417 protein-coding genes, 4 tRNA genes, 1 pseudogene and 1 riboswitch (2 of these 423 running past the window's edge) are annotated in these 442052 nt (G+C 68.8%); of the genes and pseudogenes, 241 read left to right on the top strand and 181 right to left on the bottom strand.

Features of this window, described 5'->3' with window-relative positions:
* From tssG to tssA, 11 genes are all read right to left on the bottom strand, one after another.
* Window positions 1-835, bottom strand: the 5' portion of a protein-coding gene (gene tssG / locus AC07VX_RS12590) for a type VI secretion system baseplate subunit TssG (protein WP_493165060.1). 224 nt of this gene lie to the left of the window's left edge; the window shows 835 of its 1059 coding nt (coding positions 1-835); its start codon is at window positions 833-835; the stop codon falls past the left edge of the window.
* Window positions 832-2703: a type VI secretion system baseplate subunit TssF gene (tssF, locus tag AC07VX_RS12595; RefSeq protein WP_493165061.1), complete on the bottom strand. Its 1872-nt coding sequence runs from the start codon at window positions 2701-2703 to the stop codon at window positions 832-834. The genes tssG and tssF overlap by 4 nt, the downstream gene beginning before the upstream one ends.
* Before the next feature lie 13 nt (window positions 2704-2716).
* Window positions 2717-3253, bottom strand: a complete 537-nt coding sequence (gene tssE / locus AC07VX_RS12600; protein WP_493165062.1) for a type VI secretion system baseplate subunit TssE — start codon at window positions 3251-3253, stop codon at window positions 2717-2719.
* A complete protein-coding gene (locus AC07VX_RS12605; RefSeq protein ID WP_493165063.1) occupies window positions 3253-4095 on the bottom strand; it encodes a type VI secretion system accessory protein TagJ in 843 nt (280 codons plus the stop codon). The genes tssE and AC07VX_RS12605 overlap by 1 nt, the downstream gene beginning before the upstream one ends.
* The gene (locus AC07VX_RS12610; RefSeq protein WP_493165064.1) at window positions 4085-4654 is read right to left on the bottom strand and encodes a double zinc ribbon domain-containing protein; all 570 of its coding nucleotides are present in this window, start codon (window positions 4652-4654) and stop codon (window positions 4085-4087) included. Before AC07VX_RS12610 ends, AC07VX_RS12605 begins: the two co-directional genes overlap by 11 nt.
* Window positions 4655-4658: 4 nt before the next feature.
* Window positions 4659-5498 (bottom strand): type VI secretion system tube protein Hcp, encoded by an 840-nt coding sequence (locus tag AC07VX_RS12615; protein ID WP_493165065.1) that lies wholly within the window; start codon window positions 5496-5498, stop codon window positions 4659-4661.
* Window positions 5498-6046, bottom strand: a complete 549-nt coding sequence (locus AC07VX_RS12620; protein WP_493165066.1) for a type VI secretion system tube protein Hcp — start codon at window positions 6044-6046, stop codon at window positions 5498-5500. The genes AC07VX_RS12615 and AC07VX_RS12620 overlap by 1 nt, the downstream gene beginning before the upstream one ends.
* A 23-nt stretch (window positions 6047-6069) precedes the next feature.
* Window positions 6070-6570: an Hcp family type VI secretion system effector gene (locus AC07VX_RS12625; protein ID WP_493165067.1), complete on the bottom strand. Its 501-nt coding sequence runs from the start codon at window positions 6568-6570 to the stop codon at window positions 6070-6072.
* Between the two features lie 92 nt (window positions 6571-6662).
* Window positions 6663-8156: a type VI secretion system contractile sheath large subunit gene (gene tssC, locus AC07VX_RS12630; RefSeq protein WP_493165068.1), complete on the bottom strand. Its 1494-nt coding sequence runs from the start codon at window positions 8154-8156 to the stop codon at window positions 6663-6665.
* A 33-nt stretch (window positions 8157-8189) separates the two neighbouring features.
* Entirely contained in the window at window positions 8190-8690 is a 501-nt protein-coding gene (tssB, locus tag AC07VX_RS12635; protein WP_493165476.1) for a type VI secretion system contractile sheath small subunit, read from the bottom strand.
* Between the two features lie 96 nt (window positions 8691-8786).
* Window positions 8787-9890, bottom strand: coding sequence for a type VI secretion system protein TssA (gene tssA / locus AC07VX_RS12640; protein WP_493165069.1), 1104 nt, complete (start codon window positions 9888-9890; stop codon window positions 8787-8789).
* Window positions 9891-10048: 158 nt separating this feature from the next.
* On the opposite strand from tssA, the gene AC07VX_RS12645 reads away from it, so the two are divergent.
* From AC07VX_RS12645 to AC07VX_RS12665, 5 genes are all read left to right on the top strand, one after another.
* Window positions 10049-11788, top strand: a complete 1740-nt coding sequence (locus tag AC07VX_RS12645) for a serine/threonine protein kinase (RefSeq protein ID WP_493165070.1) — start codon at window positions 10049-10051, stop codon at window positions 11786-11788.
* A 74-nt stretch (window positions 11789-11862) separates the two neighbouring features.
* Window positions 11863-12471 carry a hypothetical protein gene (locus tag AC07VX_RS12650; RefSeq protein ID WP_493165071.1) on the top strand — a complete coding sequence of 203 codons (609 nt, stop codon included), beginning with the start codon at window positions 11863-11865 and terminating at the stop codon, window positions 12469-12471.
* 148 nt (window positions 12472-12619) lie between these two features.
* Window positions 12620-13183 carry an RNA polymerase sigma factor gene (locus AC07VX_RS12655; protein WP_493165072.1) on the top strand — a complete coding sequence of 188 codons (564 nt, stop codon included), beginning with the start codon at window positions 12620-12622 and terminating at the stop codon, window positions 13181-13183.
* A gap of 56 nt (window positions 13184-13239) precedes the next feature.
* Window positions 13240-14499, top strand: a complete 1260-nt coding sequence (locus AC07VX_RS12660; RefSeq protein WP_493165073.1) for a hypothetical protein — start codon at window positions 13240-13242, stop codon at window positions 14497-14499.
* Window positions 14500-14559: 60 nt separating this feature from the next.
* A tRNA-Met gene (locus AC07VX_RS12665) sits at window positions 14560-14636 on the top strand.
* Between the two features lie 94 nt (window positions 14637-14730).
* Here the strand turns inward: AC07VX_RS12665 and AC07VX_RS12670 are convergent.
* The 4 genes from AC07VX_RS12670 to AC07VX_RS12685 form a co-directional block, all read right to left on the bottom strand.
* The gene (locus tag AC07VX_RS12670) at window positions 14731-15033 is read right to left on the bottom strand and encodes a type II toxin-antitoxin system RelE/ParE family toxin (RefSeq protein ID WP_493165074.1); all 303 of its coding nucleotides are present in this window, start codon (window positions 15031-15033) and stop codon (window positions 14731-14733) included.
* Window positions 15030-15260 carry an addiction module protein gene (locus AC07VX_RS12675; protein WP_493165075.1) on the bottom strand — a complete coding sequence of 77 codons (231 nt, stop codon included), beginning with the start codon at window positions 15258-15260 and terminating at the stop codon, window positions 15030-15032. The genes AC07VX_RS12670 and AC07VX_RS12675 overlap by 4 nt, the downstream gene beginning before the upstream one ends.
* 707 nt (window positions 15261-15967) lie before the next feature.
* The gene (locus AC07VX_RS12680; protein ID WP_493165077.1) at window positions 15968-17005 is read right to left on the bottom strand and encodes a YncE family protein; all 1038 of its coding nucleotides are present in this window, start codon (window positions 17003-17005) and stop codon (window positions 15968-15970) included.
* A gap of 30 nt (window positions 17006-17035) precedes the next feature.
* Window positions 17036-17572, bottom strand: coding sequence for a hypothetical protein (locus AC07VX_RS12685; RefSeq protein ID WP_493165078.1), 537 nt, complete (start codon window positions 17570-17572; stop codon window positions 17036-17038).
* A 127-nt stretch (window positions 17573-17699) separates the two neighbouring features.
* Between AC07VX_RS12685 and AC07VX_RS12690 the strand changes: the two genes are divergently transcribed.
* The 5 genes from AC07VX_RS12690 (at window position 17700) to AC07VX_RS12710 (ending at window position 22844) form a co-directional block, all read left to right on the top strand.
* Window positions 17700-19094: a sensor histidine kinase gene (locus AC07VX_RS12690; protein ID WP_493165079.1), complete on the top strand. Its 1395-nt coding sequence runs from the start codon at window positions 17700-17702 to the stop codon at window positions 19092-19094.
* A 114-nt stretch (window positions 19095-19208) separates the two neighbouring features.
* Window positions 19209-20210 carry an ABC transporter substrate-binding protein gene (locus tag AC07VX_RS12695; protein ID WP_493165080.1) on the top strand — a complete coding sequence of 334 codons (1002 nt, stop codon included), beginning with the start codon at window positions 19209-19211 and terminating at the stop codon, window positions 20208-20210.
* A 2-nt stretch (window positions 20211-20212) separates the two neighbouring features.
* Window positions 20213-21049, top strand: a complete 837-nt coding sequence (locus AC07VX_RS12700; protein ID WP_493165081.1) for an ABC transporter ATP-binding protein — start codon at window positions 20213-20215, stop codon at window positions 21047-21049.
* Entirely contained in the window at window positions 21046-21939 is an 894-nt protein-coding gene (locus AC07VX_RS12705; RefSeq protein ID WP_493165082.1) for an ABC transporter permease, read from the top strand. The genes AC07VX_RS12700 and AC07VX_RS12705 overlap by 4 nt, the downstream gene beginning before the upstream one ends.
* Window positions 21940-21953: 14 nt before the next feature.
* A complete protein-coding gene (locus AC07VX_RS12710; RefSeq protein WP_493165083.1) occupies window positions 21954-22844 on the top strand; it encodes a hypothetical protein in 891 nt (296 codons plus the stop codon).
* 466 nt (window positions 22845-23310) lie between these two features.
* On the opposite strand, the gene AC07VX_RS12715 is transcribed toward AC07VX_RS12710, so the two are convergent.
* Entirely contained in the window at window positions 23311-23973 is a 663-nt protein-coding gene (locus AC07VX_RS12715; RefSeq protein ID WP_493165084.1) for a response regulator transcription factor, read from the bottom strand.
* A gap of 776 nt (window positions 23974-24749) precedes the next feature.
* On the opposite strand from AC07VX_RS12715, the gene AC07VX_RS12720 reads away from it, so the two are divergent.
* The 27 genes from AC07VX_RS12720 to AC07VX_RS12850 all read left to right on the top strand — a co-directional run bounded on the left by AC07VX_RS12720 (window position 24750) and on the right by AC07VX_RS12850 (window position 58996).
* On the top strand, window positions 24750-26864 hold the full coding sequence (locus AC07VX_RS12720) for a TonB-dependent siderophore receptor (protein WP_493183905.1): 2115 nt from the start codon (window positions 24750-24752) through the stop codon (window positions 26862-26864).
* Window positions 26865-26905: 41 nt separating this feature from the next.
* Window positions 26906-27976, top strand: coding sequence for a PstS family phosphate ABC transporter substrate-binding protein (locus AC07VX_RS12725; protein ID WP_493165086.1), 1071 nt, complete (start codon window positions 26906-26908; stop codon window positions 27974-27976).
* Window positions 27973-28986 (top strand): PstS family phosphate ABC transporter substrate-binding protein, encoded by a 1014-nt coding sequence (locus AC07VX_RS12730; RefSeq protein WP_493165087.1) that lies wholly within the window; start codon window positions 27973-27975, stop codon window positions 28984-28986. Before AC07VX_RS12725 ends, AC07VX_RS12730 begins: the two co-directional genes overlap by 4 nt.
* A 158-nt stretch (window positions 28987-29144) precedes the next feature.
* Window positions 29145-31232, top strand: a complete 2088-nt coding sequence (locus AC07VX_RS12735) for a TonB-dependent siderophore receptor (RefSeq protein WP_493165088.1) — start codon at window positions 29145-29147, stop codon at window positions 31230-31232.
* A gap of 40 nt (window positions 31233-31272) precedes the next feature.
* Entirely contained in the window at window positions 31273-32421 is a 1149-nt protein-coding gene (locus AC07VX_RS12740) for a PepSY-associated TM helix domain-containing protein (protein WP_493165089.1), read from the top strand.
* A 131-nt stretch (window positions 32422-32552) separates the two neighbouring features.
* Window positions 32553-33608: a PstS family phosphate ABC transporter substrate-binding protein gene (locus tag AC07VX_RS12745; protein ID WP_493165090.1), complete on the top strand. Its 1056-nt coding sequence runs from the start codon at window positions 32553-32555 to the stop codon at window positions 33606-33608.
* Between the two features lie 4 nt (window positions 33609-33612).
* On the top strand, window positions 33613-34692 hold the full coding sequence (locus AC07VX_RS12750; RefSeq protein ID WP_493165091.1) for a PstS family phosphate ABC transporter substrate-binding protein: 1080 nt from the start codon (window positions 33613-33615) through the stop codon (window positions 34690-34692).
* Window positions 34689-35822: a PstS family phosphate ABC transporter substrate-binding protein gene (locus AC07VX_RS12755; protein WP_493165092.1), complete on the top strand. Its 1134-nt coding sequence runs from the start codon at window positions 34689-34691 to the stop codon at window positions 35820-35822. The genes AC07VX_RS12750 and AC07VX_RS12755 overlap by 4 nt, the downstream gene beginning before the upstream one ends.
* Window positions 35819-36874 carry a PstS family phosphate ABC transporter substrate-binding protein gene (locus tag AC07VX_RS12760; protein WP_493165093.1) on the top strand — a complete coding sequence of 352 codons (1056 nt, stop codon included), beginning with the start codon at window positions 35819-35821 and terminating at the stop codon, window positions 36872-36874. The genes AC07VX_RS12755 and AC07VX_RS12760 overlap by 4 nt, the downstream gene beginning before the upstream one ends.
* Before the next feature lie 150 nt (window positions 36875-37024).
* Window positions 37025-38131: a PstS family phosphate ABC transporter substrate-binding protein gene (locus AC07VX_RS12765; protein WP_493165094.1), complete on the top strand. Its 1107-nt coding sequence runs from the start codon at window positions 37025-37027 to the stop codon at window positions 38129-38131.
* 59 nt (window positions 38132-38190) lie between these two features.
* Window positions 38191-39375, top strand: a complete 1185-nt coding sequence (locus tag AC07VX_RS12770; RefSeq protein WP_493165095.1) for a PstS family phosphate ABC transporter substrate-binding protein — start codon at window positions 38191-38193, stop codon at window positions 39373-39375.
* Between the two features lie 11 nt (window positions 39376-39386).
* Window positions 39387-40490, top strand: a complete 1104-nt coding sequence (locus AC07VX_RS12775) for a PstS family phosphate ABC transporter substrate-binding protein (protein ID WP_493165096.1) — start codon at window positions 39387-39389, stop codon at window positions 40488-40490.
* A gap of 11 nt (window positions 40491-40501) precedes the next feature.
* Window positions 40502-41614 carry a PstS family phosphate ABC transporter substrate-binding protein gene (locus tag AC07VX_RS12780; protein ID WP_493165097.1) on the top strand — a complete coding sequence of 371 codons (1113 nt, stop codon included), beginning with the start codon at window positions 40502-40504 and terminating at the stop codon, window positions 41612-41614.
* Window positions 41615-41617: 3 nt separating this feature from the next.
* Complete coding sequence (locus tag AC07VX_RS12785) at window positions 41618-42589, top strand: PstS family phosphate ABC transporter substrate-binding protein (protein ID WP_493183904.1); 972 nt, start codon at window positions 41618-41620, stop codon at window positions 42587-42589.
* Window positions 42586-43650, top strand: coding sequence for a PstS family phosphate ABC transporter substrate-binding protein (locus tag AC07VX_RS12790; RefSeq protein ID WP_493165099.1), 1065 nt, complete (start codon window positions 42586-42588; stop codon window positions 43648-43650). Before AC07VX_RS12785 ends, AC07VX_RS12790 begins: the two co-directional genes overlap by 4 nt.
* Window positions 43647-44855, top strand: coding sequence for a PstS family phosphate ABC transporter substrate-binding protein (locus AC07VX_RS12795; protein WP_493165100.1), 1209 nt, complete (start codon window positions 43647-43649; stop codon window positions 44853-44855). The genes AC07VX_RS12790 and AC07VX_RS12795 overlap by 4 nt, the downstream gene beginning before the upstream one ends.
* A 21-nt stretch (window positions 44856-44876) precedes the next feature.
* Entirely contained in the window at window positions 44877-46100 is a 1224-nt protein-coding gene (locus AC07VX_RS12800) for a PstS family phosphate ABC transporter substrate-binding protein (RefSeq protein WP_493165101.1), read from the top strand.
* A 7-nt stretch (window positions 46101-46107) separates the two neighbouring features.
* Window positions 46108-47235, top strand: a complete 1128-nt coding sequence (locus AC07VX_RS12805; protein ID WP_493165102.1) for a PstS family phosphate ABC transporter substrate-binding protein — start codon at window positions 46108-46110, stop codon at window positions 47233-47235.
* Complete coding sequence (locus tag AC07VX_RS12810) at window positions 47232-48227, top strand: PstS family phosphate ABC transporter substrate-binding protein (protein WP_493165103.1); 996 nt, start codon at window positions 47232-47234, stop codon at window positions 48225-48227. Before AC07VX_RS12805 ends, AC07VX_RS12810 begins: the two co-directional genes overlap by 4 nt.
* Before the next feature lie 33 nt (window positions 48228-48260).
* Window positions 48261-49460, top strand: coding sequence for a PstS family phosphate ABC transporter substrate-binding protein (locus AC07VX_RS12815; RefSeq protein WP_493165104.1), 1200 nt, complete (start codon window positions 48261-48263; stop codon window positions 49458-49460).
* A gap of 19 nt (window positions 49461-49479) precedes the next feature.
* Window positions 49480-50700, top strand: coding sequence for a PstS family phosphate ABC transporter substrate-binding protein (locus AC07VX_RS12820; RefSeq protein WP_493165105.1), 1221 nt, complete (start codon window positions 49480-49482; stop codon window positions 50698-50700).
* A gap of 238 nt (window positions 50701-50938) precedes the next feature.
* Window positions 50939-52108: an efflux RND transporter periplasmic adaptor subunit gene (locus AC07VX_RS12825; protein ID WP_493165106.1), complete on the top strand. Its 1170-nt coding sequence runs from the start codon at window positions 50939-50941 to the stop codon at window positions 52106-52108.
* Entirely contained in the window at window positions 52105-55191 is a 3087-nt protein-coding gene (locus AC07VX_RS12830; RefSeq protein ID WP_493165107.1) for an efflux RND transporter permease subunit, read from the top strand. The genes AC07VX_RS12825 and AC07VX_RS12830 overlap by 4 nt, the downstream gene beginning before the upstream one ends.
* A gap of 323 nt (window positions 55192-55514) precedes the next feature.
* Window positions 55515-56294: a hypothetical protein gene (locus AC07VX_RS12835; RefSeq protein ID WP_493165108.1), complete on the top strand. Its 780-nt coding sequence runs from the start codon at window positions 55515-55517 to the stop codon at window positions 56292-56294.
* A gap of 17 nt (window positions 56295-56311) precedes the next feature.
* Window positions 56312-57343: an isocitrate/isopropylmalate dehydrogenase family protein gene (locus tag AC07VX_RS12840; RefSeq protein ID WP_493165477.1), complete on the top strand. Its 1032-nt coding sequence runs from the start codon at window positions 56312-56314 to the stop codon at window positions 57341-57343.
* 372 nt (window positions 57344-57715) lie between these two features.
* Window positions 57716-58531, top strand: a complete 816-nt coding sequence (locus AC07VX_RS12845; RefSeq protein WP_493165109.1) for an SOS response-associated peptidase — start codon at window positions 57716-57718, stop codon at window positions 58529-58531.
* A gap of 72 nt (window positions 58532-58603) precedes the next feature.
* Window positions 58604-58996, top strand: a complete 393-nt coding sequence (locus tag AC07VX_RS12850) for an IS66 family transposase (protein WP_493165110.1) — start codon at window positions 58604-58606, stop codon at window positions 58994-58996.
* Window positions 58997-59064: 68 nt separating this feature from the next.
* Here AC07VX_RS12850 and arsA read toward each other — a convergent pair whose 3' ends face one another.
* Window positions 59065-60825 (bottom strand): arsenical pump-driving ATPase, encoded by a 1761-nt coding sequence (gene arsA / locus AC07VX_RS12855; protein WP_493165111.1) that lies wholly within the window; start codon window positions 60823-60825, stop codon window positions 59065-59067.
* Between the two features lie 13 nt (window positions 60826-60838).
* Window positions 60839-61198 carry an arsenite efflux transporter metallochaperone ArsD gene (gene arsD / locus AC07VX_RS12860; protein WP_493183903.1) on the bottom strand — a complete coding sequence of 120 codons (360 nt, stop codon included), beginning with the start codon at window positions 61196-61198 and terminating at the stop codon, window positions 60839-60841.
* A gap of 230 nt (window positions 61199-61428) precedes the next feature.
* Here arsD and AC07VX_RS12865 point away from each other — a divergent pair, with 230 nt between their 5' ends.
* Complete coding sequence (locus AC07VX_RS12865; protein ID WP_493165113.1) at window positions 61429-61575, top strand: hypothetical protein; 147 nt, start codon at window positions 61429-61431, stop codon at window positions 61573-61575.
* Window positions 61576-61703: 128 nt separating this feature from the next.
* On the opposite strand, the gene AC07VX_RS12870 is transcribed toward AC07VX_RS12865, so the two are convergent.
* The 4 genes from AC07VX_RS12870 to AC07VX_RS12885 all read right to left on the bottom strand — a co-directional run bounded on the left by AC07VX_RS12870 (window position 61704) and on the right by AC07VX_RS12885 (window position 67786).
* A complete protein-coding gene (locus AC07VX_RS12870) occupies window positions 61704-64841 on the bottom strand; it encodes an efflux RND transporter permease subunit (protein WP_493165114.1) in 3138 nt (1045 codons plus the stop codon).
* Complete coding sequence (locus AC07VX_RS12875) at window positions 64838-66094, bottom strand: efflux RND transporter periplasmic adaptor subunit (RefSeq protein ID WP_493165115.1); 1257 nt, start codon at window positions 66092-66094, stop codon at window positions 64838-64840. Before AC07VX_RS12875 ends, AC07VX_RS12870 begins: the two co-directional genes overlap by 4 nt.
* A complete protein-coding gene (locus tag AC07VX_RS12880; protein WP_493165116.1) occupies window positions 66091-67326 on the bottom strand; it encodes a TolC family protein in 1236 nt (411 codons plus the stop codon). Before AC07VX_RS12880 ends, AC07VX_RS12875 begins: the two co-directional genes overlap by 4 nt.
* A 76-nt stretch (window positions 67327-67402) precedes the next feature.
* A complete protein-coding gene (locus tag AC07VX_RS12885; protein ID WP_493165117.1) occupies window positions 67403-67786 on the bottom strand; it encodes a hypothetical protein in 384 nt (127 codons plus the stop codon).
* Between the two features lie 158 nt (window positions 67787-67944).
* On the opposite strand from AC07VX_RS12885, the gene AC07VX_RS12890 reads away from it, so the two are divergent.
* The 16 genes from AC07VX_RS12890 (at window position 67945) to AC07VX_RS12965 (ending at window position 81836) form a co-directional block, all read left to right on the top strand.
* Entirely contained in the window at window positions 67945-68208 is a 264-nt protein-coding gene (locus tag AC07VX_RS12890) for a heavy-metal-associated domain-containing protein (protein WP_493165118.1), read from the top strand.
* Window positions 68209-68332: 124 nt separating this feature from the next.
* Entirely contained in the window at window positions 68333-68683 is a 351-nt protein-coding gene (locus AC07VX_RS12895) for a hypothetical protein (RefSeq protein WP_493165119.1), read from the top strand.
* A gap of 7 nt (window positions 68684-68690) precedes the next feature.
* Entirely contained in the window at window positions 68691-68942 is a 252-nt protein-coding gene (locus AC07VX_RS12900) for a DUF2933 domain-containing protein (protein WP_493165120.1), read from the top strand.
* A 38-nt stretch (window positions 68943-68980) separates the two neighbouring features.
* Complete coding sequence (locus AC07VX_RS12905) at window positions 68981-71272, top strand: copper-transporting P-type ATPase (RefSeq protein WP_493165121.1); 2292 nt, start codon at window positions 68981-68983, stop codon at window positions 71270-71272.
* Window positions 71273-71712: 440 nt separating this feature from the next.
* A complete protein-coding gene (gene soxC, locus AC07VX_RS12910) occupies window positions 71713-73077 on the top strand; it encodes a sulfite dehydrogenase (RefSeq protein ID WP_493165122.1) in 1365 nt (454 codons plus the stop codon).
* Window positions 73061-74146, top strand: coding sequence for a c-type cytochrome (locus AC07VX_RS12915; protein WP_493165123.1), 1086 nt, complete (start codon window positions 73061-73063; stop codon window positions 74144-74146). Before soxC ends, AC07VX_RS12915 begins: the two co-directional genes overlap by 17 nt.
* A gap of 68 nt (window positions 74147-74214) precedes the next feature.
* On the top strand, window positions 74215-74682 hold the full coding sequence (soxY, locus tag AC07VX_RS12920) for a thiosulfate oxidation carrier protein SoxY (RefSeq protein ID WP_493165478.1): 468 nt from the start codon (window positions 74215-74217) through the stop codon (window positions 74680-74682).
* 48 nt (window positions 74683-74730) lie between these two features.
* Window positions 74731-75042, top strand: coding sequence for a thiosulfate oxidation carrier complex protein SoxZ (gene soxZ, locus AC07VX_RS12925; protein WP_493165124.1), 312 nt, complete (start codon window positions 74731-74733; stop codon window positions 75040-75042).
* Between the two features lie 43 nt (window positions 75043-75085).
* Window positions 75086-75907 carry a sulfur oxidation c-type cytochrome SoxA gene (gene soxA, locus AC07VX_RS12930; protein WP_493165125.1) on the top strand — a complete coding sequence of 274 codons (822 nt, stop codon included), beginning with the start codon at window positions 75086-75088 and terminating at the stop codon, window positions 75905-75907.
* Between the two features lie 11 nt (window positions 75908-75918).
* Complete coding sequence (gene soxX, locus AC07VX_RS12935; RefSeq protein ID WP_493165126.1) at window positions 75919-76551, top strand: sulfur oxidation c-type cytochrome SoxX; 633 nt, start codon at window positions 75919-75921, stop codon at window positions 76549-76551.
* Between the two features lie 7 nt (window positions 76552-76558).
* Entirely contained in the window at window positions 76559-78298 is a 1740-nt protein-coding gene (gene soxB, locus AC07VX_RS12940; RefSeq protein ID WP_493165127.1) for a thiosulfohydrolase SoxB, read from the top strand.
* Window positions 78299-78312: 14 nt separating this feature from the next.
* Window positions 78313-78813 (top strand): GlcG/HbpS family heme-binding protein, encoded by a 501-nt coding sequence (locus AC07VX_RS12945; RefSeq protein WP_493165128.1) that lies wholly within the window; start codon window positions 78313-78315, stop codon window positions 78811-78813.
* Window positions 78814-78839: 26 nt separating this feature from the next.
* Window positions 78840-79253, top strand: coding sequence for a DsrE family protein (locus AC07VX_RS12950; RefSeq protein ID WP_493165129.1), 414 nt, complete (start codon window positions 78840-78842; stop codon window positions 79251-79253).
* A gap of 47 nt (window positions 79254-79300) precedes the next feature.
* Entirely contained in the window at window positions 79301-80404 is a 1104-nt protein-coding gene (locus AC07VX_RS12955) for a YeeE/YedE family protein (RefSeq protein WP_493165130.1), read from the top strand.
* Window positions 80401-81330: an MBL fold metallo-hydrolase gene (locus tag AC07VX_RS12960; RefSeq protein ID WP_493165131.1), complete on the top strand. Its 930-nt coding sequence runs from the start codon at window positions 80401-80403 to the stop codon at window positions 81328-81330. The genes AC07VX_RS12955 and AC07VX_RS12960 overlap by 4 nt, the downstream gene beginning before the upstream one ends.
* Window positions 81327-81836, top strand: coding sequence for a TlpA family protein disulfide reductase (locus AC07VX_RS12965; RefSeq protein ID WP_493165132.1), 510 nt, complete (start codon window positions 81327-81329; stop codon window positions 81834-81836). The genes AC07VX_RS12960 and AC07VX_RS12965 overlap by 4 nt, the downstream gene beginning before the upstream one ends.
* Here the strand turns inward: AC07VX_RS12965 and AC07VX_RS12970 are convergent.
* Window positions 81809-82921, bottom strand: a complete 1113-nt coding sequence (locus tag AC07VX_RS12970) for a YeeE/YedE family protein (RefSeq protein WP_493165133.1) — start codon at window positions 82919-82921, stop codon at window positions 81809-81811. The genes AC07VX_RS12965 and AC07VX_RS12970 overlap by 28 nt on opposite strands.
* Before the next feature lie 110 nt (window positions 82922-83031).
* On the opposite strand from AC07VX_RS12970, the gene AC07VX_RS12975 reads away from it, so the two are divergent.
* Window positions 83032-83388 (top strand): ArsR/SmtB family transcription factor, encoded by a 357-nt coding sequence (locus AC07VX_RS12975; RefSeq protein WP_493165134.1) that lies wholly within the window; start codon window positions 83032-83034, stop codon window positions 83386-83388.
* Between the two features lie 37 nt (window positions 83389-83425).
* On the opposite strand, the gene AC07VX_RS12980 is transcribed toward AC07VX_RS12975, so the two are convergent.
* Window positions 83426-83785, bottom strand: a complete 360-nt coding sequence (locus AC07VX_RS12980; protein ID WP_493165135.1) for an ArsR/SmtB family transcription factor — start codon at window positions 83783-83785, stop codon at window positions 83426-83428.
* 144 nt (window positions 83786-83929) lie between these two features.
* On the opposite strand from AC07VX_RS12980, the gene AC07VX_RS12985 reads away from it, so the two are divergent.
* From AC07VX_RS12985 to AC07VX_RS13025, 9 genes are all read left to right on the top strand, one after another.
* Window positions 83930-84970, top strand: a complete 1041-nt coding sequence (locus tag AC07VX_RS12985; RefSeq protein ID WP_493165136.1) for an efflux RND transporter periplasmic adaptor subunit — start codon at window positions 83930-83932, stop codon at window positions 84968-84970.
* Window positions 84970-88182, top strand: a complete 3213-nt coding sequence (locus AC07VX_RS12990) for an efflux RND transporter permease subunit (RefSeq protein ID WP_493165137.1) — start codon at window positions 84970-84972, stop codon at window positions 88180-88182. The genes AC07VX_RS12985 and AC07VX_RS12990 overlap by 1 nt, the downstream gene beginning before the upstream one ends.
* Window positions 88179-88388 (top strand): YgaP family membrane protein, encoded by a 210-nt coding sequence (locus AC07VX_RS12995; protein WP_493165138.1) that lies wholly within the window; start codon window positions 88179-88181, stop codon window positions 88386-88388. The genes AC07VX_RS12990 and AC07VX_RS12995 overlap by 4 nt, the downstream gene beginning before the upstream one ends.
* A 62-nt stretch (window positions 88389-88450) precedes the next feature.
* Window positions 88451-89767 (top strand): MFS transporter, encoded by a 1317-nt coding sequence (locus tag AC07VX_RS13000; protein ID WP_493165139.1) that lies wholly within the window; start codon window positions 88451-88453, stop codon window positions 89765-89767.
* Between the two features lie 131 nt (window positions 89768-89898).
* Complete coding sequence (locus AC07VX_RS13005) at window positions 89899-91101, top strand: cytochrome-c peroxidase (RefSeq protein WP_493165140.1); 1203 nt, start codon at window positions 89899-89901, stop codon at window positions 91099-91101.
* Window positions 91102-91139: 38 nt separating this feature from the next.
* Entirely contained in the window at window positions 91140-92444 is a 1305-nt protein-coding gene (locus tag AC07VX_RS13010; protein WP_493165141.1) for a hypothetical protein, read from the top strand.
* A 2-nt stretch (window positions 92445-92446) separates the two neighbouring features.
* Window positions 92447-92950: an FMN-binding protein gene (locus AC07VX_RS13015; RefSeq protein WP_493165142.1), complete on the top strand. Its 504-nt coding sequence runs from the start codon at window positions 92447-92449 to the stop codon at window positions 92948-92950.
* 5 nt (window positions 92951-92955) lie between these two features.
* The gene (locus tag AC07VX_RS13020; RefSeq protein ID WP_493165143.1) at window positions 92956-93669 is read left to right on the top strand and encodes an FAD:protein FMN transferase; all 714 of its coding nucleotides are present in this window, start codon (window positions 92956-92958) and stop codon (window positions 93667-93669) included.
* Window positions 93666-94175, top strand: a complete 510-nt coding sequence (locus AC07VX_RS13025; RefSeq protein ID WP_493165144.1) for a hypothetical protein — start codon at window positions 93666-93668, stop codon at window positions 94173-94175. Before AC07VX_RS13020 ends, AC07VX_RS13025 begins: the two co-directional genes overlap by 4 nt.
* Window positions 94176-94229: 54 nt before the next feature.
* On the opposite strand, the gene AC07VX_RS13030 is transcribed toward AC07VX_RS13025, so the two are convergent.
* Window positions 94230-95066, bottom strand: coding sequence for a class III extradiol dioxygenase family protein (locus AC07VX_RS13030; RefSeq protein ID WP_493165145.1), 837 nt, complete (start codon window positions 95064-95066; stop codon window positions 94230-94232).
* 31 nt (window positions 95067-95097) lie between these two features.
* Entirely contained in the window at window positions 95098-95439 is a 342-nt protein-coding gene (locus tag AC07VX_RS13035; protein ID WP_493165146.1) for a protocatechuate 4,5-dioxygenase subunit alpha, read from the bottom strand.
* Window positions 95440-95545: 106 nt separating this feature from the next.
* Between AC07VX_RS13035 and AC07VX_RS13040 the strand changes: the two genes are divergently transcribed.
* The gene (locus AC07VX_RS13040; protein WP_493165147.1) at window positions 95546-96472 is read left to right on the top strand and encodes a LysR family transcriptional regulator; all 927 of its coding nucleotides are present in this window, start codon (window positions 95546-95548) and stop codon (window positions 96470-96472) included.
* Here AC07VX_RS13040 and AC07VX_RS13045 read toward each other — a convergent pair.
* Genes AC07VX_RS13045 through AC07VX_RS13095 form a run of 11 tightly spaced genes read right to left on the bottom strand, consistent with a single transcriptional unit; the run spans window position 96453 to window position 106501 of the window.
* Window positions 96453-97418 carry an AEC family transporter gene (locus tag AC07VX_RS13045; protein WP_493165148.1) on the bottom strand — a complete coding sequence of 322 codons (966 nt, stop codon included), beginning with the start codon at window positions 97416-97418 and terminating at the stop codon, window positions 96453-96455. The genes AC07VX_RS13040 and AC07VX_RS13045 overlap by 20 nt on opposite strands.
* A complete protein-coding gene (locus AC07VX_RS13050; protein WP_493165149.1) occupies window positions 97411-98403 on the bottom strand; it encodes an aldo/keto reductase in 993 nt (330 codons plus the stop codon). Before AC07VX_RS13050 ends, AC07VX_RS13045 begins: the two co-directional genes overlap by 8 nt.
* A 2-nt stretch (window positions 98404-98405) precedes the next feature.
* Window positions 98406-99365, bottom strand: a complete 960-nt coding sequence (locus tag AC07VX_RS13055; RefSeq protein ID WP_493165150.1) for a Gfo/Idh/MocA family oxidoreductase — start codon at window positions 99363-99365, stop codon at window positions 98406-98408.
* Window positions 99362-100234, bottom strand: coding sequence for a class III extradiol dioxygenase subunit beta (locus tag AC07VX_RS13060; RefSeq protein ID WP_493165151.1), 873 nt, complete (start codon window positions 100232-100234; stop codon window positions 99362-99364). The genes AC07VX_RS13055 and AC07VX_RS13060 overlap by 4 nt, the downstream gene beginning before the upstream one ends.
* 2 nt (window positions 100235-100236) lie before the next feature.
* On the bottom strand, window positions 100237-100686 hold the full coding sequence (gene ligA, locus AC07VX_RS13065) for a protocatechuate 4,5-dioxygenase subunit alpha (RefSeq protein WP_493165152.1): 450 nt from the start codon (window positions 100684-100686) through the stop codon (window positions 100237-100239).
* A gap of 3 nt (window positions 100687-100689) precedes the next feature.
* Window positions 100690-101622, bottom strand: a complete 933-nt coding sequence (locus AC07VX_RS13070) for an amidohydrolase family protein (RefSeq protein WP_493165153.1) — start codon at window positions 101620-101622, stop codon at window positions 100690-100692.
* 28 nt (window positions 101623-101650) lie between these two features.
* Complete coding sequence (locus AC07VX_RS13075) at window positions 101651-102631, bottom strand: Bug family tripartite tricarboxylate transporter substrate binding protein (RefSeq protein ID WP_493165154.1); 981 nt, start codon at window positions 102629-102631, stop codon at window positions 101651-101653.
* 31 nt (window positions 102632-102662) lie between these two features.
* Entirely contained in the window at window positions 102663-103346 is a 684-nt protein-coding gene (gene ligK / locus AC07VX_RS13080; RefSeq protein ID WP_493165155.1) for a 4-carboxy-4-hydroxy-2-oxoadipate aldolase/oxaloacetate decarboxylase, read from the bottom strand.
* 3 nt (window positions 103347-103349) lie between these two features.
* Window positions 103350-104378, bottom strand: a complete 1029-nt coding sequence (locus tag AC07VX_RS13085) for an amidohydrolase family protein (protein ID WP_493165156.1) — start codon at window positions 104376-104378, stop codon at window positions 103350-103352.
* Between the two features lie 21 nt (window positions 104379-104399).
* Complete coding sequence (locus AC07VX_RS13090) at window positions 104400-105773, bottom strand: MFS transporter (RefSeq protein ID WP_493165157.1); 1374 nt, start codon at window positions 105771-105773, stop codon at window positions 104400-104402.
* Window positions 105774-105808: 35 nt separating this feature from the next.
* Entirely contained in the window at window positions 105809-106501 is a 693-nt protein-coding gene (locus AC07VX_RS13095; protein ID WP_493165158.1) for a substrate-binding domain-containing protein, read from the bottom strand.
* Between the two features lie 72 nt (window positions 106502-106573).
* Here AC07VX_RS13095 and AC07VX_RS13100 point away from each other — a divergent pair, with 72 nt between their 5' ends.
* A complete protein-coding gene (locus AC07VX_RS13100) occupies window positions 106574-107476 on the top strand; it encodes a LysR family transcriptional regulator (RefSeq protein ID WP_493165159.1) in 903 nt (300 codons plus the stop codon).
* Here the strand turns inward: AC07VX_RS13100 and pobA are convergent.
* Complete coding sequence (pobA, locus tag AC07VX_RS13105; RefSeq protein WP_493165479.1) at window positions 107455-108627, bottom strand: 4-hydroxybenzoate 3-monooxygenase; 1173 nt, start codon at window positions 108625-108627, stop codon at window positions 107455-107457. The two genes, AC07VX_RS13100 and pobA, sit on opposite strands and share 22 nt — an antisense overlap.
* Before the next feature lie 108 nt (window positions 108628-108735).
* Between pobA and AC07VX_RS13110 the strand changes: the two genes are divergently transcribed.
* Window positions 108736-109638, top strand: a complete 903-nt coding sequence (locus AC07VX_RS13110; RefSeq protein WP_493165160.1) for a helix-turn-helix domain-containing protein — start codon at window positions 108736-108738, stop codon at window positions 109636-109638.
* 5 nt (window positions 109639-109643) lie between these two features.
* Here the strand turns inward: AC07VX_RS13110 and AC07VX_RS13115 are convergent, their stop codons facing one another.
* Genes AC07VX_RS13115 through AC07VX_RS13170 form a run of 12 tightly spaced genes read right to left on the bottom strand, consistent with a single transcriptional unit; the run spans window position 109644 to window position 121457 of the window.
* On the bottom strand, window positions 109644-110450 hold the full coding sequence (locus AC07VX_RS13115; RefSeq protein WP_493165161.1) for a sugar phosphate isomerase/epimerase family protein: 807 nt from the start codon (window positions 110448-110450) through the stop codon (window positions 109644-109646).
* Window positions 110447-112159 (bottom strand): FAD-dependent oxidoreductase, encoded by a 1713-nt coding sequence (locus tag AC07VX_RS13120; RefSeq protein WP_493165162.1) that lies wholly within the window; start codon window positions 112157-112159, stop codon window positions 110447-110449. Before AC07VX_RS13120 ends, AC07VX_RS13115 begins: the two co-directional genes overlap by 4 nt.
* A complete protein-coding gene (locus tag AC07VX_RS13125) occupies window positions 112156-113076 on the bottom strand; it encodes a DMT family transporter (protein ID WP_493165163.1) in 921 nt (306 codons plus the stop codon). Before AC07VX_RS13125 ends, AC07VX_RS13120 begins: the two co-directional genes overlap by 4 nt.
* Window positions 113073-114005, bottom strand: coding sequence for a sugar phosphate isomerase/epimerase family protein (locus AC07VX_RS13130; RefSeq protein WP_493165164.1), 933 nt, complete (start codon window positions 114003-114005; stop codon window positions 113073-113075). The genes AC07VX_RS13125 and AC07VX_RS13130 overlap by 4 nt, the downstream gene beginning before the upstream one ends.
* Window positions 114002-114889, bottom strand: a complete 888-nt coding sequence (locus tag AC07VX_RS13135) for a 4-hydroxyphenylpyruvate dioxygenase (RefSeq protein WP_493165165.1) — start codon at window positions 114887-114889, stop codon at window positions 114002-114004. The genes AC07VX_RS13130 and AC07VX_RS13135 overlap by 4 nt, the downstream gene beginning before the upstream one ends.
* 7 nt (window positions 114890-114896) lie before the next feature.
* Window positions 114897-115949: a Gfo/Idh/MocA family protein gene (locus tag AC07VX_RS13140; protein WP_493165166.1), complete on the bottom strand. Its 1053-nt coding sequence runs from the start codon at window positions 115947-115949 to the stop codon at window positions 114897-114899.
* A complete protein-coding gene (locus AC07VX_RS13145; protein WP_493165167.1) occupies window positions 115946-116698 on the bottom strand; it encodes an ABC transporter ATP-binding protein in 753 nt (250 codons plus the stop codon). Before AC07VX_RS13145 ends, AC07VX_RS13140 begins: the two co-directional genes overlap by 4 nt.
* Before the next feature lie 3 nt (window positions 116699-116701).
* Window positions 116702-117463, bottom strand: coding sequence for an ABC transporter ATP-binding protein (locus AC07VX_RS13150; RefSeq protein WP_493165168.1), 762 nt, complete (start codon window positions 117461-117463; stop codon window positions 116702-116704).
* Window positions 117460-118446 (bottom strand): branched-chain amino acid ABC transporter permease, encoded by a 987-nt coding sequence (locus AC07VX_RS13155; protein ID WP_493165169.1) that lies wholly within the window; start codon window positions 118444-118446, stop codon window positions 117460-117462. Before AC07VX_RS13155 ends, AC07VX_RS13150 begins: the two co-directional genes overlap by 4 nt.
* A 10-nt stretch (window positions 118447-118456) precedes the next feature.
* Window positions 118457-119332 (bottom strand): branched-chain amino acid ABC transporter permease, encoded by an 876-nt coding sequence (locus tag AC07VX_RS13160; protein WP_493165170.1) that lies wholly within the window; start codon window positions 119330-119332, stop codon window positions 118457-118459.
* Between the two features lie 59 nt (window positions 119333-119391).
* Entirely contained in the window at window positions 119392-120570 is a 1179-nt protein-coding gene (locus AC07VX_RS13165) for an ABC transporter substrate-binding protein (RefSeq protein ID WP_493165171.1), read from the bottom strand.
* A gap of 35 nt (window positions 120571-120605) precedes the next feature.
* Window positions 120606-121457 (bottom strand): shikimate dehydrogenase family protein, encoded by an 852-nt coding sequence (locus AC07VX_RS13170; protein ID WP_493165172.1) that lies wholly within the window; start codon window positions 121455-121457, stop codon window positions 120606-120608.
* A gap of 151 nt (window positions 121458-121608) precedes the next feature.
* Here AC07VX_RS13170 and AC07VX_RS13175 point away from each other — a divergent pair, with 151 nt between their 5' ends.
* Complete coding sequence (locus AC07VX_RS13175; protein ID WP_493165173.1) at window positions 121609-122397, top strand: IclR family transcriptional regulator domain-containing protein; 789 nt, start codon at window positions 121609-121611, stop codon at window positions 122395-122397.
* An 85-nt stretch (window positions 122398-122482) separates the two neighbouring features.
* Here the strand turns inward: AC07VX_RS13175 and AC07VX_RS13180 are convergent, their stop codons facing one another.
* The 3 genes from AC07VX_RS13180 to AC07VX_RS13190 form a co-directional block, all read right to left on the bottom strand.
* Window positions 122483-123601, bottom strand: coding sequence for a porin (locus AC07VX_RS13180; protein ID WP_493165174.1), 1119 nt, complete (start codon window positions 123599-123601; stop codon window positions 122483-122485).
* 125 nt (window positions 123602-123726) lie between these two features.
* Entirely contained in the window at window positions 123727-124164 is a 438-nt protein-coding gene (gene aroQ / locus AC07VX_RS13185; protein WP_493165175.1) for a type II 3-dehydroquinate dehydratase, read from the bottom strand.
* Window positions 124165-124380: 216 nt separating this feature from the next.
* Window positions 124381-125670, bottom strand: coding sequence for an MFS transporter (locus tag AC07VX_RS13190; RefSeq protein ID WP_493165176.1), 1290 nt, complete (start codon window positions 125668-125670; stop codon window positions 124381-124383).
* A 182-nt stretch (window positions 125671-125852) separates the two neighbouring features.
* Here AC07VX_RS13190 and AC07VX_RS13195 point away from each other — a divergent pair, with 182 nt between their 5' ends.
* On the top strand, window positions 125853-126554 hold the full coding sequence (locus AC07VX_RS13195) for an NIPSNAP family protein (RefSeq protein ID WP_493165177.1): 702 nt from the start codon (window positions 125853-125855) through the stop codon (window positions 126552-126554).
* A 5-nt stretch (window positions 126555-126559) separates the two neighbouring features.
* Window positions 126560-127039 (top strand): DUF1579 domain-containing protein, encoded by a 480-nt coding sequence (locus AC07VX_RS13200; protein ID WP_493165178.1) that lies wholly within the window; start codon window positions 126560-126562, stop codon window positions 127037-127039.
* Between the two features lie 4 nt (window positions 127040-127043).
* Here the strand turns inward: AC07VX_RS13200 and AC07VX_RS13205 are convergent, their stop codons facing one another.
* The 13 genes from AC07VX_RS13205 to AC07VX_RS13265 all read right to left on the bottom strand — a co-directional run bounded on the left by AC07VX_RS13205 (window position 127044) and on the right by AC07VX_RS13265 (window position 148187).
* Window positions 127044-128240, bottom strand: a complete 1197-nt coding sequence (locus tag AC07VX_RS13205; protein ID WP_493165179.1) for a glycoside hydrolase family 5 protein — start codon at window positions 128238-128240, stop codon at window positions 127044-127046.
* Window positions 128237-129799 (bottom strand): GH39 family glycosyl hydrolase, encoded by a 1563-nt coding sequence (locus AC07VX_RS13210; RefSeq protein WP_493165180.1) that lies wholly within the window; start codon window positions 129797-129799, stop codon window positions 128237-128239. The genes AC07VX_RS13205 and AC07VX_RS13210 overlap by 4 nt, the downstream gene beginning before the upstream one ends.
* Window positions 129796-131382, bottom strand: coding sequence for a family 43 glycosylhydrolase (locus AC07VX_RS13215; RefSeq protein WP_493165181.1), 1587 nt, complete (start codon window positions 131380-131382; stop codon window positions 129796-129798). Before AC07VX_RS13215 ends, AC07VX_RS13210 begins: the two co-directional genes overlap by 4 nt.
* A complete protein-coding gene (locus AC07VX_RS13220; RefSeq protein ID WP_493165182.1) occupies window positions 131379-132821 on the bottom strand; it encodes an MFS transporter in 1443 nt (480 codons plus the stop codon). The genes AC07VX_RS13215 and AC07VX_RS13220 overlap by 4 nt, the downstream gene beginning before the upstream one ends.
* Window positions 132818-134287: a GH1 family beta-glucosidase gene (locus tag AC07VX_RS13225; protein WP_493165183.1), complete on the bottom strand. Its 1470-nt coding sequence runs from the start codon at window positions 134285-134287 to the stop codon at window positions 132818-132820. The genes AC07VX_RS13220 and AC07VX_RS13225 overlap by 4 nt, the downstream gene beginning before the upstream one ends.
* 83 nt (window positions 134288-134370) lie before the next feature.
* A complete protein-coding gene (locus AC07VX_RS13230) occupies window positions 134371-135729 on the bottom strand; it encodes a GH1 family beta-glucosidase (protein ID WP_493165184.1) in 1359 nt (452 codons plus the stop codon).
* Window positions 135730-135745: 16 nt separating this feature from the next.
* Window positions 135746-137008 (bottom strand): GDSL-type esterase/lipase family protein, encoded by a 1263-nt coding sequence (locus tag AC07VX_RS13235; RefSeq protein ID WP_493165185.1) that lies wholly within the window; start codon window positions 137006-137008, stop codon window positions 135746-135748.
* 2 nt (window positions 137009-137010) lie between these two features.
* Window positions 137011-139278: a glycoside hydrolase family 95 protein gene (locus AC07VX_RS13240; protein WP_493165186.1), complete on the bottom strand. Its 2268-nt coding sequence runs from the start codon at window positions 139276-139278 to the stop codon at window positions 137011-137013.
* A 3-nt stretch (window positions 139279-139281) separates the two neighbouring features.
* Complete coding sequence (locus AC07VX_RS13245) at window positions 139282-140913, bottom strand: DUF5597 domain-containing protein (protein WP_493165187.1); 1632 nt, start codon at window positions 140911-140913, stop codon at window positions 139282-139284.
* 56 nt (window positions 140914-140969) lie between these two features.
* Complete coding sequence (locus AC07VX_RS13250; RefSeq protein WP_493165188.1) at window positions 140970-143975, bottom strand: TonB-dependent receptor; 3006 nt, start codon at window positions 143973-143975, stop codon at window positions 140970-140972.
* A 175-nt stretch (window positions 143976-144150) separates the two neighbouring features.
* Window positions 144151-145467, bottom strand: a complete 1317-nt coding sequence (gene xylA, locus AC07VX_RS13255; protein WP_493165189.1) for a xylose isomerase — start codon at window positions 145465-145467, stop codon at window positions 144151-144153.
* A gap of 9 nt (window positions 145468-145476) precedes the next feature.
* Window positions 145477-146925: a xylulokinase gene (gene xylB, locus AC07VX_RS13260; protein WP_493165190.1), complete on the bottom strand. Its 1449-nt coding sequence runs from the start codon at window positions 146923-146925 to the stop codon at window positions 145477-145479.
* Window positions 146925-148187, bottom strand: a complete 1263-nt coding sequence (locus AC07VX_RS13265; protein ID WP_493183902.1) for an ROK family protein — start codon at window positions 148185-148187, stop codon at window positions 146925-146927. The genes xylB and AC07VX_RS13265 overlap by 1 nt, the downstream gene beginning before the upstream one ends.
* A gap of 151 nt (window positions 148188-148338) precedes the next feature.
* Between AC07VX_RS13265 and AC07VX_RS13270 the strand changes: the two genes are divergently transcribed.
* The 19 genes from AC07VX_RS13270 to AC07VX_RS13360 all read left to right on the top strand — a co-directional run bounded on the left by AC07VX_RS13270 (window position 148339) and on the right by AC07VX_RS13360 (window position 169417).
* The gene (locus AC07VX_RS13270; protein WP_493165192.1) at window positions 148339-149862 is read left to right on the top strand and encodes a tryptophan halogenase family protein; all 1524 of its coding nucleotides are present in this window, start codon (window positions 148339-148341) and stop codon (window positions 149860-149862) included.
* Window positions 149863-149878: 16 nt separating this feature from the next.
* Window positions 149879-152176, top strand: coding sequence for an alpha-xylosidase (yicI, locus tag AC07VX_RS13275; protein ID WP_493165193.1), 2298 nt, complete (start codon window positions 149879-149881; stop codon window positions 152174-152176).
* Entirely contained in the window at window positions 152176-153870 is a 1695-nt protein-coding gene (locus AC07VX_RS13280; RefSeq protein ID WP_493165194.1) for a glycoside hydrolase family 9 protein, read from the top strand. Before yicI ends, AC07VX_RS13280 begins: the two co-directional genes overlap by 1 nt.
* Before the next feature lie 28 nt (window positions 153871-153898).
* Window positions 153899-155209 (top strand): MFS transporter, encoded by a 1311-nt coding sequence (locus AC07VX_RS13285; RefSeq protein WP_493165195.1) that lies wholly within the window; start codon window positions 153899-153901, stop codon window positions 155207-155209.
* Between the two features lie 5 nt (window positions 155210-155214).
* Entirely contained in the window at window positions 155215-155922 is a 708-nt protein-coding gene (locus AC07VX_RS13290) for a polysaccharide deacetylase family protein (protein WP_493165196.1), read from the top strand.
* A gap of 77 nt (window positions 155923-155999) precedes the next feature.
* On the top strand, window positions 156000-158333 hold the full coding sequence (locus tag AC07VX_RS13295; protein WP_493165197.1) for a bifunctional salicylyl-CoA 5-hydroxylase/oxidoreductase: 2334 nt from the start codon (window positions 156000-156002) through the stop codon (window positions 158331-158333).
* Entirely contained in the window at window positions 158330-159061 is a 732-nt protein-coding gene (locus tag AC07VX_RS13300) for an SDR family NAD(P)-dependent oxidoreductase (RefSeq protein ID WP_493165198.1), read from the top strand. The genes AC07VX_RS13295 and AC07VX_RS13300 overlap by 4 nt, the downstream gene beginning before the upstream one ends.
* Window positions 159058-159534, top strand: a complete 477-nt coding sequence (locus AC07VX_RS13305; RefSeq protein WP_493165199.1) for a MarR family winged helix-turn-helix transcriptional regulator — start codon at window positions 159058-159060, stop codon at window positions 159532-159534. Before AC07VX_RS13300 ends, AC07VX_RS13305 begins: the two co-directional genes overlap by 4 nt.
* Window positions 159531-160370: an enoyl-CoA hydratase family protein gene (locus AC07VX_RS13310; RefSeq protein ID WP_493165200.1), complete on the top strand. Its 840-nt coding sequence runs from the start codon at window positions 159531-159533 to the stop codon at window positions 160368-160370. Before AC07VX_RS13305 ends, AC07VX_RS13310 begins: the two co-directional genes overlap by 4 nt.
* Window positions 160371-160372: 2 nt before the next feature.
* A complete protein-coding gene (locus tag AC07VX_RS13315; protein WP_493165201.1) occupies window positions 160373-161512 on the top strand; it encodes an acyl-CoA dehydrogenase family protein in 1140 nt (379 codons plus the stop codon).
* A 3-nt stretch (window positions 161513-161515) separates the two neighbouring features.
* A complete protein-coding gene (locus AC07VX_RS13320) occupies window positions 161516-163114 on the top strand; it encodes an AMP-binding protein (RefSeq protein ID WP_493165202.1) in 1599 nt (532 codons plus the stop codon).
* A 23-nt stretch (window positions 163115-163137) separates the two neighbouring features.
* A complete protein-coding gene (locus AC07VX_RS13325; RefSeq protein ID WP_493165203.1) occupies window positions 163138-164304 on the top strand; it encodes an ABC transporter substrate-binding protein in 1167 nt (388 codons plus the stop codon).
* Between the two features lie 10 nt (window positions 164305-164314).
* Complete coding sequence (locus AC07VX_RS13330) at window positions 164315-165235, top strand: branched-chain amino acid ABC transporter permease (RefSeq protein WP_493165204.1); 921 nt, start codon at window positions 164315-164317, stop codon at window positions 165233-165235.
* On the top strand, window positions 165228-166178 hold the full coding sequence (locus AC07VX_RS13335) for a branched-chain amino acid ABC transporter permease (RefSeq protein ID WP_493165205.1): 951 nt from the start codon (window positions 165228-165230) through the stop codon (window positions 166176-166178). Before AC07VX_RS13330 ends, AC07VX_RS13335 begins: the two co-directional genes overlap by 8 nt.
* On the top strand, window positions 166138-166923 hold the full coding sequence (locus tag AC07VX_RS13340; RefSeq protein WP_493165206.1) for an ABC transporter ATP-binding protein: 786 nt from the start codon (window positions 166138-166140) through the stop codon (window positions 166921-166923). The genes AC07VX_RS13335 and AC07VX_RS13340 overlap by 41 nt, the downstream gene beginning before the upstream one ends.
* Window positions 166924-166928: 5 nt before the next feature.
* Window positions 166929-167630: an ABC transporter ATP-binding protein gene (locus AC07VX_RS13345; protein WP_493165480.1), complete on the top strand. Its 702-nt coding sequence runs from the start codon at window positions 166929-166931 to the stop codon at window positions 167628-167630.
* Window positions 167631-167632: 2 nt separating this feature from the next.
* On the top strand, window positions 167633-168073 hold the full coding sequence (locus AC07VX_RS13350) for an acyl-CoA thioesterase (RefSeq protein WP_493165207.1): 441 nt from the start codon (window positions 167633-167635) through the stop codon (window positions 168071-168073).
* Window positions 168070-168489: a RidA family protein gene (locus AC07VX_RS13355; RefSeq protein ID WP_493165208.1), complete on the top strand. Its 420-nt coding sequence runs from the start codon at window positions 168070-168072 to the stop codon at window positions 168487-168489. The genes AC07VX_RS13350 and AC07VX_RS13355 overlap by 4 nt, the downstream gene beginning before the upstream one ends.
* Before the next feature lie 31 nt (window positions 168490-168520).
* Window positions 168521-169417 carry a hypothetical protein gene (locus AC07VX_RS13360; RefSeq protein WP_493165209.1) on the top strand — a complete coding sequence of 299 codons (897 nt, stop codon included), beginning with the start codon at window positions 168521-168523 and terminating at the stop codon, window positions 169415-169417.
* Between the two features lie 26 nt (window positions 169418-169443).
* Here AC07VX_RS13360 and AC07VX_RS13365 read toward each other — a convergent pair whose 3' ends face one another.
* Genes AC07VX_RS13365 through AC07VX_RS13385 form a run of 5 tightly spaced genes read right to left on the bottom strand, consistent with a single transcriptional unit; the run spans window position 169444 to window position 174640 of the window.
* Complete coding sequence (locus AC07VX_RS13365) at window positions 169444-170250, bottom strand: DeoR/GlpR family DNA-binding transcription regulator (protein WP_493165210.1); 807 nt, start codon at window positions 170248-170250, stop codon at window positions 169444-169446.
* A 46-nt stretch (window positions 170251-170296) separates the two neighbouring features.
* Complete coding sequence (locus AC07VX_RS13370; protein ID WP_493165211.1) at window positions 170297-171253, bottom strand: N-acetylglucosamine kinase; 957 nt, start codon at window positions 171251-171253, stop codon at window positions 170297-170299.
* The gene (locus tag AC07VX_RS13375; protein WP_493165212.1) at window positions 171250-172431 is read right to left on the bottom strand and encodes an SIS domain-containing protein; all 1182 of its coding nucleotides are present in this window, start codon (window positions 172429-172431) and stop codon (window positions 171250-171252) included. Before AC07VX_RS13375 ends, AC07VX_RS13370 begins: the two co-directional genes overlap by 4 nt.
* 11 nt (window positions 172432-172442) lie before the next feature.
* Window positions 172443-173726 (bottom strand): D-tagatose-bisphosphate aldolase, class II, non-catalytic subunit, encoded by a 1284-nt coding sequence (locus AC07VX_RS13380; protein WP_493165213.1) that lies wholly within the window; start codon window positions 173724-173726, stop codon window positions 172443-172445.
* Complete coding sequence (locus AC07VX_RS13385; protein WP_493165214.1) at window positions 173723-174640, bottom strand: EamA family transporter; 918 nt, start codon at window positions 174638-174640, stop codon at window positions 173723-173725. The genes AC07VX_RS13380 and AC07VX_RS13385 overlap by 4 nt, the downstream gene beginning before the upstream one ends.
* A gap of 382 nt (window positions 174641-175022) precedes the next feature.
* Between AC07VX_RS13385 and AC07VX_RS13390 the strand changes: the two genes are divergently transcribed.
* The 6 genes from AC07VX_RS13390 to AC07VX_RS13415 all read left to right on the top strand — a co-directional run bounded on the left by AC07VX_RS13390 (window position 175023) and on the right by AC07VX_RS13415 (window position 184905).
* Window positions 175023-177854 carry a TonB-dependent receptor gene (locus tag AC07VX_RS13390; RefSeq protein WP_493165215.1) on the top strand — a complete coding sequence of 944 codons (2832 nt, stop codon included), beginning with the start codon at window positions 175023-175025 and terminating at the stop codon, window positions 177852-177854.
* Complete coding sequence (locus AC07VX_RS13395; RefSeq protein ID WP_493165216.1) at window positions 177854-178948, top strand: amidohydrolase family protein; 1095 nt, start codon at window positions 177854-177856, stop codon at window positions 178946-178948. The genes AC07VX_RS13390 and AC07VX_RS13395 overlap by 1 nt, the downstream gene beginning before the upstream one ends.
* Window positions 178945-181617 (top strand): alpha-galactosidase, encoded by a 2673-nt coding sequence (locus tag AC07VX_RS13400; RefSeq protein ID WP_493165217.1) that lies wholly within the window; start codon window positions 178945-178947, stop codon window positions 181615-181617. Before AC07VX_RS13395 ends, AC07VX_RS13400 begins: the two co-directional genes overlap by 4 nt.
* Window positions 181614-183497 carry an NPCBM/NEW2 domain-containing protein gene (locus AC07VX_RS13405; protein WP_493165218.1) on the top strand — a complete coding sequence of 628 codons (1884 nt, stop codon included), beginning with the start codon at window positions 181614-181616 and terminating at the stop codon, window positions 183495-183497. The genes AC07VX_RS13400 and AC07VX_RS13405 overlap by 4 nt, the downstream gene beginning before the upstream one ends.
* Before the next feature lie 106 nt (window positions 183498-183603).
* Window positions 183604-184503 carry a spherulation-specific family 4 protein gene (locus tag AC07VX_RS13410; protein ID WP_493165219.1) on the top strand — a complete coding sequence of 300 codons (900 nt, stop codon included), beginning with the start codon at window positions 183604-183606 and terminating at the stop codon, window positions 184501-184503.
* Window positions 184504-184599: 96 nt separating this feature from the next.
* Window positions 184600-184905 carry a YciI family protein gene (locus AC07VX_RS13415; RefSeq protein ID WP_493165220.1) on the top strand — a complete coding sequence of 102 codons (306 nt, stop codon included), beginning with the start codon at window positions 184600-184602 and terminating at the stop codon, window positions 184903-184905.
* 36 nt (window positions 184906-184941) lie between these two features.
* On the opposite strand, the gene fusA is transcribed toward AC07VX_RS13415, so the two are convergent.
* The 9 genes from fusA to AC07VX_RS13460 form a co-directional block, all read right to left on the bottom strand.
* Complete coding sequence (fusA, locus tag AC07VX_RS13420; protein ID WP_493165221.1) at window positions 184942-186957, bottom strand: elongation factor G; 2016 nt, start codon at window positions 186955-186957, stop codon at window positions 184942-184944.
* Between the two features lie 349 nt (window positions 186958-187306).
* Window positions 187307-188851: a tryptophan halogenase family protein gene (locus AC07VX_RS13425; protein ID WP_493165222.1), complete on the bottom strand. Its 1545-nt coding sequence runs from the start codon at window positions 188849-188851 to the stop codon at window positions 187307-187309.
* Window positions 188848-189855, bottom strand: a complete 1008-nt coding sequence (locus AC07VX_RS13430; RefSeq protein WP_493165223.1) for a cupin-like domain-containing protein — start codon at window positions 189853-189855, stop codon at window positions 188848-188850. Before AC07VX_RS13430 ends, AC07VX_RS13425 begins: the two co-directional genes overlap by 4 nt.
* A 7-nt stretch (window positions 189856-189862) precedes the next feature.
* Window positions 189863-190570 (bottom strand): SapC family protein, encoded by a 708-nt coding sequence (locus AC07VX_RS13435; protein WP_493165224.1) that lies wholly within the window; start codon window positions 190568-190570, stop codon window positions 189863-189865.
* Complete coding sequence (locus AC07VX_RS13440; RefSeq protein ID WP_493165225.1) at window positions 190567-192099, bottom strand: tryptophan halogenase family protein; 1533 nt, start codon at window positions 192097-192099, stop codon at window positions 190567-190569. Before AC07VX_RS13440 ends, AC07VX_RS13435 begins: the two co-directional genes overlap by 4 nt.
* 226 nt (window positions 192100-192325) lie before the next feature.
* A complete protein-coding gene (locus AC07VX_RS13445) occupies window positions 192326-195349 on the bottom strand; it encodes a TonB-dependent receptor (protein WP_493165226.1) in 3024 nt (1007 codons plus the stop codon).
* Window positions 195350-195747: 398 nt separating this feature from the next.
* Complete coding sequence (locus tag AC07VX_RS13450) at window positions 195748-196797, bottom strand: LacI family DNA-binding transcriptional regulator (RefSeq protein ID WP_493165227.1); 1050 nt, start codon at window positions 196795-196797, stop codon at window positions 195748-195750.
* A gap of 142 nt (window positions 196798-196939) precedes the next feature.
* On the bottom strand, window positions 196940-198355 hold the full coding sequence (locus AC07VX_RS13455) for a carbohydrate-binding protein (protein WP_493165228.1): 1416 nt from the start codon (window positions 198353-198355) through the stop codon (window positions 196940-196942).
* A 221-nt stretch (window positions 198356-198576) separates the two neighbouring features.
* On the bottom strand, window positions 198577-200319 hold the full coding sequence (locus AC07VX_RS13460) for a glycosyl hydrolase family 18 protein (RefSeq protein WP_493165229.1): 1743 nt from the start codon (window positions 200317-200319) through the stop codon (window positions 198577-198579).
* A gap of 324 nt (window positions 200320-200643) precedes the next feature.
* Between AC07VX_RS13460 and AC07VX_RS13465 the strand changes: the two genes are divergently transcribed.
* From AC07VX_RS13465 to AC07VX_RS13495, 7 genes are all read left to right on the top strand, one after another.
* On the top strand, window positions 200644-201912 hold the full coding sequence (locus AC07VX_RS13465; protein WP_493165230.1) for an ABC transporter substrate-binding protein: 1269 nt from the start codon (window positions 200644-200646) through the stop codon (window positions 201910-201912).
* A complete protein-coding gene (locus tag AC07VX_RS13470) occupies window positions 201912-202808 on the top strand; it encodes a carbohydrate ABC transporter permease (RefSeq protein WP_493165231.1) in 897 nt (298 codons plus the stop codon). The genes AC07VX_RS13465 and AC07VX_RS13470 overlap by 1 nt, the downstream gene beginning before the upstream one ends.
* Window positions 202805-203623, top strand: coding sequence for a carbohydrate ABC transporter permease (locus AC07VX_RS13475; RefSeq protein WP_493165232.1), 819 nt, complete (start codon window positions 202805-202807; stop codon window positions 203621-203623). The genes AC07VX_RS13470 and AC07VX_RS13475 overlap by 4 nt, the downstream gene beginning before the upstream one ends.
* A gap of 17 nt (window positions 203624-203640) precedes the next feature.
* The gene (locus AC07VX_RS13480; RefSeq protein ID WP_493165233.1) at window positions 203641-204978 is read left to right on the top strand and encodes a GH1 family beta-glucosidase; all 1338 of its coding nucleotides are present in this window, start codon (window positions 203641-203643) and stop codon (window positions 204976-204978) included.
* Window positions 204979-205012: 34 nt separating this feature from the next.
* Window positions 205013-205960: a glycoside hydrolase family 16 protein gene (locus AC07VX_RS13485; RefSeq protein WP_493165234.1), complete on the top strand. Its 948-nt coding sequence runs from the start codon at window positions 205013-205015 to the stop codon at window positions 205958-205960.
* Between the two features lie 16 nt (window positions 205961-205976).
* The gene (locus AC07VX_RS13490; protein WP_493183901.1) at window positions 205977-206546 is read left to right on the top strand and encodes a hypothetical protein; all 570 of its coding nucleotides are present in this window, start codon (window positions 205977-205979) and stop codon (window positions 206544-206546) included.
* A 108-nt stretch (window positions 206547-206654) separates the two neighbouring features.
* A complete protein-coding gene (locus AC07VX_RS13495) occupies window positions 206655-208193 on the top strand; it encodes a hypothetical protein (protein WP_493183900.1) in 1539 nt (512 codons plus the stop codon).
* A gap of 6 nt (window positions 208194-208199) precedes the next feature.
* On the opposite strand, the gene AC07VX_RS13500 is transcribed toward AC07VX_RS13495, so the two are convergent.
* Together AC07VX_RS13500 and AC07VX_RS13505 are read right to left on the bottom strand one after the other, a co-directional pair.
* Window positions 208200-209261, bottom strand: coding sequence for an ABC transporter ATP-binding protein (locus AC07VX_RS13500; protein WP_493165237.1), 1062 nt, complete (start codon window positions 209259-209261; stop codon window positions 208200-208202).
* A complete protein-coding gene (locus tag AC07VX_RS13505) occupies window positions 209258-210496 on the bottom strand; it encodes an ABC transporter substrate-binding protein (RefSeq protein WP_493165238.1) in 1239 nt (412 codons plus the stop codon). The genes AC07VX_RS13500 and AC07VX_RS13505 overlap by 4 nt, the downstream gene beginning before the upstream one ends.
* 76 nt (window positions 210497-210572) lie before the next feature.
* Here AC07VX_RS13505 and AC07VX_RS13510 point away from each other — a divergent pair, with 76 nt between their 5' ends.
* Window positions 210573-211235 (top strand): response regulator transcription factor, encoded by a 663-nt coding sequence (locus AC07VX_RS13510; protein ID WP_493165239.1) that lies wholly within the window; start codon window positions 210573-210575, stop codon window positions 211233-211235.
* On the top strand, window positions 211232-212632 hold the full coding sequence (locus AC07VX_RS13515; protein WP_493165240.1) for a sensor histidine kinase: 1401 nt from the start codon (window positions 211232-211234) through the stop codon (window positions 212630-212632). The genes AC07VX_RS13510 and AC07VX_RS13515 overlap by 4 nt, the downstream gene beginning before the upstream one ends.
* On the opposite strand, the gene AC07VX_RS13520 is transcribed toward AC07VX_RS13515, so the two are convergent.
* The gene (locus tag AC07VX_RS13520) at window positions 212623-213537 is read right to left on the bottom strand and encodes a LysR family transcriptional regulator (protein ID WP_493165241.1); all 915 of its coding nucleotides are present in this window, start codon (window positions 213535-213537) and stop codon (window positions 212623-212625) included. The genes AC07VX_RS13515 and AC07VX_RS13520 overlap by 10 nt on opposite strands.
* Window positions 213538-213651: 114 nt before the next feature.
* Between AC07VX_RS13520 and AC07VX_RS13525 the strand changes: the two genes are divergently transcribed.
* Genes AC07VX_RS13525 through AC07VX_RS13545 form a run of 5 tightly spaced genes read left to right on the top strand, consistent with a single transcriptional unit; the run spans window position 213652 to window position 218905 of the window.
* The gene (locus tag AC07VX_RS13525) at window positions 213652-214386 is read left to right on the top strand and encodes an SDR family oxidoreductase (RefSeq protein ID WP_493165242.1); all 735 of its coding nucleotides are present in this window, start codon (window positions 213652-213654) and stop codon (window positions 214384-214386) included.
* Between the two features lie 10 nt (window positions 214387-214396).
* A complete protein-coding gene (locus tag AC07VX_RS13530; protein ID WP_493165243.1) occupies window positions 214397-215296 on the top strand; it encodes an alpha/beta fold hydrolase in 900 nt (299 codons plus the stop codon).
* 54 nt (window positions 215297-215350) lie between these two features.
* Entirely contained in the window at window positions 215351-217348 is a 1998-nt protein-coding gene (locus AC07VX_RS13535; RefSeq protein WP_493165244.1) for a molybdopterin-containing oxidoreductase family protein, read from the top strand.
* A complete protein-coding gene (locus AC07VX_RS13540; RefSeq protein WP_493165245.1) occupies window positions 217345-218403 on the top strand; it encodes an aminopeptidase in 1059 nt (352 codons plus the stop codon). The genes AC07VX_RS13535 and AC07VX_RS13540 overlap by 4 nt, the downstream gene beginning before the upstream one ends.
* On the top strand, window positions 218369-218905 hold the full coding sequence (locus tag AC07VX_RS13545) for a GNAT family N-acetyltransferase (protein ID WP_493165246.1): 537 nt from the start codon (window positions 218369-218371) through the stop codon (window positions 218903-218905). Before AC07VX_RS13540 ends, AC07VX_RS13545 begins: the two co-directional genes overlap by 35 nt.
* Here the strand turns inward: AC07VX_RS13545 and AC07VX_RS13550 are convergent.
* Both AC07VX_RS13550 and AC07VX_RS13555 read right to left on the bottom strand, forming a co-directional pair.
* The gene (locus tag AC07VX_RS13550) at window positions 218890-219852 is read right to left on the bottom strand and encodes an aldo/keto reductase (protein WP_493165247.1); all 963 of its coding nucleotides are present in this window, start codon (window positions 219850-219852) and stop codon (window positions 218890-218892) included. The two genes, AC07VX_RS13545 and AC07VX_RS13550, sit on opposite strands and share 16 nt — an antisense overlap.
* 3 nt (window positions 219853-219855) lie before the next feature.
* A complete protein-coding gene (locus tag AC07VX_RS13555; RefSeq protein ID WP_493165248.1) occupies window positions 219856-220623 on the bottom strand; it encodes a tetratricopeptide repeat protein in 768 nt (255 codons plus the stop codon).
* 113 nt (window positions 220624-220736) lie between these two features.
* On the opposite strand from AC07VX_RS13555, the gene AC07VX_RS13560 reads away from it, so the two are divergent.
* Window positions 220737-221063: a polyhydroxyalkanoic acid system family protein gene (locus AC07VX_RS13560; protein ID WP_493165249.1), complete on the top strand. Its 327-nt coding sequence runs from the start codon at window positions 220737-220739 to the stop codon at window positions 221061-221063.
* 32 nt (window positions 221064-221095) lie between these two features.
* Here the strand turns inward: AC07VX_RS13560 and AC07VX_RS13565 are convergent, their stop codons facing one another.
* Entirely contained in the window at window positions 221096-221347 is a 252-nt protein-coding gene (locus AC07VX_RS13565; protein ID WP_493165250.1) for an acyl-CoA-binding protein, read from the bottom strand.
* Between the two features lie 119 nt (window positions 221348-221466).
* On the opposite strand from AC07VX_RS13565, the gene AC07VX_RS13570 reads away from it, so the two are divergent.
* Complete coding sequence (locus AC07VX_RS13570; RefSeq protein WP_493165481.1) at window positions 221467-222885, top strand: wax ester/triacylglycerol synthase family O-acyltransferase; 1419 nt, start codon at window positions 221467-221469, stop codon at window positions 222883-222885.
* A 9-nt stretch (window positions 222886-222894) separates the two neighbouring features.
* Here AC07VX_RS13570 and AC07VX_RS13575 read toward each other — a convergent pair whose 3' ends face one another.
* From AC07VX_RS13575 to AC07VX_RS13605, 7 genes are all read right to left on the bottom strand, one after another.
* On the bottom strand, window positions 222895-223242 hold the full coding sequence (locus tag AC07VX_RS13575) for a hypothetical protein (RefSeq protein WP_493165251.1): 348 nt from the start codon (window positions 223240-223242) through the stop codon (window positions 222895-222897).
* Between the two features lie 114 nt (window positions 223243-223356).
* Entirely contained in the window at window positions 223357-223698 is a 342-nt protein-coding gene (locus tag AC07VX_RS13580) for a hypothetical protein (RefSeq protein WP_493165252.1), read from the bottom strand.
* Between the two features lie 262 nt (window positions 223699-223960).
* Entirely contained in the window at window positions 223961-224299 is a 339-nt protein-coding gene (locus AC07VX_RS13585; protein WP_493165253.1) for a hypothetical protein, read from the bottom strand.
* 178 nt (window positions 224300-224477) lie between these two features.
* Window positions 224478-225659, bottom strand: a complete 1182-nt coding sequence (locus AC07VX_RS13590) for an acyltransferase family protein (RefSeq protein WP_495122013.1) — start codon at window positions 225657-225659, stop codon at window positions 224478-224480.
* A gap of 104 nt (window positions 225660-225763) precedes the next feature.
* Window positions 225764-226102, bottom strand: coding sequence for a hypothetical protein (locus AC07VX_RS13595; protein WP_493165255.1), 339 nt, complete (start codon window positions 226100-226102; stop codon window positions 225764-225766).
* 124 nt (window positions 226103-226226) lie between these two features.
* Entirely contained in the window at window positions 226227-227000 is a 774-nt protein-coding gene (locus AC07VX_RS13600; RefSeq protein WP_493165256.1) for a hypothetical protein, read from the bottom strand.
* Window positions 227001-227013: 13 nt separating this feature from the next.
* The gene (locus AC07VX_RS13605; RefSeq protein WP_493165257.1) at window positions 227014-227673 is read right to left on the bottom strand and encodes a TetR/AcrR family transcriptional regulator; all 660 of its coding nucleotides are present in this window, start codon (window positions 227671-227673) and stop codon (window positions 227014-227016) included.
* Between the two features lie 143 nt (window positions 227674-227816).
* On the opposite strand from AC07VX_RS13605, the gene AC07VX_RS13610 reads away from it, so the two are divergent.
* The 12 genes from AC07VX_RS13610 (at window position 227817) to hisA (ending at window position 236646) form a co-directional block, all read left to right on the top strand.
* Complete coding sequence (locus AC07VX_RS13610) at window positions 227817-228737, top strand: ABC transporter ATP-binding protein (RefSeq protein ID WP_493165258.1); 921 nt, start codon at window positions 227817-227819, stop codon at window positions 228735-228737.
* Complete coding sequence (locus AC07VX_RS13615; RefSeq protein ID WP_493165259.1) at window positions 228734-229489, top strand: ABC transporter permease; 756 nt, start codon at window positions 228734-228736, stop codon at window positions 229487-229489. Before AC07VX_RS13610 ends, AC07VX_RS13615 begins: the two co-directional genes overlap by 4 nt.
* Before the next feature lie 123 nt (window positions 229490-229612).
* Window positions 229613-229852: a BolA family protein gene (locus AC07VX_RS13620; RefSeq protein ID WP_493165260.1), complete on the top strand. Its 240-nt coding sequence runs from the start codon at window positions 229613-229615 to the stop codon at window positions 229850-229852.
* Window positions 229849-230508, top strand: a complete 660-nt coding sequence (gene hisG / locus AC07VX_RS13625; RefSeq protein ID WP_493165261.1) for an ATP phosphoribosyltransferase — start codon at window positions 229849-229851, stop codon at window positions 230506-230508. The genes AC07VX_RS13620 and hisG overlap by 4 nt, the downstream gene beginning before the upstream one ends.
* Window positions 230505-231809: a histidinol dehydrogenase gene (gene hisD, locus AC07VX_RS13630; protein ID WP_493165262.1), complete on the top strand. Its 1305-nt coding sequence runs from the start codon at window positions 230505-230507 to the stop codon at window positions 231807-231809. Before hisG ends, hisD begins: the two co-directional genes overlap by 4 nt.
* A gap of 79 nt (window positions 231810-231888) precedes the next feature.
* On the top strand, window positions 231889-232746 hold the full coding sequence (locus tag AC07VX_RS13635) for a substrate-binding periplasmic protein (RefSeq protein WP_495122014.1): 858 nt from the start codon (window positions 231889-231891) through the stop codon (window positions 232744-232746).
* 53 nt (window positions 232747-232799) lie between these two features.
* Window positions 232800-233018 carry a CopG family transcriptional regulator gene (locus AC07VX_RS13640; RefSeq protein ID WP_493165264.1) on the top strand — a complete coding sequence of 73 codons (219 nt, stop codon included), beginning with the start codon at window positions 232800-232802 and terminating at the stop codon, window positions 233016-233018.
* Window positions 233015-233446: a PIN domain-containing protein gene (locus AC07VX_RS13645; RefSeq protein WP_493165265.1), complete on the top strand. Its 432-nt coding sequence runs from the start codon at window positions 233015-233017 to the stop codon at window positions 233444-233446. Before AC07VX_RS13640 ends, AC07VX_RS13645 begins: the two co-directional genes overlap by 4 nt.
* Window positions 233443-234525, top strand: a complete 1083-nt coding sequence (gene hisC / locus AC07VX_RS13650) for a histidinol-phosphate transaminase (protein ID WP_493165266.1) — start codon at window positions 233443-233445, stop codon at window positions 234523-234525. Before AC07VX_RS13645 ends, hisC begins: the two co-directional genes overlap by 4 nt.
* The gene (gene hisB / locus AC07VX_RS13655; protein ID WP_493165267.1) at window positions 234522-235118 is read left to right on the top strand and encodes an imidazoleglycerol-phosphate dehydratase HisB; all 597 of its coding nucleotides are present in this window, start codon (window positions 234522-234524) and stop codon (window positions 235116-235118) included. The genes hisC and hisB overlap by 4 nt, the downstream gene beginning before the upstream one ends.
* The gene (gene hisH, locus AC07VX_RS13660; RefSeq protein WP_493165268.1) at window positions 235115-235762 is read left to right on the top strand and encodes an imidazole glycerol phosphate synthase subunit HisH; all 648 of its coding nucleotides are present in this window, start codon (window positions 235115-235117) and stop codon (window positions 235760-235762) included. The genes hisB and hisH overlap by 4 nt, the downstream gene beginning before the upstream one ends.
* Window positions 235763-235896: 134 nt before the next feature.
* Window positions 235897-236646 (top strand): 1-(5-phosphoribosyl)-5-[(5-phosphoribosylamino)methylideneamino]imidazole-4-carboxamide isomerase, encoded by a 750-nt coding sequence (gene hisA / locus AC07VX_RS13665; protein WP_493165269.1) that lies wholly within the window; start codon window positions 235897-235899, stop codon window positions 236644-236646.
* A gap of 4 nt (window positions 236647-236650) precedes the next feature.
* Here the strand turns inward: hisA and AC07VX_RS13670 are convergent, their stop codons facing one another.
* Entirely contained in the window at window positions 236651-237238 is a 588-nt protein-coding gene (locus AC07VX_RS13670) for a CHRD domain-containing protein (RefSeq protein ID WP_493165270.1), read from the bottom strand.
* A gap of 113 nt (window positions 237239-237351) precedes the next feature.
* On the opposite strand from AC07VX_RS13670, the gene hisF reads away from it, so the two are divergent.
* The 4 genes from hisF to AC07VX_RS13690 are packed head-to-tail and all read left to right on the top strand — an operon-like array spanning window position 237352 to window position 239432.
* Window positions 237352-238125 carry an imidazole glycerol phosphate synthase subunit HisF gene (hisF, locus tag AC07VX_RS13675; RefSeq protein WP_493165271.1) on the top strand — a complete coding sequence of 258 codons (774 nt, stop codon included), beginning with the start codon at window positions 237352-237354 and terminating at the stop codon, window positions 238123-238125.
* 2 nt (window positions 238126-238127) lie between these two features.
* Window positions 238128-238679 (top strand): 16S rRNA (guanine(966)-N(2))-methyltransferase RsmD, encoded by a 552-nt coding sequence (rsmD, locus tag AC07VX_RS13680; protein ID WP_493165272.1) that lies wholly within the window; start codon window positions 238128-238130, stop codon window positions 238677-238679.
* Window positions 238676-239173, top strand: coding sequence for a pantetheine-phosphate adenylyltransferase (gene coaD, locus AC07VX_RS13685; RefSeq protein ID WP_493165273.1), 498 nt, complete (start codon window positions 238676-238678; stop codon window positions 239171-239173). Before rsmD ends, coaD begins: the two co-directional genes overlap by 4 nt.
* Window position 239174: 1 nt before the next feature.
* Window positions 239175-239432 carry a YfhL family 4Fe-4S dicluster ferredoxin gene (locus AC07VX_RS13690; RefSeq protein WP_493165274.1) on the top strand — a complete coding sequence of 86 codons (258 nt, stop codon included), beginning with the start codon at window positions 239175-239177 and terminating at the stop codon, window positions 239430-239432.
* On the opposite strand, the gene AC07VX_RS13695 is transcribed toward AC07VX_RS13690, so the two are convergent.
* The 13 genes from AC07VX_RS13695 to pth all read right to left on the bottom strand — a co-directional run bounded on the left by AC07VX_RS13695 (window position 239425) and on the right by pth (window position 252127).
* The gene (locus AC07VX_RS13695) at window positions 239425-240477 is read right to left on the bottom strand and encodes a S1/P1 nuclease (protein ID WP_493165275.1); all 1053 of its coding nucleotides are present in this window, start codon (window positions 240475-240477) and stop codon (window positions 239425-239427) included. The two genes, AC07VX_RS13690 and AC07VX_RS13695, sit on opposite strands and share 8 nt — an antisense overlap.
* Before the next feature lie 11 nt (window positions 240478-240488).
* On the bottom strand, window positions 240489-241949 hold the full coding sequence (locus AC07VX_RS13700; protein ID WP_493165276.1) for a cobyric acid synthase: 1461 nt from the start codon (window positions 241947-241949) through the stop codon (window positions 240489-240491).
* A complete protein-coding gene (locus AC07VX_RS13705; protein WP_493165277.1) occupies window positions 241946-242920 on the bottom strand; it encodes an aminotransferase class I/II-fold pyridoxal phosphate-dependent enzyme in 975 nt (324 codons plus the stop codon). The genes AC07VX_RS13700 and AC07VX_RS13705 overlap by 4 nt, the downstream gene beginning before the upstream one ends.
* The gene (cbiB, locus tag AC07VX_RS13710) at window positions 242917-243831 is read right to left on the bottom strand and encodes an adenosylcobinamide-phosphate synthase CbiB (protein ID WP_493165278.1); all 915 of its coding nucleotides are present in this window, start codon (window positions 243829-243831) and stop codon (window positions 242917-242919) included. The genes AC07VX_RS13705 and cbiB overlap by 4 nt, the downstream gene beginning before the upstream one ends.
* Window positions 243832-243835: 4 nt before the next feature.
* On the bottom strand, window positions 243836-244405 hold the full coding sequence (cobO, locus tag AC07VX_RS13715; RefSeq protein WP_493165279.1) for a cob(I)yrinic acid a,c-diamide adenosyltransferase: 570 nt from the start codon (window positions 244403-244405) through the stop codon (window positions 243836-243838).
* Window positions 244406-244408: 3 nt separating this feature from the next.
* Window positions 244409-245773 carry a cobyrinic acid a,c-diamide synthase CobB gene (locus AC07VX_RS13720; protein WP_493165280.1) on the bottom strand — a complete coding sequence of 455 codons (1365 nt, stop codon included), beginning with the start codon at window positions 245771-245773 and terminating at the stop codon, window positions 244409-244411.
* Window positions 245770-246528: an ABC transporter ATP-binding protein gene (locus AC07VX_RS13725; protein ID WP_493165281.1), complete on the bottom strand. Its 759-nt coding sequence runs from the start codon at window positions 246526-246528 to the stop codon at window positions 245770-245772. The genes AC07VX_RS13720 and AC07VX_RS13725 overlap by 4 nt, the downstream gene beginning before the upstream one ends.
* Entirely contained in the window at window positions 246525-247505 is a 981-nt protein-coding gene (locus AC07VX_RS13730) for a FecCD family ABC transporter permease (RefSeq protein ID WP_493165282.1), read from the bottom strand. Before AC07VX_RS13730 ends, AC07VX_RS13725 begins: the two co-directional genes overlap by 4 nt.
* Window positions 247505-248362 (bottom strand): ABC transporter substrate-binding protein, encoded by an 858-nt coding sequence (locus tag AC07VX_RS13735; RefSeq protein WP_493165283.1) that lies wholly within the window; start codon window positions 248360-248362, stop codon window positions 247505-247507. The genes AC07VX_RS13730 and AC07VX_RS13735 overlap by 1 nt, the downstream gene beginning before the upstream one ends.
* Window positions 248355-248903: a bifunctional adenosylcobinamide kinase/adenosylcobinamide-phosphate guanylyltransferase gene (gene cobU, locus AC07VX_RS13740; protein WP_493165284.1), complete on the bottom strand. Its 549-nt coding sequence runs from the start codon at window positions 248901-248903 to the stop codon at window positions 248355-248357. The genes AC07VX_RS13735 and cobU overlap by 8 nt, the downstream gene beginning before the upstream one ends.
* A 10-nt stretch (window positions 248904-248913) precedes the next feature.
* The gene (locus tag AC07VX_RS13745) at window positions 248914-250782 is read right to left on the bottom strand and encodes a TonB-dependent receptor domain-containing protein (protein ID WP_493165285.1); all 1869 of its coding nucleotides are present in this window, start codon (window positions 250780-250782) and stop codon (window positions 248914-248916) included.
* 77 nt (window positions 250783-250859) lie between these two features.
* Window positions 250860-251089, bottom strand: a riboswitch (cobalamin riboswitch).
* Window positions 251085-251498: a hypothetical protein gene (locus tag AC07VX_RS13750; RefSeq protein WP_493165286.1), complete on the bottom strand. Its 414-nt coding sequence runs from the start codon at window positions 251496-251498 to the stop codon at window positions 251085-251087. (Overlaps the previous riboswitch by 5 nt.)
* Window positions 251495-252127: an aminoacyl-tRNA hydrolase gene (gene pth, locus AC07VX_RS13755; RefSeq protein ID WP_493165287.1), complete on the bottom strand. Its 633-nt coding sequence runs from the start codon at window positions 252125-252127 to the stop codon at window positions 251495-251497. The genes AC07VX_RS13750 and pth overlap by 4 nt, the downstream gene beginning before the upstream one ends.
* A gap of 80 nt (window positions 252128-252207) precedes the next feature.
* Between pth and AC07VX_RS13760 the strand changes: the two genes are divergently transcribed.
* The 4 genes from AC07VX_RS13760 to AC07VX_RS13775 all read left to right on the top strand — a co-directional run bounded on the left by AC07VX_RS13760 (window position 252208) and on the right by AC07VX_RS13775 (window position 261187).
* Window positions 252208-253497 carry an efflux RND transporter periplasmic adaptor subunit gene (locus tag AC07VX_RS13760; RefSeq protein ID WP_493165288.1) on the top strand — a complete coding sequence of 430 codons (1290 nt, stop codon included), beginning with the start codon at window positions 252208-252210 and terminating at the stop codon, window positions 253495-253497.
* Complete coding sequence (locus AC07VX_RS13765; protein ID WP_493165289.1) at window positions 253494-256613, top strand: MdtB/MuxB family multidrug efflux RND transporter permease subunit; 3120 nt, start codon at window positions 253494-253496, stop codon at window positions 256611-256613. Before AC07VX_RS13760 ends, AC07VX_RS13765 begins: the two co-directional genes overlap by 4 nt.
* 76 nt (window positions 256614-256689) lie before the next feature.
* The gene (locus AC07VX_RS13770) at window positions 256690-259797 is read left to right on the top strand and encodes a multidrug efflux RND transporter permease subunit (RefSeq protein WP_493165290.1); all 3108 of its coding nucleotides are present in this window, start codon (window positions 256690-256692) and stop codon (window positions 259795-259797) included.
* Between the two features lie 4 nt (window positions 259798-259801).
* The gene (locus tag AC07VX_RS13775; protein ID WP_493165291.1) at window positions 259802-261187 is read left to right on the top strand and encodes an efflux transporter outer membrane subunit; all 1386 of its coding nucleotides are present in this window, start codon (window positions 259802-259804) and stop codon (window positions 261185-261187) included.
* A gap of 54 nt (window positions 261188-261241) precedes the next feature.
* On the opposite strand, the gene AC07VX_RS13780 is transcribed toward AC07VX_RS13775, so the two are convergent.
* From AC07VX_RS13780 to AC07VX_RS13805, 6 genes are all read right to left on the bottom strand, one after another.
* Window positions 261242-261868 carry a 50S ribosomal protein L25/general stress protein Ctc gene (locus AC07VX_RS13780; protein ID WP_493165292.1) on the bottom strand — a complete coding sequence of 209 codons (627 nt, stop codon included), beginning with the start codon at window positions 261866-261868 and terminating at the stop codon, window positions 261242-261244.
* Between the two features lie 80 nt (window positions 261869-261948).
* Complete coding sequence (locus AC07VX_RS13785) at window positions 261949-262911, bottom strand: ribose-phosphate pyrophosphokinase (RefSeq protein ID WP_493165293.1); 963 nt, start codon at window positions 262909-262911, stop codon at window positions 261949-261951.
* Between the two features lie 64 nt (window positions 262912-262975).
* Window positions 262976-263052, bottom strand: a tRNA-Gln gene (locus AC07VX_RS13790).
* A gap of 40 nt (window positions 263053-263092) precedes the next feature.
* Window positions 263093-263986: a 4-(cytidine 5'-diphospho)-2-C-methyl-D-erythritol kinase gene (locus AC07VX_RS13795; RefSeq protein ID WP_493165294.1), complete on the bottom strand. Its 894-nt coding sequence runs from the start codon at window positions 263984-263986 to the stop codon at window positions 263093-263095.
* The gene (locus AC07VX_RS13800; protein ID WP_493165295.1) at window positions 263970-264494 is read right to left on the bottom strand and encodes an outer membrane lipoprotein LolB; all 525 of its coding nucleotides are present in this window, start codon (window positions 264492-264494) and stop codon (window positions 263970-263972) included. Before AC07VX_RS13800 ends, AC07VX_RS13795 begins: the two co-directional genes overlap by 17 nt.
* A complete protein-coding gene (locus AC07VX_RS13805) occupies window positions 264491-266233 on the bottom strand; it encodes a tetratricopeptide repeat protein (RefSeq protein ID WP_493165296.1) in 1743 nt (580 codons plus the stop codon). Before AC07VX_RS13805 ends, AC07VX_RS13800 begins: the two co-directional genes overlap by 4 nt.
* 41 nt (window positions 266234-266274) lie before the next feature.
* Between AC07VX_RS13805 and mutM the strand changes: the two genes are divergently transcribed.
* The 4 genes from mutM (at window position 266275) to AC07VX_RS13825 (ending at window position 270262) form a co-directional block, all read left to right on the top strand.
* Window positions 266275-267093 carry a bifunctional DNA-formamidopyrimidine glycosylase/DNA-(apurinic or apyrimidinic site) lyase gene (gene mutM, locus AC07VX_RS13810; protein WP_493165297.1) on the top strand — a complete coding sequence of 273 codons (819 nt, stop codon included), beginning with the start codon at window positions 266275-266277 and terminating at the stop codon, window positions 267091-267093.
* On the top strand, window positions 267078-268106 hold the full coding sequence (gene mutY / locus AC07VX_RS13815; RefSeq protein ID WP_493165298.1) for an A/G-specific adenine glycosylase: 1029 nt from the start codon (window positions 267078-267080) through the stop codon (window positions 268104-268106). The genes mutM and mutY overlap by 16 nt, the downstream gene beginning before the upstream one ends.
* Window positions 268107-268409 (top strand): hypothetical protein, encoded by a 303-nt coding sequence (locus tag AC07VX_RS13820; RefSeq protein ID WP_493165299.1) that lies wholly within the window; start codon window positions 268107-268109, stop codon window positions 268407-268409.
* A gap of 74 nt (window positions 268410-268483) precedes the next feature.
* The gene (locus tag AC07VX_RS13825) at window positions 268484-270262 is read left to right on the top strand and encodes a methyl-accepting chemotaxis protein (protein ID WP_493165300.1); all 1779 of its coding nucleotides are present in this window, start codon (window positions 268484-268486) and stop codon (window positions 270260-270262) included.
* Here AC07VX_RS13825 and AC07VX_RS13830 read toward each other — a convergent pair.
* The 6 genes from AC07VX_RS13830 to AC07VX_RS13855 are packed head-to-tail and all read right to left on the bottom strand — an operon-like array spanning window position 270259 to window position 277027.
* A complete protein-coding gene (locus tag AC07VX_RS13830; protein ID WP_493165301.1) occupies window positions 270259-271386 on the bottom strand; it encodes an FAD-dependent oxidoreductase in 1128 nt (375 codons plus the stop codon). The genes AC07VX_RS13825 and AC07VX_RS13830 overlap by 4 nt on opposite strands.
* A gap of 2 nt (window positions 271387-271388) precedes the next feature.
* Window positions 271389-273119 (bottom strand): M56 family metallopeptidase, encoded by a 1731-nt coding sequence (locus tag AC07VX_RS13835; RefSeq protein WP_493165302.1) that lies wholly within the window; start codon window positions 273117-273119, stop codon window positions 271389-271391.
* A complete protein-coding gene (locus AC07VX_RS13840) occupies window positions 273116-273502 on the bottom strand; it encodes a BlaI/MecI/CopY family transcriptional regulator (protein ID WP_493165303.1) in 387 nt (128 codons plus the stop codon). Before AC07VX_RS13840 ends, AC07VX_RS13835 begins: the two co-directional genes overlap by 4 nt.
* A gap of 52 nt (window positions 273503-273554) precedes the next feature.
* Complete coding sequence (gene rapZ / locus AC07VX_RS13845; RefSeq protein WP_493165304.1) at window positions 273555-274481, bottom strand: RNase adapter RapZ; 927 nt, start codon at window positions 274479-274481, stop codon at window positions 273555-273557.
* Window positions 274478-276160, bottom strand: a complete 1683-nt coding sequence (gene recN, locus AC07VX_RS13850; RefSeq protein ID WP_493165305.1) for a DNA repair protein RecN — start codon at window positions 276158-276160, stop codon at window positions 274478-274480. Before recN ends, rapZ begins: the two co-directional genes overlap by 4 nt.
* Complete coding sequence (locus AC07VX_RS13855) at window positions 276161-277027, bottom strand: NAD kinase (protein WP_493165306.1); 867 nt, start codon at window positions 277025-277027, stop codon at window positions 276161-276163.
* Between the two features lie 67 nt (window positions 277028-277094).
* On the opposite strand from AC07VX_RS13855, the gene hrcA reads away from it, so the two are divergent.
* Window positions 277095-278102 carry a heat-inducible transcriptional repressor HrcA gene (gene hrcA / locus AC07VX_RS13860; RefSeq protein WP_493165307.1) on the top strand — a complete coding sequence of 336 codons (1008 nt, stop codon included), beginning with the start codon at window positions 277095-277097 and terminating at the stop codon, window positions 278100-278102.
* A gap of 24 nt (window positions 278103-278126) precedes the next feature.
* Window positions 278127-278203 (top strand) — tRNA-Ile (locus AC07VX_RS13865).
* 44 nt (window positions 278204-278247) lie between these two features.
* Here AC07VX_RS13865 and AC07VX_RS13870 read toward each other — a convergent pair.
* The 3 genes from AC07VX_RS13870 to chrA form a co-directional block, all read right to left on the bottom strand.
* On the bottom strand, window positions 278248-278808 hold the full coding sequence (locus AC07VX_RS13870; protein ID WP_493165308.1) for a DUF1439 domain-containing protein: 561 nt from the start codon (window positions 278806-278808) through the stop codon (window positions 278248-278250).
* 56 nt (window positions 278809-278864) lie between these two features.
* The gene (locus tag AC07VX_RS13875) at window positions 278865-281513 is read right to left on the bottom strand and encodes a TonB-dependent receptor (protein WP_493165309.1); all 2649 of its coding nucleotides are present in this window, start codon (window positions 281511-281513) and stop codon (window positions 278865-278867) included.
* Window positions 281514-281719: 206 nt separating this feature from the next.
* Window positions 281720-283087: a chromate efflux transporter gene (gene chrA, locus AC07VX_RS13880; protein WP_493165310.1), complete on the bottom strand. Its 1368-nt coding sequence runs from the start codon at window positions 283085-283087 to the stop codon at window positions 281720-281722.
* A gap of 295 nt (window positions 283088-283382) precedes the next feature.
* Between chrA and AC07VX_RS13885 the strand changes: the two genes are divergently transcribed.
* The 6 genes from AC07VX_RS13885 to AC07VX_RS13910 all read left to right on the top strand — a co-directional run bounded on the left by AC07VX_RS13885 (window position 283383) and on the right by AC07VX_RS13910 (window position 288833).
* Complete coding sequence (locus tag AC07VX_RS13885) at window positions 283383-283880, top strand: hypothetical protein (RefSeq protein ID WP_493165311.1); 498 nt, start codon at window positions 283383-283385, stop codon at window positions 283878-283880.
* 12 nt (window positions 283881-283892) lie between these two features.
* On the top strand, window positions 283893-285917 hold the full coding sequence (locus AC07VX_RS13890) for an alkaline phosphatase (RefSeq protein WP_493165312.1): 2025 nt from the start codon (window positions 283893-283895) through the stop codon (window positions 285915-285917).
* Entirely contained in the window at window positions 285914-286510 is a 597-nt protein-coding gene (locus tag AC07VX_RS13895) for a TVP38/TMEM64 family protein (RefSeq protein WP_493165313.1), read from the top strand. The genes AC07VX_RS13890 and AC07VX_RS13895 overlap by 4 nt, the downstream gene beginning before the upstream one ends.
* A gap of 60 nt (window positions 286511-286570) precedes the next feature.
* Entirely contained in the window at window positions 286571-287341 is a 771-nt protein-coding gene (locus AC07VX_RS13900; RefSeq protein ID WP_493165314.1) for a class I SAM-dependent methyltransferase, read from the top strand.
* Window positions 287341-288150, top strand: coding sequence for a DUF2520 domain-containing protein (locus AC07VX_RS13905; RefSeq protein WP_493165315.1), 810 nt, complete (start codon window positions 287341-287343; stop codon window positions 288148-288150). Before AC07VX_RS13900 ends, AC07VX_RS13905 begins: the two co-directional genes overlap by 1 nt.
* A 128-nt stretch (window positions 288151-288278) precedes the next feature.
* Window positions 288279-288833: a protein phosphatase CheZ gene (locus tag AC07VX_RS13910; RefSeq protein WP_493165316.1), complete on the top strand. Its 555-nt coding sequence runs from the start codon at window positions 288279-288281 to the stop codon at window positions 288831-288833.
* Here the strand turns inward: AC07VX_RS13910 and AC07VX_RS13915 are convergent.
* A complete protein-coding gene (locus tag AC07VX_RS13915; RefSeq protein ID WP_493165317.1) occupies window positions 288830-289651 on the bottom strand; it encodes a M90 family metallopeptidase in 822 nt (273 codons plus the stop codon). The genes AC07VX_RS13910 and AC07VX_RS13915 overlap by 4 nt on opposite strands.
* A 70-nt stretch (window positions 289652-289721) precedes the next feature.
* Here AC07VX_RS13915 and AC07VX_RS13920 point away from each other — a divergent pair, with 70 nt between their 5' ends.
* The gene (locus tag AC07VX_RS13920) at window positions 289722-290888 is read left to right on the top strand and encodes a YbfB/YjiJ family MFS transporter (protein ID WP_493165318.1); all 1167 of its coding nucleotides are present in this window, start codon (window positions 289722-289724) and stop codon (window positions 290886-290888) included.
* Window positions 290889-290894: 6 nt separating this feature from the next.
* On the opposite strand, the gene AC07VX_RS13925 is transcribed toward AC07VX_RS13920, so the two are convergent.
* Window positions 290895-291149 (bottom strand): hypothetical protein, encoded by a 255-nt coding sequence (locus tag AC07VX_RS13925; RefSeq protein ID WP_493165319.1) that lies wholly within the window; start codon window positions 291147-291149, stop codon window positions 290895-290897.
* A 64-nt stretch (window positions 291150-291213) separates the two neighbouring features.
* Between AC07VX_RS13925 and AC07VX_RS13930 the strand changes: the two genes are divergently transcribed.
* The 3 genes from AC07VX_RS13930 to AC07VX_RS13940 all read left to right on the top strand — a co-directional run bounded on the left by AC07VX_RS13930 (window position 291214) and on the right by AC07VX_RS13940 (window position 293820).
* A complete protein-coding gene (locus AC07VX_RS13930; RefSeq protein ID WP_493165320.1) occupies window positions 291214-293247 on the top strand; it encodes a S9 family peptidase in 2034 nt (677 codons plus the stop codon).
* A gap of 82 nt (window positions 293248-293329) precedes the next feature.
* Window positions 293330-293494 (top strand): hypothetical protein, encoded by a 165-nt coding sequence (locus AC07VX_RS13935; protein ID WP_493165321.1) that lies wholly within the window; start codon window positions 293330-293332, stop codon window positions 293492-293494.
* Complete coding sequence (locus AC07VX_RS13940) at window positions 293491-293820, top strand: hypothetical protein (RefSeq protein ID WP_493165322.1); 330 nt, start codon at window positions 293491-293493, stop codon at window positions 293818-293820. Before AC07VX_RS13935 ends, AC07VX_RS13940 begins: the two co-directional genes overlap by 4 nt.
* 9 nt (window positions 293821-293829) lie before the next feature.
* Here AC07VX_RS13940 and AC07VX_RS13945 read toward each other — a convergent pair whose 3' ends face one another.
* Window positions 293830-295032 (bottom strand): acetyl-CoA C-acetyltransferase, encoded by a 1203-nt coding sequence (locus AC07VX_RS13945; RefSeq protein WP_493165323.1) that lies wholly within the window; start codon window positions 295030-295032, stop codon window positions 293830-293832.
* A gap of 11 nt (window positions 295033-295043) precedes the next feature.
* Window positions 295044-296210 (bottom strand): acyl-CoA dehydrogenase family protein, encoded by a 1167-nt coding sequence (locus AC07VX_RS13950; RefSeq protein WP_493165324.1) that lies wholly within the window; start codon window positions 296208-296210, stop codon window positions 295044-295046.
* Between the two features lie 120 nt (window positions 296211-296330).
* On the opposite strand from AC07VX_RS13950, the gene AC07VX_RS13955 reads away from it, so the two are divergent.
* Window positions 296331-296552, top strand: a complete 222-nt coding sequence (locus AC07VX_RS13955) for a hypothetical protein (RefSeq protein ID WP_493165325.1) — start codon at window positions 296331-296333, stop codon at window positions 296550-296552.
* A 6-nt stretch (window positions 296553-296558) separates the two neighbouring features.
* Here AC07VX_RS13955 and AC07VX_RS13960 read toward each other — a convergent pair whose 3' ends face one another.
* The gene (locus tag AC07VX_RS13960) at window positions 296559-297947 is read right to left on the bottom strand and encodes a wax ester/triacylglycerol synthase domain-containing protein (protein ID WP_493165326.1); all 1389 of its coding nucleotides are present in this window, start codon (window positions 297945-297947) and stop codon (window positions 296559-296561) included.
* Window positions 297948-298012: 65 nt separating this feature from the next.
* A complete protein-coding gene (ylqF, locus tag AC07VX_RS13965; protein WP_493165327.1) occupies window positions 298013-298966 on the bottom strand; it encodes a ribosome biogenesis GTPase YlqF in 954 nt (317 codons plus the stop codon).
* Between the two features lie 110 nt (window positions 298967-299076).
* Here ylqF and AC07VX_RS13970 point away from each other — a divergent pair, with 110 nt between their 5' ends.
* Window positions 299077-299484 carry a cold-shock protein gene (locus AC07VX_RS13970; protein WP_493165328.1) on the top strand — a complete coding sequence of 136 codons (408 nt, stop codon included), beginning with the start codon at window positions 299077-299079 and terminating at the stop codon, window positions 299482-299484.
* A 159-nt stretch (window positions 299485-299643) separates the two neighbouring features.
* On the opposite strand, the gene AC07VX_RS13975 is transcribed toward AC07VX_RS13970, so the two are convergent.
* From AC07VX_RS13975 to AC07VX_RS14000, 6 genes are all read right to left on the bottom strand, one after another.
* Window positions 299644-299961 (bottom strand): energy transducer TonB, encoded by a 318-nt coding sequence (locus tag AC07VX_RS13975; protein ID WP_493165329.1) that lies wholly within the window; start codon window positions 299959-299961, stop codon window positions 299644-299646.
* Between the two features lie 29 nt (window positions 299962-299990).
* A complete protein-coding gene (locus AC07VX_RS13980; protein ID WP_493165330.1) occupies window positions 299991-301538 on the bottom strand; it encodes a methyl-accepting chemotaxis protein in 1548 nt (515 codons plus the stop codon).
* A gap of 212 nt (window positions 301539-301750) precedes the next feature.
* Window positions 301751-303031, bottom strand: a complete 1281-nt coding sequence (locus tag AC07VX_RS13985; protein ID WP_493165331.1) for a c-type cytochrome — start codon at window positions 303029-303031, stop codon at window positions 301751-301753.
* Window positions 303028-303723 (bottom strand): c-type cytochrome, encoded by a 696-nt coding sequence (locus tag AC07VX_RS13990; protein ID WP_493165332.1) that lies wholly within the window; start codon window positions 303721-303723, stop codon window positions 303028-303030. The genes AC07VX_RS13985 and AC07VX_RS13990 overlap by 4 nt, the downstream gene beginning before the upstream one ends.
* Window positions 303713-304105, bottom strand: a complete 393-nt coding sequence (locus AC07VX_RS13995; protein ID WP_493165333.1) for a GFA family protein — start codon at window positions 304103-304105, stop codon at window positions 303713-303715. Before AC07VX_RS13995 ends, AC07VX_RS13990 begins: the two co-directional genes overlap by 11 nt.
* A gap of 10 nt (window positions 304106-304115) precedes the next feature.
* Window positions 304116-304790: a YggS family pyridoxal phosphate-dependent enzyme gene (locus tag AC07VX_RS14000; protein WP_493165334.1), complete on the bottom strand. Its 675-nt coding sequence runs from the start codon at window positions 304788-304790 to the stop codon at window positions 304116-304118.
* A gap of 29 nt (window positions 304791-304819) precedes the next feature.
* On the opposite strand from AC07VX_RS14000, the gene AC07VX_RS14005 reads away from it, so the two are divergent.
* The 3 genes from AC07VX_RS14005 (at window position 304820) to AC07VX_RS14015 (ending at window position 307970) form a co-directional block, all read left to right on the top strand.
* Complete coding sequence (locus tag AC07VX_RS14005) at window positions 304820-305863, top strand: type IV pilus twitching motility protein PilT (protein ID WP_310329499.1); 1044 nt, start codon at window positions 304820-304822, stop codon at window positions 305861-305863.
* A gap of 77 nt (window positions 305864-305940) precedes the next feature.
* Complete coding sequence (locus AC07VX_RS14010) at window positions 305941-307077, top strand: PilT/PilU family type 4a pilus ATPase (RefSeq protein WP_493165335.1); 1137 nt, start codon at window positions 305941-305943, stop codon at window positions 307075-307077.
* 2 nt (window positions 307078-307079) lie between these two features.
* Window positions 307080-307970 carry an NAD(P)-dependent oxidoreductase gene (locus tag AC07VX_RS14015; RefSeq protein ID WP_493165336.1) on the top strand — a complete coding sequence of 297 codons (891 nt, stop codon included), beginning with the start codon at window positions 307080-307082 and terminating at the stop codon, window positions 307968-307970.
* 9 nt (window positions 307971-307979) lie between these two features.
* Here the strand turns inward: AC07VX_RS14015 and AC07VX_RS14020 are convergent, their stop codons facing one another.
* From AC07VX_RS14020 to AC07VX_RS14030, 3 genes and pseudogenes are all read right to left on the bottom strand, one after another.
* The gene (locus AC07VX_RS14020; protein WP_493165337.1) at window positions 307980-308591 is read right to left on the bottom strand and encodes a BON domain-containing protein; all 612 of its coding nucleotides are present in this window, start codon (window positions 308589-308591) and stop codon (window positions 307980-307982) included.
* 19 nt (window positions 308592-308610) lie between these two features.
* Window positions 308611-309180 (bottom strand): SIS domain-containing protein, encoded by a 570-nt coding sequence (locus AC07VX_RS14025; RefSeq protein WP_493165338.1) that lies wholly within the window; start codon window positions 309178-309180, stop codon window positions 308611-308613.
* Between the two features lie 16 nt (window positions 309181-309196).
* A pseudogene (locus tag AC07VX_RS14030) lies at window positions 309197-309587 on the bottom strand (YraN family protein).
* On the opposite strand from AC07VX_RS14030, the gene rsmI reads away from it, so the two are divergent.
* Window positions 309586-310515, top strand: a complete 930-nt coding sequence (gene rsmI, locus AC07VX_RS14035) for a 16S rRNA (cytidine(1402)-2'-O)-methyltransferase (protein ID WP_493165482.1) — start codon at window positions 309586-309588, stop codon at window positions 310513-310515. The pseudogene AC07VX_RS14030 and the gene rsmI overlap by 2 nt on opposite strands.
* 39 nt (window positions 310516-310554) lie before the next feature.
* Here rsmI and AC07VX_RS14040 read toward each other — a convergent pair whose 3' ends face one another.
* Window positions 310555-310908, bottom strand: coding sequence for a hypothetical protein (locus tag AC07VX_RS14040; RefSeq protein ID WP_493165339.1), 354 nt, complete (start codon window positions 310906-310908; stop codon window positions 310555-310557).
* Between the two features lie 135 nt (window positions 310909-311043).
* Here AC07VX_RS14040 and tldD point away from each other — a divergent pair, with 135 nt between their 5' ends.
* Window positions 311044-312507, top strand: coding sequence for a metalloprotease TldD (gene tldD, locus AC07VX_RS14045; RefSeq protein ID WP_493165340.1), 1464 nt, complete (start codon window positions 311044-311046; stop codon window positions 312505-312507).
* A 31-nt stretch (window positions 312508-312538) separates the two neighbouring features.
* A complete protein-coding gene (locus AC07VX_RS14050; RefSeq protein WP_493165341.1) occupies window positions 312539-313030 on the top strand; it encodes a hypothetical protein in 492 nt (163 codons plus the stop codon).
* Here the strand turns inward: AC07VX_RS14050 and AC07VX_RS14055 are convergent.
* On the bottom strand, window positions 313014-313793 hold the full coding sequence (locus tag AC07VX_RS14055; protein ID WP_493165342.1) for a fumarylacetoacetate hydrolase family protein: 780 nt from the start codon (window positions 313791-313793) through the stop codon (window positions 313014-313016). The two genes, AC07VX_RS14050 and AC07VX_RS14055, sit on opposite strands and share 17 nt — an antisense overlap.
* Window positions 313794-314056: 263 nt before the next feature.
* Here AC07VX_RS14055 and AC07VX_RS14060 point away from each other — a divergent pair, with 263 nt between their 5' ends.
* The 4 genes from AC07VX_RS14060 to AC07VX_RS14075 all read left to right on the top strand — a co-directional run bounded on the left by AC07VX_RS14060 (window position 314057) and on the right by AC07VX_RS14075 (window position 318667).
* Entirely contained in the window at window positions 314057-315181 is a 1125-nt protein-coding gene (locus AC07VX_RS14060) for a 3-deoxy-7-phosphoheptulonate synthase (RefSeq protein WP_493165343.1), read from the top strand.
* 13 nt (window positions 315182-315194) lie between these two features.
* The gene (locus tag AC07VX_RS14065) at window positions 315195-315506 is read left to right on the top strand and encodes a hypothetical protein (protein WP_493165344.1); all 312 of its coding nucleotides are present in this window, start codon (window positions 315195-315197) and stop codon (window positions 315504-315506) included.
* Window positions 315507-315567: 61 nt separating this feature from the next.
* Window positions 315568-317463 carry a molecular chaperone HtpG gene (gene htpG, locus AC07VX_RS14070; RefSeq protein WP_493165345.1) on the top strand — a complete coding sequence of 632 codons (1896 nt, stop codon included), beginning with the start codon at window positions 315568-315570 and terminating at the stop codon, window positions 317461-317463.
* A gap of 595 nt (window positions 317464-318058) precedes the next feature.
* The gene (locus tag AC07VX_RS14075) at window positions 318059-318667 is read left to right on the top strand and encodes a GNAT family N-acetyltransferase (protein ID WP_493165346.1); all 609 of its coding nucleotides are present in this window, start codon (window positions 318059-318061) and stop codon (window positions 318665-318667) included.
* Here the strand turns inward: AC07VX_RS14075 and AC07VX_RS14080 are convergent.
* The 3 genes from AC07VX_RS14080 to AC07VX_RS14090 are packed head-to-tail and all read right to left on the bottom strand — an operon-like array spanning window position 318664 to window position 324292.
* Window positions 318664-320157: a M81 family metallopeptidase gene (locus AC07VX_RS14080; protein ID WP_493165347.1), complete on the bottom strand. Its 1494-nt coding sequence runs from the start codon at window positions 320155-320157 to the stop codon at window positions 318664-318666. The two genes, AC07VX_RS14075 and AC07VX_RS14080, sit on opposite strands and share 4 nt — an antisense overlap.
* A gap of 1 nt (window position 320158) precedes the next feature.
* Window positions 320159-322048, bottom strand: coding sequence for a serine hydrolase domain-containing protein (locus AC07VX_RS14085; RefSeq protein WP_493165348.1), 1890 nt, complete (start codon window positions 322046-322048; stop codon window positions 320159-320161).
* Window positions 322049-322069: 21 nt separating this feature from the next.
* Window positions 322070-324292: a TonB-dependent receptor gene (locus AC07VX_RS14090; protein WP_493165349.1), complete on the bottom strand. Its 2223-nt coding sequence runs from the start codon at window positions 324290-324292 to the stop codon at window positions 322070-322072.
* A gap of 171 nt (window positions 324293-324463) precedes the next feature.
* On the opposite strand from AC07VX_RS14090, the gene AC07VX_RS14095 reads away from it, so the two are divergent.
* Window positions 324464-325186: a helix-turn-helix domain-containing protein gene (locus AC07VX_RS14095; protein WP_493165350.1), complete on the top strand. Its 723-nt coding sequence runs from the start codon at window positions 324464-324466 to the stop codon at window positions 325184-325186.
* Here AC07VX_RS14095 and AC07VX_RS14100 read toward each other — a convergent pair.
* The gene (locus AC07VX_RS14100; protein ID WP_493165351.1) at window positions 325173-326465 is read right to left on the bottom strand and encodes a peptide MFS transporter; all 1293 of its coding nucleotides are present in this window, start codon (window positions 326463-326465) and stop codon (window positions 325173-325175) included. The two genes, AC07VX_RS14095 and AC07VX_RS14100, sit on opposite strands and share 14 nt — an antisense overlap.
* Before the next feature lie 105 nt (window positions 326466-326570).
* On the opposite strand from AC07VX_RS14100, the gene AC07VX_RS14105 reads away from it, so the two are divergent.
* The gene (locus tag AC07VX_RS14105) at window positions 326571-327725 is read left to right on the top strand and encodes an NAD(P)/FAD-dependent oxidoreductase (protein ID WP_493165352.1); all 1155 of its coding nucleotides are present in this window, start codon (window positions 326571-326573) and stop codon (window positions 327723-327725) included.
* Here AC07VX_RS14105 and AC07VX_RS14110 read toward each other — a convergent pair.
* Entirely contained in the window at window positions 327709-328416 is a 708-nt protein-coding gene (locus tag AC07VX_RS14110; protein ID WP_493165353.1) for a Crp/Fnr family transcriptional regulator, read from the bottom strand. The two genes, AC07VX_RS14105 and AC07VX_RS14110, sit on opposite strands and share 17 nt — an antisense overlap.
* Before the next feature lie 124 nt (window positions 328417-328540).
* Between AC07VX_RS14110 and AC07VX_RS14115 the strand changes: the two genes are divergently transcribed.
* The 9 genes from AC07VX_RS14115 (at window position 328541) to AC07VX_RS14155 (ending at window position 339510) form a co-directional block, all read left to right on the top strand.
* Window positions 328541-330490, top strand: coding sequence for an AMP-dependent synthetase/ligase (locus AC07VX_RS14115; RefSeq protein ID WP_493165354.1), 1950 nt, complete (start codon window positions 328541-328543; stop codon window positions 330488-330490).
* Window positions 330487-331266, top strand: coding sequence for an ABC transporter ATP-binding protein (locus AC07VX_RS14120; RefSeq protein ID WP_493165355.1), 780 nt, complete (start codon window positions 330487-330489; stop codon window positions 331264-331266). The genes AC07VX_RS14115 and AC07VX_RS14120 overlap by 4 nt, the downstream gene beginning before the upstream one ends.
* Window position 331267: 1 nt before the next feature.
* Window positions 331268-332197 (top strand): branched-chain amino acid ABC transporter permease, encoded by a 930-nt coding sequence (locus tag AC07VX_RS14125; protein WP_493165356.1) that lies wholly within the window; start codon window positions 331268-331270, stop codon window positions 332195-332197.
* A 2-nt stretch (window positions 332198-332199) separates the two neighbouring features.
* Window positions 332200-333264: a branched-chain amino acid ABC transporter permease gene (locus AC07VX_RS14130; protein WP_493165357.1), complete on the top strand. Its 1065-nt coding sequence runs from the start codon at window positions 332200-332202 to the stop codon at window positions 333262-333264.
* 23 nt (window positions 333265-333287) lie between these two features.
* A complete protein-coding gene (locus AC07VX_RS14135) occupies window positions 333288-334604 on the top strand; it encodes an ABC transporter substrate-binding protein (RefSeq protein ID WP_493165358.1) in 1317 nt (438 codons plus the stop codon).
* 7 nt (window positions 334605-334611) lie between these two features.
* Complete coding sequence (locus AC07VX_RS14140) at window positions 334612-335418, top strand: ABC transporter ATP-binding protein (RefSeq protein WP_493165359.1); 807 nt, start codon at window positions 334612-334614, stop codon at window positions 335416-335418.
* A gap of 9 nt (window positions 335419-335427) precedes the next feature.
* Window positions 335428-335727, top strand: a complete 300-nt coding sequence (locus tag AC07VX_RS14145; protein WP_493165360.1) for a hypothetical protein — start codon at window positions 335428-335430, stop codon at window positions 335725-335727.
* Window positions 335728-335732: 5 nt separating this feature from the next.
* Complete coding sequence (locus AC07VX_RS14150) at window positions 335733-336977, top strand: phenylacetate--CoA ligase family protein (RefSeq protein WP_493165361.1); 1245 nt, start codon at window positions 335733-335735, stop codon at window positions 336975-336977.
* Window positions 336978-337107: 130 nt separating this feature from the next.
* Complete coding sequence (locus AC07VX_RS14155) at window positions 337108-339510, top strand: CehA/McbA family metallohydrolase (protein WP_493165362.1); 2403 nt, start codon at window positions 337108-337110, stop codon at window positions 339508-339510.
* Between the two features lie 135 nt (window positions 339511-339645).
* Here the strand turns inward: AC07VX_RS14155 and AC07VX_RS14160 are convergent, their stop codons facing one another.
* Window positions 339646-339849 (bottom strand): DUF1737 domain-containing protein, encoded by a 204-nt coding sequence (locus AC07VX_RS14160; RefSeq protein ID WP_493165363.1) that lies wholly within the window; start codon window positions 339847-339849, stop codon window positions 339646-339648.
* A 158-nt stretch (window positions 339850-340007) separates the two neighbouring features.
* Between AC07VX_RS14160 and AC07VX_RS14165 the strand changes: the two genes are divergently transcribed.
* The 11 genes from AC07VX_RS14165 (at window position 340008) to AC07VX_RS14215 (ending at window position 357466) form a co-directional block, all read left to right on the top strand.
* Complete coding sequence (locus AC07VX_RS14165) at window positions 340008-341354, top strand: GH1 family beta-glucosidase (protein ID WP_493165364.1); 1347 nt, start codon at window positions 340008-340010, stop codon at window positions 341352-341354.
* A gap of 4 nt (window positions 341355-341358) precedes the next feature.
* On the top strand, window positions 341359-342366 hold the full coding sequence (locus AC07VX_RS14170; protein WP_493165365.1) for a LacI family DNA-binding transcriptional regulator: 1008 nt from the start codon (window positions 341359-341361) through the stop codon (window positions 342364-342366).
* A gap of 38 nt (window positions 342367-342404) precedes the next feature.
* Window positions 342405-345341 (top strand): TonB-dependent receptor, encoded by a 2937-nt coding sequence (locus AC07VX_RS14175; protein ID WP_493165366.1) that lies wholly within the window; start codon window positions 342405-342407, stop codon window positions 345339-345341.
* Window positions 345342-345391: 50 nt separating this feature from the next.
* A complete protein-coding gene (locus tag AC07VX_RS14180) occupies window positions 345392-346807 on the top strand; it encodes a glucoamylase family protein (protein ID WP_493165367.1) in 1416 nt (471 codons plus the stop codon).
* A gap of 1 nt (window position 346808) precedes the next feature.
* Complete coding sequence (locus AC07VX_RS14185; protein ID WP_493165368.1) at window positions 346809-348077, top strand: sugar ABC transporter substrate-binding protein; 1269 nt, start codon at window positions 346809-346811, stop codon at window positions 348075-348077.
* A complete protein-coding gene (locus AC07VX_RS14190) occupies window positions 348074-348970 on the top strand; it encodes a carbohydrate ABC transporter permease (RefSeq protein ID WP_493165369.1) in 897 nt (298 codons plus the stop codon). The genes AC07VX_RS14185 and AC07VX_RS14190 overlap by 4 nt, the downstream gene beginning before the upstream one ends.
* Complete coding sequence (locus AC07VX_RS14195; protein WP_493165370.1) at window positions 348967-349779, top strand: carbohydrate ABC transporter permease; 813 nt, start codon at window positions 348967-348969, stop codon at window positions 349777-349779. The genes AC07VX_RS14190 and AC07VX_RS14195 overlap by 4 nt, the downstream gene beginning before the upstream one ends.
* Window positions 349776-352733: a glucosidase family protein gene (locus tag AC07VX_RS14200; protein WP_493165371.1), complete on the top strand. Its 2958-nt coding sequence runs from the start codon at window positions 349776-349778 to the stop codon at window positions 352731-352733. The genes AC07VX_RS14195 and AC07VX_RS14200 overlap by 4 nt, the downstream gene beginning before the upstream one ends.
* Window positions 352730-353455 carry a carboxylesterase family protein gene (locus tag AC07VX_RS14205; RefSeq protein WP_493165372.1) on the top strand — a complete coding sequence of 242 codons (726 nt, stop codon included), beginning with the start codon at window positions 352730-352732 and terminating at the stop codon, window positions 353453-353455. The genes AC07VX_RS14200 and AC07VX_RS14205 overlap by 4 nt, the downstream gene beginning before the upstream one ends.
* Window positions 353452-356742 carry a hypothetical protein gene (locus AC07VX_RS14210; RefSeq protein ID WP_493165373.1) on the top strand — a complete coding sequence of 1097 codons (3291 nt, stop codon included), beginning with the start codon at window positions 353452-353454 and terminating at the stop codon, window positions 356740-356742. The genes AC07VX_RS14205 and AC07VX_RS14210 overlap by 4 nt, the downstream gene beginning before the upstream one ends.
* A 64-nt stretch (window positions 356743-356806) precedes the next feature.
* Entirely contained in the window at window positions 356807-357466 is a 660-nt protein-coding gene (locus AC07VX_RS14215; RefSeq protein WP_493165374.1) for a response regulator transcription factor, read from the top strand.
* Here the strand turns inward: AC07VX_RS14215 and AC07VX_RS14220 are convergent.
* From AC07VX_RS14220 to AC07VX_RS14230, 3 genes are read right to left on the bottom strand one after another with little or no spacing between them, the layout of a single operon-like run.
* The gene (locus AC07VX_RS14220) at window positions 357459-359330 is read right to left on the bottom strand and encodes a sensor histidine kinase (RefSeq protein WP_493165375.1); all 1872 of its coding nucleotides are present in this window, start codon (window positions 359328-359330) and stop codon (window positions 357459-357461) included. The genes AC07VX_RS14215 and AC07VX_RS14220 overlap by 8 nt on opposite strands.
* A gap of 4 nt (window positions 359331-359334) precedes the next feature.
* Complete coding sequence (gene dtd, locus AC07VX_RS14225; RefSeq protein ID WP_493165376.1) at window positions 359335-359775, bottom strand: D-aminoacyl-tRNA deacylase; 441 nt, start codon at window positions 359773-359775, stop codon at window positions 359335-359337.
* Window positions 359772-360665 (bottom strand): cation diffusion facilitator family transporter, encoded by an 894-nt coding sequence (locus AC07VX_RS14230; protein ID WP_493165377.1) that lies wholly within the window; start codon window positions 360663-360665, stop codon window positions 359772-359774. Before AC07VX_RS14230 ends, dtd begins: the two co-directional genes overlap by 4 nt.
* 60 nt (window positions 360666-360725) lie before the next feature.
* On the opposite strand from AC07VX_RS14230, the gene argB reads away from it, so the two are divergent.
* The 4 genes from argB (at window position 360726) to slmA (ending at window position 363718) form a co-directional block, all read left to right on the top strand.
* Window positions 360726-361631, top strand: a complete 906-nt coding sequence (argB, locus tag AC07VX_RS14235) for an acetylglutamate kinase (RefSeq protein ID WP_493165378.1) — start codon at window positions 360726-360728, stop codon at window positions 361629-361631.
* Window positions 361628-362311, top strand: coding sequence for a pyrimidine 5'-nucleotidase (locus AC07VX_RS14240; RefSeq protein ID WP_493165379.1), 684 nt, complete (start codon window positions 361628-361630; stop codon window positions 362309-362311). The genes argB and AC07VX_RS14240 overlap by 4 nt, the downstream gene beginning before the upstream one ends.
* A 77-nt stretch (window positions 362312-362388) precedes the next feature.
* A complete protein-coding gene (locus AC07VX_RS14245; RefSeq protein ID WP_493165380.1) occupies window positions 362389-363075 on the top strand; it encodes a response regulator in 687 nt (228 codons plus the stop codon).
* A 10-nt stretch (window positions 363076-363085) separates the two neighbouring features.
* Window positions 363086-363718, top strand: a complete 633-nt coding sequence (gene slmA, locus AC07VX_RS14250; protein WP_493165381.1) for a nucleoid occlusion factor SlmA — start codon at window positions 363086-363088, stop codon at window positions 363716-363718.
* Here the strand turns inward: slmA and AC07VX_RS14255 are convergent.
* The 3 genes from AC07VX_RS14255 to AC07VX_RS14265 are packed head-to-tail and all read right to left on the bottom strand — an operon-like array spanning window position 363698 to window position 367282.
* On the bottom strand, window positions 363698-364762 hold the full coding sequence (locus tag AC07VX_RS14255) for a hypothetical protein (protein WP_493183897.1): 1065 nt from the start codon (window positions 364760-364762) through the stop codon (window positions 363698-363700). The genes slmA and AC07VX_RS14255 overlap by 21 nt on opposite strands.
* A complete protein-coding gene (locus AC07VX_RS14260; protein ID WP_493165383.1) occupies window positions 364762-366732 on the bottom strand; it encodes a bifunctional metallophosphatase/5'-nucleotidase in 1971 nt (656 codons plus the stop codon). The genes AC07VX_RS14255 and AC07VX_RS14260 overlap by 1 nt, the downstream gene beginning before the upstream one ends.
* Before the next feature lie 19 nt (window positions 366733-366751).
* Window positions 366752-367282, bottom strand: a complete 531-nt coding sequence (locus AC07VX_RS14265) for a PEP-CTERM sorting domain-containing protein (protein WP_493165384.1) — start codon at window positions 367280-367282, stop codon at window positions 366752-366754.
* A 142-nt stretch (window positions 367283-367424) separates the two neighbouring features.
* Between AC07VX_RS14265 and AC07VX_RS14270 the strand changes: the two genes are divergently transcribed.
* The 8 genes from AC07VX_RS14270 to tatC all read left to right on the top strand — a co-directional run bounded on the left by AC07VX_RS14270 (window position 367425) and on the right by tatC (window position 371387).
* Window positions 367425-368291, top strand: coding sequence for an ATP-binding protein (locus tag AC07VX_RS14270; protein WP_493165385.1), 867 nt, complete (start codon window positions 367425-367427; stop codon window positions 368289-368291).
* On the top strand, window positions 368288-368716 hold the full coding sequence (locus tag AC07VX_RS14275; RefSeq protein WP_493165386.1) for an NUDIX domain-containing protein: 429 nt from the start codon (window positions 368288-368290) through the stop codon (window positions 368714-368716). Before AC07VX_RS14270 ends, AC07VX_RS14275 begins: the two co-directional genes overlap by 4 nt.
* A gap of 4 nt (window positions 368717-368720) precedes the next feature.
* Window positions 368721-369110 (top strand): phosphoribosyl-AMP cyclohydrolase, encoded by a 390-nt coding sequence (gene hisI / locus AC07VX_RS14280; RefSeq protein WP_493165387.1) that lies wholly within the window; start codon window positions 368721-368723, stop codon window positions 369108-369110.
* Window positions 369103-369426, top strand: a complete 324-nt coding sequence (locus AC07VX_RS14285; protein ID WP_493165388.1) for a phosphoribosyl-ATP diphosphatase — start codon at window positions 369103-369105, stop codon at window positions 369424-369426. The genes hisI and AC07VX_RS14285 overlap by 8 nt, the downstream gene beginning before the upstream one ends.
* Window positions 369426-369773 (top strand): histidine triad nucleotide-binding protein, encoded by a 348-nt coding sequence (locus tag AC07VX_RS14290; RefSeq protein ID WP_493165389.1) that lies wholly within the window; start codon window positions 369426-369428, stop codon window positions 369771-369773. Before AC07VX_RS14285 ends, AC07VX_RS14290 begins: the two co-directional genes overlap by 1 nt.
* Before the next feature lie 98 nt (window positions 369774-369871).
* Window positions 369872-370105 (top strand): Sec-independent protein translocase subunit TatA, encoded by a 234-nt coding sequence (tatA, locus tag AC07VX_RS14295; RefSeq protein WP_493165390.1) that lies wholly within the window; start codon window positions 369872-369874, stop codon window positions 370103-370105.
* Between the two features lie 17 nt (window positions 370106-370122).
* Window positions 370123-370590: a Sec-independent protein translocase protein TatB gene (gene tatB / locus AC07VX_RS14300; protein ID WP_493165391.1), complete on the top strand. Its 468-nt coding sequence runs from the start codon at window positions 370123-370125 to the stop codon at window positions 370588-370590.
* A complete protein-coding gene (gene tatC / locus AC07VX_RS14305) occupies window positions 370590-371387 on the top strand; it encodes a twin-arginine translocase subunit TatC (RefSeq protein ID WP_493165392.1) in 798 nt (265 codons plus the stop codon). Before tatB ends, tatC begins: the two co-directional genes overlap by 1 nt.
* Here tatC and AC07VX_RS14310 read toward each other — a convergent pair.
* The gene (locus AC07VX_RS14310; RefSeq protein WP_493165393.1) at window positions 371375-372541 is read right to left on the bottom strand and encodes a S1C family serine protease; all 1167 of its coding nucleotides are present in this window, start codon (window positions 372539-372541) and stop codon (window positions 371375-371377) included. The genes tatC and AC07VX_RS14310 overlap by 13 nt on opposite strands.
* An 18-nt stretch (window positions 372542-372559) precedes the next feature.
* Here AC07VX_RS14310 and AC07VX_RS14315 point away from each other — a divergent pair, with 18 nt between their 5' ends.
* On the top strand, window positions 372560-373306 hold the full coding sequence (locus tag AC07VX_RS14315; RefSeq protein WP_493165394.1) for a Nif3-like dinuclear metal center hexameric protein: 747 nt from the start codon (window positions 372560-372562) through the stop codon (window positions 373304-373306).
* Here the strand turns inward: AC07VX_RS14315 and AC07VX_RS14320 are convergent.
* Together AC07VX_RS14320 and AC07VX_RS14325 are read right to left on the bottom strand one after the other, a co-directional pair.
* Window positions 373303-374220 (bottom strand): DUF2817 domain-containing protein, encoded by a 918-nt coding sequence (locus AC07VX_RS14320; RefSeq protein WP_493165395.1) that lies wholly within the window; start codon window positions 374218-374220, stop codon window positions 373303-373305. The genes AC07VX_RS14315 and AC07VX_RS14320 overlap by 4 nt on opposite strands.
* Complete coding sequence (locus tag AC07VX_RS14325; RefSeq protein ID WP_493165396.1) at window positions 374217-376016, bottom strand: DUF885 domain-containing protein; 1800 nt, start codon at window positions 376014-376016, stop codon at window positions 374217-374219. The genes AC07VX_RS14320 and AC07VX_RS14325 overlap by 4 nt, the downstream gene beginning before the upstream one ends.
* Before the next feature lie 114 nt (window positions 376017-376130).
* Here AC07VX_RS14325 and pdxA point away from each other — a divergent pair, with 114 nt between their 5' ends.
* Complete coding sequence (pdxA, locus tag AC07VX_RS14330; RefSeq protein ID WP_493165397.1) at window positions 376131-377093, top strand: 4-hydroxythreonine-4-phosphate dehydrogenase PdxA; 963 nt, start codon at window positions 376131-376133, stop codon at window positions 377091-377093.
* Here pdxA and AC07VX_RS14335 read toward each other — a convergent pair.
* Window positions 377090-379468 (bottom strand): DUF1631 family protein, encoded by a 2379-nt coding sequence (locus AC07VX_RS14335; RefSeq protein WP_493165398.1) that lies wholly within the window; start codon window positions 379466-379468, stop codon window positions 377090-377092. The genes pdxA and AC07VX_RS14335 overlap by 4 nt on opposite strands.
* A gap of 134 nt (window positions 379469-379602) precedes the next feature.
* Entirely contained in the window at window positions 379603-380025 is a 423-nt protein-coding gene (gene mscL, locus AC07VX_RS14340; protein WP_493165399.1) for a large conductance mechanosensitive channel protein MscL, read from the bottom strand.
* Window positions 380026-380201: 176 nt separating this feature from the next.
* Between mscL and petA the strand changes: the two genes are divergently transcribed.
* The 6 genes from petA (at window position 380202) to AC07VX_RS14370 (ending at window position 384380) form a co-directional block, all read left to right on the top strand.
* Window positions 380202-380798 carry a ubiquinol-cytochrome c reductase iron-sulfur subunit gene (gene petA / locus AC07VX_RS14345; protein ID WP_493165400.1) on the top strand — a complete coding sequence of 199 codons (597 nt, stop codon included), beginning with the start codon at window positions 380202-380204 and terminating at the stop codon, window positions 380796-380798.
* 20 nt (window positions 380799-380818) lie between these two features.
* On the top strand, window positions 380819-382225 hold the full coding sequence (locus AC07VX_RS14350) for a cytochrome b (RefSeq protein WP_493165401.1): 1407 nt from the start codon (window positions 380819-380821) through the stop codon (window positions 382223-382225).
* Between the two features lie 20 nt (window positions 382226-382245).
* Window positions 382246-383016, top strand: a complete 771-nt coding sequence (locus tag AC07VX_RS14355; RefSeq protein ID WP_493165402.1) for a cytochrome c1 — start codon at window positions 382246-382248, stop codon at window positions 383014-383016.
* A 142-nt stretch (window positions 383017-383158) separates the two neighbouring features.
* Complete coding sequence (locus AC07VX_RS14360) at window positions 383159-383776, top strand: glutathione S-transferase N-terminal domain-containing protein (protein WP_056192820.1); 618 nt, start codon at window positions 383159-383161, stop codon at window positions 383774-383776.
* Window positions 383776-384279, top strand: a complete 504-nt coding sequence (locus tag AC07VX_RS14365) for a ClpXP protease specificity-enhancing factor (protein WP_493165403.1) — start codon at window positions 383776-383778, stop codon at window positions 384277-384279. The genes AC07VX_RS14360 and AC07VX_RS14365 overlap by 1 nt, the downstream gene beginning before the upstream one ends.
* 25 nt (window positions 384280-384304) lie before the next feature.
* Window positions 384305-384380, top strand: a tRNA-Thr gene (locus AC07VX_RS14370).
* A 62-nt stretch (window positions 384381-384442) separates the two neighbouring features.
* On the opposite strand, the gene AC07VX_RS14375 is transcribed toward AC07VX_RS14370, so the two are convergent.
* Window positions 384443-384721, bottom strand: coding sequence for a hypothetical protein (locus AC07VX_RS14375; protein ID WP_493165404.1), 279 nt, complete (start codon window positions 384719-384721; stop codon window positions 384443-384445).
* Window positions 384722-384982: 261 nt separating this feature from the next.
* On the opposite strand from AC07VX_RS14375, the gene AC07VX_RS14380 reads away from it, so the two are divergent.
* From AC07VX_RS14380 to AC07VX_RS14435, 12 genes are all read left to right on the top strand, one after another.
* Window positions 384983-385201 carry a helix-turn-helix domain-containing protein gene (locus AC07VX_RS14380; protein WP_493165405.1) on the top strand — a complete coding sequence of 73 codons (219 nt, stop codon included), beginning with the start codon at window positions 384983-384985 and terminating at the stop codon, window positions 385199-385201.
* Complete coding sequence (locus tag AC07VX_RS14385; protein WP_493165406.1) at window positions 385198-385674, top strand: hypothetical protein; 477 nt, start codon at window positions 385198-385200, stop codon at window positions 385672-385674. Before AC07VX_RS14380 ends, AC07VX_RS14385 begins: the two co-directional genes overlap by 4 nt.
* Window positions 385674-385868, top strand: coding sequence for a hypothetical protein (locus AC07VX_RS14390; RefSeq protein ID WP_493165407.1), 195 nt, complete (start codon window positions 385674-385676; stop codon window positions 385866-385868). Before AC07VX_RS14385 ends, AC07VX_RS14390 begins: the two co-directional genes overlap by 1 nt.
* Entirely contained in the window at window positions 385865-387445 is a 1581-nt protein-coding gene (locus tag AC07VX_RS14395; RefSeq protein ID WP_493165408.1) for an AAA family ATPase, read from the top strand. The genes AC07VX_RS14390 and AC07VX_RS14395 overlap by 4 nt, the downstream gene beginning before the upstream one ends.
* A 133-nt stretch (window positions 387446-387578) precedes the next feature.
* Window positions 387579-387803, top strand: a complete 225-nt coding sequence (locus tag AC07VX_RS14400) for a hypothetical protein (protein WP_493165409.1) — start codon at window positions 387579-387581, stop codon at window positions 387801-387803.
* A 15-nt stretch (window positions 387804-387818) separates the two neighbouring features.
* Window positions 387819-388139 carry a hypothetical protein gene (locus tag AC07VX_RS14405; protein ID WP_493165410.1) on the top strand — a complete coding sequence of 107 codons (321 nt, stop codon included), beginning with the start codon at window positions 387819-387821 and terminating at the stop codon, window positions 388137-388139.
* Between the two features lie 28 nt (window positions 388140-388167).
* Window positions 388168-388560: a hypothetical protein gene (locus AC07VX_RS14410; RefSeq protein WP_493165411.1), complete on the top strand. Its 393-nt coding sequence runs from the start codon at window positions 388168-388170 to the stop codon at window positions 388558-388560.
* An 11-nt stretch (window positions 388561-388571) separates the two neighbouring features.
* The gene (locus AC07VX_RS14415; RefSeq protein ID WP_493165412.1) at window positions 388572-388889 is read left to right on the top strand and encodes a hypothetical protein; all 318 of its coding nucleotides are present in this window, start codon (window positions 388572-388574) and stop codon (window positions 388887-388889) included.
* Window positions 388886-391480, top strand: a complete 2595-nt coding sequence (locus AC07VX_RS14420) for a hypothetical protein (protein ID WP_493165413.1) — start codon at window positions 388886-388888, stop codon at window positions 391478-391480. The genes AC07VX_RS14415 and AC07VX_RS14420 overlap by 4 nt, the downstream gene beginning before the upstream one ends.
* Window positions 391481-391503: 23 nt before the next feature.
* Window positions 391504-391773 (top strand): hypothetical protein, encoded by a 270-nt coding sequence (locus tag AC07VX_RS14425; RefSeq protein WP_493165414.1) that lies wholly within the window; start codon window positions 391504-391506, stop codon window positions 391771-391773.
* 5 nt (window positions 391774-391778) lie between these two features.
* On the top strand, window positions 391779-392060 hold the full coding sequence (locus tag AC07VX_RS14430; protein WP_493183896.1) for a hypothetical protein: 282 nt from the start codon (window positions 391779-391781) through the stop codon (window positions 392058-392060).
* Entirely contained in the window at window positions 392038-392583 is a 546-nt protein-coding gene (locus AC07VX_RS14435; protein ID WP_493165416.1) for a hypothetical protein, read from the top strand. Before AC07VX_RS14430 ends, AC07VX_RS14435 begins: the two co-directional genes overlap by 23 nt.
* A 64-nt stretch (window positions 392584-392647) precedes the next feature.
* Here AC07VX_RS14435 and AC07VX_RS14440 read toward each other — a convergent pair whose 3' ends face one another.
* Window positions 392648-392917, bottom strand: a complete 270-nt coding sequence (locus tag AC07VX_RS14440) for a hypothetical protein (protein ID WP_493165417.1) — start codon at window positions 392915-392917, stop codon at window positions 392648-392650.
* A 152-nt stretch (window positions 392918-393069) separates the two neighbouring features.
* Here AC07VX_RS14440 and AC07VX_RS14445 point away from each other — a divergent pair, with 152 nt between their 5' ends.
* Together AC07VX_RS14445 and AC07VX_RS14450 are read left to right on the top strand one after the other, a co-directional pair.
* The gene (locus tag AC07VX_RS14445) at window positions 393070-394014 is read left to right on the top strand and encodes a hypothetical protein (RefSeq protein WP_493165418.1); all 945 of its coding nucleotides are present in this window, start codon (window positions 393070-393072) and stop codon (window positions 394012-394014) included.
* Between the two features lie 8 nt (window positions 394015-394022).
* Window positions 394023-394595: a hypothetical protein gene (locus tag AC07VX_RS14450; protein WP_493165419.1), complete on the top strand. Its 573-nt coding sequence runs from the start codon at window positions 394023-394025 to the stop codon at window positions 394593-394595.
* A gap of 9 nt (window positions 394596-394604) precedes the next feature.
* Here the strand turns inward: AC07VX_RS14450 and AC07VX_RS14455 are convergent, their stop codons facing one another.
* The 9 genes from AC07VX_RS14455 to AC07VX_RS14495 all read right to left on the bottom strand — a co-directional run bounded on the left by AC07VX_RS14455 (window position 394605) and on the right by AC07VX_RS14495 (window position 399094).
* Entirely contained in the window at window positions 394605-394805 is a 201-nt protein-coding gene (locus tag AC07VX_RS14455) for a hypothetical protein (RefSeq protein ID WP_493165420.1), read from the bottom strand.
* 92 nt (window positions 394806-394897) lie between these two features.
* Window positions 394898-395524: a hypothetical protein gene (locus AC07VX_RS14460; RefSeq protein WP_493165421.1), complete on the bottom strand. Its 627-nt coding sequence runs from the start codon at window positions 395522-395524 to the stop codon at window positions 394898-394900.
* A 4-nt stretch (window positions 395525-395528) separates the two neighbouring features.
* Window positions 395529-396035 (bottom strand): HNH endonuclease, encoded by a 507-nt coding sequence (locus AC07VX_RS14465; protein WP_493165422.1) that lies wholly within the window; start codon window positions 396033-396035, stop codon window positions 395529-395531.
* 7 nt (window positions 396036-396042) lie between these two features.
* Window positions 396043-396285 carry a hypothetical protein gene (locus AC07VX_RS14470; protein WP_493165423.1) on the bottom strand — a complete coding sequence of 81 codons (243 nt, stop codon included), beginning with the start codon at window positions 396283-396285 and terminating at the stop codon, window positions 396043-396045.
* Window positions 396278-396565: a hypothetical protein gene (locus AC07VX_RS14475; RefSeq protein ID WP_493165424.1), complete on the bottom strand. Its 288-nt coding sequence runs from the start codon at window positions 396563-396565 to the stop codon at window positions 396278-396280. The genes AC07VX_RS14470 and AC07VX_RS14475 overlap by 8 nt, the downstream gene beginning before the upstream one ends.
* A complete protein-coding gene (locus AC07VX_RS14480; protein ID WP_493165425.1) occupies window positions 396558-396812 on the bottom strand; it encodes a hypothetical protein in 255 nt (84 codons plus the stop codon). The genes AC07VX_RS14475 and AC07VX_RS14480 overlap by 8 nt, the downstream gene beginning before the upstream one ends.
* A gap of 154 nt (window positions 396813-396966) precedes the next feature.
* Entirely contained in the window at window positions 396967-397143 is a 177-nt protein-coding gene (locus AC07VX_RS14485; RefSeq protein WP_493165426.1) for a hypothetical protein, read from the bottom strand.
* Window positions 397144-397172: 29 nt separating this feature from the next.
* The gene (locus tag AC07VX_RS14490) at window positions 397173-398531 is read right to left on the bottom strand and encodes a tyrosine-type recombinase/integrase (RefSeq protein WP_493165427.1); all 1359 of its coding nucleotides are present in this window, start codon (window positions 398529-398531) and stop codon (window positions 397173-397175) included.
* A 224-nt stretch (window positions 398532-398755) separates the two neighbouring features.
* Window positions 398756-399094, bottom strand: a complete 339-nt coding sequence (locus AC07VX_RS14495; RefSeq protein WP_493165428.1) for a hypothetical protein — start codon at window positions 399092-399094, stop codon at window positions 398756-398758.
* A 184-nt stretch (window positions 399095-399278) separates the two neighbouring features.
* Here AC07VX_RS14495 and secA point away from each other — a divergent pair, with 184 nt between their 5' ends.
* From secA to AC07VX_RS14525, 6 genes are all read left to right on the top strand, one after another.
* Window positions 399279-402023, top strand: a complete 2745-nt coding sequence (gene secA / locus AC07VX_RS14500) for a preprotein translocase subunit SecA (protein ID WP_493165429.1) — start codon at window positions 399279-399281, stop codon at window positions 402021-402023.
* 227 nt (window positions 402024-402250) lie between these two features.
* Window positions 402251-402772, top strand: coding sequence for a PEP-CTERM sorting domain-containing protein (locus tag AC07VX_RS14505; protein WP_493165430.1), 522 nt, complete (start codon window positions 402251-402253; stop codon window positions 402770-402772).
* A 33-nt stretch (window positions 402773-402805) separates the two neighbouring features.
* Window positions 402806-403495, top strand: coding sequence for a PEP-CTERM sorting domain-containing protein (locus AC07VX_RS14510; RefSeq protein ID WP_493165431.1), 690 nt, complete (start codon window positions 402806-402808; stop codon window positions 403493-403495).
* Between the two features lie 93 nt (window positions 403496-403588).
* Window positions 403589-404818 (top strand): bifunctional glutamate N-acetyltransferase/amino-acid acetyltransferase ArgJ, encoded by a 1230-nt coding sequence (argJ, locus tag AC07VX_RS14515; RefSeq protein WP_493165432.1) that lies wholly within the window; start codon window positions 403589-403591, stop codon window positions 404816-404818.
* Window positions 404819-405072: 254 nt separating this feature from the next.
* On the top strand, window positions 405073-407202 hold the full coding sequence (locus AC07VX_RS14520; RefSeq protein WP_493165433.1) for a prolyl oligopeptidase family serine peptidase: 2130 nt from the start codon (window positions 405073-405075) through the stop codon (window positions 407200-407202).
* Window positions 407199-407639 (top strand): GNAT family N-acetyltransferase, encoded by a 441-nt coding sequence (locus tag AC07VX_RS14525; protein ID WP_493165434.1) that lies wholly within the window; start codon window positions 407199-407201, stop codon window positions 407637-407639. Before AC07VX_RS14520 ends, AC07VX_RS14525 begins: the two co-directional genes overlap by 4 nt.
* On the opposite strand, the gene AC07VX_RS14530 is transcribed toward AC07VX_RS14525, so the two are convergent.
* Genes AC07VX_RS14530 through AC07VX_RS14540 form a run of 3 tightly spaced genes read right to left on the bottom strand, consistent with a single transcriptional unit; the run spans window position 407636 to window position 410040 of the window.
* Window positions 407636-408883, bottom strand: coding sequence for a hypothetical protein (locus AC07VX_RS14530; RefSeq protein ID WP_493165435.1), 1248 nt, complete (start codon window positions 408881-408883; stop codon window positions 407636-407638). The genes AC07VX_RS14525 and AC07VX_RS14530 overlap by 4 nt on opposite strands.
* A gap of 58 nt (window positions 408884-408941) precedes the next feature.
* The gene (locus AC07VX_RS14535) at window positions 408942-409601 is read right to left on the bottom strand and encodes an alpha/beta hydrolase (protein WP_493165436.1); all 660 of its coding nucleotides are present in this window, start codon (window positions 409599-409601) and stop codon (window positions 408942-408944) included.
* Window positions 409594-410040 carry a GNAT family N-acetyltransferase gene (locus AC07VX_RS14540; RefSeq protein ID WP_493165437.1) on the bottom strand — a complete coding sequence of 149 codons (447 nt, stop codon included), beginning with the start codon at window positions 410038-410040 and terminating at the stop codon, window positions 409594-409596. Before AC07VX_RS14540 ends, AC07VX_RS14535 begins: the two co-directional genes overlap by 8 nt.
* A 52-nt stretch (window positions 410041-410092) precedes the next feature.
* On the opposite strand from AC07VX_RS14540, the gene AC07VX_RS14545 reads away from it, so the two are divergent.
* Both AC07VX_RS14545 and AC07VX_RS14550 read left to right on the top strand, forming a co-directional pair.
* The gene (locus AC07VX_RS14545; RefSeq protein ID WP_493165438.1) at window positions 410093-410764 is read left to right on the top strand and encodes a histidine phosphatase family protein; all 672 of its coding nucleotides are present in this window, start codon (window positions 410093-410095) and stop codon (window positions 410762-410764) included.
* A gap of 118 nt (window positions 410765-410882) precedes the next feature.
* Window positions 410883-411413, top strand: a complete 531-nt coding sequence (locus tag AC07VX_RS14550; protein WP_493165439.1) for a PEP-CTERM sorting domain-containing protein — start codon at window positions 410883-410885, stop codon at window positions 411411-411413.
* A gap of 7 nt (window positions 411414-411420) precedes the next feature.
* Here the strand turns inward: AC07VX_RS14550 and AC07VX_RS14555 are convergent, their stop codons facing one another.
* A complete protein-coding gene (locus tag AC07VX_RS14555; protein WP_493165440.1) occupies window positions 411421-412062 on the bottom strand; it encodes a PEP-CTERM sorting domain-containing protein in 642 nt (213 codons plus the stop codon).
* Between the two features lie 187 nt (window positions 412063-412249).
* Between AC07VX_RS14555 and AC07VX_RS14560 the strand changes: the two genes are divergently transcribed.
* Both AC07VX_RS14560 and AC07VX_RS14565 read left to right on the top strand, forming a co-directional pair.
* Complete coding sequence (locus AC07VX_RS14560; protein WP_493165441.1) at window positions 412250-413491, top strand: class I SAM-dependent methyltransferase; 1242 nt, start codon at window positions 412250-412252, stop codon at window positions 413489-413491.
* A 50-nt stretch (window positions 413492-413541) separates the two neighbouring features.
* On the top strand, window positions 413542-416187 hold the full coding sequence (locus AC07VX_RS14565) for a winged helix-turn-helix domain-containing protein (protein ID WP_493165442.1): 2646 nt from the start codon (window positions 413542-413544) through the stop codon (window positions 416185-416187).
* Here the strand turns inward: AC07VX_RS14565 and AC07VX_RS14570 are convergent.
* Entirely contained in the window at window positions 416154-416831 is a 678-nt protein-coding gene (locus AC07VX_RS14570; RefSeq protein WP_493165443.1) for a hemerythrin domain-containing protein, read from the bottom strand. The genes AC07VX_RS14565 and AC07VX_RS14570 overlap by 34 nt on opposite strands.
* Window positions 416832-417037: 206 nt before the next feature.
* Here AC07VX_RS14570 and AC07VX_RS14575 point away from each other — a divergent pair, with 206 nt between their 5' ends.
* From AC07VX_RS14575 to AC07VX_RS14585, 3 genes are read left to right on the top strand one after another with little or no spacing between them, the layout of a single operon-like run.
* The gene (locus AC07VX_RS14575; protein ID WP_493165444.1) at window positions 417038-417874 is read left to right on the top strand and encodes a hypothetical protein; all 837 of its coding nucleotides are present in this window, start codon (window positions 417038-417040) and stop codon (window positions 417872-417874) included.
* Window positions 417871-418422: a c-type cytochrome gene (locus AC07VX_RS14580; protein WP_493165445.1), complete on the top strand. Its 552-nt coding sequence runs from the start codon at window positions 417871-417873 to the stop codon at window positions 418420-418422. Before AC07VX_RS14575 ends, AC07VX_RS14580 begins: the two co-directional genes overlap by 4 nt.
* A gap of 22 nt (window positions 418423-418444) precedes the next feature.
* Window positions 418445-418888, top strand: a complete 444-nt coding sequence (locus AC07VX_RS14585; protein ID WP_493165446.1) for a hypothetical protein — start codon at window positions 418445-418447, stop codon at window positions 418886-418888.
* A 310-nt stretch (window positions 418889-419198) separates the two neighbouring features.
* Here the strand turns inward: AC07VX_RS14585 and AC07VX_RS14590 are convergent, their stop codons facing one another.
* The 3 genes from AC07VX_RS14590 to AC07VX_RS14600 form a co-directional block, all read right to left on the bottom strand.
* Entirely contained in the window at window positions 419199-419735 is a 537-nt protein-coding gene (locus AC07VX_RS14590) for a YcnI family copper-binding membrane protein (protein WP_493165447.1), read from the bottom strand.
* Window positions 419732-422101 (bottom strand): TonB-dependent receptor, encoded by a 2370-nt coding sequence (locus tag AC07VX_RS14595; RefSeq protein WP_493165448.1) that lies wholly within the window; start codon window positions 422099-422101, stop codon window positions 419732-419734. Before AC07VX_RS14595 ends, AC07VX_RS14590 begins: the two co-directional genes overlap by 4 nt.
* An 82-nt stretch (window positions 422102-422183) precedes the next feature.
* Complete coding sequence (locus AC07VX_RS14600; RefSeq protein ID WP_493165449.1) at window positions 422184-422570, bottom strand: DUF2946 family protein; 387 nt, start codon at window positions 422568-422570, stop codon at window positions 422184-422186.
* A gap of 107 nt (window positions 422571-422677) precedes the next feature.
* Here AC07VX_RS14600 and AC07VX_RS14605 point away from each other — a divergent pair, with 107 nt between their 5' ends.
* The 3 genes from AC07VX_RS14605 to AC07VX_RS14615 are packed head-to-tail and all read left to right on the top strand — an operon-like array spanning window position 422678 to window position 425389.
* Complete coding sequence (locus AC07VX_RS14605) at window positions 422678-423310, top strand: hypothetical protein (protein WP_493165450.1); 633 nt, start codon at window positions 422678-422680, stop codon at window positions 423308-423310.
* A 4-nt stretch (window positions 423311-423314) separates the two neighbouring features.
* Complete coding sequence (locus tag AC07VX_RS14610) at window positions 423315-424115, top strand: hypothetical protein (protein WP_493165451.1); 801 nt, start codon at window positions 423315-423317, stop codon at window positions 424113-424115.
* Window positions 424115-425389, top strand: a complete 1275-nt coding sequence (locus tag AC07VX_RS14615) for a hypothetical protein (protein WP_493165452.1) — start codon at window positions 424115-424117, stop codon at window positions 425387-425389. The genes AC07VX_RS14610 and AC07VX_RS14615 overlap by 1 nt, the downstream gene beginning before the upstream one ends.
* On the opposite strand, the gene AC07VX_RS14620 is transcribed toward AC07VX_RS14615, so the two are convergent.
* The 3 genes from AC07VX_RS14620 to puuE are packed head-to-tail and all read right to left on the bottom strand — an operon-like array spanning window position 425375 to window position 429305.
* The gene (locus AC07VX_RS14620; protein WP_493165453.1) at window positions 425375-426601 is read right to left on the bottom strand and encodes an ArgE/DapE family deacylase; all 1227 of its coding nucleotides are present in this window, start codon (window positions 426599-426601) and stop codon (window positions 425375-425377) included. The two genes, AC07VX_RS14615 and AC07VX_RS14620, sit on opposite strands and share 15 nt — an antisense overlap.
* Window positions 426598-428343: a 2-oxo-4-hydroxy-4-carboxy-5-ureidoimidazoline decarboxylase gene (uraD, locus tag AC07VX_RS14625; protein WP_493165454.1), complete on the bottom strand. Its 1746-nt coding sequence runs from the start codon at window positions 428341-428343 to the stop codon at window positions 426598-426600. Before uraD ends, AC07VX_RS14620 begins: the two co-directional genes overlap by 4 nt.
* Window positions 428340-429305, bottom strand: a complete 966-nt coding sequence (puuE, locus tag AC07VX_RS14630; protein ID WP_493165455.1) for an allantoinase PuuE — start codon at window positions 429303-429305, stop codon at window positions 428340-428342. The genes uraD and puuE overlap by 4 nt, the downstream gene beginning before the upstream one ends.
* Window positions 429306-429337: 32 nt before the next feature.
* Between puuE and uraH the strand changes: the two genes are divergently transcribed.
* Together uraH and xdhC are read left to right on the top strand one after the other, a co-directional pair.
* Window positions 429338-429691 carry a hydroxyisourate hydrolase gene (uraH, locus tag AC07VX_RS14635; protein ID WP_493165456.1) on the top strand — a complete coding sequence of 118 codons (354 nt, stop codon included), beginning with the start codon at window positions 429338-429340 and terminating at the stop codon, window positions 429689-429691.
* Window positions 429681-430451 (top strand): xanthine dehydrogenase accessory protein XdhC, encoded by a 771-nt coding sequence (gene xdhC / locus AC07VX_RS14640; RefSeq protein ID WP_493165457.1) that lies wholly within the window; start codon window positions 429681-429683, stop codon window positions 430449-430451. Before uraH ends, xdhC begins: the two co-directional genes overlap by 11 nt.
* Here the strand turns inward: xdhC and AC07VX_RS14645 are convergent.
* The gene (locus AC07VX_RS14645; RefSeq protein WP_493165458.1) at window positions 430405-431235 is read right to left on the bottom strand and encodes a substrate-binding periplasmic protein; all 831 of its coding nucleotides are present in this window, start codon (window positions 431233-431235) and stop codon (window positions 430405-430407) included. The genes xdhC and AC07VX_RS14645 overlap by 47 nt on opposite strands.
* Before the next feature lie 191 nt (window positions 431236-431426).
* Between AC07VX_RS14645 and AC07VX_RS14650 the strand changes: the two genes are divergently transcribed.
* From AC07VX_RS14650 to AC07VX_RS14665, 4 genes are all read left to right on the top strand, one after another.
* On the top strand, window positions 431427-432608 hold the full coding sequence (locus tag AC07VX_RS14650) for a urate hydroxylase PuuD (RefSeq protein ID WP_493165459.1): 1182 nt from the start codon (window positions 431427-431429) through the stop codon (window positions 432606-432608).
* On the top strand, window positions 432605-433891 hold the full coding sequence (locus AC07VX_RS14655) for a glycerate kinase type-2 family protein (protein ID WP_493165460.1): 1287 nt from the start codon (window positions 432605-432607) through the stop codon (window positions 433889-433891). Before AC07VX_RS14650 ends, AC07VX_RS14655 begins: the two co-directional genes overlap by 4 nt.
* Before the next feature lie 75 nt (window positions 433892-433966).
* The gene (locus AC07VX_RS14660; protein ID WP_493165461.1) at window positions 433967-434806 is read left to right on the top strand and encodes an HDOD domain-containing protein; all 840 of its coding nucleotides are present in this window, start codon (window positions 433967-433969) and stop codon (window positions 434804-434806) included.
* Between the two features lie 134 nt (window positions 434807-434940).
* Window positions 434941-437775 carry a DUF3857 domain-containing protein gene (locus AC07VX_RS14665; RefSeq protein WP_493165462.1) on the top strand — a complete coding sequence of 945 codons (2835 nt, stop codon included), beginning with the start codon at window positions 434941-434943 and terminating at the stop codon, window positions 437773-437775.
* On the opposite strand, the gene AC07VX_RS14670 is transcribed toward AC07VX_RS14665, so the two are convergent.
* On the bottom strand, window positions 437772-438308 hold the full coding sequence (locus tag AC07VX_RS14670) for a histidine phosphatase family protein (protein WP_493165463.1): 537 nt from the start codon (window positions 438306-438308) through the stop codon (window positions 437772-437774). The two genes, AC07VX_RS14665 and AC07VX_RS14670, sit on opposite strands and share 4 nt — an antisense overlap.
* Window positions 438309-438396: 88 nt before the next feature.
* Between AC07VX_RS14670 and AC07VX_RS14675 the strand changes: the two genes are divergently transcribed.
* From AC07VX_RS14675 to AC07VX_RS14690, 4 genes are read left to right on the top strand one after another with little or no spacing between them, the layout of a single operon-like run.
* Complete coding sequence (locus AC07VX_RS14675; protein ID WP_493165464.1) at window positions 438397-439653, top strand: lipoprotein-releasing ABC transporter permease subunit; 1257 nt, start codon at window positions 438397-438399, stop codon at window positions 439651-439653.
* Entirely contained in the window at window positions 439646-440332 is a 687-nt protein-coding gene (gene lolD / locus AC07VX_RS14680; RefSeq protein WP_493165465.1) for a lipoprotein-releasing ABC transporter ATP-binding protein LolD, read from the top strand. The genes AC07VX_RS14675 and lolD overlap by 8 nt, the downstream gene beginning before the upstream one ends.
* The gene (gene purU / locus AC07VX_RS14685; RefSeq protein WP_493165466.1) at window positions 440329-441183 is read left to right on the top strand and encodes a formyltetrahydrofolate deformylase; all 855 of its coding nucleotides are present in this window, start codon (window positions 440329-440331) and stop codon (window positions 441181-441183) included. Before lolD ends, purU begins: the two co-directional genes overlap by 4 nt.
* 12 nt (window positions 441184-441195) lie before the next feature.
* Entirely contained in the window at window positions 441196-442008 is an 813-nt protein-coding gene (locus tag AC07VX_RS14690) for a TatD family hydrolase (RefSeq protein ID WP_493165467.1), read from the top strand.
* Here the strand turns inward: AC07VX_RS14690 and AC07VX_RS14695 are convergent, their stop codons facing one another.
* Window positions 442009-442052, bottom strand: the 3' portion of a protein-coding gene (locus tag AC07VX_RS14695; protein WP_493165468.1) for an MOSC domain-containing protein. It continues 778 nt past the right edge of the window; the window shows 44 of its 822 coding nt (coding positions 779-822); its start codon lies off the right edge, out of view; the stop codon is at window positions 442009-442011.

Here is a 442052-nt window from a genome sequence, read left to right on the forward strand (position 1 = left end):
GCCTGACCATGGCCTGCAGGGCCTGCAGGTTCTGACCCGAGGGCAGGAAGGCCTGGAAGGCCGGCCAGCTCAGGGGGCCGATCTCGATGCGGAACTTGTGCTGCACGTCCCAGACCTGGCGGCCCAGCACGGCGCCGCGGCCCAGGCCCACGCCGTCGTGTCGCACGAGGCGGGTGCGCTCCTCGGCCTCCAGCGGCATCCAGTGACCGCTGAACTGCTGCACCTGGGCGGGCACGCGAAAGCGCAGCGCGATCCAGCTCTGCAGACCGTCGGCGTCGCGGGCCGAGCGGGCAAGCCGGCCGGCGAAATACAGCTTGGGAAAGTCACCCAGCGCGTCGCGTTCGCGCAGCGCGGGCTCGGCCAGGCCGATGAGGGCGCCGACGTGGCGCACGATGGGGGCGTCGCGGCTGCGGTCCAGGCCCACCACGGGATGGGTTCTCACCCAGGCCCGGTAGAAGAGCAGGCCGAAGCGGTGCAGCAGCATGTCGGCAAAGGCCGCGAAGGTGCGGTCGCCGTGGTGCAGGGCCCGCTCGCGGGCGTATTCGGTCAGGTGGGTGGGCAGGGCGCCGTTGGGGCCGAACAGGCTCAGCACGCGCTGCACCAGGCGCGGCGGGCCATGCTCGTTGGCATCCAGCCGGGTGATGGGCGTGGGCGCGAAGTTCAGGGCCGGCTCGCTGGCGAAGCGCACCGGCTCGTCGCCCGGTCGCAGCGCCTCGCCCAGGCGCGGCTTGTCGGCGTGTGCTGCCTCGATGCGGCGCAGGGCCTGGAAGAGGTCGAAGCGGCCCGGACGCGCGGCGAGCACGTCGAAGATCGGGGGCTCGGGCCGGGTGCTCACAACACGGCTCGCGCGCCAGGCAGCGGCTGCCAGCGCTTGAGCTCGCCGCGCGTGCGCGAGACCAGCAGCGTCTGGACAAAGCTGTTCATCGACACATGGCGGCTGAAGTAGTGGTGCAGCACGGCACCGAGCAGTGCCGCACTGCCACCCTCGAAGGAGAGTTCGTCGATGGTCAGCTGCACCTCCAGTCCGCGGCCGAAGGCGATGGGGCCGGGCGCCGGATGGCGGCGCACGACGGGCCGGGTGGCGACGGAGCGCACGCCTTCGATCTGGCGCAGCAGGCCGGCGTCCGAGCTCTGGCCGAACAGGCCCAGCAGTTCGCGCAGGGCCAGGGCGCCGCGCTCAGGGTCCTCGTCCACCAGCGACAGGTAGTTCAGCGACAGCAGCGACAGCAGCCGCCAGGCCAGCGGCCCCTCGCGGCTGGCGCTGCAGGGGCGCGAAGGGCCCGCCACGACGCCGATGCTGTCCACCGGCGCGCGGGTCTCCAGCGTCAGGCCGCCGTGGTCGCGGCCGCCGGGCATGAAGAGGGGCAGGTCGCGGTTGGTGCAGCGGATCTTGGCGGCCAGCTGGCGCAGCTCGGCCCGGTAGGGCGCGCGTTGCAGGTCGACGAGGGACAGGAAGACCTCGCTGCCGACGTAGGCCGAACGCGGCCCCTCGCGCCGGGTGCGGTCGCTGGCCAGGCGTGGCTCGCGCAGCAGGCTGAAATAGCCTGAGGCGCCTGCCGGGTCGGCATGGGGCACGTCGAACAGCGGCAGGAACTGCAGCTCGTCGGTGTCGCTGGAGAAGCCGGTGACCGAGGCGACGTCGAAGACCTCGAAGTCGGCCCCGGCCAGGCGGTCGGGAATGACCTGGAAGGCGGTGGCGCTGTCGTCGACGTTGATGCGCTCGGCGCGGCGCTCGAAGAGATTGATGGCCGGCACGCAGTTCAGGCTGAAGTTGGCCGGTTCGCCGCCGCCCTCCAGGCTGGCCTCGTAGCGGTCGAACAGCAGCACGAGCTCGAAGCTGTTGCCGCCGCAGGCCGCGAAGTGGGGGCGCAGGCCGCCCACGTCGATGAAGAGGAAACGCTGCGGGAAGGCGAAGTACTCCTGCATCAGCCGCGTGCCCGACAGGCCGCGCAGCGTGACCGGCAGCATGGCCTCGTCGTCGGCCAGGCCGACATGGCGCACGCGGCTGGCCGGGATGAACTGCCGCCCGGCGGCGGCATCCCTGCCGCCCGGCCCGGCCAGAACGCCGACGCAGCGGCAGGTGGCCAGCTCGTGCAGCTTCAGCGCCACGTCCTGCAGGCCGCCCATGAAGAAGCGCAGGCTGTCCAGCGGCAGCTTCGCGAAGCTCATGCCGGCGGGCAGTTCCAGGCGCACGCGCACGCCGCTCTTGGGGCGCTCGCGCAGCGGCAGGCCGCTGAAGTTGATGTCGGTGGCGCTGAGGAAGTATTCGACCTGGCTGACCTTGATCGGCGTCAGCGTGACGGGCTGGGCCGTGCGGAACTCGCAGCGCGTGGGGCCCAGCGGCGTCTTCGCGCCCATCAGCGCGCTGCCGCGCGGCAGCGTGAAGCCGGCGATCAGGTTGGGGTCCTGGGCGGGTTCGAGCCGGGCCACCAGCATCGAGGGGATGGGCGCACCGAGGTTGGGGCAGACCATGTCCAGCAGGGCCTGGGCCAGCTGGGGGAACTCGGCGTCTTGCTTGAGCTGGACGCGGGCAGCCAGGAAGGCGCTGCCTTCGAGGAGGCGCTCCACGTAGGGGTCGGCGACTTCCAGGCCTTCCATGCCCAGCCGCCCGGCGATCTTGGGAAACTCGCGTGCGAATTCCGCACCCATCTCGCGGAGATAGCGCAGTTCCTGGTTGTAGTAGCGAAGCAGCCGGGGGTCCATGGAGCAGAGTGTCTCAAGCCCTCAGGTCGCGCACCGCTGCCTGGCCGGTATCGACATCGACATCGGCGCTCAGCAGCAGCTCCAGCGGCACGGGCTGGTTCCACATCTGGCCCTTGATGGTCAGGCGCAGGCTGGTGGGGCGGATGCCGGTACTCATGTCGTTGGCGATGCGGACCTCGACGGTGGCCGGGTCCAGCCGGGGCTCGAAGCGCACGATGGCCTGGCGCACCTGGGCCTCGATGAGGGGGAAGTTGTGGATGGTCATGGTCTGCCCGGTCAGGGGCAGGATGCCGAAGTTCAGCACCGAGTCGCAGGCATGGGGCACGCTCTTCCACAGCGCGGTGCGCTCGGGGTCATTGCGGTTGCCGATGTCCGGCTCCTCGCAGACGGCGTTGAACAGCCAGGACAGGTCGCGCAGCACGGCCTCGCGCAGCTGCTTGCGGCTCAGCACGCGGGCGTCGAGGGCTTCGACCTTGGAGCCGGGGTCGTGGTCGGTGAGCCGGTCCAGCAGCGAGGGCTGGAGGCGGTCCTGGGCGCCGAGGCCGGCCATCAGCCGCCTTCGCCGGGTGCCGCCTCGCCGGTGTCGAAGACGATCTCCCGGATGGCCATCAGGTCGTGATCGGCGATGTCGCTCGCCAGCACGCGCTGGCCGAGGCCGGCATAGCGTTCCTCGCCCGGCAGCGGATGCCACTCGGTCTTGCGCGCCAGGTTGATGAGGCCGTCGGCGCTCTTCTCCGAGCCGCAGTAGCGCGTGGGCACCAGGGCCACGCTGTTGCCGCCATTGGTGAAGCTCAGCTGGGCCGGCATCCAGACGCAGTCGCGCAGGTCCTCCGGTGCGTCGAAGTGGATCTTGGCCAGGTGCTTGAAGGGCACCCAGGTGTAGTGGCCGTTCAGGCAGGTTTCCAGCACCGGGCCAAGGCGCGAGTCGGCGTCGGCCAGCCACTCGAAGCGCTGGCCGTCGAGGCTGCCGGCGCTCGCCGGGGCGGCCTCGAAGGCCTTGGCGGCGAGGTTGGCGGCGAGCTGGTCGTTGCCCTCGCCCTGCTGTTTGAGCGACTCGATGAGCTGGGCCACCCAGGCCTCGGGCTGGCCGAAGACGACGGGCGTGCGCCTGCCGGCGAAAACCTCGGCGCGCAGCAGCTCGCAGCGGATGGCATGGCCGACCGTCTCGCGCATGGGAATGGCGAGCTTGTCCATGTCGGCGACGACATTGAGCTGGGTGTGGGCCCGCTCCCACTGGCCCAGCACGCTGAGCAGCTGGGCCAGGAAGGTGCGCAGCTTGGGGTCGGCCGGCCTGGCGCGCACGGCCTCGGTCAGCTTGGCGAGCGCGGCGCGCGGGTCGCCAGCGCGGAGAAGCTCTTCGGCGGCCTGTTGGGGAGCGAGATCAGAAGCCATGGCCGCAGTCCGTGCAAAAACGCGCCTGGCGCGGGAGGGTGACGCCGCAGGCCGGGCAGCTCTTGTGCGTGCTGGCCATGTCGAAGCCGCATTCGTGGCAGAAGCGGCCGCCTGCGCTTGGCGTTTGGCAGTTGGGGCAGGCCGAGCCGCCGCCGCTGGCCGCGCCCTGGCTGCCGGGGCCGGCGTCCAGGGCCGCCCGGGCGGCGCAGTCGCGGCAGCTGCCGCTGCCGCTGTTCCAGCACTCGCGGCCCACCCATTTGCGGCAGCCGGGGCACTTCTCGTAGAGCGGCGCCGCGGCGGCCATGGCTTCGGCCAGGGCCTCGGCCTTGGCGCTGCCGCCGCCGGCCTCGGCGAAGGCGCCGGTCGCGCGGCTGGCCTTGTTGAGGTCGTAGAACATGAAGGCGAAGCGGCTCAGCCAGCCCGTGATCTGGCCCTTGCGATAGGGCTTGAAGGCCGAGCGCGAGCTCTCGCCGCACTTCTCGCAGAAGAACTCGAACTGGAAGCCGGCCGACACGTCGCTCATCGACGTGCTGATGTCCCGGTAGTTGGTGAGCGCCATGGGGTCAGATGGGGGAGCCGATGTTCTTCATCGTGAAGGCGCGCATGGTGCCCTGCGACAGCGTCTTGGCGGCCGCCTGGCCGGCATTGCCGTGGACGTAGTGCGACGGCGGGTTCTTGTAGACATAGGCCAGCGCGCCGAACTCGCAGGTCCACTCCTCCATCATCTCGGTCATCGTGTCGGTGACGGCTACTTGCACCCGGTAGTCGGTCAGGCGGATCTTCTGGATGGTGAACACCAGGGACGTGCCTTCCATCACGTTGGTCGAGCGCCTGTGGATGGTCAGCGTGCCGGAGGGAAAGATATCGCCGGCCTTCATCGAGTTCAGCATCTGCGTGCTGGCGATGTCGACACGCTTGGTGAAGGTGAACTCGAAGCTGGGGTTGCGGTCGCCCGCGGTTTCGCTGCCTTTGCCGCCCGCCTTGTCCTTGCCGCCCGTCTTGCCGGCGTCGCCCAGGGCGGAGGCCTGCGTCATCTGGCGCTGCGCCTCGTCCATGGACTTGTTGAGCCACTTGTCGTGCTTGTCCTGCAGGGCGGTGCGCTCGGTCTCGTTCGCTGCCCGGCCCAGCTCGCGCTTCAGCGAGGCCTGGGCCCGGGCCAGGTCCTGGTTGAGGCTCTTCATCATGGCGGCCGGGTCGTCGCCCTTGATGAGGCTGCCCTTGCCGCCCTTGGTGCCGCTGGCCGCGCTCTGCAGCTTCTCGTCCTCGTTGTGCAGCGTCCAGTTCAGGCTCTCCAGCAGGATCTGGCCCTGGAAGAGATGCGATACCGCCTCGCCCGCCACCGGCACCCGGGTGGGGCGGAGCAGGATCAGGTAGATGTCGGCGCCGTTGGTGGAGTGGGACATCAGAGCAGTGCCACGGGATGGAGGAAGGGCGGCGTGGGCAGGTTGTCCTTGCCGAGAGTCTTCAGATACATCATCTTGATGCTCTTGAAGTTCAGGGTCCAGGTCTCGGTGACTTCCTTGGTCATGCCGCTGTCGGACACGTCCAGCGTGCAGTCGGCGAAGTGGCCCATGGTGCAGGCGAGCACGAAGCCCGGCTGATGGATGGCGCGGCCCTGCTGCTTGATGTGCAGCACCGTGATGGTGGCGCTGACCACGGGCAGGTGGTTGTCCAGGCAGAAATGCATCTGCGAGGAGCCGACGTCGAAACGTTTCTTGAAGGTCAGCGGCTGCATCTGGATGGTGACCGTGCTGCCCAGCCCCGCCATCGATGCCGCCGCGGCGGCCACGCCGGCCAGGCCGCCGGCCCTGGCCTTGGGGTCCTTCAGTGCCGTCATGCCCCAGCCGAACTCCAGGATCTCGACCGAGCCCTCGAAGCCCTCGAGCAGGCCTTCGCCCACCACCGGCCCGGCGCCGGTGACGAGTTGCATGAAGATGTTGGAGCGACTCATGGCGCCGGGGTCGTTTCAGTGCATCAGGCCGAGGGCGAGGCAGTGCCGGCCGGGATGTCCCAGTTGTAGGTCTTGGGCGCGCCCAGCTTGCCGGACTTGTTGTCCTGCGGCTTGTATTCGATCTTGACGGTCTTGAAGACCATCTCGACCTTCTGCGTGACCGAGCCTTCCTCGGTGCCGTTCTGCTGCACCTTGGTGATGAAGCAGCCTTCCATGGTCATCGTGAAGTAGGTCTCGGGCGTGGCCGAGCCGGTGGTCTTCATCATCTGCAGCTCGACCTTGGGGAAGGCCTTGCCGGTACAGATGTAGCCGAGGATGACGGTCGACGAGGTGTCGAAGTAGTGCTCCCAGTTCATCTTGCCGGGGTTGGGCTTGCCGACGGAGGCGCCGCCGCCCTTGGTCCAGCTGGTCTCGGCCTCGACTTCCCAGTCCCAGCCCTGGATCTCGATCCACTTCTCCTTGCCCTTCTGGATGGACTCGCCATCGGCCTTGTCGAAGAAGGTGAGGAATGCATTGACTGCCATGTTGATATCTCCTTAGGGGTTCAAAGCGCGGGAATGGTGGTGATGTGAGAAGACCCGTCCTGCTCCCGCGCCGGGCGAGTTCTCCGAACTGTTTAAGCCGACTTTTCGGACGGCAGCTTGGACACGAGCCGCAGCGACACGGTCAGGCCTTCGAGCTGGTAGTGCGGCTTCAGGTAGAACTTGGACTGGTAGTAGCCCGGGGCGCCTTCCACCTCGGAGACCTCGACCTGGGCGGCCGCGAGCGGTCGCATGGCCTTGGTTTCCTCCGACGAGTTCATCGGGTCGCCGTCGACGTAGTTCAGGATCCAGCTGTTGAGCCAGTCCTCCATCGCGTCGCGCGACTTGAACGAGCCCACCTTGTCGCGCACGATGCACTTCAGGTAGTGGGCGAAGCGGTTGCAGGCGAAGAGGTAGGGCAGGCGGGCGGCGAGCGCGGCGTTGGCGGTCGCGTCCGGATCGTCGTACTCGGCGGGCTTCTGCAGCGACTGGCCGCTGATGAAGGCCGCGAAGTCGCTGTTCTTGCGGTGCACCATCGACAGGAAGCCGTTCTTGGAGAGCTCGGCCTCGCGGCGGTCGGAGATGGCGATCTCGGTCGGGCACTTCATGTCCACGCCGCCGTCGTCGGTCGGGAAGGTGTGGGTGGGCAGGCCCGTCACCGCGCCGCCGGACTCGATGCCGCGGATGCGCGAGCACCAGCCGTACTGCTTGAACGACTGGTTGATGTTCACGGCCATCGCGTAGGCGGCGTTGGACCAGGTGTACTTGCTGTGGTCGGCGCCCTCGGTGTCCTCCTCGAAGGCGAACTCGTCGACCGGGTTGGTCTTGGCGCCGTAGGGCAGGCGCGACAGGAAGCGCGGCATGCAAAGCGCCAGGTAGCGCGCGTCGTCGGACTCGCGCAGCGAGCGCCAGGCGGCGTACTCGGGCGTCGTGAAGATCTTGGTGAGGTCGCGCGGGTTGGCGAGTTCCTGCCAGCTCTCCATCTGCATGACGCTGGGTGCCGCGCCGGCGATGAAGGGGGCGTGGGCCGCGGCGGCGATCTTGCTCAGCTCGCCCAGCAGCTCGACATCGGGCGGCGTGTGGTCGAAGTGGTAGTCGCCCACCAGGCAGCCGTAGGGCTCGCCGCCGAACTGGCCGTACTCCTCTTCGTACATCTTCTTGAACAGCGGCGACTGGTCCCAGGCCGTGCCCTTGTAGCGCTTGAGCGTCTTGCCGAGATCGGTCTTGGAGACGTTCATCACGCGGATCTTGAGCTGCTCGTCGGTCTCGGTGTTGTTGACGAGGTGGTGCAGGCCGCGCCAGGCGGACTCCAGCTTCTGGAAGTCCTCGTGGTGCATGATCTTGTTGATCTGCTCGGTCAGCTTGCCGTCGATGGCTGCGATCATGGCCTCGATGGTCTTGACGGCGTCGTCGCTGAGCAGCTGGGTGTTGGACAGGGCCTGTTGGGCCAGCGTCTGCACCGCCTGCGCCACGGCGCCGCGCGCCTCGTCCGTCTTGGGCTTGAATTCCTTGTTCAGCAGGGCCGCGAAGTCATTGCCTTCGAAGGTCACGCCTGCCAGGGCCGATGCTGACTGTTCCGCTTGGGTCATGTTGAAACTCCGGTCGTGTTCTTGGTCTGCGGCTTACTCAGCCTTGGGCGCGTCGGTCAGCGTCTTCAGCAGCGTCGGGTCGGCCAGCACCTTGGCGATCAGGTCACCGGCGCCGCTCTTGCCGTCCATGTAGGTGATCAGGTTGGACAGCTGCTGGCGGGCTTCAAGCAGCTTGTTGAGCCCGTCCACCTTGCGCGCCACGGCGGCGGGCGAGAAGTCGTCCATGCTCTCGAAGGTGATGTCCACAGGCAGGCTGCCCTCGCCCGTCAGCGTGTTCTCCACGTTGAAGGCCACGCGCGGCTTCATGGACTTCATGCGCGAGTCGAAGTTGTCGACGTCGATCTCCAGGAACTTGCGGTCCGACACAGGCGGCAGCGGCTCCTCGGGCTTGCCGGAGAGGTCGGCCATCACGCCCATCACGAAGGGCAGCTGCACCTTCTTCTCGGCGCCGTAGAGCTCCACGTCATACTCGATCTGCACCCGCGGGGCCCGGTTGCGGGCGATGAACTTCTGGCTGCTCTTGCTCATTTCAATGCTCCTTGCGGACGGGATTCAGGGTTCAAGGTTGGTGTGCCACGAAAGACTGCTGGCGCTCTACTTGAGAAGACGACATTGCGACGTCTCATGCGACTATTGCAGGCTGTCCGGGTCCACGCCCAGCATACGAGCGACCTCGCCAACGGCCTCGGGGGCAAACTCTCGTACCAGCTGCAGGAAGTTGCGGTCGATGAGGCGCTGGGCGCGGCGCAGCAGGTCGGCTGCCGGGTTGGTGGGCTCGTTCTTTTCGAGGTAGGCGCAGACGAGGTCGATGGCGCGCACCGCGTCGGCCCGGCTCTCGATGGCACCCAGGCCGCCGCCGCCAGCGCGGGTGCGGCGAGTTGCGGGCGCGGGCGTGTCGTCGCCGGCGTCGGAGCCTTGGGCGATGCCCAGGTCGCTGAGCATGCCGGCGAGGTCGTCCGCGGCGGCATCGATGCTGGCCGGGCGCGGCGAGACGGCGACGACGCCATCCAGCATCGTGCGCAGCGCCGAGAAGTCGGGCAGCTCGCCGTAGCCGAGGCGGCTGGACAGACATTCGACCAGCGCGTCCAGCGCGGCGACGGCCGCTGTCGCCTGCGTGGCGAGCTGCGGATAGCCGGCCACGGCATCGGCCAGCATGTTCTCGATCTGGCCGCGCGAGGGCACCGACTCGTCGTCGCGGGCCGCCAGGGCGCCCATCGCGATCTCGATGTCGCGCACGCTGATCTGGCCGATGCCGCGGTCGTCCAGCACCAGGCTGGCCCGCACGTCGCCGAGCGTCGAGTCCAGGCTGGTCAGCTCGTTGAGGATATTGACCCGCGCGAACGCATCGCCGTCCTCGGGGCGGGGGTGGAGCTCGTCCCACCAGCGCGTCAGCAACTGCTCGAACAGGCGCAGGCCGGGGGCCAGCACGGCGAAGCCGTCCAGTCGCAGCCGGGCGCGCAGCAGCAGGTTGGCCACGCGCAGGTCGCGGCTGCGGCCGTTGATCTGCTCGGCGAGGCTGCGCACCGAGCGCCAGTCGGGCGGCTCGGCCGGCGCGAACTGGGTTTCGGGTTTGCCCGCGGCGGCCTGCGTCAGGGCGAGGAAGTCGTTGTCGTATTCCAGATCGGGGCCGCAGGCGTCCTCCTCGGACACGGGCTGCAGCCACGGCGCCAGCACGGGGTCGCTGCCGAGCGACGGCGTGGTGTCGGGCTGTGCGTCGAAGGGATTGCTGTCCATGGGTGTCCGGATTGGGGCCTGCTGACGGCAGCAGACGGGAGTTCGGCCGGTAAGTAACTGGGGCCGGCGCTTAGTTCCCATTGCGGGGCCGGCTGGCCGATCACGGGAACGGAATGCCGTGCGGTGACACTCAGCATCCTGGACGTCCCGCCTGTACGATGAACTCCACCAGCGACCCGGAAGACAACGACGCAACCATCATCCGGCCCGGTGGTCCTGCCGCCGCGCCCGCGCAGCCTCCTGCGCGGGTCGACCGGGGGGAGGGCGGCAATGCCTTGCCCGTCGGCAGCCGCCAGGCCGAATTCGAGATCACCCGGGTGCTGGGCGAAGGGGGCTTTGGCATCGTCTACCTGGCCCGCGATCACGCGCTGGAGCGCATGGTGGCGCTGAAGGAATACATGCCCGCCGCCCTGGCCCTGCGCGGTGACGCCTCCCAGGTGCGCGTGCGCTCGGAGCGGCACCGCGACACCTTCGAGGCCGGCCTGAAGAGCTTCATCAACGAGGCGCGGCTGCTGGCGCAGTTCGACCATCCGTCGCTCGTCAAGGTCTACCGCTTCTGGGAGGCCAACGGCACGGCCTTCATGGTCATGCCTTTCATCGAAGGCAAGACGCTGAAGGACACCCTGAAGGAAATGCCGGAGCCGCCGGGCGAGGCCTGGCTGATGGATCTGCTGGCCCCGCTGACCGAGGCCTTGCTGGTGCTGCACGGCGAGCATTGCTATCACCGCGACATTGCGCCCGATAACATCATCCTCGTGGCCGGCAGCGGTCGGCCGCTGCTGTTGGACTTCGGCGCCGCGCGCCGCGTCATCGGCGACATGACGCAGGCGTTGACCGTCATCCTCAAGCCCGGCTACGCACCCATCGAGCAGTACGCCGAGGTGCCCAGCATGAAGCAGGGGCCGTGGACCGACGTTTACGCGCTGGCTGCCGTCGTCTACTGCGCCATCACCGGCCGCACGCCGCCGCCCAGCGTGGGGCGCATGGTCAAGGACGACTACGTGCCGCTGGCTCAGCTTGCCCAGGGGCGCTACAGCGATCGCCTCGTGCGGGCCGTGGACCGGGCGCTGCAGGTGCTGCCGGAGCAGCGCACCGCCTCCATGGCCGAATTCCGCGAGGACCTCGGGCTGGCGGGGCAGTACACGCCCCAGTCCGGCCAGATGGCAACGTTGATCCAGGCGCCGGCCGCGTCGCCGGCGGCTGCGCCGGCCCGCCCCGCCGGCAGCCGCCTGCCGGTTTTTGCCGGCCTGGGGTTGGCGATGCTGGCTGTCGCCGGCGCCGCGGCCTGGTTTGCGACGCGCGCGCCGGCGCCCGCCGTGCCTGTGGAGACAAGCGCCGCAGCGCCGGTGGTGGCTGCCGCGCCACCGGCGCCGGCCGAGCCGGCCCCGCGTGATCTGTTGAGCCAGTTCCGGCAGCTTGTCGCCCGCCACAGCGAAGGTTTCGACGTGCAGGCCCAGTCCGAGCGTGCCCAGTTGCGCATCGACCGCGATGAGCTGCGCTTCAGCGTCAGCGCCTCGCGCGAAGGCTATGTCTACGTGCTGCTGGCGGGGCCTGACGGCAGCCTGGTCCAGCTCTATCCCAACGACCGCGCCAAGAACAATCACATCGGCGCCAACGAGACGATGCGCCTGCCGGGCGCCAACTGGCCACTCAAGGCCAGCGACCCTCCGGGGCCCGAGCATTTCTTTGTGCTGGTTACCGCGGAGCCGCGCAGCTTTGCGCCCTGGTCCGGCGAGAAGGACCCCAGCTACGGCTTCCTGACGCTGCCCGCCCAGGGCCCCGCCGGCGGCACACCCCCTGGTGCCGCCAGCTGGCTGCTGGGCCAGCCGGACTGCGGCCATGCCAACTGCGCGGCGGAGTACGGCGCGGCGGTGTTCAGCGTCGAGGCCGTGAAATAGCTGATCCGGATCAAGCGGCAGGCATCTGGATGGAACCCGGCCGACATCCCTGTTACCTACGGATACCGGCAGGTTTGCAGCCGCGAACCCCAGCCAGGTGTCATCGCCGACCTCTGGATCAAGCCCTGAATCCCATCCAAGCTCCGGCCGCCGCGCCAGCTGCGGCGTCCTCGTCCGACAAGCTGGACGCCTTCCTCGGCGCGGCAACCGCGGGTCCGCTGCTCTGGGCGCGCTGGCTGGACGGGCGGTTGGAGGTCTGCGGCGGCGCCTCGCCCACCCAGCCGATCTCCAGCGAGATCGGCCGGCTGTTCGTCGCGGCGCTGCGCGAGCGCTTCGGCGAGGCGGCCAGCGCCATCGCGGAGCGCGAATGGCGGCTCGGCCCGCAGCCGCGCCGCCTGTTGCCGGCCCGCACTGTGCGCCGTGCGGTCGCCTGCGCGGAATCGGCCTTCAGCCTGCTGATGGCGCAGACCCATCTGATGCAGATCGAGTTCTCGGCCGTCATGCTGGGCTGGCGCTTTCGGCGCGTCGCCGAGACCTTGGGCCTGGATCCGGCCACGCTCGGTATGGAGCGCCGCCAGGCCCTGGATCAGTTGCTGGAGGCCGAATTCAGCGCGCTTGCGCCAGCCGACGTCGACGCCGTGAGCGAACGGCTGCGCAGTCTCCTGACGCAGGGGATGCATTGATGGCCGTGATTTAGTTCACGGCTGCTCGGGTTAACCCATGCCCGCGAATGCGGGGAGGGGCGTGTCTGCCCTGTCGCAGCCCGGGGCGCCGCGGCGTCTGATCAGACAAGGCGGCCACATCTGGCCGCATCACCGCGCGGAGCCAGCCATGCAGCCCCAGTGCCCTCAGATCCGTCACCCGGCCGTTGCCGACCCGAACATCATCTTCTCGGAGCTGTTCGGCGAACACCGTGACCGCCTCTACCGCTTCGTGCTGCGCCATATCGGCGACAGCACCGAGGCCGAGGAACTGGCCCAGCAGGCCTTTGTCGAGGCGGCACGGACCTTCGAGCAGTTCCGCGGCGAGTCCCAGCTGTCCACCTGGCTCTATGGCATCGCGATGAACTTGGTGCGCAACCATCTGTCGCGCGCCCCCTCCCGGCTCTACCGTTTCGAGGACGAGACCGCGCTCGACGCCACACCCTGCCTGCACGCCAACCCCGAGCAGCAATGCCACCTCAACCAGTTGATGGCCCTGCTGCAGACCGAGCTCGACGGCCTGATGCCAGAGATGCGCGAGGTGCTGCTACTCGTGGCCATGGACGACATGAGCTACGAAGACGCTGCCGCATTGCTGTCCGTGCCCATTGGCACCGTGCGCAGCCGTGTGTCGCGCGCGCGCTCGCACCTGCGCACCCGTCTTCACGCCCGCGGCGCCGAGTTGCCTTTCTGACTCCCCGGGTAAGTCTGCGCCGCGGGCGCCTGGTGGCGCTACCAGAATCGCGGCCCATGACTACCCTGCGCGCGCTGGCCTTCGGCATCGCACTCGCTTGCAGCCCGGCCCTTGCCGCACCTGTCGGCGGCCCGCACACCGACCCGCTGGGGCGCATCGCCGTACTCGTCGGTCAGACGCGGGATGGCATCCGCGACTACGTGCTTGGCAGCCGGATGCCACTGCCCTGGGGCCTGACGATGTATGTCGCGCCGACGCTGGATTCCGGCGGCTTCACCCTCGCCGATGGCCGGCGCAGCCAGACCGCAGTCTGGTATGCCGAGGGTTTCGGTCCCCAGGACCTCGGCTTCATCACCGGCACGAAGGAACTGCAGGGCACGGCCATCGCCGTGGGCTTCTGGCTCGGCAACCAGATCGACGTCGACCTTGCCACCGGCAGCAACCGCAGCGGCAGCAATGAAGGCAACCGGCTCTGGGCCAACACGCGCCGCATGATTGCCGATCTCGGCGCCACCGGCCGGCCCGTGCTGCTGCGCATCGGCTACGAGGCCGAGGGTCCGTGGAACGGCTACTGGCCGCCGGCCTACAAGGCGGTCTGGTCAAAGATCCGCGCCGAGATCCGCGCCCAGAAGGCGGACAACATCGCCACCGTCTGGCAACTGGCGGCCCTCTGCCCGGCCCACGACGCCTGGAACGCAGGCATCACGCCGGGCCGGCTCATCGCGGCAAGGCCGCTGTCATCGGATGGTCGGACCCGCGGCACGGTGCAAAACGTCGATGCCGCCGACCCTGGCGCCGTGCTCGACGCCTGGTATCCCGGCGAGGACGCCGACTGGACGGGCATCTCCGTTTTCGAGCCCCGCGACTGCGTTGGTGGCTACCGCACGCTGCAGGCTGTCGTCGACTACCTGAAGACCAAGGGCAAGCCCATCCTTGTTGCCGAGGCCGCCGCGCGCGGCTATGACTACGACGCTGCGATCGGCCGCTATGCCTACCGACAGACGGGCAAGCCTGTCCGCGAAGGCCTGGCGCCAGAGCAGGTCTGGCACGAATGGCACGCGCCGTTCCTCGCCTTCGTGCGCGCCAACCGCGATTCGATCCGCGCGGTGGCGATGATCAGCGATGACTGGCAACGTTACACGCACTGGCAATGCCGGCTGGACGCCACGGGTGCCAAGGTATCGGGCTGCGACGAGGGAAACTGGGGCAACACGCGTCTGGACGTCAACCCCGAATTGCGTGCGCTGTGGCGAGCCGAGCTGAGCGCGGACGGCAGGTTCCTGGTCGAGCGGTCCGCGGCATCTCCTGCGCCCTGAGTGCGCTGGGGCATCAATTCGCCACGAACGCCAAATCTCGTGTATACTGCTAGCTTCAGTCGCGGGGTGGAGCAGTCTGGTAGCTCGTTGGGCTCATAACCCAAAGGTCGTCGGTTCAAATCCGGCCCCCGCAACCAAATACAGAAAACCCGCTGAGTTGCAAGGCTCAGCGGGTTTTTTCATGCCCTGTCGTCGCGTGCTAGGGCTGTCCTTATCCATTGCAAGCCCGCGTTATGCGTCGCCGGGAGTCGGTCGCGCGACGGGGTCTCGGTGCTGGTGAAGGCATGAAAGCACGCTGATGAGTTCGCCGTCCACGACGTAGAACAGCGAGTAGGGGAAGCGGCGCAGGTTGGCCCGGTGGATGGCCGGATCGGCCTCGGGGTATAGCAGGGGGTTCAACCGGATGAACCGCTCGACGCGCTCCAGCTCGGCGAGAAAGGCCTCGCCCTGGCGGATGGTCGGTTGTTCGTACCATTCGAAGGCGTCGGCGATCTCCGCCTCGGCCCGAGGCTTGAATTCCAGGCTGAAGCTCATGCGCGGGCGCTGAGCAGCTTGGCTTTTAACTCCTGCATGGTGACGCCACGCTCGCCCGGGTTGGCCCGATGGTGGGCCAGGCGTGCGCGCAACTCGGTGCGCTGGGCGTCGGTGAGCTGGGGCGGGCCGTCTGCGTCTGCCTCGGCGCTGGCGATCAGGGCTTCACCCAGCTCGCGCTTCTCAGCGGGGCTCAGGTGGATCAGCTCATCGGCGAGTTGTGCGCGCATGGTGCGAATGGTAGCGCGGCAGGCCCTGGGCTGTCGTCTGCTGGGCCTGCTTCACCTGGGGAAATAGATGCGTCTCCGGGAATGGTTGCGAGCCCCCGCAACCAAATACAAAAAACCCGCTGAGTCGCAAGGCTCAGCGGGTTTTTCCATTTCTGCCCAGGTCGCGCCCGTGTCGGCGTCGCGGACGATCAGCGCAGGGCCGAGCATGTTGGCCATCTTGTCAGTGTTTACGAGAAAGCGCGCTGTGTCTGTCCGCAGAAGTGCACGCTGAACCGCAGCGCTCGACTTCCAACATAGACGAGTGCTTGCCTTTGCCCGTTACGTCCGAGATCCCTGCTTAGAGGTTTTTCCTCACCGACAAAAAAGCAGGCTTTAAGACCGGCGTTGCGTAGTCCCGCCCTACCAATGCTCGGGCGAAAAGGTAGGCATTGCGCATGCGCTCACCAAAACCGTCCAGGTCGATTTGACCCGCAGCGTCGCAGGGAAACGAAAGGTCGCGACCTGCGGTGGTTAGCGACTTGAAGTAGATTTCAAAGGCGTTGTGCCGGCTAACTGTGGGCGGGTGCATTGATCGCTCCCGAGGGTGGCTATCGAGAAACTTTAGGAAGCCAAGGCCTCTGGCGCTGTAGCTCCTGGCCGGCGTAAATCCCAGCAGCCTGACTGCCCCGCGCACCGGACAGCCAGGCTCCGAATCGGGCAGTGCCCTTCTACTTTGCAGCGCTGCTGACAATCTCGTACCGGAGCAGTCCAGCTTTGCTCTTATCGGACCCGCCGACAGCGACGTAGAGCAGATTGAGAGACGGCACCAGAAATGAGGTTTTTGCTCCGTACTCAGAAGGTACCCGTTCGAGCTCTTCGTAGTGATCGGCATCGATCTGGCGGAACACCGCGACGTAACCGTCACCCGCTGCATAGATCCTGCGATTGCGGGCGTCGAAGGTCATCCCGTTCGTGCGCGGGGGGGCGTCAAAGCTGGCGACGGTCTCGCCGTTGGCGGAATTCAGCACGAGCAGCTTGAACGGTTTACGCGTGATCACGAATAACCGCTTGTTCTTCTCGTCCAGGTCCATGGCCGAGTTGTTCTGGCCTTCTTTGATGGGCCAGGTCGCGAGCAGCTTGCGTGTCTTCTTGTCGAGAACGGCAATCTCGCTCTTCCCCGCGACGTTGACGAACACCCGCGAGCCGGATTGCTCAGCAACGATACCTTCGGTGAAGTCCGTGTCGAACTTGACCTCGCCGAGCACCTTGCCGCTGCGCGCATCGACCTGAGACAAGATCGTGGTGCTCATCTTCTGAGTGGCGTTCTTGCCGCCCGTGACGAACCAAAGCTGCTTGGCCGACTGGTCGTAGGCCATCACGTCTGCGCCCGGCGTCAGCTTGATCGTGTCGACAACCGCGTACGTGCGGGCATCCAGGACCTTGCTCATGCCATCGCCGCTGTTGCTGACAATCAGGCGGTTCTTCTCCGCCTGAAAGTGAATGGCATGCGGGGTCTCCATGCCGGGGACGCTCGTGATCCGCGAACCCGACTTCAGATCGAAGACCTCCAGCGTGCCGCCGTCCTCGCCGGCGAGGAAGAGACGGTTGCCCTTGATGTCCGCGCCGAAGTGGTCGAAATCGCCCTGGTAGGTCGGCATGTCGGTGCGACCAGCCAAGCGCAGGGTCTGCTCCGCGCTGGCCTGGGAGGGAAACAAGGCCTGTGCGGCGAGTAGCGCGGCGCCAAGCGCCGCCATGGAGATCTTCATCTGAACCTCTGGATGTTGAAGCTGGCGGGCTTACTTGGCTTCGTCGAACAGCGCGTTGTACGAGGGGATGCGCTTGGCGAGTTCATCGCGTAGCACCGTGGCCTTCTTCAGATAGACCAGCTCCTGCTCGCTCGTGTGCGGATTCGCCGGGGGGTTCTTGAAGGCATAGACGACGAGGCCGACGTTCTCGCCCTTGGCATCGCGCATGGGCATCAGGATGACGACCTTCTTCGGGTTGTCCTTGACGCGCTTCCAGCGCGGGTCAACGATCGTGATGCCCTTCTTGATGACGTCGATGTCGTCCGGATCGTCGGGATTGCCGACGCGCTCGGGGAAGGAGCCCGCGAACATGGTGTAGACCTCGCTCAGCCCAGGTGGCGTGCCGTGCAGCGTGATGCTGAGGAGCTCAGGGTGGGCAGCCATGGTCTCGTCGGACAGCTTCTGGCCGTAGATCTTGTGGCTGGGCGGGGTCCAGTTCTTGGCGGGCGCATCGGCAGCCCAGGCGGGGCTGGCATTCAGCGTCAGCGCGGCGGCCACGGCGAGCGCGCATCCGAACAGCTTCTTCATGGTGTCTCCTGTTTCGAGGTTGGGTAAAAGCGTGGTGGATTCTGGAAACCCACCCTGTACGCTCCCTGTCTCGATTCTGAAAATCTATTCAGCCTTCGTCGACAGGGTTTCACTACCATTCGTCGCCATGAGGTCGATCGGCAGCCGCATCACGCTTTGGTACGTTGTCACTTTGACAGTGACGTTAGCGTGTCTTTTCGTCGCCGGGCATTACCTGCTCGAGAGGTATCTGATCCTGCAACTCGACAAGCTGACGGAGACGCAGTTCAAACATCTCGCGGCGACGCTGGGTCGGGACTACGCGAGCCTGACGCCGCAGGTGATCGATGAGCGCATACGGGAAGCCACGGAGTCGGCCTCGTCGCTGTTCTACGTGGACATGCATGGCCCCATGACGAACCGCTTCTTCAAGTCGCACAACCTCCACGGCCTGTCGATCCCGGACATCGTGGGCGAGAAGACTTATTCGATCGCGGTGGAGGGCATCGGTGAGGTTCGAGTGGGCGAATACGTCCTGCACCCATTTGACGTGCTGATCGCCACGCCACTCGCACCGGTGCGGGACCTGATGGCCGGCTACAGGCGAGTCTTCTTCGGGCTGCTGGGCACGGCTCTGGTACTCAGCATCGCCATCGGCTATGGCCTGAGCGAGCTGATCCTGAAGCCGGTCCGGGTCATGCAGAAGACGGCGATCCGGATCCGTTCGGACAACCTCAACGAGCGCATCCCGGTGGCGGATGTGCGCGACGAACTGTCGCAACTGGCGAACTTCCTGAACCAGATGTTCGATCGCCTCGAGGGCTCCTTCTCCGAGATCCGGCATTTCGCGGCGGAGGCCTCGCATGAACTAAAGACGCCGCTGTCCCTGGTGCGCCTGCACCTGGAGCGGCTGCTGGTCGACGACGGCTTGACGACTGCGCAGCGCGAGTCGGTGGCGGTGCAGCTTGAGGAGATAGGCCGCGTTAACCGCATCATCGACGAGCTGCTGTTCCTGTCGCGGGCGGATGCCGGGGCGGTGATGGTCGACCTGATGGTGCAGTCGCCCGAGCGGCTGCTGGCCGCGTTCGCTCAGGACGCCATCGTGCTCGCCGAGCATGGCGACAAGCGCTTCGAATGGTCGCACCATGGCGCGGGCAGCGTGGCCGTGGACGAGAAGCGCATCCGGCAAGTCCTGCTGAACGTGCTGACCAATGCGTTGAATGTCTCGCCACCCGGCAGTGTTGTGAGCCTGTCGTCGACGCTGTCCAGCGAGCTCTGGCGCATCAGCATCGTCGATGAGGGTCCTGGGCTGGGGCCTGAGGAGTGCGAGCGCATCTTCGACCGCTTCGTGCGCTTGGGCCAGGGGGATTCGCGCGGCAGCGGTCTCGGGCTGCCGATCTCGCGCAGCATCGTGACGATGCACAAGGGACGCATCTGGGCAACGAGCCGCGACGTGGGTCGCGGGCTGCGTGTCGTCATCGAGATTCCGGCCCGCGATGGCGCGGCGCTGCAGGCCAGCGCGCCCAGCGCGATTTCAGCCTGAACGCAGATTCAGACAGAGTTCACTCAGCAGTCAGGTCGCACTTCTAACGTTAGGTCATCGTGATCGGCAATGGACGCCGCACGACAACCTTCTTAGAACTGGAGACAGACTGTTATGAACGTCAAACACAAGCTTCTGCTGTGCGCCAGCCTGGTTGGCGCTCTGACGGCCTCGACCGAGGCCATGGCCGCCGACAAGATCACTTTGATGGTGGGTGGCTACGAAAAGATCATCTACCTCCCCGCCAAGCTGGCCGAGCGCCTGGGCTACTTCAAGGAAGAAGGCCTGGACGTCGAGCTGCTCAACGAGGCCTCGGGTGTCGATGCTGAGAACGAACTGCTCACGGGCGCTGTCCAAGGCGTGGTCGGCTTCTACGACCACTGCATCGACATGCAGTCCAAAGGCAAGCTGATCGAATCGGTCGTGCAGTTCAGCCATGCGCCGGGCGAGGTGGAACTGGTGTCCAGCAAGCACCCCCAGGTGAAGAGCATGGCGGACCTGAAGGGCAAGACGATGGGCGTCACCGGCCTCGGCTCCTCGACCAATTTCCTGACGCAGTTCCTGATGGTCAAGGCGGGTGTCAAGCTCGGTGAGTTCACGTCGCTGCCGGTGGGCGCCGGTACCACCTTCATCATGGCGATGCAGCAAGACAAGATCCAGGCAGGCATGACCACCGAGCCGACCATCTCGCGCATGCTCAAGACCGGTGAGGCGCGCGTCCTCGTCGACCTGCGGACGCCGGAGAAGACCAAGGAGGCCCTTGGCGGCACCTACCCGGCAGCGTCCCTCTACATGGCTAACGCCTGGGTCGAGAAGAACAAGTCCACGGTGCAGAAGCTGGCCAATGCCTTCGTGAAGACGCTGCGCTACATCAACACGCACAGCGCCACCGAGATCGCCGCCAAGATGCCCAAGGACTTCTACGTCGGCGACGAGGCGGCCTATGTGAAGGCGCTGGAGCAGGGCAAGGGCATGTTCACCGCCGATGGTGTGATGCCGCAGGGCGGCCCTGAAACGGTGCTGTCGGTGCTGAGCGCCTTCTCCAACAACGTCAAGGGCAAGAAGATCGACCTGTCCAAGACCTACACGACCGAGTTCGTGTCCAAGGTGAAGTGATCATGGGCGCCGCAGCACACAACAACAGCCCGGCAATCGAGCTCATCAATGTCACGCGGCGTTTCCTGACGCCGGATGGCAAGTCCATGACCGCGCTGCGCGACTTCACGATGACCGTGGAGCGTGGCGAGTTCGTCGCCGTCGTCGGCCCGACGGGTTGCGGCAAGTCGACCACGCTGAACCTGATCACGGGCCTGGCCGCGCCTTCGGCGGGGGAGGTCCGGCTGTTCGGCGGCCCGGTCAACGGCATCGACAGCCGCATCGGCTTTGCCTTCCAGACCGACGCGCTCTTCCCCTGGCGCAGTGTCATCGACAACGTCGTTGCCGGCCCGCTGTTTCGCGGGGTTCCCAAGGCGGAAGCCTATGAAAGTGCGCGCCACTGGCTGGCCCGGGTCAACCTGTCCGGCCACGAGACCAAGTACCCGCACCAGCTCTCCGGCGGCATGCGCAAGCGCGTAGCCCTGGCCCAGACCTTCATAAACGGGCCGCAGATCCTGCTGATGGATGAGCCCTTCTCGGCGCTCGACGTGCAGACGCGCGTGCTGATGCACGATGAGCTGCTGCGTCTGTGGTCGCAGTCCAAGGCTTCGGTCGTCTTCGTCACGCATGACCTGGAGGAGGCCATCACCCTGGCCGACAAGGTCTACGTGCTGACGTCCGGCCCGGCCACGGTCAAGTCGATCTACCCGATCGACATCCCGCGACCGCGCGTCGCCAGTGAGATTCGCTACGAGCAGCGATTCATCGATATCTCGCACACCATCTGGAACGATCTCAAGGCCGAAGTGCTGCGCGGTGCGTCGCGCGAAGAGGCTGAGATCGCGAAGGCTGCAGCATGAATGACACCACCATGAGCACCAACCCGATCACATCCGCGGCGGCCACGCCGTCGCGCGGAACCTCAGAGGCCGAGATCGAGGCGGCGGCCGCGAATGCGGCCACCAGGCGTCGCCGCACGGTCTACTTCTGGCGCTACTTCATCCTCTTCGCCTTCCTGGGTGGTTGGGAGATCCTCTCGGCCACCAAGGTGATCGACGAGTTCTTCTTCTCCAAGCCTTCCGACATCGCGTCGCGGCTCTACACCTGGGTCACCGAGGGCACGGCGGAAGGATCGCTGTGGTACCACCTGTGGGTGACGATGGAAGAATCCATCCTGGGCTTCGTCGTTGGCTCGGCCGCGGGCATCCTCGCGGGCATCGCACTGGGCCGCAACCGCATGCTGGCCGACGTGTTCTCGGTCTACATCAAGCTCATCAACTCGGTGCCGCGGGTGGTGCTTGCACCCATCTTCATCATGATCTTCGGCCTGGGTCTCACCTCCAAGGTGGCCCTGTCCTTCGTGATGGTGTTCTTCGTCGTGTTCTCGAACGCCTTCCAGGGCGTGCGTGAGGCGGACCGCAACCTGCTGGCCAATGCGCAGATCCTGGGCGCACGGGGCTGGCAGCTGACACGGTCGGTCGTCATCCCGTCGGCGATGAGCTGGATCTTCGCGTCCCTGCACGTCAGCTTCGGCTTCGCCATCGTGGGCGCCATCGTCGGCGAGTTCGTCGGCGCCCGCTACGGCATCGGCCTGCTGATCAACATCGCCAAGGGCTCCTTCGACGCCGCCGGCATGTACGCCGCCATCGTCATCATCATGGTCGTTGCGCTGGCGGCCGAGTACCTGATGACCATGGTCGAGAACCGCCTGGCGAAGTGGCGCCCGGCACCGTTGCACGACTCGCACTGACACGGAGGCCGATCATGGAAAAAACTGTCATTCGCGAGGCCGTCCGGGGCGTGGCGCTGATCGGCGCCTTGCTGACCACGTCCCTGGCGGCACTCGCCCAGCAGGTGCCGGTCAAGATCTATGCCCAGGAGCTGGTCGATCGCACCGTCGCGCAACACCCGGACTTGCGTGTCGTGATGATGCACGTAACGCCGCCCAAGGCGAACGCCAACATCGTCATCGCCTCGAGCATCGGGCGCATCGGCAACTCGGCGGACGCCAACGATCTCGATGTCGTCTCGACCGGCGTCACGCGGGTGTCGATGGACCAGGGCAACAAACGCATCGAGGTGAACCTGCCGCTGCGCGATGTCGGCGGCACCACCATCGGTGCGCTGGGCCTGGTCTGGCGGCTGCCGGTGGGCGGCTCGCGCGCGGAGTTCGAGCGCAACGCGGTCGCCATCCGCGACGCGCTGTCGCGCCGCATCCTGAGCCTGGCCAATCTGATGGACCCGTATCCCTACGAGCCCATCGCGACGACCAAGACGCGTGCCCAGACCTTGATCGATGAGGCGCTGCTGCGCCATCCGGAGGTGACGGTACTGGCGCTGCGTGCGCGCATCCAGGGCGAGCTGGTGTTGCTGGGCTCGACCTTTGGCCGCCATGGCAAGAAGGGCGATGCGGATGATGCCAAGGTGCTCGAGAGCAAGGCACCCATCACCGGCGTCTATTCGAACGGCCATCGTTTCGGTGTCGACATGGCCCTGCACGACCGCAGCGGAACGCCGATCGGCACGATGAACGTCGGCTATGCCTTCCGCAACGGCCAGGACGCCAAGCCGCTGGTGGCGCAGGCCCTCGCGCTGCGCGACGAGCTGCAGCAGAGGATCGCAGCAACACCGGCCCTCGAGGAATTGGACCCCTGAGGCAGGTAGCGCAGCCGCCTGCGACGCCGGCCTTGCCCGCCATCGCTGCTGCCTGGAGCGGTAGCGATGGCGTCGTCACGGGCGGGGCATGTTGCTGCCTCAGGCGCCGTCCACAGGCTCGGCCTGCGGCCATGGCGTGAGCGGCCACCTGGTCCGGCAAGGTTTTTAAGGGGGGCTCTCGCGGTGCTGACACGAGCCGGATTGGTCATCAGCTCCGTTTCGAGGGCATCAGCAACCTACTGAAGAACAGGCGCTGTGTCGAGGCGGACGTCATCGATGGTCGACGCGTCCGCGTGTGCTCCGTCGGCCCCCGGGGGGCGAGGCCTACACCACGGACTGGCATTGCCTGATGCTGCGGCAGCTTGACTGAGCGAGATCCTGTCTCGCGCGCGTTCCCGGACCCAGGTGACACCCGCCCTCTCGTCGGCCGATGCATTGAGGCATCGGCGCTCATTCCACCGCTTCGTCAGAGCAGCTGATAGCCCACGCCGCGGACGGTCTTGAAGAGCTGGCGGCCCGGCGTTTCGAGCTTGGCGCGAAGCCGGCTCATGTACACGTCGAGCAGGTTCGTGTCGACGTCGTAGTGGGACGACCAGATCTTCTCCGAGATCAAGGTTCGCGGCAGGATGCGCCCCTGGTTCTGCATGAAGACCTCGAGCAGCGCGTATTCGCGGCTGGTCAGATCAACCGATTGGCCGTTCATCTGCACGGTATGGCTCAACAGGTCGAGCCGGATGCCGGCATGCTCCAGGACCACCTGCTTGACCGTGGACTGGCGCCGCACCAGCGAGCGCACGCGTGCGAGCAGTTCCTCCAGGCTGAAAGGCTTGGGCAGGTAGTCATCGGCGCCCAGATCCAATCCCTTGACGCGGTCCTGAACGCCGTCGCGCGCGCTCAGGATCAGCACCGGTTCCTTGAAACCGCTGGAGCGCCAGCTGCGCAGCAGATCGAGGCCATCGCCATCCGGCAGCCCCAGGTCGAGGACGATGGCGTCGAAGCCGGTCTCGGCCAGTGCGTCCGATGCATCCGCGCAGGAGCGCACCCAGGTCACGGTGTACGAGCACTCGGACAGCCCCTGCTGCAGAAATCGCCCGAGCCGCTCTTGATCTTCAACGACCAGAATCTTCATTGCTGTGTCTCCAAAACCTGTCGAGCCTCGCACGGGCGCTTGCGCATCAATCAATTCTGCGTCACGTCCTTGATCGTAGGCGGCTCTGCGGAGCGCCTGGACCAGCGGACTTGCCGGCACCCTATCGGATGGCGCTGACCTCATCCTGAAGCCATGCTGAAAATTCATTCAGGTTGGGCATTGCGACAGAGCCGACCGCACCCGGGAGAGCATGCCGATGCTGGCTTGAGTTCTCACGCTGTCGATCGAGACAAACGTCGCCTTGCCCGGTTTGTTCAGCGGTTTCCCTGGCCGATCCGGCTCTTCCCGAGCATGCCGAGCTGAAGAACTGGAGCGGCCGCCCCTTCGATCCTCGGGCCTTCGACATCGAAGAAATCAATGCTTGGCTAAACGCCCGCGAGTGAGCCGTTCAACAACGGCCGTCACCGGACTTTCGGTGAAGGTCTGGGGGCGCGAGTTCCAAGCCCACTATCCCGGGCTGCGATTCGAGGCCATCCAACCACAGTGCGCTTCTTGAAAAAACGTTCAGGCAATGTTCAGTCGGCGTTTAGCCGCCGTGCATATTGTCTGCGCAGCCTAGAGTGGATCCAAAGCAGAAAGAACACAGGAGACAAGCGATGAAGAGAACCTTGCTCGCAGCTGCCGCACTTGCAGCGCTTGGTACAGGATTTGGTGCCATGGCGCAAACGAAGGATGCGCCCGAAGCACCGGCTGCAGATTCGAAGGCAGCGCCCGCTCCCGAGGCAGAAACTGCCCAGACCATCGAGAGAGTGACCGTGCTGGGACGCTTCCTCGCTGCCGGCGCCAAGAGTGCGATGAAGCTGGACGTGCTGGTGCGCGACACGCCGTACACGGTGGAGAGCTATTCAGGCGCCTTCATGAAGGCCATCGAGACCGCAAGCGTGTCCGACCTCTACAACTACATGAACGGCGTCAAGAAGGCGGGCAACACCGGCTATGACCTGACGCTGCGCGGCTTCCAGAGCAGCGGCACCGACCGCAGCGCCATCATGGTCGACGGCCTGCCGGGCCTGACCGGCCGCTTCGGCTCGCCGCCCACCATCGGCGTGGAGCGCATCGAAGTGGTCAAGGGCCCCATGTCCCTGCTGTATGGCCAGATCCAGCCCGGTGGCTTCGTCAACATCGTCAGCAAGAAGCCGCAGGGCAAGCAGCGCGGGGTCATCGACATCAAGGGCACGAGCTACGCGGGGCAGGGCATGGGCTTCGGCGACCGCAACGGCCTGAACGTGGCCGGCGACATCACCGGACCGGTCGGAGACAACAAGGATCTGCTCTACCGCGTCGTTGGCGAGGTGAGCGACCGCAAGGGCTTCCGCAATGAGACCTACGAGAGGGGCTTGTACTTCGCGCCCAGCATCAAGTGGAGCATCAACGACGACAACACACTGACCGTGCAGGCCGAGCACCGCGAAACCAAGAGCTCCTTCGACATCGGCCTGGCTGCCTACAACCGCGACATCACCAAGGTGGCCGACATCACGACGCGCTACCAGCAGCCCAGCGACTTCCGCAAGGAGACGGGCGACACCGTGAGCATGGCGTTCGAGCACGCCGTCAATGACGAGTGGAACTGGAACACCGGCTTGCGCCACGTCAAGAACCGCAGCAACCAGGAAGAGTTCTCGACCATTGGCTTTCGCAACGCCACGACGGCCACACGCCGGGCGCGCATCCTGGAAATCAACCGCACCTACGACTTCATCGACTCCAATGTCACCGGCGAGTTCGCCACCGGAGGCATCAAGCACAAGCTCATCCTGGGCGTCAACGGCGGCCGCGATACCGACGACGAGAACCGCACCAAGTTCTACAACAGCGGCCCTTGCCCCGGCCCGACCTGCCTGGACATCAACCTCTACGCGCCGGTCTACGCGAACACGCCCGACATCCACTCGCTTCCCGACTACCTGCCCGGCCAGGCCAACCTGCTGACCGATGCCTATTTCGAGTCGCGTTCTTATGGCGTCTATGTCTCCGACCTGCTGACGCTCAACCAGTACTGGAAGCTCAGCCTGGGCGCACGCAAGGCCCACGAGAAGCAGATCATCTACGACAAGCGCATCGCCACGGTGCCCACCACCATCAAGGTCACGGACAAGAGCCCGCTGGCCACGACCGGCCTGATGTTCCAGCCCGACAAGCAATGGACCATCTACGGCAGCTACGCCACGTCCTTCGTGCCCGCGCCGGCCAACTCGCAGGACACCACCGGCAAGAACCCCTTCCTGCCCACCGAGGCCAAGCTGGTGGAGACCGGCGTCAAGGCCGAGGGGCTGCTGGACGGCCGCTTCAACGGCACCTTCTCCATCTTCAAGATCGACCAGAAGAACACGCTGCAGAACTTCAGCTGCACGCTGGGCACCTGCCAGTCACAGGTGGGTGCGGCGCAATCCAAGGGCCTGGAGCTGGAGACCAACTTCCGGCCCATCGAGGGTTGGCAGCTGACCTTCAACTACGCCTACACGGACGCCAAGATCAAGACGGCCGTGGACCCTATCCAGGTCGGCGCGCGCCTGACCAACGTGGCCAAGCAAAGCGCCAACCTCTGGTCACGCTATGACTTCACCGGCGGCGCATTGAACGGCCTGGGCGTGGGCGTGGGTCTGGTCTATACCGGCGACCGCATGGGCACCCTGCCTACCACGGCCGGCACCGCCAACACGACGACGGGGCCCAATGCGCTGGTGCTGCCGGCCTACACGGTGGCTGACCTGGCCTTCTATTACCTCTTCGACCGCTACGCGCTCAACCTGAAGATCGGCAACGTCTTCGACAAGCGCTACTACGAAAGCGCCGGCCAGACCGGCACCGTTCAGGTCGCGCCCGGTGCGCCGCGCAACGTCACGGTTTCGATGCGGGTGAACTTCTGATCGCGCCCGTGACACCGCTCCGTGATTCGATGAGGATGGGTGTGGACAGGCGCAGGCTGCTGCTGGGGACCGCGGCACTGGCATGCAGCCGCCTGCATGCCGCCGAGGGCATGGGCACCGCATCGGAGTTCGCCCGGGCCCAGGTGCTGACCCTGGCGCCCTATGCGCCACGCCAACGCGTGACCGGCACCGTCTCGCTCTGGGGGCATGGCAGCTTCAAGCGCGACTTCATGGGCAAGCTGGTCGCCCGCTGGATCGGCGAGTTCCAGCGCGACCAGCCCGGTGTCCGGTTCGAGTACAAGATGTACGGCACGGCCTCGGCCATCGGCGCGCTGTATTCGGGGGCCGGCAACGTCGCATTGCTCGGCGAGGAGATCAGCCCGGACGCCGCCGCGGCCTTCAGGCGCGCCAGGGGCTATGGCCCCACCCAGATCGAGGTGGCGACCGGCAGCCTGGACGTCAATTTCTTCGACTATGCGCACATGGTGTTCGTGCATCGGAGCAACCCGCTGCAGGCGCTGACGTTGCGGCAACTGGACGCAATCTTCGGCGCGGAGCACCGACGCGGTGACCGCAACATCCGCCTGTGGGGCGAGGCCGGCCTCTCGGGCGCCTGGAAGGCGCGGCGGATCAAGCCCTATGGGTGGAAGGTCGATGAGGACTTCGCGCTGTTCTTCCGCGAGGCCGTGTTGGAGAACAGCCACCGCTGGAACCCGGAACTGCAGGAGCGCGTGCATGCCCGTCGGCCGGACGGATCGCAGTACGACCATGGCCAGCAGATCCTCGATGACCTGGCGCGCGACCCTCAGGGCATCGCTGTGTCCAACGTCCGCTACGCCAACGCCGAGGTCAAGGTGCTGGCCCTGGCGCGCACCGAGGCGGGCGGCTTCCACCTGCCTACGGAGAGGACGCTGATCTCCCAGGAATACCCCTTGGTACGCATCATCCCGGCCTTCATCGATCGAGCCCCAGGGCAACCCGTCGAGCCGGTGGTCCGCGAATTCCTGAGCTTCGTGCTGAGCCGGGCCGGGCAACTAGCCCTGATCGAGGAAAGTGGTTATCTGCCCCTGGGCAAGGCGGCCATCGATCATCAACTGGAGAAGTTGCTGTGAAGCGCCGCATCCTGATCGGCTCGCTGTTCGCGGCGGCCGCCTCCTGCCAGGCGATCGAGGTCGTGAAGCCGCCGTACCAGCAACGCGATGAGATGCGTGGCGTCGTGCGTGTCTGGGGTCATCCCGAGCTGGCGGCGATGGCTCTGCGCTGGCAGCAGGCCTTTCGACGCAGTCATCCCGAGGTGAGCTTCGAGAACCGTTTCGACGGCAGCGATGTCGCAATGGCCGGGCTGTACACGGGCAAGGCCGACATCGCGCTGATCGGCCGCGAAGCCCGGGCGCCCGAGATCAAGGCGTTCGAATGGATCTATCGCTACCAGCCGCCTTCGGTACAGGTGCTGACCGGCAGCCTCGCGACGCCGGGCCGATCGCCGGCGCTGCTGGTCTGCGTTCATGCGGACAACCCGATCGCCGAGATCCGGATGGATCAGATCGACGCCTTGTTCAGCTTCGAGCGCAAGCTTGGCCTGGCAGGCCCGGTCGCCACCTGGGGTGACCTGGGGCTGACTGGCGCCTGGAAAGGGTTGCCCGTCAATCTGCACACCGTCGACACCGAGTCGGGGATGGGGCGCTTCTTCCGGGCCGTGGCGCTCGGCGACAGCCGGCAGCTGAATTGGGAACGCATCCGGGAATACGGCTCGGCGGAGGCTGGCCACCCCGGTTCCGACGTCGACTCCGTGAAGGCGCTGGATGCGCTCGGCCGCGATCGCGTTGGCCTGGCCATCGTCACGGGGCCGGTGCCTTCCGGGGTTCGCGTGCTCGCGGTGCAGGCCCGTGACGGCTCCCCCGTGCTGCCTACGGTGAGCTCGGTGCAGTCGAAGCGGTATCCGCTCTCACGCGAGGTACGGGCCTATTTCAACCGCAAGCCGGGTGAGGTGCTGGATGCGCCGACCGCGGGCTTCCTGCGCTTCGTCCTGGGCGGTGGCGGCCAGCAGACGGTCTCCGATCGCGACGGCTATCTGCCACTGTTGAAGGAGGTTGCGACGTTGGAGATCGCTACGTTGGACTAGGTTGTCATCGGCCGAGCCAATGCAGCGATCGCTGAACCTGAACAAGATTTCAGCGTCGTTACAGGAAGGGTAAAGGATCGACAAATAGGCTTCGACACAGCTTGCAGGGGTGCTCACTTTGGGCGACCGCAATGCCAATACAACAAGTCGGAGACAGCATGATCAAGTCCCTCCCGCACAAGGCCGTGCCGGCCTTTGCACGCACCACCCTGATCGCCGCGGCAGCACTGCTCGCCACACACACCTACGCAGCGCCGGCCGACACGGCGGCGCCCGTTGGCAACAAGGAGGCCGCAGCCTCAAATCGTAGCGAGGCCGCCACGCAGCAGGAGGGCGGCTCGCAGCTGATGTCCAAGGCTGTCGTGTCAGGCCAGGCCCTGGAGCAGGCCAGCCAGGACGGCTATGCGGAGGCCGTGCGCGGCGTGGCCGGCGTGTCGCCGGCCAATTCCAAGGGCAGCGCCAACGACTCCATCAACATCCGCGGCATCAAGCTCAACCTGTTCTCCAACTACCGCCTCAATGGCGGCCTGCCCATCGCCGGCGTCAGCACCGTGCCGACCGAGGACAAGGCGCGCGTTGAAACCTTGAAGGGCGCCAATGCGCTGATGTTCGGTGTCGCCAGCCCGGCGGGCATCATCAATCTGGTGACCAAGCGCGCGGGCCGCGCTGATGTCGGCAGCGTGGCGCTGGCCGGCAACAGTTTCGGCCAAGTCGGCGCGTCGGTGGACTTCGGGCGCCGGCTTGGCGAGGACAAGCAGTTCGGCGTGCGCCTGAATGCCTCGGACACCCACCTGCAGAACGGCGTCGTGGGCGGCAATGGCCGCTTCGTCAGTCTCGGCGTGGACTTCCAGGTCAATGAACGCCTGAGCCTTCAGGGCGACTACGAGTACTACACCAAGAACGTTGCGCAACAGGCCGGCATCAGTCTGCTGGCAGCGGTCAACGGCGTCGTGCCCATCACGCCGATCCCCAACCCGCGCAAGCTGCTATCGGGGGCCTGGTCGCGCCTCGACGCCCATACCGAGAACAAGCAGGTCCGCGCCGACCTCGTCGTCAGCGACCTGCTCAAGCTGATGGCCGAGGTCGGTCAGTCAGACTCCGACCGCAACAACTTCACGACCCGCATCGGCCAGTACAACATCTCGACCGGTGCCGGCGGTGTCGTCACCGTGAACACGGCGACCCAGGAATACCGGAACCGCTTCGGCCGCGTCGAGTCGCGCTGGGCCTTCGACACGCTGGGTCTCGGCCATGACCTGACGGTCGGTGTGTCGCGCACGGAGCGTGATGCCAACACGCTCGCGCAAAACCAGGTCGTGCTGACGCAGAAGCAGAACATCTTCGACCCGATCGAGCTGGCCGCGCCGGTGTTCACCAAGGCACCGACCTCGCAGAACCAGATCAGCAAGGACAGCGCCACCTACGCCTACGACACCATCTCCATCGGCTCGAGCTGGAAGGTGCTGCTGGGCCTGCGCGACACCAAGGACACGGAGACCGGCACCAACCGCAGCAAGACCACCACCGTGACGACACCAGCGTTCGGTGCGCTCTACGATCTCACGCCCGATGTCACGCTGTTCGCCAGCGTGATGCGTGGCCTCGAGGCTGGTGGCATCGCACCCGCCACGGCCGTGAACGTCAACGAGATCCTGCCTTCGGCGGTGTCAAAGCAGAAGGAGGTTGGACTGCGCCTGCGCCACGGCAAGGACATCTCGTTCAACACCTCCTACTTCGAGATCACCCGGGCCAATGCGGTGACCGACCCGGCGACCAAGATCTTCGCGAACAGCGGCGAGCTGCTGTACAAGGGGCTGGAAGCCACCTTGAGCTGGCAGCTGGCCCAGCGTTGGACGGCCACGGCAGGCGCCCAGTTCCTGAACGCCAAGCAGGTGTCGCCCGATCCGACCTTCAACGGCTATTCGCCCGAGAACACACCCAAGTCGGTTGGCAGCCTGTCGCTCGCTCACCGGACCGAATGGGTCAAGGGGCTGACGCTGTCGGCGGGTGTGTCCGGCATCTCCAAGCGCTTCGTCAACAACCAGGAGCAGGCCACCATCCCGGGCTACTCGCTTTACTCGGTGGGTGCCAACTACACGACACGCGTTGCCGACAAGCGCGTGGCCTTGCAGCTCAACGTCGACAACGCGACGGACAAGCGCTATTGGAACTCGGTCCAGACCGGGACCTATGGCATCGGTATGGATCGAAGCGTCAAGCTGAGCCTGCGCGTCGACGGCTTCTGAGGTGAAGCCCCGGGCGGCGATGGAGAGAGGGCGAGCAGGCATGAAGCCACGGGTTGGTCTGCTTCACTTCCATCGCTGGCTTGGCGTGCTGCTCGCGCCATTCGTGTTCTACATGGTGATCACGGGTCTGGCGCTGCTGTGGCGTGAGCAACTCGATCCACTGATCAATCCGGAACTGCACATCCGCTCCGTCTGTCAGCGACCCCTGAGCCTTGACCGCGCGGTGGAGATCGCGCGCATCGCGCACTCGTCCAGTCCGGTTGCACAGGTGGAGCTCCGGCGGTCGAGCGGCGAGCCGGTCATGGTCCGCTTCCGGGACACTGTCGGCATATACCTTGACCGATGCTCCGGGCTTGTGCTGGGGCAACGGTCGCGGTGGGGTGGTGTCCTCGGTTCGATTGAGAGCCTGCATCGTTTCCGCTTCCTCGGTCTCACCGGGCTCAGCGAGGCCGTCGTCGGCACGATCAGCATGGCGCTGATCGTTGGCATTCTGGCTGGCGCATTGCTATGGTTGCGACGCTATCGAACTCGTCTGGCCTGGTCGCTGAGCCTGTGGCGTCAGCCCAGCCGGGTTGCGAGAGAGTTGGTGTGGCACCGTCTGGCAGGCTTGTGCGCCGCACCGATCGCGCTGCTCGCCCTGACAGGTTCGCTGGTGCTGGCGTTCGACTGGGCGCGCAACGTTGTCTACCTGCTCACCCTCTCGGAGGCGCCGCGTCCCAGGCCCAGCCTGCCCGCGGCAGACGTTTCCTCCATCCCGCTGGACCGTCTGTTCGGCTGGGTGGTCGCCCTGGTTCCCGACGCCGACCGCGTGGTGCTGGTGCTTCCCAAGTCGGCGACGGCACCGGCCGAGGCGCAGGTCGTCGGCCGCGACGAGTTCCATGCCAACGCCAGAACGACGATCTACTTCGACACGATGGCGGATCGCGTGCTGAGGGTCGAGCCCTATGCCGGCAGCTCGCTGGGCCACAAGACCTATCGATGGCTGGTCAGCCTCCACACCGGTGAAGTGGGCGGCTGGGTCGGCAAGCTCCTGCAAGCCACGGCGATGCTGATGCTGCTCGTCGCGACCGGCATCGGTGTGCAGCGCCTGCTCCGGCGGGGCCGGCAGCAAAGGATGGCGGCGCATGACGCTTCGCATTGGCCGGCCGGGCTGCCCTCGGTGCAGCGGGAGCGGCCGCCGCTGGGTTAGCGCGTTTCAACGACGGATGAGCCGCCTCCCGGTCTGGCGCCATGGGCACAGGAAGCCTCGATTGAGATTTCTTTCAGATTGGTTTCAGGTTGCCTGTTTAGCTTGCTGCACCTCCAACTGATCGAGCAGCCATGTCACTGAAGATCGTGCGCGAAGCGATGCATCGAAGGACCTCGCCCTGGACGTTTGCGGCCGCCCTGCTGTCGGCCGGCGGCCTGGCGAACGCCCAGTCCGCCTTTGAGCCGAGGCCGGTCCAGCCGTCCAGGCATGCGGGCTACGTGCTGCCCGATGGCAGCGTGCAGATCGTCGGCTGGGAGGATCTCGCCGGCATCTTCGCGCGGCTGAACGATCTCTTCGAGAAGACGCATGCCGGCACGCGGATGCGCTTCGTCGGCGGCAACCTGGTGGCGCCCCAGCACTCGCTGATCTTCGACGAGACCGCCTTGGCGCCCACCGGAGCGCAATGGAACACGGGGCTGAACACGGCCTACAAGCCGATGGTGAAGGCGCCGACCTTCAGCATCCGCATCGCACATGCAGCGGTCAGCGGCGACGCCAAGATCGCGCCACTGGCCTTCATCGTGAACAAGGCCAATCCCGTCGACCGACTGACGCATGCGCAGCTGCTGCACATCTTCACCGTGGGCGGCCGTGCGCCCGACATCCTGCAGTGGAAACAGGCCGGCCTGAAGGGTGAATTTGGCGAGCGTGACGTCCATGCCTATGGCCTGCCGCCGGCCGACCATTACCCGTCGGCCGACCCGGGGTTCGGGCCGCATCTGTTCCGCGATGTCTGGGGCTATGCGCACGCCGCGCGCGGCTACCGCATGCAGTCGACCTATGCCGAGGTGACGCAGCGGGTGAGCGAGGACCCGGCGGGCATAGGCATCACGGCCCTGAACCGGGTGACGCCGGACGTCAAGGTCCTCGGCGTGGCGCCGACGGGTGAGTGGGGCCAGCCCATGCGGGGCAGCCGCGAGGACATCGCGAGCGGCCGCTATCCCTACGACCGCTTCGTCTACGTCTACGTGCGCCGCGCGCCCGAGGCCGCCATCGATCCCTTCGTCAAGGAGTACCTCCGCATGATCCTGTCGCGCGAAGGCCAGCAGGCCATCGCCGACGATCCCAAGGGCTATATCCCCCTCAACCCCGCCGAGCTCGCCGCCGAGCTCGCCAAGCTGGAGTGATGCGATGAAGTCGCTAGTTGCAACCCTGGTCCTCGCGTTGGGCTGCGGCACGGCGCTCGCTGCCGGGACCGCGCAGGAGGCCCCGGCGTTGAAGGCCTATGTTCCGGGCAAGGTGTCGCCGCCCCGGGACGCGAAATACCTGCGCGCCGACGGCACGATCCTGATCGCCGGCAACGACCTGATGGTCCCCTACATGGAGAGGCTGACCGCGCTCTATCGCAAGACTCATCCCGACTTCCGCTTCCACATGGAGCTGCACACCTCGGGCCTGTCGGTGAGCGGCATCAACTCGGGCAAGTCGGCGCTGGGGCCGATCGCGCGCGACGTCACCTTCCAGGAGCGCGAGGCCTTCAGCTCGCGCCATGGCTACGAGCTCACCGACATCCTGGTCGGCTGGGACAACACGCCCGATGCCGACCACCAGCCGCCCGGCAAGTACCCGCCCGGCGTCTGGGTCAACGTGAAGAACCCGACGCTGTCGCTGACGATGGCGGACATCGCCGCCATCTTCACCACCGGCACCGGCAAGGGCGACATCACGTCCTGGGGGCAGATCGAGGGCCATGAGGGCTTCATCGGCGGCAATGGCGCCGACTACTCCAAGCGCGAGATCCACGCCTACATGCCCAAGCTGGAGCGGCTGCCCATCCTCTCGTCGATGCGTTATGCCCTGGGCGGCGCGCCCTGGTCGCGGCGCGTCGAACACGTGCCGATGATGGAGGATGTCATCAACGCCGTCGCCAACGACCCTTTCGGCATCGGCCTCATCGGCTGGTGGCCCACCGACGAAGGCTGGGACCGCACTATCGAGCTGGGTGACAAGGTGCGCTTCATGCCCCTGGCCCTCGACCGGCATTCGCGGCCGTCGCGGGGGCGGGTGGGTGACGTCTACCCGCTGGCCGGTGGCCTGCGCTTCCTCGTCGACAAGGCGCCTGGCGAGGCTCTAGACCCGTGGATCAAGGACTTCCTGAGCCTGGCGCTGTCCAGGGAAGGGCAGGCCCTGATCGCTTCGATGACGGTCTCGCATGGCTTCGTCCCGATCGATGCGCGCGAGGTGCCTCGCGAACTGGCGAAGCTCGAATGAAGGGCCATGCGTACAGAGCCGGGTGCTGGCTGGCCGGGTTGCTGGCCGTCGGCGCCGCGATCGCCGCGCCGGCCGGGGAGCCGGATTTCGACCTCTCCGCCCTGCCCAGGTACCAGTGGCAGCCGGGGCCCGATTATGAGCGGGGCCTGCACTGCCACAACGACAAATGCGATGGCGAATGGGGGGTGATCCGTATCCACGGGTCGGAGCTTCAGCAGGCCCTCATCCATCGTTGGCAGGAGCGCTTCAACAAGCTCCATCCCAATATTCGCTACAACCTCTATACGGTACCGAACGGCTTTGGCGGCATCACGACCGGCACTTCGGAAATTGCCGTCGTCGGCCACACGGCCTGGCGCTCCGATCTCAAGGCCTTCGAAGGCGTGCACGGCCATGCGCCGCTGGAGATCATGTTCGCCACCGGCGGCTTCAACCAGCGTGTCGGCAACACGCCGGGCGCCATCGTGTTCGTGCACAAGGACAACCCCCTCAACGGCCTGACGCTGCAGCAGCTCGACGGCATCTTCGGCGCCCAGCGTACCGGCGGCTGGAAGGGCAGCACCTGGTCGACCGAGGCCGCGCGCGGACCCGAGGGCAATATCCGCACCTGGGGCCAGCTGGGCCTGACCGGCGAATGGACCCAGCAGCCAATCCGCGTCTTCGGCATCGACGCGACGCTCAGCAACTGGTCCGACCTGTTCCAGCGCATCGTCTTCAAGGGCGGCGACAAATGGAATCCGGCCCTGCAGGAGAAGGTGCGCGGTGGCGTGAAGGCGCCTGCCGACATGCAGATCGTCCAGGGGGTGGCGAACGACCGGTTTGCCATCGGATTCAACCTGATGCGCGTCGTCGAGAAGGAGCCGCGCGTCAAGCCCCTGGCCATCGCGTCAGAAGCGGGCGGCCCCTATGTGAGCCCGACGCGCGAGACCATGCAGGTCCGCAGCTATCCGCTGTCCAACGCCGTCTACCTCTACATCAACCGGGTGCCCGGGCAACCCGTGCCATCGCGCGTGAAGGAGTTCATCGCCTACGTGCTGTCGCGGGAGGGCCAGCAGGATGTCGTCGACGACGGCATGTATCTGCCGCTGACGGCCGACGCCGCTCGCGCCGAACTGGAGAAGCTCAGGTGATCACCAGACGCCACGCCATGGGCGCGACGCTTGCGCTCGGGGCCGGCGGGCTCGGCGCGCAGACCGCCGCCAGCCTGCCCGAGTACAGACCCGAGCAGCGCATCACCGGGGCGATCCGGGTCTGGGGTTCGGACCATATGTCCGCACTGCTCGACGCCTGGGAGCAGGGCTTTCGCCGGCATCACCCCGACGTCGTCTTCGTCAAGACGCTCAAGGGCACGGCCTCGGCGCAGTTCGCGCTGCACACCAATGTCGCCGACATCGCGCTCTCGGGCCGCGAGCTCTATCCCTATGAGTACTACGGCATATTTCGTCGCTCGCAGCTCTATCCGCTGGCGTTCGAAGTTGCTACCGGCAGCCTGGACGCACCCGGCAAATCGACGGCGCTGGGCGTGTTCGTGCATGCAGACAACCCGCTGGGCCAGCTCACCCTGCAGCAACTCGACGGCATCTTCGGGGCCGAGCGCACGGGCGGCTGGAAGAAGATCGTCTGGGACGAGGGCGCCGCGCGCGGCCCCGAGGGCAATATCCGCCGCTGGGACCAGCTCGGGCTGGGCGGCGCCTGGGTCGGCCGGCCCATCGTGCCGTATGGCCCGCCCGGCATTCACCCGGGCGGCATCTCCTTCTTCCAGATGCGCGTGCTGGGCGGCGCGGACACGCGCAACGAGGAGTTGCTGGAGTTCGCGGACCGACCGGCCATGATGGCGGCGCTGGCCGCCGACCGCTACGGCGTGGCCTACGCACCGGTGACCTACCTCAGGTCCGGCGTCAAGCTGCTGGCCATCTCCGAAGGGCCTGCCGGCCCGTTCGTTCTGCCCACGCGCGCCTCCCTGTCCGACCGCAGCTATCCCTTGGCGCGCAGCGCCTACGTCTATGTGGCCCCGGACACGCTCACGGGCGACCGGGCGCAGATGGACGCGAAGGTCCGGGAGTTCCTGCGCTACATCCTCAGCCGCGAAGGTCAGCAGAACGTGGCCCGTGAAGGAGACCATCTGCCGCTGCCGCCGGCCTGGACCATGGCGCAGCTGAGCCTGGTCGAACGGTCGCGCTGACTGCTCCGGGCGACACCCGCCGCGGGGCAGGCCTGCCTGAACTGGAATTCAGAATCGTTACAGGGCAGGTTCAGGTACGGTTCCTAGCATCAGCCCCATACAAGAGTTCCCGCCAACGCCCCGCTTTGGTGAAGAACGAGGAGACATAACATGCCGAGCACTGTGGCCCTGCGCTGGCCTCGACACCTCATCCGCTGCGCGGGCGCCCTGGCTTCCTTGCTGGCCCTGCTGCCCGCGGCGCGCGCCGACGAAGCCCTGCCGAAGTACGTTCCCGAACAGGAGGTTCGGGGCACCATCCGCAACTTCGGCTTCGGCCTCGGCGGCGTGCTCAAGCTCTGGGAAGAGGAGTTCCGCAAATTCCACCCGGCGGTCAGGTTCGACGACAACCTGCCGACCAGCGATGCGGCCATTCCCGCGCTGGTGACCGGCGTCACCGACCTCGCGCCCGACGGCGGCGAGGCGACGCTGACGGAGAACCTGTCCTTCTTCGAGGTCTACGGCTACCCGGTCACCGAGATCACGGTCGCGTCGGGGGCCTTCGACGTCGAGGGCAAGTCCAACGGGCCGGTCATCTTTGTGCACAAGGACAACCCGATCGCCTCGCTCAGCCTGCAGCAGCTCGACGGCATCTTCGGCTCCGAGCGCACCGGCGGCATGCGCGGCTTCAAGTGGACGCCGTCGGATGGCCGCGGCCCTCAGGCCAATATCCGTACCTGGGGCCAGCTGGGCCTCACCGGCGAATGGGCGGACAAGCCCATCCAGACCTACGGCCATGCCCCCTCCGGCACGGCGCGCTTCTTCCAGTGGAAGGTGCTGGGCAACGGCGACAAGTGGAACCCCAACTACCGCGAATACGTGGAGACGGGCAGCAAGATGATCGCGGACGAGGACAAGGCCGAGCAGCGCCTGGGCGTCCAGCACATGCTGCGCAAGGAGCTCTCGAATGATCGCTACGGCATCGCCTGGACCGTCATGCCGCAGGCCAAGGGCGTCGACGGCATCAAGGTCATCGCGTTGTCGACCGCCCAGGGGGCGGTGATGCCGACGGCGCGGACGTTTCAGGATCGCAGCTATCCGCTGGTGCGCAGCATCTATATGTTCCTGAACCGCAAGCCCGGCACACCGCTGGATCCCAAGCTGCGCGAGTTCCTGCGCTATGTCCTCAGTCAGCAGGGCCAGGCCGTCGTCGAGAAGAACGGCAGCTATCTGCCGCTGCCCACCGAAGTCGTCAAGGCGCAGCGACTGAAGCTGGATTGACCTCATGCCCGTGTCAGCTGCGGGCAACCCAAGAAGTGCAACCGATGAAGGTTCTCAACATGCAATCTAAGCTTTCCCGATCACAGGGCCAGGCCGCGACCTGCTACCGGATCGCCACTGGCGTGTCGGCGCTGCTCGCGGCGGGCATGGCATCCGCCGCGCCGGCCGCAGCGCCGCTGGTGGACCCTGCGATCCCCGCCTATCAGTCCACCGCGGTCACGCTGAACAAGTCCGCCGGCTATGTGCTGCCCGACGGCTCCGTCCAGATCATCGGCTGCGATGACATGGACGGGATCATCAAGAAGGTCAATGCCCTGTTCATCAAGGCGCAGCCCGGTTTCAAGTTCACCACCGTGATGAAGGGCAATGGCCCGGCCTTCCCCGGCATCACCTACCAGGCATCGCTGCTGGCGCCCATGTGCGGCGAGGCCACGCTGCTGCAGCAACTGCCCTACGAGAAGATCATGGGCGGCTCCAAGGCCGAACCCGTGGCGGCGCTGGGCATCAAGGTGGCGCATGCGTCGCTGAACCCCAAGGCCAAGCTCGGCCCGATGGCGCTGGTGGTGCACAAGTCCAACCCCATCAAGGCCCTGACCCAGGAGCAGGTCACCAGCATCTTTGCCTACGGTGCCGGTGAAGGCGACATCACGTCCTGGAACCAGCTCGGCGTCGGCGGCACTCTGACCGGCCAGGCCATCCACCCGGCCGGCCTGAACGAGGACGCCTACAACCGGCCCGAGGACCTGGGCATGGGCGAGTACATGACGTACCAGAAGCTGGGGCCCTTCCCGGGCCGCCCGTTCTCGCCCAAGTACGAGCGGCTGCAGCGCTACAGCGAGGTCGTGTCGCGCGTCGCGTCCGACCCGGCAGCCATCGGCCTGGTGGCGCTGAACAAGGTCACGCCGGCGGTCAAGGTCGTGCCCATCGCGGGTGCCGACGGCACGCTGACGACGGGCAGCCGGACCGACATCCAGGCAGGCCGCTACCCCTACGACCGCTTCCTCTACGTGTACGCACGGCGAGGTGTGGGTGAAGCCTTCGATCCGGTGGTGAGGGAGTACCTCCGCCTGATGCTCTCCAAGGAAGGGCAGCAGGCCATCGCTGCCGATGCCAAGGGCTATCTGCCGCTGAGCGCCAAGGAACTGGCCGAGGAGCGCGCCAAGCTGGACAAGGCCGAAACCTGGGCGCCGCGCTCCAAGCAGGGCCCGATGCTGAATTTCCCCTTCCCGTCGCCCACGCCCTGAGGAGCAGGCACATGAAGAAAGCACATGACATGTCTCGAGTGATGTCTCACCTGGCGAAGGCCGCCCTGGCGGTTGCCACTGCCTGCCTCGCGAACGCGGCGATGGCCTTCGACATTCCGAGCGAGATCACGCCCTATGTGGCCAAGCCCATCGCACCGCCGACCGAGTACCGCGCCTACATGGCCGACAAGGACACCATCATGGTGGCCGGCAATGACGTCCTGATCCCGCTGTTCGACAAGCTGCACGAGCGCTTCAAGGAACTGCATCCCAACATCAAGTTCAAGATGCTGATGTGGGGCTCGACGCTGGCCGTCGAAGGCGTGGTATCCGAGAAGTCCGCCTTCGGACCCATCGGCCGTGAGAACCGACGCGTCGAGGCCGACTACTTCCGTGAGCGTTTCGGCTACGACGTCACCTACTTCAAGATCGGCTACGACCACAACCCCAACGACAAGCTGTCGACCGGCATCTGGGTGCACTCCAGCAACCCGATCAAGCAGCTGACGAAGGACCAGGTCAAGCGCATCTTCTCGGCCGGCAACGGCAAGGGCGACATCACGCACTGGCGCCAGCTGGGGGTCACGGCGGCGGAGTGGGCGGACTTGCCCATCCACGCCTACATGCCGCGCGACACCCAGGGCATCCTGGCCATGATCGACGAGTTCCGCGACTTCATCGGCGGCGTGGCCTACACGCCGCGCATCGAGTGGCTGCCCAACGGCAACAAGGTCATCGACGCCGTGGCCCAGGACGCGTTCAGCATGGGCCTGATGGACTACTGGAACAACGCGCTCGAGATGCGCGGCGTGACCAAGTGGAAGCGCATGGAGGAGTTCGCCACCAAGGTGAAGTTCGTGCCCGTGTCCTGGGAGGAGGGCTCGCCGCCTTCCGATGGCACGCTGACCGGCATCCGTCACCCCTTTGCCAGCCCGATCGGCATCAACATCAACAAGGCGCCGGGCAAGCCCCTGGACCCCTGGCTGAAGGCCTATTGCGAGTTCCTGGTGTCGCGCGACGCGCAGGAAATCATCAACTCGCAGGCCATGGCCAAGTTCGGCTTCCGGCCACTGGAGCCAGGTGACCTGGCCATCGAACTCAAGAAGATCGAGTGAAGGACTCCACGATGAAGACTTTGAACCGATTCGGCATGGCCGTGTTGCTGGCCTGCAGCGCCTCGCTGGCCCAGGCCCAGGCCCCCAGCCTCAACGACATCCCGCCCTACAAGAAGGAGCTGGAATGCGAGGGCGGCGGCGGCCTGCGCCTGGTGGGCAACTGGATGCGCGGCAACATGATCAAGCTGGTGGATGCCTTCAACAAGCTGCATCCCGAGTGCAAGGCCAGCGCGAACTTCATGACCAGCAGCGAGGGCGGCATCGCGGCCCTGATGTTCGGTGTGGGCGATCTCGCGCCCATGGGCGACGACGCCAAGATCACCGACATGATGCCCTTCTACGAGGCCTACAAATACGTGCCGACGGAGATCTCCATCGCCACGGGCGGCTCGGAGAACCGCGGCACCTTGTGGCCGGCCGTCTTCCTGGTCCATAAGGACAACCCGCTGACCCAGCTGACCACCGACCAGCTGGCCCGCATCTTCGGCGCGTCGCGCACCGGGGGCTGGGAGATCGGTGCCGAAGCCAGCAACGGCCTGCGCTTCACCAGCAAGTACGCGCGCGGCCCCGAGATGAACATCCGCACCTGGGACCAGCTGGGCCTCAAGGGCGAGTACGCGGGCAAACCCATCCAGACCTATGGCTATGTCTCGCCAGGCTTCAAGATCTATCTCGAACGCAAGCTGAACCACTGGTCGCAGAAGTGGAACGAGAACTACAAGGAGTACGTCGAGACCCAGCAGGCGACCAAGGATGACGCGGGCTACAAGGTGGCCAGCGAGCGCATGCTGGAGGAGCTGTCCAAGGACAAGTTCGGCATGGGCTGGGGCGCCTGGCTGCACGCCAAGGACTACCCCAATCTGCGCGTGCTGGCCGTCGCGGCGAAGGAGGGTGGCCCCTACATCCCCTTCACGCCAGACAACGTGGCCAACAGGTCCTATCCGCTGGTGCGCGACTACTACCTCTACTTCCGTCGTCCGCCGGGCGGTCAGGTCGAACCCAAGGTGCGTGAGTTCCTGCGTTTCTGCCTGAGCCGCGAGGGCCAGAAGGTCATCGCCGACCACGGGGCCTTCTCGCCGATGCCGATTTCCTACATCAACGAGCAGCTGAAGAAGCTCAACTGAGCCATGGGCACGCTGCGGTCATTGACCTCGATCGTCGTCTTCGCCTGCGGGGCGGCTTCGGCCGCGCCTTACGCGGCGCAGGCGGCCATCGAGGGGCCGATTCGCATCTGGGGCAGCCCGGCGGATGCGGCGCTGCTGCAGAGCTGGCAGGCCGCCTTCCTGCGCCACCAGCCGCGCGCTCAGGTCAAGACCGAGCTCCATGGGCCGGACTCCGCGATGGCGGGCCTCTACACCGGCGTCGCCGACCTGGCCTTCATCGGCCGGGAGCTGCGGCTGCCTGTCGAGAGCATGGCCTTCGAATGGGTCAGGCTGCGCAAGCCCACGGTCGTCGACGTGGCGAACGCCGGCAACGGCCTGCTGCGCGTATCGGGCAACCTGGCCGTGTTCGTGCACCTGAGCAACCCCCTGGCCGGGCTGTCCCTGCAGCAGCTCGACGCGGTCTTCGGTGCGGAACACCGGCGCGGCGACACGATTGCCCGCACCTGGGGCGACCTGGGCCTGACGGGCGATTGGGCCAGCCACCCGATAGCCGTCGTGGCGCCGCCGGTGGACAGCGTCAACGCCGTGCATTTTCGGCGTGTGGTGCTGCAGAACAGCTTCAAGTGGAACCCGGCCCTGGAGGAGATCGACGGTGACGCGCTGGTTCTCGAGCGACTGGCGCGCAACCCCTACGCGATCGCCTACGCACCCAGGGCCGCGGCGACGGCGGCGGTGCGGGCCTTGCCACTGGCTGCCAGCCCCGGCGGCGCCCTGGTGCCGCTGACCGACGCGACGGCGGCAGACCGCAGCTATCCGCTGGCCCGGGCCGTGCACATCGCCTTCGACAAGGCGCCCGGGGCTGCGCCCAGCGCGGCGGTGCGGGAGTTCCTCAGCTTCGTGCTGTCGGACGAGGGCCAGGCCCTCATCAGGAGCGACGGCGCCTACCTGCCGCTGCGCCCCGCACAGGTGGAACTCGCGCTGAGGAGTCTGCAGTGATCGCGACGCTCGCCCGGCTGCTGCTCGCCACCGCCCTTGCCGCCACCGGTCTGGGCGCCGTGGCCGACACGCCCGATCTGCCACCGCCTTACAGGCCTTCAGGTAATTCATTACATGGGCGTATTGTCATCTGGGGCCATGGCGCGCTGGCCGGTCGCTTCGACTTCATCGAAGGGCTGGTGAAGCAGTGGGAAGCCGGCTTTCAGCAGCTGCACCCGGGCGTGCAGTTCGAGAACCGCCTGCATGGCACGGCCTCGGCCATCGGGGCGCTCTACACGGGCCAAGGCGACCTGGCGCTGATGGGGCGCGAGATCTGGCCGATGGAGGTCAGTGCCTTCAGAGAGGTCAAGGGCTATGCGCCGACCGGGCTGGGCGTCGTCACCGGCAGCTACAAGACCCGCAACCGGGGCTATGCCATCGTGGTCTATGTCCACAAGGACAACCCCATCCAGGGGCTGACGCTGAAGCAGCTCGACGCGGCCTTCGGCGTCGCGCGCAAGCGCGGCGGGCCGCCGGTGGTGACCTGGGGCGACCTCGGCCTGGGCGGCGAATGGGCCGGCCGGCCGGTCCACCCCCATTCCTTCTCGCTGGCGCGCGGCTTCTCGGAGTACCTGGAAGACGCCGTGCTGGCCGGCAGCAAGCGCTGGCGCCCCGATGTGCGCGAGTACGCCGACCTGCCCGGATCGCTGGGTGGCGCGACCGACGGCGGCCAGCTGATGCTGGATGCGCTGGCCAAGGACCGCGACGGGCTGGCCTTCTCCGGGGCGCTCTACGGGCACGCCGATGTCAGGCCAGTGCCCGTGGCCGTGGACGAGGCTGGTCCCTTCGTGGCGGCCTCCGAGCGCACGGTCATGGACCACTCCTATCCGCTGACCCGGATCATTTCCCTGTTCATGGACAGGGCCCCGGGCAAACCGATGCCCGCCCATCTCGACGCCTTCGTGCGCTATGTCCTCAGCCAGCAGGCGCAGGCGGCCGTGCTGCGCGATGGCGGCGGCTATCTGCCCGTCCTTGCAACCGAAGCCGCACGCGAGCTTCAGAAACTGGAAACCCAACCATGATTCCTCGTCCTGCCGTTCTCGCGGCCCTGCTGGCTGTCGCCTGCGTGGCGACCGTCGGCCCGGCGCTCGCCCAGAGCTCGTCGCAATCCCAGCCCACGGAAGAGTCCCGCAAGCTGCCGGTGGGCTCCCACGCCGAGCGCAAGGCACGCATGGCCAAGCGTGCCAGCAGCCAGGCCTACACGAAACAGTTCGACCTGTCGGGCCTGCCGGCCTATGTGCCGACCGAGCATCCCAGCGGCACGCTGCGCCTGTGCGGCAACAACTACGTGGGCGATTCGCCGCTGGGCGGTTGGTGGAAGGAGGCCTTCGAGAAGTTCCAGCCGGGCATCAAGGTCGAGCTCGATCAACTCGAGACGGCAGCGACCGCCATCCCCTGTCTCTACTTCGACCGTGCCGAGATCGGTATCAACCACGACCCGGGCTTCTACGACAGCCTGGCCCATCTGCGGCTCAAGGGCTTCGAGCCCATCGGATTCTCGGTCTTCACCGGTTCGATGGACTACGTCGGCTGGCAAAACAACATGGTCGTCTTCGTCCACAAGGACAACCCCATCGACGGCATCACGCTCAAGCAGCTGGACGGCATCTTCGGCACGGTCCGGGAAGGCGGCTGGGTGGGCACGGAATGGCACCCGGAGTTTGCACGCGGCGCGGACAAGAACATCCGCAGCTGGGGCCAGATGGGCCTGGGCGGCGACTGGGCCACACGTCCCGTCACGCCGCACGGCTATGCGGTGACCTATGCGACCGCGGTCGAGTTCTCGCAGAAGGTGCTTCAGGGCAGCAATCGCTGGAGCGGCGACCTGCATGACTACGCCAACTTCCGCCGCCCGGACGGCACGGTCTATCTCGAAGCCGACCAGATCTTCGACCATGTGCGCAAGGACCCCGGCGCCATCGGCTATGCGCGTTATCACCCGGGCTTCCCCAAGGACATCAAGATCCTGAAGGTGGCGCGCGACGACGGCGGTCCCTTCGTGCCCTACACGATCGAGAACCTGCAGGACCGCAGCTATCCGCTGTGGGGCGACCAGTCGCTGTGGGTCAGCGCCAAGGCGGGCGGCAAGCTCGATCCCAAGGTGCGCGAGTTCATCCGCTTCGCCCTCAGCCGGGACGGGCAGGCGCTGGTGCAGAAAGACGGCAAATACCTGCCGCTGAGCGCGGCGACGTCCAAGGCCGAACTGGCCAAGCTGGCCAGGTACTGATCCAACCCAGGAGACATTCACATGAAGACCAAGACCGTCATCGCGCTGGCCTGCGCGCTGGGGCTGGCTGTGCTCGCCAATGCGAGCATGGCGCAGCAACAGACCGAATCGGGTGTCGCTGCCAGCAAGGCGCAGAACGCACGCAAGAGCATCTGGACCCTCGACGTCACGAAGTTCCGCAAGGAAAAGTCGACGATGGGCGGCTACAAGAAGCAGTGGGACCTGTCGGACCTGCCTCGCTACGAGCCCAGGCAGCAGGTGACGGGCACGCTGCGCATCTGGGGCAGCAACTACCTCAAGGACGGCCCGCTGGGCGCCTACTGGGCCGAGGGCTTCAAGAAGTTTCAACCGGGCATCACCATCGAATACAACCTGCCCACGGCAGGCATCGCGGTGCCGGGTGTGGCCGGCAAAGTGGCCGATCTGGGCGTGGGCCGCCCGGCGACACTGATGGACCACCTGACCTTCGAGCAGGTCTACGGCTTCCCCGTCACGGAGATCACCGCGGCGACGGGCTCCTACGACGTCTACGGCTGGTCGCCCGGTTTCATCATCCTGGTCCACAAGGACAACCCGCTGACCCGCATCAGCATGAAGCAGCTCGACGGCGTGTTCGGCACGGCGCGGGAAGGCGGCTACGACAAGAGCACCTGGCGCAACGACTACCCCTACAAGCGGGGCGCCGACGAGAACCTCCGCACCTGGGGGCAGCTGGGCCTGACGGGCGAATGGGCCAACAAGCCCATCCACACCTGTGGCCAATCGCCGCGCGCCAACATCCAGAACGTGTTCCAGAGCCTGGTGCTCTACGGCAGCGACCAGTGGGTCGAGGGCTACCGGTCCTTTGCCAACTACGCGACGCCCGAGGGCAAGATCAACCCCTGGAGCAAGCAGGTGCTGGCGGCACTCGAAAGCGATCCGCAGGCGATCTGCATCGCCTCGCCTCTGACGCTCGAAGGCACCAATGTGCGCGAGCTCGCCGTGCAGGGCAAGAACGGCGGGCCCTTCGTGCAGCGCACCCTCGAGACCACGCGGGACCGCAGCTATCCGCTGATCAACGAGATCTACTTCTACGGGGTCAAGGCGCCCGGCAAGCGCATGGAACCCAAGGTCGAGGAGTTCCTGCGCTACGTGCTCAGCCAGGAAGGCCAGAACGAGATCCAGCGCGAAGGCCGCTACACGCCGCTGACCGGTGAGGTGGTGAAGGCCATGCTCGGCAAGCTCGAGCCGGGCGCCAACCCCTGAGCCGGCAATGAAGCGGCGTCATGCAGCCTGGGCCGTGGCGCTCGCCGGCCTTTCAGCCCGCGTCCTGGCGGCGGTCCCGCCCGCCGCCAGGCTCACGCCCCCGCCGACGCTGGAGTCGATCCCGCCGCGGCCGGCCGCGGCGGACAGCGAAGAGGCCCGGCTGGTGGCGACGCTGCCCGCCTACCGCCCCGAGGCGGCGGTCGGCGGCGTGATCCGGCTGTGGGGGCATGGCAATGCCAAGCTGCCCTGGATGCGCCATCTGGTGGCGCTGTGGGAGCAGGGCTTCCAGCAGTTCCACCCCGGCATCCGCTTCGATTACCAGATGCACGGCACCTCCTCGGGCGTGCCAGCGCTGTTCACCGGCATCGGTGACGTGGCCATCCTGGGCGAGGAAATCCTGCCCGAGGCCGTGCTGGCCTTCGAGCGCGTGCGGCATTACCCACCGCTGGGCATTGAGATCGCGACCGGCAGCCTGGACGTGCGCAACTTCGACTACGCGCAGCAGTTCTTCGTGCACCGTGACAACCCGCTGACCCGCATCTCGCTGGCGGAACTGGACGCGCTGTTCGGCACCGAACGCCGACGCGGCTGGCCCGAGGACATCCGCCGCTGGGGGCAACTGGGCCTGAAGGGTGCCTGGGCCGATCGTCCCATCTCCCTGTACGGCTGGGCCATGGACGACAGCTTCGGCGCCTTCATGCAGGAGTACCTGCTGGGCGGCAGCCACCGCTGGAACTGTGCCCTGCACGAGTATGTGCATCGCCAGCTGCCAGATGGTTCGATCTACGACCACGGCGCGCAGATCCTCGACGCGCTCGCGCAGGATCGATTCGGTCTGGCCGTCTCCAACATCCGCTATGCCGTGCCCGAGGTCAAGCCGCTGGCGTTGGCACGCCGGCCTGGCGAGGCCTATGTGCACGCCAGCAAGGCGTCGCTCATCGATCAGCGCTACCCCCTGGCCCGAACCATTCCTGCCGTCATCGACAGGCCGCCCGGCATGCCCATCGAACCCAAGGTCAAGGCCTTCCTCAGCTACCTGCTGAGCCGCGAAGGCCAGGAGGCCGTTAACCGAGACGGCCGCTACCTGCCGCTGTCGCCCGAACTGCTGGCCGAACAGCGGCGCAAGATCGTATGAAGCGTCGCAACTGTCTGCCTCTGCTGCTGCCCACCTGGGGAACGCCCCGAGCTATCGCGGGCACTGAGCCCGCTGGCACCGCGCCCGTGCTGCGGATCTGGGGGCCTGCGGCCATGTCCGGCATCGTGCAGCGCTGGAGCGAGGGCTTTCGCGCCGAGCATCCGGAGATCCGCATCGAGCCGCGCCTGATGGGCTCTGACACCGCGGTGCCGGGCCTGTACGCCGGCCTGGCCGATATCGCTCTGCTGGGGCGCGAGCCCGGCATCACCGACGAGAACGGATTCCTGCGGCCCAAGGGCTATCGCTTCACCCGCTTCGAGCTGATGAGCGGCAGTCTGGACGTGGTCGACCATTCCCCGGCGCTGGCGGCCCTCGTGCATCGCGACCATCCCCTGCAGGGCCTCAGCCTTGCCCAGCTCGCCCAGGCGGCGGGCTGCAGCGCGCGACACGGCGGCGCGCTGCGCTGGGGCGACCTGGGGGCGAGCGGCCGCTGGGCCTCACTGGCGGTGCGCGTCTTCCTGCCGGACCTGGACAGCGGCACCGGCCGCTTCTTCGTCCATCGCGTGATGCGCGGCAGCTACCGCCTGGACTGGCAGCGGGTGCGCGACTTCAGGGATCAGCGGCGCGCTGACGGCTCGACCTGGAGTGCGAGCGCCCAGTGCATGGCGGCCCTGCGCGAAACGCCGGGCGGCCTTGCGCTGGCCCATCTGCGCGATCTGCAGCCGTGGAGCAGGCCGCTGGCGCTGGCCGCTGCCGACGGCGCCGCCTTCGTCGAGCCCACGCGCGACAGTGTCAGCGCGCAGCGCTATCCCCTCGCCCGACGCACCTGCGCCCTCGTCGACCGCCCGCCGGGGCAGCCCATCGCGCCCCATGTCCATGCCTTTTTGCGCTTTGCGCTCAGCGAGGCGGGGCAGGGGCAGCTGCTGCAACTTCCTGGCTATCTGCCCGCACCAGCGGAGCGACGGCTGGCCCAACTTGCCGAGCTGGCCTGACTCGGCCGCCGGCTCTTCACACCCCCGCACGCCATGAGACCCATTGCCTCTTTCGCCGGCGTCGTCGCCGCGCTGTTCTGCCTGACCCTGCACGCCGCCGAGCCGGCGGACACCCGCGATGCCGCGGCGCTATCCAAGGCCCGCGCCATCGGCACCAAGACGCGCGCGCAGAAACGCTACTACGACAAGAGCTTCGACCTGTCGGGCCTGCCGAGCTACCAGCCGCGGCAGAAGGTGGCGGGGGTCATCCGCCAATGGGGCAACAACTACATCCAGGACAGCCCGCTGGTGAAGGTCTGGGAGCGCGAGTTCCAGGCCCACCATCCCCAGCTGCGCTTCGAGGACAACCTGTCGAGCTCGGCTGTGGCCTTCCCGGGCCTGATCGCCGGCGTCGCCGACCTTGCACCCATGGGTCGGCAGGCGTTGTGGGACGAACTCAAAGGCTTCGAGCGCGAGGGCGCTGCGGGCGGCAGCGAGGGCAGTTCTTCCGTCGAGATCGTCGAGATCGTGATGGCCACCGGCTCCTACGACGTGCGAGGCTGGACCTTTGCCCTCGGGGTGTTCGTGCACAAGGACAACCCCCTGTCGAAGCTGACTCTGGAACAGCTGGACGGCATCTTCGGCGCCGAGCGCTCCGGTGGCTGGGATGGCCTGGAATGGCATCCCGACTTCGCACGCGGCCCCGAGAAGAACCTGCGCACCTGGGGTCAACTGGGCCTCACCGGCGAGTGGGCAGACAAGCCCATCCACGTCTACGGCTACAACTTCAAGTACCACTTCACCGACGAGATCGACAAGAAGGTGCTGAGGGGCTCCGGCAAGTGGAACGAGGGCCTGCGCATGTACTCCAACATGGCCGGCCAGAAGGCCGACGGCTCGCTGACGGGCGCCGGCGAGTTGATGATGCGCGACCTGTCGAACGACCCCTACGGCATCGCCTACACCGGCATGCCGTTCAAGACGGCACAGACCAAGCCGCTGTCCCTTGCCGCCAAGGCGGGGTCGCCCTTCGTCGAACTGACGCTGGACAACGTCCAGGCGCGCCGCTATCCGCTGCTGCGCGACGTGTACTACTACCTCAAGCGCGAGAAGGGCCAGCCCATCGACCCCAAGGTCAAGGAGTTCCTGCGCTATGTGCTGAGCCGGGAGGGCCAGGCCGCCGTGCAGGCGGATGGCAAATACCTGCCACTGACGCCCGAGGCCGCCGCCGCCGAACTGCGCAAGCTCGACTGAGACCCCGAGGAGCCCCACCATGCCGTCATTCCGCCGCCCGTCCCCGCTGCAGTTCGTCGTTCTGGCCTGCCTGGCCAGCAGCATGCTCCCCGCGCTCGCAGCCGACGCGCCCGGGTCGCAGGACCCCCTGGAGATGCAACGCGCCCGCGCCGCCTGGCTGGCCGCCAAGGTCAACAAGGTTCACTACGCGCCGGATTTCGATCTCTCGGCCCTGCCGGCCTATCGCACGGAGCGGGCCCTGAGCGGCACGCTGCGGCTCTGGGGTTCGAACTATCTGGCGGACAGCAACCTTGCCAAATACCTTGAGGAGGGCTTCCGCAAGTTCCACCCCGAGGTGAAGTTCGAGAACGCGCTCAAGAGCACCTTCATCGGCATGGCCTCGCTGTACATGGACCGGGCCGACGTGGCGGCCATGGGGCGCAAGGCCACCTGGGAGGAGACCCAGGCCTTCCAGCGCGTGCTGGAGAGCCAGCCCGTGGAGATCGCCATGGCCACCGGTTCGCTGGACATCCCCGGTTGGACCTGGGCGCTGGTGCCCGTGCTGCACAAGGACAACCCGCTGAGCCGGCTGACGCTGGCGCAGCTGGACGGCATCTTCGGCGCCCAGCGCGATGGCGGCTGGATGGGCAACCGCTGGGACGCCGGCCAGGCGCGCGGCCCGGAGAAGAACCTGCGCACCTGGGGCCAGTTGGGCCTGACCGGGGAATGGGCGGACAAGCCCATCCACGTCTACGCCTACAACCTCAATTACCATTTCCCGCGCGACTTCGCCGAGAAGGTGTTCGGCGGCGGCTACAAGTGGAACGAGACGCTGCGCGAGTTCAGCAACGCCGCGGCGCCGGACGGCAAGTCGCTGATCAGCGCCGGTGACCAGCTCATCCAGGCCTTGTCGAACGACAAATACGGCATCACCTACACCAGCCTCAAGTACATGGGGCCGCAGACCAAGACAGTGCCGCTGGCCAAGACCGACGCAGGCCCCTGGGTCATGCCCACGCTGCGCACGGTACAGGACCGCTCCTATCCGCTGACGCGTGAGGTCTACCTCTACACCTACCAGCGCCCCGGCCAGGCCATGAACCCGCTGACCCAGGAGTTCCTGCGCTTCGTGCTCAGCAAGGAGGGCCAGGAGGCCGTGCAGCGCGACGGCAAATACCTGCCGATGACGGCCGAGTTCGCAGCCGAGCAGCGCGCCAAGCTGGAGGCAGGCGGGCGTGCGGCTGCTGCGGACGGCGGCTGATTCAGCCACCCGCGCATCCTGAACGAATCTTCATCGCCGAGACAGGCTGGCTACAGGCGCAAGCCAAAAAATCTGTCGCGGACATCGTTTTGGTTCGATGCCGCCGCTGGATTGTTGGAACGAGAACGTCGCATGTCCGGTGGCCACAGCGAGCGGCTCAATCCCTGACGTTCTTTGAGGGGAGCTGTCGAGGCAACGGCACGAGACGACGGACGGTCTCGAGTAGCGTGAAGAACAAATGGCTATCAGTGTGAGCAGAGTCGAAATTGCCGCGGGGACCTTTGCGTTGGCAGCGCTGACGGCCGTCTTCTTGATCGGCAATTTCCAGGTCGAACTCTTCGACGCTGCGCTGAAGGGCAAGTCAGCGGGCCCTGCACCCGCCGTGGTGTCGGTTGAACGGGTCAGCCGCGCAGCCCTGCCTGTCAAGGTCGTGACGCAGGGCCATGTCGTGGCGCTCAGCCAAGTCGATGTGCGGCCTTTGATGACGGGCACGATCCTCAAGGTGCACTTCAAGGAGGGCGATCAGCTGCGTGCTGGGCAGCCTCTCTTCACCATCGATGCTGTCGACCTGGAAGGGCAGCTTGCCAAGGCCGAAGCCAAGTACGCCGAAATCGAGGCGCAGGTCGATGACGCCGAGCGCGGGCTGGCGAGAACGGAGCAGTTGGCGAAAGCCAAGTTCTATTCCTCCAGTGCGGTCGACACGAGCGCCAGCCGGCTCGAGGTCCTCCAGGCACAGCAGAAGGCCGCGTCGGCCGAGGTGAAGCAGACCCGCGCGATGCTGGATCGGGCCCTGATCACCGCCCCCATCTCGGGCTACTCGGGCGCCATTGCCGTGCATGCGGGCAGCATTGCGCAGGCTGGCGCGGGTGCGCCGCTCGTCAACATCGTTCAGCTCGACCCGATTGGCGTGGAGTTCACCATCCCTGAGTCCTATCTGGCGGGCGTGCTGGCGAGCCGGGAGAAATCCTCGACCCGCATCGAGATTCAAGACGAGGACGGCCAGCGTCTCCAGGGGCGGCTGTCATTCGTCAACAACATCGTGAATACCGACAGCGGAACGATCACGCTCAAGGCCGAATTTCCGAACGCTTCGAGGCGGTTGTGGCCGGGTGGTTTCGTCAAGCTGGAGCTCGCCATGGCGACCACGGCAACAGTTGTGACCGTGCCGCCGCAGGCTGTTCTGGAAGGGCCGAACGGCAGGTTCGTCTATGTACTGGATGAGCATGACGTGGCGCAGGAACGCGCCGTGGCCATGGTGCGGCTGCAGGATCAGCGTGCCATCGTGACTGGACTGAACAGCGGCGAGACCGTGGTGGTGGAGGGACAGGCCAATTTGCGACCCGGTGGAATCGCAAAGATTGCCAAGAGTCAACCCCAGCCCCTCGCGATGCAACAGTCTCCCCAATGAGCCTCTCGGCCCTGTGTCTTCGGCGGCCGATCGCCACGCTGCTGTTCTGGCTCAGCGTTCTCGTGGCCGGCCTGTTCTGCTGGGCCCGGCTGCCCATCTCGGCGCTGCCGAGGTACGACACGCCCACCATCGAGGTGAGCGTCAAGCTGCCCGGCGCCAGCCCGGAGAACATGGCGAGCTCGGTGGCGACGCCGCTGGAGAAGCAGTTCTCGGCGATCCCGGGTCTGGCGCTGACGACCTCGTCGAGCGTCCAGGGCGAGACCCGCATCATTCTCGAGTTCGATTCGAGTCGCGACATCGATTCCGCCGCTGCGGACGTCCAGGCCGCGCTGTACCGGTCGACGCGGTCCCTGCCGCCCGAGCTTCCCGCCCCGCCGTCGTACAAGAAGCTCAATCCTGCCGATGCGCCCATCATCCTGATCGGCATGAGCTCGCCGTCCATGCCGCTGGCGACGCTGAATACCTACAGCGACAACATCGTCGTGCCGGCCATCGCGTCCATCCCGGGCGTGGCCCAGGTATTTGTCGGGGGACAGAAGCGCTACGCGGTCCGCATTCGAGCCCATGCGGAGAAGCTGGCGGCCATCAACCTGACGCTGGACGAACTCGCGACGACCTTGAAAAGCGCGAACTCCAATTCGCCGGTCGGTCAGCTCGACAACGATCGTCAGACGCTCGCGGTGCAGGTCACCGGCAAGCTCCTCAAGGCCGCCGACTTCGAAAAGACGGTCGTGGCGCGAAGGCAGGGCCGCGTCGTGAGGCTGTCGGATGTGGCCGAGGTGGTCGACAGCATCGAGAACACGCAGAACATGAGCTCGATCAACGGGGTGCCGTCGATCATCCTGTTCGTCCAGAGGCAGTCCGACGCCAACACCGTCGCGGTTGTCGACTCGATCCGGTCGCTGATCCCGAAACTGAAGGCGACCTTGCCCGCGTCGATCGCGATACAGACCCGCAGCGACCGATCGATCTCGGTGCGTGAATCGATCCGGGACGTGAACTTGACCATGTTGCTGACGATAGGTCTCGTCATCCTGGTGATGCTGCTCTTCCTAAAGAAGCTGAGCGCGACCCTGATCCCTGCCGTGAGCGTGCCGCTGTCGCTGGTCGGCACCTTCGGGCTGATGGCGGCCCTGGGGCTCAGCCTGGACAATATCTCGTTGATGGGGCTGACGATTGCCGTCGGCCTGGTCGTCGACGACGCCATCGTGGTGCTGGAGGCCATCATGCGCCGCATCGAGGCCGGCGCCGACGCTGCCGACGCCGCCGTGGCGGGTGCCACCGAGGTCGGATTCACCGTGATGTCCATCTCGCTCACGCTGGTCGCGGTCTTCGTGCCGATCTTCTTCATGCCGGGCACCATGGGCCGGCTGTTCCATGAGTTCGCCCAGGTCGTCACGCTGGCGATCCTGGTGTCGGCCGCGGTGTCCCTGACGCTGATTCCCATGCTGGTGCCGCTGGTCAGCCGCTTCATCCATCGGTCGCGACCCGAGCCGCGCTGGGCGCGAGGCTTCGAGGCGCTCTACGAGCGGACATTGAGCTGGTATCTGTCCATGCTTGAGGTCGTGCTGCGCCGGCGAAAGTCGACGCTGTTCGTGGGCCTGCTGACCTTGATCGCCACCGTGGCGCTGTATGCCAGTGCTCCCAAGGGGTTCTTCCCGCGCGAGGACCTCGGGCAGATCGTCGTGACCGTGAAGGCGCCGGAGGACATGTCCTTCGTCGGTCGCCTGGCCGTGGTGCGGATGCTGGAGAAAGCGCTTCAATCGGATGCCAGCGTTGCCGCCGTCGCCAGCAAGGTGGATCACGACACGACCCAGTTGGTGCTCGACTTGGTCGAGCGGGGTTCGAGACCGCCCATGGATCAGGTGCTGTCGAGCTTGCGATCCAAGGTGTCCATCGTTCCGGGCGTGCGCGTCTTCCTCAGCCCGGTGCAGAACCTCAAGGTGGGCGGCAGGTCTTCGCCGAGTGCCTTCCAGTACACGCTGCAGGCTGTGGGCTCTGCTTCGATCGAATCCTGGGCCGAGCGTCTCGTTGCGGAGCTGCGGAAGTCGCGCGTGCTGACTGGCGTCAGCAGCGACGTTCGGATGGGGGGCTTGGACGCGCGTCTGTCTGTCGACCGTGACAAGGCCGCACAGCTGGGCGTCGAGATGGCCACGCTGCGCAGCACGCTCTACGACGCCTTTGGCGGTCGCCAGGTGTCAACGGTCTATGCACCCGAGGACAGCTACCAGGTCATCCTCGAGACGGCCCAGAACGGCAGGCAGGACGAAACCAGCCTGCTCGCCCTGGAGGTGCGCACCCCATCCGGTGCGGTGGTTCCGATCGGAGCCTTTGCAACGGTCAGCCGGGGGCGCGGCGTGACCGCGGTCAATCATCAGTCCCAGCTGCCGTCGGTGACGCTCTCCTTCGACCTGGCAGACGGAAAGTCGCTCTCGGACGCGGCCGAGGAAATCCGGCGCGCCGAGCAGGCGATCCAGCTGCCCGCCACCATCTATGGCTCATTCAGCGGCGAGGCGGCTCTGTTCAGCCAATCCCAGTCGACGCAGGTCTGGCTAATCGTCGTTGCGGTAGCTCTGATCTACGTGATTCTTGGCATGCTCTACGAGAGCTGGATTCATCCGCTCACCATCCTGATGGGCATTCCCTCCGCTGCCGTGGGCGCGCTGCTGGCCCTCAAGGTGTGCGGACTCGAGCTGACCTTCATCGCCATGATCGGGATCCTGCTGCTCGTGGGCATCGTGAAGAAGAACGCCATCATGATGATCGACGTGGCCGTCGAACTGCGTCGCGAGAAGGGGCGCGATGCCGAGGGGGCCATCCGCGAGGCATGCCGATTGCGCTATCGACCCATCATGATGACCACGCTTTGCGCATTGATGGGCGCGCTTCCGATCGCGCTGGGGCTTGGCGCGGGTGCCGAGTTGCGTCAGCCCCTCGGGGTGTCCATCGTCGGGGGGCTGTTGTTTTCGCAGTTCGTCACCCTGCTCCTGACGCCGGTGCTCTATGTGTGGTTCGATAGCCTGAGGATCGGCCGCGGCGTCGGTGTCGACCAGTGCGCCGGTGCCGCGACGCCGACAACCTGAGCTGCCGCTGGTCCGAGCCGTCCAGATCGAAGGGCTTGAGGGCGTGGCCGTCCGTACCTCCCCATGCGGTCTTGCACGGTGCCCCACCCGCGTCACAGGTCCATGTGTCGAAGGCATGGGCGCTTGCCGGCAGTGCTCGGCTCGACCTCACGATGTGGCGCCTCCTTAATCGGAGGTACAGGTTGGGGTCATGCAGCGTACAGGTGCGGCAAGAAGAATCGTCCGCAACGAAGGGCCGCAACGGCAGTGCAGGCGATGACGCCAACCGATGCCGGTCCTTCGCTCCGCGCTTCAGCGCCTTCACGCAACGTCAGCCTACGCCAATGAGCTTCACTTTTCGCCGCTTCGCCATCCCCGAGCATCTGTTTCGCCGCAGCCTGGTCGCCGTCGCGATCGGCTGGAATGCGCTTGCCGCTGTCGCCGCAGGAGGCCCGCCGATGGTCACCGACGACCCGGAGACACCCGGGGACGGAAAGTGGGAGATCAACGCTGCACTGGTGGCCAGCCGAAGCTCGGGTCAGCGCGAGCTGGCGATGCCGGACCTGGATATCAACTACGGGCTGGGTGAGCGGATTCAGCTCAAGCTCGACGTACCCTGGGTCCGGCTTTCGCCAGCAGGCTCGCCGACTCGCAGTGGACTCGGCGACGCGGATGTCGGCGTGAAGTGGCGCTTCTACGACGACGAGGATTCGGGGGTGTCGGCGTCGATGTATCCCCAATACAGCCACGCGCTCACTCACGGTTCGATCCGGCGTGGAACGGCATCGCAGGGACACGAGTTCTTCCTGCCGCTCGAGGTGGCGGGGGAGATCGCCGGCGTGGGCCTGGTCGGCGAGGTCGGCAAGAACTTCGTCCAGGGGCAGAAGGGGCAATGGATCGCCGGCGCGGTCGCCTCGCACGCCTGTGGTGACGGCAACGAATGCATGTTCGAGGTTCGCCGGGCACAGGGCGATTCGCAGCACGAGACCCTGTTCAATCTGGGCTTCCATCGCAAGCTAGACGACTCCCTGTCGCTGCTTTTCGCGGCCGGCACGGAGCGAGGTACGCGATCGGACGAGCGGCGCCAGGCCCTGGTTTACCTGGGCCTGCAGTTCACGCACTGATGGCGATCGAGATCCCCATGTCGATTCGAATACCCGCCACGCTCATCCCGGGAGACGGGATAGGTCCTGAAATCGTCGATGCCACGACCACCGTGCTCGAGGCCCTGGGCGCACCCTTTGCCTGGGAGCGCTGTTCGGCAGGGCTCGCAGGCGTTCGCGAGCATGGCGATCCGCTGCCTGGGCAGGCGCTGGACAGCATCCGACGAACCCGCCTGGCCCTCAAGGGGCCTCTGGAGACGCCGTCCGGTGGCGGCTACCGGTCTTCCAACGTCCGCCTGCGCGAGGAGTTCGGTCTCTTTGCCAACGTGCGGCCGGCGCGAACCATCGTTTCCGGCGGCCGGTTCGAAGACATTGATCTCATTGTCGTCCGAGAAAACCTCGAGGGGCTGTACATCGGCCACGAGCACTACATTGCCATCGGCGCGGACCCCCACGGGGCAGCCATCGGCACGGGCGTCAACACGCGTGCTGGCAGTCTGCGCGTGCTGGACTATGCATTCCGGCTCGCGATCGCCGCCGGCCGCAAGAAGGTCACCGTCGTCCACAAGGCCAACATCCTGAAAGCGTTGACGGGGCTGTTCCTGGAGACGGCGACGCAGCTTTGGGAAGAGAAGTACCGCGGGCAGATCGAGTTTGAATCGGTGATCGTCGACGCCTGCGCCATGAAGCTGGTGTTGAACCCGCACCAGTTCGATGTGCTGGTGACCACCAATCTCTTTGGCGACATCCTTTCGGACCTGGCTGCAGGCCTGGTGGGCGGACTCGGCATGGCGCCGGGCGCCAACATCGGTGCGGAGGCGGCAATCTTCGAAGCCGTCCACGGATCGGCGCCTGACATCGCTGGCATGGGTGTCGCCAACCCGACGGCGCTGCTCCTTGGCGCGGCCATGATGCTGGAGCATGTCGATCTGCACGACAAGGCGAGGCGTCTTCGTTGCGCTATCGACGAGACCTTGAACGTCGATCGGATCCGGACGCCCGACTTGTGCGGGAGCGCGACGACGCAAGTCTTCACGAAGGCGCTTATTCGGCGTATCGGCAGCCCCTAACTTTGTTCTTAGGCGGTTGAACCGAGAAGTTGCTGCTGGCGCCGAGTACCAACGACAACCCAGGTCATCGATACCCATCTCGCCTGGTTCAGCAGGGCAGGGAAGGCCCGTGGCATTGATGTCGCATAAGCGTTAGCCGCTCAAGTGCGTGGCGACTGGTGGCGGACGAAGTTCGTCGCCCCGCCATGGCGCCGCATTAGCGTGGGCGGGTAGTGGCACAACCGGAGGGCTGGCAGAGGCCACAAGCAAATACTGTTAATACATACAGTATTATTGCGTCATCGACCTTGTCGAGCCGTCGAGCTGAGGGGCGTGACAACTGCCACGAGCCGCATCTCCGGCGCGCCAGGGGTACTGATCCGCCCCTGAACCATGTGCTCGAACTACGAACCCATCACGGACAACGATCGGTTGCTGGCCAGCTTCGGCGTCACCCTACCTGAGGGGGCGGACCCGGCACCTTGCTGCAGTGCGGGCGTCATGGCGCCATTCATTGTGTCCGCCGAGGTGAAGTTGCCGGATGTGCTGGGCGATGCCAGGTTCGGTCTGCTGGGCCTGCTGCCGCGCTTTGCGACCGACGTCGGCTTTGGAAAGCACACCTACAACTGCCGCACCGAGACGATGAAGTCCAAGCCGGCTTTCCGGGAAAGCTGGTGGGCAGGTCGGCGCTGCGTGATCCCGGTGAAGCTGATCTCGGAATGGAACTTTGAATCTGGCCGGCCGCAGATGTGGAATATCCAGCGGGCTGACGAGGAGCCCATGGGCCTGGCGGGCCTGTGGAACGAATGGACCAGCCCGGCGGGCGAGAAGCTGCTGTCGTTCAGCATGCTGACCGTCAACGCCGATGGGCATGAGGTCTTCGCGCGCATGAATGCGCCCGACCATGAGAAGCCCATGCCGGTCATCCTGCCGGTCAGCGCGCAGGAGCTGTGGCTCTACGGCTCGCTCAAGGACGCCGAGCGTTTGCTGGTGCGCTATCCGGCGGAGCAATTGCAGGCCGGCCCGCGGGAGCCGTCGGCCCCGGCGCCGCGCGAGCCCAAGAGCTGGGCGGCTGTGCCCGACATGTTCGCGCCCGAGTGGCATGCCCTGGCGGTAGAACAGCCACGCAAGCGTGCGACCCGCACGCCGCGGGCCCTGCCGCCCAAGCCGCCCGAACTGCCCGGCCCGACGACGGGCGATCTCTTCTGACTGGAGTCGACATGCAACTCGACGTGAACAGCGTGGACACCAGCGACGAGCGCCGACGGATCCGGCAGCGCAGTGTCACGACGGGTTCTGGCGGTGTTCTACCAATGGCTGCTGGCGCAACGACAGTTGGCGCCACCCGGCTCCGCGACCGATCAAGGCGATCGGCTACAGCTTGAAGGGCTGAAAGAGCTGACGCACTCCGTGAGCGACGGCGACGTGCCGATCTCGAACAACTGGGTCGAGAGCCAGATCCGCCCGATCGCGGTCGGTAGATCGAATTGGCTACTCGCCGGCAGACTGCGCGCGGGTAAATGCGCTGCCGCCGTCGTGAGCCTGCTGCACTCGGCTCGCATCAATGGGCGTGACCCGTACGCCTGCCTACATGACTTGGTGGATCGCTTGCCTACTCACCCGGCCAGCCGGATCGACGAGCTGCTGCCGCATCGCTGGTCACCCACAGCCTGACGCCATCCTCGCCAGCCGTGGTCGTCAAGGTGTGTTGGGCGGGCGGCCGCTTGCATGCAGCCGAACACTCAGGCTGATCTACCTGCCAACTCCCGCAACCTGCTGATTCCAACGGGTTCTTCGGCTAGCAGCGGCACCAGTGCGTACCGGTGTGCATGCTGCTTCGCAACTGCGTCGATGAACGTCAACTCCTTGGCCGCCCGTGCGCGCAGCAGTGGCGAACTCACGCCTGTGGCCGCCACACTGTTGTTGATGACCCAGGCCCAGGGTTCGATGCCCGCGCGGCGAAGGTCGCCTTGCAGCACCGCCGCCTCCTGGACCGGCGTGTTCTCGGCCAGTGTGGTGATCAGCACCTTGGTCCGGTTCGAATCTTGCAGCTGCATCATGGGTGTCGTGAAGTGCACGCCCGAGGCGGACATCTGCCTGGCAATCTCCCGGTGGTATGCGCCGGTGGCATCGAGCAGCAGCAGGGTGTGGCCGGTCGGCGCCGTGTCCATGACCACGAACTTGCGGCCGGCCTCACGGATGACGCGCGAGAACGCCTGGAAGACCGCTATCTCTTCGGTGCAGGGTGAGCGCAAGTCCTCTTCCAGCAGTGCGCGGCCCTGTGCGTCGAGGTTCTTCCCTTTGCTGGCCAGCACCTGGTCGCGGTAGCGCTGTGTCTCGATCTGCGGGTCGATCCGACTGACGCTCAGGTGCTCCATCTGGCCTGCCAGCGTGTCGGTCAGATGTGCGGCCGGGTCCGACGTCGTCAGATGCACCGGCAGACCGCGCAGCGCCAGCTCGACCGCGATGGCTGCAGCCAGTGTGGTCTTGCCCACGCCGCCCTTGCCCATCACCATGATGAGTCCGTGCCCCGGCTCAGCGAGACCGTCAATCAACTGGGCCAAGCTCGGCGCTTGAAGGGGTTGCGCCCCTCCGGATGCGGTGTGTGGGAACGGCGGCGAGGGCTCGAAGAACCGGCGCAGCGCCTCCAGGCCGACCAGGTCAAAGGCCTTCAGCGGCACCTGGTCCGTGGGCAGCTCGCGCAGGACCTCGGGCATGGCCGCGAGCGCGGCCTGCTCGCGCCTGACCACTGCTGCCGCCAGCGGATCGTGTGCAGCCTCAGTCTCCGGCATGACGCCGTTGACGACCAGGTGCTGGCGCGTCAGCCCGATGCGCGCAAGCTCGTCGTGCGTGCGCGCTACTTCCTTCAAGGTGGACGCCTGCGCCCGGGCCACCAGGACCAGGCGGGTGCGCTCGGGGTCAGCCAGGGCGTCAACAGCAGCCTTGTACTGGGTGCGCTGCTTCTCCAGGCCGGCCAGCGGCCCCAGGCAGGAAGCATCACCCTTGCCGGCCTCAAGGAAACTGTTCCAGGCGCCCGGCAGCTGCAGCAGCCGGATCGTGTGGCCGGTGGGAGCGGTGTCGAAGATGACATGCTCGAAACGCGCCACCAGTGCTTCGTCGGTCAGCAGACCCGTGAACTCGTCGAAGGCGGCAATCTCGGTGGTGCAGGCACCGGAGAGCTGCTCCTCGATGCCCTTCACGACATCGGACGGCAGTACGCCGCGAACCGGGCCGACGATGCGGTCGCGGTAGCCCTGAGCCGCAGCCTGCGGGTCAATCTCGAGCGCCCACAGGTTTTGTACGGTGGGAACCGCCGTGACATCGTTGCCGATGTGGATGCCGAAGACCTGGCCCACGTTGGAGGCTGGATCGGTGCTGACCAGCAGCACGCGCTTGCCTGCATCCGCCAGCCTGACGGCCGTGGCACAGGCCAGCGAGGTCTTGCCCACGCCGCCCTTGCCGGTGAAGAAGGAGAAGCGTGGCAGCCCGTCGATGAACTTCATGGCGTCACGCGAATCAGCAGCACTTGCCGCCGCTGCAGCAACTGGAAGTGCCCGCAGCCACGTTGGGAGCATCGATGCCTGCCCACTGGCTCAACTGCTGCCGGCTGGGATAGCGGCCCGCCAGCACCACCCGGCCATCCAGAACGGTGATGGGCAAGGCATCCTGCCCGGAGCGTTCCAGGAGGTCGCGCACCGTCTCGTTCTGGGCGAAGACCAGCGGCTGCTGCGCCAGGTTGAAGCGCTCGATCTGCGCACCCAGGCCCTTGGCCCAGTCGATGTCGGCCGCTGCCTGCAACAGATGTGCGTCAACGTCCTGACTGCAGACGCCGCTGCTGCAGCACAAGGCGGGATCAAAGATCTGAATCGCGGACATGGGGTACTCCTTGCTTGGGCGATGCGTGGGAACTGTCATCCGAACGTTGCAAGTCTGGTATTTGGTGTGTGCGGTGGACTTGTTTTGCATCAACATTTCCAAGTTTATAGAAGCATGCAAGCATGAACGAGAAAGTCGCCCTCCGTTCCTTCGGCGCCTTGGCCCAGACCCTGGAGCTGCCGGTGGAAACCCCCTCCTGCCACCTGTAGGAATTGAGCCATGGAGGCCAGGTGGGCCAGCAAGGCATCAGCCGCCAGATGGTCTGCCGGGCGGTGTTCGATCACATGAACGAACTGCTGGCCTATCCCGCCGAGAACTGCTGCCCAGGCGTCACCTGCACCACCGCAGACAGCACCGTGGCCAGTGCCTGCCGATGAACATCTTCAGCGGCCTCGTCATCTGAACGGGCAACTCGGCGCGCGCCGTCATCGCCGATGGCCTGATGCCGGAGCCACCCTGTCCGCCCCGGTCACCAGCCCAGCTCGGCCGCCAGTGACCGGGCGGCTCAACTTGCTCCGAGTCCAGCCCTGCGCCGCCGATGAACGAGATACCAGGCCGCCGGGATGACCAGCATGCTGAGCAGCGGCGCCGTCACCATGCCGCCCACCATCGGCGCCGCGATGCGCGTCATGACTTCCGAGCCTGTACCGTGGCCGAGCAGAATCGGCAGCAGGCCCGCCATCACGACGGCCACCGTCATGGCCTTCGGTCGCACGCGCATGACCGCGCCGTCGCGGATGGCCGCCAGCAGCGTCGCTTCGTTGTCTGGCTCGCCAGCGGCCAGGCGCTGCTTCCAGGCGTTCTGCAGGTAGACCAGCATCACCACGCCGAACTCGGCAGCGACGCCGGCCAGGGCGATGAAGCCGACGGCCGTGGCGACCGAGATGGCATGGCCGAGCGCCCACACGAACCAGAAGCCGCCCACCAGCGAGAAGGGCACCGCCGCCATGACCAGGGCGGCATCTCCCGCGGAACGGAACAGCAGGTAGAGCAACACGAAGATGACGGCCAGCGTGATGGGCACGACCAGCTTCAGCCGCTCGGTGGCCCGCTCCAGGTATTCGAACTGGCCGGACCAGGACAGCGCATAGCCCGCCGGCATCGCCACCTGTTTGCCGACCACCGCCTGCATCTCGTGCACGACCGAGCGCAGGTCCCGGCCACGCACGTCCACGTAGACCCAGCCCGAGAGGCGCGCGTTCTCGCTGCGCACCATGGGCGGCCCGTCCTCGATGGCGATGCGGGCCACGTCCTGCAGCAGCACCGTGGCCCCCTTCCCGGACACGAAGGGCAGTTGGCGCAGGCGTTCCAGCGAGTCGCGCACCTCGCGCGGGTAGCGGACGTTCACCGGGAAGCGCTCGCGCCCCTGGATGACCTCGCCGACGTTGTCGCCGCCGATGGCAGTGGCGACGACCGCCTGGACGTCGGCCACTGACAGGCCGAAGCGGCCCGCCGCGCTGCGGTCCACGTCCAAGTCGATGTAGCGCCCGCCCGTGAGGCGCTCGGCCAGTGCAGACGACACGCCCGGAACGCCTCGCACGGCGGCTTCGATCTGCACCGTCAGCCGGTCGATGGTGCCCAGGTCGGCGCCGGCGACCTTGATGCCCACGGGGCTCTTGATGCCGGTGGCCAGCATGTCGATGCGGTTGCGGATAGGCGGGACCCACACGTTCGACAGCCCCGGCACCTTGACGATACGGTCCAGCTCCTCGACGAGCTTCTCCGGCGTCATGCCGGGCCGCCACTGCTCGCGCGGCTTGAACTGGATGGTGGTCTCGAACATCTCCAGCGGCGCGGGGTCGGTCGCTGTGTCCGCCCGGCCGGCCTTGCCGAACACCCGCTCGACCTCCGGCAGCGTCTTGATGAGCCGATCCGTCTGTTGCAGCAGCTCGGCCGCCTTGGACACGGGCATGCCGGGCAGCGCCGACGGCATGTACAGCAGGTCGCCTTCGTCCAGCGGCGGCATGAACTCGCCGCCGAGGCGGGCCACGGGAATCGCCGTGATGGCCAGCACCAGCGCCGCGGCCAGCAGCGTCAACTTGGGGAAGCGCAGCACAGCCTCCAGCGCCGGCCGGTAGAGGGCGATGAGAACGCGATTGACGGGGTTCGCCGTCTCCCTGGGGATTCGCCCGCGGATCAGGTAGCCCATCAGCACGGGCACCAGGGTGATTGAAAGCCCGGCGGCCGCGGCCATGGCATAGGTCTTGGTGAAGGCCAGCGGCGCGAACAGGCGGCCCTCCTGCGCCTCCAGCGTGAAGACCGGCAGGAAGGACAGCGTGATGACCAGCAGCGAGAAGAACAGCGCCGGACCGACCTCGACAGCCGAGCCCGCGACCAGCGCCCAGCGCTCGGCAGTCGTCGGCTGGCGCCCCTGCGCCGCCTCGAAGTGCTCCAGGTGCTTGTGGGCCGCCTCGACCAGCACGACCGACGCATCGACCATCGCCCCCAGCGCGATGGCCACGCCGCCCAGTGACAGGATGTTTGCACTGACGCCCTGCCAGTGCATCACGACGAAGGCCGCCAGCACGCCGATCGGCAGCGTCACCACGGCCACCAGGGCGGACCGCAGGTGGAACAGGAAGACGGCGCAGACCACCGCGACGACGATGAACTCCTCTACTAGCTTCGCGCGCAGGTTGTCGATGGCACGGTCGATGAGCCTGGAGCGGTCGTAGGTCTCGACGATCTCGACGCCGCTGGGGAGGCTGGGCCGCAGCGCTTCCAGCCTGGCCTTGACGGCGGCGATGGCGGTGCGGGCGTTCTTGCCCGAACGCATGATGACCACACCGCCCGTGACCTCGCCCTCGCCGTCGAGCTCGGCGATGCCGCGGCGCATCTCGGGCCCCAGCTGTACCGTGGCCACGTCGCGCAGCATCACGGGCGTCGCACCGCTCACGGCCAGCGGGACGCTGCGGAAGTCATCCAGCGTCTTGAGGAAGCCGCGCGAGCGCACCATGTATTCCGTCTCGGCCATCTCGACGACCGAGCCACCGGACGACTGGTTGGCCTGTTGCAGCGCCTGGGTCACCTGGGCCAGCGTGACGCCCAGCGCGCGCATGCGGTCCGGGTCCAGCACGACCTGGTACTGGCGCACCATGCCGCCGATGCTGGCGACCTCGGCCACGTCCGGCACGGTCTTGAGCTCGAACTTCAGGAACCAGTCGTTCAGCGCGCGGAGCTGGCCGATGTCGGTGCGGCCGGTCCGGTCGACCAGGGCGTACTCGTAGACCCAGCCCACGCCCGTGGCGTCGGGCCCCAGGGCTGCCGTCGCGCCCGCGGGCAGGCGGCCCTGCACCTGGTTCAGGGACTCCACCACCCGCGACCGGGCCCAGTACGGGTCGGTCTTGTCGTCGAACAGGACGTAGACGAAGGAGTCGCCGAAGAAGGAGTAGCCGCGCACGGTCCTGGCGCCAGGCACGCTGAGCAGGGTCGTCGTGAGCGGGTAGGTCACCAGATCCTCGACGACCTGCGGCGGCTTGCCGGGGTAGGTCGTCCGCACGATGACCTGCACGTCGCTGAGGTCGGGCAGCGCGTCCACCGGCGTGCGGGCCGCCGACCACAGGCCAGCCGCCACCAGGAAGGCGGTGGCGATCAGCACCAGGAACCGGTTGGTGATGGACCAGCGGATGAGGGCCGTGATCATGGGGCACCTCCCGAGGCCGCGGAGGCCGGCCGCGCCGCGGCCATGGCACCCAGCACCGATTTCAGCCGCGCCTCGGAGTCGATGAGGAACTGGCCGCTCACCACCACCTCATCGCCCTCGGCCAGGCCTTGCGCCACCTCGACCTGCTCGCCCAGGTCCACCCCCAGCGTCAAATCACGCGGCTCGAACGCGCCTGCGCCCGTTCGCACCAGGGCCACGGCGCGCGTGCCCGTGCGGATGACGGCTTCGGCGGGCACCACCAGGCGGGCGCTCGTCGCGCCGATGACCTGCAGGCGCAGAAGCATGCCGGGCATCAGCCGGCCGCCACGGTTGTCCACCTCGAAGCGGGCCTGCAAGGTGCGCGTGTCGGCGCTGACCTGGGGCAGGATTTCCTTCAGCTCGCCCGCGAAGGTCTGCGAGGCGTCGGCCTGCAGCGTGGCCCTGACCTTCTGGCCGCGCACCAGCCGAACCGCCTGGGCCTCGGGCACCTCCACGACGGCCCAGACCTTCTCCAGCCCGGCGATGCGGAACAGCGTCATGCCGGGCGACACCTGCACGCCCTCGCGGACGCCCAGCTCGGCGACGACGCCACTGACCGGTGCTGTCAGCGTGAAGCGTGCCTGTGCGGTCCCGCTCTCCTCGCTCTGGCGGATGAGGCCGTCGGGGATGCTCATGGCGCGCATGCGGTCACGCGCTGCGGCCACGATGTCGGCCGACACGCCCGCTCGCTTGAGCGCCAGCCACTCGTTTTGCGGCGCGAGCCATTCCGGCGCAAAGACGACAGCCAGGGCCTGGCCCTTGCGCACCTGCTCCATGGGCGCGCGCACGGCCAGGCGTTCGACGTAGCCGGCCACACGGGACTGGACCGCCGCGCCAAGCCGCTCGTCGAACTGCACCGTGCCCACGGCATCGAACGAGGTGCCCGCGTCCACGCGCCTGACCGTCGCCGTGCGCATGCCCAGGTTCTGCTGCACGGCGGGGCTGATCTTCACGCCGCCGTCGGCGGCCTCGTCGGCATAGACCGGCACGAGCTGCATGTCCATGAAGGGCGACTTGCCCGGCTTGTCGAAGCGGGGCCCTGGCGTCATGGGGTCGTGCCAGTAGAGCGGCCGGCGCTCGCCGGCAGAGGCGGCGGTGGCCGGCGCCGCTGCGCTGATTTGGCCAGGGGCGGCCGAGCGCCCGAGCCAGAAGCCGCCAGCGGCGAGCAGCAGGCCGGCGGCTGTCAGCGAGACGATGCGTGCGGGGCGGTTCATGGGGTGCCTCCCTGGGCGAGCGGTCTGAAGGTCAGCTGGGCCTGGGCTCGGGCCAGGTCCCGCTGCAGCGCGAGCAGCTTGCGTTGAGCCTCCACCTCGGCATGGCGCGCCTCGAACAGCGCGGGCAGTGGCAATTGGTTGGAGCGGTAGGCTGCCAGGGCCGCCGCCGTGCGCTGCCGGGTGGGCTCCATGACGGAGGTGGCGTAGCGGTCTATGCGTTGCTGAAGGCGCGTGGCTTCGCCACTGAGGGCCTGGTACTCGCCACTGGCGGCACGGGTCGCTTCCTCAAGCTCGGCTTGCGCCTTGTCCACGAGCCTCAGTTTGGCCGCGGTCTCGCGGTCCTGACGCTGGCCGGGTGCAATCTGCAGCGGGATGCTGATGCCCACGGAGACCAGGTCCGAGTAGCCGGTGCGCTGGCCATAGGCCACCTCCCAGGTCCAGTTCGGCGAGCGTTCCTTGGCGGCGGCTGCGGCGTTCTGGCGCGCGGCCTCGACCTCGCGTTGCAGCGTCACGATCGCGGGGCTCGTCGCCAGATAGTCCTGCTCGGTGGGCACCTGGAAGGTCGGTGGCGTGGTCAGGCCGTCGGGCAGAAAGCCCACCCAGCGCCTCACGCCGGCCAGCGCCGTCGCCTGTTGCTGGCGGACCTCGGCGCCGTCGTCTTCGGCGACACCGCGTGCGGCGGCGAGCTGCAGGACTTCGGCGCTGCTGCCGGTCGCCGCGGCCAGGCGTGCCTTGGCGGCGGCCAGCTCCTCGTGCAGATGGTGTTCGGCCTGGTTGGTGAGATGCAGCGCCTCGGCGGCGTACCAGGCCTCCACATAGGCCAGTGCCACCTGCAGCCGGGCCTCCGCCTCGGCGACGCCGGCCTGGATGGCTTCGCGCTCGGCCATCGCCCGGGCAACACGCTCGCGGGCGGCGCGCTTGTCGGCCGGGAGCCACTCCTGGCTGACGCCGATGCGTTTCATCGTCATCGACTCGCGGGTCGTGCTGAAGCGGTCGGCGCCAGTGACCGGCAGGTTGTCTATGCCGGCGCGCAGCACCGGGTCGGGCAGCTGGCCGGCAGCCCGGGCGGACTCGTTGGCGCTGGCGGCGGCCGCGCGGCCCGCCCGGGCGGCTTCGGACCGTTGAACGGCCAGGCTCAGCGCCTGGTCGAAGGACAGGGGCTGCGCCGCGACCACCAGCGGCAGCAGGAGCGCGGCAGCCAGTGCGACCGGGCGCGGGAACATCGTGGACATGGGAACTCCGAGGACGAGCGAGAACGCTGCTGGCGAGCGGGCAGGCCGCACCAGCGCCGATCGGTCGACGCAGGGATCAGACCCGGAGTCTGAGCGTGGAAAGGAACAGCGGGTCGGGAGGCGCAAGGGCCTCGGGGGAGGCTGCGGGCAACGCAGCCTGGCCGGCCTCGGCATCCAGCAACAGCGGCAGCTCCAGCACCTGGATGAGCGCCGGCAGCGATGCCGTCGGCAGCTTGATCGCCTCGAAGGTCTTGCCGGAGTCGGCTGCGTGCTGATGGCACAGGGCCGGTTGCTGCGGGTCCATGCCGTCGCAGGGCAGGCCCGCATCCATCATGGCCGCCATCGCGGCCGGGTCCGCCTGTTGCGGGCAGACGTACCCCGCCAGCACCTGCTGCGAGAACAGCAACGACAACACCACGAGGAACGCGGTGGTCAGGCGGTGGATGCGACGGCGCAGCATGGGCGAGTCGAGTGTATCGGCGGCGCTTGCGGGATCGAGGTCGTCCGGCGGCGCACTTGCCGTAGCTTGACTTGCATCAAGCGGGCCCGAAGAGGGCTTGACCTTCCCACGGGGGGAAGGTCCACAGTTGTTCTGCACGATTGCAAAAGGAGCACACGATGCAAGTCTTCCGAGTCGACGACATGAGCTGCGGCCACTGCGTCGCCAACATCACGAAGGCAGTCCGCGCGGTGGATGCCGAAGCCCGTGTGGACGTGGATCTGGCGCAGAAGCTGGTCCACATTGAACCGGTCCGCGCTGACGCAGCCGAGCTGGCCGAAGCCATCGCCGAGGCCGGCTATACGCCGGTGCCGGTGGCAGCTCCGGCGGCCTCACGGCAGCCAGCCGAACGGCGGCCGGGCTGCTGCGGGTGCCGCGGCTGACGCCCTGCAGCGCCGTGGCGCCCACTCGCATTTCCATCAAAGGAGGCGGCGTCTCGGTTGATCCGCATCAAGCCAGGCCGGGCCCACCGGTGCAACGCTCTACCCAAGTTCACAGGAGGTTCGCATGCGTACCGTTTTCACCCTGATGACTGCCGCCGCCCTGGCAGCTTCCGCTCCCTTCGCGGTGGCGCAGTCGGACAAGGACCACGCGGCCCACCACCCCGAAGGGGCCTCTGCGCCTGTCCCCGCGGCGAAGAAGCCCGCGGCGCCGGCCAAGGCGCCGGCAGCCAGACCGCAGGCGGCTGCGCCGGCGGCGTCCGCGGCGTCTGGCGCGAAGGGCATGGGCATGGGTGGCGCAGACATGAAGGCCATGCACGACGACATGCACAAGCCAGGTGGCATGCATGAGCAGAAGCATGGCAAGGACGGCAGGATGATGGGCGCCATGCCTGCCGCATCCGCGGCCAGCCAGTGAGCCGATCATGGGCGACCATGCCACCCCGCCCTCGCGTTGGCGCTCTCCGCTGGGCGTCTTCATGCTCGTCGCCGGTGCCGTCGGCGTGTACTACCTGTTGACGGAACACCTGGCCCATGTGAGCCAGGCGGTGCCTTACCTCTTCCTGCTGGCCTGCCCGCTCATGCACCTGTTTCACGGCCATGGGCATCATGGGCAGCACGGCCACGAGCACCCGAAAGGCAGCTCCCAGTCCGAGGATGGCCCTGGGCGCCGGTGAGATGACCTCGTTCACACCTCCGGCCGGAAGGTGGGCCCATGGCCGGTGAGCACTCCCATGGCGCTGCCGGGCATGCTCACAAGGCCGGCAGCCATCTGATGCCTGACGGCGCGGTGATGGCGGGCGAGCCCAGCAGCCACGCCGCGCATGCGCACCATGGTGATGGCCACCAGGCGCCTGCCGTGGCCATGACCGCCCCGAAGGACGGCCCGGGCCAGGTCGAGTACACCTGTCCGATGCACCCGCAGGTGCGGCAGATGGGCCCGGGCAACTGCCCCATCTGCGGCATGGCGCTGGAGCCCGTGCTTGCCACGGCCGAGCCTGGCGAGAGCCCCGAGCTGCGCGACATGACGCGGCGGTTCTTGGTCGGCACCGGGCTCACGGCACCGGTGTTCGCCCTGGAAATGGGCGGCCACCTTTTCGACATCCACCATCTCATTGCCCAGAAGTCGTCGAACTGGGTGCAACTGCTGTTGGGCACGCTGGTCGTGCTCTGGGCCGGCTGGCCGTTCTTCACCCGCGCCGCGGCGTCGGTGAGGAACCGCAGCCTGAACATGTTCTCCCTCATCGCACTGGGCACGGGGGCGGCCTGGCTCTACAGCCTCGTTGCGACGCTGGCTCCGGGCCTTTTTCCCGCCACTTTGCGCAGCGAGGACGGTGCGGTGGCGGTGTACTTCGAGGCTGCGGCCGTCATCGTCGTGCTGGTGCTGCTGGGCCAGGTGCTGGAGTTGCGGGCACGCGAGAAGACGTCCGGCGCCATCAAGGCGTTGCTCGGGCTGGCGCCCAAGACGGCCGTGAAGGTCATGGCGGACGGCACGGACGAGACGGTGCAGGTGGATGCCATCCAGGTTGGCGACCGGCTGCGCGTGCGGCCCGGCGAGAAGGTGCCGGTCGACGGCGAACTCGCCGAGGGCAAGGGCAATGTCGACGAGTCGATGGTGACGGGTGAGCCCATGCCCGTTGCAAAGGCTGTTGGTTCGAAGGTCACCGCGGGTACGTTGAACCAGACCGGTGGCTTCGTCATGCGAGCCGAGAAGGTGGGCGCGGACACCTTGCTTTCGCAGATCGTCCACATGGTTGCGGCGGCCCAGCGCAGCCGCGCGCCGATCCAGCGCATGGCCGATCAGGTCGCTGGCTGGTTCGTGCCGGCAGTCATCCTCGTGGCGGCACTGACCTTCGCCGCCTGGCTTGCCTGGGGGCCCTCGCCGGCCTTCAGCCATGCCCTTGTCGCCGCGGTGTCGGTGCTCATCATTGCCTGTCCCTGTGCCCTGGGCCTGGCGACGCCGATGTCCATCATGGTGGGCGTCGGCAAGGGCGCCCAGCATGGCGTGCTGATCCGCGACGCGCAGGCGCTGGAGAAGATGGAGCAGGTCGACACGCTGGTGGTGGACAAGACTGGCACGCTGACCGAGGGACGCCCCAAGGTGGTCGCCATCGAAGCGGCAGCGGGCTTCGCGGCAGAGGAGGTGCTGCAGAAACTGGCCAGCGTCGAGCGCGCCAGCGAGCATCCCCTGGCCATGGCCATCGTGATGGACGCGCAGGACCGCCAGCTGCGGCTGTCACCGGTCGGCGATTTCGACTCGCCGGTCGGCAAGGGCGTGGTCGGGACCGTCGACGGTTTGTCCATCGTGTCGGGAAGCGCCAGGTTCCTGGCCGAGCAGGGCATCGACACGGGCAGCCTGTCCGCAGCCGCGGAGCAGCAGCGGCAGAAAGCGGCCACGGTCATCTTCGTTGGCATGGGCGGCAGGCTGGCGGGCTTCGTGGCGATTGCCGACCCCATCAAGCCGACGACACCTCAGGCGCTGCGAGCGCTGAAGGCGGCCGGCGTGCGGGTCGTCATGTTGACCGGCGACGGCCGGACCACGGCCGAGGCGGTCGGGCGAGAACTGGGCATCGACGACGTGGTGGCGGAGGTGTTACCGCAGGACAAGGCCGCCGTCGTGAAGCGCCTGCAGGCCGAAGGACGCGTCGTCGCGATGGCGGGCGACGGCGTCAACGATGCGCCCGCGCTCGCGCAGGCGACGGTCGGGGTCGCGATGGGCACCGGCACGGACGTCGCCATGGAGAGCGCCGGCATCACGCTGGTGAAGGGCGACCTGATGGGCATCGTGAGGGCCCGGACGTTGTCGCTCGCCACGATGCGCAACATCCGCCAGAACCTCTTCCTCAGCTTCGCCTACAACGTGGCCGGCGTGCCGCTCGCGGCCGGCGTGCTGTATCCCTTCTTCGGCGTGCTGCTGTCACCCGTGGTGGCCGCGGCGGCGATGGCGTTGTCGTCGGTCAGCGTCATCGGCAACGCGCTGCGCCTGCGCGCGGCCAGGGTGGAGTGAGGCGGCGCCAACGAGGCGACGCGGGCACCTCGGGAGCTGCGGCATCGAGTTGCAACGGGAGCCGTGTCGGAGCCAGCGGCTCGAAAGCCATGCCGTGCCCGAGCCCGTGCGACATGGCACACAGCCGGCGTGTGACCTGGCGCGCCTTCCACGGCGGGGCTCGGGCGACGGGCGCTCGGCGGCCCCGCCAGCCCGTACTAGGGTTGTCCCCAGGTCTTTATAAATCCGTGATAGGTAATATAACGATTAACTGATGTTGCTTCGGTGGCATCAGGGACGGTGCTGCGTTGAGGCGCAGCCGCCGGCTGGATGAACAAAGGCCTGGCTCGTGCCAGGCCGCAGGAGACGAGGCTTCCTATGCCGTGCACCGACATTGCGGCGCAGCTTGTGCCGTGCTGGCCACTGGCCGGCGCCTGCCCGACCGCCGGGGAGACGCTGCCTTGAGCCACGATCCCTCCCAGTCGGGCCGCCTGCGCAAGGCGCCCGAGAACTTCCTGACGCCCGACGGCGTGCACACCGTCTTCGACGAGGCCGGCCAGGGCCGGCGCGACTTCGTGCGTCAGGCATTCGCCGCCGCGCTCGCGGGCGGCGGTGCCGCGGCGGCCGTCGCGCAGTCCGCCACTGACGGCGACCCCAACATCCTGACCCTGCCCGAGCACAGCAAGGGCCTGGGCCAGGCGGTCGCCTCCGAGGGCTATGGCAAGCCGTCGAAGTACGAGGTCAACGTGCAGCGCCGCCCCAGCCCGGGCCTGACGCAGACGACGCAGGCCTCGGTGTCCTTCGCGCCGCTGCAGTCGTTGTTCGGCATCGTCACGCCCAGCGGCCTGCACTTCGAGCGCCACCACCAGGGCTGGTGGGACATCGACCCATCCAAGCACCGCCTGATGATCAACGGCAGCGACGCCGCGCTGCTGAAGAAGCCCCTCGTCTTCACGATGGACGAGCTGATGCGCCTGCCCAGCGTCAGCCGCTTCCACTTCATCGAGTGCGGCGCCAACACCGGCATGGAATGGGGCAACGTGGCCGTGCCCACCTGCCAGTACACCCACGGCATGCTGAGCTGCAGCGAGTTCACCGGCGTGCCTCTGCGCGTGCTGTTCGACCTCTGCGGCGTCGACTACAAGCGCGCCCGCTACGTGCTGGCCGAGGGCGCCGATGGCTCCAGCATGACGCGCACCGTGCCGATGGAGCTGGTGGAGAGCGGCGAGGTCTTCGTCGCCTACGGCCAGAACGGCGAGATGCTGCGCCCCGAGCAGGGCTACCCGCTGCGGCTGGTGGTGCCGGGCGTGCAGGGCGTCAGCTGGGTCAAGTACCTGCGCCGCCTGGAAGTGGGCGACCAGCCCTACGGCACCAAGGACGAGACCATTCACTACGTTGACCTGATGCCCGGCGGCCTGCACCGCCAGTACACCAGCACGCAGGAGTGCAAGAGCGTCGTCACGACGCCCTCGGGCGGCCAGGTGCTGCTCGACAAAGGCTACTACCAGATCAGCGGCCTGGCCTGGTCGGGCCGCGGCAAGGTCAAGCGCGTGGACGTGACGACCGACGGCGGCCGCAACTGGCGCACGGCGCGGCTGCAGGACCCCGTCATGAGCAAATGCCTGACCCGCTTCACGCTGGACTGGCAGTGGGACGGCAAGCCCGCCATCGTGCAGAGCCGCGCGATGGACGAGACCGGCTACGTGCAGCCCAGCACGCGCCAGCTGCGCGCCGTGCGCGGCACGCGGTCGATCTATCACAACAACTCGATCCAGTCCTGGCTGGTCGAGGAGAGCGGGGAGGTGCGCAATGTCCAGCTCTCGTAAGCGCCTCGGCATCGCACTGCTGGCCCTGGCCGCCGCCGGCGCCGCCACGGCCCAGAGTGCCTACCCCGGCGTCGGCCGTGTCGCCACCCCGGCCGAGATCAAGGCCTGGGACATCGACGTGCGCCCGGACTTCAAGGGCCTGCCCAAGGGCGCCGGCTCGGTCAACCTGGGCCAGGACGTCTGGGAGAGCAAGTGCGCTTCCTGCCATGGCGTGTTCGGCGAAGCCAACGAAGTGTTCTCGCCGCTGGTCGGCGGCACGACGGCCGAGGACATTAAGGCCGGCCGCGTCGCGCGGCTGAACGACCCCACCTTCCCCGGTCGCACGACGCTGATGAAGGTCTCCACCGTCTCGACGCTGTGGGACTACATCAACCGCGCCATGCCCTGGAACGCGCCCAAGTCGCTGAAGACCGACGAGGTCTACGCGGTGACGGCCTATCTGCTCAGCCTGGGCGGCATCGTGCCCGACGACTTCACGCTCAGCGACGCCAACATCGCCGACGTGCAGAAGCGCCTGCCCAACCGCAACGGCGTGACCACCGCGCATGCGATGTGGCCGGGCAGGGGCATGGGCAAATCTGGTGACTTCGATGTCAAGGCCACCGCCTGCATGAGCGACTGCAACGCCGAGCCCAAGGTGGCTTCGCTGCTGCCCGACTTTGCGCGCAACAACAACGGCAACCTGGCCGAACAGCAGCGCCTCGTCGGCCCTCAGCGCGGCGTGGACACCACCCGAGCGCCCGGCGCACGCCGCGACGGCCCGATCAGCGTGGCCGCCACGCCTGCACCGGCGCCCGCGCCGAGTGGCGCCGCCGCCGCGCTGGCGCTGCTGAAGAAGAACTCCTGCACAGCCTGCCACGGCATGGACCAGAAGCTGGTCGGCCCCGGCTTCAAGCAGGTGGCCGCCAAGTACGCCGGCCGCAGCGACGCCGAGGCCTACCTGGCCGCCAAGATCAAGAGCGGCGGCCAGGGCGTCTGGGGCCCGATTCCGATGCCGGCGCAGCCGCTGTCGGACGCCGAACTCAAGACCATCGCCGCCTGGCTCGCCGCCGGCGCCGCCCCTCGCTGACGTGCAGGAATGCCCGCATGCACGCCACCTCCAACAGCTCTAACGTGGACCACCCCAAGGAGACTCCGATGCTGAACCGCCTGAACCGCCGCATGGCGCTTGCCCGCTCCGCCCAGGTGGCCCTGATGCTCGGCGGCCTGGGCCTGCTGCCCCGCGCCGCGCTCGCCGCCTACCCCACTGCCGCCTTCGAAGCCAAGACCATTGCCGACCTGATGAAGGCCCTGGGCGCCGGCGCCCCGGTGGAGAGCAAAGACATCACCGTCACCGCGCCCGACATCGCCGAGAACGGTGCCGTCGTGCCGGTGGGCGCCTCCACCTCGCTGGCCGGCGCCAAGCGCCTGCTGCTGCTGGTCGAGAAGAACCCCAGCGTGCTGTCGGCGGCCTTCGACGTGAACGAGTTCGTCGAGCCCAGCTTCACGACGCGCGTGAAGATGGGCCAGTCGTCCAACGTGCTGGCCGTGGCGCTGATGGCCGACGGCCGCGTGCTTTACGCACAGAAGGAAGTGAAGGTCACCCTCGGCGGCTGCGGCGGCTGATCGCACCCCGCCCGCATTCCATTCGCACCACGAATCCAGGAGACAGACATGCCCGATCCCATGCGCATCCGAGCCCAGGCGGCCGGCGACAAGACCACCGTCCGCGTGCTGATGAGCCACGAGATGGAGACCGGCCTCCGCAAGGACGCCGCCGGCAAGACCATCCCGGCCTGGTTCATCCAGGAGGTCACGGCCCAGCTCAACGGCAAACCCGTGCTGAGCGCCGAATGGGGCCCCTCCGTGTCCAAAAACCCCTTCCTGCAGTTCATCGTGAAGGGTGCCAAGGCCGGCGACAAGATCGCCGTCACCTGGCGCGACAACCGCGGCGAGAGCCGCACGGACGAAGCCACGGTCTCCTGACCCTCTTCATCCGTTCTCCCGTTCGCCACTGCAGGAGAGCCCCATGCGCTCACGACTGATTGCGTTCGCCGCCATCGCGGCCAGTGCGACCGCCACCCTACCCCTGGTGGCCCAGACGCCGCCGCCGCCCAAGTCCGCCGCGGACGGCATCGCCGAATACCGCAAGATGCTCGAAGACGGCAACCCAGCCGAGCTCTTCGAGGCCAAGGGCGAAGACCTCTGGAAGACGCCCCGCGGGCCCAAGAACGTGTCGCTGCAAGCCTGCGACCTGGGCCTGGGCCCGGGCGTGGTGAAAGGCGCCTGGGTGCAGTTGCCCCGCTACTTTGCCGACACGAAGAAGGTGCAGGACCTGGAGTCCCGCCTGCTGAGCTGCATGCAGACCCTGCAGGGCTTCGACGCCGCCGAGATCGCCGCCACGCCCTTCGACAAGGGCGAGCAGGCCACCGTCACGGCGCTCGCCTCGTGGATCTCCTCGATGTCACGCGGCATGAAGATGGCCCTGCCCCAGAAGCATCCCGAAGAAAAGCGCGCCTACGAGCTCGGCAAGCGGGCCTTCTTCTACCGCGGCGGGCCGATGGACTTCTCCTGCGCCAGCTGCCATGGCGAGGACGGCAAGCGCATCCGCCTGCAGGACCTGCCCAACCTGACCAAGAACCCGGGCGACGGCGTCGGCTTCGCGGCCTGGCCGGCCTACCGCGTCTCCAGCGGCGAGATGTGGAGCATGCAACGCCGCCTCAACGACTGCTTCCGCCAGCAGCGCTTCCCCTACCCAGGCTTCGCGTCGGACGTGACGGTGGCGCTGGGCGTCTACATGGGCGTCAACGCCCGCGGCGCCGAGTCCATCGCCCCTGCACTCAAGCGCTGAGGAGAACGACGATGAAGATCCGCCACCTCACCACCCTGGCGCTGCTCGCGGCGAGCACCGCCCAGGCGCAATCCGCCAGGCAGCTTGACCAGCAGGCCACCGCCATGATGCAGGCCTCTTTCCGCGAGCAGGGCATTGCCAAGATGGACCGCATCGCGCAGGACGACGCGCAGAAGGCCTGCTCCCAGGCGCAGCCGCCCTCGGCGGCCGTCGCGAAGAAGATCGAGGCCGCCCAGCTCGCCACCGTCAAGATGCCGGCCGACGGCCAGTTCATCGGCGACTGGAAGGAAGGCGAGAAGCTGGCCCAGAACGGCCGCGGCATGACCTGGACCGACGCCAGTGCCGCACCAGCCAAGAACGGTGGCAGCTGCTACAACTGCCACCAGATCGACAAGAAGGAGATCTCCTTCGGCACGATCGGCCCCAGCCTCTGGAACTACGGCAAGCTGCGCGGCGTCACCGACCCCGCCGACCCGGCCGCCGCGGCCATCGTCAAGTACACCTGGGGCAAGCTCTGGAACAGCAAAGCCTACTCGGCCTGCTCCAACATGCCGCGCTTCGGCCACGCTGAACTGCTGAACGAACAGCAGATCCGCGACCTGATGGCCCTGCTGCTGGACCCCAAGTCTCCGGTCAACCAATAGGCGCGCCATGTCCCTGTCCAAACGCGATTTCCTGCAGGTCCTGTCCTGCGCCGCGGTGGCCGGCATGCCGCTGGGCCGCGAGGCCGAGGCCGCTACCGACAAGGCCGAGGGCCAGCTCTACGACCTGCCGCCCTTCGGCAACGTCTCGCTGCTGCACATGACGGACTGCCACGCGCAGCTGCAGCCCATCTACTTCCGCGAGCCCAGCGTCAACCTCGGCATCGGCGGCATGCAGGGGCAGATGCCCCATCTGGTCGGCGAGTCGCTGCTGAAGGCCGCCGGCCTGCGCCCCGGCACGCCGGTGGCCCACGCGCTGACGGCGCTGGACTTCGAGACCGCCGCGCGCCGCTATGGCCGCGTCGGCGGCTTCGCCCACCTCACCACGCTGGTCAAGCGCCTGAAGGCCAGCCGCCCTGGCGCGCTGCTGCTGGACGGCGGCGACACCTGGCAGGGCTCGGCCACCTCGCTGTGGACGAATGCCCAGGACATGGTGGACGCCTGCAAGCTGCTGGGTGTGGACGTGATGACCGGCCATTGGGAGTTCACTTATGGCATGGAGCGGGTCAAGGAGATCATCGAGAAGGACTTCGCCGGCAAGGTCGACTTCGTCGCCCAGAACGTGAAGACCGCCGATTTCGGCGACCCGGTCTTCAAGCCCTACACGCTGCGCAAGATCAACGGCGTGCCGGTGGCCATCATCGGCCAGGCCTTCCCTTACACGCCCATCGCCAACCCGCGCTACATGGTGGCCGACTGGGAGTTCGGCATCCAGGACGCCAACATGCAGAAGGTGGTGGACGAGGCCCGCGCGGCCGGTGCCCAGCTCGTCTGCGTGCTGTCGCACAACGGCATGGACGTGGACCTGAAGATGGCCTCGCGCGTGCGCGGCATCGACGCCATCTTCGGCGGCCACACGCACGACGGTGTGCCCGTCGCCGTGCCGGTCAAGAACGCCGGCGGCACGACGCTCGTCACCAACGCCGGCAGCAACGGCAAGTTCCTCGGCGTGATGGATTTCGACGTCAAGGGCGGCCGCATGGTGGACTTCCGCTACCGCCTGCTGCCGGTTTTCGCCAACCAGCTGCGCCCCGATGCCGATATGCAGGCGCTGATCGCCAAGGTCCGCGCGCCCTACGAGGCCCGCCTCGCTGAAAAGCTCGCCGTCACCGACGGCCTGCTCTACCGCCGCGGCAACTTCAACGGCAGCTGGGACCAGCTCATCTGCGACGCGCTGATGGACACGCAGGGCGCCGAGATCGCCTTCTCTCCGGGCTTCCGCTGGGGCACCAGCCTGCTGCCAGGTGACACCATCACGCGCGAGCTGCTGATGGACCAGCTCGCCATCACCTACCCCTACGCCACGCTGACCGAGATGACCGGCGCGACCATCAAGACCGTGCTGGAGGACGTGGCCGACAACCTCTTCAACCCCGACCCCTACTACCAGCAGGGCGGCGACATGGTGCGCGTGGGCGGCCTGAGTTACACCATGCGCCCCAACGAGGCCATGGGCAGCCGCATCGCCGACATGCGCCTGAACGGCAGGCCGCTGGACGCCGACAAGCGCTACAAGGTGGCCGGTTGGGCGCCGGTGGCCGAAGAGGCCAGGAGCGCTCCCGGCGTCAAGCCGGTGTGGGAGCACGTCGAGACCTGGCTGCGCGCCCAGGGCGGGCGCGTGAAGCCGCGCACCGTCAATGCGCCCAAGCTGGTCGCCATGCAGGGCAACCCCGGCCTGCTGGGCGGCTGAACCCGGAGCACCCCATGCGCCATTTGCTGATGCTTGCCACGCTGACCCTGGCCTCGGCGGCCCAGGCTGCCGAGGCGCCGCCGCTGTTCAGCTCGCAGCAGCTGACGCCGGAGACGGCCCTCGCTGCGGCCCAGGCGGCGCTGGCCCACTGCCGCAAGGCCGGCCACCAGGTGGCGGTGGCCGTCACGGACCGCACGGGCCTCGTGCAGGTGCTGCTGCGCGACCGCTTTTCCGGCGCCCACACCGTGGACATCGCGCCGCGCAAGGCCTGGACGGCGGCCAGCTTTCGCATGCCCACCGCGGCGCTGGCCGCCGAGACGCAGGCCGGCCGACCTATGAGCGGCATCCGCCAGTCGGCCCAGGTCATGGCCATCGGCGGCGGCCAGGTCATCGAGGCCGCGGGCGCCGTCGTCGGCGCCATCGGCGTGTCGGGCGCGCCCGGCGGCGAGGCCGACGACGCCTGCGCCGCGGCCGGCGTCAAGGCCGTGTCCGAACTGATCGAGTTGAACGGCTGATTCCCCCACCGCGCCAGGAGAACCCCATGCGCAAGCGCTTCCTGCTCGTCCTCTTCACGATGATCCTCGCCACACCACTCGCCTGGGCCGGCGACCTTGTCGTCTACCACTTCGACAATGCCGCCACGCAAGGGCTCAAGGGCCTGCGCAACATCCGCAACCACCTCGACACCGACCCGACCGCGCAAATCACCGTCGTCACCCACGCCGAAGGCGTGGACCTGCTGATGGAAGGCGCCAAGGCCGCCAACGGCACCGAGTTCGCGCCGCTGGTGTCGGCGCTGGAGGCCCGTGGCGTGCACTTCGAGGTTTGCGAGATCACGCTGAAGAACCGCGGCCTGAAGAAGGACCAGTTCGTGCTGGACGCCAACTACACGCCCTCGGGCGTCGTGCGCCTGGTGAAGCTGCAGAAGGAAGGCTACGCCTACATCAAGCCTTGAGCGGCCTCAACGCGCGCTGAGGCCCGCCGTCGCAGGCTGCGACGGCCATGCCTGAACTGTCCATGCTGCTTGAATCCACCATCGATCGCCTCGGCGAGCCGGGCACGCTCGCCCTCGGCGCAGCCCTGATCGGCGTGCTGTTCGGCTTCTTCACGCAGCGCTCGCGCTTCTGTCTGCGCGCGGCCGTCATCGAGTTCGCGCGCGACCAGCGCACCGGCGGGCGGCTGACCGTCTGGCTGTTCGCCTTCGCCACCGCCGTCGGTGCGACGCAGGGCCTGGCGCTGCTGGGCGCGTTCGACGCCAGCAACGCGCGCCAGATCGCCGCGCGGGGCAGCCTGTCGGGCGCGGCCATCGGCGGCGCGCTGTTCGGTATGGGCATGATCCTGGCGCGCGGCTGCTCCAGCCGCATGCTGGTGCTGGCAGCCCAGGGCAATCTGCGTGCGCTGCTGTCAGGGCTGATCTTTGCCGTGACGGCGCAGTCGGCGCTGACGGGTGCGCTGTCGCCGTTGCGCCTGGCCATCTCCGAGTGGTGGACCATCGACGGCGGCGGCGCCCGCGACCTGCTGGCCCGCACCGGCCTCGGCCACGGCGGTGCGCTGGGTTTCGCGGCGGTCTGGTTCGCCGCCGCCGTTTTCTGGGCGCGGCGCCAGCGCGTGGGCGCCTGGGGCTGGGGCGGCGCCATCGGCGTGGGCCTCACGGTGGCGGCCGGCTGGTGGTTCACCTACGCCGTCTCCAAGCTCGCCTTCGATCCCCACCCCATCCAGTCGCTGAGCTTCACCGGCCCGTCGGCCGAGGTGCTGAGCCGGGTGCTTTTCGTCAGCGACAAGCCGCTGAGCTTCGACGTGGGGCTGATCCCCGGCGTCTTCCTCGGCGCCTTCCTCGCGGCGGCGCTGTCGGGCGAGCTCAAGCTGGAAGGCTTCCAGGGCGGCGCCAGCATGCGGCGCTACATCGTTGGCGCGGTCTGCATGGGCTTCGGCGGCATGCTGGCGGGCGGCTGCGCCGTGGGTGCGGGCCTGTCGGGCGCGGCGGTGTTCACGGCCACCTCCTGGGTCACGCTGGCAGGCATGTGGGCGGCCGCTGCGCTGACCGACCGCCTCGTTGACCAAGGCGATGCATTGCCGGCTGCGACCGAAGCGGGAGCCGCGCGATGAAACGTTTCGTCGCCGCGATGCTGCTGACGCTGTCGTGGGCCGCGGCTGCCCTGGCTGCGCCAGCGCGCTTGCAGCCCGTCGCGCCCAACATCTGGTTCGTGCAGGGCGAAGCCGCTTTGGGCTCGCCGGAGAACCGCAACTTCATCTCCAACGCCGGCGTCGTCGTCACGCCGGCCGGCGTCGTGGTGATCGACGCGCTGGGGTCGCCGGCACTGGCCGAGGAGCTGCTCGCCGCCATCCGCGCGGTCACGCCGCTGCCGGTGCGCTACGTGGTGCTGACCCACTACCACGCTGACCACATCTACGGCCTGCAGGTCTTCAAGGAGCGTGGTGCTACCGTCATCGCGCACGAGGCCGGGCGCGAGTACCTGCAGTCCGACACCGCGCAGCAGCGCCTGCAGGCCAGCCGCGAGACGCTGGCGCCCTGGGTCGATGCCCGCACCCGCCTCGTGCCGGCCGACCGCTGGCTGCGCGAGGACGAGGTGCTGGAACTGGGCGGCGCGCGCCTGCAGCTGCGCCATGTCGGGCCGGCCCACACGCCGGAGGACCTGACGGTCTTCGTCGAAGACGCGCGCGTGCTGTTCGCCGGCGACCTGGCCTTCCGTGGCCGCATCCCCTACGTCGGCCAGGCCGACAGCCGCGGCTGGATGGCGGCGCTGTCGCGCCTCATCGCCGCCGCGCCCGCTGTCATCGTGCCGGGCCACGGGCCGGTGTCGACCGAGGCGCTGGCCGACCTCAAGCTGACGCGCGACTACCTGCAATACCTGCGCGACACCATGGGCCGGGCCGCCGCCGACATGCAGCCCTTCGACGAGGCCTATGCCGCCACCGACTGGTCCGCCTTCGAGGCCCTGCCGCTGTTCCGCGTGGCCAACCGCATGAACGCCTACAACACCTATCTGCTGATGGAGCGCGGCGCGCCATGAGGCGTTGGGCCCCGCTTGCTGGATTGCTGCTGGCGCTGGGCGTCGCGCAGGCCGCTCCGAGTGCTGAAGATCTGTTCGCCCAATGCGCCGGCGGTGCCCCCAAGGTCGATGTGCGGGGGCGCCCCATCGCCATCGAGACCTGGCGCAATGGCCCGGTACTGGCCGTATTCTGGTCGCCGGACTGCGCCTTCTGCCACCGCCACAACGAGCGGCTCGCCCGGCTGCTGCGCGAGACGCCGGGCGCTGCGGTGCTGGGCGTGGCGGTCGATGGCGCACCCGAGGCGGTGCGCCGCACCACCGAGCGCCGCGGCTATGCCTTTCCCGTCATCGTGGACGGCGGCGGGGCCTGCGCGCTGCGCCCGCAGCTCACCGCCCGCCGCCTTGTGCCCATGACCTGCTGGCTGGGCGAGGCGCCTACGCAGCCGCGCTGCGTGCCCGGCGAGATGAGCGACGACGATCTGCGCGAACTGCTGGAGGCTCAGGCCCGGTCCAGCCGCCACTCTTGAAAACGCAGGCCGAGCCAGGCGCCCGCCACCATGGCGGCCAGCGCGATGAAGCTGCCCAGCGACAGCGTGGACACGCCGGTGATGCCCTGGCCGATGGTGCAGCCCATGGCGACGATGCCGCCCACGCCCATGCAGACCGCGCCGACGAGGTGCAGCCCCAGGTCGCCCACGTTGCCGAATCCTTCCCAGCGGAAGCTGCCGTCGCGCCAGGCCATCAGCGCCGCGCCGAGGACGATGCCGGCCACGGTGGCGATGCCCAGCGTCAGCGTCTTGGACTGGTCGCTGAACATCAGCAGCCAGTCCAGCGCGTAGGCCACCGGCGCGATGGTGCTGAACGACTCCATCCGGCGCGAATTGGTCACCAGGTAGACCGGCTCCAGCGTGCGCGGGTCCTCCGGCAGGAAGCCGAGGTGCCCCGACACCCACCACAGCGCGGAGATCACCAGCCCCACAGCCAGGCCCGCCAGCCCGATGTCCAGCGCCCGGCCCTCGCGCGGCAGCAACGCCGCCGCGAGCAGCACGACCGCCATGAGGACTGCAAGGCCAAGACCCCACGCCAGCGGGCTTCCGCTCAGGCTGGCCGAGAGCAGGCCCGGCAGCGCCTGGCCCGACGGCAGTTCGATGAAGACCTTCTCGACGGTCGCCACGCGCAGCACGGCGGTCACGCCGCGCAGCGTGGCCCCGGCTGCGATCGCAGCCACCGCCAGCACCACCAGCGACTTCAGGTTGCCGCCGCCCAGGCGCACGAGGTTGCGGCTGATGCAGCCCGAGCTCAGCACCATGCCGAAACCGAAAAGCAGCCCTCCCAGCGCCGCCGACAGCCAGAGCAGGCGCGGCCCGGTATAGATGCTGGCGGCCGGGTCGATCAGCCCCAGCGCCGCCTGCGCCTGGAAGCCCAGCATGGCCACGGCGCCGGCCACCATCCACATGCGCGCCCTGCGCCAGTCGCCCATGGCATAGACGTCGGAGATGGCGCCCATGGTGCAGAAGCGCGTGCGCTGGCACAGCGCGCCGAACAGCACGGCAAGGCCGAACGCGGCGCCGAGCACCTGGCGGGTGAGGGCGGGCAAGCTCGATTCGTCCATGGCGGTCAGCGATCTGCAAGAGTTCCGGCCACCGCATTCTCCATTCCCCGGAGCGCACATCGGCGCTTGCTGATACAGTGATTTTCCCGACCCAACCGCCCGCCGCCGTGATGCCCGACGCCCCCGAGGAAGACCGTGTCTTCGAGTCCGCTGCCGAGCTCTTCGGCGTGCTCGCCACGCCCATCAGGCTGAAGATCATCAGCGCCGTCTGCAACGGCGAGCGCAATGTCTCCGAGCTGCTGGAGCAGATCCAGACCACCCAGCCCAACATGTCCCAGCATCTGTCCACGCTCTATCGCGCCGGTGTGCTGGGCAAGCGCCGCGAGGGCACGCAGATCTACTACCGGCTGCAGAGCGAGAAGGTCGCCATGCTGTGCCGCGCCGTCTGCACTCAGCTTGCCGTCGAACTGGACGGCGACGAGTCGGTGCCGACCGAGGAGCGCCTGCTCGTCGGCGGCCTGCGCTGACGGCGCCGAAGTTGTCGGAGCGCTTCGACGCTAGGGTTCAGCGGGCGCGACGAGAGGCCTTGCCCCCCTGCAGGAAGCTGCTGCGCTGCGCTGCCGCGCGCTCCATCTGCCGGCCGATGCTGCCGCAGACCAGGTCACACAGCGCATAGACCGAGTCGTCGGCAATGCTGTAGTAGACCGCCGAGCCGCGCGACTCGCGCGACACCAGCCCCTGCTGCATGAGCACGGACAGGTGACGCGAGATGTTGGCCGACGTGAAGCCGCAGGCCTGCGCGAGCTCGCCCACGTTGCGCTCTCCCTGGCGCAGCAGGTTGAGGATCTGCAGCCGCGTCGGTTCGGACAGCGCCTGGAAATAGGCGGCCACCTGTTGGAGGGCTTCGTCGGGCAGATCCTGCATGGCGAGACATGAGCGGGGAGTGGGGTGCCCATCATGCCCGATTCGCACGCGATTCACCGAATTGCTCATGTTTGTACTTGACTATTTAACTATGTAGCTAAATACTAGTGCAATGCAATTCGAAAGTCACGTCCTGGAGTTCACATGCCCTACCGGTTTCACGCTCTGAAGCGCGTCTGCCTGGCCTTGCTGGCGGCGGCCGCGCCGGTCCTGGCCCGCTCGGCGGACACCTTGGCGACCTGGACGGTGGCCCCGTCGGCCAGCCAGGGCCTGGCAAGCCATGACGGCACGGTCGAAGCGGTGCGCCAGACCGTCGTTTCCGCCCAGGTCGCGGGCGCCGTCGTCGCGCTGCCGGTGAAGGCCGGCGACCGCGTGAAGGCCGGCCAGCTGCTGGCGCGCCTGGACGCCCGCGCTGCCGAGCAGCAGGCCGGCGCCGCCGCGGCCCAGGTGGAGGCCGCCCGCGCCGCGCAACAGGTCGCCTCGCTCGAGGTGCAGCGCCAGCGGCAGCTGTTCGCCAGCCGCTTCATCAGCCAGGCGGCGCTCGACCAGGCCGAGGCCCAGTTCAAGACGTCCACGGCCCAGGCCAACGCACAGCTGGCCGCCGCCCAGGCCGCGCGCACCGAAAGCGGCTACTTCGCCGTCAAGGCGCCGTATGACGCCGTGGTCACCGAGGTAGGCGTGATGCCCGGCGACATGGCCATGCCCGGGCGCCCGCTTCTCACGCTCTTCGACCCGACCGCGCTGCGCGTGGCCGTGGCCGTGCCCGAATCCGCCGCCGCCGCGCTGAGGAGCCGGCTCGCCATGCCGGTGAGCGTGGAGATCGCCGGCCAGCGCACCACGGCGGCCCGCTGGGAGGTGCTGCCCGCCGCCGATCCGGTCACCCACACGGTCACCGTGCGCATCGAGCTGCCGGCCGGCAGCGCCGCGGCGCCGGGCAGCTTCGCGCGCGCCTGGCTGCCGGTGGATGGCGAGGCGGGCGGCGCGCACCGGGTCTTCATCCCGAGCCGCGCCCTCGTGCAGCGCGCCGAGCTCAAGGCGGTCTACGCCGTCGGCGCCGATGGCCGCGCGCTGCTGCGCCAGGTGCGCACGGGCGCCGTCAGCGGCGATCAGGTGGAAGTGCTGTCCGGCCTCAAGCCCGGTGAGCGCATCGCCCTCGACCCGCAAGCTGCCGCACGGAGGCCCTGATGGAACTCGGCATGTCAGGGCGCATTGCCCGCTTCTTCCAGTCGGCCCGGATCACGCCGCTGCTGGCCCTGGTGGCCCTGCTGCTGGGCATCTTCGCCGTGGCGGTCACGCCGCGCGAGGAGGAGCCGCAGATCAACGTGACCATGGCCAATGTGCTGATCCCCTTCCCCGGCGCTGCCGTGCGGGACGTGGAGCAGATGGTGGCCACGCCGGCCGAGCAGGTGCTGTCGCAGATGGCCGGCGTCGAGCATGTGATGAGCCTGTCCCGCCCGGGGCTGGCCGTCATGACGGTGCAGTTCAAGGTGGGCGTGCCGCGCACCGAGGCGCTGGTGCGGCTCTACGACACGGTGCAGTCCCATGCCGACTGGCTGCCGGCCGGCCTCGGCACGGCGCCGCCGCTGGTCAAGCCCAAGGGCATCGACGACGTGCCCATCGTCACGCTGACCCTGCACGCCCGCGATGCCGACACCGGCGCCTTCGACCTGGAGCGCATCGCCCACAGCCTGGAGGCCGACCTCAAGCGCGTGCCCGGCACCCGCGAGGTGACGACGCTGGGCGGCCCGGGCCGGGCCATCCGCGTCGAGCTCGACCCCGCCCGCCTGGCCGCCGCCGGCCTGGCCGTGGCCGATCTGCGCCAGGCCCTGCAGGCCGCCAACAGCGGCGCCGCGGCCGGCCAGCTGCTGGCCGGCGACCGCGCCGTGGACGTCGAGGCCGGTCCCTTCCTGCGCGATGCCCGCGAGCTGGGGCAACTGGTCGTCGGCGCCCGCAACGGCCGGCCGGTCTACCTCGCCGACGTGGCCCAGGTGGTCGACGGCCCGCTGCCGGCGCAGCGCTATGTGTGGCACGGCAGCAAGGCGGGCGAGTCCGCCGCCGTGACGCTGGCCATCACCAAGAAGCCCGGCGAGAACGCCATCGAGGTGGCCGACGCCGTCATGCAGCGCGTGGCCGAGCTGCGCAACACCGTCATCCCGCAGGGCGTGGACGTGGCCGAGACGCGCAACTACGGCGCCACCGCCAACGACAAGGCGATGAAGCTGATCCAGAAGCTGATGTTTGCCACTGCCTCCGTCGTTGCGCTGGTGTTTATCGCGCTGGGCCGGCGCGAGGCGGCCATCGTCGGCAGTGCGGTGATCCTCACGCTCACCGTCACGCTGTTCGCCTCCTGGGCCTGGGGCTTCACGCTCAACCGCGTGTCGCTGTTCGCGCTGATCTTCTCCATCGGCATCCTGGTGGACGACGCCATCGTCGTAGTGGAGAACATCCACCGCCACATGGCCCTGCATCCGGACAAGACCCTCGCCGAGCTCATCCCCGGCGCCGTGGACGAAGTGGGCGGCCCCACCATCCTGGCCACGCTGACCGTCATCGCCGCGCTGCTGCCGATGGCCTTCGTGTCGGGCCTGATGGGGCCTTACATGAGCCCCATCCCCATCAACGCCAGCATGGGCATGCTGTTGTCGCTGGCCATCGCCTTCATCGTCACGCCCTGGCTGGCGCGGCTGTGGCTCAGGCGCAGCGGCCACGCGGGCGACGCCAGCCACGGCCTCGCCGCCAAGCTGGGCCCGCTGTTCGAGCGCGTCTTCCGCCCGCTGCTGGACGAGGCCCGCGGCGCGCGCAACCGCCGCTGGCTGGCGGGAGGCGTGGCCGGGCTCATCGTGCTGTCGCTGGCCCTGCCGGCGGTCGGCCTCGTCGTGCTGAAGATGCTGCCCTTCGACAACAAGTCGGAGTTCCAGGTCATCGTCGACATGCCGGCCGGCACGCCGCTGGAGCGCACCGCCGCCGTGCTGCACGAGCTGGGTGCCTACGTGGCCCAGCAGCCGGAGGTCACCGACTACCAGGCCTATGCCGGCACTGCTGCGCCGATCAACTTCAACGGCCTGGTGCGTCAGTACTACCTGCGCAGCGGCGGCGAGGTGGGCGACCTGCAGGTCAACCTCGTCGACAAGCACCACCGCAGCACGCAGAGCCATGCCATCGCCACCCGCATGCGCCCGGCGCTGCAGGACATCGGCCGCCGCCACGGCGCCAACGTGAAGGTCGTGGAAGTGCCGCCCGGCCCGCCGGTGCTCTCGCCCATCGTGGCGGAGATCTACGGCCCCGACGCAGCGGGCCGCCAGCAGGTGGCCCGCGAGGTGCGGCGCGTCTTCGGGCAGACGCCGGGCGTCGTCGACGTGGACGACTCCGGCATCGCCGCGGCACCGAAGAAGCTGCTGCTGGTGGACCGCCGCAAGGCTGCGCTGCTCGGTGTGCCGCAGACGGCGGTGGTGTCGACGCTGGCCGCGGGCCTGGGCGGCGAGGCCGCCACCTGGCTGCACGACGGCAGCAAGTACCCGGCCAGCGCCTGGCTGCAGCTGCCGGCCGAGCGCCAGGGCGACCTGGACACGCTGCTGCAGCTCGGCGTGCGCAGCGCAGGCGGGGCGCTGGTGCCGCTGCGCGAACTGGTCACGGTGAGCGACAGCCAGCGCGAGCAGCCCATCTTCCACAAGGACGGCCTGCCGGTGCACTTCGTCGTCGGCGACATGGCGGGCGCGCTGGACAGCCCGCTCTACGGCATGTTCAAGATGCGCGGCGCGCTGGCGCAAATCGCCACACCCGACGGCGCCACGCTGGCCGAGACCTTCATCCACGCCCCCAGCGACGCCTGGCGCGGCTACACGCTGAAGTGGGACGGCGAGTGGCAGGTGACCTACGAGACCTTCCGCGACATGGGCGCCGCCTACGCTGTGGGCCTGGTGCTGATCTACCTGCTCGTCGTGGCGCAGTTCGGCTCCTACCTCACGCCGCTCATCATCATGGCGCCCATCCCGCTGACGCTGGTGGGCGTGATGCCGGGCCACGCGCTGCTGGGTGCACAGTTCACGGCCACCAGCATGATCGGCATGATCGCGCTGGCCGGCATCATCGTGCGCAACTCCATCCTGCTGGTGGACTTCATTCGGCTGGAGGTGTCACAGGGCCGGCCGCTGAAGCAAGCCGTCGTCCACTCGGCCGCCACGCGAGCCCAGCCCATCGTGCTGACGGGCCTAGCGGCCATGCTCGGCGCCTTCTTCATCCTCGACGACCCCATCTTCAACGGCCTGGCGATCTCGCTGATCTTCGGCATCCTCGTCAGCACGCTGCTGACGCTGGTGGTCATCCCGCTTCTGTACTTCGTGGCCTACCGCCGCGAGGCCCCTGCATCGTCCTCAACTGAACCAAGGAGTGCTCCATGAGTTCCTGGCAAATCGTGCGCCTGTTCGCGGGCAGCTTCATCCTGATCTCGCTGCTGCTGGGCGTGCCCGGCAGTCCTGCCTTCATCAGCACCTGGTGGCTGGCCTTGACGGCATTCGTCGGAGTCAACCTGTTGCAGAGCGCCGTGACGCGCTGGTGCCCGCTGGAGATCGTCCTGCGCAAGCTGGGTGTACGGGGTGGCTGCTGAGTCGTCGCGAACCGCCCTGGGCCTGCGATCCGCGTCCGGCGCGGCTGCCTGAACCGGCTGGCATGGACATGGCGCATCGGCACGGCATCCGGGTCAACCTGCAGCAGTTCCTGCATCAGCTGTTGCAGGTGCTGCTGGTGGGCCTGACCCTCGGCATGATGCGCACCGTGGTGCCGGCGCTGGCCGAATCCGAATTCGGCGTGCCCAGGACATCCTTCCTGCTGCTCACGGCCTTCGTGATCGCCTTCGGCGTGGTCAAGGGCGTGATGAATTTCGTGGCGGGGCGGCTGTCCGAACGTGTCGGACGAAGGCGAGTGCTGCTGCTGGGCTGGCTCGTGGCCCTGCCTGTCCCCGTCATGGTCTGGCATGCGCCCAGCTGGGGCTGGGTGGTCGCCGCGACGGTGCTGCTGGGTGTGAACCAGGGCCTGACCTGGTCGATGACGCAGACCGCCAAGCTGGACATCACGCGCCTGCAGGAGCGTGGTCTCACGCTGGGTCTGAACGAGTTCGCGGGCTATCTGGGCGTGGCCCTCGCCGGCATCGTGACCGCATGGCTGGCCACCTGGCTGGGGCCGCGCCAGGCGCTGCTGCTGTTCGGGCTCGTCGTCGTGCTGGCTGCACTGGGCCTCACGCAACTGTGGGTGCGCGAAACCCTGCCGTGGGCCAAGGCCGAGGCAGCGCGGCATGCGGCGGGCGGTGAGGCCTCCGTGGTGCGGCCGCGCTATCCGCGCGACATCAGCGCCCATCCTTCCACCTGGGAGGTGTTCACGCTGATGAGCTGGCGCGATCGTCGGCTCCTGGCGCTGAGCCAGGCCGGGCTGGTGGAGAAGTTCGTCGACGCGCTGGTCTGGGTGTTCTATCCGGTGTATCTGTACCAGCATGGCCTGAGCCTCCCCCAGGTGGGCTCGGTCATCGGCGTGTATGGCCTCACCTGGGGCGTCTCGCAGTTGTTCACCGGCCGCCTGTCCGATCGCATCGGCCGCCACCGGCCCAATGTGTGGGGCATGTGGCTGTGTGGCGCCGGCGTGGCATTGATGCTGCAGGGCGAGGGGCTGGTCTGGTGGTCAATGTCCGCCGCGCTGTCGGGCTTGGGCATGGCGCTGCTGTATCCGAATCTCTCGGCCGCCGTGGCCGATATTTCGCACCCCGGCTGGCGCGGCTCCGCCATCGGCATCTACCGGTTCTGGCGTGACCTCGGCTACGGCGTCGGCGCGCTGGGCCTGGGCCTGTCAGCGCACTTGAGCGGCCATGTCGAAGCCGCGTTCTGGTTCGTCGCACTCTCGATGGGTGTCTCCGGCACGCTGCTGTGGTGGCTGGGTGAAGAGACGCACCCCAGGCTCAACCCGGAGCCGCCGAGCGCACCGCAGGCCGCGCGGTGACCCCGATGCCAGGGACTCGGGTTGAACGGCCCCGCCCCCGACGGACAGCTTGTTGAAAGTAATTCTCAAATATGATTGAGAATCATTTGCAATAACAACCCGGAGCGCGCCTCCGGTTCGACGGTGGCGACATGCTGATCTGGCGTTCATCAGGAAGATGGCTGGGCCTGCTCGCGGCAGCGGCCCTGCTGGCTGGCTGCGGCGGCGGTGGCGGCAATGCATCGGCAACGGCCAGCGCGCCCGAGGAGGCCGCGTTGTCGGCCCAGGCGTCGCTTGGGGAGAAGATCTTCAACGATGTCTCGCTCTCGGCCTCCGGCCGGCAGTCCTGCGCCAGCTGCCATGACGCCAGCCAGGCCCATTCGCCCACCAATGCGCTGAGCGTCCAGCTGGGCGGCCCCTTGCAGGACCTGCAAGGCCGACGCAGCACGCCGTCGATCAACTACCTGTCGCTCAACAGCGCCTTCCGCTTCGCGGCGGACGGCACGCCCACCGGCGGCTTCTTCTGGGACGGTCGTGCCGCCTCGCTGCAGGAGCAGGCCGGCGGGCCATTCGTCAACCCCTTCGAGATGGCCAATGCCGACGTCGCCGCCGTCATCGCACGGCTGGCCAAGGCTGCCTATGCAGACGAGTTCAAGCGCGTCTTCGGCGCCGACATCCTGAGCCGGCCCGCCGACGCGATGGACCGCATGACGCTGGCGCTGTCGCAGTACCAGAGGGAGGACGCCGACTTCCGGCCCTTCTCCAGCAAGTACGACGAGTTCCTGCGCGGCAAGGTCGCGCTGACCGAGCAGGAACTTCGCGGCCTGGCGCTGTTCAACAGCCCGGGCAAAGGCAACTGCCAGGCTTGCCACCCGTCGGCCAAGGCGGCGGACGGCAGCTTCCCGCTGTTCACCGACTTCAGCTACGACAACCTGGGCGTGCCGCGCAACGCCGCCATCGCGCGCAACGCCGACCCGGCCTACTTCGACCTCGGCCTGTGCGAGCGGGCTGACCTCGCCGCGCGCAAGGACCTCTGCGGCGCCTTCAAGGTGCCCTCGCTGCGCAACGTGGCGCGTCGCCAGGTCCTCTTCCACAACGGCCGCTTCACGTCGCTGAAGGAGGCGCTGACCTTCTATGTGCAGCGCGACACCAGTCCCGAGAAGTGGTACCCGCTCAATGCCGATGGCAGCGTGCGCAAGTTCGACGACCTGCCCGAGGCCTACGCCGGCAACGTCAACACCACCGAGGCGCCCTACAACCGCAAGCCGGGCGACGCGCCCGCGCTGACCGACGCCGAGATCGACGACGTCATCACCTTCCTGCGCACGCTGAGCGACGGCTACGCGCCGCGCTGAGCCGCCCCATGTCTTTCCCCATCCTCGCCAGAACCATCATGACCCCATCCCGCACGTGGGCCTTGCCCGTTCGCAGCCTGCTCGCCACCGCCCTTGCCCTGACCCTGGGCAGCGCCCAGGCGCAGACTGCCACCGAGGCCGAACTGGCCCGCAAGCTCGACCAGCTCGCCAGCGAACTCGCCGCCGTCAAGTCCCAGCTCGCGCAAATGCAGCAGCAGCGTGCCGCCCAGCCCGCGCCGGCCGCGGCACCGGCTCCGGTCGCCGCGCCCGCCAGCGCTGCCGAGGCGCCGCGCGCCGAGCCCGCTACCGTGTTGACCAGCTACGGCGAGATCAACTACAACCGCCCGACCAAAGCCGGCCAGAACGCCCAGGCCGACATCCGCCGCTTCGTGCTGGGCTACCAGCACCGCTTCGACGACAAGACCAAGGTCGTCACGGAGCTTGAGGTCGAGCACGCGGTGTCTTCGTCCGGCGACCCTGGCGAGGTGGCGATCGAGCAGGCCTACATCGAGCACCAGATCAACCCCAGCCTCGCGCTGCGCGCCGGCCTCTTCCTGATGCCCGTGGGCCTGCTCAACGAGAACCACGAACCCACCGCCTTCTACGGCGTGGAGCGCAACTTCGTCGAGACTGCCATCATCCCCAGCACCTGGCGCGAGGGCGGCATCCAGCTCGTCGGCGCGTTCGACAACGGCCTCACGCTGCAGGGCGGCCTGACCACCAGCTTCGACCTGACCAAGTGGGATGCCACGTCCGGCGAAGGCCGCGAGTCGCCGCTGGGCTCCATCCACCAGGAGATGGCCCTGGCCAAGAGCCACGACGTGGCGATGTTTGGCGCAGCCAACTGGCGCGGCATCCCGGGCCTGCTGCTGGGCGGCTCTGTCTTCAGCGGCCAGGCCACGCAGGCTCAAGCTCCCGCCAAGTCGCGCATCACGCTGTGGGACGTTCACGCCCGCTGGACGCCCGGCCGCTGGGACTTCGCCACCGTCTACACCCGCGGCAGCATCAGCAACACCGCGGCGCTGAACACGCCGCTGGTCGGCAACGAAACGCTGATCCCGAAGAGCTTCGACGGCTTCTACGTACAGGCCGCCTACAAGCTCTGGTCCAGCGAGGACTACGCGCTGCTGCCCTTCGTGCGCTGGGAGCGCTTCAACACCGCCAAGTCCTATGCGGACCTCGGCGCCGGCCTGACGCCGGACGCTGCGCGCAGCGAGCGCGTCGTCACCGTGGGCGCCAACTTCAAGCTGTCGCAGAACGTCGTCTTCAAGGCCGACTACCAGCGCTTCCGCGAAGCGACCGACGCCAACCGCTACAACCTCGGCGTCGGCTGGAGCTTCTGAACATGCGCGTCACGCTGACCCCGGCCGCATTGATCGCACTCGCGCCGGCCAGCGCGTTCGCGGTCAACTACCTCAGCCCCGAGCAGGCCGCGCGGCTGATGTTCCCCGACGCCGACCGCTTCGACACGCAGACGCTGCTGCCGGCCGGCAGCAGCCGGGCCCTTGGCGTGCGCGTCGCGAAGAAGGGCGATGCGGTGCTGGGCTACGTCGTGCTCGACGACGTCATCGGCAAGGTCGAGCTGATCAGCTACGCGGTCGGCATCGCCACCGACGGCAGCGTCAGGCAGGTCGAGATCCTGTCGTACCGCGAAAGCCACGGTGGCGAGATCCGCTTGCCGGCCTGGCGCAAGCAGTTCATCGGCAAGACGGCAGCGGCGCCCATGCGCATCGGTGAGGACATCGCCAACATCAGCGGCGCGACGCTGAGCTGCACCCATGTCACCGACGGTGTGCGCCGCATCGTCATCGCGCTGGGTGCCGCGCGCCGCGCCGGCACGCTGGGCTGAGCGCGATGCAACGGCGCGCCCGGCCGCTGCTCGGCACGCTGGTCGAGATCGGTGCGCCGCTCGGGCTGGATGCCGCCTTCGACGCCGTTGCGGAGTTGCAGGCCAGGCTGTCGCGCTTCGAGGCGGGCAGCGACATCGCGCGCTTCAACGCGCTGCCAGCCGGCCGCGAGCTTCGGGTCGGCACGCTGGCGGCCGAGGTGCTGGCGGCCGCGCGGTGCCTGCAGGCCGACAGCGGCGGCCTCTTCGACATCAGCCTCGGCAGCGGCCCCAAGGCCTGGCTGCTGGACGGCGACCGGCTGCACAAGCTAGCCGCCGGCGTTGTGCTGGACCTGGGTGGCATTGCCAAGGGCCTGGCTGTCGACCAGGCGGTCCGGGCGTTGCAGGGGCAGGGCGCGGCAGCCGGCTGGGTCAATGCTGGCGGCGACCTGCGTGTGTTCGGTGAGCTGGAGCTGCCCATCCAGCTGCGCGACGAGGCCGGCGGCGGCGTGCGTGAGTTCGCACGGCTGCGCGACGGCGCCTTCGCGACCAGCCATTTCGCGCCCGGCAGCCGTTCGGTATTGAGCCGGCCGCTGCAGGCCCACGTCAGCGTGGCGGCGCCGCTGTGCCTGTGGGCCGACGCGCTGACCAAGGTCGTTGCGCTCAGCGGCCGCTGCGACCACCCGCTGCTGGCCCGCTACGATGCGGCCGCCTGGCGGCACGACGCGCCACGCCTTGCATGACCCGCCAGCATCACCCCCGCGCCCATCCCGCGCATCCCGCTCGCCCGCCGCGGCATCGCCTGCCCCGCTGGCAGCGCCATGCGCTGCACGTCAGCGGAACGCTGCTGCTGCTGACCGGCATCGCCTGGCTGGCCCTGCATTACAGCGTCGGTGGGGGCGTGGGCGAATTGCCGCATCCGTTGGAGGCATGGTGCCTGCGCCTGCATGGCCTCGCGGTCATGGGGGGCGTCTTCGTGCTGGGAGCCCTGGCCGCGGCTCATGTACCCCAAGGATGGCGGTTGAGCCGGCGCTGGCAGCTGAAGCAGCAGCAACTGACCGGCCTGCTGCTGAGCGTGACGGCCGCCTTGCTGGCATTGAGCGGCTATCTGTTGTACTACTTCGCACCTGAGGACTTGCGACCGGCGCTGGGCATTTCGCATGCGGCCATCGGTGTGGTCATGGCCTGCCTGGTGATGTGGCATCGAAGAGGAAGCGAGCGGGGCTCGGTGCCGTCCTCCGGCGCCTGACGCCGGCCCATGCATGCGCAACCACCCGCCCGGCCCGCGGGCCGCCGGGGTGGACTACCGCGGCTCGAACAGCATCAGGCCGGACGCCGTGTTGGAGATCGGGATGTGATAGCCGCGGTGCAGGCAGGCGGCGTGCTCTCCGAGTGCCGCGCGTGTGGCCAGCCACATCAGCAGCTCCACGCCCTGGGTGCCGGCCTTCTCCACCAGCTCTGGCACGCTGAACTGCGCCGCCCAGGCCGGGTCGTCGACGAGGCTGTCCATGAAAGCCAGGTCGAACCCGGGGTTGATGTAGCCGGCGCGCTCGCCGTCGAGCTGGTGGGACAGTCCACCCGTACCGAGCACGGCCACGCGCTGGTCGGTCTTCCAGCTGCGGATGGCGTCGCCCACGGCCTGGCCCAGCGCCAGGCAACGGCGGGCCGAGGGCAGCGGGAACTGCACGGTGTTGATGCAGACCGGCACGATGCGCACCGGCCAGACCTGGCTGGGCCAGAGCACGGCCATGGGCAGGGTCACGGCATGGTCGACGCGCATCTCCTGGCAGGTGGTGACGTCGAAGTCGCGGGCGACGAGCTGGTCGATCAGATGCCAGGACAAGTCCACGTCACCGTCGAAGCCGGGCAGTGGCGGCAGGCCCCAGCCCTCGTCGCCGGTCTCGTAGCGCGGCGCGGCGCCGACGGCGAAGGTGGGCATCTTGTCGAGGAAGAAGTTCAGGCCGTGGTCGTTGTAGAAGACGACGAGGACGTCGGGCTTGTGGGTTTCGAGCCAGGCGTGCACGGGCAGGTAGGCGTCGAAGAAGGGCTTCCAGTAGGGCTCGGCCTGGCTGTTGCGCGCGAGGGCGCGGCCGATGGCGGGGACGTGGGAGGTGGTGATGCCGCCGATGAGTGTGGCCATGGTGGGTGGTTCCGGTGAGCGAGGAGAAGGTTCAGCGCGCGTAGGCGTCGAGCTTGGCCTGGAACTGGGCCTTGGTCAGCCCCGTCTGCTGGGCGCCGATGTCCTGCATGTCCAGGCCGAAGATGCCGGCGAACTTGGCCAGGTAGTAGGCGTTGCCGCCGGCCTGGATGAGCTGCAGCACGTTGCGCGAGCGGATGGCCTCGCGCTGCTCGGCATTGAGCCCGTAGGCGGCGCAGTAGGCGTCCTCGTCCTGCACGAAGGCGGCGCGATTGGCGGCCTCGTTGAAGGAGAAGCACATCTTGTTGAGGGCATAGCCCTTGCGGGCCTGTCGGCCGTCGAAGAGCGTGGTGCCGGGAATGGCGGGGCTGCACATGGCGTGTCTCCGGTCGTTCGGGGTGGGGCGGATCTGACCTGGATCAGAGGTTTGCAGTGTCCGGACGCCGACACTGCCGATCAACGCTGCCGCACTCATCAGACCCATGAGCGAAATCGATCATTTGGACCTCGACGGGCATCTGCTGCGGTTGCTGCTGGCGGTGCACGAGGAGGGCTCGATCACGCGTGCGGCCGCTCGCCTCGGGGTCACGCAGTCGGCGGTCAGCCATCTGCTGGACAAGCTGCGCCGCGTCGTGGGCGACCCGCTGTTCGTCAAGTCGGGCCGCGGCATCGTGGCTACCGCGCGAGCCGATGCGCTGGTGGTGCGTGCCCGGCTGCTGCTGGAGGAGCTGCGCGCCTTCGGCAGCATGGGCCGCCCCGACGCCTTCGAGCCGGCGCGCCTGCAGGTGGAGCTCACCATCGCCGCCAACGACCTTCAGCGCGACCTGCTGCTGCCGCCGCTGCTGCGCCGGCTGCGCGCGCAGGCGCCGGGCGTGTCGCTGCGCGTGATCGCCTCGGGCGTGCCCGAGCCGGCGCTGCTGCGCGACGGCCACTGCCAGCTGCTGCTGACGCCGCGTCCGCCGGACGCGAGCGACCTGATGCACAAGCGCCTGTTCGAGGACCGCTACCTGGTCTTCCACGACCCGGTGCATGGCCGCGCCCCGGCCGACCTGGCCGGCTACCTCGCGGCCGAGCACGTGACCGTGCTCTACGAGCTGCCGCGCCGGCCGCTGGATGTCGATGAATGGCTGGCGGCCCAGGGCCACAGCCGCCGCTTCGCCGCCCGGGTGCCGAGCTTCGCGGCGGTGGCCTCGTTCGTCAGCGGCGGCCCGTGGCTAGCCACGCTGCCGAGTTGGCTGGGCACCCACACGCTGCGCGGCCTGGCCACGGCGCCGCCGCCGCTGGCCTGCCCGACGCTGCCGATGTACGCCGTCTGGCATCTGCGCCACCAGAGCGACCCGCTGCACCAGTGGCTGCGCCGCGAACTGGAGGCGGTGGTGCCGCCGGAGCTCAGAGCCAGCCGAGCTTGATCAGCGCGATCCAGGCGCTCAGGCTGAGGAAGGCGGCCGCCGTGGCGACCATCAGGCAGGCGGCGTTGGCCTGCTGGCGGCCGTAGCGCTGGCCCAGGATGGGGTAGATGGACAGCATGGGCCCGCCGGCCAGCAGCAGCGCGGCGTGCTGCTGCGTCGCCGCGAGGGGGCCCGCCAGCGTCAGCAGGCTCAGCAGCCCCAAGACGGCCAGCGGATGCAGCAGCAGCTTGCCCGTGGCCACGGCGCTGACCTGGCCGGCCAGGCCGCGTACCGGCAGCCCCACCAGCACGCCGCCGACGAAGAAGAGCGAGACGGCCGACGAGGAGTTGGCGAGCAGGTCCAGCGCCCGGGTCAGCGGCAGCGGCAGCCGCAGTTCGAGCAGCGCGGACGCGGCACCCGCCGTGATCGCCAGCACCAGCGGGTTGCGGTACAGGCCCAGCAGGCTGCGGCCCAGGGCCCGGGCGAAGGGCTGGGCCGGCTCGCCGGCACGGGGCGCGCTGTCGGCCAGCGCCAGGCACAGCGGCAGCATCACCAGGTTCTCGACCACCATGGTCAGCGCCACGGCCACCGAGGCTTGCGGGCCCACCACCTGAAGAGCCACGGGCAGGCCGACAAAGGCCGAGTTGGAGCAGCACATGCCCATGCCGGTCATGGCCGCGGCGTCGCGCCCCTGGCCTCGGCTGCGCGCCCACAGCAGGCCGGCGGCCAGCACCAGCAAGGAGCCGCCGCCATAAGCCATCAGGTAGCGGGCATTCGGCGCGTTGAGCAGCTCGGCCAGCGGGCGCTGGCTGAGGGCGCGGAAGATCAGCGCCGGCAGCGCGAAGGCGATGACGTAGCGGCCCAGCGCAGGCAGCAGGGCGCGGTCGAACGCGCCGCTGCGCACGGCGACCCAGCCCAGGCCGACGAGCAGGAAGATCGGGCCGGTGATGGCGAGGATTTCAGGCAACGAACTCTTCGGTGTCGATTTCGGCCTGGGTGGCGGCGTTGTAACGGGCGCCGTGGACGGTGTTGCGGTTGATCAGGGCATCCAGCCGCGCCAGCGTCGCCGCGTCGAGGGTGAGCGCTGGGGCGGCCAGCCATTCCCGCAGATGTGCGACCTGCGTGGTGCCGGGGATGGGAATGATGTCCTCGCCCTGGTGCAGCAACCAGGCCAGAGCCAGCGCGGCGGGCGCGCAGCCCAGGCGCGTGGCTTCGGCCGCGAAGCCGTCCAGCAGCGGTAGGTTGGCGGCGTAGTGTTCGGGCGAGAAACGCGGCATGCCGCGGCGGATGTCCTTCGGAGCCAGCGTGCCCACGTCACGCAGCCGCCCGCCCAGGAAGCCGCGCGCCAGCGGGCTGAAGGCGACGAAGGCCGTGCCCAGCTCTCGGCAGGCTTGCAGCACGGCGATCTCGGGGTTGCGGGTCCACAGCGAGTATTCGGTCTGCATCGCGGCGATGGGGTGCACGGCGTGGGCGCGGCGCAGCGTCGCGGCCGACACCTCCGACAGGCCCAGCGCCCGCACCTTGCCCGCGCGCACCAGCCCGGCCATGGCGCTCACGCTGTCCTCGATGGGCACGCCGAAGTCCAGGCGGTGCAGGTAGAGCAGGTCGATGACGTCGGTGCGCAGCCGCTGCAGGCTGGCCTCCACGCTGGCGCGGATGGTGTCGGGCCGGCCGTCGATGACGCGCTGGCCGTTCACGCCGTGCATGCCGCACTTGCTGGCCAGCACAAGCTTCTTGCGGTACGGGGCCAGCACTTCGCCGACCAGCTCCTCGTTTGCACCGAAGCCGTACAGCGCCGCCGTGTCGAACAGCGTGATGCCGGAATCCAGCGCCGCATGCAGCAGGGCCGCTGCAGCCTCGCGCGGCGGTGGTGTGCCGTAGGCGTGGCTGAGGTTCATGCAGCCCAGGCCCAGGACCGAGACCGCGAAGGGGCCGATGCGGCGCGTCTGCATGTTCAACCGTTCTTGAGCTGCTGTTCCAGCTTGTGCAGCACCTGGTAGCAGGGCAGCACCTGGGCCACACTGGCATTGGGCTCGCGGCCCTCGCGGATGGCGGCGAAGAACTCGCGGTCCTGAAGCTCGATGCCGTTCATGGACACGTCCACCTGGCTCACGTCGATCTTCTCTTCCTTGCCGTTGACGAGGTCGTCGTAGCGGGCGATGTAGGTGCCCGTGTCGCCGATGTAGCGGAAGAAGGTGCCCAGCGGCCCATCGTTGTTGAAGGACAGGCTCAACGTGCAGATCGCGCCGTTGGCGGCCTTGAGCTGGATGCTCATGTCCATCGCGATGCCGAGCTGCGGGTGGATGGGGCCTTGCAGCGCGTTGGCTTGCACGATGGGGCTGCGCGCCTGCCAGGCAAACAGGTCAACCGTGTGCGCGGCGTGGTGCCACAGCAGGTGGTCGGTCCAGCTGCGAGGCTGGCCCAGCGCGTTCATGTTGGTGCGGCGGAAGAAGTAGGTCTGCACGTCCATCTGCTGGACGTTGAGCTCGCTCGCCGCGATCTTTTGGTGCACCCACTGGTGGCTGGGATTGAAGCGGCGCGTGTGGCCGCACATGGCGACCTTGCCGGTTTTCTGCGCGACGCTCACGACCTCCTCGCCATCGGCCAGTACGTCGCACAGCGGGATCTCCACCTGCACATGCTTGCCCGCCTTCAGGCAGGCTAGGGTCTGGCTGGCGTGCATCTGCGTGGGCGTGCAGAGGATGACGGCGTCCACCTCCGGCAGCGCCAGGCTGTCGGCCAGCTCGGTGGTGACGTGCTTGACGCCGTACTTGTCGGCGACCTCCCGGGTCTTGTCCAGGTCGCGGCTGATCAGCGAGACGACCTCGACGTCGGCGATGTTGCGGATGCCGTCCAGGTGCTTGATGCCGAAGGCACCCGCGCCGGCCAGGGCGACCTTGATCTTGCTGCTCATTGCGTGTTCTCCAGGATGAGATGTCCCACGGCCGTGTTGGATGCCGGCACGTGATAGAAGCGATGCTTGACGAGTGGTGGCTTGGGGCCGCCGGCGACATCAGCCATGGCGCCGCGGGCGATCAGCCACATGACCAGCTCGATGCCCTCGCTGCCGGCCTCGCGCACGTAGTCGATGTGCGGCGTCTGGCTGCACGCCACGGGGTCGTTGATGAGCTGGTCCAGCCAGGCGTTGTCCCATTCGCGGTTGATGAGGCCGGCGCGCGGGCCCTGCAACTGGTGGCTCATGCCGCCGGTGCCCCAGATCTGCACGTTGAGGTCTTCGTCGAAGCTCTCCACCGCGCGGCGGATGGCCTGGCCGAGCTGGAAGCAGCGGCGGCCGGACGGCACGGGGTACTGCACGACGTTGACCGCGAAGGGAATGACCTTGAAGGGCCAGGCCCCATGTTGCGGATCCTGCTGGCCGCACATCAGCGACAGCGGCACGGTCAGGCCGTGGTCCACGTCCATCTTGTTGACCAGCGTCAGGTCGAAGTCGTCCTGGATGACGCTCTGCGCGATGTGAGCGGCCAGCTCGGGGTGTCCGATCACCTCGGGCACGGGCCGTGCGCCATAGCCCTCGTCGGCCGGCGTGTAGCGGGCCGCCGTGCCCAGCGCGAAGGTGGGGATGAGGTCCAGGCTGAAGGCGGTGGCGTGGTCGTTGTAGACCAGGAAGACGACGTCGGGCTTCTGCTCGGCCAGCCAGTGCTTGGAGTAGTCGTAGCCCTGGAACACGGGGCGCCAGTAGTCGTCGCCGGACTTGCCGAGGTCCAGCGCCGCGCCGATGGCCGGGACGTGGGAGGTGTAGACGGATGCGGTGATGCGTGCCACGGTCAGGGGCCCTTCTTTGCTGTCGTGCCGGCCTGGCCTTGCGGCTGGCGGTGGGACTGGGCGTCGCCATCCTCGCCCACGCGGCGGTTGCCCTCCACCGAGCGGCCGCCACCGACCATCATGTCGCGGTACTCGGCCTCGGTCATGCCCGTCATGCTGCCGGCCATCTGCTGGAAGCTCTTGCCGTCGGTGGCGCCGATCTTGGCCAGGAAGTAGATGTTGCCACCCAGGCGGATGCACTCGTTCAGGTCACGGGCGCGCACGGCGGCCTTCTGGGCGTCGGTCATCGGCCACTCGTCCAGGTAGGCGGCCTCATCGGCCTTGAAGCGGGCGCGGTTGTCGGCCTTCATCAGCGACATGCAGAACTGGTTCAGCCAGTAGCCCTTGCGGGACTGCTCCGCGTCGAAGATGGTGGTGCCGGGGATGTCTTTGTAGGGTTTGTCGAGCGACATGACTCACGCTTCCTCAGGCCAGTAGAGGTGCATCGGGTTGTCCACGAGCAGCAGCTTCTGCAGCTCCGGCGTGGGCGCGATGTGCGGGATGAAGTCCACCAGCAGGCCGTCGTCCGGCATGTGGTCCTTCAGGTTAGGGTGGGGCCAGTCGGTGCCCCAGAGCACGCGGTCGGGGAATTCCTCGACGACGCGGCGCGCGAAGGGCACCACATCCCGGTAGGCGGCCTGCTCGCCAGCCAGCGCCTTGGGGCCGGTGACGGAGAGCCGCTCGGGGCAGCTCACCTTGCTCCAGACGTTGGGATGCTCGCGCATGAACTTCAGGAAGAGCGCGAACTCCGGGCCGTCGACGGGCTTGCTCACGTCGGGGCGGCCCATGTGGTCGACGACGACAGTCGTTGGCAGCGCGGTGAAGAAGTCCCACAGCTCGGGCAGGTCCACGGCCTCGAAGTAGATGACCACATGCCAGCCCAGCCGGGCGATGCGGCCGGCGATCTCCAGCAGTTCGTCCTTGGGCGTGAAGTCCACCAGTCGCTTGACGAAGTTGAAGCGCACGCCGCGCACGCCGGCGGCGTGCAGCTGCTGCAGCTCGTCGTCGGTAATGCTGCGCTTCACCGTGGCCACGCCGCGCGCCTTGCCGCCCGAGGCCAGGCAGGCGTCGACCATGGCACGGTTGTCCGCCCCATGGCAGGTGGCCTGCACGACCACGTTGCGCGCAAAGCCGAGGTGGTCGCGTAGCGCGAAAAGCTGGGCCTTGCCGGCGTCGCAAGGCGTGTACTTGCGCTCGGGGGCGTAGGGGAATTCGGCGCCGGGGCCGAACACGTGGCAGTGGGCGTCCACGCTGCCGGTCGGCAGCTGGAAGCGGGGCTGGCTGGGGCCTTCGTACCAGTCCAGCCAGCCGGCCGTCTTGGTGAAGTCGCCCGTGGTGGGTTTGCTCATGGGTTGGTGGTCCGTGCAGGGATGCGGTTCAGTCCAGTGAAACCTTGGCGCGCTGGATCACGCCGGCCCACTTGAGCGATTCGCTCTGGATGAAGGCGGTGAACTGGTCGTGGGTCACGGGGAAGGTCTCGTAGCCGAAGGTGGCGTAGCGGTCCTTGATGTCCGGCTCGGCCAGCGCCGCGGCGATGTCGTTCTGGATCTTGTCGGCCACGGCCTTGGGCAGGCCCTTGGGGGCGGCCAGCAGGGTCCAGCCCGTCACCTCGTAGCCGGCCGGGCCGCCGGACTCGGCCACGGTCGGCACATCGGGAAAGGCCGGGTGGCGCCTGGGCGCCGTCACGGCGATGAACTTGATCTTGCCGTTGCGCTGCAGCGGGCCGGCGGTGGCCAGCGAGCCGAGGGCGAAGTTCAGCTCGCCATTGGCCACGCCGGTGTAGAGCATCGACGTCTCCTTGTAGACCGCGTGCTGCATCTGGGTGCCCGTCATCGCCTCCAGCAGGGCCGAACCCAGGTGCACCGGATTGCCGACCGACCAGGACCCATAGATCAGCTGGCCGGGCCGGGCCTTGGCGTCGGCCACGATGTCACCCACGGTCTTGTACTTGCTGTCGGCGCCGACACCGACGAAGAAGTAGGTGCGGAACAGCGGCGCAATGGGCTCGAAGTCCTTGACCGGGTCGTAGGGCAGCTTTTTGAACAGGTGCGGATAGGCGACCAGGTGGACGTTGTCGAGCTGGATGAGTTCGTGGGCATCGCCCCCTGCCCGCTTCCAGGCGTCGATGGCGATGAAGCCATTGCCGCCGGGCTTGTTCTCGACGATGACCGGCTTGCCCCATTTCCGCTGCAGCTTCTCGGCCAGCACGCGCACCACGGCCTCCGGCCCCGCGCCAGCCGGGAAGGGCGTGGTGATGCGGACGGGCTTGGTCGGGAACTCCTGAGCTTCGGCGATGCCGGTCAGGGTCAAGGCGGCAATGGCGGCGGCCAGCAGCTGGCGGCGCAGGAACTGAGGCATCGTTGTCTCCCGGTTGGCGGCGATGGGCAGGTCAGTCGATGTATCGCAGGCCGGCCTTCTCGAGCGGCTCGCGCATCTGGTACATGTCCAGGCCCAGCACGCCGGCGGCGAGCTTGGCGCGCTTTTCGCCCTCGAAGCTCTCGCGCTTGCGGGCGGCGGCCAGCGTCTCGACGGCACGCGCGGCCGGCACGCAGACGATGCCGTCATCGTCGGCCACGATGACGTCGCCCGGCGTGACCCACATGCCAGCGCAGACCACCGGGATGTTGACCGAGCCCAGCGTGGCCTTGATGGTGCCCTTGCTGCTGATGGCCTTGCTCCAGACCGGGAAGCGCATTTCCTGGAGCGTCTTCACGTCGCGCACGCCGGCGTCGATGACGAGGGCGCGGGCGCCGCGGGCCTGGAAGCTGGTGGCCAGCAGGTCGCCGAAATAGCCATCGCTGCAGTCGGCCGTGACGGCCGCGACAACGATGTCGCCCGGCTGGATCTGCTCGGCCGCGACATGCATCATCCAGTTGTCGCCGGGCTGCAGCAGCACGGTGACGGCCGTGCCGGACACCTGCACGCCGCTCTGGATGGGCCGCATATAGGGCTTGAGCAGGCCGACCCGGCCCATGGCCTCGTGCACGGTGGCCGAGCCCAGGGCGGCCAGGCCGTCGGCGGCCTCGCGGTCCGCGCGCTGGATGTTTCGGTAGACAACGCCGAGTTCGTACATGGCTTACTTTCCTTGCTTCTTCAGGGCGGCATCCAGGCGCGGATAGACGCGGCGGGCATTGCCCTCGTAGATGGCGTGCTTCTCGTCGGCCGTCAGCTGTGTGCTGGCCTCGATGTAGCGCTTGGTGTCGTCGTAGTTGAAGCCGGTCTCGGGGTCGATGCCGCGCACGGCGCCGATCATCTCGCTGGCGAACAGGATGTTCTTGACGGGCACCACCTTGGTCAGCACGTCGATGCCGGGCTGGTGGTAGACGCAGGTGTCGAAGAACACGTTGTTCAGCAGGTGCTCGGTCAGCAGCGGCTTCTTCAGCTCCTGGGCCAGGCCGCGGTAGCGGCCCCAGTGGTAGGGTGCCGCGCCGCCGCCGTGGGGGATGACGAACTTCAGCGTCGGGAAGTCCTTGAATAGATCGCCTTGCAGCAGCTGCATGAAGGCTGTCGTGTCGGCGTTGATGTAATGCGCGCCGGTGGTGTGGAAGCAGGCGTTGCAGCTGGTGCTCACGTGCACCATGGCCGGGATGTCGTACTCCACCATCTTCTCGTAGATGGGGTACCAGTGGCGATCGGTCAGCGGCGGGCTGGTCCAGTGGCCGCCGGAGGGATCGGGGTTGAGGTTGATGGCGACGTTGCCGTACTGCTCCACGCACTTGATCAGTTCCGGGATGCAGGTCTCGGGCGCCACGCCGGGGCTCTGCGGCAGCATGGCCGCCGGGATGAAGTGCTCGGGGAAAAGCTGGCTGACGCGAAAGCACAGCTCGTTGCAGATGGCGGCCCAGGTGCTGCTCACCTCGAAGTCGCCGATGTGGTGGGCCATGAAGCTGGCGCGCGGGCTGAAGATGGTGAGGTCGGAGCCGCGCTGCTTCATCAGCTTGAGCTGATTCGTCTCGATGGTCTCGCGCAGCTCGTCGTCGCTGATCTTCAGGTCGGCGACGCGCGGCTTCTGCGTTGGGTCCTTGATGCCGGCGATCTGCTGGTTGCGCCAGGCTTCCAGCGCCTTCGGGGCGGTGGTGTAGTGGCCGTGGATGTCGATGATCATGGAAGAGACTCCGGAAAAATTTCAATGCGCGAGCGCTGCGCCGCCACCATCGGTGAAGCGGTCGGCATTGCGCTTGACCCACAGGGCCGCAGCGGCGATCAGGCCGGGGATGGCGACGACCGCGAACACCATGCCGATGCCGACCTGCTGTGCCGTCAGTTGCGCCACCAGGAAGGAGCCGGCAATGCCACCGAAGCGGCCGATGCCCAGCATCCAGGCCACGCCCGTGGCGCGGCCGTTGGTGGGGTAGAAGGACGCGGCCAGGGCAGGCAGCGAGGACTGGGCGGTGTTCATCAGCGCGCCGGCCACGAAGACGCCGACGACGAGGCCGCCCACCTGGCCCACCAGCTGCCCGATGGACCACACGGCCACCGCGGTCAGCAGGAAGCCCACGGCCAGCAGGCGGTTGGGTTCGATGCGGTCCATCAGCCAGCCGAAGAACACCGCGCCCACGCCGCCGAGCGGGAAGAGCGCGGCGATCAGCGTCGCCGTCTTGGGCTCGATGCCGGCCTCCTTGAACAGCAGGGGCATCCAGTTGATCAGCGCGTAGAAGATCACGAGGCCCATGAAGTAGGCCAGCCAAAGCATCAGCGTGCCGGTGCGGTAGGGCCGCGCCAGCACCTGGGCCAGGCCGCCGCGCTCGTTGGTGACGACGCGGGTTTCGCTGAGCGTGAAGCGGTCGTAGTCGTTCACACGCGGGCCGGCGATGCGGGCCAGCGCGGCGCGGATGCGCTCCACCGGCTGGCGGCGCGACACCATGAAGCGCACCGACTCGGGCAGCAGCGCCAGCAGCGCCACTGTCAGCAGCAGCGGCGCGATGCCGCCCAGCAGCAGCACGCTCTGCCAGCCCCACTGCGGGATCATCCAGGCCGCCAGGAAACCGCCGAAGGCCGCGCCAAGCGGGAAGCCGCAGAACATCAGGTTGGTCAGCGTCGAGCGGCGGGCGCTGGGGCAGTACTCGCTCATCAGCGTCACCGCGTTGGGCATGGCGGCGCCCAGGCCCAGGCCGGTGATGAAGCGCAGCGTGCTCAGTTCGGACAGGCCGGTGGCGAAGGACGAGGCCAGCGAGGCCAGGCCGAAGACCAGCACCGCCACGGTCAGCACGCGCTTGCGGCCCAGGCGGTCGGCCGCCGGGCCGGCGGACAGCGCACCGGCGGCGAGGCCGAACAGCGCGGCGCTGAGCACCGGGCCCAGCATGGGCTTGGTGACGCCCCAGTCCTTGATCAGCGACGGCGCGATGTAGCCGATGGCGGCGGTGTCGAAGCCATCCAGCAGCACGATGAGAAAGCACATCGCGAATACCCCCCACTGCCAGCTGGACAGCGGGTGGTCGTCGATGAGGCGCTGTACGTCCACCGAGCGTGCGGCGGTGGCGGGGGTGGGTTGGTACTGCAAGTCGGTCTCCGTGGTTCTTGTGGGGTGTCTCGGGCTCAGCGGGTGGCCTGCATGCCGTGCTGACGTCGGGCGACGTCGGCGGCCGGGCCTGCCATGAAGTCGAGCAGGGCCTGGGCCTCGGCCGGCCGCGCGGCCGCGGCCGTGACGGCGCCACTGAAGCGGCTGACGATCTCGGTGCCCGGTGGCATGCCACCCAGCAGCGTGATGCCGGGCAGGTCCATCAGCTCGCTGAGCTGCTGGAAGCCGAGATCCACCTCGCCGCTGGCGACGAGGCTGCCTACCGGCACGCCAGGGCGGGCCTGCACGAGGCGGTCCTTCAGCGCGTCCGCCACGCCCCAGCGGGCGAACAGCTGCATCAGCGCCGTGCCGCTCGGGCCGGTTGAGTAGCCGATGGCGCGGGCCCGGAGTACGGTGGCCTTCAGCGCGGCCTCGCTGCTCACGTCCGGCACCTCGGCGCCGGCGCGCACGGCGATGGCCACTGTCGAGTCCGCCAGCGCCCGGATGCTGCCCGGGCGCAGACGGCCGGCGGCGTCCAGCCTGGCGATGGCGTCGGCTGCCAGCACGACGAGGTCGAAGGTCTCGCCGGCCTGCACGCGCTGGGCGGCGTCCACGCCCCCCACGGACTCGATGCGCGTGGCCGGGCCGCCGGCCTGCTCATGCGTGGTGGCGAGGGCCGCCAGCAAATGGCGGGTGGCCATGGAGGAGATCAGGCTCAGGTCGGAAGGCATGGACGGCGATTCTTCGCGCCGTGGCTCCATCAAGCTAGTTCTGGCTGGCGCTAGCTGCTATAGCATTTCGGCATGACCCTGAACCAGCTCGAATACTTCATTCAGGTTGCCGAGCACGGCAGCTTCAGCAAGGCCGCGCTGGTGCTGGGCCTGGCCCAGCCGGCGCTGAGCCGCCAGGTGCGGTCGCTGGAGACCGAGCTGCACGAGACTCTGTTCCTGCGCAATGGCCGCGGTGTGGAGCTGACCGAGGCGGGCCGCCGCTTGCTGGAGCATGGCCAGGGCATCCTGCACCTGGTGGCCCAGGCCCGCGACGACCTCTCGGCCCACCGCAACGAGCCGGTGGGTCAGATCGTGGTGGCCATGCCCCCCACGCAGGCGCGGCTGCACACGCTGCCGCTGATCGAAGCCTTCCGCGTCGACTGCCCGCGGGCGCGCCTGGTCATCATGGAGGGCTTCTCCACCCACCTGACCGAATGGCTGGTGTCCGGGCGGGCCGACCTGGCCCTGGTCTACAACCCCGAGCCGCTGCCGGCGCTGGAGATCCTGCCGCTGCGCGAGGAGGCGCTGCGGCTGTTGAGCCCTGCAGGCCAGGCGCCGGCCGGGCCGCTGACGCTGGCCGAACTGTCGCGGCTGCCGCTCGTGATGCCGCAGCGCGGCCAGGTATTCCGCAAGCGCATGGAGGAGGCCGCGGCGATGGCCGGCGTGCAGTTGCGCGTGGACTGGGAGGTATCCAGCGTGCCGGCGATGCTCGATCTGGTCGCCGCCGGCCTGGGCCACGCCGCGCTGGGCGAGGAGGCCTTGCTGGCCTACGAGCACCCGGAGCGCATCGCCGTCACGCCGATTTCGGGCGCTGACGTGTGCGCGACGCTGTGCCTCGTCACGCCGGCGCTCAAGCGCTCCACGCCGCTGATGCAGCGCACCGCGGCGCTGCTGATGCGCCGGGTGCGCGAGGTCTACCAGGGCAGGCCGACGTAGTTCTCCGCCATCACCTGCTGCGCGGCCTCGGAGCGAACGAGATAGTCGCGCTCGGCGCGGTGCAGGCGGGCGTCGATGGCGGGCTCCAGCGGAAAGTGGTGCATCAGGCTGGTGAACCACCAGGAGAAGCGCTCGGCCTTCCAGATGCGCGCCAGGGCGCGCGCCGAGTAGTGCTCGATGCCGGCCTCGCTGCGCTCACGGTAGTGCTCGATCAGGGCCTGGGACAGGTAGTGCACGTCCGAGGCGGCCAGGTTCAGTCCCTTGGCGCCGGTGGGCGGCACGATGTGGGCGGCGTCGCCGGCGAGGAAGAGGCGGCCGAAGCGCATGGGCTCGGCGACGAAGCTGCGCAGCGGCGCGATGCTCTTTTCCAGCGCCGGGCCGGTGACCAGTTTCGCCGCGGTCTCGGGCGCGAGGCGGCAGCGCAGTTCGCCCCAGAAGCGCTCGTCGCTCCAGTCGCTCAGCTGCTCGGTCAGCGGCACCTGCAGGTAGTAGCGGCTGCGTGTCGTCGAGCGCATGCTGCACAGCGAGAAGCCGCGCTCGTGGTGGCTGTAGATCAGTTCGTGCGAGACCGGCGGCGTGTCGCTGAGCAGGCCCAGCCAGCCGAAGGGATAGACCTTCTCGAAGTGCTGGATGGCGCCGGCGGGCACGCTGGCACGGCTGACGCCGTGGTAGCCGTCGCAGCCGGCGATGTAGTCGCACTTCACCTCCACGGCCTCGCCACCCACCGTGCAGCGGGCGCCGGGGCTGTTGCCGTCGAAGCCGAAGAGCTGCACGTCGGCCGCTTCGTACAGCGTGGTGAGGCCGGCATCGGCGCGGGCGGCCATCAGGTCGCGCGTCACCTCGGTCTGTCCGTAGACCAGCACGGACTTGCCGCCGCTCAGGCGCTTCAGGTCGATGCGGTGGTGCTGGCCGTCGAACATCAGGTCGAAGCCGTCGTGCACCAGCCCCTCGGCGTGCATGCGCGCTCCCACGCCGGCTTCGTCCAGCAGGTCGGCCGTCGTCTGCTCAAGCACGCCGGCGCGGATGCGGCTGAGCACGTAGTCGCCGGTCTGGCGTTCCAGGATGAGGTTGTCGATGCCGGCCTTGTGCAGCAGTTGCCCCAGCAGCAGGCCAGAGGGGCCGGCGCCGACGATGAGCACCTGGGTGCGCAATGTCTTCATGTCTCGCTCCGAGTGTTGTGTTGGATGGGCTGAAGCCTAGGCGCCGAGGGCCCGGCAGGGAATGCACTCGTCGAACAGGAAATTGCACAATCCGAACCCGTGAAACCCGCTGCCGCATCGCCCGCCGCCCCGCTGTACGAGCTGTACGGCGAGCTGGGCCGTGACGATGCGCTCGACGGACTGCACCACGAGTCCATCGCCGACCGCAGCCGCTTGCACAATTGGGAAATCCGCCCGCACCGCCACGGCGGCCTGAGCCAGCTGCTGCTCATCGAGCGCGGCCGGGCCGATGTGGAGCTGGACCGGCAGCGTCTGGTGCTGCACGGACCAGCTCTGGTCTGGGTGCCGCCTTTCGTCATCCACGGCTTCGCCTTCGCGCCGGAGACCGAGGGTCATGTCGTCACGCTGGACGACGAGCGCCTGCGCCAGCAGCTCGCGGCCAGCCCGGGGTTGTGGGATGAGCTGCGCCACGCGCGGGCGCTGGTGGTGCCGAAGGCGTCGCCGGTCCTGCCTGGCCTGCTGATGCTGTTGCAGGGCCTGCGGGCCGAGTACCTGTCCCTGGCCCCGTGGCGGGCGCGCATGCTGGAGGGCGCGCTGTCGATGCTGGCAGCGGGCGTGGCACGCCAGCCGCGGCTGGCGCCGGTGGCCACGGCAATGGCCGACGGCGAGGGGCGGGCGATGCTGCACCTGCAGCGCTTTCGCGAGCAGGTGGAGCGCCAGTTCCGCCGCCATCCCGGCCTCGCGGAACTGGCCGCGCCGCTGGGCATCAGCCCCGCGCAGCTGAACCGGCTGTGCCGCCGCCACCTGCAATGCTCGGCGCTGGAGCTGCTGCACCAGCGCCTGCTGCTGGAGGCCAAGCGTGAGCTGGGCTACACCAGCCTGCAGATCCGGCAGGTGTCCGACGGTCTGGGCTTCTCGGACCCGGCCTATTTCACGCGCTTCTTCCAGCGCCTGACGGGGCAGTCACCCAAGGCCTGGCGCGAGCAGGGCGGGCGGGGCTGAGCGATTCAGCCGGCCAGCAGGCGGCGCGCCTTGGCCAGCATCTGCGCGCAGCGCTCCACCGCCGGCAGGCTGCGCGCCAGCTCGGCCATCGGAATCTCGATGCTGATCGGCAGGTCGGCTGGGACCGCGGCCAGCAGCTCGCGCAGCGGCAGGCCGCCGTCGCCGGGCATCAGCCGTGCGGCGCGGGCCTGGTGCAGCAGGCCTTCGACGCTGCTCGGTCGCTCGGCCGGTGCGTCGCAGAGCTGCATGTAGCGCAGCCGGCCGCGCGGCGCTCGGGCAACCTCGGCGGGATCGCCGCCGGCGCGGTCGAAATGGATGGGGTCGAGCAGCACGCCGCCGTTGGCCTGGGCCGCGGCCTCGACGATGCGCAACCCGTCCGCGAAGGACTTGCAGTCCGTCCAGGGCATGGGTTCGAGGTTGGCGCCGAGCCCAAAGCGCGCGGCCAGCTCGCAGAAGGCGGCGAAATTGGCAGTGAGGCGGGCCTCGTCGGGGTCGTTGCCGGCCACCAGGGCCTCGCGGGCGCCGAAGCGGGCGCCGGTAGCCAGCGCCGCCTCGTAGTCGGCCACGCGGGTGTCGGGCCGCAAGCGAAAGATCTCGATGTCCAGGCAGCGCAGGCCGGTGTCGCGCAGCCGCGCCTCGGTCTCGCGCACGAGCGGTGTGTCACCAACAAGCGCGTGCTGCACTTCCTCCGGCGTGGCCGGGAGCAGGCGCAGGCCGACGGCGTCGAAGCCGGCGCGGGCGGCGCAATCCACCATCTCGGGCGGCGTCAGTTCGAGCACGGTCAGCGCGGCGAGGGCGAAGGGATGGGTCATGGCGGGGTGGGAAAGGGAGGACGGGCGGCGGCGTGCTCGCCCGCGATGAAGCCGAAGGCCATGGCGGGCCCGAGGTTGATGCCGCCGGCCGGGTAGTGGCCGCCCATCACGTTGGCCTGGTCACAGCCGGCGGCGTAGAGGCCTTCGATGGCGCGGCCCGCGGCGTCGAGCACGCGGGCCCGGGCGTCGGTGCGCAGGCCGGCAAAGCTGCCGAAGCTGCCGGGCTTTACCTCGATGGCGTAGAAGGGCCCGTCGACGATGGGCGCGACGCAGGGGTTGGGGCCGTGGTCGGCATCGCCTGAGCGGCGGTTGAAGAGGCTGCCGCCGCGGCCGAATTCGGGGTCGTGGCCCTGGGTGGCGTGGTCGTTGAAGCGCGCCACGGTGGCGGCCAGGCCGGCGGCGTCGATGCCGCAGGCCGCGGCCAGCGCCTCGAGCGTGCGGCCACGCTTCAGGTAGCCCGAGCGCAGATAGGGCCAGACCGGCACAGGCCAGGGCTTGACCATGCCGAAGGGGTAGCGGCGCAGGAAGCGGTGGTCGCAGATCAGCCAGGAGCGCGGCGCCTGGCCCGCCGGCACCGCGCGCAGCAGCGCCGAGACGTAGTCGTGATAGCCGTCGGCCTCGTTGACGAAGCGCCGGCCATTGGCCAGCACGGCGATCAGCCCGGGCTTGCCCCGGTCGATGATGTGCGGGTAGAGACCGCTGCGGCCGACGAGGTAGGGCACGACCGACACAGGGCACCAGGCCAGGGGCGCCCCGCCGCGACTGTCGATGCCGGCGCCCACGGCCTCGGCCATGGCGATGCCGTCGCCCGCGACGGCAGTAGGCGGCAGCGCCCAGGCGTCGGCGCCCTCGGGCACGCCGGGCAAGCTGGCCATGCGTGCCGCGTCGTGCGCAAAACCACCGGTGGCCAGCACCACACCGCGGCGGGCCAGGACGCGGCGCGGACCTTCGGGGCTGTCGAGCACGGCGCCGATGACCGCGCCCTGGGCCGTGAGCAGGCTGCGGGCCGGCGTGCAAGTGCGCAGTTGCACGCCCAGGGCCTGTGCCGACAGCAGCAGCCGCCCGACCAGCGCGCAGCCGTTCACCAGCTGCAGGCCGCGGCGGTGCAGCAGCAGATCGCGCAGGTGGCGGGCGAAGCGGCCCGCGACGTAGCGGAAGTTGGGCCAGGAACGCAGCGCGCCGAGGAAGCGACGTAGGTCGGGCCCTGCCATGACACCCATGCCGAACAGCGAGGTCTCGTACTTCTGGGCGCGTAGCTGGCGCAGCAGCTCGGGGTCGAGCTCGCGCCCGTCCAGCGGCTGCGGCGCCACGGAGCGCGAGCCGGTGCCCGCGCCCGGCGAGCCGCCGTGGATGTCGGCGATCCAGCTGCCGCTGACGAACTGCAGCCGCGTGTGGCGCTCGAAGAACGCCACCATGCGCGGCGCGGCCGCCAGGAAGGCCTCGACGCGGGCCTCGTCGTGCTGCGCGCCCAGCTCGTGGCGCAGGTAGGCGCGCACCTGCTCGGGGCTGTCCGTGGCGCCGTCCCGCGCAGAGACGGGGTTGCCCGGCGCCCAGATCCAGCCGCCCGACAGCGCCGTGGCGCCGCCGAAGACGGCGTCCTTTTCCACCACCAGCACCTGCAGCCCGCGCGCCGCGGCCGTGACGGCGGCCGACAGCCCGCCGGAGCCGGAACCGATCACCAGCAGATCGACCTGCTCGGTGGCGCTCATGGCGTGACCTCGGCCCAGGTGCTGGCCGTGTTCGCGGCAGCCTGCCGGGCGGCCTGTTCGCGCGCGCCCAGCGCGGCCGACAGCGCGCCGCACAGGCCGATCAGCCCCATGCCCAGCCAGGCCCAGGCGTCGGGCACATGGGCGAAGACCAGCCAGCCACCCAGCATGGCGAAGGCGATCTGGAAGTAGAACAAGGGCGTCAGCTCGATGGCGGGCGCGCGGTCATAGGCCAGGATCAGCAGGTAGTGGCCCAGGGTGCTGAAGAGGCTGACCAGCAGCAGCGTCAGCCACACCGAGGCGCTGGCGGGCATCTGCCAGGTCCAGGGCAGGGTGAGGCCGCCGATGAGGGCGCCGACGCAGCCGGTGTAGAAGTGCGTCGTGCCGGCCGGCTCCAGCCGTGCGAGTCGGCTGGTGACGAGCTGGAAGGCCGCGAGCGTCAGCACCAGGGCCAGCGGCAGCAGCGATGCGAGCTGGAACAGCGCATGGCCCGGTCGCACGATGATGAGGGCGCCGCCCAGGCTGCCCAGCAGCAGCAGCCAGCGCAGCAGCGCCAGGCGCTGCCCGGCGGCGAGCGCGGCGCCGGCGGCCGTGACCAGCGGCGTGAGCATCATGACGGCCGTGAACTCGCCCACCGGCAGTTGTTGCAGGCCGAAGAAGGTGATGAGGCTGCAGGCCACGATCAGCCCGCCGCGCAGCAGCTGCAGGCCCGGGTGGGCGGTGCGCAGCCGCTGCGGGCCGCCGCGCCAGAGCAGGGCCGCCGTCGTGACCACGGCCTGGAAGCCGTAGCGGAAGGCCACCAGCATCAGCGCCGGCACGGTCAGCGCGATCAGCTTGGTGGCGGTGTCCAGCGCGGCGAAGCAGGCCACTGCCAGCACGACGAGGGCCATGCCCTGGTAGAGCCCGGAGCGGGGGATCACCGGGCCGCGAAGCTGTTGCGGGCGCCGCCGTCCTCCCGGCGCTGCAGGCGCAGCGTGCCCAGCAGCGGCACGGCGCGCTTGAGCACCGTCTCGCCCAGCCACTGCGCCGATCGCAGGCCGCGCGCGGCCACACTGGGCAGCGGCATCTGCTGGTAGTCGTCGTTGAAGACCTCAAAGCTGTAGTCGCCGCGGTAGCCGAGGCGGTCCAGCCGCGTGACGAGGTCGGCCAGTTGCTGGCTGTGCACGCCCTCGCCGGGGAAGACGCGGTGGTGGCGGGCCGTGGTGATCTTCTCCTCGACGGAGCGGATCTCGTTCCACATGAAGTCGGCCAGCTGCACGAGGAAGATGCGCTCGGGGTCGAGGTCGTCCAGCAGGTCCATCGGCGTTCGTGTGGCGAAGATGTGGAAGGAGTCCAGGCCGACACCGAGGTTGGGCATGTCGGCGCGGTAGACCACGTCGGCTGCCTGCGGGAACTCGTTGATGTGGCGGCCCCAGGACAGGGCCTCGAAGGCCACCTTGATGCGCAGCGGCACGGCCAGCATGGCCAGGCGGCGCAGGTCTTGCGCGATGTGGTCGCGGTCGGCGGTGGCGTGGGTGGAGGTTGACGAGCACACCAGCAGCACGCGCGAGCCGACGGCGGCGCACATCTCCAGCATGGAACGGGCGACGTCGAGCTTGTAGTCGCGCAGATGGCCGTCCAGGCCCTCGAAGTCGCGCAGCACCTGGAAGCCCGTCACGCGCAGGCCGCTGGCCTTGACGGCGGCGATGGCCGCCTCCACGCCCTCGGGGTGGCCGACGATGTCGCGCGCCGACAGCATGATCTGCGAGAAGCCGGCGTCGCGCACAGCCTTCAGCTTGGCGGGCAGCGTGCCGGCCAGCGTGATGGTGTCCATGCCGAAGTCGTCGAAGTTGCCGGTCAGGCGGCTCATGATGCGGCTCCCAGCCGCTCGCTGTGCACCAGCTCGAAGGTGACGCTGCCGAGCTGCGTCTCGGTCAGCGCGCCGCGAGCACTGGGGCTGATGGCGCCGCGTTCGACGAAGGCCACGCCGCGGCTGCGCAGGGCGGCCACGGTGGCGGGCACGTCGGGGCAGCCCAGGCCGAGGCGGGCGATGAGTTCGTCGCTTTCGATGTCCAGCAGGCCGGGTTCGGGCTCGACGAGCTGGACGTAGAACTTGCCGCAGGCGCTCTTGAGCAGCCGGCCCTTGGGCATGACGCCGTAGCGTTGGTCGTCGGGGATGGGCGCGAAGCCGAACAGCTCGGCGTAGAACTCGGTCCAGTCCTCGGTGCGCTCCACGCCGATGTACTGCACCACGCCGAAGAAGTGCAGGCCGGTGAGGGCCGGCGGGCGCATGTCCACCGTGGGGATGGGCGTGAAGTCCACGTCGTAGATCGAGAACTCCTTGTAGCGATCGACGAAATAGATGCGGCTGCTGCCCACGCCATGGATGGCCGGGATGTGCAGCTCCATCACCTCCACCTGGATGGGCAGGGCCCAGGCACCGCGCTCCAGCGCGCGGCGGTAGGCGCTGGCGGCGTCGCGCACACGCAGCGCGATGGCGGCGACGACGGGCGTGTCGCTCAGCGGCGCGCCGTCGGCGGCATGGGCGTTGACGATGACGTTCATGTCGCCTTGGCGATACAGCAGCACCTCCCGCGAGCGGTGCCGGGCCACGGGGCGGAAGCCCAGGGTCTCCAGCACATGGCCCAGGGCCTGGGGCTTGGCGGTCGCGTATTCGATGAACTCGATGCCGTCCAGCCCCAGCGGGTTGGCGGAGGCCTCGATGGTTTCGCGGTTCTGCTCGGCAGTGCTCATGGGGGCCTCAGTGAAGTGAGATGCGCTCGCCGCGCTCGGCGGCGTCGCGGATGGCCAGGGTGACGGCCAGCGTTCGTGTGGCGTCGGCCACGCTGACGAGGGGGCGGGCCTCGCCGCGCAGCACGGCGCAGAAGTGGGTGAGCTGGCGGGCGATGGGATCGCGAGCCTGGGGTGGCTCTGCCAGGTTCAGCGTGCGCACGCGGGCCTGGGCCCACCAGGAGGCCTCGCCGGCGTAGTCGGTCACGCGCAGCGTGGGCACGCTGAGTTGGCCGCGCTCGCCGGCCAGCACGTAGCAGTCGTCGCCGGGGTGGTGGTCGTAGCTCGCGTTCTCGCCCGAGGTCTGCTCCCAGCTGCGCGGGCTGGCGGCGGCGTCGCTGAGCATGAAGCTGCCCAGGGCGCCGCTCTCGAAACGCAGGCTGATGGCCACGGTGTCCTCGGCCTCGTGGCCGCGGATGGCATGCGAGGCCAGTGCCTGCACTTCGACGATCTCGCCTGCCAGCAGGCGCAGGCAGTCGACCTCATGGATCATGTTGATCAGCAGCGGGCCGGACTTGCGCCGCCACGGGCCTTCGGCGAAATAGTGGTCGGGCTTGCGGAAGGTGGCACTGCCGCTGACGGTGACGAGGCGACCCAGCCGCCCGCTGGTGACGGCCTCGCGCGCGGCCTGCAGCAGCGGGCTGTGGCGGCGGTGGTGGCCGACGAGGAAGGGCAGGCCGCTGGCCTCGACGGCGCGGGCCAGGCCTTGCGCCTCGTCGAGTTCGTCGGCCACCGGCTTCTCGATCAGAGCCGGCACGCCGTGCTGCAGGCAGGTCATGGCGCCGGGCACGTGCAGGGTGTTGGGTGTGGCGAGGATGACGCCGTCCGGGCCCATGGTGTCCAGCATGGTGTCCAGGCCGGTGAACAGCGGCACGCCGTATTGCGCGGCCACCTCCGCGGCGGCGGGCGAGGGGTCGACGATGGCGACCAGCTCGCAGTCCGACGCGGCGTGGGCGATGGCCTTGAGGTGGGCGCGGCCGATCAGGCCGGCGCCGGCCACGGCGATGCGCACGGCTGGCTTCATGCGGGCACCGCCGGCGCCGCGGTGGTGTGCGCACCGCCGAGGAAGAGGCGTTCGATGTTGGGGTCGGCCAGCAGCTCGTCGGCGCGCTTGTGCAGTACCAGGCGGCCCGACTCCAGCGCGATGGCCTCGTCGGCCATCTTCAGCGCGCTCTTCACGTTCTGCTCCACCATCAGCACGGTGGTGCCCTGGTCGGCCAGCTGGCGCAGCAGCTTGAAGACATCGGCCACCACCATGGGCGACAGGCCGATGGAGGGCTCGTCGATGAGGATGACCTTGGGCCGCAGCAGCAGTGCCCGGCCCACCTCGAGCTGCTTCTGCTCGCCGCCCGACAGCGAGGACGCGGCGCTGTGCAGCCGCTCCTTGATGCGCGGGAAGCGCTCCAGCACCTCGGGGATGCGCTCGTGCGTGGTCTTCATGCCCAGCGTGATGCCGCCCAGCTCCAGGTTCTCGTAGGCCGTGAGCTGTCCGAACAGGTTGCGGCCCTGGGGCACGAAGGCAATGCCGTGCTTGACCAGCAGATCCTTGGCGTTGGCGCCGGTGATGTCCTGGCCGTCGAGGCTGATGGAGCCCTGGCGGATCTTCAGCATGCCGAACAGCGCCTTCAGCACGGTGGACTTGCCCGCGCCGTTGGGGCCCAGCAGCAGTGTGATCTTGCCGCGCCTGGCCTTGAAGGACAGGCCGTTGAGGATCATGAACTCGCCGTAGCCGGCGAGCACGTTCTTGAATTCGATGCAGGTGTCGTCGGACATGACTCAGCTCCCCAGGTAGGCGTCCAGCACCTGCTTGTTGGCCCGGATCTCGGCGGGCGTGCCGATGGCCATCACCTTGCCTTCCACCATCACCATGATGCGGTGGCAGAGGTCCATGACGAAGTCCATGTTGTGCTCGATGACGATGAAGCTGCAGGGCTTCTTGCCGTGGCTGCGGGCCTCGTTCTGTTCCTTCAGCAGCTTGCTGAGGTCGCCCACCAGCTTGGGGTTGACGCCGGCGCAGGGCTCGTCGAGCAGCACGAGGTCAGGGTCGCTCATGAAGGCCATGGCGATGTCCACGAGCTTCTGCTGGCCATAGCTCAGCTCGCCCGCCTTCTTGTGTGCCACATGCCGGATGTGGAACTGGTCGATCAGCGCGTCGGCCTTGGCACCCAAGCCCGAGTCGCCGGGCGCGAGCATGCGGCTCAGCATGCTGCCGTGGTGCTCCTGGGCGGCGACGAGCAGGTTGTCGCGCACCGTCATCTTGCCAAACACCTGCAGGGTCTGGAAGGTGCGGCCCACGCCCCGGCGGTTGAGCTCCATCGGGTTCATGCCGGTGATGTCGCGGCCGGCCAGCTCGATGCTGCCGGCGTCGGGCCGGATCTGGCCGAGCACGCTGTTGAACATGGTCGTCTTGCCCGAGCCGTTGGGCCCGATGACGCCGAAGATTTCGCCGGGCTGCACGTCGAAGCTGACGCCGCCGACGGCCTGGATGCGGCCGTAGGCCTTCTTCAGGTCTTTGACGCGGAGGACGGGCGCGCTCATGCTTGCACTCCAATCTTGGCGGCTTGGGCAGCGCGGGCGGCCGAGGCTTCGCGGGCCTGGCGGCGGGCGCGGATGCGGTCGGGGATGCTGAGCAGGCCGTCGGGCAGCCACAGCATCAGCAGCACGACGGCGCTGCCGAACACGAACAGATACCAGCCCTGGGCGAAGCGCAGCCACTCGGGCAGCAGCACGCCGACGGCGGAGCCGACGACGGGACCGAGCAGATAGCCCGGGCCGCCCACGACGACCATGAGGTACATCATGATGCTGGCGCCGACCGTGAAGGGTGCGGGCTCGATGAACTGCACCAGGGACGCGAACAGCGCGCCGGCGACGCCCGCGTAGACCGCGCCGATGGCGAAGGACAGCAGGGTGTAGGCCTGGATGTTCAGCCCCAGGGACTCGGCGCGGATGGGGTTGTCGCGCAGCGCCGTGAAGGCCTTGCCCCAGGGCGAGCGCAGCAGCTTCCACTGCAGCGCGCCCAGCAGCAGCGTCACGCCGAACACGAAGTAGTAGTAGGGCAGGGCGCCTTCCAGCGACAGGCCGAACAGGCTGGGCCGGGCGATGTTGTTGATGCCGAAGGTGCCGCCGGTCAGCCACTCCTCGTTGCGCATGACCAGCCAGACGGCGGTGTTGAAGCCCAGTGTGGCGAAGGCGAGGTAGATGGTCTGCACCCGCAGCGCCGGGAAGCCCAGCGCCAGGCCGATGACGAAGCAACCGGCCATGGCGACCGGCAGCCCGAACCAGAAGCTGTAGCCGGCCTGCATCAGGATGGCCACGGTGTAGGCACCGATGCCGAAGAAGGCCGCGTGGCCCAGGGACTTCTGGCCGGCGTAGCCGACCGTCAGGTTCAGCCCCATGTTGGCGACGATGTAGATCAGCCAGGTCGTCAGCAGGTAGACGCCGTAGCTCTTGAGCTGGGTCGGCAGTACCAGCAGCAGGGCCAGGCCGACGACGATCGCGATCAGGGAAAGCTTTTTCATGGCGGGCTCCTCAGACCTTGCGCTCGACGGTCTTGCCCAGCAGCCCCTGCGGCTTGAACAGGATCACGAGCATGAAGATGACCAGGGCCACCGCGTCCTTGTAGACCGGTGACACATAGGCCGCGGCGAGGTTCTCGCAGACCCCCACGATGACGCCGCCGAGCAGCGCACCGCGGGAGTTGTTGAAGCCGCCGATGATGGCCGCGAAGAAGGCCTTGGTGCCTAGCGACTCGCCCATGTCGAACTTGGCGAGATAGGTGGGCGTGACGAGCAGCGCCGTCGCGCAGGCCAGCACTGCGTTGATTGCGAAGGTGTAGAACACCATGCGCGGCACGTTGATGCCCAGCACCGTGGCGCTGTCGGTGTTCTGCGCCACGGCCTGCATCGCGCGGCCGGTGACGGTGCGTGCGAGGAAGGCCTGGGTGCCCAGCACCAGCGCGAGGGCCAGGCCCAGCGTGCCGAGCTCGGCCACGGTGATGGTGACGCCGCCGAGGTTGAGCAGCTTGTCCGGGAACAGGCTGGGGAAGGGGTGGGCCTCGGCGCTGTAGCCGGCGCGGATGGCGTTGCGCATCGCGATGGACAGGCCGATGGTGGCCACCACCACGGGCATCAGGCCATGCTTGAGCAGCGGGTCGGCGATGCCGCGCTTGAAGGCCCAGCCGAGCAGGAAGACGGCGACGACACAGGTGGCGACGAAGGCCGGCAGCAGCGGCAGGCCGGCGGTGCCGAAGGCCAGCATCATGAAGGCGGGCAGCATCACGAACTCGCCCTGGGCGAAGTTGATGGTGCCGGAGGCCTGCCACAGCAGCGTGAAGCCGAGGGCGGCGAGGGCGTAGATGCTGCCGGTGGCGACACCGGACAGCAGCAACTGGAGGAAATCGGTCATGACCGGGACTCCTGGAAGGCGGGGATGGGTGGGGACGCGCCGCGGCGCGTCCCGGCGGCTCAGCGCTTGGCGGGGGCGGCCGGTGCTGCGGCTGCGCTCAGCGGCGGCAGCACTTCCTTGACGACCTGGCGGCCGTCCTTGACCTCGACGAGGAAGCTCTCGCGGTCCAGGTCGCCCCTGTCGTCGATGCTGACGTCCAGCAGCACGCCGGGCTCCTTGGCGGCGGAGATCTTCAGGCCGTGCAGGGCCTTGGCGACGGCCACGCGGTCCAGCTTGCCGGCCTTCTCGATGCCGGCCTTCATAAGGTAGATGCTGGTGTAGCCCTTGATGCCGTTGTGGTCAGGGATGTATTTGTAGGCGCGGTAGAAGTTGGCCTTGAACTTGAGCATCAGCGGGTTGGGCGCGTCCACCGTCAGGCCGACGTGGGCGACGGCGCCGTTAGCCGCGTCACCGGCCAGCTCGATGACCTTCTGGCCGGTCAGCGTGGTTTCGCCGACGACGGGCTTGGCAAAGCCCTGCTTGCGCAGCTCGCGCAGCGCGCGGGCCGATTCCTCTTCGTTGGTGTAGAGGAAGAGGGCGTCGGCGCCACTCTGCTTGGCCTTCTGCACCGGCGCGGAGAAGTCGATCTGGCCGGCATCGGTGGAGATGTCGGCAACGACCTTGGCACCCTGCTCGGTCAGCGCCTTGGTGATCATGTCGCGGCCGCCCTTGCCGAAGTCGTTGTTGACGAAGATGACGGCGACGGTCTTGGCGCCCAGCTTGCCGGCGATGTAGCGCGCCACCTTGGGCATGGACGTGGCCTGGCCGAAGCTGGTGCGGAACACGAAGGGATTGCCCTGGGCCGTGATGGAGGCGGCCTCGGCACCGGTGAAGTTGGGTACTTCGGCGCGACGGGTCTCGGCCATGCTGACGATCATGGAGCCGGAGTAGCCGGGGCCGAAGACGGCGAACACGCCGTCGTCCACGGCCTTCTGCGCCAGGCCCTTGGCGACGCCGGGGTTGCTCTGGGTGTCGGCGTGGTTGACCTCGATCTTCTTGCCGAGGATGCCGCCGGCGGCATTGATCTCGGCGATGGCCATGTCCATGCCGTTCTTGAAGTTGTTGCCCACCGTGGCGCCGCCGCCGGAGAGCTCCTGGATGGAGGCGATCTTGATGCTGGACTGGGCGTGGGCGTTGAAGCCGAAGGCCGCCAGCGCAAGGGCCAGCGGGGTGGTGAAGCGGTAGAAGCGGTCGGTCATGTTGTCTCCGTTGTGTTTTGTCTGGACAGAAAGAATCAGCTGGGTATGAGCATGGCGCGTAGGTCGCTGGCGTCGGCGCGCACGGCGTCGGCGATGTGGTTGAAGCCGAAGAAGTCGAGGTACTCGGGCATCTGCTGGATCAGCATCTCGAAGCCGGGCTGGGCGTTGATGCCACGGGCGTGGCAGGCACGCAGCAGCGGCGTGGGCTGGTTCTTCATCAGGATGTCGACGACGGCGGCATCGCCGTCCAGGCGTGCCACGTCGAAGGGCAGAGGGTCGCCCGCCTTCAGGCCCAGCGGTGTGGCGTTGACGACGAGGTCGTAGCCGGCCGGGTCGCTGGTCGCGGGCGTGCCGACGTCGGTGCCGAAGGTCTCGCGCAGCCGGGCCGCCACCTCCTGCGCACGGCCGGGCGTGGCGTCGAAGAGGGCCAGGTGGCCGACGCCGTGCTGGGCCAGCGAGGCCGCGATGGCCACGCCGCCGCCGCCCACGCCGACCACCAGCACGCGCTTGCCCCGGTAGGCGATGCCGTGGTGCTCCAGCGCCTTGACGAAGCCGATGCCGTCGAACAGGGCGCCTTCGACGCTGCCGTCGGCGTTGCGGCGTGCGGCGTTGACGGCGCCGGCGACGCGGCCGGTGGGCTCGCAGGCGTCCAGCAGGCCTATCATGGCCGGCTTGTGCGGGATTGCGAGCCAGAAGCCGTCGATGTTGCGGGCCGTCATGGCCGTGCGGGCGAAGTTCTCGAAGTCCTGGCTGGCCACCTCGGCGGGCACGAGCACGGCGTCGGCGTCGTGCTTCTGGAAGAGGTGGTTGAAGACCTCGGGCGCCCGCACCTGGGTGACGGGATCGCCGAGGATCAGGAAGACGCGGGTGTTGCCGGTGATGTTCATGAAGCCTGCGCTTTGTCTCTCGTGTAGTGCAGTCATCCTAGGCAGCCGACCGGGTTAGCCACAAGGCAGCAAGGGTCCGTTTGCGCGATGATCGCGCGCCCCGCGCGGCTGTCGTGCGCACCGCGGGTTTCACCGGAGCAGGACGTCCGACATGGAAGTTTTTGACCTCAAGGCGGTGCCGCAGGAGATCGACCGCAAGGACCTCATCGAGGGTCTGGGCAAGGGCCTGCGCGTCATCGAGGCCTTCGACGACGAGCACCCGCGCCTCACGCCCAGCGAGGCGGCCCGGCTGTGTGACCTGACACGCACGGCCGCGCGCCGCTACCTGCTCAGCCTGGTGCACTACGGCTACGCCGCGACGGACGGCAAGCTGTTCTGGCTGACGCCGCATGTGCTCAAGCTGGGGCAGAGCTATCTGAACTCCGCGCGGCTGCCGCGGCTGGTGCAGCCCTTCATCCAGCGCGCCTCGATGGCCAGCGGCGAGACCATCAACGTGAGCGTGCTGGACGGGCACGAGATCGTCTACGTTGCGCGCAGCAACAGCCCGCGCGTGGTCAGCATCGGCTACCAGGTGGGCGCGCGGCTGCCGGCGCATGTGGTGACGCCGGGTATCGTCATGCTCAGCGAGATGAAGGACGCCGACCTGCTGGCCTGGGTGGACGAGCACGCCTTCAGCGCGCATTCGCCGCACACGGTGACCGACAAGGAGAAGTTCCTCGGCCTCGTGAAGGATGCGCGCGCGCTGGGCTACTGGGTGACCGAGCAGATGCTGGACGCCGGCCTGCGCGGCATCGCCGTGGCGCTGAAGGACAGGCGCGGCCAGTGCAAGGGGGCCCTGGGCATGACCCTGCCCATGCAGCCGCTCAGCCTGGAGCAGACCATCGAGCGCATGCTGCCGTTGCTGCAGGACGTGGCCCAGTCCCTGCGGCCCATCATCTGAAGCACAAAAGCCGCAGGCCCCGGCGGGGGCTGCGGCATGGAGACCGTCTCACGACGGTCGTTGCGGGCGGCCGGGAGGACCCAGCTCAGAAGCGGTGGACGACGCCCAGTTGCACGCCGCTGATGGTGCGGCCGTTGATGTCGCCCGGCTGCGTGAAGTTGGTCTTCAGGCCGGCCGAGCCCGATGGGCGCCAGCCGCCGTTGGTGTCGTTCTTCATCGTCTCGTACATCGCAATCAGCGTGGTGCGCTTGGAGAAGTCGTAGTAGGCGCCGATGGAGCCGCCGTCGGCACCGCGCTGGCGGCCCGACTTGTCCTTGATCTGGCCCCAGAGTGCGCCGACGCGCAGGCGGTCGCTCACCTTGTAGTCGGCCGACAGCTGCAGGATGTCGTAGAAGTTGTTCAGGTTGGCATCGGTGCCAGCGTTGATGCCGCCGACGTTGGAGACGATGGTGGCGGCGTTGTTGCTGACCGCGCTGGACGTGTTGTTGTTGCTGTGCACATAGGCCAGGTAGACCGTGCCCTTGCCGTACATCCAGTTGACGTAGTAGTTGTCGTAGACGACATCCTTTTGCACCGCGCCGCCGGCCTGGGGCTTGGCGCGCAGGCCCATGTAGCCGATGCGCATCCAGTCGTTCACGTAGTCCAGCGAGGCCTGGATGACCTTGGGCTTGTTGCCGATGGCGGTCTCGGGCAGCGCGACATGGCCCTCGAACTGCACGCCGCCCAGGCGCGGCGAGATGTAGGAGATGTCGTTGTCGTAGCGCGAGGGTGTGCCGAAGTTGTTGATGATGGAGCCCAGCGTGCGGGCCGTGTAGTCGACCGAGCCGCCGCGGGCGAAGATGGGGCCGTTCTGGCGGCCGAAGCGGATCTCCCCATAGCCGGCCTGGCCGATGCCGACCCAGGCCTGGCGGTCCCAGAAGCGCGTCGCGTCGGCCTGCGTGCCGGTGTCGGTGCTGAAGCCGCCCTCCATCTGGAACTTGGCCGACAGCCCGCCGCCCAGGTCCTCGGCGCCGCGCACGCCGAAGCGGCTGCGCAGGTACTGGCCGTCCTCCAGCGACTTGAGGCTGGTGCCCGAGCTGCTGCGCATGTAGTTGAGGTACTGGTCGATGTTGCCGTAGAGCGTCACGCTGGAGCTCTGCGCCGTGGCGGCGCTGGCCAGGCAGGCGAGCAGGGCCGCGGCGCTGATTCGGTGGATGGGGCTCATGGGTGTGTCTCCGTTGTCTGTGTCGTTGTGCGGACGCGCCGCTGCCTGGGATCCGCCCATGCAGCAGCCCGGCTGGATGCCGTCGACGCCGTGGCCGCAGTTGTGTCGTTGGTGCTTGGCGGTGGCTAGGTGCCCACCGTGGATACGGCCGCGCGCAGAGCGAGCAGATAGCTGTCCACGCCGAAGCCGCAGATCTGGCCCTTGACGATCTCCGCGAACACCGAGTGATGCCGGAAGGGTTCGCGGGCGTGGATGTTGGACATGTGCAGCTCCACGACCGGGCAGGTCAGGATGGCCAGCGCGTCGCGGATGCCGTAGCTGTAATGCGTCCAGGCGCCGGCATTGATCAGGACGGCATCGACACCGTCCTCGAAGGCCTGGTGGATGCGTTCACACATCGCGGCTTCGCTGTTGGTCTGGAAGCAGTCCACGTCTGCACCCAGCTCGGCGCCCAGCGCCTTCAGCCGCGCATCGATTTCCTGCAGCGTGACCGTGCCGTACTGGGCCGGATCGCGCTTGCCGAACATGTTGTGATTGATGCCGTGAAGCATGAGGATCTTCATCGCGCCACCGCCGTCTCCGGGCTTTGTTGGAATGTTGTGGTCATCGTAGGCAGCGGGGGGGCGGCGGCACAAGGCGGGTTCGGTGCTGTTGCGCGATAGTCGCGCAAGTCGCACGACAGCTGATCGAAGCGCGGGTTTCCACTTGCGGTGAACGACGCTGGCAGGGGACAAGGTGGTTGCCGCAGCGGGGGGCAGCGGCGCATCCGGCGCGCGCGGCTAGGTCGTCCGAGGCACAAGGCTGTCGCGCCGTGCCAGCGCCGGAAAGAGCCGCCACCACAGCAGCACGACGCCCAGCACGCCGAAGCCCCCCAGCAGCACCGAGCCCACGGGGCCGAGCAGGGCGGCGGTGGCACCGGATTCGAATTCGCCGAGCTGGTTGCTCGCGCCGATGAAGACCGAGTTCACGGCGCCGACGCGGCCCCGCATGTCGTCAGGTGTTTCCAGCTGCACGAGTGACTGGCGGATGACGACGCTGACCATGTCGGCCGCGCCGCTGACGGCCAGCACGGCAAAGGCGACGGGGAAGGAGGTGGTCAGCGCAAAGGCGATCATCATCAGCCCGAACACCGCGACGGCGCCGAGCAGCCAGTGGCCGGCACGGCTGGCGATGGGGTGGCGGGCCAGCCACAGGCCCACGAGCACGGCACCCAGCGCCGGCGCCGCGCGCAGCAGGCCCAGGCCTTCCGGGCCGGTGTGCAGGATGTCGCGGGCAAATATGGGCAGCAGGGCGGTCGCGCCGCCCAGCAGCACGGCGAACAGGTCCAGCGAGATCGCCCCGAGCACGACGGGGCGCTGCCAGATGAAGCGGATGCCCGCCGTCAGCTGGGCCAGATCGGGTGAGGCACGGCGCGGCTGCAGCGGCCGGTGAAGGATGGCGAGCACCGCCAGCACCGCCGCGATCAGCAACACCAGCGACACGCCGTAGACGATGGCCGCACCCCAGTGCGCCGCGATGCTGGCCGAGCTGCTGTGCGCGATGCGGCCGGCCGCCCAGGGCCCCAGCGCATAGAGCACGCCGCCCAGCGCCGGGCCGGCCACGATGGCAGCCTGCATGGTGGAGCTGGATGCGGCCACCGCACGCGGCAGCAGCGTGGCCGGCACCAGCGTGGGCAGCAGCGCCTGCTGGGCGGGCATCTGCAGCGCGCGGGCACAGCCCAGCAGCACGGACAGCCCCAGGATCAGCTGCGGAGCCACCCAGCCGCCTGCGCTTGCCAGCGCCAGGCAGGCCGCCGTGAGCAGCTGCAGCCCGAGGCTAGCGGCCAGCAGCAGGCGGCGGTCATGCTGGTCCACGAGGTGACCGGCAGGCAGCGTCACCAGCAGGGCCGGCAGGAACTGCGCAAGACCGACCAGGCCCAGTTGCCAGGCGCTGCCGGCCAGGTCGTACATCTGCCAGCCCAGCGCCACCATCAGCATCTGGTTGGCGGCTCCGCCCGTCACGCGTGCGCCGAGCAGTCGGAGGTAGTCGCGCTGGTCGCGCAGGCGGGGCAGGGTCTCGGAGCCATCCATCCGGCCGAGTCTAGGGCGCTCGCCTCGAGGCCGTGCAATCGATCATCGGCGGGAACTCCTGTGGATGGCCCGCCAGAGGCTGCAAGGCATGCAGGCCGGCAGGCGTTCATAAAACACGACATTCGTTGACAGGTATGGCGGCGCAGACTGTGCGGACCTTGAACTTCATGGGCTTATGCGCCATGCCACCTCCCTCGCTGAATCCACCGCCCGCAGCGCACGACTGCCGCGTCGTCGAACTGCGCCAGTACATCCTTCACCCGGGCCAGCGCGACACGCTGATCGAGCTCTTCGAGCGCGAATTCATCGACACGCAGCAGGCCGTGGGCATCCGCGTGATCGGGCAGTTCCGCGACCTGGACGACGCTGACCGCTTCGTCTGGCTGCGCGGCTTCGCCGACATGGCCGCGCGCGGCGCGACGCTGCCTGCGTTCTACGGCGGCCCCGTCTGGGCAGCGCATCGCAACGCGGCCAACGCGACCATGGTCGATTCCGACGACGTGCTGCTGCTCAGCCCGGCCTGGCCCGGTGCGGCGCTACCGGCGCAGCCGCGCGGCAACGGCGTTGCCTGTGGCCTGCTGCGAGCGCTGGTCTTGCACCTGAAGGCGCCGGCCGACGAGGATGTGCTTGCGCTGTGTCGCTCGGCGGCCTGTCCCGAGGCCCGCATGCAGGCCTGGTACGTCACCGAACCGGCGCCCAACAACTTCCCGCGCCTGCCGGTGCGCGAGGGCGAACCGGTAGTCGTCGGCCTTGCCCTGCTCGATGAACCCGCGGCCGGCGAACACTGGGCGCGCGATCTCGACGCCCGCCTGCAGCCCTGGCTGGCGCGCCCGACCCAAGCCCTGCGCCTGGCCCCCACCCCCTGCTGCGCCCTGCGCGCCTGAACACCATGCACACGACATCCACACCGCAGGACTTCGACTTCTTCATCGGCCACTGGAAGGTCAGCCATCGCCGCCTCAAGGAGAGGCTGCTCGGCTGCGACGATTGGGAGCACTTCGAGGGCCTCAGCCGCATGTGGCCGCTGCTCGACGGCCTGGGCAACATCGACGACAACGTGCTGGAGCTGCCCACGGGGCCGTACCGTGCCGTGTCCATGCGCACCTTCGACCCAGCCACGCGGCAGTGGGCCATATGGTGGGTGGACGGCCGCCATCCGCATCGCCTGGAACCTCCCGTCGTCGGGGGCTTTGCCGATGGCGTGGGCGAGTTCCAGTGCGACGACGAGCTGCGCGGCCAGCCCATCCGCGTGCGCTATCGCTGGACGAACACCCGCACTGACCGCCCGCACTGGCAGCAGGCCTTCTCGGCCGATGGCGGCCAGACCTGGGAGGTGAACTGGGAGATGGACTTCGAGCGCCTGCCCTGAGGGCTCAGGTCGCGGCGTCCACCAGCGCCTTGACGATGTCGGGATAGACCTGAGCGCCGGTGCTGCGGTTGAACAGGCCCATGCTGTGGTTCTCGGTCGCCGCGCCGGCGTCCCAGTAGACAGGCACCAAGCCGTGCGTCCAGGCGGAGCGGGCGACGTACTTGTCCCAGGCCAGCCGGTAGGCCTCGGCGCCGGCATATTCGGTGCGGCGGATGGCGCCGAACTCGCCGAGGATGACCGGAATGCCCTTGTCGACGTATTTGGCCTTCATGCGCTGGAACTGGCCGTCGACCCAGGCCTCGTCGAAGCCGGCGACCTTGGCCTTGGCATCGGTTGCTCCGGCGCCCCATTGCCAGAAGCTGCTCTTCTCGTTGAGCGCGAAGTCGTAGGGGTCGTAAAAGTGCACCTCCATCATCAGCCGGTCCCTGGCCGTGTCGGTCGGCAGGACGGCGAAATTGATGGTGTGGTCGATGTTGGTGTTGAAGCCCTGCACGACGAGATGGCGCACCGCGTTGTTGCCGCCGGTGGCGCGCACGGCGCTCACGAACTGCTGGTTGAAGCCGTTCTGCACCGTGACGTACTCGACCTTGGGCGTGCCGTAGTCGCCTTCGACCATGACCTCGTTGGTGCCGGCGAACAGCAGCGTGTCGTCGTAGGCCTTGAAGTTGTTGGCGATCTGCGTCCAGAATTTGGTGATGCGCGCATTCGCCATCGCCTGGGCCGCATAGGTGGGTTGCATCCAGCCGCCGTCCCAGTGGATGTTGATGAGGGCGTAGAGACCGGCCGCCTTGGCGTAGTCAACGACCTGGGTCACGCGGGTCATCCAGGTGGCGCTGATGACGTCGCTGGCGTCGGCGTACTGCTTCCACGAGACGGGGATGCGCACGGTCTTGAAGCCGGCGGCCTTGACGGCGGTCATGAAGGCCTGCGTCGTGGCCGGGTTGCCCCAGGCCGTCTCTCCGCCGATGGCTTCCAGCGAGTTGCCGAGGTTCCAGCCGGCGCCCATCAGCTGGGACAGCTGCAGGCTGGTGAGGTCGCGCATGCCGCTGGGGGCCGGCGCCGGAGCGGGGGCAGGCCCTGGGGCCGGTGCGGGAGCGGGCGTGGAAGTAGGTGCGGGTGCGGGTGCCGCGGCTGCAGAGCCGCCACCACCGCCGCAGCCGGCCAGCGGCAGCAGGGCGAGAACGAGCTGGCGGCGCTTCATGCGGCCACCTTCTTCAGGCTCAGCAGCACGACATCGTGGCTGCGCAGCTTCAGCGTGACGCTCGCCTTGCCATCTGCGCCGACCTTCACTTCACGCTGCACGTCGGGCTTGTCGGTCGTCAAGCCTTGCAGCGTCGCGAGCTGCTGGGCATCAAGGTTCTTGGGTGATCCCATCTTCAGATAGGCGGTGTGGGCATCGTTGATCTCGAAGCCGGTGCGGCGCTGCGTGAGCTGGTAGCGGCCCGGCGGCAAATGGCGCAGCTCGACGGTCGCGCTGCCGACGTCATGCGCCGGCCGCGGCTTGCCGAAGTAGCTGCGGTTGCTGACCTTCTGCCCGGTGTTGCGCCAGTCCCAGACCAGGGCCTGCACCTGCTGGCCGTCGGTCGCGGCCCAGCTGAAGCTGTCGCGGGTCGGCACTTCCTGGCCCTGCAGTGCCGCCAGGTAGCGATAGGCGAACCAGACCGGCTTGCGGATGCCCTCGCGCGTCATCAGGCCGAAGCCGCCGTGGAAGGGGGCGTCCGGTGGGCCGGGTTCCTCGAAGAGGTCGCTGTAGACCCAGTAGCTCATGTGCTGGGCCAGGCCCTGGCTCTGCTTCAGCTTGGTCAGCACATAGGCCGCGCTGACGTAGCTGTCGTGCACGAGGTCGCGCGGGTTGTAGCTGGTGCTCCACTCGGTGAAGAACAGCGGCAGGCCCGGCAGGTGCGAGGCTTCGATCTCCTTGCGCACGCGCTTCACGTCACCCACGATGGCGTCGGGGTTGGGCGACAGCATGCGGTCTTCCTTGCCGAACTCGTCCAGGAAGCCCGCATCCACGCCGTAGGTGTGCGTCGTGATGAAGTCCACCGGCGAGCCGGTCGCCTTGGCATGGGCCAGGAACTCCGGCACCCAGGCCGCGCCGGCGGTGGACGGGCCGCCGACGCGCAGCGCCGGGTCGATGGCCTTGATGGCCTTGGCCGTGCGCGCGTAAAGGTCGAAGTAGGCGGCCTGGTCGGCCTTCTCCCAGAAGCCGTCGAGGTTGGGCTCGTTCCAGACCTCGAAGTACCAGCTGCGCACCTCGGCCGCGCCATAGCGTTGCAGGAGGTGGCGCGTGAAGGCCTCGATCAGCGCAACCCAGCCGGTGGGCTCGGGGTGGGAGGTGTTGCCGGCCCAGTAGAAGATCTTCAGGTCCGAGGTCTTGAGCGCCAGCGGCGTGAAGCCCAGCTCGACGAAGGGCTTGATGCGGCGTGCCAGCAGTGCGTCGTAGAGCTTGTCGATGCCGGTGAAGTCGAACACCAGCTGGCCGCTCGCATCACGAGTCACCGTCTTGAAAACGTCATGGAAGATGGCGTGGAAGCGCAGGTAGCGGAAGCCCAGCTCGTCCACCGCCGTCTTCAGCTGGGCCAGGGCGTCCTCGCGGTAAGTCGTGCCGGGATAGTCGGCGCCGACGCAGTGATCGAAGAAGCGGTCCAGCGGCTGCTTCGCCTGCGCGAGGTCGAGCACGATGCGACGCTGGGCCGGCTTGGCATGGGCGAGAAGCGGCATGGCGGCGGCGGCGGCGATGAGTTGGCGGCGCGAGGTCATGCGGGCAGTCCCTTGTAGATGAAGTTGTGGGCGCGGACTTCGCCATTGCCGGCGCTGAACAGCGCGGGCCTCAGGCTGACGAAGCCGCCGAAGACGTTGTGATGCAGGCCTGAGACCTCCATCTGCCAGGGGTGCTGCTTCCAGCTCCTGCCGCCGTCGTGCGAGTAGTGCCAGGTGACGACGTTCTCGCGGTTGACGAGGCGGATGTGGACGCGGCGCGTGCTCATGGTCTCGCGCATCCACGAGTGCTCCTGGCCGTAGCCATAGGTCAGCATCTGCGTCGTGCTGAAGCCGATGCCGACATGACCGCGTTCCTCGTAGAACAGGGCCAGGCCGCCATGACCGTCGCCGCTGATCTGCAGTTCGACCGTGACCTCGTAGCTGCGGTCGCCTGCGGCGCAGGTCAGTGGGGATGAATCGGGCAGGGACTTGCCCTTGCCGCGGATGACGAGGGCCCCGTCTTCGAAGCGCAGGCGTTGGGCCTCATCCGGCCCGGGCGCGTGGAAGGCCCATTGCAGGCCGAGCCTGCCGCTGGAGAAGTCGTCGGACAGCGCAAAGCCTGCCGGACTCGGCTTGCCGCCTGGACCTCTCAATCTGGGCTTGGGCAGGGGCTTGTCCAGCGTGCCACCCCTGGCGCGGAACCAGCCGTCGGCCGTCCACTCGATGGGTTCCAGCAGGGCCTGGCGGCCCAAGGTGCGCATGCCGTTCTCGTAGCCGTGATAAACCATCCACCAGTCGCCCGCCGGTCCTTCGACGACACTGGCATGGCCGCGCGACCACCAGGGTTCGTCGACGCTTTTGGTGCGGACGATGGGGTTGTGCGGGCAGTGCTCCCAGGGGCCGTTGACCGAGCGTGAGCGGGCCACGGTGACCATGTGACTGGTGGGCGGCCCGGCCGTACCGCCGACGGCGGAGACGAGATAGACCCACTCGCCGCGCCTGAACAGCTTGGGGCCTTCGGGCGCGAACATCTCGACGACCCAGTCCTTGGGGTATTGCCAGGGCGTCCAGGCGTTTGACTCCAGCGGGCCGTCGGTCGCGAGGCCGTCGTCCTTGAGCTTCACGCGGCGGCCGCCGTTGACGAAGAGGAAGCGCCTGCCGTCTTCACCCACGACATGGCCGGGGTCGATGCAGCCGGGGATCTTCAGATCGATGGGTGCGCTCCACGGGCCGCGGATGTCGTCGGCGTGGATGACATAGATGCCGGTGCCGGCGTCCTGCAGCACCGGGATGTAGATGAAGTAGCGGCCCTGGTGCTTGATCAGGTCCATGGCCCAGACGGTGCCGATGGGTTGCGTCAGCGCCGCGGTGACGGGCGCCCAGTTCACCAGGTCCTGCGAGTGCCAGATGACGGCGCCGGGGTAGGACTGGAAGGACGAGAACGTCATCCAGTAGTCGGCCCCGTCCTTCAGGATGGTGGGGTCAGCGTGGTCGCCCGGCACGATGGGGTTGCGGTAGGTTCCGTTGCCGAGGTCGGCCTTGCGCTGGCCTTCGGTGCCGGCGGCGAAGCGCGGTGCGGCGACGGACGGCACCGAAGCGCTGGCCAGCGCCATCTGCAATGCGTGGCGGCGCGAAACGGTCATACCTTGCCCCGCGTCGCTTCCAGCCTGCCGCGGATCTCCAGCATGCGCGCCTCGGTCAGCGGGAAGCGCAGGATGGCAATCAGGGCCAGCACGAGGCCGATGACGGGGATGCCCGACAGCAGGATGCGAATCCAGAAGATGGCTTCAGGCGTCTGCGCACCTTGCTTGGCCGCGTCGAAGCCGGTGAACTGCAGGATCCAGCCCGAGGCACCCACGCCCAGCGCGATGCCGACCTTGGAGATCCACGACTGGCAGGCCGAGAACGAGCCCTCGCGGCGCTGGCCGGTCTGGGATTCGTCGTAGTCGACGACATCGCCGATGGTGGCGCCGTACAGCGTCCAGAAGCCCGCGCCGGTGAAGGCGACGAAGCCGCAGGCGAAGAGCTGCAGATAAGGTCGAGCAGGGTCGTACAGCCACCAGTCGCCGATGAAGGCGCAGATGGCCAGGCTCAGCACGCAGGCCAGGCCGGTGCGCTTGCCCCAGCGGCGTGCGATCCAGGAGAAGAAGGGGATGCCCGCGAAGCCGAAGCCCATGCCGGCCAGGCCCATCGCGGTGTTCCACTGCGTCGCCAGCACGATGTCGCCCTTGCAGACGTAGTAGACGGTGGCGTAGTAGCCCAGGGCGCCCACCATGGCCGTGCCGATGCTGTAGGCCAGCGACATGGTGAGCACGGTGCGGAAGGGCTTGCAGCGCAGCGTGCGCCACAGCGTGTCGGCCAGCGGGATGCGGGCCTGCGTGCGCGACACCAGCTTCTCGTAGTAGCGCTCGCGCACCAGCACAAAGATGGCGATGGACACCGCCACCATGATGGCGCCGAGGATGCCGGTGTAGACCTGGGCGCCGCGCAGGATGTCGGGCTTGCCGTTGGCGTCGTGGAAGAAGGACAGCGTCGTGAACTGCGCGGCGAAGAACATCGCCAGCTCGGGGGCCTTCTGGATGGCGTTGCGCACGGCCATGACGCTGGTGCGTTCGTGGTAGTCGGGCGTCATCTCCGCGCCCAGGCTGACCCAGGGCATGTTGAAGCAGCTCATGACCGGCACGTAGATGACCATGCTGACCAGCATGAAGACGAAGTACTGCGTGTCCGTCCAGCCCCTGCCCACGGCGAACATCAGTGGCAGGCCGATGCCGGCCAGCACGCCGCCGACGAGGATGAAGGGGCGGCGGCGGCCGTAGCGCGAGCGGGTGTTGTCGGACAGCCAGCCGAAGAGGGCATCCGAGCCGGCGTCGATGACGATCTTGATCGCCTGCACCGTGGAGATCAGCCCCGGGGCCACGCCCAGGAAGATGTTGAACACCTGGAAGGCCAGCGAGGCGTAGAGCCAGTGCCCCCACATGTCGAGGATGGAGCCGAGGCCGAAGCCGATCTTCTGCTTCAGCGGCAGGCGGTCGGTCGTGGGAGGCGCCGCCTGCGCCATGTGGAGGGTGGTGGTGTTCACAAGACCTTTCGTTCCCGGATGACGTCGGCGTAGTAGCGGGCAGACAGCTTGGGCGTGCGGACCTGCGTCTGGTAGTCGCAATGCACGATGCCGAAACGGCGCTGGTAGCCGTCTTCCCACTCGTAGTTGTCGATGAAGGACCAGAGGAAGTAGCCCTTCAGCGGCACACCGTCGGCGATGGCGCGGTGGGCCTCGCGCAGGTGGTTGCGCAGGTAGTCGCGGCGGTGCAGGTCCAGCACCTCGCCGTTCACCACGGGTTCGATGTCGTAGCCGCAGCCGTTCTCGGTGATGTAGAGGGCCTGGTGGCCATAGCACTCGGCGGAGAAACGCGTGGCCCAGTAGATGGACTGGGGCACGAGGCGCAGCCAGGGGCTGTCGGCGTGCGGGTAGTTCACCGGGTGGGGCAGGGCCTCGTAGGCGGCGCCGTTGCGGCCGGCGCGCACGAAGGTGCCGCTGTAGATGTTGAGCCCGAGGAAGTCGGTCGGCAGGCTGATGAGGGCGAAGTCGCCGGGCTGCACGTCGGGCGCATCGGCGCCCACGCGCTTCAGGAAGTTGTCGGTGTACCTGCCGGCGTGGATGGCGCCGAGGATCTGCGCGTTGCGATCGATGAACCAGGCCTTGGCGGCGGCGATGTCGGCCGGCGTTTCCGTCACGGGCACGGCCACGCTGCAGTTGTCGGTCAGGCCCACGACCGCGCCCTGGCCGCCGAAGGCCCGCACGGCCCGCACGCCGTGGCCGTGGCAGAGCAGGGCGTGGTGGTAGGTCTGGTTGACGACCTTGGGCGCCTCCTTGCGGCCCGGCGCCTTGCCGCCGGTGCCGTAGCCCAGCAGCGTGAAGCACAGGATCTCGTTCAGCGTGATCCAGTGCTTCACGTCGGCGGCGAAGGCCTTGACGACCGTGTCGGCGTAGCGAGCGAAGGCGTCCACGGTGATGCGCGAGGTCCAGCCGCCGCGGTCTTCCAGCGCCTGGGGCAGGTCCCAGTGGAAGAGCGTCACCCACGGCTCGATGCCGTGCTTCTTCATGCTGGCGAAGAGGCGGCGGTAGAAGTCCAGGCCCTTGGGGTTGAGCTCGCCGTCGCCGTTCGGGTAGATGCGCGGCCAGGCGATGGACAGGCGGTAGGTCTTGATGCCCAGCGAGGCCATCAGCGCGAAGTCCTCGTCGAAGCGGTGGTAGTGGTCGCAGGCCACGTCCGGCGTGTGGCCCTGGTAGACCTTGCCGGGGATGCGTGCGAAGCGGTCCCAGACGGACTCGCCCTTGCCGTCCTCGAAGGCCGCGCCTTCGATCTGTGCCGAGGCCGCGGCCACGCCGAAGACGAAATCGGCGGGGAAGGGGCTCGAATACGTCAGCGCTGTCATCCCGGGCGCGGCAAGGCGCTGAGGGGATGCGGCCAGCGCGGCCGGCGCGAGGACCGGCAGCGTGGCGGTGGCAAGGAGTTGGCGGCGGCGCAGGGCGCGGGTCGGGGTCATCGGGTGGGTCCTCGGTAGGCCGCGGGGCGGGCGAAGGGCCGCTGCAGCGCGAGGAATATAGGCGTCACGGTTTCAGCCCGGTTTCAGAGAATGCGGTGCTCGCGCATGACGTCGGCGTAGTAGTGCGCCGACAGCTTGGGCGTGCGCACCAGCGTCGCGTAGTCGCAATGCACGATGCCGAAGCGGCGCTGGTAGCCGTCTTCCCACTCGTAGTTGTCGATGAAGCTCCACAGGAAGTAGCCGTGCAGCGGCACGCCGTCGCCAATCGCCCGGTGGGCTTCGCGCAGGTGGTTGCGCAGGAAGTCGCGGCGGTGCAGGTCCAGCACCTCGCCGTTCACCACCGGCTCATCGTTGTAGCCGCAGCCGTTCTCGGTGATGTAGAGGCTCTTGTGTCCGTAGCACTCGGCGGCGAAGCGCGTGGCCCAGTAGATGGACTGGGGCACGAGGCGCAGCCAGGGGCTGTCGGCGCGCGGGTAGTTGACCGGGTTGGGCAGGGCCTCGAAGGCGGCGCCGTCCTTGCCGGCGCGGACGTAGGTGCCGGTGTAGATGTTGAGGCCGAGGTGGTCGGTGGGCAGGCTGATGAGGTCGAAGTCGCCGGGCTGGACCTGCGGCGCGCCGGCGCCGGCGCGTTCGAGGTAGTCGGCCGGGTAGTGGCCGGCGTGCATGGCGCCCAGCACATGGGCGTTCATCTGCAGGAACCAGGCCTTGGCAGCGGCGATGTCGGCCGGCGTCTCGGTGACGGGGATGCAGACATCGAGGTTGTCCGTCAGGCCGACGACGGCACCGACGCCACCGAACTCGCGCACCGCGCGCACGCCGTGGCCGTGGCAAAGCAGCGCATGGTGGAAAGTCTGGTTAACGACGGCATCGCTCTCCTGCCGGCCCGGCGCCTTGGTGCCGTAGCCATAGGCCAGCTGCGTGAAGCAGCGGATCTCGTTCATCGTGATCCAGTGCTTCACCTCGCCGGCGAAGGCCTTGACGACGGTGTCGGCGTAGCGGGCAAAGGCGTCCACCGTCACGCGCGATGTCCAGCCGCCGCGGTCTTCCAGGGACTGGGGCAGGTCCCAGTGGAAGAGGGTCACCCACGGCGTGATGCCGTGCTTCTTCATGCTGGCAAACAGCCGGTGATAGAAGTCCAGGCCGGCCTGGTTGAGCTCACCGTCGCCGTTGGGGTAGATGCGAGGCCAGGCCAGGGACAGGCGATAGTTCTTCACCCCCAGCGAGGCCATCAGCGCGAAATCGTCGTCGAAGCGGTGGTAGTGGTCGCAGGCGACATCCAGCGTGTCGCCGTCGTGCACCTTGCCGGGCTGGCGGGAGAAGCGGTCCCAGATGGATTCGCCCTTGCCGTCGGTGAAGGCGGCGCCCTCGATCTGCGGGGCGGCGGCGGCAACACCGAAAACGAAGTCGGCAGGGAAGGGGCTGGAGTAGGTCAGAGATGTCATGGAAAGGCTGTTGCCGTCAGGGCGCCAGCATGGGGGTCAGAGTGGTGTCCAGGCTGCGGGCCCAGATTTCGTAGCCTTGCGGGCTGAGGTGCAGCCAGTCGGGCAGGATGTCCTTGGACAGGCTGCCGTCCGGGTTGGTGAGCGCTTTGCCGATGTCGAGGAAGGCGACCTGCTTGCCGTCGGCGAGCTGCGGCAGCAGCGCATTGATCTTTGCGTTGTGCCGGCGCATGAGGTCGTCCGGTTTCTCGCCGCGCGGGAACAGGGCGAGCAGCAGCACCTTGGCCTGGGGCTGGCGCTGGCGGATCTCGTCGAGGTTGCGCTTGATGCCGGCGACGGTCAGCGCCGGGTCTTCGAGACGGTGGCCGGTGTTGTTGGTGCCGATCATCATGACGACGGCCTTGGGCGCCATGCCGTCCAGTTCGCCGTGCTGCAGGCGCCACAGCAGGTTCTCGGTGCGGTCACCGCCGAAGCCGAGGGCCACCGCGTTGTACTTGGCGAAGCTGTTGGTCCAGGCCTGCTTGCCCTCGTTCTCCCAGCCCTGCGTGATGGAGTCGCCGAGGAACACAAGGTCCACGCGGCGGCCGGCCTCCCGGTGCGCCTTGATCTCGGCCAGCTTGGCCTCGTGGCGCGCCAGCCACCAGTCCGTGGCCCAAGACTCCTCCAGGCGTTGCGGCGTAACGGACTCGGTGCGGTAGTCGGGGCAGGCCGTGGCGGCCTTGCCGCGCTTGTTGATGCGCAGCCGGCTGATCTGCACCTCGCCGCTGCCGGTGGCTTCCAGCGTGAAGGGCTGCGGCACGGCGGAGAAGTCGTCGCCCTCGCGCCAGAAGCACTTCAGTGCGAAGGACAGGTGCTGCTTGCCCTTGCCGATCAACTCGCGGCCGGCGAAGAGATAGGGAATCTTGCGCTCGCAGTCGGTGCCGCAGCCGAGCTTGAACTTCATGCCGCCGTGAGCGAGGTCGATGACGTTGAGGTCGAACTCCACGGTGCCTTGCGCGAGATAGTCGTTCAGGTCCAGCGGTTTGCCGCCCTGCCACCGCAGCTGGGCGATCCAGGTGTTGCTGAACTGCAGGGTCAGCGCGCCGTCGTCGCCACGGCGGGCTGCCACGTGGCTGTTGGGTACGCGCGGGTTGGCCGGCTTGGGCACTGCGACGCGGTCGCCGGTCAGCCGGGCCTCGCCTTCGAAGTCGGTCACGGCGATCTGCCAGCCCTTATCGAGGTCGAGTGACTGCGCGGTCAGCGGCAGCGCGGCGAAGAGGCCGAGAAAGAGAAGGCGGTTCATCGTCAGTGAAAGGTTTTGGACTGGCCGGGCTTGAGATGCAGGTCGGTCACGCGGTCGCCGATGCGGACACGGCCGCCACCGGCGCCGGCCACCGAACGCACGGTGGCGCTCGTGACGCGGCCCCGGGCCCAGGCGATGTCGACCTCGAAGCCGCCGCGCGCGCGCAAGCCCTTGACCGAGCCTTGCGGCCAGGCGGCGGGCAGCGCGGGCAGCAGGTCGATCAGGTCGTCGTCCTGCGATTGCAGCAGCATCTCGGCGATGGCGGCGGTGGCGCCGAAGTTGCCGTCGATCTGGAAGGGGGGATGGGTGTCGAAGAGGTTGGGATAGGTGCCGCCCTGGTGCACCTCGGCGCCCGGGCGCGCGGCCTTGGCGCCGGGCTGGGCCAGTAGGCCGCGCAGCAGGCCGTGGGCGCGGTCACCGTCGCGCAGTCGTGCCCACCAGGCCATCTTCCAGGCCATGGACCAGCCGGTGCTGACGTCGCCGCGTGCCGCCAGCGTCTTGCGCGCGGCGGCGGCCAGTTCGAGCGTGCGCGTGGGCGAGATTTGCCGGCCGGGAAACAGGGCGAAGAGATGGGAGACGTGACGATGCGTGTCGCGCGGCGTGTCCAGCACAGTGTCCTTCAGCTCGTCCTGCCATTCGAGCAGCTGGCCCCAGCTGCCCAGACGCGGGCCGGCGAGGCGGTCGCGCAGCGAAGCCGCGTGGTCACGCGCGGCACGGTCGCCGAGGACATTGGCCGCCTGGACCATGTTGTCGAACAGGTCCCACAGGATCTGCTGGTCGTAGGCGACGCCGTCCTGGACGGGACCATGCTCGGGCGACCAGCCGTTGGGTGCGACGAGCCGGCCATTGGGCAAGGCCTTCAGCCGGTCCTCCCAGAACTCTCCCACCTCCTTCAGTACCGGCCAAGCCTGCTCGCGCAGGAAGGTTGGGTCCTGGGTGAAGGCGTAGTGCTCCCAGAAGTGGCGGGCGTACCAGGCGTTGCCGGTCATGTTCCACAGGTAGCTCTGGGCGCCGTAGGGGTTGGTCTCGGTGCGCAGCGTCCAGCCACGCACGGGCTTGCCGGCGGCGGTGAGGAAGGTCTCGATGGGCGGCTGGACCGAGTTGTCCCAGGGCGGGGTTTCAGGCGGCAGCGAGGCCGGGTCCTTCAGCGCCTGTGCCGCCCGCTCGGCGACGGGACGGCGCCACTGAGGGATGAGGCGCTGCACGAAGCGGTGCAGCGGCCGCGCGGCCTCGGCGAGGTTGGTGACCTCGGCCGGCCAGTAGTTCATCTGCAGGTTGATGTTGGAGTGGTAGTCGCTGTTCCACGGCGGCGTCAGGCTGTCGTTCCACAGGCCCTGCAGATTGGCCGGCAGTGAGTCGCGTGAACTGGAGACGAGCAGGTAGCGGCCGAACTGAAAGTACAGCGCTTCCAGCTCGGGGTCGCCGCCGTCCTTCGTGTAGGCGGCGAGGCGCGCGTCGGTCGTCAGCACGCGGCGTTCGGCAGCGCTGGTGCCGAGGTTCAGCTGCACGCGGCCGAGCAGGGCGGCGACGTCGCGCTCATGTTCGGCGCGCAGCTGCTGCCAGGGCTTGGCGGCAGCGACCTGGGCCTGCACACGCGACAGCGGCGGTTGGCCGTCGTCGAAGCCGGTGCCGGCGCCGAGGATCAGGGTCAGCGCGTTGCAGCCGCGGAAAGTCAGCGTGTTGCCGTCGATGGCGACGCTGCCGCCCTCGTTCAGCACGCGCAGCTGGCTCGCATAGGCCAGGCCGTTGGGCAGGCTGCCCACGGCGGTAAGCGTCTGGTTGGCGGCGCTGAGTGCCGCGCCATGGCGGTCGGTCAGCGCGATGCGGCCGTTGTAGCGGCCGGGCCGGTCGGCCGTCAGCCGCCACGCGATGACCTGGGCCGGGTGGCTGGCAATGGCCTCGCGCGTGAATCGCGCGCCGGCCTGCGTGTAGCCGAGGCGGTGGATGGCACGGGCGATGTCCAGCTCGCGGCGGTAGCCGCTGACCGGCGCATCGCCGTCGAGTTCCAGCACCACGTCGCCAAAGGGCTGGTAAGCGCCCATGGCCTGGGCATCGCCCGTCCACAGCGTGATGTCGTTGAACTGCAGCCGGTCGCGCTCGACCTGGCCGAACAACATGGCGCCCAGCCGCCCGTTGCCGATGGGCAATGCCTGCTGCTCCCAGCCCCGGGCCGTGTCCGGCGCCGGCGCGGCATAGCGCAGCGTCAGGTCGGCGGCGCGCAGCGGCAGGACCAGGCTCAGCGCCAATGACAGCAGGACGCGACGCAGCATGGCTTAGCGGGGGCGACCCATCTTGACCTTGAGCATGATGGGCTCGGCCGGCATGTTCAGGCCGTAGTCGACCTGGTCGCCGTTCCAGACGCGCTCCATGACCCAGCGGCCCTTGTCGTCGAAGCGGCCCTGCTCGGCGCGCAGCATCATGCCGCTGGTGCCGGCCGCCGGTTCCATGCGCACACGGACACGATTGCCGATGAGGATGAATTCGTCGGGACCGATCTGGGCCATCGCGGCGCCGCCATTGGGTTCCTCGGTGCCGGGCGCGGGCTTGGCGAACTCGCCGCCCCAGCTGGCCTCGCCGAAGCGGCCGAGGCGGTAGGTCAGCTTGGCCGTCCAGCCAGGGAAGTCCAGCTGCTGGGGCTTGCGGTCGTCCGCTTCTCCCGCGCCTTGCGTCTTGCCATCGAAGGCCCATTGCGCCCACTGCCGCTGGATTGGCGCGAACATGCGGTAGACGCGCTCGAAGGGCTCGACCAGGGCCTTGTCGGTGGCCTGTGTGCCCAGCGGGTGGTTGCTGTAGTTGAAGTAGTCGATGCCGAAGGGCGAGACGCCGATGGCGCCGCGGCCCAGCATGGCGTAGAGGTAGCGGCCATAGGCCGGCTTGGTGCCGATCTCGGGCACCCACAGCGCGTTGTCGGCGCGCTGGAACAGGCCCAGGTTGGCGTTCACCTGCGCGGACTCGGGGTTGTAGATGTCGGGGCTGGCGATGTCGATGGCGGGCGCGGCGGCCTTGTAGATGTCGATGACGTCCCAGGTCGGACCACCGCTGGCGTACTCGCCCTTCCAGGGCTTGGGCGGCTGCTCCAGTGGGTTGCGCAGCGCGTTGTTGACGTACATCGGCAGGTCGTAGACGGCGCGGCCGGCGGCGGCGATGTCGCCGATGTAGCGGGCGATGGCCCAGGCGTGGAAGTACTCGTCGGCGTAGTCGCCGTAGACCTCGCGCCAGGTGCCCGAAGCTGCGGCCACCGGTGTCTTGCGCGCCAGCACCGCGGCGGGCACGGGCTGCTCGAAGGCGGCTTGCGCTGCCTTGCCGAAGTCGCGCACCAGACCGTAGGTGCCGACCTCGTTTTCGACTTGCACCATCAGCACGGTGCGCTCGGTCGAGTCGATCTTCTTCAGGTGGCCCATCAGCGCGACGAAGGCGCGTCTGTCAGCCTTCAGCGTCTCGTCACTGAAGGGCGTCAGGCAGTAGCTCGGCTTGCCCTCCTTGTCGAGCATCGTGGGGAAGCGCTGTGGGTTGAGCTTGACCCACTCGGGCGTGTACTGCGCGCTGGTGTTCTTCCAGGTGGCGAACCACAGGATGACGAGGCGCTTCTTCTGCTCGCGGGCCTGCTTGACCAGCGTGTCGACGAAGCTGAAATCGAAGCGCCCCTCCTCGGGTTCCACCTGCTCCCACGCCACCGGCATCAGCACCGTGTTGGCCTTCAGGTCGTTGGCCGCAGCCCAGACGGGTTTGAGCGCGCCGGGGTAGTTGCTGGAGTTGTGGGCCTGGGCGCCGAGGATGAGGAAGGGCTTGCCGTCGACCAGCAGCGCATGCCGCCCGTCATGGGTCACGAGGCGGGGCAGTTCAGCGGCCTGGGCTGTCGTGAGCAGACAGGCCAGTGCAGCCGCGAGAAGGAATTTGTTCTTCATCGGGATTCCGCGAAAGACCCGGCGACCAGTTCAAGCCGCCGGGCCGGGGCCGAACGTCAGTACGTGAAGCTGGCCTGCACCGAGTAGCGGCGGCCGGTGTACTCCACCGAGCGGGTCATGAAGCCGATCTGCTGCTGCATCAGCTGACGGGGCAGGCTGTTGCTCAGATTCTGGCCTTCCAGGCTGATGCTGAAGTGGTCGTTGAACCGGTAGGTGACGCCGCCGTCCAGCTGGCCGTAGGACGCCTGCCAGGTCGGCAGTGCCCAGGCCACGCTGTCGCCGTTGGCCAGCCTGCCGTCGCCGCCGCGCGTGCCGTTGACGTTGACACCCTGCAGGTACTTGGAACGCCAGCTGTAGGCCAGGCGTGCCGAGAAGGGGCCGTAGTCGTACAGCGCCGCCAGGTTGTAGGCGTGCTTGGACAGGTTCTGCAGCGGCAGGTTGCCGAAGCTGCGGCCGTCGGTGTCGCAACCGTTGATGTTGAGGTTCAGGTTGTCGGCATTGCCGCTGGTGCCGGCGCAATACAGGCTGCTGACCGGGTTGTAGAGTTTGGTCTTGCTGTCGACGTAGGTGTAGTTGGCCTGTACGCCGAAGCCCGACAGCCAGCCTGGCAGCATGTCCAGATAACGCTGGAAGGCGATCTCCACGCCACGGGCATGGCCCTTGGCGCCGTTGACCGGCGAGGTCACGGTGAAGTTGACCGGCGCGTTGGTGGCCGTGTCGCGCAGCGCCACCGACTGCGATTGGTTGACGATGACGTCCTGCAACTGCTTGTTGAAGAGAGCCACGGTCAGCGAGCCGCTCTTGGAGAAGTACCACTCGCCCGTCAGGTCGAACTGGTTGGACTTGATCGGCTTGAGCATGGGGTTGCCGTTGGCCGTGCCGGTCAGGTTGACGTTGTCGATGACGACGGTGTTGCCGACGGTGTGCTGCGTGGTCGTCAGCTCCATCGTCGTGTAGGCCTGCAGCTGCGAGAAGTCGGGCCGCGTGATGGCCTTGCCGAGGGCGGCGCGGAACTGCAGCTCGTTGCTGGCCTTGTAGCGAAGGTTCAGGCTGGGCATCACGTCGACATAGCTCTGCTCGGCGTCGATGGCGCTGTTGAAGTTGGACAGCTTGGGCACCGCGGCGCCGCCCAGCACCTGGCCGGCCTGGGGTACGGTGGCGCTGTTCTTGAACACCGTGTAGCCCTTGGCCTTCATCTCGGTGCGCACGGCGCGCAGGCCCACGTTGCCATCGAGGGGCGTGCCGGAGTCGGCGAAGTCGAAGCGCAGCTGGGCATAGGCGGCCTGCGAGCGCTCATGCTGCTCGTTGGTGCCCGCCGGGTCGGTGCCGAAGGTGGCCGGCGTCCAGGCCGCGCAGCCGCTGCCCCAGCCCTGGGCAGCCGTCTGCTCGGCGCACAGGATGTCGTGGTACTTGTGCAGCGCGGTGTAGCTGTTCGGGTAGTCCTGGGCCAGCGACACGGCCGGCACATAGACACCCGGCACGCTCTGGCCGCCGAAGAAGTTGTTGAAGGGGTGCAGCACCACCGGCGCATTGAAGCGTGGGTCGTTCAGATAGGCCAGGTGGTTGATGTCCCAGCCACGCTGCCAGGTCTGCGTGATGGCGGACCAGTTGTAGCTCGGCGAGGAGTTGATGGTCGTCGCGTTGCGGTCGGCCAGGCGAACGCCGAACTGCAGGTCCTGCAGCACGGGGTGGTCGAAGTTGAACTTGGCGTCACCGCGCCAGACCTTGGAGTCGGCCTTGCTGCGGTCCAGGTGTTCCATCGTGAACGCCCAGTAGTAATTGCCCTTGTCCTGCAGCGCGGCCAGGTCGGCCGCGTCGAAGACGACCCGCGGAATGGAGCCGGACAGATCAAGCGTCTCCTTGGGCATCTGCAGGCCGGTGGCCACCGTGGAGTCGAAGGCCTGGGTCTTGGACTTGACGACCTGCAGGTCGCTGCTCAGCGTCCAGCGGTCGTTGACCTTCCATTTCAGGTTCCAGCCCAGGTCGCGGGTCTTGGAGTCGCGGGTCATGTAGCGCGTGTCGGCGCCGAAGTTGACGCCGCCGTCGGCCGGTGCGGTCAGCGTGCCGGTCAGCAGCTCGCCGTTGGCGCCGTACTTGGCGCCGCTGCCGATGACGAGGTTCCAGGGATTGGTCTGGGCGAACAGCGCGTTCTCGTCCCAGTGCATCTTGTACTTGGACTCGAAGTAGGTGAGCGAGCTGTCGATCGCGTCGTTGCGGTACTGCAGCGCGCCGTAGAGGCCGTCACGCGTGCGGTCGAAGTTGGAGTCGCGCCACTGCGCGCCCTTGGGCACCCAGTGCGTGCCGTCGATCTTGTAGTAGGGCTCGACCTGCCACTTGTCGGTGCGGGTGCTGCTCTCGCTGTGGGCCAGGCTCAGCAGTGCGCCGAACTCGCCAGCGTCGGTCTTCCAGCGGTTGGCCACCAGGCCCGAGGCGGCGGGGCTCCACTTGCCCTGCAGCGCGTTGTAGTTGCCGCTGACCGAGCCCCCGAGCTTGAAGCCGGCGTAGTCGAAGGGCAGGGCGGTGCGCAGGTTGACGAGGCCACCGATGGCGCCTTCGATCTGGGCCGCGGAGGGGTTCTTGTAGACGTCCACGGCCGCCATCAGTTCGGGCGGCACGTCCTCGAAGTTCAACGCGCGGCCGCCGTTGGCGGAGAAGGTGTCGCGGCCGTTCACTTCGGAACGCACATAGGACAGGCCGCGAATGTTGACACTGGAACCTTCCACCGAGGAGTGCTCGGGGTCGCCCTTGGCCATGGTGCGGTCGATGGTCACGCCGACGACGCGCTGCAGCACCTCGGTGATGGAGCGGTCGGGCAGCTTGCCGATGTCGTCGGCGACGATGGTGTCGACGATCTCGTCGGAGTCCTGCTTGTACTTCTGCGCGGACTGCAGCGCCGCGCGGCGGCCGCTGACGACGACGGTCTCGATCTTCTGCGCCTTGGCGTCGGGCGCGGATGCGGCGGCGGCCGGAGCGGGGGCGGTCTGCGCGAAGGCCAGGCCGCTGCATAGCAGGGCGGCCTGGGCGGCGGCCAGGGATACGGCGGTGCGTTGTAGTGTCTTCACTGTGTCTCCTCGTTGTGGTCTGTCTGTGTGGGACTACTGCTGGTTCGGCGGGAAAACGGGCATCAGCAACATCGCCCGCATGGACTGGCATGCCGCTTCGGAGGGAGGGTGCTCTTCATGGCAGCGTTGTCAGTCCGGTCGTGCTGAGGCGGGTTGGGGAAGCAGAGGGGCAGGGTCAGCCGCAGAAGCGGTTGACGAGGTTCTCCAGCACCTCCTGGCGACCCGAGACGGGGGCCACGTCGGTGTTGGTTTCGAGTACCTGGTTGGCGAGGTCGCTCAGGGAGCGGCGGCCTTGCAGGATGTCCTGGCCGGCAGGCGTGTCCCAGCCGGCGTAGCGGGCGTCGAGGGCGGCCTTGAGGCGCCCGTCGTTGATCATCTTCTCGGCGATGAGCAGGCCTTGCGCGCAGACATCCATGCCGCCGATGTGGCCGTGGAAGAGATCGGCCGCGTCGATGGACTGGCGGCGCACCTTGGCGTCGAAGTTCAGGCCGCCCGAGCCCAGGCCGCCGGCCTGGAAGACGTGATAGAGCGCGAGGGCCGTCTCGGGCACGTTGTTGGGGAACTGGTCCGTGTCCCAGCCGAGCTGCGGGTCGCCGCGGTTCATGTCCAGGCTGCCGAGGATGCCGAGCGCGCCAGCCGTCGCAATCTCGTGCTCGAAGCTGTGGCCCGACAGTGTGGCGTGGTTGGCCTCGATGTTGACCTTGACCTCCTTCTCGAGGCCGTAGCGCACGAGGAAGCCGTAGACGGTGGCGGTGTCGAAGTCGTACTGGTGCTTGGAGGGTTCGCGCGGCTTGGGCTCGATGAGGATGGCGCCCTTGAAGCCGATCTTGTGCTTGTACTCGACCACCATGTTCAGGAAGCGGCCGAGCTGGTCCAGCTCCTGGCCGATGCGCGTGTTCAGGAGGGTTTCGTAGCCTTCGCGGCCGCCCCACAGCACGTAGTTCTCGCCGCCGAGCTTGAGCGTGGCGTCCATGGCGTCGCGCACCTGCAGCGCGGCCATCTTGAACAGCTCCGGGTCGGGGTTGCTGGCCGCGCCCGACATGAAGCGGCGGTGGCTGAACAGGTTGGCCGTGCCCCACAGCAGCTTGAGGCCCGTGGCCTGCTGCTTCTCGCCGAGCAGGTCGACGATGCGCTGGAAGTTGTCGTGGCTCTCGCGCGGCGTGGCGCCTTCGGGGGCCACGTCACGGTCATGGAAGCAGTAGTAGGGCACGCCGAGTTTCTGGAAGAACTCGAAGGCGGCGTCCGCCTTGGCGCGGGCCAGCTCCATGGGCGTTCCGCCCTGGAACCAGGGGCGCTCGAAGGTGGCACCGCCGAAGGGATCCAGGCCGGTCCAGACGAAGTTGTGCCAGTAGCAGGCGGCAAAGCGCAGGTGGTCTTCCATGCGCTTGCCCAGGACGATGCGGTCCTTGTCATAGTGCTTGAAGGCCAGGTCGCTCTGGCTCTCGGGGCCCTCGTAGCAGATCGGGGCGATGTGGTGGAAATAGCTCGTCATGGTCTGAGGTCAGGCACCGCGCAGGCGGCGGTAGAGGTCACGGAAGCGCGCCAGGCGGGGAGCCAGGCGGGCATGGCGTTGGGGGTCGGGAGAGAAGAGGGCGGCCACGGGCGGGCGGGTGCAGACGGCGTCGACGCTGCCGCCGGCTGCCAGCCAGCCCAGGCGCGCCGCACCGAGCGCGCCGCCGGCTTCGCTGCCGGTGTGCAGCACGACGTCGACCTTGAGCGTGTCGGCGATCAGCTGGGCCCAGAAGTGGCTGCGCGAACCGCCGCCCACCAGCGACAGCTGATGCACCTCGGTGCCGGCGGCGCGCAGCGCGTCCAGGCCGTCGGCCAGGCCGAAGGTGACGCCTTCGAGCACGGCGTAAGTGCAGTCGGCACGGGTGGTCTGCGCCTTCAGGCCGTGGAAGACGCCGGGGGCGAAGGGGTCGTTGTGCGGCGTGCGTTCGCCGGCCAGGTAGGGCAGGAAAATGGGCGCGTTGACTGCGCTGTCATCTGATGCAAGTTCAGCCAGCAAAGTGGCTTCATCGGCACCGACGAGCTGGCAGAACCACTTGAAGCAGCTCGCGGCCGACAGCATCACGGTCATCTGGTGCCAGCGCTGCGGCAGGGCATGGCAGAAGGCGTGCACGGCCGACGCGGGGTTGGGTGCAAAGCGGTCGTTGACGACGAAGAGCACGCCGGAGGTGCCGAGCGAGATGAAGCCGTCGCCCGGCTGAGTGGCGCCGATGCCGATGGCGCTGGCCGCGTTGTCGCCCGCACCGCCGGCGATGATGACCTCGGGGCCCAGGCCCCAGGCCTGGGCCAGCTCGGGCTTCAGCACGCCGCTGGCCTGATTGCTTTCAACGAGGCGCGGCATCTGCCTGCGTGTCAGGCCGCAGGCCGCCAGCAGTTCGTCGGACCAGTCGCGCCGGGCCACATCCAGCCACAGCGTGCCCGCCGCGTCCGACGGGTCCGAGACCTTGTCCCCGCTGAGCTGCAGGCGCAGCCAGTCCTTGGGCAGCAGCACGCTCTTCAAGCGCCCGAACACCTCGGGCTCGTGCTTCCTCACCCACAACAGCTTCGGGGCGGTGAAGCCGGGCATCGCGAGATTGCCGGCGATGTCGTGCAGGCGGGGCGCGGCGGCTGTCAGTTCCTCGCACTCGGCATGGCTGCGGCCGTCGTTCCACAGGATGGCGGGGCGCAGCACGGCGTCGGACTCGCCGAGCAGTACGGCGCCATGCATCTGGCCGGACAGGCCGATGGCGCGCACGGCAGCAAAGGCCATGGGGTGGGCCGCCCGCAGTTGGGCGACAGCGGCCTCGGTGGCGCGCCACCAGTCGCAGGGCGCCTGCTCGGACCACAGGGGTTTGGGCGACGACAGCGTCAGCGCGCTGCCCGCCGTGCCGACGATATGCCCCTCGACGTCGAGCAGCAGCAACTTGACTTCCGACGTGCCGAGATCGATGCCGAGGAACATCAGTGGGCCTCCTCGGCTTCGGCGACCACTGCGCCGCTATCGGCCAACGGCAGCGCGGGGCGGGTTAGGCGATAACGCGCCAACGCCGCGGCGCCGACGGCGACCGCATTGGCGCCGAACATCGACGTGCGCACGCTCGGCGGCGGCAGGCTGGCTGCCGTGGCGTAGTCGAGCAGGGTGTCCAGGGCCGGTTTCAAAAACGGCTCGCCCAGCTCGACGACGCTGCCGCCCAGCACGATGCAGGCGGGGTCGTAGGCGGTGGCGAGGTTCTGCAGCAGCACGCCGAGATAGCGGCCGGCGGAGTTCACGGCCTTCAGCGTCTCGGCGTCTTCATCGACGAGATGCGCGCGCACTTCGGCGAGCGAGCGCAGGGCTGCTTCATCGCCGCTGCCGTGCAGCATGGCGCGCGTGGCGATCAGCGCTTCGGCGCAGCCGCGGCGGCCGCAGGAGCAGCGTGGGCCGTTCAACTGCAGCACCATGTGGCCCACCTCGCCGGCAAAGCCGCGGCTGCCGGTCAGCAGCCGGTCGCCGACGATGACGCCGGCGCCCAAGCCCTGGTTGATGGAGACGTAGAGCAGCGGGTCGGAGGCCGGCGCGGGGTTGAACTCCATCTCGCCCAGGGCCGCCACGTCGGCTTCGTTTTGAATGAAGAGAGGCACGCCGGCCAGCGCGGTGTCCTGCAGCTTCTCGGCCAGCAGGGCACCGAAGGGGATGTCGCGCCAGCCGAGGTTGGGTGCAAAGTGCAGCAGGCCGCGGGCCTCGTTGACGCCGCCGGGCAGGCCGACGCCCAGACCCAGGATCTGCTGTTTGCTGTCAAGCTGCTTGCCGAGTTTGATCAGCGCGTTGGCCAGCGTGGTGATGCAGGCCTTGGCCGTGCGGCTGGCACCATAGTTGGCGACCGTGCAGGCCTTGACCTCGCCGGTGAGGGACGTGGCGACGACGCGCACGGATTCGATGCCGACCTCGGCGCCTAGCAGCAGCAGGCGGTCGGGGTCGATGAAGAGGGGCGTGGGGCGGCGGCCCAGGTCGCCGGTGGCGACGACCTCGCGCTCGATGAGCCAGCCCTCGGCGATCAGCTCGCGCGTCAGCATGCTGACGGTGGACTTGGTCAGGCCCACGGCACCGGCCAGGTCGGCACGCGACAGCCCCGGGTGGGCACAGAGGTGCCTGACCAGCGCCATGCGATTGATGACCTTGAGCAGCTGTTGGCTGCCGGCGGCTTCGGCCTGCATTTGTCTCCTGTCGATCCTGGTGTTGCCCATGCTTCGATGAGCTTGGAGGCCATATTAGTTCGGCCATCGAACGAAGTAAATACGGTGTTGACCCCTATCGCGATGCGGCCAGCCTCGCCGAAGATCGCGCCGCCCGCCGGTGACGCGGTGAGGCCCCATAAAAACTGGCCCGAGACAGCCAATGCCTGATTCCCCCATCCGCAAGATCGTCATCGTCGGCGGCGGCACCGCCGGCTGGATGTCCGCCGCGCCGCTGGCCCAGCGCTTCGCGCAGGCCGGTCAGGGCGCCTGCGAGATCGTGTTGGTGGAGTCGCCCGATATCGGCGCCATCGGCGTCGGCGAGGCCACGCTGCCGCCCATCCGCGCCTACAACCGCACGCTGGGCCTGGACGGCGCGGACTTCGTTAAGAAGACGCAGGGCAGCTTCAAGCTCGGCATCGAGTTCCGCGACTGGGGCCGCGTCGGACATCGCTTCTTCCACGGCTTCGGCGACTTCGGTCCCGCCATCGAGAACCGATCCGCATGGCAGCACTGGCTGCGCCTGTCCCGCATCACCGATGGGCTGCCGGGCTATGAGGACTGGTCAACCTCCACCGTCATGGCGCGGCAGAACCGCTTCACGCCGCCAGAGGGCGGGGCGCCGTCGGCGGCCAATGCGTATTCCTTCGCTTACCACTTCGATGCCGGCCTGTACGCCGCCTACCTGCGGGACTACGCGATGGCGCGCGGCGTCCAGCGCATCGAGGGGCTGATCGTCGATGCCGAGCTGCGGCCCGACGACGGCTTTGTCGCCGCGGTCAAGCTGGCCGATGGCCGTCGCATCGAGGGCGATCTTTTCGTCGACTGCTCGGGATTTCGTGCCCTGCTGATCGGCGGCGCCATGCAGTCGCCCTTCGAGGATTGGAGCGCGCTGCTGCCCTGCAACAGCGCCCAGGCCGTGCCGAGCGAGCGCGTGGAGCCGCTGACGCCCTACACGACGTCGACGGCCAAGGCGGCGGGCTGGCAATGGCGCATCCCGCTGCAGCACCGCACGGGCAATGGCCATGTCTATTGCAGCCACTTCATCAGCGACGACGAGGCCGCGAGCACGCTGCTGGCGGGCCTGGACAGCCAGGCCCTTGACACGCCACGCCAGCTGCGCTTCACGACCGGCCGGCGCAAGCAGGGCTGGGTCAAGAACGTCGTCGCCATCGGCCTGGCCTCGGGTTTCCTGGAGCCGCTGGAGTCGACCAGCATCCAGCTCATCATGGACGGCGTCGGTCGCCTCATCCAGTTCTTCCCGGACAGGGCCTTCAAGCCGCATCTCGCGGCAGAGTTCAACCGCCTGATGGCGCGCCAGTACGAGTCCATCCGCGACTTCATCGTGCTGCACTACAAGCTGACGGAGCGGCGCGACTCCGAACTGTGGCGCTACTGCGCGGCCATGCCGATACCCGACTCGCTGGCCCACCAGATCGAGCTATTCCGCAGTGCGGCCCGCGTCGCCATCTACGACCCCGACGGCTTCTCCGAGCCGTCCTGGGTGTCTCTCTTTCTCGGCCTGGGCCTGCAGCCCGAGAGTTACGACCCCTTCGTCGACCACGTCGACCCCCAGGCCCTGCTGCAGCATTTCGCACGGCTGCGCCAGGCCATTCACCAGACCGTGGACGGCATGCCCGGCCACGGCGACTACATCCGCCGCCACGTGCAGGCACCATCCCTTTGAGGAGTTTGAGACAGCCATGAAGTTCACCGACGGACAGTGGATGCTCCAGCCGGGCGTCGCCGCGCATTACGCGGCCGAGGCCTATGCGCTCGAGGTTCATGAAGACCGCCTCGTCGTGCTCGCCACGACCCGCCCCATCAAGCACCGTGGCGACACGCTGCAAGGCCCGACGCTGACCGTGACGCTGAGCTCGCCGCTGCCGGGCGTCGTGCGGGTCAGCGTCGAGCACTACACGGCATCGCAGGCACCGCGCCTGCACATCCCCATGGTCGGCGCGGGCAAGTACCCGGTGCAGATCGTCGACGGCGACACCCAGGCCACGCTTACTTCTGGTGCGATCTCGGTCGACGTGAAAAAGGGCGACGGCTGGAGCCTGACGTTCCGCGAGGGTGACCGCGTCCTGACCAGGAGCGACTGGCGTGGCCTGGGCTATATCCAGTGGGGCGCCAAGGGCAACCATGTGCATGAGCAGCTCTCGCTGGCCGTCGGTGAGAACGTCTACGGCCTGGGCGAGCGCTTCACGCCCTGGGTCAAGAACGGCCAGATCGTCGAGAACACCAATAAGGACGGCGGCACGGCCTGCGAGCAGGCCTACAAGAATGTGCCCTTCTACCTGACGAACCGCGGCTACGGCGTGCTCGTCAACGAAGCCGGCCCGGTGTCCTTCGAGGTCGGCTCGGAGAAGGTGGCCCGCGTGCAGTTCAGCCGCGAAGGCGAGAGCCTGGACTACTGCGTCATCGCCGGCCCCACGCCCAAGGATGTCGTGTCCCGGTTGACAGCGCTGACAGGCCGCGCGCCGCTGCCGCCGGCCTGGAGCTTCGGCTTGTGGATGACGACCTCGTTCACGACGAAATACGACGAGGCCACGGCCACCCACTTCATCGACGAGATGGCCAGGCGCGAACTGCCGCTGTCGGTCTTTCACTTCGATTGCTTCTGGATGCGCGAGTTCCAGTGGTGCGACTTCGAATGGGACCGCCGCGGCTTCCCCGAGCCCGAGGCCATGCTGCAGCGCCTGCATGCCAAGGGGCTGAAGATCAGCTTGTGGATCAACCCCTACGTGGCGCAGAAGTCGCCGCTGTTCGCCGAGGGCGTGAAGCAGGGCTACTTCATCAAACGCAAGGGCGGGCCACAAGACGGCCTGACCTTCCAGACCGACCAATGGCAGCCCGGCATGGCCATCGTGGACTTCACGAACCCCACCGCCAAGGCCTGGTACCAGAGTCATCTGCGCCGCCTGCTGGCGACGGGTGCCGACTGCTTCAAGACCGACTTCGGCGAGCGCATCCCGAGCGAAGGTGTGAGCTACTTCGACGGCTCCGACCCCGTCGAGATGCACAACCTCTACGCGCTGCATTACAACCAGGCCGTGTTCGAGCTGCTGGAAGAGGTGCAGGGCAAGGATGCCATCGTCTTCGCCCGCTCCACCTATGCCTCGGGCCAGCGCTTCCCGGTGCACTGGGGCGGCGATTGCTGGAGCACGTTTGAATCGATGGCCGAGAGCCTGCGCGGCGGCCTGTCGCTGACGAGCTGCGGCTTCGCCTTCTGGAGCCACGACATCGGTGGCTTCGAGGGCAATCCGCCACCGGCCGTCTACAAGCGCTGGATCCAGTTCGGCCTGATGTCCTCGCACAGCCGCCTGCATGGCAGCAGCTCCTATCGAGTGCCATGGCTGGTCGACGAAGAGAGCTGCGACGTGCTGCGCGTCTTCACGCGGCTCAAGCACCAGCTCATGCCCTATCTCTACGCCAAGGCTCACGAGGCGACAGAGACGGGTGTGCCGCTGATGCGCCCCATGCTGATGGAGCACCCGCAGGATCCCGCCTGCGCAACGCTGGACCGGCAGTACCAGTTGGGCGAGAGCCTGCTCGTCGCCCCCGTCTTCACCGAAGGCGGCGAGGTGGACTTCTATCTGCCTGGATCGGAAGGTTCGGGCAAGTGGACTCATCTGCTGTCCGGCGAGAAGAGGCAGGGCGGCCGCTGGTACCGCGAGACGCATGGCTTCCTGAGCATGCCGCTCTATGCCGCGCCGAACAGCGTCATCGCCTGGGGCGCCGAGACCGAGAAGCCGGACTACGACTACGCCCGTGGCACCGTGCTGCGCGTGTTCGAGCTGGACGACGGTGCAAGCGCGGCCTTCACCGTCGTCGGTGTGGACGGCAAGGTCGCCGCTGGTGGCATCGTCAGCCGCCAGGGCCAACGCTACGCCGCCGAGGTGACCGAAGGTGCGCTGCGTGACTGGTGCCTGGATGTCGACGGCCGGCGCAGCCCCGTGCAGGGCGACGGCGCGGCGCTGTACTGGACGACGGCCTGATGCGGCGCCTGCTGCTGTCCCTGGCATTGACGGCGGCAGGCGCCGTTGATGCGCAAGGCATCGCTCTCAACCAGCTCGGCTATCTGCCCGGCGCGGCCAAGGTTGCGGCCGTATCGCCGGGCGAGGCTACGGTTTTTCGCGTCGTCGAGGCCGACACCGGCCGCGTCGCGCTGAGCGGCCACCTCGGTGCCACGGCGCGTTGGGAACCCTCGGGCCAGGACGTGCGTCTGGCCGACTTCTCCGTGCTGACGCACCCCGGTCGCTATCGCCTGCAGGTCGATGGCTTGCCCGATTCGCCGGCCTTCGACATCGCTGCCGATGTCTATGCGGCGGTGAATGCCGCAAGCCTCAAGGCCTACTACTTCAACCGCGCCAGCACGCCGTTGCTGGGTGTCAACGCCGGCCGCTGGGCGCGCTCCGCCGGCCACGCGGACGACCATGTTTTCGTGCACGCCTCTGCCGTTGGTCCGGGCCGGCCGGAAGGTGCGGTCATCAGCGCCCCCAAGGGCTGGTACGACGCCGGCGACTACAACAAATACATCGTCAACTCCGGCATCACGGTGTACACGCTGCTGGCCGCATGGGAGCATTTCCCGGAAGTCTTCAAGGCGCAGCGCCTCAACATCCCCGAGACTGGCAACGGCCTGCCCGACGTGCTGAACGAGGCGCTGTGGAACCTCGAATGGATGCTGGCCATGCAGGACCCGGCCGACGGCGGGGTCTATCACAAGCTCACCAACAAGGGCTTCGACGGCGTCGTCATGCCGTCGGATGCCAAGGGCGAGCGTTACGTGGTGCAGAAGACCACCGCCGCGGCGCTGGACTTCGCTGCCGTCATGGCTCAGGGCAGTCGCGTCTTCGCGGCTTTCGAGAAGCAGCGGCCTGGGCGGTCCGCCCGCATGCGCGCTGCAGCCGAGCGCGCCTGGACCTGGGCGCAGGCTCATCCCGACGAGGTTTACAAGCAGTCGCCCGACATCCGCACCGGCGGCTATGGCGACGACAAGCTAGATGATGAATTCGCCTGGGCCGGCGTGGAACTCTGGATTGCGACCGGCGATGCGCGCTACCGACCCGACCTGAAAAAGCTCGCCATCAGCGTGCCCGGCTGGGGCGATGTGAAGGGCCTGGCATGGGTAACCCTAGGCCAACATCTGCGCCGCCTGGGTCAAAATGACAGCGTTGTCGTCATGGATCGAATCTTGGAACTTGCGGATGAACTCGTTGCGATCTGGAAGGGCTCGGCCTACCGGGTCGGGATGCGTTCGCACGACTACGTCTGGGGCAGCAACGCCGTGGTCCTGAACCAGGCGCTGATGCTGATCCAGGCCTACCGCCTGAGTCCCAAGCCCGACGCCCTGGCCGCCGCACAGGCCTTGTTCGACCATGTGCTGGGCCGCAACCCGCTGGGCCAGTCCATGGTGACGGGCTTTGGCAGCAAGCCACCGCTGCACCCGCATCACCGGCCGTCCGAGGCCGACGGCGTGGAGCCGCCCGTGCCGGGCTTCCTCGTCGGCGGGCCCAACCCGGGGAGGCAGGACCAGAAGGGCTGCCCCGCCTACCCCTCCGCGCAGCCGGCCATGGCCTATCTCGACCATTTCTGCAGCTATGCCAGCAACGAGATCGCCATCAACTGGAATGCGCCGCTGGTCTATGTGTCCGCAGCCCTGCAGGCGCTGACGCCCAAGCCTCACTGATCCCAAGAAGAAACATCACGGAGCCCCCATGTCCTCGACCTCTCGCCACCCGCTCGTCTGGGTGCCCTCGCTCTATCTCGCCATGGGCCTGCCCAACGTCATGGTGGGAGTGGTCGCGGCAATCATCTACAAGAACCTCGGCATCTCCAACGAGGACATCGCCCTTTACACCTCGCAGATGTACCTGCCCTGGGTGCTGAAGCCGCTGTGGGCGCCGCTGCTGGAGACCTACCGCAGCAAGCGCTTCTGGGTCATCAGTATGGAGTTCACGATGGCTGCGGCCCTGGGACTCGTCGCGCTGTGCCTGCCGCTGGCCGACTTCTTCAAGCTGTCGCTGGCCTTTTTCTGGATCGTCGGCTTCGCCTCAGCCACGCAGGACACCTGCGCCGACGGCGTCTTCATGACGACCGTCTCTAAGACCGACCAGGCGCGCTACTCCGGCCTGCAGGGCATGTGCTGGAACATGGGCGCCGTCATCGCCTCGGGCCTGCTGGTGTCGCTGACAGGCTATCTGCACAACCACCAGGGCATGAGCTGGGTGCAGTGTTGGGTCGTCGTCGTGTCGCTGGCCGCCGCGGCCATGGCGTTGTTCGGCGTCTACCACCTGCGCGTGCTGCCGCCCGGCTCGCCCTCGCATCTGCACGGTGCCGGCCTGGGTGGTGGCCTCAAGGCCACGGCCGAGGCCTGGATCACCTTCTTCCAGAAGCCACAGATCTGGACGATGCTGGCCGTCATCTTCTTCTACCGCTTCGGCGAAGGCTTCATCGAGAAGTTCGGCCCGCTCTTCCTGCTGGACGCCCGCGAGGCCGGCGGCCTGGGCCTGGACAACGAATCACTGGGCCACATCAACGGCACGGTCGGCACGCTGACCTTCATCGTCGGCGCCTTCCTCGGCGGCTTCTTCGTCGCCAGGCGCACGCTGCCGCGCAGCTTCTTCCTGCTGGCCCTGGTGCTCAACATCCCGCATCTGACCTATTTCTACCTGGCCCAGACCATGCCGGTGGACACGACCACCATAGCCGTCGTCGTCGCCCTGGAGAAGTTCGGCTTCGGCATGGGCTCGGTCGGCCACATGCTTTACATGATGCAGCAGATCGCCCCCGGCCCCTTCCGCATGGCCCACTACGCCATGGCCACCGGCGTCATGGCTCTGACCAAGTGGGGCACGGGCAGCGTCAGCGGCATGCTGTGGAATGCGGTCGACCACCACTACGTCGGCTTCTTCGGCTGGGTGCTGGTCTTCTCGATCCCGCCTGTGCTGCTCGCCTGGCTCGCGCCCTTCCCGCATGACCACGAGCTGGCGCCCGAGGGCAACGAAGCCCCGGTCGGCGCTCACTGACGACGATGAGCCTGCTGCTCGCCATGGCCCTGGCCGCCTCCGAACCCGCCTGCCCGCCTGACGCGCTGGGCACGTCCCGCACGCTGACGCTGAAGCGCGAGGCCGCTTCGTGGGGCCAGGCCCAGCACGCGGCCTTGCCCGGCTTGGCGCCCAAGGAAGTCGTGCTCACCTTCGACGACGGCCCGCGCCCCGAGTCCACGCCCGTCGTGCTCAAGGCCCTGGCCGACCAATGCGTGAAGGCCAGCTTCTTCATGAACGGCGAGCCGCTGCGCCAGCACGCCGCGCTGGCTCGCCAGGTGCGCGATGCCGGCCATACGGTGGGCATGCATGGCTATCGGCACCAGCACTTCTCGCAGCTGCCGGCGGGAGCGCAACTGGCCGACCTGGACGCGATGATCGCCACCTACCGCGCCGCCCTGGGTGCCGAGCCGGCGGCCTACAGATTTCCATTCCTCGAAGAGACGCCCACGCTGCAGCAGGCGCTGGGCGAGCGCCGCATCGCCGTCATGTCTATCGACGCCGGCGCCGAGGACTGGCTGCCCGACCAGACGCCGCAGATGCTGGCCGACAAGCTGTTCGGCGAGTTGGCCAAAAGCGGCGGCGGCATCATCCTGCTGCACGACGCCCAGGACCAGACGGCGAGGGCGCTGCCCTTCCTGCTGCAGACGCTGAAGGCCAAGGGCTACCGCGTCGTCCATCTGAACTGGCAGTGACAACCTAGGGTTTGTCCGCCAAGAAGCGGTGTGCCCAATTGCTTGACGTGTGAACTATTGATTTCTAAAGTGGTGCGATGCGCATCACCTGCATCGGCGGCGGTCCTGCCGGCCTCTACTTCGCCCTGCTGATGAAGAAGGCCGACCCGGCCCACCAGGTGCGGGTGCTGGAGCGCAACCGCGCTGGCGACACTTTCGGCTGGGGCGTCGTGCTGTCCGACCAGACGGTGGACGCGCTTCGCGAGGCCGACCCCGAGACGGCTGAACAGATCAGCGACGCCTTCAACCACTGGGACGACATCGCCGTCCACTTCAAGGGCTACCGCATCGTCTCCGGCGGCCATGGCTTCTGCGGCATCGGCCGCAAGAAGCTGCTCAACATCCTGCAGGCGCGCTGTGAGGCCCTGGGCGTCGAGCTGGTCTACGAGACCGACGTGCCGGACGACGCCGGCATTGACGCCGATCTCATCATCGCGGCCGACGGCCTGAACAGCCGCATCCGCCAGAAGTACGCCGCCACCTACCAGCCCGACATCGACCTGCGCGCCTGCCGCTTCGTGTGGCTGGGCACGACCCAACTCTTCGACGCCTTCACCTTCGACTTCCAGCAGACCGAGTGGGGCTGGTTCCAGGCTCACGCCTACCGCTTCGACGCGACCCACTCGACCTTCATCGTCGAGGCGCCCGAAGACGTCTGGCGTGCCGCCGGCATTCAGGACATGAGCAAAGAGGAGGGCATCGCCTTCTGCGAGCAGCTGTTCGCCAAGGTGTTGGACGGCCACCCTTTGATCTCCAACGCCAGCCACCTGCGCGGCTCTGCTTCGTGGATCCGGTTCCCGCGTGTCGTCTGCAAGACCTGGGTGCACCGCAACGACCGCGGCATTCCGGTCGTGCTGATGGGCGACGCCGCCCACACGGCCCACTTCTCCATCGGCTCGGGTACCAAGCTTGCGCTGGAAGACGCCATCGATCTGGCGCGCGACATCGAGAAGCAGGGCGATCTGACAACGGCGCTGGACGCCTACCAGGCCACGCGCAGCATCGAGGTGCTGCGCATCCAGAACGCGGCGCGCAACTCCACCGAGTGGTTCGAGAACGTCGAGCGCCATGCCCGCCTGGCGCCCGAGCAGTTCGCCTATTCGCTGCTGACGCGCTCGCAGCGTATATCGCATGAGAACCTGAGATTGCGTGACGCAGCCTACGTCGGCGAGTTCGAACGATGGCTGGCGGGCAGGGCCGGTGTGGATGCTCAGGTGCCACCGATGTTCACGCCCTTCAAGCTGCGCGGCGTCACGCTGAAGAACCGCGTCGTCGTCTCGCCCATGGCTCAGTACAGCTGCGAGGACGGCATCCCCGGTGACTACCACCTCGCCCACCTCGGCGCACGGGCGCTCGGCGGCGCCGGTCTGGTCTTCGCCGAGATGACCTGCGTGTCGCCCGACGCGCGCATCACGCCCGCCTGCCCCGGCCTGTGGAACGACGCCCAGGGCGCGGCCTGGCAGCGCATCGTCGAATACGTGCATACCCACAGCAGCGCCAAGATCGCCATGCAGCTCGGCCACGCCGGCCCCAAGGGCTCGACCCGCGTGCCCTGGGAGGGCGAAGACCACCCGCTGCCCGACGGCAACTGGCCGTTGATCTCGGCCTCGCCGCAGCAATACCTCGACGGTATCAGCCAGGTCACGCGAGCGATGACGCGCGCCGACATGGACCGCGTGCGCGAGGACTTCGTCGCCGCCGCCCGCCGCGCAGCGGATGCGGGCTTCGACTGGCTGGAGCTGCACTGTGCTCACGGCTACCTGCTCTCGGCGTTCATCTCGCCGCTCACCAACCATCGCGACGACGACTACGGCGGCTCGCTGGAGAACCGGCTGCGCTACCCGCTTGAAGTCTTCACCGCTCTGCGCGAGGTCTGGCCGCTGGACCGGCCGATGTCGGTCCGGATCTCGGCCCACGACTGGGTGCCCGGCGGCACGACGCCCGAGGACGCCGTCGCCATCGCCGCTGTGTTCAAGCAGGCCGGCGCCGATCTCATCGACGTGTCCTCCGGCCAGGTCAGCAAGGCGCAGAAGCCGGTCTATGGCCGCATGTTCCAGACGCCGTTCGCGGAAAGCATCCGCAATCGCGTCGGCATTGCCACCATGGCCGTCGGTGCCATCTCCGAGGCCGACCACGTCAACAGCATCATCGCCTCGGGCCGCGCCGATCTCTGCGCCATCGCGCGGCCTCACCTGGCCAACCCTGCCTGGACGCTGACTGAAGCTGCACGCGTCGGCTACCGCGGCCCGATCGGCCTGGACTGGCCCAAGCAATACCTCTCGGGCAAGGGCCAGCTCGAGCGCGAGTTCGAACGCCAGCGCTCGGCAGGCGTGGCCGCGGCCGAGCAGGCGAACAAGGCCCTGGGCGTATGAAGCACGCGGTCGTGACGGGTGGGGGCAGCGGCATCGGCGCCGCGGTGGCCCGGCGGCTGATGGCCGGCGGCCTGCGTGTCACGCTGATGGGGCGCAGCCTGGCGCGCCTTCAGGCTCAAAAGTCGGCGCTTGGCGAGGTCGCCATCCAGGTTTGCGACGTGTCCGACGAGGCCAGTGTCGCGGCAGCCTTCGCGGCCGTCGGCGAGGTGGACGTCCTCATCAACAACGCCGGCCAGGTCGATACCGCGCCGCTGCACAAGACCTCGCTGGACCTCTGGCAGCGCCTGCTCAACGTCAACCTCACCGGCACCTTCCTCTGCAGCCGTGCCGTGCTGCCCGGCATGCTGGCACGCAAGCAGGGCCGCATCGTCAACGTGGCCAGCACCGCGGCGCTCAAGGGCTATGCCTACGTGGCTGCCTACTGCGCCGCCAAGCATGGCGTGCTGGGGCTGACGCGGGCGATGGCCCTGGAAGTGGCGGCCAGGGGCATCACGGTCAATGCTGTCTGCCCCGGCTACACCGAGACGGATATCGTCGCCAACGCCGTCGACACCATCGTCGCCAAGACGGGGCGCACGCCGGAGCAGGCCAAGGCCGAGCTGGCCAAAGCGAATCCGCAAGGCCGCCTGATCCAGCCCGAGGAGGTGGCCGACACCGTGGCCTGGCTGGTCCATGCCGCGGGCGTCAACGGCCAGGCCATCGCCGTCTGCGGTGGGGAGACGATGTGAACGACCTCGACCTCGAAACCCGCCTGTCCGACGACGACCACCAGGCGCTGAGGCTCTGGCTACGTCTGTTGTCCTGCACGACGCGCGTGGAAGACCAGATCCGCCAGCGCCTGCGCGCCGACTTCGGCACCACGCTGCCGCGTTTCGACCTGCTGGCCCAGCTGGAGCGCCACCCCGACGGCCTGACCATGCGCGAGCTGTCCAAGCGCCTGATGGTGACGGGCGGCAACGTGACGGGCATTACCGACCAGCTCGAAGCCGAGGGCCTGGTGCTGCGCGAGACCCGCGCCGACGATCGCCGCAGCTTCATCGTCAGGCTCACTCCCCTGGGCCGCCGCCAGTTCAAGCGCATGGCCGCCACGCACGAGGGCTGGATCGTCGAGCTGTTCGCCGGCTGGACGCCCGCGCAGAAGACGCAAGTCCACGAGCTGCTGGCGCTGCTGAAAACCCATTTGAAGGACATCACCCCATGACCCCGCACCTGGCCTCGGGCAACCACAAGGGCCTCGCTGGCTACGCGCCCCAGCACTTCCTCTGGCAACAGCAGGGCCCGGTCGGCCTCATCACGCTGAACCGCCCGGAGCGCAAGAACCCGCTGACCTTCGAGTCCTATGCCGAACTGCGCGACCTGTTCCGCCGCCTGGCCTACGTGGACGAGGTCAAAGCCATCGTCGTGCAGGGCGCCGGTGGCAACTTCTGCTCCGGCGGCGACGTGCACGAGATCATTGGCCCGCTGACCGGCATGAGCATGCCGGACCTGCTGGCCTTCACGCGCATGACGGGCGACCTCGTCAAGGCCATGCGCGCCTGCCCGCAGCCCATCTTCGCGGCCATCGACGGCGTGTGCGCCGGTGCCGGCGCGATCATGGCCATGGCATCGGACCTGCGCGTGGGAACGGCTCGCAGCAAGATGGCCTTCCTTTTCACCCGCGTCGGGCTGGCCGGCTGCGACATGGGCGCCTGCGCCATGCTGCCGCGCATCGTCGGCCAGGGGCGGGCGTCGGACCTGCTCTACAGCGGCCGCAGCCTGGGCGGCGATGAGGCGCTGAACTGGGGCTTCCTGAACCGCATGGTGGAGCCCGAGCAGCTGCTGAACGAAACGCTGAAATGGGCCGGTGACATCGCCAGCGGCCCCAATTTCGGCCACGCCATGACCAAGCGCATGCTGCACCAGGAATGGTCCATGGGCGTGGACGAGGCCATCGAGTCCGAGGCGCAAGCCCAGGCCATCTGCATGATGACCAAGGATTTTCATCGCGCCTATGAGGCCTTTGTGGCCAAGCAGAAGCCTGTCTTCCAGGGAGATTGACCATGTCGTCCCACCTCGACTGGCCTTTCTTCGATGCCAAGCACCGTGAGCTGGCGACGGCGCTGGATGCCTGGTGCGGCGAGCATCTGCAGCATGTCGACCATGAAGGCGATGTGGACGGTGAATGCCGGCGCCTCGTCGCGCTACTCGGCAAGGCCGGCTGGCTGAACCACGCCGTGGCCGGTGAAGGCCAGGCCATCGACACCCGCGCCATCTGCCTGATCCGCGAGACGCTCGCCAAACACGACGGCCTGGCCGACTTCGCCTTTGCGATGCAGGGCCTGGGCTCGGGTGCCATCTCGCTGCAGGGCACGCCGGCCCAGCGCGAGCACTATCTGCCGCGCGTGGCGCGGGGCGAGGCGCTGCCAGCCTTTGCGCTGTCCGAGCCCGAGGCCGGCTCCGACGTGGCGGCCATGCAGTGCAGCGCCACCGAGGATGGCGACGCCTATGTGCTGAACGGCGAGAAGACCTGGATCTCCAACGGCGGCATCGCAGATTTCTATGTGCTGTTCGCGCGCACCGGCGAAGCGCCCGGCTCGCGCGGCATATCGGCTTTCATCGTCGACGCCGGCTTGGCCGGCTTCGAGATTGCCGAGCGCATCGACGTCATCGCGCCCCATCCATTGGCCCGGCTGCGCTTCACCGACTGCCGCGTGCCCAAGAGCCAGATGCTGGGCGCGCCCGGAGAAGGCTTCAAGCTGGCGATGCGCACACTGGATGTCTTTCGCACCTCCGTCGCTGCCGCGGCCCTGGGCTTTGCGCGCCGCGCCTTGCAGGAAGGCTTGAAGCAGGCCAAGGAGCGCCCGATGTTCGGCGCCCGCCTGGCCGACCTGCCGCTCACGCAAGCCAAGCTGGCCGACATGGCCTGCACGGTGGATTCATCGGCCCTGATGGTCTATCGCGCCGCCTGGCTGCGCGACCAGGGCAGGACCATCACCCAGGAGGCCGCCATGGCCAAGCTGATGGCGACCGAAGGCGCCCAGCAGGTCATCGACGCGGCCGTGCAGCTCTTTGGCGGCCGCGGCGTGCGCCGGGGCGAGATCGTCGAATCCCTTTATCGCGAAATCCGTGCGCTGCGCATCTACGAGGGCGCCAGCGAAGTGCAGCAGCTGATCATCGGTCGCGAGCTGTTGAAGGTCTGAACCATGCACCCATCGGCCCATCTGGATACCTTCGCAAGAGACCACCTCCCGCCGCAGGACCAGTGGCCGGAGCTGGTCTTTGATCTGCCAGAACTGCAGTTCGGCCCCAGACTGAACGCGGCGACCGAGCTGCTGGACCGCTGGGTCGAGCAGGGGCAGGGCGGCAGGCCCTGCGTGCAGGGCGCGGGTGTGCGGTGGAGCTATGCCGAGCTGCAAGCCGAAGCCAACCGCATCGCCAACGTGCTGGTCCATGAGCTGGGTGTCGTGCCCGGCAACCGCGTGCTGCTGCGCGGCACCAACACGCCGCAACTGGCGGCCTGCTGGTTTGCCGTCATCAAGATCGGCGCCATCGCGGTGGCCACCATGCCGCTGCTGCGCGCCGTCGAGCTGGGCAAGGTCGTCGCCAAGGCCGAGGTGACGCATGCGCTGTGCGATGCGGCCCTGGCCGATGAACTCGCGGCGGCCCAGCTGCAGAACCCGGTGCTGCGCAGCATCTGCCACTTCCGCAGCAGTGCACCGGATGGCCTGGAAGCCCGCGCGGCTCGCCAGTCCGCCACGTTCACGAACGTCGACACCGCCAGCGACGACTGCGCGCTGATCGCCTTCACCTCGGGCACGACGGGGCAGCCCAAGGGCACGATGCACTTCCATCGCGACGTCATCGCCATCTGCCGCTGCTGGCCCGTGCATTGCCTGAGGGCCCAGGCCAGCGACGTCTTCATCGGCAGCCCGCCGCTGGCCTTCACGTTCGGCCTGGGCGGACTGCTGCTCTTCCCGATGAGCGTCGGCGCGTCGACGGTGTTGCTGGAGAAGGCCCCGCCCGACCTGCTGCTGAAGGCCATCGCGGAGCACCGTGCGACGGTCTGCTTCACGGCACCGACGTCCTACCGCGCCATGGCGCCGCTGGTGGCCCAGCATGACGTCGCTTCCCTGCGCAAATGCGTCAGCGCCGGCGAAGCCCTGCCGGCGGCCACGCGCGCGCTGTGGAAGCAGGCGACGGGCATCGAGCTCATCGACGGCATCGGGGCCACCGAGCTGCTGCACATCTTCATCTCCCACACGGAAGAGAACGCCAAGGGCGGCGCCACGGGCAAGCCCGTACCCGGCTACCAAGCCTGCATCCTCGATGACGCCGGCCAGCCGCTGCGCGCCGGTCAGGTCGGTCATCTCGCCGTCAAGGGCCCGACCGGCTGCCGCTATCTCGCCGACGAGCGCCAGCACCAGTATGTGCAGGACGGCTGGAACCTGACCGGCGACGCCTACCTCATCGACGACGACGGCTACTTCGTCTACCAGGCCCGCACCGACGACATGATCATCTCGGGCGGTTACAACATCGCCGGGCCGGAGGTGGAAGCCGCGCTGCTCGGTCACCCGGCCGTCGCCGAATGCGCCGTCATCGGCGTGCCCGACGAAGAGCGCGGCCAGCTTGTCAAGGCCTTCGTCGTGCTTCGCGAGGGCCACGCCGGCGATGTGAAGGTCTTGCAGGCCCATGTGAAAGCCACCATCGCGCCCTACAAATACCCGCGCGCCATCGAGTTCCGCACCAGCCTGCCGCGTACCGAGACCGGCAAGCTGCAGCGCTTTAAGCTCAAGGCCTGACCCTTTCACCGGAGAGCCCGTTCATGAAGAAGACCCTCGCCGCCGTTGCCATCGGCCTCGCCCTGCTGCCAGCCGCCCAGGCCGCGGACAAGCTCAAGGTCGGCTTGCTGAGCACGCTGTCCGGCCCCGGTGCGGGCCTGGGCGTGGACATCCGTGACGGCTTCGCGCTCGGGCTCAAGCACAGCGGTGGCAAGCTCGGCGGCTTGCCCGTCGAGGTGGTCACGGCCGACGACCAGCAGAACCCCGAAGTCGCCAAGCAGAGCGCCGAGCGCCTGATCAAGCGTGACAAGGTCGACTTCATGACCGGCATCGTGTTCTCCAACATCATGCTGGCCGTCGGCCCCGCGGTCTTCGACGCCAAGATCCCCTATGTCAGCGCCAACGCCGGCCCGTCGCAGTACGCCGGCGAGCAGTGCAACCCGTATTTCTTCAACGTCGCCTGGCAGAACGACAACCTGCACGAGGCCGTCGGCAAGACGGTGACCGAAAAGGGCTTCAAGAAGCTGGTGCTGCTGGCGCCCAACTACCCGGCGGGCAAGGACGCCATGACGGGCTTCAAGCGCTACTACAAGGGCGCCGTCGTCGAGGAAATCTACACCAAGCTCGGCCAGCTCGATTACGCCGCGGAACTGGCCCAGGCCCGCGCCGCCAAGCCGGATGCGATGTACATCTTCCTGCCCGGTGGCATGGGCATCAACTTCATCAAGCAGTTCGTCGGCGCGGGGCTGTCCAAGGACGTGACGCTTTTCGGCCCGGGGTTCTCGGCCGACGAGGACGTCATCAAGGCGGTGGGCGAGCCCATGCTGGGCATGTTCAACAGCTCGCACTGGGCGCACGACATGGACAACGCGGCCAACAAGAAGTTCGTCGCCGACTTCGTCAAGGACTACGGCCGCCTGCCGTCCCTCTACGCCAGCCAGGGCTATGACGCGGCCCTGCTGATGAATGCCGCGGTGCGCGACGTGAAGGGCAAGACGGAGGACAAGGCGGCGTTGCTGAAGGCGATCAAGGCGGCCAGGTTCGAGTCGGTGCGCGGGCCCTTCAAGTTCAACAGGAACCAGTACCCCATCCAGGACTACTACCTGCGCGTCATCACCAAGGACGGCCAGGGCCGTGTGACCAATCGGACGCTGGGCAAGATCTTCACCCAGCATGAGGACGCCTACGCGGCCTCCTGCAAGATGAACTGAACACGGCGCCGTGGACTGGATCCTGGTCACCGAACAGGCGCTCAACGGCCTGCAGTTCGGCCTGATGCTCTTCCTGCTCGCCGCAGGGCTCACGCTCGTGTTCGGCATCATGGACATGATCAACCTGGCTCATGGTTCGCTCTACATGGTGGGCGCCTATCTGGCGGCAGCGGTCGCGGCGGCCACGGGTTCCTTACTGCTGGCGGTCGCCGCGGCCCTCGTGGGTACGGCCGCGCTCGGCATGGCCCTGGAAGTCACGCTGCTGCGCCGCCTCTACGGCCGTGACCACCTCAGCCAGGTCCTCGCCACCTTCGCGTTGATCCTGATGCTCAACGAAGGCGTGCGCATCGTCTGGGGTGACCAGCCGCTGATGCTGAACGCGCCGGCTGCGCTGTCCGGTCCCGTCGAGCTGCTGCCGGGCTTGTTCTACCCGGCCTACCGTCTGCTCATCATTGGCGTGGGCCTGGCGGTCGCGCTGCTGCTGTGGGTGCTCGTCACGCGCACGCGCTACGGCGCCTGGGTGCGTGCCGGCGCCTCCAACCGCCAGATGGCCACTGCCATGGGCGTCGACATCCGCATGCTGTTCACGGCCGTGTTCGGCTTCGGCGCGGCGCTGTGCGCGCTGGCCGGCGCCCTGCTCGGCCCGCTGCTGGCCGTGCAGGTGGGCATGGGCGAGAGCATCCTCATCCTGGCCTTCGTCGTCATCGTTGTCGGCGGCATCGGTTCGGTGCGCGGCGCGCTGGTGGGCTCGCTGCTGGTAGGCGTCGTCGACACGGCCAGCCGCTCGCTGCTGCCAGCCCTGCTGCGCGAGCTCGCCTCGCCCGAGGTCGCGGCCAACCTCGGCCCGGCGCTGGCATCCATCCTCATCTATGTGCTGATGGCGGCCATCCTGTTCTGGAAGCCTCGCGGCCTCTTCCCCGCCCATGGCTGAAGCTGTCAGCCTTCACCATCGGGGTCCGGGCCGTGGGGTCTGGCCGCTGTTGGCCGCACTCGCTGCCCTGCCACCACTGCTGCAGGCCGTGGGCCTGGAGTTCTACACCGTCGTCGCGACGCGCATCCTGATCTTCGCCATCGCGGCGTCCAGCCTGAATCTCATCCTCGGCTTTGGCGGCCTGGTGAGCTTTGGTCACGCGGCCTACATCGGTCTGGGCGCCTACACGGTGGGCGTGCTGATGGATGCTGGCGTCACCTCGGCCTGGGTCGCCTGGCCTGCGGCGATGCTGGTGAGTGCCATGGCCGCCGCGCTCATCGGCGCCGTCAGCCTGCGCACGCGCGGCGTCTACTTCATCATGATCACGCTGGCCTTCGCCCAGATGTTCTATTTCCTGGCCGTATCGCTCAAGGCCTATGGCGGCGACGACGGCCTGCCGCTGGCGCAGCGCTCGGTGATTGGGCTGGGGCTCGATCTCAAGGACGACGCGATCTTCTACTGGGTGGCGCTGGCGCTCTTCGCCATCGTCATGCTTGGGCTGCAGCGCCTGGTGAATTCGCCCTTCGGCTGGCTGCTGCAGGGCGCGCGCGAGAACGAATTGCGCGTCGCCGCCGCGGGCGGCCGGGTGCTGGCCTTGCGCTGGCAGGCCTTTGTGCTCGCCGGCGCCATCGCCGGCCTGGCGGGGGCGATGCTGGCCAACCTGAACGGCCTGGTGTCGCCGCACCTGATGCACTGGTCGCAGTCCGGCCAGCTGATGGTGATGGTCATCATCGGCGGCGCGGGTGCGCTGTGGGGTGGGGCTCTTGGCGCCGCGGCGCTGCTGCTGCTGGAGGAACTGCTGTCCGGCTACACCCTTCACTGGCAGCTGGGCCTGGGCGTCTTGTTGCTGCTTGTCGTGCTGTATGCGCCGCGTGGCCTGGCCGGAGTCTGGCGCCGTGCTTGAGGTCAAGGGACTGGTCAAACACTTCGGCGCGCTGGCCGCGACCGACGGTGCGAGCTTCGAAGTGCGTGCGGGCGAACTGCATGCGCTGATCGGCCCCAACGGTGCCGGCAAGACGACGCTGATCCACCAGATCTCCGGCTCGCTGGCGCCCGACTCGGGCCAGATCTTGTTCGACGGTCAGGACGTCACGCGCCTGGGTATCGCCCGCCGCGTTCAGGCCGGCCTTGTGCGCAGCTTCCAGATCACCAGCCTCTTCAAGCCCTGCACGGTACGAGACAACCTCGTGCTGGCCCTGCTGGCGAGAGACGAGCGGGCGCCCTCATGGTGGCGTCCGGCGCGGGCCGATGCCGCCGCGCATGCCGAGGCGGATCGCCTGCTGGCGCGCGTCGGCCTTACCGCACAAGCCGATCGAATCGCCGGCGAGCTGGCCCATGGCGAACAGCGCCAGCTCGAAGTCGGCCTGGCCCTGGCCGCCCGGCCGCGCCTGCTGCTGCTGGACGAGCCGCTGGCTGGCATGGGGCCGGATGAGTCGGCGCGTATGGTCGAGCTGCTGCAGGCCTTGAAGGCCGAGGGCCAGACCCTGCTGCTGGTCGAGCACGACATGGACGCCGTCTTCCGCCTGGCGGACCGCATCTCCACGCTGGTCGGCGGGCGCGTCATCGCGAGCGACTCGCCGGAGTCCATCCGCGCGCACCCTGAGGTCAGGCGGGCCTACCTCGGCGACGAGCTGGAGGCCGCGGCATGAGCGCTTTGCTGGAGATCGACAACCTCGACGCCGGCTACGGCGCCAGCCAGGTGCTGTTCGGCATGCAGATGACGATGCAGCCCGGCGAGGTCGCCACGCTGCTGGGCCGCAACGGCATGGGCAAGAGCACGCTGCTGCGCTGCCTGTGCGGCTGGCTGGCTCCCACGGCCGGGCGCATCCACTTCTGTGGCGAGGACATCACCGGCTGGCCCGCCGACCGCATCGCCCGCCTGGGCCTGGCCTTGGTGCCCGAGGGGCGCCAGGTCTTCCCCAACCTCAGCGTGCGCGAGCACCTGGACGCCTTCGCTGCCAATCGCAGCGGCACGGCCGAGCCGTGGACGACGGCGCGCGTCTTCGAACTCTTCCCGCGGCTGGTCGAGCGTGCCGGCCACTCTGGCCAGCAACTGTCGGGTGGCGAGCAGCAGATGCTGGCCATCGGTCGCGCCCTCGTCACCAACCCCCGGCTGCTGGTGCTGGACGAAGCCACCGAAGGCCTGGCGCCGCTGGTGCGCGAGGAGATCTGGCGCTGCCTGGACCTGCTGCGTGCCGCGGGCCAGACCATCCTCGTCGTCGACAAGTACGTGCAGCGCCTGATCCGCCTGGCCGACCACCACACGCTGGTGGAGCGCGGCCGCGTGGCCTGGGCTGGCACGTCCGCCGAGCTCGCCGCCGAGCCGGCGCTGTGGCAAGAGCATCTGGGAGTCTGACGATGAGCGGCTTTGCCTTCCAGCGTGAACAGCTCGTGCGCTTCGGCCATTGCGACCCGGCCGGCATCGTGTTCTACCCGCGCTATTTCGAGATGCTCAACGAGCTGGTCGAGGACTGGTTCGCCGATGCGCTGGACCTGCCCTTCGACGAGCTGATCGGCCGGCGCGATACCGGCATGCCCACGGCCCAGCTCGACACGCGTTTTCTGCGTGTCAGCCGGCATGGCGACCGGCTGGTGCAGTGCATCCGCATCGAGCGCCTGGGCGGCAGCTCGGTCACGCTGCACATCACGTTCGACGGTGACGATGGCCCGCGCGTCGAGTTCAAGCAGGTGCTGGTCTGTACCTCGCTTGCCACCCACAAGCCCCAAGCTTTTCCCGACGATCTGCGTGCCGCGCTGGAGCGCTCGTTCGCCGCACAACAGGAGACAGACCAATCATGAGCAGCAAGCAGATCCTCCAGCCCGCCGGCTGGGCCCAACCGCGCGGCTATGCCAACGGCGTGGCCGTCAGCGGCCGCCAGGTCTTCGTCGCCGGCCAGATCGGCTGGAACGAGCGCTGCGAGTTCGACAGCGACGACTTCATCGCCCAGGTGCGCCAGACCCTGCTCAATATCCGTGCCGTGCTGGCCGAGGCCGGCGCCGCGCCCGAGCACATCGTGCGCATGACCTGGTATCTCATCGACAAGCACGAGTACATCGCCCGCGGCCGCGAGGTGGGCCAGGCCTATCGCGATGTGCTGGGCCGCGACTACGGCATCGCCATGAGCGCCGTGCAGGTGTCGGCGCTGATGGAGGACCGGGCCAAGGTCGAGATCGAAGTCACGGCCGTGGTGCCGGGGGCAGCCGCGAGCCTTTGACCGCCGCGTCGCCGCGCGCAGAATCGGTGCCATGACCGCAGACCTTCGGGATGCTCATGACGTGCGGCTTGGGCGCCGGGCGCTGCTGTTCGGCGTCGGTGGCGCCTGTCCGGGGTTGGCGGCCGCGGCGGGGCCGGGGGTGATCGAGGCGGTCTACCCCCGCATGCCCGAGCGGCCCGTCGAGGCCTATCCCTTCAAGCTGCTCAAGCTCGCGCTGGAGGCTTCGGGCCGCGCCCACCGCCTTCGACTTACCGAGGGCTCGCTGCCGTCCATGCGCGCCTTCAAGCAGCTCAGGGGCGGCGAGTTCAATGTTATGGATACGGGCGCCGCGCCCAAGATGGCAGCGGGCGCCCGCATCCTGCCCTTTCCGCTTGACCTCGGGCTGAGCGGTTACCGCCTGCTGCTGGTGCGGCGCGACCGCCTGCCGCAGCTGCGTGCGCTGCGCGAATTCGGCGACCTGCGCCAGCTGCGCTTTGGCCAGGGGCCGGACTGGGTGGACGGTTACATCCTGCGCGCCGCGGGCCTGCGGGTGGTGGAGGCCGAGTTCATGGCCCTCTTTCGCATGCTGGAGGCGGGGCGCTTCGACGCCTTTCCCCTGGGCGCCGACGAGGCAGCGCTGCTGCTGGAGCGCTTCCAGCGGCAGGCCCCGTCAGCCGTGCTGCTGGACGCCTGGTGCCTGCACTACCGCTTCGCCCGCGTCTTCGCCGTGCGGGAGGACGAGGGCGCGCTGTTCGACGCGCTGCAGGAAGGCCTGGCCCGCATCTTCAGCGACGGCCGCGCCCAGGCCATCCTGGCCCGCGATCCTCAGGTCGGCCCGCTGGTGGCTGGCCGGCGTGGGCTGCCGCCGCGGGTCTTTGAGATGGACAACCCGCAGTGGTCGGTGCCGTATCAGGGCATCCCGGAGGAGTTGTTCTTCAGGCCGCATTGACAGCCGGCTGCGCCAGCCAGCGCGAACTAGGCCAACACCACCTCAATCCCCCGCCCCCGCAACTGATCCACGATGGCCTGATCCGCCCCGCTGTCGGTGATCAGCACATCCAGCTGTTCCACCGGCGCGATGACGGAGAGGTTGCGCTTCATCAGCTTGGACGCGTCGGCGACGGCCACGACCTGGCGGCTGATCTTCATCATCTGGGCGTTCAATTGCGCTTCGAGCAGGTGCGGCGTCATCAGCCCGATGTCGGGGTCCAGGCTGTCGACGCCGAGGAACAGGCGGTCGGCGTGCAGGCCCTGCAGCGCGGCGACGGCTTGCGGGCCTGACAGCGAATACGAGTTCGGCCTCAGTTGCCCGCCCGGCATGATGAGGTTGATGTGGGGCACCGTCGCCAGCAGGGCGGCGATGTTGAGCGCGTTGGTGATGACGTTCAGCGAGGTCAGGCGCAGGCCGCGGATCTGCTTGGCGATCTCCTCGGTCGTGGAGCCCGAGTCGAGCAGGATGGTTTCGCCATCCTTGATGAGCTTCACGGCTTCGGCGGCGATGCGGGCCTTCTGCTCGTGGCGCAGCTTCTGCTTGACGCCGATGGGCACTTCCTCGGTGTCGCGCTGGGCCAGCGCGCCGCCGTGGGTGCGCAGCACGGCGCCGGTGGCAGCCAGCGAGTTCAGGTCGCTGCGGATGGTGACGACCGAGGTGCCGAAGCGCTCGGCCAGCTCGTCCACCGTCACGCGGCCCTGGCTCTGCACCAGCTCGCGGATCAGCCGGCGCCGCTCGTCGATGAGCAGCGGGCTTTCGGTTTTCGCGGGCGATGGGGCAGTGGCGGGCATGCGGAGGCAAAAGCGGCGGAGCGGCTTTCGAATGATATCGATGTGCCTAGCTTTCCAGTTTCGCCAGCGCCGCCGGCGACAGCGGCCGGCCGCCCAGGCGGGCCGCATACAGGGCGGCGCCGAGTTCAGGGCCGAAGCGGGGCGTCTTTAGCACGGCGCCGGGCAGGCGGCGGGCCAGCGCCGTCTGCAGCGGGCCCAGCACCAGCTCGCCGGCCGCGAACACGCCGCCGGAATAGGACACGGGCACGGCCTGGGTACCGGTCAGGCCGAGGTTGCGCGCGACGCCTGCGGCCAAGGCGGCGAGTTCGTCGCCCGCGCGCACGAGGAGCTGGCGGGCCTGCGCATCGCCTGCCAGCGCGGCGGCGGTGGCCAGGCGGGCGATCTGGGCCAGCTCGCTGCGGGCGGCGCTGCCGTTGATCTCACCACAGAGGTCGAGGTCGTGCTTCAGCTCGAAGTGCTCGCGCACCAGGCCGAGCAGCGGGCCGGGCTCGGCGCGGCCGTCGGCCATGCGCGAGAACAGGGCCAGCACTTCGCGGGCCAGCCAATGGGCCGAGCCCTCGTCACCGAAGACTTCGCCCCAGCCGCCGCAGCGCGCGCCGCGGCCCATCCACTCGCCATAGGCGATGGAGCCGGTGCCGGCGACGAGGCTGATGCCGTCGGCACCGGCGAGGGAGCCGGCCCAGCTGCAGACCATGTCGTTGCCGATGGTGCTGTGCGGCACGACATCGGCCAGCAGGCCATCGAAGGTGGCGAGCAGCTCGCCGTCCTCGCCATGGGCGGGGAGGCCGGCAAAGGTGTGGGCGATGTCGCTGGTAGGCACGCCGGCCAGGCGCAGCACCGCCTGTACGCCGTCGTGCAGCAGGGCACGCAAGGCGTCGAAGCCGATCTCGATGTAGTAGCTCGTCGTCGATTCGTGGCGGGCGAGCAAGCGGCCGCCCTCGTCGATGAGGACGAAGGCGGTCTTGGTGCCGCCACCGTCGATGCCGAGGAAGAGGGCGCTCATCGCTGCTGTTGTTGCTGCGTCAGGGGGTGGATGGTGACACCGCTGACGACGCGGGTCACGGTGCCCGAGGCGCTGGGGTTGTCGGGCGTGATGTCGAGCCGCAGCGAGGCGAGCAGGGCCAGGCATTGGGCGAACACCAGTGCGACAGGCGCCAGGGCCAGGTCGGGCGCGCTGGCGGGCAGGGCTAGATGCACGTCGTCGGTATGCGGCGCCTCGGCGCCGTTCAGCGCAGGCGTGCGCAGGGCCAGCACGCGGGCCGGGCCCTGGCGGCGCAGCTCGCGCAGCAGGTCGAGGTCGTACTGGCGCGTGTAGGGGTCGTTGGACAGGATGATGACGACCAGCGTCTTCTCGTTGAGGATGGTCTTGGGGCCGTGGCGGAAGCCCAGCGTCGAGTCAGCCATGGCGACGAGCTTGCCGTCGGTCAGCTCCAGCATCTTCAGCGCGGCCTCGCGGGCCAGGCCCAGCAGGGTGTTGCTGCCGAGGAAGACGACGCGCTCGAAGGGCGTATCGGTGAGGGCGTAGAGGCGGTTGGCCTCGGACGCGGTCAATGCGGTGGCGGCCTGGGACAGCACCGTCACCGGCGCCAGGGGCAGGTCGAAGGCCCAGGCGGCGGCCAGCAGCATGCCGCTGAAGCTGGAGGTCATCGCAAAGGCGCGGTCGTTGGTCTCGTCGGGCAGCAGCAGCACTTGCGCACTCGACTGGCCGGCCATGCGGCGGTTCAGCGTGCCGTCGGCGGCGCAGGTGATGACGAGGTGGTGGCAGGTCCTGACGAAGCGGTCGGCCAGCTCGACGGCGGCCAGGCTCTCGGGGCTGTTGCCGGAGCGGGCGAAGGAGACGAGCAGCGTCGGTACTTCGGGCTGCAGGCATTGCTCGGGGCTGGAGACGATGTCGGTCGTCGCCACGGCCTCGACGCGGATGCCGGGTCGCTGGCTGAAGCTGCGCAGCAGGGCCGGTGCGAGGCACTGGCCGATGAAGGCGGAACTGCCGGCGCCCGTCAGCACGATGCGCAAGTCGGGCAGGGCGAGCAGCGGGTTGAGGAAGGCGTCCAGGGCCGGGCGCTCGGCCTGGAGCTGGGCGTGGACGGTCTGCCAGACGGCGGGCTGGTGGGCGATCTCGCGCGCCGTGTGCGTGGCACCGCGGTGATCGAGGTCGGAGGGGTCGAGGTGGAGAAATGTCATGTCGGGATCAATCAAGCCGCACAGGCGTGGAGATAGGGGCGCAGCGCCTGGACGGTGCCGTCGCGCAGGAGCGCGTCCGTGTGCGTGGAAATCCGGCCGTCGCGCACGGCTTCGTACTGGCGCGGCAGGTACTGGCTGAGCAGGGTCAGCGGCGGCGGTGTGGCGTCGAGGCGGGCCAGCATCGTTTGGCAGGCTTCGCGCACGGCGGGGTGGGCCCAGTAGTAGCGGATGCGGTCGCTCAAGGAGTAGGCGAGGTCGACGTCCAGCCGCGCCGGGTCCTGGTAGTAGCCGCGCCAGTGCTCAGGCTCGGCGCGCATCACGCCCAGCACGGTGTCGACAAGGCCGTCGCCTTCGCCAACCCATTCGCGCTCGACGGCGGCGAGCGCCCACAGCGTCTCGCGCAGAGCGAAGGTCACGCCGGGGCCCACCTTGAGGATGGCGAAGTGGTCGCGGGCCAGCTGGGCCAGGCGCTCGGGCGTCTGGTAGTCGGTGGAGTGGGCTTCGAAAACCAGGCCGGGCTGGCCCTCGATGAATGCACTCAGGGACCGCGCCTTCTCCGGGCGGTAGTCGATGACCTTGTGGTGATCGAACTCCACGCCGGGCTGCACGACCATGGCGATGACGCGCTCCCAGGCCGACTCCAGGCCGGCGCGCTGGAAGGCGACGTGGTGCAGTTCCAGCGTGGAGGCGGCGGCGTCGGGCGAGGTGACGGCCAGCTCGCCGAGGTCTTCATGCGCGCCACCGGGCACGGGCACTTCGGTACCGATGACGTAGACCGGGGGCTCGCTGCGCTGAGGGGCCTGCAGCCAGGCCATCTCGGCCGCTCGGCACAGACGCACGGCGCGGGCGGCGATCTCCAGCTCGGGCAGGGGCACCGGGTCGCCTGCGCAGCTCATCGAGCAGTCGAGATGGATCTTGCGAAAGCCCGCGACCACGTACTGCGCCACCATGACCTCGGCCTTGGCCATGGCGGCCTCGGCCGGCAGTTTGCGCCAGGCGTTGGGCCCCAGGTGGTCGCCGCCCAGCAGCAGCAGCTCGGGTGCCAGGCCTTCATTGGCGGCCAGGTCCTTGACGAAGCGGCGGAAGTCCAGCGGCGTCATGCCGGTGTAGCCGCCGTCCTGGTTGACCTGGTTGGATGTGGCTTCGATGAGGGCCGGCCGGCCCTGCGCGGCACATTCGCGCAGCGTGGCGGCGATGACGACGGGATGGGCGGAACAGACCGAGGGAATGCCAATGGCGACATCACCTTTGGCCGCTCGCTTGTGGCGGCGCACGAGGTCGAGCATGAGCTTCATGCGGCGTCTCCTTGAACGGGTTGGGAAGAGGAAGAGGGCGTCTCGGGTTGCAGGGCCAGCAGCAGCGCGGCCAGCAGGGCCAGTGCCACGCCCAGCAACTTGCTGCCGCTGGGCGTGGCGCCGCTGAGGGCCATGGACAGCACGGCCGTCAGCAGCGGCGCGCCGGCATTGACGAGGGGCGACACGACCATGGCCTTGCCGTAGCGGAAGGCGTAGACGAGGGTCAGCGCGCCGACGGCATTCAGAACCTGAGTCACGGCAGCCAGGCCCGGGCCCTGCCAGCCCCAGGTGATGGGTTGGGAAAAGTCGGTCATCGCCAGCGCCACCGGCACGCAGGCGAGGGCGCCCACAGTCATGTAGAAGAAGATGCTTTCGGCGCTGCTGCCGGCGTTGGCCAGCTTGATGAAATAGGCCTGCAGGCCCCAGGCCGCCAGCACGACGAGGGCCAGCAGAAACCACAGGCCGACGGTCTGACCCGCTTGCCCGCCCTGGCCGAACTGCAGGTCGAACAGCGGCAGCGAGCACAGCGCCAACGCGATCCCCGCCACGCCCAGGCGCCCGGTGCGCTCGCCCAACAGGCCAAACGACAGCGCGATCGTCAGCGCCGGCGACAGCGACACGATGGGGAAAATCAGATAAGCGGGCCCCGACTGCACCGCGCGGAACAGCAGCATCTGGCCGCCCGCGCCCAGCAGGCCCACGGTCAGACCCAGCACGACGGAGCGGCGGTCGCGCTCGATGCGCCAGCCGGCGCGGGCCAGCACGAAGAGGGCGGGCGGGATCATGGTCAGCGCCCAGACGACGTAGATCAGTGTGTCGGGGAAACCGTGCTCGGACGGCAGGCCGGCGAAGGCGCCCCACACACCCCAGAGCAGGGTCGTGACGAGGGCATGGAAGAGCCAGTTGCTCTGCATGGGCAGCATCTTTCGGGTTGCGCAAGCCAACGGCGTCGGCTTTCGTGTGAAAGCATAAACGAACGAAAACGAAAACACAACGACGAAAACACCTTCGTATGTCAAATTTCGATGGCCACCTCGAATTCCCCGTATAGATTGACTGGAGTCGGTGTTGTCAGCCGGGAGGAAGCCTTTCGTGGCATGATTCATCGAAAGTATTCGGTATCAGTGAAAACCATATACGAAATCAAACGAAAGAATTCGTTGACTTGCGTCAAGCCGGTTCGGGGCACCTCTCGGGGCCGGCACACCGCACCGGGGGAGAGCTGCCCCGGCATCCACAAGCAGATGACATGGCGCTGCCCTGACGGCAGCCCCGACACAAAAAAGGAACCGTTTGATGAGTCCTCGACTGCAACCCCGTTTCGCGCTGCACCCGCTCGCGCTGGCTGGCCTGATGGCCTTGGCGACCGCCGGTGCGGCCACCCCTGCCTTCGCCCTGGAGGCCGCCAAGACCGACAAGGACGTCACCGAGCTGGACCGCGTCGAAGTGACCGGCACCCGCGCCAGCCTGCAGAAGTCCCTGGCCCTGAAGCGCAATGCCGCCGGCGTGCAGGACAGCATCAGCGCGACCGAGCTGGGCCGCTTCCCCGACAACAACGTGGCCGACTCGTTGAGCCACATCACCGGCGTGTCCATCTCCCGCACGGCGGGTGGCGAAGGCCAGAAGGTCAGCATCCGCGGCCTCGGCCCCGAGTACACGATCACGACCTTCAACAACCGCCTGCTGGGCACCGACAGCGCCGGCCGCTACTTCGCCTACGACGTGCTGCCCGCGGACGTCATCAGCGGCGCCGACGTCATCAAGTCCACCCAGGCCTCGCTGATGGAAGGCGCGATCGGTGGCCTGGTCAATCTGCGCTCGGCCAGCCCCTTCGACCAGAAGGGCCAGCGTGGCCTGCTGCGCGTGGAGGCCGACCGCAACCAGATGAGCAGCCTGAACGGCCAGAAGCTCTCGGGCACCTACAGCAACACCTTCGGCGACACCCTGGGCGTGCTGCTCGGCGTGGTCTACGCCAACCGCGACGTGCGCACCGACACGGCCGGCAACGACGGCGGCTGGAGCCGCAACCCCGCGCCCAACAAGCCCGAGCTGTTCTGGCCCTGGGGCAACACCTGGGGCGGCAACATCGACCCCAACGGCAACGGCCAGCTGGACCTGAACGAGGAGGGCCTGATCGGGCCGGGCCAGTTCCGCTTCGGCACCATCATGGAACACAAGAAGCGCCTGGCGCTGTCGGGCAAGGTGGAGTGGCGGCCAAGCAGCGACCTCAAGGTCGTCGTCGACGGCTTCAAGACGCGGCTGAACTCGCCGCAGGTCGGCTACCAGATGTCGTTCTACCCACTGTATGCGCCGGGCCGCTGGTCCAACATGCAGATCACCAACGGCGTGGTCACCGACCTGACGCTGGCCAACCCGGCCGCGGACATGCGCCTCAACCCTGAGCTGCTGAACAAGACCGAGTACCGCGTCGTCGACACGGCGATGTATGGCGCCAACGCTGAATGGAAGCTCTCGCCCACGCTGAAGGCGACCGGCGACATCTACGAGTCCACCTCCAGGCGCCACTCCGGCGGCAACGACAGTTATGTCGTGCTGCGCATGAACCAGCCCAATGTCACCCGCATCCAGCTGACCGGCTCGGCCGTGCCCGACGTGAAGACCACCTTCGCCGACGGCCGCGACCTGCAGACCGGCCTGGCGCAAGGTCTGTTCACCGCCAAGGACTTCAACACACACTACTTCAGCCTGGCCGGCGACAACATCGACGACCGCATCAACGGCGCCAGCGGCAACCTCGAATGGAAGCTGGACCGCTTCTACATCGACCAGTTGAAGTTCGGCCTCAGCCAGACCAACCGCAAGAAGTCGCGCGACCTCATCAACAACGCGTTCACCGCGGGTGACGGCCACTACTCCGGCGCCAACGCCATCAACGTCGGCGCGCTGGGCGGCAACGTCATCAACCAGACGTTGAGCCCGTCCGGCTTCCTCGACGGTGTCAGCGGCAACTTCCCGCGCAGCTTCCTGGGCTTCGACATCAACAACTACCTGCAGGCGCTCAAGAGCTATGACGGCAAGCCCCGCCCGGGCGGCGGCGTCTACGACTTCAGCAAGGCCGCCCCGGCCTGGAACCCGCTGGAGAGCTACCGCGTGACCGAGAAGACGACGACGGCCTTCGTGCAGGCTGACCTGTCGGGCGACGGCTGGAACGCGGACGCCGGCGTGCGCTTCGTCAAGACCAAGACTACCTCCCAGGCCTGGGACGCCAAGATCGTCGACATCATCGAGAACGGTCCCTGGAACTACACGGCCGTCTACGCGCCGCCGTCGGTTGTGCAGCAGGAGTCCAGCTACAACTTCGCACTGCCTTCGGTCAACTTCACCTGGCTGATCACCCACGAACTGCAGCTGCGCCTGGGCGCGGCCAAGACCATGGCGCGTCCGTCGGTGGACAAGCTGGCGCCGACCAGCACGACCAACAGCATCTCCTGGGGCGACTTCACCCAGCTCTTCGGCGGCAACGCCGAGCTCAAGCCCTACAGCGCCCGCCAGGCCGATGCGTCGCTGGAGTGGTACTACGCCAAGGACTCGGCGCTGAGCTTCGCCGTCTACCAGAAGAACATCAAGAACCAGATCACCAGCGAGTGGCTGACGGGCCAGAACATCGGCGCACCGGGCGGGCGGCTGTTCAATGTCAGCCGACCCATCAACGGCGACAAGGCCACCGCGCGTGGCTTCGAGATCGGCCTGCAGCATCTGTTCGACAACGGGTTCGGCGTGCGCGCCCAGTACACCCGCAACAAGTCGCGCAGCTGGGTGGGCGGCGAGGAGCGCGCGCTGGAAGGCATCGCGCCGGCCACGTCGTCGGTCGGCGTGCTGTACGAGAAGGGCCCGTGGAGCCTGAGTGCCACGGCCGACCACACCGACGCCTTCGTCACCGCCACCAACGTGCTGGGCGCCGGCTTCAATGAGCGCGCCAAGGCCGTGACCTGGCTGACGGCGCAGGCCGCCTATGAGGTCAACAAGTGGCTGCGCATCAGCATCGAAGGCAGCAACCTGACCGATGCGACGCAGGAGTACACGCTGGGCAACGACAGCGTGAAACTGCCGCAGGGCTATTACCGCTACGGCCGCTCGTTCACTCTCGGCGCCAGCATCAAGTTCTGATGACTTCTCTTGTCTCCTCCGTTGCCGCCCTGCTTGCCGGGGCGGCCTTTTTGCCCGCCGTGGCTGCCCAGTCCAGCTACACGATGGCCGACTACGGTCGCGTGGCGAAGGTCGACGTCCACCTGCACCTGCACAGCCCATCGCCGACCTTCATGGAGGCGGCGCGGCGCCAGAAGTTCAAGGTACTGACGATCAACGTCGACTACCCGGACTTCCCGCCGCTGGACGAGCAGCAGCGGGTGGCCATCGCGCTGAAGCAGCAATTCCCGAAGGACGTGGCCTGGGCGGCGAGCTTCCCGGTGGACGGCTCCGACAAGCCCGAGTGGCTGCCGGCCACGCGCCAGCGCATCGCGGCTGCAATGAAGTCCGGCGCCGTCGGCGTGAAGGTCTGGAAGAACATCGGCATGAGCCTGTGCGGCGCCGACGAGAGCCTCGTAATGATCGACGACGCCCGCTTCGCCCCGTTGTTCGAGGACTTCTCGAAGCAGGGCATTCCGTTGCTGGGCCATCAGGGCGAGCCGCACAACTGCTGGCTGCCGCTGGAGCAGATGACGGTCAACAATGACCGCGAATACTTCAAGGCCCACCCGCAGTACCACATGGCCCTGCACCCCGAGATGCCGAGCTGGGAGGCCCAGATGGCCGCACGCGACCGCATGGTGGCGGCCCACCCGGACCTGCGCTTCGTCGGCGTGCATCTGGCCTCGCTGGAGCGGGACGTGGATGAGCTGGCCGCCTTCCTCGATCGCTTCCCCAACGCCGTCGTCGATGTGGCCGCGCGCATCGGTCAGCTGCAATACCAAAGCCAGCAGGACCGCGAGCGCGTGCGTCGCTTCTTCATCAAGTACCAGGACCGCGTCATGTACGGCAGCGACATGTCACAGGCGCCCGAGCAGGATGGAGCGACGCTGGGCCAAGAGGCGGAAGGCGTGTGGCGCATGCACTGGCGCTACTTCAACACGGCCGACAGCTTCAAGGTGGCCGACCTTGACCAGCCGGTGAAGGGTCTGGCGCTGCCCAGGGCGGTGGTGGACAAGCTCTATCGCAAGAATGCCGAGCGGACCTTCCCCGGCGCCTGGAGCGGCAAGCGATGACGGCTCGGCGGGCGTTTCTCCAATGGCTGGGCGCGGCGCCGCTGGCGACCCAGCTGCCGCTCGCGCGGGCGCAAGGCCGCGGCCATGTGCGGCTGCAGGACTCCGTGCTGTCGCTGCAGTTCGACGGTCAGATGCGCTGCCGCATTGTCAGCCTGGCTGGCCGGCAGCCCGTGGAGCTGACCGGCTTCGACGCCAGCGAGCATGTCGTCGTCCGGGGCCGCGAGGTCACGCGCTTTGCCTTGCAGCAGGCCGAGCCCGGCGAGGCCTCGACTGCCTTCGGTGCTGGCCAGCGGCTACGCCTTGTCGGCCGATCCGCCGAGGGCCTGGAGAAGCGGCTCACGGTGACGCTGCTGGACGAGTACCCCGGCGTCGCGCTGCTGGAGGTGCTCTACGTCAACACCGGCGGCAAGCCCGTTGTCATCGACGCCTGGGTCAATGCCGCCCATCGTCTGGTCGCCGCACCGCGCCATGCCGGTGGGTACTGGACTTACTCCGGCGCCAGCCACGCCGACCGCCGCGACTGGGTGCAGCCCGTCAGGCGCGGCTTCGAGCAGCGCAATTTCATGGGTATGAACGCGTCGGACTACGGCGGCGGCACGCCCGTCGTCGACGTCTGGCGTCGTGAGGTTGGTCTGGCCGTCGGGCATCTGGCAAAGCATCCGTGGCTCGTCGCGCTGCCCGTGAAGGCCAGCGGCGATCAGGTGGACGTCTCCCTGCGCGGAGATGCACCACAGACGCTGGCAGCCGGCGAGTCGTTGACGACGCCACCCACTTTCCTCGCTGTGCACCGTGGCGACTTCTTCGTGCCGCTGGACCGCTACCGCCGCCTGATGGCAGCCCAGGGCATGGCCGCGCCCCAGCCGCCGCAGAGCGCCTACGAGGCGCAGTGGTGCGCGTGGGGCTACGAGCGTGACTTCTCGCTGGACTATGTGCGCGCCACGTTGCCCAAGGTGCAGGAGTTGGGCTTCAAGTGGGCCGTGCTGGACGACGGCTGGCAGGTCAAGACCGGCGACTGGACACCCGACCGCGCCAAGTTCCCGCGCGGCGAGGACGACATGAAGGCCCTGGTCGGCGACATCCACGCCCGCGGCATGAAGGCGCGGTTGTGGATCGCGCCGCTGGCCGTCGCGCCCGGCAGCGATGAACTGCACGACCACACTGACCTGCTGCTGCTGGACAAGGACGGCGCGGTGCAGAACGTGACGTGGTGGAACGCGTTCTACCTGTGCCCGGCCTATGCCAAGACGCAGCAGCGACTCGCCGCTACGGTGAAGAAGATCATCGGCGACTGGGGCTTCGACGGCCTCAAGGTCGACGGCCAGCACCTCAACGGCGTGGCGCCCTGCTTCAACCCGGCGCACAAGCATGCGCGGCCGGAGGATGCGGTGGAGAAGCTGGCGGACTTTTACAAGGTCATGCACGCCTCGGCCCACGCGGCCAACCCGGAAGCGGTGGTTGAGGTCTGCCCCTGCGGCACCGGCTATGCCTTCCACAACATGCCCTTCATGGATCAGGCGCCGGCGTCGGACCCGCTGTCCAGCTGGCAGGTGCGCCACAAGGGCAAGACGCTGAAGGCGCTGATGGGCCCGTGGGCCGCCTATGCCGGCGACCATGTGGAGCTGAGCACCGGCGGGCAGGACTTCGCCTCCAGCGTCGGCATCGGCGCCGTCGTGGCCAGCAAGTTCACCTGGCCGGTGGACCCCAAGCCCAAGGATTCCTTTTTGCTGACGCCCGAGCGCGAGCAGCATTGGCGCCAGTGGGTGGACGTCTACAACCGCCAACGTCTGGCCGAGGGGCGCTACCGCGGCGAGCTGTACGACCTCGGCTTCGACAAGCCCGAGGTCCATGTCGTCGAGCAGGGCGGGGCGCTGCACTACGCGTTCTATGCCGAGCGCTGGGACGGCCCGGTCACGCTGCGCGGCCTTGGTGCCGGGCGCTGGACGCTGCGCGACGTTCTGAGCGGCCAGGCCCTGGGCACGGTCAGTGCCGACGAGCCGATGCTGCCGCTGCGCTTCACGCACAGCTTGTTGATCGAGGCGCGCCCCGAAGCGACCGACGCGATGCCGGTTGCCCTTGCGGGCCGCGTGAAGCAGCTCGGCGCCGACGGCTTCCCGCTCGCATCGCAATGGGCCGAGGCGCCCGCCACCTTCTTCCGGCACGATTGGCAGGGCAAGGCCCTCGCCGGCCCGCAGTCCACCCGCGTCCAGCTGTTGCGCGGTGCGGACCAGCTCCATCTACGCTTCATCTGCAAGTACGAGGCGCTGACCACCTTCGACCGAGCAGCCTCCGCGACCGACATCTGGCCGCTGTGGGAGCGCGACGTCGTCGAGGTCTTCCTGCAGGCGCCGGACCGCGCGGGGCTGAAGAGCTACCGCGAGGTGGAGGTGGCGCCCAACGGCCTGCTGCTGGAGATCGCCGTGGAGGCCTCGGGCAAGAGACGCGTCGTCGGCGAGAGCCGCGCCCGCACCCAGGTTGATGCCAGGCAAAAAGTCTGGACGGCCGAGCTGACCGTGCCGATGCGCGGTGCCGAGGAGGGCTGGCGGCTCAACCTCTTCCGTGTCGAGGGCCAGGGCAAGGACCGCGTCTATTCGGCATGGAGCCCGACCCGCACCGCCGCGCCCGACTTCCACATCCCGGCCGTCTTTGGCCGCCTGCTGCCCGCGTCATGAAGCTGATCGCAGTCACCCTGGCGCTCGCCGCGCTGTCGGCCCAGGCTCAGCACTCGCTCGCGCCCACCGGCCGCTGGCAGCATCAGCCGGTCGGCTCGGCGCCGACGCCGCCCATGGGCTGGTCGAGCTGGAATGCCTTCCGCGTCGACATCACCGAGCAGAAGGTGCTGGCCTCGGCCCAGGTCATCGTCGACGCAGGCCTGGCCGCGGCCGGTTATCGCAGCATCAACATCGACGACGGCTGGTGGCTGAAGCGCCGCACCAGCGATGGCCGACTGCAGGTACGCACCGGCCTGTTCCCCAGCGCGGCCACGGCGGGCGACTCGTCGCTGCGCCCCTTCACCGACCGCATCCACGCCATGGGCCTGAAGGCCGGTCTCTACACGGACATCGGCCGCAACGCCTGTTCCCAGGCCTACGACGCCGACAGTCCCAACCTGCCCGAGGGCACGCTTGCCGAGCGCGAGGTGGGGCTGATGGGCCATGTGCGCCAGGACCTCGCGCTGTTCTTCGGCGAGTGGAACTTCGACTACCTGAAGGTGGACGGCTGCGGCCTGTCTTCCTATGGCCGCGACCGCCCCCATGTCGCCTCGGGGCAGTACCGCGAGTACAAGCCCACCATCGTCGAAGGCAATGTCAACCAGTCCGATGCCGAGGGCACGAGAAAGCTCTACGCCGGGGTGAAGCAGGCCCTGCACGAGGTGAGGCCGCGCGGCGACTTCGTGCTGTCGGTCTGTCTGTGGGGCACGGTGAACGTGAGGAGCTGGGGCCAGGACGCCGGCACGATGTGGCGCACCAGCCGCGACATTGCCAACACCTTCTCGCAGATGGTGCACAACTTCGACACCGTCGCCACGCGCGAGTTCTATGCCGGCCCCGGGCGCTGGAACGACCCCGACATGCTGGAGATCGGCAACGGCGAATTCGACGGCAGCCATCTGCTCGAGGCCCGCACCCACATGGGCCTTTGGGCCATCGCCGCGGCGCCGCTGATGATCGGCACCGACCTGTCCAAGGCGTCGCCCGCTCTCATCGACATCCTGAAGGCGCCCGAGGTCGTGGCCATCAACCAGGATCCCGCCGGCCATCAAGGCGTTCTCGCCTATGCCGACAGCGACCGGCAGATCATCGTCAAGACCTTGGCCGACGGTCGCAAGGCCGTATTGCTGTTCAACCGCACCGAGGCGCCCGCCAGGTTCACGCTGACTGCCGAGCATTTGAAGATGGACGCGACAGCGCCGATCGCGCTGCGCGACGCCTGGGCGCGTGCCGATGCGGGCACGTTCACCGGCCAGCGCCAGTTCCAACTGCAGCCGCGCGAGGCGCTGCTGTTCACCGCTACCGGCCAGCACCTGCTGCCACGCGGCTACTACGTCTCCGAGCGACCCGGCGGCGTCTACGTCGCGCGCGACGGCATCCGCGCGCTGGAGCAGGACCCCATCGGCTACCGCGCTCTGGCGTCGTGGTCCACCACCGACAACGGCGGCACCCGCCCGGCCTATGCCGGCTGGGGCGCGCCGCGCGCCGACTCGACGCCCTACGACCAGGGCTTGAGCGTGCAGCGCCAGCCTTTGCGCCGCGGCATCGGCGCGCTGGCCGACTCCCGCCTGCAGGTGCAGGTGGCACCCGGCGCGCAGCGCTTCGTGGCGCTCGTCGGTGTGGACGACTCGACGCGAGGCAAGACCGCCGCCGTCAGCTTCGAGGTCTGGGGCGACGGACGCCGCCTCGCCAGCACTGCACCCATGAAGTTCAACCAGCCGGCGCGCGAACTCAGCGCCGACCTGCGCGGCGTGAAGCTGATCGAGCTGATCGCGCGTCAGCACGGGGCGGATACCGCCGGCCCCGTTGTCGTGACCTGGGGTGAAGCTCGCATCGAGTAGCACCGCCCCGTCAAACCATCCCGTCCTCAATCCCCTGAAGGCACCCCAGGCCGGTGCCCGGGCGCGCTCGCCTGCGCGTTTTCCCAGGCGCACGGAGACTCCGGAAATGAAGCGTTTAAAGACCCTGCTGGCCGCGCTGGCCCTCGCCACCGCCGCGCCCTTCGCCTCGGCCATCGAGATCATCGTGCCAGCGTATTTCTATCCGTCGTGGATGCCTTCGCTGAACGAATGGCATCAACTGAGCTGGGCGGCCAGCCAGGGCGCGAAGTTGACGGCCATCATGAATCCGGGCAACGGCCCCGGCACCGCGTCCAACAGCGACTACGTCGCCGCCGTCAACGAGCTTCGCGCGGCGGGAGGCCGGGTGATCGGCTACGTCTACACCTGCTACGGCGTCAACCACTGCACGCCCGAGGTGCCGCCCACGCGCGCGACGAGCGAGGTGCTGGCCGATGCGCAGAAGTACGCGAACTGGTATGGCGTGGACGGCGTCTTTCTCGACGAGATGGCCACGCAGGCGGGCGTGCTGCCGTTCTACCAGACCGTCAGCAACACCCTGCGTGCGGCCTACCCTGGCTGGGAGATCGTCGGCAACCCGGGCGTGGCGCCAGCCGCCGGCTACACGGCGGTGGCCAACACGCTGATGAGCTTCGAGGGGGCGTATGACGCCTTCGTCAGCGGCTCCTTCCTGAGCGGGCTGACGAACGCCGCCGCCGCCGGCGCCATCGTGCACGGTGTGGCGACAGTGGAGCAGATGCAGCAGGTGATGGGACTGGCCAGGCAGTACGGCCTGGGCGCCATCTACGTCACCGATGGAACGATGGCCAGCGGCAACCCCTATCTGCACCTGCCCAGCTACTGGGCCGCGGAGGTGGCCGCCGCTGCGGCCGTGCCGGAACCCGGGCAGGCCGTTCTGCTGGCCGGCGGGCTTGCGCTGCTGCTCGCGCTGAGGCGCCGCCAAGCCGACCAGCCCTTCGTTCAAGTCGACCCGTTCCAGCAACGCTGAGCCCGAAGGTTCGGCCGCGCAGGGTTTGGTGCCAACGTCGATGCCACTCGGAGCGACCTCTTAGCGAAATACCTGATCTCTTTCCCCGGCGCGGCGATGGTGGTGCCAGACGACGAGTTGGAGGCGGTGGGCCGCGACGCGCATGCCGTGATCGAGCAGGCCAAGGCGGCCGGCGTCTATGTCTTCGCCGGCGGTATGGACGAGGGCGTGCCGCCGGTGGGGGTGTCGGCCGACGGCGCGGTCGCCCAGAGCGGCTACCCATGGGCAGCGCCGCTGAACGGTGGGTTCACGGTGCTCGAACTGCCGTCGCACGAAGAGGCCGTCGCCCGGGCTGCGCGCCTGGCGGCGGCCTGCCGCTGTGATCAGGAACTGCGGGTCTTCGGACTCGACCCGCGGGCCTGAGCGCAGAGAGGGAGGGGCGCCACTCCTCCCCTCGGATCAGGCCGCCAGCGCGGCGGCCCGCGCCGGCACTTCGGCGTAGTGGCTCAGCTGCATCGTGAACTGCGCGCGGCCTGAGCTGATGGCGCGTAGATGGCTGATGTAGCCGAACATCTGCGCCAGCGGCACATGGGCCGTCACGACAGTGGCGTTGCCGCGTGCGTCCTGGCCCTGCACCTGGCCACGCCGGCGCAGCAGGTCGCCGATGACGTCTCCGAGGTCCTCGCCCGGCGTGGTGACCTCGACGGCCATCACCGGCTCCAGCACCATGGGCGCCGCCTTCAGCACGGCTTCGCGCAGTGCGGCCGCCGCGGCCAGCTCGAAGGCCAGCGCCGACGAGTCGCGCACGTGAGCGCTGCCGTCCACCAGCACAGCCTCGAAGTCCACCAGCGGGTGGCCCGCGAACGGGCCCGACCTGGCCGCGCGGCGGATGCCCGCCTCGACCGCCGGGATGAACTCGCGCGGGATGGCGCCGCCCACCACGGTGCTCGTGAAGCGGATGCCTTCGCCTCGCGCCGCGGGCGTCACGCGCAGCGTCAGCTCGGCGAACTGGCCGGGGCCGCCGCTCTGCTTGCGGTGCAGGTGCTGCACCTCGGCCGCCTGCGCGATGGTCTCGCGGTAGGCGACCTGCGGGCGGCCCACCTGCACCTCCACGCCGAAGCGCGAACGCAGCTTTTCCACGGCAACCTCCAGCTGCAGCTCGCCCATGCCGGACAGCAGCGTCTGGCCCGAATCGGCATCTTGCCGCAGGCGCAGCGACGGGTCCTCGCGAACGAGCACGCCCAGACCCTTGGCCAGGGCCGTGGCGCCTTCCTGGTGGCGCGCCTCGATGGCCACGTCGATGACAGCCTCGGGCACGGCGATGCTTTCCAGCACCGGTGCGTGCTTGTCCGACGCCAGGGTGTGGCCGGTCAGCACGTCCTTCAGGCCGACGACGCCCGCGATGTCGCCCGCGACGAGCTCGTCGCGCTCGACGCGGCGGTCCGCGTGGATCTCGTACAGGCGCGACACGCGCTCGGCCTTGCCGGTGCTGGCGTTCCAGAGCGTGTCGCCACGCTTCAGAGAGCCGCTGTAGACGCGCACGAACACCAGGGCGCCGTGGTCGTCGGCGGTCAGCTTGAAGGCGAGTGCCGACAGCGGGCTGTGCAGGGGCGCAGCGCCGGGCGCCTCACCGGGCGCGGGCAGGTAGGCCACGACGGCGTCCAGCAGCGGCTCCACGCCGCGGTTGCGGAAGGCCGAGCCGGCCAGCACAGGCACGATTTCATTGGCGACGGTGGCGGCGCGCAGGCCGGCACGCAGCGCGTCGACCGACGGGCTTTCGCCGCGCAGCCAGGCCTCCAGCAGCGCGTCGTCGCGTTCGACAACGGCTTCGACCAGACGCGCGCGAGCGGCCTGGGCCGCGGCCAGCAGCTCGGCGGGGATCTCGGTCACGCGCGGCGGCGCCTTGGCGTCGTCGCGGTCCCAGACCAGCGTGCGCATGGCCAGCAGGTCCACCACGCCGCGGAACTCGGCCTCGGCACCGATGGGCAGCTGCAGCGGCAGCACGCGCGCGCCCAGGCGCTCCTGCATCATCGAGACGACGCGGGAGAAGTCGGCGCCGGTGCGGTCCAGCTTGTTGACGAAGGCAATGCGCGGAACGCGGTACTCGTCCGCGAGGCGCCAGTTGGTCTCGGTCTGGGGCTCCACGCCGGCCACGCCGTCGAATACGACGACGGCACCGTCGAGCACGCGCAGCGAGCGCCTGACCTCGAGGTTGAAGTCGATGTGCCCGGGCGTGTCGATCAGGTTGATCTGCGTGCCCTGCCAGTGCACGGTGGTGGCCGCGCTGTGGATGGTGATGCCGCGCGCGCGTTCCTGGGGGTCGAAGTCCATGACGGTGTTGCCGTCGTTGATGTCGCCGATGCGATGGTTCTCGCCCGTGTAGAACAGGATGCGTTCGGTGGTGGTGGTCTTGCCGGCGTCGACGTGGGCGATGACGCCGATGTTGCGTAGTTGGCGGAAGGTGTTCGAGTTCATGGTGGTTCCTGATTCGGGAGACTGTTGCCAGCCCCGGGTGGAACCACGGGGCTAGCGCGAAGGCAGGACGCCGAAGCGCGCACGCGACAGGCAGGGCCGAGCCGCGCTCCGGCGCTCGGGAATCGTGGCGATCAGCTTGTCGAAGGTGCGGGCGAACATGGTCGAACTCGAAAAAACGAAACCCCGGGAGGAACGAGCCTGCCGGGGTTGGGTGGACCGGAAGGCGGGCGCCTTCCGAACACGGTCGAAGGGCGCATCAGTGGTTGAGGCGGGCTTGGGTCGTGTGATTGAGCTTCATGATGGGCGTGATTGTGAGCCGGTCAGGATTCTGGGGTGCCGTGTGGGGATTTCAAGCCCGCTGCGGCGTGGCGGCCAGTTGCGCCGTCGTCGCGTTGCGATAGGGCGCGCAGAGCTGCTCGACATAGGCCTGGTGCTGGGGCAGGCCGGCCACGACGCGCGAGACCTTGGTCTGGATGTCGCCGAGGAAGTTGCTCAGCTCCTGCGGGCCCATCAGGTCGGCCACCGGGTGGTAGTGCTCGGGGGTGATGCCCTGGCCCATCATGACCTGCACCCAGGAGTTCTCGGCAAAGAGCTCGTCGCTGGGGCGGAAGACACGGCCTGTTTCGCGGAACAGGTCGATGCGGTGGCGCAGCGTGGCGGGGATGTCCATCTCGCGCACGTGCTTCCAAAGGCCTGAGTCGGTGCGGGCGTTGACGTGGTAGTGCAGCACGATGAAGTCGCGGATGTGCTCCAGCTCGCGCTTGGACTGCAGGTTGAACTCGTCGATGTCGCCCTGGCTGATGCCGCCGGCCGGGAACAGCTGCATGAGCCGGATGGCCGAGCGCTGGATGAGGTGGATGCTGGTGGACTCCAGCGGCTCGACGAAGCCGCTGGCCAGACCCACGGCGACGCAGTTGCGCTCCCAGACCTTGTGGCGCTGGCCCGGCGTGAACTTGATGACGCGCGGCTGGATGAGAAGCTCGCCCTCGACGTTCTTCTTCAGCACCTCGGGCGCATCGGCGTCTGAGAGCTCCTTGCTGCTGTAGACCAGGCCGTTGCCGACGCGGTTCTGCAGCGGGATGCGCCACTGCCAGCCGAAGGGGTGGGCGATGGAGCGCGTGTAGGGCCAGGCCTCGCGGACCGGGGCGGTTTGCACCGCCACGGCGCGGTCACAGGGCAGCCAGTAGGACCAGTCCTCGTAGCCCACGCCCAGGGTCTCGCCCAGCAGCAGGGAGCGAAAACCGGTGCAGTCGATGAAGAGGTCGCCGTCGATGCGCGTGCCGTCCTGCATCTGCAGGGCGGTGATGTCGCCGTCCTTCCCCTGCGGGCCGTCCATCAGCACGGCGGCGATCTTGCCCTCGATGCGCTGCACGCCGTGGGCCTCGCTCATCGCGCGCAGGAACCTGGCGTAGCGGCCGGCGTCCAGGTGGTAGGCGTAGTTCAGGCCGTTGCGCGGCACGTGGGCGAAGCGGTTGGCGAAGGCGGCCACCGTTTCGGGGTTGTAGTCGGTGTAGGTCCTGGCGATGCCTTCGGCGCGGCCCTTGAGCCAGAAGTGCTGGAAGCCGGCGCTCCAGTGGTCGTTTCCCGTCGTGCCGAAGGAGTGGAAGTAGTCCTCGCCGATGTCCTTCCAGCCTTCGAAGCCGATGCCCAGCTTGAAGGTGGCATTGGTGGCGGCCATGAACTCGGCCTCGTTGATGCCGAGCAGGTTGTGGAAGGTGTGCAGGGCCGGGATGGTGGCCTCGCCGACGCCGACGGTGCCGATCTCCTCGGACTCGACCAGCTTGATGTCCAGGCGCTTGCCGAGCAGCTTGCTCATCAGCGCGGCCATCATCCAGCCGGCGGTGCCGCCGCCGGCGATGACGACGCGGTTGAAGGGCTTCATGGAGGTGTTCATCGCTTGAGTTGGGTCAGGAGTTGCGCGCGGGCCTGGCGCGACAGGGTGTCGTCGATGGGACCGAGCAGGCCGCGGGCGGCCTCGGGGATGTGGGCCCAGGTGGTGTCGTCGGCATCGAAGACGAAGTGCTGGAAGTGGTGCTGCCAGACGCGCCGCTCTTTCTCTGGCAGGTCGCGCAGCGTCATCAGCGCCAGCCGCAGGGTGGCCAGCGGCGAGTCGACGTAGTCGGGTGTCTGCCGCCACCAGGCGTTGATGAGCAGATTGACCGGCGCCAGGCCTTCGACGTGGTGGAACCACATGCTGGGGATGAAGAGGGCGTCGCCGGGCTCCATCTCCACCGTCTCGCCAGCTTCCAGCGCCTGGGCGAAGCGCGGAAAGCGCTCGAAGTCGGGCGCAGCGAAATCGACGAGGCTGACGGGCTGCCCGGCCGGCGTCGGGTCGAGCGGGCCGACGTAGAGGTTGTGGATCTGCTCGGGCGGGAAGAGGGTGAAGCGGCGGCGGCCGGCGGCCACGACGGCCAGGTTGTCGGGCAGGTCGTAGTGGGCGGCGATGCGGGTGCGGTTGCCCAGCCACAGGCTGACGAGGGCGTCGCGCGCGCCCAGGCCCAGCACGTTGGCATCGAGGAACTCGGGCATCACGGCTTCCACGGTGGTGGAGCCGACGTAGAGCGCCGGTGGTTCGGGGTTCTGGGCCACACCCAGCAGGCCGGCGAGCACCTGGTCCAGCGTGGCGGCGTAGCGGTTGAAGTTGAAGCTGCTGAGCGTCTCGTCGGCGTAGAAGACCCGGCCGCGGGCCTCGGGGGCGAGCTGGAAGAGGCCGACGCGCACGCCGTTGTAGAGGCCCATCAGGTAGCGGGCCAGGGCCTCGTCGGATTGGCGGGCGGCCTGTACCACCGGCCAGTGCGCAAAGCCGCCCCGCATGACGTAGGGACGCTCGGCCATCAGCAGCTCGGTGGGGAGTGCGTTGGGGTCGAAGGACCCGGTCCAGGCGGGTACTGCGCGCATGACAGGATCAGCGGCGAGAGGCGCGTTCGAGCAAGACAGGCAGTTGAGCCAGCGAGGCGATCTGCATGTAGATCGGCAGCAGATGTCCCTCGCGCGCCAGCGCCTCCAGCGTGGCGCCGGGCAGGGCGGCCAGCCGCTCCTCGTTGATGGTGAAGAGGCCGGTCAGCCGGGCCTGCTCGCCGCCGGGGGTCTCGATGTCGATGACGAAGGGCTCCAGCAGCTGGTAGCGGGTCAGCGCCTCGATGAAGACGGGCAGCTGCTGGGCCTGGGCGTGCAGATGCTCCATCAGCTGCACGACGTGGTCGAGGTGGTCGCTGAAGCCGCCGTGCGGCATGAAGAGGGCGATGCCGATCTCGCCCTGCTCCGGCCGCACGATGCGCGGGCTGTCCATGTCGATGTGCAGCTGCAGGCTGTCGTCGGCGGCGCGGCCAATCATGAAGGGATCGCGCTGCAGGGCCATGGGCACGACGGGAGCATCCCAGCCGGCGGCGGTCAGGAAAAGGTTCTGGCCTTCCTCCAGGCCGAACAGGGCCACGGGCTGGAAGCCCACGTCGCCTTCCACCAGCTGGAAGACGATGGGGAAGTGGGCCTGCAGCTGGCGGAACTCGGCCGGCAGGGCCAGCACCGACTGGCGGGCGTCGCCCAGGGCGGCGGAGCGCTCGGTGTGGATGCGCAGGTGGCGGTGGGTGACGTTGTCGAGCAGGGCGGGTTTCATGTCTCGGTATTTCTAATGTGGTCGACGAGGCTGCGGTGACCGGGCAGGCCGGGCACGAGGCGGCGCGCCTGCCGGGCGGCTTCGTCGAAGCAGGCCTGGGCGGCCTGCAGTTTGGCGGCGGAGAGAGGTTGCACGTCAGGGCGGAAACCCATGCCGTACAGCACGTACTGGTAGCTGGCCGAGGGGAAGACCTCGTCGATGCGGCCGAAGTCGTGCCGCGCCGGTGCGCGCAGCCGCCACTGCGGCAGCAGCTCGCGCAGGCGCTCGGGCCAGGTGGCGGGGGCGCGGTGTGCGCGCCAGTAGTCGCTGTCATCGCGGCTGCTGAGCGCGTAGTGCAGCTTCAGGAAGTCGATGACGCGGGCCCAGCGGTAGCTGAAATCGTCGTTGAAGCGGTGGGCGACGGCGTCCATGCTTGCGCGCGCCAAGGGCAGCTCGTCGCACAGGCGTTGGGCCGACAGCTCCACCATGGCCAGGGCCGAGGCCTCCAGCGGTTCGATGAAGCCCGAGGACAGGCCGATGGCGACGCAGTTGCGCACCCAGAACTTCTGGCGGTAGCCGGGGTCGTAGCGGATGACACGCGGCGCCGGGCGCTCGGCGGGAGCGCCGGTGGCATCGAGATAGGCCTGCAGTGCGGCCCGGGCTTCGTCCTCGCTGGCGTGGGCGCGCGAGAACACGCAGCCGACGCCGCGCCGTTCGGGCAGGCCGATGTCCCAGATCCAGCCCTTGGCCCAGGCGGTGGCGATGGTGACCGGCGCCAGCGGCGCGTCGGGCGTGGCATAGGGCACCTGCACGGGCAGGGCCGCGTCGTTGAACAGCACCTCGCGCTCGCTCTTCAGCGGCACCTCGAAATGCTGACCGATGAGGCGGGCGGCGAGGCCGGAGCAGTCGATGAAGAGGTCGGCGCGGAGTGCGCCGTGTTCGCGGGTCTGCAGGGCGGCGATGTCGCCGTTTTCGTGCGAGAGCACGTCATCGACATGGTCGATGACGTGGTGGACGCCGAGCTTCTGGATGGCGTGCTCGCGCAGCATCTGGCCGAACAGGCCGGCGTCGAAGTGGTAGGCGTAGTTGGCGACGGCACCGAAGTCGGGTGTCTGCACCTGCCTGGGCGCGCGGCCGGCTTCGCAGACCTGGATCGAGGGGCTGACGAGGTCGGCAAAGGGACGGCCGGGCTGGGTGGCCAGCCAGGCCTGGACCAGATCGGCATCGCCGTAGCCGACCGGCAGCATGAAGGGGTGGTAGTAGCGGTCGCCCTCGGCACCGGCCTGGCCGCGAGCCCAGCCGTCGAAGCGCGAGCCCTGCTTGAAGCTGACCTGGCAGCGGCGGATGAACTCGGGTTCCGAGAGGCCGATGCGGCGCAGGGTGTCGCGCATGGACGGCCAGGTGCCCTCACCCACGCCGATGGTGGGGACGTCGCTGGATTCGATGAGGGTGATCTTCAGATCGCCGTGTTCAGCTGCCAGCAAGCCGGCCACCAGCCAACCCGCTGAGCCCCCGCCCAGCACCACCACTTCGCGCAGTCTGTCGTTCACGATCCGGTTCCCAGAAACAAAAAGGGCCGCTCGCGCGGCCTCGCCAAACGGCGAACAAGGACGGTGCCCCAGAGCGCAAGCACCGCCGAACCAGACTTTGCCTCACAAGGGGAAGCCGGAGAGTCCCGACTTCCCCCGAGGCTTCCCGCTCATGCCGCGCCGCTTGCGGGCGGCGCGGCCTTCGCCGGGCGTCGGACAGGCCGCAGGGCCTGTCCTTGGTCCCGGCTCAGAACTTGTAGCGCGCGCCGATCATGATGCGACGGCCCAGCTGGGTGACGGCCCCGATCTGGTTCTCGTTGCGCAGATGCGTGCGGGTGTACTCGTCCGTCAGGTTGATGGCCTCGAACTGGAAGCGCAGATTGCGGTTGAAGTTGTAGCCCAGGCTCAGGTCGAGCTGGCCGAAGGGCTCCACGAACAGGGGTTGCGCGCCCTCCGCGCCGCCGAAGTTGGCCGCGAGGAACTTGCCGCGCCAGTTGTAGGCCAGACGTGCCGTGTAGGTCTCGTTCTCGTAGAAGCCCACCAGGTTGCCCGAGTTGCCCAGGCCGACCAGCACGTCGGTCTGCGCACCCGCCTTGTTGACGTCATAGGTCAGGTTGGAGCGCACCTTGGTGAAGTTGGCCGACACGCCGAAGCCGCTGTTGCCGAAGATGTGCTGCGCGTTCAGCTCGATGCCGTTGAGCTTGCTGGTGCGCTGGTTGTTCTGATAGGTGCCCATCTGGAACACCAGCAGCGGATCACCCGGTTGGCCGGTGATGATCTTGTTCGCAGCGTCGACGCCCGGCTGGCCGGCGAAGTTGGCGAAGATGTAGTCGCGGATGCAACCCGAGTCGTTGCCTGCGCACTTGCCGACCTGGATGGCCTTCTGGTAGTACGCGCCGCCGATCGGGGTGGTGATGCCGGGAATGGTCTGCGGTGTGACGACGGCTTCGTTGTAGTCCTTGATGGACTTGCGGAAGTAGCTCGCAGCGATGTAGCTGCTCTTGGCGTAGTAGTGCTCGGCCGAGAAGTCGAGGTTGGTGGACTGCAGCGGCTTCAGGTCGGGGTTGCCCACGGCGCCCTGGCCGCCGTCGATGCGGGCCAGGCCGTTGAGGGTGCGGCCGCCCTGGATGGCGTTCCAGCCCGGACGACCGATGGTCTTGCCGAAGCTGGCGCGCAGCTTGGTGTCGCTGGTGACGTCGGCGCTCCAGTCGATGGAGGGCAGGGCATAGCCGTACTTGCCGTCACGCGAGGCGTTCGTCGTGCCGTTGAAGGTGATGGGGATCTCGTTGGCGGACACCCAGCGCACGGCCGAGGGGACAGACTCGACGCTCGGCGAATGCACCTTGGTGCGCTCGTAGCGCAGGCCGGCGGACAGGTCCATCGGCACGCCCATCTCCCAGGAGAGGTTGTACTGGCCGAAGAGGGCTTGCGACTTCTCCGTGGTCCGGTAGTCGTCCGTGTAGTTGAACGAGGCCTTCAGCAACGCGTCGGAACCCAGGGCCTTGATGGCCGCGGCGCGCAGGTCTTCGAAGTTGAAGTAGAAGAAGTTGTTGAACAGGCGCGGATCGCCCGAGCCGGGGATGCGGCCGAAGTACTTGCTGATGGAGTCGGCGTGCCAGATGTCGTCCGGCATGGCGGCGGGGCCGCCCGCGGCGCCGGCGCCCCAGGTGTCGCGCTGCACGTTGGCGAAGGCCGAACGGTTCTTGACCTCGGTCAGCGAGAGGCCGAAGTCCAGGCTGCTGTCGCCGTCGATCTTCCAGTTGCCCTTGGTCTGCAGCTGGCTGACCTGGTTCTTCTGGTAGCTGTTGCCGAAGACCGAGCCCTGCAGTTCCTGCAGCTTGGGATCGAGGGCGCCGCCCTTGATCATCAGCACCGGGAACTTGTTGCTGAAGTCGACCGAGGTGTCGCCACGGTTCATCGAGGCGGTGGCCAGCGTGACGCTGGTGCCCAGCGGATCGTTGGCGCCCGAGGTGGCCGTGGAGTGGTGGGCGTCGAGGTCGAAGCTCAGCGCGTCGGTGGCCTTCCACTTCAGGTTCAGGCCGATCTGCTGGTTCTTGTTCTTGGTGTTGATGCGCGACGCGCCCATGGCGACGTCGGAGCCGGTCATGTGCTCGCCGTAGATGATGGGCGAGGAGGGCGAGCCGGTCTGGTATTCGCCGAACTGGCCGCCGTAGTTGAACCAGGCGGAGATGTCGTTGCGGCGCTGGCGGAACTTCTGCTCCGACATGACGAAGTCCAGCGTGGCCAGCAGGTCCTTGGTCGGCTTGAGCTGCATCACCAGCTGGCCGTTCAGGCGCTCGCGGTGCACGCCGGTGAACGAGTAGTTCAGGTTCTGCGGCACGCTGTAGATGGAGCCGGCGGCCGGGCGGTTCTTGATGTCGCCCGACGAGGCCGGGGGCAGGCCACCCCAGGCGGCATGCGAGCCGCCCCAGTCGTTGTCGACGATGCCGTCGAAGGTCTTCCAGCCGCTGCTGATGTTGGCCTGCGAGTAGCCCGAGTCGCGCACCTGGTAGGTGCCCATCAGCGAGATGCCGAAGGTGCCGTCGGCACTGGCGGTGCTGTAGATGCCGCTCAGCTCGGGCGTGGCGTTCTTGCCCTGTTCCTCGCCGGGCAGGCGGCGGGCGGACTGGTCGCTGACCAGCTTGACGCCGACCTGGGCGACGGTTTCCTTGGTGTCCAGCGGGCGCGGGGTGCGGACGTTGATGGTGGCGCCCATGCCGCCCGTGGGGCTGCTGGCGCGGCTGGTCTTGTAGACCTCCAGGGCCGCGACACCGTCGGCCGCGAGGTTGGAGAAGTCGAAGGAGCGCGAGCTCGGCGCGCTGCCGTCGAGGCTGGCGCCGGGCATCTGGCGGCCGTTGAGCAGCACCAGGTTGAAGTCCGGGCCCATGCCGCGCACGGTGATGCGGGTGCCTTCGCCGTTGGCGCGATCGATGGACACGCCGGAGATGCGGCTCAGCGATTCAGCCAGGTTGGTGTCGGGGAACTTGCCGATGTCCTCGGCCACGATGCCGTCCACCAGGCCCGACGAGGAGCGCTTCAGGTTGACCGAGGTTTCCAGGGCCTTGCGGATGCCGGTCACGATGACCGTTTCCAGCTGGGTCGTGCTGGCCAGCGCCTGCGGCACCGAAGTGGCGGGGGTCGGGCCGCCGTTGGGGCCCTGTGCGGGGCCTTGGCCGGGGCCGCCTTGGGCCAGCGCGGCGGCACCGGCGAACAGCAGGCCGCTGGCGGTGGCCAGCGTCGTGAGGCGAAGGGCAGGACGAGGCTGTCTCATTCACTTGTCTCCAGAGTTGTGATCTTGTCGAGTGATGCTCGATGACGAGCTGAAAGCGCTTTCAAGCATATGTCATTGGCAGCGCTTTCAACCTAGGCAACACCCTCGGTCCGCAGCTTGGCTGCAACGCGCGGCGAGGATGGCAGACAACTGCGCCGGCACCAGTCTTTGTGAACGCTCCCATGGGAGAACGTTCAGAAATCAGGCGGGCTCAGGGTAGTCCTGGGTTGAAAAGCGATGACTTGACGAAAGCGATGAAAGCGCTTTCAAACAATCATGCGTCGCAGCCCGGAGGTCGGCCACATGGTTTACCCGCGCCGAGCAACAGTCGTTGATCTGGCGGGTGGCGGTTTCGGGCAAAGGCGGCTACGGCCTGTCGCCGCAGGCAGGTGCGCGCCTCAGCGCTGCATGCGCCGCGTGCTCTCGCGCACCACCAGTTCGGGCCCGGGCAACTGCGCCTTGGGCTTGCCGCCGCGCAGCATCTCGAGCATGGCGGTCGCGGCTTCAACGCCGATCTCGTAGACCGACTGGCGCACGGTGGTTAGCGGCGGCATCGAGTAGCGGGCCATGATGAGGTCGTCGAAGCCGACGAGCGAGACGTCGTCCGGCACGCGCAGGTTGCGCCGGTGCAGGCCCAGGCAGGCGCCGATGGCCATCTGGTCGTTGGACGCGAACAGCGCCGTGAAGTGGGCGTCGCGCTCCAGCAGGCGCGTCACCGACAGCATGCCACCGGCCTCGGTGTAGTCGCTCTGCACGATGAGGTTGGGGTCGACGGCAATGCCGGCCGCGGCCAGCGCGTCGAAATAGCCGTTCTGGCGCTCCACGGCGTCGTCGTGCATCAGGTCGCCGGCCACGAAGGCGATGCGGCGGTGGCCCTGGTCGATGAGGTGCTGGGTCGCCAGGCGAGCGCCCTCGCGGTTGTCGAAGCTGAAGCTGAACAGCTGCGGCCCGTTCAACTGGCGGCCGACGACAACGACGGGCAGGCTGTCGGCGACCTTGGCCAGTTCCGCATCCGAAATGCGGCCGGCCAGCACGATGACGCCGTCCACCCGGCGCGATAGCAGGGTCTCGATAGCCTTCTTCTCGTCGTCCTCATGCCAGTTGCCGGACACGAAGAGGGGGACATAGCCGGCACGCTCCAGCTCGCGTTCGATGCCCAGCAGGGCTTCGCCGTAAAAGGGGCTGGAAATAATCTGCGTGACGACGCCGATGGACAGCGTCTTGCCGCCGGCCAGGCCGCGCGCCACCGGGTTGGGCCGGAAGCCCAGTGCCTGGATGGCGGCCTGCACGGCGTCCTTCTTTGCCTGGCTGACCGCCGCCGTGCCGTTGAGAATGCGCGACACCGTGCTCGGCGACACGCCGGCCGCCTCCGCGACCTGCTCCAGCGTGACGACGCCGTCCGGGCGGCTTGAAGGCGCCTTCTTGGCGGGGGGGAGCTTGGCGTTCATCGTTGCTGGGAAGGCGAAGGCACGAGTGTAGGCGTGCCCGCATCTGGGGCATTCCGGGCCGAGCGCCGGGCCGCTCCCAAGCCGTCCCCTCGGGGGGGGCGACCAGCCTGACTTGCGTTCAGCGGCCAGGCTGGGCGAGGGGTCAAAGTTTGGTGAACTTGATCCAGTTCACATTCCAGCCGCCCTGGGCCGCGTAGACGCCGACGTTGTAAGTGCCGGCGTTGATGTTGACGGTGTGGGAGATGGTGGTCCAGTTCTGCCAGCCGCTGGTGCTGGGCACGCCCAGCGAGCCCAGCGGGATGCTGCCGGCATTCAAGTCCAGAGACAGCGTGCCGCCTCCCGTGCTGGCCACCCGGTACTCGACCCGGTAGCTGCCGCTGGTCGGGAAGTTGATGCCGTTGTAGGCCATCCAGTCGCCGGTGTCGATGTAGCCCACGTTCAGGCCACCCTCGGTGCAGGCCTCGGTCTGCACGCCGGCCATTGCGCTGAAGGACTCGGCCTCGATCTGGCGCGACCAGGCGGGTGCGGTCTTGGACACGATGAGGGACGTGGCGCGGTCGTTGAAGGCCTGGTCGACGAGGCAGCCGGTGTCAGCGGTGCGCACGACGCTGGCGCCGCTGAAGTTGTCGCCGTCGAACAGTTGCACCTGGTAGCCCGCACTCACGCGCAGTGACGACAGGTCGTTGTCCCTCACGCCGCGTGCCTGCAACTGAGCCAGCGTGTAGCTGCCCTCGGGCAGGCCCACCGCGTAGCCGGCGTAGTTGCAGTCCTGGTAGACCGTGGCCGCACCGGTCGGCGCGGGCGCGTAGACGCGCACATAGTCCACATACATCTTGGCGGGCAGGGCCGCGGTGTTGACGTTGAAGCCCGGCCAGTTGCCGCCGATGGCGAAGTTCAGCAGCAGGAAGAAGTCCTTCTGGAACTCGTCGGTGCCGTTCACGCTGTTGGCGATGTTGGCCTCGTGGTACTTGGTGCCGTCCACATACCAGCGGATGGCGCTCGGGTCCCACTCCACGGCATAGACATGCCAGTCGGTCACTGTGGTGGCCGTGTTGCCGCTGTAGGAGGCGTACTGGCCGTTGTTGTCCTGCCAGTGGATGGTGCCGTAGACCTTGTTCTCGTCGTTGACGTGCTCCATCACGTCGATCTCGCCCGAGGCCGGCCAACCCACTTGCGGCAGGTTGGCACCCAGCATCCAGAACGCCGGCCAGGCGCCGAGGAAGGAGGGCAGCTTCATGCGCGCTTCCATGCGGCCGTACTTGAAAGTCTTGAGACCCTGCGTCTTCATGCGCGCCGAGGTGTAGGCCATGCCGCCGAAGTTCTCGCGCCTGGCCGTGATGACCAGGGCGTTGTTCTCAATGGTGGCGTTCTCGCGCCGGTAGTACTGCAGCTCGTTGTTGCCCCAGCCGCCGGCGCCGGTCTCGAAGACCCAGCTCCGTCCGATGCTGCCGTTGAACTCGTCGCTCCAGACGAGCTGCCACTGGGCGTGGGCCAGGCTCGCGGCGGCCATCAGCAGCCCGGCCAACGCGGGCCGGATGAGGGATCGAAACAATTTCATGCATGTCTCCAACAAGTGGTTGTGGTGCCCGCGCCTGTTTCGGCGACTTGAAAGCGCTTTCAAATTTAAGCGGGCCAGCCCCCGAGATGCAACAGCGCCGTGTGCCAGAACTCAGGGACGGGAGGACCCGGGCATGCGTTGTCCGGTCCGGGTGGGGGAGTGGAAGCGCGAGGGCAAAAAAAGGCCGCCGCCCGTCGTGCCGGGGCGGCGGCCGGGCTGCCCTACTTCCAGGGCGCGTTCTGCAGCGCCGGGTCGTCGACGAGGTTGAGCAGGCTGGCGGCCTTCTTGCCGATGGCGCCCGGCGAGGCCAGCGGCGCGCTGCCGCAACTGCCTGTGGCGGTCTTGAGCGCCTGCCACAGCATGGCGCCGTCGCGCGGGTTCTTGTTGGCCGAGGTGCTGGTCACGACCGCGTTCAGGTAGCGCTCCACCGAGTACGGCTGGTTGATGTTGGCGCCGTAGCTGTTCTGCAGGATGACCGAGCCGGTGCACTGCGCGTCGGCGTTGCTCACCACCAGTTGCCCGCCGCTCCAGCCCTCGGGTGCGGTCTCGAAGCCGATGGACACGATGGTGCTGCTCGGGAAGAGCTGGCGGTAGGACTTCCAGGCCGTCACGCCATCGTAGTGCTCGAAGCGCGCGTCGTAGCTCATGATGTTGACGATGTTGAACGCCGTCTTCAGCGCGGGGTAGGCGTTGACGAGCAGACGTTCGCCGCCGGCCTTGCCGCCCCAGTAGCTGACGCCCACCCCCGCGCACTGCGGGTCGTTGGCGGTGGCGCCGGTGCAGTCCGAGCCTGAGGACCAGGCGGCCACCGTCAGGATGCGCCCGCCGCCGGCCAGGTCCACCGCCTTGCGCATGGCCTTCACGGCGCCGGCATAGGCGTCGGTGGTGATGCCGTCGACCTCGTAGTCCACGTCCAGGCCATCGAAGCCCACGTCGTTCATGAGGTTGGCCAGCGCCGTGATCGTCGGTCCGCTGCCCGCATGGCCTTCTGCCGACAGCGTGCCCCAGCTGTTGTACGTCGCGCCACCCACGGCCAGGATGACCTTCATGTTGCGGGCGTGCAGCACGTCGATGGCGGCCTTGATGTCGGACGGCCGGCCGTTGAAGTTGATGCCGGTGCCCGACCAGTTGTTGGCCGCCATGCCTCCCCATGTGAAGTTGGGCTGGGCGAAGGCCGCCACCACATGGGTGTAGTTGGCCGGGATGCGCGCGAAGTTGCTTGCCTGGAAGACCTGGTTCATCGACTTGCCGGTGGCATCGAACCAGTTGTCGCTCCAGCTCGGGTAATAGACGGTGTAGGCCCGGCCGTTCTGGTTGGCCGACTTGGCGGCCGGGTCGCTCAGGCCGGGCGCCGGGGCGGGCGAGGGGGCCGGGCTGGGGGCGGGGCTGGGCGATGGTGAGGGGCTGGGGGACGGGCTCGGCGCGGGGCCGGTCGTGCAGGCGCCCTGCGAAGTCCAGGGCTGGCCGCTGCCGGTGGGGCCGCTGTTGGTGGCGGGATCGTTGCCCTGGGTCCACCAGTTGGCCTTGTAGTTGGTGGTGCCCTGGCTGGCGATCTCGCCGCCGTTGTAGGCCTTGGTGCTGGACCACGCCGCCGCGCAGCTGCCGCTGGGGGCGGGCGCGGGGGACGGCGCGGGCGTGGGCGCAGGCGTCGGTGCGGGGGTGGGGGCCGGGGCTGGCGCGGGCGACGGCGCCTGGCCGGAGGCCGGGCCGACGTCGGTCCACAGCGACGCGTTGGTCGGGTTCCAGCCGGTGGAGGCGTAGTCGGTCTGGTTGACGGTGGCGCGGTAGAGGCGGCCGTTGTAGGTCACGACGGTGCCGGCCGTGTAGTAGACGTCGGGAGCCCAGGCGGGGTAGCTCTGGGCCAGGGCGCTGGTGGCGGTGGCGCCGAGTGCGAAGGCGGTGGCGGTGATGGCGGCAAGGCGGCGCAGCTGGTGCGCGCAGATGCCGGTGGAGGGCTGCTTCATGAGGCGGTCCTTTGCAATGGCAAGGGGCTCGTTGAAAAGGAGAACCCCTCGGGGCTCTCCGGCGGCGGGCCTGCCTCTCCGTGCAGGCTCTTGGAGCTGGTTCCAACTGGTATGCATCCAGTTTGCGACTACTACCACCTTTTAAATACCACTTTGCAAACCAATGCCGGAAGCGTCAGCGGTGAAAACCCGAGTTCGGGTGACAAAACGTTGCCGCGCCGGGGTTTCCAGGGTGGCGGAGCCTTCGTCACGGGTTGTCCTAGGGTTTGTGCTGCTGGGGCGGTGCGTGGCTTGACGCACAATCATGAAAGCGCTTTCAAAACCATGCGAGACAAGACTTCCCTTCCCCGTCGTCACCTGCTGGCGGCCGCTCTTGGCGGCGCGGCTGGCCTGGGCGAAGCCAAGGAGCAGTCGCCGTTGACGGTGGCGGCCTTTCCGCTGGTGGACGTCATCGCCAAGGACCTGCTCAAGGGCTGGAGCCAGTACCACCCCGAGATCCGCACGCAGGTCATCAGCCGCCAGTACGACGACCATCACACGGCGATGACGACGGCGCTGTCGACCTCGGGCCACCTGCCCGACGTCATCGCGCTGGAGACCAGCTACCTGGGCCGCTTCTCGCTGGGCTTGGGCCTGGAAGACCTGTCGGCACCGGCCTTCGGCGCCGAGCGATTCAAGGACCGCTTCGTGCCTTTCGCCATCGATACGGCGCGCAACCGCGAAGGCGCCATCGTCGCGATGCCCACCGACATCGGTCCCGGCTCACTGTTCTATCGCACCGACCTGCTGGCCCAGGCCGGCCTGAAGGAGGCCGACCTGACGCGCTCGTGGGAGTCGTACGTCGACGCCGGAACCCAGCTCAAGGCCAGGACGGGCGCCTACCTGATCGGCGATGTGCGCCTGCTCAAGGACATCATCGTGCGCGGCGGCACGCCGGCGGGCGAGGGCCAGTTCTTCGACAACCAGCAGCGTCCGCAGATCACCTCGCCGCGCTTCGTGCGGGCCTTCGAGCTGGCGAAGAAGGTGCGCCGGCAGGGCCTGGACGCCCGCGTCGAGGTCTGGATGAACGACTGGGCCGAGATGCTCAAGCGCGGACGCCTCGCCACCGAGATGTCCGGTGGCTGGATGGCCGGCCAGATGGCCAACTGGGTGGCGCCCGGCACCGCCGGCAAATGGCGGGTGGCCCAGCTGCCGGAGAACACCTTCTGCTCTTACGGCGGCACCTATTACGCCATCCCGCGCCGCTCGGCGCCGGAGAAGAAGCAGCTGGCCTGGCAGCTGATCCAGGAGATGACGCTGGACCGCCAGCGCCAGCTCGATGCCTTCCGCTCGCAGGATGCCTTTCCGGCGCTGCTGGCCGCCCAGGACGACGCCTTCTTCGACCAGCCCGTGCCCTTCCTCGGCGGCCAGCACGCCCGCGTACTGTGGCGCGAGGCGGCGCGCCGCATCCCCGTCGTCAAGATGCACCGGCAGCACAAGTTCGCCGACGAGGTCGTCAACGCCGAGCTCGACAACGTGCTCGAGTACGGCAAGCCCATCCCCCAGGCTCTGGAAGACGCCCAGGCCCTGCTCGTCCACAGGGCCAACCGCTGATGAGACTGCGCATTCCCTCCGCCTGGGCGCCCTACATCCTGGTCAGCCCCTTCCTGATCCTGTTTGCCGTCTTCGGCCTGTTCCCGCTGCTGTTCTCGCTGTGGCTGGCCTTCCAGTCCTGGGAGCCCACGAGCGGCATGGCCTCAATGAAGTTCGTCGGTCTGGATAACTTCGTCTTCGCGCTGACCGACGGCTGGTTCTGGAAGTCGCTGCGCAACACGCTGTGGCTAGCGGTCGTCTCGGGCGTGCCTCAGCACCTCGTCGCGCTGCCGCTGGCCGTCTTCCTGCACCAAGCCTTCGGGCGCTGGCGCGGCCTGTTCTCGGGAGCCTACTTCCTGCCCTACATCACCTCCACCGTCGCCATCGCGATGCTGTTCGGCTCGCTGTTCTCGACGGATTACGGCATGGTCAACCAGGCCCTGGAAGCGCTGTTCGGCATGGAGCACATCAACTGGATGCGCTCGCCCGATGCCGTCAAGCCGGCCGTGGCCATCATCGTGTTCTGGCGCTACGTGGGCTTCAACCTGGTGCTGTACCTGGCGGCGCTGCAGACGCTGCCCCACGATCTCTACCAGGCCGCCAAGCTCGACGGTGCCGGCCCCTGGCAGCAGTTCCTGCGCATCACGCTGCCAGGCCTCAAGCCCATGATCCTGTTCGGCGTGACGCTGTCCGTCATCGGCGGCCTGCAGCTCTTCGAGGAGCCCTTCATCCTCACCAACGGCAAGGGCGGCGCCGACCAGGCTGCGATGACGGTGGGCATGTACCTCTACCGCCTGGCCTTCGACTTCAGCGACTTCGGTGGCGCCAGCGCGCTGGCCTGGGTCATGTTCGGCGTCATCGCGCTGCTGACCTGGCTTACCAACAAGGCTTTTGCCGAAAGGCGGGTGCAGGCATGAACAAGACCTCCCGGCTGCTCGCCTACGCCGTCGTCGGCGTGGGGGCGCTCATCATGTTGGCGCCGTTCTATTTCATGTTTGTGTTCGCCACGCAGTCGCGCACCGACATCTTCAACGTGCCGCCGCCGCTGTGGTTCAACGGCGAGCTGTTGAACAACATCGGCGTGCTGACCACGCGGCTGCCGTTCTGGAAGAACGTGGGCTGGAGCCTCTATGTGGGCCTGATGTCCACGGCGCTGACGCTGCTGTTCTGCTCCATGGCCGGCTATGCCTTCGCCATGCTGGAGTTCCGCTTCAAGAAGGCACTGTTCGCACTGGTCATGGGCACGATGATGGTGCCGGCCTTCATGAACATGATCCCGATGTTCATGGTCATGGACACCCTGGGCTGGATCGACACCCACCGCGCGCTGTACCTGCCGGGGGCTGCCAGCGCCTTCGGCATCTTCCTGATGCGCCAGTTCGCGGCCAGCACCGTGCCGCACGAACTGCTCAGCGCCGCACGCATCGACGGCGCCAGCGAACTGGGCATCTACTGGCGCATCGCGCTGCCGTTGATGAAGCCAGCTCTCGGCACGCTGGGCCTGATCACCTTCATCAGCTCATGGAACAACTTCATGAACCCGCTGATCGTCATGCGCACGGCCGACAACTACACGCTGCCGCTGGCCCTGCGCAGCCTGTTCAGCACCACCAGCACCGAGTGGGGCGCGCTCATGGCGGGCTCGGCCATCGCCACGCTGCCCCTCATCGTCCTCTTCGTCATCTCATCGCGTCAGCTCATCGCGGGTCTGACTGCCGGCGCGGTCAAGTAAAGCAACAAGAAGCTCCCATGTCCCAAGCTCCCCTGCATCGTCAGTTCCCTCCCAACTTCGTCTGGGGCGTGGCCACCAGCAGCTTCCAGATCGAGGGCGCCGCCCACGAAGATGGCAAGGGCGAATCCATCTGGGACCGCTTCTGCAAACAGCCTGGTGTCATCGCCGATGCGAGCAACGGCGACGTGGCCTGCGACCACTTCCACCGCCTGGAGGAAGACCTTGACCTCATCGCGTCCCTCGGCGTCAACGCCTACCGCTTCTCCGTCGGCTGGCCCCGCGTGCGCCCCGACGGCCATGGCGCGTTCAACCCCAAGGGACTGGACTTCTACGAGCGTCTGGTGGACGGCCTTCAACGTCGGGGCATCCAGGCCTGGGCTACCCTCAACCACTGGGACCTGCCGCAGGGCCTGCAGGACCGCGGCGGCTGGAACGACCGCGACACGGTGCACCGCTTCGTCGAGTACGCCCGCCATGTGAACGCCCGCCTGGGCGACCGCCTGGCCGGCATCACCACCCACAACGAGCCCTGGGTCGTCGCCGTGCTGGGCCATGAGCAGGGCAATTTCGCGCCCGGCATCAAGAGCCGCAAGATTGCCACCCAGGTCTGCCACCACCTGCTGCTCAGCCACGGCCTGGCCCTGCAGGCCCTGCGCGCCGATGGGGCAAGAAGCCAGCTGGGCATCGTGCTCAACCTGGCCTCCACCGTGCCCGCCACGGCCATGCCCGAGGACATTGCCGCTGCCGACCTGGCCGACTCGCGCGGCCGCCGCTGGTACGCCGACCCGCTGTTCAAGGGTCGCTATCCCGACGACGTGATGGCCGAGCTGGGGGGCGACGCCCCCATCGTCGAGGCTGGCGACATGGGATCAATAGCCCAGCCCATGGACTACCTGGGCGTCAACTACTACACCCGCTCAGTCGTCTCCGCCAGCGGCGAGGAATGGAGGGCCAGGGAGCGCGGCCTGCCGGTGACGGACATGGACTGGGAGATCTACCCCCAGGGTCTGGCCGACCTGCTGTGCCTGCTGCACCGCGACTACCCCGCGTTGCCGCCCGTCTATGTGACCGAGAACGGCGGCGCGTTCAAGGACGGCGCCATCGCCAACGGCCGCGTGCAGGACGACGACCGCATCGCCTACCTGCGCGAGCACATCGCCGCCGTCGCCCGCGCCATGCAGCAGGGCGTGCCCATGGCCGGCTACATGGTCTGGAGCCTGATGGACAACTTCGAGTGGGCCAGCGGCTATCTGAAGCGCTTCGGCATCGTGCATGTCGACTACGCCACCCTTGCCCGCACCCCCAAGGCCAGCGCCGAGTGGTACCGCGACTTCCTTCAGGCCTGGCGCGGCTGAGCTCCTCCCGGCAGAACAACGACACGAGACAAGCATGAACAAGATCACCCCCGCCCCCCGCCCCAATGCCGGCCCCTGGCGCCACGCGCTGCCCGCCATCGCCGCCGTGCTGACGGCCTGTGGTGGCGGCGGCGGCTCGTCCACGGCCACGGCCGCTCCCGCGGCGCCCACGCCGGCCCCGGCCCCGGCCCCGGCACCCACACCGGCCCCCCCGCCGCCGTCCAACAGCTGGACCCTGGTCTGGAGCGACGAGTTCGACGATGCAGCCGGCACCCAGCCCAAGGCCGCCAACTGGAACTATGACCTCGGCAACGCCGAGGCCAGCGGCTGGGGCAACCACGAGCTGGAGTACTACACGTCCAACGCCCGCAATGCGCAGACCGATGGCAACGGCTTCCTCGTCATCACTGCCGAGAAGGCCAGCAACCCCGGCCCCTGCTGGAACGCCAAGCCCTGCGAATACACCTCGGCCCGCATCCACACCAACGGCAAGCAGAGCTTCACCTACGGCAAGGTCGAGGCGCGCATGAAGCTGCCCGCCGGCGCGGGTATCTGGCCCGCCTTCTGGGCCCTGGGCACCGACCTCGCGACCGCCGGCTGGCCCAAGTCCGGCGAGATCGACATCATGGAGTTCGTCGGCAAGACGCCCAACACCACCTACGGCACGCTGCACGGCCCCGGCTACTCGGGCGCCCAGGGCATCGGCAAGCCCTACGACATGGGCACCGCCGTGTCGGGCGACTTCCACACCTACACCATCATCAAGCGCGCCAACGAGATCATCTGGCAGGTCGACGGCAAGGAGTTCCATCGCCTCACGCCCGCGCTGCTGCCGGCCGGCGGCACCTGGGTGTTCGAGAAGCCCTACTTCGTCATCCTCAACCTCGCTGTCGGTGGCGACTGGCCCGGCTCGCCGGATGCCAACACCGTCTTCCCGGCGCAGATGAAGGTCGACTGGGTGCGCATCTACAAGGAAAACTGATCGGGGGATGACCGCCATGCGCCTCAGCCTGCAACGCCTGCTCCCCGCGCTTGGCGCGCTTGCCCTGGGCGCGGGCCTGCTCATCGCTTCGCCCACCCGCGCCGCCGAGGTGAAGACCTCCTTCGGCAGCTTCAACGCGCCCGACGGCGTGACCGTGGTGAACCGCGAGGAGAAGCCCGACAAGGCCGGGAAGCCCGCCGGCATGGCCGTCTTCTCGCGCACGAACGACCCCAAGGCCGTCTACATCCTGGTGTGGAGCTATGCCGAGCCCGATCTGGCCAAGCCCTACGACGCGCTGGACGGCGCGGTCAAATTCGGTAACCCCTTCGACAAGACCTTGACCCGCGACGCCGCCAGGCCGGCCCTGGTCGGCGGTGTCGAAGGCGGCCGCTACGAGGGCCGGCTGCCCAACGGCCTGCGCGCCGTCAGCTACGTGGCCGCCAACCGCGGCTACCGGCTCATTGCACTGCTCAAGGGGCCGGCGGACAGCCCGTACAAGGAGCTGACCGACGCCTTCGCCAGCAGCGTCGAAGGCTTTGCCTGGGCGCTGCCGCCCGCGGCCGTGGCGCCGGCGGCATCGCAGTAGGCCGGGGTGTGCCAGCCCGGCGCCGACAATCCCCTGACTAACGGCCCTCTGCAGCGGCAGGCCGGGTGCGGTCCGTGAGAGCATGCACGGCCGTTCCGCCTGTCGCCCATGCTCTGCTTGCCGTTCCTTCGCCCGCCTCGCTGTCCGCTCCCCTCGTCCAGGAACTACGCAGCGTGGGTCCTGTGCGTCGTCAGCGCCGGAGCTTCGGCCGCAGCAGCCAGCGAACTGCGTCGCGACGACGCGCTGCTGACGCTCGAGTACCAGACCGTCAAGGTCCCGGGCGACCGGCCCATCGACCTGCTCGGCTTTCATGCCTACCAACAGGTGCTCGAGGGGGTCTACCTGGGTGGCGGTTTCCATGCCCCGCTCGTCGGCGGTGCCTATGGCGGCTTCGTGGCCGCCGACCTGGGCGTGCACCTTCGGCGCCCGCTGGCCGGCCGGGTCTTCGGCGTGGCCGGACTGTCGGCGGGCGGCGGCGGCGGCGGCCGCAGCGTGGAGCACAGCAAGCTGCTGTCCGGCAGCGGCGGTCTCGTCCGCGGCTACGCCGGCCTGGGCTACGACTTCGGCGGCTACAGCCTCGGCGCCACGGTCTCGCGGCTCAAGTTCCGCCAGTCCCTCATCGACGGCACCCAGGCCAGCCTGCTGCTGGAAGTGCCCTTCAGCTACCTCACCGGCCCCTTCGCCCGCCACGGCCAGCTGCTTTCACCCGCGGACGACGCCCGTGCCGGCGCCGAGATGGGCGAGAACATGCTGACGCTGTCGCTGGACAACTACCGCCAGCGTTCGCCCCAAGGCTCGAACAAGTCGACCATCTCGCTGGCCGACCTGCAGTACGCGCACTTCTTCGCGGCCGACAGCTACTGGTTTGCGTCGCTCGGCATGGGCTGGCGCGGCCTGCCGCTGTACAACCAGCTGCTCGGCGGCGTGGGCCAACGCTGGCGCCTGACGAGCGACCTCACGCTCTACGCCCAGCTGGGGCTGGGTTCGGGCGGCTATTCGTCGGAAGTCATCGACACCGGCTCGGGCCTGCTCGTCTATCCGAAGCTGGCGGCGGAAGTTGCGTTGACGCGCGACCTCGGCCTGTCGCTGTCGGCGGGCCAGATGACCGCGCCCAGGGGCAGTTCGCGCAACCAGACTTGGGGCCTGAGCCTGACGCGGCACCTGCGCGCCGGTCGCAGCGCCGCGGCGCCGGGCTCGGCCCACCACGAGGGCCTGCGCCTGTCGGTGCTGCACCAGACGGACCTGCACCTCAGCTACCGCGGCAGCGACCGTCCGGCCCTGCAGATGCTGGGCCTGCAGCTCGACATCCCCGCGGGCCAGCGCTGGTATCTGCCCCTGCAGGCCTCGGCCGCCTACAACGCCTACCTCGGCTACCCGGGCTATGCCGAGATCCTCGGTGGCGTGGGCGTGCAGACGCTGGCCGGCCCCGGCGAGTGCTGGCAGGCCTTCGCCCAGCTGATGGCTGGCGCCAATGTGCACGGCAAAACCGCCAAGGCGAGCGCCGGGCTGCGCTGGCTGCTCGACGAACGCCTGGCGCTGAACTTCAGCCTCGGCCGCGTCGAGGCCCGCAGCGCGGGCGGCGGGCAGTTCAAGGCCGACAACCTGGCCCTGGGCCTGGACTACCGCTTCTCCCTACCGGCGCGCTGAGCGGCCTCAGGCCTCGATCCGCTCCCCTGCGGCGTTGAACCACATCGTCTTGGTCGCCTCGAAGCCGAGGCGCACGTGCGTGCCTTCCTGCACCTCGGGCTGGCCGGGCAGCACGGCCGACAGGGTGGTGCCGCCGCAGCTCATCCAGATCACGTGCTGGTTGCCCAGGGGCTCCACCAACTGCACCTCGGCCTCGAAGGCCTCGTTCGTGCCCACGCGCACGTTCTCGGGCCGGATGGCCAGCGTCAGCACCTCGCCCTGGGCGTGCGAGGCCAGCGCGGGTGGCAGCGGCAGGCTGAAGGCGGGCGACGTGAACATCCCGCCTTCGTCCACCCGGCCTTCGATGCGATTGATGGCCGGCGAGCCGACGAAGCCCGCCACGCGCAGGTTCTTCGGCCGGTCATAGACCTCGGCTGGTGTGCCCACCTGCTGGATGACGCCCTGGTGCATGACGACGATGCGCGTGGCCAGCGTCATCGCCTCCACCTGGTCGTGGGTCACGTAGATCATGGTGTTGCCCAGGCGCTGGTGCAGGGTCTTGAGCTCGCGGCGCAGGTCGGTGCGCAGCTTGGCGTCGAGGTTGGACAGGGGCTCGTCCAGCAGCAGCACCTTGGCCTCGCGCACCACCGCGCGGCCGATCGCCACGCGCTGGCGCTGGCCACCGGAGAGCTGGCCCGGGCGCCTGTCCAGCAAGGGGCCGAGCTGCAGCATCTCGGCCGCGGCGGCCACGCGCTTCTCCAGCTCGGCCTTGGGCGTCTTGGCCATCTTCAGCGGAAAGGCCAGGTTCTCCTTCACCGTCATCGTCGGGTAGAGGGCATAGCTCTGGAACACCATGCCCACGCCGCGCTGGCTGGGCTCGGCGCGGGTCATGTCCTGCTCGCCGATGTGGATGCTGCCGCCGCTGACGGGGTTCAGCCCGGCGATGGTGTGCAGCAGCGTGCTCTTGCCGCAGCCCGAGGGGCCGAGCAGCACGAGGAACTCGCCGCTGTTCACGTCGAGGTCGAGGTTCTTGATGACGTCGTGCGCGCCGAAGCGGATGCTGAGGTCCTGGATGTGAACGCGGGTCAAGGCTGTCTCCTGTTGTTCTGCAAGATGGTGGCGAGCGCCTGCTGCGCCGTTTGAACGGGGATGTCTCGGTTCCAGAAATCGCTGACGGCGCGTTCGAGCGCCGTCAGCTGGTCGGGGGCGAGCAGCATCTCGGTGTTGCCCACCAGCCGGCCGGCATCGCGCAGGGCGGCCGCGCCCATCTGCGCGCAGGCGTCCAGGGGGCGGGTGTCGAGGTCGGTGCGCACCGGCACCGAGCCCTTGCGGACGCTGAAGGTCAGCTGCGTGGCCGGCGCCGTGGCCACCCGGGCCAGCAGCAGCTGCGCGGCGCGCGCGGCGCCGTCCTGGCCGCGCGGGAAGACGAGCACGTCGCCGCTCACGACATAAGGCGCGCGCGGGTGAAGGCCCGCCGCGCAGCCATAGTCGCGCCCGGGCAGCTGGCCGGCGGCGGTGAACTCGCCCTTCACCCAGTCGCCCATGAACTGCAGCCCGGCGCGGCCGCTGATGAGCAGGGCGGTCGTCGCGTTCCAGCTGCGGCCCGGGGAGGCGGGGTCGACATAGCGGCGCAGCCGCTTGTAGGTCTGCAACACCTGGCGCAGCGGCTCGCCGGCCAAGGCCGCGGCATCGTGGTCACGCAGCACGGCGAGGTAGAGATCGCGGCCGCCCTGGTTGGCCAGCACGGCGGTGAAGAGGTTGAGGTCCTGCCAGGGCTGGCCGCCGTGGGCCAGCGGGATCAGCCCGGCGGCCTGCAGCCGGTCGAGGGTGGCGAAGAGCTCGTCCATGCTGCGCGGCTCGGCTTTGACGCCGGCCCGCGCGAGCGCGGCCCTGGAGCTCCACAGCCACACCGGCATGTGCACGCTGAGCGGCGCGGCGTAGACATGGCCGTCCACCTTCACCGCGTCCATCAGCACGGCCGGCAGCACGGTGGTCCAGTGGCCCTGGGCGGCGACCTCGTCGAGGTCGTTGAGCCGGCCTTCCCGCGCGAGCTGCCGGAACTCGCGCGACGGGTTGAACTGCGCCGCCAGCGGCGGGTTACCGGCGCGGATGCGCAGCTGCACCACGCCGCGTGCCTGCTCCGAGGCCACCAGCGCCAGGTCGCGCCACTGGCCGCCGGCGGCGCGGTAGGCGTCGGCCAGCGCCTGCATGGCCGCCATCTCGCCGGGCGAGGTCCACCAGTGCACCACGTCCGTCTGCGGCCCGGCCCCTGCCACTGCCGCGAAAGCGAGCAGGCTGGTGGCAAGGACGCAGGCGCGGAGCATGCCAGCATCATTACCGAGAGTTAATAAACTTAATATCGTATTAACCAGTAGGGCTGCCGCCGCTACAGTGCGCGCCATGAACCTGCTGCTCGCCGAAGACGACGCCCTGCTGGCCGACGCCCTGCAGCAGCAGTTGCTGAACGCCTCGTTCAAGGTCGAATGGGCCGAGAACGGCGCCGTGGCCGAGTACCTGCTGAAGAAGCAGGACTTCGACGTGGCCATCCTCGACCTCGGCCTGCCGTTGGTGGACGGCCTGACCGTGCTCAAGCGCGTGCGCGAGGCCGGTCGCACGTTGCCCATCCTCGTGCTGACGGCGCTTGACGCGCTGGAACATCGCGTGGCCGGCCTGCAGGCCGGTGCCGACGACTACCTGACCAAGCCCTTCGACTTCCCCGAGCTGGAAGCGCGGCTGCATGCGCTGATGCGCCGCGGCCGCCCGGCTACGCAGAGCCAGCAGCTGCGCCGCCTGAGCCTGGACCGTGCCGCGCGACGCGCCAGCGTCGGCGGCGAGGCGCTGGAGCTCAGCCCGCGCGAGTGGACGCTGCTGGACCTGCTCGTCAACGAGCGCGACCGCGTCGTCACCAAGCAGCAGATCGTCGAGGCCTGGGGCGCCGACGAGGGCGGCTCCATCGAGGTCTACATCCACCGTCTGCGCAAGAAGCTCGAAGGTTCGGGCTTGGCCGTGCGCACCGTGCGCGGCCTGGGCTATCTGCTCGAAGCCACCGCGTCGCCCCCGTGAGCGAACCGACCGGCCGCTCCCTGCACCGGCAGCTTCTGCTGTGGCTGCTGCTGCCGCAGGCCGTGCTGTGGGGGGTGGCGGCTTTCGGCGCCTACCGGCTGGCCAGCCGGCACGCCGACGAGCTGGTGGACGCCAGCCTGCTGCAGGCCGCCCGCGCGCTGGCCCGGCAGATCAAGCCGACGGCCAGCGGCCTGTTCGTGGACCTGCCGCGCTCGGCCCAGGACATCCTGGCCGCCGACCCCGACGACCGCGTCATGTACACCGTCAGCTCGCCACCGGGCCAGCTCTTGCTGGGCGATGCGCGCCTGCCGCCGCCGCCAGGCATCCCGGCGCTCGACGAGCCGGTGTTCTACGACACGCTGGTGCCCGAGGCCATGCGCGTCGTCTCGCTGGACCTGCACCTGGGCGCCGCCGGCGCGGCGGACTCGGCGCTGCGGGTGCAGATCGCCCGCTCCAGTGCGCCGCGCGAGCTGCTGGCCCGCCGCATGCTGCTGGACACGGCCCTGCCGCTGTCACTGCTGATCGGGTTGATGAGCATGGGCGTGTGGGCCGGCATCCGCAAAGGCCTGGCACCGCTGGCCGAGCTGCAGCAGCAGATGGAAGGCCGGCGTGCCGACGCACTGGACCCCATCGTGCTGCAGTCCGCGCCGCCCGAGGTGCGCGCGCTGGCTGGCGCCGTCAACGAGCTGCTGGGCCAGGTGCAGCACAGCCTGGCGACGCAGAGGCGCTTCATCAGCGATGCGGCCCACCAGCTGCGCACGCCGCTGGCCGGCTTGAAAAGCCAGACCGAGCTGGCGCTGGATGCCACGACCGACCCCGCGCTGCGCCAGCGCCTCGCGCGCGTGCACGAGAGCGCCGTGCGCGGCGCCCGCCTGGTGTCGCAGCTGCTGGTACTGGCCCGCGCCGAGCCCGAGGCGGTGGCGGCCCAGGGCTGGGCGACGGTGGACTGCGCCCGCCTCGTGCAGGCTGTCGCCGCCGACTGGGTGCCGCGCGCGCTGGCCGCGGGCTGCGACCTGGGCGTGGATGGCGCCGATGAATCCTTGAGCGTGCAGGGCGTCGAGCTGCTGCTGCGCGAGGCCCTGGTCAACCTCGTCGACAACGCCATCCGGTATGCCGGGGCCGGCGCCACTATCACCGTGCGCCTGCGCCGCGCGGGCGACGACGTGTGGATGGATGTCGAGGACAACGGCCCTGGCATCGCGCCCGAGCTGCGCGAGCGTGCCTTCGAGCGCTTCGTGCGCGGCTCGGTCCATGGCGAGGGCTGCGGCCTGGGCCTGGCCATCGTGCGCGAGATCGCCGAGCGCCACGGCGGTAGCGCCGAGCTGCTGCCCGCCGCGCCGCACGGCTGCATCGCGCGGCTGACGCTGCCGCTGAACCTGCCCGAGCGTCAGGCGTAGCGGTCCAGACCCTCGACGAGCCGTGCCGCCAGGTGCGGCTCGTTCAGCCGCTCCAGCCACCAGGCCAGCGCGCGGCCGTCGCCAGCCCGCCAGCCGACGTAGAGCGTGTTGGGCTCGCGTGGCTCGGCGACCTGTTTCTGCACCAGTTCGCCACGCCGCAGCAGCGTTGCCACGCGCGCCTCGGGCAGCCAGCCCGCGCCCAGGCCGGCGCGCTGGGCCTCGATCTTGGCGGCCATGCTGGGCACGGCCAGCGTCGCCTGGCCGGCGCCATGGCCGTAGGCCCGGCCCTCGCCGCGGCGCGAGGTGTCGGCCACGACGACGGCGCGATGGCTGCGCCGCTGCTCGTCGCTCAGCGGCGCCTTGACCTTGGCCAGCGGATGGCGCGGCGACACCGCATAGACCCAGTGCATCTCGCCCAGCTCCCGCCATTGCACGCTCATGCCGGCCGGCGGCTCGTTGGTGGCGCCGATGACGAGGTCGGCGCGGCCCTCGGCCAGCGCCTCCCAGGTGCCGCCCAGCACCTCGTGCGTCACGCGCAGGGACACGCCCGAGCCCAGCGCGTCGAAGTCCTGGATGACGGGCAGCAGCGTGTCGAACTCGATGATCTCGTCGGTGACGAGCCACAACCGGTCCTCCCAGCCCTTGGCCACCTGCGTCACGCGGCGTGTCAGGCGCTGCATGTCGTCGCGCAGCCGCGCGGCCTCGCGCACCAGCAGCGTGCCGGCCGGCGTGAGCTGCAGCCGGTAGCGGCGGCGGTCGAACAGCAGCGCGTCGAAGCGGCCCTCGATCTGGCGCAGCGTGTACGACACCGTGGACGGCGCCTTGCCCAGGCTGGCCGCGGCGCGCGACAGGCTGCCGCTCTCGCGGATGGCCTCCATCAGCTGGATCTCGTCGTCACTGAGCATGTTCGAAAGCCTTGCACGAGTCGGCCAACGCGGCCGGACGTCAATCGGGGCAGCGAAGCCGAGTATCGAGTCCACGGCAGACAAGCCGCCAACCCGACTCGAAAGGAACCCATCATGTCCCGCTTCACGAACAAGACCGTCCTCGTCACCGGCGGCACCTCCGGCATCGGCCTGGCCGCCGCCCGCGCCTTTGTCGCCGAGGGCGCCCATGTCATCGTCACCGCCCGCCCCGGCAAGAAGGCCGAGGTCGAGGCCGACGTCGAGCTGGTGCCGCTGGATGCCTCCGACGTGCTGGGCGCCCGCGCCCTGGGCGCCCATCTCGCCGGCGCCGGCCGCGCGCTGGATGCCGTCTTCGTCAACGCCGGCATCGCCGAGTTCGCCTCCCTGGCCGACGCGAGCGAAGACCTCTGGGACCGTACCTTCAACACCAATGCCCGCGGCGCCTTCTTCCTGATCCAGGCGCTGCGCCCGGTGCTGGCCCGCGGCGCGTCCATCGTGCTGAACGGCTCCATCAACGCCCACATCGGCATGCCCAACTCGGCCATCTACGCGGCCAGCAAGGCCGCGCTGATCTCGCTGGCCAAGACGCTGTCGGCCGAGCTGCTGCCGCAGGGCGTGCGCGTCAACGTCGTCAGCCCCGGCCCGGTCAGCACGCCGCTGTACGGCAAGCTGGGCTTCGACGACGAGGCGCTGAAGCAGGTGGCCGCGCAGATCCAGGGCCAGATCCCGCTGGGCCGCTTCGGCACGGTCGAGGAGATCGCGTCCACCGTGCTGCACCTGTCTGCGCCCGAGTCGGCCTTCATCGTCGGCACGGAAATCATCGTCGATGGCGGCATGAGCCAACTTTGAGGAGCCCACCATGAAGCGACTCATCTCCGCCATCGCCGGCCTGCTGCTCGCCGTCGGCGCACACGCGGCCACCATCGAAGACCGCAGCGCCACCGCCAACGGTGTGCAGCTGCACTATCTGCAGGCCGGTGCCGGCAGCGAAACCCCGGTCGTGCTGCTGCACGGCTACACCCAGACCAGCCACATGTGGCGGCCGCTGATGGAGCAGCTGGCCGACCGCCGCGTCGTCATCGCGCCCGATCTGCGCGGCGCCGGCGGTTCGGCCAGGCCCGACGGCGGCTACGACAAGAAGACGCTGGCGCAGGACGTGCACGCCCTCGTGCAGCAGCTGGGCCACCGCAAGGTCAGGGTGGTGGGGCACGACATCGGCCTGATGGTGGCCTATGCCTATGCGGCCCAGTACCCGGACGAGGTCGAGTCCGTCGTGCTAATGGACGCCTTCCTGCCTGGTGTGGGCGAATGGAAGAACGTCTGGCTGCTGCGCGACCTGTGGCACTTCCACTTTCACGGCGAGACGGCGCTGCAGCTGGTGGCGGGCCGCGAGCGCATTTACTTTGAGCACTTCTGGAACGACTTCGCGGCCGACCGCACGCGCTCGCTGTCCGAGGCCGACCGGCAGTTCTACACGGCGGCCTATGCCCAGCCGGGCGGCATGAAGGCGGGCTTCGGCTACTTCAAGGCCTTCGAGCAGGACGCGGCGGATTTCGCCGGCTTTGCCAAGGTCAGGCTGCAGCAGCCCATGCTGGTGCTGACCGGGGAGAAGGCCTCGGGCAGCTTCCTCATCGAGCAGGCGAAGCGGGTCGGCGGCCGGGTCGAAGGCGTGGTCATCCCGGGCTCGGGCCACTGGCTGATGGAAGAGGCACCGGCGCAAACCATGCCGCTGCTGGTGGACTTCCTGAACCGCCGCTGACCGGCGACGGTGCGGCTTGAGACAATCGCGGAGTTTCATAGCTCCGTGATTGCCATGACCACCCGCACCGTCTTCGGCGCCTGCCCCCACGACTGCCCCGACACCTGCGCGCTGCAGGTCACCGTCGAGAACGAGCGCGTCATCAAGGTGCAGGGCCGCCATGAGCACCCCAACACCCATGGCGCGCTGTGCACCAAGGTCTCGCGCTACCCCGAGCGCACCTACCACCCGGAGCGTCTGCTGCATCCGCTCAAGCGCGTCAGCAGCAAGACCGAGGCGCCGCGCTTCGTGCGGGTGAGCTGGGCCGAAGCCATTGCCGACATCGCGGCAAGGCTGAAGGCAGTAAAGGATCCGCAGTGCATCCAGCCCTACAGCTACGCTGGCACCATGGGCCTGATCCAGGGCGAGGCGATGGCCGGCCGGCTGTGGAACGCCATCGGCGCGGCGCGGCTGGACCGCACCATCTGCGCCTCCGCCGGCGGCGCGGGCCTGGCCGCCACGTACGGCCACAAGCTGGGCATGCACACGCGCCACTTCGCGGGTGCGAAGTTGATCGTCATCTGGGGCAGCAACAGCATCGCGTCCAACCTGCACTTCTGGACCTACGCCAATCAGGCCAGGCGCGAAGGCGCCAAGCTGATCTGCATCGACCCGCGCAAGACCGAGACGGCCGACAAGTGCCACCAGCACGTCGCCCTGCTGCCCGGCACGGACGGCGCCCTCGCGCTGGGCTTGATGCACGAGCTGATCCGGCATGACTGGCTGGACCGGGACTACATCGAGCGCCACGTCGACGGCTGGGACGAGCTGCGTGGCAAGGCCCTGGACTGGCCGCCCGAGCGAGTCGCCGAGGTCTGCGGCATCAGCGCCGACGAGGTGCGCCAGCTCGCCCGCGACTACGGCACGGCGACCCCCGCCGCCATCCGCATGAACTACGGCCTGCAGCGCGTGCGCGGCGGCGGCAATGCGGTGCGCCTCATCGCGCTGCTGCCCTGCCTGACCGGTGCCTGGCGCCACCAGAGCGGCGGCGTGCTGCTGTCCGCCTCGGGCTGGAACGCGCCCTTCAAGAACGCCCGCCTCGAACGTCCGGACCTGCTCGCCGGCCGCCAGCCGCGCATGGTCAACATGAGCACCATCGGCGATGCGCTGCTGCAGGCCGATCCGCCCATTGAGGCGCTGGTCGTCTACAACAGCAACCCGGTGGCGGTGGCGCCGGAGTCTCCGAAGGTCGTGAAGGGCTTCCAGCGCGCAGACCTGTTCACCGTCGTGCTCGAACACTTCATGACCGACACGGCCGACCTGGCCGACTACGTGCTGCCCGCCACGACGCAGCTGGAGCATCTGGACGTGCACACGTCCTACGGTCACACCGACGTGCTGATGAACCAGCCCGCTGTGGCGCCGCTGGGCGAGGCCAAGACCAACACGCAGATCTTCCGGGAGCTGGCCGCGGCGATGGGGCTGACCGATCCCTGCTTGCGCGAGACCGACGAAGAACTGGCGGCTCAGGCCTTCACGCCCGACATCGACATGGCCCTGCTGCGTGAGCAGGGCTGGCAGCCGCTGCCCATCCCCGAGGCACCGTTTGCCGAGGGCGGTTTCCGCACCGCCAACGGCCGCGCTCAGGCAGCGGGCGCCGACTTCGTGCCCAACTACGAGAGCGTGCAGTCCTCGCCCGAACTGGCCAGGCGCTACCCGTTGGCCATGATCTCGCCGCCGGCCCGCAACTTCCTGAATTCCAGCTTCGTCAACGTGAAGAGCCTGCGCGACATCGAGGGCGAACCGCTCATCGAGATGCACGCCGGCGATGCCGCCGCACGCGGCCTCGCGGACGGTGCGCTGGTGGCCGCGTTCAACGACCGGGGCCGCTACGTCGCCAAGCTCAAGGTCAGCCCGCGCGCGCGGCCCGGCGTCATCAACGGCCTGGGCGTGTGGTGGCGCAAGCTGGGCGTGCAGGGCAGCAATGTCAACGAGGTCACCCACCAGCGGCTGACCGACATGGGCAACGCGCCGACCTTCTACGACTGCCTCGTCGAGGTGGAAGCGGCTTGATCCGCGCGCTGCTGCTGGCGGCGGCTTTGCTGTGCCTGGGCGGCTGCAGTGCCGTCGCCCACTGGGGCCAGGCCCTGGGCGGGCACCTGGGCATCGTGCGCGCGGCGCGGCCGGTGCCCGACTGGCTGGCCGATCCGGCCACGCCGCCCGAGCTGGCCGAGCGCCTGAAGCTGACGCAGCAGATGCGCGACTTTGCCAGCACGCGGCTGGCCCTGCCCGACAACAACAGCTACCGCCGCTACGCCGACCTGGGCCGCCCAGCCGTCGTCTGGAACATCGTCGCCGCGCCGGCGTTCGGCTTGCAACTCAAGACCTGGTGCTACCCGCTGATGGGTTGCGCCGGCTATCAGGGCTGGTTCGACCGTGATGCGGCCCAGCGCCATGCCGATGAGCTGAAGGCCGAAGGCTGGGAGGTGCAGGTCCAGCCCATTCCCGCCTATTCGACGCTGGGCTGGAGCCGCTGGCTCGGCGGCGACCCGCTGCTGAACACCTTCATCCGCTATCCCGAGGGCGAGCTGGCGGCCATGCTCTTCCACGAGTTGAGCCACCAGCGCGTCTACACGAGTGACGACACCGGCTTCAACGAGGCCTATGCCAGTGCCGTCGAGCTGATGGCTGCGCGCGAGTGGCTGGTGGCCAAGCCCGAGGCGCTGGCCGCCTTCGAGGCCGGTCGTGCGCGGCGCGCGCGTTTCCTGGCGCTGGCGAGGGAAGGGCGGGAGAGGCTGCTGGCCATCTACGCCGGCCCGGCCGGGTCACGCGCCACGGCCAAGGCGGCCATCATGGCCGAGCTGCGCGAGCGCGCGCCCAGGGATGCGCCGGGCTACGAGGCCTGGTTCCAGCGCGCCAACAACGCGAGCTTCGCCATCCTGTCGGCCTACGACGAGCTGGTGCCGGCCTTTGTGCGGCTGTTCGAGCGCGAAGGCCGCGACTGGGTGAAGTTTCACGCGGCCGTCGAGCGCCTGAAGCCGCTCGCGGGCGAGCAGCGCCGGGCTACATTGCGAGGCCTTGAAGGAGGCCCCGATGACATTGACCCTGCGACGCGTCAAGGCCGCTGACGCCGCTGCCATCGCTGAACAATTCGCCGACCCGGACGTCTTCGGCGGCACGCTGCAACTGCCGTTCGCCAGCGAGGAGATGTGGGTGCAGCGCATCGCCGGCCTGAACCCGCCCGCACCCGGTTCCAACGAACTGGTCTTGTGTGCCGTGCTGGGCGACAGGCCCGTGGGCCTCGCCGGCCTGCATCCGGTGGGGCCGTCCGTGCGCCGCCGCCATGCGATGGGCCTGGGCATCACGGTGGCCAAGGCTCATCAGGGCCAGGGCGTCGGCGACGCGCTGATGACGGCGCTGCTGGACTACGCCGACAACTGGGCGCAGATCCTGCGCATCGAGCTGACGGTCTACCACGACAACCAGCGCGCCATCCGGCTCTACGAGCGGCACAGCTTCGCGCCGGAGGGGCGGCTCAAGGCCTATGCGCTGCGCAACGGCGCCTACGAAGATGTGGTGACGATGGCGCGGCTGCATCCGAGGCAGCCGTTGGTTCAGGGCAGTGACTGACCCCTTGCCGTCACGTAGAGCCGGTACCACTCGTCCCGGCTCAGCTGGATGCGGGTCGCGTCGCCACAGGCCCGGATCCGCTGCGCATTGCCGCTGCCGATGACCGGCTGAATCCCCGCGGGGTGCCGCAGCAGCCAGGCCAGCAGCACGGCGTTGGGCGTCGTGCGGTGCGTTTCGGCGATCTCGTTCACGACCTTGGCGGCCACCGAGGCCGACGGATCGTTGAAACGCCCTTGCGCCAGCGATCCCCAGGCCTGCAGCTGCACGCCATGCTTCTGCGTGTACTCCAGCGTGCCGGCCCAGCCGATGCCGCCCGGCCGCGTCGCCGCCTGCGGGTCGTTGAAGGTGGTGCCGACGTCGATGGCGTCGAGCTTGGCCAGGCTCAGTTCCAGCTGGTTGGCGACGATGGGTTCAGGCAGGGCCATCTGAAGCCAGCGCATCTGCCCGGCATGCATGTTGGACACGCCCAGGTGCCCGACCTTGCCTGCGGCCTTGAGCCGGCCGAAGGCGCGGGCCACCTCGGCGGGTTCCATCAGCGCATCGGGGCGGTGCAGCAGCAGGATGTCGATGCGCTCGACGGCCAAGCGTTGCAGGATGCCGTCGACGCTGTGCTCGATGTGCTCGGCGCTGAGGTCGTAGCGGCCGACGTTGATGTCGTCGGCAAACCGGATGCCGCATTTGCTCTGCAGCCGGATCTTGGCGCGCAGCCCCGCGTCGCGCTTGAGCAGTTCGCCGAACACGGCCTCGGCCTTGCCGCGGCGATAGATGTCGGCGTGGTCGAAGAGCTTGACGCCGATGTCCAGCGCTGCCTCCACGGCGGCGTGGGCCTGGGCGATGTCGGCCTCGGTCAGCGGGCCGCCGCCCCAGTCGCCGCCCAGGGCCATGCAGCCGTAGACGAGGGGGCCGACGTCGATGAGGTGGGTGTTCAGCGGCAGGGTGCGGGACATGGGCTAGGCAATGGAGGTGGGGCCGGAATCATGCGCCAGCGATTGCTGGTTACGCCAGCCGAACAGGCCGGCCAGGGCCGCGGCGAGGCCGGCGATGACGGCCGTGACGCTGGCGATGCGCATCAGGCGGCGGCGCTGCTGGCGGGTCAGCATGGCCTTGCGGGCAGGAGTGCGGGCCAGGTCGTGCATCAGCCTGATCTCGTGCTGGCGCTCCTCGATGGCGCGGGCGAGTTCCGCGCCGTGCTCCATGCGCCGGGCCAGTTCTCGCACGGCATCCAGCTCGCGCTGGCGGATGCGCAGGCCGGTGGCCTTCAGCGGGCTGCCCAGGGCGCGGGCGCGCAGGAACAGGGCCTTGGCGGCGAGGCGGTCGGGCTGGCAGCCCCAGCCGGCTTCCAGGCAGCTGGCAAGGTTGAAGGTGGCGTCGGCATGGCCCTGTGCCGCGGCGGCGGTGTAGAGGGCCACGCCGCGCGCGGCGTCAGGGTCGCCGCCCCAGCCGGCAACGAGCATGCGGCCGAGGTGGAACTTGGCCGTCAGGCTGCCCTCAGCACTGGCGTGTTGCAGGCGCTCGCGGGCCTGCACCGGGTTGCACGGCAGGCCCAGGCCTTCGAGCTGGCAAAAGGCGAGCAGGGCCAAGCCTTCGGCATCGCCCGAGTCGGCGGCGACTCGGAACCAGTAGACGGCCTGCTCATGATCGGGCTCGACCGCGCGGAAATGCGCCAGTCCCTCGCTGAGTGGGTCGATGCTGTGCGGGTCGGGGTCGACAAGGCGCATGGTTCCTCCCTGTGCAGCGGGCTTCTTGCTGCCCGGCTTATTCGGGGCGGAAGTATGCGTGCAAATGCGGCAGCGGCGGTAGAGTGCGCGGCACGAGACTAGGAGAGCCGTTGATGGCCGAGATCCGCATCCACCGAGACCATGCCCTGGGCCTTCAGCGCGCCCGAGAAATCGCCTGGAAATGGGCCGAGCAGGTCGAGGAGAAGTTCGACATGGAGTGCACCGTTCTGGAGGGCGAGTTCAGCGACACGGTGGAGTTCACCCGCAGCGGCGTGAAGGGCGAGCTGACGGTGGCACCCGACCACTTCGAGCTGGTGGCCCAGCTTGGCTTCCTGCTCGGTGCCTTCAAGAAGACCATCGAGGGCGAGATCGAGAAGGAGCTCGACGCGCTGCTGGCCGCCGGCAAGCAGAAGGCGCCGGCAAAAAAGAAACCGGCCTGAGGCCGGTTCTGTGGGGCGCGGCGGGCGCCGGCTTACTTCAGCGACTCGATGAGGTCGATGTATTGCTGCATCGCGTCGTCATTGCTCGTGCCCTTGAGCTCGTTCCAGGCGTCCCACTTGGCGCGGCCGACCATGTCGGTGAAGCCGGGGCGCTTGCCATCGACGTCGCCGGCGCTGCCCTGCTTGTAGAGGGCGTAGAGCTTCAGCAGCGTCATGTTGTCCGGCCGCTCGGGCAGGTCCTTGGAGCCGGCGACGGCGGCTTCGAATTGGTCTTTCAGGCTCACGGGGTTCTCCAGGCTGATCAGGGGCGTCGATTCTCATGACAATCGGACGACGGGCCACCAAGTTTAGGCCCGGCCAATAACGAATCCGAGGAGACGCAGTGGGCCAGTTGAGCGAACGCATGTCCAAGGTGGATACCGCCTGGCTGCGCATGGACACCGAGGCCAATCTGATGATGATCGTCGGGGTCTGGTCCATCCGTCCCGGCATCACGCTGACTGCGCTGCGTGAGCGCGTGGCCGAGCGGCTGCTGCAGTACCCTCGCTTTCGCCAGAAGGTCGTCGAGGACGCGCTGCTGGGCGCACAGTGGGTTGTGGACCGCGATTTCGACATCGCCCGCCACGTCGTTGCCGAGGTACCGCTGCCCATGCCCGGCGAATCACGCGAGCAGGTGCTGCGCGAACGCGTCGGCGAACTCTGCTCGCAGCCGCTGGACCCGGCTCATCCGCTGTGGCAGTTCCAGCTCATCGAGGACATGGGCGACGGCACGAGCGCGCTTATTGCGCGCATCCACCACTGCATCGCCGACGGCATCGCGCTGATCGCCGTCATGCTGTCCATCACCGACGGCGGCAAGGCGCCGCCAAGGCGGGCGGTCCGGCAGCACGAGGAACACCACGACACCGACTGGCTGCTCGACGCCTTCCTGCGGCCGATGACGAACATGACCGTCAAGGCCATCGGCATGACGGGCAAGGGCGTGGCCAAGGGTATGGACCTGGCACTGCATGGCACGACGCCGATGGACTCGTCCCTGGAGATGGCCCGCATGGGCTACCAGGCCGTGTCCGACGTGGCGGCCTTTGCGCTGATGCCCGACGATTCGCCCACAAGACTCAAGGGCAAGCCCGGTGCGAAGAAGACCGTGGCCTGGGACGACAGCCTGGCGCTGGATGAGGTGAAGGCCGTCGGCAAGGCACTGGGCGCGTCCATCAACGACGTGTTGCTGGCCTGTGCGGCCGGAGCCATCGGCAAATACCTGGCCGACAAAGGCGAGGACCCTGCGGGCAAGGAGATCCGGGCGATGGTGCCGGTCAACCTGCGGCCGCTGGAGCATGCCTGGCAGCTGGGCAACCGTTTCGGCCTGGTGCCGCTGGTGCTGCCCATCGGCATCGCCAACCCGGTGGAGCGGTTGTTTGCCGTGCGGGCGCGCATGAGCGAGCTCAAGGGCAGCTTTCAGCCTGTGATGGCCTTCGGCCTGCTGTCGGTGGCAGGCCTGCTCATCAAGCCGGTGCAGCACGCGATGCTGAACATCTTCGCCAGGAAGGCGACCGCCGTCATGACCAATGTGCCGGGCCCGGCCCAGGCGCTGCAGTTCTGCGGCTCGACGGTCGAGAAGGTGATGTTCTGGGTGCCGCAGTCCGGCGACATCGGCATGGGCGTCAGCATCCTGACCTATGCCGGCCGCGTGCAGTTCGGCCTCATCACCGACACCGGCCTGTGCCCCGACCCCGAGGCCATCATCGCCAACTTCGCTCCCGAGTTCGAGAAGCTGTTGCTGCTGGCGATGATGCTGCCCTGGGAGCGGGACGAGGCCTGAGCCGCCGTCCTACTTCGGCCTGGCCGGAGCTGCCGTGCCAGCGGCGACCTTCCTGGCCTTGCCGGCCGCGGTGGGGTAGGCCATGGCCACGGTGGCCGGGTCAGCCTTCTCCAGGTAGGCCGCGTACTGCGCTTCGTCGCAGGGCTTGGCGTCGTTGTAGTAGCGGTTGTCGCCCTTGATGCGCTCGCCTGTGAAGGCGGGGCCTGCGCTGCCGGGCGGGTAGTAAGCGCTGTAGCTGGCGTAGCTCTGCGCGCAGCCGTCGCGCAACGAGGCCTGGGCATGGTCCGCAGGCGTGTTGGCGGCGAGGGCGGGTAGGGCGGACACCAGAGCGGCAATGGTGATTGCGAGAACTCTCATGGTTGACCTCCTTACTGCTGGGGGCAAACCAGAGGTTACGCCTGGGCGGGTGCAAATGCACGCGTGGCGGGCGAGGGCGGCGGGCCGCCCTCGCCGAGTCGCGGCGCGGCGCTGTCAGCGGCGGCGCGGCGAGTCCAGGTTCGCTTCGAAGGCCGCGAAATCCATTTCCCCGCTGCGGCGGGCGCGCTCGATCTCGGCGATGACCTGGCGACGCGTGAGTGCCGCCGAACGCGGTCCCGCGCCGGTGGGTTCGGTCGCGACGAGCTTGCCCGGATCGGCCGGGGCCGAGGCGGCTTCATCGCGTGCGGCGCAGTGGGCGCCGGTCGACGCCTCGCTGGATGACTCGCATGGTGCGCGACCGTTGCCCTCTTGGCCGCCGGCTGCCGGTGGGCTGGCTTGCTGAGCCAGGACCTGGCCGCAGGCCAGGACCAGGGGAAGCAGGAATCGGGTCTTCATGGGGCCTCCTGTGCGTGACTGCCACAGCGCCGGGTTCGGACGTTGTCCCGGCATCGAGGCGCCGGTGCAACGACATTAGCCCGCCCGATCCGGCGTTTCCAGGCTGGGTGGCGGGACGGTAGGCAGTTCTAAGGAAGGCCGGCCATGTGGTGGCGGGGGTGTCGGTCGGGGCGATCCAGCGGCATCGGGCGTCGGATCCGGACCAGCGGGCGACAAAAAAGGCGCTCCGAAGAGCGCCTTGTCGCTGGACGATTCGAGCCGATCAAAGGCGGAAGGGCTCGGCCTTCTTCTTGGCAGTCGGGCGGCCGGCAGCGGTCGGGTAGGCTGCCATCACCTTGGCCGGGTCGGCCTTGTCCAGGTAGGCCGCGAACTGCGCTTCGTCGCAGGGCTTGGCGTCGTTGCAGTAGCGGTTGTCGCCCTTGATGCGCTCGCCTGTGAAGGTGGGGCCAGTGCTGCCGGGCGGGTAGTAGGCGCTGTAGCTGGCGTAGCTCTGCGCGCAGCCGTCGCGCAACGAGGCCTGGGCATGCTCCGCAGGCGTGTTGGCGGCGAGGGCGGGTAGGGCGGACACCAGAGCGGCAATGGTGATTGCGAGAACTCTCATGGTTGACCTCCTTACTGCTGAGGGCATTTGCCAGCTTTGCCCTATGCGGCTGCAAATGCACGCTCGCGACCTGTGGCAGTCCAGGCAACCCCACCGCCCGTGCGCAAGCCCGATGGTGCAGCGCAGCGGCTGTTGACAAGTCGGGCGCCGCAGGCGTGCCTGAGCGGCCAAAGGCGGTTCAGGCTTTGCACTCCTGAGCGGGTGCACCTGTATTTGCTCCTGGATATTTGTCCTGCAGTTTTCGTCGAATGGGAATGTCGATATATTTCTCGATGAGTACTGACGCCGGCACGAGAATGACTGCCATCAGGATTCCGACGAGAGGCGCCATTTTTCCTGCCGTGCCGTGGCTGGCAAAAGACATGATCTGCCAGACGGGGTAGTGCAGCAGGTAAAGCGGGTAGCTGGAGCTTCCCAAGTGCCGCAAATAGGGGTCGAATCTCGTCTCCTGACTGGTGGATGCGCTTGCAATACAGAATGGAAAGATCAGGAGTGCCGACATCAGGTCCAGCACCGGGTTGAGGCCCTTGACGTTCGGTGATGCCAGGACAGCGCAAATCAACAGGGTTGCAAACGCGGGCGGAAGACGTAGGCCGACTGCTTGGCAGAAGTTTTTGTTGGATTGAAGCTTGGCGCCGATGAAAATCCCGAAAGTGGCCCTAAACAGACCGGCGCAGAGGGACTTCCAATCGGACGAAAAGCCGACATCCAAGCTGCCGTTGTCAAAAGCAGCAAGCGACATGGCCGCCGCCGAAATGACTATGACGGCCCAGACATGAAGCGACTTGAGTCGCGGCCATGCGAGCGCGTAAATCCAGTTGACGATGAGCTCGAAGAACAGTGACCAGTAAGGATTGTTCAAAGGAAACAACTGACCACCGAATATGATGCCCGAAGGGATGAAAATAGCCGTCAGCGCGACCGTCATCAGTACTTGGGTAATGGGCTCCTCGAAGCCTCCCCTTATCGTGAATTTTGCGGCCAATATAATGATGCACAACAGCAGTGAGAAAGCGAACATGGGATAGAGCCGAATGGCTCTCAGTTTCATGAAGTCGCTGACTGTCAATAGCTTGCTGTTTATCTTCCGGCCATACGCGCTTGATATGACGAAGCCGCTTAGTATGAAAAATACATCAACCGCAAGATGGCTTCTATAAAATGAAAACCCCCAGAAATCGGCGGTGTGTCGGACCAGAACGAATAAGGCGGCGATTCCGCGTATTCCGTCGAGCAGAAGATAGCGCTGCGGCTGTGCTTTCATGGTGTTCGGAATTCTTTCGGTTGACTGGCCTGAGAGGCTGCGCGACAAGGGCAATTCCAGTCTGCCAAAAGCAAATGGCCATCCCGGGATGGCCATTTGCTTTTCGAACTACGCGCCGCGCTGATTCAGCGGGCCTGGCACCCTGGGCGACCGTAGCGACGTGGATGAGTCTTGAAGGGCACGGCGCGCTTGCCGATGCGTCAGAGGCGGAAGGGCTCGGCCTTCTTCTTGGCAGTCGGGCGGCCGGCGGCGGTCGGGTAGGCTGCCATCACCTTGGCCGGGTCGGCCTTGTCCAGGTAGGCGGCGTACTGGTCGTTCGTGCAGGGCAGCAGCTTGCCCGGCTTGGCCTCGCCCTTGTACTTGCCGTTGGCGTAGACGAACTGGTACTCGTTGGTGGCGACCGGCGTGGCGATGCTGCTGGTGGTCTCGTAGCTCTTGGCGCACTCGGCGCGCAGTTCGGCCTGCTCGGGCGTGGCGTTGTTGGCGGCCTGAGCGGCGAAGACGGTCACGGCGGCGAAAGCGGGGATCAGGAACTTCATGGCGCGGTCTCGTTGGGGGGAGTGATGGGTGCGAAGCTTACGCCGCGAGGCCGGAGCCTGCACCCCCGGAGGCGCGGGAGATCGGGTCGTGATGGATGTCACGATCCGCCTTTTCGGGTGTGAATTACTCCTCGAGTTCTTCCTTGGCCAGCTCGATGTCCAGTAGCTCCATCGCGTCCATGGCCTCGCAGGCGGCCGCGTCGGCATACAGCTTCTCGGCCTCCTTCATGCGCTTGTCGCCCTCCAGCATGACGAGGCCGTTGGCTCGCTCGATCATCGCGATGGCGCTGGTCGGGTTGAGCTTGATGGCCTGTTCGAACATCTTCAGGCCGGTGGCCGTGTCGGCGCCCTGGGTGCGGCCCAGCAGCTTGCCGACCTTGTCGATGACCTCGGCATGGAAGGCGCCCAGCGCGATGTGGGCGTCGGCATGCTTGGGGGCCAGCGTGATGGTGGTTTCAAGCGCGTTCTTGACCTTGCTGCCCAGACCCTGCGCCAGCGCCTTGGCGACGCTGATGCCCTGGCCGTAGCGGCCGATGGCATAGGCCTGCCAGTACCAGGCGTTGGGGTTCTTGGGCTCCTCGATCTGCTGGGCTTCGGCGCGCTCGGAGATCTCCAGGAACATCTCCAGCTTCACCTTCTCCTTCTTCTCGAGATAGTTGGCGTAGATGCCCTGGGCCTTGTTGGCGACCGTGATGCCGGCGCCGCCGGCGGCCAGGCCCGCGTCGTAGGCGGCCTGGAATTCACCGGCGTGGAAGTGGATCCAGGCCTGAACGACGGCAGCATCCTTGGGGAAGGGTTCGGCATCGCCGGCATGCAGACGGGCCCAGTGCTTCTTCAGCGTGGCCGGCGTGTAGACAAAGGCGCTGTTGTCGTAGGGAAAGGCGGTCCACTTGGCCATCGCGATGTCTCCTTCAGGGTTGTTGGTAGTTGCCGGCGAGCTTGAAGAGGTGGTCCTTGGACGCAGGCTCGAGGTAGGGTAGCAGCAGGCTCAGCGCGTGGAAGGCGCCGCGCATCAGCGCCACGCCGGCGCGATCGGGCTCCAGCGCGTGGCGCGGGTCGCGCACATATTCGTAGCTCAGCCAGTAGCTCACCACGACGACCATGGCATTGGCCGTCGGCGCCGCCTCGCGCAGCTCCATCTTCAGCGCGCCGCCCAGGTGCAGGCCCGACAGCACGTGGCGCATCGCCTGTTCCTTGGCGGCCAGCAGGGCCTGGAAGTGGGTCTCCAGGCGGCGATTCTTGAACAGCAGGTCGTTCAGGTCGCGGTAGAGGAAGCGGTGCTTCCAGATCAGCTCGAACAGCATGTGGAAGAACAGCCAGGCGTCCTCCACGTTGCGCACGTTGTCCGCGGCGGCCAGTAGCTCGTTGAGCTCGGCCTCGTAGCGGCCGAAGAGGGCGTTGACGAGCTCGTCCTTGGCAGGGTAGTGGTAGTAGAGATTGCCCGGGCTGATCTTCAGTTCGGCCGAGATCAGGGTTGTCGACACATTCGGCTCGCCGAAGGCATTGAAGAGGTCCAGCGTGACCTCCAGGATGCGCTCGGCGGTGCGGCGGGGGCGTTTGGGTGTGGGCATGTCAGGGGCGCCCGGCCGTCCGCAGGCCCTGACGCGACCCCTCGGGGGGCAGCGAATGAAATTCGCGTGGGGGCATGTCAATCATCAGGGCATTCTGGCAGTGATCAGCACCGAAACAGGGCCAACTTTTAGAATCGAGCCCCATGCCGAATCAGACCTCCCCGCCCGCCATCTCGTTCGAGAACGTCAAGAAAACATACCGGGGAGGGCAGGTCAAGGCACTGGACGGCGTCACGTTCGACATCGCGTGCGGCGAGTTCTTCGGCCTGCTGGGGCCCAACGGTGCGGGCAAGACGACACTGATCAGCGTGCTCGCTGGCCTGGCCCGCGCCACCGAGGGCCGTGTGCGCGTCATGGGCCATGACGTGGTGGACGACTACGCCGCCGCCCGCAAGGCGCTGGGCGTCGTGCCGCAGGAGCTGGTCTTCGATCCCTTCTTCAGCGTGCGCGAGTCGCTGCGCATCCAGAGCGGCTATTTCGGCGTCAGGCACAACGACGACTGGATCGACGAGCTGCTGCACAACCTGGGCCTGACCGACAAGGCCAACGCCAACATGCGCCAGCTGTCCGGCGGCATGAAGCGCCGCGTGCTGGTGGCGCAGGCGCTGGTGCACCGCCCTCCCGTCATCGTGCTGGACGAGCCCACCGCCGGCGTGGACGTGGAGCTGCGCCAGACGCTGTGGCAGTTCATCGCCCGTCTCAACAAGGAAGGCCACACGGTGTTGCTGACCACGCACTACCTCGAGGAAGCCGAGGCCCTGTGCCAGCGCATCGCCATGCTGAAGGCCGGCCGTATCGTGGCGCTGGACCGCACCTCGCAGCTGCTGGCCGGCACGGCCAGCACCATGCTGCGCTTCAAGACCGATGCGCAGCTCCCGCCGGACATCGCCGCGCGCGCCCGCGTGACGGGCCGCATCGTGCAGGTCACGGCGCATGACGCGGCCGAGGTCGAAACCACGCTGGCCGCGCTGCGCCAGGTGGGCTGCCCTGTCGAAGACCTGGAGATCGGCCGTGCCGACCTCGAGGACGTGTTCATCGAGATCATGCAGGGAGCTCACGCATGAACGGCGCCTCCACCCTTTTCTACAAGGAAGTGCTGCGCTTCTGGAAGGTCAGCTTCCAGACCGTCGCGGCACCGGTGCTGACGGCCGTCATGTACCTGCTCGTCTTCGGCCACACGCTGGAAGACCATGTGAAGGTCTACGACAGCGTCGGCTACACGCAGTTCCTCATCCCCGGCCTCGTGATGATGAGCGTGCTGCAGAACGCCTTCGCCAACAGCTCGTCCAGCCTCATCCAGAGCAAGATCACCGGCAACCTCGTCTTCCTGCTGCTGACGCCGCTCTCGCCCCTGGCCTGGTTCGTCGCCTACGTGGGCGCGGCCGTCGTGCGCGGCCTGGCGGTGGGCACGGGCGTGCTGCTGGTCACGGCCTGGTTCGCGCTGCCGGGGCTGGACAACATCCTCTGGGTGCTGACGTTCACGGTGCTGGGCGCCGGCCTGATGGGCACGCTGGGCCTGATCGCCGGCCTGTGGGCCGAGAAGTTCGACCAGCTGGCCGCCTTCCAGAACTTCATCATCATGCCGATGACCTTCCTGTCGGGCGTCTTCTACTCGGTGCATTCGCTGCCGGGCTTCTGGCAGGGCATCAGCCACCTGAACCCCTTCTTCTACATGATCGACGGCTTTCGCCGCGGCTTCTTCGGCGTCAGCGACGTGTCGCCGTGGCTGAGCCTGGCGGTGGTGGGGATCAGCTTCGCGGTGACCGCGGGGCTGGCGCTGTCGCTGCTGAAGCGCGGCTACAAGATCCGCTCCTGAAGGCGGGTTTGCGAGGCGCCGGAGGGGCGCAGCGCGGAGCCGTCCCGAAGGATGTTTTGCGCTGCGCCGAAGGGCGCAACGCCAACCCTCCCTAAAATCTGGGGTTTTCCAGAAGGACCCGTGATGGCCGACCCGACCCCGCAAGAAGTGCGCGATTTCATTGCCGCTGGCCTGCCCTGCGCGCATCTGGAGGTCGAGGGCGACGGCCGCCACTTCTTCGCCACCATCGTGTCGGCGGAGTTCGCGGGCCTCACCCGCATCAAGCGCCACCAGCGCGTCTATGCCGCACTCGGCGAGCGCATGCGCGAGGAGATCCACGCGCTGTCGATGAAGACGCTGACACCCGAGGAGTGGACGCAATGACCGGCCTGACCCTCGCGCTTTCCAAGGGCCGCATCTTCGAGGAGACGCTGCCGCTGCTGCGTGCCGCCGGCATCGAGGTGCTGGAAGACCCCGAGACCTCGCGCAAGCTCATCCTGCCGACCAACCGCGAAGGCGTGCGCGTCGTGCTGGTGCGCGCCAGCGACGTGCCGACCTATGTGCAATACGGCGGCGCCGACCTCGGCGTGGCCGGCCGCGACGTGCTGCACGAGCAGGCGCTCGCGCAGGGCGGCTCGCACGGCCTCTACCAGCCGCTGGACCTGAAGATCGCCCGCTGCCGCATGAGCGTGGCCACGCGTGCCGACTTCGACTACGCCGCCGCCGTGAAGCAGGGCTCGCGCATCCGCGTCGCCACCAAGTACACCGAGATCGCTCGTCAGCACTTCGCAGACAAGGGCGTGCACGTCGACCTGATCAAGCTCTACGGCTCGATGGAGCTGGCGCCGCTGACCGGCCTGGCCGAGGCCATCGTCGACCTCGTCTCCACCGGCGGCACGCTGCGGGCCAACAAGCTCGTGGAGGTGGAGCAGATCATGGACATCTCCTCCCGCCTCGTCGTCAACCAGGCCGCGCTCAAGTTGAAGCGCGACGCGCTGCGCCCCCTCATCGACGCCTTCGCCGCCGCCGTCTCCGCATGAAGCTCCGCCAACTTTCGACCACCGCCGCCGACTTCTCTGCCGAGTTCGAGCGCCTGCGTCATTGGTCGGCGGAGACGGATGCCGCCATCGAAGGCCGCGTGGCCGAGATCCTGGCCGATGTGCAGGTCCGCGGCGACGCCGCCGTGCTGGACTACACCGCACGCTTCGACCGCATGCAGGTCGGCAATATGGCCGCGCTGGAGATCAACCAGGCCGAACTGCAGGCTGCGCTTGCGACCATCCCGGCTGCCCAGCGGGAGGCTCTGCAGGCCGCCGCCCGTCGCGTGCGGGCTTACCACGAGCGCCAGTTGGAGGCCTCGGGCCGCAGCTGGAGCTACCGCGACGAGGACGGCAATCTGCTGGGCCAGAAGGTCACCCCGCTGGACCGCGTCGGCATCTACGTGCCCGGCGGCAAGGCGGCCTACCCGAGCAGCGTGCTGATGAACGCCATCCCGGCCCACGTGGCCGGCGTGCAGGAGATCGTCATGGTGGTGCCCACGCCGGACGGCGTGCGCAACCCGCTGGTGCTGGCGGCAGCCGCCGTGGCTGGCGTGCACCGCGTATTCACCATCGGCGGCGCGCAAGCCGTGGCGGCGCTGGCCTACGGCACGGCGACCATCCCGCGCGTGGACAAGATCACCGGCCCGGGCAACGCCTACGTCGCCTCGGCCAAGAAGCATGTCTTCGGCCAGGTCGGCATCGACATGATCGCCGGCCCCAGCGAGATCCTCGTCATCGCCGACGGCACGACGCCGCCGGACTGGGTGGCCATGGACCTCTTCAGCCAGGCCGAGCACGACGAGCTGGCGCAAAGCATCCTGCTCAGCCCCGACGCCGACTTCCTGGACGCCGTGCGCGCCGCGATGGAGCGCCTGCTGCCCAGCCTGCCGCGCGAGGCCGTCATCCGCGCCTCGCTGGAAGGCCGCGGTGCGCTGATCCTGACGCGCTCGATGCAAGAGGCCTGCGAGATCAGCAACGCCATCGCGCCGGAGCACCTGGAAATCAGCGCCGCCGAGCCGCACCGCTGGGAGCCGCTGCTGCGTCATGCCGGCGCCATCTTCATGGGGGCCTACACCAGCGAAAGCCTTGGCGACTACTGCGCCGGTCCCAACCACGTGCTGCCGACGGCCAGCACGGCGCGCTTCTCGTCGCCGCTGGGCGTCTACGACTTCCAGAAGCGCAGCAGCCTCATCGAAGTCAGCGCCGAGGGGGCCCAGGCCTTGGGCCGCATCGCCAGCGAGCTGGCCCACGGCGAAGGGCTGCAGGCCCACGCGCGCGCGGCCGAACTGCGCCTGCGCTGAGCCGCCTGACCGGGCGCCGCCGCGCCCGAGCGACAGCTTCGTGATTGAGCGATGGCGCGTGCTTGGGCTACGCTTTCGTATGTCCTTGCGCCGCCGAAATCTCCTGCTGTCCTGTGCAGCCGCTCCGCTGACTTCTGTCGTCCATGGCGCTCCGCGTCGGCTGCTCATCCCCCATGTGTCGGCCCGCGCCGACCTGGCGAACAACTTTCCCGCCGTGCTGCTGGACCAGGCGCTGGCCGCCGCCGGCCTGCCGGTGTCGCTGGAGCCGACGCAGGAGCTGATCCCGCAGAACCGCGCGCTGCAGGAGCTGGGCCGGCGCGGCGGCCGGCTCGATGTGGTCTGGACCATGACCTCGGTGGAGCGCGAGCAGCAGGCCCGGCCCGTGCGGGTGCCCATCTTCAAGGGCTTGTTCGGCTGGCGCCTGCTGCTGGCCTCGCCCGAGGCGGCGGAGCGCATGCGCGGCGTGCAGAACCTCGCGGACCTCCGCAGGTTCTCCATGGTGCAGGGGCTGGAGTGGCCGGACACGGGCATCCTGCAGGCCAACGGGCTGAATGTGGTCGTCTCGCCCAGCTATGACGCAATGTTCAAGCAGCTGCGTCTGGGCCGGGCCGATGCCTTCCCGCGCTCGGTCGAGGAGGTCTGGTGGGAACTGGAGCGCTACGGCCAGGGCCTGACCGTCGTGCCGGACCTCTGCCTTCACTACCCGACGGCCATCTACTACTTCGTCGCCCCGTCCGACGACGAACTGGCCACCGCCATCGAGCTCGGCCTGCAGCGCCTGCGCGCCAGCGGCGCCTTTGATCGGTTGTTCATGAAGCATCACGGTGATGACCTTGCCCGTGCCAGGCTGGGCAGCCGCAGGATCATCGAGCTCCACAACCCATTGCTGCCCAAGCAGACGCCGCTGGACAAGGCCGAGCTTTGGTACAGGCCTTAGGGTTAACGTGACACGAAGTTCGTGCAACACGAACTTCGTGTAATCTTCGGGGCATGAAGAACGTCACCGTGTCCATGGACGACGCCGTGGCCGAATGGGCCCGACTGGAGGCGGCGCGGCGCAACACCAGCGTCTCGCGCCTGTTGGGCGAGCTGCTGGCCGAGAAGATGCAGCATGACGACGCCTACGAGCGCGCGCTGCAGGACTGGCTGCATCGCGAGCGGTCCTGGTCGTCGGACGGCCGGCCCTATCCGGGCCGGGGTGTGCTTTGAGCGCCGCCCCCGTCTTTGTCGACACCTCGGTGCTGCTGTTCAGCGAGGACGGCGCCCGCCCGTCCGAGCGCGAGCAGGTGCTGGCCTGGCTGCGCGAACTCTGGTCCACGCGCCGCGGCCGCGTCTCGGTGCAGGTGCTGAACGACTTCTACCTGCTGGCCACTCGCCAGATCAGCCCGGCCATGCCGCAAGGCGATGCGCGCGCCGAAGTGCGGCGCTACCAGCACTGGCGCCCCTGGGGCGCCGACCAGGCGACTGTTGAATCCGCCTGGTCTCTGGAAAGCCGCTTCGGCCTTCCGTTTGCCGACGCCCTCGTCGTCGCCAGCGCCAAGGCCCAGGGCTGCACCCGGCTGCTGAGCCTGGCCCTGCCGCACGACGCCGTCTACGACAGCGTGCAGATCCTCAATCCACTCGTCACCGCGCCATGACTGCTTCGCTGGACCAAGCCCTCGCTCAGATCCGCCCCGACGTGCGTGCGGCCCATGCCTACGTCGTGCAGCCCAGCACCGGCCTGCTGAAGCTCGACGCGATGGAGAACCCCTACCGCCTGCCGCCCGCGCTGCAGCAGGCGCTGGGCGCGCGCCTGGGCGCGGTCGCGTTGAACCGCTACCCGGCCGAGCGCACCGCCGAGCTGGGCCGTGCGCTGGCCCGTCATGCCGGCGTGGGCGACGATGTGGGCGTCACGCTGGGCAATGGCTCCGACGAGCTGATCGGCCTGCTGACGCTGGCCGTGGCCAGGCCCGGGGCCACCGTGCTGGCGCCGGTGCCCGGCTTCGTCATGTACGAGGCGCTGGCGCGCCAGCAGCGGCTGGAGTTCATCGGTGTGCCGCTGCGCGCCGACGACTTCGAGCTGGACGAGGCCGCCATGCTGGCCGCCATCGAGAAGCACCAGCCCGCGCTGATCTACCTGGCCTACCCCAACAACCCCACCGCCACGCTGTGGGACGCCGCAGTCATCGAGCGCATCGCCCAGGCCGCGCCGGGACTGGTCGTCATGGACGAGGCCTACCAGCCCTTCGCCAGCCAGGACAGCCTCGCGCTGATGGCCCGCCAGAAGAACGTGCTGGTCATGCGCACCATGAGCAAGTTCGGCCTGGCCGGCGTGCGCATCGGCTACCTGCTGGGGGCACCCGAGCTGGTCGACCAGGTCGAGAAGCTGCGCCCGCCCTACAACATCAGCGTGCTCAACGCCGAGGCCGCCTTCTTCGCGCTGGAGCATGCCGAGGTCTACGCCGCACAGGCGGCCGAGCTGCGCCAGCAGCGCCAGCGCGTCTTCGCGGCGCTGCAGGCGCTGCCCGGCGTCACACCCTGGCCCAGCCAGGGCAATATGATCCTCGCCAGGGTGCCCGACGCAGCCGCCACCTTCGCGGCGCTCAAGGCCCGGGGCGTGCTGATCAAGAACGTCTCGGCCATGCACCCGCTGCTGGCGAACTGCTTGCGTTTCACGGTCGGCACGCCCGACGAAAACACCCGCCTGTTGGCCGAACTCCAAGCCTGTCTGTCATGAGCAACCCCCGCATTGCCGAAGTCACCCGCAACACCCGCGAGACGCGCATCACGGTGCGCGTCAACCTGGACGGTACGGGCCAGTCCAAGCTGCACACCGGCATCGGCTTCTTCGACCACATGCTTGACCAGATCGCCCGCCACGGCCTGATCGACCTGGACATCCACTGCGAGGGCGACCTGCACATCGACGGCCACCATACCGTCGAGGACGTCGGCATCACGCTCGGCCTGGCCGTGGCCAAGGCGGTCGGCGACAAGGCCGGCCTGACGCGCTACGGCCACAGCTACGTGCCGCTGGACGAAGCGCTGTCGCGCGTCGTCATCGACCTCTCCGGCCGCCCGGGCCTTCACATGGACTGCAAGTTCACGGCCGGCAGCATCGGTGCCTTCGACACCCAGCTCACCTTCGAGTTCTTCCAGGGCTTCGTCAACCACGCGCTGGCCACGGTCCACATCGACAACCTGAAGGGCCACAACGCCCACCACCAGGCCGAGACCATGTTCAAGGCCTTCGGCCGCGCGCTGCGCATGGCCACGACGGCCGACCCGCGCTCGGCCGGCGTGATCCCGTCGACGAAGGGCACGCTGTGACGAAAACGGTCGCCGTCGTCGATTACGGCATGGGCAACCTGCGCTCGGTGTCGCAGGCCGTCATCCATGCCGCTGAGGGCCAGGGTTTCGACGTGGCCATCACCTGCGATCCCGCGGTGATCCGCGCCGCCGAACGCGTCGTGCTGCCCGGCCAGGGTGCCATGCGTGATTGCATGGCCGAGCTCGCCGCCTCGGGCGCCAAGGAAGCCGTGCTGGAAGCCGCCGCCACCAAGCCGCTGCTGGGCGTGTGCGTTGGCATGCAGATGCTGCTGGACCACAGCGAGGAGCAGGACACGCCGGGCCTCGGTCTCATCCCCGGCCGCGTGCAGCGCTTCCGGCTGGAAGGCCGGCTGCAGGAGGACGGCAGCCGCTTCAAGGTGCCGCAAATGGGCTGGAACCGCGTGCACCAGCCCCGTGCCCATCCCGTGTGGGACGGCATCCCGGACCAGAGCTGGTTCTATTTCGTGCACAGCTTCTATGCGACCACCGCGTTGCCGGAACACAGCGTCGGCGAGACCGACTACGGCCTGCGCTTTACCTGTGCAGTGGCCCGGGATAATATTTTTGCGACCCAATTCCACCCCGAGAAAAGTGCCGCGCTGGGCCTCGCCCTCTACCGCAACTTCCTGCACTGGAAGCCCTGAGGATCGCCCACCCCATACCGGCTTCGCCGGCCCCCTCAAGGGGGCGCCGCTGGTGGCCCGGCAAAGCCGGATCCACGACGGCCACTCGGTCAGACACCACGCCCTCCAACCCTTGTTTTGATCTAGCCCCGGCCATGCTGCTGATCCCTGCCATCGACCTGAAAGACGGTCGCTGCGTCCGCCTCAAGCAAGGCGACATGAACGACTCCACCACTTTCGGCGAAGACCCCGCCGCGATGGCCCGCCGTTGGCTCGACGCCGGCGCGCGCCGCCTGCACCTGGTGGACCTGAACGGCGCCTTCGCGGGCAAGCCGGTCAACGAGCCCGCCATCAAGGCCATCATCAAGGAGGTGGGCGACGAGATCCCCATCCAGCTCGGCGGCGGCATCCGCGACCTCGACACCATCGAGCGCTACCTGGACGACGGCCTCTCCTACGTCATCATCGGTACGGCCGCGGTCAAGAACCCCGGCTTCCTGAAGGATGCTTGCAGCGCCTTCGGCGGCCACATCATCGTGGGTCTGGACGCCAAGGACGGCAAGGTCGCCACCGACGGCTGGAGCAAGCTGACCGGCCATGAGGTGATCGATCTGGCGCAGAAGTTCCAGGACTACGGCGTCGAAGGCGTCATCTACACCGACATCGGCCGCGACGGCATGCTGACCGGCATCAACATCGAGGCCACCGTCAAGCTGGCCCAGGCGCTGACAATCCCCGTCATCGCCTCGGGCGGCCTGTCCGACATCGCCGATATCGAGCGCCTGTGCGCGGTCTTTGGCGACGGCGTCGAGGGCGTCATCTGCGGCCGTTCCATCTACACCGGCGCACTGGACTTCGCCGCCGCCCAGACCCGCGCCGACGAGTTGATGGCGGCGGCCGGCTGATCGCTCAGCCGCGGCGGCGCCGCGCGGCCAGGGCCAGCACGCCCAGGCCGCCCAGCATCAGCGCGTAGGTCTCGGGCTCGGGCACCGGCACGAGCAAGGCACGAATCTCGCCGCCGCCGAAGCTGCTGGTGTGCACGTTCAGGTAGGCATTGCCGCTGTTCAGGCCGGCCACCAGCGCATTGAAGGCCGTACCCACCGTGCCGCCGTTGGCCGTCACGAAGGTGGCGTTGTAGCTGCCGACCAGGGACATGTCGAAGGTGTGGTCATAGCTGCCCGCCTGCACGCCGGTTGGGAAGCCGGTGAAGCTGGGCGTCTGCGTCGCCACGCCGACGTTGCTGGCGCCGGGCGTCGCGGTGCAGCAGTGGATGTGCGATGCCGTGGTCGTGCCCACCAGGTCGGCAAACGTCGCCTGGACCCGCATCGTCAGCAGGTCGAAGTCCACGGTCACGATGGCGAAGCCACTGCCGGTCGTCGCGGCGGCCGGGATTTCGCTGCTGCCCAGCAGGCTGGCGGAATAGACCTGTTGATGGGCATGGGCGGGCAGGGCGGCGGCCAGACTGGCGGCGAGCAGTGCAGGGGCGAACATTCGCATCGTCGTCTCCGTGGGGTGGGTTGAGCAGCCGCGATTGGGCGACGCTTCCCTGCCCCTGCGAAGCCCTAATCAGGAAAGGAATAATCCAGGCTGGTTTTCCGTCTGCCCCAACCATGCTCGCCAAACGCATCATTCCCTGCCTCGACGTCACTGCCGGCCGCGTGGTCAAGGGCGTCAACTTCGTCGGCCTGCGCGATGCGGGCGATCCGGTGGACATCGCCGCGCGCTACAACGAGCAGGGGGCAGACGAACTGACCTTCCTCGACATCACCGCCACCAGCGATGGGCGCGACCTCATCCTGCATATCATCGAAGCCGTGGCGAGCCAGGTCTTCATTCCGCTGACGGTGGGTGGCGGCGTGCGCTCGGTCGCCGACGTGCGCCGGCTGCTGAACGCGGGTGCCGACAAGGTTTCTTTCAACTCCGCCGCGGTCGCCGACCCCGAGCTGATCCGCGCCGCCAGCGACAAATACGGCGCCCAGTGCATCGTCGTCGCCATCGACGCCAAGCGCCGCGCGGACGATGATCCGAGAGGGAAGGGCTGGGACGTCTACACCCATGGCGGCCGCAAGAACGTCGGCCTGGACGCCGTGGCCTGGGCGAAGCAGATGGCCGAGTTCGGCGCCGGCGAGATCCTACTGACCAGCATGGACCGCGACGGCACCAAGAGCGGCTTCGACCTCGAACTGACCCGCGCCGTGTCCGACGCCGTGCCCGTTCCCGTCATCGCCTCGGGCGGCGTCGGCACGCTGGACGACCTGGCCGACGGCATCACCAAGGGCGGCGCTGATGCGGTGCTGGCCGCCAGCATCTTCCACTTCGGCCAGCACACGGTCGGCGAAGCCAAGGCCTTGATGGCGGCGCGCGGGATTCCGGTGCGCCAGTGACCATGGGCGAGGTCCGCATCATCGGCGGCCAGTGGAAGCGCTCCAAGCTGCCCGTGCCCGACGCGCCGGGGCTTCGCCCCACATCCGACCGCATCCGCGAGACGCTGTTCAACTGGCTGGGCCAGACGCTGACCGGCTGGCGCGTGCTGGATGCCTTTGCTGGCAGCGGCGCGCTGGGCTTCGAGGCGGCCTCGCGCGAGGCCGCCGAGGTGGTGCTGGTGGAGCGTGACGTCAGGCTGGCTGCCGGCCTGCGCACCAGCGCGCAGCGGCTCAAGGCGACCACGATGAAGGTCCACACGGCCGACGCCCTGGCCTGGATGCGCGCCGCCCCGCCCGCCAGCTTCGACCTCATCCTGCTCGACCCGCCCTTTGCCGCCGAGCTCTTCGAGCCAGCGCTGGCCGCTGCCGCGCCGTTGCTGGCCAAAGATGGCCTGATCTACGTCGAGGCTCCCCACGAGATCGCCGCGCCGGCCGGATTCACCGCCTGGCGCCAGGGCCGTGCCGGCGCCGTGCACTACCAGTTGCTGCGGCGCGAGGACAATCCCGCCTCATGACTTCGCGCACCACCATCACCGCCGTCTACCCCGGCACCTTCGACCCGATCACGCTCGGGCATGAAGACCTGATGCGCCGCGCCGCCGGCATGTTCGAGCGGCTGGTGCTGGCGGTGGCCGTCGGCCATCACAAGAAGACCATGTTCTCGCTGGACGAGCGGCTGGCCATGGCCCAGGAGGTCGCCGCACCGCTGGGCAACGTCGAGGTCATCGCCTTCGACGGCCTGCTGCGCGATTTCGTGCGCACGCATGCCGGCCGCGTCGTCGTGCGCGGCCTGCGCACCGGCGGCGACTTCGAGTACGAGTTCCAGATGGCCGGCATGAACCGCAAGCTCATGCCCGAGGTCGAGACCATCTTCCTGACGCCCGGCGAACGCCACCAGTACACGTCCAGCACCTTTGTGCGCGAGATTGCGACGCTGGGCGGCGAGGTGGCGGAGTTCGTGTCGCCGGGTGTGCTGGCGCGCTTGAACGCCAAGTTCAAGGGAGCTTGAGATGGCGCTGATGATCACGGACGAATGCATCAACTGCGATGTCTGCGAGCCCGCCTGCCCCAACAACGCGATCTCGATGGGCGACGAGTTCTACAAGATCGACCCGGCCAAGTGCACCGAATGCGTCGGCCATTTCGACGAGCCGCAGTGCGTGATGCTGTGCCCCGTGGCCTGTATCCCCATCAACCCGGCCCACATCGAAAGCCGCGAGACGCTGCTGCTGAAATACCAGCGCCTGACGGCTGCCGCGGCTAGTTAGGAAACACCGTCTTCAGCACCTGGGCCAGCCTGGCCCCGGCGATGGTGAGTTGCTGGCGCTTGATGGCGTCCGCCCTGGCGCTGTAGCCGCTGGGCAGCACGACGGTCCAGTGCGAACTCTGCTTGGCCGAGAACGTCAGCCCCTGCAGCGCCAGGCCCGCCTGGTCCAGTGACTGAGAGGCCCAGCGGGCCGGCCATTCGACGGGGTCGCCCTGGTTGGGGCGGATCTTGCGCGCCTCGGCCAGCCAGGTGGCGTTCACGCGACCAGGCTTGAACTTGTCCGGCACGCCGTCCCACAGTGTGTGCAGCTTCAGCGGGCCAAAGCCGGCGCCCACGGGGCCCGCCGGTGCGCTCGCCGGTGCAGGCGGCTTGGGTGCACCCACCACCCAGAGGCTGTTGCCGCCCACGGTGAAGCTCTTCTCGTCGAAGCCGGTCTTGTCCGGATCCAGGCGCTGGCCCTGGGCGTCGAGGTAGAGCGAGCCGACGTGCAGGGGCTGGTGGATGTCGCCCACCAGGTGCGCCAGCACCAGCAGAGCCTCGCGCTGGCTCTTGAAGTGCGGCGGGCCGTCGGCGTGCTTGCCCTGCAGCACCAGGATGGCCGTGCGCAGCGCACCGGCCACGTCGTCCTCGCGCGTGCCGACGAAGCCGAGCAGGTAGCGGCTGCGCTGCAGCGCAACGTCGGCGTAGTGTGTCTGGCGGTGGCAGCTGTCCTCGTCCATGCCGATGTGGCACTGCTTGTCGTTGCGCCTCACGTAGTCGGCCATCTCGGCGATGCGGACCGGCGTCTCCAGCGGCGCGCATTCGGCGTATTTGCCGGGCGCCGGGTATTTGTAGTCGTGGCTGGGCGAGATGCCCTTGGCGCAGTCGGCCCAGATGGCGGCCAGCGGCAGCGGGATGTCGCCCAGCAGCGCGGCCACGCGGGCCTCGGCCGGGCTGCCCTTGATGAGGCCGGCGGCGATGGTCGCGACGGTCTGGTGACCGTCGGCACCCCAGGCGTGGGCGATCGCGGGCAGGGCCAGTGTGGCGGCAAGCAGCAGGCGGCGCATCGGATTCCCCGTCAGTCGATCAAGGCTGCAATCTTGCCCGGCTGGAAATGCAGGTCAATGAAATCCGCCAGGCCATCGAACACGGCGTCCAGCGGCCGCCCCGCCTGGCCGAACAAGGCCTTCAGCACGTCCGGCTGCTCGAACAGGCCGTGGGCATAGACGCCCAGCACCTGGCCGCCCAGACCACCTTGCCAGCCCACGACCTCGCCCGCGGCGTTGCGCAGCGCCACACGCGGCGGCGGCAGGCCGGCATGAGGCTGGGTGCGGCCGTGGCGGATCTCGTAGCCGCTGATCCGCACGCCGGCCAGGGCCTGCCAGCCGCCGTCCAGATCGTTGCCGAAGCTGAACTCGGCGCTGCGCAGCAGCTTCTCGGGCTCGAAGACGGTCACCAGCGGCAGCAGGCCCAGGCCTGGCGCGTTGCCGTCCAGGCCGTGGGGGTCGATCAGCGCCTCGCCCAGCATCTGCAGGCCGCCGCAGATGCCCAGGATGCGGCCGCGGTGGCTGTTGATGGCCAGGTCCAGTTTCTGAGCGCGCAGCCAGGCGAGGTCGGCCGCGGTGGCCTTGGAGCCGGGCAAGATGATCCAGTCCACGCCCGCCAGGTCCCTGGGCTCGCGCGCCCAGGACAGGCGCACGCCGGGCAGTTGGCGCAGCGGCTGGAACTCGTCGAGGTTGGAGATGCGCGGGTAGGCGACGACGGCGATGCGCAGGCCGCTGCCGGCGTGGCCTGTGCTGGCGTCGTCGAACACGCCGTCCTCTTCCGGCAGGCCATGGCCGCGCCACATCGGCAGCGTGGCGATGGTGGGCACACCGGTCAGGCGCTCCAGCAGCTCGGGGCCGGGCGACAGCAGGCCGGCGTCGCCACGGAAGCGGTTCAGCACGAAGCCGCGCACCTGGGCGCGCACGTCCTCCGGCATCAGCTGATGGGTGCCGTAGAGGTGGGCGAAGGCGCCGCCACGGTCGATGTCGGTGACGAGAAGGCAGGCCGCCTTGGCGTCGCGCGCGGTGCCGAGGTTGACGTAGTCACTGGGCGCCAGGTTGATCTCGGCCGGCGAGCCTGCGCCTTCGATGACGACCACGTCGTTCTCGCGCAGCAGCTCGTGTAGCGCCGCCCGTGCGCGCGGCCTGAGCAGGGCGCTGCGCTCGCGCCAGGGCAGGCGCGAGAGCTCTGCGTCCACTTCGCCCAGCACGACGACCTGGCTCTGCGTGTCGGCCTCGGGCTTGAGCAGCACCGGGTTCATGCGCACCTCGGGCACGCGGTTGGCTGCCAGGGCCTGGAAGTACTGGGCGCTGCCGATCTCGCCCATGAGCCCGTTCAACCCCGGCACCACGCGGGCGTTGTTGCTCATGTTCTGGGCCTTGAAGGGCGCGACCTTGAGCCCCTGGCGGGCGTACCAGCGGCACAGCGCCGTGGCCAGCCAGCTTTTGCCCGCGCCGCTCGTCGTGCCGAGCACCATCACTGCCTTGCCGCTCATGAGTCTTCGCTTTCGATTTCAAGCAGAGCCTGCTGCAGCGCCTGCTGCGAGGCCGGGGGCTGGGCCGACACGCGCACCCAGCCTGGCAGGCTGAAGGAGGCCGCGTCGCGCAGGCGGATGCCGCGCTCGCGCAGCCGCGGCGCCATGTCGGCGCGTGGCGGACGGGCCAGCCAGAAGTGGGTGCAGCTGGGGCGCTGCAGCCAGTCGAGGTCGGCCAGCAGCGCGCGCTGCTGCGCCGTCCAGTCGCGCAGTTGCCGGCGTGCGTCGACCAGCCAGGTCCGGGTGTCGTCGGTCGACCAGTGCATCAGCATGGCCACGCCCTCGGCCGACAGCACCCAGCTGGGTGCCAGCGACAGCGCATGCGCCCAGACCGCGTCGGCCGAAGGCGCGACGAGGTAGCCCGCCCGCACGCCCGTCAGCCCCAGGGCCTTGTTGGGGCAATGCAGCTGCCAGGCCCCGGCGGGCAGGGCGGGCGCTGCGCCATGCAGGCGCAGCGGCTCGTAGGCACGGTCGATCACGACGAGGGCGTCCAGTTCGGGCCAGGCCGCCACGCTGGCGCCGGTCGGGTTGCAGGGCTCGCAGATCCAGACCAGCGCGGGCGCCGTCGGCCGGATATCGGCGGGCTGGGCATAGGGCTTGACCGCCAGACCCAGGGCCCGGGCGGCGAGTGCGTAGTCGCCAAAGCCCGGCTGTGGCACCCACACCTCGCGGCGGCCGGCCAGCAGCGCGGCCAGCGTCAGGCGCCGGATGCCCTCGGCGCCGCCGGCCGTCGGCAGCACGAGGTCAGCATCGCCGAGCCGCCGGCGCAGCGTGTGGTAGCCCGGGTCGGGGTAGCTGCCGCGGTCCGCATCCCGAACCGCGCCCAGCAACGCCGGCGGCGGGCCCAGCGGGCTGGCGTTGGTCGAGAAGTCATGCGCGACCGCCGGGCCGCCATCCGGCCCGCCATGCTCCGGCAGCAGGGGCGTGTTCATGTCCTCAGCGCCCAGGCCAGCGTCGCAATCAACACCGCGCCGGCGATGACGGCCTGTTGCGCGGCCCCGCGCGCGGCGTGCAGATCGCCCGCGCGCACGGTCTGGCCGCCGGCGTGCAGCGTGTAGACGCCGGGCTTGCTCAAGCGCCGGTCCAGCCGCAGCGCCATCGCGGCCATGGGCCAGCCGCTGTTGGGCGACGGCGTGCGGCGAGCCTCGCGCACCAGCCGGGCCAGCGACGGCGGCATCAGCAGCAGCGCCGTCAGCCGCGCCGGCAGCCAGGACAGCCCGTCGTCCGCCCGCGCCGCCCACTTGCCGCACCACTCGCGCTCGTCCCGGTAGCCCCACATCGCGTCTGCCGTATTGGCGAAGCGGTAGACCGCGGCACCGGGCAGGCCGGCGATGGCGAACCAGAACAGCGGCGCGATGACCGAGTCGTTGAGGTTCTCGGCCAGCGTCTCGATGGCGGCCTCGCGCACCTCGGTCTCGGTGAGCGCCGAGGTGTCGCGGCTGACCAGGCGCGACAGCCGCACCCGGCCGGCGTCCAGCGATTCGCCCAACGCCGCCTCGACCGCCGAGGCCTCCTCAGCCAGCATGCGCCAGGCCAGCAGAGGCTTGAGCAGCAACCCGATCAACGCGGCTGCAGCGGCCAGGCGCAGCGGCGCGGCCCAGGGCTGCAGCGCGATCAGCACCCAGCCTTCGGCCCACAGGGCGATGAAGCCCACCAGCACCGCCCCCACGCACCAGGCCAGCGCGCCAGCCGCGAAGCCCAGGGCCGGCGGCAGTGTCGTTAGCCTGAACACGCCCAGGTAGCGCCCCATGCCCACGACAGGGTGCGCCCAGGCCGGTGGCTCGCCAAACGCCCGGTCGACGAGCAGCGCGACCAGCAGGGCGAGCGGCAGCAGGGCGGCCATCGGATCAGTCCTCGATGCCGCGCTGCGCCGGCACGCCGGCCCGGTAGTGGTGCTTCACCAGGGCCATCTCGGTCACCGTGTCGGCCAGCTCGATCAGCTCCGCGGGCGCGCCGCGCCCGGTCAGCACGACGTGCACATGCGGCGGGCGCTCACGCAGGCAGGCCAGCACGGCGTCCAGCTCCAGCCAGCCGTAGCGCAAGGGGTACATGATCTCGTCCAGCACGACGAGGAAGTGGTCGCCCGCGCGGATCACCGACTCGGCCCGTGCCCAGCCCTCGCGGGCCAGCTCGGCCGAGTGCTCCAGGTCCTTGCTCTTCCACGAGAAGCCATCGCCCAGGCCTTCGATGGGCACGCCCAGCTGCTCGAATACGCGGTGCTCGCCGAAGCGGGCGCTGGGCACCTTCATGAACTGGTAGATGCGCACCGCCTTGCCGCGGCCGTGCGCCCGCAGCGCGAGGCCGAAGGCGGCCGTGCTCTTGCCCTTGCCGTCGCCGGTGTGCACGAGCACCAGGCCGCGGCGTTCGCCGCTGGGGATGACGCGCTCGCGGTCGACAGGGGGTTTCTCGATTTCCATGCTTCAGCCCTTGAAGAACGCGGCGATGGCCTCGGGGTTGGACGGGAAGTAATGGTGCAGATAGCTCGCGCGCAGCGAGCCCTGCTGGTACAGCGCTTCAGCGGTCTTGCCACCGTTGGGATTGGTCGCCCGCGCGATCGGCGCGAGCGGTGTCTCCAGCGTGGAGTAGTGATAGCTGTGGCCGCGCAGCGGGCCTTCGGGCCAGTCGATGGCTTGCAGGCCCAGGGCCGCCAGGCGCTGCTGCACATGGGCGCGGCCGGGCATGACGCCGGCCATGCGATGGGCGTCGCCCGCTGTGTCTGTCAGCCCGTCCAGCAGGGCCAGCATGCCGCCGCATTCGGCCAGCAGCGGCCTGCCGGCGGCGATGTGGGCGGCCAGCGCGGCGGCCAGGGTGGGGTGGGCGCCGAGCGCCCCGGCATGCAGCTCCGGATAGCCGCCCGGCAGCCAGGCGGCTTCGCAGGCCGGCAGCGGCTCGTGGCGCAGCGGCGAGAAGAAGGCCAGCTCGGCGCCCAGCGCGCGCAGCAGGTCGACATTGGCCGGGTAGATGAAGCCGAAGGCCGCGTCGCGCGCGATGGCGATGCGCCGGCCGCGCAGCAGTGGCGGCAGCGGCGGCTCGGTCGTGTCCTCGAACGGCACCGGCTTGAACGCGAAGCCGGGGCGCAGCGCGTCCTCCCAGGCTCCGGCCCAGGCGTCCAGCTGGGCATCCATCCCGGGTTGCTCCAGCGCCTGCACGAGGCCCAGGTGGCGCTCCGGCAGGCTCAGCGCCGGGTTGCGCGGTAGGGCGGCGATCAGCGGCAGGTCGTCCGGCAGGCCCTCGCCCAGCATGCGGCCGTGGGCCGGGCTGCCGGTGCGGTTGGCGATGACGCCGCAGTGGCGCAGCCCGGGCCGGAAGCGGGCGAGGCCCGTGGCCAGTGCCGCAAAGGTCTGGGCCATGGCCGAGGCGTCGATGACGCAGACCAGGGGCAGGCCGAAGGCGGCCGCAAGGTCGGCGCTGCTGGGGTTGCCGTCGAACAGGCCCATGACGCCTTCGACGAGTAGCAGGTCGGCCTCGCGCGCGGCCCGGGCCAGCAGGGCTTGGCAGTGGGCGAAGCCGCCCATGAAGAGATCCAGCTGGTAGGCCGGGTGGCCGCTGGCGCGCTCCAGGATGCCGGGGTCGAGGAAGTCCGGGCCGGTCTTGAAGACTCGCACGCGCTCGCCGCGGCGGGCGTGACTGCGCGCGATGGCGGCCGTGACGCTGGTCTTGCCGGAGCCCGAGGATGGCGCGCTGATGAAGAGGGCCGGGCAGGAGAGGGACGGTGCACCCTTCGCGCTCCGCGCTGTCCCGCCGAGCGGGAGCTGAGCCCCTTCGGGCGGCCGTGCGGGGCTCATAGCGGAAGCGCCACCCAGCGGCCCTCGATCTGCGCGATGTGCAGGCTGGGGCCGAAGACGCGCTTCAGCGCCGCGTGCGTGGCGGCGTCGCCGGGCGCGCCGGCATGCACGATGCGGCCGTCGGCCATCAGCACCAGATGGTCGGCCTGCAGCGCCAGGTGCAGCTCGTGCAGCACGCTGACGACGCTGTGGCCGGCCGCGACGCGCGCGCGGACGATGGCCATCCACTCGGCCTGGTGCGGCGGGTCGAGGTGGGCCAGCGGCTCGTCCATCAGTGTGAGCGGTGCGTCCACCGCGAGGGCGCGGGCCAGCAGCACGCGCTGGCGTTCGCCGCCGGACAGCGAGCCCAGCCGCCGCTCGCGCCAGGCCCAGCTTTGCGTGGCCTGCATGGCGGCGCGCACGGCGGCGTTGTCGGCGGCGGTGGGCGGCGCCAGCCAGGGGCGGTGCGGCAGGCGGCCGAGCTGCACGACGTCCTCGGCCGTCAGGTCGTCGGCGCCGGTCTCCTGCTGGCCCATCCAGGCGAGCTGGCGGGCGCGCTCGCGGCTGGGCCAATCCTGCAGCGGGCGGCCGTCGAGCTGCACGTCGCCGTCGCAGCACTGCAGGCCGGCGATGGCGCGCAGCAGCGTGGACTTGCCAGCGCCGTTGGGGCCGACGATGGCCGTCCAGCGACCGCGCGGCAGGGCGAGGGCTATGCCGTGTATGAGGTCGCGGCCGTCGATGCGGACGCGATCGATGCGGGCGTGCAGCGCGGTCATCGCTTGGGGGCTCCGCGACGGTGCATCAGTACGAGGAGGTAGACGCCGCCCAGCAGCGCCGTGACGAGGCCGACCGGCAGCTCCTGTGGCCGCATGAGCCCGCGCGCCAGCACGTCGGCGGCCAGCAACAGCGCGCCGCCTGCCGCGGCCGAAAGCAGGATGAGCCGGCCGTGCAGCATGGGGCATAGCGTGCGCACCAGGTGCGGTGCCACGAGACCCACGAAAGCGACGATGCCCGTCTGCGCGACGGCCGCACCGGTGGCCAGCGCGAAGGCGAAGATCAGCAGCAGCCGCACCAGGCCCATGCGCACGCCCAGCGACGCGGCGGTGGCCTCGCCCAGCGTCAGCGCATCCAGCGCCGGGCTGGCTACGAGTCCGATCAGCGCCGCGGCGATGCCGCAGGCCGCCATCACGCCGACGCTGCTCCAGCCCAGCAGGCCGGTGTTGCCGAGCAGGAAGGCCTGCATGGCGCGCAGGATGTCGGGCGCCCACAGCGTGGCCAGACCCGTCAGCGCATTCAGCACGACGCCGACGACGACGCCGGCCAGCAGCAGCCGCAGCGTCTGCTCCACGCCGCGCGCGAGGATGAGCGTGAGGCCCACGCCCACCAGGGTGCCGACGAAGGCGATGCCGGTCAGCCCCACGCGGGCCAGCAGCGACGAGGTCTGCGGTGACACGCCCGTCAGCGCCAGCGCGACGGCCACGGCCAGGCCGGCGCCCGAGGCGCTGCCCAGCAGATAGGGGTCGGCCAGGGGGTTGCGGAACAGGCCCTGCGCCATGGCTCCGGCCATGCCCAGCAGCGCGCCGGCCCACCAGGCGCCCAGCGAGCGCGGCAAGCGGATCTCCCACAGGATGACGCTCATGCTGTCGTCGCCCAGGTCGGCCCAGCCGGTGCTGCCGATGAGCACGCCGGCCAGCACGCCGCCGGCGCCGACGAGCAGCAGCAGCGTGAGCAGCAGGCCGGGGCGGACGTTCATCACGACGCGGCTTTCTCGCGCAGGCAGCGGGCCATGATCTGCGCGGCCTCGGCCATGCGCGGGCCGGGGCGGGAGAGGATGTCGCCGTCCTCGGGCCGGAACACGCAGACGCGGCCGCGCCGGATGGCTTCGATGCGGTCCCAGCCGGGGCGCTGTGCCAGGCCCTCGGAGCCGCGCTGGCCGATCATGATGAGTGCCGGGTTAGCCTTGACGACGTACTCGGCGTTGATCTTGGGGAAGGGGCCCAGGTCTGGCGGGATGATGTTGCCGGCGCCCAGCCGGGCCAGCGTCTCGCCCATGAAGGACACGGTGCCGGCGGCATACAGGCCGCTGGCAACCTCGTAGTAGACGCGAATGCCGCGCGCCGCAGGTGGCACGCTGCTGGCCGCCGCGGCCACGCCGGCCTCGATGTGGCGCCAGACGCGCTGGGCATCGGCCACGCCCAGCACCTGCCCGATGATGCCCAGCACGCGCTGCACGTCGCGGTAGCTGCGCGGTTCCAGCGCCACCACCTTCATGCCCAGCGCGCGCAACCGCTCGGCCACGCGCGAGGACACCGCCACCAGCACCACGTCGGGCTTGAGCGAGGCGATCAGCTCGACGTTGGTGTCATCGATGCCGCCGACCTTGGGCAGCGTGTTCACGCTCGCCGGGAAATTGGAGTAACGGTCAACGCCGACGAGGCGGGCACAGGCGCCCAGCTCGCAGACGGTCTCGGTCAGCGAGGGCAGCAGGCTGACGACGCGCTGCGGCGGCGCCGGAATCTGCGTCAGCTGGCCAAGGTCGTCCTTGATCTCGACGGCATGCGCCGGCAGCGCGAAGGCGAGCAGCAGTGCGAGCAAAAGGCGTTCAAGCATCGTTGGAATTCTCGACAGTTCGCGTCCAGGCCTGGCCCGCCACCATCAGTGTCAGCCGGCCGCACCGGTGGGCCACATCCTGGTTCAGCCGGCCGAGTTCGTCCACGTAGTCACGCGCCTCGCGGCCCAGCGGGCTCACGCCCCAGCCGACCTCGTTGGAGACGAAAACGAAGCGGGATTTCAGCTGAGGCAACAAGGCCAGCAGCGCATTGCGTTCGGCCTGCCAGCCGACCGCGTCGGGGGCGCCGTTCATCGGCATCAGCCAGTTCACGAGCCACAGCGTCAGGCAGTCGACGACGACGAGGGTGCCCGCGTCGTCGGCTTCTTGGAGGGCCGCGCTCAGGGCCAGCGGGGCTTCGATCGTCTCGAAGCCCGCCGGCCGCGTGGCGCGGTGGTGGGCGATGCGCGCACGCATCTCGGCGTCCAGCGCCAGCGCCGTGGCAATGACCACCACGCGGCCGGGCCAGCGCAGGGCCAGCTTCTCGGCCTGGCGGGACTTGCCGCTGCGCTGGCCGCCGACGATGAGTTCGTGTGCGCTCATCGTCAGCCGATCAGAGCGTGGGGCTCCAGCGCAGCGAAACCAGGGCCGTGCGTGGCGCCGACGCGAAGCCGTAGGCCGTCGTCGTCTCGCGGTCGAAGGCGTTGTCCAGGTTCAGCTGCAGCTTGAGTTCACGGCTGAGCTTGTACTGCGCGTTGAAGTTGACGAGGCCGTAGCCGCCCAGCTTGCGCGTGTTGGCGGCGTTGTCCCAGCGCGTGCCCGAGGCCTGCACGCCGGCGCCCAGGACCCAGTCACCCAGCGCCGTGTCGGCATTGACGGTGGCCAGGCGCTTGGCGCGGCGGGCCAGCAGCAGGCCGGTGCTGGCGTCGGTGGGCTTCTGGAAGTCCAGCGTCGCGCGCAGGTTCACAGCGGCGAGCTGCGTGGCGCCGGCCAGGCTCAGGCCCTGCAGCTTGGCCTGCGACACGTTCTGGTAGCAGCCGAAGGCGCTCTGGCAGCTGCCGGCCGCGCCGAAGACGATCAGGCTGCTGACGCGGTTGCGGTAGGCCGTGGCGCTGAGCTCGGTGTTGCCCACGCCGTATTTCAGGCCCAGCTCGACATTGCGGCCGTGCTCGGCTTCCAGCGGCTTGACGCCGGGCTTGCTGAGGTCGGGGCCGTAGACGGTGCCCTGCTGGTAGATCGTCGGCGCGCGGAAGGCGTTGCCCACCGAGCCGACGATGCGCAGGCCGGGCGCGACCTCGTAGCCCGCCAGCAGCGTGCCGGTGTCGACGCTGCCGAACTGGCTGTCGTTGTCGTGGCGCGCATGGGCCTGCAGGCTGAAGGCGCCCAGGTTGAGCAGATAGCCCGCGCCCACGGCATTGCGGTGGCGCTTGCCCACGCCGGCGGTGACGAGGCCGCTGTTCTGCAGCTCGTCCTCGATGCGCTCGCCCTGGAAGTTGACTTGCTGGCCCTGGCCGAGGATGTAGGACCCCGTCAGCGCGAGGTTCCTGACCTTGGTGATGGTGAGGTAGGGCGAGGGGTTGGTTTCATAGCGGTCGCGCGACTCGCCGTAGCTCAGCTGCGTCTGCAGGACGGGCGCCCATTGCGCCGTCCAGGCCAGCCGTGTGGCGTCGGTGTCCGTCACCGTGTGGTCGTCCACCAGCGGCCTGGACTTGGACGCGTCGTACTGCGCGTTGGCGTGGTTCTTGATGACGATCACTTCCGCGCGATGGCCCTCGGCCAGCTGGGCGCCGATGCGGGCCGTGCCCTGGTATTTGCGCCAGCCGTCGCGGTCGGGGATGTAGCTGAAGGAGCCGGGTACGTCGGTGGTGGCATTGAAGCCGTCGCTCTCCTCGCCGGCGCCGGTGAAGGCGAAGTCGATGATGCCGACACTGCCGAACAGGCCGCCGTCGGCCTTGCGTGTGCCCTGCGTGCCGAGAGCCACGCCGAAGTCGGCGCTGATCCTGCCGCCACCCTTGCGGGTGAAGATCTGCACCACGCCGCCGACGGCGTCGGAGCCGTAGATGGCGCTGGCCGGGCCCTTGAGCACTTCCACGCGCTCGACCTGGGCCAGCGGGATGCCCTGCCAGCTGGCGCCGCCAGTGGCCTGGGAGTCCATGCGCACGCCGTCGACGAGCACGAGGGTATGGCGCGTGTCGGCGCCGCGCAGGTAGAGGCTGGTGTTGGCTGCCGGGCCGCCGTTGCGGACCATTTCGGCGCAGCCGCTGTTGCGCAGCAGGTCGGCCACGCTGGCAGCGGCCTGGCGCTCGATGTCGGCGCGGGTGATGACGGTCAGGTCGGCCAGCACGTCGGCCAGCCGCTGGGGCGTGCGCGTGGCGGTGGTGACGACGGTGTCGAGCTTGTTCTGGGCGTGGGCGGACGTGGCCAGGGCCAGGGCGGCCAGGGCGGGCAGCGACCGACGGGCCGCGAGGAGGGAGTGACGCATGAGAAAGAGACGCGAACGAACACTCAGCCCTGCTGACCCCCGCAGCAAGGCTGAAAAACGGCCGCTGCGCATGAAGCGAGGCGGCCCCGTCGTTGGCCGGTATCCGGGCTGGTGGCGCTGTGTTCGAGACCTTCCCAGCCCTGGGGCCAGTGGTCGTGGATCGAACGCTGAGGCGGGAGCCTCGTCCACTTACCGTTGCGGGGACAGCTCAGGTTAGATCTGCAGCGGTGCTGCGCGTCCTCCTGATTCCCGTTGAACTGCAGCCGCCTTGAAGGCGGGCGCGAGCACCAACGGCAGGCATTCTATCGGCCGCTGCTGGCGCTGCCCGAGGGCTTGTGGGGCCTGTCCGTCTTGGGCGGCTTCAGGCGCGCCACGGCCGGACCGCTGGCTGCCTGGGCTGGCGGCGGCAGCGACTGCAGGCCTAGGGCGGCCGCGCGCTGGTGGCGGGCCTCGGCCTCGCTGGCGCGGCGCGAGGCGGCGAGCGCCGCGGCATGCTTGGCGGCGGCCAGGTGCCGGTCCCGCGCGGCGCGGCTGTCGGTCGCGCTGGGTTCATCGAAGCTGACGCCGCTGGCGCCACCGCCACCGGGGCAGGGCGAGTCGCGCAGGTCGCGGCCGTCGGGCCCGCAGCGGTAGACCTGGGCCTGGCGCTGCACGGTCTGCGCCTGGGCGGGCAGGGCGAGGGTGGCGCTGCACAGCGCCAGCAGCAGTTTCATCATGCAGATGGAGTTTGATCGCTCGGCGCCGGCTTGGGGGGCTTGGGCCGCGGCGGCTTGGCGTGAATCCTGGCCAGCGCCTTGTCCATCTGGCCGCTCAGCATCAGCTCGACGGCGGCGTAGCTCTTCTCGATGCAGTCCTCTACCGCCTGTCGCTCGGCCAGCGGTGGCTTGCGCAGCACGTAGCCGGCCACCTCGGCCTTGTGGCCCGGGTGGCCGATGCCCAGCCGCAGCCGCCAGAAGTCGCCGCTGCCGAGCTGGGCCTGCATGTCCTTGAGCCCGTTGTGGCCGCCGTTGCCGCCGCCCTTCTTGAACTTCATTTCGCCGGGCGGCAGGTCCAGCTCGTCGTGCACGGCCAGGATCTCCTCCGGCGCGATCTTGAAGAAGCGCGCCAGCGCCGCGACCGATTTGCCGGAGAGGTTCATGTAGGTCATGGGTTCCAGCAGCCAGATCGGGCCGCTGGCGCCGGGTGCGTGGTTCACGCGGGCGACGAGGCCGTGATAGGCCTTGTCGGGCGACAGCGTGACTTTCAGCCCCCGGGCCAGGCCATCGATCCACCAGAAGCCGGCGTTGTGGCGGGTGTCTTCGTATTCGGCCCCGGGGTTACCCAGGCCGACCATCAGTTTGATCATGTTCGTGATCGTAGCTTTGGCTCCCAGCAACGGTCTGGCTACATTCGACCGGCAACATGAGCCGCACGGAGTGAACTCGAATGAAGAACAAGGAATTCCGGCGCAGCCGTTCGGCGGGCGCTGCCAAGATGTGGGTCCTGGCCGCGGTGGCCGTCGCCGGCATCGGGCTGGGTGCCTGGTGGCTGAAGGGCCGCGACACCGGCGCTGACGGCCCGGGTGCCGCCTCCGCCGCTTCGGGGCCGGGCCGCTCGGCGGCCGGCGGGCGCTTCGGCCGAAGCGGGCCGCAGCCGGTCTCGGTGGCCACGGTGCAGAAGCGCGACATCAACGTCGCCGTCGACGCCATCGGCAGCATCGCCTCGGCCAACACGGCGGTCGTGCGGGCCAAGGTCAGCGGCGAGCTGAGGGCGCTCTACTTCCACGAGGGCGAGCCGGTGAAGGCCGGCCAGGTGCTGGCGCTGATCGACCCCAAGCCCTACGAGATCGCCCGCGACCAGGCGCTGGCGGCCCTGGCCCGCGACCAGGCCCAGCTGGAGAACGCCCGCGCCGACCTGGCCCGCTACAAGGATCTCGTTGCCAAGGACGCTGCGCCGCGTCAGCAGCTCGACACGCAGACGGCGCTGGTGCGCCAGCTGGAGGCGACGGTGCTGTCCGACCAGGCGACGGTGGACAACGCCAAGCTGCAACTCTCCTACACCCGCGTCACGGCGCCCATCGCCGGCCAGGCTGGCCTCAAGCAGGCCGACCTCGGCAACAACGTGACGCCCGGCGATGCCAACGGCATCCTGAGCATCGCGCAGACGCAGCCGGCCGCCGTCGTCTTTGCCGTGCCCGACGCGCGGCTGGCGCGCATCCGCCAGCAGCTCGCCGACAAGCAGCCGCTGGCCGTGCAGGCCTGGGATCGCGAGCGCAAGGCCCTGCTGGCCGAGGGCAAGGTCGCCAGCACCGACAACGCCATCGACGCGACGACCGGCACCATCAAGGTCAAGGCCTTGTTCGCCAACAAGGACAACAGCCTCTTTCCCAACCAGTTCGTCAACGTGCGGCTGCAGCTGGACCGGCTCAAGGACGTGCTGGTCGTGCCGACGGCCGCCGTGCAGCGTGGCGCGCCGGGCGTCTTCGTCTACGTCGTGGCCGACGGGCAGGTGGCACTGCGCAAGGTGGCGCTGCTGACGACGGATGGCGACTGGGCCGCCGTGCAGGGCGACCTCAAGCCGGGCGACCAGGTTGTCACCGATGGCGCCGACCGGCTGCGCGACGGTGGCAAGGCCGAAGTCATCAAGGCGCCGGCCGGCGCGGCGTCGGGCGCAGGCGGGCGTGGCCGCAACCGCGCGCAGGCGGCCTCGGCACCGGCCTCGGCAGCCTCGCGATGAACCCCTCGCGCCTTTTCATCACGCGGCCGGTCGCGACCTCGCTGCTGATGCTGGCCATCGTGCTGGCCGGCGCGCTGGCCTACCGGCTGTTGCCGGTGTCGGCCCTGCCCGAGGTGGACTACCCGACCATCCAGGTCACCACCCTCTACCCCGGCGCCAGCCCGGACGTGATGACGTCCTCCGTCACCGCGCCGCTGGAGCGGCAGTTCGGCCAGATGCCAGGCCTGGCGCAGATGTCGTCGACCAGCTCCGGCGGCGCCTCCGTCATCACGCTGCGCTTCGAGCTCAGCCTGGCGCTGGACGTGGCCGAGCAGGAGGTGCAGGCGGCCATCAATGCCGGCAGCAACCTGCTGCCCGGCGACCTGCCGATGCCGCCGGTCTACAGCAAGGTGAACCCGGCCGATGCGCCGGTCATGACGATTGCCGTGTCGTCGACGACGCTGCCGATCACGCGTGTGCACGACCTCGTCGAGAGCCGCCTGGCGCAGAAGATCTCGCAGGTGCCGGGCGTGGGCCTGGTGGGCATCGCGGGCGGCCGGCGGCCGGCCGTGCGCATCCAGGCCAACCCCGGCTCGCTGGCTGCATTGGGGCTGTCCATCGACGACGTCCGCACCGCCATCGCCGCTGCCAACGTCAACCAGTCCAAGGGCAGCTTCGACGGGCCGCTGCGCGCCTCCACGCTGGATGCCAACGACCAGCTGCGCAGTGCATCCGAGTACGCCAACCTGGTGATTGCCTACAAGAACGGCAACCCGGTGCGGCTCAAGGATGTGGCCCAGCTTGTCGACGATGCTGAGAACCTGCGGCTGGCGGCCTGGGCCGGACAGGCGGACAAGCCGTCGGTTTCCGCCGTTATCCTGAACGTGCAGCGCCAACCCGGTGCCAACGTCATCGACACCGTGGACCGTGTGCGTGCCGTGCTGCCGCAGCTGCAGGCCAGCCTGCCCGCGTCGCTGGACGTGCAGATCCTTTCCGACCGTACCACCACCATCCGCGCGTCGGTCAGCGACGTGCAGCACGAGCTGCTGTTCGCCATCGTCCTCGTCATCGGGGTCATCTTCGTTTTCCTGCGCAGCGTGCCGGCCACCGTCATCCCGGCCGTGGCGGTGCCGGTGTCGCTGGTGGGCACCTTCGGTGTCATGTACTTGGCCGGGTTCTCGATCAACAACCTGACGCTGATGGCCCTGGTCATCTCCACGGGCTTCGTCGTGGACGACGCCATCGTCATGATTGAGAACATCGCGCGGCACATGGAGGAGGGCGGCGAGGGCGTCAGCGCTTTTGACGCTTCCCTGACCGGCTCCAAGCAGATCGGCTTCACCATCATCTCGCTGACGGTCTCGCTGATCGCCGTGCTGATCCCGCTGCTGTTCATGGGCGACGTGGTGGGGCGGCTCTTCCACGAGTTCGCGATCACGCTGGCCGTGTCCATCCTGATTTCGGCCTTCGTGTCGCTGACGCTGACGCCCATGATGTGCGCGCGGCTGCTCAAGCATGAGCATGACGAAGACCATGGCCGGCTGTGGCGCGCTGTGGGCAAGGCCTTCGACGACACCATCGCCGCCTACGGCCGCATGCTGACCTGGGTGCTCGACCGCTCGGCGGCGACGCTGATCGTCTTCCTCGCGACGCTGGTGCTGACCGGCGTGCTCTACCTGCTGGTGCCCAAGGGCTTCTTCCCGGTGCAGGACACGGGCCAGATCCAGGGCATCACCGAGGCAGCGCAGTCCACCTCGTTCGCGGCGATGGCCGAGCACCAGCAACGCCTGGCCGAGCGCGTGCTGAAGGACCCGGCGGTTGAAAGCGTCTCGTCCTTCATCGGCGTGGACGGCGGCAACACGACGCTGAACCAGGGCCGCATGCAGATCACGCTCAAGCCCAAGGAAGTCCGCGGCACCAGCGCCGCAGAGGTATCGCGCCGCATCGCCGACGCGGTGGCCGACGAGCCGGGCATCGCGCTGTACCTGCAGCCCGTGCAGGACCTGACCATCGAGGACCGCATTGCCAAGACGCAGTACCAGTTCACGCTGAGCTCGCCGGACTCGGCCGAGCTGAGTCGCTCGACGACGGCTGTGCTGGAGCGGCTGCGCGGGTTGAAGCAGATCGCCGACGTCGCCAGCGACCAGCAGGAGCAAGGGCTGCAGGCCTATGTCGACATCGACCACGACGCGGCCGGGCGGCTGGGCGTCAGCGTCGCGGCCATCGACAGCGCCCTCTACAGCGCCTTCGGCCAGCGACTGATCTCCACCATCTTCACGCAGAGCAACCAGTACCGCGTCGTGCTGGAGGTGGCACCCGAGCACCGTGCGGGCCTGGATGGGCTGAAGCGCCTATACGTGCCCGGCACCGGTGGCGTGCAGGTGCCGCTCAGTTCGGTGGCGCGCTTCAGCGAGCGGCTGGCGCCGCTGGCCGTCAACCACGTGGCGCAGTTCCCGTCTTCCACCGTGTCCTTCAACCTCGCTCCCAGTGCTTCGCTAGGCGAGGCGGTCAAGTCCATCCGCGCCGAGGTCGATGCGCTGCAGCTGCCACTCAGCGTGGAGACCCGCTTCGAGGGCGCGGCGCTTGCCTTCCAGTCGTCGCTCACCAGTACGCTGCTGCTCATCCTCGCGGCCATCGTGACGATGTACATCGTGCTGGGCGTGCTCTACGAGAGCACCATCCACCCGCTGACCATCCTGTCCACGCTGCCCTCCGCCGGCCTGGGCGCGCTGCTGGCGCTGCTGGCTTTCCGGCTGGACCTGGACATCATCGCCATCATCGGCATCGTGCTGCTGATCGGCATCGTCAAGAAGAACGCGATCATGATGATCGACTTCGCGCTGGAGGCCGAGCGTGACCTCGGCTTGAGTCCGCGCGAGGCCATCCACCAGGCCTGCCTGCTGCGTTTCCGGCCCATCCTGATGACGACGATGGCTGCGCTGCTGGGCGCGCTGCCGCTGATGCTGGGTACGGGGGTGGGTAGCGAGCTGCGTCATCCGCTGGGCGTGGTGATGGTGGGCGGCCTCATCGTCAGCCAGCTGCTGACGCTGTTCACGACGCCGGTCATCTACCTTGGCTTCTCGGCGCTGGCTGCGCGCCTGAAAGGTGGCGCCGGACGCGAGGAGGCGGCAGCATGAAGGCCCCGACGTGCGCGTTGCTCGCTGCACCCCGAGGGGGCTCGTCCTCCTTTGGGGCGGCCCGGCAGGAGGCCGCGTGAACCTGTCGCGCGTCTTCATCGAGCGCCCCATCGGCACGGCGCTGATCACCATCGGCATCGCGCTGGCCGGGGCGATCGCCTACCTGCTGCTGCCCATCGCGCCGCTGCCGCAGGTGGAGTTCCCGACCATCTCGGTCAGCGCCTCCCTCCCCGGCGCCAGCCCCGACACCATGGCCGCCACGGTCGCCACGCCGCTGGAGCGCACGCTGGGCAGCATCGCCGGCGTCACGGAGATCACGTCGTCGTCGTCCCTGGGCAGCGCGCGCGTGACGCTGCAGTTCGACATGAGCCGCAGCATCGACGCCGCCGCGCGCGAGGTGCAGGCCGGCATCAACGCCTCGCGCGCCCTGCTGCCCACGGGCATGCCCAGCAACCCGACCTACCGCAAGGTCAACCCGGCCGACGCGCCCATCATGATCGTGGCGCTGACGTCGGACACGCTGACGCGCGGCCAGATGTACGACGCCGCGTCCACCGTGCTCGCTCAGCGGCTGGCGCAGGTGGATGGCGTGGGCCAGGTGACGGTGGGCGGCGGCGCGCTGCCGGCCGTGCGCATCGAGCTGGATCCCAACAAGCTGTCTGCGCAGGGCATCGCGCTGGAGCAGGTCAGGGCGGCCGTGGTTGCGACGAATGCGAACCGGCCCAAGGGTGTGCTGGAAGACGGTGGCCGCAGCTGGCAGATCGGCGCCAACGACCAGGCGCGCCAGGCCAGCGACTACATGCCCCTGGTGCTGAGCTACCGCAATGGCGCCGCCGTGCGCCTGGGCGACGTGGCCGACATCCAGGACAGCGTGCAGGACGTGCGCAACGACGGACTGGCCAACGGTCGCAAGGCGGTGCTGCTCATTCTCAACAAGGCGCCGTCGGCTAACATCATCCAGACCGTGGACACCGTGCGCGGCCTGCTGCCGCAGCTGCGCGCCTCCATCTCGCCGGCCATCAACGTCGACGTCGTCATGGACCGCACGGCCACCATTCGCGGCAGCATCGTGGAAGTGCAGCGCACGCTGGTGATCGCCTTCGGCCTGGTCATCGTCGTCGTCTTCGTCTTCCTGCGGCGCTTCCGTGCGGCGCTGCTGCCGGCCGTGGCCGTGCCGGTGTCGCTGGCCGGCACCTTCGGCGCGATGTACCTGCTGGGCTACAGCATCGACAACCTGTCGCTGATGGCCATGACCGTCGCGACGGGCTTCGTCGTCGACGACGCCATCGTCGTGCTGGAAAACATCTCGCGCCACATCGAGCGTGGCGTGCCGCCGCGCGAGGCGGCACTGCGCGGAGCGCGCGAGATCGGCTTCACCGTCGTCTCGATCTCGCTGAGCCTGATCGCCGTCTTCATTCCCATCCTGGCCATGGGCGGCATCGTCGGGCGGCTGTTCCGCGAGTTCGCCGTCGTGCTGTCGGTGGCCATCCTGGTGTCCATGGTGGTGTCGCTGACCACCACGCCCATGATGGCCGCTACGCTGCTCAAGCCGCACACGGCGGCGAAGCCCCCGGGCCGCATCGGCCGTGTCTTTGCGGCCTTGCAGCGCGGCCTGCTGCGCGGCTACCGCCGCTCGCTGCGCTGGACGCTGCGCCACCAGCCCCTGGCGCTGCTGGCGCTGGCCGGCGTCGTCGCGCTGAACGTGCACCTCTACATGACCATCCCCAAGGGCTTCTTCCCGCAGCAGGACACCGGGCTGATGATCGGCGGCGTGCAGGCCGACCAGGCCAGCTCCTTCCAGTCCATGCAGGGCAAGCTGCGCACCTTCCACGACATCGTGCGCGCCGACCCGGCCGTGGCCAACGTGACCGGCTTCACCGGCGGCGGCCAGCGCAACAGCGCCAATATGTTCATCAGCCTCAAGCCCCGCAAGGAGCGCGAGGAGACGGTGGACGACGTCATCAACCGCCTGCGCGGCAAGCTGGCCAAGGTGCCGGGGGCCAATATGTTCCTCGCGCCCGTGCAGGACATCCGCATCGGCGGCCGGCAGTCCAACGCGTCCTGGCAGTACACGCTGCAGGCCGACGATCTGGCCGACCTGCGCACCTGGGAGCCGCGCATCCGCCGCGCGCTGACCGAGGTGCCCGAGATCACCGACGTCAACACCGACCAGCAGGACAAGGGCACGCAGACCTCGCTGGTCGTCGACCGCGACGCGCTGGCGCGCCTGGGCCTGACGATGAGCGCCGTGGACGCCGCGCTGAACAACGCCTTCGGCCAGCGCCAGGTGGGCGTCATCTACAACCCGCTGAACCAGTACCGCGTCGTCATGGAGCTGGCGCCCGAGTGGCTGCAAAGCCCGCAGACCCTGGACCGGCTGATGCTGACCCGCAGCAGCGGCCAGCAGGTGCCTCTGTCGGCCGTGGCGCGCGTGGAGACGACCAGCACGCCGCTGTCGGTCAACCACCAGAGCGGCACGCCGGCCAGCACCATCAGCTTCAACCTGGCCGAGGGCGTGTCCTTGTCGGATGCCGTTGCGGCCATCAACGACGCCGTCGCCGGCAGCGGAGCGCCGGTGTCGGTGCGCGGCAGCTTCCAGGGCACGGCCCAGGCCTTCCAGGCCTCGCTCAAATCCCAGCCGCTGCTCATCCTTGCGGCCATCGTCACCATTTACCTCGTGCTGGGCATGCTCTACGAGAGCCTCATCCACCCGATCACGATTCTTTCGACGCTGCCCTCGGCCGGCGTCGGCGCGCTGCTGGCGCTGATGGCCTTCAAGACCGACTTCACCATCATTGCGCTGATCGGCGTGATCCTCTTGATCGGCATCGTGAAGAAGAACGCCATCATGATGCTGGACTTCGCCATCTCGGCGCAGCGCGAGGCGGCCGAGCGTGGCCGCCGCCTGGGCGCGGGGGCGGCCATCTACCGTGCGGCGCTGCTGCGGCTGCGGCCCATCCTGATGACGACGGTGGCCGCCGTCTTCGGCGCCGTGCCGCTGGCCCTGGGCCACGGCGAAGGCGCCGAGCTGCGCGTGCCGCTGGGCATTTCCATCGTCGGTGGCCTGCTGCTGAGCCAGCTGCTGACCCTCTACACCACGCCCGTCGTGTTCTGCTGCATGGACCGCCTTAGCCGCAGGAAGCGCGCGCTGGCGCCTGCAGCCGTTCTCCAGACCGCGACCTGAAGCCATGCCGAAGACCGCCTTTGCTCCCCTGACCGCCGCCCTGCTGCTGGCCGGCTGCGCCGTGACTTCGCAGCGCCCGCCCGCCGAGCCCGCACCGCCCGCCGCCTTCCAGGGCTCGGCGCAATGGCAGCGCGCCGCGTCCGAGGTCGCCGTTCCCGAGGCCTGGTGGACGATGTTCAAGGACCCGGTGCTGGACAGCCTGCAGGCCGATCTTGTCGTCGGCAACCAGAACCTCGCGGCCGCGCTGGCCCAGGTGCGTTCGGCCCGCGCGGTGCTGGGCGCCAGCCAGTCGGTGATCTTCCCGACGCTGTCGATCGGCGCCGGCACGACACGCTCGGCCAGCGAGAGCGGCGGCAAGCGCACGACGTCGACGACCGACTCGCTGACCGCCAACGCAGCCTGGGAGCTCGACCTCTGGGGCCGGCTGGCCGAGGGCGTGAAGGCCGCGGGCGCGAGCTACCAGGCCAGCCAGGCCGACCTGGCCGCGCTGCGCCTGTCGGCACAGGCCACGCTGACGCAGAACTACTTCGCGCTGCGCACCGCAGAAGCCCAGCAGGCGCTGCTGGAGCGCACGGCCGCCGCCAACCAGCGTGCGCTGGAGCTGACCGAGGTGCGCTATGCCGGCGGTGTCGTCGCGCAGACGGACGTGCTGCAGGCACGCACCCAGCTGCGCAGCGCGCAGTCCCAGCTCGCCGAGATGCGCACCGAGCGCGCCCAGCTGGAGCACGCCATTGCGACGCAGCTCGGCAAGCTGCCGGGGCAGTTCCGGTTGTTACCCAGCTCAAGGCTGCCCGAGCTGCCGCCGGTGCCCGACCTGCTGCCCTCGACGCTGCTGGCCCAGCGGCCGGACATTGCCGCAGCGCGGGCTCGTCAGACGGCGGCCTATGCCCAGATCGGCATCGCCGACGCGGCCTTCTTCCCGTCGGTCGACCTGTCGGCCAGCGCGGGTTATCGGGGCTCGTCCTGGTCCAACCTGGTGTCGGCACCGAATCTGGCCTGGTCGCTGGGCGCGGCCGTGGCGGCGCCGATCTTCGATGGCGGCCAGCGCCAGCTTGCGAGTGCCCAGGCTCGTGCCTCGGCCGACGTGGCGACGGCCAACTACCGCCAGGCGGTGCTGACGGCCTTCCAGGAGGTGGAGGACAACCTCGTGCAGTTTGCCGAGTCCGGCGCCGCGCTGGCGCTGCAGCGCGACGCCTTCGAGGCGGCCAGCCGCAACCTGCAGATCGTGCTGGATCAGTACCGCGCCGGCACGGTCAGCTATCTGAACGTCAGCGCCGCGCAGAGCTCGGCGCTGTCGGCCGAGGGCAACCTGCTCACGTCACGCAACCGTCAGCTCGTCGCGGCCAACGTGTTGCTGAAGAACCTGGGCGGCCGCCTGCCGCCGCAGTAACGAAAAAGGGCTCCTTGCGGAGCCCTTCGTCGTTGGCCTGAAGCCAGACAAGAATTACTTCTTGCCCTTCTTCTTGCCCTTGCCGTCGTCGGCGGCCGGGGCGGCGGCGACGATGACTTCCTCGGCCTTGGGCTCGACCGGCGTCGCGATGACGGGGTTGGGCTTGCCGTGGGTGACGACCTTGATGCCTTCCGGCAGCTTGATGTCGTTGACGTGCAGCGAGTGACCCTTGGTCAGGCCGGACAGGTCCACCTCGATGAACTCGGGCAGTTGCTGGGCCAGGCAGGTGATCAGCAGCTCGGTGACGACGTGGTTGACCGTGCAGTGGTCGGTCTTGACGGCCACGGAGGTCTCTTCGCCGATGAAGTGCAGGGGCACCTTCTTCGTGATCTTGGTCGTGCCGTCCACGCGCTGGAAGTCGCAGTGCAGGACTTGCGGCTTGTAGGGGTGCATCTGGAAGTCACGCAGCAGCACTTGCGTCGAGGCGCCGTTCAGCTCCATGTCCAGCAGCGAGCTGTGGAAGGCTTCCTTCTTCAGGGCGTGGAACAGCGCGTTGTGATCGAGCTCGATCATGACGGGCTCACCGGCACCGAAAACGATACCGGGCACCTTGCCGGCGATACGCAGGCGGCGGCTCGCTCCGGTCCCCTGCAGCTTGCGCTCAAAAGCGACGAACTTCATGGTTTATCTCCAAAAAGAGAAACGGCGCCCGCGACCAGGCACCGTGAAAAAGCCGTCTTTCGACGGCGACGAATTCCCGATCAGAAGTTGTTGTTCTGCTCGGAGAAGAGAGAGGTGACCGACTCGCCGTCAGAGATGCGGCGGATGGTCTCGGCGAACAGGAAGGCCACCGACAGCTGGCGGATCTTCTTGCATGCCTTGGCCGCGTCGGTCAGCGGAATGGTGTTGGTGATGACGACCTCGTCCAGCTGCGAGCCGGCGATGCGCTCGATCGCCGGGCCCGACAGGATGGGGTGGGTGCAGTAGGCGAAGACGCTCTTGGCGCCGCGCGCCTTCAGCACCTCGGCCGCCTTCACGAGGGTGCCGGCGGTGTCGATCATGTCGTCCATGATCACGCAGTTGCGGCCTTCGATCTCGCCGATGACATGCATCACCTCGGACACGTTGGCGGCCGGGCGGCGCTTGTCGATGATGGCCAGGTCGCAGCCCAGCTGCTTGGCCAGGGCGCGGGCGCGCACGACGCCGCCGACGTCCGGCGACACGACGACCAGTTCGCTGTAGTTGCGGGCCTTCAGGTCCGACAGCAGCACGGGCGAGGCGTAGATATTGTCGACCGGAATGTCGAAGAAGCCCTGGATCTGGTCGGCGTGCAGGTCCATCGTCAGCACGCGCTCGACGCCGACGGTTTCCAGCAGGTTGGCGACGACCTTGGCCGAGATGGGCACGCGGGTGGAGCGCGGGCGGCGGTCCTGGCGGGCATAGCCGAAGTAGGGAATCACGGCGGTGATGCGGCGGGCGCTGGCGCGCTTTAGCGCGTCCACCATGATCAGCAGCTCCATCAGGTTCTCGTTCGTCGGCGCGCAGGTGGGCTGCACGACGAAGACGTCGCGGGCGCGTACGTTCTGCTGGATCTCGACGGTGACTTCACCGTCCGAGAAGCGGCCGACGACCGCCTTGCCCAGCTCGAGGCCGAGATGGGTTGCGATTTCCTGGGAGAGAACCGGGTTCGCATTGCCGGTGAAGAGAACCGTGTTGAGCAGCACTGGGAGCCTCTGGGGTATCAGTGGCTCGCTGAGCGCCGAGCCGGTTCAGCGAAAAACAGAAATTTGGCAGGGGAGGAAGGACTCGAACCCTCGCATGTCGGAATCAAAATCCGATGCCTTGACCAACTTGGCGACTCCCCTACACAGGACACAGCAGAGCTGCTGCACCCTACAACCTTGATCAGTCAGCCCAGCCCGCGAGCGGGTGTTGAGCCAGACTGCGGCAGATTCGACCGGTCCATCCTGAAGGCCTGGCCTTCAGCAATGTCGCCAGGGACTGGTCGTCCTTGCCATCTTTTCCGTCCACGGCGAGTCGCGCAAAGACCGCTGCACCTGAACCCGTCATCCGGGCGTTGCCGAACACTTCGGACAACTGATGCAACGCTTCTCGCACTTCACCGCTGATTTCTAAGGCTGCCGGCTGGAGGTCGTTGCGACCAAAGCCATTTACCAAGTCTTCAGCAGTTCTTGCCGTGGCAGGAAAGCCCGCGACTATAGCCAAGTTTTCAGACCTTGCCAAGAGTTCGCTCGAAAAGATGTCCTTGGTCGCCAGTCCGGCCGGCCCCTTGATGACGGCGAAGCGTTGCTCGGGCAGAGCGAGAGGGTGCAGGATCTCGCCGATGCCCTCGACGAATGCCGGCTCGCCCCCGAGGAAGAAGGGCACGTCCGCGCCGAGCCTGAGGCCCAGCTCCATCAGCCGCTCCAGTGGTAGGCGCAGATCCCATAGCCGGTTCAGCGCCAGCAGTGTCGTGGCTGCGTCCGACGAGCCGCCGCCCATGCCGGCGCCGGCAGGCAGGCGCTTTTCGAGGTGGATGTCGGCGCCCAGCGTGCAACCTGCCTCGGCCTGCAGCAGCCGGGCTGCGCGCAGGCACAGGTCGTCGGCGGGCAGGTCCCCGCCCAGCACGTCGTGCCGGGCCAGCCGGCCATCGGCGCGGGTCTCGACATGCAGGGTGTCTGCCCAGTCGATCAGCACGAAGACCGACTGCAGCAGGTGGTAGCCGTCGGCGCGTTTGCCGACGACGTGCAAGAAGAGGTTCAGCTTGGCCGGTGCGGCCAGGTCATGGATTGCCTTCATCGCCTCCATCCAGCTTGGCGCGCAGCGTGACGACCGGGTCGGCCAGTCGCGTGGCGACGAGGGCGGGCAGCCTGGGCTCGATGCGCCAGCCGAGCTGCTCGAAGCCGCTGGCCGTCTTCCGGTGCGGAGCGGCCGGCCAGGGGCGGGCATTGAGCCAGTCGAACAGCGCAGCCACGGGTACGGGTTCGCCGAGCAACTCGCGGGTCAGCGCGTCGAGATCGTCGAAGCGGCGCTCGTCGCTGGGTGTCTGCAGCGTGACCAGGCCCGGCCGCCAGTTCGCGCGGGCCACCAGCGAGCCCAGCGGCGTGGTCAGCTCCAGCCGGCCGGCGTCGGGGCCGCCGAAGAGTTCGAAGCTGGCCGCGCCGCCGGTGCCGCGATTGTGGACGTCTCCGGCCACCGTGACGCTGATGCGGCCGCTGAGCCGAGCTTCGTCGACGGATGGTGCAGCCTTCTGCAACTGCGCGCAGCCGACGAGGGCCAGCGCCAGTAAGAGAGCCGCGAGCCTCAAGGCTTGACCTTCAGGCGGTCCAGTGTCTCGCGCAGCGCCTCGTTGTCGGGGTCGCGCTGGGCGGCCTCGGCGAGCACGCGGCGCGCCTCGTCCTTGTCGCCGCTGGCCCAAAGCACCTCGCCGAGGTGGGCGGCGATCTCGGCGTCGGGTCGGCCGGTGTGGGCCTGGCGCAGCAGCTTGGCGGCTTCGGCCAGGTTGCCCAGGCGGAACTCGACCCAGCCCAGGCTGTCGACGATGAAGGGCTCGCCCGGCGCGAGCTTCAAGGCTTGTTCGATGAGCTGCTTGGCCTCGGGCAGTCGCAGGTTGCGTTCGGCCAGCGAATAGCCCAGCGCGTTGTAGGCATGGTGATAGTCGGGCTTGAGCTCGATGACCTTGCGCAGCAGCGACTCCATCTCGTCGAACTTGCCGATCTTCTCGGTCATCATGGCCTGCTCGTAGATCAGGTCCGGGTCGCCGCTGAAGCGGGCCGTTGCAGTCTTCAGCACGCCGAGCGAGGCGGCATAGTCGCGCCGGTCGCGCATCAGCTGGGCTTCGGCCAGCAGGGCGGCGCGGGCGTCTGTGTCGCTCGCGTCGGCAGCCGGTTGCAGCAGCTTGCGCCCCTCTGCCAGCTTGCCCTGCCTGGCCAGCAGGCCAGCGCGGCGGTAGCGCACATCGAGGGTGCTGCTGTCGAGCTTCTGCAGCGCCGCCTCGGCGGCCTTGAGGTCGCCGCGTTGTTCTGCGGCTTGGGACAGCATCAGCCAGGCCTGGCGACGGCCGTCAGCGCGCGCCTTGATCTCCGCGTCGGTGCCGGCGGCCGGCGTATCCAGGCGCTTCAGGCCTTCGCGCAGCGCCGTTTCAGCCGCGGCCGGGTGCTTGAGTTCCAGCTCGATGGCACCCAGCGCCAGCCAGGGTGCGGGGTTGTCGGGTGTGGCCTCGGTCAGCAGGCGGAATTCCCGTGCGGCCTCGGCCGGGCGCTGGGCCTGGATCAGCGCCCGGGCGTAGGCCTGGCGCAGCGCGTGCTGGTCGGGCTTGTGCTGCAGGCGTGCGGCGATCAGGCGCTCGGCCTGCGGCTCTGCGGGCATGAGGTCGACGGCGAGTTGCAGCGCATCGTCGCCGTCGGGTGCGAGCTGGTCGAGCTCGCGGGTCAGCGCCAGCGCGCGCGCGTTTTCGCCGGCGTTGATGGACAGGCGGGCCTCCGTGTAGAGGGCGGCCGGCCTGAGCGGTCCGGTCTGGGCCTGCAGTACCGGGCCGAGCGCGGCAAGCACGGACTTGGGATCGGGCGAGCGCTGGAACAGGCGCGGCAGCGCCAGCATGAAGCCGGGACGCTGCGGCGCGGGCGCAATGCGCAGCAGCATCGTCAGCGGCTGCGCCACCTCGGCCGGCCTGTTCATCAGGGACAGCAGCTGCACGACGCTCTGCAGTGCATCGGTCGACGTCGGCACGGTCTCCGCCCAGGCACGCGCGGCCAGCAGGGCCTGGTCGCCGGCCCGGGCCTGGATGGCGATGTTGACGACGCGCTTGAACAACTCCTCGTCGGCCGTGCGCCGCGCGGCGTCCAGCAGCACCTGGAAGGCGACGCCGGCCTGGCCGTTCTGCAGCTCCACCTCGCCGATCAACAGTTGATAGAACAGCGGCGCATCCATGGCCGAGTTCACCGGCGCTTCGGCGGGCGCGGTGGTGGCGGCATCGTCTTCCGCGTGGGCATGCAGGGCGACCGCCAGCAGGGCGGCGGCGATCACGCGACGGTGGGGCAGGGGCATTCGAACTCCGGAGGGCAGGGCCTGATTATGATTTCCGCCCCATGCCCGAGTTGCCCGAAGTCGAAGTCACGCGCCGCAGCTTTGCCGGTGCCATCCAGGGAGCCCGGGTGACCGGCCTGCGCCTGGGTAAACCGCTGCGCTGGCCCCTCGGCGTGGACCCCGAATCCCTGCTCGGCAGCCGCGTCGGCAGCGTGCAAAGAAGGGGTAAATATTTGTGGCTGCCCCTGGAGAGCTCGGGCGGCCTGCTGCTGCACCTGGGCATGTCGGGGTCGCTGGCCTTCCTCGACACGACGCCGGCGGCCGGTGCGCATGACCATTTCGACCTGCACACCGACCGCGGCCTGCTGCGGCTGACTGATCCGCGCCGCTTCGGCGCCGTCGTCTGGGCCGCGGCGCTGGAGGCCGAACCGGTGGCGACGCTGCTGGGCGGCCTGGGCCTGGAGCCCTTCGACGAGCGCTTCGACGGCCTGCACCTGCACGCGCGCCTGAGCGGCCGGCGCGTGGCCATCAAGCAGGCCCTGCTGGCCGGCGACATCGTCGTGGGCGCCGGCAACATCTACGCCTGCGAGGCACTGTTCATGGCCGGCATCGACCCGCGCCTGCCCGCGGGCAAGCTCAGCCGCCCGCGCGCCGACAGGCTGGCCGCCGCTGTGCGCCAGGTGCTCGGCCAGGCCCTGGAGGCCGGCGGCACCACACTGCGCGACTTCCGCGACGCCCATGGCGTGGCCGGCAGCTTCCAGATGCAGGCGCAGGTCTATGGACGCGAGGGCCAAGCCTGCCTGCGCTGCCGCGCGCCCGTCCGCCGCATCGTGCAGGGCCAGCGTTCCACCTTCTTCTGCCCCTCATGCCAGAAACGCTGATCCCTGACTTCGGCAAGACCATCGTCGCCTGGCAGCGCCGCCACGGGCGCAACACGCTGCCCTGGCAGAACACGCAGGACCCCTACCGCGTCTGGCTGTCGGAGGTCATGCTGCAGCAGACCCAGGTCACGACGGTGCTGGGCTACTACGAGCGCTTCCTGGCGCGCTGGCCCCGCGTCACCGACCTGGCTGCGGCCTCGCTGGACGAGGTGCTGGCGCAGTGGGCTGGCCTGGGCTACTACAGCCGCGCGCGCAATCTGCACGCCTGCGCCAAGGCCGTGGCCGAGCTGCATGGCGGTGAATTCCCGCCCACGGCTGCCGGCCTGCAGACCCTGCCCGGCATCGGCCGCTCCACGGCGGCGGCCATCGCGGCCTTTTGCTTCGGCGAGCGCGTGGCCATCCTGGACGGCAACGTCAAGCGCGTGCTCAGCCGCGTGCTGGCGTTCGACGGCGACCTGGCCAGCAGCGCCGCCGAGAAGCGGCTCTGGGACCGCGCCACCGAACTGCTGCCCGACCGCGACGTCGACCGATACACCCAGGGGCTGATGGACCTGGGGGCGAGCGTCTGCGCCACGCGTTCGCCGGACTGCCTGCTGTGCCCCGTGCAGCCGATGTGCCTTGGCCAGCAGGCGGGCGACCCGACGCGCTACCCGGTCAAGACGAAAAAGCTCAAGCGTGGCCGGCGCGAGAACTGGTGGCTGTGGCTGGAGAGGCCGGGCGAGGCCGGGGGCCAGGTCTTGCTGCAGCAGCGGCCGGCCACCGGCGTATGGGCCGGGCTGTGGACGCTGCCGATGTTCGACGACGAGGCCAGCGCCCGCGCGGCCCTGCCAGGCGCCCGGCTGGAGACGCTGCCGCGCATCCAGCATGCGCTGACGCATTTCGACTGGGTGCTGCACACGATGCGGGCCGAGGCGACCGAGGGAAATACGCCTGGCGGAACCTGGGTCGCGCGAGAGAAACTCGTCGGCTATGCGCTGCCGGCGCCGCTGAAAAAGTTGATCGAGGAAAGCTGAATGCAGGCACACATCAAGAACGGCATCGAGTATGCGGTGATCGCCCTGCTTGTGGCCGGGCTATGCCTGTGGCAGCTCGTCAGCAGCACCCAGGTCGGCGAGCCGCCGGCCGCCCAGCTTGCGCTCGCCGGGCTGGGCCTCGTCATCGCCGGCACCATGCACTGCGTCTTCATGATGCAACTGGTGCGCCGCACGGGCCGCAGCTTCTGGCCCTGGCTCATCGCCATCGTCGTCTTCATGCCGGTGGGCACCGCGGTATTGCTGGCCGTGCTGCTGAGCGAGTCGGACGCGGCGGAAAGCTGACACTGCGCACTTGAGCGCATTGCCTGGCCGGGTCGGAAAGGGCAAAGTCCCCAGAACAACTAGAGGGGATAGCCGTGGATGCCTTGAAGAATCTGCGTGTCGGTGCGCGCCTGGGCCTTGCCTTCGTCGTCCTGCTGGCGCTGATGCTGGCGATGTCGGGCGTGGGGGCGTTGTTGACCCGGTCCATCAACCACTACGCCGAGTACTACCCCGAAAACATCCTGCCTTCGCTGCGCATCATTCATCAGCTCGACGGTGCCGTCTCCGACTCGCGGCGGCTCGAACAGCAGCACATCCTCACCGACGACGACAAGCAGAAGAAAGATCTCGGAGCCCAGATCGCCAAGGCGCGGGACGATGTGCGCCAGCGCCTGAAGGACTACGAACTGCTGGCGGCCGATGACGAGGATCGCGCGCTGCTGAAGACGGTGCGCGAAGGTGCCGAGGCGTATTTCTCGGGACAGGAGAAAGTCCTCAAGGCTTCGGAGGAAAGCGCGGCTGACCCGACCCAGGGCACCGCGGCCCGCGAGATGAGCACCACGGCCGTGCGCAGCAGCTTCTTGCCGCTGCGCCAGAACCTGAACAAGTGGTGGGACTACAACGAGAAGCTCTCCGGCGCGACGACAGAGGCCGCCGAGGCCGCCTACCGCCGCGTGCTGTGGATCTTTGCGATCGCCTCCGTCGGGGCCCTCGTCATCGGCGTGCTGGCCGCCATCGCCATCACGCGTTCCATCACCGGCCCCGTGCAGCGCGCCTCCGCGGCCGTCAAGGCCGTCGCGGGCGGCGACCTGACCCAGCGCCTGCATAGCAGCTCGCGCGACGAGCTCGGCCAGCTGCTGACCATGCTGGACGAGATGACGCAGAACCTCGCGCGCATGGTGTCCGGCGTGCGCCAGGGCTGCGACCAGCTCAACGTCGCCGCCGCCGAAATCGCGCAGGGCAATGCCGACCTCTCGGCGCGCACCGAGAGCCAGGCCTCCAGCCTGGAGCAGACGGCTGCGTCGGTCGAGCAGATGGCCGCCCAGATCAGGGCCAATGCAGACAACGCGCGCCAGGCCGACCAGCTCGCCAACCATGCCTCCGAGGTGGCCGGCGCAGGCGGCGCAGCGGTGGGCGAGGTCGTCACGACCATGGACGCCATCTCGGCGTCCAGCCGCAAGATCTCCGACATCATCGGCACCATCGACGGCATCGCCTTTCAGACCAACATCCTGGCCCTGAACGCCGCGGTGGAAGCCGCGCGGGCCGGCGAGCAGGGGCGAGGCTTTGCCGTCGTGGCCGGTGAGGTGCGCCTGCTTGCGCACCGCAGCGCGGAGGCAGCCAAGGAGATCAAGAGCCTGATCGGCGACAGCGTCACCAAGGTGGAGGGTGGCAGCGCTCAGGTGCTGGCGGCGCGCGAAACCATCGGCCAGATGGTCAGCGAGGTGCGCAAGGTGACCGACCTCGTCGGCGAGATCACCGTGTCCAGCCGCGAGCAGAGCGAGGGCGTCGGGCAGATCAACGCTGCCGTCAGCCAGCTCGACCAGGCCACCCAGCAGAACGCCGCGCTGGTGGAGCAGACGGCCGCTGCGGCCGAGAGCATGCGCATGCAGACGACCAGGTTGACGGAAGCCGTGGCAGCCTTCCGCGTCGATTCGTCTGCCGCGCCCGCCGCGCCGCGCAGCGCGCCCAGGCTGGCGCCGCGGCCGGCCATGGCGCCCAAGGCTGCGGTGCCCAGGCCCGCGGTCAAGTCGGCGGCGGCCGCTGCGCCCCGTCCCGCGCCGGTGGTTGCGGCCCAGGCGCCCAGGCCGCCCGCTGCGCCCGCGCCCTCGGTGCCGTCGGGCGCCGCCGAGGGCGACTGGGAGACCTTCTAAAACAGGCTGGCGAGACGCTGCACCGCGTCCTCGGAATGGGCGCGGTCGGGCCGCAGGTCGTCGCTGCCGAAGTCATGCTCGCCCATGGCGGCCACGAGCAGGCCATCTCGCCGCGGCAGGGCCACGACGTTCCGGCCGCGGTAGATCACCGCGTAATCCACCTCCGGCTGGGGAACGAGGCGGGCCGTCTGGCCGCGCACCGGCGTCATGTCGGCGTCGGCCAGCAGCGTGCGCGCACCGTCGCCCATGCAGTTGACGATCAGCCTCTCGGGCAGTCGGGCGAAGTCGGGCGGCCGGTGGAACTCGCGCTGCACCAGTTCGCCGCCGTCGCGCGCGAAGTCGTCCAGCAGCAGGCGCTGGTAGGCCGGGATGTTGAAGACGAGCTGGGTGAAGCGGCGCGCGTGCGGCGTGCGGAAGGGGTGCTCGCCGGCCGCCAGCGCCTTGCCCTGCGGCCGCAGGTCGGCAATGCGCGAGGCCAGGTCGGGGTAGTCCGGCTCGCCGACATGGCCTGGCAGCGGCTGGCCGAAATCCTCGTCGGCGACGACGAAGCCGTCATGCCATTCGACCGGCCCCGAGGGCAGGCCGAGATAGCTCTGGTGCACCTTGAAGGAGGCCCTCGCCATCGCTTCCCAACCGGCCGCCCAGGCCTCGTCGGCATGCGCGCTCGTGACGATGCGCGAGTCCGGCGTCCACAGCCCCGTTGCGGCCGAGGAGTACACGCGCGGCGGCCTGTCCTTGGCGTAGAGGCGCACCTTGTAGCCGGCCTGCTGGGCGGTGCGCGCCGTCGTCAGGCCGATGGCGCCGCAGCCGATGACGGCGATGCGCTCGCCCGGCTTGGCACCACTGGCCTGTACCAGCGCCAGCGCCCGCTGCGCCGAGCCCCAGGACAGCGACCAGCCGCTGCCACCATGGCCGTAGTGATGGACCAGCGCCTTGCCGAAACGCCGCTCGGCCTCGATGCGCGGGCCTTGCGTGCGGAAGGGGCGGATGCCGACGGCGATATCGATGATGCGGTCGACGCTGATGCGCATCGCCGCAGGTGCTCGGGGCGGGGCGAAGTCCAGGGCCCGCGCTGGCAGGGCGAGCGCGGCGCTGCCTGCCACAAGCAGATGGCGGCGCTGCATGGTCAGGAGGCCTGGCGGGCCAGCGACTTGCGGATCAGCGCCGCGTCGCGCAGGCGCTGGGCCGAGCCGTCGGCGTCCAGCAGCACGACGGTGACCGGGCGCTTGCCGTTCAGGATGCGCATGGCCAGGCAACGGCCGGCCTCCTCGGTGTAGCCGGTCTTGGAGACGCGGATGTCCCAGCCCTTGGTGCCGACGAGGCGGTTGGTGTTGCGAATCTCGCGCGGCCGGCCGTCGACCGGCACCTGGGCCTTCTTGACGCTGGTGATGCGCTCGATCTCGCCGTAGCGCGCCGCGGCAGACGTGATGGCGGCCATCTCCGTCGCCGTCGACGTGTTGGCCGGCGACAGGCCGGTCGGGTCGGTGATGGCCGTGCGCTTCAGGCCTAGCGCGTGGATCTTGGCTTGCATGGCCTTGACGAAACCGGCCTCGCCGCCGGGGAAGGTGCGCGCCAGCGCGGCGGCCGCGCGGTTCTCGCTCTCCATCAGCGCCATCTCCAGTGCCGCCAGCCGGCTCATCTGCGTGCCGACGCGCACGCGCGAGCGGCTGTGCTTGAGAGTGTCGACGTCGTCGTTCGTGATGCGCAGCTTCTCGTTCGGGTCCAACCTGGCGTCCAGCACCACCATGGCTGTCAGCAGCTTGGTCAGCGAGGCGATGGGCACGACGGCATCGGCGTCGCGCGCCATCAGCACCTTGCCGGTCGCGTCGTCGATGACGACTACATGCTTGGCGTTCACCGGCAGGCGCAGCTGCTGGGCCGGCGCAGCCTCGGCAGGGGCGGCCACTGCCGGCGCGGGCGTGTCGGGCGGGGGCGGGGCGTCCTTGGTCCTGGCCTGCACGACGAAGCTGGTGGCGGCGATCAGCAGGGCCGGCAGGGCCAGCTTCCAGCCGGTGGCCCGGGGGCGGGGAGCGAGCAGGTGCTCGATGCGGGCGAGCAGGTCGCCGCCGCGGGCGGCCTGGGCGAGGGCAGGGGTCATGTGGGGTGGGTCCAGTTCTGAAAGGGCATGCAGGGCCAGGGCCAGACGGCGGGAATCGCCTAGCAGCTCGGCGGAGATCTCGTCGGCCACCAGCTCCCGCTCGGCACGCATGCGCGAGGACAGCCACCAGACGACGGGGTGGAAGAAGAGCAGGGCCTCGACGGCGCTCTGCAGCAGGTTGGCGAGGTAGTCCCAGCGCCGCACATGGGCCAGCTCATGGGCCAGCAGCGCTTCGAGCAGGTCCACCGGCAGGCGGCTCAGCAGCGCGGCCGGCAGCAGCACGCAGGGCCTGAGCAGGCCGAGCGCGATCGGGCCGGCGAGCCCGGGCAGCAGGCGCAGCGGCACGGCGCGCTTCAGGCCGAGGCGGCGGGCCAGGGCGTCCAGGCGGGTCTGCCACTCGGCCGGGGCCGGCGTGCTGCGCCGCCGTGCCCGGGCGATCCATGCCAGGCCAAGCGCCAGCCGGGTCAGCATCAGTGCCGTGCCCAGCGCCCAGGCCGTGACCAGGGCCGGCATCTGCTCGGCCAGAGGCGGAAGTTCGCCGATGAATTCGGCCTCGGCCGGTGCGAGGTCCAGGCATTGCGCCAGCGGCAGGCACAGGCACAGGCCCAGGCCTGCCGCGCAGACGACATAGCGCCAGCGCGCCGACGCGCCGCGCATCAGCGCCAGCAGCAGGGCGGCGGCGGCACCGACGACGGCCCCCTGCCAGACGAAGTTCACGAGGGCCCAGCCCCAGGCCATCACGGCAATATCCAGGCTCATGCTTCATCTCCGATCCTGCCTAGCAGCTGGCGGATCTCGGCGCGTTCCTTGGCGCTGACGTGGCTCTTCAGCGCGGCCAGCACCAGGGCCTTGCCAGAGCCGGCAAAGGCCTTGGCGATGAAGTCGCGAACGAGGGACTGCTGCAGCTTGTCCTGGGCCTGAAGTGGCGCGTAGAGGTGCGGGCGCTGGCGCTCGTCGCGGCTCAGCAGGCCCTTGCCGTGCATGACCTGCAACTGGCGCAGCACGGTGGCGTAGCTCGCGTCGGGGCGGTCGGGCAGCAGGGCTTCATGCACGGCCTTGGCGTCGGCCGGGCCGAGGCGCCACAGCACCTGAAGCAGGTCCAGCTCGGCAGCGGTCGGTTTGACGGTGGGTGTCGATGGCATAGATTCAGAATAATCGTTCTAGAACGTGATGTCTAGAACAATTGTTCTGAATCTAGCGGGCGTCCAGTTCGCGGTGGCGCTTCAGCACGTGGCCATGGTGGCCGAACTGGCGCGCCAGCATCTCGACGAGATAGACCGAGCGGTGCTGACCGCCGGTGCAGCCGATAGCTACCGTGAGGTAGCTGCGCTGGTCGGCCGCGAAGTTGGGCAGCCAGCGCGACAGGAAGCCGGCGATCTGGCCCATCATCAGCCCGACCTCCGGCTGCGCCGCGAGGTAGGCGGCCACCGGCGCGTCGCGGCCGGTCAGCGGGCGCAGCTCGCGGTCGTAGTAGGGGTTGGGCAGCACGCGCACGTCGAAGACGAAGTCCGCATCGCTGGGCACGCCGTGCTTGAAGGCAAAGCTCTCGAACACCAGCGTCAGCTTGGACCCGGCGTTGGGCCCGACGAGGTCGGCCAGCCAAGCGCGCAGCTGAGCCGGGCGCAGCTGGCTGGTGTCGATGACCGTGGATTCGGCCTTCAGTCCGCCGAGCAGCTCGCGCTCCAGCTTGATGGCGTCCAGCAGCAGGCGGTGGCTTTCCTCGGCGGTGCGGTCCAGCGTACCGAAAGCGGTCGTGCGTTCGGTGTCGCGGTCTTCGCGCAGCGGGTGGGGGCGGCGCGTCTCGGAGAAGCGGCGCATCAACGCGTCGTTGCTCGCGTCCAGGAAGACCGAGCGCACGGCCACGCCCGTGGCGCGCAGCTCCTTGATCAGCGGCAGCAGCAGCGGCAGCGAGCTGGCCGAGCGCACGTCCACCGCGATGGCGACGCGGCGCTCGCCCCGCTGCTGCTCCAGCCTCAGGAAGTCCAGCAGCAGCTCGGCGGGCAGGTTGTCGACGCAGAAGTAGCCGGCGTCCTCCAGCGCATGCATGGCGACGGACTTGCCGCCGCCGGACATGCCGGTTAGCAGCACCACGTCACCCTGCAGATCAGCGTCCAGGCTCATGACCTGGCCTTGCGCGGTTTGATGGCGGTGGACGCATCCAGCATTTCCTGCGCGTGCGCGAGGCTGGTGGAAGACAGGCGTTCGCCGCCCAGCATGCGGGCGATCTCGGCCACCCGAGCCTCACCAGCCACCGGGCTGACGGAGCTGACGGTGCTCTTGCCCTGCAAGGCCTTGGCAACGACGAGATGGCGGTCGGCGCAGGCGGCCACCTGGGGCAGGTGGGTGACGGCCATGACCTGGCGCTCGCGCCCGAGCTGCTTCATGAGGCGCCCCACGGTTTCGGCCACGGCGCCGCCGATGCCGACGTCGATCTCGTCAAAGATCAGCGTGCCGGGGGCGTTGCCGGAGTCGGCCTGGCTGGCGGTGACGGCGATGGCCAGCGCGATGCGCGACAGTTCGCCACCCGACGCCACCTTGGCCAGCGGCCGCGGCGTGCTGCCGGCATGGCCGGCGACGAGAAATTCGGCGGACTCGACGCCGAAGCTCTGCGGGCCGTCGGTCGGGTTCAGCGCGATGCCGAACTGGCCGCCGGCCATGCCCAGCTGCTGCATCGCCGCGGTGACGGCCGAGGCGAGCTGGGGCGCGGCCTTGCCGCGCGCACGGCTGGCGGCCTGCGCCTCGGCATCGAAGGCCTGGCGCGCCGCAGCGAGCGCGGCTTCGAGCTGGGCGGGGTCGCTGGCGGCGTCGAGCGCGGCCAGTTCGGCCCGCCACTGAGCCAGCAGGGCCGGCAGTTCCTGGGGCTGGCGCCGGTAGCGGCGCGCCAGCGTCATCCAGGCCGACACGCGCTCGTCCAGTTCGGCCAGGCGGGCCGGGTCGAGGTCGGCCTTGTGCAGGTAGGCCGACAAGGTGTGGCTGGCGTCCTGCAACTGGGCCTGCACATCGCGCAGCGCCTGCACGGCGGGCAGCAGGCGGCCGTCGTGATCGAGCACGCGTTCGAGCTGGTCCAGCGCGCCACCGGCCAGCGACTGGGCGCTGGGTTCGGCCTCGTCCAGCGCATCCAGCGCCGACTTGGCCGCGTCGATGAGGGACTGGCCGTGGGACAGGCGCTCGTGTTCGGCGTTCAGCTCCTCCCACTCGCCCTCGCCGGGCGCCAGACCGTCCAGTTCGCCGATCTGCCAGGCCAGTCGTTCGCGCTCGCGCAGTGCATCGGCCTGCTGGCCCCGGGCCTTCTGCAGGGCCTCCGCGGCCTGCTTCCAGGCGGTGTGGGCGCGGGCCAGCGGCGCGGTGTCCAGGCCGGCGAAGCCGTCCAGCAGCTCGCGCACCGCGGCAGGGCGGGTCAGGCCCTGCCAGGCATGCTGGCCGTGGATGTCGAGCAGGTGGTCGGCCAGCTCGCGCAATTGCGTCAGCGTGGCGGCGCCGCCGTTGATCCAGGCGCGGCTCTTGCCCGCGGCGTCGATGACGCGTCGCAGCAGCAGCGTGTCGTCGGTTTCGAAGCCGGCCTCGTCCAGCCAGGCGCGCAGATGCGCCGGCGCGTCGAACTCGGCGCAGATCTCGGCCTTGGCCGCGCCCTCGCGCACCACGCCGGCGTCGCCGCGTCCGCCCAGGGCCAGCTGTAGCGCATCGATGAGGATGGACTTGCCGGCGCCGGTCTCGCCGGTCAACACGGCAAAGCCGGGCTCGAAGTCGAGCTCCAGCGCGGGAACGATGACGAAATCCTTGAGGCTCAGGTGCCGCAGCATCTAGACATACCAACGCAGTTTGCGACGCAGGGTCGCGTAATAACTCCAGCCCTTGGGGTGCAGGAAACGGACCTGGTGCTGGCTGCGGCGCACGGTGATGGTGTCGCCGTGCAGCAGGCTTGCGAGGCTTTGCATGTCGAAGTTCACCGAGGCATCGCGGCCGGCCACGATCTCAAGGCGCACCTCGCCCAGGTCGGGCAGCACGATGGGCCGGTTGGACAGGGTGTGCGGCGCAATCGGCACGATCAGCCAGCCGGCGATGCTCGGGTGCATCAGCGGGCCGCCGGCCGATAGCGCGTAGGCCGTGGAGCCGGTGGGCGAGGCGACGATGAGGCCGTCGGCCCGCATGTTGGCAACGAACTGCTCGCCCACCTCGATCTTCAGTTCCACCATGCCGGCCGTCGCGCCGCGGCTGACGACCACGTCGTTCAGCGCCAGGCCGGAAAAGATGGATTCGCCGTCGCGCCACACGGCGCCTTCCAGCATCGCGCGCGGTTCGACCTCGTAGTCGCCTGCCAGCACCGGCGCCAGCGACTCACGCCAGCGCTCGATCGGGATGTCCGTGATGAAGCCCAGCCGCCCCTGGTTGATGCCCAGCAGCGGAATTCCGTAGGGCGCCATCTCGCGGGCAAAGCCCAGCATCGTGCCGTCACCGCCGACGACGACGGCCAGATCGCAGACGCGGCCGAGTTGATCGTGCGAGAGGGCGTCGTAACCCGTGAGGCCGGTGTTCAGGGCCGTGTCGGCTTCGAGGGAAACCTCGAGCCCGCTGCCGCACAGGAACTGGGCGATTTCCTCCAGCACCGGCTTGATGCCCGGCGCCTGATGCTTGCCCACGATGGCGACATGTCTGAAGCGCTCGGCCATGCGGCAAATTACACCACAGGGGTATCGCCTCTCCTGGGAGGAACGGGGGTGTTCTTAGAATGGCGCCATGCTCGACGAGCGCTCCAAATCCCTGCTGAAAACCCTGGTCGAACGCTATATCGCCGACGGCCAGCCGGTCGGCTCGCGCACGCTGTCCAAGGCCTCGGGCCTGGAGCTCAGCCCCGCGACCATCCGCAACGTCATGGCCGACCTGGAGGAGCTGGGTCTCATTGCCAGCCCCCACACCAGCGCCGGCCGCATTCCGACGGCGCGCGGCTACCGGCTCTTCGTCGACACCATGCTGACGGCCCAGCCCGGCCTCATCGGCGTTGAAACGGCACAGCTGCAGCCCGACCAGCCCCAGCGCGTCATCGCCAGCGCGGCGCAGATGCTGTCCAACCTGTCGAGCTTCGTCGGCGTCGTCACGTCGCCCAAGAAGCCCAGCGTCTTCCACCACATCGAATTCCTGCGCCTGGGCGAGCGCCGGGTGCTCGTCATCCTCGTGTCGCCGGACGGCGACGTGCAGAACCGCGTCATCTTCACCGCCCAGGACCTGAGCCAGGGCGAACTGGCTGAGGCCAGCAACCGGCTCAACGCCGGCTACGCCGGCCTCACGCTCGAAGCCGTGCGCGAGCGCCTGCGCCATGAGGTGGACGCGCTGCGCGGCGAGATCGCCGGCCTGATGAGCGCCGCCGTGCAGGTGGGCAGCGAGGCCATGGCGCAGCAGGACGAGCAGGTCATCGTGTCTGGCGAGCGCAACCTGCTGACCGTGCAGGACTTCAGCCACGACATGGGCAGCCTGCGCCGCCTGTTCGATCTCTTCGAGCAGAAGACCCAGCTCATGCGCCTGCTGGACACCTCCAGCCGCGCCGAAGGCGTGCGCATCTACATCGGCGGCGAGAGCCAGGTCGTGCCGTACGAGGAACTGTCCATCGTGTCGGCGCCCTACGAGGTCGACGGCCAGGTGGTTGGCACGCTGGGCGTCATCGGCCCCACGCGCATGGCCTACGACCGAATGATCCAGATCGTCGACATCACGTCGCGGATGGTGGGGCAGGCGCTGTCCCAGCGCTGACTAGAATCCGCGCCTTCCAACCGGGGGCCGTTAGCTCAGTTGGTCAGAGCAGAGGACTCATAATCCTTTGGTCATTGGTTCAAGTCCAATACGGCCTACCAACTTCCTCCAGGCAGAGGTCTGGCCCCTGAGGAAGCGCCTGCTCCTACTGGCTCGCCGCCGGTACGAAGCTGATCCTCAGCTTGCCGTTGACCACCCGTACGTCCTGCACGACACGCTTGGCCAGCGCGCCCTTGGCTGTGTTGGTGTCGAGCGTGTAGACCGGATGCGCCTGCAGGCGGCTGTTGATCAGCGCCGGCCCGCGCAGCTTCACGAGGGCGGCGTACTCCTCGGGGATGCCGGCGAACGCCAGTGTCGTGATCTGGATGTCGTCCAAGAAGAGCTGACCTTCGACGGGCGCGTACCTTGGCCGGCCTGAGAAGCCGACGCGGCCTGTGCGTTCACGTGTGCCCAGGCTGATCCTGGCGTCGGCCGTGAGGCCGATGCGGTCTTCGCCCTCGGTCAGCACGACGACGGGATTGGCGAGCTCCAGGCAGGCGATGACGATCTTGCAGTGCTGCGTCGGGAAACGCAGCGCGATGCGAGCCTGCAGCTCGGCCTGCTCGACGTCGAGATGACCGCCAGCGAGGCCGCTCAGGGCCGTGCACGTGGTCAGGGCGGCGGCGGCGAGCAGGGCGGCGGCAAGGGCGGCGAGGCGGCGGGGCATGGCGCAAGGCTAACGCCTTGCCGCCCGGCTGGGCGGACCGTCGCCCCCGCCGTGTCCTACAGCTTGTAAGTCAGCCCGACGTTGAAGCGCCGACCGAACTGGAAGTTGGTCTGGTGCCAGGGGTTGAGCGGGTCGGTGTAGGTGACGCGCTGGTTGGTCGCGTTCTCGACGCCCAAGCGCAACTGCAGCTGCGCGGTGACCTGCTGCGACACGTTGGCCGACACCCAGGTCTCGGCGCCGTTCAACTGGAAGGCCGTGGAGTCCCAGGTCGGCGCACGGTTGTAGGCCGAGTGGTGGTTGGCCGCCAGGCGGGCCTCGAAGCCGTTGCGGGCATACCAGAGGGTCAGGCCGCCGTTGCTCTTCATCAGGCCGTTGGTGGCGATTGGCGTGAAGCTGCCGCCGCTGCGGTCGCCGTTTTCCTTGATGTTGCTGTCGCTGTAGGTGTAGTTGGCCATCAGGCCCAGGCTGTTCCACGGCGCGGGCAGCTTGGTGAAGGCCTGCTGGTAGACCAACTCCACGCCCTGCACAATGCCGCCGTCGCGGTTCACCTGCTGTGTGTAGTAGGCCGTCTTGCCGTTGAAGCTGCCGGCCACCGAGGCGATGCCGATGTAGTCGCTGATCTTCTTGTAGAACAGGCCCACGGAGACGAGGCTGTCCTTGTCGAAGTAGCGCTGCAAGGTCAGGTCGACCTGGCTGGCCATCATGGGCTTGAGTTGCGGATTGCCGCCCGACACCGTCGTCGGGTTGACGCCGTTGGGATCGATGCTGACGGTGTGGGCCGCGTTCATCACGTCCAGCGGCGCGCGGGCCATGGCGCGCGAGACGCCGAAGCGCAGCTGGTTCACGTCGTCCTGGTCGAGGTTGAGGATGAGGTTGAGGCTGGGCAGGAAGCGGGTGTAACTGGTGCCTGCCGACACGGGCGTGGGCGCGCCGCCGTTGACCTGCTCCAGCCCAAAGCCTGTCTGGCTGGTGTGCACGGCACGCAGGCCGACGTTGCCGCGGTAGCTCAGGTCGCCGAAGACGCTGCCGTTCAGGTCGGCCTGGGCGAAGGCGGCGCTGCTGCTTTCCTTGGCGCGCCAGTTGTTCTGCACCAGGTCGCTGGTGGTGGGGCTGCGGCCGTCGGGGTTGAGCGCGGCGGCGCCGAAATACCTGGGCACGGCGCTGTCGAAGCCTTCGGCGAACTCGATGAAGTCAGGCCGGCCGGCGACCGTCACGCGTTGCAAGGCGCTGGTCGGGATGGTGGCGGCGCCGGCGTAGTTCCAGGAGGTCTGGGCGTAGGACTTGTCGCGCTGCGTGGCGCGCAGGCCGAACTTGAGCTTGGTCACGTCGCCCCACTTCACGGCGCGGCTGGCGTTGAACTGCTGGGAGTTCAGCGCGTCGTTCAGCTTGCCGACATAGGTCGGGCCCCATTGCTCGGTGACGTTGGTGGAGAAGTTGGCCGGGTTGCCGGTGTCGCTGCTGAAAGAGTAGGTCATCCAGCCGTCACGCGGAAAGCTCCAGCTCACCGAGCCGGGCTGCATCATGCTCATCTGGACGGCCGTCCACATCGTGTCGCGGCCTGCGGTGGAGCGGGCGAGGTCGGCGTCCAGTTGCCAGTCGTCGAGCTTGAACTTGCCGTTCAGGCCGGCCGCGAAGTTGCGCATGTTCTGCTTCCAGCGCGCGTTTAGGTTGTCCAGGTTCACGCCGGACACCGTCGCGCCGGTCACGTAGCCGCCGTCGGTGGTGACCTTGCTGAACGAGCCGCTCTGCCAGCCGTCCCAGTTGCCGACATTGCCTTCCACGTGCACCAGCGTCGGCTCCAGGATGTTGGAGCGCGCGGCGTAGACGTCGCCGGTGATGACCACGTCGCGGCTGGGCTTGTATTCGACCTTGCCCAGCAGGCTGGAGCGCTTGTCGGTGCCCTTCTTGACGCCGTTCTGGAATCCCCAGGGCGTCTTGTCCACCTTGCCGTCGCCGGTCACGTCGGCGGAGTGGGTCTCGTTGAAGCCCCAGTTGTCGACGCGATCCTCCAGCGAGGGCTGGTCGTAGTAGCTGAAGGCCAGCGCCACGCCCAGCGTCCGGTCGGCGAACTGGTCGACGTAGATGCCGCCCAGGCGGGGTGCGTATTTCTTGGCGCCCTGGATGCTCTTGCCGAGCTGGTAGTACAGCGCGTCGGCCTTCAGCGAGATGGTGCGCTCGCGCCAGGCCAGAGGCGAGACGGTCTGCAGGTCGATGCTGGTGGCGATGCCGCCTTCGACGATCTCGGCCGACTGGGTCTTGTAGACCGTGGCGCCCGACACCGACTCGGCCGGGAACATCTCGAAGCGCACCGCGCGGTCGGGTTCGGCGGAGGCGAACTCGCGGCCGTTCAGCGTCGCGCCGACGAAGCGCGGGCCCAGGCCACGCGCGACGATCTGGCTGGCATTGCCGCGGTCGATGCCGGCGGACAGGCCCGGCAGCCGGGCCAGCGACTCGGCAATGGTCGTGTCGGGCAGCTTGCCGATGTCTTCGGAGGCGATGACCTCGACCATGCTGTTGGACGCCTCCTTGGTGTCCAGTGCCTTGCGCACCGAGGCGCGGATGCCGCTGACGACGACCGTCTCCAGCTTGCTGGCATCGCTGTCATTGGGGGGCGATGGGGCGGCTGTCTGGGCGGTTGCCGGCAGCAGCATGAGGGCCTGCAGCAGCAGGGCGAGCCGGGTCGGGGTGAAGGGGGTTTTCGGCATGGGGTCTCCGTGGTTTTCTAGTGAAGACGGCCCTCTGCGGGGCCGACTGAAAACCATGGTACGGAGCGGTTACATGCGCCAGATATGACTTCTTTGCCCGCAGCTATCGAGTTTTCATAAGGCGTTGCGGCGCTGCCATTCGGTATCCCGATGCGCGATGGCAGCGTTTTGAAATGGCATGGCTCGCGCGGGTTTCCACGGGGTTTTCAGCCGCCGTGCAGCCAGCTCGCGCCCAGGCCCGCGGCCGCGCACAGGGCCAGCAGCGGCATGACGCCGAGCTTGAAGCGGAACAGCGCGATGGCCGCGCCGATGGCGATGAGGGCCGAGATGGCGTCAAAGCGCCCGCTCCACCCCTGGGGCCACAGCACGTGCCAGGCGAAGAAGAGCGCCAGGTTCAGGATGACACCCACGACGGCGGCCGTGATGGCCGTCAGCGGCGCGGTGAACTGCAGCTTGCCGTGGGTGGACTCGATGAGCGGCCCGCCGGCCAGGATGAAGACGAAGGACGGCAGGAAGGTGAAGAAGGTGACGACGCAGGCCGCGGCGGCACCGGCCAGAAACAGGGCGTCGGGCCCGAACAGCGCCTTCGTCCAGCCGCCGACGAAGCCGACGAAGGCCACCACCATGATCAGCGGCCCCGGCGTCGTCTCGCCCAGGGCCAGGCCGTCGATCATCTGCGCGCCGCTCAGCCACTGGTGGTGCTCGACGGCGCCCTGGTAGACATAGGGCAGCACGGCATAGGCGCCGCCGAAGGTCAGCAGCGCGGCCTTGGTGAAGAACCAGCCCATCTGTGCCAGCGCACCGTGCAGACCGAAGGCCAGCACCAGGCCTGCCATCGCGGCGCCCCACAGCCCGATGCCGATGGCCAGCACACGGGCCAGCCGCGCGCGGCTGAAGTGCGCATGCGCCGGCGTGGGCGAGTCGTCGTCGATGAGGGCGGGGCCGTAGCCGGTCCGCGCCGCGCTGTGGCCGCCGCCGACGGCGAAGACGTGCGGCGCATGCCGGCCGCCGAAGTGGCCGATGGCGGCCGCCCCCAGCACGATGAGCGGGAAGGGCGCGTCCAGCGCAAAGATGGCCACGAAAGCCGCCACGGCGATGCCCCATAGCCAGCCGTTCTTCAGCGCCCGCGTGCCGATACGGTGGGCCGCGTGCACCACCAGCGCCGTCACGGCGGGCTTGAGCCCGTAGAACAGCCCGGCCACGATCGGCAGCTTGCCGTAGGCGAGATACACCCACGACAGCGCGATGAGGATGAACAACGACGGCAGCACGAACAGCGCGCCGGCCACGAGGCCGCCAGCCGTGCGGTGCATCAGCCAGCCGATGTAGGTGGCCAGTTGCTGGGCCTCGGGGCCGGGCAGCAGCATGCAGTAGTTCAGCGCATGCAGGAAACGCTTCTCGCTGATCCAGCGGCGGCGCTCCACCAGCTCGGTGTGCATGATGGCGATCTGCCCGGCCGGCCCGCCGAAGCTGATCAGGCCCAGCTTGAACCAGAAGCGCAGGGCTTCCCGGAGGCCGACGGGGCGGGGCGGCGAGGCGATGGCAGGCTCCAGTCCAGCAATTCCAGGCGGCAATGTAGGGCCTGCGCCGGACTTGAATCCCTATCGCAGCTCATACCCTTGTGCGATTTCGTCATGCCTTCAGTCGCAAACTTGATTGCTGCCGACACGCGCTCAGCGTTAAGGTAGAGGCTGTACTGCTTGTCTCCTCCTCCCGTCCTCGGGTGGATTCAACCCTTCGAGCCGCTCGCCGGCCGAAGGGTTTTTTCTTGGGGCGCCGCAGCGCCATCTGCCCATCCGGGGCTGCCGGGCTTCGTCACGATCCTGTCACGCAGCGCCGCCAGCATCGTCGCTTTGCCCTCCGCGTTGCATGAGACTGCTGCCCGCCCTGCTGGCCCTGACGGCCGCTGCCGCCCCGATCGCTCCTTCCGCACATGCCGCCGAGGTGCCGCAGGACCTGGGCTTCGCTGATTTCTTCGTCCAGCCCATCGGCCCGCGCGGCCTGCAGCCCACGCCGCGGCTGCTGGCGGCCAGCGGACACGAGGTGCGCGTCGTCGGCTTCATGGTGCAGCGCGAGGAGCCGCAGGCCGGCCAGTTCTTCCTGACGCCGCGGCCCGTGGCCATGGCCGAGCATGCCGACGGCGACGCCGACGACCTGCCCGCGTCCACCGTCACCGTGATGCTGGCCGAGGCCCAGCGCGGCCGCGTCGTCGCCCACCAGCCCGGGCCGATCGCCCTGGCCGGCCGGCTGGAGTACGGCCCGGCCGAGGACGCCAGCGGCCGTGTGTCCTGGGTCCGCCTGTATCTCGCGCCCGATGCGCTGGCCACCCGGCCCCTGGCCGCTGCTGCTGCCCCCCATTCGCACTGAACCTACCCGACGATGAAACACCACGCCCTGCTCCTGCTGGCACTGGCGGCCGGCCCGGCCGTCGCCGCGCCCGCCGTGACGCGCCTGACGCCGCCCAGCGAACTCTTCACCAGCGGCCGCGCCGACCCCGTCGTCGCCCGCTTCCTGCCCGGCCAGCGCTTCGACCTGCAGGCCACCGTCAGGCCCGACGCCGGCCAAAAGATCGCCGCCGCGCGCTTCTTCGTCGATGGCAAGCCCGTGGCCGCCACCGTGGCCCTGCGCGACTGTGCGAGCGGCTGCACCAAGGGTCTGCCCCCCGAGACGGCGATCGCCACGGTGCGCGCGGTGAGCAGCGAGGTTGCCGGCAGGCACGAGTTCAGCGTCGAGGCGACCCAGGCCGATGGCCAGAAGGTCGTGGCCCGGGGCAACTTCGAGGTCGTGCCCTTCACCGCGGCGCTCGGACCCAAGGTCAAGAACATCATCATCCTGCTGGGCGACGGCATGGGTGCCGCCCAGCGCACGGCCGCGCGCATCGTGCACGGCTACGCGCAGGGCAAGGCGCTGCAGCCGCTGGCCATGGACAGCTTCTCGGCCACGGCCCTGGTCAAGACGGCCTCGCTGAACAGCATCGTCACCGACTCCTCGCCGGGCATGACGGCCTACGTCAGCGGCAACAAGAACAACAACAACGAGGAGGGCGTCTTCCCTGACGACACGCTGGACGCCTTCGACAACCCGCGCATCGAGTACCTGTCGGAATACCTGCACCGCACTCAAGGCAAGCAGCTTGGCGTCGTGACGACGGCCGACGTCTTCGACGCCACGCCGGCCGGCAACGCCGTGCACACCAGCAACCGCGGCGCGGGCACCGGCATCGTCGACCAGTTCTTCGACGACCGCGCCCGCACCGGCCTGACCGTGCTGATGGGCGGCGGCCGCAAGTGGTTCCTGCCCGCCGGCACGCCCGGCTCGGCGCGCACCGACAGCAACGACTACGCCTTCTCGGCCAGCGATGCCCACACCGCCGAGATCGTCAGGCGCTGGGGGGGCGCCGCGGGCGCCATGGACAAGGGCCGCGACCTGATCCAGGACTTCCAGGCTGCCGGTTTCGGCTACGCCGCCACCAAGACCGATCTCGACAAGGCCGATGCCACCAGGCCGCTGCTGGGCTTGTTCGCCTTCTCCAACATGAACGTGGCCCTGGACAAGATCAACGGCCGCCGCGGCAGCGACAAGAACGGCCTGGGCGGCGCCAGCGTCGTCGAGGACTTCGGCCTGCCCGACCAGCCCATGCTGGACGAGATGGCAGCCAAGGCGCTGGATGTGCTCAAGCGTGCGCCCAAGGGCTTCGTGCTGATGGTGGAGGGCGCCTCCATCGACAAGCAGGCCCATGCGATGGACACCGAGCGCTGGATGCTGGACACGCTGGAGTTCGACCGCGCCGTGCGCGTGGCCCAGGACTTCGCGGCCGAGCGGGGCGACACGCTGGTCATCGTCACCGCCGACCACGAATGCTCTGGCGCTGCGCTGATCGGCGGCGCCACCGTCACCGACCGGCAACTGGTGGAACTGGCGGCGAAGAAAGGTGCTGCCAACCTGCGCAATGGCGTCGTGGGTGTCTACGAGAAGGCCGGTTTCCCGCGCTATCGGCTGGCCGCCGACGGCTACCCTGAGACGACCGACATCGACTACCGCCTGCTGGTGGGCTACGGCGCCAACGCCGACCGCTACGAGGACTGGCGCACGAAGAAGACGCCGCAGCGCGACCCTCAGCAGCCGTTCGCCGTCGAGGCGCCGTTGAAGTGGTACCCGGCCAATGCCCAGGAGCGCGACGACGCGCTGGGCGACTACCTCGTCACCGGACAGGTGCCCGGCGAGCAGGCCGTGCACACCGGCACCGACGTGCCGCTGTCGGCCTACGGCCCCGGCGCGCTGGCCTTCACTGGCGTCATCGACAACACCGACGTCTTCTTCAAGCTCGCGCAGGCGGCCGTGAAGGGTGTCGTCGCGCCGGCCGATACTTCCGGCTCCAAGAAGCCGCCCAAGCCCAAGCGTTGAACCCTGCCGACACCGCCAGCCCCGCCGCCGCTCGCAGGCGCTGGCGCTGGCTGGCGCTGTTCGTCTTTGTCGCCCTGCTGTGGACCCTGGTCGAAGCCAGCGGCCTGCGCGACAAGCTCGGCCTGCAGGCCGTGCGCGAGGGGTTTGCCCACCACCGGGCCTGGGGATTCGCCGCGTTCACGGCGCTGTTCGTGGTGGCCAACCTCGTGCATGTGCCCGGCGGCTTCTTCCTCGCCGCCGCGGTGCTGGCGCTGGGGCCGCTGTGGGGCGCGCTGACCACCTACGTCTCCGCCTGCATCTCTTGCACCGTGACCTTCGTCGTCGTGCGCGCGCTGGGCGCCGACGCGCTGCGCGAGCTCGACAGCCGGCTTGCGCGCCGCCTCTTCGCGCGGCTGGACGCCCACCCGGTGCGCAGCGTCGTGATGCTGCGCCTGGTCTTCCATTCCGTGCCGGCGCTGAACTACGCGCTGGCCCTGTCCGGCGTGCGCCTGCGCGACTACGTCGCCGGCACGCTGCTGGGCCTGCCGTTGCCCATTGCCCTCGTCACGCTGCTGTTCGACACGCTGGCCGGCTGGTTCGGCTGGGTTGTCTGACCTTCGGCAGGGGTTGGACGCGGGCGGGATACTGGTCAGCCTCACAAGGAGACAACGCCCATGAAGACCTGGCTCATCGCCACCCTCGCCCTCGCCGCCGCCAGCACCCAGGCCCAGACGGCCGACCCGCTGAAGGCCGCCGTCGCCGCCGACACCCGCCTGGTGGGCAACGTCGCGCGCGACGTCCACCGCCATCCCTACGAGACGCTGAGCTTCTTCGGCATCAAGCCCACCGACACCGTCGTCGAACTCGCCCCCGGTGGCGGCTGGTTCACGGAGATCCTCGCGCCCTATCTGCGCGACGCCGGTCAGCTCTACGCCGCCGACGGCGGCAGCGCCCGCTTCAAGGCCAAGATGGAATCGATGGGCGTCTATGGCAAGGTCAAGATCACCGCTTTCGACGCGAACAAGGGCGTGCTCGACATCGCCCCTGCAGGCAGCGCCGACGCGGTGCTGACCTTCCGCAACGTGCACAACTGGATGAGCATGGGCGACGGCAAGGCGCAGGCCGTCTTCGACGCAGCCTTCAAGGCGCTCAAGCCGGGCGGCGTGCTGGGCGTCGAGGAGCACCGTCTGCCGGCCTCGCGCACCCAGGATCCGAAGGCCCCCAGCGGCTATGTGCACGAAGCCGTGGTCATCAAGTTCGCCGAAAACGCCGGCTTCAAGCTCGCCGGCCGCAGCGAGGTCAACGCCAACCCCAAGGACACGGCCGATCACCCGGACGGCGTCTGGACGCTGCCGCCGACCTATGCCCTGAAGGACAAGGACCGTGCCAAGTACCAGGCCATCGGCGAGAGCGACCGCATGACACTGAAGTTCGTCAAGCCCTGATGCCCGTGCGGCACGCCGTCATCGGCTACGGACGCCTGGCGCAGGCGCTGGTGCCGGCGTTGCGCGCCGCGGGCGAGACGGTCGTCGTCGGCCGTCGGGCGCCCGGCGCGGGCGAGTCCACCGCGGCGGACGCCGCCCGGGCGGCCGACTGGGTCTGGCTGACGGTGCCGGACGACCAGATCGCTGCGACCGCAGCGGCCTTGCCCTGGCGCCCCGGCCAGCTCGCCCTGCATTGCAGTGGCGCCACGCCGCTGGCCGCGCTGTCCCCGGCGCCTGCAGCCGCCGGCTTTCACCCGTTGAAGCTGCTGGCCGGCGACGCCGGCCTCGCGGGCGTGCACGTCGGCATCGAAGCCGACGCCGTGCATCGGCCGGCGCTGGAAGCGCTTGCTCACGCGCTCGGCCTCGTGCCGCTGGCGTTGCCCTCGCCAATGTCAGCCCGGGCGCGGGCGGCCTATCACGCCTCAGCCAACCTCGCCGCCAGCGGCGTGCTGGCCGTGCTGGCCGAGGCGCAGTCGCTGTGGACGGCGGCGGGGCTGGCGCCTGCCGAAGCGCTGGGCGCGCTGATGCCGCTGACGCGCGGCGCGCTGGACACGGCGCTGGCGCGCGGCCTGGCCGGCGCGGTCTCCGGCCCGGTGGCGCGGGGAGATGCCGGCGTGCTGGCCCGCCACCTGGATGCCCTGGCGGCGTCCGGGCTGGACGATGGGCTGTTGCGCGCGCTGGCCCGACGCCAGCTCGTGCTGGCCGGGCAGGCCGGCCGGCTGAGTGCGGCACAAGTCACGGCGCTGCAAGCCTGCCTCGACAGACCCTGAATACGTTTGCAGCCTGCGGCGTGACAAAGGCCGCGTTCAGGCTTTGCAGCGGCGTTCGCGCGCCGGGACAGGCCTCCTAAACTGCGCCGAGCCCGCTCCTGTCGCCGGGCGCATCGAGGGAGTTCCAGATGTCCGACGCATCCATCCAGGCCATGATCCGCGCTGACGCCGCCCAGATCCTGCACAACGTGGTGGACGAGCTGCCTGATGCACGCGAGCGCCTGGGCTATGTGCGCAGCATGACCGAACAGGCTGCGACCAAGGTGCTCAACCTCGTCGAGGCTGCCCAGGAGGATGCCGAGGCCGTGCGCAAGAAGGGCCGTGAGCTGTCCGACGCGCTGAACCGCCTCGCCCTGTCCACGAACATCAGCCAGGAACGTGCCCGCGCGCTGATGAAGCTGTGCGCTGCCTATGCGGCCGACGCTGCCAGCTTCGCCGCGCGCGAGAAGTCGCTGCACACCGAGATCATGATGTCGCAGGACTTCCAGGATCTCTCCGGCCAGGTCATCAACAAGGTCAGCAAGATGCTGGAGCGCGCCGAGCCGCCGCTGCGCGACCTGATGCAGTCCCTGCCGGCGCCCGTCGAGCCCCTGAAGGCCGAGGAGCTGGGTGGCGTGCAGACGCCCGACAAGGCGCTCAAGCAGGACGACGTTGACGACCTGCTGGCATCGCTGGGCTTCTAGGCCCAGGACGCCGGGTCGAGCCGGTAGTAGCCGCTGAGCTCTGCGTACAGCGCAGGGTGGCCCGCGGCCAGCTCGATCGGCCGCTCGAAGAACAGCTCGCTGATCACCGCGAAGAACTCCGCCGGATCGGTGGCCGCGTAGGCATCGATCAGCCCCGGCTCTCCCCGCGCCAGCCGCCAGCGCAGCGCATCGAACTCGTTCTGCATCACCGTCGACCAGCGCCGGTAGGCCTCGGCCGTCGGCAGGGCCGGCGCGCCATTGGCCGGGCCGCTGTGCTGATCGAGCTGGTGGGCGAACTCGTGGATGACGACGTTGTGCCCGTCACCCGGCGTGGCCGCACCGCGCCTGACCTCGTCCCAGGCCAGCAGCACCTGGCCCTGGCTCCAGCTCTCGCCGGCCAGCACGCGGCGCTGGTCTGACAGGACGCCACCGGATTCCGTCACCGGCCGTTCCACGACAAAGGCGCCGGGGTAGACCAGGACCTGGCGCAGCTCCGGGTAGATGCCGCGTGCCGCGCCCAGCAGCGGCAGGCAGGCCAGGGCCGCGATGGTCACGCGAATCTCGTCCGTGACCCGCAGTCCGCGGCAGCCGAGGATGGGCTTCTCGGCCAGGAAGACCTGCATCAGCCCCTTCAGCCGCAGCTGCTGGCGGGCTGGCAGCCGCGAAACCAGCGGCACGTGGCGACGCAGCAGGCGGCGCCAGGCCGGCGGGAAGGGGCGGCCGGCGATGCGCTCGCGGCGTCGCCGCACCCACAGGGGCCACAGTGCGATGCCGGCCGCGGCCATCAGCACGAGAAGGAAGCAGATCAGCAAGGACATGGTGCGCAACTGGGTGCGGCTGCGCGCTTTGCAAGCCGCGGCGAAACCCGCAGCTGGTACAACCGGGGCCATGCCCGCACCGACCACCACCCGCCTGCACGCCTGGCAGGTGCTGCTGGGCGGCATCTGCGCGCTGGTGCTGACCATCGGCCTGGCGCGCTTCGCCTATACGCCGCTGCTGCCGCAGATGCACGCCCAGGCCGGTCTGGGCGTGGCCGACGGCGGCCTGCTGGCGGCCATCAACTACGCCGGCTACATGAGCGGCGCACTGCTGGCGGCCTGGATCGAGAGCCCGGTCTGGCGCCAGCGGCTTTACAGCTGGGGGCTGCCGCTGGCCCTCGTCATCACGGCGTTGATGGGCTGGAGTTCGTCCTTCGGCCTGTGGGCGGTGTCGCGCTACCTGGGCGGCCTGTGTGGCGCGGCCGGCATGCTGCTGGGCTCGGGCCTGGTGCAAGGCTGGCTGATTCGCGCAGAGCACCGGCCCGAACTCGGCATCTACTTCATCGGGCTGGGCCTGGGCATCGTCGTGTCGGCCCTGGGGGCCATGGGCATGACGGGGCTGCAGCTGGACTGGGCTGCGCAGTGGCAGGGCTTTGCGCTGCTGGGCCTGGCCTTCCTCGTGCCGGCCTGGGTCTGGCGGCCGCCGGTGCCTCCGCCGGTCTCCCGGGCCGGGACCGGCGCAGGCCTGAACCGGCGCTGGATGGCGCTGATGCTGGCGGCCTATTTCTGTGCGGGCTGGGGCTTCGTCATCAACGCGACCTTCACGGTCGCCATCGTCGAGAAGCAGCCCCTGCTGGCCGGCAAGGGGCCCTGGGCCTGGCTGCTCGTCGGCCTGGCGGCGACGCCGGCCGTCTTCGTCTGGGACCGTGTCGCGCGCCGCACGGGCGATGTGCAGGCGCTGCTGATCGCCTTCGGCGTGCAGATCGTCGGCGTGCTGCTGCCGGTGCTGGCCGGCGGCCTGGTGGCGGCGCTGGCGGGCGCGCTGCTGTACGGCGCCACCTTCATCGGCATCGTCAGCCTGACGCTGGCCCTCGTCGGCCGACGTTCCCCCGCCAACCCGGGCAAGGCGATGGCGCGGCTGACGCTGAGCTACGGCGTGGCCCAGGTCAGCGCGCCGGCGCTGACCGGGCGCATGGTCGAGGCCAGCGGCAGCTTCGACGCCGCGCTGTGGCTGACGGCGGCCGTGCTGGCGGCCGGCATGGCCTGCCTGGCCGCGGTGCTCAGGGATGCGCGCTGAGGGCGCTCAGCTGCCCTTGCCGGGAGGCGCGGCACGCTGGTTGCGAACGGCCTCGCTGACGGCCTGGGTACTGCGCTGCGCGGCCTCGCGCTCGGCTGCGGTCGTGCAGCGCGTCTTCGGCAGCATGCTGCCGGTGGGCGAATCGCGCTCGCAGACGGTGCCGTTGTCGGCGGCGGCCTGGGCGCCATTCGTGGCGGGCGGTGTCGTCGCGGCGCAGGCCGCCAGCGCGAGCGGCAGTAGCGTCAGGAAAATTCGTTGCATGGCGAAATTCGGTGCGTTTGGAGCACCGCAGAATACCGTGGGCCTGACGCCCCAACCCAGTGACATGAGACACCTGCTGACAACCCTGATCCTGGCCGGCCTGCTGTGCTCCGCAGCCCTGGCCGAGCCCGCTGCACGGCCCTTCGACATGGCTGCTGCCGATGCGCTGCAGCGGCTTGTCGAGCCCGAGATTTCGCCCGACGGCCGCTGGGTGGTGTACGGCCTGCGCGCGGCCAACGTGGCCAAGGACAAATACGAGACCGACCTCTGGCTGGCGTCCACCGCCGCGGGCGGCGTGCCGCGGCGCCTGACCTTCGGCGGCGACGTTGCCGGCAAGCCCCGCTGGGTCGGTGCCGATGGCGGCGCCATCGCCTTCCTGGCCGCGCGCGGCAGCGAGGACGAGAAGAAGAAGGGCGCGCAGCTGTGGCGTATGTCTCTGGCCGGCGGCGAGGCCGAGAGGCTGACCGACATCCCGGGCGGCGTTCAGGACTACGCGGTCGCGCCGGATGGCCGCCGCGCCGCCCTTGTCGTGCAGGAGGAGGCGCCTGACCCCGAGAAGCTGGCTGGCTGGCAGCGCAAGACACCGCTGCCCATCGTCGTCGATGCCTTCCGCTTCAAGCAGGACCGCGAGGGCTATCTCGACGGCCGCCGCAAACATCTGCGGCTGCTGGACCTGGCCAGCCGCAAGCTCGACACGCTGACGAGCGGCGAGTTCGACGAGGCCGCGCCGGCCTGGAGCCCGGACGGGCGCCAGCTCGCCTTCCTCAGCAACCGCGCGCCCGAGCGCGACCGGACGGAGGCGACGGGCCTGTTCGTCATGCCTGCCGAGGCTGGCGCAACGGCGCGGGTGCTGGCGACGCTGACGACCGACAACGACGCCCGCCCGGCATGGAGCCCGGACGGCCGCTTCATCGCGCTGCCGACCGGGGACGACGTGAAGTGGAGCGCCTACCAACAGTGGCGTGTCGGCATCTACGACCTTGCGGGCGGTGCTGCGCGGTTGCTGGGAGCGGGCCTGGACCGCGGCTGGCAGGCGCAGCTCGGCTGGACGCCGGACGGGCAGGCCGTGCTCGGCGTCGTCGATGACGACAGGCAGAGCCGCGTTGCCCGCGCGAGCCTTGCCGGTGACCGGGTCGAGCGCATCGGCGGCCCAGGCACGGCCGGCCAGGTCAGCGTGGCACGTGACGGCCGCGTGGCCTTCCTGGCCGGGGACTGGCAGCAGCCGGCCGAGTTGCAGCTGCTCGACCCCGGCGCCACGGCGCCGCGCCCGCTGACGTCGCACCACGAGGCCTGGCGTGCCGGCCTGATGCTGTCGCAGCTGCGCGAGTTCGCCGTGAAGAGCGCCGACGGCACCCCCGTGCACGGCCTGCTGGCGCTGCCGCCCGGGGCACGGCAGCCGCTGCCGACGGTGCTGCTCATCCATGGCGGTCCGAATGGCCAGGACGCCCGGGAGCTGTCCGGCCGTGGCGTGCTGCGCGAGCGCCTCGTGGCGGCCGGCTATGCGGTGCTGCTCGTCAACTACCGCGGCAGCAGCGGCCGCGGCCAGGCCTTCCAGCGCGCCATCTACGCCGACTGGGGACGGCTGGAGGTGCAGGACCTGCATGCCGCCGTGGACTGGGCCGTCAAGCAAGGCATTGCCGACCCGGCGCGCCTGGGCGTGGGAGGCTGGAGCTATGGCGGCCTGCTGACCGACTACCTGATCGCCAGCGATACGCGCTTCAAGGCCGCCGTCAGTGGCGCCGGCAGCGGCAATCAGCTGAGCATGTTCGGCGCCGACCAGTACGCCGTGCAGTACGAGCGCGAGATGGGCCTGCCCTGGGCCCAGCGCGAGCGCTGGCTCAAGGTGTCCTACCCTTTCTTCAAGGCGGATCGCATCAGGACGCCGACGCTCTTCCTTGGTGGCGAGAAGGACTTCAACGTGCCGATCTCGGGCAGCGAGCAGATGTATCTGGCGCTGAGGACGCTGGGCGTGCCGACCCAGCTGGTCATCTACCCGGGCCAGTTCCACGGCCTGTCGCTGCCGAGCTACCAGCGCGACTGGGAGTCGCGCTTCATCGCCTGGATGGACCGCCACCTGCAACAGTCCGCCACAAAGTAACTCTGTGTGACGCGGTCATCCGCCCGGCTGCGCCGGCGGTTAGAGGCTGGCGGTCGCGTCTTCAGCGGCCTGGAGTTCCCTCATGAAACGACTGGCCCTGGCCATCACGTTGATCACTTCCGCGGCTTTGCTGTCGGGCTGCATCATCGTGCCACCCCGTCACGGCGGCTATCACGGCGGCGGTTACTACCAAGGTGGCGGCCACTACCAGAGCGGCCCCGTCTACGTGCCCGGGCCGCGGCGATGAAACGGCCTGCCCTGGCGCTGGCGCTCGCCTTCTCCGCGCTGCTGTCGGCCTGCATCGTCGTGCCCGCCCACCGCGGCGGCTACGTTACGGAGCCCGGCGTCGTCGTGGACATGCCTCCTCCGGCGCCCTATGCCGAGGTCGTGCCGGTCATGCCCTATCCGGGTGCCGTCTGGATCAACGGCTACTGGGGCTGGAGCGGCGGGCGCCACCAATGGGTGCCCGGCTACTACGACCGGCCACGGCCCGGGTATCGCTACGAGCCCAACCACTGGGAGAGCCGCGGCGGGCGCTGGCATCTGCGCATCGGCGGCTGGATCAGGCTCTGAGGCCCGCGCTCAGACGCGTTCGATGATGGTGGCGATGCCCATGCCGCCACCCACGCACAGCGTCACGGCGCCGGTCTGGAGATCGCGCCGCTCGAGTTCGTCGAGCAGCGTGCCCAGCAGCATGGCGCCGGTCGCGCCCAGTGGATGACCCAGCGCGATGGCGCCGCCGTTCACGTTGACGCGGTCCAGGTCCAGGCCGAGGTCGCGCGCGGTCTTCATCGGCACGGCGGCGAAGGCCTCGTTGATCTCCCACAGGTCGATGTCGCCCGCCTGCATGCCGGCCTGGCGCAGCGCCTTCTGACAGGCCGGCGTCGTGCCTGTCAGCATGAGGGTCGGCTCGCTGCCGGTCACGGCCGCGGCGCGGATGCGGGCACGCGGCCTGAGGCCGGCCGCTTCCCCGCCTGCTCTGGAGCCCACCAGCACCAGCGCGGCGCCGTCGACGATGCCGGATGAATTGCCTGCGTGGTGGCGGTGCTCGATGGCCGCGGCCTGCGGGTATTTCTTGAGGGCCAGGTCATCGAACCTGGTGCCCAGCTTGATGAAGGACGGGTTCAGCCCGGCCAGCGTCTCGGCAGTCGTCTGAGGCCGGATGGTCTCGTCCTCGGCCAGCAGCAGGGCGCCGGCTGCGTCATGCACCGGCACCAGTGCCTGCGCAAAGCGCCCTTCGGCGCGCGCCGCCGCCGCACGCCGATGGGAGCGCGCCGCATAGGCGTCCAGCTCCTCGCGCGTGAAGCCTTCCAGCGTCGCGATCAGGTCGGCGCTGATGCCCTGCGGCACGAAGCCGACGGCGTTGACGACGCGCTCGTCCAGCATCCAGGCGCCGCCGTCGCTGCCCATTGGTACGCGGCTCATGCTCTCCACGCCGCCGGCCACGACCAGGCGCTCGAAGCCGCTGGCCACCTTGGCCGCGGCGAGGTTGACGCTCTCCAGCCCCGACGCGCAAAAGCGCGACTGCGTGACGCCCGCGACGCGCTCGGCCCAGCCCGCGTCCAGCACGGCGATGCGGGCAATGTCCCCGCCCTGCTCGCCGATGGGCGTCACGCAGCCGAGCACGACGTCGTCCACCAGAGACGTGTCCAGCGGCGCGCGTTCGCGCAAGGCACGCAGCAAGGTGCGCACCAGCCAGATCGGCGTGGCCGCATGCAGCGAGCCCTCGGGCTTGCCCTTGCCGCGCGGCGTGCGGCAGTGGTCGTAGACGTAGGCGTCGAACATCTTGTGTCTCCTCACATGCTCCGGGAAGCCAGTTCTTTCATGATCTCGTTGGTGCCGCCGTAGATGCGCGTCACGCGTGCATCGGCCCACAGTTCGGCGATCGGCGTCTCCAGCATGTAACCATAGCCGCCGAACAGCTGCAGGCAGGCGTCGGTCAGGCGCGATGCCAAGTCGCTGCACCAGGCCTTCACCAGGGCGGCGCGCGCGGCGTCGAGCTCGCCTTTCAGGTGGGCGGCGATGGCCGCGTCGACGAGGGCGCGCGCGGCCAGCACATCGCTCTGGGCCTGGGCCAGCACGAAGCGGGTGTTCTGGAAGTTCCAGATCGGCTGGCCGAAGGCCTCGCGCTGCTTGGCGTAGGCGACGGTGTCGTCCAGCGCCCGTTCCATCATCGCGACGGCCTGGACGGCGATGACTAGGCGCTCCTGCGGCAACTCTCCCATCAACTGGCCAAAGGCCAGGCCTTCGCGCGCTCCGAGCAGGTTGGCCGCGGGCACGCGCAGCTCGTCGAAGAAGAGCTCGCTGGTGTCCTGCGCGTGAAGGCCGATCTTGTCCAGGCGCCGGCGTGTCAGGCCCGCCGTGCCGGCATCGATCTCGGCCACGAGCAGTGACAGGCCTCTGGCACCGGGCAGGTCATGCCCGTCGATGCCCGTGCGGCAGACGATGACGACGAGGTCGGCGTTCTGGCCGTTGGTGATGAAAGTCTTCTGGCCGCTGATGACGTAGTCGTCGCCGTCCCGGCGGGCGCGCGTGCGGATGGCCTGCAGGTCCGAGCCCGTGCCAGGCTCCGTCATCGCGATGGCGCCGACGTGCTCGCCGCTGGCGAGCCGCGGCAGCCAGCGGTGTTGCTGTGCGTCATTGCCGTGGCGCAGCAGATAGGGCGCGACGATGGCCGAGTGCACGCTGCCGCCGAAGCCGCCGAGGTTGGCGCGCGCGGCCTCCATGACGATGACGGCCTCGTGACCGAAGTCACCGCCGCTGCCGCCGAGTTGCTCCGGCATGGCCGCACACAGCAGGCCCTGGGCGCCGGCTTCGCGCCAGGTGTCGCGCTCCATCATGCCGGCGGCGCGCCAGCCCGCGGCGCGCGGCACCCAGCGCTCGGTGAAGAAGCGCGCGGCGCTGTCGCGCAGCAGGCGGTGCTCGGCGCTCATCCAGGGGGATTCGAACAGGGGCAGGGTCATGGCAGCGCGATGGGTCAGATTTGATGATGTCGGCGCAGGACGCTGCGGCTACATTCGCGCCTGCAATCCAACGGGGGGGTAGTCGTGAAGTGTCTTGTTCAGCTTGCAGGTGCCGTCTCGATGCTCGGCCTGCTGTCCGCCTGCGCGGTGCCGCAAACGCAGTCCGAGCAACTCGCGGCGGCCGATGGGCCGCAGGCCGACGTGGTCTGCTTCTTCGAGGCGGCCACAGGCACCAACCGCAAGGTGCGCCGCTGCATGAGCAAGGACGAGTACAACAAGGGCATGGACGCCGCGCAGCGCATGGCCGGTGAACTCAAGATCCCGCCGCCTCCGCCGCAATAAGCGCCGTCAGAGCCCCACCGCCGACTCCAGGGTTGCGATCTCCTCCTCGACGTAGGCGGCCAGGCGGCCGAGGTTGGGCAGGGCGTCGGTGGCGATCAGGCCAACGTAGAGCGTGCCCGCATAGCTGAACAGCGTGATGTTGAGCAGGTGGGTGGCCGGCAGCGTCGAGACCGGGTGCATCTCCAGCAGAGGTGCGCCCTTCAGGTAGAGGCGTTCGGCCGGGCCGGGCACGTTGGACACCAGCGTGTTGCCCATCGGCGTGATGACGTCGGCCAGCTTGAGCATGCCGGCGATCTGGCCGAGCAGGCCGGTGAGGATGGTGTAGGTCTCGACCGCCTCGGGCGCTACGGCGTCGATCATGGCGCGCACGTTGCGCAGTGAGTAGCCGACGTTGCGCAGTCGCACGTAGGCGTCGTCGGTGGGCGGGGAGAGGTCCACCAGGATGATGCCGATCTTGTTGCCGGCGGCCTTCTCGCCTTCGCGGCGCAGGTTGACAGGCATCTGGATGGTGATGGGCCGGTCCAGCGTGATGCCCTCGTCGGCCAGATAGCGGTGCATGGCGCCGTCCAGGCAGGTCAGGGCGACGTGGTTGAGCGTTGCACGTGACACCTTGCGGATGGCGTCGATGCGGGCCATGGGCACGGCCGCAGTGGCGAACTGGCGCCCGGGCGTGGCGTTGCCGGTGAAGGGCGTGTCGCCGCTGGCCATGAAGGGCAGGGCGATGGCGTTCTTGGTCAGCTTGACGGCTTCCAGCGCCAGCATGGCGGTGAGGCGCCCGATGCCAATTGCGCGCTTGCTGTTGGCGGTCAGCTGCTTCCAGACGGTGCCGGCGACGGCCTGGTCCAGCCGCTTCTTGCGCCCGTGGCTGCCGTGGCGGGTGTGGTCGATGGTCCAGACGGGCGTGACGGCGTCGTCGTCGGGCGTCGTGCGTAGCGACTCGACACCCCAGCGCGTCATCGTGATGCCATCGGCCACCGCGTGGTGCATCTTGTAGTAGATGGCGAACTGCCGGTCCCACAGGCCGGCGATGACGTGGACCTCCCACAGCGGCCGGCTGCGGTCCAGCACGGGCTCGTGCAGGCGGGCCGTCAGCGCGTACAGGGCCTCGCGGCCGTTGTGGCCGGCCTTCATCTTGTGGAAGAAGACATGCTGGGCCAGATCGACGCTCTCGGCCGTGTTCCAGCTGGGCATCAGCGTCGGCGACACGAAGTTGATGACCTGGTCAAAGGGCGGCTGCACGTCGGTGTGCGTCAGGAACTCCAGGTAGAGCTGCTTGGCGAAGTTGGCGCCGCCGCCCTTCGGAATCTGATGGATGTGCAGGCCGGCGACATGCTTGGGGCTGGCCTCGCTCTCGGCGATGAAGAAGGCGAGGTCGAGCAGGGAGAGTCGGCTCATGGGGGCTCTTGTCGTTCCGGGCGGCCCAGCATAGGCGTGCGCGCATGCCGGTCAAGGGCGGGGAATCACGCGTCGCCGCTGGACGCCTTCCTCTTGCCGCTGCGGCGCTCCTTGTCCGCCGCCTTCTCGGCCTCGCGCTGGGCTGCCTTGCTCGCCTCCTCGTCGGCCGCAGCCCGGTGCCAGGCCACCATCTCATCGGGTGTTTCCAGCGTGATGCGACCGAGCAATCCGCCCCGGAAGTCCATCAGCAGCGCCTCGGCCGCCTTGTGCATCTGCACCGTGCCGCCGCGGATCTTGGCGCCGCGCTTGATGCCGATGGCCTCCAGCACGGCGTCGTCGGCGCCCAGCTCGGCCAGGCCGTATCTCTGCTGCAGCCTGTCGGGGTAGCGGCGCTTGAGCACGGCGATCAACTCCAGCGCAACCTCCTCCTCGTCGAAGGCGTTGCGGCCGATCGCGCCGCTGGCGGCCAGGTGGTAGCCGCTCTGCTCGATGGCGATGCGTGGCCACAGCATGCCCGGCGTGTCGAACAGGTAGAAGCCGTTCTCCAGCACGATCTTCTGCTCGGTCTTCGTGATGCCGGGCTCGTCGCCCGTCTTGGCGGCTCGCTTGCCGACCAGGGTGTTGATCAAGGTGCTCTTGCCCACGTTGGGAATGCCACAGATCAGCACCCGCAGCGGCTTGTGCATGTCGCCCCGCAGCGGGGCCAGCTCGCGGCACGCGGCAATCAGGGCCCGGGCGGGCGAGCGGTCGCCGGCGTCCAGCGCAATCGCGCGGGTGTGCGGCTGGGCGTTGTAATGAACCAACCATTCGCCCGTGATCGCGGGGTCGGCAAGATCCTGCTTGTTCAGTACCTTCAGCGACGGGCGGCCCGTCGTCAGCGCGGCCAGCAGCGGGTTGCTACTGGAGCCCGGCAGGCGCGCGTCGAGCAGTTCGATGACCACGTCCAGCCCCGCCTTGACGCGATCCTTGATCGCCTGGCGGGTGGCGTTCATATGGCCGGGGAACCAGTTGATGGGCATGCGCTGACGTGTGGGGAAGCCGGGGGAGGGCGGATTGTCGGCGGCTTACATCCGGTTTCGGCGGTGCCGGCGGTCTCCCCCAAGATTTCAGGGTTGTCGTTGAGGTGAATATGAGATTCGAAGGAGTGCTGAGCGCCTGGAATCAGGAGGCCGGTTACGGCGCCATCTGCCCCTCCGGTGGGGGGGAAGAGGTCTTTGTCGGCCTGGCCGCGTTTCCGACCGACGGGGAAGGTCCCCGTCCTGACGAGCCCCTGAGCTTTGAAATTGTGACCGGGCGTGACGGTCGCAAGCAGGCGGTGAACCTGCGGCGGCTGTCGCGCTCACAGCTCAGCCCGGCCCTGCGCGAAGCGGCGGCCGGCGCCGGTGCGGCCCATGTCCGGGCCCGGCAGGCCCAGAGAAAACGGCGCCTGGGCCTTGCGGCCGGCGCCGTCATCGCGGTGATGCTGGTAGTGGGCGGGATGCGGTTCTGGCCGTCCCACAACAAGATGGGTGACGCACCGGCCGTGGCGCGGCGTTGATCCGGCGCGGTCCCTGCTGCCAGCGCGCCGGCAGGTCTTTCGCAGTCCGTTGCACAGGCCGCAGGGCCTGTTCGCGGAGCTTGTTCATGCCTGCGGCGTGCATGCCGCAGTCCTTCGTAGCGCATCAGGCAGCGCGCAGGCGCTGTCTTTTGTCGCTACTCAGTCCTCGTTCTTGAAGACGAGCTTGACTTCGTGGAAGCCCTTCTCGCCCGGCTCGAACTTCCACTCCATCAGCGCAGCCTTCACGGCTCGATCAAAGACGCGCTTGGGCTCGGCTTCGACGATCTCGACGTCGCTGACCTTGCCATCGGCCTCGATGGTCAGCTTGGCCTTGACGGAGCCCGTGGAGATGCCTTTCTTGGTGGCCTCCGCCGGGAACTCGGGCGGCACCTTCTTGACGATCTTGGGCGTGGCCTGGGCGGCCAGGGCCAGCATCAGGCTGGCGGCGAGGACGGTGGCGGAACGCAGGATGGACATGGCGACCTTCGAGAAGTGGGGAATGGGTTTCAGGCGGCGCGGAAGAAGCCGACGGCCTCGATGAGGCGGGTCGAGCTGTCGCGCAGCGCGTCGGCCGAGCGGCTGAGCTCGCCGACCAGGCTCGTGTTCTGCTGCGTGGCCTTGTCCAGCTCGTTCATCGCGCCGTTGACGACGCCCACGCCCGTGGCCTGCTCCTGGGCCGAGTGCGAGATCTCCTCGATCAGCTGGCCCATGTTGTTGACTTCGTCCACCACGCTGCGAATGGTCACGCCGGCGTTGTTGACGAGCGTGGTGCCGTTCTCGACCTTCACGGTCGATTCTTGGATCAGCACCTTGATTTCCTTGGCCGCGCCGGCCGAGCGCTGAGCCAGCGCGCGCACTTCGGCGGCCACCACCGCGAAGCCGCGGCCATGCTCGCCGGCGCGAGCAGCTTCCACGGCCGCGTTCAGCGCCAGGATGTTGGTCTGGAAGGCGATGCCGTCGATGACGCCGATGATGTCGCCGATCTTCTTGGAGCTGGCGCTGATCTCCTCCATGGTCTCGACGACCTTGGAGACGACGGCGCCGCCGTTGCTGGCCGACTGGCGGGCCGTCACGGCGATGCCGGCGGCGCGGCGGGTCAGGTCGCTGGCGCCCTTGAGCGTGGAGGCGATCTGCTCGACCGAGGCGGCCGTGTTCTGCAGGCTGGCAGCGGAGCGCGTGGTGCGCTCGGCGAGGTTGGAGTTGCTGTCGGCGATGGACCCGGAGTTCGACGCCACCTCGCTGGCGGCGGTCGACACGTCGCGCACGACGCCGGACAGGGCCGTCTGCATGTCCTTCATGGCCTGCAGCATCTGGCTCAGTTCATCGCGGCCCTCGACCTGGATGTCTTGCGTCAGGTCGCCGGCGGCGATGGCCTCGGCAGCCTGCTGGGCCTTGCGGGCCGGACCGACGATGGAGCGCGAGATGACGAGGAAGCCGCCGAAGCCCAGGGCCACCGCGACGATGACGAGCACGGCGGTCAGCATGACGGAGGAACGGGCCAGCTCGCCGCCCTTGACGGCGAGGTCCTTGCCGCTGTCGAACTGCATGTCGACCAGCTTCTTCAGGCCTTCCTGCAGCGCGGCCTGGGCGGGGCGCAGGTCGGTGATGAGGCTTTCGCGGGCCTCGTCGGGGCTGCCGTCGGCCTGTACCTTCTGGAACTTCTCGAGCGCGGTCAGGAACTTGGCCTTGCGCTCGCGGACCTCGGCGACGGCAGCCTTCTCGGTGTCGTCTGAGACGGCGCTCTCCAGTCCGGCAAGCTGCTTCTCTGCTTCTTCCAGGGCACCGGTGATGGCCGCCTTCTGCTTCTTGATCGCACCGGCCGTATCCAGCAGCAGCAGGTCGCGCACGGCGCGCGAGATGATGTTGACTTGACTCTCCAGCGCGTTGGCGGCGCCGATCTTCACCAGGCTGGAATTCGCGGTGCGATCCAGATCCTTGGCCAGACGGTTGGCATTGGACGCGCCGAAGACGCCGATGGCCACCAGCAGCACGATCAGCAGGCCAAAGCTCACGAATAGGCGCTGGCCAATGCGCAGTTGGGTCAGGAAGTTCATGCGGTTCAGGTCCTTGTCCGGTGATCTCGGGTATCGGCGGCGGATTGCCGCTCTTGATTCCAACGGTGACTGTAGGCCTCGCGGCCATTTTTTTTCGGCCATACCCAGGGGCCGGCGCGCAGTGTGTCGCGACCTGTGACCATTTGCGTCACGCCTGTGACAGGCTTGCGTGAAGTCGTTCACATGGGGCCCCGTGCCCGGGGGACGCCCGGTCAGCGCTGGGTGGCCGCGGCGCGCAGCCTCAGCACCTCGACCACGTCGATCTCGCCCGCCTGTTGGCCGAAGGACTGGCGCAGATGGCTGGCCAGCGCGGCCAGTTCATCGGCGTTCAGCAGGCCGGCGAAGGGGGGCATGCCGTAGGGCTGCGGATGGCCCGGCGTGGCCGGCCCGAAGCCGCCGCGCTCGATGAGGCGCACCAGGTTGGCCGCGCTCGCCTGGGTGACGAGACGGCTGCCGGCCAGGGCGGGGTAGGCCAGGGCGCCGCTGGTGTCGCGCCGACCCTCGCCCTGGGCGCCGTGGCAGCTCGCGCAGTGCTCGCGGTAGAGGCCGGCCCCGAGCTCGCGACGGCGGGCGTCCGGCCGGGCGGCTTCCGGGCGGGCCACGGTCTGCTCGGGCAGGCTGCGCAGATAGCCCGCCATTGCCGCCAGGTCGGCATCGTCCAGGGCGGCCGTGCTGCCGAGCACGACCTCGGCCATGGGCCCCTGGGCCACGTGGCCGTCAGCGTGGCCGTCGCGCAGCCAGCGCTGCAGCCGCTCGGCGGGCCAGCGCTGCACGCCGGCCTCGCCTGGATCGTGCAGGGAAGGCGCCGTCCAGCCCAGCCCGGCCAGCAGGCCGCCGCGGAAGTCGGCCGCGCCGCGGTCGCCGCCCAGGGCGTCGCGGCCGGCATGGCAGGCGCTGCAGTGGGTCAGTCCCTGGCTCAGGTAGGCGCCGCGGTTCCAGGCCGCGTCGCGGGCGGGGTCGGGCCGGTAGACGCCGGGCCGGAAGTTGAGCGCCCGCCAGGCGGCCAGGGCCAGCTGGGTGCCGTAGGGCCAGCGCAGCTCATGCGCGCGCCGCGCCGCCGCCGCGGGCGGCTGGGCCTGCAGCCAGGCATGCAGGGCGTCGGCGTCCTCGCGCGTGACGAGCGTGGTGTTCGTGATCGGGTGGGCGGGCACCAGCAGCCGGCCGTCGCGGCTGACGCCCAGGTGGAAGGCACGCCAGAAGTCGTCGGCGCTCCAGCCGGCGAGACCGGTCGCGTCGGGCGTCAGGTTGCTCGAAAACACCGTGCCGAAGGGCGTGGGGATGGCGCGGCCGCCGGCCAGGCGCGCGCCGCCGCGGGCGGTGTGGCAGCCGGCGCAGTTGCCTGCCGCCGCGAGATAGGCGCCGCGCTGCAGGTTGGCCGGGATGGAGGCGGGGGGTGTCGCGTCGTCGAGGCCGCGTTGCCAGGCCAGCAGCCCGACGCCCGCCGCCGCCAGCAGCGCTGCCAGGGCGACAAGGGCTATCAGCAGGCGCCTCATGGCGCCAGCCCGCCACAGCGCAGCGGCGCGGGCGCTGCCAGCGCAGGCGCTGGATGCGGGTCTGCCGGCATGGGGCGGCCGGCCAGGAACTGGGTGATCGCGTGGATCTCGGCCTCCGTGAGTGCCTTGGCGATGCCGGCCATGCAGTCCGGCGCCAACGCGCGCCGCTGCCCGCTGCGCCAGGCACCAAGCTGGCCGTTCAGGTAGTCGCGGGACAAGCCGAGCAGGCCGGGCACGCCGGGCTGTGTGCCGGTCAGGCGTTCGCCGTGGCAGGCCGTGCAGGCGGGCAGGCGGCGCGACGGGTCGCCGGCGCGGATCAGCTTCTCCGCGCGGGCCAGTTCGCCCGGGGGCAGAGTGGGTGTCTGCGGCGCCGGGTAGGGCAGGTCCAGCGATGCGAAGTGGCCGGCCAGATCCTTTAGATAGGTGTCGGACAGCGGGGCGATCAGCTCGCTCATCAGCCCGTAGTCGCGCCGGCCATCGCGGAAGTTCAGCAACTGGTTGTAGAGATACCCGGCCGGCTTGCCGGCCAGGCGTGGGTAGTAGCCGTCGGGCGCCGCGCGGCCCTCCTTGCCGTGGCAGCCGGTGCAGGCCAGCGCCCGCTGGGCCAGGGTGTCGGCAACGGGCTGGGCCTGCGCGACCGCCGTGGCGAGGTACAGCGCGGCGGCGGCGAGGCGGGTCGGACTAGTCTTCATGGCGGCTCATGCTGTCGCGATCGCGCTCGTAACGACTTGCCAGCGGGAACGGCGGCAGCCAGGATTCGCGGCGCAGCGTCCAGAGTTCATAGGTGGGCCTGAGCTGGTCGGGCACGTCCAGCGAACCGAGGTTCACCTCGATCTCGTCCGCCGAGCGCCCGAATACCGGCGAGCCGCAGCGCGGGCAGAAGTGCCGGCCAAGGTAGTCGCGGGTCTCGCCCTCGACGCTGACGGCCTGCTGCGGAAATATCGCCGAGGCATGGAACAAGGCTCCGTGGTGCTTGCGGCAGTCCAGGCAGTGGCACAGGCCGACCCGGTAGGGCCGCCCCGACGCCACGAAGCGGACATTGCCACACAGGCAGCCTCCGGTGAATCGGTCCATTCCGGGACTCCTAGCGCGCGCCGAAGATCGCGCTGCCCACGCGCACCATCGTGGAGCCGACCGCGATGGCATCCTCCAGATCGGCGCTCATGCCCAGGGACAGCGTGTCCAGCACCAGGCCCTGGGCCTGCAGGTCGCGGAACAACGCGGCCATGGCCCCGTGCTGTGCCAGTGCGCCGGGACCGGGCTCGGGCACGGCCATCAGGCCGCGCAGCGTCAGGCGCGGCAGGGCGGCCACCTGGCGGGCCAGCGGGGCGACGTCGGCCGGCAGCAGGCCGCTCTTGCTGGCTTCGCCGCTGATGTTGACCTGCAGGCAGACGTTGAGCGGCGGCAGGTCGGTCGGGCGTTGTTCCGACAGGCGCTCGGCGATCTTCAGCCTGTCCAGGCTTTGCACCCAGTCGAACTGCTCGGCGACGGGCCGGGTCTTGTTGGACTGCAGCGGGCCGATGAGGTGCCATTCGATCTGCGTGCGCAGATCGTTCAGCTCGCCGATCTTGGCCAGGCCTTCCTGGACGTAGTTTTCGCCGAAGGCACGGGCGCCGGCCGTGAAGGCCTCGCGCACCGCCGCGGCGGGGAAGGTCTTGCTGACGGTCAGCAGCTGTACCGCGTCGCGGGGACGGCCGGCTGAGACGCATGCCGCAGCGATGCGGTTTTTGGTGGCTTGAAGGGCCTCGTTGATCGCCATAATCAGCCGGGCTCTTCTATACGTACACCATGGACATCACCCAGCTGCTGGCATTCTCGGTCAAGAACAAGGCGTCGGACCTGCACCTCTCGGCGGGCCTGCCGCCGATGATCCGGGTGCACGGCGACGTGCGCCGCATCAACGTCGAGGCCCTGGACCACCGCGCGGTCCACGACATGGTCTACGACATCATGAACGACTCCCAGCGCAAGGTGTACGAGGAGACGCTGGAAGTCGACTTCTCCTTCGAGATCCAGGGCCTGGCGCGCTTTCGCGTCAATGCGTTCAACCAGAACCGCGGTGCCGGCGCCGTGTTCCGGACCATTCCGAGCAAGATCCTGAGCCTGGAGCAGCTGGCTGCGCCCAAGGTCTTTGCCGACCTGGCGCTCAAGCCCCGCGGCATGGTGCTGGTGACCGGCCCGACCGGCTCCGGCAAGAGCACGACTCTGGCGGCCATGATCAACCACCTCAACGAGAACGAGTACGGCCACATCCTCACCATCGAGGACCCGATCGAGTTCGTGCACGAGAGCAAGAAGAGCCTGATCAATCAGCGCGAGGTCGGCCCGCACACGCACTCGTTCTCCAACGCGCTGCGCTCGGCGCTGCGCGAAGACCCGGACTGCGTGCTCGTCGGCGAAATGCGCGACCTGGAAACCATCCGCCTCGCGCTGACGGCGGCCGAGACGGGCCACCTGGTGTTCGGCACGCTGCACACCTCGTCGGCAGCCAAGACGGTGGACCGCATCGTCGACGTCTTCCCTGCGGCCGAAAAGGAGATGGTGCGCGCGATGGTGTCCGAGTCCCTCGTGGCGGTCATCTCGCAGAGCCTTTGCAAGCTCAAGGACGGCACCGGCCGCGTCGCGGCGCACGAGATCATGCTGGGCACCTCGGCCATCCGCAACCTGATCCGCGAGAACAAGGTGGCGCAGATGTACTCGTCCATCCAGACCGGCAACTCGCAGGGCATGCAGACGCTGGACCAGAACCTCACCGATCTGGTGAGGCGCAACATCATTTCGCCCGCCGAGGCTCGTGCCAAGGCCAAGTTCCCGGAAAACTTCCCAGGATGAGATCCTGGAAATTTGACGTCACTCATGTGGCCCAGGCCAGGTGAGCGACGGCAAGACTCCCGCACTGAAAGCCAGCTATGGAACGCGACCAGGCCTCGAAATTCATCAACGACCTGCTGCGGCTGATGCTGTCGCGCAAGGGCTCCGACCTCTTCCTCACCGCCGAGTTTCCGCCCGCCATCAAGGTGGACGGCAAGCTCACCAAAGTCTCGCCACAGCCCCTGTCGGGCCAGCACACGCTGCAGCTGGCGCGGGCCATCATGAACGACAAGCAGGCAGCCGAGTTCGAGCGCAGCAAGGAGTGCAACTTCGCAATCTCGCCGCACGGCATCGGGCGCTTCCGCGTCAACGCCTTCCTGCAGCAGGGCCAGGTGGGCATGGTGCTGCGGACGATTCCGTCCACGCTGCCCACCATCACCTCGCTGGACCTGCCGCCCGTGCTGCGCGAAGTGGTGCAGCACAAGCGCGGCCTGGTCATCGTCGTGGGCGCCACCGGCTCGGGCAAGAGTACGTCGCTGGCCGCGATGATCGACGAGCGCAACGAGACGACCTACGGCCACATCGTGACCATCGAGGACCCGATCGAGTTCGTCCACCCGCACAAGAACTGCATCGTCACCCAGCGTGAGCTGGGCCTGGACACTGACAGCTGGGAGGCGGCGCTGAAGAACTCGCTGCGCCAGGCGCCCGACGTCATCCTGATGGGCGAGCTGCGCGACCGCGAGACGATGGAGCATGCCGTGGCCTTCGCCGAAACCGGCCACCTCTGCATGGCCACCCTGCACGCCAACAGCGCCAACCAGGCGCTGGACCGCATCATCAACTTCTTCCCCGAAGACCGCCGCCAGCAGCTGCTGATGGACCTGTCGCTCAATCTGCGTGCCCTCATCAGCCAGCGCCTGCTGCCGCGCCGCGAGGGCAAGGGGCGCGTGGCCGCTGTCGAGATCCTGCTGAATTCGCCGCTGATCTCCGACCTGATCTTCAAGGGGGAGATCAGCGAGATCAAGGAGCTGATGAAGCGCTCGCGCGAGCAGGGCATGCAGACTTTCGACCAGGCCTTGTTCGACCTGTATGAAGCCGGCAAGGTCACCTACGAAGACGCGTTGCGCAACGCCGACTCGGTCAACGACCTGCGCCTGCAGATCAAGCTCAACAGCGAGCGCGCCCGCAGCGGCGACCTGTCCACCGGCACCGAACACCTGACCATCCTCTGAACATGAGCACCCGCAGCTACGACTCCATCCCCCCTCGCCGTGTCGCCTTCCTGGGCCTGGGCGTCATGGGCCATCCCATGGCCGGCCACCTGGCGCGCGCCGGGCACCAGGTCACCGTCTACAACCGCACTACGGCCAAGGCCGAAGCCTGGGCCAAGGAATATGGCGGAGCCTTCGCGGCCACGCCGGCCGAGGCCGTCAAGGGCGCCGAATTCGTGTTCTGCTGCGTCGGCAACGACGATGACCTGCGCTCGGTCGTGCTGGGCGAGCAGGGTGCGTTTGCCGGCATGGCGGCGGGTGCGGTGTTCGTGGACCACACGACGGCGTCGGCCGAGGTGGCCCGCGAGCTGCACGCCGCAGGCGCGACGCGCGGCATCCCCTTCATCGACGCGCCCGTCTCGGGCGGTCAGGCCGGTGCCGTCAACGGCGCGCTCACGGTGATGTGCGGCGGCGACGCTGCCCCGTTCGATGCCATGAAGCCTCTTGCGCTGGCCTTCGCCAAGGCCGTCACGCTGCTGGGCGGGCCTGGCTCGGGGCAGCTTGCCAAGATGGTCAACCAGATCTGCATCGCCGGTGTCGTCCAGGGCCTGTCCGAGGCGGTGCGCTTCGGTCAGAACGCGGGCCTGGACATGGTTCAGGTGCTGGACGTCATCGGCAAGGGCGCGGCCCAGAGCTGGCAGATGGACAACCGCGGCAAGACCATGGTCGAGGGCAAGTTCGACTTCGGCTTCGCCGTGGACTGGATGCGCAAGGACCTGGGGCTCGTCCTCGACGAGGCCCGCCGCAACGGCTCGCGCCTGCCGGTGACGGCGCTGGTGGACCAGTTCTACGCCGACGTGCAGGCCATGGGCGGCACGCGTTGGGACACGTCCAGCCTCATCAAGCGGCTCTGAGCCGCTGGCTCACTGCTTCTTCGGGAGCAGCCGGGCCAGCTCGTCCTCGCTGATGATCTCGAAGGCCCGGATCACCTTCTTCACGCCGCCCACCTGACGTGCGATCTCGGTCGCGCGATGGGCCTCGCGCTCGGTCACGCGGCCCATCAGGAAGACCTCGCCGCGCTCGACGACGACGTAGAAGGCGTTGCTGAGCAGGTCGCGCGCATCGATGAACTGGGCCTTGACCTTGCCCTGGATGACGACGTCGTTGGAGCGTCCGCTCAGCGCGCTGTGCATCGTCACCGCCGCCTCGTTCATCACGCGGGTGACGTTCTCGACGCCGGCCACGATGCGCTCGACCTCGGCGCGATCGGCCTCGGTGCGGGCCTCGCCGGTGATCAGCGCGACGCGGTTGTAGCTGTTCACGTTGATGTGCACCTTGTCACCCAGCTGCTCGCGGATGCGGGCGCCGGCCTTGATCTCGATGGTCTCATCTTCTAGCTGGGTGGCCGAGGTGCGGCGGTCGGTGGCAACCTGAACGCCGCCCACCATTGCGCCACCGATCAGCAGCGGCGCACAGCCGGTGGCAAGGGTGCTGGCGAGGACGGCCGCGGCCAGGGTCAGGGAAAGTTTCTTCATCGGGATTCCATCGGAAAGGTTATTCGTCGCTGCCCAGCAGCTGGACGTCGACCGCGTCGACGAGGGCGTGCAGCAGCACGCGCTGCGCCTCGATAACGCGCGGCTCGCGCGCGTGGCTGACGCGGATCTGGATGTCGGTGTCCTGCAGCAGGCCGCGCCACTCGTCGGTCGCGCCGCCCGTCAGTGAGATGACGCTCATCTCCTGCGAATGCGCGACGGCCAGCGCGCCGGACCAGGCATCGCGCTGCTCGCGCAGCGGCTCGATCATGACGAGCACGTCGCCCGGGTGGCCGTGGGCCTGCAGCAGCCGGGCCAGGTCCAGGCCGGCGGCGTCGCGCGCCTGGGCGGCCAGGCTCCAGGCGGCTAGGCCGGGGCGCTCCTGCTCGAAGCGGCCGGCCAGGCGGGCGGCAAGGTAGTCGGCTTCCATGCTGGCCAGGCCCTGGCCGGCGCAGAGGATGCGGTTGCCGCCGGTAATGGCGTCCACCACCATCTGCGCGGCCATCGCCAGGGGGCGGGCCAGTTGCTCGGCGGCCTGGTAGAGCAGGTCGGCGCTCTCGAAGAACTGCTGCTGGATTCTTTGTTCGATCATGCGGCGCGAATCATAGTCAGCTCAAATCTAAGGGCCCTTGTAACCAGTTGAGTTCGGCGCCGTCGACGGCCACGACGTCGAAGCGGCACGGCGGCGGGCTGGCGTGGCGCGGCAGGTAGTGCCGGGCGGCGTGGATCAGGCGCTGCTGCTTGCGGGTGGTGATGCTGGCGGCCGCGCCGCCGTGCGAGGCGTCGGCGCAGCCCACACTTCCACTAAGACCTGCGTGCCGTCGTGGTCGGTCATGATGAGGTCCACGTCGCTGGCGCGCCGGCTGGGGCCGGCGGCGACTCGATAATTCCGCTCCAGAAGGCGCAGGCCCGCGCGTTGCAGGTGGCCAGCGCCGCATCTTCCGCGGCATCGCCAGACACCTTGGTTGCCGGTTTGGATCGAGAGCCCCAGTTGAACATTGCCATTTCGGATCAGTCCCTGCTGCGCCAGGCCGCTGCGGCCGCAGCCGGCGGCCAGCAGTATCCGGCCGCCACGCTCTATCTGGTCGCGACGCCGATCGGCAACCTGGCCGACCTGAGCCTGCGCGCCATCCATGCCTTGAGCCTGGCCGACGCGCTGGCCTGCGAGGACACCCGCCAGGGCGGGGCGCTGCTGCGCCACCTGGGCCTGCACAAGCCGCTGATCGCGCTGCACCAGCACAACGAGCGCGACGCCAGTGCCGCTGTGCTGGCGCGGCTGGCGGCGGGCGAGCGTGTGGCCTATGCCTCCGACGCCGGCACGCCGGCCATTTCCGACCCGGGGGCCGTGCTGGTACAGCAGGCGGCGGCCGCCGGCTACCGTGTGCTGCCGCTGCCAGGCCCGAGCAGTGCCGCCACGGCGCTCAGCGTGGCCGGCGACACGGCCGCCCAGGGCTTTGCCTTCGTCGGCTTCCTGCCCACCAAGGCCGGCGAGCGTCGCACCGCCTTGCAGGCCGTGTTGGACGTCGAGAGGCAGAGCCAGATCGTCTTCGAGGCACCGCACCGCATCGTCGAGCTGATTGCGCTGCTGGCCGAACTGGCGCCTGCCCGGCGCGTGACGGTCTGCCGCGAGCTGACCAAGCAGTTCGAAACCATCCACACGGCCGAGGCAGCGACGCTGCCTGCCTGGCTGGCGGCTGATGCGCAGCGCCAGCGCGGCGAGTTTGTTCTCGTGCTGCACGCGGTCAGTCCGCAGGCCGCCGCGAGCGATGAGTTGCCGGCCGAGGTGCTGCGCGTGCTGGCCCCCCTGGTGGCGGAGCTGCCGCTGAAGCAGGCCGTGGCGCTGGCCGTGCAGATCACCGGCGAGCCGCGCAACAGGCTCTATGACGCGGCACTGACGCTCAAGAACGCCGCGGGCGGCGACGCCTGAACCGCGCCGCCGCCCGCTGAGGCCCCGGAGGGCCATGGATCAGCTCGGCGCGCTGGCAGCGCGGGCGTTGTGGCGCTTGCGGTGGATGTCGCGGCTTGCGCCGTCCTGCATGGCCGTGATGTGGCGGCGCTCCTTGGCCGTCACCGTGCCATCCGCCTTGGCCTTGGCCTCGGCGTTGTCCACGCGGGCCTGCTCCTTTTCCAGGCGCTGGGTCTCGTGGGGTGTCAGGCTGCCGCTGGCGGCGCCCTGGGCGATGCGGGCCTGCTGGCGGGCCTCGCGCTTGTCGATGCGCGGCGTGTTCGTGCCGGGGGCGGAGGCTGCGGGAGCCTGGGCGAAGGCGCTCGCGCCGGCCAGGGTCAACAGGGCAATCAGGGTCTTGTGGGCGGTTTTCATCGAGGGCTCCTGGTGGGTGTCGGGTTGCAAGGCCCGTCCACAACGACGCCTTCGCCGACGCCGCCGACAGGGCGACGGTAAAGAAGCATGTCCATGTCTTGCATCCGCTGACGCCCGGCTTCCTAGAATCGGCCCATGATCGCCGTCGAACCCACCCTGGCCCGCCTGGCCACCGCCCGCTCGCAACTGCTGGAGCCCTTTGGCCTGACCGAGGCTGCGCTGTCGCAGGCCCTGCGCGTCATCACCGAGCACCGCGTCGACGATGCGGACCTCTACTTCCAGACCACCCGCGCCGAGGGCTGGAGCCTGGAGGAGGGCATCGTCAAGAGCGGGTCCTTCAGCATCGACCAGGGTGTCGGCGTGCGCGCCGTGGCCGGTGAGAAGACGGCGTTTGCCTACTCCGACGACATCTCGCTGGACTCCCTGCTGGATGCCGCCCGCACCGTGCGTACCATCGCCGCGGCGGGCCAGAGCCGCAAGGTCAAGGTGCCCTCGCAGGGCCGCGTGGCCGGCAGCCGCGAGCTGTACGGCGTGGCCGACCCCATCGCCAGCCTGGACAGTGCCGCCAAGGTGGCACTGCTGGAGCGCGCCGAAAAGATGGCGCGCGCCAAGGATCCGCGAGTCGCGCAGGTCATGGCCGGACTGGCCGCCGAGCACGAGGTGGTGCTGATCGCCCGCGCCGACGGCACGCTGGCGGCAGACGTGCGCCCGCTGGTACGCCTGTCCATCACGGTGATTGCCGAGAGCAACGGTCGCCGCGAGGTGGGCTCGGGCGGCGGCGGCGGCCGCTTCGGTCTGGCCTATTTCACCGACGAGATGATCGCGAGCTATGTCGAGCAGGCCGTGCATGCCGCGCTGACCAACCTGGAAAGCCGCCCGGCGCCCGCCGGCGAGATGACCGTCGTCGTCGGCCCGGGCTGGCCCGGCGTGCTGCTGCACGAGGCCGTGGGCCACGGGCTGGAGGGCGACTTCAACCGCAAGGGGTCGAGCGCATTCTCCGGCCGCATCGGCCAGCGCGTGGCGGCCAAGGGCGTGACGGTGCTGGACGACGGCACGCTGCCCGACCGCCGCGGCTCGCTCAACATCGACGACGAGGGCTGTGCCAGCCAGCGCAACGTGCTGATCGAGGACGGCATCCTGAAGGGCTACATCCAGGACGCGATGAATGCGCGGCTGATGAAGGTCGCGCCGACCGGCAACGGCCGTCGCGAGAGCTATGCCCACGTGCCCATGCCGCGCATGACCAACACCTACATGCTGGGCGGCAAGGACGACCCCAAGGAAATCGTCGCGTCGATCAAGAAGGGCCTGTACGCCACCAACTTCGGCGGCGGCCAGGTCGACATCACCAGCGGCAAGTTCGTGTTCTCGGCCAGCGAGGCCTACTGGGTGGAGAACGGCAAGATCCAGTACCCCGTCAAGGGCGCCACCATCATCGGCAACGGCCCGGACGCGCTGACCCGTGTCAGCATGATCGGCAATGACATGGCGCTGGACACCGGCGTCGGTGTCTGCGGCAAGGAAGGCCAGAGCGTGCCGGTTGGGGTGGGACAGCCGACGCTGCGCATTGACGGGTTGACGGTGGGCGGGACGGCCTGAGCTGCCGCTGAGGCCTGAGGGCGAAGCGATGGTGAGTGGCTCCTTCGCCGAGCTTGCCGACTACTTTCGCGTCGGACTGATTGCGGATCTGATCGACGAAGCCGAGGTTCGGCGTTGGGCATTCGGCGTGATAGAGCAAGAAGCGAATCCGCCCTTCGAGGTGATCGAGATTGCCTGGTGCAAAGAGCTCATCGCTTTGGTTGGAGCGTTGAGAGTCATGAGCGATGGTCTGGTCAACGGCAATGCGGGGGCATGGCTTTTGCATCGTCTCAGGTCGGAAGATGTTGAGACCGTTGACGCACTCCAAGGGACCATTCGTCGCGCGATGAATGCCTGTCGGCTCTCGAACATGCCCGACGAGCTTTACTACTTGTTCGATGAACTTGACGACAGCCTGTACTTGGCAAGAACGGGCGCTTGGGGTGAGGTCGATGAGGTGCGGCGCGATTTCCTGGCGGCACTGGATGCAAACGCCATCTCACCACCTGAGCCTTTAGCAACCGGTATCACGCTGACGCTGTGACTCTCGCGCTCAGCAGCGGCAGCCCGGCGATGCTGCCCTCCATCAGGTCGCCGGGTACCACCGGCCCGACGTTCTCCGGCGTGCCGCTGAAGATGATGTCGCCCGGCATCAGCTCGAAGGCCTCGGAGAGCTTGCTGATCTGCTCGGCCACGCTCCAGATCATCTGGTTGAGGTTGGCGTCCTGCTTTATCTGGCCGTTCACCTTCAGCGTGATTGCGCCAGCCGTGAAGTGGCCGACCTGGGCGACGCGGTGGATGGCCCCGATGGGCGCGGAGCGGTCAAAGCTCTTGCCGATCTCCCAGGGCTTCTTCTGGTCACCCATGCCGCGCTGCAGGTCGCGGCGGGTCATGTCCAGGCCGACGGCATAGCCGTAGACGAGCTCCAGCGCCTTGTCGACGGGGACGTCGCGACCGCCCTTGTGCAGGGCCGCGACCAGTTCCAGCTCGTAGTGGTAGTTCTTCGTGAGCGGCGGGTAGGGGTGGTCAGTCGTGCGGCCCGGCGCCACGAACTGCACCGCGTCGCTGGGCTTCTGGAAGAAGAAGGGCGGCTCGCGCGTGGGGTCGGAGCCCATCTCGCGGGCGTGGGCCGCGTAGTTGCGGCCGATGCAATAGATACGGCGCACGGGAAAGACCTGGTCGCTGCCGGCGATGGGTACTCCCGGCTGTGCGACCGTGAAGGGCGTGGTCGAGGCGGCTCTTGTGCTGGCGCAGCCGGCGGCCGCGAGGCCGGTGACGGCGGCGCCGAGGGCGTGGCGTCTTTGCATGGTGGGTCTCCGGGAGGGGCGTGCAGGCATTGACGGCCATGTATTGATCCGGGTCAAGCCGGGCTTGCCCGCTGCCGAAAGCTCGCCGCGGCGCCCGTGCTAGATTCCATCCCCATGTTCCGCGTCGCTTCCTACTTTCGCTTTTGGTTTTTTCCCTGCCCCGGCGGTGGAGAGATCTGAGCGCGCGCGCTGAACCCAGACTCCCCAGAAACCGCCGGGCCTCCAAAGCCCGGCGGTTTTTTGTTTTCTGAAAGGCCTTTTCCGTGAACGCCAAAGTCTCTTCCGTCGAACCCGAAGCCCAGCGCTGGTACTCCCAGGACGACAAGACCAGTGCCACAGATGACGAGCGCATCCTCGACATCACGCCGCTGCCCCCGCCCGAGCACCTGATCCGCTTCTTCCCCATCCGCGGCACGGCGATGGAAGGCCTGATCAGCCAAACCCGCCAGCGCATCCGCAAGATCATGAGCGGCGAGGACGACCGCCTGCTCGTCGTCATCGGCCCCTGCTCCATCCACGATCCGACGGCCGCCATCGAGTACGCCCGCAAGCTGAAAGAGCAGCGGGAGAAGTACGCCGACACGCTTGAGATCGTCATGCGCGTCTACTTCGAGAAACCGCGCACCACCGTGGGCTGGAAGGGGCTGATCAACGATCCCTACCTCGACGAGAGCTACCGCATCGACGAGGGCCTGCGCATCGCCCGCCAACTGCTGCTGGAGATCAACCGACTGGGCATGCCGGCGGGTTCCGAGTTCCTGGACGTCATCTCGCCGCAGTACATCGGCGACCTGATCGCCTGGGGCGCCATCGGCGCGCGCACGACAGAGAGCCAGGTGCACCGCGAGCTGGCCTCGGGTCTGTCAGCCCCGATCGGCTTCAAGAACGGCACCGACGGCAACATCAAGATCGCCACTGACGCCATCCAGGCCGCAGCGCGCGGCCACCACTTCCTGTCGGTCCACAAGAACGGCCAGGTTGCGATCGTCGAGACGCGCGGCAACGCCGACTGCCACGTCATCCTGCGCGGCGGCAAGGCGCCCAACTACGACGCCCAGCATGTCGCCGCCGCCTGCGCCGATCTGGACAAGGCCAAGCTGCCGCAGCGCCTGATGGTGGACTGCTCGCATGCCAACTCCAGCAAGCAGCACCAGCGCCAGCTGGACGTGGCTCGCGACATCGCCGGCCAGATGCGCGAGGGCAGCAAGAGCATCTTCGGCGTCATGGTGGAGAGCCACCTGAACGACGGCGCCCAGAAGTTCACGCCCGGCAAGGACGACCCGGCGGCGCTGGAATACGGCAAGAGCATCACCGACGCCTGCCTGGGCTGGGACGACTCGCTGGCGGTGCTGGACGTGCTGTCGCAAGCCGTCAAGGCGCGTCGCTGACACAATCCGGGCCATGCAAGCCCGGATCACCGTCATCTTCGGCAGCGCCGCGCCCATCGAGCTGCAGCTCGATGGCGCCGAGGTGCTGAGCTTCGACGCCGCGCGTCGCTGGCTGGACGAGGCCTTCGTCCGCCTGGAATGCGAGCCGCTGCGCGGCTCGGGCAAGGTGCTGCTGGCGGACAAGCTCATCCAGGTGGCCGCCGGCGCCGGCCCCAGCGGCTTTGCCGACGCGGCCTGGGCGCTGGACTACGCCCGCGCCGCCGCCGGCGCGCTGTCCAAGGCACTGATCAAGATCGACGTCCCTCGCCAGGCCGTCTCTTACTGACCTCTTGAACCTGTCCCACGCGGCCCCATCTGGGCCGCGTTTTCGTTTCACCGGAATCCCCATGAGAGCCAAGCAAACCCACGCCTTCCAGGCCGAAGTCAAGCAGATCCTGCATCTCGTCACGCACTCGCTGTACTCCAACAAGGAGATCTTCCTGCGCGAGCTGGTCAGCAATGCCAGCGATGCCTGCGACAAGCTGCGTTTCGAGGCCTTGGACAACGCCGCGCTGTTCGAGGACGCACCCAACCTGGAAGTGCGCGTCAGCTTCAACGAGGAAGCCAGGACGCTGACCATCAGCGACAACGGCATCGGCATGAGCGCCGACGAGGCGGCGTCGCACCTCGGCACCATCGCCAAGAGCGGCACGCGCGAGTTCATGGCCAAGCTCGAAGGCGACCAGAAGAAGGACGCCCAGCTCATCGGCCAGTTCGGCGTGGGCTTCTACTCGGGCTTCATCGTGGCCGACCGCATCACCGTCGAGACCCGCCGCGCCGGCTTGGCCCAGGACCAGGGCGTGCGCTGGAGCAGCGAGGGCACTGGCGAGTACGAGCTGGAAACCATCACCAAGGCCGGCCGTGGCACCGACGTCATCCTGCACCTGCGCGAGGGCGAGGAAGAGTTCCTGAAGACCTGGCGCGTCAAGTCCACCATCGCCAAGTACAGCGACCACATCTCCCTGCCCATCCTGATGAAGAAGGAGACCTGGGACGCGGAAGCCGCCAAGCAGGTCGTCACCGACGAGTGGGAGCCGGTCAACAAGGCCTCGGCGCTGTGGAGCCGCAGCAAGAGCGAAGTGACGAAGGAGCAGTACGAGGAGTTCTACAAGCAGATCAGCCACGACACGGAAGCACCGCTGGCCTACACGCACAACCGCGTCGAGGGCCGCAGCGAGTACACGCAGCTGCTCTACATCCCGGCCAAGGCACCCTTCGACCTGTGGAACCGTGACAAGCGCGGCGGCGTGAAGCTCTACGTGAAGCGCGTCTTCATCATGGACGACGCCGAGGCGCTGATGCCGGTCTACCTGCGCTTCGTCAAGGGCGTGATCGACTCGGCCGACCTGCCGCTGAACGTGAGCCGCGAGCTGCTGCAGGAAAGCCGCGACGTGAAGGCCATCCGCGAGGGTTCCACCAAGCGCGTGCTGGGCATGCTGGAGAGCCTGGCCAACAGCGAGGACGAAGCCGAGCGCGCCAGGTACGCGGCCTTCTGGACCGACTTTGGCCAGGTGCTGAAGGAAGGCATCGGTGAAGATCACGCCAACCAGGAGCGCTTGGCCAAGCTGTTCCGCTTCGCCTCCACGCATGCCGACAGCGGCGTCAGCCTGGCGGACTACCTGGGCCGCATGAAGGAAGGCCAGGACGTCATCTACTACATCACCGCCGACAGCCTGGCCGCCGCCAAGCACAGTCCGCAGCTGGAGATCTTCCGCAAGAAGGGCATCGAGGTACTGCTGCTGGTGGACCGCGTCGACGAGTGGATGCTGTCCCACCTTTACGAGTTCGAGGGCAAGCAGCTGCAGTCCGTCGCCAAGGGCGCCGTCGACCTGGGCAAGCTGCAGGATGAAGACGAGAAGAAGAAGGCCGAAGAGACGGCCGAGAGCCTGAAGCCGCTGATCGACAAGCTCAAGGAAGCGCTGAAAGACCGCGCCAAGGACGTGCGCGTGACGACCCGTCTCGTGGACTCGCCCGCCTGCATCGTCGTGGAAGAGGGCGACATGAGCGGCCACCTGGCGCGTCTGCTTAAGCAGGCCGGCCAGAACGCGCCCGAAAGCAAGCCGACGTTGGAGATCAACGCCGAGCATGCGTTGGTCAGGAAGCTCGACGCGAGTTCGACGTCTCAGGCCCACTTCGACGACCTGGCCCAGGTGCTGTTCGACCAGGCCGTGCTGGCCGAGGGGGGGCACCTGGAAGATCCGGCCGCCTATGTGCGGCGCGTCAACGCGCTGCTGGTCGGCTGACGTACCGAAGACCGTCATGAGCGGCAGGTAGGCTTCGCCGCCATGCGTTTGCCTGGCCTCCCTGTTGGCTGCCGCAGCCCTTTCGGGCTGCAGCAGCCTGCCGCCAACGCAGACCCTTCAGCTCGGCACCAGCCGCATCGTTTTTCTGCAGGTAGGTGCCGTGCCACCCCTGCACCATCGCCCGGGAACTGCACCTCGCGCTGCAGTTCATCGGCTTGAGGCCGCCGTTCGTGCTGCTCGGCACGCTATCGGGGGCCTCCACCCATACGCCTGAGCCAGGGTCTACCACGCCGAGGTCGCTGCCGTGCTGCTGGTCGATCCCACCCACCCCGGGCACTGGGCGCGCATGCAACGCGAGGCCCGGCGCGCCGCGCCGTCAGGTTGACGGCGCCGGCCACGCCATCCAGACGGACTGCCCCGACGCCGTGGCCGAGGAATTGCGGCTGCTGATGCAGGCCGTGAAGTCGGCGCCGCGCTGATTTCGCAGGCTTTACGTGGTTTTGTGACGGTTTTGCTACAACTCCCGCGCTTCCGGGCTTTCCCAGCGGAGGTCTCGCGGCTACGCTCCTAGGGTTATTACCGAGTTTCTGACTAGATGGTCCAGATTGACTTCAGCGAGCCCGTCGCTGCCGTGCCGGCAGCCATGGTCACCCGTCGCCTGGTGTTGCGTCCGCCCCGGGACAACGATCTGGACATCCTTGCCGCGCTGCACGCCGACCCGGCCGTGAATCGCTTCTGTGCCGCGGCGACGCCGCAGGGCCGCACGGCGGTCGAGACCCAGTTGCAGAGCTGGATCGGCCATTGGCAGCAGCGTGGCTTCGGCCACTGGGCCATCGCTGAGCGCGACCAGCCCGACAGCCTGATCGGCTTCGGCGGCCTGATGCATCGCAGCGTGGCGGGTCATGCCGGGCTCTACCTCTACTACCGCATCACGCCTCAGGCGTGGGGGCGGGGCCTGGCGTCGGAGATGGCGCAGTACGCCATCTGCCAGGCGTTCGAGCAGCGCCACGAGGGTGCCGTCGTGGCCGCCGTGCTGCCCAGCAACGCCCCGACGCGCAAGACGTTGGAGGGCCTGGGCCTGCGCCTGAAGGGCACGCTGGCCGATGGCCCGGGCAGCGCCGCAGCCCTGCTGTACGAGCTGGGTGCCGAGCGCTGGGCCACGCTGCCGCGCGGCGAGCCCGAGGCCGTCGCTTTCGCGGCCTAATCCAAGGGCCACACCGGCCGGGGCAGATGCCGGTAGGGCAGGCGCCCCAGGTCCGACTGCAGGCTGCCCGGCGAGTCGGCGTAGACGACCGCTGAGGCCATCGCATCGAAACCCGAGCGGAAGTGCTGCGTCGATTTCACGACGACCAGCCGTTTGGCCTGCGGGTCGACGCCCAGCTCGGTGAAGCACTCCGGCGAGAAGACCTGCTGGCGGATGCTGTTCAGCACGATGTCGATGCCCTGTGCACGCACCGCCACGGCCGGGCCGAGAGGATCGGTGCCGCCCGGCGTCAGGCTGCGCTGGCGGGCATCGGAGCGGCAGGCCAGCACCTCGACGTCCAGGTCCACCGGGGCGCCCGACATGGGTCCCACCTTGCCGCCGATGCGCAGGGGCAGCCGCGCGCCGACCCCGGCGGACATGGCGATGGCCACGGCCTGCGGGTCCCAGATCATGCCCAACGCGACGTCGCCGACGCCGCGGCGCAGCAGCTCGCGCAGCACGAAGGTGCCGTCGCCAGCTGCGCCGCCACCGGGGTTGTCGGCCGTGTCGGCCAGCACGACTGGCCGGCCTTGCGCCTGCTGCATGGCGGCCTCGGCCTGGTCAACGGCCGCATGCAGCGGCAGGCGGTTGGCACTGGCCCGCTCGCGCAGGCCGTAGAAGGCCTCGGCGAGCTCGTCCAGCAACTGTGTGGCCGCCTCGGCGGCGGCCGGCTTGTCCTGGGCCAGCACCAGCACGGCGGCGCTGGTGTGCGGCGTGTCCGACCATGGAAAACCGTGCAGCACCGACACCGAGGCCACGCCCGACACCGTTTGCTCGCTGGCCTGCAGCCGGCGCACGAAGTCGCGCATCGGCGGTTGCGTCGTGCCGAAGATGCCCAGCAGCGGCACGCGCCGCCAATGGGCCTTCAAGGCCAGCTCGCCGCGCACCATCGCGCTCAGGAGCGCGTGCAACTCTTCGCCCCGGGCGGCGTAGTCGATGTGCGGGTACTCCTTGCACGCCACCAGGACGGCGCCCGACTCCACCATGGCCGGACTCAGGTTGCAGTGCAGGTCCAGCAGGGCGCCCAGCGGCCGCCTGGCGCCGATGATCTCGCGCACCCTCGTCAGCAGGTCGCCCTCGCAGTCGTGATGGCCCTCTGCCAGCATGGCGCCATGCAGCACCAGCAGCACGGCGTCCACGGGGCCCAGACTGATTGCGGTGCGCAGGTCGGTCAGCAGTTCGTCACGCAGCCGCTCGTAGTCGGCGCGGGACAGTGGCCCGGCAGGCTGAGCCTCGGCATACAGCCCCGGCAGCAGCGTGTCGCCCTGCCGGGCGGCGGCCGCAATCACGCCCGTCAGATTGGGCTGGGCCGCAATCTGCTGCAGGGCCTGCGGGTCGCTGCGGTGGATCAGCACGCCGTCGCGGAAGGACTGCACGCTGGTGGGCAGCGGCGAGAAGCTGCTGGTCTCGTGCACCAAGCCGCCGAGGAAGAGCCGCATGGGCTTGCTCATGTCAATACCACTGGTTGAAGCTGATCAGGTGGTGGCTCAGGCTCACGACCAGCAGCACGGCGAAGGACAGCGCCCAGGCCAGCGCCAGCGCCTGGCTCCATTTGTCGCCCGCCTTCAGCGCGCGGCGGGCATGCAGGCCCGCCACGACCAGGCCGCCGATGGCCGACACTGCCAGCGTCAGCTGCGCCATGGGCAGCAGCACCGACGCATCGCCCAGACTCTCCAGCAGCGCCACCACCCAGCCCCACAGGCCCAGACTCACCAGGGCGCCCAGGCTGGCGCCGCGCACCCAAGTCACCTGCTTGGGCGGCGGCAGGGCCACTTGATGGCGGCGGCGCAGCACGGCGGCCACGGGCCACAGCAGCGTGGTCAGCAGCAGCGTGACGATGGCCAGGCCAGCCAGCACCAGCACCGTCGGGCTGGCCGTGAAAGGCACCGGCTCGAAGATGAAGGCGAACACGAAAGGCTCTAGGCCCCAGTGCTTGACGCGGCCGTTCTCGACGACGGCCTGCAGCCGGCGCTTGCCGTGCTCTTCCTCCCAAAAATAGGGCTTCACCTCGCGGTAGGTGCTGCGCGCACCGGCCAGGTCGATGGCGAGCCGTCCGTCCTCCAGCGCCTGCACCTTGACCGGGCTCAGCATCTGCAGCACCGACAGCCAGGTGGAGTCCTCGCGGCGCGTGTTGCGGTAGTTGCCGGCCATCTGCCGGGCATGCTGCCTTGCGGTGGCCTCGTCCACCTCGGGCTTGGTGGCCGGACGCTGGTCGGGCAGGTAGCGGTCGGCGAAGGCCTCGAAGAGCTTGTCGCGCAGCCAGGCACCCTGGCGCTCATGGCCGGCAGCGTTGACCGACAGGTACAGGCCGATGCCGTCGTCGACGAACAGCAGCAGGTCGCTGTGGAAGAGGACGGTGTCGCCGCCGTGGGCCAGCACGCGGTGGCCGTTGATGTTCTGCTCGTAGAAGCCCAGGCCGATGCCGGCCAGCCCCGGCAGCGGCCGCGTCAGCTGGCCGTGCATCAGCTTGACCGTTTCGGGCTTGAGGATCTGCGCGTCGCCCAGCCTGCCCTGCTGCAGGAATGCCAGCATGAAGCGGCCCATGTCGGCGCCAGGTGCCGACATGCTGCCCGCCGGCGGCATGCTGATGACCTCGAAGCCCTTGGGCTTCTCGTCCCAGGTCATGTAGCCCTGCGACATCTGGGCCTTGATCGCCTCGGGCAGCGGCTGGCGGAAGGTCGACTGCTTCATGCCCAGCGGGCCGAAGACGTTTTGATCCATGTAGTCGTCGAAGGGCTTGCCGCTGACACGCTGCACGATGTAGCCGGCCAGCGACGTCGCATAGTTGGAATAGCCGGGCGTCGTGCCGGGGTCGTAGACGTAGGGCGGGATGTAGGCCTTGAGCACCTTGCCGAGGTCGGGGCCGGCGGTGTCGTAGGTCAGCAGGTCGCGAGCCGTTTCCTCGAGGCCGGTCGTGTGCGTCATCACGTGGCGCAGCGTCAGCGCCTTGCCGTTGCGGCCCGGGATGGTGAAGTCCAGGTATTTGTTGAGATCGGCGTCGAGGTCCAGCTTGCCCTGCTCGACGAGCTGCATGACGGCCGTCCACGTGAACAGCTTGGACACCGAGCCGGGGCGGAACAGCGTCTTGTGCGGGTCAACGGGAATGTTCTTCTCCCAGTCGGCCAGGCCATAGCCCTTTTGCAGCAGGGGCTGGCCGTCCTTGACGACGACGACGACGGCGCCCGGCACGCGGGCGCTGCGCAGCGCCGTGGGCACCAGGCCATCGATGAAGGCTTCGACATCGACGGCCGTCAGCGGCGTGGCGGGCTTGGGCTGGGCGAAGGCGGCCGGCAGCGCGCCGACGCAGAGGGCCAGCGCGGCGATGCGCAGGCGTTTGAGCATGGGCTTCATGGAGGTCCGGGGTCAGAAGTTGAAGGTCAGGTTCGCGCCCACCGTGCGCGGCGCAACGGTGGTGACGTTGAGCGGCAGGCCGAAGGCCGTCAGCGCGGTGTCGGCGCCCAGGATGGCGCGCTTGTCGGTCAGGTTGCGCACGAAGGTGGCCAGCTGCCAGCGGCCCATCTCCATGCCCCATTGCGCATCCACCAGCGTGTAGCCCGGCTGGCTGAAGTTGGGCACCGAGCTGCCGGCGGAGTCGTAGCCGGCATTGCGCTGGCCGACGCGGCGCAGGTTCAGGCCGGCATAGGACGGGTTGCCGGCCAGGTCGAAGGCATAGCGGGCGCCCAGCGTGAAGGCCAGCTTGGCGGTGTTGGGCAGGCGCGAGCCCGAGGGACCGAGGGCCGTGGAACCCTCGGTCAGTTTGGGATCCGTCCAGGCCAGGCTGCCGTCCAGGTTCCAGCGGGCATCGAGCTTGTAGTGCGCCGCCAGCTCCAGGCCGCGCACGCGCGCCTTGCCGGCGTTGACGACGATGGTGCTGGCGCCCACGGCCTTGGGCTGCTGCAGGTCCTTCCAGTCGATGTTGAAGACGGCGGCTTCGAAGTTGAGGCGCTTGTCCAGCAGGTCGGCCTTGTAGCCGAGCTCGTAGCTCCACAGCGTGTCATGGCCGAAGGTGGCGGGCGTGCCGGGGATGACCTGGCCGTTGGCGTCGATGGCCGGCGAGTTGGGGCCGCCGGGACGGTAGCCGCTGGCGGCGCGGAAGTAGACGTTGCTGGTCTTGTCGAGGGCGTAACGCAGCGTGGCCAGATAGGTCCTGGCCGTGTCGTCGCTGGGCGCCGAGGAGTTCAGCTGCTCGTTGACGAAGACGGTGTAGACCTGCTCGTTCTTGGCCATGCGGGCGCCCAGGGTCAGCGACCAGCCCGGGTCGATGTTCCAGGTCAGGTCGCCGTAGAGGGCGCGCTCGCGGTATTCAGAAGGCTGGCCGGTCGTCGTCAGCGTCATGTCGCCGCCGCCGCCCGCCACCTGGGCCCACAGGCGCTGGCCGACGTGCCCGGTCTCCTTGGTGCGATAGAAGCCAAGCAGCCATTCGACGCTGCCGCGCTGCGAGGTCAGGCGCAGTTCCTGGGTCTGCTTGCGCAGGCTGAAGGCGTTGTCCAGCGAGACGAAGTCGAAGGCCGGATTGCCGCCCAGCAGGGCCGTGGCGTCCTGGCCGGTGGCGCTGTCCAGGCGCTGGCTCGACGCGATGGCGTTCAAGCGGGCCCAGCCAAAGTCGTATTCGACGTCGGCCGAGCTCAGGCGCGTCTTCAGCCTGTAGGCCTCGCCAGTGTCGAGGTGGCGTGTCAGGTCGCCGTAGATCGGCTGACCCTTGGCGGCGTCGTATTCGATGACGTTGAGGCCGTTACGCTGGATGTCCTGCTGGGTGTGGGCCAGGCGCAGCTTCATCTTGGACATGGGCTCGACCAGCAGCGACACCCGCGCGCCGCGCGTGTTGCCGTCGTTGATGTGCTCGCCCGCGGCCTTGCCGACGGCGTCGATGTAGCCTCCCTCGTGGTCATTGAAGGCCGCCACGCGCAGGGCAGCGACGTCCTGGCTCAGCGGCACGTTCAGCACCGCATGCTCGGTGTGGCCCAGCGCGCCGCCGCGGCTTTGGCGTGCGCCCACGCCCACCTTGCCCGAGAACTGCGAGCTGTCGGGCTCGTTGGTCACATACTTCAGCAGGCCGCCCATGGCACCAGCGCCATAGAGCGTGCCCTGGGGGCCGCGCAGCACTTCGATGTGCTTGAGGTCCAGCAGCGACAGGTCCAGGGCCGTGTTGGCGCCGCCGACGAAGGCGCTGCTGGAACCGAAGGCCACGTCGTCGACGTACATGCCGACCGTGGCGATCTGCTGCTCGCCGACGCTGACGCCGCGCATCGTCACGGCGTTGCGGCCGGGGCCGCCCGAAGTCTTCACGTCGATGCCGGGCAGTCCGCCCACGTAGTCGCTCAGCGAGGCGGCACCGGCTCGCTCCATGGGCTCGGCGCCCAGGGTTTCGACGCGCAGCGGCACGTCGCGCACCGGCTCGCGGCGGCGCGTGGCCGTGACGGTCACGACCTCGAGCTTCTCGACCTCGGCCTTACCGTCGGCGGCCGCGGTCTGCGCCCACAGCGGCGAGGCACACAGCGCGGCCAGGCAGGGCACCAGCAGGGCCGCGAGCTTGTGGGGCCTGTGGTGCGCGCCGAGAGGAGGGAGGAAACGGGAAGACCGGCTCATGGCAGCTCCAGGATCGGGAAGGTTGTTTGATCCATGAAGTTTCCAATTTGGAAAAATCTTTCCCATCGGTGTAAACCTTAGATGAAACGCCGAACCTGGCTCAGGGCAACCGAGCAGCCGGCCCGCCGGCGGGCATGACCTAAGATGAAACGACTCCCTCTTCCCAGAGACATGGTCAGTTCCAGCACCTCTCCCGGCGACCACATCCGCAGCGTGCGCAAGCGCCTCGGCCTGACCCTGGCCCAGGTGAGCGAGCGCACCGGCATGGCGGTGTCCACGTTGTCCAAACTGGAAAAAGGCAATGTGTCCCTGTCATACGACAAGCTGATGCTGCTCAGCCGCGGCCTGGGCGTGGACATGGCCGAACTGCTGCATGACGCGCAAGGCGCGCGCGCCGCGCCCAGCGGCGGCGGCCGGCGCGTGGTGCATCGCGCGGGTGACGGCCAGGTCGTCGACACCCAGAGCTACAAGCAGACCTATCTCGCGGCCGAGCTGCTGAACAAGCGTTTCACGCCGCTGATCGCCGAGGTGAGGGCGCGCACGCTGGAGGAGTTCAAGGCCGAGTTCGGCGACCTCATCCGCCATCCCGGCGAAGAGTTCGCCTTCGTCATCGAGGGCGAGGTGGCCTTCCACTCCGAGCTGTATGCGCCCGTCATCCTGAAGGCGGGCGATTCCATCTTCTTCGACAGCGAGATGGGTCACGCCTACCTGAAGGCGTCGGAAGGGACCTGCCGGTTGGTGGCCACCTGTGCGCCGCGCAACGGCCAGGGCGACGTGATGACGCAGCACTTCGTCGAGGCCTCGCAGCGCCTCGCGGCGCCAGAGCAGGCGTCGCCGGCCAAGGCGGCAAAGCCTGCCGCCAAGTCCAAGGCGGCGAAGGCTACGCGGCGCTAGCCTTCCTGGCGTCTTCCACGCGCTTGAGCAGCGGCCGCAGCGCGAACAGCGCCGCGGCGGCAAGCCCTGTGACCACGCCGAGCAGGACGAAGAAACGGGCCGGCCCCATCGTTGCCAGATGGCGCCCGACCACGCCTGACAGCAGGTTGCCGCCGAAGGAGGCGAGGAACCAGGCGGCGACGAAGGTGCCGCCCATTCCCTTGGGTGCCAGCCGCGCGAACAGGCCCAGACCGACCGGCAGGATGTAGAGCTCGGCCACCGTGTAGACGACGAAGAAGGCCACCACCCACCCCATGCTGACCGGCGTGCTGCCATGCGTGGAGGCCAGCAGGGCTAGCATCAGATAGGACAGGGCCACGCCGGCCGCGCCCATGGCCATCTTGGCCAGCGATGAGGGTTCGCCGCCGCGCTCTGCGGCACGCCGCCAGCCGGCCACGACAAACGGCGTGAACAGGAAAACAAAAAGGGGGTTCAGCGACTGCATCCATGTGACTGGCACCGTCGAGCTGCCGAGGGTGCGATCCACCCCGGCTTCGGCCCAGACTGCCAGGGTGTTGCCGCTCTGCTCATAGCCGCTGCGGAAGACGACGACCGCCAGGCCCACCAGCAGCAGCGGCAGGATGCTGGCGGCCGAGAAACCGCTGGACGTGGCAGCGGCAGGTTCGGCCGCACGCGGCCGGTCCGGCGGCAGATGGCGCGCGCCCAGCACATAGATGGCCAGGCCCACGCACATGCCAATGCCCGCTGCGCCGAAGCCGAAATGCCAGCCATAGACCTCGCCCAGCGTGCCGCACACCAGCGGCGCCAGCAGGGCGCCGAGGTTCACGCCGACGTAGTAGATGTTGTAGGAGCCGCCACGGCGCGGGTCGCTCTCGTCGTAAAGGTCGCCGACCTGGCTGGGCAGGTTGGGCAGGAAGAGGCCATTGCCCAGGGCGATCAGCAACAGGGCCGGGAAGAAGGCCGATTCGAAGGCCAGCGTGAAATGGCCCAGTGCCATCAGCGAGCCGCCCATGAGGATGGCGCGCCGCCGGCCCAGCCAGCGGTCGGCGATATAGCCGCCGAAGATGGGCGTGAGGTACACGCCGCCGGTGTAGGCGCCGTAGATCAGCGAGGCCTCGGCCTGCGGGAACTGCAGGTGGCGGATCATGTAATAGATCAGCAGCGCCTTCATGCCGTAGAAGGAGAACTTCTCCCACATCTCGGTCAGGAAGAGGACCACCAGGCCGCGAGGCTGGCCGAACCACTGCGCGGGGGCGCGGGCTTGCAGGGAAGCGTCCACTCAATCTCCTTCGAACGGCGCCGGGTGCACCGATTTCATCATTGCCCAACGATTTTCGTGATGGTACAGTTATTTTCCAAATTGGAAAATTGCGTACAGACAGCCATGGGCCAAGAGAGAACGACAACGACGAAGAACGTGGATTGCATCGTCATCGGTGCCGGCATCGCGGGCGCCTCGGTGGCCGCCTCGCTCGCGGGCGGCGCGAGTGTGGCCGTGCTGGAAGCCGAACCCCATGCGGGTTACCACTCCACCGGCCGCTCGGCGGCGCTGTATTCGGCCCTCTACGGCAACGCCACCATCCGGGCGCTGACGCGGGCCAGCCTGGGCTACTTCCTGACGCCGTCGCCGGGCATGGTCGAGCAGGCGCTACTGCGCGAGCGGCACACGCTGTTCCTCGTCGGTGCCGGGCAACTGGACCTCGTCGCCAGCTTCACGGCGGACGCCGATGTGCGCGAGCGGACGACCACGCTGGGCGTCGACGAAGTGCTGGCCCGCGTGCCCCTGCTGCAGCGGGACCGAATTGCCGGCGCGCTGCTGGATTCGACGTCGGCCGACATCGACGTCGACCTGCTGCACCAGGGCTTTCTGCGCCACGCTCGTGCGGCGGGCGCTGCGCTGCATCTGGGCAGTGGCTTGCTGGGGCTGGAGCGCGAGGGCTCGAACTGGCTGGCCCACACGGCGACGGGCTGCTTTCGCGCTGGTGTCGTCATCAACGCGGCCGGTGCCTGGGCCGACGAAGTGGCGGCGCTGGCCGGCATAGCCCCAGTGCCCTTGCAGCCACTGCGCCGTACGGCCGTCCTCATCGACCTGCCAGAAGGCGTTGACGCGACCCTCTGGCCGGCCGTCGTCGCCATCGACGAGAGCCAGTACTTCAAGCCCGACGCCGGCCTGTTGCTGATCTCGGCGGCCGACGAGACGCCCAGCCCGCCCTGCGACGCCCAGCCCGAGGAACTGGACGTGGCCATCGCCGTGGACCGTTTCGAGACCTTGACCGGCCAGCCCGTGCGCCGTGTGCGCCACCGCTGGGCGGGGCTGCGCGTGTTCAGCCCGGATCGCTCGCCGGTCGTCGGCTTCGATGCGTCAGCGCCGGGCTTCTTCTGGTGCGCAGGGCAGGGCGGCTATGGCATCCAGACCTCGCCGGCGCTGGGTCGGGCGGCAGCCGCGCTGGCGCTCGGCCGTGCACTGCCGCAGGACCTGCTGGACATGGGCATCGAAGCGCGACAGTTGTCCCTGCAGCGCTTCAGGCGAAGCGCCTGAGCCCCTGCAGGTCCAGCACCCGCAGGCCGCCGTATTCGATGCGGATCAGCCCGGCATCGCCTAGCCGGTGCAGCGCCTGGTTCACGCGCTGGCGCGACAGACCCACCAGATAGCCCAGCTCCTGCTGCGTGATGCGCAGCCAGGTGCCGACGCCGGGGTACAGCGTCGGGTGGAAGAGGGCGGCCAGGTTGCGGGCCACGCGCACGTCGGGGTCGTGGATGCGGTCGGTCTCGCGCGCGGCGATGAACTGGCCCAGCCGCTCATTCAGCTGGTCCAGCACGAAGCGGTTGAAGGCGATGCTGCCGTCCAGCAGCGCGTGGAAGCTGTCGATGGGCAGGCCGGCCACGACGCTGGGCCGCAGCGCCTGGATGTTGTAGCGGTAGACCTCGCGCTTGAGCAGCGTGCCCTCGCCGAACCAGCCGCCTGGTGGCACGCCGGTGAAGGTAACGGCCTGACCCAGCGAATCATCGTTGTTCATCTTCAGCAGGCCGTCGACGACGCCGAACCAGAAGTTGGCCGGCCGGCCGATGCGGCACAGCCGCTCGCCGGGCTGGGCGTCGCCGACCTCCAGCGCGGCGACGGCGCGCTCGCGCTGGCTGCCGTCCAGCAGCTTCAGCCAGGGAATGGCGTCCAGCTCGGCCGGCGTGGGCCGCCGCGCGCGCTGGCGCAATGGCAGGGGGGTGTCGCCCATGGAGTGCGGGAAAGTCTGGCCCGTGAAGACCCGTAAATTGTCGTCGCACCGACAGATTGGCGTCAAAGTCCTGACCAGAATAGGCCTCACAGACGGGGGCCTGAGCCCCTGCAACGGAGACAGCTTGGTGGACACCTTCCCTCGGCTCCTGCTTGACCATGCGGCCCGCCGGCCCGACGCGCCGGCGTTGCGCGAGAAGGCTTTCGGCGTCTGGCAAACGCTGTCCTGGTCGCAGTTGGCGGCGCTCGTGCAGGAACTGGCGCTGGGGCTGTCGGCGGCCGGCCTGCGCCGTGGCGAGCACATCGTCGTCGTCGGCGAGAACCGTCCCCGGCTCTACGCCGGCATGCTGGCCGCCCAGTCCCTCGGCGCCGTGCCGGTGCCGCTCTACCAGGACGCTGTCTCTGCCGAATTCGTCTTCCCGCTGAACAACGCAGAGATCGCCTTCGCCATCGTGGAGGACCAGGAACAGGTGGACAAGCTGCTGGAGTTGCGCGAGCAATGCCCCCAGCTCAAGCGCATCTGGTTCGACGACCCGCGCGGCCTGCGCAATTACGACGAGCCTGGCCTGGCCTCGCTGGACGCGCTGATCGAGCAGGGCCGCGCAGCGCAGGCGCAACGCCCCGACCTCTTCGCCGCCGAGGTCGCTGCCGGCCAGGCCGGCGATGTGGCAGCGCTGTTCTTCACCTCCGGCACCACGGGCAATCCCAAGGGGGTCATCCACACGCACGCGACGCTGATCGACCGCGCCCGTGCCGGCCAGCGCTTCGACCGGCTCACCGAGCGGGAGGAGGTGCTGGCCTATCTGCCGCCGGCCTGGATCGGCCAGAACATCTTCAGCTTCTCTCAATGGCTGGTGGTGGGCTATGTCGTCAACTGCCCCGAGTCCGCGTCCACGGTCAGCATCGACCTGAAGGAAGTCGGGCCCACCTATTACTTCGCGCCGCCGCGGGTGTTCGAGGGGCTGCTGACGACCGTCATGATCCGCATGGAAGATGCGTCGGCAGCCAAGCGTTGGCTGTTCCAGCGCTGCATGAATCTGGCGCGCCGCGTGGGTCCGCGGCTGATGGATGGGGAGTCGGTGGGCCTGCTGGACCGGCTGGCCTATGCGCTGGGCGATGTGCTGATCTACGGCCCGCTGCGCAACACGCTGGGCTTCTCCCGTGTGCGCGTGGCCTACACGGCGGGCGAAGCCATCGGGCCGGACCTATTCAGCTTCTACCGCGCCATCGGCATCAATCTGAAGCAGCTCTACGGCTCCACCGAGACGGCCGTGTTCGTCTGCCTGCAGCCCGACCACGAAGCCCGCGCCGACACGGTGGGCGTGCCCATCGATGGTGTGGAGATCCGCCTGAGCGACAGCGGCGAGCTGCTGGTGCGCTCGCCCGGGCTGCTCAAGGGCTACTACAAGAACGACGCGGCGACGGCCGAGGCGTTGACGCCGGACGGCTGGTATCACACCGGCGACGCCGGCTTCCTGACGCCCGGTGGCCACCTGAAAATCATCGATCGGGCCAAGGATGTCGGCCGGCTGATGGGCGGCGAATTCGACGGCGCGATGTTTGCGCCCAAGTACGTGGAGAACAAGCTCAAGTTCTTTCCGCACATCAAGGAGGCGGTCTGCTTCGGCGACAAGCGCGAGAAGGTCTGCGCCTTCATCAACATCGACTTCGAGGCCGTGGGCAACTGGGCCGAGCGGCGCAACCTTGCGTACGCCGGCTACACCGATCTGGCCCAGCGCGCCGAGGTTTACGAACTGATGCTGGACTGCGTGGAGAAGGTCAATGCCGATCTGGCGCAGGACGAGTTGCTGGCCGGCAGCCAGATCAGCCGCTTCCTCGTGCTGCACAAGGAGCTGGACGCCGACGACGGCGAGCTGACGCGCACGCGAAAGGTCCGCCGCGGCGCCATCGCCGAGAAGTACGGCGTGCTGATCGATGCGCTCTACGCCGGCAAGGTGTCGCAGTACATCGAGACGCAGGTGAAGTTCGAGGACGGGCGCACGTCGATGATCGCGGCCGATCTGCGCATCGTCGAGGCACGCACCTTCCCGGCTGTGAAGGGCCAGGCCGCATGAAGAAGATCGGCGACGTCGTCCTCGACGTGAAGAACATCTCGCTGGCCTTCGGCGGCGTGAAGGCGCTGACCGACATCAGCTTCGACGTGCGCGAGCACGAGGTGCGGGCCATCATCGGCCCCAACGGCGCGGGCAAGAGCTCCATGCTCAACTGCATCAACGGCGTCTACCAGCCCCAGCAGGGCCTCATCACGCTGCGTGGCAAGACCTATCACGGCATGAGCCCGCGCCAGGTGGCCGAGATGGGCGTGGCGCGCACCTTCCAGAACCTGGCCCTGTTCAAGGGCATGAGCGTGCTGGACAACATCATGACCGGCCGCAACCTGCGCATGAAGCGGGGCCTGTTCTGGCAGGCCCTGCACCTTGGGCCTGCGCGGCGCGAGGAGACCGAGCAGCGCGAGGCGGTGGAACGCATCATCGATTTCCTGGAGATCCAGGCGCACCGAAAGACGCCGGTGGGTCGCCTGCCCTATGGCCTGCAGAAGCGTGTCGACCTTGGGCGCGCGCTGGCGATGGAGCCCAGCCTGCTGCTGCTCGACGAACCTATGGCCGGCATGAACGTCGAAGAGAAGCAGGACATGTGCCGCTTCATCCTCGACGTCAACGACGAGTTCGGCACCACCATCGTTCTCATCGAGCACGACATGGGCGTGGTGATGGACATCTCCGACCGCGTCGTGGTGCTGGACTACGGCAAGAAGATCGGCGACGGGGCGCCCGACGAGGTGCGCAGCAACGAAGACGTCATCAAGGCTTACCTCGGGGCAGGGCACTGACATGGGACCATTCCTCGAAACCCTGATCGGCGGCCTGATGTCGGGCATGCTGTACTCGCTGATCGCCCTCGGCTTCGTGCTGATCTTCAAGGCCAGCGGTGTCTTCAATTTCGCGCAGGGCGCCATGGTGCTGTTCGCGGCGCTGGCGATGGCGCGCTTTGCCGAATGGATCCCGAAGTTCACCGGCCTGGATGGCAAGCTGCTCGTGAACCTGCTGGCCTTCGTCGGCGCGCTCGCGGTCATGGTGGTCGTCGCCTGGCTGGTGGAACGGCTGGCGCTCTCCAAGCTGGTGAACCAGGAGGGCGTGACGCTGCTGATGGCTACGCTGGGCATCGCCTACCTGCTCGAAGGCGCGGGCCAGATGATCTTCGGCAACGACATCTACAAGATCGACATCGGCCTACCCAAGGACCCGATGTTCCTGTTCGAGCAGACGTTTGAAGGCGGCATCCTCGTCAGCAAGGAAGACTTGTACGCCGCGCTGATCGCCGCCGCGCTGGTTGCGGGCCTGAGCCTGTTCTTCCAGAAGACCGCCACCGGCCGCGCGCTGCGCGCGGTCGCCGACGATCACCAGGCCGCGCAGAGCATCGGCATTCCGCTGTCGCGTATCTGGGTCATCGTCTGGAGTGTGGCCGGCTTCGTCGCGCTGGTGGCCGGAATGATCTGGGGCAGCAAGCTCGGCGTGCAGTTCTCGCTGTCCCTCGTGGCGTTGAAGGCGCTGCCTGTGGTGATCCTGGGCGGACTCACCAGCGTGCCTGGCGCCATCGTCGGCGGACTGCTGATCGGCGTGGGCGAGAAGCTGTCGGAGGCTTATCTCGGCAGCCTGATGGGCGGCGGCATCGAGTACTGGTTCGGCTATGTGCTGGTGCTGGTTGTGTTGCTGGTCAGGCCTCAGGGTCTGTTCGGCGAGAAGATCATCGATCGGGTCTGACCATGCTCTACAGAGAAAACGGCCAGTTCAAGACCACCTACGCGGCGGACAGCCAGATCCTGCCGATCCGCCAGGACCGCATCGGCATGGCCCTGCTGCTGGCCGGGGCCTTCGTCATCATCCCGATGGTGTCCAGCGAATACCTGCTGCGAGCCATCTTCATCCCCTTCCTCATCCTGTCCCTGGCTGCGCTGGGCCTCAACGTGCTCGTCGGCTACTGCGGTCAGATCTCGCTGGGCTCGGGCGCCTTCATGGCCGTCGGCGCCTACGTGGCCTACAACTGCCAGGCGCGTTTCGAAGGCATGCCGCTGGTCGTGTCCCTGCTGGCCGGTGGCCTGGGCGCCACGGTGCTGGGCGTGGCTTTCGGCCTGCCGTCGCTGCGCATCAAGGGCCTGTATCTCGCTGTGGCGACGCTTGCGGCCCAGTTCTTCGTCGACTGGGCCTGCCTGCGGCTGAAGTGGGTCACCAACGACTCGACCTCGGGCTCCGTCAGCGTGGCCGGGCTCAACATCGGCGGCTTCAGCGTCGAATCGCCGGCGGCGCGCTATCTGCTGTGCCTGGCTTTCGTCGTTGTCTTCGCGCTGGCGACGAAGAACCTCGTGCGCGGCCACATCGGCCGCTCTTGGATGGCCATGCGCGACATGGACGTGGCGGCCAGCGTCATCGGCATCCGGCCCATGCAGGCCAAGCTCAGCGCGTTCGCCGTCAGCAGCTTCATCATCGGCGTGGCCGGCGCGCTGTGGGGCTTTGTGCACCTGGGCTCCTGGGAGCCCGCGGCCTTCGGCATCAACCGCAGCTTCGATCTGCTCTTCATGGTCATCATCGGCGGCCTGGGCTCGATCTCGGGCGCCTTCTTCGGGGCGGCCTTCATCGTCGTGCTACCGCTGATCCTGGACAAGCTGCCCTACTGGACCGGCCTGCCGATGGACACCGCCACGGCCTCGCACCTGGCGCTGATGATCTTCGGCGCCCTCATCGTGTTCTTCCTCATCAAGGAACCGCACGGCCTTGCGCGACTCTGGGCCACGGCCAAGGAGAAATTGCGCCTCTGGCCCTTCCCTCACTGATTACAACGACAGGAGACAACGCCATGAAGACTCTCATCACCTGCGCGGCCCTGGCCGCCCTCCAGTTCTTCGCCGCCCCGGCAGCGGTCGCCCAGGCCAAGGAGCAGTTCTTCCCGCTGCTGGTCTACCGCACCGGCCCCTATTCGCCCAACGGCACCCCATGGGCCAACGGCAAGCAGGACTACATCAAGCTCATCAACGCGCGGGACGGCGGCGTCAACGGCGTCAAGCTCACCTTCGAGGAATGCGAGACTGGCTACGCCACCGACAAGGGCGTGGAGTGCTACGAGCGACTCAAGGGCAAGGGCGCCAGCGTCTTCGACCCGCAGGCCACGGGTATCACCTTCGCGCTGACCGACAAGGTGCCCAATGACAAGATCCCGCTGATCACGCTGGGCTACGGCCTGTCGGCCTCGGCCGATGGCGGTGTGTTCGCCTGGAACTTTCCGCTGATGGGCAGTTACTGGACGGCGGCCGACGCCCTCATCCAGCACCTGGGCAAGAAGGAAGGCGGCCTGGACAAGCTCAAGGGCAAGAAGATCGCGCTGGTCTACCACGACAGCCCCTTCGGCAAGGAGCCCATCCCTCTGCTGGATGAGCGCCAGAAGATGCATGGATTCGAGCTCATCAAGATCCCCGTCACCGCGCCGGGTGTGGAGCAGAAGTCCGCGTGGCTGGAAGTGCGCAAGCAGCGTCCCGATTACGTGCTGCTGTGGGGCTGGGGCGTCATGAACTCCACCGCGCTGAAAGAGGCCCAGGCCACCGGCTACCCTCGCGAGAAGATGTACGGCGTGTGGTGGTCGGGCGCCGAGCCGGACGTGAAGGACGTGGGCGAGGGCGCCAAGGGCTACAACGCCCTCAACCTCAACACCTCGGGCCAGAGTCCCAAGGTAATCCAGGACATCCTCAAGCTCGTGCACGGCAAGGGCCAGGGCACGGGGCCGAAGGACGAAGTCGGCTCGGTGCTGTACACCCGCGGCCTGGTCATCCAGGCGTTGGCCGTGGAAGGCGTGCGGCGCGCGCAGGAACGCTTCGGCAAGGGCAAGGTCATGACTGGCGAGCAGGTGCGCTGGGGCCTGGAGAACCTGGCCCTGGACGACAAGAAGCTCGCGGCTCTGGGCCTGACCGGCGTCATCCGCCCCATCAGCACCAGCTGCACCGACCACCAGGGCTCCACCTCGGTTCGCGTCCACACCTGGGACGGCAAGCAGTGGGCCTTCAGCTCCGACTGGTACCAGGCCGACGAGATGATCCTGAAGCCTATGGTGAAGGCCGCGGCGGACAAGTACGCGGGCGAGAAGAAGCTCACCCGCCGCACCCCGGCCGAGTGCCAGAGCTGAGGTGACCATGGCTGCGCCGTTTCTCAACGTCAACGGCATCGAGGTCATCTACAACCATGTGATCCTCGTGCTCAAGGGCGTGTCCCTGCAGGTGCAGGAAGGCAGCGTCGTGGCCCTGCTCGGCGGCAACGGCGCCGGCAAGACGACGACGCTGCGCGCGGTGTCCAACCTGCTGGAGGGCGAGCGCGGCGAGGTCACCAAGGGGAGCATCGAGCTGCGCGGCGAGCGCATCGAGAAGCTGTCCACGGCGGCCATGGTGGAGCGCGGCGTGGTGCAGGTGATGGAGGGGCGGCACTGCTTCGCCCACCTCACCATCGAAGAGAACCTGATGACCGGCGCCTACACCCGCAAGGAAGGGCGCGCGGCGGTGGCGGCCACGCTGGAGAAGGTCTATGCCTACTTCCCGCGACTCAAGACCCGCCGCGCCAGCCAGGCCGCCTACACCTCGGGCGGTGAGCAGCAGATGTGCGCCATCGGTCGCGCGCTGATGGCCAACCCGAAGATGGTGCTGCTGGACGAGCCCTCCATGGGCCTGGCGCCGCAGATCGTGGAGGAGGTGTTCGAGATCGTGCGCGACCTCAACACCAAGGAGCGCACCACCTTCCTGCTGGCCGAGCAGAACACCAGCATGGCGCTGCGCTATGCCGACTACGGCTACATCCTGGAGAACGGCCGCGTCGTCATGGACGGCTCGGCGGCCGACCTGCGCGAGAACGAGGACGTCAAGGAGTTCTACCTCGGCGTCGGCGGCGAAGGGCGGCGCAGCTTCAAGGACGTGAAGAGCTACAAGCGCCGCAAGCGCTGGCTGGCCTGAGGAACCGAGATGAGTGACGACAGCTGGGAGATCGCCCCGCCGCCCTTCAACGCGGACGCGGCGCTGCAGACCATGAAGCGTTTTGCCCGCGACCAGCGCGTGCTGGCCGAACGCAGCGAGGGCTGGATGCTGGGCGCCGACGTGGTGCTCAAGCTCGCCCTGGATGACGCCACTGTCAAGGTGCAGCTGGCCAAGCGTCCGGCGCGCACGCCCGAGTGGGACGCGTTCACTCTGAAGTCGGCGACTGAGTTGCGCAAGCTGCAGGACGAGATCAAGCGCCGGCTCACGCGCTGGAAGGATGAAGAGTGAGCACCGTGGACGCCTATTTTGACGCGCTGGAAACGCGCGACCCCGCCGTTCGTGAGGCCGCGCTGATGGCCGCGTTGCCGGGCCAGCTGGCTCACGCCCAGTCCAGCAGCACTGCCTACACCGAGCTGTTGGCCGGCATCGACGCAGCGGCCGTCACCTCGCGCGCCGCCCTGGCCCGGCTGCCGCTGACGCGCAAGAGCAGTCTCGCCGCCGCCCAGGCCGCGCGGCGCGCGCTGCGGCTGGGCGGGTTTGCCGCGGGCATGCCGCGGCGCATCTTCCAATCGCCCGGGCCGCTGTACGAGCCCGAGCCCGACGCGGACGGCGCCGACCCCTGGCGCGTCGCCCGCGCCCTGCACGCCGCCGGCATCCGCGCCGGCCAGCTTGCTCACGTCGGCTTCAGCTATCACCTGACGCCGGCCGGCGCCATGATGGAGGCTGGCTTGCTCGCGCTCGGCGCGGCCAGCTTTCCCGGCGGCGTCGGTAACACCGAGCTGCAACTGCAGGCGCTGCTGGACCTGCAGCCCGAGGCCTACGCCGGCACGCCGAGCCTGCTGCGCATCCTGCTGGAGAAGGCGGGCGAAGGCAGTCACGCGCTTCCATCTCTGCAGCGTGCCCTGGTCAGCGGCGAGGCATGCCCACCGGCCCTCGTCGCCTGGTTCGCCGAGCGCGGTGTCGACGTCTACCAGTGCTACGCGACGGCCGACCTCGGCCTCGTCGCCTACCAGACCGCCGCGCGCGAAGGCCTGGTCGTCGACGAGGGCGTCATCGTCGAGATCGTGCGTCCGGGCACGGGCGACCCGCTGCCCGACGGCGAGGTGGGCGAGGTTGTCGTGACGACCTTGTCACCGGGCTACCCGCTCATCCGCTTCGCCACTGGCGACCTGTCTGCGGTCATGCCCGCATCACTGGGAACAAGCCCTTGCGGCCGCACCAACCAGCGCCTGCGCGGCTGGCTGGGCCGGGCCGACCAGTCGGCCAAGGTGCGGGGCATGTTCGTGCATGCCGGCCAGGTGTCCGAAGTGCTTGCGCGCTGCGGCCAGCGGGGCAGGGCCCGCCTCGTCGTCGACGGCGAACTTGCCAACGACCGTATGTGCCTGCAGCTCGAGGTCGAGGGCCTGCCGGCCGGCCTTGCCGAGCAGCTGCAGACGGCGCTGCGCGACGTCACCAAGCTGCGTGGCGACGTCGAACTGCTGGCGCCTGGCAGCCTGCCCAACGACGGGCGGGTCATCGAGGATCGCCGCAGCTTGTGACGCGCGTTTGAATCCCTCGGGGCCGGCCTGAGCCTGAATCGGCGACAGGAAGCCCCGCATGGACTCGGTCCGGTGCTGACACGACAGTCCGCCGCTTCGCCGGCGCAGCCGGTCCAGCCGAGAACGCGTCATGACCCTTGCTCGACATCTTCCGCCCGCCCTGCTCGCGCTGCTGCTCGCCGCCTGCGGTGGCGGCAACGGCGGCGCGCCCCAGGCCACACCGCAGGCCGAGGACGGGCTGGCCAGGACCGCCGCCGCACACCCGCGCGCCAAGGACCCCGATCACCACGAGTTCTCGGCCACGCTGTCCGCGCCCTTCGCCGTCGCGGCCGCCAGCGGTGAACGCGTGTTCACCGTGCAGATGGACCACCCCGGCATCGCCGACGGCCAGGTCTTCGCCTGGGCCTTGAGCCTGGTCGACGCGCAAGGCCTCGTGCTGCAGCGCTGGAGCGGCGAGTCCCGCTACGCGGGCGCCCCGGTGACGGCCAGCGTGCGCTGGGCCGGCCGCGGCACCGGCGGCACGGCCCTGGCCGACGGCCTCTACCAGCTCAAGCTCGAGGCCGCGAGCCTGGATGCCGCTACCGCACTGAGCCAGGGCGCGACGACCGGCCGTGCCGAGCGCCTGCTGGCGGCCGCGGCAGCGTCGGACCATGCCGAGCAGCAATGGCCCGTGGCGCTGGGCCAGCCGGCGGCCGTGGCGCTGCCGCCGTTCGCACCCATGGCCACCGCCGCCGGCCGCGGCCTCGTCAAGGCGCAGTCGGCGCCGGCCCTGGGCAGCCTGCCCTACACCGTCCACTACGCCAATCTGCACAGCCAGACGAATGATTCCGATGGCGGTGGTGCCATCGGCAGCTGCTCCTCGTCGCAGCCCGCGCAGACCGGCGCCTACGGCCCGGCCGACGCCTTCGCCTACGGCAAGACGGCCGGCCTGGACATCCTGATGTCGTCCGAGCACAACCACTACTTCGACGGCTCCTCCAGCACCAACGCCAGCGGCAGCGCCGCCACGGCCAAGAGCCGCTACCAGGCGGGCCTCGGCGCTGCCGCCGCTGCGTCGACGACCGCCTACCTCGCCCTCTACGGTATGGAATGGGGCGTCATTAGCAACGGCGGCCACATGAACATCTTCAACAGCAACGAGCTGTTCGCCTGGGAGTACAACAGCAGCAACCAGCTGTTTGGCGACCGTTTCACTGCCAAGAGCGACTACGCGTCGCTGTACGCGACGATGCGCCAGCTCGGCCTCGTCGGCCAGTTCAACCACCCCGACACGACCGGCCAGTTCCTCGTCGGCGGCACCGACCTGGGCTACAGCGCCGACGGCGACGAGGTCATGGTGCTGACGGAGATCCTGAACAGCTCGGCCTTCTCGTCCAACACGACCGAGACGGAGACAGGGCTGTCCAACTTCGAGGCGGCATTCAACAAGCTGCTGGAGCGTGGCTATCACGTGGCACCCGCCAGCAACCAGGACAACCACTGCGCCAACTGGGGCAAGTCGTACACCAACCGCACCGGCGTGCTCATCCCGAGCGGCACGGCGCTGAGCAAGGCCAGTTTCCTTGACGCCGTCAAGGCGCGCCGCGTCTTCGCGACGATGGACAAGACCGCGCAGATCGTGCTCACCGCCAACGGCCATGTGATGGGCGAGCGCTTTGCCAGCAGCGGCGCACTCAGCCTCAGCGTCGGCTATGCCAGTGGCAGCGGCAAGACAGCCGCCAGCGTGCAGATCTTTGAAGGCGTGTCCAAGCGCAACGGCACCGTCAGCCTGCTGGCCAGCAGCGCCACGGCCAGCACGACGCCGGCCATCGGCGAGCATTTCTACTACGCCAAGATCACGCAGAGCGACGGCAAGATGCTGTGGACGGCGCCGGTCTGGGTCACTCAGTCCAATGCCCAGGCAGACACCACGCCGCCCACCGCGACGGCCAGCGAGACCGGCACTGCCGGCACCATCACGCTGTCGGCCACGGCCAGCGACGACGTCGGCGTGGCCCGGGTGGACTTCGTCGTGGACGGTGTCGTGAAGGGCAGCGACACGACGGCGCCCTATTCGATGACGCTGGACTCGACGACGCTGGCCAACGGCAGCCACAGCCTGGTGGCCCGCGCCTACGACGCGGCAGGCAACTCGGGGGCTTCGTCGGCCGTCGGCTTCAGCATCAGCAACGCCGGCGCGACGCTCAACGAGACCGAGTCCAACGGCACCATCGCCACCGCCAACGTCGTCACCAGCCAGACGAGCATCGTCGGCACCATGGGCAGCACGACCGACAAGGACTACTTCAAGGTCACGCTGGCGGCGGGCAAGACGCTGCGCGTGGACATGAGCTGCCCCGCGGCCTTTGACTACGACCTCTACCTGCACAACGCCGGCGGCACCACGCTGACCTCGTCGGAAAGCGCCACCTGCACCGAGTCCCTGAGCTACAAGAACGCCGGCAGCTCGGCCCTGGCCGTCTTCATCCGCGTGGGGGCCTACTCGGGCAGCAGCAGCACGCAGCCCTACACGCTGACGCTGAGCTACCCCTGATCGACCCGGCGGCCCTGCCGGTAGCCGGCATCGCCGTCGAACACCCCGAAAAGCCCGGCACCCTCGTCGCGCCTTTGCCGCGGGCGGCCCGACCGTCATGATGCCGGCGGGCGCCCCCGGTGAGGGCGCGCAAGCTCAGCCTGCCACGGGCTCGGGCTCGCCGGCCAGTGGCCAGAGCAGCGCCTGGGCCACGATGACGCGCTCGCCATTGAAGGTCGCAGCGGGCGAGCCGTAGAGCCGGTAGCCCAGGGCCAGCGCTTCGCTGACACGATGGCAGAAGCTGGCGTCGTCGGGGCCCGTCAGGAGGCGGTAGACAGGCAGGTCGTTCGGTGGCGTCATGGCTGGCCGAGGTGTGAGCGGGAGCGAAGCCTAACCTTCCATGCCAACGCCAGTCGCTGTGCCGGGTAAACACGCTGTTGACTCCTCCAGCGATCAAGGAAAGAATGCATGTAAACGTTTACATGAAACCGGCAGGCGCAAGCCGAGCCGGCACACGGATGAGACAACCGTTCCCGCCCGGCTTCCTCTGGGGCTGTGCGACTTCTGCCTATCAGATCGAAGGCTCGCCGCTGGCCGATGGCGCCGGCGTCAGCAACTGGCACCGCTTCGTGCGCACGCCAGGCCGCGTGCTCGGCGGCGACACCGGCGACGTGGCCTGCGACCACTACCGCCGCATGAAGGACGACGTCGCCCTGATGCGCGAGCTTGGGCTGACGGCCTACCGCTTCAGCATCGCCTGGAACCGCGTGTTGCCCGAAGGGCGCGGCAAGGTGAATGCGGCGGGCCTGGGCTTTTACGAGCGTCTCGTCGACGAACTGTTGGCCGCCGGCATCACGCCGATGGCGACGCTTCACCACTGGGATTTGCCTGCCACGCTGGACGATCGCGGTGGCTGGCTCAACCCCGACATGCCGGACTGGTTCGCCGACTATGCCCAGGTTTGCTTCCGGACCCTGGACGATCGCGTGCCGATGTGGGTGACGCTCAACGAACCCTGGGTGGTGGCCGACGGTGGCTTCATGCACGGCGCGCTGGCGCCGGGCCACAAGAGTGCCTACGAGGCGGCCATCGCCGCGCACCGGCTGATGCAGGCCCATGCCAAGGGCGTGCAGGCCTACCGGGCGACCGGCAGGAACCAGATCGGCCTGGTCGTCAACATCGAGCCCAAGCATCTGCCGCCCGACGCCAGCGAGTACGACCGCCATGCCGCGAAGCTGGCCGATGCCTACATGAACCGGCAGTACCTCGACCCGGCCCTGCTGGGCAGCTACCCCGAGGAGCTGCGCGAGGTCTTCGGCGAAGCCTGGCCCGACTGGCCGGCGGCGGAAGTCGAGTCACTGAAGCAGCCCATCGACTTCCTCGGCCTGAACTACTACACCCGCGCCGTCGTGCGCCACGATGCCAAGGCCTGGCCGGTGCCCGCCGCGCCGCAGCGCCAGCCCGGCGGCATCTACACCGAGACCGGCTGGGAGTTGCACCCGCAGGGCCTGGCCGACACCCTGGTGTGGATGCACGAGCGCTACGGCGGTCTGCCGCTGTACGTGACCGAGAACGGCGCCGCCTTCTATGACCCGCCCGTGGCCATAGCCGGCCGCGTCGACGACCCGTTGCGCGTGCACTATCTGCGCACCCATATCGCCGCCGTGCAGGACGCCATCCAGCGCGGAGCCGACGTGCGCGGCTACTGCGCCTGGTCGCTTTTCGACAACCTCGAATGGGCCCTGGGCTACGCCAAGCGCTTCGGCCTCGTGCATGTGGACTTCCAGACACAGAAGCGCACGCCCAAGGCCAGCGCGCGCTTCTATGCCGAAGTCATCGCCTCACACGGCGCCAACCTGGGTTGAATTGATGAGTGTCACCCCCGCCACGATCAAGGATGTCGCCCGTGTCGCGGGTGTCTCGGTGGCCACCGTGTCGCGCGCGCTGAACGGCGCCGAGAACGTGCTGCCCGACACCCGCCAGCGCATCGTCGAGGTCGCCCGCGAGTTGCGCTACAGCCCGTCCGGTGCCGCGCGCAGCCTCATCACGCGCCGCACCGACACCGTCGGCGCTCTGCTGCCCGACCTGCACGGCGAATTCTTCTCTGAACTCATCCGCGGCATCGACCAGGCCGCCCGCGCGCGCGGCCTGCACCTGCTGCTGTCAAGCTCCCACGACGACGCCGACGAGGCTGCCGCCGCGCTGCGGGCCATGAATGGCCGCGTCGACGGCCTGCTCGTCATGTCGCCGCACGCCGACGACGATTTCCTGTCGCAGAACCTGCCGCCCAACCTGCCGGCCGTGCTGTTGAACTCCGGCGTGAAGAAGCCGACCCAGCCCGTCTTCGCCGTCGACAACTTCGGCGGCGCGCGCGCGATGACCGAGCACCTCGTGTGCAGCGGCCGCCGCCGCATCGCCTTCCTCGGCGGCCCGGCGGCCAACTTCGAGGCGCGCGAGCGCGAGCGCGGCTACCGCGCCGGCCTGGGCGCAGCAGCCGAGCCCTGGTTGCTGGCCGGCGACTTCTCCGAATCCGCCGGTCAGCGCGCCGCGGCGGCCCTGCTGGCCCTGCCTACCGCCGAGCGGCCCGATGCCGTCTTCGCCGCCAACGACATCATGGCCATCGGCCTGCTCGGCGCCTTGCAGGCCGGCGGCGTGCGTGTGCCGCAAGACGTGGCGCTGGCGGGCTTCGACGACATTCCCGTCGCCCGCTATGTGTCCCCCGCCCTGACCACCATGCGCGTGCCCATCGCCGCCATGGGCGGTCAGGCCCTCGAAGCGCTGGCCCAAGCCCTGGACCGCGACGCGGCAGAGGCGAACACCACCGTCATGCCGGTGCAACTCGTCGTGCGCAGTTCCTGCGGCGCGGCAAAGACCTGATCCCGTCCTCATCACAGCACAACACAGGAGACATGGACATGAGCACGATTTCGAACCGCAAGCCCTGGCGCCGTCACGCCCTTCACTCAGCGATCACCACCGCCGTCTTCCTCGCGCTGGCCGGTGCCGCGTCGGCCCAGGTCAGCACGGCCACCATCAAGGGCGCGGTCCAGGGCGAGCAGCGCGCCGGCCTGACCGTCGTCGCCGTCAACCTGGCCAATGGCGCCACCTACCGCGCGCAGACCCTGGCCGACGGCAGCTACACGCTGCTGGGCCTGGCGCCGGGCAGCTACGAGATCCGCGTCGGCAACGCCAAGTCGGAGCGTGTCACGCTGGCCGTCGGCGAGACCGCCTCGCTGGACCTGCAGCTGGGCACCACCACCAACCTCGGCACCGTCACCATCCTCGGCACCGCGCAGCGCCAGGGGGTGCGCGACTCGCAGATGGGCACCAACGTCTCCGCCAAGATGCTGGAGAGCCTGCCGCAGACGACGCGTAACTTCCTCAGTGCCATCGACCTCGCCCCCGGCGTGGCCTACCAGTCCGACGGCAACGGCTATACCTCGGTGCAGGCTGGCGCTCAAAACTTTGACCATGTAAACGTCTTCATCGACGGCGTGGGCCAGAAGAACAACATCCTGCGCGGCGGCCTCTCGGGCCAGGAGACCTCGCGCGGCAACCCGTTCCCGCAATCGGCCATTGCCGAATACAAGGTCATCACGCAGAACTACAAGGCCGAGTTCGACCAGGTCAGCAGCGCCGCCATCACGGCCATTACACGCTCGGGCAGCAACCAGCTCCACTTCGACGCCTACGGCGACCGCACCGGCACCAACTGGCGTGCGATGACGATCTACGAGCAACAGCGCGAGGCCGCCGGTGTGCCGCGTCCGCCATCGAGCAAGAACGAATACGGCTTCAGCGTCGGCGGCCCCATCAAGCTGGACCAGGCGCATTTCTTCTTCGCCTACGACGGCAAGAGCATCGACGACTCGCGCCAGATCGTGCTGCGCAACCGCGACAAGCTGCCCAGCGCTGGCGTCGTGCCGGGCCTGGTGGCGGCCCAGGGCAACCAGGTCGACAACTTCAAGGAACACCTGCTGTTCGGCAAGCTCGACATCAACATCGACGACGAGCAGCGCCTGAGCATCTCGGCCCGGCTGCGCCGCGAGAAGGACCGCGTGGCTGAGAACCGCGATCTCAGCCTGCCTGGCAACGACAAGGAGCGCAAGAACGACGAGACCCGCATCGATCTCAAGCACGAGTGGGCGCGCGGCCCCTGGCTGAGCGAGGCGCGCACCGGCTACGAGGACTACACCTGGAACCCGCACGCCGCCGTCAGCTCGGCCTTCATCAAGTACAAGGTCGGCAACAGCCCGGCCCAGGTGCTGAGCGCAGCGGACGACGTCATCTTCGGCGGCGGCTCGCCCGATGCGCAGAACCGCAAGCAGAAGGGCCTCTACGTTGGCGAGGACCTCACTTACACCGGCATCGCCGGCCATGTGCTCAAGGTCGGCGCCAAGCTCAAGGCCATGAAGTACGAGCTCGGCGGCACCTCGCGCAGCGTTGATGTCGTTGAGGCCCTGATCGACCGCACCACTGGCAACCTCTACTACGACGGTACGGCCTGCACCGGCACCAACGTCACCAACGGCGGCAGCAACAGCGACCAGTGCAAGATCGACCGCGCGCTGCAGAGCGTGGACGTCAACTTCAACAACAAGCAGTTCGGCCTCTACCTGCAGGACGACTGGGCGCTGAGCAAGCAGCTCGAGCTCAACCTGGGCATCCGCTGGGACTACGAGTCCAACATGCTGAACAACGACTACGTCACGCCGGCCGACCGCGTCACCGCGCTGCGCGCGCTGGACGTGCCGCGCTGGGGCCTGACGCCGCCGGCCGGCCAGACCTATGCGCAGTCCCTCGCCAAGGGCGGCGTCAACATCGATGACTACATCAGCACCGGCGGCTCGCGCCGCGCCTACAAGGGCGCCTTCGCACCGCGCCTGGGCGCGTCCTACGACCTGTTCGGCGACCGCATGTCCGTGCTCTTCGGTGGCTGGGGCCGCAGCTATGACCGCACCATGGCCAACCACGCGCTGGACGAACTGCAGAAAAACAAGCAGCCCGGCGGCGAGATCTGGCTGATCAACAACAAGGTCAAGCTGCCCTTCGCCGACCAGTTCAGCATCGGCCTGCGCCAGGCCCTGGGCGCCTGGAACGCCGAGATCGCGCTAAGCCAGGTGAAGGCCAAGAACCAGTTCGTCTGGTTCGGCGGCAACCGCGACGCTAACGGCGGCTGGGCCACTCAGAGCCCCATCGACCCGCTTTGGGGCGGGCCCAACGGCTATGGCACGCTGATCCTGGGCGACTCGGTCGGCGAGACCAAGACCAACGCCGTGCTCGTCAGCGCCGCCAAGCCCTACACGTCGGCCTCCGGCTGGGCGGTCAACATCGCCTACACCTACAGCGATGCGAAGACCACGCACAAGGAGTGGAAGAACGACATCTTCGACTGGACCTATGGTCGCAGCACCCACGGCTGGAACCCCTCGGCCGACGTCAGCAAGCACCGCCTCGTGGCCGCCGGCGTCGTCGACCGTCTGTTGCCCTGGGACATGTCGCTGTCGGGCAAGGCCACCTGGGCCAGCGGCGCGCCGCGCCGCGTCACGTCCTGCGCCGCTGGCTGGGACAAGTGCGTGAGCGTCGAGGGCGACGGCCCGGTGTTCCGCCAGATCGATGTCGGCATCGCCAAGGCCATGCAGTTCGGCCCGCATCGCGTCAGCCTGCGCATGGACATCATCAACCTGTTCAACACGACCAACTACGACGGTCTTGACGACTGGGGCGGCGGCCCGGTGGCGCCCGGCCAGAAGGCCAACAAGTACGGCGGCGACAACCTCAACGTCGGCACGCCCAACAGCGTGAAGGACCCGGCGCGCACGGTGAAGCTCACCGCGAGCTACTCGTTCTGACGCTGCCCTGAAACGTGGGAGCGCGGCGCGCTCCCACAATCGACACCACCATGGACTTGCTGACCCGACGTGCCCTGCTGTTGCACGGCGCCGGCTTCGCGCTGGCTGCTGCCCTGCCCAGCCAGGCGGCTGCACTGGCCGCCGACGCCTTCTTGGCCGACCTCGAACGCCGCACCTTCGACTTCTTCTGGGAGACGACCGATGCGAAGACGGGCCTCGCGCCCGACCGCTGGCCGACGCCTTCGTTCGCCAGCATCGCGGCGGTCGGCTTCGCGCTCAGCGCCTATCCCATCGGCGTGGCGCGCGGCTACATCACCCGGGCCCAGGCGCGCGAACGCACGTTGACCACACTGCGCTTCTTCGCCGGCCTGCCGCAAGGCCCGCAGGCGCGCGGCGTGGCCGGCCACAAGGGCTTTTTCTATCACTTCCTCGACATGAAGGAAGGCCTGCGCTTCGCCCAGTGCGAGCTTTCCACCGTCGACACCGCCCTGCTGCTGATGGGCGCCCTGCATGCACAGAGCTTCTTCGACGGCGAGCATGCCGACGAGGCCGTCATCCGCAGGCTGGTGGACGAGCTCTATGGCCGTGTCGACTGGGCCTGGGCGCAGGTGCGCCCGCCCTCCATCAGCCATGGCTGGACGCCCGAGGCCGGCTTCATCGCCTCCGACTGGAAGGGCTACAACGAGGCCATGATGGTCTATCTGCTGGCCCTGGGTTCACCCACACGGCCGGTGCTTCCTGAGGCTTACGACGCCTGGCTCAGCACCTACGACGCGCACAGCTGGGGCGAGAGCTACGGCCAGACCTTGCTACGCTTCCCGCCGCTGTTCGGCCACCAGTTCACGCACTGCTGGGTGGACTTCCGCGGCATCCGCGACCGCTACATGGCGGCCAAGGGCTTCGACTATTTCGAGAACTCGCGCCGCGCCACCTACGCCCAGCAGGCCTATGCCAAGGCCAACCCGCTGGGCTGGCAGGGCTACGACGCCGAGGTCTGGGGTGTCAGCGCCAGCGACGGCCCGGCCGACGTCACGCTGCCCTACACGACGACCGCCGGCAAGACCGAGCCGCGCCGTTTCATCAGCTATGCCGGCCGCGGCATGGGCCTGTACGACGATGGCACGTTGGCGCCATACGCGGCCGGCAGCTCCATCGCCTTCGCGCCGGAGATCGTCATCCCCGCGCTGATGGCCATCAAGCAACGCTATCCCCACGCCTGGGGCCGCTACGGCTTCTGGGATGCCTTCAACCCCAGCTTCAACGACCGCGACGTCAAGCTCACGCATGGCCGCATCGAGCCCGGCAAGGGCTGGGTGGACACCGACATGCTGGGTATCGACCAGGGACCGCTGCTGGCCATGATGGGCAACCACCGAGGCGAGTTGATCTGGCAGGCCATGCGCAAGAACGCCCATCTGGTCAGAGGCCTGAAGCGTGCCGGCTTCACCGGGGGCTGGATCGGCTGAGATGAAACGCCGCGACCTGCTCACGGCCACCGCCGCCGCGGCGCTCACGGGCTGCGCGCGCGACGACGGCACGACCACGCTGCGCTTCTGGGCCATGGGCCGCGAGAGCGAGGTCGTAGCCGAGCTGATGCCCGCCTTCGAGCGCGAGCACCCCGGCGTGCGCGTGAAGGTCGAGCAGCTGCCCTGGACGGCCGCGCACGAGAAGCTGCTGACTGCCTTTGCCGGCGACGCCACGCCCGACCTGGCCCAGGTCGGCAACACCTGGCTGCCCGAAATGCAGGCCCTGGGTGCGCTGGAGCCGCTGGAGCCCTGGCTGGCGCGCACGCCGGCGCTGGGCGCCGGCGATTACTTCGACGGCATCTGGGCTACCAACGCCCCCGCGGGGCAGCGCGTGGGCCTGCCTTGGTACGTCGACACGCGGCTGATGTTCGTGCGCCAGGACCTGCTGGCGCAGGCCGGCATCCCGTCCATGCCGGTGAGCTGGGACGACTGGCGTGCCACGCTGGCCCGGTTGCGCGAACGCGGCATGGACAAGCCCATCTTGCTGCCCACCAACGAGTCCGCGCCGCTGCTGGCCCTGGCCCTGCAGCAGCCGGGCGAGGTGCTGCGCGACGGTGGCCGCTACGGCAACTTCTCGGGCCCGGGTTTCCGCAAGGCCCTGGCCTTCTACCTGGAGCGCTTCCAGCGCGGCGAGGCGCCCGGCGTCAGCGAGGTGCAGATCGGCAACCTGTGGCATGAGTTCGGCCGCGGGCATTTCGCCTTCTACCTGTCGGGGCCCTGGGACATCGGCGAATTCAAGCGCCGTCTGCCACCCGAACTGGCCCACGCGTGGACCACCGCCGAGTTGCCCGGCCCGAACGGGCCTGGCATGTCCACCGCCGGCGGTGCCAGCCTTGCCGTGTTCAGGCGCTCGCGTCACAAGGCGGAAGCCTGGGCGCTGATCAGCTACCTGAGCCGGCCCGACGTGCAACTCGAGTTCTATCGCCTTACCGGCGACCTTCCGGCGCGGCGCAGTGCCTGGGCCTTGCCGCTGAACGGCGCCACGCTGGCCGAGGACCGCCACGCCGCCGCCTTCCACCGCCAGTTGCAACGCGTGCGTGCGGCGCCGGCCGTGCCGGAGTGGGAGCGCGTCGAAAAGGAGATGCAGCTCGCTGCCACGCGCGCGGTGCATGGCGTGACCGATCTCGACACGACGGTGCGCAAGCTCGATGCCCTCGTTGACGGCATCCTCGAAAAGCGGCGCTGGATGCTGGACAGGAAGGTCTCGTGAAGCGCGCCGGTCGGGAGTCCCTCGCCGCCTGGGCCTTCGCCGCCCCAGCGCTGATCGTCATCGCGCTTTTCTTCGGCGTGCCCGTCTTCGCCGGCCTGCTGCTGAGCCTGACGGACTTCGACATCTATGCCCTGGCCGACCTGCGCAATCTGCGCTGGCAAGGCCTGGACAACTATGTCCATGTGCTCAGCCTGCCGCTGTTCTGGAAGGCCCTGGGAAACACGGTCTACTTCGTCGTGTTGGGTGTGCCGCTGTCCATCGGCGTGTCGCTGGCCGCGGCGGTGCTGCTGCAGTCCAAATTCGTTCGCTTCAAGCCGCTGCTGCGCACCGCCCTGTTCGCGCCGGTGGTGACGACGCTGGTCGCGGTCGCCGTCATCTGGCGCTATCTCTTTCACGTCAAGTACGGCCTCGTGAACCACACGCTGCAGTCGCTGGGCCTGGACCCGGTGGACTGGCTGGGCGACCCGCACTGGTCGATGCCCACCATCATCCTCTTCGCGGCCTGGAAGAACTTCGGCGGCAACATGATCATCTTCATCGCCGCGCTGCAGGCCGTGCCGCAGGATCTCTACGAAGCCGCGCGACTGGACGGCGCACGCAGCTGGGCGCAGTTCCGCTACATCACGCTGGCCAGCATCGCGCCGACGCTGCTGATGGTCAGCATCCTCACCACGGCCGGCTACTTCCAGCTCTTCGCCGAGCCCTATGTGATGACCCAGGGGGGGCCGCTGCAGAGCACGGTCAGCGTGCTCTACCTGATGTACGAGGAAGGCTTCAAGTGGTGGAACCTGGGCCTGGCCTCGGCCGTGGCCTTTGTCCTCTTCGTCATCATCGTGGTGGTCAGCAAGGGACTGATCTCGCTGCAGCGCCGGCTGACGGGGGAGGGCGCATGAAGCCCAGAGCCCTTGTTGTCAACGGCCTGCTGTGGGCCTTCGCTGCGCTGGCAGCCTTCCCGCTGGTGTGGATGGTCTGCGTGTCGCTGATGCCGGCAGGCACAGCCCAGAGCCTGCCGCCGCCGCTGATCCCGCGGCACCCGACGCTGGCCCACTACCAGCAGCTGCTGGGCGATGGCGGCCTCAAGCGCGCCTTCGTCAACAGCCTGGGCCTGGCGGTGGTCAGCACCTGGGTCTCGGTCAGCTTCAACACGCTGGCGGGCTATGCCTTCGCCAAGCTGCGCTTTCGCCACCGAGAGCGCTTCTTCGGCCTGCTGATCGCGGCCCTGGTCATCCCCGGCCAGGTCGCCATGCTGCCGCTGTTCCTGATGCTCAAGGGCCTGGGGCTTGTGAATACCTGGATGGGCGTGCTCATCCCGAGCATGGCCGGCATCTTCGGCATCTTCCTCGTGCGCCAGTACGCGCGTGGCGTGCCGGACGAACTCATCGAGGCCGCCCGCATCGACGGTGCCGGCGAATGGCGCATCTTTTGGAGCGTCGTGCTGCCGACGCTCAAGCCGGTGCTGGTCACGCTGGCCGTATTCGCCTTCCTCGGCAGCTGGAACGATTTCATGTGGCCGCTGATCGTGTTGACCGATGGCGACATGCACACGCTGCCGGTGGCGCTGGCGGCCTTGTCCCGCGAGCATGTGCAGGACAGCGAGTTGATGATGGCCGGCGCCGTCATCACGGTGCTGCCGGTGCTGGGCCTGTTCGTCGCCCTGCAGCGCTATTACATGCAGGGCCTGCTGATGGGAAGCGTGAAGTGAAGCAGCTGCTGTCTTGCGCCCTCCTGCTGGCCGTCCAGTGCGCCGGCGCCGCCGTGCTCGACGACATGAAGGACGCTGGCGCCTGGAAGGCCACCGCTTCCGACCAGGTCAAGGCGGTCTTGCGTCGCGACACCAGGGACGACAGCCTCTGCCTGGACTACGACTTCGCCGGTGTTTCTGGCTATGCCGTCATGCGCCGCGAGCTGCCAGTCGACTGGCCGGCCGACTTCGCGCTGACGCCCCGGTTCAAGGGCAATGGCCAGGGCAACGACGTGCAGATCAAGTTGGTCGACTCGAGCGGCGACAACGTGTGGTGGATCAACCGCCCGGCCCTGGTCCTGCCCGACACGCTGACCGAGACGCGCTTCAAGCGTCGCCACGTTGCCTTCGCCTGGGGTCCGACCCAGGACCGTGTGCTCAAGCGCAGCCGGTTCATCGAGTTTGTCGTCGTTGCGGGCCAGCAGGGCGGTGGTGCGGGGGCACTCTGTGTCGGCGCGCTGGCCATGGAGCCGCGCGAGCCGGCGCCCGAGACCTGGCCTGAACCGCGACGCAAGCTCGGCGGCGGTGAATTGACGCTGGACTTCCAGCGCCTGCGCGAGTTCAACGGGCTTTGGTTTGCCACGGGCGGGGCCACGCGCGTCGAGGTGTCGGACGACAACCGGCGCTGGAAGCTGCTGTCCAGCCAGCCCGGCCGGGCGCTTTTTCTCGGCGAACAGGAATGGCGCTGGATTCGCCTGCGCCATGAGGGCAGGAAGCCGCCCGAGGTGGAACTGCGTGACGCGGCCCGATGGCCGGACCGCAATGCCGCCGTTGCGGAGCTGGCCAGGGCTCTGCCCCGTGGCGACCTGCCGCGTGCGTTCCTCGGCGAGCAGAACTACTGGACCGTCGTCGGAGTGGACGGCGGTGCGCAGCGTTCGGGCCTGGTCAGCGAGGACGGCGCCGTCGAGCTGACGCGCGGCGGGCCCAGCATCGAGCCAGCGGTCAGGCTGGATGACGGTCGTCTCGTGACCTGGACTCAGGTGCGTAGCGAGCCCAGCCTCGTCGAGCAGGCGCTGCCCGTCGTGCAATGGCGGCATGCCGATGTCGAGCTGCGAGTAGAAGCCGCTGCCGACGGGCCGGCCAAGGCCCCGCAACTGCTGGTCCGCTACACGCTGCGCAACCCGACGGGCAAGGCGCAGCACTACGCGCTGCTGCTGGCGCTGCGTCCCTGGCAGGTCAACCCGCCGCAGCAATTCCTGTCGACGCAGGGCGGCATCAGCCCGCTGCCCGCGCTGACCTGGGCCGAGGGCCGGTTGGCCGCGGCGGCCTTGACCATCAAGCCCCGCGAGACGCCCACCGAAGTCCGCGCTGCGCCATGGCACAGCGGGCCTGGCCTGGCGACGTTGCTGCAGGCACCCCTGCTGACCCGGCTCACGGACAGCGAAAGCCTGCCCTCGGCGCTGATGCGCTTTGACATCCATCTCGCGCCCGGCGAGGCACGCCGCCTGGGCTGGGTGACGGGCGGCGACGCCGCCGCCCTCGACACCCGCCTCGCCGTCGCTGCCGCGCAATGGCGCGATCGCCTTGGTGCGCTTGAGTTGAACCTGCCGCCTCAGGCCCGGCCGATCGCCGACACCATGCGCAGCGCGCTGGCCCAGATCCTGATGTCGCGCGACGGCCCGGCCCTGCGGCCCGGCACCCGCTCCTACGCCCGTTCCTGGGTGCGCGACGGCGCCATGATGGTGGCCGGACTCGTGCGCATGGGGGAGTTGCAGGCGGCGCGGGAGTTCGTCGACTGGTTCGGCAGCTACATCTTCGAATCCGGCAAGGTGCCATGCTGCGTGGACCAGCGCGGTGCCGACCCCGTCGTCGAGAACGACAGCCATGGCCAATACCTGTTCGCCGTCGCCGAGCTGTGGCGCCATACCCAGGACCGCACGCTGCTGGAACGCCACTGGCCTCGGGTGCAGCGCGTCGTCGCCTGGATGGAAGGCCTGCGCCTGAGTGAGCGAAAACCCGGTGCCGATCCGAGATTCAACGGCTTGATGCCGCCCTCCATCAGCCACGAGGGCTACAGCGACAAACCGGCCTATGCCTACTGGGACGACTTTTGGGCCCTGCGCGGCTACAAGGACGCCGTGCAGATCGCCCGGACCCTGGGCCACACCGCGGATGCCGTGCGCTGGGCCGTGTCGCGGGACGAGTTCGAGGCCGACCTCGGCGCCTCCATCACTGCGACCGCGCAGCACTACCGGCTGGACCACATCGCCGGTGCCGCCGACCGCGGCGACTTCGACGCGACCTCCACGACGATGGCGCTGAACCCGGCCCAGGCCGACAAGCTGCCGCCCGAGCTGCTGCGCGCCACCTTCGACCGCTACCTGGCCGATGCTGACGCGCGCATCACCGGCCGCAAGGCCTGGAAGGACTACACGCCTTACGAGCTGCGCAACATCAGCGCGCTGGTGCGGCTGGGGCGCGTGGACGAGGCCCACCGCCTGCTAGCCTGGTTCTTCAGGCACCAGCGCCCGGCCGGCTGGCAGCAGTGGGCCGAGGTCGTGCTGCCCGATGCGCGCCAGTTGCAGTTCCTGGGCGACATGCCGCATGCCTGGATCTCGTCCGACTATCTGCGCTCTGCCCTGGACCTGCTGGCCTACGAGCGAGAGTCCACCGGCAGCCTGGTGCTCGCCGCCGGCGTGCCGGCCGCATGGCGCGCGGCGGGCGACGTCGGCGTCACCGGCCTGTCCACCGCCTGGGGCCGGCTCGACTACCGGCTGCTGCGCCGTTCCGATGGTGGCTGGACGCTGCATATCGACCGTGCGCCTGAGCGCCTGCCGGGCGAGCTGCGCCTGGCCTGGCCGGGCGCGGAACGGTTGCCGCGCGCTACCGTCGATTCCGCAGGCCTGGCCTGGCAGGGCCGCGAGCTGCCGCTGCCGGCCGGTGCCACGACCATCCAACTGGAGCCCACGCCATGACGATCAACCGCCGTCAGCTGATGTTGTCGACGCCCGCCCTGCTGAGTGCCTGTGCCGCGCTGCCGCCGACACCGCCAGCAGGCCTTGCTGCCGGCGAGCAGCGACCCTGGGCCCTGGAGGGCGAACGCATGTGGGTGGCGCTGCCGCGCGAGTACGCGCAGCGCCGCGAGCGCTGGCCGCTGCTGATCTTTCTGCACGGCTCCGGTGAGCGCGGCACCGAGCTGGAGAAGGTCAGGGTGCACGGCCCGCCCAAGCTCGTCGCCCAGGGGGCGGCCTGGCCCTGCATCGTCGTCAGCCCGCAGCTGGAACAGAGCGCCGAATGGTGGGACACCCAACGGCTGCACAAGATGCTCGCCGCGCTCAAGGCCCGGTTGCATGTGGACCCGCAGCGCTGCCTCGGCACGGGCCTGTCCCTCGGTGGCTTTGGCATGTGGCACTGGGCGACGGCCTATCCGCGCGACCTCGCCGCCATCGCGCCCGTTTGTGGCTTCGGCGACCCTGCCAGGGTGGCCGTGATGCGCAGCGTGCCGGTGCGCGCCTACCACGGCGACCAGGACAGCGTCGTCCCCCTGGCGCCCCACTCCGCCTGCGTGGAGGCACTGCGCGCCGCGGGCGGCACGGCCTCGCTGACGGTCTACCCCGGCGTCGGCCATGACTCCTGGACGCCCGCCTACAACGACCCCGGGCTGCTTCCCTGGCTGCTGGCCCAGCGACAAACATGACCGTCCATTCGCTCCGCAACGCCGCCGGCCTCGAAGCCGAGCTGCTGTCCCATGGCGCGCTGCGCCGGCTGATGGCCGGGCCGGCCCTGATGCTCAACCTCTTTCCCGGCAACGAGCTGGAAGGCGGGCCGGCCAACGTCTGGCTGCGCCGGCGCGACGCGGGTGGTGACTGGCGTGTGGCGCCGCTGCTCGGGCCGCTGTCGCCGCTGAGCGCGCATGCCGGGGACGGCCGCTTCGAGATGCGCGGCAGTTGGGACGGGCTGGCGCTGCGCCTGCAACTGCGCCTCGCGGCGGACACGCCGGTGCTGTTCTGGCACCTGCAGGCCGAGAACCGCTCGGGCGCGGCCTGCGACATCGCCCCCGTCCTGGTGCAGGACGTGGGCCTGGCCGACTACGGCGCCGTGCGCACCAACGAGTTCTACGTCAGCCATTACATCGATCTGCAGCCGCTGCATGACGGCGCCCGAGGCGTGCTGCTGGCCGCGCGCCAGAACCAGGCCCAGCGCGGCCAGCACCCCTGGCTGCTGGCCGGCTCGCTGCGCCGCGCCGAGTCCTTCGCCACCGACGCGGCCCAGATCTGGGGGCAGGCGGCGCGCCAAGGTTTGCTGCAACCTGCGCCGCTGCCGGGCCAGCGCCTGCAGCAAGAGCATTCGGTCGTTGCGCTGCAGGACGAGGTCGTCACGCTTGCGCCCGGCGAGGCTCTGGCGGCGGGGTTCTTCCTAGCTCTGCAGGCCCACCACCCCGGGGCCAGCGGCAAGGCCGATCTGGCCGGGCTGCCGGCCCTGCTGGTGCTGCCAGAGGCGCAACCGGGCGAACCGCTCGACGCGCCTGGCCAGGCACCGGCGCCCAGTCTTTTCGCCAGCGCGCCGCTGCTGGCCAGCCTGGATCTCGGCGCCGAGGCGCGCCGCCATCTCTTCCCCGGCGAGCGCCGCCACGAGGAGTGGCAGGATGGCCAGTTGATGAGCTTCTTCACCGCCGAGGCCAGCCATGTCGTGCTGCGTGCCAAGGAGCTGCTGGTGCAGCGCCCGCACGGTCACATTCTGCGCAGTGGCGACCACCTCGTGCCCGACGAGACCGCGCTCACTTCGACCTGCTGGATGGGCGGCGTCTTCCACTCGATGCTGACCCAGGGGCATGTCAGCATCAACCGTCTGCTGTCCACGCAGCGCAGCCTGCTCGGCCTGTTCCGTACGGCCGGCCTGCGGCTGTTTGTTGAATCGGCAGGGCAGGGCTGGCGCCTGCTCGGCCTGCCCTCGGCCTTCGAGATGCAGCCGCAGCGCTGCCGCTGGCTGTACGCGCACGACGGCGGCCTCATCGAGGTCGTCGCCGAGGCCGGTGCCACGCCGGCGGCGATGGGCCTGGCGCTGCGCGTGCTGCAGGGTGGCCCGGTGCGCCTGCGTGCCACGCTCAACCTCGCGCTGGGCGGCGACGACGGCGCCGCGCCGCTCAAGCCTGGGTGGGCGCACAGCGGCGACCGCCTGCGGCTGACGCCCCCCCAAGGCAGCGAGCTGGCACAGCGCTTCCCCGGCGGCGGCTTCGACATCGACGCGCCCGGCCTGGACATCCTTGGCGACGACGGCCGGCTCTACGACGACGGCGCGAGCCGCGGCGAGCCGTTGCTGTGCCTGGACTTCGCGCCGGCCAGCGCCTTCACGCTGACGCTGCGCGGCGACCTGCTGCAGGCCAGGCCGCCCGTGCCCCAGCCCCTGCAGCTGCCGCAATGGCAGCTGGCCCAGCCCGCGCTCGCGCAGCTGCGCGACATCCTGCCCTGGTATGCCCACAACGCCCTGGTGCACTACCTGTCGCCGCGCGGCCTGGAGCAATACTCCGGCGGCGGCTGGGGCACGCGCGACGTCTGCCAGGGCCCGCTGGAGATGCTGCTGAGCCTGGGCCGGACCGCGCCTGTGCGCGACCTGCTGCTGCGTGTGTTCAGCGCCCAGAACCCGGACGGCGACTGGCCGCAGTGGTTCATGTTCTTCGAGCGCGAGGCCGGCATCCGCGCCGGCGACTCGCATGGCGACATCGTCTTCTGGCCGCTGCTCGGCCTGGCCCAGTACCTGATCGCCTCGGGCGACGCGGCCGTGCTGAACGAGGAGCTGCCCTTGCATGGCGGCGCGACGGCAACGCTGGCCGCCCATGTCGCGCGTGCGCTGGGCCTGATCCGCCAGCGCGTGGTGCCCGGCACCGGGCTGGCGGCCTACTGGCATGGCGACTGGAACGATTCGCTGCAGCCCGCCGACCCGGCGCTGCGCGAGCGACTGTGCAGCGCCTGGACGGTCACGCTGCACCACCAGATGCTGCACACGCTGGCCGCCGCCTTCGGCCGCATTGGCCGCCACGACGAGGCCGCCGCGCTGGCCGCCGAGGCGCTGGGCGTGCGCGCGGAGTTCCAGCGCCTGTTGGTGCAGGACGACGTCGTCGCCGGCTATGCGCTCTTCCCGCAGAGCTATCCCAAGCAAGGCGAACGCGAGCTGTGGATCCATCCGCGCGACACGCGCACCGGCTTGCGCTACAGCCTGCTGCCGATGATGCATGCCGTCATCGACGAGCTCCTCACACCCGAGCAGGCCGCCACGCAGGCAGCGCTGATCGAGCAGCATCTGAAGGGCCCGGACGGTGCCCGGTTGTTCGACGCGCCGCTGCCCTATCGCGGCGGGCCATCGCAGCTGTTCCAGCGCGCCGAGACCAGCAGCTTCTTCGGCCGCGAGATCGGCATCATGTACATGCATGCCCACCTGCGCTATGCGCAGATGCTGGCCCACCTGGGGCATGCCGAGGCCTTTCTGCAGGCGCTCACGCTCGCCCATCCGATTGCGCTGGCCGAGCGCGTGCCCAGCGCCAGCCCGCGCCAGGCCAACTGCTACTACTCCAGCTCCGACGCGGCCTTCGCCGACCGCTACGAGGCCCAGACCCGCTACGGTCGCGCGCTGGCCGGCCAAGTGGCGCTGGATGGCGGCTGGCGCATCTACTCCAGCGGCCCGGGCATCGCGCTGGGTCTGGTCATCGGTTCGCTTCTGGGGCTGCGCCTGGAGCACGAAGCGCTGGTTGTGGACCCCGTCATGCCTGCCGTGCTGGATGGCCTGAGCGTGCAGCTGCAACTGGCCGACCTGCGCTTCGAGCTGACCTACCAAGTCGGCCCGAGCGGCCATGGTGTCGGGCGCGTGTGCGACGACGCCGGCCGGGAACTTGCAGGCGAGCGACGGGCCCACGCCTATCGCACGGGCGCATTGGCGCTGCCGCGGCCGGCGCCCGGCAGCACCAGCCGGTGGACGATCACCCTGGGTTGAGCACCGTCACCGATTCAGGTGAGGCGCGGGCCGCCGCCGCGGTGCGCGCTTCACAATGCGAGGCATGTCGACACCTCCGCTGCGCACCGCCCTGATTGAGGACGAGGCCGCCTTTCGCGGCGCGCTGGCCTCGGCGGTCATGCAGGCCGAGGGCTTCGAGCTGGTCGGCACCGCGGCCGACCTGCCCGACGGGCTGCAGCTGCTGCGCCGCGTGCGGCCGGAGCTGCTGCTGGTGGACCTGCAGCTGCCCTCGGGCAGCGGCCTGCGCCTCATCGAGGCGGCCGCCGCCGAGCTGCCCGGCACAGAGGTGGTTGTAGTCACGACGCTGGGCGATGAGGACAGCGTGCTGGCCGCGCTGGCCGCAGGCGCCGTGGGCTATCTGCTCAAGCAGGGGCAGGCGCACCGCCTCGTCGAGCAGCTGCAGAGCCTGCGCGAGGGTGGCGCGCCGCTGAGCCCGGTGCTGGCGCGCCAGCTGCTGCGTCGGCTCACGCCAGCGGCACCGGCCGCGCCGCCGCCTGCGGCTGCCGAGGTCAGCCTGTCGGAGCGCGAGGCGCAGATCCTGGAAGCCGTGGCGCGCGGCTACCGATATGACGAGATTGCCGTGCAGCTGTCGATCAGCCTCAACACTGTGGCCACCCACGTGAAGCGCTGCTATCGCAAGCTGCAGGCGCATTCCAAGACGCAGGCACTGGCGCAGGCGCGCCGCCTAGGGCTGATCAGCTGAGGGGCAGCCGCCAGGCCACGGCGGTCCCCGCACCGCCGAACTCCCAGCGCCCCGGCGCCGGCGAATGCCAGCTGACGGCGCCGCCCAGGCGCTCGGCGCGCTGCATGACGCTGCGCCGGCCCTGGCCCACTCGGGCGTCGCCGGGCAAGCCGCAGCCGTCGTCCACCACCCAGACCGTCACCGCCTGCGCGTCGGCCTCGGTGGCGACGACGAGGCGGTGCGCGCCGCCGTGGCGCAGCGCGTTGCTGGTCAGCTCCTGCAGGCCGCGCACCAGCTCCAGCGCGCCGCCGCCGGCAAGGCAGGGCAGATGGGGGGCATGGGCCACGCGCCAGTCCATCGCGCAGCCGGCGCTGCGCAGCACCGGCTCAATGCGCTGGCGCCAGCTGCCCAGCAGCACGCCGAGGTCGCCGTCGTCCTGCGCCAGCGTGTCGACCGACAGGCGCATCTCCAGCAGGCAGTCGTCCAGGGCCTCAGCGAGTGCCGCCGCATCCAGCTCGGGGGCACGCAGGCGCACGCTCAGCAGTCGGGCACCGAGGCCGTCGTGCAGGTCCTGCAGCAGGCGGCGGCGCTGCTCGCTGGCGGCGCGCTCGCGCTCGGCCTGGGCATGGGCGGCGAAGACGGTCTCCAGCTCGCGGCGGCGCTGCTCCAGCTCCTGGCTGAGGCGCTCGCGCAGCTGGTGCTCGCGGCGCGCGCCGTCGTTGAAGTGGCGCTGCAGCAGCAGGGCCACCCAGGCCACCCAGCCGGCGTGGGCCAGCGCATTGGCGTCCACCACGGGACGGTCCAGCACCAGCGCGCACAGGCTGACCCAGGCCCAGGTGCCGGCCGAGAAGCCCACCAGCAGGGCCGTGCCCCAGGTGGCCGGCGTGCCGCGCTCGCGCAGGGCCCGCAGCGCCAGGCTCCAGGCCAGGCCGAAGAGCAGGGCCCGCGAGCCCAGCGCCCACCAGGGCCAGGGCTGGTCGAAGCGGCCCCAGGACCAACCCAGTGCCGCCGCCAGCAGGTCCAGTGGCAAGCCCAGCAGCGCCACGGCCCACAGCAGCCGGCGCAGCCGTGGCGTCCAGGCCTGCGCCAGCCGGGCGCAGATGGCCACCAGCAGCAGCTTGGCGCCCAGGTCGGCCGCGTCCAGCAGCATGCGCCACCAGGGCGACGGCAGCGGCTGCTCAGGCAGCACGTAGGGGCTGAGCAGCAGGGCCAGCAGCGCCACGTGCAGGGCACTGAGCGCATAGATGGGCTCGTCGCGCCGCGTGCGCGCAACCAGCGCCAGAAAGGCGGCGACGAGCACGCCGCCCAGCGCCGTCGTGGCGCGCAGCAGCTGCCAGTGGCGGCGGCCGGCGTCCAGCGCCTGCACGGCCTCGGGCGGCCCCAACAGCGGCGCGTCCAGGCTGGCGCCACTGGGGCCAGGGGCGGCCAGGCGCAGCTGCAGCATCTGGGTGGGCTGCTGGCGGTGCAAGCCCGGCAGCAGTTCCAGCACCCGGCGCTGGTGGCCCAGCACGAAGCGCTCCCCGCTGCCCCCGGCCTCGTCCGTGCCAAGGGCCAGGGCCGCGCCGTCCAGGTAGACCGACAGACCCGGCCGGTAGGCCAGGGCCAGGCTTTCGGGCCGGCCGCTGGCGTCGGGCAGGGGAATGGCCAGCCACAGCGCCGAGGGTTCGTCGGCCCCGCGGCTCAGCGGCAGGCGGCGAAGCGGCGCGCTGGCCAGGGCTGGTGGTGGCGTCGCGGCGTCGGACACCAGCACGCGGGCCTCGCGCAGCACGCGCACTCCCAGGCCGGACGGGTCGGGTTCCTGCACGGCCTGCACCGCCAGTACGGCGAGCAGCGGCAACAGCACCGCAGCGCACAGCATCAACCACAGGCGGGCGGCTCTGCGCACGAGATCAGCTCATCCGCATCGGGATGGTCACCGGCCCGTCATTGACGAGGTGGACCTGCATGTCGGCGCCGAATTCGCCGCTGGCGACGTCGGCATGCTGGCTGCGCGCGAAGGCCAGCGTGTGCTCATAGAGCCTGCGGCCCAACTCGGCCGGCGCTGCGCCGGAGAAGCTGGGGCGGTTGCCGCCATTCGTGTCGGCCGCGAGCGTGAACTGGCTGACGACTAGCAGGCCGCCGCCCACGTCCTGCAGGCTGCGGTTCATCTTGCCGGCCTCGTCGCTGAAGACTCGCAGCTTCAGCACCTTGGCGATCAGCTTCTCGGCGATCGCCTCGCTGTCCGTCGGCTCGGCGCAGACCAGCATCAGCAAGCCCGGGCCGATCTGCCCGACGACCCGGCCGCCTACCTCGACGCGGGCCTGCGCGACGCGTTGCAGCACGGCGATCACAGCAGGTCCTTGGGGTCGTCGAAATGGGCTTCCACGTCCATGGGCAGCAGCTGGATGCTGGCGCGCAGCCCCGGCACGGCACTCATCAGCGCCTGCTCGACCGAGGTGCGCAGCGCGGCGGCGCGACCCAGCGTCCAGCCGGAGGGCATGTGCATGTGCAGGTCGACGAAGCGGCGCTGGCCGGCGACGCGGCTGGCGACGTGATCGAAGCGGATGGTGTGCGGGTGGCGGAATTCCTCAAGCACGGCCTGCACCTTGGCCATGGAGTCGGCGTCCAGCGCCTCGTCCATCAGGCCGCGCGTGGACTCGCGCATCAGGTGCACGCCCTCGCGCAGGATGTTCAGTGCCACCATGATGGCCAGCAGCGGGTCCAGCCACTGCCAGCCCGTGGCCATGACGCCGATCAGGCCGACCACGACGCCGGCCGAAGTCCAGACGTCGGTGAACAGGTGGCGGGCATCGCCCTCCAGCGCGATGGAGCGCACCTCGCGGGCCTTGCGCAGCATGGCCCAGGCCAGGCCGCCGTTGATGGCCGAGCTGATGATGGCCAGCGCCACGCCCAGGCCGATGGACTGCAGCGGTTCCGGGTGGCGCCAGCGGTCGGCCGCGCCCCACAGGATGCCCAGCGCCGCCGCGATGATGAGGATGCCCTCGAAGCCGCTGGAGAAGTACTCCGCCTTGTGGTGGCCGTAGGGGTGTTCGGCGTCGGGCGGCTGCGCGGCCCAGGTCACCATGCCCAGCGCGAACATGGCCCCGGCGAGGTTGACGAGGGATTCGAGGGCGTCGGCCGCCAGGCTGACGGAGCCCGTCCACCACCATGCGGCCGTTTTCAGCACGATGGTGACGAGAGCCGTGGCGACGGAAAGCTTGAGGTAGGCACTGGCTTGCATGGCGCCATTGTCGCCAGCCGGTCTGTTCCTAGAATGCCCGCCATTCCCGGAGTACCCCGCATGACCACCGCCCACACCACCGACGTCTCCCACATCGCCCCGCGCGAGAAGGCGGAGATCCTCTCCCAGGCCCTGCCCTACATCCGCAAGTTCCACGGCAAGACCATCGTGATCAAGTACGGCGGCAACGCGATGACTGATCCGGAGCTGCAGCAGGACTTCGCCGAGGACGTCGTGCTGCTGAAGCTGGTGGGCCTGAATCCGGTCGTCGTGCACGGCGGCGGCCCGCAGATCGAGGACGCGCTGAACAAGCTGGGCAAGAAGGGCCACTTCATCCAGGGCATGCGCGTGACCGATGCGGAGACGATGAGCGTCGTCGAATGGGTGCTGGCCGGCGAGGTGCAGCAGGACATCGTCGGGCTGATCAACGCGGCCGGTGGCAAGGCCGTGGGCCTGACGGGCCGCGACGGCGGCATGATCCGCGCGAAGCAGCTCAAGATGGTGGACAAGGACGACCCGTCCAAGGAGCACGACGTCGGCCAGGTCGGCGACATCGTCTCCATCGACCCCAGCGTCGTGAAGGCGCTGCAGGATGACCAGTTCATCCCCGTCGTCAGCCCCATCGGCTTCGGCGAGAAGAACGAGAGCTACAACATCAACGCCGACGTCGTGGCCGCCAAGCTGGCGACCGTGCTGCAGGCCGAGAAGCTGCTGATGCTGACCAACATCCGCGGCGTGCTGGACAAGGCCGGCGAGCTGCTGACCGAGCTGACGCCGCGCCGCATCGACGAACTGGTGGCCGACGGCACCATCAGCGGCGGCATGATCCCCAAGATCGCCGGCGCCATCGACGCGGCCAAGAGCGGCGTCAATGCCGTGCACATCATCGACGGCCGCGTGCCGCATGCCATGTTGCTGGAGATCCTGACGGACCAGGCCTACGGCACGATGATCTCGTCTCGATGAGTTCACGCGACAAGGTCTGGCTGTTCGACCTCGACGACACGCTGCACAACGCCTCGCACCGCGCGTTCGCCGAGCTGAACGCGTCGATGTCGGCCTACATGGTCACGTACCTCGGCCTGCCCGAGGACGAAGCCGCCGCGCTGCGCACCCGCTACTGGCAGCGCTATGGCGCGACGCTGACCGGGCTGCAGCGCCACCACGGCATCAAGCCCGCGCATTTCCTGCACGAGACTCACCGGCTGCCCGGGCTGGAGTCCCATCTGCACGGCCATCCCCACGACCTGGCCGCGCTGCGGCGCCTGCCCGGGCGCAAGCTGCTGATGACGAACGCGCCGCGCAGCTACGCCGAGCGCGTGCTGGCGGCCATCGGGCTGTCGGGCGTCTTCGAGGGGCTGATCTGCGTGGAGGACATGCAGATCTTCGGGCACTCCCGGCCCAAGCCCGACACGCGCATGTTCCGCGTCGTGCTGGCGCGGCTGAAGCTGCGGCCCGAACGCTGCATCCTCGTTGAAGACACGCTGGTCCACCAGAAGGCGGCCCGCAGCCTCGGCATGTCCACCGTGTGGATGCAGCGCTGGCTGCGCAAGGCCGCCGACGGCCGGCGGCTGCAGCATCGGCCCGCCTACGTGGACCGGCGCGTCCGCTCTCTCGCGGCTTTGGTGCGGTCCCCCCATTTCTGAAGGAAGACGCTGATGGTCGAGGGGGTATCCTCGGCCGACAATGCGATTTCCGCGCCCATGAACAGCCCAGAGAGCCAATGACCCCGTTTTCGGTCCTCATCGTCGAAGACCAGGCCCGTTTCCGGGAGGCCTTCACGCATGCCCTGGGCAGCGTGCCCGACATCGAGTTGCTGGGCATCGCGCCCGACCTGCCCCAGGGCCGGCGCATGTTCGACCAGCTCCAGCCCGATGTCCTGCTCGTCGACCTGGACCTGCCGGGCGGCAGCGGCATCGAGCTGATCCGCCACGCCGCGCAGACGCGGCCGCAGTGCGAGGTCATGGTCATCTCCGTGTTCGGCGACGAGCAGCACGTCGTCGCCAGCATCGAGGCCGGCGCCACCGGCTATCTGCTCAAGGACAGCCTGGCGCTCGACCTGCCCGGCCAGCTGCGCAGCTTGCGCGCCGGCGGCAGCCCCATCAGCCCCGTCATCGCCCGCCGCCTGCTCGTGCGCCTGGCGCCGGGGGCTCAGAGCTCGACCGGCCCCTCGCCCGAGGCCATGGCGGCAACGCTGGCCGACGAGGAGGTGGTGGCCCTGTCCGAGCAGGAGTCGCGCGTGCTGCACCTGGCGGCCAAGGGCTTCACCTTCGACGAGATCGCGCAGTTCATGCAGGTCTCGCCGCACACGGTGATGACCTATGTGAAGCGGGTCTACCGCAAGTTGCACGTCCGCTCGAAGGTGGAAGCAATCTACGAAGCGCGCCGCCTGGGCTGGCTGCGCGATTAGCATCGCCGGCATGGACGCCGACCAGCCCGCCGCCGACAGCCCCAGCCCCGCTCCCAAGAAGCGCCCCAAGCCCGGCGAGCGCCGCACGCAGATCCTGCAGGTGCTCGCTGGCATGCTGGAGCAGCCGGGCGCCGACCGCATCACGACGGCGGCGCTGGCGGCCAGGCTCGACGTCAGCGAGGCGGCCCTGTACCGCCACTTCGCCAGCAAGGCGCAGATGTTCGAGGCGCTGATCGACTTCATCGAGGGCAGCGTCTTCGGCCTGGTCAACCAGATCGTCGACAACCCTCATCCGCTGCCGCCGCCGGGCAAGGCGGCGCGCATCGCCAGCGTCATCCTGCAGTTCGGCGAGAAGAACCCCGGCATGACGCGCGTGATGGTGGGCGACGCCCTCGTCTACGAGAACGAGCGGCTGGTGGCGCGCATGAACCTGTTCTTCGACCGCATCGAATCCTCGCTGCGCCAGGTGCTGCGCGCCGCGGCCGAGGCGCAGGGCTCGCTGACGCCCACCGTGCAGGCCAATGCCCAGGCCTCGGTCTGGGTCAGCTTCGTCATCGGCCGGCTGCAGCGCTACGCGCGCTCGGGCTTCAAGCGGCTGCCGACGGAGCAGCTGGACGCCTCGCTAAGGGCCCTGGCGCAGTAGCTGCGCGACGTAGGGCAGGGCGGCCTCGTAGACCTGATCCGGTGTGCGGGCCCGACCCTCCACGTCGGCGGGCAGGGCCTGCAGCAGCGCCAGCGCGGCGGCCGGCAGCAGGCGCTCCAGGCCGTCGCGGCCGGGCAGGGCCAGGCCGATGAGCCGCCCGGCGCCATCGAAGACCGGCCCGCCGCTGAGTGCCGCGCCGGCCGGCCAGCCCAGGTCCTGCCGGCCCACGAAGCCGAGCTGCAGCAGCGGCCAGGCCGGCGCGGCGCTGGCCAGGCGCAAGGTGCCCAGCCGCGAGGCCGGGCTGCCGGCAAATGCCGGCCGCGGGGCGCGCGTCAGCGGCGCGGCGCCCGGCTGTGGCGGCAGCGCAGGCTCCACGCTCAGCAGCGCCAAGCCCTGTTCGGCGAGCCCTGGGTCCGTGGCCACGGGCCGTGCGCGGCTGGCGCGGCCCAGGCCGTTGCGCAGCCACAGCTCGCCCTGGGCGGCCTTCCGGGGCACGACGGCCAGCCGCCCGCCGTCCAGCAGCAGGCCGGTTGCGATGGGGTGGCTCGTGGCAGGCACGTCGACGCCATGCGGCCAGGGCGCCGGCGGCTCGCCCGGCAGCGGCGCATCGCTCGACGCCAGCCCCGCCAGCAGCCGGCCCAGCGCCGCATCCGAGTCCTTCAGCCTACGGCTCACGTAGTCACCCTGGCCGGACAGCGCCAGCAGCCACAGCAGCAGCTCGCGCGCGGCCGGCTCGTCGCGGTGCGCGGCGGCGGCGTGGGCAGCGAAGGCCAGGGCCTGGCGCACCTGGCCGCGCTGAAGCTGCATCTGCAGCTGCAGCAGCTCCGTGTCGGCCGCGTGGCTCATGCCGGCGGCGGATTCCAGCGGGATCAGGGCCGCATCGGGCTCGCCGCGCGACAGGGCGCTGCGTGCCGTGTCGAGCTGGCGCTGGCGCACCGCTTCCTGGGCGGGAGGCAGCCCATCGTCGTGGGCCGACGCCGGGCCCGCCACCAGCAGGGCCGCCACCAGCAGGGCCGCCAGCAGCGCGCCCGGCCCGAGCCGCATCACGGCGTGACGCTGATGCGCGGCTTGTTCAGCACCGCGGCGCTGCCGTTGTAGGCCGCGGCGGGCGCCTTGTAGCCGGCGAGGTAGGCAATGAGCGCGTCGATGTCCTGCGCGCCGCCGAGCGGGCTGCCGCCACCGACCAGCACCGCGAAGCCGTCGCCGCCCGTGGCCATGAAGTTGTTGACCGTCACGCGGTAGGTCTTGGCCGGGTTCTGCACGACGCCGCCGATGACGATCTGTTCCGCCGGGCCGGTGGCTTGCGGCGGCACGACGGTCACGTCCATCGGCGTGAAGCTGATGCTCTTGATGCGCGTGCCGCAGGCGCCGCCGCTGGACCAGCTGTAGCTGAAGCCGTTGCTGATCTGCATGATGCGCGTCGCTGTCTGGCCCATGCAACCGCTGAACTGCTGCTCCAGCACGTCCTTGATCTGCTGCTGGGTGAGCGTCAACGTGACCAGGCTGTTGCCGAAGGGCTGGACCGTGAAGGTGTCGCCGTAGGTCAGGTTGTAGGGGTAGCTGGCGGCCGAAGGCTTGACGAAGCCGGGGCTGCGCACGCCGCCGGCATTCATGAAGGCGATCTGAGCACCGCCGAGGCCGGTCGGCTGGGTGGCGGCGAGCTGGGCGTCGGCGATCAGGTCGCCGGCGGCCATTTCACCGGCACCGTTGGCCGCGTTGCTCAGGTCGCCGGTGATGGTGGCGACGACCGAGTTGGCCAGCGGCGAGACGGCGCCCTTGTAGGCGGCGACGAGATTGGCCACGGCGGGGTTGGACGCGACGTAGTTCTGCGCGGCGATGACGACGGGGTCGGTCGCGGCCACCACGCTGCCGCCAACGCGCTTGTCGCGCGCCACCAGCACGTTGTTCGGGCTCACGTCGATGACGTCGCGCGTGTCCGGGTCGATCTTCAGGTCGATCTCGGTGACCACGCGGCCGAAGGCGCTGGCGCTCGTCACGGGCACGAGGCGGCCGGCCTTGTTGGGCATGCCGGCGGTGCGCGGCGTCGTGGTGGCGCCGCTGGTGCTGACGTCGATGGTGTTCCTGGAGCAGTTGTAGGCGGCGTGGGTGTGAGCGCTGATGACGAGGTCCACCGCGTTGTCCAGGCGCTTGACGATGGCGCGGATGTCGGAGTCCGTGCCGTCGCCGTTGCGCAGGTCGCCGGTGCAGCCGTTGATGTCGCTGGTGGTGGGCTGGGTGCCGCCACCGGTGATGACGTTCTGGAAGCCGCCCTGGTGCACCAGCACGACGATGGACTCGACACCCTGGGCGCGCAGGCGCGGCACGAGGGCGTTCACGGTGTCGGCCTCGTCGGCAAAGCTCAGACCGGCCACGCCGGTGGGCGTGACGATGCCGGGCGTGCCCTTGAGCGTCATGCCGATGAAGGCCACCTTGACGCCGCCGAAGCTCTTGAGCCCGTAGGCCGGCATCAGCGGGCGGCCCGTGGCCGTCTCGATGACGTTTGCCGACAGCCACTTGAACTTGGCGCCGTCGAAGGTGCCGGGCGCCGAGGAGCCGAAGCCGCGGCAGCTGTTGGGGTCGGGCGCGCCGGCGACGAGCTTGCAGCCGCCGTTCTGCAGGCGGCGCAGCTCGTCCTTGCCCTTGTCGAACTCGTGGTTGCCGACTGAGGAGAAGTCCAGGCCGATCTTGTTCAGCGTCTCGACGGCGGGTTCGTCGAAGAACAGGGCGGAGATCAGCGGCGACGCGCCGATCAGGTCGCCCGCGCCGACGACGACGGTGTTGAGGTTCTGGGCGCGCATGCCGGCCACGTAGGCGGCAATGAACTCGGCGCCGCCCACGTTGGAGCGGTTGCCGGTGGTGGCGTAGGTGCCGACCGTGTTGGGGCCGAAGGTACCGGGAGATTCGAGGTTGCCGTGGTAGTCGTTGAAGGCCACGATCTTCACGTTGACAGGCGTGGCGGCCTGGGCGGCAGCGGCGAACAGGGCCGCGACGAGGGGCAGGAGCTTGAGGCGCATGGTGGGTCTTTCCTGGGGATCAGACGGCGCGACGACGCAGGGCGCCGAGCAGCAGGCCGAGGCCGATGAACAGCGTGGCGGCGGTGGCGGGTTCGGGGACGGAGCTCACGCTCAGCTTGATGTCGCCGATGGTTGTGTCGGTCACGGAGGCGAACAGCACGCCGCTGATGGAGTGGGTGCCGGCGCCGAGCGTGAACGTGCCGTGGCTGAAGCCGTTGGCCAGTGCGACGTCGGGGCTGAAGGTGGACGCGCCGCCGGTGTCGCCGTAGAAGGCCACGCTGGTGCTGCCCAGCAGGGCACCGTTGTCGTAGACGTTGAAACGGTCACCCGAGAAGCCGGTGTCGACGACGGTCAGCGTGCCGATCTGGCCGGCCGCGATGGTCACGTCGAAGCTCAGCGGCGTGCCATCGTCGTTGGCCCAGCCATAGTGGCCGTTGATGTAGCCGTCGGCGCTGAACTCGATCCAGCTGCCGTCGCCGGGCAGCGTGGTGGCTTGGGCTTGCGAGAGAGCAGCCAGCGCAAGAGCGGCGGCGAGCAGGGTGGAGCGCATGGGGGTCCTCGGAGGGGCTGTGGGTGGCGAGATCGTCGGCCGCGGCGGTGTCCCGCCGTTGACGCGGGCAGCGCCGAGTCCCTGCCGTTGGAACCAGGGCACGTGACCCTGGCGTGAAACCCCGCCCGCCTAAACTGCAGTGATGTCTGCCGCCCTGGAATCCCTGCTGAATCGCGCCGAAAGCCTGCTGGTCCGGCTCGAAGCCGTCCTGCCCCACGCCGCCACGCCGCCCGACTGGGCCGCGTCCACCGCCTTCCGCGCGCGCCGCCGGCATGGCGCGCTGTGCCTGGAGCCGGTGCGCGCGGTCAGTCGCATCGCCCTGTCGGACCTGAAGGAAGTGGAGCCGCAGAAGGATCGTCTGCTGCGCAACACGGCCCAATTCGTCGCCGGCAGGCCCGCCAACAATGTGCTGCTGACGGGCGCCAAGGGCACGGGCAAGAGCTCGCTGATCAAGGCGGTGCTGAACGAGTTTTCCGTCCAGGGACTGCGGCTAATCGAGGTCGACAAGGCCGACCTCGTGGACCTGCCGGACCTCATCGAACAGGTCGCCGCGCGTCCGGAGCGCTTCGTCGTTTTCTGTGACGACTTGAGCTTCGACGAAGGCGAGGCCAGTTACAAGGCGCTGAAGAGCGTGCTCGACGGCTCCGTCGCCGCAGCGAGCGACAACGTGCTGATCTACGCGACCAGCAACCGCCGCCATCTGCTGCCCGAGAAGATGGTGGACAACCTCGGAGGCACCCACGGCGAGCACGGCGAGATCCATCCCGGCGAGGCGGTGGAGGAGAAGATTTCCCTGTCCGAGCGCTTCGGGCTGTGGATCAGCTTCTATCCCTTCAGCCAGAACGAATACCTGGCCATCGTGGCGCAGTGGCTGCGCCACTTCGGCCTGGACGATGCGGCCATCGAGGGTGCCCGCCAGCCCGCGTTGATCTGGGCGCTGGAGCGCGGCTCGCGCTCGGGTCGCGTGGCCTTCCAGTTCGCGCGCGACATGGCGGGGCGGGCGCAATGACCGAGCGGCGCCCCATCACCGAGGTTGCCGTCGGCGTCCTCGTTGCGGCCGACGGCCAGTTCCTGCTGACCTCGCGCCCCGAGGGCAAGGTCTACGCCGGCTACTGGGAGTTCCCGGGCGGCAAGGTCGAGGCCGGCGAGACCGTCGAGCAGGCGCTGGCGCGCGAGCTGCGCGAGGAACTGGGCATCCAGATCGGCGCGGCCCACCCGTGGAAGGTCGAGATGTTCGACTACCCCCACGCTCTGGTAAGGCTGAACTTCTGCAAGGTGTTCGACTGGACCGGCGAGTTCCAGATGCTGGAGGGCCAGCAGATGGCCTGGGCCAGCCTGCCCGTGCAGGTCAAGCCGGTGCTGCCGGGCACCTTCCCGGTGCTGGGCTGGTTTGCCGAAGAGCGCAAGCACGTCGGCCCCACTCACCTAGACTGAAGCCATGAACTGGTTGGACGAAGTGAAATGGGACGACAAGGGCCTGGTGCCTGTCATCGCCCAGGAGCAGGGCACGGGCGACGTACTGATGTTCGCGTGGATGAACCGCGAGGCGCTGGCGCTCACCGCCGAGCGTGGTCAGGCGGTCTACTTCAGCCGCTCGCGCAACAAGCTCTGGCACAAGGGCGAGGAGAGCGGCCACTTCCAGCAGGTGCACAGCATCCGCATGGACTGCGACAACGACGTCGTGCTGCTGACCATCACCCAGCTGGGCCACGAGCCCGGCATTGCCTGCCATACCGGCCGGCACAGCTGCTTCTTCCAGAAGCTGGAGAACGGCGCCTGGAGCGCCACCGAACCGGTGCTGAAGGACCCCAGCAAGATTTATGAGTGACGACATCCTCCGCCGCGTCGGCGCGGTCATCGAATCGCGCAAGGGCGCCGACCCGAGCACCAGCTACGTCGCCAGGCTCTTCGACAAGGGGCTGGATGCCATCCTGAAGAAGGTCGGCGAGGAAGCCACCGAGACTGTCATGGCGGCCAAGGACGGTGATCCGCAGAAGGTCGTCTACGAGGTGGCCGACCTGTGGTTCCACAGCATGGTGGCGCTGGCGCATTTCGGGTTGAAGCCGGAAGACGTGCTGAACGAACTGGCCCGGCGCGAAGGCCTGTCCGGGCTCGCCGAATTCGCCCAACGAGGAAACAAGTGATGAGCGCAGACCCGAACTGCATCTTCTGCAAGATCGTCGCCGGCCAGATCCCGAGCAGGAAGGCCTACGAGGACGAGGACGTCCTGGCCTTTCACGACATCCACCCCTGGGCGCCCGTCCACGTCCTCATCATCCCCAAGCGCCACATCGCCACCATGGCCGACGTGACCGAGGCGGAAGCCGCGCTGCTGGGCAAGATGGCGGCGCTCGGCCCGAAACTGATGAAGGAACTGGGCGTCACCAACGGTTTCCGCCACGTCATCAACACCGGGCCGGACGGCGGACAGGAGGTGTATCACCTGCACCTGCATGTGATGGGTGGGCCGCGGCCCTGGTTGAAAGGGTGACGCCCGCCCCCAGCTAGCGTCGGCGCATGACGCTGCGATGGCAAAGGCCATGCGCCCCCTCACCTAGAATTTGAGCCAGTCCACAAGGAGTCATCATCATGGGTTCATTCAGCATCTGGCACTGGCTGATCGTCCTGGTCGTCGTCATCGCCATCTTCGGCACCAAGAAGCTGCGCAACGTCGGTTCCGACCTCGGCGCCGCGGTCAAGGGTTTCAAGGATGGCATGAAGGACGGTTCGGCCGACGCGCCGGCCTCTCCGACCCAGCAGGTCACCGCCAGCAAGGCCAGCGACCCGAACACGGTCGACGTCGACGCCAAGACCAAGTCCTGAGAAGCCGAGCCTGACGAGTGCTTGATTTCGGCTTCGACAAGATCGCGCTGATCGGCGCGGTGGCGCTCATCGTCATCGGCCCCGAGAAGCTGCCGCGCGTGGCCCGCACGGTGGGCGCCCTGCTTGGCAAGGCGCAGCGCTACGTGGCCGACGTCAAGGCCGAGGTCAACCGCTCCATCGAGCTGGAGGAGCTTCAGAAGATGAAGTCCCAGTTCGAGACGGCGGCGCGCGATGTCGAGCAGAGCGTGCGCCAGGAGGTTGACTCGGCCTCGCAGGCGCTGAATCAGACCTGGAGCGACGTGACCGGCGATTCCTCCTATGAGGGGGCCGCGCTGCCGGCGCCGGAGTACCGCCACCCGAAGAAGAACTGGCGCCTCAAGCGCGGAGCGACGCCGATGTGGTTCAAGCAGAAGGCCGGCGTGAAACGCCACACCCAATCCGGCGCCGCCCGCGTGGCGCGCTTTCGGCCGCCTGGCATCCGCTGATGAGCTCCTTCCAGAAGCCTGACCACGACGAACTGGCAGGCACCGAACAACCCTTCGTCGCCCATCTGATGGAGCTGCGCGATCGGCTGCTGCGCGCCGTCATCGCCATCGCTGTCTGCTTCGGCGCGCTGTGCCTCTACCCCGGCCCGGGCCAGCTCTACGACCTGCTCGCCGCGCCGCTGGTGGCCAATCTGCCGGAAGGCACCAAGATGATCGCGACCAACGTCATCGCGCCCTTCTTCGTGCCGCTGAAGATCACGATGCTGGCCGGCTTCCTGCTGGCCCTGCCGGTGGTGCTCTACCAGGCCTGGGCCTTCGTCGCGCCGGGTCTGTACTCGCACGAGAAGCGCCTGGTGCTGCCGCTGGTGGTCAGCAGCACGCTGCTGTTCTTCGCCGGCGTGGCCTTCTGTTACTTCTTCGTCTTCGGCCAGGTCTTCAAGTTCATCCAGGGCTTCGCGCCCAAGAGCATCACGGCAGCGCCAGACATCGAGGCCTATCTCGGCTTCGTCATGAACATGTTCATCGCCTTCGGTGCGGCCTTCGAGGTGCCGGTCATCGTCGTCGTGCTGGCGCGCATCGGTATCGTGTCGGTGGACAAGCTGCGCGAATGGCGCGGCTATTTCATCGTCGTGGCCTTCATCGTCGCGGCCGTCATCACGCCGCCCGACATCGTCTCGCAGCTGGCCCTGGCCATCCCAATGTGCCTGCTCTACGAGGTGGGGCTGCTGGCTGCCAACTACTTCGTTCGCAGCACCAAGGCGCCGGACGAGGCGGACCAGACGAATCAATCGTCCTGATTGCGCGGCGGCCTGGGCCGCTGCTCGACGGCGAGCTGGAAGCTCATCGCCTTGCCGCCGCGCTGCACGGCGACCTCGACCTGGGTCTTCGGCTTGAGCGCCGCAACGCTGGCCAGCAGTTCGGCCGGCGACGCGATCGCATGCTGGCCCACACGGGTGAGCACATCGCCAGGCTTGATGCCGGCCCTGGCTGCCGGCGCGTCGGCGAACACGCCACCGATCAGCACACCCTTGGCATCGCCCAGCTTCAGCGCCTCGGCGAGTTCCGGCGTCAGCTCGCGCGTCTGAACGCCGATCCAGCCGCGCGCGACGACGCCGTCCTGCAGCAGCGCCGCCGCCACCTGGCGGGCCACGTCGACGGGGATGGCGAAGCCGATACCCAGCGACCCGCCGCTGCGCGAGAAGATCGCCGTGTTGATGCCCACCAGCCGCCCGTCGGCATCCACCAGCGCACCGCCCGAGTTGCCGGGGTTGATGGCCGCGTCGGTCTGGATGAAGTTCTCGAAGGTGTTGATGCCCAGCTGGCTGCGGCCCAGCGCCGAGACGATGCCCGACGTCACCGTCTGGCCGACGTTGAAGGGGTTGCCGATGGCCAGCACGATGTCGCCGACCGCCAGGCTGGCTGCGTCGCCCATCGCGATGACGGGCAGGTCGGGCAGGCTGATCTTCAGCACGGCCACGTCGGTCTCGGGGTCGGTGCCGACGAGGGTGGCCTGGGCCTGGCGGCCGTCGCTGAGCATGACCTCGATGTCGGAGGCGCCTTCGACGACATGGTTGTTGGTCAGCAGCACGCCATCGGCCGAGATGATGACGCCCGAGCCCAGACCCAGCTGAGGATTGCCGCGTGGCTGGCGCGAGCCGAACGGGAAGCCGAACAGCTGCTCATGGGCACGGCCGGCGCGCGACGGCGCCTTGCTGGCCGTGATGCTGACAACGGCCGGCGCCGCAACGCGCGCGGCCTGCGAGAAACCGGCGCGCACGACCGAGGCTGCGGGGGAGGGGGGCAGGGCGATCTGGCGCACCGCCTGGCCGACGGTCGCATCCGGCAGCCGGGCCTGCTTCAGCCACTGCGGTTTCAGTGTCGCGACGACGAACAGCAAGGCCAGGGCGACGGTGACCGCCTGCGCGAAAATCAGCCAGAGCCGTTTCAACACCTACTTCCCCATCAAGCCATGACCGATCGCGCCGCGCTGGAGCTCCGCCTGAACCAGTTGCTGGAGCCCGCGCGCTTCAAGGATTATGGGCCGAACGGTCTGCAGGTCGAGGGGCGCGCCGAGGTGGGCCATCTGGTCTGCGGGGTCACGGCGAGCCTGGCACTGATCGACGCGGCCATCGCGGCCGGGGCCGACGCCATCCTCGTGCACCACGGCCTGTTCTGGCGCGGTCAGGACGGCCGGGTGACGGGGTGGATGAAGCAGCGACTGGCACGGCTGCTCCAGCACGACATCAACCTCTTCGCCTACCACCTGCCGCTGGATGCTCACCCCACCCTCGGCAACAACGCCCAGCTCGGCGCGCGCCTGGGCTGGACGGCGGACGGACGCTTCGGCGAGCAGGACATGGGTTTCACGGCGGCCATCGCGCCGACCGGCCTGGAGGCCTTGAAGACGCAGCTGCACGGGGCCCTGGGTCGCGCCGTGACGGCCGTGCCCGGCGATGGCCGGCCGCTGCGTCGCGTGGCCTGGTGCACGGGCGGCGCCCAGGGTTATTTCGAGTCGGCCATCGCGGTCGGTGCCGATGCCTTCATCACCGGAGAGATCTCCGAACCGCAGGCCCACTACGCCCGCGAGACCGGGGTGGCTTTCATCGCCGCCGGCCACCATGCCACCGAACGCTACGGCGTGCAGGGCGTGGGCGCGCAGGTGGCCCAGGATCTGGGCCTGAGCTGGCAGTTCATCGATGTGGACAACCCGGCCTAGGCCCGGGCGAGCGCGAATTCGACAGCGGCGCGCACGGCCGCGACCTGGGCCGCGTTGCACTGCGCGGGCGTGGCCCGCGGGCTGTCGGGGTAGACCTCGGTCGTGGTCGCGAAGCGCGCGCCGGTGATGGCGGCGCACAGGCCCCAGCGCGTCACCGGGAACTCGATGACGCCCGGCGACTGCAGTGGCGACTCGTTGATCTGGCCGTTGGCGTCGGGCGCGGCGATGTGGGTCACCCGGGCCACGGCGGCGATGACGGCACGCTGGAATTCCGGCTGCGGGTTGTCGATGTCGTCGACGAGGTAGAACCCGTCCTGGATCTCGCCGGGCTCGAACGGCTTGCCGTCGCGCGCCGCCAGGGCCGGGCGGAACTCGGACTCATCGGTGTCGGTCGTCTCGTGCAGGTCGATGTGCATCAGCACGCGGCCGCGCAGCGGCGCGAGCAGGGCCACCAGCGCCGCCGACTCGCCCGCCGGGCTGGCGTCGCGGAAATTCCGGTTGGGGTCGAGGGCGTCGAAGTTCCAGCGCTGGATGCGCTCGTAGGCCCAGGGGCTGACGCAAGGCACCACGAGCAGGTTGGCGCGGCCGGCCGTCTCCTGCCCGTGCTCGCGCAGGTACTGCAGCGCGCCGTGCACGCCGCTGGTCTCGTAGCCGTGCACGCCGCCGGTCACGACGAGGAGGGGCAGGCTGTCGCGCCAGCCGCGGCTGCGCAGGGCCAGCAGCGGGAAGCGCTCGCTGTCGTAGGCGAGGGCGCCGTACTCGCCAACGTCGAAGGCCTGCTTCAGCGGCTCGACGGCGGCGAGCACGTCCTGCGCGTAGCTGCGCTGCTTCGGCTGGCGTGCGCGCCAGGCCTGCACCTCGGCTTCGCCCCAGGGCTGGCCCGGTATACCGATGGGATAGAAGGCCTCGCTCATGGCCGTGTCTTCTCGCCGGCGATCCAGGCGCCGATGCGCTGCTCCAGCAGCGGCAGCGGCATGGCGCCCTGGTCGATGACGGCATTGTGGAAGCGGCGCTGGTCGAACCTGGCGCCCAGCTGGCCTTCGGCGCGGGCGCGCAGTTCCTTGATCTTCAGCTCGCCCATCATGTAGCTCAGCGCCTGGCCGGGCTGGGCGTAGTAGCGGTCCACCTCGGCCGTCATGAAGACGGGGTCGTGGCCAGTCTGCTCGATCATGTAGGCGATGGCCTTTTCTCGACTCCAGCCCAGCGCGTGCAGGCCGGTGTCGACGACGAGGCGGGCGGCGCGGAACATTTGCGCCTGCAGGTGGCCGAAGCGGGTGTAGGGGTCGCGGAACAGGCCGATCTGCGGGCCCAGCGTCTCGGCGTACAGCGCCCAGCCCTCGCTGAACACCGAGTACTGCGACTGGCGGCGGAAGTTGGGCAGCTCGCCCAGCTCGACCTGGCGGGAGATCTGCAGGTGGTGGCCGGGCACGGTCTCGTGGGCAACCAGCGTCTCCATGGCCCATTTGGGCCGGCGCTTGAACGAGATGGCATTGGCGTTGAACCAGCCGGCGGTCGTGCCATCCAGGGACGGGCCGTTGTAGTTGTCGGCCGCGCCTTCGCCGGTGTAGGCCGGCATGCCTCGGATGCCGTAGGGCGAGCGCGGCAGCTGGGCGAAGAGCTTGGGCAGCTCGGGGTCGATGCGCTTGGCGATGGCGCGGTAGCCGTCCAGCAGCTCGTCGGCGCTGTGGTTGAAGAACTTGGGGTCGCTATAGAGGAATTTCTTGAAGGCGGCGAGGTCGCCGTCGAAGCCGGCCTCGGCCTTGACCTTCTCCATCTCGGCGCGGATGCGTGCTGCCTCGCGCAGGCCGGTGGTGTGGATGTCGCCGGCGGCCAGCGGCAGCGTGACGTGGCGCAGGATCAGCGCCTCGTAGACCTTGTCGCCGCCGGGATAGCTGGACAGGGAGCCGCTGTCCGGGGCCTTCGGTGCCAGTTCGTCCTTCAGCACCGCCAGCAGCTTGCGCTGGGCGGGGTAGAAATGCTCGCGCAGCGCTGCCTGGCCCTGGGCCTGGTAGCTGGCCCTGACGCCGGCGTCCACCGTCATGCGGTTGAAGGGCTCGTAGATCGGGCTCTTGCTGACGTCCTCGGGCAGCTGGCCCTCGACCTGGGCGATGGCGCGTGCCAGCACGGGCTTGGACGTGACCCAGCCCAGGGCCAGGCCCTGGCGCAGGATGGCGATCTCCTGGTCCACGCGGGCCGGGTAGGCGGCCAGGCGGGCCAGCCATTGCTTCACCTGGGCCTCGTTGTTGACCGGCACGTTGCGCGCAAAGCCGGCCAGGGCCGACTGGGCACCGTACAGCGTGCCCAGCGTCAGCGTGCGCCAGCCGGCGAAGCCCTGCATCGCGACGTCCTGCTGGTAGCGGTTGATAAACAGGGCCAGCGAGACGCGATCGGTGTCGCCCAGCTGGCTGGCGTCCACGCCCTGGGCACGGGCCAGCATGTCGCGGGCGAAGGCGTCGCGCGTGGCGAGGCCGGCGGCCGAACGGTCGCTGAGCTTGTCGTTGAAGCGCAGGTCGCCGCGCAGCGTGGCCCACTCGGGTGCGGCGCGGGCCTCGGACTCCCAGGCTTCGTCGAACAGGGCTTGCAGGGCCTGGTGAGCCTTGGCGGCGGCATCGGCGGCCACGGCAACGGGTTTGGCGGGGGGCGTCTGGGCGACGGCGGGGGAGGTCAGATGCACACCCGCGATCAGGGCTGCTACGAGGGTCTTGCGCAAGGGGGTCTCCATGGCCTGAGGGGCCGGCCGGCAGTCTGCCAGCGCGTCGTCGCCGTGATGAAAGAATGGGGCATGACCCCGGATAACTCCCTAGGCGCCCCACTCCTCATCAGCATGGGCGATGCCTGCGGCATCGGCCCGGAAATCATCGCCAGACTGTGGCGGCAGGAGGCGCCGCGGGATGCCGTCGTCGTCGGCGACTTGGCCGTCATGCGGCGCGCCGTGGCGATGGTGGGCGGCGGGCTGGCGGTGGCGGGGCTCGACGGGCCCCAGGAGCTGGCCCGTGTGCCGCCGCGTTGCCTGCCGGTCTGGCAGCCTGCCGGTTTGCCGCAGGATCTGATGGAGGCTCCGATGGGCCGGGTGGATGCCCGCGCGGGCGCGGCGGCGGCGCGCTGCATCGAAGCCGCCGTCGGGCTCATCCAGTCCGGCTGTGCGCGGGGCCTGGTCACGGCGCCCATCCACAAGGAGGCCCTGCACGCCGCCGGCTCGCCCTACCCGGGGCATACGGAGATGCTGCAGGCGCTGGCCGGTGGCGTGCCGGTGCGCATGATGCTGGCCAACGAGGAGTTGCGAACGGTGCTCGTCACCATCCACTGCTCGCTGCGCGAGGCCATCGATCTCGTCACGCGCGCGGCCGTGCTGGAGACGCTGCGCATCACCGACGCCGCGCTGCGTCGCATGGGCTTTGCCGTGCCGCGCATCGCCGTGGCCGGGCTGAACCCACACGCCGGGGAGGGTGGTCTGTTTGGCGACGAGGAGATCCTGCACATCGCACCGGCCATCGCGGACGCGCGGGCAGCAGGCATGGACGCGAGCGGGCCTTTCGCGCCGGACACCATCTTCATGCGCGCCCGCCGCGGCGAGTTCGATGTGGTCGTCGCGATGACGCACGACCACGGGCTGATCCCGGTCAAGTACCTCGGTGTGGAGCAGGGCGTCAACGTGACGCTGGGCCTGCCTTTCGTGCGCACCAGCCCCGATCACGGCACGGCCTTCGACATTGCGGGCCGGGGTGTGGCCGACCCGTCCAGCCTGGGCGCAGCGCTGACGATGGCCCGGCGGCTGGCCGCAGCCTAGCGACCGCCCAGCGCGGCGAGCTGGGCCCGCGTGCGGGCGGTCGCGCGCTCCAGCAGCAGGGCTTGTTCGTAGGCGCGCATGCGGCCGGCTTCGCAGAGCTTCTTGAGCATGCGGGCCGTCATCGTCACCGTTTCCTGGTGGCGGCTGCCGTGCGTGAAGATGAAGAAGCTGCGGCCCGCGCTGACGTGGGCCAGGCGCACCTTCTGCCAGTGATCGCCCGTGTGCATCTGGTAGGCGAAGCCCAGCTGCAGGTTGTCCATCAGCAGCGCGCCGCTGGCCGGCTCGGCGGCGCTCTCGGCGGCGGGCAGGCCGTCGATGGAGATGTCCACGGCCTGCAGCGGTGCGGCGGCCGCGGCGGCGTCATTGCCGGACAGGTCCAGGTCCAGCTCGCCGCTCCAGTCGACGCCCGAATCTTCCACCAGGCCCAGGCTCTTGGCTTCGGCCGGCGTCAGGCGCTGGCTGGCATCGAGCTCGCCGGGCGCGGTCTCGCCGGCCACGGGCTTGGTGAGGTCGGCCTCCACGGGCGGGGCGACGCCGAAGATCTGGTCGAGCTGCTTGACGAGCAGGTTGGTGTCCAGCGCGCTGGGGGCTTGGCCCTTCAGCGATTCGGCATGCGCGGGCAGCAGGGCACCGAAGAAGTCCTTGCGCGGCGCGTCCGGCCAGCGGATCAGGTCCAGCCCCTCGTTGAGGGTGCGCATCAGGTTGGGCAGCTCGCGCAGGAAGTCGGAGCGCGCCGCGGTGCCGCCCTTGGGCTGCACGCTCATGACGAGGCTGCGGCCGAGCTGGCGCAGGCGCAATGCCCGTTCCGGCGCGCCCTCGCGCGAGGCCAGCACGATGGCCTGGCTCCAGACCTGGGCGAGGAAGTTGCGCAGGAAATCCTGCATCGGCACCCGGGCGAGTTGCTGCTGCAGCTGCAGCGCATAACGCTGCTGCAGGCGCAGGTCGGTCTCGCGGCGCTCGACGACGGCGGCGGCATCGCCGGCGGCCTTCAGCGTGTTGCGGGTCTGCTCGGCGATGAAGGTTTCGAGTTCGTCCAGCTTGGCCGTGTAGACGTCCATGCGATCGAAGTCGCCCTGGGCCACGTCCTGCACGAGATCGCGCACATGCGCGAGGAAGGAGCGGCCGGGGTCTTCGCCGAAGTCGTCGAAGGCGCAGGCAAGCGATGCCATGCGGTTGACGAACTGGCGCACGGGATGGCGGCGCGAAGAGAAGAAGGTCTCGTCGCCAAGGGCGACGCGCAGCACCGGCAGTTGCAGGCGCGCGAGCAGGCGCGCCATCTGCGGCGGCACCTTGGGGTCGGAGAGGATCTGGTCGAACAGGCCGGCGACGACGTCGATGACCATGTGGTCCAGCCGGCCGTTGGCGAGCTGGCGCAGCTCGTCGCGGTGCTGGTGGATCAGGTTGGTCGGCAGGGGCAACTGGCCCCAGGCACTGGGCTCGCCGCTGAGGGTGTCCAGGCCCATGCGGCCGGAGTTGCCGCTGTCGTAACTGCCATCATGGGCGCCGGGCGACTGCGCGAGGCGGCGCAGAAGGTCCATCATCTGCGGGTCGACGCGGCCGATGCCACCGCCGCGGCCGCCGAAGCCGGTGCTGCCGAAGCCGCTGCCGCGCGCGCCGCCCTGGCCGAGGCCGCCGTGGCCCGAGCCGCCATAGCCGCCGCGCGTCGACATGCTGCCGTGGCCGGAATCGAGGTCTCCCGGCTGGGTAGCAGCGCCCAGGCCGCCGTGGCGCGACATGCCGCCCTCCGGCGTGGCCCGCACGCGCAGGTCCTGCGGGCGCAGGCCGCGCGAGCGCAGCAACTCGGCGATGTCGGCATAGCAGGCGCGCATCTCCTGCGCGAGCGCACGGGTCAGCTCGTCGGTCAGGGTCTGGCGCGTCTGCGGGTCGTCGGTGATGGACTGGACGGCGTCGAGCAGACCTTGGGCGACGAGTTCGGGCCGCAGCGGGTTGCGCTCGCCGACTTGGATGCTGGCGACGTAGGACTCGACCTCGCGCAGCTCCCACTCGCAGTGGTGGCCGATGGCCAGGCCGATGCGGTCGGCGGCGACGAGGTTGTTCACCTGGTCGTCATCCATCAGCGAGAGCTCGCCCCAGTCCTTCTTGGCCGCAGGCGCCGCCATGGGCCGAGTCTCGGACTGTTCGGCAGCGACCTGGCGGCGCAGGCTCTGCACGAAACGCTGGGAGAACACCGCCTGCTGCTGGCGGAAAACGAACTGGGCCGCCTGCAGCGCGTCGCGGCGTTTGACCTGGCCTGCCGACAGGGACGACAGGCCCAGGCCTTCCGCGCAGCGCTCCGCAGCCTGCTCGCCCGCAAGGCGAATGCGGGTCAGGGAGGCTTCAAGGTGCGGATTCAGGCGGATCTCAGGCGCGTTCATCAACAAATTGGCACTGGAGGCTTCGAAAGTATCGCGCGTGCAACAAGCTCGGGTTTTCAGCAGGCTGCCAAATTGGTGGCAAAAAAAAGCCCGGTAACCATTCCTTACCGGGCGGTTGGGGGCAGAACGAGAGCTTAGCGCTTCAGGGAGTCGCGAATCTCGCGCAGCAGCTGAATGTCTTCCGGCGTCGGCGCCGGCTCGGCGGGGGCCGGCGCGGCTTCGGGCTCGCGCTTGAGGCGATTGATCTGCTTGATCATCAGAAAGATGACGAATGCCAGGATGATGAAGTTCAGCGAAACTGTGATGAAGCTGCCGTAGGCCAGCACGGCGCCTTCCTTCTTGGCCTCGGCCAGCGTCGCGGCCGTCTGGCCGGCCAGCGGGATGAAGTAGTTGCTGAAGTCCAGCCCGCCGAAGATCTTGCTGACCACCGGCATGATGACGTCGCCCACCAGCGAGTCAACGATCTTGCCGAAGGCGCCGCCAATGATCACACCGACCGCGAGGTCGACCACATTGCCCTTGACGGCAAATTCCTTGAACTCGGAAAAGAAACTCATGCGCACTCCTGGTTGGGGATGTCTTCGGATGACTCGGGCCCATGTTGGCGCCAACTCACGGGGCCTAGAAGGCGGGTAAACCTGTGGTCGGGTGGCGCGGCCTGGGCCGGGCGCCGGGTAAGCGTCCGTTAGAATCCTGAGTTGCCCCTGATCAGAAGTCTCTTTAGAGGACCCTCATGAGTGACCAGCAAGTGGACCAAGGCAAACGCACCTGGTTGATCGCAACCGGTTGCGCCGGCGCCGTGGGCGGCGTCGCGACCGCCGTGCCCTTTGTCAGCACATTTGCGCCCAGCGAGCGCGCCAAGGCCGCCGGCGCCCCCGTCGAGGTCGATATCTCCGGCATCAAGCCCGGCGAGAAGCTGACCGTCGAATGGCGCGGCAAGCCCGTCTGGATCGTGCGCCGCACGCCGGAGCAGATCGAGGCCCTGAAGAAGAACGACGGCCAGCTGGCCGACCCGAATTCCGATCGGAAGGCATTCCCCATCCCCGACTACGCCAAGAACGAAGGTCGCTCGATCAAGCCCGAGTACCTCGTCGTCGTCGGCATCTGCTCGCACCTGGGCTGCTCGCCGAGCGACAAGTTCGCATCCGGCGCCCAGCCTTCGCTGCCGGATGACTGGAACGGCGGCTTCCTGTGCCCCTGCCACGGCTCGACCTTCGACATGGCCGGCCGGGTCTTCAAGAACAAGCCCGCGCCCGACAACCTCGAGGTGCCGCCGCACATGTACCTGTCCGACGCCAAGCTGGTGATCGGCGAGGACAAGAAGGCCTAAACAGGAACACGGGACGAGACATGGCTGAATTCAAAGAAGCTCCCGCAGGCGCCTCGGTTGGCGTGAAGACCATGACCTGGCTGGAGAACCGGTTCCCGACCGCGTTCGACGCCTACAAGGTCCACATGTCGGAGTACTACGCGCCGAAGAACTTCAACTGGTGGTACATCTTCGGTTCGCTGGCGCTGCTGGTGCTGGTGATCCAGATCGTCACCGGCATCTTCCTGGTGATGCACTACAAGCCGGATGCCGGCCTGGCCTTCGCGTCGGTCGAGTACATCATGCGCGACGTGCCCTGGGGCTGGCTGATCCGCTACATGCACAGCACGGGCGCCTCGGCCTTCTTCGTGGTCGTCTACCTGCACATGTTCCGCGGCCTGATCTACGGCAGCTACCGCAAGCCGCGCGAACTGGTCTGGATCTTCGGCTGCGCGATCTTCCTGTGCCTGATGGCCGAAGCCTTCATGGGCTATCTGCTGCCTTGGGGCCAGATGTCCTACTGGGGCGCCCAGGTCATCGTGAACCTGTTCGCCGCCGTGCCCTTCGTCGGCAACGACCTGGCGCTGATGATCCGCGGCGACTACGTCGTCGGCGACGCCACGCTGAACCGCTTCTTCAGCTTCCACGTCATCGCCGTGCCGCTGGTGCTGCTGGGTCTGGTGGTGGCCCACCTGCTGGCCCTGCACGACGTCGGCTCCAACAATCCGGACGGCGTCGAAATCAAGAAGGGCCCGAAGGACGCGAACGGCAAGCCCGTGGACGGGGTGCCCTTCCATCCGTTCTACACGGTGCACGACATCTACGGCGTCTGCCTGTTCCTGATGGCCTTCACCGCCATCATCTTCTTCGCGCCGGAGCTGGGTGGCTACTTCCTGGAGTACAACAACTTCATCCCGGCCGACCCGTTGAAGACGCCGGCCCACATCGCGCCGGTCTGGTACTTCACGCCGTTCTACTCGATGCTGCGTGCGACCACCGACGTGATGGTCAACGTGCTGTGCGGCGTCATCGGCATCGCCGCAGTCGTGAGCTTCCTGAAGGGCAAGTTCGGCGGTCCGGCCAAGCTGGCGCTGCTGGTGGCTGCGGCCGTGATGATCTTCCTGCTCAAGGTCTTCGACGCGAAGTTCTGGGGCGTGGTCGTCATGGGCGGCGCCGTCATCATCCTGTTCTTCCTGCCCTGGCTGGACCACAGCCCGGTCAAGTCGATCCGCTATCGCCCGGACTGGCACAAGGCCGTCTACGCCGTCTTCGTCGTCTTCTTCCTGTGGCTGGGCTATCTCGGCATCCAGCCGCCGAGCGACATGGGCACCCTGGTGGCCCAGGCCGGCACGCTGTTCTACTTCGGCTTCTTCCTGCTGATGCCGTGGTGGAGCCGCCTTGGCACGCCCAAGCCCGTGCCCGACCGTGTGACCTTCCACGCCCACTGAGCCGCGGAGCCAGAACACAAATGAAAAAGCTGATCGCCATCCTGCTGGCCTCGTTGAGCCTGGCCGGTGCCGCCCAAGCCAATACCGGTGGCATGGAGTGGGACAAGTTCCCCAAGGAGAAGATGTCGGACATGGCCGCGCTGCAGCATGGCGCCAAGCTGTTCGTCAACTACTGCCTTAACTGCCACTCGGCCGCCTACATGCGCTACAACCGCATGCGCGACATCGGCCTGTCGGAAGCCGACATCAAGAACAACCTGCTGTTCGCGGCCGATAAGGTCGGTGAGACCATGAAGGTCAGCATCGATGCCAAGGACGCCAAGGCCTGGTTCGGCGCCAACCCGCCCGACCTGTCGGTCATCGCCCGCTCCCGCGCCGACGGCGCCAAGGGGGCGGGTGCGGACTACCTCTACACCTACATGCGGAACTTCTACCGCGACGACACCAAGGCCACGGGTTGGAACAACCTGACCTTCCCGAGCGTCGCCATGCCGCACGTGATGTGGGAACTGCAGGGCCAGCGCGCGGCCAAGTTCGAGGAAGTCGCCGACCCGCACGACCACGACAAGAAGACCCACGTCTTCGCCGGCTACCAGCAGCTGACCCCCGGCACCCTGACCGAGCGCCAGTACGACGAGGCCGTCGCCGATCTGGTTGCTTACCTGCAGTGGATGGGCGAGCCGGCACAAGGCCAGCGCTTTCAGCTCGGCGTCATCGTGCTGATCTTCCTCGGCTTCCTGACCGTGTTCGCCTGGCGCCTGAACGCCTCGTACTGGAAAGACGTGAAGTAAGCCTGCAAGTCCCGGTGCCGCTCAAAAAGCGGTGCCGAACCACGCAGTGGGGCGAGCTCGTAGCCACCCACTGCGTTTGCTTTTTCAGCGCGACCCCACCGTCGCGCGTTTTCGATTGACTGACCCCTCGGGAGCCCAAGCCATGATGGTCCTCTACTCCGGTACCACCGACCCCTACTCGCACCGCTGCCGTTTCGTGCTGTTCGAGAAAGGCATGGACTTCGAAATCCGCGACGTCGACCTGTTCGCGAAGCCCGAAGACATCGCGCTGATGAATCCGTACAACGAGGTGCCCATCCTCGTCGAGCGCGACCTCATCCTGTACGAATCGCACATCATCAACGAGTACATCGACGAGCGCTTCCCGCATCCGCAGCTGATGCCCGGTGACCCGGTTGCCCGTGCCCGCGTGCGCCTGTTCCTGCTGAACTTCGAAAAGGAGCTGTTCGCCCACGTGAACATCCTCGAAGGCCGCGGCACGACCACCAAGGCGACGGACAAGCAGCTGGAAAAGGCCCGCTCGCAGATCCGCGACCGCCTGACCCAGCTCGCCCCCATCTTCCTGAAGAACAAGTACATGCTGGGCGACGACTTCTCGATGCTCGACGTGGCCATCGCCCCGCTGCTGTGGCGCCTGGACTACTACGGCATCGACATGTCCAAGAACGCACTGCCGCTCTTGAAGTACGCCGAGCGCATCTTCAGCCGCCCGGCCTACATCGAGGCGCTGACGCCCTCGGAAAAGGTCATGCGCCGCTGATGGACCAGACCCCTGCTTCCGGCGGCGCAGGTGGGGGTACGTCCACCCGCCCCTACCTGGTCCGCGCGCTGCACGACTGGTGCACGGACAACGGCTTCACGCCCTACATCGCGGTCCACGTCGACCGCTCGGTGCAGGTGCCGATGGAGTACGTGTCCAATAACGAGATCGTGCTCAACATCGGCTTCGATGCGACCAGCGGACTGGATCTCGGCAACGACCACATCCAGTTCAAGGCCCGTTTCGGCGGCGTCGCGCGCGAGATCATCGTGCCGGTGGATCATGTCGTCGCCATCTACGCTCGCGAGAACGGCCAGGGCATGGCTTTCCCCGCGCCGGAGCCGTTGGTCGAGGGTGCGCCGCTGCCCAGCCCGGCGCCCCAGGAGCCGCGCCGCAGCGGCTTGCGCCTGGCGAGCGAAGCCAACGAGGGCGAGGGTGACGACACGCCGCCGCCCGATGCGCCCAGCGGCGGCCCGCGGCCTTCGCTGAAGCGCGTGAAGTGAGCGCCTAGAATCACGCCCTGTTTTCGCCGGCTTAGCTCAGTTGGTAGAGCAACCGCCTTGTAAGCGGTAGGTCATCAGTTCGAATCCGATAGCCGGCACCAATGAAATCAAGCACTTACGGGCACCTTTGGGTGCCCGTTTTTCGTCCGATGCTACCGGCGTGCTACCCGAGGGGCGATTTCCTCGTGTCCTGACAGTTGAGGATGACGACGGCCAGGCGCTCCCAAGCGTCTGCTGCAGGGTCGTTTTGTAGGGCCAGCGCCACATCGTCAGCGAGGCCGGCGGGCAGCTCATCGAAGGCGCGGCCCGCTCGGGCCCTTCGCGCGACACGCAGAAGCATGCGCTTCAGTTCGTCATTGGGCTGGCTTCCATCGGGCTCGCGCAGGTCATCGAGTGCAGCGTCCACGGGTGGGCGGCAAAGGTCGGCCAACGTCTCTGGCATGGGGATCTCCTATCGGTGAGCCAGCGTAGGCGCGCCGGTGCTGCGTTTTCTCCACGATGGTGAGGTGGCCCTGCCCAGGCTGTTGTGTTCGGCGCGCCGCTCGAGACGAAACCTGCACAGCAATGCGCTGCCCCCTTTTTCCGTGCGAAGCCGGGTAAGACATTGGTGCTCCCACAACGTTGGGAGCGCACAAGCGAAGTAGCCGGGATTCCGGCTAACTACCCGCGAGACAAAGGCGCTCCCTAGCAACCAGGAGCGACCATGAACCCATCCGCATCCCCTGCGCCGCGCTCGCCGCTGCTGACGCCGCCGGAGGCCGCCGCCTACCTTCGGCTGTCCCCCAAGACGCTCGACACGGCACGCTGCACGGGGGAGCTCAACATTCCCTTCGTCAAGTACGGCCGCGCGGTGCGCTACCGCCAGAGCGATCTCGACACCTACATCGAGAGCCGCATGGTTGGGTTGCCGGAGGCCGCATGACCGGCCGCAACGACCACGAGCTTTGGCTCGCCTACGAAGAGCAGGGCAGCAAGGCAGCGAAGAACCGCGACGAGGCCATGGCGCTGGCCAGGCTGCTACGTGGGCATGACGCCTACGCTGACCCGAAGGACGTCCGGCACGCCACCGTCAAGCGCGACTTGAAGGCGCTCTACGACGGCCATGTGCCGAACGTTCCCGAGGTGGAGCTGATGCACATCAACGGCCGCGTGGTGGTCCCTGGGGCCAACGTGCAGGCCCAGCTCGGCAAGGCACCCGTGGCGCCGGAGGCAGTGCTGTCGGCGCGCTGGAACGCCGGAGCATCGCCTGAGTCGTTCTCCGCAGCGGACCGCGTCGCGCTGCGCCAGCTGATGGTGTCGCAGCCCGGCTACAGGGACGCCAATCACCCGGAGCACGCCGCGTTCGTCCACGACGCCGCGACCCTGTACGCGCTGGATGCTCCGAGGAGCCAGTGATGAGCGCCGCTGACTCCAAAGCCCTGGCCACCGCGAAAGCCCGTGCCGCGCTGGTGGGCGCCACGCTGCACGCGCTGCAGGACGACGACGGCTCGCCCCTCTACGTTGTGAGCTGGCGCGCCCTGACGCGGAGCTTCGACGGCTTGGCCGAGCTCGATGCCTGGCTGACCCGCTTCGAGGGTGGCAAGCGGTGATCGTCGATCCCCCGGCACATCACACCGAGGCTCCCGAGCAGCTGCGCACGGCGCCGCATTCGGAGGAGGCGGAATACAGCGTCCTGGGCGGCCTGTTGATCGACAGCAGCGCATACGCCCGGATCAGCGACAGCCTTAGCGCGGCGGACTTCTACTCTCACACGCATCGCACCATCTTCCTGGCCATCACCTCGCTGATCGGCGCCGGCAGGCCGGTGGACGTCATCACGGTGTTTGATGAGCTGGGCGACAAGGCGGCAGCGTGCGGAGGGCTGTCCTATCTCAACCAGGTCGCGCAGTCGGTGCCGAGCCCCGCGAACATCGTGCGGTATGCGGAGATCGTGGCCGAGCGCGCCACGCTGCGTTCGATCATCGCCGCCGCCGACGTGGCCAGCTCGCGCGCCTTCAAGAACGACCCGCCGGCCCAGGTCCTGGAAGAGCTGAGGGGGCAAGCTGACAGGCTGCAGCAGCTTCGCCAGCTCTGCCCGGTAGTACGCCCGCGCACTCTCGATCTGAAGATGCTGGCTGGCCAGAAGGCACCGGCGCGGGAATGGATCATCCGGGACTGGCTCAGCGACGGGCCGTCGCTCTTCGCTGCTGCGGGGGGCGTTGGCAAGACGCTGCTGGCCCAGCAGGCGGCCACCGCTGGCGCGCTCGGGCGCAGCTTCATCGGCGAGATCGAGCGGCCTTTCCGCAGCTTGATCTGGGCCTGCGAGGACGATGCCGACGAGCTTTGGCGCCGACAGGAAGCCATCAGCGCGCAGCTCGATGTCGAATTGGCCGCGCCGGGCGACAACCTGGTCATCCAGAGTCGCCGCGGCGTCGACAGCATGCTGATGGCACAGAGCCACGGCGAGCTGCGCCGCACGCAGTTGTTCGAAGAGTTGCGGCAGCAGGTCAACGACCTCGGCGTCGACGTCCTCTGGCTCGACAACGTGGCGCATCTGTTCGGCGGCGACGAGAACGTGCGCGGCCAAGTCACCTCATTCATCAACGCGATGGCCGGCCTGGTCACCGGGAGGCCGTTCGCCGTGGTGCTGCTGGCCCACACCGCGCGCCAGGCCGGATCTGAGTTCGCGGGCTCAGCTGCTTGGGAGAACGCTGTGCGCATGCGCTGGTACCTGGGCACGAAGCTGCCAGACCAGAAGGGCGACGAAGCGGATGAAGCCGACGGCGCCGACGTTCGGTTTCTCTGCAAGCGCAAGGCGAACTACTCCAGCCGCGATTACGTGCGCTTCACGATGACCGGCGGCGTGCTGGTGCCGGATCGGCCAGCGGATCACGTCGGCGGCCTGGTGTCGCAGTTGGACGAACAGCGAGCGGACGAGCTGCTGCTGGCTGGCTACAAGTCGCTGCAGCGAATGGGCATCGCGCCAACCGACGCGAAGAACTCGCCCGACTTCCTGCCCAAGCAGATGGCCGCCAAGAGCTTGGGGGCCGGCTACAGCGTGTCCGAGCTGACCCGGGCCATGAACCGGCTGATGAACCGCGGCGTGTTCGCCCGTGGCGTCGTCGGCCACTACTCGAACCGGAACCCGAAGCAGGGTCTGGTTCTCCAGACCGAGGAGGTTGCGTGATGCACCAAGTACCCGCACCAAGTCTGCACAAAGCTCGCACCAAGCCGCACAAAGCCTTGCACACAACCTCTCCCCCCCACGGAGTGGGGGGAGATGGTGTGCAGTGTGTGCTGGTGCGCGGAGTCATCAAGTCATGAGCGCATCAGCACCAGCACTCGTTCAGTCCTGGCGCGTTGGCAGCCGCACCGCCACGCTGTCCGTCTCGCAGCCCGATGGCAACGGCCAGCGCGCCGCCGTCATCGAGTGGTCGCCAGACCAGCCTCAGCGGCTGACCAAGGCGCAGTTCAAGCAGTACCGCCGCGGCCGGAATGCCGCGATCCAAGCGCTGGGGCTCACCACCCTGGTGATCGAAATCTGACCCAAAGGAGAACCCATGTCCACGCACATCGCCCACCAGGTCTCGAAGGCCTACCAGCAGACCCCCGCCTGGACGCAGGACACGCCGGGCGATGCCGCCGCCGGTGTCGCTTCAACGGCCTGGGCGCCCGTCGTCACCGAGCTTGCACGCCACACCGGCGCCACGGCACCGAAGGCCGACAAGTTGGCCGCCTACACCCAGCTGGTGGGCGAGCTGCGCCGCAGCTCCAAAGAGATCCCGACGAGCAAGAAGCTGGGGCCGGCCGAGCGCCTCGCCTTCGGCGCCTGGTTGCAGTTGCTGCTCAACACCTACGAGCCGCTGTTGGCCAACGTCTGACCCAACCCCAACCGACTACGGAGAAATCATGTCCAGCATCCACCACTTCAAGCGCGACTACGAAGAGTTCGTAGGCGAGACCTTCGCCGTGCCGCGCGGCCGTCTTGTTGGCGCAGAGCTGCACGTCCTGCCGTTTTCAACGTCAGGCGCAACTCTGGCCAAAGACGACACTTTGCAACTGCTCATCGAGGTGCGCGCGCGGCCCGGGTCGGAGTTCGAAACGGTCGCAGCGTCGCCTGTGCTGTCTCAGTACCAGGAGGCCGTTGCGAAGGTGCTCATGCCCATGCGCGACGCCGCTGTTCCCAACGAACAGGGCGAGACGCCAGCTGTCGCCGCGACGCCCGAACCGATTGCCAGGTTCCGACTGGTGCACGCGGGCACTCAGCCGCCGCGATACGACCTGCGGATCGTGGGCCTTTGATGAGGCCAGGCATGCCGAAACGCCGACCTGCACCCATCAGCCCGGCCGCGCTGGCCGAGATGGCGCTCGTGTCCGACTTGGCCCAGGCAGCGGCAGCCGTCGTAGCCGGCGGGATGCAAGCCGGGCAGGCGCTGGCCCAGGCCGCCAGTCTGAAGCTGGAAGCCCTGCATGTGGACCACTGGGAACGCGTCTTCAACCTGGCCATCGAGGTTGTTGCGCGGCGCACCGGCGATGACCGCGAGCAGCACCTGCGCGCGCTGGCCGAGGTCGTTGGCGCGGTCGGAGTTCTGGCCGGCGCGGTTGAACCGAGCAAAGGAGAAAAGCCATGAAAGACGTGTGCAGGAAGAAGCTGGACGCGGTGCGCGCGGCGCAAGGCCGGCGGCCGATGACAGATGCCGAGGCTGCTCGCATAGAGGCCGACATGAACAGCGCTGCGGCGCGCCTGGCCCGCACCGACAAGGACTGGCGCAGCTATACCGCCGACCAGCGCACGCTGCGCGCGGCAGAGGAGGCCCAGGCCGAACTGCAGCGTCAGGCCGAGCGGAAGGTGCAGCTCGTGCAGCTGCAGATCATCAAGACCGACGAAACGGCAACCCGTCTCGCGGCCCAGATGCAGCGCATGGGCTTCGGGCGCGCGGCGGCCTGGGCCGACGACATCCAGACGACGGCCGACATGACGCAGGCCCTCACGAAGGAATACGCCGCCGACCTGATGGGGGCGCTGTCGGCTGCCGAGTCCACCCAGGGGGCGAGCCTAGGGCGCGCCGCCGGCATGCGGCTACTCGGCGTCGACAACCCGGCCATGACGCTGGACATCGCCCGCGAGATCCACTCGCGCGGCAAGGCTGGCACGGGTAACCAGCTCGCGATGCAGGCGGCCGAGGCCTTCGAGCGGGTGAACGAGGCCATGCGTACCCGCTTCAATTCCGGCGGCGGCGATGTCGGGCGCCTGGGCTATGGCTACATGCCGAACGCCTGGAATCCCGAGCTGATCCTGGCCGCCGGCCGCGAGCGCTTCGCGACGGCGCTGCTCGACAAGGTGGACCGTGCCCAGTACGTGCGGGCCGACGGCTCACGGATGGGCGACGCGGAGGTGCTGGACTTCCTGCGCGCCGCGTCGGAGACGCTGGCCAGCAACGGGGCGAACCAGGGCGTGCCGGGCGCCTTCAAGGGGCGCAGCGCGACCGCGAACAACGGCAGCGAGCACCGGGCCATCCATTGGAAGAGCGGTGACGCCTACGTCGAAGCCATGCGCGAGTTTGGCAGCGGGTCCATGTACGACGCCCTGCTGGGGCACCTGCAGGTGATGGCGCGCGACATCACGCTGGTCGAACGCTACGGGCCGAACGCGAACGCGATGCACCGCCTGCAGGTCGACTTGATCAGCCGTGAGTCGCCGGCCGGGAAGCCTGGTCTCGTCGCCTGGTCGTCCCTGGATCACCACTGGGCCGCGATGGTCGGCGCGCCGGTCTCGCACTGGGAATACACGCCGCCGGTCGTGGGTGATGCCATCGAGGCCGTGACGATGGGGAAGGTGTCCGGCCGCTTCACCGGCGCCGGCGCGGCGCAGGTCTGGCAGCACGTCCGCAACGTGCAGACCTTCGGCAAGCTGCAGAACATCCTGCTGTCGAGCTTCACCGACCTGCCCACCTACTTCAGCACGACGCACTTCAACAAACTGAGCTACTTCGACGCCTTCGCCAACCTGCCGCGCAGCATGACGCCGGTGGCGCGCCGCGAGCTGATCGACTTCATGAACACCCAGGGCCTGGTCGCCGACACGCTGATCGGGACGCTGAACCGCTTCACGGGTGACCACCTGGCCGCCAGCTGGTCGGGCCGCATCGCCAACAAGACGATGTTCCTGAGTCTGAACAACTGGTGGCAGGACGGCCTGCGTCGCTCGTTCGCGTTGACGATGCAGCAGGGCGTCGCGAAGTGGCTGACGAAGGGCTGGGGCGAGCTGGACGAGTGGACGCGCGAGATCCTGCTGGCGCGCCGTGGCATCACGGCCGACGACTGGGCGCTGATGCGGTCGGCCGCGCTGGTCCCGACCAAGTGGGGCGCGATCCTCACGCCGCAGGCGATCTATGCGACGGGCAGCCCGCGCGCCGCCGAGGTCGTGCAGCGGTATCTGGCCGTGCTGTCGCACGAACAGCAGATGGCCGCCGTCGAAGGCGACATTGCGTCGCGCGCATTCCTGCAGCGCGGCACCTCGCCGGGCACCATCACGGGGGAGGGCGCCCGCCTGTTGGCCCAGTTCAAGACCTTCCCGGTGGCGATGATCACGCGGCACTTCCGGCGCCTGGCCGAGACGCCCGGCGGCCTTGAGGGTGCGCCCCTGGGCTTTCAGAGCGAGTCGCCCACGGATCGCCTGGCCTATTTCGGCGCCTTCCTGGTGGCGATGACGGCCATGGGGGCGATCAGCTTCCAGTCGCGGCAGGTCGTCTTCGGCAAGGACCCCGTGGACATGACCACTTCGAAGTTCTGGCTTCGCGCCCTCGCGCAGGGTGGCGGCCTCGGGTTCATGGGCGACGTCATCCTGCGCGACAGCACCGACGACCGCACGCCGCAACAGGGTCTGTTCGAGCTGCTCGGGCCGACCTTCTCCAGCGGCGCGCAGCTCTACGAGTTGACGAAGGGCAACGCCGACGAGGCGCTGGCCGGGAAGGACACGCATGCCGGCGCTGAGGCGGTGCGCTTCGCCCGCGGCCACCTGCCACTCGTGAACCTCTGGTACGCGAAGGCGGCTCTCGATCACGCTGCGCTCAACGCCTTGCAGGAGAACCTGAGCCCCGGCTATCTGGGCCGCATGCGCCAGCGGGCTCGGAAGGACTGGAACCAGGGCTACTGGTGGGATCCGGGCTCGGACACACCTGACCGGGCGCCGAGCTTCGAGAGCATCGCGGGGGCGCACTGATGGACGCCGCGCAGAGCAGCGCTATGCGCAAGCTGAAGAAGTGCATGGCGCTGGCCAATGACGCGCGCGGAGATCCGACGACGCGGGAGACAGCCTTGCGGCAGGCGGCCGCGCTGATGGCGAAGCTCGACCAGCAATTGGACGAGTTGCCCCTGCGCACCGGGCCGGCCATGCCGACGCCGTGCTCGCCCGCCTGGGCGCCGTACTGGGCACAGCGCACCGTCGCTGAAGCCCAGCGCGCTGGCGTCAAGACGCCGACGCTTTGCAGCGATGCCTGGTTCATTCCTGGATGACCGACATGTCCGAAACCCGCGTCGATGTTGAAGACGTCGACGACCCCACCCCCCCACCGAGCGAGCGCCGAATCCGGCTCGAGACGGTCGACCAGGTGCGCGTCGAGATGGCGCGCGTGTACCGCGAGGTTCGCGCCGGCAAGCTTGAGACGGACAAGGCAACCAAGCTGTTCTACATGCTGGGACTGCTCGCCAAGACAACCGAAGTCGTGACCGTCGAGCGCCGGTTGCGCGAGATCGAAGACCACTTGAGAAGGAATCCCCATGGCCTTGAACATCAGAAATAGCCGCGTGCGCAAAGTCGAGGAGGCCCTCCAGCTTCGCGGTGGGCCGCCCTTGGTCGTGGGCATCGATGAAGAGCGCGAGTTGCTCGAACAGGGCGTTCATGCAGCGCGCGCCGAGCTGAAGCCACTTGAAAGTCTCGCGGCAATGCCGTTCAGCGTGCGCGCCCGTGGCTGCACGCCCGCGGCGAGCGCGGAACGCATCTTCAGCGACGCCGCCATCGCCCAGCGACTGGAGAGTGCACAGCAGAGCTTCGCCAGCAGCAAGGCCGCCCTGGCCGCCTTCCAGCAACTCCATGGCCTGGGCCCGAACGGCATTGCGCGTGAGGTGTTCCGCTATGAGCTGGCCGCGATGGCGATGCTCAGCGACCGGCCCCAGCAGCGAGGCGAAGCGTCGGGCATCCTCGACCCGGCCAACGTCGCCGACACCCTGGAAAAGCTCCGCGCCTTTCCCCCTGACGAGTGGGAAGAGCTGCTGGAGGGGTTCGACGACCTTGCTGCAGCCGTGATGACTGCGGCGTCAAGCTGACCCCACGCTGTGCTCTACGCGCCCCGTCTTCAATTGCTGCAGGCGGAGCGGCGGGCTTCGCGCATCACCATCGGCGACCTGCGTCATTCAGCCATTGGCCGCAACCGAAGTTGACGCTGGCCCACTCCCTTGTGATGCGGGTCACCAGTATCTTGTCATTGCCATCAACGCGCGTCTTCAACGCGTCCCTCACAGCAGCCGGGCTAGTCGTTGAATCGAGCAGCCAGACCGACTCCAGGTCTTTGCAGTAGGTGAACTGCTTGAGGTAATCAAACACCGGCGCATAGTTCCGCCCGGGCGCCTTCAGGTCATACGTCACCAGCAAGATTGCCATTTCGATCCTCCCTTGTACCCAGAAGCGCTGGGCGCGCACTGCAACCGGTGCGCTGCAGCCGCGCTCGGTCTACTGCCGAGGTGCGTGCAAGCTGCGTTGCTTCCACGGTATCAGCTTGCACCCCTAGAATCAAAAAAACGGGAGGAACATCAATGAAGAACAGAGAACGCGGGGTTAATTTCTACGACCTGCAGTTGCGCTGCCGGTTCAAAGGGTTGGAGGTCAAGCCCCTTCCCATGGAAACCGGTTTCGGGCTGAAGCTCGCATATGAGGCGTACAAGAACGCCCCGGCCTCTGCCGAGCTGTTTTCTTCGGGACAGCGTCACATCACGCTCGAGGATTGGCACTTCGACGAGTTGCGCAAAGAGCACTATCTCGTGATGAGCTGTGCCGACGCAGAGCTATCAGATGTCGCCTTCAAAGACCTTCGGAACGGCAGAAGTCGAATGGCCGGGAAAGCGGTGCACGAGGCCATCGACAAGTCTTGCCATCTTTTGATTCGGCCGGCTGCTCGACCCAGCGATCCTGCACTGATGCTTCAGACTTCAGGTAGCGGCGTGAGTCCTAGCCTTATTGCCTCGACGCTGAGTCGGTTGCTGCGCTCGTCAGCTGATGTTCCAGGGAACCGTGCGCACTTCGAGCGCAGTCATCCAAACGGAGTGGAAGGCCAGAAGCTCAAGCTCTTGACCACGTTCGAGACGGCCGGCCATCAGAGCAAGTCGCTGGAGCAAATCCTGCGTACAGGCTTCATCGAGTCGGTCGAGCTGATCACTGAAGCGTCTGATGGCATCGACGATGCAGATGGGTTCCAGATTTCGAGCAAGACCATCCGCGTGGACGTCGTGGACAGCAACGCCGGAAAATCGATGAATCGCTTCAAGGGGCTCCTGCGGGCGTTCAGCCGCGAGTCGCCGAACAAAGCCCGGGTTCATTTCAAAGAGTCGGCCAGCGGCCCGAAGAAGTCCCAGCTCTTGGAAACCAACGACTTGGAGAAGGCGTTCACCCGGCGGGAGATCATCACGTTCGATACCGACATCTTCCCCAAGTACACAAGGGTGAGCCTGACGGTGATCGACAAGATGCGCACCCTGGCCTAGCATCAGCCATGGCTGCCGTCCTCACTCGCCCCCTGCTGTACCTCAGCGTTCAGCACGACAGCCGGCACCTGCTCGCGTTGAACTGGGGGCTTCCTGCGCTTGTCAGCGCTGGTCTTCTTTGCCTCGTGGCTTGGCTTGCGCCGACCATCAACGTTTTCCACTCAGGCGGGCTCGTGGACAAGTTGCTCGGCTTTGTGCAGAGCCTCCCGGGCTTCTACTTGGCTGCGCTCGCTGCGGTCGCGACGTTTGGGAAAACCGGGCTCGATGATGTGATGCCGGGCACGCCGCCGCGCGCCTACATCTTGTACAACGGGCAGCGTGTGCTCGTGGACCTGACCCGTCGGCGGTTCCTGTGCTTGATGTTTTCGTATCTCACGGCACTCAGCATTGGCCTCACGCTGGTGTCCGTGGCGGCACTTGCAGTCGTTGATCCGATCCAAGCACGGCTGCCCACGGAGTCGCTGCCTGCGCTTCGGGCGCTGGCCGCATTTGCTCTGATGCTGTTTCTGGCGCAGATGGTCGTCATCACGCTGTGGGGGCTGTACTACCTGGGCGAACGGATGCACACGCCGGACAGGTGACCTGCCAGGCTAGCGTCGAGTGTTGCGCTCGATGAGCGTGGCGTCCTTCTCCAGCGCGCGCAAGTCGATGCTCATCTGCCTGATCTGCTCGCGCCCTTCGTAGTCCAAGCCTTCAGGCATCTGCCGCTCGATGGCGCGCAGGTACCAGGCGTTGACGCCCAGCATCAGCGCGACCAGCGCGAGCAGAGCGATCTTGATCTTCTCGGTCATCTGTTCACCTCCGCGTCAGCATGATGCCCTCGGAGCCGCGCGCCGGTACGCGCATCATCCACAGGACGGCGGAAGCAACGCAGCGGGCGGTCTCATGGCATGGCCGCCGGGCCGGCATGTTGCGCCCCGTACCGAATGGCCAGGAACTCCTCCAGCCACCTATCGCCGCGGGCATCTGCGATCCGAAAGAGCATGCTGCCAAGATCGCCCTTGCGGCCCAGCGCAGCCTGGTTCTGCAACGTTCGGGCTTCGATGCCCAGCCAGGGCTCCCGCTTCACCAACTGGCGGCAGGCGTCCAGCTCAGAGCGTTTGGCGCCGCCTGCATTCAGCCGCGTCAGCAGCAGGCGCACGGCAGCAGCCGCGCAGGCCTGGCGCCACTCGTCCCAGTCGGTCTTGCGCCCGCGTTTGGCGGGCGGATCGACGACGCTGAAGCCCGGCACGTACTGGCATGCGAGCGACCACGCCAGCCGGAACCACCTGTCTGGGTCTTCGAGGTCGACGACGCCGACCTGGTTCAGCAGCAGCGGCAGCTTTTCCAGCCGAGCCTGCTGAACGCGCAGCGTCTCCCTGACGCGCCAGCGGTCAACCTCAGCCTGCCATCGCTCCATGCTCGCCGGGTCGCGTACCTGCTCAAGCAAGGTGGGGGGCGCAGGCGGGATCGACGCCTCAATGGGCGTCGCCAGCCTTTCGTCGATTGGCGCGGCGCGGCGTTCCGTCACCGGGTCACGCGCTCCGCGCCAGCACGAACTCCAGCGCGGTGCTGTCGCTCTTCTTCAGGTTGCAGGAGCTGCAGGCGGCGACCAGGTTCAGCGCCTCGTCTGTGCCGCCCAGCGCGCGCGGCAGCTGGTGCTCGACGTGCCAGGCGCCGTCGATGCGCTGGGGCGTGCCGCAGTAGTGACAGCAGCCGCCCGAGCGCACGAACACCTCGCGTCGACGCCGGGAGACGGGCCGCGGGGGCGGAGTCGGCACGATGGATAGCTCGGCGTCCGACCAGAGGCGCGGCTGCACCCAGCGTGGCTCCTCGTCGTTCGCTGCGCCGGTAGCGTGCAGGACGCGCCGGGCGCCGGCCAGCGCCTCCGTCTTGCTCTCGGCGATGGCCAGCACCCTGCCGGCGCGCGGCTGGATCACGAGGAACCTGACCGCGTGCAGACCGTTGACGATTGCCGGCTGCGTGGCCAGCTCGAACTCACCGCGCCCGAATATGCCGCCCATGATCGGGCGGCGGAGCATGGGCGCGTCAGCCATCACGGGCCTCACTGAGCAGTTTGTCGAGCCCGTCGGACGCAGGGCACACCAGGCGCTCCTGCAGCTTCAAGCACGCGTCGATGGCGTTGAAGCAGGTTCGGGTGTCGTCGTCGAGGGCACCGCCACCAATACGGCAGAGGCCGTTGATGGTGACGTTGGTATCGATGGTCGTATCAAGGGCGCGCCGCAACTGCTCAAGGAAGCTGCGCGGAACGGCAATGGTCGCCTCAGACATGGTCGCCCCCATTGCGGACATACGCAGGAAAGAGATCAACGGCCAGCTCGATTGCCGACTTTGCAGGCTCCAGTACTGAGCGAATCGCGTATGAAAGCTCTGCATCGTCAGAGTCTTCCAAGGCGAGCAGCATCGTCGACAGGATCTGCATCTGTCCCTGCGCGTATGCCAGCAGGTCGACTGGACCAGCTGCAGGGTTGAAGACGATGGCGTCGGGGCCGGTGACGCGAATGGCGTCGTGGATGGTGGTGGTTGCGCGGTGTTGGGAGAGGTCAGCCATGGGACACCTCCAGCGGCTTGCCGAACACGACGCGGTACTCCTCATTGAGGTTTTCGCGCCAGCGCTCCCCCTGGAGCAGACACACGGTCGTGCATAGCGCTTCGATCCTCAGAAGCGCGCCGCGGATGGAGATGTCGAACTCCATCGAGCTTGAGCCTTTCGCCGGCAAGCTTGCGCGAAAAATGCTGGCCAGTGCGCCAGCTTCGGACGCTGCTTCGTAGAGCGTCCGGTCGCGGGCTTCAATCAAAGCGTCATCCGACGCAGGGGCGCCACTCGGGGCGTTGGGTACAGTCTCAATAGCCATAATTCACCTCTTTACTAGGTGGGTTGTGGTCAGGGCTTGCTCGGTGTTCCACCACCTTGCAGGCCCGCTTTGCCTCAGAGCCGCTGAGGCGCCGGGTTCAGGAGCTGGGCTCCTTTGCTTTGTCGATGCGGTCGCGCACCCACGTCGGCCCGCCGAGTCGTCGCAGCTTGTCCTTCTGCGGCTCGGTCATGCGGATCACCACCGGCACCGTCGCTTCGCCCTCGGAAAGGGCAGGGCGGCCACGGCGGGCGGGGGGTGTGGGCTTCGTGACCATGGGAATAATGTATTCGTTTAATCTGGCGATCACAAGGACTTCTTGGCCTTGGTGCGAGCCTGCTTGACCGGCATCTGGACCACCTCGGCCGCCTCGGCTCGCGTGCCAAGCATGGCCTGCGTGGCCCGGTTAACGGCATCACGCACGGGGTCGGTGTCGAGGCGCGCGTAGATCTGCGTCGCTGCCTGGCTGTTGTGGCCCAGGCTCTTGCCGATGATGATCAAGCTCGCGCCGGTGCGGGCCTGCCAGCTGCCTAGCGAACGCCGCAGATCGTGACGGCGCAGGTTGGTGATGCCGGCGCGCTCTAGGAATGCGTCCCAAGGCTTGCGCGGGATGAGCATGTGCCCGGCCTTCGACTGGGCAGGGAACAGCCAGTCGCCAGCAATCTCGTCCAGCCGGCGCTTGATGATTTGCACCGCCTCAGGGACCAGCACAATGCGCATGCTGGTCTTGTTCTTCGAAGCAGTGTTGGGAACGACCCATTCCGCGCTCTGCAAATCGACCTGGTCGCGGCGCATCGCGACGATGTTGCCGCCACGGGCGCCGGTGAGGATGGCCAGCAACACGTAGTCTCGGAACGCCTGGTTCGGCTCTTCATCAAGCGCGGTCCAGAAGCGTGGCAGCTCGTCGGGCTTCAGGAACCGCTCGCGCTCGTTGCCCTTCTCGTCGAAGAATTCCACCGACACGGTCGGGATGGTGCCTTTGAAATCGCCCCACCTCTCTGCCTTGCGGTAAAGCTGGCGCAGCAGGTCCACGATGTGATTGGCGCTGGTGTTCGACAGGTGCTTGCCGGCGGCCAGGTGCAGGCGGCGGACCTCGTCGGGCGTGATGGTCGACAGCCGACGGTTGTGCCAGTTCACCGCATAGGGCGGCTTCGTTCGCGCGCGGCCGTGCTTCTTGCGCGGCTCGTCTGGGAGGGCGCCAAGGAAGCGCTGATACAGCTGCTTGATCGCACCCAGCGTCCGCACGCCGTTGGGCTCGGCATGCTCGGTGCACCACTTGTCGAACAGCTGGCCCAGGGTCAGCTCCCCGCGTGCCTGCCGCTTGACCTCCGCAACGTTGGTGCCTCCGTCTAATTGCATGTTCACCGCGTCGGCGATGCGGTACGCCATCCGCACGTTCAGCTCGGGGCGGGTGTCGAGCGCCTTCAGCAAGTCGGTGCCCTGCGGGAAGTCGCGGCTGTCCGGGAACGAGGCGTTGAAGTGGCCGAGCGTGATGCGTTCCGGCCTGCCGGCGACCTTGCGGTAGATCCGGAAGGTCTTCACGCCGTTCGGGGTGACGTCCAGCACCAGCCCGCGCTTGGCGGTGTCCTGAAAGGTGGCGCGCTTCTCGGCCGGCGTGATGGCGGCCAGAGCCTTGCGCTCGAAGGCCAGACGGATTGATGGCATCCCTCGTTCTACCTTGGTGCTACCCGCATCGGTAAAACTGCGGGTGGTTAATCAAACTCAGTAGAACTGGAAGATATCGGGTTGCTGTTCTAAATCAAGCCCTTATCCAACTAATCAAACTGCATCAAACAACCGACCAGTTTTCTTGTAAGCGGTAGGTCATCAGTTCGAATCCGATAGCCGGCACCACATCAGAACCCCAGCGCTCCGGCGCTGGGGTTTTGTCATTTCTGGACGAGCTTGATGCGGATGCGCCCGGGCAAGCCGGCCTGGGCGAGCAGGGCTTCGAGTCGCGGCAGCAGGTGGCGCAGCTTGGCGGCGACGGCGGCGTTGGCTGCCAGCAGGCTCCAGCCGTCCTCGTCGAGCGGCCCGGGCTGCAGGCTGGCGGCCAGGTGGCCGGGCAGCGCCGGCGCGATGACGCGCAGGCGGCGGCGCGAAGCCTCTAGCCGCTCGCCCAGCAAGGCCAGCCCGGCGTGCTCGCGCAGGGCCTGAGCCACCGGCGTGGGTGAAGGCACGCTGGCACGCGAGGTCCTGGGCGCGAGATAGCGGGGCGCGGTAGACATGGCGGCAGTGTAGTCAGCCCGGCCGGCGCTGACGGCTGCCGCCGGGCCCCGCTGCTAAACTGCGCCGTTTTGCGCGACCGGGCAAGTCCTTCTTGCAATGCCCCGCCGCGCCCTCAGATTCGCCCCCTCTTGCCGGCCGGGTCGTCCCGTCGGCGTGTCAGCGCAGCCCCCATCCCTTCGCAGCATGTTGCCCAAGCTTCTCACCTCGATTTTCGGTAGCCGCAACGAGCGTCTGCTTAAAGACTACCGCCGCACCGTGGCGAAGATCAACGCGCTGGAACCGAAGTACGAGGCGTTGACCGACGACGAACTGCGCGCCCAGACGGCCGAGTTCAAGCAGCGCATCGCCGGTGGCGCGACGGTGGACGACATCCTGCCCGAGGCCTTTGCCGTCTGCCGCGAGGGCAGCAAGCGGGCGCTGAAGATGCGCCACTTCGACGTGCAGCTCATCGGCGGCATGGTGCTCAACGCCGGCAAGATCGCCGAAATGCGTACCGGCGAAGGCAAGACGCTGATGGCCACGCTGCCCGTCTACCTGAACGCGCTGACGGGCAAGGGCGTCCATGTCGTCACGGTGAACGACTACCTCGCGCGCCGCGACGCCGAGTGGATGGGCAAGCTCTACACCTTCCTCGGCCTGTCGGTGGGCATCAACCTGCCGCAGATGCCGCGCGAGGAGAAGCAGGCTGCCTACGCCGCCGACGTCACCTACGGCACCAACAACGAGTACGGCTTCGACTACCTGCGCGACAACATGGTCTACGAGACGGCCGACCGCGTGCAGCGCGGCCTGTCCTACGCCATCGTCGACGAGGTGGACTCCATCCTCATTGACGAGGCGCGCACGCCGCTGATCATCTCCGGCCAGGCCGACGACCACACCGACGTCTACCTGCGCATCAACGCTGTCGTGCCCAAGCTCAAGAAGCAGATCGGCGAGCTCGACCCGCGCACGGGCGAGGGCGTCATCGAGCCGGGTGATTTCACGGTGGATGAGAAGTCGCACCAGATCCACCTGACCGAGGACGGGCACGAGGTGGCCGAGGCATTGCTGGCCGAGGCCGGCCTGATCCCGGAAGGGGGCAGCCTCTACGACGCGGCCAACATCACGCTGATGCATCACCTCAATGCTGCGCTGCGGGCCCACCATGTCTATCACAAGGACCAGAGCTACGTCGTGCAGAACGGCGAGGTGGTCATCGTCGACGAGTTCACCGGCCGCCTGATGAGCGGGCGCCGCTGGAGCGATGGCCTGCACCAGGCCGTCGAAGCCAAGGAAGGCGTGGCCATCCAGGCCGAGAACCAGACGCTGGCCTCGATCACGTTCCAGAACTACTTCCGCATGTACGGCAAGCTGTCCGGCATGACGGGCACGGCCGACACCGAGGCCTACGAGTTCCAGGAGATCTACGGCCTCGAGACTGTCGTCATCCCGCCGAACCGCCCGACCATCCGCAAGGACGAACTGGACCTGGTCTACAAGACCGACAAGGAAAAGTACGCGGCCGTCATCGAGGACATCCGCGCCTGCCACACGCGCGGCCAGCCGGTGCTGGTGGGCACGACGTCCATCGAGAACTCGGAGCTCATTTCCAAGCTGCTGACGCAGGCCAAGCTGCCGCACAGCGTGCTGAATGCCAAGCAGCACGAGAAGGAAGCGCAGATCGTCGCCCAGGCCGGCCGCCCGGGCGTCATCACCATAGCCACCAACATGGCCGGCCGCGGCACTGACATCGTGCTGGGCGGCAACGTCGAGAAGCAGATCGAGTTCATCGAGGCCGACGAGGCCATCCCCGCCGACGAGAAGGCGCGCCGCATCCAGCAGCTCAAGGACGAGTGGCAGGGCCTGCACGAGAAGGTGCGCGCCGAGGGCGGCCTGCGCATCATCGCGACGGAGCGCCACGAGAGCCGCCGCATCGACAACCAGCTGCGCGGCCGTGCCGGCCGCCAGGGCGACCCGGGTTCGTCGCGCTTCTACCTGTCGCTGGACGACCAGCTGATGCGCATCTTCGCCGGCGAGCGCGTGCGCGCCATCATGGACCGGCTCAAGATGCCCGAGGGCGAGGCCATCGAGGCCGGCATCGTCACGCGCAGCATCGAAGGCGCGCAGCGCAAGGTCGAGGCCCGCAACTTCGACATCCGCAAGCAGCTGCTGGAGTACGACGACGTCTCCAACGACCAGCGCAAGGTCATCTACCAGCAGCGCAACGACATCCTGGAGGCCGAGAGCCTCCTTGCCCAGATCGCTTCGCTGCGCGAATCGACGCTGACCGACGTCGTGCGCACCTTCGTGCCGGCCGAGAGCGTCGAGGAGCAGTGGGACCTGGCTGGCCTGGAGCAGGTGTTGCAGACTGAATGGCAGATCCCGCTGTCGCTGACCGAGCTCGTCAAGAAGAGCGACTCCATCACCGACGAGGAGATCGTCGAGGCCGTCGTCAAGGCGGGTGACGAGCAGTTCCAGAGCAAGCTCGACCGCGTTGGCATCGAACAGTTCAACCCCTTCATGCGCATGGTGCTGCTGCAGAGCATCGACCACCGCTGGCGCGAGCACCTCGCGGCGCTGGACTACCTGCGCCAAGGCATCCACCTGCGCGGCTACGCCCAGAAGAACCCCAAGCAGGAGTACAAGCGCGAGGCCTTCGAGCTGTTCTCGCAACTGCTGGACCTCGTGAAGATGGAAGTCACCCGCACGCTGATGAACGTGCGCATCCAGAGCCAGGAAGAGGTCAACCAGGCCGCCGAGGCGATGGAGCGCCGCGCCGAGGCCGTGTCCAACGTGACCTACCAGCACCCCAACGAGGACGGCTCCGTCAGCCAGGAGGTCGACCCCGCCACGCTGCTGGCCGAGTACGGCCACATCGGCCGCAACGACCCCTGCCCCTGCGGCAGCGGCAAGAAGTTCAAGCTCTGCCACGGCAAGCTGGCCTGAGCCCCCGCTTCTGGAACCCCTGACGGGCCGGCTCTGCCGGCCCGTTTTTCTTGCGCGGCATGGCTGCCAGAGCCCACCCATGTGGGGGGAAAACCGTGCGTTTGAGCACGTTGCAGGCCCCGCGCCACACGCCTGAGGGGTGCGCGGCGCGAGCGCGCCCCCCTAGAGTGCAGCCCAAGCCCCGGGAAAACTCGGGTAGTCCCTGATAGAGAACCAGAAAGCGCGTTATGAAAACGTTGTCCGCAGCCCTTGCCGCCCTGAGCCTGGCCTTCGCCGCCAGCACAGCCTCGGCAGCGCCGGTCTCGTTGAACTATGGCAACAACGGCATCGTGTCGGACGGCAGCGCGCCGGTCTTCTTCAACGACAGCTACGGTTTCCAGCTCAACGCGCAAACGCTGCTGAGCGGCAACATCACGACCTTCTCCACCGAGGTCGCCGCCAGCGTGGACATCACGTCGGCCTTCCTGCAGTCGGGCAGCACCGTGCTGGCGTTGACGCCGTCAGCCACCCAGTTCGTCGATCTGGACAACGAAGTGTTCGGCACCGAGGTCTGGACCTTCGGCCCGCAGCTGCTGGCCGCCGGCAACTGGACGCTGCACGTCATCGGCGTCGGCATCGGCGCCAAGGGGCAGGAGGGCTACACCGCCAACCTGGAAGGCCAGGGCAACGAACTGCCCGAGCCGACGGCGCTGGCCCTGGTGGCCGTCGCACTGGCGGGCCTGAGCCTGACGCGCCGCCGCCCCCGTTAATCAGCATCAGCCAACATCTAAGAGCCATCGATCATGTCCAAGCGCTTCGTCTTCGCCGCTGCCCTGATGGCCGGTGCGTCGGCCTTTGCCGCCACCTCGACCAGCATCCGCTTCATGAGCCGCGATGCGGACGATCCCAAGCTCTCCAACTCGGTCATCACCAACTACGTGACCGGCGGGCTGAACTACATCGATGCCGCGGGCAGCAGTTTTGTCGCCTACTGCATCGAGCCTGAGCAGTCGTTCGCCCTCAGCACGAACCTGGCGGGCAACCCGAACTTCAAGACCTACACGGCGAGCAGCTTCGGCGGCACGCAGGGCGACCTGCTGCAGGCGCTGTACTCCAGCAGCTTCGGCGGGGTCCAGAACGGCCAGCAGCAGGCGGCGTTCCAATTCGCCGTCTGGGAGATCGTGCGCGAGACCGGCGCGACGTTGAGCGTCGCCCAGAGCGCCGGCAGCTTCTACCTGCAGTCCAGCGGGCTGACCGGCCAGGCGCTCTCCACCGCCCAGTCGGTCGAGCAGCTGGCAACCAGCTACCTGGCCCTGGCCCAGTCCTACCAGGGACCGGCGCTGTATTCGCTGACCCGGCTGACCAATGCCAGCTACCAGGACCTCATCGTCGCCACGCCGGCCAATGCCGTGCCTGAGCCCGAGACCTATGCGCTGCTGCTCGGCGGCCTGGGTGTCGTCGGCCTGGTGGCCCGCCGCCGCCTGCCGCGCTGATCGAATCCGGTGTCGCACAGAGGCTCCTTCGGGAGCCTTCTTCATTTCTGCTTCCTACAATCCGCGCGGTTTCTCTGACTCTCCGAGCGCGCCATGCCCGTCAATCTCTCCGCCCCCGATCCTGCCTCCCTGTTGCCCGTGCCGGGCGTGCGCCTCGGCGTGACGATGGCCGGCGTGCGCAAGGCCAACCGCCGCGACCTGAGCGTCATCGCTCTCGATGAAGGTGCGGCCGTCGCCGGCGTCTTCACGACCAACCGCTTTTGCGCCGCGCCGGTGCAGCTCTGCCGCGAGCATCTGGCCGGTGGCTCGGCCATCCGCGCGCTGCTGATCAACACCGGCAATGCCAACGCCGGCACCGGCGCCGACGGCCTGGCCCGTGCCCGCGAGACCTGCCAGGCCCTGGCCGGCCTGCTGAACTGCAGGCCCGAGCAGATCCTGCCCTTCTCCACCGGCGTCATCATGGAAACACTGCCCGTCGACCGCATCACCGCCGGCCTGCCCGGCGCGCTGGCCGCGCTGCGCAGCGATGGCTGGGCCGAGGCGGCCGCCGGCATCATGACGACGGACACGCTGCCCAAGGCGGCGTCGCGCTGCATCGAGATCGGTGGCGTGCCCGTCACGCTGACCGGCATCTCCAAGGGCGCCGGCATGATCCGGCCCAATATGGCGACCATGCTGGGATTCGTCGCCACCGACGCCAACATCGCACCCGCCCTGCTGCAGTCGCTGGTGAAGGAGGCTGCCGACGCCTCCTTCAACCGCATCACCATCGACGGCGACACCTCCACCAACGACTGCTTCATGCTGATCGCCAGCCGCCAGGCCCGGCATGCCGAGATCACGTCGCTGGACAGCGCCGATGCCAAGCTGCTGCGCGAGGCGCTGATCGCGCTGGCCCAGGAACTGGCTCAGGCCATCGTGCGCGATGGCGAGGGCGCGACCAAGTTCATCGCCATCACCATCCAGGGCGGCCGCGACGAGGCCGAGTGCAAGCTGGCAGCCTATGCCATCGCCCACTCGCCGCTGGTCAAGACGGCGTTCTTCGCCAGTGACCCCAACCTGGGGCGCATCCTCGCCGCCGTCGGCTATGCCGGCATCGCCGACCTGGACCAGGGCCTGATCGACCTGGACCTGGACGATGTCGCCGTCGTGCGCCAGGGGGGACGCCTGCCCAGCTATCGCGAGGAAGACGGCCAGCGCGTCATGAAGCAGGCCGAGATCACCATCCGCGTCGGCCTGAACCGCGGTGCGGCCAGCGCGACGGTCTGGACCTGCGACCTCAGCCACGACTACGTCAGCATCAACGCCGACTACCGGAGCTGAGTCGGGGCCGAGGGCAACCCCTGCGCGCCAGAGCCAGCGGCTCTGGCCTTCGCCAGACACGTTCAGTCCTCAGGACTGAACGTGTCCGGGCTCAGACTGTCGGACGCCCGCCGAAGGACCACCAGCTTGCAAGCCGGGGCGTGAGCCTTTGCGCCCTGGGGTTTTCGCTGTCAGGGCTTCATCGCATGACCATCGGCGCTCCGGGTGGGGGCGCGGAAAATCGGGGGTTTCCAGAAATCGCAGGACTCCGCCTGATGAAGCTCTCCCTGTCCGCCCTCGCCATCGCCGCCGTGCTTGCCACCGGCGCCCAGGCCCAGACGATGACCTATCCCGCCACCCGCAAGGTCGAGCAGCTCGACACCTACCACGACACGGCCGTCGCCGACCCCTACCGCTGGCTGGAGGACGACAACAGCGCCGACACCAAGGCCTGGGTCGTCCAGCAGAACGAGGTCACGGACAAGTTCCTCGCCGCCATGCCCCAGCGCCTGCCGGCTCGCCGCATCTACACCGAGCTCTATAACTTCGAGCGCTTCGGCATTCCCTTCCGCGAGGGCGGCCGCTATTTCTGGACCCGCAACGACGGCCTGCAGCAGCAGAACGTGCTCTACACGGCCAGGTCGCTGAAGGACGTGCCGGTCGTCGCGCTGGACCCCAACACGATGAGCAAGGACGGCACCGTGGCACTGAGCGGCGTCGTGCCCTCGCGCGACGGCAAGCTGCTGGCCTACGGCGTGGCCGGTGCAGGCTCCGACTGGCAGACCTGGAAGGTGCGTGACCTGGCCACCGGCCAGGATCTCGCCGACACGATCGAGTGGGTCAAGTTCAGCAGCGCGGCCTGGACGGCCGACGGCAAGGGATTCTTCTACTCGCGCTACGACGCCCCCAAGGCGGGCGATGCGCTCAAGGGCGCCAACTACTTCCAAAAGCTCTACTACCACCGCCTCGGCAGCCCCCAGGCCGACGACGTGCTCGTGGCCGAGAACCGCGAGGACAAGGAGTGGGGCTTCGGCGCCGAGGTGTCGGACGACGGCCGACTGCTGCTCATCAGTGTCTGGAAGAGCGCCGGCAGCAAGAACGGCTTGATGGTCCTGCCGCTGCCCAAGGGCGGTTTCGCCGGTGGCAAGCCCCAGCCCGTCACGCTGAGCTTCGATGCCCAGTACAGCCCGGTCGCCGTCGTCGGTGGCCGGCTGATCATCAAGACGGACAAGGACGCCCCGCGCGGCCGCCTCATCAGCGTGGACCCGAAGCACCCTGCGCCGGCGGGCTGGAAGACGCTGGTTGCCGAGGGCCCGGACGCCATGACTGGCGCCTCCGCCGTCGGAGGCCGCTACCTGCTGAGCTATCTGCATGACGCCGCGACGCTGGTGCGCGTGCACGGCGCCGACGGCAAGCCGATCACCGAGGTCGAGCTGCCCGGCATCGGCACGGCCAGCGGCTTCGGTGGCCGCTGGGGAGACCGAGAAACCTTCTTCAGCTACACCAGCCTGACCAACCCGGCCGAGATCCACCGCTACGACGTCAAGACCGGCAAGATCGAACTCTTCAAGCGCCCCAAGACCGCCTTCAACCCCGACGAGTTCGAGACCCGCCGCGAGTTCGTCACCAGCAAGGACGGCACGCGCTTCCCCATCTTTATCGCGTCCAGGAAGGGCCTGAAGCTCGACGGCAGCAACCCCACGCTGCTCTACGGCTACGGCGGCTTCGACATCGCCATCACGCCGGCCTACGGCGTCACCGCGGCCACCTGGCTGAAGATGGGCGGCGTCTACGTCATCGCCTCCATCCGCGGCGGCGGCGAGTACGGCTCGGCCTGGCACGACGCCGGCACCAAGCTGAAGAAGCAGAACGTCTTCGACGACTTCATCGCCGCCGGGGAATGGCTGGTCGCCAACAAAGTTGCCAGCCCGGCGACGCTGGCGGTCAACGGCGGCAGCAACGGCGGCCTGCTCGTTGGTGCCGTCACCAATCAGCGGCCCGACCTGTTCGCCGCCGCGGTGCCTCAGGTCGGCGTGATGGACATGCTGCGCTACCAGAACTTCACCATCGGCTGGGCCTGGGCCACCGACTACGGCACCAGCAAGGACAGCGCCGAGATGTTCAAGGCGCTGCTGGCCTACTCGCCGGTGCACAACGTCAAGAGCGGGGCGAAATACCCGGCAGTGCTCATCACCACCGGCGACCACGACGACCGCGTCGTGCCGGCGCACAGCTTCAAGTACGCCGCCACGCTGCAAGCCGCCGACACCGGCCCGGCGCCCAAGCTGATCCGCATCGAGACCAACGCCGGCCATGGCGCCGGCAAGCCCACCTCCAAGATCATCGAGGAGCGCAGCGACATCCTCGCCTTCATCGCCAACACGATGAAGCTCGAGGTGAAGTGACGGCGACGAGCGCCCTCCGCGACCTGGGCGTCGAAGACCTCGACGCCTTGCTGGCGCTCTACCAGCACCTGAACCCCGCAGACGCGCCGCCCTCGCCCGAGGCGGCGCGCGCCGTGTTCGCACACGCGGGCCTGCGACATTTCGGGCTGTTCGACGCAGGGCGGCTCATCGCCAGCTGCAACCTCGCCGTTGTTCCCAACCTCACGCGTGGCGGCTGCAGCTACGGCGTCATCGAGAACGTTGTCACCCATGCCGACCACCGAGGTCGCGGCCACGGCCAGGCTGTCATCCGCCATGCCATCGCGCAGGCCTGGCGTGCCGGCTGCTACAAGGTCGTGCTGACCACCAGCCGCAAGGACCCGGCCGTCTGGGCCTTCTACGAACGCTGCGGCTTCGACGGCGGCGACAAGCGCGCCTTCGTCATCCGCCGGCCTTAGAAGTTCACCGCCTTGGTCTTCAGCCCGCGCGCCACCAGCGTTGCGTTGATGAGCTGGGCCTGCTCCCGGCTCGGGAAGGGCCAGACCGTGGCCCGCCAGCCTTCGGGCGTCTGGATGACGTCGGCCTGCAGCGCGTCGGGGTTGCTGTGCACGCCCACCAGGCCTGCCTGCATCTTCTTGAGCAACGCCTCGGCCTCGGCCTTGCTGCCCCGCGGGCCGACAAGGGCGACGACGACCTTGTCCGGTGACTGGGCCAGGCGAGCCAGGCGCGGGTCGACCGTCTCAGGCTTGCCCGGGGCCGCCGAGGGCAGCTCCTTCTCGGTCGCTTTGTCGGCGACCTTCTGCGCCGGCTGCTCAGACGGTGGGGTCGAGCGCAGCGGCGGGCGCTTGATGCCGTCGGCACGCTCCACGAGGCGGGGGCGGATGTCCGGCGGCACACCGTCCTCGGCCGCGGCGCTGGCGGCGGCCTCCGTTGCCGACGCTGCCACCACGGGCGCGGATGCGGCATCGGCCTGCGAAGCCGGCCGGGCGGGCGGGTCCGATGCAGCCGCCGAGGCGGGGGCTGGCATCGAGGCGGCCGATGCCGCCATTTCCACCGTTTCCGCCGCAGGCGCTGGCGCAGCCGCGTTGCCTGGCCACAGCATCCAGGCGCCCAGGGCCCCCAGCAGGGCCAGCACGGCGGCTGCGGCGCCCACGCGGCGCATGTCCCAGAGCCGGCGGCCGGCGATCTCCGACGGAATGCCGCGGCCGGCCAGCACGCGTGTGCGCTGGGCGCCGACGTCCACGCCGGCCGTCATCAGATAAAGCTCGAAAGGCCAGCCGCTGTGCGCGCTGGCCAGCGCCTCGTCGATGACGATGACGCGCCAGGGCTGGGTTTCGGGCGTGGCCGGGGGCTCGGAAAACCCGTGCGCCAGCGCGAAGCGCTCGACGCGGGCGGGGCTCAGGCCCGGCAGGAACTTCTCGCTGAAGGCGCGCCACTGGTTGCGCGGTTTGCGGCCGGGCAGGCGCAGACTGCGCAGCCGCTGCCACAGCGCGCCGACCGCGGACTGGCGCGGTGCGGCGGCGAGCTCGTCGAAGGTGACGGCGTCGGTCAGGACGGGCTCGACGAGGCCGCCCGCCTCGGCCGAGGCGCGCACGAAGGGCAGGGCCACCACGCCGATGGTGTGCACGTCGCCCATGGCGATGCGCCGCGCCAGCGGATGGCGGTTGTGCCAGGCGACGATCTGTTCTGCGAGACGCTCCATGACTCATCGATCTTCGCCGAGCTGCGGTCGACGCAGCGCGGCGAACAGCGCGGCGAACTCAGTCCAGTTGCTTCAGCAGCCAGGCGTTCAGGTCCTGGATCTCGTCCATGCAGACCGAGTGCGGCATCGGGTAGTCGTGCCATTCGACCGCGTGGCCCAGCGCGCGCAGCGCGTCGCGACTGGCCGTGCCGCGGGCAGGTGCGACGACCGGGTCCTGCGTGCCATGGGCCATGAAGATCGGCAGATCGGCGTTGGCAGCGGCGCGCTCGGCCGCCGTTGTCGTGGCCAGCGGCAGATAGCCCGAGAGCCCCACCGCGCCGCCCAGCCGCTCGGGGTAGCGCAGCGCCGTCATCAGCGCCATCGCGCAGCCCTGCGAGAAGCCGACGAGCACGATGCGCCCGGCCGGCACTCCGCGGGCACGTTCCGCATCGACCAGCGCGGCAATCGCGGCCTGCGATTCGCGCAGCCCGGCCTCGTCCTCGCGGCGCACGAGGTCGGTGCCCAGGATGTCGTACCAGGCCCGCATCACGTAGCCGCCGTTGATCGTTACCGGCCGCTCGGGCGCGTGCGGGAAGACGAAGCGCACGGCGCCGAGGGCGCGCAGGTCCAGTTCGCCGCAGATGGGCACGAAGTCGTGGCCGTCCGCCCCCAGCCCGTGCAGCACGATCAGCGTCGTGGCAGGGGCGGGGCCGGTCTCGATGACATGGGTTTCAAGCATGGTGCTTCCAGTCCTGCAGCTTCAGTTCGAACGGCTTGTCGCCCCAGCGGTCCAGGCCCTCGCCCGTGGGTTGCCAGCCGGCGCGGCGGTAGAACGCCTCGGCGCGCGAGTCGGGCTGGGTGCCCAGATCCAGCCTGGTGTGGCCCTGCGCGAACAGCCAATCCACCATCACGTCGTGCAGCTGCCGGCCGTAGCCCCGGCCGTGCAGCGGCGGGTCGACGAACATGGCCCAGATGTGGCCGTCGCGGGCGTCGCCGATGGCGAAGCCGGCAATCCGGCCCGGCGCCAGCTCCACGACCCAGCCGCGGCCATGGTCCTCCAGATAGGCATGCAGCTCGGCGTCGGCGATGCGTCCGGGCGTCAGCGTGTTCTCCGTGACGGCATAGCGCACGCGCCAGATCTCGGCGGTGTCGTCGCGGGTGGCGATTCGCAGTGTCATGGCGTCATTGTCGCGACAGCCGCAGGCGCCGTTGCCCTTCATCATGGCGGGCATGGGAAGTCTCCACCTCGTCCGCCACGGCCAGGCCAGCTTCGGCGCGGCCGACTACGACCAGCTCAGCACCAGGGGTCATGAGCAATGCCGCCACCTGGGCGCCTACTGGCGCGAGCGCGGCCAGCGTTTCGACGCCGTCTTCACCGGCACGCTGAAGCGGCATGTGCAGTCGCTGGCCGGCATCGTCGAAGGCTTCGGCACGGACCTGCCCGCCGTCGCGCTGCCGGGCCTGAACGAGTACGACAGCGAGGCCGTCGTGCGCGCCATCCATCCCGGGCCGCTGGAAGTGCCGCGCGACCCCGAGGCCATCAAGCAGCATTTCCGCCTGCTGCGCCAGGGGCTGCTGGCCTGGATGCGTGGCGAGACCCAGCCGGCGGGGATGCCGAGCCATGCCGACTTCGCCGCCGATGTGGCCGATGCCCTGGCCCGCGTGCTGGCCCTGGGCGTGGGCAAGCAGGTGCTCATCGTCTCCAGCGGCGGCCCCATTGCGACGGCCGTGGCCCAGGTGCTGGCCACACCCCCCGAGACCTTCGTGGAGCTCAACCTGCGCATTCGCAACTCGGCCGTCACCGAGTTCGCGTTCAACCCCAGGCGGCACAACCTCGTCACCTTCAACGCGCTGCCCCACCTGGATACCGCCGAGACGCGCGGCCTCGTGACGCACGCCTGAGACCTCGCTGGCCTCCGCGGGCCATCACGAATGGCAGGGGCATGGCTCTCCTGGGCGAAGCGGCCGGGCGGCCCGATCGGCAGCATGGCGGCTCCTCAATTCCCCTTGGAGTCCCGTCATGTCCGCCCCGCGCTTCTTTGCCCTCACGGCCCTGGTCGCCGTGGCCGCCGCCGCCTTCGTCGAGCCGGCCCAGGCCCAGAGCTTTCGGTTCAGCCAGGCCGGCTTTGCCGACGGCGCCACGCTGAGCGGCAGCTTCGCCGGCACCGATCTCGATGGCGACGGCTGGCTCTATGGCTACGAGCTGACCGGGTTCCAGTTGAACTGGTCAGGCAACCGTGCGGTGGAGGCTTTCAGCCTGGGTTTCGACGAGCGTGCGGGCCTGGAATACGAACTTGCCAGCGGCAGGCTGTGGCATCTGGCGGCCGTCAGCCAGGACGGCGAGGGCCAGCGCCTCTTCAGCTATGAAAGCATGGGTTGGCCCACCTACAGCATCCCGGGCGTCGTCACCGACGAGCGCCTGGGCCTGGCGTCCATGAGCTGGGCCCCGCTGCAGGTCGCGGCAGCCGTGCCCGAGCCGCAGAGCCTGGCGCTGTTGCTGGCCGGCCTGGGCTGTATCGGGCTGTGGAGCCAGCGCAGGCGCGCCGGCTGAATCGGCTTCAGCCGCGCGCGCGGCGGCGTGCGACGGCAGCGCCTGCCAGGGCCAGGCCGGCCAGGGCCAGCGAGGCCGGCTCGGGCAGGGCCTGCACCTGGGCGTTCATCATCGTCTGGCTCAGCAGGGTGCCGGTCTTCAGATAGGCTTCCGGCTTGTTCTTCGAGGGCGCCTGGTAGGTCGTGAAGCTGGCCTTGAGCTCAGGCGCGGCCGTGGCGGACAGGGCGATGCCCGTGCCCTGCAGGTCGATGGTGAACAGCAGGTCGTTGCTCAGGGCCACGTCGGGCGAGGCGTCCAGGCAGATGGCGTTCGAGGCGGCGTTGCCGTTGCAGCCGTTGCCCGTCAGCTCGCCGGCGGTCAACTGCCAGTTGATGAGCGTGCTCGGTGCGGGGCTGATGGCGACCTTCGCGCCCGTCAGCGTGCCCAGGGTGCCGAAGTTCTTGAAGCCCAGATAGCCCAGGTGGGTGGCCGATGCCCAGTCGCCCTTGGCGTCCAGCGCGTTCTCGATGCGCAGCGAGAAGCTGTCCGCGTCGATCCAGTGGTAGGTGAAGTCCACGCCCTGGGTCGTGAAGACGAAGTCTGCGTGCGCCGACGTGGCCGACAGGGCGGTCAGTGCGGAAGCGATCAGCAGGCGAATGAACTTGGACATGTTTTCGGGCTCCCCGGTTGGATGGAATGTCGTGTCCCTTGTGCATGGGACCTAGAACTAGGGGGTCAATGTAGGGATGCCCAGCCTTTGGCGCATCCCCGCGCCGAGGGGGTGAGGGCCGCGAAAACGTGCCGAAATCGGCGTCTGGCGGGGCTTTCCCCCCGAGTCGCGGGGACAATTCGCGTCAATGCTGTTCACCCAACTCATCTCTCCACCCCCCGCCGCCGCCGCGCCGGCTCACGAGCGTTTCCTGCATCTGGTGCGCCTGGCCCTGGCCGGCGGGCAGTTCGGCAAGCTGCTGCTGTCGGGCCCCGTGGGGGACGACGAAGACGTCGAACGCCTGACGGTGCGGGCCATCGAGCTGCGCGGCGAGCCGGCGCTGAGCTTTCTGTGGCGCCACCGCACCAAGGACGTCACCAAGAACCATGCCCCCGAGGCCGGCCTGGCCGAGATCGCTGTGCTGCTGGGCGCGCGGTTTCGCAACGCCCACCTGCACACGGCGGCCGAGGAGGTGCAGTTCGCCGTCAGCCGCAAGGGGCGCGAGACGTTGCGTGTGACGCGCGTCGACGGCGCCGAGGCGCCGGCAGCGGCAGCGCACGACAAGACCAAGCAGCGGCCGCTGGACATGGCCCACCCGGTCTGGTCTGCCCTGGGCCTGACGCATCTCGTCAAGGGCGAGCCGGCACTCGTGCCGGCCATGGCGCGCAAGTGGAAGCAGATCAACCGCTTCGTCGAGATCCTGGCCTCCGCTGTCGACGAGGCCGGCCTGGCCGGCCCGGTGCCTGGACCGATCAGGGTGGCCGACTTCGGCTCGGGCAAGGGCTACCTGACCTTTGCGGTGCATGACTGGCTTCAGGCCCACGGCCTGCAGCCGCGCGTGACCGGTATCGAGCTGCGTGACGACATGGTGCGCCTGTGTAACGCCGTCATCGAGGGCGAGCATCTCGCCGGCATCCGCTTCGACCAGGGCGATGTGCGCACCCAGGCCGTGCAGCCGCTGGACGTGATGATCGCCCTGCACGCCTGCGACATCGCCACCGACCATGCCCTGCATGTCGGCCTGCAGTCGGGCGCCCGCATCATCATGAGCTCGCCCTGCTGCCACAAGGAGCTGCGCCCGCAGATGACCCTGCCCGCGGTGCTGCGGCCCATGCTGCAGCATGGCATCCACCTCGGCCAGGAGGCCGAGATGGTGACCGACTCCCTGCGCGCCCTGCTGCTGGAGAGCCAGGGCTACCGCACCCAGGTTTTCGAGTTCATCGCGCTGGAGCACACCAGCAAGAACAAGATGATTCTTGCCGTGAAGGCCCAGGGAGCCGCCGCTGACGCGCTGGCGGCGCGCCGGCCCGAGCTGCTGGCGCAGATCGCCGAGATCAAGCGCTTCTACGGCCTGCGCGAACAGCGGCTGGAGCAATTGCTGGCCGCCTGATCGGCCCACCCGCCCCCGCAAGGGCGGGGCTCTGCCTATCATTCGCGCCCATGGCACTCGCCCACACCAAGACCCGTGCGCCGCGCCCGCGTGCCGGCCTGCTGCTGCCGCGCCCGGCCCTGCTGGCCGCGGTGCAGAACGCGCTGGATGCCCACCGCGTGCTGCTCATCTGCGCACCGGCCGGTTACGGCAAGACGGCCCTGCTGACGCAGGCGCTGGCCGACGTGCCGGAGGACAGCGCCGTCGCCTGGGTGGCCCTGGACGAAGGCGACGACCTCGGCCGCCTGCTGGACTGCCTGTTCGCCGCCTTCGAGCCCTTCGACCCGCCCTGGCGCACCGCGCCGGAGGGCCTGCGCGACGCAGCCCTGCGTGGCGGCCCGGAGATCATCACCGTGGCCGACGCGATGCTGAACGCGCTGGAGGCCTGCGAGGTCGAGGACGGCCTCATCGTGCTGGACGACGCCCACCACCTCGTCGATCCCGCCTCGCTGCAGTTCCTGGACCGCTGGCTGGCCCGCATGGGCGAGCGCTGGCGCCTGGTGCTGGCCGCCCGCCATGAACCGGCGCTGCGCCTGGCCCGGCTGCGCGCCACCGGCGAGCTGGCCGACCTCGGGCCGGCGCAGCTGGCGCTGGACGAGGGCGAGGTGAGCCAGCTCGCGCAGGCCGCGGGCCTGGGCCACGAGGCGGGGGCCGAGCTCTTCCAGCGCAGCCAGGGATGGGCGGCCGGCCTGCGCCTGGCCCTGGGCCTTTCGCAGCGCGCTGCCCTGCCCGCGGCTATCGACCGCGCCACCTTCGACTACCTTGCCGCCGAAGTGCTGGACCGGCTCGACCCGGAGCTGCGCGGCTTCCTGCTGCGCAGCAGCGTGCTGCACGAGCTGGACGTGGCGCGCTGCCAGGCCCTGGGCGAGGGGGCGCTGGTGGCGGCCTTTCTGGCCGAGATCGAGCGGTTGGCGCTGTTCGTCACCGTCGTCGACCTGGCGCCGCACACGCTGCGCCTGCACCAGCTCTTCCGCGACATGCTGCAGCAGCGCCTGCGCCAGGAGCAGCCCGACGCGCACCGCCAGCTGCTGGAGCGCGCGGCCATGCTGGAGACCGACCCGCAACGCCGCCACGGCCTGCTGATGGCGGCCGGCCGGCCGGAGCGTGCGGCCGAACTGCTGCTGGCCGATGCGGCGCTGCTCATCAACCAGCTCGGTGCCCAGGGCCTGCTGGATCTGGCCGCCCGCTTCGACGATGCGTTCGCCCAGGCCAGCCCCGAGCTGCACCGCGTCAAGGCTGTGGCCCTGTGGACGATGTGGGAGGCCGAGCGCGCCGAGTTCCACCTGGGCCGCGCCGAGGTGTTGTTTGAGGCGCGCGGCGACCTGGCCGCGTTGCGCATCGCGCGTGCCCACCTGGGCATCCTGCTCATCGCCCAGGGGCGGCTCACCCAGGCGGCGGCGCTGCTGGAGGCGCTGGATCCCTTCGACGGCGAGAGCCGGCTCAGTGGCGAGGCGCGCCGCATCGTGCTGCTCGGGCGCTGCTGGCATGCGCTGGAGAGCTGCCGGTTCGACGCCGTTGCGCCGCTGTTCGAGGCCTTGCTGGCCGAGCTGCTGAAGCAGCCCACCGTGGACGCCTGGTACACCGGCGTGCCGGCGCCGCGCCAGATCAGCTGCCGCGGCATGGCCGCGCCCATGGAGCGCTGGTTCCGCGGCGCGCTGCAGGTGGTCGGCGAGCGGCCGCTGCCGCTGGGCGTGATGGCCCACATGGCCTGGGCCTGGAGCCTGTTCTGGCAGGGCAAGCTGGGCGAGAGCGAGCAGCACCTGGCGCGCGCCGAGGCCGACGCGGCCTGGTTCGGCCGCCTCGTCATCGCGCGCAACCACGGCCAGGCCCTGCATGCGATGCTGGACCTGGTGCATGGCCGCCACGAATCGGCCCTGGCGCTGATGCGCCTGCGCCTGGCCGAGCACGTGCCCGGCTATGGCCGCTGGGGGCTATGGCACGGCATCTTCTTCTGCTCCCGCATGGCGGCTGCCTGCGGCGAGCGCGCCCTGCTCGACGAAGGCCTGACCCGGCTGGTGCGCGAGGGCGCCGAGCTGCCCGACCTGACTTCGCCGCACCGGCGCGATCCGCTGGCCGGCCTGCGCGCCCAGCAGGCCCAGCTGGCCGGCCGGCGCGCCGAGGCGATTGCGCTGTGGCGCGGCCTGCTGGCCGAGGGCGAGGCAGCCGACCTGCTGGGCCAGCGCGCCGAGGCGCAGCTGCGCCTGGCCGCGGCGCTGCTGGACGAGGCAGACCTGCACGGCGCCGCCGAGGCCCTGGCGCCGGCACTGGCCGAGCGCGATCCCGGCGGCCTGCTCTGGGCCGTGCCGCTGATGCGCCGCATGGCAGCGCAACCCTGGGGCGAACTCATCGAGCCGGCCGCGCTGGCGCGGCTGCGTGGCTGGCTTGATGCGCTGGCGCTGGACATGCCGGCCACCGCCTCGGCTGCCGTCGCCGGCCTCGACGATCGCCTGTCCCAGCGCGAGGCCGAGGTCATCGCCCAGATCGCCGCCGGCGCCAGCAACAAGCACATCGCCCGCGCGCTGGACCTGAGCCCCCACACCGTCAAGCGGCACGTGGCCAACATCCTCGACAAGCTGGGCCTGAACTCACGCGGCGAGGCCGCCGCGTGGTGGAACCGGCAGGCTCAGGCCTCCACGAGGCCCGGCACGCTCGCCTGACCGACGGCGCGGCAGAGCTTGGCCCAGGCGGCGTCGTTCAGCAGCGAGCGGGCCGAAGCCAGCACGGGCGCCTGCACCGCGGGCGGCAGGCCGCCGATGAGGGCCGCGCGCTCGGTGGGCGTCAGCGCCGGGATCATCCAGCGCAGCACCTCGCTCATCTCGCGCGGGCCGATGCTGGCCAGGATGCGGCCGTGCAGCTCGTGCAGCTCGTCATCCGTGTAGGCCGCCCACAGCGCCTGGTTGTGGCGGCTCTCCTCAACGGCCATGTGCTCGAAGTTCTCGGCGACGAAGCCGGCGAAGCGGCGGTACAGGCGCTGGGCCGCGGCGGCCGTGGGCATGGCGCGCAGGGCGGCGCCTTCCGCGCGCAGCGTGGCGATGCTGTCCAGGTGTTCCTCATGCTCGGCCTCGATGGCCGCGCTGGCGCCGGCGCGGCGCGCCTCGATGGCGGGATGGATGAAGCCGTTTTCCTTCTCGACGTGGTGCTGGGCGGCGTCCAGCAGCGCGTCCAGCTGGGCCAGGCCGGCGGCCAGGTCCAGCGGATCTTCGACGTCCAGGCGACCCAGTTGCTGCAGCGTGTCGCTCATGAAGAAGCGCAGGGCCTTGTGGATGTGGGCATAGAGGTCGAGGCGGGCGGTGGTGGTCATGGAAGCTCCTTGAAGCCGGCGTGAAGAGGTGAGGGGAAGGGGGCCGGATGCCTGGCAGTGTTCCGGCCGGCGGCCGTCCTGCCATCGCTCCGACGGGCCATGCCCGATGGGCCATGGGCATGGCCTTCGTCATGGCTCTCCGGTGGCAGCGGCGGTGGCCCGTCGGGGCGATGCCCGGGTGACGTGCGCCCGGCAAAGTGCCGGCCATGCACCGCCTCGCCCTCGTCCTGTTGCTCCTGCTGCTACTGCTGCCTTGCACCGCGGCGTGGGCGGAGCTGCCTGAGCGTCTGAGCCAGACCGGCCTGGGCGATGCCGGCGTGCGGGCCTTCGAGCCGCGCTTTGCGCTGTGGTCCGACGGTGCGGCCAAGCGGCGCTGGATCGCGCTGCCGCCCGGTACGCAGGTGGACGCGAGCCAGCCGGATGCCTGGCGCTTCCCGGTCGGCACGCGGCTGTGGAAGGAATTCGCCGTCGACGGCCGCCCGGTGGAGACGCGGCATTTCCTGCTCGGCGCCGACGGTCGCTGGGAGGCCGCCAGCTACGTCTGGGACGGCGCCGACGCCGTGCGCGCCCCGGCCCGCGGCCAGGTGCTGACGCTGCCCGGGGGGCGCCGCTACGAGGTGCCGTCCAGCGGCGACTGCATGGCCTGCCACGCCGGCGCACGCAGCCCGGTGCTGGGCTTCGCCGCCCTGCAACTGGGCCCCGCCGTTCCGGCGCTTGTGCGCGAGGGCCTGCTGAAGAACGCCCCCTCCGCCTGGGCCACGCAGGCGCCGGACTTCATCGCCGCCAGCCCCGCCGAGCAGGCCGCCCGCGGCTATCTGCACGGCAACTGCGGCCACTGCCATTTCGACGGCGGCGTGCCCGTGCCGCTGCGCCTGGCGCTGGACGTGGGACGGCCCGCTGCGCCGGTGGACGGCGCCCAGGTGCTGAAGCGTGCTGGCACCCGCAACCCCTACCAGCAGATGCCGCCCCTGGGCACCCGCGAGATCGACGCCCAGGGCCTGGCTTTGTTGGCCCGCCACTTCAACCCGGAGAACTTCAGATGAACCGACTCATCCCCCTGCTGACCCTGATGGCGTCCATGGCTGCGCAGGCGGCCCCGGCCGCTGCCGACCAGGCTGCGCGCGAGCGCGTCGAGCGCGGCCGCTACATCGTCGCCACCGGCGACTGCATCAGCTGCCACACGCCGTTCAAGATGGGCGCGCACGGCCCCGAGCCCGACATGGACCGGCTCTTCTCCGGCCACCCGCAGCAGCTCGCCATGCCGCCGGTGCCCGCGCTGCCGCAGGGGCCGTGGCTGGTGATCTCGTCGGCCACCAACACGGCCTGGGCAGGCCCCTGGGGTGTCAGCTACACCGCCAACCTGACCCCCGACCCCGAGACCGGCCTGGGCCGCTGGAGCGAGAACGACTTCGTGCAGACCATCCGCACCGGCCGCCACCTCGGCCGCGGCCGCCCGGTGCTGCCGCCCATGCCCATCCCGGCCTACAAGCAGATGACCGATGACGACCTCAAGGCCGTGTTCGCCTATCTGCAGAGCCTGCCCCCGATCCGCAACAAGGTGCCCGAGCCGACGCCGCCGGCCCAGCCCTGATCCGAACCGCCAGGAGAGTGTCATGAAGCAACTCACCCCGTCCGCCCAGCTGGGCTTCTTCTCGGCCCTCGTCACGGCCCTCGGCCTCGTCGCCGCCGGCGTGCTGGCGCTGCCTGCCGAGGCCTACGCCGCCGCGTCGGCCTGCGACGACAAGGCCGCGCTGCAGCGCCGGCTGGACGACTTCGACGCGCGCTGGAACGCCAGCGACGCCTGGGGCCTGACGGCGCAGTTCGCACCTGACGGCAGCCTGGGCGCCGCCGCGGAGGCGGGCCGCCAGGCGGTCTACCGGGAGCTGGTGGAGCGCCTGGGCCGCTCGTCCCAGCCGCGGCAGACGCGCCTGCTGCGCGCCACCACCGTCGGCCAGGCCTGCCTCGTGGACGTGCAGGTCAGGAGCGGCGAGCGCAGCGAGGCTGGCCTGTTCCTGCTGGCCCAGGCGCGCGAGGGCGGCATCGTGGCGATGCGCTGAACAAAGGAAAGCCCCGCCCGGCGTGAACCGGTCGGGGCGCAAGAGCGCTTCACGCCGCCCTGGACGCACCCCGGGAGGGGGCGTGGGGCTGCGGCGTGGATCACAGCGCAGGTGGCCGGGCAGGGCGACACCGGGGTGTCGCAGTCGGGCCGAGATCTCGTGCTTTCATGGTCGCGGGCGGATCGCGTTCCGCCTCGCCAGGGGCCGCAACGTTGCCGGGGGCCATGCACTGGTGACGGGCTGAATCATCGGCGCAGCCGAGCGTGAACAAAGCCGCGATCAGCCGGGGGTGGCCCGGCCTTTTTCCGCTTCAGTGGACGTGCGGCTCGGCGCGCGCCGGCACCACCTTCAGCCGCACCGCAGGCGCGCGCGGGCGTGGGTTGGCGGCGCTGGGCAGCTCGGCCCAGTTCCATTCGCCCTGGGTGCAGACCTGGCGCACCGCAAAGGCCAGCTCGCCCGGCTCGGCCGGCAGCGTCGCCCGCAGCACGAACTCGTCGTACCAGGCGTCGGGCAGCTGGTTGGCCTCGCCGTCGGCCGTCCAGCGCACCTCGGCCAGCTCGTCGGTGACGAGGCTGCCGTGGCTGTCGTAAGGTGTCTTCAGCGGCCGCCGCTTCGTGGTCAGCGTCCAGCCGGGTTTGGGCATGGGCTTGGCGCCGCGCAGGCCTTGCGGAGATTCAGGCATGGTGACGGCGATCTCTTTCGTCGCCGTGCCGCCCTCGCAGCCGTGGCCGACCTTGAAGATGGCGCGGTAGCTGCTGCCGGCCGGGGCTTCGGGCTGCTCCAGTGCGATGTGGGCCCGGGCGCCAGCCGCCAGCGCGAGCAGCAGGGCAGGGAGGAGTTCTTTCATAGGTCGACCTTCAGTTCAGCCGAGTAGCTGCGTTGCGGGTAGGGGTGGAAGTTCCAGTACTTGTCGTTGTTCAGGTTGTCGATGCCGACCGCGGCGCTCAACTGCCGGTCGAGTTTCCACAGCAGACGCAGGTCGGCGGTGGCGAACCGGCTGACGCCCTGGTAGGCGAAGCCGTTGACGTCGGCGTTGTTCAGCGTGCGGTACTGCCGGCCGCCGTAGCGGGCGGCGAGGCTGGCGCTCAGCGAATCGTTGAAGCGCCAGGCTGCCTGCAGCGTGGCGCGCCAGCGGGCGATGTTGGGCTGCCGCCTGCCGAGCGTGTCACCCGGCGTTGCGACGAAGCCCGAGTTGGCCTTGATGGTGGAGTCGGTGTAGGTGAGGCTGGCCGACAGGTCCAGCCCCCGGGTCAGCCAGTCGCTCGTGCCCAGCGTGGTTTCCAGGCCGGTGGTGCCCACCTTGTCGACGTTCTGCACGCGGCTGATGTTCCTGTTGGCCGTGGCGTCGAAGGCGGTCTGCGAGTACAGCGAGTCACGCGTCGTCTCGGCGAAGAACGTGACGCGCGAACGCAGCGGGCCCCAGCTGCTCTCGGCACTCAGCTCGGCCGTCCATGACTTCTCGGGCCGCAGGTCGGGGTCGTTGACGTACTGTGAGTTGGTGGTGGAGGTGGCGCCGTAGAGCTCGGCGACGGTGGGCATGCGCACGGCACGGCCGACCGAGGCCTTGAGCACGGCGTTGTCCAGCGCCTGCCAGGACAGCGCGGCCTTGGGTGACAGGTAGTTCTCGCGCCGCGACGGGTAGCCGAGGCCGGCGTTGGCGGAGAAGTCGGTGCGGCCGTCGCTGGCCGTCCAGGCTTCGGCGCGCAGGCCCAGCACGGCCTTCCAGTCGGTGGCGATGAGCCAGGCATCCTGGGCATAGGCGGCCTGCAGCCGGGTGTGGCCGCGCACGTTGCTGGCCAGCGTGCCGGGGCCGTCCGTCAGGTAGTTGCCGCCCAGGCTCGTCGTCAGGTAGCGGAGCTGGTAGTCGTCTTGCTGGACGCCGAAGTCCGCGACATGGCTGCCGCCGGCCGGGCGCCAGACGCCCTTGACGGCTCCCGTGCGCCAGCCGCTGCCGCCGCCCTGGGCCAGCGTGCCGGCTCCGCCGATCCGGGCGCCGGGCTGGGTGTTGGTGGCGGCGTTCTGGCGCTTGTCGTCGCGGCCGTAGCCGTAGAGGCTGGCGGCGGCCTCCCAGTCCCATTCACCGCCGCTGCGGCTCCTGACGGACAGGCCGTGCAGGGTGTGCAGCAGGCGCTCGCGGGTGAGGGGAAAGTCGGCGCCTGTGAGCGCGGCGAACTGCCGGCCGTCGATGGCGATGGCGCCGCCCGTCACCGGCTGGCCGGCGGCGTTGCGCAGATAGCTGACGGAGTCGCCATCGGCGGCATTGCGCCAGGCGCCGAACACATAGCTCGCGCGCAGCGTGGGGGAGAGATCGCAGGCCAGCTTGGCCTTGAAGTGGTCCTGGACGGTGGTGTATTGCGTGGCCGCGCCGAGCAGGTACCAGGGCTGGTTGGCATTGTTGAGGCCGAGCACGGCGCCGGAGACCGGGGTGCCGCCAGTGCCCACGGTGCCCGAGGCCACGAGGCGGGCCGTGAAGGTCAGCGGCTGGCCTTCGCTGTCAGTGCGGTTGACGCTCAGCCACCAGCTGAGAACGCCGGCACGATCGCCCACCGAAGCGCTGGCCTGCCAGGCGCGATAGGTCGCCTGGATGCCGTTGAGCTTGAAAGGCTGCAGCACATGGCTCAGCCTGGCATGGGCCTCGAAGCGAGTCGGCATGCGGGTCACGTAGTCCACAACGGCGCCGACCGAGTTGCCCGGATAGGCGGCCGAGAACGGGCCGTACATGACGTCCACGCGCTCGATCTCCTCGGGCGCCACCAGGCCCCAGCGCGGCGGGAAGGCCAGGCCGCCCACGCCGTTGCCCAGGTAGTTGGACAGCAGCATGCCGTCGGCGTAGACCCCTGAGCGTGCGCTGTTGCCCGTGCCCGAGGCGCGGCTGGACAAGATGGCGTGGTTGTAGTCGCCGATGTAGCGCTTGCGCACCAGCAGGCTGGGCAAGTACTTGAGCGCATCCTCGGCATCGGTGGCGTTGACGCCGCGCTCGATGTCCTCGCGCGTGACGCTCTCGCGGGTGGTGGGGATGTTGGTGGGCAGGGAGCTGGGTGCCGCACCTTGCACGCGCACCAGGGCGAGCCTGTGGCGGGGGGCGGGCGTGTCGGCGTCGGCAGCTTGTGCCGCTGGCGGTGTGTCGTTGCAGTCGTCGCAGGCCTGGACGAGGGGCCCGGCGGACAGGGCGGCGCAGGCGGCAGCCGCGCGCACGAGAGAGGATGGCTTCATGCAAAGGCTGGATCTGGTCGGCCAGCGCCCACAGCGGGCGGCGGCAGAACGCCGGGCCTGCACGGCCGCGGCGGCGGATGACTCAGATCGGCCCGGGCGGGGCGCGTGCGCTGGCAGGACGCCAGGCGTGGGCCGTGACCGGCGCGGTCCAGAAGCGCTCGGGGGCTTCCAGCACCAGGTCGTCGCGCAACTGCAGCGCGGGCACCGCAGGAGGTTCGATGAGATCGGTGCTGCCCAGGTGGCAGGCGGGGCAATGGCCCTGGGTCAGCAGATCCAGCGCGGCTTCGATGGGCTTGGGCTTGGCAGCCGTCGCCGATGCGGGCGACCGGCAGACGTCCTGCCAGGCCGCGAAACCGCCCCGCGCATGCGCCAGCGCCGCGCTGACGCCGGGTGCCAGCACGCCGAGCAGGAACACGGCCAGCAGCCACCAGATCTGGCGGCGGGGCTGGGCGCGGTGGGCGGCGGGCATGGCGGCTCATTCTAGGAGGCCACCCGGCGTCGCCCCGGGCATGCAGCGCGAGGGCGTCCGACAAACTGGGGTTGTGCAGCTGGCGCGCGCCGGCCGACACTGCGTCAATGGAAACCCCCGCCGCAGCGCCCAAGCAACTGCCCGCCCGCTTGCTCGGCTGGATGGGCGCCGAAGCGCCCAAGCTGCTGGCCAGCGTCGTCGTGCTGGTGCTGGGCTTCTGGATCAAGGACTCGGTGGACCTCGCCATCAAGCAGCGCCAGCTCGACCTGAGCTACACGAAAGAGATGCTGGCGGTGCTACAGAAGCTCACCGAGGAGCAGGACAGCGACAAGCTGAACAACGCCGCCGTCGTGCTGGCCTCCTTCGGCGAGCCAGCGCTGCCGGCGCTGCTGATGGAGCTGCGCCGGCCCGATCTCCATGGCGTCGCGGCGATGCGTGGGCTGGAGGCCCTGGCCGTGCGCCAGCCCGAGACGCTGTGCCGGGTGCTGCCGCCACTGCTGCTCAAGCGCAACCGGCACTACGGCGTCGGTGCGCATCGCAACCTCATCGAACTCATCGGCGACAACGGCTGCGTCAAGGCCTTGCCGCAGCTGCGCCGCTACCTCGACTTCGCCCGCGCGGCGGCCACCGGCAAGCCGGGTGAGCTCGACCAGCGGCTCAGCGCGGACACGCCGATCACGCCCGACGGCTACGCCAGCCTGAAGGCTGCGGCCGAGCAGGCCATCGCCAACCTGGAGTGAAGCCATGAAGCAGGCGATCCCGACCATCGCGCTGGTCCTGCTGCTCGGCGCCCAGGCGCAGGCGGCGGTCGTCAACTGCGCGCCGGCGCCGGGGCGCTTCACGGTGCTGCTCAGTGAACCCAGCGGCGCGGCCCTGCCGGACCGGGCGGCCGTCGAGCGCTTCCTGAACAAGCTGCAGTTCGAGCTCGACCAGGAGCGCGACGAGCGCTGGATCAACCCCGGCGCCACGCCGGTGGCCTTCCGCGCCTGCCCGCGGCGCGTGCCGGCGCTGGACGGCAGCGAGTTCAGCGCCGAGCTCGTCGAGCAGCTCAACGATCAGCGCGTGCTGCTCGAGGTCTGGGGTGTCGTCGACCGTGACGGCACGCCGCCGGCCCTGTCCGCGCAGATCAACTACCTGCTGGTGCCGCTGCGCTTTGCGGCCGACCAGCGCGAGGCCGTGCCGGCCGGGTTGCAGCGCCTGCGCTACCCCGAGGCCGGCGCCGCGCCCACGCAGGACGCCGTGCAGCTCATCTCGCGCCCGCTGGACCTGGACGCCTTCATCGCCAGCGCCCTGGGCCTGAAGCTGCTGCGCGAGCGGGCCTACGAGCCCGCGCACGCCAACCTTTGCCGCGCGGCCAGCCTGCTGGGCGCCATGCTCAAGCGGCCCATCGGCGGCCGCACCAAGGCCGAACTGGCGGCGCTGCAGGGCTTCGTGCAGGACAGCGCCGGCCGCACGCTGCGCGAGGCCCTGGCCGATGCGGCCTATCCCAAGACCGGGCTGCTGCGCCTGCAGAACCCGGCCCAGCCCTGCGCGGGAGGCCAGTGATGCGCCGCCTCCTCATCCTCCTGACGCTGGCCGCGCTGGCCCTGCCGGCGCGGGCGATGGACATCCGGGCCTGCTCCGCACCGGTTGTCTTCCGTGGTGCGGCCGTCAACGCGCTGGTGCTGCCCTGGCGTGCGGATGCTGGCGGCGATGCGCTGCAGGCCGCCAGCCGCCAGATCTCGTCGCTGGCACATCTGCAACTGCTGATGGCCATGCTGAAGTACGGCTCCATCGGTGCGGTGGACCTGGTGGCCGAGCCGCGCATGAGCTGCGACGTCGAGCAGGTGCTCACCATCGTCAGCCGCATCGGCACACCCTCCGGCACGCTGGCGCGTGGCCAGGCCGTGCTGGCCATCTGGGGGCGGTTGTTCGAGCAGGACGGCGAGCTTTTCCTGCAGACCTACCTGCGCTTCGCGCGCCAGGGTGCTCAAGGCCTCGCGCCCGAGACCCTGGGCCTGGAATGGGGCGGCGCGAGGTTCAGCGCCGCACTGCCGGCCCAGGCCCTGGCCTTTGCGCCGCGGCGCATCCGGCTCGACGAGCTGGCCGCCATCGACAAGGCCTCGCGTGCCGCGCTGCAGGTGCGCCAGCAGCCGGACGAGGCCGCGCCCGGCGTGGAGATCGGTCGCTCGGCGTCCCAGAGCTTCCCGTATGCCATCGTGGAGGCGCGTGGCGACTGGATGCGCGTGGTGCCCATGCGCATCGGGCTGCCCGCGGGCTGGGTGCGCGCCCGCACCCCGGGCGACGTGGCCGAGTGGTCGCTGGCACGCTGGCTGCCCGAGCTGGACTTTGCCGACGCCATTGCCGGTTGGCTGCGCCTGCAGGTGGGGGGGCTGCCGCCCGCCGAACGCGAGCGCATGGCGCGCGCGGTCGACGCCGGCCTTGCGCGCTACGAGCGCGCCGTGCCGGCCGACCTCGCACCCAGCGCCTGGGGCATCGGGGCCGCGCTGCGCGGCCAGCTCGCGTGGAGTCAGGGCCGCAGCGGCGAGGCCGCCGAGCTGTTCGGCACCGCGCTGCAGCGCCTGCCGGCGAGCGCAGCCGGTACCAACCTCGCGGCGGTGGCGGCACTGGCCGGCACACCGGCCACCGCTGCGGCGGCGGAACAGCTGTCGCAACGCCTGCTGGCCGCACTGGCCCTGTCGCCCCGCGACCCCCAGGTGCTGGGCAACCTGCAGGCGCTCTACGGCCTATTTGCCCAGCGCCCCGACTGGAGCCCCTGGCCGCCGGCGGAACTGGCCCAGCGGCGCGAGATGCTCAGGCTGGCCTCAGCCGGCCAGTAGCTCGGCCAGCGTGCGGGCCACCACCTGGGTGGCGCGCTTCAGGTCATCGAGCACCAGATGCTCGTCGGCGCGCTTGGCATTGCTCTCCAGCACCGTGCGCGGCCCGGCGCCGTAGATGGCGGCCGGGATGCCGTGGGCCGTGTAGAGGCGTACGTCGGTGTAGAGCGGCGTGCCCGAGGTGGGAATCTCCTCGCCGAACACCGCCTGGCCGTGCTTCTGCAGTGCAGCCACCAGCGGCGCGGCGCCCGGCAGCGGCTTCATGGAATGGGCCAGCAGCAGGCGCTTGATTTCCAGCCTGACGCCGGGGCTCTGGGCGACCGCGGCCTCGATCAGCGCGCGCACTTCGGCCTCCACCGCCGCCGGGTCTTCCTCGGGGATCATGCGGCGGTCCAGCTTCAGCACCACCTTGCCCGGCACGACGTTGGTGTTGCTGCCGCCCTCGATGCGGCCGACGTTCAGATAGGGGTGGGTGATGCCCGGCACCGCGGAGCGGCGCGTCTTCAGCAGGTCGTTGTGGGCATAGAGGGCCGTGAGCAGCTTGTTGGCGGCCTGCAGCGCATCGATGCCCGTGCTGGGATAGGCCGCGTGCGAGGCCAGGCCGTGCAGCGTCACCTCCATCTGCAGGCAGCCGTTGTGGGCGGTGACGACCTGGTAGCTGAAGCCGGCGGCGATGAGGTAGTCGGGTTTCGTCAGGCCTTGGCTCAGCAGCCAGCCCGGACCGAGCTCGCCGCCGAACTCCTCGTCGTAGGTGAAGTGAAGCTCGACGGCACCTTTCAGCGGCAGGCCCGAGTTCTTCAGCGCCATCAGCGCGAAGGTGTAGGTCGCGAAGTCGCTCTTGCTGACGGCCGAGGCGCGGCCATAGAGCTTGCCGTCCACGATCTCGGCGCCGTAGGGATCGTGCGTCCAGCCCTCGCCCGGCGGCACCACATCGCCGTGCGCGTTCAGCGCAATCGTCGGGCCGTTTTCGGAGAAGCGGTGGCGCACGATCAGGTTGGTGATGGACTGCATGCCGGCGGCCTGCACATCTGCGGCCGGCACGGCGTGCTGCTCGGCCTCGAAGCCGAGTTCGGTCAGCAGCTCGGCGGTGCGCTCGGCATGCGGGGCGTTGTTGCCGGGCGGGGTGTCGGTGGGGATGCGGACGAGGGCTTGGAGGAAGCGGACTTCGTCGTCGAAGTGTTCGCCGATCCAGGCGTCAGTGCGGTCATGAGTCATAGGGAATTGAGCAAACTTTCAAACGCCCGAATGGACAGTTCGGCGTCATCCACCGTCACCGACTCCAGCGGGTTGTGGCTGATGCCGCCGTTGCCGCCGCGCACGAAGAGCATGGCCTGGGGTAGCAGTTCGTGGAGCTTCATCGCGTCGTGGCCGGCGCCAGAGGGCAGTCGGTGTAGGGGCAGGCCGAGCGAGGTGACGGCGGCCTCCCAGCGCGCCTGCCAGGCCGGAGCGCTCGGCGCAGCGTTGGCCGCCAGTGTCGGCTGCAGCGTGAAGCTCAGGCCGCGGCGCTGGCAGATCTCCTCCAACCTGGCGCGCACATCGGCATCCAGCGCGTCGCGGGCCGCATCGGTCGTCGCGCGCAGGTCCAGGCTGAAGCGGCAGCGGCCGGGGATGACGTTGATGGAGCCCGAAGGCACTTCCAGCATGCCCACCGTGGCGACGACATCGGGCACGGCCGCGGCGCGCTGCTCGCAGAACAGGATCAGCTCGGCCGCGCCCGCTGCGGCGTCGCGGCGCTGGCCCATGGGCGTGGTGCCGGCATGACTGGCCAGGCCGACGATCTCGCCGGTATAGCGGCGGCTGCCGTTGATGCTGGTGACGATTCCCAGCGGCAGGTCCAGGCTGTCCAGGACCGGTCCCTGCTCGATGTGGACTTCGACGAAGCCGAGGTAGCGGCTGGGGTCGCGCTTGAGCGCGGCAATCGCGTCCAGCGTGCCCGGCAGGCCGGCAGACGTCATCGCGTCGCGCAGCGTGACGCCCTCGGCGTCGGTCTGGTCCAGCCAGGCCGCATCGAACGCGCCGGTCAGCGCGCTGGAGGCCAGGAAGGTGGCGGCGTAGCGCTGGCCCTCCTCCTCGGAGAAGCCGACGACCTCGATGCTGAAGGGCAGGCGTTTGCCCCGGCGGTGCAACTCGCGCACCACCAGCATGGGCACGAAGATGCCCAGCCGCCCGTCGAAGCGGCCGGCGCGGCGCACGGTGTCGTAGTGGCTGCCGGTGAGCAGCGTCTTGTCGCCGGTGCCGTTGTAGACGCCGACGACATTGCCCACCGCGTCGCGACTCACCTCGTCGAAGCCGCAATCGCGCATCCACGCCATCAACTGTTCGGCGACGGCCGTGTGGGCAGGCGTGGCATAGGTGCAGGTCAGGAAGTCCTCGGTGTCGCTGTGTGCGACCAGGGCAGCGGCCCAGTCCCAGAGCTGCTCGCCCAATTCAGGCTTCGCGCCGAACTTGTCGTTCAACCGGATTTCGGCGATGCGGTGGATCTGGCGCAGGCATTCGGCGCGTTCGACGTCCGGATGGGCGCGCAGCCGGCGCTCGAAGGTCGCGATGATTTCCTGCCGGGTGAAACCGGTGCCGCGCGGCCCGCGCACGGCCAGGATGAAGGGGAAGCCGAAGCGCGCGTTGTAGTCGGCGTTGAGCTTTTGCAGCTTGGCGAACTCGTCGGACGTGCAGGCCGTCAGCCCCGCCTTCTGCTGCTCGTTCGTCGACTCCGCCGTCAGCTCGCCCGCCACGGCGGCCTTGCCGGCGAGCTCGGGGTGGGCGCGGATCAGGCCCAGCTGTTCGTCGACGCTGGCCTCACGCACCACGCGGGCCAGGGTCACCTTCAGCGCGGCGAGCGTAGCGAAGGGGCGAGCCGCCGCGGCGCGCTCGGCGATCCAGGGCGAGTGTTCGTAGGTGCCGTCCAGCAGGGCGATGAAGTCGGCGGTGCTGGCGTTGTTCAGTTGATCGAGGGTCATCATTCCCAGACGAAGGCCGTCCTGGCGTCAAAGGGGTGAACGGCTTTCCAGTGCCGCGCGATGTCCAGCCGCCGGCAGACCCACACGCGGTCGTGCGCCTCGATGTGATCGAGGAACTTCTGCAGCGCGCGCATGCGCCCGGGGCGGCCGAGCAGCCGGCAGTGCATGCCGATGCTCATCATCTTCGGGCTCTCGGCGCCTTCGGCATAGAGCACGTCGAACGTGTCCTTCAGGTACTCGAAGAAGGGCTCGCCATGACTGAACCCTTGCGGCAGCGCGAAGCGCATGTCGTTGCAGTCCAGCGTGTAGGGCACGACCAGATGGGGTGCCAGGCTGCCATCGGTCTTCTTCACCTGCAGCCAGAAGGGCAGGTCGTCGCCGTAGTAGTCGCTGTCGTACTCGAAGCCGCCGAAGTCGGCCACCAGGCGGCGCGTGTTGGGGCTGTCGCGTCCGGTGTACCAGCCCAGGCCGTGCGGGTCGCGGCCCAGGGTCAGGCGCTTCAGGCTGGCCATGGCCTGGGCCAGGTGGGCGCGCTCGGTGTCCTCTTCCATGGCCTGGTAGTGGATCCACCGCCAGCCATGGGAGGCGATCTCGTGGTTGAGCTCGACGAATGCCTGGGTCACGTCCGGGTGGCGCTCCAGCGCCATGCCGACGCCGAAGACCGTCAGCGGCAGCGCGCGCTGCTCGAACTCCTTCAGCAGCCGCCACACGCCGACGCGCGAGCCGTACTCGTAGATGCCTTCCATGCTCAGGTGCCGCGCCGGGTAGCTGGCCGGGTTGAACAGTTCGGACAGGAACTGCTCGCTGCCGGCGTCGCCATGCAGCACCGAGTTTTCGCCGCCTTCCTCGTAGTTCAGCACGAACTGCACAGCCACCCGCGCGCCCCCGGGCCATTGCGCGTGCGGCGGGTTCTCGCCGTAGCCGACGAGGTCGCGGGGATACCGCGGCTGATGGGGTGTGCTCATCCCTACACTTTGCATCAATCGATGGAGATTCCATGGGCAAGCTCACAACACATGTGCTGGACACCGCCAACGGCTGCCCGGCCGCCGGCATGGCCGTGCGCCTTTACCGCTTCGACGCGGAAGGCCCCAAATGGCTGCGCAGCCTGCACCTGAACGCCGACGGCCGCGCCGAGGGCCCGGTGCTGGAGGGCGCGACCTTCACAGCCGGCCGCTACCGCCTGGTCTTCGAGGTGGCCGCCTATTTCCGAGGCCGTGGCGAGACGCTGCCGGAGCCGGCCTTCCTCGACGAAGTGCCGCTGGACTTCGGCATCGCCGACGCTGACAGCCACTACCACGTGCCCCTGCTGGCGTCGCCCTGGGCCTACTCGACCTACCGTGGCAGCTGATGTGCTGATCCTCGTCACCGTCGCGCGCACCACCGGCAGCGTGCCGCGCGAGGTGGGCGCCTGGATGGCGGTGGCGGCCGATGGCATCACCGGCACCGTCGGCGGCGGCCATCTGGAGTTCGACGCGATCGCCCGCGCCCGCGCTGCGCTGGCCGGCGGCGAGCTGGCTGACGAGGTGCGCTACCCCCTCGGCCCGAGCCTGGGCCAATGCTGCGGCGGCGTCGTCTGGCTGCGTTTCGAGCACGTCGCAGCGTGCGAGGACCTGGGCGCGCGCCTGCCCCAGCCTGCGCTGCGCCCGCTGGCGCTGTTCGGCGCGGGCCATGTCGGCCTGGCCATCGCCCACATCGCCCGCGACCTGCCGCTGGCGCTGCACTGGATCGACAGCCGCGAGGATCAGTTCCCCGCCCAGCCGCCCGGGCGTGGCTGGCGCCAGGAGGCCTGCGACCCGCCGGCCGATGCGGTGGGCGAGCTGGCGCCCGGTTCGGCCGTGCTGGTCATGACGCACAACCATGCGCAGGACTTCGACATCGTCGCCGACTGCCTGAAGCGCCAGCGCGAGCGCGGCGACCTGGCCTTCATCGGCATGATCGGCAGCCGCACGAAATGGGCGAGCTTTCGTCAGCGCCTGCAGGCGCGTGGCTTCACCGAGGCGGAGCTGGCCGGCGTCGTCTGCCCCGTCGGCGTGGCGGGCGTGGCCGGCAAGCAGCCCGCGGTCATCGCGGTGGCCGTGCTGGCCCAGATCCTGGCGCTGCCGGCATGACCACGAGGCTGCGCCCCGGCTGGGCGTGCAGATCCTGCCCGGCGAGTTCCCGTTCGTAGTCCTGCCAGGCCTGCTGCAGCTCGCCGCGGTCGCGCATGGCGCGCAGGGCCTGTTCCAGGCGCGGCACCCAGGCGGCGTGGGATTCGTGCACGCCGTGGAACAGCGTGGAGCGTCCCATCGGCGTCGGCACCACGCAGACGGCGCCCTGGCGGGTCACGACCGGCATCTCCGCCATCCAGCTGGTGGTGAGGGTCAATGCGTAGTCGGCCGCGCCGGTGGCGAGGTTCAGGAAGGCATCGCTGGGCGTGTTGGCCGGCAGCCGCGAGGCTTCCGGAACCAGGGCCTCGGCCGCCACCATGCCGCGCTGCACGCTGACGCGCTTGCGCGCGAATTCTTCGGGGGCGACGGCACGCGGGCAGGGCGGCCGGGCATAGGCGTACAGGTAGAGCTGCAGCAGCGGCACGTCCACCTTGCGGGCCACGGGGAACTGGTCGAAGTAGGGCTCCGTGCGCATGGCCACGCCGTCGAGCCGCCCGGCCTGCATCTCCACCTGGGCGCGTGGCAGCGGCCAGGGCACGAACTCCACCTCCATGCCCAGCGTGGCGTAGGCCTTGCGCAGCAGGGCCTCTGCCGGCGGGAAATAGCTGCGCTCGACATTGGTGGCGATGCGCACCGGCGCCTGGGTCTGAGCCTGGGCGGGCGGGCCGGCCAGCCCCGCCAGCAGCGCGGCCATGGCCGGGCGCCAGATGCAGGGACGATTCGTGCGGGCTGGGCTTGGCGGCATGTGGCTATTCTGGGGTGTTAGGCGGTCCGCCGGGCGTGGTGTAGATCACGCGGCTTGGCGGTGGCGCGCGTCTGCCTACACTGCGCCCCTGTCGCCGCGGTGTCGGGCCGGCTGCCGCCGTGCCCGTGGACGCGACGCTTGAGGCCTCACAGCACCCGCCGTGGTGGGGCCGTGAGAGAACACCACCGCTCATGGACATCTATCTCATCGACTGGGCCAACCTGCTGCTGCGTTGGCTGCACGTCATCACCGTCATCGCCTGGATCGGCGCGTCTTTCTACTTCGTGTGGCTGGACAACCACCTCGTCAAGCCGCAGGCCGTCGACCTCAAGGCCAAGGGCGTGGACGGCGAGCTCTGGGCCGTGCATGGCGGCGGCTTCTACAACCCGCAGAAGTACATGGTGGCGCCGGGGAATCTTCCCCAGGACCTGCACTGGTTCTACTGGGAGAGCTACTGGACGTGGATGAGCGGCTTCGCGCTGTTCGTCGTGCTCTACCTCTTCAACGCCAGCCAGATGCTGATCGATGCGCGCGTGTTCGCCTGGGGCGCGCCCTGGCAGGCGGTGTGCGCGGCGCTCGCCTTTCTCGTCGTCGGCACGGGCGTCTACGACATCGCCTGCCTGACGCTGGGCCGCACTCGGGACGGCGCCGTCGGCAACGACGGCCGCGTGTTGGCCGTGGTGGCGGTGTTCATCATCTTCGCGAGCTGGCTGGCCTGCCAGCTGTTTGCCGGCCGGGCGGCCTTCCTCATTGTCGGCGCCACGCTCGCCACCATGATGACGGCCAACGTCGCGCACTGGATCATCCCGGGCCAGAAGAAGGTGATCGCGCAGATGCGCGCCGGCCAGAAGCCCGACCCGATCCACGGTGCGCGCGGCAAGCAGCGCAGCGTGCACAACACCTGGTTCGGCCTGCCGGTGCTGGTGGCCATGCTGAGCAACCACTACGGCATGCTGTACCAGCACCGCTACAACTGGGTCGTGCTGTGCGTGCTGATGGTCGCGGGCGTGGCCATCCGCGTGTTCTTCGTCAAGCGGCACAAGGGCGTCAACAGCTGGGGGGCGGTGGTGCTGGCGCTCGTGCTGCTGGGGGGGCTGATTGCCTGGATGGCGCCGCCGCCGCAGGCCGCCGCGTCGGCCGCGCCGGCCACGCTGGAACAGGTGCAGGCCATCGCCGGCCAGCGCTGCCTGGCCTGCCACAGCGGCGAGGTGGCGCAAAAGGGCGTGCGGCTGGACAGCGCCGAGGCCCTGGCTGCGCACAAGGCCCGGATCTACCAGCAGGTCGTCGTGCAGCGCGCCATGCCGCTGAACAACGCCACCGGCCTCACTGAAGACGAGCGGGCACTGATCGGCCGCTGGGCACTGCAACCATGACACTCGACCCCCGCACGCTGCTGCGCCAGCTCTATGACGTGGCAGTGGCCCGCGCACTTCCCGGGGAAGTGCTCGCCGGCCACCTGCCAGCGCCTCCGAGGGGCCGTACCCTGGTGCTCGGCGCCGGCAAGGCGGGCGGCTCGATGGCCCAGGCGCTGGAGGCCGCGTGGCCGGCCGACGCGCCGCTGACGGGCCTCGTTATCACGCGCTACGGCCACGTGCCGCCCGGCTACAAGCCGCGTCGGCTGCAGGTCGTCGAGGCCGCCCACCCCGTGCCCGACGCCGCCGGCCTGGCCGCCAGCGAACGGCTGCTGGCGCTGACCCGCGGGCTCACCGCCGACGACCTCGTCATCTGCCTCATCTCGGGCGGCGGCTCCGCGCTGATGAGCCTGCCTGCGCCGGGCCTGACCCTGGCCGACAAGCAGGCCGTCAACCGCGCGCTGCTGAACAGCGGCGCGGCCATCGGCGAGATGAACTGCGTACGCAAGCACCTGTCCGCCATCAAGGGCGGGCGCCTGGCCGCGGCCTGCGCCCCCGCGCGCGTGCTGACGCTGACCATCAGCGACGTGCCCGGCGATGACCCGGCCGTGATTGCCTCCGGCCCCACGGTGGCCGATGCGACCACCTGCGCGGACGCGCTGGCCATCTGTCGCCGCTACCGCATCGAGCTGCCGCCCGCAGCGCTGGCCGGCCTCGCCTCGGGCGCCTTCGAGACGCCCAAGCCCGGCGACGCGCGCCTGGCCGGCCACGAGCTGGTCATGCTGTCCACGCCGCAGATGAGCCTCGAAGCCGCGGCCGGCTTCGCGCTGGCGCAGGGCATGGACGCCCACATCCTCAGCGACGAGATGGAGGGCGAGTCACGCGTCGTCGGCGGTGTGCACGCGGCGCTGGCCCGCGCCATCGCACGCCGTGGAGAGCCCTTCACCAAGCCCTGCGTCATCCTGTCCGGCGGCGAGACGACGGTGACGGTCGATGCGACCAAGCCTGCCGGCAAGGGCGGCCGAGCCACCGAGTTCCTGCTCGGCTGCGCGCTGGCCCTGCAGTGCGAACCGGGTGTCTACGGCCTGGCCGCCGATACCGACGGCATCGACGGCGTCGGCCCGCACGCTGGTGCGCTGCTGACGCCCACCAGCCTGGCCCGCGCCCGCGCGCTGGGCCTGAATCCGCAGGCCTTGTTGGACGCCCACGACAGCGCCAGCTTTTTCGAGCCGCTGGGCGACCTGCTGGTGCCGGGGCCGAGCTTCACCAACGTCAACGACTTCCGCGCGTTGCTGATTGTTTAGCGCGCGTAAGCGCCGTGGCGTTGAAGGGGCCTTCGTCCTAGACTGGTCCGGTCATCGTCGCCTGCGGAGGTCCAGATGAGTGCTGCTGCGGAACGCTTCTTCGTGAAGCACAACGCCCTGCCCACCATGCCCGAGGTGGCAGCCCGGCTGCTTAGGAGCTTCGACCAAGACAACATCGGCCTGAGTCAGATCGCTGGCCTGATCGAGAAGGACGGCGCACTGACCGCCAAGGTGCTGCGCCTGGCCAACACCGCCCACTACAGCCCTTCGCACCAGATCGCCACCGTCGTCGACGCGGCCCACGCGCTGGGCCTGGAGACGCTGAGAAACCTGGCCATGGCGGCCTGCCTGAGCGGCGCCTTCCCCACCATCCAGGGCCTGGACCGCGCGCTCTTCTGGCGCCACAGCGTGGCCACGGCCAATTACGCGCGCATCCTCGCCCGTATGCTGGGCGCCGACGCGGCCACGGCTGACACGGCCTACCTTGCCGGCTTGATGTTGCGCACCGGCCAGTTGCTGATGGCCATCGACGAGCCGCATCTGGTGGCCGACGTCGAGGCCCATGCCGCCGAGCCGGGCAGCCGCTTCTCGTTGGAGGAGCACCGTTTCGGCTGTACTCACGCCGACGTGACGGCGTCGCTCGCGGCGCACTGGCATTTCCCGCATGCGCTGGTGGAAGCCTTCAGGGACGCCAACACGCCGCTGGAGGTCCGCCCCTTCTCGCTGATCGCTGCCGTGCTGCACGTGGCCGAAGTGCTGGCGGACGCCGCCGAGCACCATGACGAGCCGGTGCAGGCGCTGAAGCTGGCCGTGCCCGAGCTGATCGAGCACCTGCATCTGGACCTGGAGCTGCTGGCGGCGCGCATCGCCGCCGCTGGCGATCCAGCCGCTGAAGTCGAGCAAATGCTGCACTGAGTCGGGACCTAGCGCAGTGCCTGCGCACCGCGTGACGCCTGACAAGGGAGCGCCGGCATGCAGACCGGCGGGCATGACGAGTCCCCTCCCGGGCTCAGCCCCCACAATTGGGCGGGTATGCCGGGAGGACGTGGATGCGTTTGAAGTTCTGGCCAGCACTGTTGCTGGCCTTCTCGCTGGGGACGGCTGCTGCACAAGCGCCGACCAAGCCCGTCGCCAAGCCTGCGATCAGGCTTGCCGCCGCCCACCCTGCCGTGCCTGCGGGTGCCGGCTACCGCTACGGCCCGGTGCCGACCTGGGTCAGGCCGCTGCCGCCCGCCACCGAAGCCCGCGCTGCCACGCCAGGCGCCAAGGCACGCCGCGAGCCGCTGGTGGACGTGCAGGTGCAACTGCTGCCGAAGTCGGCCACGGCCACCTACATCCACCTGCAGCATGAAGCGCTGGACACGTCCACGCTGCGCGAGGTGTCCGAGCCGCAGATCAGCTTCAACCCCGCCTACCAGCAGCTTGTCATCCACAGCCTGGCCGTGCTGCGCAGCGGCGAGCGGCTGGACCGGCTCAAGGACGCGCGCGTGGAGCTGATGCGCCGCGAGCAGCAGCTGGAGCGCCAGCTCATCGACGGCGTGCGCACGGCCCTGGTCGTGCTCAGCGACGTGCGCGTGGGCGACGTGGTGGACGTGGCCTACACGCTGGAGGGCGAGAACCCCATCTTCGAGGGCCGCTACTCGGCGCTGATGCAGCTGGCGTCGGACGCGCCGGTGGAGCGCCTGCACCTGCGCATCGAGGCGCCGCCCGAGCGCCGCCTGCAGGTCAGGGCGCTGGCCGCCGATCTCGTGCCCGAACGCTTCGAGGAAGGTGGCCGTCAGGTCATCCGTGTGCTGCGTGAACGCGTGCCGGCCGTGCCCGACGAGGCCAGCACGCCGCCCTGGTTCAAGGTCTACCCGGCGCTGCAGGTCAGCGAATACGGCAGCTGGGCCGAGGTGGACCAGTGGGCGCAGCGGCTCTTCGCCACCGACGCCCAGGCCGCCGGCGTCGCCGAGAAGGCCGCCGAGTTCAAGGCTGCCGGCGGCACGCCCGAGCAGCAGGTGGCTGCCGTGCTGCGCTTCGTGCAGGACGAGGTGCGCTACTTCTCGGCCTCGCTCGGCGAGAGCTCGCACCGCCCCAAGCCCGCCGCGAGGACGCTGGCCGAACGCCTGGGCGACTGCAAGGACAAGACCCTGCTGCTCAACAGCCTGCTCGGCGCCATGGGCGTCGACGCCCGGCCGGCGCTGGTGTCGATGGCGCGCAACCGCGGCATTGCCAACTACCTGCCTTCGCATGACCAGTTCGACCACGTCATCAGCCGCGTGAAGCTGGGCGACACGGTCTACTTCCTGGACCCGACGATGAACGGACAGGGCTATTCGCTGGAGAAGCGCGGCTACTTCCGCTATGGCGCCGCCCTCGTCGTCGGCCTGGGCGAGACCGGGCCGCAGGCGGTGCAGCCGCCCGCCTTCGCGCAGGACGCGCTGGCCTTCCGCCAGGACTGGGACTTCAGCGAGCTGGCCCGCTCGCCGCGGCTGACCACCCGGTTCAAGGCTGCGGGCCTGGCCGCCGAACGCTGGCGCGCCCACCTCGCCATGGCCGGCCTGGAGCGCCTGGCCGAGTCCATCGGCGGCGCCTATGTGCGCCTGCTGCCGGGCCTGGTCAGCGTCGGCCAGCCCGAGGTGGCGGACGACCGCGACAGCAACGAGTGGGTGCTGACGCTGCACTTCGAGCACCCCGCCATCGGCCGCTATCAGCGCGGCTGGCTCGATCTGGAATTCCCCGCCGCAGAGCTGACCGACGCGCTGCCGGTGCCGCCCGAGGCGCGCCGCCGCTACCCCTTCCAGCTGGACGCCACGCGCTCGGCCGAGTTGCGTGTCAGCGTCACCGGCTCGCGGCCCTTCAGCACCCAGCCGCCGGCGCCGCAGCAGCTTGCCGACAAGCATTTCGCGTTCACGAGCCGCGTGGAGGTCAGCGGGGCGACGGTCCAGTTCATCAGCCGCGTGGAGCGCCGCGCCGACGAGGTGCTGCCGGCTGACGTGGACGCCTACCGCGAGCGCGTGGGCAGGGCGCGCCAGATGCTGGGCGCGCAGCGCCTGCACCTCAACCTCGTCGATCGCAAGGCGCTGGAAGCACCCTTTGCCGAGGTGGCCCAGCGCATGGCGCGCTTTCGCAACGGCGCCAAGCCCGATGCGCTGTGGGAGATCCTGTTAGGCAACGAAGTCAGCCGGCTCATCGACGGCCAGCTGCTGGCCCAGGTGGCGCCCGACAGCCGGCTGGCCGCCCGGGCCCGCGTGGAGCGCGCCCAGGCGCAGAACCAGCTGGGCGACTTCGCGGCCGCGCTGGCCGATGCCGACGCCGCCCTGGCCATCCGCGCCGAAGGGGAGGAGGGGGGTGCGGCGCAGGAAGCCCGTGGCGTGGCGCTGATCGGCCTGGGCCGGCCGACCGAGGCGCTGGGAGCCTTCAACCAACAGGCCACGCTCAGCGGCGCCAGCGGCAGCTGGCTGGGCACGACGCACTACATGCTGGGCGACTACGCCCGCGCCGAGGCCGCGCTGCGCGACAGCGCCGCCAACGCCAGTGGCGAGTCGCGCCAGTTCACGCTGCTGTGGCTCTACCTTGCGGCCGAGCAGCAGGGCGGCCGCGGCAAGGCCGCCATTGCCGATGAGCTGGCCGCGGCCGACGCCAGCCAGTGGAGCGGCGCGCTGCTGAGCTACCTCGGCGGCAGCCTGGACCGCGAAGCCCTGCTCAGGCTGGCACGCGAGAAGCCCGAGACCGAGCGGCTGCGTCTGGCCGAGGCCTATTTCTTCATCGGCCAGCAGCTCGCGGCCCAGGGCCGGCGTGGCGAGGCCCTGCCGTGGTTCGAGCGCACGCTGACGACGCAGGCCGTGCCCTACCGCGAGTTCACGCTCGCGCAGTGGGAGCTCAAGCGCGGCGGGAACTAGAGGCAGTCCGCCTCTGGCGACGCACCCGGTGCGCCGTAGCTGAACTGCGCCCAGCGCGGCGGCTCAACCAGGGGCTGCAGCACGAAGGCGTGGTGGAAGCTCATCTCGCACAGGTCGGCCAGCTTCGGCCCGCCCAGGGCGGCGAGCACGGCCGTCACGGTGTTGCTGTGGCCGACGACGAGGACGACGCCGCTCTGCGCACGCACCGCATCCGCCACGGCCTGGACATGGGCCGGGCCTTTGACGTCCACCACGCGTGGCTGCAGGCCCAGCGCCCGGGCCAGCGGCGCGGCCGTGTCGCGGGTGCGGCGGAACTGCGTTGTCAGGATGGCGTTCACGCGCAGGCCGGCCAGCGCCAGGGCCAGTGCCTGGGCACGCTGCTCACCCGCCGGCGTCAGCGCGGGGTCGCCGGCGGGCTCGGTGGCGCGCTCGGCATGCCGCACCAGCACGACGAGATCGGGCAGGGCGGTGGCGGGGGCAGCCAGCGTGCCTGTCAGCAGACAGGCCGCCAACAGGGCGGACAAGGGCTTCATCGTGACTCCGGAAGGGCCATGACGCCATTCTCCCCACGGGCCGCCAGTTACCATCCCGGCCCCATGCCGCACGCCTTTGCAAAGCCCCATGACCCTGCCGTTTGAACTCCAGGTCGGCTGGCGCTACACGCGCGCCGGCCGCGGCGGGCGGCGCAACCGCTTCATCAGCTTCATCTCGGGCGTGTCCATCTTCGGCATCGCGCTCGGTGTGGCAGCGCTCATCATTGTGCTTTCGGTGATGAACGGCTTCCAGAAGGAAGTGCGCGACCGCATGCTCAACGTCATCGCCCACGTCGAGCTGCTGGACTATTCTGGCCAGGCCCTGCCCGACTGGCAGGCCACCGCGGCCAAGGCGCGCCAGAACCCGGCCGTCGTCGGCGCGGCCCCCTTCGTGGCCAGCCAGAGCCTGATCGCCCGCGGCGAGGACATGCGCGGAGCCATCATCCGCGGCATCTCGCCGGCCGAGGAGGCCACCGTCACCGGGCTGGGTGCCGCGCTGAAGGACGGCGTCTTCTCCCGCCTGCAGGCCGGCGCCTGGAACATCGTGTTGGGCGCCGAGCTGGCGCGCCAGCTGGGCGTGCGCGAGGGCGACAAGATCACCATCGTGGCGCCCGGTGGTCAGGTCACGCCGGCCGGCGTCGTGCCGCGGCTCAAGAGCTTCAACGTCGTTGGCACCTTCAGCGCCGGCCACTACGAGTACGACTCGGGCCTGGCCCTGGTACACGTAGACGACGCGGCCCGCCTCTTCCGCACCAACGGCCCCACCGGTGTGCAGCTCAGGCTGCGCGACGTGCACGACGCCCGCCGCGTGGCCGGCGAGCTGGCCGCTGCGATGGGCCCAGAGATCCTGGTGCGCGACTGGACGCGGTCCAACGCGACCTGGTTCGACGCCGTGCAGGTCGAGAAGCGGCTGATGAGCATCATCCTGACGCTGATCGTCGCGGTCGCGGCCTTCAACCTCGTCTCCACGCTGGTCATGACGGTGACCGACAAGCAGAGCGACATCGCCATCCTGCGCACGCTGGGCGCCAGCCCGCGCTCCATCATGGGCGTGTTCATCGTGCAGGGCGCCGTGTCAGGCGTCATCGGCACGCTGGCGGGCGTGCTGCTCGGCCTGCTGGTGGCCTGCAACATCGACATCATCGTGCCGACCATCGAGCACCTGCTGAACGTCAGCTTCCTGCCGGGCAGCATCTACGTGATCAGCCAGATGCCCAGCGACCCGCAGCGCGGCGACATCGTTCCCATCGCGGTCGTGTCCCTGGCCCTGTCCTTCCTCGCCACGCTTTACCCGAGCTGGCGCGCCAGCCGCGTGCAGCCGGCGGAGGCGCTGCGCTATGAGTGACCTCATCCTGAATGCCACCGGCCTCACCCGCCGCTTCAGCGAGGGCGGCCTGGACGTGACCGTGCTCAAGGGCGTGGACCTGCATGTCGCGCGGGGCGAGACGCTGGCCATCGTCGGCGCGTCGGGCTCGGGCAAGAGCACGCTGCTGCACCTGCTGGGCGGGCTGGATGCGCCGAGCTCGGGCGCCGTCACGCTGATGGGCCGCGGCCTGGCCGGCATGGACGAGGCCGAGCGCGGACGCTGGCGCAACCAGCACCTGGGCTTTGTCTACCAGTTCCACCACCTGCTGCCCGAGTTCAGCGCGCTGGACAACGTGGCCATGCCGCTGCGCATTCGCCGCCAGCCGCCTGCCGAGGCGCGCGCCACGGCCGCCGAAATGCTGGCCCGCGTCGGCCTGAAGGACCGCGTGCAGCACCGGCCGGGCGAGCTCTCCGGCGGCGAGCGCCAGCGCGTGGCCATTGCCCGCGCCCTGGTCACTCGGCCGGCCTGCGTGCTGGCCGACGAGCCCACAGGCAATCTGGACCGCGACACCGCCGCGGCCGTCTTCGAGCTGATGCTGGAGCGCGCCCGCGAGTCCGGCACGGCCTTCGTCCTCGTCACCCACGACCGCGACCTGGCGGCGCGCTGCGACCGGCAGCTGCGCCTGGTGGCGGGCCAGTTCTCTTCGAGTCCCGCATGAATCCGCGCTTTATCCTCAAGCTCTCCTGTCCTGACCGCGCCGGCATCGTCCACGCCGTCACCGGCGTGCTGCTGCAGCAGGGCGGCAACATCATCACCTCGCACCAGCATGGCGATGCCGACCACGCGCGCTTCTTCATGCGCATCGAGTTCGAGGCGGCGGCCGAGGAAGCTGCGCTGCAGGCCGCGTTCGCGCCGCTGGCCGCCCAGTTCGACATGGACTGGGAGTTGGTGGCCCGGGCCCGCAAGACGCGCGTGCTGCTGCTGGTGTCCAAGCTCGGCCACTGCCTGAACGACCTGCTGTTCCGCGTGCAGACCGGGCATCTGAACGTCGAGATCCCGGCCATCGTGTCCAACCACCGCGACTTCTACCAGCTCGCGGCCTCGCACAACATTCCCTTCCACCACTTCCCGCTGCTGGGCGCCACCGACGCGCAAAAAGCAGCCCAGGAGGCCAAGATCCGCGAGGTGGTGGCCGACAACCTGATCGACCTCGTCGTGCTGGCCCGCTACATGCAGATCCTGTCGCCCGAGCTGTGCCGCGACCTGTCGGGCCGGGCGATCAACATCCACCACAGCTTCCTGCCCAGCTTCAAGGGCGCCAAGCCCTACCATCAGGCCTACGAGCGCGGCGTGAAGCTGATCGGCGCGACGGCCCACTACGTGACCAGCGATCTCGACGAGGGGCCCATCATCGAGCAGGAGGTCGCCCGCATCGACCACAGCATGCCGCCGGAGCAGCTCGTCGGCATCGGCCGAGACATGGAATGCGTGGCGCTGGCGCGGGCCATCCAGTGGCATGCGGAACATCGCGTGCTGCTGAACGGCAACCGCACGGTCGTCTTCCGCTGATGGAGAACGGCAGTGTGGATCGACACCCACTGCCACCTGGACGCGGCCGAGTTCGATGCCGACCGTGAGGCCGTCGTTGCGCGGGCCCAGGCCGCGGGCGTCACGCAGATCGTCATCCCCGCCGTAGAGGCGGCCAATTTCGATACGGTGCGGCGGCTGGCCCTCCAGCACGGCTTTGCCTACGCGCTGGGCATTCATCCGCTGTACGTGATGCGAGCCCGGGCCGGCGACCTGGACACGCTGGCCGATGCGCTTCAGGCGCACCGCACCGACCCGCGGCTTGTGGCTGTCGGCGAGATCGGGCTGGACTTCTTTGTGCCCGGGCTGGACCCCGACACGCAGCAGCGCTTCTACGTCGAGCAGCTCAGGCTCGCCGCGCGCGCCGGCCTGCCGGTGCTGCTGCATGTGCGCAAGAGCGCCGACCAACTGCTCGCAGGTCTGCGCCGCGTCGGCTTCACGCAGGGCGGCATTGCCCATGCCTTCAACGGCAGCGAACAGCAGGCACAGGCCTTCATTGCCCTTGGCTTCAAACTCGGCTTCGGCGGCACGCTGACCTTCGAGCGCGCGCAGCAGATCCGGCGCATCGCGGCCGTCGTGCCGGAGGCGGCCCTGGTGATGGAGACCGACGCGCCGGACATCCCGCCGCACTGGCTCTACAAGACGGCAGCCGAGCGCGAGGCCCAGCCGGGCCAGGGGCGCAACGAGCCGGCCGAGTTGCCGCGCATTGCCGCGAGCCTGGCCGCGCTGCGGGGCTGGACGCCGGAACGAACCGCTGCCATCACGAGCGCGAATGCGCGCGCCGCTCTGCCGCGGCTGCCGGTCTGATCAGGCGTCGCCGAAGTCCAGCGACAGCTCCACGCGGTCGCCCA

It is taken from the genome of Roseateles sp. GW821-FHT03B02 (assembly GCF_059421025.1).

Excerpts from the sequence above, each read along its gene's own strand:
- tssF (WP_493165061.1), bottom strand. The coding sequence starts at position 2,703 with ATGGACCCCCGGCTGCTTCGCTACTACAACCAGGAACTGCGCTATCTC.
- tssE (WP_493165062.1), bottom strand. The coding sequence starts at position 3,253 with ATGGCCGGCCTCGGCGCCCAGGACCGCCTCCAGCCCTCGCTGCTGGAC.
- AC07VX_RS12605 (WP_493165063.1), bottom strand. The coding sequence starts at position 4,095 with ATGGCTTCTGATCTCGCTCCCCAACAGGCCGCCGAAGAGCTTCTCCGC.
- AC07VX_RS12610 (WP_493165064.1), bottom strand. The coding sequence starts at position 4,654 with ATGGCGCTCACCAACTACCGGGACATCAGCACGTCGATGAGCGACGTG.
- AC07VX_RS12615 (WP_493165065.1), bottom strand. The coding sequence starts at position 5,498 with ATGTCCCACTCCACCAACGGCGCCGACATCTACCTGATCCTGCTCCGC.
- AC07VX_RS12620 (WP_493165066.1), bottom strand. The coding sequence starts at position 6,046 with ATGAGTCGCTCCAACATCTTCATGCAACTCGTCACCGGCGCCGGGCCG.
- AC07VX_RS12625 (WP_493165067.1), bottom strand. The coding sequence starts at position 6,570 with ATGGCAGTCAATGCATTCCTCACCTTCTTCGACAAGGCCGATGGCGAG.
- tssC (WP_493165068.1), bottom strand. The coding sequence starts at position 8,156 with ATGACCCAAGCGGAACAGTCAGCATCGGCCCTGGCAGGCGTGACCTTC.
- tssA (WP_493165069.1), bottom strand. The coding sequence starts at position 9,890 with ATGGACAGCAATCCCTTCGACGCACAGCCCGACACCACGCCGTCGCTC.
- AC07VX_RS12645 (WP_493165070.1), top strand. The coding sequence starts at position 10,049 with ATGAACTCCACCAGCGACCCGGAAGACAACGACGCAACCATCATCCGG.
- AC07VX_RS12655 (WP_493165072.1), top strand. The coding sequence starts at position 12,620 with ATGCAGCCCCAGTGCCCTCAGATCCGTCACCCGGCCGTTGCCGACCCG.
- AC07VX_RS12660 (WP_493165073.1), top strand. The coding sequence starts at position 13,240 with ATGACTACCCTGCGCGCGCTGGCCTTCGGCATCGCACTCGCTTGCAGC.
- AC07VX_RS12670 (WP_493165074.1), bottom strand. The coding sequence starts at position 15,033 with ATGAGCTTCAGCCTGGAATTCAAGCCTCGGGCCGAGGCGGAGATCGCC.
- AC07VX_RS12675 (WP_493165075.1), bottom strand. The coding sequence starts at position 15,260 with ATGCGCGCACAACTCGCCGATGAGCTGATCCACCTGAGCCCCGCTGAG.
- AC07VX_RS12680 (WP_493165077.1), bottom strand. The coding sequence starts at position 17,005 with ATGAAGATCTCCATGGCGGCGCTTGGCGCCGCGCTACTCGCCGCACAG.
- AC07VX_RS12685 (WP_493165078.1), bottom strand. The coding sequence starts at position 17,572 with ATGAAGAAGCTGTTCGGATGCGCGCTCGCCGTGGCCGCCGCGCTGACG.
- AC07VX_RS12690 (WP_493165079.1), top strand. The coding sequence starts at position 17,700 with ATGAGGTCGATCGGCAGCCGCATCACGCTTTGGTACGTTGTCACTTTG.
- AC07VX_RS12695 (WP_493165080.1), top strand. The coding sequence starts at position 19,209 with ATGAACGTCAAACACAAGCTTCTGCTGTGCGCCAGCCTGGTTGGCGCT.
- AC07VX_RS12700 (WP_493165081.1), top strand. The coding sequence starts at position 20,213 with ATGGGCGCCGCAGCACACAACAACAGCCCGGCAATCGAGCTCATCAAT.
- AC07VX_RS12705 (WP_493165082.1), top strand. The coding sequence starts at position 21,046 with ATGAATGACACCACCATGAGCACCAACCCGATCACATCCGCGGCGGCC.
- AC07VX_RS12710 (WP_493165083.1), top strand. The coding sequence starts at position 21,954 with ATGGAAAAAACTGTCATTCGCGAGGCCGTCCGGGGCGTGGCGCTGATC.
- AC07VX_RS12715 (WP_493165084.1), bottom strand. The coding sequence starts at position 23,973 with ATGAAGATTCTGGTCGTTGAAGATCAAGAGCGGCTCGGGCGATTTCTG.
- AC07VX_RS12735 (WP_493165088.1), top strand. The coding sequence starts at position 29,145 with ATGATCAAGTCCCTCCCGCACAAGGCCGTGCCGGCCTTTGCACGCACC.
- AC07VX_RS12740 (WP_493165089.1), top strand. The coding sequence starts at position 31,273 with ATGAAGCCACGGGTTGGTCTGCTTCACTTCCATCGCTGGCTTGGCGTG.
- AC07VX_RS12745 (WP_493165090.1), top strand. The coding sequence starts at position 32,553 with ATGTCACTGAAGATCGTGCGCGAAGCGATGCATCGAAGGACCTCGCCC.
- AC07VX_RS12750 (WP_493165091.1), top strand. The coding sequence starts at position 33,613 with ATGAAGTCGCTAGTTGCAACCCTGGTCCTCGCGTTGGGCTGCGGCACG.
- AC07VX_RS12755 (WP_493165092.1), top strand. The coding sequence starts at position 34,689 with ATGAAGGGCCATGCGTACAGAGCCGGGTGCTGGCTGGCCGGGTTGCTG.
- AC07VX_RS12765 (WP_493165094.1), top strand. The coding sequence starts at position 37,025 with ATGCCGAGCACTGTGGCCCTGCGCTGGCCTCGACACCTCATCCGCTGC.
- AC07VX_RS12770 (WP_493165095.1), top strand. The coding sequence starts at position 38,191 with ATGCAATCTAAGCTTTCCCGATCACAGGGCCAGGCCGCGACCTGCTAC.
- AC07VX_RS12775 (WP_493165096.1), top strand. The coding sequence starts at position 39,387 with ATGAAGAAAGCACATGACATGTCTCGAGTGATGTCTCACCTGGCGAAG.
- AC07VX_RS12780 (WP_493165097.1), top strand. The coding sequence starts at position 40,502 with ATGAAGACTTTGAACCGATTCGGCATGGCCGTGTTGCTGGCCTGCAGC.
- AC07VX_RS12785 (WP_493183904.1), top strand. The coding sequence starts at position 41,618 with ATGGGCACGCTGCGGTCATTGACCTCGATCGTCGTCTTCGCCTGCGGG.
- AC07VX_RS12795 (WP_493165100.1), top strand. The coding sequence starts at position 43,647 with ATGATTCCTCGTCCTGCCGTTCTCGCGGCCCTGCTGGCTGTCGCCTGC.
- AC07VX_RS12800 (WP_493165101.1), top strand. The coding sequence starts at position 44,877 with ATGAAGACCAAGACCGTCATCGCGCTGGCCTGCGCGCTGGGGCTGGCT.
- AC07VX_RS12805 (WP_493165102.1), top strand. The coding sequence starts at position 46,108 with ATGAAGCGGCGTCATGCAGCCTGGGCCGTGGCGCTCGCCGGCCTTTCA.
- AC07VX_RS12810 (WP_493165103.1), top strand. The coding sequence starts at position 47,232 with ATGAAGCGTCGCAACTGTCTGCCTCTGCTGCTGCCCACCTGGGGAACG.
- AC07VX_RS12815 (WP_493165104.1), top strand. The coding sequence starts at position 48,261 with ATGAGACCCATTGCCTCTTTCGCCGGCGTCGTCGCCGCGCTGTTCTGC.
- AC07VX_RS12820 (WP_493165105.1), top strand. The coding sequence starts at position 49,480 with ATGCCGTCATTCCGCCGCCCGTCCCCGCTGCAGTTCGTCGTTCTGGCC.
- AC07VX_RS12825 (WP_493165106.1), top strand. The coding sequence starts at position 50,939 with ATGGCTATCAGTGTGAGCAGAGTCGAAATTGCCGCGGGGACCTTTGCG.
- AC07VX_RS12830 (WP_493165107.1), top strand. The coding sequence starts at position 52,105 with ATGAGCCTCTCGGCCCTGTGTCTTCGGCGGCCGATCGCCACGCTGCTG.
- AC07VX_RS12835 (WP_493165108.1), top strand. The coding sequence starts at position 55,515 with ATGAGCTTCACTTTTCGCCGCTTCGCCATCCCCGAGCATCTGTTTCGC.
- AC07VX_RS12840 (WP_493165477.1), top strand. The coding sequence starts at position 56,312 with ATGTCGATTCGAATACCCGCCACGCTCATCCCGGGAGACGGGATAGGT.
- AC07VX_RS12845 (WP_493165109.1), top strand. The coding sequence starts at position 57,716 with ATGTGCTCGAACTACGAACCCATCACGGACAACGATCGGTTGCTGGCC.
- arsA (WP_493165111.1), bottom strand. The coding sequence starts at position 60,825 with ATGAAGTTCATCGACGGGCTGCCACGCTTCTCCTTCTTCACCGGCAAG.
- arsD (WP_493183903.1), bottom strand. The coding sequence starts at position 61,198 with ATGTCCGCGATTCAGATCTTTGATCCCGCCTTGTGCTGCAGCAGCGGC.
- AC07VX_RS12870 (WP_493165114.1), bottom strand. The coding sequence starts at position 64,841 with ATGATCACGGCCCTCATCCGCTGGTCCATCACCAACCGGTTCCTGGTG.
- AC07VX_RS12875 (WP_493165115.1), bottom strand. The coding sequence starts at position 66,094 with ATGAACCGCCCCGCACGCATCGTCTCGCTGACAGCCGCCGGCCTGCTG.
- AC07VX_RS12880 (WP_493165116.1), bottom strand. The coding sequence starts at position 67,326 with ATGTCCACGATGTTCCCGCGCCCGGTCGCACTGGCTGCCGCGCTCCTG.
- AC07VX_RS12885 (WP_493165117.1), bottom strand. The coding sequence starts at position 67,786 with ATGCTGCGCCGTCGCATCCACCGCCTGACCACCGCGTTCCTCGTGGTG.
- AC07VX_RS12890 (WP_493165118.1), top strand. The coding sequence starts at position 67,945 with ATGCAAGTCTTCCGAGTCGACGACATGAGCTGCGGCCACTGCGTCGCC.
- AC07VX_RS12895 (WP_493165119.1), top strand. The coding sequence starts at position 68,333 with ATGCGTACCGTTTTCACCCTGATGACTGCCGCCGCCCTGGCAGCTTCC.
- AC07VX_RS12900 (WP_493165120.1), top strand. The coding sequence starts at position 68,691 with ATGGGCGACCATGCCACCCCGCCCTCGCGTTGGCGCTCTCCGCTGGGC.
- AC07VX_RS12905 (WP_493165121.1), top strand. The coding sequence starts at position 68,981 with ATGGCCGGTGAGCACTCCCATGGCGCTGCCGGGCATGCTCACAAGGCC.
- AC07VX_RS12915 (WP_493165123.1), top strand. The coding sequence starts at position 73,061 with ATGTCCAGCTCTCGTAAGCGCCTCGGCATCGCACTGCTGGCCCTGGCC.
- soxY (WP_493165478.1), top strand. The coding sequence starts at position 74,215 with ATGCTGAACCGCCTGAACCGCCGCATGGCGCTTGCCCGCTCCGCCCAG.
- soxZ (WP_493165124.1), top strand. The coding sequence starts at position 74,731 with ATGCCCGATCCCATGCGCATCCGAGCCCAGGCGGCCGGCGACAAGACC.
- soxA (WP_493165125.1), top strand. The coding sequence starts at position 75,086 with ATGCGCTCACGACTGATTGCGTTCGCCGCCATCGCGGCCAGTGCGACC.
- soxX (WP_493165126.1), top strand. The coding sequence starts at position 75,919 with ATGAAGATCCGCCACCTCACCACCCTGGCGCTGCTCGCGGCGAGCACC.
- soxB (WP_493165127.1), top strand. The coding sequence starts at position 76,559 with ATGTCCCTGTCCAAACGCGATTTCCTGCAGGTCCTGTCCTGCGCCGCG.
- AC07VX_RS12945 (WP_493165128.1), top strand. The coding sequence starts at position 78,313 with ATGCGCCATTTGCTGATGCTTGCCACGCTGACCCTGGCCTCGGCGGCC.
- AC07VX_RS12950 (WP_493165129.1), top strand. The coding sequence starts at position 78,840 with ATGCGCAAGCGCTTCCTGCTCGTCCTCTTCACGATGATCCTCGCCACA.
- AC07VX_RS12955 (WP_493165130.1), top strand. The coding sequence starts at position 79,301 with ATGCCTGAACTGTCCATGCTGCTTGAATCCACCATCGATCGCCTCGGC.
- AC07VX_RS12960 (WP_493165131.1), top strand. The coding sequence starts at position 80,401 with ATGAAACGTTTCGTCGCCGCGATGCTGCTGACGCTGTCGTGGGCCGCG.
- AC07VX_RS12965 (WP_493165132.1), top strand. The coding sequence starts at position 81,327 with ATGAGGCGTTGGGCCCCGCTTGCTGGATTGCTGCTGGCGCTGGGCGTC.
- AC07VX_RS12970 (WP_493165133.1), bottom strand. The coding sequence starts at position 82,921 with ATGGACGAATCGAGCTTGCCCGCCCTCACCCGCCAGGTGCTCGGCGCC.
- AC07VX_RS12975 (WP_493165134.1), top strand. The coding sequence starts at position 83,032 with ATGCCCGACGCCCCCGAGGAAGACCGTGTCTTCGAGTCCGCTGCCGAG.
- AC07VX_RS12980 (WP_493165135.1), bottom strand. The coding sequence starts at position 83,785 with ATGCAGGATCTGCCCGACGAAGCCCTCCAACAGGTGGCCGCCTATTTC.
- AC07VX_RS12985 (WP_493165136.1), top strand. The coding sequence starts at position 83,930 with ATGCCCTACCGGTTTCACGCTCTGAAGCGCGTCTGCCTGGCCTTGCTG.
- AC07VX_RS12990 (WP_493165137.1), top strand. The coding sequence starts at position 84,970 with ATGGAACTCGGCATGTCAGGGCGCATTGCCCGCTTCTTCCAGTCGGCC.
- AC07VX_RS12995 (WP_493165138.1), top strand. The coding sequence starts at position 88,179 with ATGAGTTCCTGGCAAATCGTGCGCCTGTTCGCGGGCAGCTTCATCCTG.
- AC07VX_RS13000 (WP_493165139.1), top strand. The coding sequence starts at position 88,451 with ATGGACATGGCGCATCGGCACGGCATCCGGGTCAACCTGCAGCAGTTC.
- AC07VX_RS13005 (WP_493165140.1), top strand. The coding sequence starts at position 89,899 with ATGCTGATCTGGCGTTCATCAGGAAGATGGCTGGGCCTGCTCGCGGCA.
- AC07VX_RS13010 (WP_493165141.1), top strand. The coding sequence starts at position 91,140 with ATGACCCCATCCCGCACGTGGGCCTTGCCCGTTCGCAGCCTGCTCGCC.
- AC07VX_RS13015 (WP_493165142.1), top strand. The coding sequence starts at position 92,447 with ATGCGCGTCACGCTGACCCCGGCCGCATTGATCGCACTCGCGCCGGCC.
- AC07VX_RS13020 (WP_493165143.1), top strand. The coding sequence starts at position 92,956 with ATGCAACGGCGCGCCCGGCCGCTGCTCGGCACGCTGGTCGAGATCGGT.
- AC07VX_RS13025 (WP_493165144.1), top strand. The coding sequence starts at position 93,666 with ATGACCCGCCAGCATCACCCCCGCGCCCATCCCGCGCATCCCGCTCGC.
- AC07VX_RS13030 (WP_493165145.1), bottom strand. The coding sequence starts at position 95,066 with ATGGCCACACTCATCGGCGGCATCACCACCTCCCACGTCCCCGCCATC.
- AC07VX_RS13035 (WP_493165146.1), bottom strand. The coding sequence starts at position 95,439 with ATGTGCAGCCCCGCCATTCCCGGCACCACGCTCTTCGACGGCCGACAG.
- AC07VX_RS13040 (WP_493165147.1), top strand. The coding sequence starts at position 95,546 with ATGAGCGAAATCGATCATTTGGACCTCGACGGGCATCTGCTGCGGTTG.
- AC07VX_RS13050 (WP_493165149.1), bottom strand. The coding sequence starts at position 98,403 with ATGCAGACGCGCCGCATCGGCCCCTTCGCGGTCTCGGTCCTGGGCCTG.
- AC07VX_RS13055 (WP_493165150.1), bottom strand. The coding sequence starts at position 99,365 with ATGAGCAGCAAGATCAAGGTCGCCCTGGCCGGCGCGGGTGCCTTCGGC.
- ligA (WP_493165152.1), bottom strand. The coding sequence starts at position 100,686 with ATGTCGCTCGACAAACCCTACAAAGACATCCCCGGCACCACCATCTTC.
- AC07VX_RS13070 (WP_493165153.1), bottom strand. The coding sequence starts at position 101,622 with ATGAGCAAACCCACCACGGGCGACTTCACCAAGACGGCCGGCTGGCTG.
- AC07VX_RS13075 (WP_493165154.1), bottom strand. The coding sequence starts at position 102,631 with ATGCCTCAGTTCCTGCGCCGCCAGCTGCTGGCCGCCGCCATTGCCGCC.
- ligK (WP_493165155.1), bottom strand. The coding sequence starts at position 103,346 with ATGTACGAACTCGGCGTTGTCTACCGAAACATCCAGCGCGCGGACCGC.
- AC07VX_RS13085 (WP_493165156.1), bottom strand. The coding sequence starts at position 104,378 with ATGATCATCGACATCCACGGCCACTACACCACCGCCCCGAAGGCGCTG.
- AC07VX_RS13095 (WP_493165158.1), bottom strand. The coding sequence starts at position 106,501 with ATGCCTTCCGACCTGAGCCTGATCTCCTCCATGGCCACCCGCCATTTG.
- AC07VX_RS13100 (WP_493165159.1), top strand. The coding sequence starts at position 106,574 with ATGACCCTGAACCAGCTCGAATACTTCATTCAGGTTGCCGAGCACGGC.
- AC07VX_RS13115 (WP_493165161.1), bottom strand. The coding sequence starts at position 110,450 with ATGACCCATCCCTTCGCCCTCGCCGCGCTGACCGTGCTCGAACTGACG.
- AC07VX_RS13120 (WP_493165162.1), bottom strand. The coding sequence starts at position 112,159 with ATGAGCGCCACCGAGCAGGTCGATCTGCTGGTGATCGGTTCCGGCTCC.
- AC07VX_RS13130 (WP_493165164.1), bottom strand. The coding sequence starts at position 114,005 with ATGAGCCGCCTGACCGGCAACTTCGACGACTTCGGCATGGACACCATC.
- AC07VX_RS13135 (WP_493165165.1), bottom strand. The coding sequence starts at position 114,889 with ATGAGCACTGCCGAGCAGAACCGCGAAACCATCGAGGCCTCCGCCAAC.
- AC07VX_RS13140 (WP_493165166.1), bottom strand. The coding sequence starts at position 115,949 with ATGAAGCCAGCCGTGCGCATCGCCGTGGCCGGCGCCGGCCTGATCGGC.
- AC07VX_RS13145 (WP_493165167.1), bottom strand. The coding sequence starts at position 116,698 with ATGTCCGACGACACCTGCATCGAATTCAAGAACGTGCTCGCCGGCTAC.
- AC07VX_RS13150 (WP_493165168.1), bottom strand. The coding sequence starts at position 117,463 with ATGAGCGCGCCCGTCCTCCGCGTCAAAGACCTGAAGAAGGCCTACGGC.
- AC07VX_RS13155 (WP_493165169.1), bottom strand. The coding sequence starts at position 118,446 with ATGAAAAAGCTTTCCCTGATCGCGATCGTCGTCGGCCTGGCCCTGCTG.
- AC07VX_RS13160 (WP_493165170.1), bottom strand. The coding sequence starts at position 119,332 with ATGACCGATTTCCTCCAGTTGCTGCTGTCCGGTGTCGCCACCGGCAGC.
- AC07VX_RS13165 (WP_493165171.1), bottom strand. The coding sequence starts at position 120,570 with ATGACCGACCGCTTCTACCGCTTCACCACCCCGCTGGCCCTTGCGCTG.
- AC07VX_RS13170 (WP_493165172.1), bottom strand. The coding sequence starts at position 121,457 with ATGAACATCACCGGCAACACCCGCGTCTTCCTGATCCTCGGCGATCCC.
- AC07VX_RS13175 (WP_493165173.1), top strand. The coding sequence starts at position 121,609 with ATGGAAGTTTTTGACCTCAAGGCGGTGCCGCAGGAGATCGACCGCAAG.
- AC07VX_RS13180 (WP_493165174.1), bottom strand. The coding sequence starts at position 123,601 with ATGAGCCCCATCCACCGAATCAGCGCCGCGGCCCTGCTCGCCTGCCTG.
- aroQ (WP_493165175.1), bottom strand. The coding sequence starts at position 124,164 with ATGAAGATCCTCATGCTTCACGGCATCAATCACAACATGTTCGGCAAG.
- AC07VX_RS13190 (WP_493165176.1), bottom strand. The coding sequence starts at position 125,670 with ATGGATGGCTCCGAGACCCTGCCCCGCCTGCGCGACCAGCGCGACTAC.
- AC07VX_RS13195 (WP_493165177.1), top strand. The coding sequence starts at position 125,853 with ATGCCACCTCCCTCGCTGAATCCACCGCCCGCAGCGCACGACTGCCGC.
- AC07VX_RS13200 (WP_493165178.1), top strand. The coding sequence starts at position 126,560 with ATGCACACGACATCCACACCGCAGGACTTCGACTTCTTCATCGGCCAC.
- AC07VX_RS13205 (WP_493165179.1), bottom strand. The coding sequence starts at position 128,240 with ATGAAGCGCCGCCAGCTCGTTCTCGCCCTGCTGCCGCTGGCCGGCTGC.
- AC07VX_RS13210 (WP_493165180.1), bottom strand. The coding sequence starts at position 129,799 with ATGACCTCGCGCCGCCAACTCATCGCCGCCGCCGCCGCCATGCCGCTT.
- AC07VX_RS13215 (WP_493165181.1), bottom strand. The coding sequence starts at position 131,382 with ATGACCGTTTCGCGCCGCCACGCATTGCAGATGGCGCTGGCCAGCGCT.
- AC07VX_RS13225 (WP_493165183.1), bottom strand. The coding sequence starts at position 134,287 with ATGACCCCGACCCGCGCCCTGCGCCGCCGCCAACTCCTTGCCACCGCC.
- AC07VX_RS13230 (WP_493165184.1), bottom strand. The coding sequence starts at position 135,729 with ATGACATCTCTGACCTACTCCAGCCCCTTCCCTGCCGACTTCGTTTTC.
- AC07VX_RS13235 (WP_493165185.1), bottom strand. The coding sequence starts at position 137,008 with ATGAACCGCCTTCTCTTTCTCGGCCTCTTCGCCGCGCTGCCGCTGACC.
- AC07VX_RS13240 (WP_493165186.1), bottom strand. The coding sequence starts at position 139,278 with ATGCTGCGTCGCGTCCTGCTGTCATTGGCGCTGAGCCTGGTCCTGCCG.
- AC07VX_RS13245 (WP_493165187.1), bottom strand. The coding sequence starts at position 140,913 with ATGAAGAACAAATTCCTTCTCGCGGCTGCACTGGCCTGTCTGCTCACG.
- xylA (WP_493165189.1), bottom strand. The coding sequence starts at position 145,467 with ATGACGAGCTATTTCCACCACATCGCCCCGATCTGCTACGAGGGCCCC.
- xylB (WP_493165190.1), bottom strand. The coding sequence starts at position 146,925 with ATGTTCCTCGGCATCGATCTCGGCACGTCGGAAGTCAAGTTGCTGCTG.
- AC07VX_RS13265 (WP_493183902.1), bottom strand. The coding sequence starts at position 148,187 with ATGGGCAACACCAGGATCGACAGGAGACAAATGCAGGCCGAAGCCGCC.
- AC07VX_RS13270 (WP_493165192.1), top strand. The coding sequence starts at position 148,339 with ATGCCTGATTCCCCCATCCGCAAGATCGTCATCGTCGGCGGCGGCACC.
- yicI (WP_493165193.1), top strand. The coding sequence starts at position 149,879 with ATGAAGTTCACCGACGGACAGTGGATGCTCCAGCCGGGCGTCGCCGCG.
- AC07VX_RS13280 (WP_493165194.1), top strand. The coding sequence starts at position 152,176 with ATGCGGCGCCTGCTGCTGTCCCTGGCATTGACGGCGGCAGGCGCCGTT.
- AC07VX_RS13285 (WP_493165195.1), top strand. The coding sequence starts at position 153,899 with ATGTCCTCGACCTCTCGCCACCCGCTCGTCTGGGTGCCCTCGCTCTAT.
- AC07VX_RS13290 (WP_493165196.1), top strand. The coding sequence starts at position 155,215 with ATGAGCCTGCTGCTCGCCATGGCCCTGGCCGCCTCCGAACCCGCCTGC.
- AC07VX_RS13295 (WP_493165197.1), top strand. The coding sequence starts at position 156,000 with ATGCGCATCACCTGCATCGGCGGCGGTCCTGCCGGCCTCTACTTCGCC.
- AC07VX_RS13300 (WP_493165198.1), top strand. The coding sequence starts at position 158,330 with ATGAAGCACGCGGTCGTGACGGGTGGGGGCAGCGGCATCGGCGCCGCG.
- AC07VX_RS13310 (WP_493165200.1), top strand. The coding sequence starts at position 159,531 with ATGACCCCGCACCTGGCCTCGGGCAACCACAAGGGCCTCGCTGGCTAC.
- AC07VX_RS13315 (WP_493165201.1), top strand. The coding sequence starts at position 160,373 with ATGTCGTCCCACCTCGACTGGCCTTTCTTCGATGCCAAGCACCGTGAG.
- AC07VX_RS13320 (WP_493165202.1), top strand. The coding sequence starts at position 161,516 with ATGCACCCATCGGCCCATCTGGATACCTTCGCAAGAGACCACCTCCCG.
- AC07VX_RS13325 (WP_493165203.1), top strand. The coding sequence starts at position 163,138 with ATGAAGAAGACCCTCGCCGCCGTTGCCATCGGCCTCGCCCTGCTGCCA.
- AC07VX_RS13335 (WP_493165205.1), top strand. The coding sequence starts at position 165,228 with ATGGCTGAAGCTGTCAGCCTTCACCATCGGGGTCCGGGCCGTGGGGTC.
- AC07VX_RS13340 (WP_493165206.1), top strand. The coding sequence starts at position 166,138 with ATGCGCCGCGTGGCCTGGCCGGAGTCTGGCGCCGTGCTTGAGGTCAAG.
- AC07VX_RS13350 (WP_493165207.1), top strand. The coding sequence starts at position 167,633 with ATGAGCGGCTTTGCCTTCCAGCGTGAACAGCTCGTGCGCTTCGGCCAT.
- AC07VX_RS13355 (WP_493165208.1), top strand. The coding sequence starts at position 168,070 with ATGAGCAGCAAGCAGATCCTCCAGCCCGCCGGCTGGGCCCAACCGCGC.
- AC07VX_RS13360 (WP_493165209.1), top strand. The coding sequence starts at position 168,521 with ATGACCGCAGACCTTCGGGATGCTCATGACGTGCGGCTTGGGCGCCGG.
- AC07VX_RS13365 (WP_493165210.1), bottom strand. The coding sequence starts at position 170,250 with ATGCCCGCCACTGCCCCATCGCCCGCGAAAACCGAAAGCCCGCTGCTC.
- AC07VX_RS13370 (WP_493165211.1), bottom strand. The coding sequence starts at position 171,253 with ATGAGCGCCCTCTTCCTCGGCATCGACGGTGGCGGCACCAAGACCGCC.
- AC07VX_RS13375 (WP_493165212.1), bottom strand. The coding sequence starts at position 172,431 with ATGACATTTCTCCACCTCGACCCCTCCGACCTCGATCACCGCGGTGCC.
- AC07VX_RS13380 (WP_493165213.1), bottom strand. The coding sequence starts at position 173,726 with ATGAAGCTCATGCTCGACCTCGTGCGCCGCCACAAGCGAGCGGCCAAA.
- AC07VX_RS13385 (WP_493165214.1), bottom strand. The coding sequence starts at position 174,640 with ATGCAGAGCAACTGGCTCTTCCATGCCCTCGTCACGACCCTGCTCTGG.
- AC07VX_RS13390 (WP_493165215.1), top strand. The coding sequence starts at position 175,023 with ATGAGTCCTCGACTGCAACCCCGTTTCGCGCTGCACCCGCTCGCGCTG.
- AC07VX_RS13395 (WP_493165216.1), top strand. The coding sequence starts at position 177,854 with ATGACTTCTCTTGTCTCCTCCGTTGCCGCCCTGCTTGCCGGGGCGGCC.
- AC07VX_RS13400 (WP_493165217.1), top strand. The coding sequence starts at position 178,945 with ATGACGGCTCGGCGGGCGTTTCTCCAATGGCTGGGCGCGGCGCCGCTG.
- AC07VX_RS13405 (WP_493165218.1), top strand. The coding sequence starts at position 181,614 with ATGAAGCTGATCGCAGTCACCCTGGCGCTCGCCGCGCTGTCGGCCCAG.
- AC07VX_RS13410 (WP_493165219.1), top strand. The coding sequence starts at position 183,604 with ATGAAGCGTTTAAAGACCCTGCTGGCCGCGCTGGCCCTCGCCACCGCC.
- AC07VX_RS13415 (WP_493165220.1), top strand. The coding sequence starts at position 184,600 with ATGGTGGTGCCAGACGACGAGTTGGAGGCGGTGGGCCGCGACGCGCAT.
- fusA (WP_493165221.1), bottom strand. The coding sequence starts at position 186,957 with ATGAACTCGAACACCTTCCGCCAACTACGCAACATCGGCGTCATCGCC.
- AC07VX_RS13425 (WP_493165222.1), bottom strand. The coding sequence starts at position 188,851 with ATGAACACCTCCATGAAGCCCTTCAACCGCGTCGTCATCGCCGGCGGC.
- AC07VX_RS13430 (WP_493165223.1), bottom strand. The coding sequence starts at position 189,855 with ATGCGCGCAGTACCCGCCTGGACCGGGTCCTTCGACCCCAACGCACTC.
- AC07VX_RS13435 (WP_493165224.1), bottom strand. The coding sequence starts at position 190,570 with ATGAAACCCGCCCTGCTCGACAACGTCACCCACCGCCACCTGCGCATC.
- AC07VX_RS13445 (WP_493165226.1), bottom strand. The coding sequence starts at position 195,349 with ATGAGACAGCCTCGTCCTGCCCTTCGCCTCACGACGCTGGCCACCGCC.
- AC07VX_RS13450 (WP_493165227.1), bottom strand. The coding sequence starts at position 196,797 with ATGAACGCCAAGCTCCCCCCCGCCAAGAAGGCGCCTTCAAGCCGCCCG.
- AC07VX_RS13455 (WP_493165228.1), bottom strand. The coding sequence starts at position 198,355 with ATGAAATTGTTTCGATCCCTCATCCGGCCCGCGTTGGCCGGGCTGCTG.
- AC07VX_RS13460 (WP_493165229.1), bottom strand. The coding sequence starts at position 200,319 with ATGAAGCAGCCCTCCACCGGCATCTGCGCGCACCAGCTGCGCCGCCTT.
- AC07VX_RS13465 (WP_493165230.1), top strand. The coding sequence starts at position 200,644 with ATGCGAGACAAGACTTCCCTTCCCCGTCGTCACCTGCTGGCGGCCGCT.
- AC07VX_RS13470 (WP_493165231.1), top strand. The coding sequence starts at position 201,912 with ATGAGACTGCGCATTCCCTCCGCCTGGGCGCCCTACATCCTGGTCAGC.
- AC07VX_RS13475 (WP_493165232.1), top strand. The coding sequence starts at position 202,805 with ATGAACAAGACCTCCCGGCTGCTCGCCTACGCCGTCGTCGGCGTGGGG.
- AC07VX_RS13480 (WP_493165233.1), top strand. The coding sequence starts at position 203,641 with ATGTCCCAAGCTCCCCTGCATCGTCAGTTCCCTCCCAACTTCGTCTGG.
- AC07VX_RS13485 (WP_493165234.1), top strand. The coding sequence starts at position 205,013 with ATGAACAAGATCACCCCCGCCCCCCGCCCCAATGCCGGCCCCTGGCGC.
- AC07VX_RS13490 (WP_493183901.1), top strand. The coding sequence starts at position 205,977 with ATGCGCCTCAGCCTGCAACGCCTGCTCCCCGCGCTTGGCGCGCTTGCC.
- AC07VX_RS13495 (WP_493183900.1), top strand. The coding sequence starts at position 206,655 with ATGCTCTGCTTGCCGTTCCTTCGCCCGCCTCGCTGTCCGCTCCCCTCG.
- AC07VX_RS13505 (WP_493165238.1), bottom strand. The coding sequence starts at position 210,496 with ATGCTCCGCGCCTGCGTCCTTGCCACCAGCCTGCTCGCTTTCGCGGCA.
- AC07VX_RS13510 (WP_493165239.1), top strand. The coding sequence starts at position 210,573 with ATGAACCTGCTGCTCGCCGAAGACGACGCCCTGCTGGCCGACGCCCTG.
- AC07VX_RS13520 (WP_493165241.1), bottom strand. The coding sequence starts at position 213,537 with ATGCTCAGTGACGACGAGATCCAGCTGATGGAGGCCATCCGCGAGAGC.
- AC07VX_RS13525 (WP_493165242.1), top strand. The coding sequence starts at position 213,652 with ATGTCCCGCTTCACGAACAAGACCGTCCTCGTCACCGGCGGCACCTCC.
- AC07VX_RS13530 (WP_493165243.1), top strand. The coding sequence starts at position 214,397 with ATGAAGCGACTCATCTCCGCCATCGCCGGCCTGCTGCTCGCCGTCGGC.
- AC07VX_RS13535 (WP_493165244.1), top strand. The coding sequence starts at position 215,351 with ATGACCACCCGCACCGTCTTCGGCGCCTGCCCCCACGACTGCCCCGAC.
- AC07VX_RS13545 (WP_493165246.1), top strand. The coding sequence starts at position 218,369 with ATGACATTGACCCTGCGACGCGTCAAGGCCGCTGACGCCGCTGCCATC.
- AC07VX_RS13550 (WP_493165247.1), bottom strand. The coding sequence starts at position 219,852 with ATGTCCCGCACCCTGCCGCTGAACACCCACCTCATCGACGTCGGCCCC.
- AC07VX_RS13555 (WP_493165248.1), bottom strand. The coding sequence starts at position 220,623 with ATGCGCCTTGTCGACCCCGACCCGCACAGCATCGACCCACTCAGCGAG.
- AC07VX_RS13560 (WP_493165249.1), top strand. The coding sequence starts at position 220,737 with ATGGCCGAGATCCGCATCCACCGAGACCATGCCCTGGGCCTTCAGCGC.
- AC07VX_RS13570 (WP_493165481.1), top strand. The coding sequence starts at position 221,467 with ATGTCCAAGGTGGATACCGCCTGGCTGCGCATGGACACCGAGGCCAAT.
- AC07VX_RS13575 (WP_493165251.1), bottom strand. The coding sequence starts at position 223,242 with ATGAGAGTTCTCGCAATCACCATTGCCGCTCTGGTGTCCGCCCTACCC.
- AC07VX_RS13580 (WP_493165252.1), bottom strand. The coding sequence starts at position 223,698 with ATGAAGACCCGATTCCTGCTTCCCCTGGTCCTGGCCTGCGGCCAGGTC.
- AC07VX_RS13585 (WP_493165253.1), bottom strand. The coding sequence starts at position 224,299 with ATGAGAGTTCTCGCAATCACCATTGCCGCTCTGGTGTCCGCCCTACCC.
- AC07VX_RS13590 (WP_495122013.1), bottom strand. The coding sequence starts at position 225,659 with ATGGCCATCCCGGGATGGCCATTTGCTTTTGGCAGACTGGAATTGCCC.
- AC07VX_RS13595 (WP_493165255.1), bottom strand. The coding sequence starts at position 226,102 with ATGAAGTTCCTGATCCCCGCTTTCGCCGCCGTGACCGTCTTCGCCGCT.
- AC07VX_RS13600 (WP_493165256.1), bottom strand. The coding sequence starts at position 227,000 with ATGGCCAAGTGGACCGCCTTTCCCTACGACAACAGCGCCTTTGTCTAC.
- AC07VX_RS13605 (WP_493165257.1), bottom strand. The coding sequence starts at position 227,673 with ATGCCCACACCCAAACGCCCCCGCCGCACCGCCGAGCGCATCCTGGAG.
- AC07VX_RS13610 (WP_493165258.1), top strand. The coding sequence starts at position 227,817 with ATGCCGAATCAGACCTCCCCGCCCGCCATCTCGTTCGAGAACGTCAAG.
- AC07VX_RS13615 (WP_493165259.1), top strand. The coding sequence starts at position 228,734 with ATGAACGGCGCCTCCACCCTTTTCTACAAGGAAGTGCTGCGCTTCTGG.
- AC07VX_RS13620 (WP_493165260.1), top strand. The coding sequence starts at position 229,613 with ATGGCCGACCCGACCCCGCAAGAAGTGCGCGATTTCATTGCCGCTGGC.
- hisG (WP_493165261.1), top strand. The coding sequence starts at position 229,849 with ATGACCGGCCTGACCCTCGCGCTTTCCAAGGGCCGCATCTTCGAGGAG.
- hisD (WP_493165262.1), top strand. The coding sequence starts at position 230,505 with ATGAAGCTCCGCCAACTTTCGACCACCGCCGCCGACTTCTCTGCCGAG.
- AC07VX_RS13635 (WP_495122014.1), top strand. The coding sequence starts at position 231,889 with ATGTCCTTGCGCCGCCGAAATCTCCTGCTGTCCTGTGCAGCCGCTCCG.
- AC07VX_RS13640 (WP_493165264.1), top strand. The coding sequence starts at position 232,800 with ATGAAGAACGTCACCGTGTCCATGGACGACGCCGTGGCCGAATGGGCC.
- hisC (WP_493165266.1), top strand. The coding sequence starts at position 233,443 with ATGACTGCTTCGCTGGACCAAGCCCTCGCTCAGATCCGCCCCGACGTG.
- hisB (WP_493165267.1), top strand. The coding sequence starts at position 234,522 with ATGAGCAACCCCCGCATTGCCGAAGTCACCCGCAACACCCGCGAGACG.
- hisA (WP_493165269.1), top strand. The coding sequence starts at position 235,897 with ATGCTGCTGATCCCTGCCATCGACCTGAAAGACGGTCGCTGCGTCCGC.
- AC07VX_RS13670 (WP_493165270.1), bottom strand. The coding sequence starts at position 237,238 with ATGCGAATGTTCGCCCCTGCACTGCTCGCCGCCAGTCTGGCCGCCGCC.
- hisF (WP_493165271.1), top strand. The coding sequence starts at position 237,352 with ATGCTCGCCAAACGCATCATTCCCTGCCTCGACGTCACTGCCGGCCGC.
- rsmD (WP_493165272.1), top strand. The coding sequence starts at position 238,128 with ATGGGCGAGGTCCGCATCATCGGCGGCCAGTGGAAGCGCTCCAAGCTG.
- coaD (WP_493165273.1), top strand. The coding sequence starts at position 238,676 with ATGACTTCGCGCACCACCATCACCGCCGTCTACCCCGGCACCTTCGAC.
- AC07VX_RS13690 (WP_493165274.1), top strand. The coding sequence starts at position 239,175 with ATGGCGCTGATGATCACGGACGAATGCATCAACTGCGATGTCTGCGAG.
- AC07VX_RS13695 (WP_493165275.1), bottom strand. The coding sequence starts at position 240,477 with ATGCGCCGCCTGCTGCTTGCCGCCACACTGGCCCTGCCCGCGATCGCC.
- AC07VX_RS13700 (WP_493165276.1), bottom strand. The coding sequence starts at position 241,949 with ATGAGCGGCAAGGCAGTGATGGTGCTCGGCACGACGAGCGGCGCGGGC.
- AC07VX_RS13705 (WP_493165277.1), bottom strand. The coding sequence starts at position 242,920 with ATGAACACGCCCCTGCTGCCGGAGCATGGCGGGCCGGATGGCGGCCCG.
- cbiB (WP_493165278.1), bottom strand. The coding sequence starts at position 243,831 with ATGGCCGCCCTGCTGCCGCTCGCCCTGCTGGTCGCGCTGCTCGTCGAC.
- cobO (WP_493165279.1), bottom strand. The coding sequence starts at position 244,405 with ATGGAAATCGAGAAACCCCCTGTCGACCGCGAGCGCGTCATCCCCAGC.
- AC07VX_RS13720 (WP_493165280.1), bottom strand. The coding sequence starts at position 245,773 with ATGAGCCCCGCACGGCCGCCCGAAGGGGCTCAGCTCCCGCTCGGCGGG.
- AC07VX_RS13725 (WP_493165281.1), bottom strand. The coding sequence starts at position 246,528 with ATGACCGCGCTGCACGCCCGCATCGATCGCGTCCGCATCGACGGCCGC.
- AC07VX_RS13730 (WP_493165282.1), bottom strand. The coding sequence starts at position 247,505 with ATGAACGTCCGCCCCGGCCTGCTGCTCACGCTGCTGCTGCTCGTCGGC.
- AC07VX_RS13735 (WP_493165283.1), bottom strand. The coding sequence starts at position 248,362 with ATGCTTGAACGCCTTTTGCTCGCACTGCTGCTCGCCTTCGCGCTGCCG.
- cobU (WP_493165284.1), bottom strand. The coding sequence starts at position 248,903 with ATGAGCGCACACGAACTCATCGTCGGCGGCCAGCGCAGCGGCAAGTCC.
- AC07VX_RS13745 (WP_493165285.1), bottom strand. The coding sequence starts at position 250,782 with ATGCGTCACTCCCTCCTCGCGGCCCGTCGGTCGCTGCCCGCCCTGGCC.
- AC07VX_RS13750 (WP_493165286.1), bottom strand. The coding sequence starts at position 251,498 with ATGATGAAACTGCTGCTGGCGCTGTGCAGCGCCACCCTCGCCCTGCCC.
- pth (WP_493165287.1), bottom strand. The coding sequence starts at position 252,127 with ATGATCAAACTGATGGTCGGCCTGGGTAACCCCGGGGCCGAATACGAA.
- AC07VX_RS13760 (WP_493165288.1), top strand. The coding sequence starts at position 252,208 with ATGAAGAACAAGGAATTCCGGCGCAGCCGTTCGGCGGGCGCTGCCAAG.
- AC07VX_RS13765 (WP_493165289.1), top strand. The coding sequence starts at position 253,494 with ATGAACCCCTCGCGCCTTTTCATCACGCGGCCGGTCGCGACCTCGCTG.
- AC07VX_RS13775 (WP_493165291.1), top strand. The coding sequence starts at position 259,802 with ATGCCGAAGACCGCCTTTGCTCCCCTGACCGCCGCCCTGCTGCTGGCC.
- AC07VX_RS13780 (WP_493165292.1), bottom strand. The coding sequence starts at position 261,868 with ATGAAGTTCGTCGCTTTTGAGCGCAAGCTGCAGGGGACCGGAGCGAGC.
- AC07VX_RS13795 (WP_493165294.1), bottom strand. The coding sequence starts at position 263,986 with ATGAAGGCAATCCATGACCTGGCCGCACCGGCCAAGCTGAACCTCTTC.
- AC07VX_RS13805 (WP_493165296.1), bottom strand. The coding sequence starts at position 266,233 with ATGCCCCTGCCCCACCGTCGCGTGATCGCCGCCGCCCTGCTGGCGGTC.
- mutM (WP_493165297.1), top strand. The coding sequence starts at position 266,275 with ATGCCCGAGTTGCCCGAAGTCGAAGTCACGCGCCGCAGCTTTGCCGGT.
- mutY (WP_493165298.1), top strand. The coding sequence starts at position 267,078 with ATGCCAGAAACGCTGATCCCTGACTTCGGCAAGACCATCGTCGCCTGG.
- AC07VX_RS13820 (WP_493165299.1), top strand. The coding sequence starts at position 268,107 with ATGCAGGCACACATCAAGAACGGCATCGAGTATGCGGTGATCGCCCTG.
- AC07VX_RS13830 (WP_493165301.1), bottom strand. The coding sequence starts at position 271,386 with ATGCAGCGCCGCCATCTGCTTGTGGCAGGCAGCGCCGCGCTCGCCCTG.
- AC07VX_RS13835 (WP_493165302.1), bottom strand. The coding sequence starts at position 273,119 with ATGAGCCTGGATATTGCCGTGATGGCCTGGGGCTGGGCCCTCGTGAAC.
- AC07VX_RS13840 (WP_493165303.1), bottom strand. The coding sequence starts at position 273,502 with ATGCCATCGACACCCACCGTCAAACCGACCGCTGCCGAGCTGGACCTG.
- rapZ (WP_493165304.1), bottom strand. The coding sequence starts at position 274,481 with ATGAGCCTGGACGCTGATCTGCAGGGTGACGTGGTGCTGCTAACCGGC.
- recN (WP_493165305.1), bottom strand. The coding sequence starts at position 276,160 with ATGCTGCGGCACCTGAGCCTCAAGGATTTCGTCATCGTTCCCGCGCTG.
- AC07VX_RS13855 (WP_493165306.1), bottom strand. The coding sequence starts at position 277,027 with ATGGCCGAGCGCTTCAGACATGTCGCCATCGTGGGCAAGCATCAGGCG.
- hrcA (WP_493165307.1), top strand. The coding sequence starts at position 277,095 with ATGCTCGACGAGCGCTCCAAATCCCTGCTGAAAACCCTGGTCGAACGC.
- AC07VX_RS13870 (WP_493165308.1), bottom strand. The coding sequence starts at position 278,808 with ATGCCCCGCCGCCTCGCCGCCCTTGCCGCCGCCCTGCTCGCCGCCGCC.
- AC07VX_RS13875 (WP_493165309.1), bottom strand. The coding sequence starts at position 281,513 with ATGCCGAAAACCCCCTTCACCCCGACCCGGCTCGCCCTGCTGCTGCAG.
- AC07VX_RS13885 (WP_493165311.1), top strand. The coding sequence starts at position 283,383 with ATGAGACTGCTGCCCGCCCTGCTGGCCCTGACGGCCGCTGCCGCCCCG.
- AC07VX_RS13890 (WP_493165312.1), top strand. The coding sequence starts at position 283,893 with ATGAAACACCACGCCCTGCTCCTGCTGGCACTGGCGGCCGGCCCGGCC.
- AC07VX_RS13900 (WP_493165314.1), top strand. The coding sequence starts at position 286,571 with ATGAAGACCTGGCTCATCGCCACCCTCGCCCTCGCCGCCGCCAGCACC.
- AC07VX_RS13905 (WP_493165315.1), top strand. The coding sequence starts at position 287,341 with ATGCCCGTGCGGCACGCCGTCATCGGCTACGGACGCCTGGCGCAGGCG.
- AC07VX_RS13910 (WP_493165316.1), top strand. The coding sequence starts at position 288,279 with ATGTCCGACGCATCCATCCAGGCCATGATCCGCGCTGACGCCGCCCAG.
- AC07VX_RS13915 (WP_493165317.1), bottom strand. The coding sequence starts at position 289,651 with ATGTCCTTGCTGATCTGCTTCCTTCTCGTGCTGATGGCCGCGGCCGGC.
- AC07VX_RS13920 (WP_493165318.1), top strand. The coding sequence starts at position 289,722 with ATGCCCGCACCGACCACCACCCGCCTGCACGCCTGGCAGGTGCTGCTG.
- AC07VX_RS13925 (WP_493165319.1), bottom strand. The coding sequence starts at position 291,149 with ATGCAACGAATTTTCCTGACGCTACTGCCGCTCGCGCTGGCGGCCTGC.
- AC07VX_RS13930 (WP_493165320.1), top strand. The coding sequence starts at position 291,214 with ATGAGACACCTGCTGACAACCCTGATCCTGGCCGGCCTGCTGTGCTCC.
- AC07VX_RS13935 (WP_493165321.1), top strand. The coding sequence starts at position 293,330 with ATGAAACGACTGGCCCTGGCCATCACGTTGATCACTTCCGCGGCTTTG.
- AC07VX_RS13940 (WP_493165322.1), top strand. The coding sequence starts at position 293,491 with ATGAAACGGCCTGCCCTGGCGCTGGCGCTCGCCTTCTCCGCGCTGCTG.
- AC07VX_RS13945 (WP_493165323.1), bottom strand. The coding sequence starts at position 295,032 with ATGTTCGACGCCTACGTCTACGACCACTGCCGCACGCCGCGCGGCAAG.
- AC07VX_RS13950 (WP_493165324.1), bottom strand. The coding sequence starts at position 296,210 with ATGACCCTGCCCCTGTTCGAATCCCCCTGGATGAGCGCCGAGCACCGC.
- AC07VX_RS13955 (WP_493165325.1), top strand. The coding sequence starts at position 296,331 with ATGCTCGGCCTGCTGTCCGCCTGCGCGGTGCCGCAAACGCAGTCCGAG.
- AC07VX_RS13960 (WP_493165326.1), bottom strand. The coding sequence starts at position 297,947 with ATGAGCCGACTCTCCCTGCTCGACCTCGCCTTCTTCATCGCCGAGAGC.
- ylqF (WP_493165327.1), bottom strand. The coding sequence starts at position 298,966 with ATGCCCATCAACTGGTTCCCCGGCCATATGAACGCCACCCGCCAGGCG.
- AC07VX_RS13970 (WP_493165328.1), top strand. The coding sequence starts at position 299,077 with ATGAGATTCGAAGGAGTGCTGAGCGCCTGGAATCAGGAGGCCGGTTAC.
- AC07VX_RS13975 (WP_493165329.1), bottom strand. The coding sequence starts at position 299,961 with ATGTCCATCCTGCGTTCCGCCACCGTCCTCGCCGCCAGCCTGATGCTG.
- AC07VX_RS13980 (WP_493165330.1), bottom strand. The coding sequence starts at position 301,538 with ATGAACTTCCTGACCCAACTGCGCATTGGCCAGCGCCTATTCGTGAGC.
- AC07VX_RS13985 (WP_493165331.1), bottom strand. The coding sequence starts at position 303,031 with ATGAGGCGCCTGCTGATAGCCCTTGTCGCCCTGGCAGCGCTGCTGGCG.
- AC07VX_RS13990 (WP_493165332.1), bottom strand. The coding sequence starts at position 303,723 with ATGAAGACTAGTCCGACCCGCCTCGCCGCCGCCGCGCTGTACCTCGCC.
- AC07VX_RS13995 (WP_493165333.1), bottom strand. The coding sequence starts at position 304,105 with ATGGACCGATTCACCGGAGGCTGCCTGTGTGGCAATGTCCGCTTCGTG.
- AC07VX_RS14000 (WP_493165334.1), bottom strand. The coding sequence starts at position 304,790 with ATGGCGATCAACGAGGCCCTTCAAGCCACCAAAAACCGCATCGCTGCG.
- AC07VX_RS14005 (WP_310329499.1), top strand. The coding sequence starts at position 304,820 with ATGGACATCACCCAGCTGCTGGCATTCTCGGTCAAGAACAAGGCGTCG.
- AC07VX_RS14010 (WP_493165335.1), top strand. The coding sequence starts at position 305,941 with ATGGAACGCGACCAGGCCTCGAAATTCATCAACGACCTGCTGCGGCTG.
- AC07VX_RS14015 (WP_493165336.1), top strand. The coding sequence starts at position 307,080 with ATGAGCACCCGCAGCTACGACTCCATCCCCCCTCGCCGTGTCGCCTTC.
- AC07VX_RS14020 (WP_493165337.1), bottom strand. The coding sequence starts at position 308,591 with ATGAAGAAACTTTCCCTGACCCTGGCCGCGGCCGTCCTCGCCAGCACC.
- AC07VX_RS14025 (WP_493165338.1), bottom strand. The coding sequence starts at position 309,180 with ATGATCGAACAAAGAATCCAGCAGCAGTTCTTCGAGAGCGCCGACCTG.
- AC07VX_RS14040 (WP_493165339.1), bottom strand. The coding sequence starts at position 310,908 with ATGAAAACCGCCCACAAGACCCTGATTGCCCTGTTGACCCTGGCCGGC.
- tldD (WP_493165340.1), top strand. The coding sequence starts at position 311,044 with ATGATCGCCGTCGAACCCACCCTGGCCCGCCTGGCCACCGCCCGCTCG.
- AC07VX_RS14055 (WP_493165342.1), bottom strand. The coding sequence starts at position 313,793 with ATGCAAAGACGCCACGCCCTCGGCGCCGCCGTCACCGGCCTCGCGGCC.
- AC07VX_RS14065 (WP_493165344.1), top strand. The coding sequence starts at position 315,195 with ATGCAAGCCCGGATCACCGTCATCTTCGGCAGCGCCGCGCCCATCGAG.
- htpG (WP_493165345.1), top strand. The coding sequence starts at position 315,568 with ATGAGAGCCAAGCAAACCCACGCCTTCCAGGCCGAAGTCAAGCAGATC.
- AC07VX_RS14075 (WP_493165346.1), top strand. The coding sequence starts at position 318,059 with ATGGTCCAGATTGACTTCAGCGAGCCCGTCGCTGCCGTGCCGGCAGCC.
- AC07VX_RS14080 (WP_493165347.1), bottom strand. The coding sequence starts at position 320,157 with ATGAGCAAGCCCATGCGGCTCTTCCTCGGCGGCTTGGTGCACGAGACC.
- AC07VX_RS14085 (WP_493165348.1), bottom strand. The coding sequence starts at position 322,048 with ATGCTCAAACGCCTGCGCATCGCCGCGCTGGCCCTCTGCGTCGGCGCG.
- AC07VX_RS14090 (WP_493165349.1), bottom strand. The coding sequence starts at position 324,292 with ATGAGCCGGTCTTCCCGTTTCCTCCCTCCTCTCGGCGCGCACCACAGG.
- AC07VX_RS14095 (WP_493165350.1), top strand. The coding sequence starts at position 324,464 with ATGGTCAGTTCCAGCACCTCTCCCGGCGACCACATCCGCAGCGTGCGC.
- AC07VX_RS14105 (WP_493165352.1), top strand. The coding sequence starts at position 326,571 with ATGGGCCAAGAGAGAACGACAACGACGAAGAACGTGGATTGCATCGTC.
- AC07VX_RS14110 (WP_493165353.1), bottom strand. The coding sequence starts at position 328,416 with ATGGGCGACACCCCCCTGCCATTGCGCCAGCGCGCGCGGCGGCCCACG.
- AC07VX_RS14120 (WP_493165355.1), top strand. The coding sequence starts at position 330,487 with ATGAAGAAGATCGGCGACGTCGTCCTCGACGTGAAGAACATCTCGCTG.
- AC07VX_RS14125 (WP_493165356.1), top strand. The coding sequence starts at position 331,268 with ATGGGACCATTCCTCGAAACCCTGATCGGCGGCCTGATGTCGGGCATG.
- AC07VX_RS14130 (WP_493165357.1), top strand. The coding sequence starts at position 332,200 with ATGCTCTACAGAGAAAACGGCCAGTTCAAGACCACCTACGCGGCGGAC.
- AC07VX_RS14135 (WP_493165358.1), top strand. The coding sequence starts at position 333,288 with ATGAAGACTCTCATCACCTGCGCGGCCCTGGCCGCCCTCCAGTTCTTC.
- AC07VX_RS14140 (WP_493165359.1), top strand. The coding sequence starts at position 334,612 with ATGGCTGCGCCGTTTCTCAACGTCAACGGCATCGAGGTCATCTACAAC.
- AC07VX_RS14145 (WP_493165360.1), top strand. The coding sequence starts at position 335,428 with ATGAGTGACGACAGCTGGGAGATCGCCCCGCCGCCCTTCAACGCGGAC.
- AC07VX_RS14155 (WP_493165362.1), top strand. The coding sequence starts at position 337,108 with ATGACCCTTGCTCGACATCTTCCGCCCGCCCTGCTCGCGCTGCTGCTC.
- AC07VX_RS14160 (WP_493165363.1), bottom strand. The coding sequence starts at position 339,849 with ATGACGCCACCGAACGACCTGCCTGTCTACCGCCTCCTGACGGGCCCC.
- AC07VX_RS14165 (WP_493165364.1), top strand. The coding sequence starts at position 340,008 with ATGAGACAACCGTTCCCGCCCGGCTTCCTCTGGGGCTGTGCGACTTCT.
- AC07VX_RS14170 (WP_493165365.1), top strand. The coding sequence starts at position 341,359 with ATGAGTGTCACCCCCGCCACGATCAAGGATGTCGCCCGTGTCGCGGGT.
- AC07VX_RS14175 (WP_493165366.1), top strand. The coding sequence starts at position 342,405 with ATGAGCACGATTTCGAACCGCAAGCCCTGGCGCCGTCACGCCCTTCAC.
- AC07VX_RS14180 (WP_493165367.1), top strand. The coding sequence starts at position 345,392 with ATGGACTTGCTGACCCGACGTGCCCTGCTGTTGCACGGCGCCGGCTTC.
- AC07VX_RS14185 (WP_493165368.1), top strand. The coding sequence starts at position 346,809 with ATGAAACGCCGCGACCTGCTCACGGCCACCGCCGCCGCGGCGCTCACG.
- AC07VX_RS14195 (WP_493165370.1), top strand. The coding sequence starts at position 348,967 with ATGAAGCCCAGAGCCCTTGTTGTCAACGGCCTGCTGTGGGCCTTCGCT.
- AC07VX_RS14205 (WP_493165372.1), top strand. The coding sequence starts at position 352,730 with ATGACGATCAACCGCCGTCAGCTGATGTTGTCGACGCCCGCCCTGCTG.
- AC07VX_RS14210 (WP_493165373.1), top strand. The coding sequence starts at position 353,452 with ATGACCGTCCATTCGCTCCGCAACGCCGCCGGCCTCGAAGCCGAGCTG.
- AC07VX_RS14215 (WP_493165374.1), top strand. The coding sequence starts at position 356,807 with ATGTCGACACCTCCGCTGCGCACCGCCCTGATTGAGGACGAGGCCGCC.
- AC07VX_RS14230 (WP_493165377.1), bottom strand. The coding sequence starts at position 360,665 with ATGCAAGCCAGTGCCTACCTCAAGCTTTCCGTCGCCACGGCTCTCGTC.
- argB (WP_493165378.1), top strand. The coding sequence starts at position 360,726 with ATGACCACCGCCCACACCACCGACGTCTCCCACATCGCCCCGCGCGAG.
- AC07VX_RS14240 (WP_493165379.1), top strand. The coding sequence starts at position 361,628 with ATGAGTTCACGCGACAAGGTCTGGCTGTTCGACCTCGACGACACGCTG.
- AC07VX_RS14245 (WP_493165380.1), top strand. The coding sequence starts at position 362,389 with ATGACCCCGTTTTCGGTCCTCATCGTCGAAGACCAGGCCCGTTTCCGG.
- slmA (WP_493165381.1), top strand. The coding sequence starts at position 363,086 with ATGGACGCCGACCAGCCCGCCGCCGACAGCCCCAGCCCCGCTCCCAAG.
- AC07VX_RS14255 (WP_493183897.1), bottom strand. The coding sequence starts at position 364,762 with ATGCGGCTCGGGCCGGGCGCGCTGCTGGCGGCCCTGCTGGTGGCGGCC.
- AC07VX_RS14260 (WP_493165383.1), bottom strand. The coding sequence starts at position 366,732 with ATGCGCCTCAAGCTCCTGCCCCTCGTCGCGGCCCTGTTCGCCGCTGCC.
- AC07VX_RS14265 (WP_493165384.1), bottom strand. The coding sequence starts at position 367,282 with ATGCGCTCCACCCTGCTCGCCGCCGCTCTTGCGCTGGCTGCTCTCTCG.
- AC07VX_RS14270 (WP_493165385.1), top strand. The coding sequence starts at position 367,425 with ATGTCTGCCGCCCTGGAATCCCTGCTGAATCGCGCCGAAAGCCTGCTG.
- AC07VX_RS14275 (WP_493165386.1), top strand. The coding sequence starts at position 368,288 with ATGACCGAGCGGCGCCCCATCACCGAGGTTGCCGTCGGCGTCCTCGTT.
- hisI (WP_493165387.1), top strand. The coding sequence starts at position 368,721 with ATGAACTGGTTGGACGAAGTGAAATGGGACGACAAGGGCCTGGTGCCT.
- AC07VX_RS14285 (WP_493165388.1), top strand. The coding sequence starts at position 369,103 with ATGAGTGACGACATCCTCCGCCGCGTCGGCGCGGTCATCGAATCGCGC.
- AC07VX_RS14290 (WP_493165389.1), top strand. The coding sequence starts at position 369,426 with ATGAGCGCAGACCCGAACTGCATCTTCTGCAAGATCGTCGCCGGCCAG.
- tatA (WP_493165390.1), top strand. The coding sequence starts at position 369,872 with ATGGGTTCATTCAGCATCTGGCACTGGCTGATCGTCCTGGTCGTCGTC.
- tatC (WP_493165392.1), top strand. The coding sequence starts at position 370,590 with ATGAGCTCCTTCCAGAAGCCTGACCACGACGAACTGGCAGGCACCGAA.
- AC07VX_RS14315 (WP_493165394.1), top strand. The coding sequence starts at position 372,560 with ATGACCGATCGCGCCGCGCTGGAGCTCCGCCTGAACCAGTTGCTGGAG.
- AC07VX_RS14320 (WP_493165395.1), bottom strand. The coding sequence starts at position 374,220 with ATGAGCGAGGCCTTCTATCCCATCGGTATACCGGGCCAGCCCTGGGGC.
- pdxA (WP_493165397.1), top strand. The coding sequence starts at position 376,131 with ATGGGCGATGCCTGCGGCATCGGCCCGGAAATCATCGCCAGACTGTGG.
- AC07VX_RS14335 (WP_493165398.1), bottom strand. The coding sequence starts at position 379,468 with ATGAACGCGCCTGAGATCCGCCTGAATCCGCACCTTGAAGCCTCCCTG.
- mscL (WP_493165399.1), bottom strand. The coding sequence starts at position 380,025 with ATGAGTTTCTTTTCCGAGTTCAAGGAATTTGCCGTCAAGGGCAATGTG.
- petA (WP_493165400.1), top strand. The coding sequence starts at position 380,202 with ATGAGTGACCAGCAAGTGGACCAAGGCAAACGCACCTGGTTGATCGCA.
- AC07VX_RS14350 (WP_493165401.1), top strand. The coding sequence starts at position 380,819 with ATGGCTGAATTCAAAGAAGCTCCCGCAGGCGCCTCGGTTGGCGTGAAG.
- AC07VX_RS14355 (WP_493165402.1), top strand. The coding sequence starts at position 382,246 with ATGAAAAAGCTGATCGCCATCCTGCTGGCCTCGTTGAGCCTGGCCGGT.
- AC07VX_RS14360 (WP_056192820.1), top strand. The coding sequence starts at position 383,159 with ATGATGGTCCTCTACTCCGGTACCACCGACCCCTACTCGCACCGCTGC.
- AC07VX_RS14365 (WP_493165403.1), top strand. The coding sequence starts at position 383,776 with ATGGACCAGACCCCTGCTTCCGGCGGCGCAGGTGGGGGTACGTCCACC.
- AC07VX_RS14375 (WP_493165404.1), bottom strand. The coding sequence starts at position 384,721 with ATGCCAGAGACGTTGGCCGACCTTTGCCGCCCACCCGTGGACGCTGCA.
- AC07VX_RS14380 (WP_493165405.1), top strand. The coding sequence starts at position 384,983 with ATGAACCCATCCGCATCCCCTGCGCCGCGCTCGCCGCTGCTGACGCCG.
- AC07VX_RS14385 (WP_493165406.1), top strand. The coding sequence starts at position 385,198 with ATGACCGGCCGCAACGACCACGAGCTTTGGCTCGCCTACGAAGAGCAG.
- AC07VX_RS14390 (WP_493165407.1), top strand. The coding sequence starts at position 385,674 with ATGAGCGCCGCTGACTCCAAAGCCCTGGCCACCGCGAAAGCCCGTGCC.
- AC07VX_RS14400 (WP_493165409.1), top strand. The coding sequence starts at position 387,579 with ATGAGCGCATCAGCACCAGCACTCGTTCAGTCCTGGCGCGTTGGCAGC.
- AC07VX_RS14405 (WP_493165410.1), top strand. The coding sequence starts at position 387,819 with ATGTCCACGCACATCGCCCACCAGGTCTCGAAGGCCTACCAGCAGACC.
- AC07VX_RS14410 (WP_493165411.1), top strand. The coding sequence starts at position 388,168 with ATGTCCAGCATCCACCACTTCAAGCGCGACTACGAAGAGTTCGTAGGC.
- AC07VX_RS14415 (WP_493165412.1), top strand. The coding sequence starts at position 388,572 with ATGCCGAAACGCCGACCTGCACCCATCAGCCCGGCCGCGCTGGCCGAG.
- AC07VX_RS14420 (WP_493165413.1), top strand. The coding sequence starts at position 388,886 with ATGAAAGACGTGTGCAGGAAGAAGCTGGACGCGGTGCGCGCGGCGCAA.
- AC07VX_RS14425 (WP_493165414.1), top strand. The coding sequence starts at position 391,504 with ATGCGCAAGCTGAAGAAGTGCATGGCGCTGGCCAATGACGCGCGCGGA.
- AC07VX_RS14430 (WP_493183896.1), top strand. The coding sequence starts at position 391,779 with ATGTCCGAAACCCGCGTCGATGTTGAAGACGTCGACGACCCCACCCCC.
- AC07VX_RS14435 (WP_493165416.1), top strand. The coding sequence starts at position 392,038 with ATGGCCTTGAACATCAGAAATAGCCGCGTGCGCAAAGTCGAGGAGGCC.
- AC07VX_RS14440 (WP_493165417.1), bottom strand. The coding sequence starts at position 392,917 with ATGGCAATCTTGCTGGTGACGTATGACCTGAAGGCGCCCGGGCGGAAC.
- AC07VX_RS14445 (WP_493165418.1), top strand. The coding sequence starts at position 393,070 with ATGAAGAACAGAGAACGCGGGGTTAATTTCTACGACCTGCAGTTGCGC.
- AC07VX_RS14450 (WP_493165419.1), top strand. The coding sequence starts at position 394,023 with ATGGCTGCCGTCCTCACTCGCCCCCTGCTGTACCTCAGCGTTCAGCAC.
- AC07VX_RS14455 (WP_493165420.1), bottom strand. The coding sequence starts at position 394,805 with ATGACCGAGAAGATCAAGATCGCTCTGCTCGCGCTGGTCGCGCTGATG.
- AC07VX_RS14465 (WP_493165422.1), bottom strand. The coding sequence starts at position 396,035 with ATGCTCCGCCGCCCGATCATGGGCGGCATATTCGGGCGCGGTGAGTTC.
- AC07VX_RS14470 (WP_493165423.1), bottom strand. The coding sequence starts at position 396,285 with ATGTCTGAGGCGACCATTGCCGTTCCGCGCAGCTTCCTTGAGCAGTTG.
- AC07VX_RS14475 (WP_493165424.1), bottom strand. The coding sequence starts at position 396,565 with ATGGCTGACCTCTCCCAACACCGCGCAACCACCACCATCCACGACGCC.
- AC07VX_RS14485 (WP_493165426.1), bottom strand. The coding sequence starts at position 397,143 with ATGGTCACGAAGCCCACACCCCCCGCCCGCCGTGGCCGCCCTGCCCTT.
- AC07VX_RS14490 (WP_493165427.1), bottom strand. The coding sequence starts at position 398,531 with ATGCCATCAATCCGTCTGGCCTTCGAGCGCAAGGCTCTGGCCGCCATC.
- AC07VX_RS14495 (WP_493165428.1), bottom strand. The coding sequence starts at position 399,094 with ATGTCTACCGCGCCCCGCTATCTCGCGCCCAGGACCTCGCGTGCCAGC.
- secA (WP_493165429.1), top strand. The coding sequence starts at position 399,279 with ATGTTGCCCAAGCTTCTCACCTCGATTTTCGGTAGCCGCAACGAGCGT.
- AC07VX_RS14505 (WP_493165430.1), top strand. The coding sequence starts at position 402,251 with ATGAAAACGTTGTCCGCAGCCCTTGCCGCCCTGAGCCTGGCCTTCGCC.
- AC07VX_RS14510 (WP_493165431.1), top strand. The coding sequence starts at position 402,806 with ATGTCCAAGCGCTTCGTCTTCGCCGCTGCCCTGATGGCCGGTGCGTCG.
- argJ (WP_493165432.1), top strand. The coding sequence starts at position 403,589 with ATGCCCGTCAATCTCTCCGCCCCCGATCCTGCCTCCCTGTTGCCCGTG.
- AC07VX_RS14520 (WP_493165433.1), top strand. The coding sequence starts at position 405,073 with ATGAAGCTCTCCCTGTCCGCCCTCGCCATCGCCGCCGTGCTTGCCACC.
- AC07VX_RS14530 (WP_493165435.1), bottom strand. The coding sequence starts at position 408,883 with ATGGAGCGTCTCGCAGAACAGATCGTCGCCTGGCACAACCGCCATCCG.
- AC07VX_RS14535 (WP_493165436.1), bottom strand. The coding sequence starts at position 409,601 with ATGCTTGAAACCCATGTCATCGAGACCGGCCCCGCCCCTGCCACGACG.
- AC07VX_RS14540 (WP_493165437.1), bottom strand. The coding sequence starts at position 410,040 with ATGACACTGCGAATCGCCACCCGCGACGACACCGCCGAGATCTGGCGC.
- AC07VX_RS14545 (WP_493165438.1), top strand. The coding sequence starts at position 410,093 with ATGGGAAGTCTCCACCTCGTCCGCCACGGCCAGGCCAGCTTCGGCGCG.
- AC07VX_RS14550 (WP_493165439.1), top strand. The coding sequence starts at position 410,883 with ATGTCCGCCCCGCGCTTCTTTGCCCTCACGGCCCTGGTCGCCGTGGCC.
- AC07VX_RS14555 (WP_493165440.1), bottom strand. The coding sequence starts at position 412,062 with ATGTCCAAGTTCATTCGCCTGCTGATCGCTTCCGCACTGACCGCCCTG.
- AC07VX_RS14560 (WP_493165441.1), top strand. The coding sequence starts at position 412,250 with ATGCTGTTCACCCAACTCATCTCTCCACCCCCCGCCGCCGCCGCGCCG.
- AC07VX_RS14565 (WP_493165442.1), top strand. The coding sequence starts at position 413,542 with ATGGCACTCGCCCACACCAAGACCCGTGCGCCGCGCCCGCGTGCCGGC.
- AC07VX_RS14570 (WP_493165443.1), bottom strand. The coding sequence starts at position 416,831 with ATGACCACCACCGCCCGCCTCGACCTCTATGCCCACATCCACAAGGCC.
- AC07VX_RS14575 (WP_493165444.1), top strand. The coding sequence starts at position 417,038 with ATGCACCGCCTCGCCCTCGTCCTGTTGCTCCTGCTGCTACTGCTGCCT.
- AC07VX_RS14580 (WP_493165445.1), top strand. The coding sequence starts at position 417,871 with ATGAACCGACTCATCCCCCTGCTGACCCTGATGGCGTCCATGGCTGCG.
- AC07VX_RS14585 (WP_493165446.1), top strand. The coding sequence starts at position 418,445 with ATGAAGCAACTCACCCCGTCCGCCCAGCTGGGCTTCTTCTCGGCCCTC.
- AC07VX_RS14590 (WP_493165447.1), bottom strand. The coding sequence starts at position 419,735 with ATGAAAGAACTCCTCCCTGCCCTGCTGCTCGCGCTGGCGGCTGGCGCC.
- AC07VX_RS14595 (WP_493165448.1), bottom strand. The coding sequence starts at position 422,101 with ATGAAGCCATCCTCTCTCGTGCGCGCGGCTGCCGCCTGCGCCGCCCTG.
- AC07VX_RS14600 (WP_493165449.1), bottom strand. The coding sequence starts at position 422,570 with ATGCCCGCCGCCCACCGCGCCCAGCCCCGCCGCCAGATCTGGTGGCTG.
- AC07VX_RS14605 (WP_493165450.1), top strand. The coding sequence starts at position 422,678 with ATGGAAACCCCCGCCGCAGCGCCCAAGCAACTGCCCGCCCGCTTGCTC.
- AC07VX_RS14610 (WP_493165451.1), top strand. The coding sequence starts at position 423,315 with ATGAAGCAGGCGATCCCGACCATCGCGCTGGTCCTGCTGCTCGGCGCC.
- AC07VX_RS14615 (WP_493165452.1), top strand. The coding sequence starts at position 424,115 with ATGCGCCGCCTCCTCATCCTCCTGACGCTGGCCGCGCTGGCCCTGCCG.
- AC07VX_RS14620 (WP_493165453.1), bottom strand. The coding sequence starts at position 426,601 with ATGACTCATGACCGCACTGACGCCTGGATCGGCGAACACTTCGACGAC.
- uraD (WP_493165454.1), bottom strand. The coding sequence starts at position 428,343 with ATGATGACCCTCGATCAACTGAACAACGCCAGCACCGCCGACTTCATC.
- puuE (WP_493165455.1), bottom strand. The coding sequence starts at position 429,305 with ATGAGCACACCCCATCAGCCGCGGTATCCCCGCGACCTCGTCGGCTAC.
- uraH (WP_493165456.1), top strand. The coding sequence starts at position 429,338 with ATGGGCAAGCTCACAACACATGTGCTGGACACCGCCAACGGCTGCCCG.
- AC07VX_RS14645 (WP_493165458.1), bottom strand. The coding sequence starts at position 431,235 with ATGCCGCCAAGCCCAGCCCGCACGAATCGTCCCTGCATCTGGCGCCCG.
- AC07VX_RS14650 (WP_493165459.1), top strand. The coding sequence starts at position 431,427 with ATGGACATCTATCTCATCGACTGGGCCAACCTGCTGCTGCGTTGGCTG.
- AC07VX_RS14655 (WP_493165460.1), top strand. The coding sequence starts at position 432,605 with ATGACACTCGACCCCCGCACGCTGCTGCGCCAGCTCTATGACGTGGCA.
- AC07VX_RS14660 (WP_493165461.1), top strand. The coding sequence starts at position 433,967 with ATGAGTGCTGCTGCGGAACGCTTCTTCGTGAAGCACAACGCCCTGCCC.
- AC07VX_RS14665 (WP_493165462.1), top strand. The coding sequence starts at position 434,941 with ATGCGTTTGAAGTTCTGGCCAGCACTGTTGCTGGCCTTCTCGCTGGGG.
- AC07VX_RS14670 (WP_493165463.1), bottom strand. The coding sequence starts at position 438,308 with ATGAAGCCCTTGTCCGCCCTGTTGGCGGCCTGTCTGCTGACAGGCACG.
- AC07VX_RS14675 (WP_493165464.1), top strand. The coding sequence starts at position 438,397 with ATGACCCTGCCGTTTGAACTCCAGGTCGGCTGGCGCTACACGCGCGCC.
- lolD (WP_493165465.1), top strand. The coding sequence starts at position 439,646 with ATGAGTGACCTCATCCTGAATGCCACCGGCCTCACCCGCCGCTTCAGC.
- purU (WP_493165466.1), top strand. The coding sequence starts at position 440,329 with ATGAATCCGCGCTTTATCCTCAAGCTCTCCTGTCCTGACCGCGCCGGC.